The 461,373-nt window shown below is 65.3% G+C and carries 416 protein-coding genes, 7 tRNA genes, 9 pseudogenes and 1 riboswitch (2 of these 433 cut by a window edge); of the genes and pseudogenes, 227 read left to right on the top strand and 205 right to left on the bottom strand.

All coding sequences use genetic code 11. The features are described 5' to 3' along the window. Window positions 1-869, bottom strand: the 5' portion of a protein-coding gene (locus tag G6N68_RS24755; protein WP_163717866.1) for a TIGR03621 family F420-dependent LLM class oxidoreductase. 106 nt of this gene lie to the left of the window's left edge; 869 of the gene's 975 nt are visible here — the first part of the coding sequence; it begins with the start codon at window positions 867-869; its stop codon lies off the left edge, out of view. Window positions 870-926: 57 nt separating this feature from the next. Here G6N68_RS24755 and G6N68_RS24750 point away from each other — a divergent pair, with 57 nt between their 5' ends. Together G6N68_RS24750 and G6N68_RS24745 are read left to right on the top strand one after the other, a co-directional pair. After that, on the top strand, window positions 927-1,631 hold the full coding sequence (locus tag G6N68_RS24750) for an SDR family NAD(P)-dependent oxidoreductase (RefSeq protein ID WP_163717864.1): 705 nt from the start codon (window positions 927-929) through the stop codon (window positions 1,629-1,631). A gap of 13 nt (window positions 1,632-1,644) precedes the next feature. Continuing rightward, on the top strand, window positions 1,645-3,087 hold the full coding sequence (locus G6N68_RS24745) for an aldehyde dehydrogenase (RefSeq protein WP_163717862.1): 1,443 nt from the start codon (window positions 1,645-1,647) through the stop codon (window positions 3,085-3,087). On the opposite strand, the gene G6N68_RS24740 is transcribed toward G6N68_RS24745, so the two are convergent. Then, window positions 3,074-3,697: a TetR/AcrR family transcriptional regulator gene (locus G6N68_RS24740; RefSeq protein ID WP_163717860.1), complete on the bottom strand. Its 624-nt coding sequence runs from the start codon at window positions 3,695-3,697 to the stop codon at window positions 3,074-3,076. The two genes, G6N68_RS24745 and G6N68_RS24740, sit on opposite strands and share 14 nt — an antisense overlap. Before the next feature lie 277 nt (window positions 3,698-3,974). Between G6N68_RS24740 and G6N68_RS24735 the strand changes: the two genes are divergently transcribed. Both G6N68_RS24735 and yaaA read left to right on the top strand, forming a co-directional pair. Continuing rightward, window positions 3,975-5,111, top strand: coding sequence for a hypothetical protein (locus G6N68_RS24735; RefSeq protein WP_163717858.1), 1,137 nt, complete (start codon window positions 3,975-3,977; stop codon window positions 5,109-5,111). Between the two features lie 36 nt (window positions 5,112-5,147). Beyond that, entirely contained in the window at window positions 5,148-5,906 is a 759-nt protein-coding gene (gene yaaA / locus G6N68_RS24730) for a peroxide stress protein YaaA (RefSeq protein ID WP_163717856.1), read from the top strand. A 4-nt stretch (window positions 5,907-5,910) separates the two neighbouring features. Here the strand turns inward: yaaA and G6N68_RS24725 are convergent, their stop codons facing one another. Continuing rightward, window positions 5,911-6,801 carry a TIGR03619 family F420-dependent LLM class oxidoreductase gene (locus tag G6N68_RS24725; protein WP_163717854.1) on the bottom strand — a complete coding sequence of 297 codons (891 nt, stop codon included), beginning with the start codon at window positions 6,799-6,801 and terminating at the stop codon, window positions 5,911-5,913. 56 nt (window positions 6,802-6,857) lie between these two features. Here G6N68_RS24725 and G6N68_RS24720 point away from each other — a divergent pair, with 56 nt between their 5' ends. Continuing rightward, entirely contained in the window at window positions 6,858-7,631 is a 774-nt protein-coding gene (locus G6N68_RS24720) for an enoyl-CoA hydratase (protein ID WP_163717852.1), read from the top strand. An 85-nt stretch (window positions 7,632-7,716) separates the two neighbouring features. Beyond that, entirely contained in the window at window positions 7,717-9,432 is a 1,716-nt protein-coding gene (locus tag G6N68_RS24715) for a PE domain-containing protein (RefSeq protein WP_163717850.1), read from the top strand. An 83-nt stretch (window positions 9,433-9,515) separates the two neighbouring features. On the opposite strand, the gene G6N68_RS24710 is transcribed toward G6N68_RS24715, so the two are convergent. Then, window positions 9,516-10,511, bottom strand: coding sequence for an alpha/beta fold hydrolase (locus G6N68_RS24710; protein WP_163717848.1), 996 nt, complete (start codon window positions 10,509-10,511; stop codon window positions 9,516-9,518). 182 nt (window positions 10,512-10,693) lie between these two features. Between G6N68_RS24710 and G6N68_RS24705 the strand changes: the two genes are divergently transcribed. From G6N68_RS24705 to G6N68_RS24675, 7 genes are all read left to right on the top strand, one after another. Further along, window positions 10,694-12,517 (top strand): S9 family peptidase, encoded by a 1,824-nt coding sequence (locus G6N68_RS24705; RefSeq protein WP_163717846.1) that lies wholly within the window; start codon window positions 10,694-10,696, stop codon window positions 12,515-12,517. Between the two features lie 8 nt (window positions 12,518-12,525). Beyond that, window positions 12,526-13,431, top strand: coding sequence for an alpha/beta fold hydrolase (locus G6N68_RS24700; RefSeq protein WP_163718926.1), 906 nt, complete (start codon window positions 12,526-12,528; stop codon window positions 13,429-13,431). 67 nt (window positions 13,432-13,498) lie between these two features. Continuing rightward, window positions 13,499-13,750, top strand: a complete 252-nt coding sequence (locus G6N68_RS24695; protein ID WP_163717843.1) for a BatC protein — start codon at window positions 13,499-13,501, stop codon at window positions 13,748-13,750. A 10-nt stretch (window positions 13,751-13,760) separates the two neighbouring features. Then, entirely contained in the window at window positions 13,761-14,969 is a 1,209-nt protein-coding gene (locus G6N68_RS24690; RefSeq protein ID WP_163718925.1) for a cupin domain-containing protein, read from the top strand. Then, window positions 14,966-15,862: a ferredoxin family protein gene (locus tag G6N68_RS24685; protein ID WP_205351431.1), complete on the top strand. Its 897-nt coding sequence runs from the start codon at window positions 14,966-14,968 to the stop codon at window positions 15,860-15,862. The genes G6N68_RS24690 and G6N68_RS24685 overlap by 4 nt, the downstream gene beginning before the upstream one ends. Before the next feature lie 129 nt (window positions 15,863-15,991). After that, window positions 15,992-17,200 carry a PE family protein gene (locus G6N68_RS24680; RefSeq protein ID WP_163717842.1) on the top strand — a complete coding sequence of 403 codons (1,209 nt, stop codon included), beginning with the start codon at window positions 15,992-15,994 and terminating at the stop codon, window positions 17,198-17,200. Window positions 17,201-17,952: 752 nt separating this feature from the next. Then, window positions 17,953-18,462, top strand: a complete 510-nt coding sequence (locus tag G6N68_RS24675; RefSeq protein ID WP_163717841.1) for a PE family protein — start codon at window positions 17,953-17,955, stop codon at window positions 18,460-18,462. A gap of 104 nt (window positions 18,463-18,566) precedes the next feature. Here the strand turns inward: G6N68_RS24675 and G6N68_RS24670 are convergent. Further along, window positions 18,567-18,641: transfer RNA gene (locus tag G6N68_RS24670), tRNA-Thr, on the bottom strand. Window positions 18,642-18,661: 20 nt separating this feature from the next. Further along, window positions 18,662-19,609 (bottom strand): hypothetical protein, encoded by a 948-nt coding sequence (locus tag G6N68_RS24665; RefSeq protein ID WP_163717840.1) that lies wholly within the window; start codon window positions 19,607-19,609, stop codon window positions 18,662-18,664. Window positions 19,610-19,772: 163 nt separating this feature from the next. Between G6N68_RS24665 and phoP the strand changes: the two genes are divergently transcribed. Together phoP and G6N68_RS24655 are read left to right on the top strand one after the other, a co-directional pair. Continuing rightward, window positions 19,773-20,495 carry a two-component system response regulator PhoP gene (gene phoP / locus G6N68_RS24660; RefSeq protein ID WP_069419752.1) on the top strand — a complete coding sequence of 241 codons (723 nt, stop codon included), beginning with the start codon at window positions 19,773-19,775 and terminating at the stop codon, window positions 20,493-20,495. 45 nt (window positions 20,496-20,540) lie between these two features. After that, complete coding sequence (locus G6N68_RS24655; protein WP_163717839.1) at window positions 20,541-21,983, top strand: sensor histidine kinase; 1,443 nt, start codon at window positions 20,541-20,543, stop codon at window positions 21,981-21,983. Here the strand turns inward: G6N68_RS24655 and G6N68_RS24650 are convergent. Next, entirely contained in the window at window positions 21,976-22,380 is a 405-nt protein-coding gene (locus G6N68_RS24650) for an HIT family protein (protein ID WP_163717838.1), read from the bottom strand. The two genes, G6N68_RS24655 and G6N68_RS24650, sit on opposite strands and share 8 nt — an antisense overlap. Here G6N68_RS24650 and G6N68_RS24645 point away from each other — a divergent pair. Further along, window positions 22,355-22,708 carry a C1 family peptidase gene (locus tag G6N68_RS24645; protein WP_163717837.1) on the top strand — a complete coding sequence of 118 codons (354 nt, stop codon included), beginning with the start codon at window positions 22,355-22,357 and terminating at the stop codon, window positions 22,706-22,708. The two genes, G6N68_RS24650 and G6N68_RS24645, sit on opposite strands and share 26 nt — an antisense overlap. A 140-nt stretch (window positions 22,709-22,848) precedes the next feature. Next, entirely contained in the window at window positions 22,849-24,294 is a 1,446-nt protein-coding gene (locus G6N68_RS24640; RefSeq protein WP_163717836.1) for a hypothetical protein, read from the top strand. Window positions 24,295-24,388: 94 nt separating this feature from the next. Here G6N68_RS24640 and G6N68_RS24635 read toward each other — a convergent pair whose 3' ends face one another. The 9 genes from G6N68_RS24635 to G6N68_RS24595 form a co-directional block, all read right to left on the bottom strand. Continuing rightward, window positions 24,389-24,808: a ketosteroid isomerase family protein gene (locus G6N68_RS24635; protein WP_163717835.1), complete on the bottom strand. Its 420-nt coding sequence runs from the start codon at window positions 24,806-24,808 to the stop codon at window positions 24,389-24,391. Between the two features lie 17 nt (window positions 24,809-24,825). Next, a complete protein-coding gene (locus G6N68_RS24630) occupies window positions 24,826-26,835 on the bottom strand; it encodes an oxidoreductase (RefSeq protein WP_163717834.1) in 2,010 nt (669 codons plus the stop codon). Window positions 26,836-26,851: 16 nt separating this feature from the next. After that, window positions 26,852-27,979 (bottom strand): NDMA-dependent alcohol dehydrogenase, encoded by a 1,128-nt coding sequence (locus G6N68_RS24625; protein ID WP_163717833.1) that lies wholly within the window; start codon window positions 27,977-27,979, stop codon window positions 26,852-26,854. 135 nt (window positions 27,980-28,114) lie between these two features. Beyond that, on the bottom strand, window positions 28,115-28,660 hold the full coding sequence (locus G6N68_RS24620; protein ID WP_163717832.1) for a Cif family virulence factor: 546 nt from the start codon (window positions 28,658-28,660) through the stop codon (window positions 28,115-28,117). A gap of 2 nt (window positions 28,661-28,662) precedes the next feature. After that, complete coding sequence (gene fdx, locus G6N68_RS24615) at window positions 28,663-28,872, bottom strand: ferredoxin Fdx (protein WP_163717831.1); 210 nt, start codon at window positions 28,870-28,872, stop codon at window positions 28,663-28,665. Between the two features lie 5 nt (window positions 28,873-28,877). Next, window positions 28,878-30,236 carry a lanosterol 14-alpha demethylase gene (gene cyp51, locus G6N68_RS24610; RefSeq protein WP_163717830.1) on the bottom strand — a complete coding sequence of 453 codons (1,359 nt, stop codon included), beginning with the start codon at window positions 30,234-30,236 and terminating at the stop codon, window positions 28,878-28,880. Next, window positions 30,229-31,059, bottom strand: coding sequence for an SDR family oxidoreductase (locus G6N68_RS24605; RefSeq protein WP_163717829.1), 831 nt, complete (start codon window positions 31,057-31,059; stop codon window positions 30,229-30,231). The genes cyp51 and G6N68_RS24605 overlap by 8 nt, the downstream gene beginning before the upstream one ends. Then, window positions 31,060-32,277, bottom strand: a complete 1,218-nt coding sequence (locus G6N68_RS24600) for a cytochrome P450 (protein WP_163717828.1) — start codon at window positions 32,275-32,277, stop codon at window positions 31,060-31,062. Beyond that, window positions 32,274-32,900, bottom strand: coding sequence for a TetR/AcrR family transcriptional regulator (locus G6N68_RS24595; RefSeq protein ID WP_240355610.1), 627 nt, complete (start codon window positions 32,898-32,900; stop codon window positions 32,274-32,276). The genes G6N68_RS24600 and G6N68_RS24595 overlap by 4 nt, the downstream gene beginning before the upstream one ends. Window positions 32,901-33,082: 182 nt before the next feature. Between G6N68_RS24595 and G6N68_RS24590 the strand changes: the two genes are divergently transcribed. Genes G6N68_RS24590 through G6N68_RS24575 form a run of 4 tightly spaced genes read left to right on the top strand, consistent with a single transcriptional unit; the run spans window position 33,083 to window position 36,642 of the window. Continuing rightward, window positions 33,083-34,552, top strand: coding sequence for an aldehyde dehydrogenase (locus G6N68_RS24590; protein WP_163717826.1), 1,470 nt, complete (start codon window positions 33,083-33,085; stop codon window positions 34,550-34,552). A gap of 22 nt (window positions 34,553-34,574) precedes the next feature. After that, window positions 34,575-35,327: an SDR family oxidoreductase gene (locus G6N68_RS24585; protein WP_163717824.1), complete on the top strand. Its 753-nt coding sequence runs from the start codon at window positions 34,575-34,577 to the stop codon at window positions 35,325-35,327. Beyond that, window positions 35,324-36,205, top strand: coding sequence for an NAD(P)-dependent oxidoreductase (locus G6N68_RS24580; RefSeq protein ID WP_163717822.1), 882 nt, complete (start codon window positions 35,324-35,326; stop codon window positions 36,203-36,205). Before G6N68_RS24585 ends, G6N68_RS24580 begins: the two co-directional genes overlap by 4 nt. Continuing rightward, on the top strand, window positions 36,205-36,642 hold the full coding sequence (locus G6N68_RS24575; protein WP_163717820.1) for a carboxymuconolactone decarboxylase family protein: 438 nt from the start codon (window positions 36,205-36,207) through the stop codon (window positions 36,640-36,642). Before G6N68_RS24580 ends, G6N68_RS24575 begins: the two co-directional genes overlap by 1 nt. 77 nt (window positions 36,643-36,719) lie before the next feature. On the opposite strand, the gene G6N68_RS24570 is transcribed toward G6N68_RS24575, so the two are convergent. Continuing rightward, window positions 36,720-37,805, bottom strand: coding sequence for an aldo/keto reductase (locus G6N68_RS24570; RefSeq protein WP_163717818.1), 1,086 nt, complete (start codon window positions 37,803-37,805; stop codon window positions 36,720-36,722). A gap of 58 nt (window positions 37,806-37,863) precedes the next feature. Here G6N68_RS24570 and G6N68_RS24565 point away from each other — a divergent pair, with 58 nt between their 5' ends. The 3 genes from G6N68_RS24565 to G6N68_RS24555 all read left to right on the top strand — a co-directional run bounded on the left by G6N68_RS24565 (window position 37,864) and on the right by G6N68_RS24555 (window position 40,190). Then, window positions 37,864-38,295: a MarR family winged helix-turn-helix transcriptional regulator gene (locus tag G6N68_RS24565; RefSeq protein ID WP_240355609.1), complete on the top strand. Its 432-nt coding sequence runs from the start codon at window positions 37,864-37,866 to the stop codon at window positions 38,293-38,295. 25 nt (window positions 38,296-38,320) lie between these two features. Then, on the top strand, window positions 38,321-39,589 hold the full coding sequence (gene purD / locus G6N68_RS24560; RefSeq protein WP_163717817.1) for a phosphoribosylamine--glycine ligase: 1,269 nt from the start codon (window positions 38,321-38,323) through the stop codon (window positions 39,587-39,589). A gap of 142 nt (window positions 39,590-39,731) precedes the next feature. Beyond that, the gene (locus G6N68_RS24555; RefSeq protein WP_163717815.1) at window positions 39,732-40,190 is read left to right on the top strand and encodes a hypothetical protein; all 459 of its coding nucleotides are present in this window, start codon (window positions 39,732-39,734) and stop codon (window positions 40,188-40,190) included. Here G6N68_RS24555 and G6N68_RS24550 read toward each other — a convergent pair. From G6N68_RS24550 to G6N68_RS24540, 3 genes are all read right to left on the bottom strand, one after another. Beyond that, the gene (locus G6N68_RS24550; RefSeq protein WP_163717813.1) at window positions 40,184-42,331 is read right to left on the bottom strand and encodes an Rv1355c family protein; all 2,148 of its coding nucleotides are present in this window, start codon (window positions 42,329-42,331) and stop codon (window positions 40,184-40,186) included. The genes G6N68_RS24555 and G6N68_RS24550 overlap by 7 nt on opposite strands. A 198-nt stretch (window positions 42,332-42,529) precedes the next feature. Further along, window positions 42,530-44,068 carry a gamma-glutamyltransferase gene (gene ggt, locus G6N68_RS24545; RefSeq protein ID WP_163718921.1) on the bottom strand — a complete coding sequence of 513 codons (1,539 nt, stop codon included), beginning with the start codon at window positions 44,066-44,068 and terminating at the stop codon, window positions 42,530-42,532. Between the two features lie 77 nt (window positions 44,069-44,145). Then, a complete protein-coding gene (locus G6N68_RS24540) occupies window positions 44,146-45,057 on the bottom strand; it encodes an alpha/beta hydrolase-fold protein (protein WP_163718920.1) in 912 nt (303 codons plus the stop codon). 61 nt (window positions 45,058-45,118) lie between these two features. On the opposite strand from G6N68_RS24540, the pseudogene G6N68_RS24535 reads away from it, so the two are divergent. The 4 genes and pseudogenes from G6N68_RS24535 to G6N68_RS24520 form a co-directional block, all read left to right on the top strand. Then, a pseudogene (locus tag G6N68_RS24535) lies at window positions 45,119-45,730 on the top strand (TetR/AcrR family transcriptional regulator); the annotation flags it as partial. Between the two features lie 141 nt (window positions 45,731-45,871). Further along, window positions 45,872-47,290, top strand: coding sequence for an adenylosuccinate lyase (purB, locus tag G6N68_RS24530; RefSeq protein ID WP_163717811.1), 1,419 nt, complete (start codon window positions 45,872-45,874; stop codon window positions 47,288-47,290). Next, window positions 47,287-48,540, top strand: coding sequence for a cytochrome P450 (locus tag G6N68_RS24525; RefSeq protein WP_163717809.1), 1,254 nt, complete (start codon window positions 47,287-47,289; stop codon window positions 48,538-48,540). The genes purB and G6N68_RS24525 overlap by 4 nt, the downstream gene beginning before the upstream one ends. Before the next feature lie 8 nt (window positions 48,541-48,548). Beyond that, window positions 48,549-49,562 carry a tellurite resistance/C4-dicarboxylate transporter family protein gene (locus tag G6N68_RS24520; RefSeq protein ID WP_163717807.1) on the top strand — a complete coding sequence of 338 codons (1,014 nt, stop codon included), beginning with the start codon at window positions 48,549-48,551 and terminating at the stop codon, window positions 49,560-49,562. Between the two features lie 50 nt (window positions 49,563-49,612). Here the strand turns inward: G6N68_RS24520 and G6N68_RS24515 are convergent, their stop codons facing one another. Next, window positions 49,613-51,514, bottom strand: a complete 1,902-nt coding sequence (locus G6N68_RS24515; RefSeq protein ID WP_163717805.1) for a serine/threonine-protein kinase PknD — start codon at window positions 51,512-51,514, stop codon at window positions 49,613-49,615. A 194-nt stretch (window positions 51,515-51,708) separates the two neighbouring features. Further along, window positions 51,709-52,326, bottom strand: a complete 618-nt coding sequence (locus G6N68_RS24510; RefSeq protein WP_163717803.1) for a hypothetical protein — start codon at window positions 52,324-52,326, stop codon at window positions 51,709-51,711. 52 nt (window positions 52,327-52,378) lie between these two features. Here G6N68_RS24510 and G6N68_RS24505 point away from each other — a divergent pair, with 52 nt between their 5' ends. Both G6N68_RS24505 and G6N68_RS24500 read left to right on the top strand, forming a co-directional pair. Beyond that, window positions 52,379-53,272 carry a phosphoribosylaminoimidazolesuccinocarboxamide synthase gene (locus tag G6N68_RS24505; protein WP_163717801.1) on the top strand — a complete coding sequence of 298 codons (894 nt, stop codon included), beginning with the start codon at window positions 52,379-52,381 and terminating at the stop codon, window positions 53,270-53,272. After that, window positions 53,269-55,386 (top strand): S9 family peptidase, encoded by a 2,118-nt coding sequence (locus G6N68_RS24500; protein ID WP_163717799.1) that lies wholly within the window; start codon window positions 53,269-53,271, stop codon window positions 55,384-55,386. Before G6N68_RS24505 ends, G6N68_RS24500 begins: the two co-directional genes overlap by 4 nt. Here the strand turns inward: G6N68_RS24500 and G6N68_RS24495 are convergent. After that, the gene (locus G6N68_RS24495; RefSeq protein WP_163717797.1) at window positions 55,348-55,794 is read right to left on the bottom strand and encodes a DoxX family protein; all 447 of its coding nucleotides are present in this window, start codon (window positions 55,792-55,794) and stop codon (window positions 55,348-55,350) included. The two genes, G6N68_RS24500 and G6N68_RS24495, sit on opposite strands and share 39 nt — an antisense overlap. 96 nt (window positions 55,795-55,890) lie before the next feature. Between G6N68_RS24495 and G6N68_RS24490 the strand changes: the two genes are divergently transcribed. Next, complete coding sequence (locus tag G6N68_RS24490; RefSeq protein WP_163717794.1) at window positions 55,891-56,454, top strand: TetR/AcrR family transcriptional regulator; 564 nt, start codon at window positions 55,891-55,893, stop codon at window positions 56,452-56,454. A 17-nt stretch (window positions 56,455-56,471) separates the two neighbouring features. Here the strand turns inward: G6N68_RS24490 and G6N68_RS24485 are convergent, their stop codons facing one another. Further along, entirely contained in the window at window positions 56,472-58,073 is a 1,602-nt protein-coding gene (locus tag G6N68_RS24485) for a DHA2 family efflux MFS transporter permease subunit (RefSeq protein WP_205351430.1), read from the bottom strand. Between the two features lie 113 nt (window positions 58,074-58,186). Between G6N68_RS24485 and G6N68_RS24480 the strand changes: the two genes are divergently transcribed. Then, on the top strand, window positions 58,187-58,891 hold the full coding sequence (locus G6N68_RS24480; protein ID WP_205351429.1) for a DUF2334 domain-containing protein: 705 nt from the start codon (window positions 58,187-58,189) through the stop codon (window positions 58,889-58,891). A 12-nt stretch (window positions 58,892-58,903) separates the two neighbouring features. Further along, entirely contained in the window at window positions 58,904-60,604 is a 1,701-nt protein-coding gene (locus G6N68_RS24475) for an FAD-binding dehydrogenase (protein ID WP_163718918.1), read from the top strand. A gap of 67 nt (window positions 60,605-60,671) precedes the next feature. Here the strand turns inward: G6N68_RS24475 and G6N68_RS24470 are convergent, their stop codons facing one another. Then, the gene (locus G6N68_RS24470) at window positions 60,672-61,310 is read right to left on the bottom strand and encodes an MBL fold metallo-hydrolase (protein ID WP_163717790.1); all 639 of its coding nucleotides are present in this window, start codon (window positions 61,308-61,310) and stop codon (window positions 60,672-60,674) included. On the opposite strand from G6N68_RS24470, the gene G6N68_RS24465 reads away from it, so the two are divergent. The 4 genes from G6N68_RS24465 to purQ all read left to right on the top strand — a co-directional run bounded on the left by G6N68_RS24465 (window position 61,287) and on the right by purQ (window position 63,847). Then, window positions 61,287-62,015, top strand: coding sequence for an ATPase (locus G6N68_RS24465; RefSeq protein ID WP_205351428.1), 729 nt, complete (start codon window positions 61,287-61,289; stop codon window positions 62,013-62,015). The two genes, G6N68_RS24470 and G6N68_RS24465, sit on opposite strands and share 24 nt — an antisense overlap. Window positions 62,016-62,082: 67 nt before the next feature. After that, window positions 62,083-62,835 carry an LLM class flavin-dependent oxidoreductase gene (locus tag G6N68_RS24460; RefSeq protein ID WP_163717788.1) on the top strand — a complete coding sequence of 251 codons (753 nt, stop codon included), beginning with the start codon at window positions 62,083-62,085 and terminating at the stop codon, window positions 62,833-62,835. 101 nt (window positions 62,836-62,936) lie between these two features. Further along, window positions 62,937-63,176 (top strand): phosphoribosylformylglycinamidine synthase subunit PurS, encoded by a 240-nt coding sequence (gene purS, locus G6N68_RS24455; RefSeq protein ID WP_163717786.1) that lies wholly within the window; start codon window positions 62,937-62,939, stop codon window positions 63,174-63,176. Beyond that, the gene (gene purQ / locus G6N68_RS24450; RefSeq protein WP_163717784.1) at window positions 63,173-63,847 is read left to right on the top strand and encodes a phosphoribosylformylglycinamidine synthase subunit PurQ; all 675 of its coding nucleotides are present in this window, start codon (window positions 63,173-63,175) and stop codon (window positions 63,845-63,847) included. Before purS ends, purQ begins: the two co-directional genes overlap by 4 nt. 149 nt (window positions 63,848-63,996) lie before the next feature. On the opposite strand, the gene G6N68_RS24445 is transcribed toward purQ, so the two are convergent. Both G6N68_RS24445 and G6N68_RS24440 read right to left on the bottom strand, forming a co-directional pair. Then, window positions 63,997-64,803 (bottom strand): lysophospholipid acyltransferase family protein, encoded by an 807-nt coding sequence (locus G6N68_RS24445; RefSeq protein ID WP_163717783.1) that lies wholly within the window; start codon window positions 64,801-64,803, stop codon window positions 63,997-63,999. Window positions 64,804-64,938: 135 nt separating this feature from the next. Continuing rightward, complete coding sequence (locus tag G6N68_RS24440; protein ID WP_163717781.1) at window positions 64,939-65,412, bottom strand: hypothetical protein; 474 nt, start codon at window positions 65,410-65,412, stop codon at window positions 64,939-64,941. Window positions 65,413-65,658: 246 nt separating this feature from the next. On the opposite strand from G6N68_RS24440, the gene G6N68_RS24435 reads away from it, so the two are divergent. Then, complete coding sequence (locus G6N68_RS24435; RefSeq protein WP_276069241.1) at window positions 65,659-66,075, top strand: VOC family protein; 417 nt, start codon at window positions 65,659-65,661, stop codon at window positions 66,073-66,075. A gap of 31 nt (window positions 66,076-66,106) precedes the next feature. Here the strand turns inward: G6N68_RS24435 and G6N68_RS24430 are convergent, their stop codons facing one another. The 9 genes from G6N68_RS24430 to G6N68_RS24390 all read right to left on the bottom strand — a co-directional run bounded on the left by G6N68_RS24430 (window position 66,107) and on the right by G6N68_RS24390 (window position 75,228). Then, a complete protein-coding gene (locus G6N68_RS24430) occupies window positions 66,107-66,562 on the bottom strand; it encodes a cupin domain-containing protein (protein WP_163717777.1) in 456 nt (151 codons plus the stop codon). Between the two features lie 13 nt (window positions 66,563-66,575). Beyond that, window positions 66,576-68,045, bottom strand: coding sequence for a dihydrolipoyl dehydrogenase family protein (locus tag G6N68_RS24425; RefSeq protein ID WP_163717774.1), 1,470 nt, complete (start codon window positions 68,043-68,045; stop codon window positions 66,576-66,578). Between the two features lie 68 nt (window positions 68,046-68,113). Next, window positions 68,114-68,806, bottom strand: a complete 693-nt coding sequence (locus G6N68_RS24420) for a haloacid dehalogenase type II (RefSeq protein ID WP_163717772.1) — start codon at window positions 68,804-68,806, stop codon at window positions 68,114-68,116. Between the two features lie 160 nt (window positions 68,807-68,966). Beyond that, window positions 68,967-69,941 carry a zinc-binding alcohol dehydrogenase family protein gene (locus G6N68_RS24415; RefSeq protein ID WP_163717770.1) on the bottom strand — a complete coding sequence of 325 codons (975 nt, stop codon included), beginning with the start codon at window positions 69,939-69,941 and terminating at the stop codon, window positions 68,967-68,969. Between the two features lie 225 nt (window positions 69,942-70,166). Further along, window positions 70,167-71,525 carry a TetR/AcrR family transcriptional regulator gene (locus tag G6N68_RS24410; RefSeq protein ID WP_163717768.1) on the bottom strand — a complete coding sequence of 453 codons (1,359 nt, stop codon included), beginning with the start codon at window positions 71,523-71,525 and terminating at the stop codon, window positions 70,167-70,169. A 79-nt stretch (window positions 71,526-71,604) separates the two neighbouring features. Continuing rightward, window positions 71,605-72,477, bottom strand: a complete 873-nt coding sequence (locus G6N68_RS24405) for an alpha/beta fold hydrolase (RefSeq protein ID WP_163717766.1) — start codon at window positions 72,475-72,477, stop codon at window positions 71,605-71,607. A 133-nt stretch (window positions 72,478-72,610) separates the two neighbouring features. Continuing rightward, on the bottom strand, window positions 72,611-73,351 hold the full coding sequence (locus G6N68_RS24400; protein WP_163717765.1) for an SDR family NAD(P)-dependent oxidoreductase: 741 nt from the start codon (window positions 73,349-73,351) through the stop codon (window positions 72,611-72,613). A gap of 48 nt (window positions 73,352-73,399) precedes the next feature. Beyond that, on the bottom strand, window positions 73,400-74,206 hold the full coding sequence (locus G6N68_RS24395; RefSeq protein WP_163717763.1) for a family 1 encapsulin nanocompartment shell protein: 807 nt from the start codon (window positions 74,204-74,206) through the stop codon (window positions 73,400-73,402). Beyond that, window positions 74,206-75,228: a Dyp-type peroxidase gene (locus G6N68_RS24390; RefSeq protein WP_163717761.1), complete on the bottom strand. Its 1,023-nt coding sequence runs from the start codon at window positions 75,226-75,228 to the stop codon at window positions 74,206-74,208. Before G6N68_RS24390 ends, G6N68_RS24395 begins: the two co-directional genes overlap by 1 nt. A 42-nt stretch (window positions 75,229-75,270) precedes the next feature. Here G6N68_RS24390 and G6N68_RS24385 point away from each other — a divergent pair, with 42 nt between their 5' ends. Continuing rightward, entirely contained in the window at window positions 75,271-76,542 is a 1,272-nt protein-coding gene (locus tag G6N68_RS24385; protein ID WP_163717759.1) for a M18 family aminopeptidase, read from the top strand. Window positions 76,543-76,552: 10 nt separating this feature from the next. Then, window positions 76,553-76,912, top strand: coding sequence for a VOC family protein (locus G6N68_RS24380; protein ID WP_163717757.1), 360 nt, complete (start codon window positions 76,553-76,555; stop codon window positions 76,910-76,912). Window positions 76,913-76,923: 11 nt separating this feature from the next. Here the strand turns inward: G6N68_RS24380 and G6N68_RS24375 are convergent, their stop codons facing one another. Then, on the bottom strand, window positions 76,924-77,565 hold the full coding sequence (locus G6N68_RS24375) for an acetyl-/succinyl-CoA transferase (protein WP_163717755.1): 642 nt from the start codon (window positions 77,563-77,565) through the stop codon (window positions 76,924-76,926). Between the two features lie 90 nt (window positions 77,566-77,655). Between G6N68_RS24375 and purL the strand changes: the two genes are divergently transcribed. From purL to cpdA, 3 genes are all read left to right on the top strand, one after another. Next, entirely contained in the window at window positions 77,656-79,920 is a 2,265-nt protein-coding gene (gene purL / locus G6N68_RS24370) for a phosphoribosylformylglycinamidine synthase subunit PurL (protein WP_163718916.1), read from the top strand. Next, the gene (locus tag G6N68_RS24365) at window positions 79,917-80,561 is read left to right on the top strand and encodes an Rv0804 family intramembrane glutamic endopeptidase (RefSeq protein ID WP_163717753.1); all 645 of its coding nucleotides are present in this window, start codon (window positions 79,917-79,919) and stop codon (window positions 80,559-80,561) included. Before purL ends, G6N68_RS24365 begins: the two co-directional genes overlap by 4 nt. A 102-nt stretch (window positions 80,562-80,663) precedes the next feature. Further along, complete coding sequence (cpdA, locus tag G6N68_RS24360; protein ID WP_163717750.1) at window positions 80,664-81,620, top strand: 3',5'-cyclic adenosine monophosphate phosphodiesterase CpdA; 957 nt, start codon at window positions 80,664-80,666, stop codon at window positions 81,618-81,620. Here cpdA and G6N68_RS24355 read toward each other — a convergent pair. Beyond that, entirely contained in the window at window positions 81,565-83,154 is a 1,590-nt protein-coding gene (locus G6N68_RS24355; RefSeq protein ID WP_163717748.1) for a stealth family protein, read from the bottom strand. The two genes, cpdA and G6N68_RS24355, sit on opposite strands and share 56 nt — an antisense overlap. Before the next feature lie 279 nt (window positions 83,155-83,433). Here G6N68_RS24355 and G6N68_RS24350 point away from each other — a divergent pair, with 279 nt between their 5' ends. From G6N68_RS24350 to purM, 3 genes are all read left to right on the top strand, one after another. Then, entirely contained in the window at window positions 83,434-83,829 is a 396-nt protein-coding gene (locus G6N68_RS24350) for a sterol carrier family protein (RefSeq protein ID WP_163717746.1), read from the top strand. Window positions 83,830-83,955: 126 nt separating this feature from the next. After that, entirely contained in the window at window positions 83,956-85,518 is a 1,563-nt protein-coding gene (gene purF / locus G6N68_RS24345; protein ID WP_163717744.1) for an amidophosphoribosyltransferase, read from the top strand. Between the two features lie 83 nt (window positions 85,519-85,601). Beyond that, window positions 85,602-86,693, top strand: coding sequence for a phosphoribosylformylglycinamidine cyclo-ligase (purM, locus tag G6N68_RS24340; RefSeq protein WP_163717742.1), 1,092 nt, complete (start codon window positions 85,602-85,604; stop codon window positions 86,691-86,693). Between the two features lie 34 nt (window positions 86,694-86,727). On the opposite strand, the gene G6N68_RS24335 is transcribed toward purM, so the two are convergent. Together G6N68_RS24335 and ygfZ are read right to left on the bottom strand one after the other, a co-directional pair. Continuing rightward, a complete protein-coding gene (locus G6N68_RS24335; RefSeq protein ID WP_163717740.1) occupies window positions 86,728-86,907 on the bottom strand; it encodes a DUF3073 domain-containing protein in 180 nt (59 codons plus the stop codon). A 173-nt stretch (window positions 86,908-87,080) separates the two neighbouring features. Then, window positions 87,081-88,163, bottom strand: a complete 1,083-nt coding sequence (gene ygfZ, locus G6N68_RS24330; protein WP_163717738.1) for a CAF17-like 4Fe-4S cluster assembly/insertion protein YgfZ — start codon at window positions 88,161-88,163, stop codon at window positions 87,081-87,083. An 86-nt stretch (window positions 88,164-88,249) separates the two neighbouring features. On the opposite strand from ygfZ, the gene G6N68_RS24325 reads away from it, so the two are divergent. Further along, entirely contained in the window at window positions 88,250-89,128 is an 879-nt protein-coding gene (locus G6N68_RS24325; RefSeq protein ID WP_163717735.1) for an aminodeoxychorismate lyase, read from the top strand. 544 nt (window positions 89,129-89,672) lie between these two features. On the opposite strand, the gene G6N68_RS24320 is transcribed toward G6N68_RS24325, so the two are convergent. Then, complete coding sequence (locus tag G6N68_RS24320; protein WP_240355607.1) at window positions 89,673-90,395, bottom strand: heme-binding beta-barrel domain-containing protein; 723 nt, start codon at window positions 90,393-90,395, stop codon at window positions 89,673-89,675. A 221-nt stretch (window positions 90,396-90,616) separates the two neighbouring features. Beyond that, complete coding sequence (locus G6N68_RS24315; RefSeq protein WP_163717733.1) at window positions 90,617-91,180, bottom strand: DUF488 domain-containing protein; 564 nt, start codon at window positions 91,178-91,180, stop codon at window positions 90,617-90,619. Window positions 91,181-91,971: 791 nt separating this feature from the next. Between G6N68_RS24315 and G6N68_RS24310 the strand changes: the two genes are divergently transcribed. The 3 genes from G6N68_RS24310 to G6N68_RS24300 all read left to right on the top strand — a co-directional run bounded on the left by G6N68_RS24310 (window position 91,972) and on the right by G6N68_RS24300 (window position 94,501). Next, on the top strand, window positions 91,972-92,460 hold the full coding sequence (locus G6N68_RS24310; protein ID WP_163717731.1) for a GreA/GreB family elongation factor: 489 nt from the start codon (window positions 91,972-91,974) through the stop codon (window positions 92,458-92,460). A 128-nt stretch (window positions 92,461-92,588) separates the two neighbouring features. Beyond that, window positions 92,589-93,128 carry an STAS domain-containing protein gene (locus G6N68_RS24305; protein WP_163717730.1) on the top strand — a complete coding sequence of 180 codons (540 nt, stop codon included), beginning with the start codon at window positions 92,589-92,591 and terminating at the stop codon, window positions 93,126-93,128. Window positions 93,129-93,352: 224 nt separating this feature from the next. Next, the gene (locus G6N68_RS24300) at window positions 93,353-94,501 is read left to right on the top strand and encodes a site-2 protease family protein (RefSeq protein WP_163717728.1); all 1,149 of its coding nucleotides are present in this window, start codon (window positions 93,353-93,355) and stop codon (window positions 94,499-94,501) included. Between the two features lie 174 nt (window positions 94,502-94,675). Here G6N68_RS24300 and G6N68_RS24295 read toward each other — a convergent pair whose 3' ends face one another. The 3 genes from G6N68_RS24295 to lmeA form a co-directional block, all read right to left on the bottom strand. Further along, window positions 94,676-94,978 (bottom strand): DUF1416 domain-containing protein, encoded by a 303-nt coding sequence (locus G6N68_RS24295; protein WP_163717726.1) that lies wholly within the window; start codon window positions 94,976-94,978, stop codon window positions 94,676-94,678. Window position 94,979: 1 nt separating this feature from the next. Further along, window positions 94,980-95,813, bottom strand: a complete 834-nt coding sequence (locus tag G6N68_RS24290) for a sulfurtransferase (RefSeq protein ID WP_163717724.1) — start codon at window positions 95,811-95,813, stop codon at window positions 94,980-94,982. Window positions 95,814-96,137: 324 nt separating this feature from the next. Beyond that, window positions 96,138-96,950, bottom strand: a complete 813-nt coding sequence (gene lmeA / locus G6N68_RS24285) for a mannan chain length control protein LmeA (RefSeq protein WP_163718914.1) — start codon at window positions 96,948-96,950, stop codon at window positions 96,138-96,140. Window positions 96,951-97,211: 261 nt separating this feature from the next. On the opposite strand from lmeA, the gene G6N68_RS24280 reads away from it, so the two are divergent. The 6 genes from G6N68_RS24280 to pstB all read left to right on the top strand — a co-directional run bounded on the left by G6N68_RS24280 (window position 97,212) and on the right by pstB (window position 102,950). Continuing rightward, window positions 97,212-97,979: a winged helix-turn-helix transcriptional regulator gene (locus G6N68_RS24280; protein WP_163718913.1), complete on the top strand. Its 768-nt coding sequence runs from the start codon at window positions 97,212-97,214 to the stop codon at window positions 97,977-97,979. Then, the gene (gene mshD / locus G6N68_RS24275) at window positions 97,976-98,926 is read left to right on the top strand and encodes a mycothiol synthase (protein ID WP_163717722.1); all 951 of its coding nucleotides are present in this window, start codon (window positions 97,976-97,978) and stop codon (window positions 98,924-98,926) included. Before G6N68_RS24280 ends, mshD begins: the two co-directional genes overlap by 4 nt. A 186-nt stretch (window positions 98,927-99,112) precedes the next feature. Then, window positions 99,113-100,195: a phosphate ABC transporter substrate-binding protein PstS gene (pstS, locus tag G6N68_RS24270; protein ID WP_163718912.1), complete on the top strand. Its 1,083-nt coding sequence runs from the start codon at window positions 99,113-99,115 to the stop codon at window positions 100,193-100,195. Window positions 100,196-100,206: 11 nt separating this feature from the next. After that, the gene (pstC, locus tag G6N68_RS24265; protein ID WP_163717720.1) at window positions 100,207-101,238 is read left to right on the top strand and encodes a phosphate ABC transporter permease subunit PstC; all 1,032 of its coding nucleotides are present in this window, start codon (window positions 100,207-100,209) and stop codon (window positions 101,236-101,238) included. Further along, the gene (gene pstA, locus G6N68_RS24260) at window positions 101,235-102,149 is read left to right on the top strand and encodes a phosphate ABC transporter permease PstA (protein ID WP_163717718.1); all 915 of its coding nucleotides are present in this window, start codon (window positions 101,235-101,237) and stop codon (window positions 102,147-102,149) included. Before pstC (G6N68_RS24265) ends, pstA (G6N68_RS24260) begins: the two co-directional genes overlap by 4 nt. 24 nt (window positions 102,150-102,173) lie before the next feature. Then, on the top strand, window positions 102,174-102,950 hold the full coding sequence (pstB, locus tag G6N68_RS24255) for a phosphate ABC transporter ATP-binding protein PstB (protein WP_163717716.1): 777 nt from the start codon (window positions 102,174-102,176) through the stop codon (window positions 102,948-102,950). Here the strand turns inward: pstB and phoU are convergent. The 5 genes from phoU to G6N68_RS24230 all read right to left on the bottom strand — a co-directional run bounded on the left by phoU (window position 102,947) and on the right by G6N68_RS24230 (window position 108,983). Next, window positions 102,947-103,615 carry a phosphate signaling complex protein PhoU gene (gene phoU, locus G6N68_RS24250; protein WP_163717715.1) on the bottom strand — a complete coding sequence of 223 codons (669 nt, stop codon included), beginning with the start codon at window positions 103,613-103,615 and terminating at the stop codon, window positions 102,947-102,949. The two genes, pstB and phoU, sit on opposite strands and share 4 nt — an antisense overlap. A 51-nt stretch (window positions 103,616-103,666) precedes the next feature. Next, on the bottom strand, window positions 103,667-105,760 hold the full coding sequence (locus tag G6N68_RS24245; protein WP_443093988.1) for an LCP family protein: 2,094 nt from the start codon (window positions 105,758-105,760) through the stop codon (window positions 103,667-103,669). Window positions 105,761-106,032: 272 nt separating this feature from the next. Beyond that, a complete protein-coding gene (dusB, locus tag G6N68_RS24240) occupies window positions 106,033-107,166 on the bottom strand; it encodes a tRNA dihydrouridine synthase DusB (RefSeq protein ID WP_163717709.1) in 1,134 nt (377 codons plus the stop codon). Window positions 107,167-107,173: 7 nt separating this feature from the next. After that, the gene (locus G6N68_RS24235) at window positions 107,174-108,196 is read right to left on the bottom strand and encodes an acyl-ACP desaturase (protein WP_163717707.1); all 1,023 of its coding nucleotides are present in this window, start codon (window positions 108,194-108,196) and stop codon (window positions 107,174-107,176) included. A 181-nt stretch (window positions 108,197-108,377) separates the two neighbouring features. Next, on the bottom strand, window positions 108,378-108,983 hold the full coding sequence (locus tag G6N68_RS24230; protein WP_163717705.1) for a TetR/AcrR family transcriptional regulator: 606 nt from the start codon (window positions 108,981-108,983) through the stop codon (window positions 108,378-108,380). 79 nt (window positions 108,984-109,062) lie between these two features. On the opposite strand from G6N68_RS24230, the gene G6N68_RS24225 reads away from it, so the two are divergent. Continuing rightward, on the top strand, window positions 109,063-110,076 hold the full coding sequence (locus G6N68_RS24225; protein ID WP_163717703.1) for an oxygenase MpaB family protein: 1,014 nt from the start codon (window positions 109,063-109,065) through the stop codon (window positions 110,074-110,076). Window positions 110,077-110,091: 15 nt separating this feature from the next. On the opposite strand, the gene G6N68_RS24220 is transcribed toward G6N68_RS24225, so the two are convergent. Together G6N68_RS24220 and G6N68_RS24215 are read right to left on the bottom strand one after the other, a co-directional pair. After that, on the bottom strand, window positions 110,092-110,292 hold the full coding sequence (locus G6N68_RS24220; RefSeq protein WP_163717701.1) for a zinc transporter Slc39a7: 201 nt from the start codon (window positions 110,290-110,292) through the stop codon (window positions 110,092-110,094). Between the two features lie 14 nt (window positions 110,293-110,306). Continuing rightward, window positions 110,307-110,759, bottom strand: coding sequence for an ArsR/SmtB family transcription factor (locus tag G6N68_RS24215; protein ID WP_163717699.1), 453 nt, complete (start codon window positions 110,757-110,759; stop codon window positions 110,307-110,309). 171 nt (window positions 110,760-110,930) lie between these two features. Between G6N68_RS24215 and G6N68_RS24210 the strand changes: the two genes are divergently transcribed. Next, complete coding sequence (locus G6N68_RS24210) at window positions 110,931-111,836, top strand: SAM-dependent methyltransferase (RefSeq protein ID WP_163717697.1); 906 nt, start codon at window positions 110,931-110,933, stop codon at window positions 111,834-111,836. 10 nt (window positions 111,837-111,846) lie between these two features. On the opposite strand, the gene G6N68_RS24205 is transcribed toward G6N68_RS24210, so the two are convergent. Beyond that, on the bottom strand, window positions 111,847-112,665 hold the full coding sequence (locus tag G6N68_RS24205) for a TIGR04255 family protein (RefSeq protein ID WP_163717694.1): 819 nt from the start codon (window positions 112,663-112,665) through the stop codon (window positions 111,847-111,849). Between the two features lie 264 nt (window positions 112,666-112,929). Next, a tRNA-Lys gene (locus G6N68_RS24200) sits at window positions 112,930-113,002 on the bottom strand. Window positions 113,003-113,126: 124 nt separating this feature from the next. Here G6N68_RS24200 and G6N68_RS24195 point away from each other — a divergent pair. The 3 genes from G6N68_RS24195 to G6N68_RS24185 all read left to right on the top strand — a co-directional run bounded on the left by G6N68_RS24195 (window position 113,127) and on the right by G6N68_RS24185 (window position 113,415). Then, a tRNA-Glu gene (locus tag G6N68_RS24195) sits at window positions 113,127-113,199 on the top strand. Between the two features lie 36 nt (window positions 113,200-113,235). Further along, window positions 113,236-113,312: transfer RNA gene (locus G6N68_RS24190), tRNA-Asp, on the top strand. 26 nt (window positions 113,313-113,338) lie between these two features. Further along, window positions 113,339-113,415 (top strand) — tRNA-Phe (locus tag G6N68_RS24185). A 35-nt stretch (window positions 113,416-113,450) separates the two neighbouring features. Here the strand turns inward: G6N68_RS24185 and G6N68_RS24180 are convergent. The 7 genes and pseudogenes from G6N68_RS24180 to G6N68_RS24150 form a co-directional block, all read right to left on the bottom strand. Further along, a pseudogene (locus tag G6N68_RS24180) lies at window positions 113,451-114,605 on the bottom strand (tyrosine-type recombinase/integrase); the annotation flags it as partial. Then, a complete protein-coding gene (locus tag G6N68_RS31140; protein WP_163717692.1) occupies window positions 114,606-114,830 on the bottom strand; it encodes a helix-turn-helix transcriptional regulator in 225 nt (74 codons plus the stop codon). 10 nt (window positions 114,831-114,840) lie between these two features. After that, window positions 114,841-116,196, bottom strand: a complete 1,356-nt coding sequence (locus G6N68_RS24170) for a cell division protein FtsK (RefSeq protein ID WP_163717690.1) — start codon at window positions 116,194-116,196, stop codon at window positions 114,841-114,843. Beyond that, complete coding sequence (locus G6N68_RS24165) at window positions 116,193-116,615, bottom strand: plasmid replication, integration and excision activator (protein WP_081287866.1); 423 nt, start codon at window positions 116,613-116,615, stop codon at window positions 116,193-116,195. The genes G6N68_RS24170 and G6N68_RS24165 overlap by 4 nt, the downstream gene beginning before the upstream one ends. Before the next feature lie 473 nt (window positions 116,616-117,088). Then, window positions 117,089-117,694 carry a TetR/AcrR family transcriptional regulator gene (locus G6N68_RS24160; RefSeq protein ID WP_065151109.1) on the bottom strand — a complete coding sequence of 202 codons (606 nt, stop codon included), beginning with the start codon at window positions 117,692-117,694 and terminating at the stop codon, window positions 117,089-117,091. A gap of 208 nt (window positions 117,695-117,902) precedes the next feature. Then, complete coding sequence (locus G6N68_RS24155) at window positions 117,903-118,805, bottom strand: alpha/beta fold hydrolase (RefSeq protein WP_155770627.1); 903 nt, start codon at window positions 118,803-118,805, stop codon at window positions 117,903-117,905. Window positions 118,806-118,807: 2 nt separating this feature from the next. Further along, window positions 118,808-121,885 (bottom strand): MMPL/RND family transporter, encoded by a 3,078-nt coding sequence (locus G6N68_RS24150; protein ID WP_065160038.1) that lies wholly within the window; start codon window positions 121,883-121,885, stop codon window positions 118,808-118,810. 689 nt (window positions 121,886-122,574) lie between these two features. Between G6N68_RS24150 and G6N68_RS24145 the strand changes: the two are divergent. The 4 genes and pseudogenes from G6N68_RS24145 to G6N68_RS24130 all read left to right on the top strand — a co-directional run. After that, a pseudogene (locus tag G6N68_RS24145) lies at window positions 122,575-122,811 on the top strand (helix-turn-helix domain-containing protein); the annotation flags it as partial. Between the two features lie 70 nt (window positions 122,812-122,881). After that, window positions 122,882-123,205 (top strand): transposase, encoded by a 324-nt coding sequence (locus G6N68_RS24140; protein WP_069422688.1) that lies wholly within the window; start codon window positions 122,882-122,884, stop codon window positions 123,203-123,205. Continuing rightward, entirely contained in the window at window positions 123,202-124,089 is an 888-nt protein-coding gene (locus G6N68_RS24135) for an IS3 family transposase (protein WP_163717688.1), read from the top strand. The genes G6N68_RS24140 and G6N68_RS24135 overlap by 4 nt, the downstream gene beginning before the upstream one ends. 30 nt (window positions 124,090-124,119) lie before the next feature. Continuing rightward, a pseudogene (locus G6N68_RS24130) lies at window positions 124,120-124,554 on the top strand (TetR/AcrR family transcriptional regulator C-terminal ligand-binding domain-containing protein); the annotation flags it as partial. Window positions 124,555-124,749: 195 nt separating this feature from the next. Here the strand turns inward: G6N68_RS24130 and G6N68_RS24125 are convergent. Further along, on the bottom strand, window positions 124,750-125,925 hold the full coding sequence (locus G6N68_RS24125) for a rolling circle replication-associated protein (RefSeq protein ID WP_240355605.1): 1,176 nt from the start codon (window positions 125,923-125,925) through the stop codon (window positions 124,750-124,752). 469 nt (window positions 125,926-126,394) lie between these two features. Here G6N68_RS24125 and G6N68_RS24120 point away from each other — a divergent pair. Then, window positions 126,395-126,459 (top strand) — tRNA-Phe (locus G6N68_RS24120). A gap of 65 nt (window positions 126,460-126,524) precedes the next feature. Here G6N68_RS24120 and G6N68_RS24115 read toward each other — a convergent pair. Then, a complete protein-coding gene (locus tag G6N68_RS24115) occupies window positions 126,525-128,066 on the bottom strand; it encodes a MutS-related protein (RefSeq protein WP_163717686.1) in 1,542 nt (513 codons plus the stop codon). Further along, window positions 128,063-128,782 carry a MutS-related protein gene (locus G6N68_RS31135; RefSeq protein WP_240355603.1) on the bottom strand — a complete coding sequence of 240 codons (720 nt, stop codon included), beginning with the start codon at window positions 128,780-128,782 and terminating at the stop codon, window positions 128,063-128,065. Before G6N68_RS31135 ends, G6N68_RS24115 begins: the two co-directional genes overlap by 4 nt. A 3-nt stretch (window positions 128,783-128,785) precedes the next feature. Here G6N68_RS31135 and G6N68_RS31130 point away from each other — a divergent pair, with 3 nt between their 5' ends. Continuing rightward, on the top strand, window positions 128,786-129,436 hold the full coding sequence (locus tag G6N68_RS31130) for a hypothetical protein (protein ID WP_240355601.1): 651 nt from the start codon (window positions 128,786-128,788) through the stop codon (window positions 129,434-129,436). Between the two features lie 680 nt (window positions 129,437-130,116). Further along, the gene (locus tag G6N68_RS24105; protein ID WP_371871659.1) at window positions 130,117-130,464 is read left to right on the top strand and encodes a WhiB family transcriptional regulator; all 348 of its coding nucleotides are present in this window, start codon (window positions 130,117-130,119) and stop codon (window positions 130,462-130,464) included. A gap of 52 nt (window positions 130,465-130,516) precedes the next feature. On the opposite strand, the gene G6N68_RS24100 is transcribed toward G6N68_RS24105, so the two are convergent. Next, complete coding sequence (locus G6N68_RS24100; RefSeq protein WP_163717684.1) at window positions 130,517-131,167, bottom strand: biliverdin-producing heme oxygenase; 651 nt, start codon at window positions 131,165-131,167, stop codon at window positions 130,517-130,519. Between the two features lie 131 nt (window positions 131,168-131,298). On the opposite strand from G6N68_RS24100, the gene G6N68_RS24095 reads away from it, so the two are divergent. From G6N68_RS24095 to G6N68_RS24065, 7 genes are all read left to right on the top strand, one after another. Further along, complete coding sequence (locus G6N68_RS24095; protein ID WP_163717682.1) at window positions 131,299-132,462, top strand: AAA family ATPase; 1,164 nt, start codon at window positions 131,299-131,301, stop codon at window positions 132,460-132,462. Between the two features lie 100 nt (window positions 132,463-132,562). Next, window positions 132,563-132,910: a DUF3703 domain-containing protein gene (locus tag G6N68_RS24090; protein WP_163717680.1), complete on the top strand. Its 348-nt coding sequence runs from the start codon at window positions 132,563-132,565 to the stop codon at window positions 132,908-132,910. A 126-nt stretch (window positions 132,911-133,036) separates the two neighbouring features. Then, the gene (locus G6N68_RS24085) at window positions 133,037-134,395 is read left to right on the top strand and encodes a hypothetical protein (protein WP_240355599.1); all 1,359 of its coding nucleotides are present in this window, start codon (window positions 133,037-133,039) and stop codon (window positions 134,393-134,395) included. Between the two features lie 13 nt (window positions 134,396-134,408). Continuing rightward, window positions 134,409-134,777, top strand: coding sequence for a hypothetical protein (locus G6N68_RS24080; RefSeq protein WP_240355597.1), 369 nt, complete (start codon window positions 134,409-134,411; stop codon window positions 134,775-134,777). Window positions 134,778-134,789: 12 nt separating this feature from the next. Next, entirely contained in the window at window positions 134,790-135,095 is a 306-nt protein-coding gene (locus G6N68_RS24075) for a hypothetical protein (protein ID WP_163717678.1), read from the top strand. A 67-nt stretch (window positions 135,096-135,162) separates the two neighbouring features. Further along, window positions 135,163-135,942 carry a M15 family metallopeptidase gene (locus G6N68_RS24070; RefSeq protein WP_163717676.1) on the top strand — a complete coding sequence of 260 codons (780 nt, stop codon included), beginning with the start codon at window positions 135,163-135,165 and terminating at the stop codon, window positions 135,940-135,942. A gap of 103 nt (window positions 135,943-136,045) precedes the next feature. Then, window positions 136,046-136,855: a class I SAM-dependent methyltransferase gene (locus G6N68_RS24065; RefSeq protein WP_163717674.1), complete on the top strand. Its 810-nt coding sequence runs from the start codon at window positions 136,046-136,048 to the stop codon at window positions 136,853-136,855. 40 nt (window positions 136,856-136,895) lie between these two features. On the opposite strand, the gene G6N68_RS24060 is transcribed toward G6N68_RS24065, so the two are convergent. Then, entirely contained in the window at window positions 136,896-138,413 is a 1,518-nt protein-coding gene (locus tag G6N68_RS24060; protein WP_163717672.1) for an amidase, read from the bottom strand. 34 nt (window positions 138,414-138,447) lie between these two features. After that, window positions 138,448-138,906 carry a hypothetical protein gene (locus G6N68_RS24055; protein WP_163717670.1) on the bottom strand — a complete coding sequence of 153 codons (459 nt, stop codon included), beginning with the start codon at window positions 138,904-138,906 and terminating at the stop codon, window positions 138,448-138,450. A gap of 118 nt (window positions 138,907-139,024) precedes the next feature. Here G6N68_RS24055 and G6N68_RS24050 point away from each other — a divergent pair, with 118 nt between their 5' ends. The 5 genes from G6N68_RS24050 to G6N68_RS24030 all read left to right on the top strand — a co-directional run bounded on the left by G6N68_RS24050 (window position 139,025) and on the right by G6N68_RS24030 (window position 143,647). Then, on the top strand, window positions 139,025-140,602 hold the full coding sequence (locus G6N68_RS24050) for a methylmalonyl-CoA mutase family protein (protein WP_163717668.1): 1,578 nt from the start codon (window positions 139,025-139,027) through the stop codon (window positions 140,600-140,602). Further along, a complete protein-coding gene (locus tag G6N68_RS24045) occupies window positions 140,603-141,037 on the top strand; it encodes a cobalamin-dependent protein (protein ID WP_163717666.1) in 435 nt (144 codons plus the stop codon). Beyond that, window positions 141,022-141,978 carry an LLM class F420-dependent oxidoreductase gene (locus tag G6N68_RS24040; protein WP_163717664.1) on the top strand — a complete coding sequence of 319 codons (957 nt, stop codon included), beginning with the start codon at window positions 141,022-141,024 and terminating at the stop codon, window positions 141,976-141,978. Before G6N68_RS24045 ends, G6N68_RS24040 begins: the two co-directional genes overlap by 16 nt. Then, the gene (locus G6N68_RS24035; protein ID WP_163717662.1) at window positions 141,975-143,021 is read left to right on the top strand and encodes a CaiB/BaiF CoA transferase family protein; all 1,047 of its coding nucleotides are present in this window, start codon (window positions 141,975-141,977) and stop codon (window positions 143,019-143,021) included. The genes G6N68_RS24040 and G6N68_RS24035 overlap by 4 nt, the downstream gene beginning before the upstream one ends. A 71-nt stretch (window positions 143,022-143,092) precedes the next feature. Continuing rightward, window positions 143,093-143,647, top strand: coding sequence for a pyridoxamine 5'-phosphate oxidase family protein (locus G6N68_RS24030; RefSeq protein WP_240355595.1), 555 nt, complete (start codon window positions 143,093-143,095; stop codon window positions 143,645-143,647). On the opposite strand, the gene G6N68_RS24025 is transcribed toward G6N68_RS24030, so the two are convergent. Further along, complete coding sequence (locus G6N68_RS24025; RefSeq protein WP_163717660.1) at window positions 143,644-144,549, bottom strand: LysR family transcriptional regulator; 906 nt, start codon at window positions 144,547-144,549, stop codon at window positions 143,644-143,646. The two genes, G6N68_RS24030 and G6N68_RS24025, sit on opposite strands and share 4 nt — an antisense overlap. Window positions 144,550-144,719: 170 nt before the next feature. Between G6N68_RS24025 and G6N68_RS24020 the strand changes: the two genes are divergently transcribed. Next, window positions 144,720-145,610: an SDR family oxidoreductase gene (locus tag G6N68_RS24020; protein ID WP_163717658.1), complete on the top strand. Its 891-nt coding sequence runs from the start codon at window positions 144,720-144,722 to the stop codon at window positions 145,608-145,610. 26 nt (window positions 145,611-145,636) lie between these two features. Here G6N68_RS24020 and G6N68_RS24015 read toward each other — a convergent pair whose 3' ends face one another. Both G6N68_RS24015 and G6N68_RS24010 read right to left on the bottom strand, forming a co-directional pair. Beyond that, window positions 145,637-145,957 (bottom strand): DUF4286 family protein, encoded by a 321-nt coding sequence (locus G6N68_RS24015; protein ID WP_163717655.1) that lies wholly within the window; start codon window positions 145,955-145,957, stop codon window positions 145,637-145,639. Between the two features lie 12 nt (window positions 145,958-145,969). Beyond that, window positions 145,970-146,251 carry a 2Fe-2S iron-sulfur cluster-binding protein gene (locus G6N68_RS24010; protein WP_163717653.1) on the bottom strand — a complete coding sequence of 94 codons (282 nt, stop codon included), beginning with the start codon at window positions 146,249-146,251 and terminating at the stop codon, window positions 145,970-145,972. A gap of 108 nt (window positions 146,252-146,359) precedes the next feature. On the opposite strand from G6N68_RS24010, the gene G6N68_RS24005 reads away from it, so the two are divergent. Genes G6N68_RS24005 through G6N68_RS23990 form a run of 4 tightly spaced genes read left to right on the top strand, consistent with a single transcriptional unit; the run spans window position 146,360 to window position 150,499 of the window. Further along, on the top strand, window positions 146,360-147,772 hold the full coding sequence (locus G6N68_RS24005; RefSeq protein ID WP_163717650.1) for a class I adenylate-forming enzyme family protein: 1,413 nt from the start codon (window positions 146,360-146,362) through the stop codon (window positions 147,770-147,772). Then, complete coding sequence (locus G6N68_RS24000) at window positions 147,750-148,655, top strand: acyl-CoA dehydrogenase family protein (protein ID WP_163717648.1); 906 nt, start codon at window positions 147,750-147,752, stop codon at window positions 148,653-148,655. The genes G6N68_RS24005 and G6N68_RS24000 overlap by 23 nt, the downstream gene beginning before the upstream one ends. Further along, a complete protein-coding gene (locus G6N68_RS23995; RefSeq protein WP_163717646.1) occupies window positions 148,642-149,730 on the top strand; it encodes an acyl-CoA dehydrogenase family protein in 1,089 nt (362 codons plus the stop codon). Before G6N68_RS24000 ends, G6N68_RS23995 begins: the two co-directional genes overlap by 14 nt. 1 nt (window position 149,731) lies before the next feature. Further along, on the top strand, window positions 149,732-150,499 hold the full coding sequence (locus G6N68_RS23990) for an enoyl-CoA hydratase/isomerase family protein (protein WP_163717644.1): 768 nt from the start codon (window positions 149,732-149,734) through the stop codon (window positions 150,497-150,499). A 3-nt stretch (window positions 150,500-150,502) separates the two neighbouring features. Here G6N68_RS23990 and G6N68_RS23985 read toward each other — a convergent pair whose 3' ends face one another. Beyond that, window positions 150,503-151,372: a proline iminopeptidase-family hydrolase gene (locus G6N68_RS23985; RefSeq protein WP_163718908.1), complete on the bottom strand. Its 870-nt coding sequence runs from the start codon at window positions 151,370-151,372 to the stop codon at window positions 150,503-150,505. Window positions 151,373-151,485: 113 nt separating this feature from the next. Between G6N68_RS23985 and G6N68_RS23980 the strand changes: the two genes are divergently transcribed. Genes G6N68_RS23980 through G6N68_RS23970 form a run of 3 tightly spaced genes read left to right on the top strand, consistent with a single transcriptional unit; the run spans window position 151,486 to window position 154,707 of the window. After that, window positions 151,486-152,637, top strand: coding sequence for a thiolase family protein (locus G6N68_RS23980; RefSeq protein WP_163717642.1), 1,152 nt, complete (start codon window positions 151,486-151,488; stop codon window positions 152,635-152,637). A gap of 26 nt (window positions 152,638-152,663) precedes the next feature. Next, window positions 152,664-153,551 carry a methylmalonyl Co-A mutase-associated GTPase MeaB gene (meaB, locus tag G6N68_RS23975; protein ID WP_163717640.1) on the top strand — a complete coding sequence of 296 codons (888 nt, stop codon included), beginning with the start codon at window positions 152,664-152,666 and terminating at the stop codon, window positions 153,549-153,551. Window positions 153,552-153,567: 16 nt separating this feature from the next. Then, entirely contained in the window at window positions 153,568-154,707 is a 1,140-nt protein-coding gene (locus G6N68_RS23970) for a hypothetical protein (protein ID WP_163717638.1), read from the top strand. On the opposite strand, the gene G6N68_RS23965 is transcribed toward G6N68_RS23970, so the two are convergent. From G6N68_RS23965 to G6N68_RS23955, 3 genes are all read right to left on the bottom strand, one after another. After that, on the bottom strand, window positions 154,704-155,258 hold the full coding sequence (locus G6N68_RS23965) for a hypothetical protein (protein WP_163717636.1): 555 nt from the start codon (window positions 155,256-155,258) through the stop codon (window positions 154,704-154,706). The genes G6N68_RS23970 and G6N68_RS23965 overlap by 4 nt on opposite strands. Window positions 155,259-155,602: 344 nt before the next feature. Further along, entirely contained in the window at window positions 155,603-157,237 is a 1,635-nt protein-coding gene (locus tag G6N68_RS23960) for an FAD-dependent oxidoreductase (protein ID WP_163717633.1), read from the bottom strand. A gap of 13 nt (window positions 157,238-157,250) precedes the next feature. After that, a complete protein-coding gene (locus tag G6N68_RS23955) occupies window positions 157,251-157,928 on the bottom strand; it encodes an IclR family transcriptional regulator (RefSeq protein ID WP_163717631.1) in 678 nt (225 codons plus the stop codon). Between the two features lie 95 nt (window positions 157,929-158,023). Here G6N68_RS23955 and G6N68_RS23950 point away from each other — a divergent pair, with 95 nt between their 5' ends. The 9 genes from G6N68_RS23950 to G6N68_RS23910 all read left to right on the top strand — a co-directional run bounded on the left by G6N68_RS23950 (window position 158,024) and on the right by G6N68_RS23910 (window position 168,815). Continuing rightward, a complete protein-coding gene (locus G6N68_RS23950) occupies window positions 158,024-158,887 on the top strand; it encodes an alpha/beta fold hydrolase (RefSeq protein ID WP_163717629.1) in 864 nt (287 codons plus the stop codon). Next, window positions 158,887-160,584, top strand: coding sequence for a bifunctional 3-(3-hydroxy-phenyl)propionate/3-hydroxycinnamic acid hydroxylase (locus tag G6N68_RS23945; RefSeq protein WP_163717626.1), 1,698 nt, complete (start codon window positions 158,887-158,889; stop codon window positions 160,582-160,584). The genes G6N68_RS23950 and G6N68_RS23945 overlap by 1 nt, the downstream gene beginning before the upstream one ends. Beyond that, complete coding sequence (locus tag G6N68_RS23940; protein WP_240355593.1) at window positions 160,532-161,452, top strand: 3-carboxyethylcatechol 2,3-dioxygenase; 921 nt, start codon at window positions 160,532-160,534, stop codon at window positions 161,450-161,452. The genes G6N68_RS23945 and G6N68_RS23940 overlap by 53 nt, the downstream gene beginning before the upstream one ends. Continuing rightward, entirely contained in the window at window positions 161,449-163,227 is a 1,779-nt protein-coding gene (locus G6N68_RS23935; protein WP_163717623.1) for an FAD-binding protein, read from the top strand. The genes G6N68_RS23940 and G6N68_RS23935 overlap by 4 nt, the downstream gene beginning before the upstream one ends. A gap of 3 nt (window positions 163,228-163,230) precedes the next feature. Further along, window positions 163,231-164,538 (top strand): LLM class flavin-dependent oxidoreductase, encoded by a 1,308-nt coding sequence (locus G6N68_RS23930; protein WP_163717621.1) that lies wholly within the window; start codon window positions 163,231-163,233, stop codon window positions 164,536-164,538. Window positions 164,539-164,570: 32 nt separating this feature from the next. Further along, the gene (locus tag G6N68_RS23925) at window positions 164,571-165,383 is read left to right on the top strand and encodes a coniferyl-alcohol dehydrogenase (RefSeq protein ID WP_163717619.1); all 813 of its coding nucleotides are present in this window, start codon (window positions 164,571-164,573) and stop codon (window positions 165,381-165,383) included. After that, window positions 165,383-166,372, top strand: a complete 990-nt coding sequence (locus tag G6N68_RS23920) for a cyclase family protein (RefSeq protein ID WP_163717617.1) — start codon at window positions 165,383-165,385, stop codon at window positions 166,370-166,372. Before G6N68_RS23925 ends, G6N68_RS23920 begins: the two co-directional genes overlap by 1 nt. Then, entirely contained in the window at window positions 166,372-167,196 is an 825-nt protein-coding gene (locus G6N68_RS23915) for an alpha/beta fold hydrolase (RefSeq protein WP_163717614.1), read from the top strand. The genes G6N68_RS23920 and G6N68_RS23915 overlap by 1 nt, the downstream gene beginning before the upstream one ends. A gap of 68 nt (window positions 167,197-167,264) precedes the next feature. Continuing rightward, window positions 167,265-168,815, top strand: a complete 1,551-nt coding sequence (locus tag G6N68_RS23910; RefSeq protein WP_163718907.1) for an FAD-binding protein — start codon at window positions 167,265-167,267, stop codon at window positions 168,813-168,815. Here the strand turns inward: G6N68_RS23910 and G6N68_RS23905 are convergent. After that, window positions 168,812-170,446 carry a multicopper oxidase family protein gene (locus tag G6N68_RS23905; RefSeq protein WP_163717613.1) on the bottom strand — a complete coding sequence of 545 codons (1,635 nt, stop codon included), beginning with the start codon at window positions 170,444-170,446 and terminating at the stop codon, window positions 168,812-168,814. The genes G6N68_RS23910 and G6N68_RS23905 overlap by 4 nt on opposite strands. Before the next feature lie 118 nt (window positions 170,447-170,564). On the opposite strand from G6N68_RS23905, the gene lpqS reads away from it, so the two are divergent. From lpqS to G6N68_RS23890, 3 genes are all read left to right on the top strand, one after another. Beyond that, window positions 170,565-170,978: a putative copper homeostasis (lipo)protein LpqS gene (gene lpqS, locus G6N68_RS23900; RefSeq protein WP_163717611.1), complete on the top strand. Its 414-nt coding sequence runs from the start codon at window positions 170,565-170,567 to the stop codon at window positions 170,976-170,978. Window positions 170,979-171,081: 103 nt separating this feature from the next. Further along, the gene (locus tag G6N68_RS23895) at window positions 171,082-172,245 is read left to right on the top strand and encodes a PLP-dependent cysteine synthase family protein (RefSeq protein WP_163718906.1); all 1,164 of its coding nucleotides are present in this window, start codon (window positions 171,082-171,084) and stop codon (window positions 172,243-172,245) included. Beyond that, window positions 172,245-173,480, top strand: a complete 1,236-nt coding sequence (locus tag G6N68_RS23890; protein WP_163717609.1) for an MDR family MFS transporter — start codon at window positions 172,245-172,247, stop codon at window positions 173,478-173,480. The genes G6N68_RS23895 and G6N68_RS23890 overlap by 1 nt, the downstream gene beginning before the upstream one ends. On the opposite strand, the gene G6N68_RS23885 is transcribed toward G6N68_RS23890, so the two are convergent. After that, complete coding sequence (locus G6N68_RS23885) at window positions 173,465-174,640, bottom strand: serine hydrolase domain-containing protein (protein ID WP_163717607.1); 1,176 nt, start codon at window positions 174,638-174,640, stop codon at window positions 173,465-173,467. The genes G6N68_RS23890 and G6N68_RS23885 overlap by 16 nt on opposite strands. A 154-nt stretch (window positions 174,641-174,794) precedes the next feature. Here G6N68_RS23885 and G6N68_RS23880 point away from each other — a divergent pair, with 154 nt between their 5' ends. Continuing rightward, window positions 174,795-178,106 (top strand): helix-turn-helix transcriptional regulator, encoded by a 3,312-nt coding sequence (locus G6N68_RS23880; protein ID WP_163717605.1) that lies wholly within the window; start codon window positions 174,795-174,797, stop codon window positions 178,104-178,106. Between the two features lie 7 nt (window positions 178,107-178,113). Here the strand turns inward: G6N68_RS23880 and G6N68_RS23875 are convergent, their stop codons facing one another. The 3 genes from G6N68_RS23875 to G6N68_RS23865 all read right to left on the bottom strand — a co-directional run bounded on the left by G6N68_RS23875 (window position 178,114) and on the right by G6N68_RS23865 (window position 182,487). After that, window positions 178,114-178,836 (bottom strand): SDR family NAD(P)-dependent oxidoreductase, encoded by a 723-nt coding sequence (locus G6N68_RS23875; protein WP_163717603.1) that lies wholly within the window; start codon window positions 178,834-178,836, stop codon window positions 178,114-178,116. Window positions 178,837-178,863: 27 nt separating this feature from the next. Next, window positions 178,864-179,628 (bottom strand): SDR family oxidoreductase, encoded by a 765-nt coding sequence (locus G6N68_RS23870; protein WP_163717600.1) that lies wholly within the window; start codon window positions 179,626-179,628, stop codon window positions 178,864-178,866. An 87-nt stretch (window positions 179,629-179,715) separates the two neighbouring features. Beyond that, the gene (locus tag G6N68_RS23865; RefSeq protein WP_163717597.1) at window positions 179,716-182,487 is read right to left on the bottom strand and encodes a helix-turn-helix transcriptional regulator; all 2,772 of its coding nucleotides are present in this window, start codon (window positions 182,485-182,487) and stop codon (window positions 179,716-179,718) included. Between the two features lie 114 nt (window positions 182,488-182,601). Between G6N68_RS23865 and G6N68_RS23860 the strand changes: the two genes are divergently transcribed. From G6N68_RS23860 to G6N68_RS23815, 10 genes are all read left to right on the top strand, one after another. Next, on the top strand, window positions 182,602-183,411 hold the full coding sequence (locus tag G6N68_RS23860) for an SDR family NAD(P)-dependent oxidoreductase (protein WP_163717596.1): 810 nt from the start codon (window positions 182,602-182,604) through the stop codon (window positions 183,409-183,411). Between the two features lie 131 nt (window positions 183,412-183,542). After that, entirely contained in the window at window positions 183,543-184,790 is a 1,248-nt protein-coding gene (locus tag G6N68_RS23855) for a cytochrome P450 (RefSeq protein ID WP_163717595.1), read from the top strand. A 64-nt stretch (window positions 184,791-184,854) separates the two neighbouring features. Then, complete coding sequence (locus G6N68_RS23850) at window positions 184,855-185,523, top strand: TetR/AcrR family transcriptional regulator (protein ID WP_163717593.1); 669 nt, start codon at window positions 184,855-184,857, stop codon at window positions 185,521-185,523. Window positions 185,524-185,545: 22 nt separating this feature from the next. Then, window positions 185,546-185,740 (top strand): ferredoxin, encoded by a 195-nt coding sequence (locus G6N68_RS23845; protein ID WP_163717591.1) that lies wholly within the window; start codon window positions 185,546-185,548, stop codon window positions 185,738-185,740. A gap of 59 nt (window positions 185,741-185,799) precedes the next feature. Continuing rightward, a complete protein-coding gene (locus G6N68_RS23840) occupies window positions 185,800-186,984 on the top strand; it encodes a cytochrome P450 (protein WP_163718905.1) in 1,185 nt (394 codons plus the stop codon). 112 nt (window positions 186,985-187,096) lie between these two features. Then, a complete protein-coding gene (locus G6N68_RS23835; RefSeq protein WP_205351506.1) occupies window positions 187,097-188,158 on the top strand; it encodes an amidohydrolase family protein in 1,062 nt (353 codons plus the stop codon). Between the two features lie 44 nt (window positions 188,159-188,202). Next, window positions 188,203-189,372, top strand: coding sequence for a M24 family metallopeptidase (locus G6N68_RS23830; RefSeq protein ID WP_163718904.1), 1,170 nt, complete (start codon window positions 188,203-188,205; stop codon window positions 189,370-189,372). Further along, complete coding sequence (locus tag G6N68_RS23825) at window positions 189,362-190,480, top strand: M24 family metallopeptidase (RefSeq protein WP_163717587.1); 1,119 nt, start codon at window positions 189,362-189,364, stop codon at window positions 190,478-190,480. Before G6N68_RS23830 ends, G6N68_RS23825 begins: the two co-directional genes overlap by 11 nt. 115 nt (window positions 190,481-190,595) lie before the next feature. Continuing rightward, window positions 190,596-193,010 (top strand): CaiB/BaiF CoA transferase family protein, encoded by a 2,415-nt coding sequence (locus tag G6N68_RS23820; protein WP_240355591.1) that lies wholly within the window; start codon window positions 190,596-190,598, stop codon window positions 193,008-193,010. 11 nt (window positions 193,011-193,021) lie between these two features. Further along, on the top strand, window positions 193,022-193,825 hold the full coding sequence (locus tag G6N68_RS23815) for an SDR family NAD(P)-dependent oxidoreductase (protein ID WP_163717581.1): 804 nt from the start codon (window positions 193,022-193,024) through the stop codon (window positions 193,823-193,825). Window positions 193,826-193,892: 67 nt separating this feature from the next. Here the strand turns inward: G6N68_RS23815 and G6N68_RS23810 are convergent, their stop codons facing one another. From G6N68_RS23810 to G6N68_RS23795, 4 genes are all read right to left on the bottom strand, one after another. Beyond that, a complete protein-coding gene (locus G6N68_RS23810; protein ID WP_163718903.1) occupies window positions 193,893-194,729 on the bottom strand; it encodes an SDR family NAD(P)-dependent oxidoreductase in 837 nt (278 codons plus the stop codon). Window positions 194,730-194,749: 20 nt separating this feature from the next. Next, window positions 194,750-195,589 carry a mycofactocin-coupled SDR family oxidoreductase gene (locus tag G6N68_RS23805; protein ID WP_163717579.1) on the bottom strand — a complete coding sequence of 280 codons (840 nt, stop codon included), beginning with the start codon at window positions 195,587-195,589 and terminating at the stop codon, window positions 194,750-194,752. Between the two features lie 36 nt (window positions 195,590-195,625). Next, entirely contained in the window at window positions 195,626-196,828 is a 1,203-nt protein-coding gene (locus G6N68_RS23800) for a cytochrome P450 (protein WP_163717576.1), read from the bottom strand. Window positions 196,829-197,066: 238 nt separating this feature from the next. Beyond that, the gene (locus G6N68_RS23795; RefSeq protein WP_163717574.1) at window positions 197,067-197,720 is read right to left on the bottom strand and encodes a TetR/AcrR family transcriptional regulator; all 654 of its coding nucleotides are present in this window, start codon (window positions 197,718-197,720) and stop codon (window positions 197,067-197,069) included. 220 nt (window positions 197,721-197,940) lie between these two features. Between G6N68_RS23795 and G6N68_RS23790 the strand changes: the two genes are divergently transcribed. Together G6N68_RS23790 and G6N68_RS23785 are read left to right on the top strand one after the other, a co-directional pair. Further along, the gene (locus tag G6N68_RS23790) at window positions 197,941-199,116 is read left to right on the top strand and encodes an acyl-CoA dehydrogenase family protein (RefSeq protein ID WP_163717572.1); all 1,176 of its coding nucleotides are present in this window, start codon (window positions 197,941-197,943) and stop codon (window positions 199,114-199,116) included. 122 nt (window positions 199,117-199,238) lie between these two features. Further along, a complete protein-coding gene (locus G6N68_RS23785) occupies window positions 199,239-201,107 on the top strand; it encodes an FAD-binding oxidoreductase (protein ID WP_240355589.1) in 1,869 nt (622 codons plus the stop codon). On the opposite strand, the gene G6N68_RS23780 is transcribed toward G6N68_RS23785, so the two are convergent. The 3 genes from G6N68_RS23780 to mdlC are packed head-to-tail and all read right to left on the bottom strand — an operon-like array spanning window position 201,085 to window position 204,099. Beyond that, the gene (locus G6N68_RS23780) at window positions 201,085-202,071 is read right to left on the bottom strand and encodes a quinone oxidoreductase family protein (protein ID WP_163717568.1); all 987 of its coding nucleotides are present in this window, start codon (window positions 202,069-202,071) and stop codon (window positions 201,085-201,087) included. The genes G6N68_RS23785 and G6N68_RS23780 overlap by 23 nt on opposite strands. A gap of 9 nt (window positions 202,072-202,080) precedes the next feature. Next, complete coding sequence (locus tag G6N68_RS23775; RefSeq protein ID WP_163717565.1) at window positions 202,081-202,476, bottom strand: tautomerase family protein; 396 nt, start codon at window positions 202,474-202,476, stop codon at window positions 202,081-202,083. Window positions 202,477-202,485: 9 nt separating this feature from the next. Next, on the bottom strand, window positions 202,486-204,099 hold the full coding sequence (mdlC, locus tag G6N68_RS23770; RefSeq protein WP_163717563.1) for a benzoylformate decarboxylase: 1,614 nt from the start codon (window positions 204,097-204,099) through the stop codon (window positions 202,486-202,488). Window positions 204,100-204,257: 158 nt separating this feature from the next. Here mdlC and G6N68_RS23765 point away from each other — a divergent pair, with 158 nt between their 5' ends. Next, window positions 204,258-207,011, top strand: a complete 2,754-nt coding sequence (locus G6N68_RS23765; protein ID WP_163717561.1) for a helix-turn-helix transcriptional regulator — start codon at window positions 204,258-204,260, stop codon at window positions 207,009-207,011. On the opposite strand, the gene G6N68_RS23760 is transcribed toward G6N68_RS23765, so the two are convergent. The 7 genes from G6N68_RS23760 to G6N68_RS23730 all read right to left on the bottom strand — a co-directional run bounded on the left by G6N68_RS23760 (window position 207,008) and on the right by G6N68_RS23730 (window position 212,742). After that, window positions 207,008-207,751: an acyl-CoA dehydrogenase family protein gene (locus tag G6N68_RS23760; protein WP_163718902.1), complete on the bottom strand. Its 744-nt coding sequence runs from the start codon at window positions 207,749-207,751 to the stop codon at window positions 207,008-207,010. The two genes, G6N68_RS23765 and G6N68_RS23760, sit on opposite strands and share 4 nt — an antisense overlap. 56 nt (window positions 207,752-207,807) lie before the next feature. Beyond that, the gene (locus tag G6N68_RS23755; RefSeq protein ID WP_371871718.1) at window positions 207,808-208,812 is read right to left on the bottom strand and encodes an acyl-CoA dehydrogenase family protein; all 1,005 of its coding nucleotides are present in this window, start codon (window positions 208,810-208,812) and stop codon (window positions 207,808-207,810) included. Window positions 208,813-208,910: 98 nt separating this feature from the next. Then, window positions 208,911-209,354, bottom strand: a complete 444-nt coding sequence (locus tag G6N68_RS23750) for a nuclear transport factor 2 family protein (RefSeq protein ID WP_163717558.1) — start codon at window positions 209,352-209,354, stop codon at window positions 208,911-208,913. Continuing rightward, complete coding sequence (locus tag G6N68_RS23745) at window positions 209,314-210,561, bottom strand: metal-dependent hydrolase family protein (protein WP_163717556.1); 1,248 nt, start codon at window positions 210,559-210,561, stop codon at window positions 209,314-209,316. Before G6N68_RS23745 ends, G6N68_RS23750 begins: the two co-directional genes overlap by 41 nt. 3 nt (window positions 210,562-210,564) lie before the next feature. After that, a complete protein-coding gene (locus tag G6N68_RS23740) occupies window positions 210,565-210,888 on the bottom strand; it encodes a hypothetical protein (protein WP_163717553.1) in 324 nt (107 codons plus the stop codon). Continuing rightward, the gene (locus G6N68_RS23735; RefSeq protein WP_163717551.1) at window positions 210,872-212,164 is read right to left on the bottom strand and encodes an aromatic ring-hydroxylating oxygenase subunit alpha; all 1,293 of its coding nucleotides are present in this window, start codon (window positions 212,162-212,164) and stop codon (window positions 210,872-210,874) included. The genes G6N68_RS23740 and G6N68_RS23735 overlap by 17 nt, the downstream gene beginning before the upstream one ends. Before the next feature lie 23 nt (window positions 212,165-212,187). Further along, window positions 212,188-212,742 (bottom strand): carboxymuconolactone decarboxylase family protein, encoded by a 555-nt coding sequence (locus tag G6N68_RS23730; protein WP_163717549.1) that lies wholly within the window; start codon window positions 212,740-212,742, stop codon window positions 212,188-212,190. 347 nt (window positions 212,743-213,089) lie between these two features. Here G6N68_RS23730 and G6N68_RS23725 point away from each other — a divergent pair, with 347 nt between their 5' ends. The 7 genes from G6N68_RS23725 to G6N68_RS23695 all read left to right on the top strand — a co-directional run bounded on the left by G6N68_RS23725 (window position 213,090) and on the right by G6N68_RS23695 (window position 219,790). Then, window positions 213,090-214,388 (top strand): amidohydrolase family protein, encoded by a 1,299-nt coding sequence (locus G6N68_RS23725; RefSeq protein WP_163717547.1) that lies wholly within the window; start codon window positions 213,090-213,092, stop codon window positions 214,386-214,388. 103 nt (window positions 214,389-214,491) lie between these two features. Then, window positions 214,492-215,658 (top strand): acyl-CoA dehydrogenase family protein, encoded by a 1,167-nt coding sequence (locus tag G6N68_RS23720; RefSeq protein WP_163717545.1) that lies wholly within the window; start codon window positions 214,492-214,494, stop codon window positions 215,656-215,658. An 88-nt stretch (window positions 215,659-215,746) separates the two neighbouring features. Further along, window positions 215,747-216,895, top strand: a complete 1,149-nt coding sequence (locus tag G6N68_RS23715; RefSeq protein WP_163717543.1) for a thiolase family protein — start codon at window positions 215,747-215,749, stop codon at window positions 216,893-216,895. Window positions 216,896-216,992: 97 nt separating this feature from the next. Beyond that, window positions 216,993-217,610, top strand: coding sequence for a TetR/AcrR family transcriptional regulator (locus G6N68_RS23710; protein WP_163717541.1), 618 nt, complete (start codon window positions 216,993-216,995; stop codon window positions 217,608-217,610). Between the two features lie 8 nt (window positions 217,611-217,618). Beyond that, window positions 217,619-218,119, top strand: a complete 501-nt coding sequence (locus G6N68_RS23705; protein WP_163717539.1) for a hypothetical protein — start codon at window positions 217,619-217,621, stop codon at window positions 218,117-218,119. A gap of 202 nt (window positions 218,120-218,321) precedes the next feature. Next, window positions 218,322-219,605, top strand: a complete 1,284-nt coding sequence (locus G6N68_RS23700; RefSeq protein ID WP_163718901.1) for a cytochrome P450 — start codon at window positions 218,322-218,324, stop codon at window positions 219,603-219,605. Beyond that, window positions 219,602-219,790 carry a ferredoxin gene (locus G6N68_RS23695; protein WP_163717537.1) on the top strand — a complete coding sequence of 63 codons (189 nt, stop codon included), beginning with the start codon at window positions 219,602-219,604 and terminating at the stop codon, window positions 219,788-219,790. Before G6N68_RS23700 ends, G6N68_RS23695 begins: the two co-directional genes overlap by 4 nt. Before the next feature lie 84 nt (window positions 219,791-219,874). Here the strand turns inward: G6N68_RS23695 and G6N68_RS23690 are convergent, their stop codons facing one another. The 5 genes from G6N68_RS23690 to G6N68_RS23670 all read right to left on the bottom strand — a co-directional run bounded on the left by G6N68_RS23690 (window position 219,875) and on the right by G6N68_RS23670 (window position 224,750). After that, window positions 219,875-220,066: a ferredoxin gene (locus G6N68_RS23690; protein ID WP_069418100.1), complete on the bottom strand. Its 192-nt coding sequence runs from the start codon at window positions 220,064-220,066 to the stop codon at window positions 219,875-219,877. An 8-nt stretch (window positions 220,067-220,074) separates the two neighbouring features. Next, window positions 220,075-221,280: a cytochrome P450 gene (locus tag G6N68_RS23685; protein WP_163717535.1), complete on the bottom strand. Its 1,206-nt coding sequence runs from the start codon at window positions 221,278-221,280 to the stop codon at window positions 220,075-220,077. 118 nt (window positions 221,281-221,398) lie between these two features. Further along, window positions 221,399-222,205, bottom strand: coding sequence for an NAD(P)-dependent oxidoreductase (locus G6N68_RS23680; protein WP_163717533.1), 807 nt, complete (start codon window positions 222,203-222,205; stop codon window positions 221,399-221,401). After that, window positions 222,205-223,092: an alpha/beta hydrolase gene (locus G6N68_RS23675; protein ID WP_163717531.1), complete on the bottom strand. Its 888-nt coding sequence runs from the start codon at window positions 223,090-223,092 to the stop codon at window positions 222,205-222,207. Before G6N68_RS23675 ends, G6N68_RS23680 begins: the two co-directional genes overlap by 1 nt. After that, the gene (locus G6N68_RS23670; RefSeq protein WP_163717529.1) at window positions 223,089-224,750 is read right to left on the bottom strand and encodes a thiolase C-terminal domain-containing protein; all 1,662 of its coding nucleotides are present in this window, start codon (window positions 224,748-224,750) and stop codon (window positions 223,089-223,091) included. The genes G6N68_RS23675 and G6N68_RS23670 overlap by 4 nt, the downstream gene beginning before the upstream one ends. A 191-nt stretch (window positions 224,751-224,941) precedes the next feature. On the opposite strand from G6N68_RS23670, the gene G6N68_RS31645 reads away from it, so the two are divergent. After that, window positions 224,942-226,066 carry an NHL repeat-containing protein gene (locus G6N68_RS31645; RefSeq protein WP_163717526.1) on the top strand — a complete coding sequence of 375 codons (1,125 nt, stop codon included), beginning with the start codon at window positions 224,942-224,944 and terminating at the stop codon, window positions 226,064-226,066. 21 nt (window positions 226,067-226,087) lie between these two features. Here the strand turns inward: G6N68_RS31645 and G6N68_RS23660 are convergent, their stop codons facing one another. Beyond that, window positions 226,088-226,387 (bottom strand): ferredoxin, encoded by a 300-nt coding sequence (locus G6N68_RS23660; protein ID WP_163717524.1) that lies wholly within the window; start codon window positions 226,385-226,387, stop codon window positions 226,088-226,090. Further along, a complete protein-coding gene (locus G6N68_RS23655) occupies window positions 226,384-227,694 on the bottom strand; it encodes an NADH-ubiquinone oxidoreductase-F iron-sulfur binding region domain-containing protein (protein WP_163717522.1) in 1,311 nt (436 codons plus the stop codon). The genes G6N68_RS23660 and G6N68_RS23655 overlap by 4 nt, the downstream gene beginning before the upstream one ends. Before the next feature lie 36 nt (window positions 227,695-227,730). Between G6N68_RS23655 and G6N68_RS23650 the strand changes: the two genes are divergently transcribed. Next, window positions 227,731-228,186 (top strand): hypothetical protein, encoded by a 456-nt coding sequence (locus G6N68_RS23650; RefSeq protein WP_163717520.1) that lies wholly within the window; start codon window positions 227,731-227,733, stop codon window positions 228,184-228,186. A gap of 15 nt (window positions 228,187-228,201) precedes the next feature. On the opposite strand, the gene G6N68_RS23645 is transcribed toward G6N68_RS23650, so the two are convergent. The 9 genes and pseudogenes from G6N68_RS23645 to G6N68_RS23600 form a co-directional block, all read right to left on the bottom strand. Next, complete coding sequence (locus G6N68_RS23645) at window positions 228,202-229,068, bottom strand: alpha/beta fold hydrolase (protein ID WP_163717519.1); 867 nt, start codon at window positions 229,066-229,068, stop codon at window positions 228,202-228,204. A 20-nt stretch (window positions 229,069-229,088) separates the two neighbouring features. Then, window positions 229,089-229,481, bottom strand: a complete 393-nt coding sequence (locus G6N68_RS23640; protein ID WP_163717516.1) for a Rieske (2Fe-2S) protein — start codon at window positions 229,479-229,481, stop codon at window positions 229,089-229,091. 1 nt (window position 229,482) lies between these two features. Then, window positions 229,483-230,628, bottom strand: coding sequence for an amidohydrolase family protein (locus G6N68_RS23635; protein WP_163717515.1), 1,146 nt, complete (start codon window positions 230,626-230,628; stop codon window positions 229,483-229,485). 48 nt (window positions 230,629-230,676) lie between these two features. Beyond that, complete coding sequence (locus G6N68_RS23630) at window positions 230,677-231,768, bottom strand: amidohydrolase family protein (protein WP_163717514.1); 1,092 nt, start codon at window positions 231,766-231,768, stop codon at window positions 230,677-230,679. Between the two features lie 256 nt (window positions 231,769-232,024). Further along, window positions 232,025-232,911, bottom strand: a pseudogene (locus G6N68_RS23625) (NAD(P)-dependent oxidoreductase). Between the two features lie 26 nt (window positions 232,912-232,937). Next, the gene (locus tag G6N68_RS23620) at window positions 232,938-233,318 is read right to left on the bottom strand and encodes a carboxymuconolactone decarboxylase family protein (protein WP_163717512.1); all 381 of its coding nucleotides are present in this window, start codon (window positions 233,316-233,318) and stop codon (window positions 232,938-232,940) included. A 138-nt stretch (window positions 233,319-233,456) separates the two neighbouring features. Further along, window positions 233,457-234,599, bottom strand: coding sequence for a phosphotransferase (locus G6N68_RS23615; RefSeq protein ID WP_163717510.1), 1,143 nt, complete (start codon window positions 234,597-234,599; stop codon window positions 233,457-233,459). A 244-nt stretch (window positions 234,600-234,843) separates the two neighbouring features. Further along, on the bottom strand, window positions 234,844-235,947 hold the full coding sequence (locus G6N68_RS23605; protein ID WP_163717508.1) for an NAD-dependent epimerase/dehydratase family protein: 1,104 nt from the start codon (window positions 235,945-235,947) through the stop codon (window positions 234,844-234,846). Further along, a complete protein-coding gene (locus G6N68_RS23600) occupies window positions 235,944-236,456 on the bottom strand; it encodes a nuclear transport factor 2 family protein (protein ID WP_371871655.1) in 513 nt (170 codons plus the stop codon). The genes G6N68_RS23605 and G6N68_RS23600 overlap by 4 nt, the downstream gene beginning before the upstream one ends. 106 nt (window positions 236,457-236,562) lie before the next feature. Here G6N68_RS23600 and G6N68_RS23595 point away from each other — a divergent pair, with 106 nt between their 5' ends. Both G6N68_RS23595 and G6N68_RS23590 read left to right on the top strand, forming a co-directional pair. Next, on the top strand, window positions 236,563-237,561 hold the full coding sequence (locus G6N68_RS23595) for an acyl-CoA dehydrogenase family protein (protein ID WP_163717506.1): 999 nt from the start codon (window positions 236,563-236,565) through the stop codon (window positions 237,559-237,561). Further along, on the top strand, window positions 237,545-238,720 hold the full coding sequence (locus G6N68_RS23590) for an acyl-CoA dehydrogenase family protein (protein ID WP_163717504.1): 1,176 nt from the start codon (window positions 237,545-237,547) through the stop codon (window positions 238,718-238,720). The genes G6N68_RS23595 and G6N68_RS23590 overlap by 17 nt, the downstream gene beginning before the upstream one ends. An 87-nt stretch (window positions 238,721-238,807) precedes the next feature. Here G6N68_RS23590 and G6N68_RS23585 read toward each other — a convergent pair whose 3' ends face one another. The 6 genes from G6N68_RS23585 to G6N68_RS23560 form a co-directional block, all read right to left on the bottom strand. Next, the gene (locus G6N68_RS23585; RefSeq protein WP_240355829.1) at window positions 238,808-239,335 is read right to left on the bottom strand and encodes a hypothetical protein; all 528 of its coding nucleotides are present in this window, start codon (window positions 239,333-239,335) and stop codon (window positions 238,808-238,810) included. Between the two features lie 80 nt (window positions 239,336-239,415). Beyond that, the gene (locus G6N68_RS23580; protein ID WP_205351426.1) at window positions 239,416-240,279 is read right to left on the bottom strand and encodes an Rv1363c family protein; all 864 of its coding nucleotides are present in this window, start codon (window positions 240,277-240,279) and stop codon (window positions 239,416-239,418) included. Window positions 240,280-240,424: 145 nt separating this feature from the next. After that, window positions 240,425-240,868, bottom strand: a complete 444-nt coding sequence (locus tag G6N68_RS23575) for a hypothetical protein (protein ID WP_205351425.1) — start codon at window positions 240,866-240,868, stop codon at window positions 240,425-240,427. A 286-nt stretch (window positions 240,869-241,154) separates the two neighbouring features. Further along, on the bottom strand, window positions 241,155-242,525 hold the full coding sequence (locus G6N68_RS23570; protein ID WP_163717498.1) for a cytochrome P450: 1,371 nt from the start codon (window positions 242,523-242,525) through the stop codon (window positions 241,155-241,157). A gap of 15 nt (window positions 242,526-242,540) precedes the next feature. Continuing rightward, window positions 242,541-242,741 (bottom strand): ferredoxin, encoded by a 201-nt coding sequence (locus tag G6N68_RS23565; RefSeq protein WP_163717496.1) that lies wholly within the window; start codon window positions 242,739-242,741, stop codon window positions 242,541-242,543. A 15-nt stretch (window positions 242,742-242,756) separates the two neighbouring features. Further along, a complete protein-coding gene (locus tag G6N68_RS23560; RefSeq protein ID WP_163717494.1) occupies window positions 242,757-243,458 on the bottom strand; it encodes an SDR family NAD(P)-dependent oxidoreductase in 702 nt (233 codons plus the stop codon). A 329-nt stretch (window positions 243,459-243,787) separates the two neighbouring features. On the opposite strand from G6N68_RS23560, the gene G6N68_RS23555 reads away from it, so the two are divergent. The 9 genes from G6N68_RS23555 (at window position 243,788) to G6N68_RS23515 (ending at window position 254,808) form a co-directional block, all read left to right on the top strand. Further along, a complete protein-coding gene (locus G6N68_RS23555; RefSeq protein WP_163717493.1) occupies window positions 243,788-244,993 on the top strand; it encodes a CaiB/BaiF CoA transferase family protein in 1,206 nt (401 codons plus the stop codon). A 311-nt stretch (window positions 244,994-245,304) separates the two neighbouring features. Beyond that, window positions 245,305-246,123: an MlaE family ABC transporter permease gene (locus G6N68_RS23550; protein ID WP_163717490.1), complete on the top strand. Its 819-nt coding sequence runs from the start codon at window positions 245,305-245,307 to the stop codon at window positions 246,121-246,123. Window positions 246,124-246,147: 24 nt separating this feature from the next. Further along, on the top strand, window positions 246,148-246,993 hold the full coding sequence (locus G6N68_RS23545) for an MlaE family ABC transporter permease (RefSeq protein ID WP_163717488.1): 846 nt from the start codon (window positions 246,148-246,150) through the stop codon (window positions 246,991-246,993). Window positions 246,994-247,024: 31 nt separating this feature from the next. After that, window positions 247,025-248,227, top strand: coding sequence for an MCE family protein (locus G6N68_RS23540; protein WP_240355585.1), 1,203 nt, complete (start codon window positions 247,025-247,027; stop codon window positions 248,225-248,227). Further along, window positions 248,224-249,246 carry an MCE family protein gene (locus tag G6N68_RS23535; RefSeq protein WP_163717486.1) on the top strand — a complete coding sequence of 341 codons (1,023 nt, stop codon included), beginning with the start codon at window positions 248,224-248,226 and terminating at the stop codon, window positions 249,244-249,246. Before G6N68_RS23540 ends, G6N68_RS23535 begins: the two co-directional genes overlap by 4 nt. Then, the gene (locus G6N68_RS23530) at window positions 249,246-250,364 is read left to right on the top strand and encodes an MCE family protein (protein WP_163717484.1); all 1,119 of its coding nucleotides are present in this window, start codon (window positions 249,246-249,248) and stop codon (window positions 250,362-250,364) included. Before G6N68_RS23535 ends, G6N68_RS23530 begins: the two co-directional genes overlap by 1 nt. Then, on the top strand, window positions 250,364-251,794 hold the full coding sequence (locus G6N68_RS23525; protein ID WP_371871716.1) for an MCE family protein: 1,431 nt from the start codon (window positions 250,364-250,366) through the stop codon (window positions 251,792-251,794). Before G6N68_RS23530 ends, G6N68_RS23525 begins: the two co-directional genes overlap by 1 nt. Beyond that, the gene (locus G6N68_RS23520) at window positions 251,794-253,086 is read left to right on the top strand and encodes an MCE family protein (protein ID WP_371871715.1); all 1,293 of its coding nucleotides are present in this window, start codon (window positions 251,794-251,796) and stop codon (window positions 253,084-253,086) included. The genes G6N68_RS23525 and G6N68_RS23520 overlap by 1 nt, the downstream gene beginning before the upstream one ends. After that, complete coding sequence (locus G6N68_RS23515) at window positions 253,087-254,808, top strand: MCE family protein (RefSeq protein ID WP_163717480.1); 1,722 nt, start codon at window positions 253,087-253,089, stop codon at window positions 254,806-254,808. 66 nt (window positions 254,809-254,874) lie between these two features. On the opposite strand, the gene G6N68_RS23510 is transcribed toward G6N68_RS23515, so the two are convergent. The 3 genes from G6N68_RS23510 to G6N68_RS23500 all read right to left on the bottom strand — a co-directional run bounded on the left by G6N68_RS23510 (window position 254,875) and on the right by G6N68_RS23500 (window position 257,352). Next, window positions 254,875-255,405, bottom strand: a complete 531-nt coding sequence (locus tag G6N68_RS23510) for an Rv2253/PknI dimerization domain-containing protein (RefSeq protein ID WP_163717478.1) — start codon at window positions 255,403-255,405, stop codon at window positions 254,875-254,877. 529 nt (window positions 255,406-255,934) lie between these two features. After that, entirely contained in the window at window positions 255,935-256,552 is a 618-nt protein-coding gene (locus G6N68_RS23505) for an Rv1363c family protein (RefSeq protein WP_163717476.1), read from the bottom strand. After that, window positions 256,552-257,352: an Rv1363c family protein gene (locus G6N68_RS23500; RefSeq protein ID WP_163717474.1), complete on the bottom strand. Its 801-nt coding sequence runs from the start codon at window positions 257,350-257,352 to the stop codon at window positions 256,552-256,554. Before G6N68_RS23500 ends, G6N68_RS23505 begins: the two co-directional genes overlap by 1 nt. Window positions 257,353-257,541: 189 nt before the next feature. On the opposite strand from G6N68_RS23500, the gene G6N68_RS23495 reads away from it, so the two are divergent. After that, entirely contained in the window at window positions 257,542-257,961 is a 420-nt protein-coding gene (locus G6N68_RS23495) for a hypothetical protein (protein WP_205351424.1), read from the top strand. A gap of 91 nt (window positions 257,962-258,052) precedes the next feature. On the opposite strand, the gene G6N68_RS23490 is transcribed toward G6N68_RS23495, so the two are convergent. The 3 genes from G6N68_RS23490 to G6N68_RS23480 form a co-directional block, all read right to left on the bottom strand. After that, window positions 258,053-258,511 (bottom strand): twin-arginine translocation pathway signal, encoded by a 459-nt coding sequence (locus G6N68_RS23490; RefSeq protein ID WP_205351423.1) that lies wholly within the window; start codon window positions 258,509-258,511, stop codon window positions 258,053-258,055. Between the two features lie 95 nt (window positions 258,512-258,606). After that, window positions 258,607-259,353, bottom strand: a complete 747-nt coding sequence (locus G6N68_RS23485; protein WP_163717470.1) for an Rv1363c family protein — start codon at window positions 259,351-259,353, stop codon at window positions 258,607-258,609. A 116-nt stretch (window positions 259,354-259,469) separates the two neighbouring features. Further along, entirely contained in the window at window positions 259,470-260,084 is a 615-nt protein-coding gene (locus tag G6N68_RS23480) for a TetR/AcrR family transcriptional regulator (protein WP_263991940.1), read from the bottom strand. An 88-nt stretch (window positions 260,085-260,172) separates the two neighbouring features. Between G6N68_RS23480 and G6N68_RS23475 the strand changes: the two genes are divergently transcribed. From G6N68_RS23475 to G6N68_RS23460, 4 genes are read left to right on the top strand one after another with little or no spacing between them, the layout of a single operon-like run. Continuing rightward, window positions 260,173-260,928, top strand: coding sequence for a hypothetical protein (locus tag G6N68_RS23475; protein WP_163717468.1), 756 nt, complete (start codon window positions 260,173-260,175; stop codon window positions 260,926-260,928). A gap of 5 nt (window positions 260,929-260,933) precedes the next feature. Next, window positions 260,934-261,773 (top strand): hypothetical protein, encoded by an 840-nt coding sequence (locus G6N68_RS23470; protein WP_371871714.1) that lies wholly within the window; start codon window positions 260,934-260,936, stop codon window positions 261,771-261,773. Further along, window positions 261,770-262,348 carry a cytochrome c oxidase subunit 3 family protein gene (locus G6N68_RS23465; protein ID WP_163717466.1) on the top strand — a complete coding sequence of 193 codons (579 nt, stop codon included), beginning with the start codon at window positions 261,770-261,772 and terminating at the stop codon, window positions 262,346-262,348. The genes G6N68_RS23470 and G6N68_RS23465 overlap by 4 nt, the downstream gene beginning before the upstream one ends. Next, window positions 262,348-262,635: a cytochrome C oxidase subunit IV family protein gene (locus tag G6N68_RS23460; RefSeq protein WP_163718893.1), complete on the top strand. Its 288-nt coding sequence runs from the start codon at window positions 262,348-262,350 to the stop codon at window positions 262,633-262,635. The genes G6N68_RS23465 and G6N68_RS23460 overlap by 1 nt, the downstream gene beginning before the upstream one ends. Window positions 262,636-262,654: 19 nt before the next feature. Here G6N68_RS23460 and G6N68_RS23455 read toward each other — a convergent pair whose 3' ends face one another. Continuing rightward, on the bottom strand, window positions 262,655-263,923 hold the full coding sequence (locus G6N68_RS23455; RefSeq protein ID WP_163717464.1) for a cytochrome P450: 1,269 nt from the start codon (window positions 263,921-263,923) through the stop codon (window positions 262,655-262,657). A 223-nt stretch (window positions 263,924-264,146) separates the two neighbouring features. Between G6N68_RS23455 and G6N68_RS23450 the strand changes: the two genes are divergently transcribed. After that, entirely contained in the window at window positions 264,147-264,848 is a 702-nt protein-coding gene (locus tag G6N68_RS23450; protein ID WP_163718891.1) for a TetR/AcrR family transcriptional regulator, read from the top strand. On the opposite strand, the gene G6N68_RS23445 is transcribed toward G6N68_RS23450, so the two are convergent. Beyond that, on the bottom strand, window positions 264,764-265,207 hold the full coding sequence (locus tag G6N68_RS23445) for an Rv2576c family protein (RefSeq protein WP_503826935.1): 444 nt from the start codon (window positions 265,205-265,207) through the stop codon (window positions 264,764-264,766). The two genes, G6N68_RS23450 and G6N68_RS23445, sit on opposite strands and share 85 nt — an antisense overlap. Next, on the bottom strand, window positions 265,204-265,959 hold the full coding sequence (locus tag G6N68_RS23440; RefSeq protein ID WP_163718890.1) for an enoyl-CoA hydratase/isomerase family protein: 756 nt from the start codon (window positions 265,957-265,959) through the stop codon (window positions 265,204-265,206). The genes G6N68_RS23445 and G6N68_RS23440 overlap by 4 nt, the downstream gene beginning before the upstream one ends. Before the next feature lie 111 nt (window positions 265,960-266,070). Between G6N68_RS23440 and G6N68_RS23435 the strand changes: the two genes are divergently transcribed. The 4 genes from G6N68_RS23435 to G6N68_RS23420 all read left to right on the top strand — a co-directional run bounded on the left by G6N68_RS23435 (window position 266,071) and on the right by G6N68_RS23420 (window position 269,876). Further along, window positions 266,071-266,514 carry a lipoprotein LpqH gene (locus G6N68_RS23435; protein ID WP_163717462.1) on the top strand — a complete coding sequence of 148 codons (444 nt, stop codon included), beginning with the start codon at window positions 266,071-266,073 and terminating at the stop codon, window positions 266,512-266,514. Window positions 266,515-266,600: 86 nt separating this feature from the next. Further along, the gene (locus G6N68_RS23430) at window positions 266,601-267,791 is read left to right on the top strand and encodes an amidohydrolase family protein (RefSeq protein WP_163717460.1); all 1,191 of its coding nucleotides are present in this window, start codon (window positions 266,601-266,603) and stop codon (window positions 267,789-267,791) included. Window positions 267,792-267,828: 37 nt separating this feature from the next. Then, the gene (locus G6N68_RS23425) at window positions 267,829-269,244 is read left to right on the top strand and encodes a FadD3 family acyl-CoA ligase (protein WP_240355581.1); all 1,416 of its coding nucleotides are present in this window, start codon (window positions 267,829-267,831) and stop codon (window positions 269,242-269,244) included. Next, entirely contained in the window at window positions 269,241-269,876 is a 636-nt protein-coding gene (locus G6N68_RS23420; protein ID WP_163717459.1) for a fatty-acid--CoA ligase, read from the top strand. Before G6N68_RS23425 ends, G6N68_RS23420 begins: the two co-directional genes overlap by 4 nt. 122 nt (window positions 269,877-269,998) lie before the next feature. Here G6N68_RS23420 and G6N68_RS23415 read toward each other — a convergent pair whose 3' ends face one another. After that, window positions 269,999-271,684, bottom strand: a complete 1,686-nt coding sequence (locus tag G6N68_RS23415; RefSeq protein WP_163717457.1) for an alpha-keto acid decarboxylase family protein — start codon at window positions 271,682-271,684, stop codon at window positions 269,999-270,001. Window positions 271,685-271,742: 58 nt separating this feature from the next. On the opposite strand from G6N68_RS23415, the gene G6N68_RS23410 reads away from it, so the two are divergent. The 5 genes from G6N68_RS23410 to G6N68_RS23390 all read left to right on the top strand — a co-directional run bounded on the left by G6N68_RS23410 (window position 271,743) and on the right by G6N68_RS23390 (window position 274,810). Continuing rightward, complete coding sequence (locus tag G6N68_RS23410) at window positions 271,743-272,186, top strand: SRPBCC family protein (protein ID WP_163717455.1); 444 nt, start codon at window positions 271,743-271,745, stop codon at window positions 272,184-272,186. A gap of 5 nt (window positions 272,187-272,191) precedes the next feature. Continuing rightward, entirely contained in the window at window positions 272,192-273,271 is a 1,080-nt protein-coding gene (locus G6N68_RS23405; RefSeq protein ID WP_163717453.1) for a CaiB/BaiF CoA transferase family protein, read from the top strand. Between the two features lie 57 nt (window positions 273,272-273,328). After that, window positions 273,329-273,784, top strand: a complete 456-nt coding sequence (locus G6N68_RS23400) for an SRPBCC family protein (RefSeq protein WP_163717451.1) — start codon at window positions 273,329-273,331, stop codon at window positions 273,782-273,784. 133 nt (window positions 273,785-273,917) lie between these two features. Continuing rightward, window positions 273,918-274,271: a hypothetical protein gene (locus G6N68_RS23395; protein ID WP_163717449.1), complete on the top strand. Its 354-nt coding sequence runs from the start codon at window positions 273,918-273,920 to the stop codon at window positions 274,269-274,271. 77 nt (window positions 274,272-274,348) lie between these two features. After that, window positions 274,349-274,810, top strand: a complete 462-nt coding sequence (locus tag G6N68_RS23390; protein WP_163717447.1) for an SRPBCC family protein — start codon at window positions 274,349-274,351, stop codon at window positions 274,808-274,810. Here G6N68_RS23390 and G6N68_RS23385 read toward each other — a convergent pair. Beyond that, window positions 274,770-275,951: a pyridoxal phosphate-dependent aminotransferase gene (locus G6N68_RS23385; protein WP_163717445.1), complete on the bottom strand. Its 1,182-nt coding sequence runs from the start codon at window positions 275,949-275,951 to the stop codon at window positions 274,770-274,772. The two genes, G6N68_RS23390 and G6N68_RS23385, sit on opposite strands and share 41 nt — an antisense overlap. Before the next feature lie 233 nt (window positions 275,952-276,184). Between G6N68_RS23385 and G6N68_RS23380 the strand changes: the two genes are divergently transcribed. Next, complete coding sequence (locus G6N68_RS23380; RefSeq protein WP_163717443.1) at window positions 276,185-277,396, top strand: acetyl-CoA C-acetyltransferase; 1,212 nt, start codon at window positions 276,185-276,187, stop codon at window positions 277,394-277,396. A 4-nt stretch (window positions 277,397-277,400) separates the two neighbouring features. Then, entirely contained in the window at window positions 277,401-279,545 is a 2,145-nt protein-coding gene (locus tag G6N68_RS23375; RefSeq protein WP_163717441.1) for a 3-hydroxyacyl-CoA dehydrogenase NAD-binding domain-containing protein, read from the top strand. Between the two features lie 84 nt (window positions 279,546-279,629). Here the strand turns inward: G6N68_RS23375 and G6N68_RS23370 are convergent, their stop codons facing one another. Together G6N68_RS23370 and G6N68_RS23365 are read right to left on the bottom strand one after the other, a co-directional pair. Further along, window positions 279,630-280,841 carry an FAD-dependent monooxygenase gene (locus tag G6N68_RS23370; RefSeq protein WP_163717439.1) on the bottom strand — a complete coding sequence of 404 codons (1,212 nt, stop codon included), beginning with the start codon at window positions 280,839-280,841 and terminating at the stop codon, window positions 279,630-279,632. A 103-nt stretch (window positions 280,842-280,944) separates the two neighbouring features. Next, a complete protein-coding gene (locus tag G6N68_RS23365) occupies window positions 280,945-281,319 on the bottom strand; it encodes a carboxymuconolactone decarboxylase family protein (protein ID WP_163717438.1) in 375 nt (124 codons plus the stop codon). A 179-nt stretch (window positions 281,320-281,498) separates the two neighbouring features. Here G6N68_RS23365 and G6N68_RS23360 point away from each other — a divergent pair, with 179 nt between their 5' ends. Further along, a complete protein-coding gene (locus G6N68_RS23360) occupies window positions 281,499-281,915 on the top strand; it encodes a DUF302 domain-containing protein (protein ID WP_163717436.1) in 417 nt (138 codons plus the stop codon). A gap of 59 nt (window positions 281,916-281,974) precedes the next feature. Here the strand turns inward: G6N68_RS23360 and G6N68_RS23355 are convergent, their stop codons facing one another. After that, the gene (locus G6N68_RS23355; protein ID WP_163717434.1) at window positions 281,975-282,244 is read right to left on the bottom strand and encodes a metal-sensitive transcriptional regulator; all 270 of its coding nucleotides are present in this window, start codon (window positions 282,242-282,244) and stop codon (window positions 281,975-281,977) included. Between the two features lie 250 nt (window positions 282,245-282,494). On the opposite strand from G6N68_RS23355, the gene G6N68_RS23350 reads away from it, so the two are divergent. Further along, window positions 282,495-283,478, top strand: coding sequence for an LLM class F420-dependent oxidoreductase (locus tag G6N68_RS23350; RefSeq protein ID WP_163717432.1), 984 nt, complete (start codon window positions 282,495-282,497; stop codon window positions 283,476-283,478). Here G6N68_RS23350 and G6N68_RS23345 read toward each other — a convergent pair. Next, window positions 283,475-283,768: a putative quinol monooxygenase gene (locus G6N68_RS23345; protein ID WP_163717430.1), complete on the bottom strand. Its 294-nt coding sequence runs from the start codon at window positions 283,766-283,768 to the stop codon at window positions 283,475-283,477. The genes G6N68_RS23350 and G6N68_RS23345 overlap by 4 nt on opposite strands. Before the next feature lie 163 nt (window positions 283,769-283,931). On the opposite strand from G6N68_RS23345, the gene G6N68_RS23340 reads away from it, so the two are divergent. Further along, the gene (locus G6N68_RS23340; protein WP_163717427.1) at window positions 283,932-284,357 is read left to right on the top strand and encodes a Zn-ribbon domain-containing OB-fold protein; all 426 of its coding nucleotides are present in this window, start codon (window positions 283,932-283,934) and stop codon (window positions 284,355-284,357) included. 14 nt (window positions 284,358-284,371) lie between these two features. Continuing rightward, complete coding sequence (locus G6N68_RS23335; protein ID WP_163717425.1) at window positions 284,372-285,517, top strand: thiolase family protein; 1,146 nt, start codon at window positions 284,372-284,374, stop codon at window positions 285,515-285,517. A 96-nt stretch (window positions 285,518-285,613) separates the two neighbouring features. Here the strand turns inward: G6N68_RS23335 and G6N68_RS23330 are convergent, their stop codons facing one another. Together G6N68_RS23330 and G6N68_RS23325 are read right to left on the bottom strand one after the other, a co-directional pair. Then, entirely contained in the window at window positions 285,614-287,263 is a 1,650-nt protein-coding gene (locus tag G6N68_RS23330) for a DNA repair helicase XPB (protein WP_163717422.1), read from the bottom strand. A 60-nt stretch (window positions 287,264-287,323) separates the two neighbouring features. Beyond that, window positions 287,324-289,579, bottom strand: a complete 2,256-nt coding sequence (locus G6N68_RS23325) for a helicase-associated domain-containing protein (RefSeq protein ID WP_163717420.1) — start codon at window positions 289,577-289,579, stop codon at window positions 287,324-287,326. A 71-nt stretch (window positions 289,580-289,650) separates the two neighbouring features. Between G6N68_RS23325 and G6N68_RS23320 the strand changes: the two genes are divergently transcribed. Genes G6N68_RS23320 through G6N68_RS23305 form a run of 4 tightly spaced genes read left to right on the top strand, consistent with a single transcriptional unit; the run spans window position 289,651 to window position 291,269 of the window. Then, window positions 289,651-289,851, top strand: a complete 201-nt coding sequence (locus tag G6N68_RS23320; RefSeq protein ID WP_205351422.1) for a hypothetical protein — start codon at window positions 289,651-289,653, stop codon at window positions 289,849-289,851. Between the two features lie 10 nt (window positions 289,852-289,861). Beyond that, the gene (moaC, locus tag G6N68_RS23315; RefSeq protein WP_163717416.1) at window positions 289,862-290,359 is read left to right on the top strand and encodes a cyclic pyranopterin monophosphate synthase MoaC; all 498 of its coding nucleotides are present in this window, start codon (window positions 289,862-289,864) and stop codon (window positions 290,357-290,359) included. After that, window positions 290,356-290,847, top strand: coding sequence for a MogA/MoaB family molybdenum cofactor biosynthesis protein (locus G6N68_RS23310; RefSeq protein WP_163717414.1), 492 nt, complete (start codon window positions 290,356-290,358; stop codon window positions 290,845-290,847). The genes moaC and G6N68_RS23310 overlap by 4 nt, the downstream gene beginning before the upstream one ends. After that, complete coding sequence (locus G6N68_RS23305; protein ID WP_163717412.1) at window positions 290,844-291,269, top strand: molybdenum cofactor biosynthesis protein MoaE; 426 nt, start codon at window positions 290,844-290,846, stop codon at window positions 291,267-291,269. Before G6N68_RS23310 ends, G6N68_RS23305 begins: the two co-directional genes overlap by 4 nt. Before the next feature lie 42 nt (window positions 291,270-291,311). On the opposite strand, the gene G6N68_RS30305 is transcribed toward G6N68_RS23305, so the two are convergent. The 4 genes from G6N68_RS30305 to G6N68_RS23280 all read right to left on the bottom strand — a co-directional run bounded on the left by G6N68_RS30305 (window position 291,312) and on the right by G6N68_RS23280 (window position 294,411). Then, entirely contained in the window at window positions 291,312-292,238 is a 927-nt protein-coding gene (locus G6N68_RS30305; protein WP_205351421.1) for a transglycosylase family protein, read from the bottom strand. 9 nt (window positions 292,239-292,247) lie between these two features. Beyond that, window positions 292,248-292,431, bottom strand: a riboswitch (cyclic di-AMP (ydaO/yuaA leader). A 243-nt stretch (window positions 292,432-292,674) separates the two neighbouring features. Then, complete coding sequence (locus G6N68_RS23290) at window positions 292,675-292,935, bottom strand: MoaD/ThiS family protein (RefSeq protein WP_163717407.1); 261 nt, start codon at window positions 292,933-292,935, stop codon at window positions 292,675-292,677. Then, complete coding sequence (gene moaA, locus G6N68_RS23285) at window positions 292,928-294,010, bottom strand: GTP 3',8-cyclase MoaA (protein ID WP_163717406.1); 1,083 nt, start codon at window positions 294,008-294,010, stop codon at window positions 292,928-292,930. The genes G6N68_RS23290 and moaA overlap by 8 nt, the downstream gene beginning before the upstream one ends. Next, entirely contained in the window at window positions 294,007-294,411 is a 405-nt protein-coding gene (locus G6N68_RS23280; protein ID WP_163717404.1) for a YccF domain-containing protein, read from the bottom strand. Before G6N68_RS23280 ends, moaA begins: the two co-directional genes overlap by 4 nt. A 161-nt stretch (window positions 294,412-294,572) precedes the next feature. Here G6N68_RS23280 and G6N68_RS23275 point away from each other — a divergent pair, with 161 nt between their 5' ends. From G6N68_RS23275 to G6N68_RS23265, 3 genes are all read left to right on the top strand, one after another. After that, the gene (locus G6N68_RS23275) at window positions 294,573-294,992 is read left to right on the top strand and encodes a cold-shock protein (protein WP_163717402.1); all 420 of its coding nucleotides are present in this window, start codon (window positions 294,573-294,575) and stop codon (window positions 294,990-294,992) included. 171 nt (window positions 294,993-295,163) lie between these two features. Then, a complete protein-coding gene (locus G6N68_RS23270) occupies window positions 295,164-297,128 on the top strand; it encodes an acyl-CoA dehydrogenase family protein (RefSeq protein WP_163717401.1) in 1,965 nt (654 codons plus the stop codon). Window positions 297,129-297,132: 4 nt separating this feature from the next. Continuing rightward, window positions 297,133-298,137, top strand: coding sequence for a glutathione S-transferase family protein (locus tag G6N68_RS23265; protein WP_163717399.1), 1,005 nt, complete (start codon window positions 297,133-297,135; stop codon window positions 298,135-298,137). 36 nt (window positions 298,138-298,173) lie between these two features. Here the strand turns inward: G6N68_RS23265 and G6N68_RS23260 are convergent, their stop codons facing one another. Further along, the gene (locus G6N68_RS23260) at window positions 298,174-298,662 is read right to left on the bottom strand and encodes a DUF2771 domain-containing protein (protein WP_163717397.1); all 489 of its coding nucleotides are present in this window, start codon (window positions 298,660-298,662) and stop codon (window positions 298,174-298,176) included. Next, on the bottom strand, window positions 298,659-300,341 hold the full coding sequence (locus G6N68_RS23255) for an MFS transporter (RefSeq protein WP_163717395.1): 1,683 nt from the start codon (window positions 300,339-300,341) through the stop codon (window positions 298,659-298,661). The genes G6N68_RS23260 and G6N68_RS23255 overlap by 4 nt, the downstream gene beginning before the upstream one ends. 136 nt (window positions 300,342-300,477) lie before the next feature. On the opposite strand from G6N68_RS23255, the pseudogene G6N68_RS23250 reads away from it, so the two are divergent. Then, window positions 300,478-301,299 (top strand): annotated as a pseudogene (locus G6N68_RS23250) (DUF3027 domain-containing protein); the annotation flags it as partial. A gap of 266 nt (window positions 301,300-301,565) precedes the next feature. On the opposite strand, the gene G6N68_RS23245 reads toward G6N68_RS23250, so the two are convergent. Then, complete coding sequence (locus tag G6N68_RS23245; RefSeq protein WP_163717392.1) at window positions 301,566-302,027, bottom strand: SRPBCC family protein; 462 nt, start codon at window positions 302,025-302,027, stop codon at window positions 301,566-301,568. A gap of 21 nt (window positions 302,028-302,048) precedes the next feature. After that, window positions 302,049-302,324, bottom strand: coding sequence for a DUF2530 domain-containing protein (locus G6N68_RS23240; RefSeq protein ID WP_163717390.1), 276 nt, complete (start codon window positions 302,322-302,324; stop codon window positions 302,049-302,051). A 135-nt stretch (window positions 302,325-302,459) separates the two neighbouring features. Here G6N68_RS23240 and G6N68_RS23235 point away from each other — a divergent pair, with 135 nt between their 5' ends. From G6N68_RS23235 to G6N68_RS23225, 3 genes are read left to right on the top strand one after another with little or no spacing between them, the layout of a single operon-like run. Continuing rightward, a complete protein-coding gene (locus G6N68_RS23235; protein ID WP_163717389.1) occupies window positions 302,460-302,891 on the top strand; it encodes an Rv0880 family HTH-type transcriptional regulator in 432 nt (143 codons plus the stop codon). Beyond that, window positions 302,888-303,706 carry a TrmH family RNA methyltransferase gene (locus tag G6N68_RS23230; RefSeq protein WP_163717387.1) on the top strand — a complete coding sequence of 273 codons (819 nt, stop codon included), beginning with the start codon at window positions 302,888-302,890 and terminating at the stop codon, window positions 303,704-303,706. Before G6N68_RS23235 ends, G6N68_RS23230 begins: the two co-directional genes overlap by 4 nt. Beyond that, window positions 303,703-303,975, top strand: coding sequence for a DUF2537 domain-containing protein (locus G6N68_RS23225; RefSeq protein WP_163717385.1), 273 nt, complete (start codon window positions 303,703-303,705; stop codon window positions 303,973-303,975). The genes G6N68_RS23230 and G6N68_RS23225 overlap by 4 nt, the downstream gene beginning before the upstream one ends. Here G6N68_RS23225 and sepH read toward each other — a convergent pair. Both sepH and serC read right to left on the bottom strand, forming a co-directional pair. Beyond that, window positions 303,972-304,742, bottom strand: coding sequence for a septation protein SepH (gene sepH, locus G6N68_RS23220; RefSeq protein ID WP_163717383.1), 771 nt, complete (start codon window positions 304,740-304,742; stop codon window positions 303,972-303,974). The genes G6N68_RS23225 and sepH overlap by 4 nt on opposite strands. Window positions 304,743-304,945: 203 nt before the next feature. Next, on the bottom strand, window positions 304,946-306,076 hold the full coding sequence (gene serC / locus G6N68_RS23215; protein ID WP_163717381.1) for a phosphoserine transaminase: 1,131 nt from the start codon (window positions 306,074-306,076) through the stop codon (window positions 304,946-304,948). Window positions 306,077-306,231: 155 nt separating this feature from the next. Between serC and G6N68_RS23210 the strand changes: the two genes are divergently transcribed. Together G6N68_RS23210 and G6N68_RS23205 are read left to right on the top strand one after the other, a co-directional pair. Next, complete coding sequence (locus G6N68_RS23210; protein ID WP_163717379.1) at window positions 306,232-307,254, top strand: AurF N-oxygenase family protein; 1,023 nt, start codon at window positions 306,232-306,234, stop codon at window positions 307,252-307,254. 31 nt (window positions 307,255-307,285) lie between these two features. Beyond that, a complete protein-coding gene (locus G6N68_RS23205) occupies window positions 307,286-309,007 on the top strand; it encodes a 4Fe-4S binding protein (protein ID WP_163717377.1) in 1,722 nt (573 codons plus the stop codon). 12 nt (window positions 309,008-309,019) lie between these two features. On the opposite strand, the gene G6N68_RS23200 is transcribed toward G6N68_RS23205, so the two are convergent. Continuing rightward, window positions 309,020-309,478 (bottom strand): VOC family protein, encoded by a 459-nt coding sequence (locus tag G6N68_RS23200; RefSeq protein ID WP_163717375.1) that lies wholly within the window; start codon window positions 309,476-309,478, stop codon window positions 309,020-309,022. Between the two features lie 209 nt (window positions 309,479-309,687). On the opposite strand from G6N68_RS23200, the gene G6N68_RS23195 reads away from it, so the two are divergent. Both G6N68_RS23195 and G6N68_RS23190 read left to right on the top strand, forming a co-directional pair. Further along, window positions 309,688-310,290, top strand: a complete 603-nt coding sequence (locus G6N68_RS23195; RefSeq protein WP_163717373.1) for a TetR/AcrR family transcriptional regulator — start codon at window positions 309,688-309,690, stop codon at window positions 310,288-310,290. Between the two features lie 29 nt (window positions 310,291-310,319). Next, complete coding sequence (locus G6N68_RS23190) at window positions 310,320-311,090, top strand: sterol desaturase family protein (RefSeq protein ID WP_163717371.1); 771 nt, start codon at window positions 310,320-310,322, stop codon at window positions 311,088-311,090. Here G6N68_RS23190 and G6N68_RS23185 read toward each other — a convergent pair. Continuing rightward, entirely contained in the window at window positions 311,087-312,208 is a 1,122-nt protein-coding gene (locus G6N68_RS23185) for a citrate synthase 2 (RefSeq protein ID WP_163717369.1), read from the bottom strand. The genes G6N68_RS23190 and G6N68_RS23185 overlap by 4 nt on opposite strands. Before the next feature lie 70 nt (window positions 312,209-312,278). Between G6N68_RS23185 and pdxH the strand changes: the two genes are divergently transcribed. The 3 genes from pdxH (at window position 312,279) to G6N68_RS23170 (ending at window position 316,353) form a co-directional block, all read left to right on the top strand. Then, on the top strand, window positions 312,279-312,941 hold the full coding sequence (gene pdxH / locus G6N68_RS23180) for a pyridoxamine 5'-phosphate oxidase (protein WP_163717367.1): 663 nt from the start codon (window positions 312,279-312,281) through the stop codon (window positions 312,939-312,941). A 198-nt stretch (window positions 312,942-313,139) separates the two neighbouring features. Continuing rightward, window positions 313,140-314,435, top strand: coding sequence for an HNH endonuclease signature motif containing protein (locus G6N68_RS23175; protein ID WP_163717365.1), 1,296 nt, complete (start codon window positions 313,140-313,142; stop codon window positions 314,433-314,435). 625 nt (window positions 314,436-315,060) lie between these two features. Beyond that, window positions 315,061-316,353, top strand: a complete 1,293-nt coding sequence (locus tag G6N68_RS23170) for a citrate synthase (protein WP_163717363.1) — start codon at window positions 315,061-315,063, stop codon at window positions 316,351-316,353. Here G6N68_RS23170 and G6N68_RS23165 read toward each other — a convergent pair. Further along, the gene (locus G6N68_RS23165) at window positions 316,350-317,906 is read right to left on the bottom strand and encodes a phytoene desaturase family protein (protein WP_163717355.1); all 1,557 of its coding nucleotides are present in this window, start codon (window positions 317,904-317,906) and stop codon (window positions 316,350-316,352) included. The two genes, G6N68_RS23170 and G6N68_RS23165, sit on opposite strands and share 4 nt — an antisense overlap. A gap of 21 nt (window positions 317,907-317,927) precedes the next feature. Then, window positions 317,928-318,191, bottom strand: coding sequence for a DUF2630 family protein (locus G6N68_RS23160; protein ID WP_163717353.1), 264 nt, complete (start codon window positions 318,189-318,191; stop codon window positions 317,928-317,930). A gap of 115 nt (window positions 318,192-318,306) precedes the next feature. On the opposite strand from G6N68_RS23160, the gene arfA reads away from it, so the two are divergent. Genes arfA through arfC form a run of 3 tightly spaced genes read left to right on the top strand, consistent with a single transcriptional unit; the run spans window position 318,307 to window position 320,301 of the window. After that, window positions 318,307-319,347: a channel-forming protein ArfA/OmpATb gene (arfA, locus tag G6N68_RS23155; protein ID WP_163718888.1), complete on the top strand. Its 1,041-nt coding sequence runs from the start codon at window positions 318,307-318,309 to the stop codon at window positions 319,345-319,347. Between the two features lie 19 nt (window positions 319,348-319,366). Further along, on the top strand, window positions 319,367-319,666 hold the full coding sequence (gene arfB / locus G6N68_RS32245) for a channel accessory protein ArfB (RefSeq protein ID WP_163706429.1): 300 nt from the start codon (window positions 319,367-319,369) through the stop codon (window positions 319,664-319,666). After that, window positions 319,666-320,301, top strand: a complete 636-nt coding sequence (arfC, locus tag G6N68_RS23145; RefSeq protein WP_163717351.1) for a channel accessory protein ArfC, sunset domain variant — start codon at window positions 319,666-319,668, stop codon at window positions 320,299-320,301. The genes arfB and arfC overlap by 1 nt, the downstream gene beginning before the upstream one ends. 10 nt (window positions 320,302-320,311) lie before the next feature. Here the strand turns inward: arfC and G6N68_RS23140 are convergent, their stop codons facing one another. From G6N68_RS23140 to G6N68_RS23130, 3 genes are all read right to left on the bottom strand, one after another. Continuing rightward, on the bottom strand, window positions 320,312-321,652 hold the full coding sequence (locus G6N68_RS23140) for a HAMP domain-containing sensor histidine kinase (protein WP_163717349.1): 1,341 nt from the start codon (window positions 321,650-321,652) through the stop codon (window positions 320,312-320,314). Further along, on the bottom strand, window positions 321,653-322,363 hold the full coding sequence (gene prrA, locus G6N68_RS23135; protein WP_163717346.1) for a two-component system response regulator PrrA: 711 nt from the start codon (window positions 322,361-322,363) through the stop codon (window positions 321,653-321,655). It lies immediately after the preceding gene. A gap of 105 nt (window positions 322,364-322,468) precedes the next feature. Further along, window positions 322,469-324,148: an FAD-binding dehydrogenase gene (locus tag G6N68_RS23130; protein ID WP_163717344.1), complete on the bottom strand. Its 1,680-nt coding sequence runs from the start codon at window positions 324,146-324,148 to the stop codon at window positions 322,469-322,471. A gap of 92 nt (window positions 324,149-324,240) precedes the next feature. On the opposite strand from G6N68_RS23130, the gene G6N68_RS23125 reads away from it, so the two are divergent. Together G6N68_RS23125 and G6N68_RS23120 are read left to right on the top strand one after the other, a co-directional pair. Further along, on the top strand, window positions 324,241-324,855 hold the full coding sequence (locus G6N68_RS23125) for a TetR/AcrR family transcriptional regulator (protein ID WP_163717342.1): 615 nt from the start codon (window positions 324,241-324,243) through the stop codon (window positions 324,853-324,855). A gap of 110 nt (window positions 324,856-324,965) precedes the next feature. Next, complete coding sequence (locus tag G6N68_RS23120) at window positions 324,966-326,066, top strand: PPE family protein (RefSeq protein WP_205351420.1); 1,101 nt, start codon at window positions 324,966-324,968, stop codon at window positions 326,064-326,066. Window positions 326,067-326,253: 187 nt separating this feature from the next. Here G6N68_RS23120 and G6N68_RS23115 read toward each other — a convergent pair whose 3' ends face one another. Then, on the bottom strand, window positions 326,254-330,384 hold the full coding sequence (locus tag G6N68_RS23115; protein WP_163717338.1) for a PE family protein: 4,131 nt from the start codon (window positions 330,382-330,384) through the stop codon (window positions 326,254-326,256). A gap of 206 nt (window positions 330,385-330,590) precedes the next feature. Then, window positions 330,591-331,733: an FAD-dependent monooxygenase gene (locus tag G6N68_RS23110; protein ID WP_163717336.1), complete on the bottom strand. Its 1,143-nt coding sequence runs from the start codon at window positions 331,731-331,733 to the stop codon at window positions 330,591-330,593. A gap of 105 nt (window positions 331,734-331,838) precedes the next feature. On the opposite strand from G6N68_RS23110, the gene G6N68_RS23105 reads away from it, so the two are divergent. Continuing rightward, window positions 331,839-332,381: a TetR/AcrR family transcriptional regulator gene (locus G6N68_RS23105; RefSeq protein WP_163717334.1), complete on the top strand. Its 543-nt coding sequence runs from the start codon at window positions 331,839-331,841 to the stop codon at window positions 332,379-332,381. A 12-nt stretch (window positions 332,382-332,393) separates the two neighbouring features. Here G6N68_RS23105 and G6N68_RS23100 read toward each other — a convergent pair whose 3' ends face one another. Beyond that, on the bottom strand, window positions 332,394-333,890 hold the full coding sequence (locus tag G6N68_RS23100; RefSeq protein WP_163717332.1) for an acetyl-coenzyme A carboxylase carboxyl transferase subunits beta/alpha: 1,497 nt from the start codon (window positions 333,888-333,890) through the stop codon (window positions 332,394-332,396). Window positions 333,891-333,917: 27 nt separating this feature from the next. Between G6N68_RS23100 and G6N68_RS23095 the strand changes: the two genes are divergently transcribed. The 9 genes and pseudogenes from G6N68_RS23095 (at window position 333,918) to G6N68_RS23055 (ending at window position 351,248) form a co-directional block, all read left to right on the top strand. Then, on the top strand, window positions 333,918-334,649 hold the full coding sequence (locus G6N68_RS23095; RefSeq protein WP_163717330.1) for an enoyl-CoA hydratase: 732 nt from the start codon (window positions 333,918-333,920) through the stop codon (window positions 334,647-334,649). Window positions 334,650-334,654: 5 nt separating this feature from the next. Further along, the gene (locus tag G6N68_RS23090; protein ID WP_163717328.1) at window positions 334,655-335,773 is read left to right on the top strand and encodes an MBL fold metallo-hydrolase; all 1,119 of its coding nucleotides are present in this window, start codon (window positions 334,655-334,657) and stop codon (window positions 335,771-335,773) included. 52 nt (window positions 335,774-335,825) lie between these two features. After that, window positions 335,826-337,403 (top strand): serine hydrolase, encoded by a 1,578-nt coding sequence (locus G6N68_RS23085; protein ID WP_163717326.1) that lies wholly within the window; start codon window positions 335,826-335,828, stop codon window positions 337,401-337,403. Continuing rightward, entirely contained in the window at window positions 337,400-339,787 is a 2,388-nt protein-coding gene (locus G6N68_RS23080) for a cation-translocating P-type ATPase (RefSeq protein ID WP_163717324.1), read from the top strand. Before G6N68_RS23085 ends, G6N68_RS23080 begins: the two co-directional genes overlap by 4 nt. A gap of 263 nt (window positions 339,788-340,050) precedes the next feature. After that, window positions 340,051-349,214: pseudogene (locus tag G6N68_RS23075) on the top strand (PPE family protein). 42 nt (window positions 349,215-349,256) lie between these two features. Continuing rightward, entirely contained in the window at window positions 349,257-349,454 is a 198-nt protein-coding gene (locus G6N68_RS23070) for an antitoxin (RefSeq protein ID WP_163717323.1), read from the top strand. Between the two features lie 4 nt (window positions 349,455-349,458). Further along, window positions 349,459-349,932, top strand: coding sequence for a type II toxin-antitoxin system Rv0910 family toxin (locus G6N68_RS23065; protein ID WP_163717321.1), 474 nt, complete (start codon window positions 349,459-349,461; stop codon window positions 349,930-349,932). An 88-nt stretch (window positions 349,933-350,020) separates the two neighbouring features. Next, the gene (locus tag G6N68_RS23060; RefSeq protein WP_163717319.1) at window positions 350,021-350,794 is read left to right on the top strand and encodes a VOC family protein; all 774 of its coding nucleotides are present in this window, start codon (window positions 350,021-350,023) and stop codon (window positions 350,792-350,794) included. Window positions 350,795-350,813: 19 nt separating this feature from the next. Further along, window positions 350,814-351,248 (top strand): hypothetical protein, encoded by a 435-nt coding sequence (locus G6N68_RS23055; RefSeq protein WP_163717317.1) that lies wholly within the window; start codon window positions 350,814-350,816, stop codon window positions 351,246-351,248. A 23-nt stretch (window positions 351,249-351,271) separates the two neighbouring features. Here G6N68_RS23055 and G6N68_RS23050 read toward each other — a convergent pair whose 3' ends face one another. The 7 genes from G6N68_RS23050 to G6N68_RS23020 form a co-directional block, all read right to left on the bottom strand. Beyond that, window positions 351,272-351,745, bottom strand: a complete 474-nt coding sequence (locus G6N68_RS23050) for a VOC family protein (RefSeq protein ID WP_163717315.1) — start codon at window positions 351,743-351,745, stop codon at window positions 351,272-351,274. 62 nt (window positions 351,746-351,807) lie between these two features. Next, window positions 351,808-353,325, bottom strand: coding sequence for a carotenoid oxygenase family protein (locus tag G6N68_RS23045; protein WP_163717313.1), 1,518 nt, complete (start codon window positions 353,323-353,325; stop codon window positions 351,808-351,810). 1 nt (window position 353,326) lies between these two features. Continuing rightward, on the bottom strand, window positions 353,327-354,553 hold the full coding sequence (locus G6N68_RS23040; protein WP_163717311.1) for an acetyl-CoA acetyltransferase: 1,227 nt from the start codon (window positions 354,551-354,553) through the stop codon (window positions 353,327-353,329). Window positions 354,554-354,764: 211 nt separating this feature from the next. Then, on the bottom strand, window positions 354,765-356,921 hold the full coding sequence (gene glgX / locus G6N68_RS23035) for a glycogen debranching protein GlgX (protein WP_205351419.1): 2,157 nt from the start codon (window positions 356,919-356,921) through the stop codon (window positions 354,765-354,767). A 150-nt stretch (window positions 356,922-357,071) separates the two neighbouring features. Beyond that, the gene (locus G6N68_RS23030) at window positions 357,072-357,512 is read right to left on the bottom strand and encodes an STAS domain-containing protein (RefSeq protein WP_163717307.1); all 441 of its coding nucleotides are present in this window, start codon (window positions 357,510-357,512) and stop codon (window positions 357,072-357,074) included. A 174-nt stretch (window positions 357,513-357,686) separates the two neighbouring features. Further along, complete coding sequence (locus G6N68_RS23025; RefSeq protein ID WP_163717305.1) at window positions 357,687-358,943, bottom strand: PPE family protein; 1,257 nt, start codon at window positions 358,941-358,943, stop codon at window positions 357,687-357,689. Between the two features lie 241 nt (window positions 358,944-359,184). Next, on the bottom strand, window positions 359,185-360,390 hold the full coding sequence (locus G6N68_RS23020) for a PucR family transcriptional regulator (protein WP_240355580.1): 1,206 nt from the start codon (window positions 360,388-360,390) through the stop codon (window positions 359,185-359,187). A gap of 84 nt (window positions 360,391-360,474) precedes the next feature. On the opposite strand from G6N68_RS23020, the gene G6N68_RS23015 reads away from it, so the two are divergent. Together G6N68_RS23015 and G6N68_RS23010 are read left to right on the top strand one after the other, a co-directional pair. Beyond that, the gene (locus G6N68_RS23015; RefSeq protein WP_163717303.1) at window positions 360,475-361,599 is read left to right on the top strand and encodes a ferredoxin reductase; all 1,125 of its coding nucleotides are present in this window, start codon (window positions 360,475-360,477) and stop codon (window positions 361,597-361,599) included. Between the two features lie 9 nt (window positions 361,600-361,608). Further along, on the top strand, window positions 361,609-362,781 hold the full coding sequence (locus G6N68_RS23010; protein ID WP_163717300.1) for a fatty acid desaturase family protein: 1,173 nt from the start codon (window positions 361,609-361,611) through the stop codon (window positions 362,779-362,781). A gap of 21 nt (window positions 362,782-362,802) precedes the next feature. Here the strand turns inward: G6N68_RS23010 and G6N68_RS23005 are convergent, their stop codons facing one another. The 7 genes from G6N68_RS23005 to G6N68_RS22975 all read right to left on the bottom strand — a co-directional run bounded on the left by G6N68_RS23005 (window position 362,803) and on the right by G6N68_RS22975 (window position 368,351). Beyond that, a complete protein-coding gene (locus tag G6N68_RS23005) occupies window positions 362,803-363,054 on the bottom strand; it encodes an anti-sigma factor family protein (protein WP_163717298.1) in 252 nt (83 codons plus the stop codon). Window positions 363,055-363,065: 11 nt separating this feature from the next. Next, window positions 363,066-363,713, bottom strand: a complete 648-nt coding sequence (locus G6N68_RS23000) for an RNA polymerase sigma factor (protein WP_240355579.1) — start codon at window positions 363,711-363,713, stop codon at window positions 363,066-363,068. A 66-nt stretch (window positions 363,714-363,779) separates the two neighbouring features. Further along, window positions 363,780-364,280, bottom strand: coding sequence for a YkgB family protein (locus tag G6N68_RS22995; protein WP_163717296.1), 501 nt, complete (start codon window positions 364,278-364,280; stop codon window positions 363,780-363,782). 120 nt (window positions 364,281-364,400) lie between these two features. Then, window positions 364,401-366,185, bottom strand: a complete 1,785-nt coding sequence (locus G6N68_RS22990) for a hydroxysqualene dehydroxylase (RefSeq protein ID WP_240355578.1) — start codon at window positions 366,183-366,185, stop codon at window positions 364,401-364,403. 160 nt (window positions 366,186-366,345) lie between these two features. After that, window positions 366,346-366,645 (bottom strand): hypothetical protein, encoded by a 300-nt coding sequence (locus tag G6N68_RS22985; RefSeq protein ID WP_163717292.1) that lies wholly within the window; start codon window positions 366,643-366,645, stop codon window positions 366,346-366,348. A 215-nt stretch (window positions 366,646-366,860) separates the two neighbouring features. Then, window positions 366,861-367,301 carry a pyridoxamine 5'-phosphate oxidase family protein gene (locus G6N68_RS22980; RefSeq protein WP_163717290.1) on the bottom strand — a complete coding sequence of 147 codons (441 nt, stop codon included), beginning with the start codon at window positions 367,299-367,301 and terminating at the stop codon, window positions 366,861-366,863. Window positions 367,302-367,460: 159 nt separating this feature from the next. Further along, window positions 367,461-368,351 (bottom strand): LysR family transcriptional regulator, encoded by an 891-nt coding sequence (locus tag G6N68_RS22975; RefSeq protein ID WP_163717288.1) that lies wholly within the window; start codon window positions 368,349-368,351, stop codon window positions 367,461-367,463. A gap of 125 nt (window positions 368,352-368,476) precedes the next feature. On the opposite strand from G6N68_RS22975, the gene G6N68_RS22970 reads away from it, so the two are divergent. The 8 genes from G6N68_RS22970 to G6N68_RS22935 all read left to right on the top strand — a co-directional run bounded on the left by G6N68_RS22970 (window position 368,477) and on the right by G6N68_RS22935 (window position 374,508). Beyond that, the gene (locus tag G6N68_RS22970) at window positions 368,477-369,217 is read left to right on the top strand and encodes an SDR family oxidoreductase (RefSeq protein ID WP_163717286.1); all 741 of its coding nucleotides are present in this window, start codon (window positions 368,477-368,479) and stop codon (window positions 369,215-369,217) included. A 25-nt stretch (window positions 369,218-369,242) separates the two neighbouring features. Then, window positions 369,243-369,554, top strand: a complete 312-nt coding sequence (locus G6N68_RS22965) for a hypothetical protein (protein WP_163717284.1) — start codon at window positions 369,243-369,245, stop codon at window positions 369,552-369,554. Beyond that, window positions 369,551-369,886, top strand: coding sequence for a hypothetical protein (locus tag G6N68_RS22960; RefSeq protein WP_163717282.1), 336 nt, complete (start codon window positions 369,551-369,553; stop codon window positions 369,884-369,886). Before G6N68_RS22965 ends, G6N68_RS22960 begins: the two co-directional genes overlap by 4 nt. After that, complete coding sequence (locus tag G6N68_RS22955) at window positions 369,883-370,437, top strand: M50 family metallopeptidase (RefSeq protein ID WP_163717281.1); 555 nt, start codon at window positions 369,883-369,885, stop codon at window positions 370,435-370,437. The genes G6N68_RS22960 and G6N68_RS22955 overlap by 4 nt, the downstream gene beginning before the upstream one ends. A 35-nt stretch (window positions 370,438-370,472) precedes the next feature. Next, a complete protein-coding gene (locus tag G6N68_RS22950) occupies window positions 370,473-370,721 on the top strand; it encodes a hypothetical protein (protein ID WP_163717279.1) in 249 nt (82 codons plus the stop codon). Between the two features lie 5 nt (window positions 370,722-370,726). Next, on the top strand, window positions 370,727-372,250 hold the full coding sequence (locus G6N68_RS22945) for a terminase large subunit domain-containing protein (RefSeq protein ID WP_163717278.1): 1,524 nt from the start codon (window positions 370,727-370,729) through the stop codon (window positions 372,248-372,250). Window positions 372,251-372,391: 141 nt separating this feature from the next. Beyond that, a complete protein-coding gene (locus tag G6N68_RS22940) occupies window positions 372,392-373,420 on the top strand; it encodes an adenine-specific methyltransferase EcoRI family protein (protein ID WP_163717276.1) in 1,029 nt (342 codons plus the stop codon). Window positions 373,421-373,425: 5 nt separating this feature from the next. Beyond that, entirely contained in the window at window positions 373,426-374,508 is a 1,083-nt protein-coding gene (locus G6N68_RS22935) for an HNH endonuclease family protein (protein WP_163717274.1), read from the top strand. Between the two features lie 99 nt (window positions 374,509-374,607). Here the strand turns inward: G6N68_RS22935 and G6N68_RS22930 are convergent. Together G6N68_RS22930 and G6N68_RS22925 are read right to left on the bottom strand one after the other, a co-directional pair. Next, window positions 374,608-374,683, bottom strand: a tRNA-Arg gene (locus G6N68_RS22930). Window positions 374,684-374,778: 95 nt separating this feature from the next. Further along, window positions 374,779-375,339, bottom strand: coding sequence for a TetR/AcrR family transcriptional regulator (locus tag G6N68_RS22925; protein ID WP_163717272.1), 561 nt, complete (start codon window positions 375,337-375,339; stop codon window positions 374,779-374,781). A 102-nt stretch (window positions 375,340-375,441) separates the two neighbouring features. On the opposite strand from G6N68_RS22925, the gene G6N68_RS22920 reads away from it, so the two are divergent. Further along, entirely contained in the window at window positions 375,442-376,950 is a 1,509-nt protein-coding gene (locus G6N68_RS22920; protein ID WP_240355577.1) for a carotenoid oxygenase family protein, read from the top strand. 11 nt (window positions 376,951-376,961) lie between these two features. Here the strand turns inward: G6N68_RS22920 and G6N68_RS22915 are convergent, their stop codons facing one another. The 7 genes from G6N68_RS22915 to G6N68_RS22885 form a co-directional block, all read right to left on the bottom strand. Further along, window positions 376,962-377,786: an LLM class F420-dependent oxidoreductase gene (locus tag G6N68_RS22915; RefSeq protein ID WP_163718884.1), complete on the bottom strand. Its 825-nt coding sequence runs from the start codon at window positions 377,784-377,786 to the stop codon at window positions 376,962-376,964. Window positions 377,787-377,789: 3 nt separating this feature from the next. Then, window positions 377,790-378,845 (bottom strand): poly-gamma-glutamate hydrolase family protein, encoded by a 1,056-nt coding sequence (locus G6N68_RS22910; RefSeq protein ID WP_163717270.1) that lies wholly within the window; start codon window positions 378,843-378,845, stop codon window positions 377,790-377,792. A gap of 314 nt (window positions 378,846-379,159) precedes the next feature. After that, window positions 379,160-379,726, bottom strand: coding sequence for a PE family protein (locus G6N68_RS22905; protein ID WP_163717268.1), 567 nt, complete (start codon window positions 379,724-379,726; stop codon window positions 379,160-379,162). Between the two features lie 121 nt (window positions 379,727-379,847). After that, entirely contained in the window at window positions 379,848-381,101 is a 1,254-nt protein-coding gene (locus G6N68_RS22900) for an Nramp family divalent metal transporter (protein WP_240355825.1), read from the bottom strand. A 113-nt stretch (window positions 381,102-381,214) separates the two neighbouring features. Then, window positions 381,215-382,735 (bottom strand): glycoside hydrolase family 183 protein, encoded by a 1,521-nt coding sequence (locus G6N68_RS22895; RefSeq protein ID WP_163717264.1) that lies wholly within the window; start codon window positions 382,733-382,735, stop codon window positions 381,215-381,217. Window positions 382,736-382,891: 156 nt separating this feature from the next. Further along, window positions 382,892-383,605, bottom strand: a complete 714-nt coding sequence (locus tag G6N68_RS22890; protein WP_163717262.1) for an SDR family oxidoreductase — start codon at window positions 383,603-383,605, stop codon at window positions 382,892-382,894. 99 nt (window positions 383,606-383,704) lie between these two features. Continuing rightward, window positions 383,705-384,496 (bottom strand): SDR family oxidoreductase, encoded by a 792-nt coding sequence (locus tag G6N68_RS22885; RefSeq protein ID WP_163717261.1) that lies wholly within the window; start codon window positions 384,494-384,496, stop codon window positions 383,705-383,707. Window positions 384,497-384,800: 304 nt separating this feature from the next. Between G6N68_RS22885 and pstS (G6N68_RS22880) the strand changes: the two genes are divergently transcribed. From pstS (G6N68_RS22880) to pstA (G6N68_RS22870), 3 genes and pseudogenes are all read left to right on the top strand, one after another. After that, entirely contained in the window at window positions 384,801-385,916 is a 1,116-nt protein-coding gene (gene pstS, locus G6N68_RS22880; protein WP_163717259.1) for a phosphate ABC transporter substrate-binding protein PstS, read from the top strand. Window positions 385,917-385,958: 42 nt separating this feature from the next. Further along, the gene (pstC, locus tag G6N68_RS22875; protein WP_240355576.1) at window positions 385,959-386,900 is read left to right on the top strand and encodes a phosphate ABC transporter permease subunit PstC; all 942 of its coding nucleotides are present in this window, start codon (window positions 385,959-385,961) and stop codon (window positions 386,898-386,900) included. 16 nt (window positions 386,901-386,916) lie between these two features. Further along, window positions 386,917-387,795, top strand: a pseudogene (pstA, locus tag G6N68_RS22870) (phosphate ABC transporter permease PstA); the annotation flags it as partial. A gap of 262 nt (window positions 387,796-388,057) precedes the next feature. Here the strand turns inward: pstA (G6N68_RS22870) and G6N68_RS22865 are convergent. The 5 genes from G6N68_RS22865 to G6N68_RS22845 all read right to left on the bottom strand — a co-directional run bounded on the left by G6N68_RS22865 (window position 388,058) and on the right by G6N68_RS22845 (window position 393,910). Further along, entirely contained in the window at window positions 388,058-390,262 is a 2,205-nt protein-coding gene (locus G6N68_RS22865) for a serine/threonine-protein kinase PknD (protein ID WP_163717253.1), read from the bottom strand. 224 nt (window positions 390,263-390,486) lie between these two features. Further along, on the bottom strand, window positions 390,487-391,608 hold the full coding sequence (gene pstS / locus G6N68_RS22860; RefSeq protein ID WP_163717251.1) for a phosphate ABC transporter substrate-binding protein PstS: 1,122 nt from the start codon (window positions 391,606-391,608) through the stop codon (window positions 390,487-390,489). Window positions 391,609-391,695: 87 nt separating this feature from the next. Next, window positions 391,696-392,592, bottom strand: coding sequence for a non-homologous end joining protein Ku (gene ku / locus G6N68_RS22855; protein ID WP_163717249.1), 897 nt, complete (start codon window positions 392,590-392,592; stop codon window positions 391,696-391,698). A gap of 56 nt (window positions 392,593-392,648) precedes the next feature. After that, on the bottom strand, window positions 392,649-392,891 hold the full coding sequence (locus G6N68_RS22850; RefSeq protein ID WP_308205890.1) for a CsbD family protein: 243 nt from the start codon (window positions 392,889-392,891) through the stop codon (window positions 392,649-392,651). Between the two features lie 101 nt (window positions 392,892-392,992). Beyond that, on the bottom strand, window positions 392,993-393,910 hold the full coding sequence (locus tag G6N68_RS22845; RefSeq protein WP_163717247.1) for a carbohydrate kinase family protein: 918 nt from the start codon (window positions 393,908-393,910) through the stop codon (window positions 392,993-392,995). Between the two features lie 22 nt (window positions 393,911-393,932). Here G6N68_RS22845 and G6N68_RS22840 point away from each other — a divergent pair, with 22 nt between their 5' ends. Together G6N68_RS22840 and G6N68_RS22835 are read left to right on the top strand one after the other, a co-directional pair. Then, on the top strand, window positions 393,933-396,200 hold the full coding sequence (locus G6N68_RS22840) for an ATP-dependent DNA ligase (RefSeq protein ID WP_163717245.1): 2,268 nt from the start codon (window positions 393,933-393,935) through the stop codon (window positions 396,198-396,200). Next, window positions 396,197-398,131: a fumarylacetoacetate hydrolase family protein gene (locus G6N68_RS22835; RefSeq protein ID WP_163717244.1), complete on the top strand. Its 1,935-nt coding sequence runs from the start codon at window positions 396,197-396,199 to the stop codon at window positions 398,129-398,131. Before G6N68_RS22840 ends, G6N68_RS22835 begins: the two co-directional genes overlap by 4 nt. 123 nt (window positions 398,132-398,254) lie before the next feature. On the opposite strand, the gene G6N68_RS22830 is transcribed toward G6N68_RS22835, so the two are convergent. Continuing rightward, window positions 398,255-399,172 (bottom strand): SAM-dependent methyltransferase, encoded by a 918-nt coding sequence (locus tag G6N68_RS22830; protein ID WP_163717241.1) that lies wholly within the window; start codon window positions 399,170-399,172, stop codon window positions 398,255-398,257. 89 nt (window positions 399,173-399,261) lie between these two features. On the opposite strand from G6N68_RS22830, the gene G6N68_RS22825 reads away from it, so the two are divergent. After that, window positions 399,262-400,059: an enoyl-CoA hydratase/isomerase family protein gene (locus G6N68_RS22825; RefSeq protein ID WP_205351502.1), complete on the top strand. Its 798-nt coding sequence runs from the start codon at window positions 399,262-399,264 to the stop codon at window positions 400,057-400,059. Between the two features lie 14 nt (window positions 400,060-400,073). Here the strand turns inward: G6N68_RS22825 and G6N68_RS22820 are convergent, their stop codons facing one another. The 4 genes from G6N68_RS22820 to G6N68_RS22805 all read right to left on the bottom strand — a co-directional run bounded on the left by G6N68_RS22820 (window position 400,074) and on the right by G6N68_RS22805 (window position 404,117). Further along, window positions 400,074-400,943 (bottom strand): TIGR03619 family F420-dependent LLM class oxidoreductase, encoded by an 870-nt coding sequence (locus tag G6N68_RS22820; protein ID WP_163717236.1) that lies wholly within the window; start codon window positions 400,941-400,943, stop codon window positions 400,074-400,076. 33 nt (window positions 400,944-400,976) lie between these two features. Then, window positions 400,977-401,747 (bottom strand): STAS domain-containing protein, encoded by a 771-nt coding sequence (locus G6N68_RS22815; RefSeq protein ID WP_163717234.1) that lies wholly within the window; start codon window positions 401,745-401,747, stop codon window positions 400,977-400,979. Window positions 401,748-402,000: 253 nt separating this feature from the next. Beyond that, window positions 402,001-402,975: a DUF4873 domain-containing protein gene (locus tag G6N68_RS22810; protein WP_240355823.1), complete on the bottom strand. Its 975-nt coding sequence runs from the start codon at window positions 402,973-402,975 to the stop codon at window positions 402,001-402,003. Between the two features lie 236 nt (window positions 402,976-403,211). Continuing rightward, window positions 403,212-404,117: an AurF N-oxygenase family protein gene (locus G6N68_RS22805; RefSeq protein WP_163717230.1), complete on the bottom strand. Its 906-nt coding sequence runs from the start codon at window positions 404,115-404,117 to the stop codon at window positions 403,212-403,214. Window positions 404,118-404,219: 102 nt separating this feature from the next. Here G6N68_RS22805 and cobF point away from each other — a divergent pair, with 102 nt between their 5' ends. The 6 genes and pseudogenes from cobF (at window position 404,220) to G6N68_RS22780 (ending at window position 408,616) form a co-directional block, all read left to right on the top strand. After that, window positions 404,220-404,969 carry a precorrin-6A synthase (deacetylating) gene (gene cobF / locus G6N68_RS22800; protein ID WP_163717228.1) on the top strand — a complete coding sequence of 250 codons (750 nt, stop codon included), beginning with the start codon at window positions 404,220-404,222 and terminating at the stop codon, window positions 404,967-404,969. A gap of 169 nt (window positions 404,970-405,138) precedes the next feature. Beyond that, window positions 405,139-406,200, top strand: a complete 1,062-nt coding sequence (locus tag G6N68_RS31640; protein WP_205351418.1) for a PE family protein — start codon at window positions 405,139-405,141, stop codon at window positions 406,198-406,200. A gap of 48 nt (window positions 406,201-406,248) precedes the next feature. Then, window positions 406,249-406,491 (top strand): annotated as a pseudogene (locus tag G6N68_RS31110) (DNA-formamidopyrimidine glycosylase family protein); the annotation flags it as partial. 153 nt (window positions 406,492-406,644) lie between these two features. Next, on the top strand, window positions 406,645-407,112 hold the full coding sequence (locus tag G6N68_RS31105) for a zinc finger domain-containing protein (RefSeq protein ID WP_240355821.1): 468 nt from the start codon (window positions 406,645-406,647) through the stop codon (window positions 407,110-407,112). A gap of 170 nt (window positions 407,113-407,282) precedes the next feature. Then, on the top strand, window positions 407,283-407,831 hold the full coding sequence (locus G6N68_RS22785) for a PE family protein (RefSeq protein WP_240355820.1): 549 nt from the start codon (window positions 407,283-407,285) through the stop codon (window positions 407,829-407,831). A 35-nt stretch (window positions 407,832-407,866) separates the two neighbouring features. Beyond that, a complete protein-coding gene (locus G6N68_RS22780; protein WP_163717223.1) occupies window positions 407,867-408,616 on the top strand; it encodes an SDR family oxidoreductase in 750 nt (249 codons plus the stop codon). Between the two features lie 72 nt (window positions 408,617-408,688). Here G6N68_RS22780 and pgi read toward each other — a convergent pair whose 3' ends face one another. Continuing rightward, on the bottom strand, window positions 408,689-410,353 hold the full coding sequence (gene pgi, locus G6N68_RS22775; protein ID WP_163717221.1) for a glucose-6-phosphate isomerase: 1,665 nt from the start codon (window positions 410,351-410,353) through the stop codon (window positions 408,689-408,691). 331 nt (window positions 410,354-410,684) lie between these two features. After that, window positions 410,685-413,642: a PE family protein gene (locus G6N68_RS22770; protein ID WP_163717219.1), complete on the bottom strand. Its 2,958-nt coding sequence runs from the start codon at window positions 413,640-413,642 to the stop codon at window positions 410,685-410,687. A gap of 288 nt (window positions 413,643-413,930) precedes the next feature. Here G6N68_RS22770 and G6N68_RS22765 point away from each other — a divergent pair, with 288 nt between their 5' ends. After that, a complete protein-coding gene (locus G6N68_RS22765) occupies window positions 413,931-418,376 on the top strand; it encodes a PPE family protein (RefSeq protein ID WP_371871713.1) in 4,446 nt (1,481 codons plus the stop codon). 24 nt (window positions 418,377-418,400) lie between these two features. Here G6N68_RS22765 and G6N68_RS22760 read toward each other — a convergent pair whose 3' ends face one another. Next, on the bottom strand, window positions 418,401-418,901 hold the full coding sequence (locus tag G6N68_RS22760; RefSeq protein ID WP_163717207.1) for a MarR family winged helix-turn-helix transcriptional regulator: 501 nt from the start codon (window positions 418,899-418,901) through the stop codon (window positions 418,401-418,403). Between the two features lie 200 nt (window positions 418,902-419,101). On the opposite strand from G6N68_RS22760, the gene G6N68_RS22755 reads away from it, so the two are divergent. After that, window positions 419,102-419,710: a TetR/AcrR family transcriptional regulator gene (locus tag G6N68_RS22755; protein ID WP_240355575.1), complete on the top strand. Its 609-nt coding sequence runs from the start codon at window positions 419,102-419,104 to the stop codon at window positions 419,708-419,710. A 10-nt stretch (window positions 419,711-419,720) separates the two neighbouring features. Here the strand turns inward: G6N68_RS22755 and G6N68_RS22750 are convergent, their stop codons facing one another. Both G6N68_RS22750 and G6N68_RS22745 read right to left on the bottom strand, forming a co-directional pair. Continuing rightward, complete coding sequence (locus G6N68_RS22750; protein ID WP_275899986.1) at window positions 419,721-420,695, bottom strand: esterase family protein; 975 nt, start codon at window positions 420,693-420,695, stop codon at window positions 419,721-419,723. Between the two features lie 60 nt (window positions 420,696-420,755). Next, window positions 420,756-421,073: a chorismate mutase gene (locus G6N68_RS22745; protein WP_163717206.1), complete on the bottom strand. Its 318-nt coding sequence runs from the start codon at window positions 421,071-421,073 to the stop codon at window positions 420,756-420,758. A gap of 285 nt (window positions 421,074-421,358) precedes the next feature. Here G6N68_RS22745 and pcrA point away from each other — a divergent pair, with 285 nt between their 5' ends. After that, on the top strand, window positions 421,359-423,704 hold the full coding sequence (pcrA, locus tag G6N68_RS22740) for a DNA helicase PcrA (RefSeq protein ID WP_163717204.1): 2,346 nt from the start codon (window positions 421,359-421,361) through the stop codon (window positions 423,702-423,704). A gap of 12 nt (window positions 423,705-423,716) precedes the next feature. On the opposite strand, the gene G6N68_RS31100 is transcribed toward pcrA, so the two are convergent. Together G6N68_RS31100 and G6N68_RS22730 are read right to left on the bottom strand one after the other, a co-directional pair. Beyond that, entirely contained in the window at window positions 423,717-424,337 is a 621-nt protein-coding gene (locus tag G6N68_RS31100) for a hypothetical protein (protein WP_240355573.1), read from the bottom strand. Window positions 424,338-424,346: 9 nt separating this feature from the next. Further along, window positions 424,347-425,408 (bottom strand): M23 family metallopeptidase, encoded by a 1,062-nt coding sequence (locus G6N68_RS22730; protein WP_163717202.1) that lies wholly within the window; start codon window positions 425,406-425,408, stop codon window positions 424,347-424,349. 243 nt (window positions 425,409-425,651) lie between these two features. Between G6N68_RS22730 and sucC the strand changes: the two genes are divergently transcribed. Together sucC and sucD are read left to right on the top strand one after the other, a co-directional pair. Then, window positions 425,652-426,833, top strand: a complete 1,182-nt coding sequence (gene sucC / locus G6N68_RS22725) for an ADP-forming succinate--CoA ligase subunit beta (protein ID WP_163717201.1) — start codon at window positions 425,652-425,654, stop codon at window positions 426,831-426,833. A 16-nt stretch (window positions 426,834-426,849) separates the two neighbouring features. Beyond that, the gene (gene sucD, locus G6N68_RS22720) at window positions 426,850-427,752 is read left to right on the top strand and encodes a succinate--CoA ligase subunit alpha (protein WP_163717199.1); all 903 of its coding nucleotides are present in this window, start codon (window positions 426,850-426,852) and stop codon (window positions 427,750-427,752) included. Between the two features lie 73 nt (window positions 427,753-427,825). Here the strand turns inward: sucD and G6N68_RS22715 are convergent, their stop codons facing one another. Beyond that, window positions 427,826-429,142: a PE family protein gene (locus tag G6N68_RS22715; protein WP_163717197.1), complete on the bottom strand. Its 1,317-nt coding sequence runs from the start codon at window positions 429,140-429,142 to the stop codon at window positions 427,826-427,828. 285 nt (window positions 429,143-429,427) lie between these two features. Here G6N68_RS22715 and G6N68_RS22710 point away from each other — a divergent pair, with 285 nt between their 5' ends. Continuing rightward, the gene (locus G6N68_RS22710; RefSeq protein ID WP_163717195.1) at window positions 429,428-430,954 is read left to right on the top strand and encodes an acetyl-CoA acetyltransferase; all 1,527 of its coding nucleotides are present in this window, start codon (window positions 429,428-429,430) and stop codon (window positions 430,952-430,954) included. 15 nt (window positions 430,955-430,969) lie between these two features. On the opposite strand, the gene G6N68_RS22705 is transcribed toward G6N68_RS22710, so the two are convergent. The 3 genes from G6N68_RS22705 to G6N68_RS22695 form a co-directional block, all read right to left on the bottom strand. Continuing rightward, on the bottom strand, window positions 430,970-432,337 hold the full coding sequence (locus G6N68_RS22705) for a PE family protein (protein WP_163717193.1): 1,368 nt from the start codon (window positions 432,335-432,337) through the stop codon (window positions 430,970-430,972). Window positions 432,338-432,512: 175 nt separating this feature from the next. After that, a complete protein-coding gene (locus G6N68_RS22700; protein ID WP_163717191.1) occupies window positions 432,513-433,931 on the bottom strand; it encodes a PE family protein in 1,419 nt (472 codons plus the stop codon). Between the two features lie 129 nt (window positions 433,932-434,060). Beyond that, the gene (locus G6N68_RS22695) at window positions 434,061-434,909 is read right to left on the bottom strand and encodes an LLM class F420-dependent oxidoreductase (protein ID WP_163717189.1); all 849 of its coding nucleotides are present in this window, start codon (window positions 434,907-434,909) and stop codon (window positions 434,061-434,063) included. Window positions 434,910-435,099: 190 nt separating this feature from the next. On the opposite strand from G6N68_RS22695, the gene G6N68_RS22690 reads away from it, so the two are divergent. The 6 genes from G6N68_RS22690 to G6N68_RS22665 all read left to right on the top strand — a co-directional run bounded on the left by G6N68_RS22690 (window position 435,100) and on the right by G6N68_RS22665 (window position 443,396). Then, complete coding sequence (locus G6N68_RS22690; RefSeq protein ID WP_163717187.1) at window positions 435,100-436,065, top strand: DUF5336 domain-containing protein; 966 nt, start codon at window positions 435,100-435,102, stop codon at window positions 436,063-436,065. 39 nt (window positions 436,066-436,104) lie between these two features. Continuing rightward, window positions 436,105-437,472 (top strand): cell division protein PerM, encoded by a 1,368-nt coding sequence (locus G6N68_RS22685; RefSeq protein ID WP_163717185.1) that lies wholly within the window; start codon window positions 436,105-436,107, stop codon window positions 437,470-437,472. A gap of 108 nt (window positions 437,473-437,580) precedes the next feature. Continuing rightward, complete coding sequence (purN, locus tag G6N68_RS22680; protein WP_163717183.1) at window positions 437,581-438,222, top strand: phosphoribosylglycinamide formyltransferase; 642 nt, start codon at window positions 437,581-437,583, stop codon at window positions 438,220-438,222. A 7-nt stretch (window positions 438,223-438,229) separates the two neighbouring features. Then, entirely contained in the window at window positions 438,230-439,798 is a 1,569-nt protein-coding gene (purH, locus tag G6N68_RS22675) for a bifunctional phosphoribosylaminoimidazolecarboxamide formyltransferase/IMP cyclohydrolase (protein WP_163717181.1), read from the top strand. Window positions 439,799-440,020: 222 nt separating this feature from the next. Beyond that, on the top strand, window positions 440,021-441,415 hold the full coding sequence (locus G6N68_RS22670; RefSeq protein WP_163717179.1) for a sigma 54-interacting transcriptional regulator: 1,395 nt from the start codon (window positions 440,021-440,023) through the stop codon (window positions 441,413-441,415). After that, the gene (locus G6N68_RS22665; RefSeq protein ID WP_163717176.1) at window positions 441,408-443,396 is read left to right on the top strand and encodes a vWA domain-containing protein; all 1,989 of its coding nucleotides are present in this window, start codon (window positions 441,408-441,410) and stop codon (window positions 443,394-443,396) included. The genes G6N68_RS22670 and G6N68_RS22665 overlap by 8 nt, the downstream gene beginning before the upstream one ends. An 11-nt stretch (window positions 443,397-443,407) precedes the next feature. Here G6N68_RS22665 and G6N68_RS22660 read toward each other — a convergent pair whose 3' ends face one another. The 9 genes from G6N68_RS22660 to G6N68_RS22620 form a co-directional block, all read right to left on the bottom strand. Continuing rightward, the gene (locus G6N68_RS22660) at window positions 443,408-445,099 is read right to left on the bottom strand and encodes an alpha/beta hydrolase (protein WP_163717174.1); all 1,692 of its coding nucleotides are present in this window, start codon (window positions 445,097-445,099) and stop codon (window positions 443,408-443,410) included. Then, entirely contained in the window at window positions 445,096-445,386 is a 291-nt protein-coding gene (locus G6N68_RS22655) for a WXG100 family type VII secretion target (protein WP_163717172.1), read from the bottom strand. Before G6N68_RS22655 ends, G6N68_RS22660 begins: the two co-directional genes overlap by 4 nt. Window positions 445,387-445,486: 100 nt before the next feature. After that, window positions 445,487-446,089 (bottom strand): DUF1707 SHOCT-like domain-containing protein, encoded by a 603-nt coding sequence (locus tag G6N68_RS22650; RefSeq protein WP_163717170.1) that lies wholly within the window; start codon window positions 446,087-446,089, stop codon window positions 445,487-445,489. An 88-nt stretch (window positions 446,090-446,177) separates the two neighbouring features. Beyond that, entirely contained in the window at window positions 446,178-447,032 is an 855-nt protein-coding gene (locus tag G6N68_RS22645; protein ID WP_163717168.1) for an enoyl-CoA hydratase family protein, read from the bottom strand. Window positions 447,033-447,042: 10 nt separating this feature from the next. Then, the gene (locus tag G6N68_RS22640) at window positions 447,043-448,209 is read right to left on the bottom strand and encodes an acyl-CoA dehydrogenase family protein (RefSeq protein WP_163717166.1); all 1,167 of its coding nucleotides are present in this window, start codon (window positions 448,207-448,209) and stop codon (window positions 447,043-447,045) included. After that, window positions 448,209-450,242, bottom strand: a complete 2,034-nt coding sequence (locus tag G6N68_RS22635; RefSeq protein ID WP_163717164.1) for an acetyl/propionyl/methylcrotonyl-CoA carboxylase subunit alpha — start codon at window positions 450,240-450,242, stop codon at window positions 448,209-448,211. The genes G6N68_RS22640 and G6N68_RS22635 overlap by 1 nt, the downstream gene beginning before the upstream one ends. A gap of 5 nt (window positions 450,243-450,247) precedes the next feature. Beyond that, on the bottom strand, window positions 450,248-451,843 hold the full coding sequence (locus G6N68_RS22630; protein ID WP_163717161.1) for an acyl-CoA carboxylase subunit beta: 1,596 nt from the start codon (window positions 451,841-451,843) through the stop codon (window positions 450,248-450,250). Further along, entirely contained in the window at window positions 451,840-452,988 is a 1,149-nt protein-coding gene (locus G6N68_RS22625; RefSeq protein ID WP_163717159.1) for an acyl-CoA dehydrogenase family protein, read from the bottom strand. The genes G6N68_RS22630 and G6N68_RS22625 overlap by 4 nt, the downstream gene beginning before the upstream one ends. Further along, window positions 452,985-454,667 (bottom strand): acyclic terpene utilization AtuA family protein, encoded by a 1,683-nt coding sequence (locus tag G6N68_RS22620; protein ID WP_163718880.1) that lies wholly within the window; start codon window positions 454,665-454,667, stop codon window positions 452,985-452,987. The genes G6N68_RS22625 and G6N68_RS22620 overlap by 4 nt, the downstream gene beginning before the upstream one ends. 294 nt (window positions 454,668-454,961) lie before the next feature. On the opposite strand from G6N68_RS22620, the gene G6N68_RS22615 reads away from it, so the two are divergent. From G6N68_RS22615 to G6N68_RS22600, 4 genes are all read left to right on the top strand, one after another. After that, entirely contained in the window at window positions 454,962-459,749 is a 4,788-nt protein-coding gene (locus G6N68_RS22615) for a PecA family PE domain-processing aspartic protease (RefSeq protein ID WP_163718879.1), read from the top strand. A gap of 123 nt (window positions 459,750-459,872) precedes the next feature. Beyond that, window positions 459,873-460,046, top strand: a complete 174-nt coding sequence (gene rpmF, locus G6N68_RS22610; RefSeq protein WP_163717156.1) for a 50S ribosomal protein L32 — start codon at window positions 459,873-459,875, stop codon at window positions 460,044-460,046. 316 nt (window positions 460,047-460,362) lie between these two features. Continuing rightward, window positions 460,363-461,049: a two-component system response regulator MprA gene (mprA, locus tag G6N68_RS22605; protein WP_069418677.1), complete on the top strand. Its 687-nt coding sequence runs from the start codon at window positions 460,363-460,365 to the stop codon at window positions 461,047-461,049. After that, window positions 461,049-461,373, top strand: partial view of a sensor histidine kinase gene (locus G6N68_RS22600; protein WP_163717154.1) — the 5' end (the start) only. The gene runs 1,220 nt beyond the window's last position; the window shows 325 of its 1,545 coding nt (coding positions 1-325); it begins with the start codon at window positions 461,049-461,051; its stop codon lies beyond the right edge, outside the window. Before mprA ends, G6N68_RS22600 begins: the two co-directional genes overlap by 1 nt.

Here is a 461,373-nt window from a genome sequence, read left to right as displayed (position 1 = left end):
TCGACGATGGCGTCGGCGGTCCCGACCAGGACGTTGGGATGGTCGCGCAACACCTCGGGGTCCATCCCACTCTTGGTGGCCATGCGCTCGTAGGCGTCCTGGACGGCGCTCGCGTCGTCGGTGACCGAGACGAAGAACGGCGAGCTTTCGATGTCGAGGTCCGCCAGACGCGGACCCGCGGCCGAGCGCACGTACTCGATGCGGCGAACGGCCTCTTGCTGCGGAGTGAGGCCGTCCTCGTTACGCGCCGTGAACGGCACGGTGTTGATGCTGACGATATCGGCCTCATGTGCGGCGTAGCTCAGTATCCGCCTGCCGCCGCCACCGATCATGATCGGCGGATGCGGGCGCTGCACCGGTGGGGGAGTTCCCTGGTAGCCGTGCACGTTCACGTACTCACCGGAGCGGTCCAGTTCGCCGTCGCCGCAGTGCGCCTTGATCAGCGCCACGACCTCCTTGAGTTTGGCGATGCGTCGTGCCGGGGTCTCGAACGTCAAACCCATCGCGTCGTACTCGTCAGCGCTCCAGCCCGCGCCGATGCCCAGTTCGAAGCGGCCGTCCGACAACAGGTCCAGGGTCGCCGCCTCCTTGGCCAGGGCGGCGGGCACGTGATAGTCGATGCAGAACACTCGGCAACCCACCCGTAGGACCGTGGTGTGCGCCGCGGCGGCGGCGATGGCCGCGATGGGCGCCAAGTCCTGCCGCGGGGTACGGGCAGCACGCTGTGCGGGGCCGGGACCCAGATAGTGGTCGGCGAGGAACAGGGACGAATAGCCGAGATCCTCGACCTTGCAGACGAACTCACGCCACCCCTGGGCATCTGAGGCCGTGGTGGCCTGGACGGCAAAGCGGAACGGACGCCTGTCCACAGCCGATAGCGTACCCGCTGTTGCTACATAATTATACGGTTTTGTATATTTTACGGCGTGAAGGCAGCGCTGGTCACCGGGGGTGCCTCGGGAATTGGCCAGGCCATCGCCGAGCGCCTGCGCGCGGACGGAAACCACGTCGCGACCATCGATTTGACGGAAGCGAACACCGAGTTCAGCTACGCCGCCGACGTCACCGATCGCGAGCAGGTTCGCCGTGTGCTCGACGGAGTGCGCGCGGCGTTGGGGCCCATCACTATTCTGGTCAACGCGGCGGGGGTGACGGGGTTCCGGCGCTTTACCAACATCACGTTCGAGGAGTGGCGCAAGGTCATCGATGTGAATCTCAACGGCGTTTTCCACGTCACCCAGGAGGTGCTGCCGGACATGCTTGAGGCCGGCTGGGGTCGCATCGTCAACATCTCCTCGTCGAGCACCCATTCGGGTTCGCCATACCAGGCGCACTACGTCGCGGCGAAGTCAGCGGTCAACGGGCTCACCAAAACCCTTGCGCTGGAATATGGTTCGCACGGAATCACGGCCAACGTGGTGCCGCCGGGCTTCATCGACACCCCGATGTTGCGGATGGCGGAAGCCAAGGGTCTGTTGGGCGGTTCGATCGAAGACAACATCGCCAAGGTGCCGGTAGGTCGGGTTGGACAGCCGGAAGACATCGCGGCGGCGTGCGCGTTCCTGGTGTCCGAGGAGGCCGGTTACATCACCGGACAGATCCTCGGCGTCAACGGTGGACGCTGCACCTAACTGGAGGGTAAGCATGTATCGCAGAACCGAATTGCTGATCGACGGCCAGTGGGTGGCGCCCAGCACGGACGCCGCCATCACGATCACGTCGCCGCACACCGAAGAGGTGATCGGGCAGGCGCCCGCCGCCGCGCCCGCCGACATCGACCGCGCCGTTGCCGCCGCTCGTGCCGCCTTCGACGACGGGCCGTGGCCGCGAATGGCGCCCGAGGAACGTATCGCCGCCGTGCAGCGGCTGGCCGCCGCGTACAAGGAGCGGCGCGGCGAGATGGCCGAGCTCATCACCGCGACCATCGGCGCACCCATCGCGTTCTCCAAGCGGGTCCAGGCTCAATTGCCCCTGATGGCGATGGCTGCCTACGCGCAGGTCGCCAGCGAATACCCGTGGAAAGAGGCGCGGAAGGGCTTCTACGGCAGCGATATTCGCATCGCCAAGCTGCCCGTCGGTGTCGTCGCCGCGATTGTGCCGTGGAATATGCCGCAGTTCCTCACCATCGGCAAGGTGGTCCCCGCACTGCTGGCCGGATGCACCGTGGTGCTCAAGCCCGCCGAGGAATCCTCGCTTGACGCACTGTTGTTCGCCGAAATCGTGGCGTCGGCCGACCTGCCACCGGGGGTGGTCAACGTGGTGCCCGGCGACCGCGCCGCAGGCGCACATCTGGTGGCGCACCCCGGCGTGGACAAGGTTTCGTTCACCGGCTCGACGGCCGCCGGGCGGCAGGTGGCCACCGCCTGCGCGCAGGGGCTAAAGCAAGTCACGCTCGAGTTGGGCGGGAAATCGGCCGCGATCGTGCTGGCGGACGCAGACCCCGCGACGACGGCGAAGGCGATCCAGATGGCGAGTCTGGCCAACAGCGGACAGGTGTGCAACGCGCTCAGCCGGGTCCTCGTACCCGCCTCGCGCGCAGACGATTTCGTCGGCGCGCTGGAAGCCGAGCTGGCCGCGCTGACGGTAGGTGATCCCGCCGATCCCACCACCCAGCAGGGCCCGTTGGTGGCCCAGCGGCAGCAGGCCAGGGTGCGCGAGTACATCGAGGACGGCCAGCGTCAGGGCGCGCGCCTGGTGGTGGGCGGCAGCGACTTGCCCGACGGCCTCGACCGCGGCTGGTATGTGCGGCCAACCCTTTTCGCCGACGCCGACAACAGCATGCGCATTGCGCGTGAGGAGATCTTCGGCCCGGTGCTGACCGTGATCCCTTATCGCGACGAGTCCGACGCCATCGCCATCGCCAACGATTCGGACTACGGGTTGGCCGGTGCGGTGTTCACTGCCGACACCGACCGCGGGCTCGGTATCGCCGCACGCATTCGCGCCGGATCCTTCGGCGTGAACCAGGGTTACATCATGGATCCGTTGGCACCCTACGGTGGGGTGAAGGACAGCGGGTGGGGCCGCGAGTTGGGTCGCGAGGGGCTCGAGGGCTATTTGGTGAGCCAGTCGATCAGCGGGGCATGACCCCGCGCAGGAACAGTCGCACCGCGTATTGAAGGTGGCGTTCCTGCTGCTTCTTTGACCGGAACACGCCAAAGTCGGCCATCCGGGCCGGCACCGCCTCCACCATCGCCAGGAAGTGCTCGGCGGCAAGTTCGAAGTCCTCGACGTCGATGACACCGCGGTCGGCGTAGCGACGCAGCACTTCGGTGACGGCGCGCTGCCGTCCCGCCCACATCATCGACTCCGCAGAGATCTTGAACTCGGGGAACAGCGCGGCCTCGTTGAAGGCAATGCGCTTGAGTCGCACGTTCTCGGGGTGTGTGGCACGCTCCAGCGCCGCTCGGCCGAGCCTTAGCAGGGTGCCTTCCATGTCGTCTTCGTCGATGTCCTCGATGGCCGCGTCGTCGGTGTAACGTGCTAGCGCCCAAGGGATTACATCGGCGAACACGGCGCGCTTGTCGGGATACCGCGCGTACAGCGACCGCTTCGTGATGCCCGCCGCGCGGGCGATGGCCTCCATTGTGGCTCCGGCATAACCCATTTCGAGGAACGTCGCGACGGCGGCCTCACGCACGGCGAGGTCGAGCTTCCTCGCCTCCAACTGGGTGGGCCGTCCGCGCCGTGTGGCCATCGGCCGAATTCTAGTGCGCCCGCCGTATCACACTCTGCCCAATCCGCGTGAGTCGATCGCGCCGAGTGGGTACAGGTAGCAGTGGTTGACAGGGCCCCGCCGCTGGTCGCCAACGTCAAGAACCTCGACCACCGACGGAGAACACATGCAACAGGAGCAGGCGGTCCTGCCGGCCGATGGCGACCGGACTCTAGCAACCACGGCCCCGGCAACCCAGGCCCCGGCAACCGAGGCAGAAACTGCGCCCGTAGGGCGAAATCGGCGTGTTCTTTCGTCGTTGTCCCGCGCGGATATGCGACTGGCGTTGGTTATCGCCATAGCCTGGCAGGTGGCGCTGACCGTCATCGCCGAATTTCTGATGCCTGGACATACGTCGTTTCTGGGGCACATGCAATTGTGGGACAGCAAGGCGTATCTCGATGTCTTACACCACCAATACGAGCATGACCCGTTGTCGCCGGCGTTCTACCCGTTGTTTCCACTTGTTGTCGGGGCGATTTGGGCGGCGACATTCCACCTGGTGCCTGTATTGCTCATCGGACTGGTCGTCAACACGGTGTGCTTGTGGCTGGCGATAGCCGCATTGTTCGTCATTGCCACGCATTTCGTTCCCGACGAACACCGGCGGCTGAGCGCGGCGTTTTTTCTGGCGGCGCCGGCGGCGTTTTTCATGCACCTCTTCTATAGCGAACCGCTCTTCGTTGCGTTGGGGTTCTGGGCGTATGTATTCGCCCTGCGTCGCAGGTGGCTGTGTGTCGGTCTGACACTCGCGCTATTGACCGCCACCCGCCTGCCGGCCATGCTGTTCGTTGGTCTGTGCGGGCTGGAATATCTACGCAGCTACGAGTGGAAGCTCAGAAAGGCCTTCAACCCTAAGCTCGGTTTCTTTTTGCTGGCACCGGTCGGCTTCTTTGCGTATGCGCTGTTCTTGCGGTTGGTGCGCGGCGATTGGTTCGCCATGTTCCACGCGTACCACACCACGAACTCGTGGGCTTTTCACTCGTTCCAACCGAACTTCATTCGTACGATCTCACATGCTGTTCTGGAGACAGTTCGGGCTTTTCTCGGGGATCGGCCGATTGACGACAACCTTGTCGTCAACTTCGCGATACCCCTCATGTGCATCGGGTTGCTGCTTGCCGGTTCTCTGTATTTGATCATCAGATACCGGAGTAAGGGCATCCCGCTGGGCATCTTCGGCATCGTCGCCATCGTGTATTTCAAGATGATCAGCAGTGTCGTCGCCGTGCACCGCTACACCTTGCCCTGCCTCACCATCTACATCGCGCTGGCGGCGATCTATGCCAACCATCCGCGACTGCGGGCAGCGGTGCTTGGCACGGGTCTTGTCATGGTCTTGGTCCAGGGCTACCTGGTATGGCTGTGTTTCGGCTCGGGTGATTTCGCCGGCTGACGGCTCCGCGACCCACGTGCGTTAACGTCTGCACCCGTGATTGTGCTGCTACCGCCGTCGGAGACCAAGCGGGACGGAGGCGACGGGCCGCCGCTGCGACTGGAGCAACTCGGCAACCCCGAATTGGGACCGCTGCGGTCTGCGCTCATCGCCGAACTCGTCGATTTGGCGGCCGATCCAGCAGCGTGCAGGTCGGCGCTGGGCCTGTCGCCTTCGCAGGACGTCGAGATCGAGCGCAACGCCTCGCTGCGTAGTGCGTCGACGCTTCCCGCCATCCGTCGTTACACCGGCGTGCTTTATGACGCACTGGATTTCGATTCGCTCAAGGGCGCGCAGGCGATGCGCGCACGTGCTCGATTGTGCGTCGGGTCGGCGCTGTTCGGGCTGCTGCGCGCCGATGATCAGGTGCCCGCCTACCGGCTTTCGGCAAGTTCGAAATTGCCGGGGCAGCCCACCCTGGCGACGCGGTGGCGACCCCTGCTCGAGCCATTGCTGGCCAAGTTGGCCACCGAAAACTTGATTGTCGATCTGCGCTCGGGCTCTTATGCGGCGTTGGGAAAGGCGCCGGCCGCGATCCGGGCCGATGTGCTGACCGAGCACCCCGATGGCCGACGAACTGTGGTCACGCATTTCAACAAGGCGCACAAGGGACGCTTGGCCCGCGCGCTCGCCATGACCCGAGCTGAGCCCGACGATGCGGCCGCGGTCGCTGCCGTGGCGCGCAGGAGCGGAATGCGCGTGGAGCGCACCGGGAACGACTTGACCATTGTGGTTCCGGGGGGACCGGGCCAGTAAGCCATCACCTCATCTTGGCGACGATGTCGTTGGCGAAGCGCTCGATGGGTGCCCGGTATCGCGCGGCGTCGGCACCGAACGCCTCGAGGTCGCCCGCGACGACTTCGCCGGCACCCGCCCACGGTGCACACATCACCGCCGTCACCCCGATGTCCTCGGCGCGCCGAAACAGGTCGACCGAAGGAGGCTCCATCAGCGCCAGCATGATCTCGAAAGGTTCTGTGCTTCGGTCTGATTCGCGACGAAGGCGGTTGAGCTCGGTGACGAAACGCACGGCGTCGTCCCACGCGTAGGCGGTCCCGACCCAGCCGTCGCACAAGTGTGCGGCTCGGTGTAACGCCGCGTCCGACTCACCGCCGCACAGGATCCGGACCGGGTCGGCCGGGTGCGGCTCGATCATCATTTCGGGCACCTGGTAGTGCTCGCCTTCCCACGACACCCAACCCCCGCGCCACAGCGCGCGCAGGGCCGGAATCATTTCGTTGAGTCGCCGGCCGCGCGTGGCGAAATCCTGACCCATGAGCTCGAACTCTTCACGCATCCAACCCGCGCCCACCGCCAGCGCCACCCTGCCGCCGGAGAGCACCGACGCCGTCGCCACCTGCTTGGCCACCTCGACCAGTGGCCGGGCCGCTGCGACGTACACGGCATTGGTGAACCGCAACCGAGAGGTGACCGCGGCCATGGCTCCGATCAGCACCCAGGAGTCGGGCCATTCGGTGTCCGCCGGCCACATCGGCTTGCCCGTCGGCGATGGATACGGCGAGCTGAGTTCACGGGGATAGATCAGGTGATCGGCACAAATCACGCCGTCGAATCCGGCGTCGTCGAGCATCCGCGCGACTGCTACGGACTCGGCCGTCTTCAAAAATGCTGTGCCACTCCAAAATTCCAAGCGCCACCCCTTAGGCTCGGCCCATCGCCAATGTGACCGGACGTCAGGAAGAGCGTATGACGGAAAACTGTTTTGTCAGAGTCGGTCACGACGGTGGCGTAACCACAATCGAACTGATCAACTCTGAGCCGCTGAACATAATCGGCACGCCGGCCATCGAGGAACTGACGCACGCATTCCGGGTCGTCAGTCAAGGCAGTGACATCCGGGTCGTGGTGTTCCGCGGGGCGGGTGACAAAGCGTTCATCGGTGGCGCGGATATCAACGAAATGGTCGCCCTCGACCAATCCAGCGCGGAGGTGTTCATTGGTCGGCTCGCCGGTCTGTGTGAGGCGATTCGCGAATGCTCGGTCCCCGTCATTGCCCGACTTTCGGGCTGGTGCCTCGGCGGGGGTTTGGAAGTCGCGGCGTCTTGCGATTTGCGGATTGCCGAGTCCGGTGCCAAGTTCGGAATGCCCGAGGTAGCGGTCGGAATCCCCTCGGTGATTCATGCGGCGCTGCTGCCGGCGTTGATCGGGGCGTCGCGCTCAGCCTGGCTACTGCTGACCGGTGAAACGATCGGTGCGAACACGGCCGCTGACTGGGGTTTTGTCCACGAGGTCGTAACCGCCAAAGCTCTGGACACGCGCATCGGTGAGCTCACCGCAAGACTCTCCGGGTTCGGCCCGGAAGCCGTCCGGCAACAAAAGCGGTTGCTCAACAAATGGTTCGATTTGTCGGTTCGAGCGGCGATCGAAGACAGTAAGCGGGAGTTCGGGCTTTCCTACCTGACGGGAGAACCGCAACAGCACATGCAGGCGTTCCTGTCCCGCAAGCACGGCACAAAATAGCGTCGGGCATTTCCACCAATTCGCACCCGCTTCGGCCAGCCCGGCCCCATGATTGCTACTACGTCGAATCATGGGGGTAGCGCCGATGTCATTTGTGCTCGTGGCGCCGGAAGTGCTGGAGTCGGTGGCCGCAGAAATAGCGCAGATCGGTTCGGCCGTGTCTGCCGGCAATTTGGCTGCGCTGCTTCCAACGACGGCGTTGACGGCAGCGGCTGCCGACGAAGTGTCGACAGCGATTGCGGCGCTGTTCGGCGCACACGCCCAGGAGTATCAGGCGGCCGCGGCGCAGGCGTCGGTGTATCACGAGCAATTCATGAGTGCCTTGACCGCCGCGTCGGCTTCCTACGCCGGCGCCGAGGCAACCATCGTCACGTCGCTGCAGTCGGCTGCGGCCGAAGGATTCCAGACGGCGGTGTACGGCCCTATTCACGCCACTGGTCAAGCTTGGATCGGCAGCCCGTTCGGCCAGGCCATCGACCCGATCCTCAACACGCCCAGCTACGCCCTCTTCGGCCGTCCGCTGATCGGTAACGGCACCGCCGGAACGGAAACCAACCCCAACGGAGGCCCCGGCGGAATCCTGTTCGGCGACGGTGGGACCGGCTACAGCGTCCCCGCAGGCAACGGCACCGGCGGTAACGGCGGCAATGCCGGGTTGATCGGCAACGGCGGCGCCGGTGGTAGCGGCTTCGGCGCCGGGAACGGCGGCATGGGCGGTACCGGCGGTTGGCTGCTGGGCAACGGCGGCATCGGCGGGATCGGCGGTGGCGGGGGAACCGGGGGCATCGGCGGCCAGGCTTTGTTCTTCGGCGACGGCGGGGCCGGGGGCGGTAGTGCGCTGGGTGGTCGCGGCGGACTGTTCATCGGCGAACCCGGGGCCGGCTGGGTGCCCCCCACCAGCACCGCCGGACCGCCGGTAACCATCGAGTTCATCCGCCACGCGGAGTCGATCGCCAACGCCCAGGGCTGGATCGACACGGCCGTGCCGGGCGTTGCGCTCACCCCCTTAGGCGATGTGCAGGCAATGATCCGCGCCAGCGAACTTCACCCGCTGGGTCCCTACGCCGGGATCTGGGCGTCGGAGTTGACCCGGGCGCAGCAGACCGCGCAGGCGTTGACGGACATGTATGCGACAAACCCGATGATTTTGCCCGGGTTGAACGAGGTCAACGCAGGCATTTTCGAGGGTTGGCCGCAATACAGCCTCGGCGGAATCATGTACTTGATGGGTCCCTTCGGCTGGGTGTCGGGATTCCCAATCCTTCCGATGCTGGCCCCCCTATCCACCGACCCCAATGGCGTGTTCTTCTACCGCGAATTCGGCAGCGCGATGCAAACGCTCTACGACCACGCGCTGGCGAACCCTGTGATGGCTGCGAACGGCAAGATCACGGAGGTGGCGTACTCGAGCGCCTTCACGATCGAGATCGGGACGCTGATGCACGTCGACAACCCCAACCCACTGCTCTTCTTCACCCACCAGCTGGACAACACGGGCGTTGTCGTGGTGGAGGGCGACCCCGTGGGCGGCTGGAATCTGGTCAGCTGGGAGGGCGTGCCCGTCGGGCCGGCGAATTTGCCGACCGCCCTGTTCGTCGACGCCCGCAACTTCATCACGGCGCCGCAGTACGCTGCCTTCGACATCGGCTCGGCGTTCCTCACCGGCGACCCGACGGTGTTCTTCACCGCTGTTCGGGACGGCATCGAACAGGTTGGCGCTGCGACGGTCCAGTTCCCCATCTCGGTGGCCGAGGACCTCATTGACGCTGCCCAAGGCAAGATCTCGGTGCGACCCTTCTAGTTCTTCTGCGTTGAGATTGCAGATTTGGCGGGGAAGTGCGAGTAAGCGCCGCCAAATTCGCAGACTCAACGTGGGAGAGGGGCTTAGGCGCTTGCCGGCACCACCTGGAGGTGGCGCCGCGAGCGTCGGCGGCTGATGCGCTGCACTACGGCGCGAGACCGCAAACCCGCGTTTCGCGAGTGGGCCGACGCCGACCAATCGGCCAGCGAGACGGCGGCCTGCTCGACGGCGTCGTGGCCATAGCCCGCGTTCTCGTCGATGAACCCATCGATGAGGCCAGCCACTATCTCGGTCTGCTCGGTGTGCGGGTGGTGCTTGACGCCGGGCAGGATGTGCAGCTTGCTGTGGGGCATGGCGGCGTGCGCGGCGTATGCGTGCGAGACGGGGATCACCGGGTCTTTGTCACCGCTGATGATCATCACCGGGACATTGGCGTTGAAGTGCAGCTTGTTCAGCGCGCACACGAACTGTCCGTGACGGTCGACGACGGCCCGCAGCGTGCGCAGCAACGCCTGCCGGTTCTCCGGGTTCGACAGCGCGGCGTGCGCCTCCCAGTGCTCGTTCCGGCGCGACGCGTGCTGGTCGTCGGAGCGCAGGACGGCCAGGGTCTTGCGGACATTGAGTACCGGCTTGGACGCCGCCACCTGCAACACCAGGTGGGATCCCGGCAGGCTGATCAGTCGCAGCGTGCGGTTCACCTCGCTGCCGAGGCCGCCGCTGCTCATCAGGATCAGGCGCTCGCAGTAGTCCCGGTGTTGGTGGGCGAACTGCATCGCGATTCCGCCGCCCAGGGAGTGGCCGACAACGGTGACGCGAGAGATCCCCAACTCGTCGAGAAAGTCACGCAACCACACCGCGAACGCGCCCAACGAGTAGTCGCCGCGCGGCTTGTCGCTTCGACCGTGGCCCAACAGGTCCGGCGCGATGACGCGGTATTTCTTGGCCAGGGTCGGGATGATCGCGCGCCAGTTGTTTGAACTGCCGCCGATGCCGTGGATCAGCAAGAGAACTTCGCCAGCGCCTTCGTCACGGTACGCGACGCGGTCGCCGTGCAATGTGATTGTTCGGAGATCGCTCATGATGGCCTGCTTCGTCACTTCACTGTGGGACGGTTATGTCCGGGTTGGTGAAATGAAGTCTGTGGGCGGGCCCTTGCGAGTTTCTTGCGACGTTCTAAATAGCCTTGACCAGCGCTAATTTAGCGCCGCACGGTGCAATCGCGATCTTGGGCATTTGGTCGCTCGGCGAGCATGATTGGCCAATGACTGCAGTGAAGCTGATCCCGCTCGAAGTGCTACTAGGCCATCCGGAGCGGGTGGCGCCGCAGATCTCGCCAGACGGCACGCGACTGTCCTACATCGCACCGCTCGACGGCGTGCTCAACGTGTTCGTGGGCAACGTCGGCGCGGGCGACGAGAAGCCGGTCACCCATGACACCGAGCGCGGCATCCAAGGGTATTTCTGGACGCACGACAACCGCCACATCATGTACGTCCGCGACAAGGACGGCAGCGAGAGTTACCGGCTGTACGACGTCGATCTGGAGACGGGCGTGGAACGCGACCTGACGCCGATGGACGGCGTGCAGTGCCGAGTCATCGCGCACAAGAAGAACTTTCCGAATGATGTGCTGGTTGGCATCAACAAAGACAACCCGCAATTGCACGACGTCTACCACCTCGACCTGACCACCGGCGAACTGGAAAAGGTCGTGGAGAACCCCGGTTTCGTCGGCTGGGTGATCGACGACGACTTGGCGGTGCGCGGCGCCGTCTCACCGACTCCGGACGGAGGGATGGTGATTATGGTGCGCGACAACGAATCAGCCGACTGGCGGCCATTCCTGCAAGTTCCCCCGGAGGACGCGGAGACGACAGGACCGCTGGGGTTCACCAAGGACGGGTCGGGGTTGTACGTGCAGACGTCCATCGACTCCAACACGGGCCGATTGGTGAAGATGGACATCTCGACCGGCGCTGTAGAGGTGATCGCCGAGGACCCGACCTACGACATCACCGGCGTGATCATGCACCCCGACACCCTGGAGATCCAGGGCGTCATCGTGTACGGCGAACGCATCGAATACCGGATATTCGACGACTCGATCCGGGGCGACGTCGCGGCACTGCAAGAGCTCAACCCCGGCGACCTGATCATCAGCGATCGCGACGACGCCGACAGAACCTGGCTGGTGGCGTTCGACAACGACGCCGGACCCGTCAAGTTCTACACCTGGGACCGGACCACGCAGACCGCGACGTTCTTGTTCGACCACAGACCGGAGCTCAACAACTACCCGCTGGTGCCCATGGAACCTTTCTCCTTCACGACGCGCGACGGTCTCACGATCCGCGGCTATCTCTCGTTCCCGGCGGGTGTTGAGCGCGTCAACCTGCCGACAGTCCTTGTCGTTCACGGGGGCCCATGGGTGCGGGACGCATGGGGGCTGGATCCCGAAGCGCAGTGGCTGGCAAACCGCGGATATTTGTGCGTGCAGGTGAACTATCGCGGTTCCAGCGGCTACGGCAAGGAATTTCGCAACGCGGGCGACCGCGAGTGGGGCGCCAAAATGCACAACGACTTGCTGGATGCCATCGATCATCTGGTTCGGCTGGGTTTCGTCGACCGTGACCGGGTGGCGATCTATGGCGGGTCGTACGGCGGGTACGCGGCGTTGATCGGCGCGACGTTCACCCCGGACGTCTTCAAGTGCGCAATCTCGATGGTCGGTCCGTCGAACCTGAACACGCTCATCGAATCGTTTCCCGAATACTGGAAGCCGATGATCGCCATGTGGCACAAGCGGGTCGGCGACGACCCGGATTTCCTCTGGTCGCGGTCGCCGCTGTCGAAGGTGGACAACATCAAGATCCCGATGCTCATCGCTCAGGGAGAAAATGACCCACGCGTGAAGCGGGCGGAATCGGAACAGATCGTGGCGGCCATGAAGGAACGCGACATCGACCATGAATACCTGATGTACGAGAACGAGGGGCATGGCTTCGTCAAGCCCGAGAACCGCCTAGACTTCTACCACCGGGCAGACCGATTTCTTGCCAAACACCTTGGTGGACGGGCGGAGTGACGTTTTCTATGGACGCTGAACTCGAACGATGGAAGGCCGCCGGCCAGTATTTCGATTACCTGGGATTCGACATCTTCTACCGGGTCGCGGGCAGTGGTCCCACCTTGCTGCTCATCCATGGCTATCCATTCAATACCTGGGATTGGGCGCCGATTTGGGATCGGCTGACGGATCGCTTCACCGTTGTCGCGCCCGACATGATCGGTATGGGCTTCTCGGACAAGCCCGTCAGGTATGAGTACACCGTTCATGACCACGCCGACATGCACGAGGCGCTACTGGCTGACCTGGGCATCGAGTCCGCGCACATCCTCGCCCACGACCTCGGCGATTCGGTGGGCCAAGAGATGTTGGCGCGTCGCGAGTTCTCCGAACAGGCCTACGGCGCGCTGCGCATCGAATCGATCACCTGGCTCAACGGCGGCATGTTCAACGAGACCTACACGCCCAGACTGATGCAGAAGGCGATGTCGCGAACTCCGTTGGGGGACATCATGAGTCCGGCCCAGGGCTCTCGGCTGTCCCGCCGCCTGTTCGAACCGACGCTCAACGAGATGTTCGGGCCCAACACCAAACCGTCTGCGCGGATGCTCGAGTTGTTCCATCAGATCCTGGAGTACAACGACGGCAAGAGGGTGATGCACAAGGTCGGCAGGTTCATCAACGACCGGTACACCCACCGCAATCGGTGGGTGCGGGCGATGCGGCAGACCAGCGTTCCCATGAGGTTGATCGACGGACCCATCGACCCGAACTCGGGCAGGCACATGGCGCAGCGCTACCTCGAGGTGATACCGAATCCGGACGTCGTGATGCTGGCCGACGACATTGGGCATTGGCCGCAGATCGAGGCGCCCGACGCGGTACTGGAGCACTTTTTTGCCCACATCGATCGCGTCACCGCGAGCGACTGACGCGGGCAAGTTTCGGTTCTTCGTTCTGCGGTAACTCCGAGCGCAGTTCAAACGAAAGGATCGCAACATGGCGCTCGACGACGACGACATCACGACCTCTGGCGGCGGAGAGGGAGAGGGACTGGCTGACGGCGGTTCGAATCCCGAGGGGCACGACGGCGGGGCCGACGGAACCGCTGGCGGTGAGGGCCCGGCGGACGGTGGCTCGAACCCTGAAGGCCACGACGGCGGAGCCGACGGAACCGCTGGCGGTGAGGGCCCGGCGGACGGTGGCTCGAATCCCGAAGGTCACGACGGCGGTGCCGACGGAACCGCCTGACCGAGGCTCGGTGCTGAGCCGCTGCGTCGCGACCGATCGGCAAACATTCGCCGGCGAATACTGGGGACGCAGGCCGCTGCTCAGCCCGTCGGCGGCGTTACCCCGCGACTTCGGCGACCTCCTCTCGGCCAGCATGGTCGACGAGTTGATCGCCGAGCGCGGGGTCCGCTCGCCGTTCGTTCGCCTGGCCAAGGAGGGCGACCTGCTGGCCAAGGACTGTTACCTCGGACCCGCCGGCTTCGGCGCCGAGATCTCCGATCAGGTGGACTCCGGGAAGGTATTGGGTGAGTTCGCCTCCGGCGCAACGATTGTGCTGCAGGGCCTGCACCGACTGTGGCCGCCGCTGATCGACTTCGTCCGCAAGCTCGTCGACGAACTCGGCCACCCGGTGCAGGCGAACGCCTACATCACGCCGCCCACCAACCGCGGTTTCGATGCGCACTACGACGTGCACGACGTCTTCGTCCTGCAGACCGCGGGCCGGAAGCGGTGGATCGTGCACGCGCCCGTCCACGAGCACCCACTCGCGTCGCAACCGTGGACCCAGTACCGGGACGCCATCGCCCAACGGGTCACCGATGAACCGGTGATCGACGCGGTGCTGTCCGAGGGTGACGCGCTCTATCTGCCACGGGGCTGGGTGCATTCGGCGCAGGCGCTGGACACCACGTCCATCCATCTGACGATCGGTGTCTCGGCCGTGACGCGGCTCGACGTCGCGCGCGCGGTTGTCGATCAATTGTCGACCGTCGATGCTTACCGGAAGTCGCTGCCGATGGGCGTCGACCCGGCGGATCAGGACGAGATCACCGCGACCGTGACGAAGGTGATGGCAGAGATGGTGGAGTCGCTGCGCGACAACGCTTCTGAGCTCAGCGGTGGGGTCGCCGCGGAGCTGCTGCGGCGGCACGCGGACCGGACGCGGCCCGTTGCGGTGCGCCCACTGGCATCGTTGTCGGCGGTCGAGCGGGCCGACACGGTGAAAGTCCGGTGGCGGCACGGGCTCATCGCGACCATGCAGCAATCCGGAGATCGGGTTGTGCTCAAGTTGCCGAACAAGACGATGACGTTTCCTCAGTCATGTGGCGACGCCGTCGCCGCCCTGCACCGCGGTGCGGTAGCGGATGCGGGTTCCCTGCCGGGACTCGATCACACCGACGGCACCGTCCTGGTCCGCAGATTGCTGCGAGAGGCCGTCTTAGTACCGGTCACCGAATGACTTCCCCCATTGCTCAGGCGAGGAGGGCGCCCTGCAGCGACCAGTCGCTGGCCCGCGGCGACCCGATGTATGGCACGGCGTCGGCCGGGTTCTCTTGGGTCCTACTGGAATTGCCTGGCGCGTGGGGCAATTCAGCGTTTCTGCACTCGCCGACGGTCGTCGATCCTGAGCTCGGACGGGCTATCGTACGTCGATTCGAGTCGGCGAAGATGAGGATCGCGGCGATCCGCAAGCACGGTCGCCGGGAGGCTACGCGGCGGTGGCGATGGTTTGTGGCGCATTCCCGTGTCGGCGAAGAGGCCATCTACAGTGGTGAGGTCGGCGACCCCCGCGAATATCTCGACATCGCTCTGGACGGAACCGATGGCGCGCTGTCGCACGACCCCGTGGTGGCGATCTGCGCGCATGGCAAGCATGACCAGTGCTGCGCGGTCCGCGGCCGCAGCGCCTGCCGGGCGATTGCCGCGGAGTTTCCCGAATTCACCTGGGAGTGTTCACATTTGGGTGGTGACCGCTTCGCGGCGACGATGCTGGTGTTGCCAGAAGGATTGTGTTACGGGCGCGTCGATCTCGCCGACTCGGCAGGTCTGGTGCGTCTGTATCGCGAAGGACGGCTCGACAACAGATTCCTACGCGGGCGAACGTCATTGCCGCACGCGGTGCAGGCAGCGCAGTACTTCGCACGCAAGGAGTACGGGGACGACCGCATCGACGCGCTGCACCCGTTGAGCGTCGTGCACGGTGATGGCGAAATTCGCGTGGTGCTCGACGCCGAATCCGGACCCGTGGAGGTCGTCCTCAACGAGCAAATGTCCGAACCGCTGCTGTCGCAATGTCATGCACGGGTGGCCGGACAGGTGCGCACTTTTACGCTCGCGTCGATCACGCAGTAAAGCAAGTCAAAACGGGGATTTCGCGCCCGGTACGGCGATATGATTCGTTTCTGCCTAAGGGTCGCTGCCGACCCGGGGCACTCCTGGGTCGTCCTGGCTTCTTAGTCATGACCAACAGGGAGGTGCCCAATGTCTTTTGTAATAGCCGTCCCGGAGTTGATGGCGGCAGCGGCGACGGATTTGGCGGGTATCAACTCGGCGCTCGGGGCGGCCAACGCTGCGGCGGTGGGCAACATCGAGGCGGTGGTGGCCGCGGGCGCCGACGAGGTATCTGCGGCGGTGGCGGCGGTCTTCGGCGCGTACGGCCAGTCGTATCAGGCGGCGTGCGCGCAAGCCGCGATGTTTCATGACCAGATGGTGAAAACGCTGACCGCGGGCGCGGCTTCCTACGCCGGCGCCGAGGCCGCCAGCGCCGCGTCCATAACCAGTCCGCTTCTCAACGCGATCAACGCGCCCTTCCTGTTGGCTACTGGGCGGCCGCTGATCGGCAACGGCGCAGACGGCGCGAACGCATCGGCGGGGCCAGGGGCCAACGGTGGAGCCGGCGGCTGGCTGTACGGCAACGGTGGCGCGGGTGGGTCCGGGTCATCAGGTGGTGCAGGAGGAGCCGCCGGGCTGTTCGGCAACGGCGGCACCGGCGGCGCCGCCATCATCATCGGCGGCGTCGGCGGTGCGGGCGGGGCTGGCGGGTTGCTGTTTGGCATCGGCGGCGCCGGCGGGCCCGGCGGCCTCAACTCGCCGATCGGCGGCACCGGCGGCGCCGGCGGGATCGGCGGGCTGTTCGGCACGGGCGGACCCGGCGGCGCGGGCGGGCTCAGCATCCTCGCAGGAGTCCCCGGCGGGACCGGAGGAGCTGGCGGCGCCGGCTTGCTGTTCGGAAACGGCGGGGCCGGCGGGACCGGCGGCAGCAACACTGCGGGCGGCCTTGCCGGGGCCGGCGGGGCCGGTGGCAGCGCCGGCACCTTCTTCGGCTCTGGCGGGGTCGGCGGGACCGGCGGGTCCGCAACCGGCGTCGGGGCCATCGGCGGGGCCGGAGGGGTCGGCGGGGCCGGCGGCATGTTCTTCGGCCATGGCGGGGCCGGCGGCACCGGCGGGTTCGGCGTTGCAACCGCCGGCGACGGCGGGGACGGCGGTAGGGCCGGGGCGTTCGGCGACGGTGGAAGCGGCGGCGCCGGCGGGCAGAGCTTTGGAACCGGCGGCGACGGCGGGGACGGCGGCGAAGCCGTCCTAATCGGCAACGGTGGTAACGGCGGTAAAGGCGGGGACGGCGTCCCGGATGGCGCCGGTGGCACACCGGGTGCCGGGGGCCTGTTGTTCGGCTTGGACGGGTTGACTTAACCCGGTGACTTCCACCTGGTGAGCGGTGCGGCTCGCTGCGTGGCTTCGATTTCTTCGACCGAACTAGTCCGATATCGCGCGGACCGGTCGGCGCGAACATCTCAGCCTCACAATTAGACCCACGTCGGTACCTCGCGCGCGTCACCGCACTTTGAGGTAGATCGCAGTGCATCATGAGGCGCAGGTGTGGCGATGCACCAAGTGGGTACCTAATGGCCATCGGTATCGAAATGCACGCCTTCGAGAAGGGAACCGGAGTCGTCTCGTGACCGTCGCATCGCTCGCGGAGATTCGATGATTTCGGCTATCGGCCTAGCGCCGCCGGCGTGGCTTCCCTGCTGCATGCGCCTCGTTAAACAGTGGCTTACGGGCTAGCAGGCGTAACCATGGTGCTGCGAAACATCATTGGACGGCTCGCATTAGAGCGGGGCTGGGACTTGAATTCGTCATCGTCTGTCATGCAGCAGTACAGCAAGGGAGACACCACCATCAAGGTTCGCTATCTCCACAACGGTGCCATTTGGCATGCCGAATGGTTCCGCGGAGGAACGCGCCGCGATGTCAGTGCCCAGGACCCTCACAAACGCGACGTGGTTATCTCCTGGTTGGAGGAATAACCCAGCGGCAGGTCCCCGACTGAGTGTGGGAAGAGTAGTCGTTTCAGTAGTCGGTTACTTAAGCCCGCATCTTCGAATTGCTCGACAATTGGTTGCGTACTCACCTGCTTGCATCCACTTGGAGGAGGGGCGGAGATGTCGGGAGTTATCGCAACGCCGGAGTTGATGGTCGAGGCCGCAACGGATTTGGCGGCCATAGGTCAGAACCTTAACGCAGCGCACATGACGGCGGCGGCGCCGACCGTCGAGATGTTGCCCGCAGCCGCTGACGAGGTGTCGACCAGTGTCGCGGACCTGCTATCCCGGTATGGCCAGGAGTATCAAGAACTGGCCCAACAGGCGGCAGCATTTCATGAGCAGTTCGTGCAGCAGTTGACTGCAAGTGCCGATGCGTATGCCCGCGCCGAAGCGGCTAACGCCGCGTCGTTGCGGCCCTTCGATGCGCAATATGTCGTAGACCAGGTGACAGGATCAGTCCTGGGTTGGCTGGACTTCTTCTTTCCGCAACTAAATCTTCGTGGCGTTTCGTTCGAGACAATGCTGTATGGCTTGCTCTTCTGGGCGTTCATCGTCGGCGCTGTGGCGTTCTTCATTCTCTTCGTCCCCGGATTTTTTACAGACTTTTTCCTCCCGTCTCTTTTCTAAGCAGAGCGGATTCAGAACATCGGTCGCCTGCACTCTTCGACTATTGAGGCCGGCGGGCAAAATTGTCGCACCCGAAGGCTTGCTGCCGCCGGGCAGCTAAAGCGTGGAGCCCCCTGTCAGGATTGAACTGACGACCGCTCGCTTACAAGGCGAGTGCTCTACCACTGAGCTAAGGAGGCCGGATAAATCCGGTGCAAGCCTAACCGGAGTCGTCCGCGTCGATCACACGCTGGGACCGAACCGTCCGAGACGACGAGGAACGTCGGGTTGGGCGCCGCGGCAGCGGGATGCGTTCGGCGATGTTGCTGAGCGGATTGACGACCAGCGTCAGCGCGGTGACGGCGTCCTGCAGGGTTTGGATGGCCGGCTCGAGCGCCTCCATCCCCGGAGCCAGCCGGGCCAATGTGTCGGCAAGGTCGGTGAGCTGCTCGATCGGTCCGTTTTCGGCGGTCAAGAGGTCGATCAGCCCGCCCTCGGCGAGCAGTCGCTGAGCCACGCCATCCTCACCCAGCACCCGGTCGATCAGGCCGTCCTCGGAGGTCAACGCATCGACCACGCCGCCCTCGGCGAGCAATCGGTCGGCCAGCCCGCCCTCGGCCAGCACCCGGGCCACCGGTCCGTCCTCGGCGAGTATCCGGTCGGCCAGCCCGCCCTCGGCCAGCACGCGAGACACCGGTCCGTCCTCCGCGATGATCTTGTCGGCCAGTCCGCCCTCGGACAGCACCCGTGCGACCGGCCCGTCCTCGGCGATGATCCGATCGGCCAGTCCGCCGGGCTGCAGCGCACGCTGCGCAACGCCGCCCTCTGCGGTAAGCCGGTCGAGCAATCCGCCCTCGGTCGTCAGTAGGTCGACCAACCCGCCCGGACGCAGAAAACGGTCCAGGACGCCGTCCTGCGCGATAGCCCGTCCCAACGGCATGTCGTCGTCCAGTAGCCGGGCCAGCCGGTTGGCGCGTGCCAGCGCGACTTCATCGATCCCCAACATGCTTGCCATGGCCCGTGAACCGCTGGTGCCACGGGGATCGCCCACCGCCTGCTTGGCCACGCCAACTGCCGCGTTCGCCAGATTCAAGCCGGCCCCGACACCGGCAAGCCAGATGCGTGCGGGCGCGGTTGCCAAATCCACCAACGATTTGCCGAGATCCATCTCGCCAGTGTATTCGCGGGCACCGATCCAGATGTGGCGCGGGTTACTAAGCAATTGCCCGGTTTCCTGGCAGACTATTAGCAGATTGCTAGCACCGAGCTCCCAGGAAATACTCAATGACTATTAAGCAAATGTACAAGAAGTCTTTTCGGGATCTGGCGTCATGACTGCGCCCAATCCAGGCGCAGCTGCAACGCCCGAGGCCCGCATCCTCGTTGTCGACGACGAAGCCAACATCGTTGAGCTACTTTCCGTGAGCTTGAAGTTCCAGGGATTCGAAGTCCACACAGCCACCAACGGCGCGCAGGCGCTGGACAAGGCCCGGGAGGCCCGCCCCGACGCGGTGATTCTCGACGTGATGATGCCGGGGATGGACGGTTTCGGGGTACTGCGCCGTCTGCGCGCCGACGGCATCGATGCCCCCGCGTTGTTCTTGACGGCGCGAGACTCGTTGCAGGACAAGATCGCCGGCCTCACGTTGGGCGGCGATGATTACGTCACAAAGCCTTTCAGCCTGGAAGAGGTGGTTGCCCGGCTGCGCGTCATCCTGCGGCGCGCCGGCAAGGGCAGGGCCGAACCTCGCAACTCCCGCCTCACGTTCGCCGACATCGAACTCGACGAGGAGACGCACGAAGTTTGGAAGGCTGGCCAGCCGGTTTCCTTGTCGCCCACCGAATTTACGTTGTTGCGTTACTTCGTGATCAACGCCGGCACGGTATTGAGTAAGCCGAAAATCCTTGACCACGTTTGGCGTTACGACTTCGGTGGCGACGTCAACGTCGTCGAGTCGTACGTCTCGTATCTGCGTCGCAAGATCGACACCGGTGAGAAGCGGTTGCTGCACACGCTGCGCGGAGTGGGCTACGTGTTGCGGGAGCCCCGGTGATTGCCGCGGTGGGCGGCACGGCCGCACCGGCCTAGGTAGCAGGTCATGGCCCCACGTCGTCCACGCGGAGTGCCACTGCGGGTAGGCCTGGTGGCCGCCATGCTGGTGCTGGTGGCGGGGGGATTGCTGACATCGGGCATCGCGGTCACCTCGATCCTGCGGCACAGCCTGATCAGCCGCATTGATGCCGCCCTACTGGAAGCGTCCCGCACCTGGGCGCAGTCGCCGTGGAAGCACGACCCGAACCGCGGCAACGCCGACCCCGCCCGGCCACCCTCGAAGTTCTACGTGCGGGGCGTCAGCCCCAACGGACAAACGGTGACGGCGATCAACGACCGCAACGCCGAACCCGCGTTGCCGCCCGACAATGACGTGGGCCCCAACCCCGTCACGCTGCCCTCCGTCCGCGGCTCGGAAATCCAATGGCGCGCGGTCACCGTACGGGGAGCCCAAGGGGGCTTGACCACGGTTGCCATCGACCTGAGCGACGTAGAGCACACGATCTGGTCGTTGGTCTGGCTACAGGTCGGCATCGGGGTGGTGGTGCTGGTTGTGCTCGGGATCGCCGGTTTTCTGGTGGTACACCGCAGCCTCGAGCCACTGGCCGAAGTGGAGGAGACCGCGGCGGCGATCGCGTCGGGCCAATTGGATCGACGGGTCACGGAGCGCGATCCCCGCACCGAGGTGGGTCGGCTTTCGTTGGCGCTCAACGGAATGCTGAGCCAAATCCAACAGGCGGTGGCCGCGTCGGAGGCCTCGGCCGACACTGCCCGCCGCTCGGAAGAGCGCATGCGCCGCTTCATCACTGACGCCAGCCACGAACTGCGCACCCCGTTGACCACCATCCGCGGCTTCGCGGAGCTGTATCGCCAGGGAGCCGCACGCGACGTGGAAATGCTGCTGTCACGCATCGAAAGCGAAGCCAGCCGGATGGGCCTGCTGGTGGAGGATCTGCTGTTGTTGGCCCGGCTGGACATGCCACGACCGCTGGAACATCGCCGGGTCGACCTGCTCGCGCTTGCCAGCGACGCGGTGCACGACGCCCGGGCGATCGACCGCAACCGCACGATCACCCTGGAAGTCCTCGATGGGCCCGGCACGCCGGAGGTGCTCGGCGACGAAGCGCGCCTGCGCCAGGTGTTGAGCAACCTCGTTGCCAATGCGCTGCAGCACACGCCGGAAAGCGCCGACCTGACCATCCGCGTCGGCACCGAGGGCGACGACGCACTGCTCGAGGTCGCCGACAAGGGCCCTGGCATCAGCCAGGAGGACGCGGCGCGGATCTTCGAGCGCTTCTATCGCACCGATTCGTCTCGGGCACGCGCCAGCGGCGGGACCGGACTGGGATTGTCCATCGTCGATTCGCTGGTACGCGCGCACGGCGGTTCCGTGACGGTGACAACCGCACCCGGCGAGGGTTGCTGCTTCCAAGTCAGGCTGCCGCGCGTCAGTGACGTCGCGGCGACGGTCAGTGAACCAGTCAGCTGAGCTGGGCCAGCGCCGCCTTGATCCGGGCCTGCGCGTCGTCCAGCGACTCTGGTGACGGGTTGCGGTCGACGTTGGCGAAGCCGAAGTCGCTCAGGTTTTGGGTCGGGAATACGTGCACGTGCAGATGCGGCACCTCCAGACCAGCGATGATCAGCCCGGCACGCTCGACTTGGAACGCTTTGGTGACGGCCTTGCCGATCAACTGGGCCACCGACATCACGCGACCGAAAGTCTCAGAGTCGACGTTCTGCCACTGATCGATCTCGGCGCGCGGCACCACGAGCGTGTGGCCCTGTGTCATCGGCTCGATCGTCAAGAACGCGACGACTTCGTCGTCCTCATAGACGAAACGGCCAGGGAGTTCACGGTTGATGATCTTGGTGAAGATCGACGCCATTGCTCAAGCATATGCGGCCGACCCTTCGCGCCGCGCCGCCACCGCCCCGCAGGGCCTGGACAACCTGCGCACGGTCATCGTGTCCGGCATGCCGATCGTCTTCGGCACCCACCCCTACAACGACTTTCCGCATTACCGCGGCGGGCGTCAACCGTACGAGGGCAACGGGCAGCTCATGCATATCAAGGGCAAGAGGGTCTGCCACATGATGCTCATCGTCGCCTACGACGACGACTTCACCGAGAAGGTCGGCGCAGTGCGAATCCAGAACAGGTTCGGGAACCGTTGGGGGAAGAAGGTTTTCGTGTGGATGGCCTACGACGCGTAGGAGCCTATGCGGAGGGGGCTGGGGTCTGCATACCCTCGACGCCTGAACAGCACTGACGCCGAATTGTTAACGCGGCGTGGCCGTGTCGTGTCCCGCGGTCAGAACAATCACCATGACCCAATTTACGGGGAGGGCCTAACGTGCGGCTACCTGCGGCAGTGCTGGCGACCGCCGTCGCAGTGATGACGGCCTGTGCCACCTGCCTTGTCCCCACGATGTTTCCGGCCGCCGTCAAGGCGGTCTCTTCGTTTGGGCCACTGGCACCGCCCAACCCATTCATGGCGCCAAATGGCCTGGCTTCCATGCACAATGACGCCGGCTCAGCTGACGCCGGACCACTCCCGGGGCCCGGCGCCGGCTTGCAACCGATCTTTGCCTACCCGCTGTTGGCCGCCTGCCCGACGATCACCCAGGGCACCGACGGCCTGGTGCTGGCGTTGTGCACCACCATTGCCGACCAGAGCCCGATCGTGCATCTCCTCGATCCCGGAGGGGTGCTGCCGCAACCTGTTCCGCTGGCCAGCCTCGGAATCGCCAAGGGCGGGTTGCTCGGTGGCGTCTACGCCTACCTGGACAACAACAACCAGCTGGTGATGATCGACGGCACCAATCATCTGCTGCGCATCGCGCATGTGAAGGATGCGAAGGGGTGCTGGCAGCTAGTCATCACCGAAGCCACTGACGTGTCCAGCGTGATACCCCCTGGCGACAGTTCGGTGGGCGTGGTTCCCGACTATTTGGGCAACGTATGGTTCGCCACCGCCACCGGTGTGGTCGGAGTTGCCAAAGCGGGTGGCGGCGGTGTGGCCAGTGTGCAGCTGAACGCCGGTGAGCAGGTGGCGAACAGCATCTCGAGCTCGCCCACGAATCGGGTGGCCATCGCTAGCACCCACGCGCTGTACGAGGTCAACCTCGACGGAATGGGCAACCCGCAGATTCTGTGGCGTCAGGCCTACGACCGCGGCCCGGCGCGCAAGCCCGGCCAATTGAGCTGGGGGACCGGCTCAACACCAACCTATTTCGGGCCGACGGGGGCCGACTACCTCACCATCGTCGACAACGCCGAACCCATCGTGCACGCCGTGGTTCGCGAGTCCGGGACCGGAAACCTCATCTGCGAGCAGCCGGTCCTCACCCAGGGCGGCCCGGGGAGCGAGAACTCCCCGATCGGGGTGGGGAGCACGATGTTCATCGCCAGCACCTACGGCTATCCGTATCCGGCCGTTCCGCCTAATGCCGGTCCGGCGGTGCCGCCGACGGCACCGTTCGTCGGCGGAATGACCAGGGTGGACGTCGATAATCCGGGCTGTCATACCGTGTGGGACAACCGGGTTCGCAGCGCGGCGTTGCCGCACCTGTCCATCGGCGACGGCCTGATCTACACCATCACTCGACTCGGGTTGGACAACACCACACCCTTGGATGGCTTCGCCTTCGCTGTCGTCGACCCGAACAACGGCAGATTGCTACTGCAACAACCGAAGTCACTCACCCTGCTCAGCGATCCGATACAGACGGCCAGCATGGTGCTGATGAACAACAAGATCATGCAGGGCAACATCACCGGCATCGGCCGGATCGGCTAGCTCATTCACCCCGCCAGCAGACGCAAACTTGTACGAAAACCGTTGATTTCGTATGAGTTTGCGTCTGCTCGCCGCAGAAGCGGGCCAGCTAAGCTCACTCCTCCTTGCCGAATTTCATTGTCTCGAGGTTCCAGTAGCCGCGCAGGTTGGTGATCAGCCCTTCGTCGTTGACGCGATAGGTGAACACCCCGCGGACGGAACTGGTAAAACCGCCCTCGAACTTGCTGTCCAGCACCAGGATATGAGCGATCTCGTTGGGCGAACTCGACGGAAACGTCTCCTCGCACGTGATCGTCAAATTGTTCGCCGCGATGTTGGTGTCGTAGAAGGCAGCGACGTTCTCCTTGCCCTTTATCCCGGTGCCGTCGGGGTTGGTCACCGACTTGCCGATCGGGTCTTCGATGACGACGTCGTCAGCCATCAGCGCCAACCAGCCCTCGCGGTCGTGGGTCTGGACACAGCGCCACGACGCCTGCGACGCGGTCAGTACCGGGGAGTCGACTGTTTGGGTCATCGCTTACATCTCCTTCGTCATATGGCACACGCGGCGCGGGCGCCGTCTTCGGTGGCTTTGCGGATCAGGCCCAAACCGCTGCAATCGCCCGCGGCGTGCAACGACGTATCGGGCAGCGCGGCTTTCAACTCGTCGAAGAGCTTAGTGTCGGGCTCGACCGACCCGGCCAGCACGACGCTGTCGGCGGCCAGGTCGCGCGAGGTCCCTCCGGCCGGCGTGAATATGACCGATTCTGAGGTGATTCGCTCGACAACCGCCCGCACGTGCACGGTGACACCGAGTCGATCCAACCGATCCATGTGCTCGGTTTTACGCTTGTTGCCCACTTCCGGAGCGATGTCGCGGCCGGCCTCGAGTACCGAAACCAGCCGTCCCCGAGCGGCCAGGAACTCGGCGAGTTCCAAAGCGACCAGGTCGCCACCGATGATCACAACGCGCCGCCCCAACGGCATCCACGCTCGGGTGGCCAACCGGAAAGCCTCCGGACGCACCAGTCGCTGCCGCCAGCCGCCGAACAGCTTGCGGTCGAGTAACTCACGCAATCCCGGCCCGGTGTAGACGTGCGGCAGGTCGGCGCCTGGGATGTGCGGCACCGCGATGCGGCCGCCGGTGGCAACCACCACCGCGTCCGGCGCCGCAGTCACTACATCTGCAGCCGAAACGGCTTGTCCCAATTCCACTTTCACCGATCCGAGTCGAATCTCGTCGCGCAGGTAGCGCAGGAATGGCTCGTTTTCCGGATGCAGCACGCTCGCCCAGCGCAGCGCACCGCCCAGTTCCCCGCCTTGCTCGAACAGGGTGACGCGGTGTCCGCGTTCGGCGGCCACCCGCGCGGCTTCCAGGCCCGCGGGGCCGCCGCCAACCACCATCACATCCTTGGGGCGGGCGGCCCGGGAAGCGGTCAGTTCGCTTTCCTTGCCGGTGCGGGGGTTGACCGCGCAATCCACCGAGAAGCGCTGTTCCATTGCATCGATGCAGTTTTCACACGAGATGCACCGGCGGATCCGGTGCGCCTGGCCGCAACGCACCTTCCGGGCGAACTCGGGATCGGCCAGCAGCGGACGGCCCATCGCAATGAAATCGGCGCGCCCGTCGGCAAGGATCTGTTCGGCCATCGTGGGATCGTGGATCCGCCCGACGGCGATCACCGGAACATCAACCACCTGCTTGACCGCGGCCGCGGCACCTACGTTGAGTGCGTCGCCGTCGTCGGAGGCATTGACCATCCCAGTAACCAGGCGGTCGATCACGCCCCCGCTGACGTGGAATGCGTTCACCCCCGCAGCCACGAGTTCGGGTGCCATGCGGGCGGTTTCGTAGATCAGCCGGCCACCGGCGACACGCTCGTAGCCCGAGATGCGCAGCGTGATCGGCAGCGCCTCGCCGACCTCGGACCGGATCGCGGCCAGCGTCTCCAACACCACCCGCAGCCGACCCCTTGCTGCCCCACCGTACTCGTCGGTTCGCCGATTACGTTGGGGAGCAAGGAAAGATCCCAGCAACATGTAGCCGTGCGCGGCGTGCAACTCGATCCCGTCGTACCCCGCCTCGACGGCACGGCGCGCCGCGGCCTTGAACAGATCCAAGACCTCTTGCAGCTGCGCAGCGGTGATCTCGGCCGACGGTCGGCCGGTCAGGTACGACGGAATCACCGACGGTCCCAGTGACGTCACGCCAAACATCTCCGGCCCCAGGCCGTCGGGACCGGCATGCACAATCTGCGGCTGGATCTTGGCGCCGTGTTCGTGCACCGTCTCGACCAGCGCGCGGTGCGCCGCCACGGCGGAATCGGTGGCCAAGTGCAGTCCGCCGGGAGTTTCCGGGTGTTGGTTGTCCACACCCGTGGCGCCCAGCGTGATCAGCCCGACGCCACCCGCGGCGCGGGCGGCGAAGTAGTCCCGGGTGCGCGGCGACGGCAGCCCGTCGGGCGTGCCGTACATCGTCTCCATCGGAGACATGACCAGCCGGTTGCGCACCGTCATGGCGCCGATTCGTCCCGGCGCCATCAGGTGCGGAAAACGGGTCACTCAGGACCGGGGGTTGTTACCGATCGGCGTCCGTGTAGCGGATGACGCCGCGAATGTTCTTGCCGTCCAGCATGTCCTGGTAGCCCTCGTTGATCTGCTCGAGGCGGTACTGGGTGGTGACCATGTCGTCCAGGTTGAGCTTGCCGGCCTTGTACATCGACAGCAGCTGCGGGATGTCGTACTGCGGGTTGCCGCCGCCGAAGATGGTGCCCTGCAGGTTCTTCTGCAGCAGGGTCAGCATCGCCAGGTTCAGGTTCACGTTGGTGTCCAGCATGCTGCCGATAGCGGTCACCACGCAGGTGCCGCCCTTGGCGGTGATGTTCAGGTAGTTGTCGATGTCGGAGCCCTGCAGCTCACCGACGGTGACGACCACCTTGTGTGCCATCAGGCCGTAGGTGACCTCCATGATCCCCATCAGCGCGGTGTTGATGTCCGGGTAGACGTGGGTGGCGCCGAACTTGAGCGCCTGGTCGCGCTTCCACTCCACCGGGTCGATCGCGAAGATGTAGCGCGCACCGGCGTTCACCGCACCCTGCAGCGCCGCCATGCCGACGCCGCCGACGCCGACGATGGCGACATCCTGTCCGGGCCGGATGTCGGCGGTGCGGACCGCCGAGCCGTAGCCGGTGGTGACGCCGCAGCCGACCAGTGCGGCGACCTCGAACGGAACCGACGGGTCGATCTTCACGACGGAGCTGCGGTGTACGACCATGTACGGCGAGAAGGTGCCGAGCAGGGTCATGGGGTAGACGTTCTGGCCGCGGGCCTGGATACGGAAGGTGCCGTCGGAGACCGCGGTGCCGCCGAGCAGGCCGGCGCCCAGGTCACACAGGTTGCGCATGCCCGACTGACAGGTCGCACACTGCCCACAGGACGGGATGAAGGACAACACCACGTGGTCACCCGGTGCGATGTCCTCGACGCCAGGTCCGACCTCGGTGACGATTCCCGCTCCCTCGTGGCCACCGAGCACCGGGAAGCCCGCCATCGGGATGCCGCCGGTCACCAGATGGTGGTCGGAGTGGCACATGCCCGCCGCTTCCATCTGGATCTTGACCTCGTGGGCTTGCGGATCGCCGATCTCGATCTCCTCGATCGACCACGGCTGGTTGAACTCCCAGATGAGAGCGCCCTTTGTCTTCACGAACCTGACCCCATTTCGCCTTTGAATTGATCAGTACTACCTGGCCCCATCATGCCTGGGGGGTAGTGACGAGTGCCACAGGGCACATCTTGTGGCGCCAGCATAGCGTGCCAAGCAAACAAATGCTTGGTTGGGTCACCAGAGCGGGACGGGCGCCTTGCCCAGGGGGTAGTAACCAGGCAGTTTCTCGCCGGCCAGGCTGCGCTCGATCCGTTTCTGCATGCCCTTCGACAGCTTCCCGGCCTTCATCAGGTCCATGTAGAGGGACTGGACGTGGCCGAAGTCGAAGAAGTCCCGTTGCCATTCGATCTTGGCATCGGCGTTGAGGCGGAACCAGCTGCCCCCGATGCCGTAGATCTCGGACTGGGTGCCGTCACCGTCGGTGGCGACCTGCTTCCAGAAGCCGACGATCTCGCCCTGCTTGTCGTCGATGATGACTTTCTGATACGGGTACTGCCAGTTCTCCAGGCCCTCCATCTCGAACCCCAGGGCGATCTCGCGGATCTCGTCGATGCCGACGCACATCACGTCCTCTTTGGGGCCGATGTTCCAGCCGTAGGTGGCGTCCTCGGCGTAGAAGTCGGCCAGCGGCTTCCAGTTGCCTTCCCGCTCGGCCACCCGGTTGGCCTCCAACCAACGCTCAACCCAGTCCTCTAACACCTCGCGGGGGTGTGACGCCATGATCAGTCTTCTTTCTCTTTGATGAATAGTGCTTGGGTAGGGCACATTTCGACAGCCCGCTCAACCTCGTCGCGGGCGTCGTCCGGGGGTTCGGCGTCGAGGATCTCGACTTTGCCCCGCTTGGGCACCCGAAAGTAGTCCGGTGCCTCGAGTTCGCACATGGCATGCCCCTGGCACAGATCCAGATCGACTTCGATTCTGAACGAGCCCATGACAGTTACCCCCGAGTGCGCTTGCGGTACCGGACTTTGGCGGGTCTGGCGAGTTGCACGACCATCTTGGAATGGTCGTTGCGGTAGCTGTCGGCGGGTTGGGCCATTTCGAACTCGTACTCGCGCAACAGCACCGAGAAGATCGCCTTGATCTGCATGGTCGCGAAGGCGGCGCCGACGCAACGGTGCCGGCCCGCGCCGAACGGGATCCAGGTCCACCGGTTGGCCGTGTCGGCCTGCTCGGGTTTGTTGTAGCGGTCTGGCTTGAACGCGTCGGGGTCGGGAAAGTCCTCGGGAATCCGGTTGGAGATCGCCGGGGAGGCGGCAACGAAATCGCCCTTATGGATCGGGAAGCCCTGCACTTCGAACTCGCCCTGGGCGACCCGCATCAGGATGATCAGCGGCGGGTGCAGACGCAGCGTTTCCTTGACCACGTTGTCCAGCTTCGGAATCTGGCGCAGCGCATGGAAACTCACCTCCTGGCCGTCGGCATACAGCTCTTCGAGCTCGGCCAGCACTTCCGCGTAGACGTCGGGATGGCGGATCAGCTCGATCAACGTCCACGCCGATGTGCCCGAACTGGTGTGGTGCCCGGCGAACATCAGCGAGATGAACATGCCGGTGACTTCGTCGGCGGAGAACCGCGGGTTGCCTTCTTCGTCCTTAATTGACACCAGCACGTCGAGCATGTCGCGGTCGCGCTTGTCCCTAGGCGGATTGGCCAGCCGCTGGTTCATGATTTCCTGCACCAGGCCAACGAGTTTCACGCGCGCCTCGTCGCGGCGTCGGAAGCTCTCGATGGGAAGGTAGGGGTCCACGTAGCACAGCGGGTCGGTGCCGCGTTCCAAATCGTGGTAGTACTCCGCGAATCGGTGGTCGAGTTGTTCGCGGAATTTCAGCCCGATCAGGCACGCGGTCGAGGTGTAAATGGTCAATTCGGCGAAGAAGTCGAGCAGTTCGATCTCACCTTCGTCGCCCCAGTCGGCGATCATTTTCTTGACTTCGCCCTCGATGGTGGCCGCGTGGCCCTTCATCTGTTCGCCGCGCAGTGCGGAGTTGTGCAGCATCTCCTTGCGTCGCTCCGGGCTGGCGTCGAACACCACGCCCTTGCCGAAGATCGGCGTCATGAACGGGTACGCCTCGGCCTGGTCGAGGTCCTCGTCGGCCGAGCGGAAGAAGAACTCGTTGGCTTCCGCGCCGGAGAGCAAGATGACGTGCTTGTCGACCAGCTGGAACCACCCGACGTCGCCGCATTCCTCGCGGACGCGCCGCATCAGACCGATCGGGTCGGTGCGGAACTCTTCGAGGTGTCCGTGTTCTTCTTCGCCGCCGGAAACCCGCGGCACCACAGTAGAGCTAGTCATTTGACGGCATTCCCTCCTCGCCCAGAGCGAGCTTCTGGCGTTCTTTGACGGCCGCTAACGGCGCCTCGGGCTGCAACTCCATGTTGGCGATGAATCCCCCGCGTGGTGTTTCGGCGACGAACGTGATCGCCCGCGCCAGGTCGGCCGCGCGCAGGAAGTAGTCGTGGCGCGCCTGGCCCCACTTGGCCCAGTCCTCGAGCGCTGGTCCGATCAACTCAGCGGGCAGGCTCCAGCCCATTGCGGTCTTCGTCGGCCCCGGGTGCACGATCGACGCCCGCACCCCGGTGCCCTCGAGTTCCATCTGCAGGTTGGTGACCATTGCCAGCAGCCCCGCCTTCGCGGCGCCGTACGCGCCCATGTGCGGACGCTGCCGCAGGGCGACATCGGAGCCTACGAAGATCAGGTCCCCGCGCTGACGTTCGACCATGCCGGGCAACACCGCGGTGGTCAACCGGTTGGCCCCGATCAGGTGGATCTGAATCTGCTGTTCGAACGCCTCAGTGTCGATCTCGTGCAGCTTTCCGAAGTAGGTGTCGCCCGCTCCGGTGACGAGAAGTTCGATGTCACCGAGTTTTTCGGTGGCCTGACGCACGAACTCCGTGACGGAGTCGGCGTCGGTGACGTCGAGTGGCAACGCGATCGCCTCGCCACCGTCGGCCTGGATTTTGTCGGCGATCTCCTGGCACTTGTCCACCCGGCGGGCACCGAGTGCAACCGGAAAACCATGAGCGGCAAGCTCAACCGCCGTCGCCGCACCAATGCCCGACGAGGCGCCCGCGACGATCGCCGGCCGACGCGCAGGATGTGGTTCGAAACGGGGCATCTAGCAGACCTCCAGGGTCATGGGCAGGTGGGCGAACCCGCGGACGTTACTGGAATGGACACGAACGGAATTGGCCTCATCGACCTCGTAGCCTTTGATCCGTTTGAACAACTCGGTCAGCGCGACCCGGGCTTCCATCCGGGCCAGGTGCGCACCCAGACAGAAGTGCGCACCGCTACCGAAACTCAGTAGCTTCGAGCCGATTTCACGCCCGATCAAGTACTCGTCGGGGCGGTCGAATGCCCGCTCGTCCCGGTGCGCCGACCCCGGCAGCAGGAGCAGGACGTCCCCTTCGGGAATTGTGGTGTCGTACAGGGTCAGTTCGCCGGAGACGGTGCGGGCCAGGATCTGGCTGGACGTGTCATAGCGCAGCGTTTCCTCGACCCAGAGCGGAATTCGGGACAGATCGGCGTAGACGGGTGTCAGTTGGTCGGGGTTCTTGTGGCCCCAATATGCCGCGTTGGCAAGCAGTTTCGTGGTGGTCTCGTTGCCGGCGATCACCATCAGGAACATGAAACCCAGGATTTCGTCGTCGGTGAGCCGGTCGCCATCGATCTCGGCTTCCAGCAGCGCCGACGTCAGATCGTCGGTCAGCGTCTTGCGGCGCTCGGCGATCATGCCCTGGTAGTACACGATCAGGTTGATCGATGCTTCGATCGCCGCGGGAGGGACATCGGTGACACCGTCGTCACGATGCATGACACCGTCCGCCCACGCGCGAACCTGGTCTCGGTCCGCCTCGGGCACGCCCATCAGTTCGGAGATGACGTCCATGGGCAGCTTGCCCGCGAATTCGTTGACGTAGTCGACGGTTCCGGTGCCGGCTTTTTCCAGCATGACCTCGAGGTGCTGGTGGGCGATCTCGGTGACGCGCGGCTCGAGCTCGCGAATCCGCCTGGGCGTGAAACCCTTTGACACCAGCGTGCGCAACCGCAGATGCTCCGGGTCGTCCATCGCCAGGAACGACATGGTCTTGGCTGCGTGTGGCCCGCGCGACGCGGGGTCCAGGGATACGCCGTAGCGGTTCGACAACGTGGTGCTGTTGCGGAATCCCTGATGCACGTCGCTGTGCCGCGACACGGCCCAGAAGCCCAGATCCGCGTTGTGGTAGAGCGGCGCCTCGTCGCGCAGCCGGCGATAGTACGGGTACGGGTCTTCGTGGAAGTCGTAATCGTAAGGGTCCAGGACCAATTCGTGGTCGCCAAGGTGTACGGTCACGCCTTGCCTCCTTGGGCGCTCTGGGCTTCGTGGGCTCGTTGGGAATCAGCGCCCGCCAGGATGAGGTTCACCACGTCGGCCAACCGGTCGGCAATGTCGTGGTAGGTGAATTCGCCGCTGCCGGCCTGCACGAGTGCTCCGAAAAAGGCCATCTCGAGTGCCGACACCGTGCCGGGCGCGGCGTCGGGCCCGATCGCTGATGCGATACGGCGGTGGATCTCCGCCCCGATTCGGTCACGTGCGGCTGCCACCGCGGGGTCGGCGCCGCCGCCGAGCAGCGCCGCGGTGCAGGCGGCGGCGACCTCGGGTTCGTCCGCGACCACCAGGGCCAGGTGGCGCAGCGCCTGATCAACTCGGACCGGCATCGGCTCGTTCACATCGGTGAAAAACGGAACTTGGCGAACCAGGTCGAGGTAGACCTCGGCGATCAGATGGTTCTTCGACGAGAAGTAGGTGTAGGCGGTCGCAGGGGCCACCTTGGCGCGGGCCGCGACCATGCGCACCGTCAGATCGGCGTAGGAGTTCTCGCGCAGCGTTTCCATGCCGGCGGCCAGCACCTTGCGGAAGGTCTCCTCCTGGCGCCGGTTGCGTGGCGCGTCGGTAACCGCTGCATCGCTGGACACATGTCCAAGTTAGAGGATAGCCGGGAGGTCTAGCAAGGCCGCCAATCATATATGCAGCTCAAAGCGCTGTAGTCGATCGTATAAGGGTGTTGGGCGATATCCGTGCTTGCACCGAAAGCGAGCCCGCGGCTATGGTTCGAGAAACCGATATCGGACAAGTGTCCATTGGATTGGGGGCAGGTATGACGTTGCTGGCCGACGGTGTGAGCGCACTGTTCATCGACGGCAAGCTCTCCGAAGGTCGCGCAGGCACCTTCCCGACGATCAATCCGGCCACCGAGGAAGTGCTCGGCGTAGCGGCCGACGCTGACGCCCAGGACATGGAGCGTGCCATTGAGGCCGCCCGGAGGGCCTTCGACGACACCGATTGGTCGCGCAACACCGAATTGCGGGTGCGGTGTGTTCGGCAGCTACGGGAGGCGATGCAGCAGCACGCCGAAGAACTGCGTGAGATCACCATCAACGAAGTCGGTGCGCCGCGAATGCTCACCGCCGCCGCGCAGCTGGACGGTCCGGTCGACGACCTGGCGTTCTCCGCGGACACCGCGGAGTCCTACGCATGGACCCAAGACCTCGGTCAGGCATCGCCGATGGGCATCCCCACCCGGCGGACCATTGTTCGCGAGGCCGTTGGCGTGGTCGGCGCGATCACCCCGTGGAACTTTCCGCACCAGATCAACCTCGCCAAACTGGGACCGGCGCTTGCCGCCGGCAACACCATCGTCCTCAAACCCGCCCCCGACACACCGTGGTGCGCTGCGGTACTCGGGGAGATCATCGCCGAGCGCACCGACTTCCCGCCGGGGGTTGTCAACATCGTCACCTCGAGCGACCACGGCGTGGGCGCATTGCTGGCCAAAGATCCTCGAGTGGACATGATTTCGTTCACCGGCTCGACGGCGACCGGCCGCAGTGTGATGGCCGACGCCGCCGCCACCATCAAGCGGGTCTTCCTGGAGCTCGGTGGAAAGTCGGCATTCGTCGTACTCGATGACGCGGATCTCGCCGGCGCCGCAGGGGTTTCGGCCTTCACGGCGGCCATGCACGCCGGCCAGGGGTGCGCGATCACGACTCGGTTGCTGGTGCCGCGGGCCCGCTACGACGAGGCCGTCGCCATCGCGGCAGGCACCATGTCCTCGATCAAGCCCGGTGACCCCAACGACCCGAGAACCATATGCGGACCACTGATTTCGGCGCGGCAGCGGGAGCGGGTGCAAGGCTACCTCGACCTTGCCATCGCCGAAGGCGGGACCTTCGCGTGCGGCGGCGGCCGGCCGGCCAACAAGGACGTCGGCTTCTTCATCGAGCCCACCGTGATCGCGGGACTGACCAACGACGCGCGTCCCGCCCGCGAGGAGATCTTCGGGCCGGTGCTCACGGTGATCGCCCACGATGGCGACGACGATGCGGTGCGCATCGCCAACGACTCGCCATACGGTCTGTCGGGCACGGTGTTTGGGGCAGATCCCGAGCGGGCGGCGCGGGTGGCCGCCCGGCTGCGGGTGGGAACGGTCAACGTCAACGGTGGCGTCTGGTACTCCGCCGACGCGCCATTCGGCGGCTACAAGCAGTCCGGCAACGGCCGTGAGATGGGCGTTGCGGGGTTCGAGGAATACCTGGAAACCAAACTTATTGCTACTGCTGCTGGTTAGCGGCCGAACTAAGGAGATCGGTGTGGGACAGTTCGATAACAGGGTAGCCATCGTCACCGGCTCCGCCGGTGGCATTGGCCAGGCATATGCCGAGGCGCTGGCCCGTGAGGGTGCTGCGGTGGTCGTCGCCGACATCAACTCCGATGCGGCCGAGGGTGTGGCGAAGCAGATCGTCGCCGACGGCGGGACGGCCATCAGCGTTCCCGTCGACGTTTCCGATCCGGACTCGGCCAAGGCAATGGCGGATCGCACCCTGGCCGAGTTCGGCGGCATCGACTACCTGGTCAACAACGCCGCGATCTTCGGCGGGATGAAGATCGACCTGCTGCTCACCGTCGACCCCGAGTACTACAAGAAGTTCATGAGCGTGAACTTTGACGGCGCGCTCTGGTGCACTCGCGCGGTGTACAAGAAAATGGCCAAGCGTGGCGGCGGCGCGATCGTCAACCAGTCGTCCACGGCCGCGTACCTGTATGCGAACTACTACGGGTTGGCCAAGGTCGGGATCAACGGTCTGACCCAACAGCTTTCGCGGGAACTGGGCGGGATGAACATCCGGATCAATGCGATTGCCCCCGGTCCCATCGACACCGAAGCCAACCGGACCACCACACCCAAGGAGATCGTCGACGACATCCTCAAGGGTCTTCCGTTGTCGCGCATAGGTACTCCAGATGATCTGGTGGGCATGTGTCTGTTTCTGTTGAGTGACCAGGCATCCTGGATCACCGGGCAGATCTTCAATGTCGACGGCGGACAGATCTTCCGCCCATGACCGACGCTGCAACGCCCCGTCTCGGATACATCGGCCTCGGCAACATCGGCACGCCAATGGCCAAGAAGATGGCCGAATGGCCCGGCGGGCTAACGGTCTACGACGTGCGACCCGAGGCCATGGCGCCGTTTGCCGAACGCGGCGCAACGTTGGCCGACAGTCTCGCCGACATCGCTGCGACCGACATCATCAGCATCACCGTGCTCAACGACGAGCAGGTACGCAACGTAGTTGACGAGCTCGCATCGCACGCCAAGCCGGGGACCATCATTGCGATCCACTCGACGATCAGCGACACCACCGCCGAAGAACTCGCGCGCGAGTTGCAGCCCCAGGACATCCATGTCGTCGATGCGCCGATCAGCGGCGGTGGGCGTGCCGCGCGGTTCGGTCAACTGGCGACGATGGTGGGCGCCAGCGATGAAGTGTTCGCCCGGGTGAAAGAACCCTTTTCGCACTGGGCGGAATTGGTAGTGCACGCCGGGCCTCCCGGCGCGGGGACCCGAATGAAGGTGGCTCGCAACATGCTCACCTTCACGACGTATGCGGCAGTCGGGGAGGCGTGGCAACTGGCCGAAGCCGCCGGTCTGAACCTGCAGGACCTTGGCAATGTGGTGCGACACACCGACAAGCTGACCGGCGGTGCCGGGTCGATCATGTACCGCGATGACACCAAAGACCTTGAGCCGGGCCACTTTTTGTACGACGGATTCACGCACACGCGGGAGCTTGGCGAAAAGGACCTACGTTTGGCGCTGGCCTTGGCCGAGTCTGCTTCGATTGATCTACCGCTGGCTAGGCTGGCCCTCGAGCGGCTTGCGCCCAACCTTGGTGTGCCGCACGTCGACTCCGGTCGGAAGGAACAGGAGAATTCGTGATGGACGAGGTGCGCCGCAAGGGCCTGGAAAAGATGAACGAGGTCTACGGGTGGGAGATGCCCAACGTCGAGGGCGATCCGTATTTCGACCTGACCGTCGACCACCTGTTTGGCTCGATCTGGAGCCGGCCGGGGTTGTCAATGCGAGACAAGCGCATCATGACGCTGACCGCCGTGACGGCGGTCGGAAGCCGGGACCTGGCCGAAATCCAAATCAATGCAGCCCTTTTAAACGGTGAGCTCACCGAGGACGAGCTGAAGGAGATGGCCGTCTTCCTCACCCACTACCTCGGGTTCCCGCTGGGTTCGGCGTTCAACGGGGCGGTCGACACTGTCGTCCGACGCCGTAAGAAGGCCGCGGCAAAGGGCGCCGAAGAGGACAAGAAGGCCAACGTCGAATCCGCGCTGAAGCTGCACGCGGGCGAGACGCGAGAGTAACCTTCTCCCCGCGAGCAGACACAAACTCGTACGCGGAACGGCATTTCCGTACAAGTTTGCGTCTGCTCGCGGTCGGATCAGTAGGGCCGGGCACCCGCCGGCATCACGTATTCCGAGACCGGCGCCGACTCACCGTTGACGGTGGTGCCCCCGTTGATGATTCCCGGTGCCATCTCCAGCATGTAGTGGGGGAACCCGAACGTAGGTTCGGTGAGCCTGTCCAGGCGGGCAATCTCGTCGGCGGTGAGGTTGACGTCGACGGCACGCACGTTCTCTTCGAACTGCGAAAGGCGGCGCGCGCCAATGATGATGGACGTGACGGCCGGGCGTGCCAGCAACCATGCCAGGGCCACGCTGGACACGCTGGTGGCATGCGCCTTGGCGATGAGTTCGAGTTCGTCGATGAGCGTGTAGGTCGCCTCGTTGAGGACGGCGTCTACCAACGCGCCGCGGGCACCCTGCTGCTGACCGGCATTGGCCCGGGTGTACTTGCCGCTGAGCACACCGCTCTTCAGCGGTCCCCACGGCGTGATGCCGAGGCCGAATTCGGTTGCCATCGGGACGAGTTCTTGTTCAACGGTGCGTTCGAGCAACGAGTACTCGACTTGCAATGCGATGAATGACGACCACCCGCGGAACCGGGCGATGAGGTTCGCTTCCGCGATCTTCCATGCCGGGGTGTCCGAAACCCCGAGGTAGCGCACCTTGCCCGCCCGCACCAGGTCGTCGAGAGCGGCCATCGTCTCCTCGATAGGGGTGTGCTTGTCCCACAGGTGCAACCAGTACAGGTCGATGTAGTCGGTTTGCAGGCGGCGCAGCGAGTTCTCGCAGGCGTTGATCACCGATTTGCGCCCTGACCCGCCACCATTGGGATCGCCGGGGTACAGGTTGCCGCTGAACTTGGTCGCGATCACGGTGCGATCGCGCCGGGCAGGGTGGCGCCCGATGTGGTCGCCGATGATCTTCTCCGAATGGCTTCGGGTGTAGAAGTTTGCGGTGTCGATGAAGTTGCCGCCGATTTCGAGGTATCGGTCGATGATCTGTTGCGACTCTTCGACACTGGTGCCCCACCCAAGGTCTTCGCCAAAGGTCATCGCCCCCAAGCACAACCGGCTGACGCGCAGGCCGGACCGACCGAGTGTTACGTACTGATCCAGAGACATACGAGGTGCTTTCTGGTAGATTGTTCATTCATGCGTTTGTTCATAACTAAACTAGTTCATGACTGAACGATCTGGCAAGTCGATGTCTGAAATTGATCCGGCCAAGATCTGGTCGCTGAACTACCGGCTACTGTCGTCAGTCATTGCCAGCGCTCAAAGCGAGATCGGCGCGCTCGGGCTGGAGGTCAAGGAACTCCTCGTGCTCGCCGAGATCGACGAACACCCCTACCCGGCCGAACTAGCGGTGGCGCTGACCATTCCCAAGGCCACGGTCACGCTCTACCTGAAAAAGCTCGAGGCGGCGGGGTTCGTGCGCCGCGAGATCGATCCGGCAGATCTGCGACGCCATCGCCTGCTGCTCACCGAAAACGGGCGGCAAGCGGCTGACGAGGGCCTTGCCCTGCTGTCGAACGAGTTCGACAAGCGGCTCTCCCGTCTCACCCCCAGCCAGCAAAAAGAGCTCAAAAACCTGCTCGAGGAGATCATCTAAGGCGTTGCGGCTAGTCTGACGTGCTGTGCGCGTCCTGGTGATTGGTTCCGGTGCCCGTGAACATGCCCTGCTGCTGGCCTTGAGTAAGGACCCGCAGGTCACGGGCCTCATCATTGCGCCCGGCAATGCCGGCACCGGCCGACTGGCCGAGCAGCGCAATGTCGACATCACTAACGCTGACGAGGTCGTGGCGTTGGCACGCGACGTCTCCGCCGACCTCGTGGTGATCGGTCCAGAGGTGCCGCTGGTCCTCGGCGTGGCCGACGCCGTGCGGGCGGCCGGGCTCGTGTGCTTCGGACCCAGCAAGGCCGCCGCGCGCATCGAAGGCTCCAAGGCGTTCGCCAAGGAGATCATGGCGGCAGCCGGCGTCCGTACCGCCCGCAGTGAAATCGTGGACAATCCGGCGCATTTAGACGAAGCGCTCGATCGCTTCGGACCGCCCGCCGGTGACCCGGCCTGGGTGGTGAAAGACGATCATCTGGCCGCGGGCAAGGGCGTGGTGGTCACACCGGACCGCGAAGCCGCACGTTCACACGCCGCCGGCCTACTCGATGCAGGTCATCCGGTGTTGCTGGAGTCCTTCCTCGACGGTCCCGAGGTCTCGCTGTTCTGCGTGGTCGACGGCGAGACCGTGGTGCCGCTGCTGCCCGCGCAGGACTTCAAGCGGGTCGGTGAGGGTGACACCGGGCCTAACACCGGTGGCATGGGCGCCTACACACCGCTGCCCTGGTTGCCCGAGGACGTGTACCGGGAAGTGGTCAGTCAAATCGTCGAACCCGTTGCGGCCGAGATGGTTCGGCAGGGCAGTCCATTCAGCGGACTGCTCTATGTCGGTCTGGCAATCACCGCGACGGGACCGGCGGTGGTCGAATTCAATTGCCGTTTCGGCGATCCGGAGACGCAGGCGGTGTTGGCCCTGCTGGAGTCGCCACTCGGACAACTGCTGTATGCGGCCGGCACGGGCAAGCTGGCCGAGTTCGGCGAGTTGCGCTGGCATGATGGCGCCGCCGTCACGGTGGTGTTGGCCGCCGAGAACTATCCCGGACGACCACGGGTCGGAGACACCGTCATTGGCTCCGAAGCCGGCGGAGTGCTACACGCCGGAACCGCTCGCCGTGACGACGGGGCCATCGTCTCCTCAGGCGGGCGGGTGCTGTCGGTGGTCGGTACCGGCGCGGATCTGGTCGAGGCGCGCGCACAGGCGTACGAGATTCTGCGTTCGATCAAGCTGGCCGGCAGTCACTTTCGAACGGACATCGCACAGCGGGCAGCCGAAGGCAAGATCAGCGTCTAGCTCCCGCCAGCCCCGCGGGCCAGAGTGAGTTGCGGGCACACACAAAGCCAGTAGCCTTGCCGACACGATGCTCGCGCGTGTGTAGGAGGCAGTGTGCCGGGAGCTGTGGCCGGTGTGTGATTTTTTTTCGTCGGATTCTGCTGTGGCGCAGTACGACGACTACGGGTCGGGATTCGACGACATGCCTGACACATTCGGAAAGCGCCCAAGGCCCAACGCAATTGGTGTCGTGATCTTAACCCTGATGTTGGTCTTTGGGTTGGGCACGTATGTCTCTTCCTGTTTGAAGTCTCGGGAAATCGAGAGTGACAGTCGGGCGCGGGCGGCGTCAGACCAGCGGTGTATGGAGATTCAGCCACGTTTCACGAATCTGGTCAGGTGGCACGGCGCGCTGCTTGCAAACCCCGACGAGGTCAAAACGCTTGGTGAAGAATTGTCGGTCGACGTTGAAATAAAGCGTGACAGCGTCGACTTCGTCGGACCTTATGAAACGGTCGTGGTCTCCGACCCGGACCGGCCGGGGGACAAAAGGGAGCTATTTCGTCTTGACAACCTTGGGATGGGGTACTACCACCCACGGGCGGAGTGCATGCGCTACTGACTAGTGCAATGCGCCGGCGCCCCAGCACCGTTCAGGCTGCGTCGCAAACTTCGCACCGAAGGGGCCGGCGCATAGGAGAACCTGAGCATCACCACCGGGGATTCGTCGGGTCCGGTGTGGGTGAGCGCGTGGAATGCGCACTGAAGTCGTTGCAGGGGAACAGCGAAACCCGAAGACAGTTCGCGCAATTCCACACCGCTGCGGGCATACAGGAAAACGGGTGTGATCGGCTGGACCGAAAGGCCCAAATCCTGGGCCGTTATCCAGACGGCTTCCATCGCCGAGCCGCCCCGTGCGTAGTCGGTCAGCGTGTCGCCCTGGACCGTCACCATGCCCAAGCCGGAGCTGGCGCAGATCCGGTCGTGGGTGTATTTGCCTAGCGCGCTTCCGCTTCCCCACTCCGCCAGCTTGCTGACCACGTCATGGCGCTGAGCGATTTGGAAGTTGGACAATTCGGCAGGGTTCATCTCAAGGCTGCGCACGTCGATCCCTGATTCCACGGGGTCTTCCGCAGGCCAACGGACCTCCGACAACATTTCGGCGTGCATGCGTGGTGTCAGGTATCGGATGCGGTCTGTCTTAGCCAGAATCGTCGCGACCTTTTCAATGGCGTTCCGGTCCGTCAGTAGCTCCAACCGAGCGCCTTCGGCGACCGCGGCCGCATGGACTGCTGCGGCAATCTCCTCGTCGAGAGCGGCAAGTGTGCCGAGATGACGATTGGTCTCGCGCTGCAGCATCGGCTCATACAGCTGAGCGAGCTCCGGATCACTGCCGTCTTGCAGCCGTATTGTTAGGGAAAGGGGGAATTCTCCGTCGGTTTCGGTCATGTGCACCGGACCGAGGAGTCCGACGGTCGCGGCGGCCACCTTGGCGTTGAACAATGCGGAGCCGACCGCGACCGCGCTCGCGCGGAAGCCGATATCCAAGGTTGCCGTGCGCTCGGGCCTGAGCCGGATGGTCACCGACCTCGGCTCCGCTTCGATCTGCCACGGCTGCATGTTCGCCACGGAAGGTGCGCGTTGAGCCGCGGCCGCAATGATGGCGGGAAGCTCAGGCGCCAACGGAGAGGCGGGCGCGGGGTGTTCTTCGATGGGTGGTACGGGAGCACCGGGCGTAGCAACAGGCTCGGCGATCTGATCGAGTGCGCGTGCAACATCGATACGCGTTCTGCCGGACGGAAGGCTCTCACCGAGACCGATTCGGCGCACGGCTTCGGCGACCGCGGCCGCGCCGAGCGCAACGTCGCCGGCCAATTGTGGCCACGCCGTTAAGGTTTCGTCGACCTCTACCAGTGATGCCGCAGCTCGGGTGGACAGCTCTGACGCTTTGACGATCCGCAGAACGTAGGGGTCTTTATCCAGATAGGGGCCTTCGTCCAGCAGGCCGTGGAGAAGACCGCGGGAGGGATCCAGGTCGAATCGCTCGACGTCGAGCACACCTTGGTCTCCGGTCGGCATCAGGACCGGTATCTGCAAGGCGCGGGCCGCCTCGCGCAACTGCGTTTTGGTCTCTAGCGAATCGCTTCCATCGACGACGACGTCGAGTCCGTCCAGAAACAAAGTCAGGGTGTCCGGGGAAAGGACGGATCGCACGACCTCGACAGGCAAGTATGGGTCGAGTTCGGCGATTCGCCGCGCGGCCACGACAGCCTTGTTCATCTCCAGGTCGAAGACCGTTGCCGGCACCCGATTCAGGTCAGACAGGTCAAGGCTATCGGAGTCGGCGAGTCGAAGTTGTCCGCACAACCCTTCTGCGGCAAGGAGATACGCGATGACATGACCCGCACCCATGCCAATGACACCAACCCGGAGTCCGGACAGTTCGTGCTGCTCCTCGGTCGTGATGAGATTGCGGTTGCGGTCGAGGCGCAGCGTCTGAAACGGCCGGCGCGCAAGGATGCTGATCAGGGTGTGGCGCCACGGGTAATACGCCCATCGCTTTGACTCTGCAAGCACGTAGGGTTCGAATGGCGGTAGCAGGCGACGGGCGCTGGCCACCTGGTCCTTCCACCTGTCGATGACGACGGTGCGGGGATCGGCGCGCAACCGGGCCAGCGCGCGCCGGCCGTCAACGTCGCGCGCGTTGAGAATGACTGCAGCGCAGTAATGGTCATCGTAAGAACAATGAGTTGCGCTATTCACGGCCAATCCATTGTAGTGTCCGACACTGCACCTGCTGGTGCGATACCGTACGACAGATTCTCTTGGGGGACAATAGATTTCTGCAAGACTTTGGCGACGGAAAATGGACGAAGAGGTGTTGTCGTCAAAAGGCTTTACATGCAGCCATTTGTGGCATATTGCGCGTGTAAAAGAGTTGGACAGTGGTTTTGTGGTTGTTCAGAATGCGGCAGCCTGGCCATCGCGGCGGGGATCGCTGGCCGCGAGATATCCGTCATCGAGTCGCCAGATCGCCTGACAGCTACCGAATTGGTTGTAGTCGTCGACCTCGACCAGATCGTGCCCGCGTCGGTGTAACTCCTCGAGGGTCGCAGCCGAAAAACCCCTTTCGCAGCTGACCTGTCGACCTTGCACCCAGCGGAACCGGGGACCGTCGCAGGCCGCCTGCGGGTTCTGGCCGTAGTCGGCGATACGGACCATCACCTGGACATGGCCCTGCGGTTGCATGTGGCCGCCCATCACCCCGAAACTCATCACCGGCGTGTCGTTTCTGGTGACGAATCCGGGAATGATCGTGTGGAACGGACGCTTTCTGGGGCCGACTTGGTTCGGATGTCCCTGAATGGCAGAGAAATCCGAGCCGCGGTTTTGCAGCGAGATTCCCGTTCCCGGCACGACGACTCCCGACCCGAAGCCCATGTAATTCGATTGGATCATGGAGACCATCAGTCCCGACGCATCTGCGGCCGTGAGGTAAACGGTGCCGCCTTTCGGCGATCCCGCCGAGGCCGTCTTCGCTTGCTTGGGATCGATGAGCGCGGCTCGCTGCCGCAGGTAATCCGTGCTCAAGAATTGTTCCGGTGGGATCGGCAGGTGGTCGATGTCGGCGACATAGGCTTGCGCGTCGGCGAAGGCGAGCTTCAGCGCCTCAATCTGTAAGTGCACACTGTCCGCGGAATCCACTGGCCACGAGGACATGTCGAACTGCTCGAGAATCCCCAGCGCTATCAACGCGACGATACCTTGGCCGTTGGGTGGTATCTCATGAATGGTGTAGTCGCGGTACCGGCCGGCTATGGTGCCGACCCAGTCGGCGCGGTGTGCCGCCAAGTCGCTGGCGCGCATGACCGCCCCTTGGGCGGCGGCGTGTGCCTCCATCCGCTCTGCCAACTCACCACGGTAGAACGCCTCACCGCCGGTTGCGGCGATCTTCTCCAGCGTGGCGGCGTGGTCGGGCAGAGTAAACAACTCGCCGGGCCTCGGTGCTCGACCGTCAGGCAGGAAGGCATCGGCGAAACCGGGCTGGTTTGCGAATATCGGCACTTGCGCCGCCCATTGGTCCGCGACGGTCGGCGACACGAGAAAGCCGTTGCGGCCGTGAGCGATAGCGGGTTCGAAGAGTCGTTCGAACGGAAGTTTTCCGAACTTGCCGTGCAGTTCGCGCCAGGCCGACACCGCACCCGGAACGGTCACCGAGTTCCAGCCGAACAGCGGAACACCTTGGTCGCCAAAGTATTCCGGAGTCCAGGCCGCCGGCGAGCGTCCTGATGCATTCAATCCGTGCAGTTGCTTGCCGTCCCAGACGATGGCGAAGGCGTCCGACCCGATGCCGTTGGAAACCGGCTCCACCAACGTCAGCGTGATGGCCGTGGCGACGGCGGCATCGACGGCGTTGCCCCCGTCGGCGAGCATCCGCAGACCGGCCTGCGCCGCCAGCGGTTGGGAGGTGCACACCACGTTGGCCGCGAGGATGGGCATCCGCGGCCAGGCGTAAGGGAAGCTCCAATCGAACGCTGCGCCCACGCAGGTGAGCGTAACGCTCGCGGCGAAGAGCCCTAAGCCGTCAGCAGTGGGGCGATCCAGTCCAGCTCGGCTGGCAACTGCGAGCTCCAGAAGCCGCCGTCGTGTCCGCCGGGCGAGAAGCCGCCCGCGGGCGGTGCGGGCAGCTGGGCAATGAACTGCTTGGTCGCCGAATAGAACGGGTCGCTGTCGCCGCAGTCGATGCGAATCGGAATCGACCCCAACGCCGGCATGCCCCACACCGAGTTCGCCGCGTAGTCGTCGGCCCCGTCGAATGCGCCGGGTGCAGCCGCTCCCGCCGATGTCCACAGTGCCGGGCTCACCGCGCAGATCGCCGCGGTGCGCCCCGGACCCAGGCGGCCGCCGAGCAGCAGTGCCCCGTACCCGCCCATGGACCAGCCGAGAAACGCCACCCGGGAGGTGTCCAGGTTCTGGCTGGCCAGCATCGGGATGAGCTCGTCGAGCACCATCGCACCGGAGTCCTCGCCGGAGGCCCGCTTGTGCCAGTAGCTGCCTCCGCCGTCGACGGCGACCACTGCAAACGGGGGCAACCCGGCGTTCACCGCCTGCGCGAGGCCCTGCTCGACACCGCCCGCCATAACGCTTGCCGCGTCGTTGCCTTTGCCATGCAGCGCGATCACCGGGCGCAGTGGCTTGGTCTGGCCGGGCGGCCGGGCGATGGCCCAATTGGTGGTAATTCCGCCGCGCGCGGCCGACGCGAAAGACCCTGTCACCATCGTCGGCGCGGCCTGAGCGGGCGGGGGCGGATCGAGCGGCCGTGTCGGCGCCAATGGAACGTTTGTCCCAGTCCGGGGGATCGGCGCGGCCTCGGATGTACGGGGCCGAAACAGCACGTCGAGCGCATATGCGCCGACCGCGCCGCATGCCGCGCTGGCGCCGAGGCCCAGCACGGCACGGCGACTGACGGGAGGCATGCGGGCCATCATGCCATGTCCGTTTCTCGAAAATGGCAATGCAGTACCACTTTGACTGGCAGCATAAGCAGGCGTGACAGCAGCAGTTACTCCAAAAGGAGAACGTAGGCGGTACGCATTGGTGAGTGCCGCCGCCGAGCTGCTTGGCGAGGGCGGGTTCGAAGCGGTGCGCCATCGGGCCGTTGCCCGACGGGCTGGCCTACCGTTGGCATCCACCACGTACTACTTCTCGTCGCTCGACGATTTGATCGCCCGCGCGGTCGAACACATCGGGATGATCGAGGTGGCGCAGTTGCGGGCTCGGGTTAACGCCCTGTCCCGGCGGCGCCGGGGTCCCGAGACCACCGCTGAAGTGTTGGTCGACCTGCTCGTGGGGGATGTCGTATCCGGCCCAGGGCTCGCTGAGCAGCTGATATCGCGATATGAGCGGCATATCGCCTGTACCCGCCTTCCCGCGTTGCAGGAAAGCATGCGGCGTAGCCTGCGCCAGCGGGCCGAGGCGGTCGCCGAGGCCATTGAGAGGTCAGGACGGTCGGTCCACATCGAACTGGTGTGCACCCTGATCTGCGCCGTCGACGGGTCCGTGGTCTCCGCACTGGTCGAAGGGCGGGATCCGCGCGCCGCCGCGCTGACGACCGTGGTGGACCTGATCGACGTGCTGGCGCCCGTCGATCAGCGGCCGGTGCGGCTCGTCTCAGACGGCGACGTCGGCAACGTCGGCAACGGAAACGTCGGCAACGGCAACGTGCCGATCGTGTGAGTGCGCTCAGCTAAGTCGTGATCGGCCGCTCATGGCCGGTGCCCACGCGCCGTAAGCTGTGATTCCGTGAGCATTCCGAACGTGCTGGCCAGCCGATACGCCAGCGCCGAGATGGTGGCGATCTGGTCACCGGAGGCCAAGATCATCGCGGAACGGCGATTGTGGCTGGCGGTGCTGCGGGCTCAGGCCGAGCTTGGCGTGGCGATTCCGGCCGAGGCGATCACCGACTACGAGCGCGTGCTTGAGGACGTCGACCTGGCCTCGATCGCGAACCGCGAACGCGCGCTGCGCCACGACGTCAAGGCCCGGATCGAGGAATTCAACGCGCTTGCCGGCCATGAGCAGGTGCACAAGGGGATGACCAGCCGCGATCTCACCGAGAACGTCGAGCAGCTGCAGATCCGACGCTCGCTGGAGCTCGTCTTCTCGCACGGGGTGGCCGTGGTGGCGCGGCTGGCCGAGCGGGCGGTGGCCTACCGCGACCTGGTGATGACCGGTCGCAGCCACAACGTCGCCGCGCAGGCCACTACCTTGGGCAAGCGGTTCGCCTCGGCCGCGCAGGAGACGCTCGTCGCGCTGACCCGGCTGCGCGAGCTGATCGACCGCTACCCGCTGCGTGGCATCAAGGGCCCGATGGGTACCGCGCAGGACATGCTCGACCTGCTGGGCGGAGACAACGCCAAGCTGACCGAACTCGAGCAACGGGTCGCCGAATTTCTCGGCTTCACGCTGGTGTTTCACAGCGTTGGGCAGGTGTATCCGCGGTCGCTGGACCACGACGCCATCTCGGCGTTGGTGCAACTCGGTGCGGGGCCGTCATCGCTGGCGCACACCATCCGATTGATGGCCGGGCACGAGCTCGTCACCGAAGGATTCGCGCCGGGGCAGGTCGGCTCGTCGGCTATGCCGCACAAGATGAACACCCGCAGCTGCGAGCGGGTCAACGGCCTGCAGGTGGTGCTGCGCGGCTATGCCTCGATGGCGGCCGAACTGGCCGGGGCCCAGTGGAACGAGGGCGATGTGTTCTGCTCGGTGGTGCGCCGAGTTGCGTTGCCGGACAGCTTCTTCGCCATCGACGGACAGATCGAGACGTTCTTGACCGTGCTCGACGAGTTCGGCGCCTACCCAGCGGTGATCCAGCGCGAGCTGGACCGCTACCTGCCGTTCCTGGCCACCACGAAGGTGTTGATGGCCGCGGTGCGCGCCGGCATGGGCCGCGAACAAGCGCACCACGTCATCCGGGAGCATGCGGTGGCCACCGCGCTGGCGATGCGCGAACACGGCGCCGAGCCCGACTTGCTGGATCGACTGGCCAAAGACCCGCGGTTACCGCTGGGCCGAGACGCGCTCGACGCCGCGCTGGCCGACAAGCGGGCGTTCACCGGCGCCGCCGGCGATCAGGTCGACCAGGTCGCTGCGCTGGTGGACGCTCTGGTAAGTCGCTATCCAGAGGCCGCAAAATACACCCCGGGGGCGATCCTGTGACTCTTGCCAGTTCACTCAAAGACATCGACTTCACCGATCTGGACAACTTCGCCGACGGATTTCCGCACGACTTGTTCGCGGTCCATCGTCGCGAAGCCCCGGTGTACTGGCATGAGCCGACCGACAACACCCCGGACGGCGAGGGCTTCTGGTCAGTGGCCACGCACGCCGAAACCCTTGAGGTACTGCGTGATCCGGTGACCTACTCGTCGGTCACCGGTGGGGACAGGCCGTACGGCGGCACGCTGCTGCAGGACTTGGCCATCGCGGGCCAGGTGCTCAACATGATGGACGACCCCCGGCACTCACAGGTTCGGCGACTGGTCAGCTCCGGGCTGACGCCGCGGATGATTCGTCGCGTCGAGGACGACCTGCGCGGCCGGGCGCGCCGACTGCTCGACGACGTGGTGCCCGGCCAACCGTTCGATTTCCTCATCGAAATCGCGGCCGAACTACCGATGCAGATGATCTGCATCCTGCTGGGAGTTCCTGAGTCCGAACGTCATTGGCTGTTCGAGGCGATCGAACCGCAGTTCGACTTCGGCGGCTCACGCAAGGCAGCGCTGTCGCAGCTGTCGGTCGAAGAGGCCGGGTCTCGCATGTACGCCTACGGCCAGGAGTTGATCGCCTCGAAGCGCGCCAACCCCACCGACGACATGCTGTCCGTGGTGGCCAACGCGATGGTCGAAGATCCAGAGATTGCGGATTCACACATCCTGTCCGACCTCGAGGTCTACCTGTTTTTCAGTCTGCTGTTCAGCGCCGGCGCCGAGACGACCCGCAACGCGGTGGCGGGCGGGTTGTTGGCACTGACCGAGCACCCAGACCAATTGCGCGCGCTGCGAAGCGATTCCGAGCTGCTCCCCACGGCGGTCGAGGAGATCGTGCGGTGGACATCGCCGTCGCCGTCGAAGAGGCGCACCGCCACCCGCGACGTCACCCTCGGCGGACAGCGGATCGAGGCGGGTCAGAAGGTCCAGATCTGGGAAGGATCGGCCAACCGCGACGAGAGCGTATTCGACCGAGCCGACGAGTTCGACATTGCCCGAAAGCCAAACCCGCACTTGGGTTTCGGTCAGGGCGTGCACTACTGCCTGGGGGCCAACCTGGCCCGACTGGAACTGCGGGTGCTCTATGAGGAACTGCTGTCCCGGTTCGGTGCGGTTCGGCTGGTCGAGCCCGTCGAATGGACGCGCAGCAACCGGCACACCGGCATTCGGCACCTCGTCGTGGAACTCGACGAGGCTTAACGGCTTAAATGGCCGTCCGGCTTGCCGGAATCAAGCCGTCACCGGATGTCTTCGCCGCGGTGATGGCGACCGGCATCCTGTCGATCGCGGCGAGTAAGCATTACTACCACTGGATCAGCGACGCATTGGGTGTCCTTGCCACCTGTGGTCTAGCCGCGCTCGTCGCGCTGGTGTTGTTCACCCGCGCCGTCACCCAGTGGGACTTGACGGATCCCGATGTCACCTTACGGTTGTTCACCTTCGTGGCCGCCTGCGCGGTGCTGGACAGTAGGTTGGCGCGCGTCGGCTGGGTGGTGTTGGCGCTAGGCGTGATTGCGACGGCGTCGTGGTTGGTACTGACGACGCTCTGCGCGCGCAATATGTGGGTTCATCGGTGGGTGCCGCTGCGGGACCGCGCGCACGGCGCGTGGGAGCTGGCCAGCGTGGGAACCTCAGGTCTGGCCATCGTGGGCGCCCAGGTGGCGCTGAACACATCACAGCACTGGGCGTTTGGCGTGGCGGCGCCGGTCTGGGTGCTGGGCCTGGCGATCTACGGCCTGATGACCTGGCTGATCCTGTGGCGAGTGATCGCAGAGAGGCCGGACGGACTGGCGCCCGACTCGTGGATTCTCATGGGTGGGTTGGCCATTGCGACCCTGGCCGGCGATGGTATTCACACGCTCTCGCCCGACTGGCTGGCGCCGGCCGTCAAGGGCATCACGGTATTGACCTGGTTGGCGGCCACCCTCTGGATACCGCCGCTGGTCTACTTCGGCCTGCAACGCATCAGCCGGCGCCCATCCACCCTCAAGTTCGCCGGCGTGTGGTGGGCGATGGTATTCCCGTTGGGCATGTATTCCGCGGCGACCGCCGCCACGGCGGCAGAATTGGGCCAGCGGTCGCTGACCACCGTCTCGCTGGTCTTCTTCTGGGTCGCGCTGGCGACGTGGATCATCGTGGTCGTCGCCGGTGTGCGGCGCGCGCGGGCGAAAGCGTCAGGCCTCTTTCCGTTCACCCGAGGAGGCGGGGATCAGCCTGTATGACATCGAGAAGGCAATGCCCGGCTGCGCCCCATAGCCGCGTCCGATCGCGCTCATTCCACCGTCAGTTTGAACATCACATGGTTGGTCGTGGCGACATAGATGTTGCCGGCGGCGTCCACCGCGACGCTATTGAAGTTGTAAGGCCCGCTAAACGGCAGATTGATCGAGGTGGTCGCACCGGCCGGCAATTTGGACACTATTCCGCTGGTGTCGGTGACGTACGCGTTGCCGGTGGTGTCCACCGCCACCGCCGGCAGGCCACGTGGGTCGTTGAACGGCAGCACGGTCGGGGTGGATGCCCCGACGGGTAGTTTCAGCACCTGGTTGTTGCCCCCAAGATTGGAGGCGCCACTCGAGTCCCAGTCGGCCACGTAGACGTTGCCAGTGGCGTCCACCGCCACTCCGTTGGCGTGATGGAGGCCGGCGAACGGCAGTATTTGCGGGGTAGTCGCCGCCACCGAGAATTTGAGCACGCGGTCGCCGTTGTCAGCAAGGTAGACATTGCCCGCGGTGTCCACCGCCACCGCGCCGGGGCGCTGGAGATCGTCGAACGGCAGCACACTCGCGGTGGCCGCGCCGGCCAGGAGCTTAAGTACGTGCTTGCTGCTTGAGTCAGTGACGTAGAGGTTGCTCGCGGTGTCAACCGCGACGCCGGAAGGGTCCTCAAGGCCCGTGAGAACCTCGGTAGGCGCGATGGCCCCAGCCGGCAGCCGCAGCACTCGGTGGTTGTCTTGGTCGGCGACGTACACGGTGCCGTTCGTGTCTACCGCCACCGCAAGATTGATACCGAGGTCGGTGAACGGCAGCTGAACTTGAGCGCCATACGAACGTTCTGATGATGTCGGGGTCGACGATGATGAGGGTAATGACGGTGCAGGCTGGTTGTTCGTCAGGGCAGGAATGCCGACCGCCCCTGCGATCACGGCGACGACTGCAACGGCACCTGCGACAAGTGCGATCTTGGCGTTCCGACTGATCCCGCCAGTGGTTGACGGGACAGCCGGAGCAGACGCCGGCCGAGAAGGCTTGGCCGTGGTGGGCGATTCGGCTTTGATGGTCGCCGGTTGTGCGATGACACCAGCGGGCGCTACGACTGACTCCGTCGATCGGAGCAGAACGGGGCTCGATACTGGTCGCTCAACGGGCTCACTGATGGCGTCGCGGGCTGCTTTGGCTAACTCCACCGTGGTCGCGTACCGCTCGTCGGGGTCCTTGGCCATGCCGGTCGCGATGACCTCATCGACAGCTGGGGGCACATCCTCGCGCGTGATCGAGGGGCGCGGCGGCGGGGTGTGCAGATGCGCGTCGACCAGGCGCGGCATGGTGTCAAGGTCGAACGGTGGGTGTCCGGTCAGGCATTCGTAGAACACGCATGCCAACGAATAGATGTCGGCACGGGCATCCTCTACTCCGTCCATACGTTCGGGTGCGATGTATTGGAAGGTTCCGATTGTGTTGCCCGACTTGGTCATTCGCGTATCGTCGAGGACACGCGCAATGCCGAAATCGATCAGGTAGGCGAAGTCGTCGGCATCGAGCAGGATGTTGGACGGTTTAATATCGCGGTGCAGCAGACCAACTCGGTGGGCGGCATGCAGTGCCTTGGCGACTTGCTCGATGATCCGCACCGCTCGCGGGAGTTCCAGCTGCCCGTTGGACAGGACGGTGGCGAGGTCGCGACCCTCGACCAGTCGCATGTCAACGTAGAGGCGGCCGTCGATTTCGCCGTAGTGGTGGATGGGAATGATGTGCGGGCTGTTCAATCGTGCCGCAGCGTGTGCCTCTCGGCGGAATCGCAGCTGAAAGTCCTTGTCTTCAGACAAATTCGCAGGGAGCAGCTTGATAGCCACGATCCGGTCGGTGTCGGTGTCATGGGCGCGCCACACCTCGCCCATGCCGCCGCGGCCCAACAGCTCGATCAGGTGGTAGCGCCCGAACGGAGTTCCCTCCACATCAGCCTCCTCGCCGACCACAGTCCAACACACGATAAGCCTGATAATGGGTATCGCACCGAGGAAACGAGATCGCTCGAAAACGACAGTGATCTCGCTAGTGCGCGATCACGCACGGCCGGAGACTCTCGTGCGGCCTCGGCCTCGACGTCGAACGGGAAGCATCCCAAAGTCGGCTCGCCTCGTGACCACGATTAGTGGGTTACCAGCCTGATCCCCGCAGCGCGTAGTTCGAGGGCGGCCAGCCCGCGAATGATGTCGGGATCCTCCTGGCGCCACCCTCCGACCGGGTCCGCGCTGACGGCGGCGAGCTTGGCCGGCGACCGGTTCGCCAATGCCCGCAGCGCGAGCAGTTGTTGACCGGCGGGCGTGGTGGCCAGCGCTGACACGGTCCATTTCCGTCGGAAGAATCGCAACCGCAGGAACAACCAGGGGCCACCAACCGTCAGGATGGGCGTCGCAGCCACCGCGATCGCCAACACCACAGCCAGCCAACTCGCCGTGGTAGCCAAGTCATGGCCGGCGCCGGCGATGTCGAGCGCCGCTTCGCTGGCCGCGTTGAGCGGCTTGCTCACCGCATCGCCCACCAGCGGAACGTTGTGGGCGCCATGTCCGGCCGAGGCCAGATTGTCCGCGACGCCGTTCGAGCCCGTCTCGACCTGGCGGCCGGCCTCGGCGATCATCGCGATGGCCTCGTGGACCGCCAACCCGACGAACACCCAGATGATCGTCCACACCGAGACGGTGACGTCGCTCATCAGTTGGACGAACAATCGAAGGGGCCGGGTGGAGTAAGGCAAGTACCGCGTCATAGGGCTGATCCCAGCACAGGCCGGCGAGTGGCGTGGCGGATACTCTGACCCGATGCGCCCCGCACTGTCCGACTACCGGCATCTGGCCAGCGGCAAGGTCCGCGAAATCTACGAAATCGACGACGACCACCTGTTGCTGGTCGCCACCGACCGGATCTCGGCCTACGACTACATCCTGGACAACACCATCCCGGACAAAGGCCGAATCCTGACCGCGATGAGCGTGTTCTTCTTCGACCTGGTGGACGCCCCCAACCACCTGGCCGGCCCGCCCGACGACTCGCGGATTCCCGACGACGTGCTGGGCCGCGCGCTGGTGGTGCAGCGGCTGGAAATGCTGCCGGTCGAGTGCGTGGCCCGGGGCTACCTCACCGGTTCTGGACTGCTCGACTATCAGGCGACCGGGCAAGTCTGCGGCATTCCGTTGCCGCCGGGACTGGTCGAGGCCAGCAAGTTCGCCGAACCGTTGTTCACTCCGGCGACGAAGGCCGAACTGGGCCTGCACGACGAAAACATCTCATTCGACCGGGTCGTCGAATTGGTGGGCGAGGTTCGCGCCAACCAGTTGCGTGACCGTACCCTGCGGATCTACGTGCAGGCCGCCGATCACGCGCTGAGCAGGGGAATCATCATCGCGGACACCAAGTTCGAGTTCGGGACCGATCGTGACGGCAACCTGCTGCTGGCCGACGAAATCTTCACTCCCGATTCGTCGAGGTATTGGCCCGCCGCAGAATACCGGCCAGGAGTGGTGCAGACCGCGTTCGACAAGCAGTTCGTGCGCAACTGGCTGACCAGCCCGGCATCCGGCTGGGACCGTGGCGGTGAGCTGCCACCGCCGCCCCTTCCCGACGACGTCATCGAGGCCACCCGCGGCCGTTACATCGAAGCTTACGAACGCATTTCGGGCCTGCGATTCGATGACTGGATTGGCCCGGCCGCATGAGCGAACCAGTTGCACCGCCCATCGCCAAGCGGGTCGAAACCCGTCGGGAACATCACGGCGACGTCTTCATCGACCCCTACGAATGGCTGCGCGACAAGGACAATCCCGAAGTCATCGCCTACCTCGAGGCGGAGAATGACTACGTCGATCAGGCCACCGCTCACCTCGAACCACTGCGACAGAAAATTTTCGACGAAATCAAGGCGCGCACCAAGGAAACCGACCTTTCGGTACCGACCCGCCGTGGCTACTGGTGGTACTACTCGCGCACCTTCGAAGGAAAGCAGTACGGCGTTCATTGCCGTTGTCCGATAACCGGTCCCGACGACTGGAACCCGCCGAAGTTCGACGAGGACACCGAGATTCCCGGTGAACAGGTATTGCTCGACGAGAACGTGGAGGCCGACGGTCACAACTTCTTCGCTCTCGGCGCGGCCAGCGTCAGCCTGGACGGCAACCTCTTGGCCTATTCCGTGGATGTCGTCGGTGACGAGCGGTACACGTTGCGGTTCAGGGATTTACGCACCGCGGAGAACTACCCGGACGAGATCACCGGGATCGGTGCCGGGGTAACCTGGGCCGCCGACAACCGCACCGTCTACTACATCACCGTGGACGAGGCCTGGCGCCCGGACACCGTCTGGCGGTATCGGCTTGGTGGGCAGAATGAGTCGGAGCAGGTCTATCACGAACCCGATGAACGGTTCTGGCTTGCCGTGGGACGTACTCGCAGCGACGCCTACATCTTCATTGCGGCCGGATCTTCCATCACCTCCGAGGTGCGCTACGCGGATTCGACTGACCCGCAAGCGCAATTCACCGTCGTACTGCCGCGCCGCGACGGTGTCGAGTACTCGGTGGAGCACGCGATCGTCGGCGGCCAGGACCGTTTCTTGATCCTGCACAATGACGGCGCGGTGAACTTCACGCTCGTCGAGGCGCCGGTCGAGGACCCGACCCGACAGCGCACCCTGATCGCGCACCGCGACGACGTCCGGCTCGACGGTGTTGACGCCTTCGCCCGGCATCTGGTGGTCAGCTATCGGCGTGAGGGACTGCCGCGCATTCAATTGTGGCCCATCAAGAGTGACGGCAGCTACGACGAGCCCGAAGAACTCACCTTCGACTCCGAGCTGATGTCGGCCGGCCTGGGGGCCAATCCGAACTGGGACTCGCCCAAACTGCGCATCGGGGCGGGATCATTCATCACCCCGGTGCGAATCTATGACCTCGACCTGGTCACCGGTGAGCGGACACTGCTGCGCGAGCAGCCCGTGTTAGGTGACTACCGGCGTGAGGACTACGTGGAGCGCCGCGACTGGGCGTTCGCCGACGACGGGGCCCGGATCCCGATCTCGATCGTCCACCGGGCTGATATCGAATTCCCGGCTCCAGCATTGATTTACGGCTACGGCGCCTACGAAATGTGCGAAGACCCGCGGTTCTCCATTGCCCGGCTGTCACTGTTGGATCGCGGCATGGTGTTCGTCATCGCCCACGTCCGCGGTGGCGGTGAGATGGGCCGGTTGTGGTACGAGCACGGCAAGCTGCTGGAAAAGAAGAACACCTTCACCGACTTCATCGCGGTCGCAAGGCATCTGGTGGACTCGGGACTGACCCGGCCGCAGCAGTTGGTCGCGATGGGCGGCAGCGCGGGCGGTCTGCTGATGGGCGCGGTGGCGAACATGGCACCGGAGCTCTTTGCCGGAATTCTTGCCCAGGTGCCGTTCGTCGATCCGCTCACGACGATCCTCGATCCTTCGCTGCCGCTGACCGTGACCGAATGGGATGAGTGGGGAAACCCGTTGGCCGACAGCGAAGTCTATGCGTACATGAAGTCCTATTCGCCGTACGAGAACGTCTCGACCAAGCCCTATCCGGCGATCCTGGCCATGACATCGCTGAACGACACCCGGGTCTACTACGTGGAACCGGCCAAGTGGGTCGCCGCCCTGCGCCACGCCAACAACACCGGCAAGCCGGTGTTGTTGAAGACCCAGATGCACGCCGGTCACGGCGGAATCAGCGGTCGCTACGAACGCTGGAAGGAAATCGCATTCCAGTACGCCTGGCTGTTAGATGCCGCCGACGGCGACAACGGCGGCAGCTCCTAGGAAGACGGCCTCTTCGACACTGCGCAGCGACAACCGCGTGTGCATGGACTTGGGCGGGTTGGGCATCCGCGCGGCGTAGACATTGGCCGGGAACATCGCCAGCATCAGCGCCAGCAGGCACACCGCCGCCGCCACCCGGGTGCTGGGCAGCAACAGGCCCACCGCCCCCAGGAGTTCGAGCACGCCGGTGATGGTGACCAGCAGACCGGGGGCCGGCAACCGCGGCGGCACGATCGCGATCATGTCTCGCCGCATCGCTGGCACGAAGTGAGCCACGCCGGTCAGTACGAACATGGCCGCCAGGCCGACGGCGACCGCGTTGGCCCAGTTGTCGACATACGCGACGCCTAACCAACCGACGATGCGTGCGCCGATGCTGCCGAACAGCAGCGCGATGAGTGGTGCCATGAGAACTTCTCCAATCTAGACAGTGACAAGATCTGTCACCGCCCACGGTAAGCGGGCAATCTAGTCACTGTCAAGTTATGCCGGTATGCTGGGCTGATGAACCGCCCCACCTACCATCACGGCGACCTGCGGGCCGCGATCCTCACCGAGGCCGCCCGCCTGGTCGCCGAACGCGGCGCGGAGCGCGTCTCGCTGCGGGAATTGGCGCGCGAGGCCGGAGTCTCACATGCCGCGCCGGCCCACCACTTCACCGATCGCCGGGGTCTGTTCACGGCATTGGCGACGGAGGGTTTTCGGCTACTGGCTGACGCTCTGGTGCGAGCCCGTCCGCGGTTCGCCGATGCGGCCCTGGCCTACGTGCGGTTCGCGCTCGAGCATCCGGGGCACTATCAGGTGATGTTCAACCGTTCGCTGCTGGACGGCTCCGATCCTGAATTCGCAGCCGCCGAAGCCGCCGCTGCCGCGGAATTGTCGCGCGGGGTGGAGACGTTGCGCGATCCCAACGCTCGGTCCGATCCAGCGGGTGCTCAGCTCGCGGCCTGGTCTCTGGTGCACGGGTTCTCGACGCTGTGGCTCAACGACGCATTCAATGCCCAAGTGCGCGCGGCGGATCCGATGGACACCGTGAATCGGATCGCGGCGATGCTGTTCACGGAGTAGCGCGACTAGATGGCGGTCTACACGGTCGGTTTTCGAGGCAGGAACCACGCCGGAACAAGCGTCACCATCATCAGCACGACCGCGACCCCCAGCACCGCCGCATAGGCGTGGGAAAGGTCGTTCAGCAGCGCGGTCCCGAAGTCAGCGGCGCGTGCCGGTGGGGGTAGCGCCGACGGGTCGACGGCTACGCCGCGGCGGGCGGCGGCCTTCTCCAACAGCGCAACCTGGTTGGCGACGTCGATGTTCTCGCTGCGATTGAACTGATTGGTGAGCAACACCGACATCAGCGCCGTGCCCACCGAACCGCCCACTTGCTGGTTGACACTGATCAGGGTGGAGCCGCGGGCAATGTCATGCGGCGTGAGTGTCTGCACCGCGGCGCCGGAAAGCGGCATCATGGTGCAACCCATGCCCAGGCCCATCAGCGCCAGGCCGGCCACCAGAAGCGGGAAGTAATTCGCTTGTTTGGCGACGCCGAATGTGAAGGCGGCCAGGCCCACGGTGATCAGGGTCAGGCCGAACAGCACGCTCTTTCCCGGGCCCCGCCGGTCCATGAAGGCTCCGGCGAACGGCATGGTCAGCATGGCGCCAACCCCTTGCGGTGCCAGGTGAAGTCCCGATTCCATCGGGGTCTGGTGCAGTACCTGTTGCAGATAGCTCGGCATCAGCAGGCCGGTGCCGAAGAATGCGATGGAAAACACCAGCATCGTCGCGTTGGCTTGGGTGAACACCCGGTTCCGGAACAATCGCACGTCGATGAGCGGATGTTCCGCGCGGTGCAACGCGTGCATGACGAACGTCACGATCAGCACCACGCCGACGCCCATCGGCAGCAACACGTGGACGTCGGCGACCGTGCCGCGGCCGGGGATGGACGAGACGCCGAACAACAGCGTGGCCAGGCCGGGGGACAACAACATCACACCGACGACGTCGAACGTTTCCGACGGTGTCGGACGATCTTTCGGGAAGACGATTGACGCGAGGACGAACGCGACCAAGCCGATGGGCAGGTTGACCAGAAAGATCCACGGCCAACTGAATTCGCTGACCAGCCAGCCGCCCAGGATCGGTCCGCCAATAGGGGCGAGCAGCATCGGGACGCCCAAGACCGCCATCAAACGACCCAGTCGCCTGGGCCCAGCCGCGCGGGTGAGGATCATGAATCCCAGCGGCAGCAGCATGCCACCACCGATTCCCTGCACCACCCGGAAAGTGATGAGCAGCAGGATGTTTGATGCCGTCGCGCACAGTGCTGAGGCGAGCGTGAAGGCGAGCACCGAGCCCATCCAGAGCCGCTTGGTGCCGAATCGGTCGGCGGCCCATCCGGTCACCGGGATCACGGTGGTCAGGGCGAGCGTGTAACCGGTCATGGTCCAGCCGACAATTGCCTGCGTCGATGCGAACTCGACGATGAACGTGCGCTGCGCGACGCTGACGACGGTGACGTCCAGGATCGTCATTATCGATGCCAGCACGACGACCCCGGCGACGCGCAGCGTCCCGGCGTCGAGCTTGCTGGGATAGACGTGTTCGCCGGGTTCGGGCTGCCCCGGCTTGATGGGCAGCGCAACATCTGCCGGTACGGAACTCGCCTTATCCATGGCGTTCCATAGCATATCTATGCGGATGCTCGACCCCGGTTGCGCCCCGTGATCCAACCCACTCGAAATACTCCTGACGTCCGCGTGTACTTCACCGTCCGGAAACCTGGCGTCGGCAAACTGCAAGTGTGTCTGGAAAACTGATCGTCTCGGTCTCGGGAATGTGCGAACGCACCCTGGGCGAGGTCGACGCATTCTGCGGGCAAATGGACGCCCGCTCGGTACCGGTTTCATTGCTGGTGGCCCCGCGCCTGGGTGGTGACTACCGCCTCGACCGTGACCCACGCACCGTGGAGTGGTTGACGGCGCGGCGCACCGGTGGTGATGCGTTGGTGTTGCACGGCTATGACGAAGCGGCGACCAAGCGGCGCCGCGGCGAGTTCGCGACGCTGCACGCACATGAGGCAAACCTGCGACTGATGGCCGCTGACCGGGTGCTCGAACACCTCGGTTTGCGCACCCGACTGTTCGCCGCACCGGGCTGGCTGGTCTCTCCCGGCGTGGTCAAAGCACTGCCGCGCAATGGATTCCGGTTGTTGGCCGACTATCACGGAATCACCGATCTGGTGCGCAACGAGACAGTCCGCGCTCGGGTGTTGGGCATCGGAGAAGGATTCCTGGCCGAACCGTGGTGGTGCCGAATGGTGGTGATGTCTGCCGAGCGCATCGCGCGGCGTGGCGGCATCGTCCGCATCGCGGTCGCCGCGCATCACTTGCGCAAGCCCGGACCGCTGCAGGCGATGCTGGACGCCGTCGACCTGGCGCTCATGCACTCGTGCACGCCCACCGTGTACCAGTGGCGGTCCGACAAGGCCATGCCCGACGCCGCGTAGTACCCCGACGTGGTGGTACTACCCTGTACCACCATGAGTGACTCTCCGGCGGCTTCAGGGGACGACGGGTTCACCGCTGACGCGATCATCGTCGGGGCCGGATTGGCCGGGTTGGTGGCCGCCTGCGAACTGGCGGACCGTGGCCTGCATGTTTTGATCCTGGACCAGGAAAACAGCGCCAATCTGGGCGGACAGGCGTATTGGTCGTTCGGCGGCCTGTTCTTCGTGAACAGCCCCGAGCAGCGCCGGCTCGGTATTCGCGACAGCCATGAACTCGCGTTGCAGGACTGGCTGGGCACCGCGGCCTTCGACCGGCCGGAGGACTACTGGCCGGAGCAATGGGCGCACGCCTATGTCGACTTCGCGGCGGGGGAGAAGCGCAGCTGGCTGCGCGCCCGTGGGCTGAAGCTCTTTCCGCTGGTGGGCTGGGCCGAACGCGGCGGCTACGACGCTCAGGGGCACGGCAATTCCGTGCCGCGCTTCCACATCACCTGGGGTACCGGGCCGGCACTAGTGGAGATATTCGCCCGCCAACTGCGCGACCGTCCAACGGTGCGGTTCGCGCACCGGCACCAGGTTGACAAGTTGATCGTCGAGCGCGATGCGGTGACGGGCGTGCGGGGCACGCTCCTCGAGCCCTCCGATGCGCCGCGGGGTGTGCCGTCGTCGCGACAGGCGGTGGGAAAGTTCGAGTTTCGTGCTTCCGCGGTGATCGTGACCAGTGGCGGCATCGGCGGCAATCACGATTTGGTGCGCAAGAACTGGCCTCGGCGGATGGGGCGCGCCCCCAAGCAGCTGCTCAGCGGTGTGCCCGCACACGTGGACGGCAGGATGATCGGCATCGCGCAGAAAGCCGGTGCGCGGGTGATCAATCCGGACCGGATGTGGCACTACACCGAGGGCATCACCAACTACGATCCGATCTGGCCGAGCCACGGAATCCGCATCATTCCCGGCCCGTCGCCGCTGTGGCTGGACGCCGCGGGCCATCGGCTACCCGTTCCGTTGTATCCGGGCTTCGACACCCTGGGCACGTTGGAGTACATCACCCAGTCCGGTTGCGACTACACCTGGTTCATCCTGAACCAAAGGATCATTGAGAAGGAGTTCGCGCTGTCGGGTCAGGAGCAGAACCCCGACCTGACCAGTGCGAGTGCGCGAAAGCTGTTGCGCGCCAGGGTGGGCCAAGGTCCGCCGGGGCCGGTGCAGGCGTTCGTCGACCAGGGTGTGGACTTTGTCAGCGCGAACTCGTTGGCCGAGTTGGTGGACCGCATGAACGAGCTGCCCGATGTGGAACCGTTGGACTACGACATGGTCGAAGCCGCCGTCGAAGCCCGCGACCGCGAAGTGGTGAACAAATACACCAAAGACGGCCAGATCACCGCAATCCGCGCCGCCCGAGGCTATTTGGGCGATCGGCTCGGGCGGGTGGTGGCCCCGCACCCCCTGTTGGATCCCAAGGCGGGGCCGTTGATCGCCGTGAAGCTGCACATCCTGACGCGAAAGACGTTGGGCGGCATCGAAACAGACTTGGCTTCTCGGGTGCTCAAGTCCGACGGCACGCCGATCACCGGGTTGTACGCCGCGGGCGAGGTGGCGGGCTTCGGTGGCGGCGGCGTGCATGGCTACCGTGCCCTGGAAGGCACTTTCCTGGGTGGGTGCATCTTCTCCGGACGGGCCGCCGGCCGCGGCGCCGCCGACGACATCACCTAATCACGCCGAGCAGACGCAAACTTGTATGTTTCGACGCCGAATCGTACGAGTTTGCGTCTGCTCGCCGTTAGAAGGTGACGCCGCTCTCCTCGGGGAGCACCTGGAAGTCGGTGCTGGTCATCTCCGTGAGGCGGCCGTAGTAGATGCCGCGCGCGTCCGGAGCGATGATCCCCTGGTGGATGGGCACCGCGCGCGCCGGCGCCACCGCGCGCAGATATTCGACGGCTTCGGAGATCTTCATCCACGGCGCGGCGGCCGGGGTGGCCAACACGTCCACCGGCTCATCCGGGACGAACAGGGCGTCGCCGGGATGCATCAGCCGGGCGGGATGCTCGCCATCACCCACCAGATACGAAATGTTTTCTATGACAGGGATTTCCGGGTGAATGACGGCGTGCACGCCGCCGACGGCCCGGATGGTCAACGTCCCTACCGACAACTCGTCGCCGACGTGGACGGCCCGGCATGGCTCGCCCAGTTGCTCGGTGGTCTGCGGGTCGGCGTACAGCGGGGCATTCGGGTTTCCCTCGAGCAGCGCAGGCAACCGCGAAACGTCGACGTGATCGGGGTGCTGGTGGGTGATCAGAATCGCCGACAGGCCGGTAATTCCCTCGAAGCCGTGCGCAAACGAACCGGGGTCGAAGAGCACTTTCGTTTCGCCGAACTCGGCGAGAAGGCAGGAATGCCCGAAATGCGTCAGTTGCATGTCTACGATTGTGCCCTGATGCGGGCCGTGCCGATGCGGGTGATGCTGGCGATGCTGCTAGTCGCCGGCAACTTGGCCATTGCCCTGGTAGTGGTGCCGAGCGCGTGGGCGGAGCCCGAAACGTGCCCGCCGGTGTGCGATCAGATCCCGAACTCGGCGTGGATCGATCGACGGGCGGTGCCGCTGGTCTCGGTCTACGGGTGGCCCGCGCTGGCGGGAGTGGCCGCTTCGGTCACGGGCACGACGCCGCGGTTCCGATTCGAGCAGGTGTGCGCGACCCCGTCGTTTCCGCAGGACAGCCGGATCTCGGCGGTTGCCGCTCGGGCTACGGCGGAGCGTCCGGAGGGGCAGTGGCAGCTGCAGGCCCAGGTCATCCACTGGCGCGGTGACACCGCCCGCGGCGGGGACGTCGCCGCATCGGTGTTCGCTGCCGCCGTCGCTGCCGTACGCGCCTGCCAATTGGGGTCTCCGAACCAGTCCCCATCGATCACCGACGACGAGCCGAATCGGATGGCTGCGGTGATCAGCGGACCGACCATCATGCACACCTACCTCGTCGCGCACCCAGCGAGCAGCACCCTGAGCGAACTCACTCTGTGGGCGTCGTCGCCACCGACGGTGGAGTGGCCGGTGGTCTCGGATGCGGGGGTCTTGGACGCCCTGATCGCCCCCTTGTGTGAGGCCTACATCGGTTCGTGCTCATGACGCGCTCACAACATAATGCGCTGCGGTGCAATAGATTTGTGCGTGGCAACGCCGGAGGTCTCGCCCCGTGGTGACGCTCGATGTCCTTTACAGCGCGGCCAACTACTGCTGGCCGGAATTGCGTGACAACGTATTGCGGGCGGAAGCCGAAGGATTCGGGACCGCGTGGGTCTTCGATCACCTGTCCGGCGCGATGATGTCGAGCTCGCGCATGCTGGAATGCTTTTCCCTGGCGGGCGCGCTAGCCGGGGTCACGTCGACCATCGGCATCGGGACGTTGGTCGTCAACGCTGCCAACCGCAGCCCGGGTGTGACGGTCAACGCCGTGGCCTCGCTGCAGGAGATCAGCGGTGGGCGCTTCGTGTTCGGTCTCGGCGCGGGTTCCGGTCCCGGCAGTCCCTGGGCGCTGGAACACCGCCTGCTCAACATTGAGCTGCGCGACTCCGTCCAGGCCCGCCACCAGCACCTCGTCGACGTGCTTGACCTGTGTGACACGTTGTGGAACCCGCTGCGCGACGAGAAGTGGACCGGCTTTCCGCTGCCCATGCCCCGTCCGCCGGTAGTTCTGGGCGCAAACGGCGTCGCACTGGCCAAGGTGGCCGGCGCGCGATGTGACGGAGTCAACGTTCGGCTGGACCACCCGCGGATCGGCGAGATTTTCGAGGCGGCGCGGCGCGCCCGGGCCGAGTCCGTTCGCGCCGGTACGCCCCTTGACCTCAGCGCTTGGACGTCTCTTTGCGAAGAATCCCTCGATCCCGACGGGGACGCGCAGCGCCGACTCGCCGACCTCGGTGGTCACCGGTTGATTCTGGTCTCCTGACTCCGCGCCGGTAGAGTTGGCGAGAACCCTTTGCCCAGCGCCTCGAGCGCGTCCAGGCGCACGCCGCTGGGTGGAGTGATCAGAACTGAGGAGGAGCGCCGGTGGCCCGGGTGGTCGTGCATGTGATGCCCAAGGCGGAGATTCTCGACCCGCAGGGTCAGGCGATAGTCGGTGCCCTGGGCCGCCTCGGGCACAAGGGAATCTCAGATGTTCGTCAGGGCAAGCGGTTTGAACTCGAAGTCGACGACACGGTCGATGACGCCACGCTGGCCGAAATCGCCGAATCATTGTTGGCGAACACCGTGATCGAAGACTGGACCATCAGCCGGGACGAGCAGTGACAGTACGCATTGGCATCATCACCTTCCCGGGCACGCTCGACGATGTCGACGCCGCGCGCGCGGCACGCAAGGTGGGTGCCGAGGCCGTCAGCCTGTGGCACGCCGACGCCGACCTGAAAAACGTCGACGCCGTGGTGGTGCCCGGTGGGTTTTCCTACGGCGACTATCTGCGGGCCGGGGCGATCGCCAGGTTCGCGCCCCTGATGGGCGAAGTGGTGGCCGCCGCCGGACGGGGGATGCCGGTGTTGGGGATTTGCAACGGCTTTCAGGTGCTGTGTGAGGCCGGTCTGCTGCCTGGCGCGCTGACTCGCAACGTGGGATTGCACTTCATCTGCCGCGATGTATGGCTGCGCGTCGCCTCGACATCGACGGCCTGGACGTCACGGTTCGAAGCCGACGCGGAACTGCTGATTCCACTCAAATCGGGTGAGGGGCGCTACGTGGCGCCGCGCGAGGTGCTTGACGAGTTGGAAGGCGAGGGGCGAGTGGTGTTTCGCTACACCGACAACCCCAACGGATCGCTGAACGACATCGCCGGTATCAGCTCGGCCAACGGCCGCGTCGTCGGCCTGATGCCCCACCCCGAACATGCCATCGAAGCCTTGACCGGCCCGTCTGACGACGGGTTGGGTCTGTTCTACTCTGCGCTCGACGCCGTCTTGAGCGTCTAAGACCGGCTAGGCGGGACTTTTCTCGGCCGCTCGCGCGGAATATCCTGCGGCGTTCTGCATCTCGTCGAAGGCGGCGTGCAGTGCCTCGGTGACCACGGGATGTCAATTGGCTTGTAGCGCAACGGCTTTTTTGGTCCGGCTCATCGCCTTCACCCCAGAATTGGGAACCGGCGCTGCCGGGACAACCGGTCGAGCGCGGACTGCATCACCGAGCGGACGTGCGCATCGACCTCATCAATGTCGGGGTCCTCGCCGAATTGCGCGACGACATCGATGGGCTCGAGCACCTCGGTGACCACCTTGGACGGCAAGGGCACGTTCGGCGGGAAGAACACGCTCAGTCCGAACGGGAAGCCGAAGCTGACCGGCAGAATGTCCGACCGCAGCTTGTTCAAGCCCAATTTGCCGGCCAGCCAATTGCCGCGGGTCAAGAACAGTTGAGTCTCTTGGGCGCCGATAGACACCGTCGGCACGATCGGTACGCCGGTTTCGACGGCGGTACGGACGTAGCCGGTGCGCCCATTGAAGTCGATTTTGTTCGCCGCGAAGGTGGGCCGGTACGAGTCGTAGTCACCGCCGGGGAAGACGATAACCACGGCGCCCGAATGCAACGCTGCGGCCGCGTTTTCCCGGCTCGCTTCGATCACGCCGAGGCGGCGCAACCATCCCTCCGTCGGGCCCAGAAACAGGCCGTAATGGCCCAGGGTGTAGACGGGACGGACGTAACCGAAGGTGTCATAGAAGGCGGGCGACAAGATGAACACGTCCGGGGTGAACATCCCGCCCGAGTGATTGGACACCACCAGCGCTCCGCCGGCGGCGGGAACGTTGTCGACGTTGCGCACCTCGGCTCGGAAATACCGTTTGACCAGCGGTCCGATCGCGTCGATGACCTGTTTGGTGAAGGCCGGATCCCACTTGGCGACCTCGTGATTGTCGATCGTGCCGTCGTTCATGCTGCCCCCGCTGTCTGTCTGTCATTGATCGCCGGCCACGGGCTCGGCGTCATTCGACATACATTACTCTCATTCTAGGAGAATGACATATCCGCTGCTCGCCGATGAGATTCGCGGGGCGTGGTGTCATTCGGCTCAGCCGGCGTCGAGTAGCAGCGGCGCGGTCGGTAATTCCGTCACCGGCGTCAGCCCGTCGAACAAGTCGACAGCGGCCGCGATGGCGTCGTCGACGAACGCGGTGAAGTCTTCGAAGCGCACCCTGTCGCCCATCCGCTGCGACTTGGCCGCGGCCACCCCGATGCGCAGCGGGTCCGAGGAACGGTGCACGTCCGCGGTGATCTGGCGGTTCTCCTGGTTCCATGCGTCGGCGAACCGCTGTAACCGCTCGCGGTCTCCGGCGGGGAAAAAGCACGCCGGGGTGACCCGGATGACGACGACATCGGGATGCAGGGGCGGGATCTCGATGTGGACGTGCAGACGCCGCTTTTCGGTGTTGATGACAAAGAAGAATTCGCCGTCGTGTTGCCCGCGGAAATACCGCCGCCCCCGGATGCGCAGGAAGCGCTCAATGAGGTCAGTACTCAGCGGCTCGGCCAGATGCGCAGTCATGACAGCCATCGTGCGGTCGCTGCCTATGCGTGTGCTTTGAGCCGAGCAAAGCGCCATCGAAGAATTTGTTGAGAATTTGCTGAGCGACGCGGCCGAAGAATCCGGGCGGTAGCGATGAACGACGGGACGACATACCCGACGATGCAGTCGCGGGTGCCGGAGTTCGACGCTCTACCAGGCGTGTCGACATCGCGTTGCTCGACGCGCTCGACGATCCCACCTAACGTTGGCGGTGATGCCGCGAATTTGCTAGGAGGGCTGACGGTGGTACTCGCAGTCGAACGGATTGACCATGTGGTCTTGAACTGCAATGACGTCGAGGCGACTGCAGCGTGGTATCAACGGGTGCTCGGCATGACCCGAGAAACCTTTGGACCGTCGCACCGGGTTGCGCTCCGCTTCGGCAACCAGAAGATCAACCTGCGACCGGTCGGCGCGCAAGCCGACGATCCCGACTGGGCTACCGGGTCCACCGAGGCGGCGGGATCTGCAGACTTGTGCTTCGTCACGCGTGCGACCCCCGGTGAGGTGCGCGCTCACCTCCTCGAGTGTGGGGTGAAAATTACCGATGGGCCGGTGATCCGGACCGGTGCGCTTGGTGTGATGACATCGCACTATTGTCGCGACATCGAAGGCAATCTGATCGAAATCTCAGTCTACTGAGCCCTATTCGCGGCTCGCGCTGATCCGGTAGTCACAGTGGATACAGGGCCGGCAGGTTGACCACAATGGCCTCCTGCGTGCTGCGCGCGATGACAACCTCGGCGGGCGTGGTCGGGTCCGGGTTCTCTTCCCGGTGCGGCAGGTACGGCGGGACGAAGATGTAGTCGCCGGGCTGTGTCGCGATGCGAACCTCTTGCGCCCCGTCGTGAAACACGAACTCGGGGTTGCCGCTTCGTACATAGATGGCCGTCTCGGAGTCGCCGTGATGATGATTCGCCGACGCCGTCGCGGGGGAGACATGAGTCTCGCCCATCCAGAGCTTCTCGGCGCCGACCGATAGCCCGCTGAGCGCGGCAAAGCGACGCATTCCGTCGGATTGCGCGGTGTCGGAACTGATCTCCGATGCCTTGACGTGGTGCACCCGGTTGCGTGCCAACGTCGGTGTCGTTTCGTCGAAGTCGGGGTGGAATCCGTCGGCTGTTGCCATGGGTGTCCTTCTGCTAGACGACGGTGAAAAACGAATCGCGGTAGGCCTCAAGGAGTCTCAACCACAACTCGCTGATGGTGGGGAAGCATGGCACGGCGTGCCACAGCCGATCGACGGGAACCCGACCCGCCACCGCGACGGTGGCGGCGTGCAGCAGTTCCGTGACGCCGGGGCCTACCAGGGTCACGCCGAGTAGGTGGCCCTTATCGACGCCGACCACCATGCGTGCCCGGCCGGTGTACCCGTCGGCGAAGAGTTCCGCACCCTTGACGACATCTCCGATCTCGACGTCGATGGCCTTGATCCGGTGACCCGCACGGGCGGCTTGTTCGGCGGTCAGGCCCACCGCGGCGGCTTCGGGGTCGGTGAAGAAGGCTTGCGGTACCGCTAGGTGGTCGGCGGTGATCGCGTGCGCGCCCCACGCCTCGGTGTCCAGTGGCTGTCCGGTCGCACGGGCGGCGATGGCGGCGCCGGCGATCCGGGCCTGGTACTTGCCAAGGTGTGTCAACAACGCGTGATGGATCACGTCGCCGGCGGCATAGAGCCAACCGTCGTCGATGTCCCGCACCCGGCAGGTGTCGTCGACATCAAACCAGCTGCCCGGCGTCAACCCCACTGTCTCCAAACCGATGTCATCGCTGAGTGGCGCCCTGCCGGTGGCGAACAGGATCTCGTCGACGGTGAGCTTGCTGCCGTCGTCCAGATCCAGCTCCACCGGCCCGGCGGGGTCGGGTCGGTGCAGTGCGCGGACCGACACCCCCAGTCGCACGTCGACGCCGGCATCGGCCAGGCCGCGGCCGACGTATTCGCCCACGAACGGCTCCATTCGCGGCAACAGAGCAGAGCCGCGAACCAGTAGGGTCACCGCCGAGCCCAATCCCTGCCAGGCCGTCGCCATTTCGACACCCACACCGCCCCCGCCGACGACGGCGAGCCGGCCGGGAACCGAGCTGCTGTCGGTGGCCTGACGGTTGGTCCACGGCCGCGCATCGGCGATGCCAGGCAGGTCGGGCAGGGCCGGGCGGCTTCCGGTGCAGACGACCACCGCGTGGCGTGCGTTGAGCACTAATGGCTCGCCGCCGGCTGCGGCCACGGCGACCCGGCGCGGACCGTCCAGCCGGCCATGGCCGCGGATCAGCGTGGCGCCGATATCGCCCACCCAGTCGGCCTGGCCGCTGTCATCCCAGTTGGTCACATAGCGGTCGCGGCGGCCGAACACCCCGGCGGCATCGATCGAACCGCCGATAGCCTCGCGGGCGCCGTCGACACGACGGGCGTCGGCGACAGCGAGGACGGGTCGCAGCAACGCCTTGCTGGGCACGCAGGCCCAATACGAGCATTCGCCGCCGACGAGTTCGCGCTCCACCACCGCAACGCTGAGGCCCGCCGCTCGGGCGCGGTCCGCGGCGTTCTGACCCACCGGTCCCGCGCCGAGCACGATCACGTCATATTCGTGGTGGTAGTCCTGCTGGTCATCTGACATGCTTGCCGTTCCTTTCCTTGGCGTGAGCAGACGCGCGACAGCCCCCGACACGCTGGTCACATGGGCACTTATGCGTCTGCCCGGCGGAGTTGGGAGAGGCGCTCGGCGAGCTCGGGTAGGTCGCGCGCCACGATGTCTGGTTGCGGTAGACCGTGGACCGCAAGTGGCGCAGTACCCCGGCGCGTGATGAAGGCAGTGCCGAAACCGGCGTTGCGCGCCCCGAGGAGATCCCACTCGTGTGCGGCCACCATCGTGCACTCCGCCGGGGCCACATCCAGCGCCTCACATACCTGACGGTAGACCGTTGGGGCGGGCTTGAATTCCCGGCAGGTGTCGACGGTCAACTGACGTTCGAAGAAACCGGCGAGGCCGGCGTTGTCCAGCGGGGAGGGGCTGCCTTCCCGGTGCGGCGAGTTAGTGAGCGTGACCAGTCGAAAACCGTTGGTGCGCAACCGGTCCAGTCCTTCGATCACGTCCGGGTGCGCCGGCATGGTGCGCATCGCGGTCTGTAGGCGGATCGTGTCGGGGTCGGCGACCCGGACGTGGTATCGGTCCGCGAGCATGCGCAGCACTCCGCCGCCCAGGGTGAAGAAGTCCACATAGTGTTCCGACAAGGTGACCGTCATCGAGTACATGACGAGCCGGGTGAACCATTCATGCAGCACGCGCTCGTCCCCGAACAACTCCCCGAAAAAAGGTGCCAACGACTCTAGATCGATCAGCGTTTCGTTCACGTCGAAGACGAGCACAGACGGTTGCATGACTGGTCTTCAACCTTCTTTCGTTCGGAAATGTCTGGTCGCAAGTGACCGACCGCACGTAGCCAGATCAACACCATCGACAACTCGGCCATTCCAAGCAACCCGCGGCCCGCCGATGTCACGACCCACGGTTGCTCCCCCTACCGCAATTGGCTGCGGGTCAATCCAAAACGACGACCATCTTCCCGCCGGCCCCACCGGCTTCCATGACCCGATGCGCCTCGTGAATCTGGTCGAACGAGAAGACGCGCGACGGCTTCGCATCCAACCGGCCGTCGGCCACTTGACCGGCGATGTCGGCCAACGGCACGTCGGAAAGCGGGAATCCGGGAGTGCCAAAGACGAAGCTGCCGAAGAAGCTCAAGTTCACCCCGCTGGCCATGCGCAGCAGTGGGTTGAAATCTGCGATGGGCGCGAGGCCGCCGAGCCATCCGGCCAGACAGGCGGTCCCGCCACGACGCAGCATGTCCAGGGAATCGAGAATGGTGCTGTTGCCGACGAGATCGAGGACGGCGTCGATCTCCTTGGCTTCGGCGATATGGGCGGCCAAATCGGTTCTTTCCACCTCGACGCGCACGGCGCCTAGCTCCTCGAGTATCGAAAACCGTTGTGGACTACGCGCGGTGGCGATGACGCGAGCACCGGCGGCCACGGCCATCTTGAGTGCAGCCTGCCCAAACGACGACGTCGCACCCCGTATCACCAATGTCTGACCCGCCTTCAGGTCCAGGTTGCGGAACAGGCACGTCCATGCGACGGCGAACGTTTCGGGCAAGGCCGCCAACACCGACCACGGCAAATCTGACTCGATGAGAGCGACGTTGGGTACCCGCACGCGGGTGTATTCGGCGTAACTGCCGTTGATCGTTCGCCCGAGGCCGCCCATCAACGCGGCCACCTTGGCTCCGACCGGAAACTCCCCACCCGGGCAGGAGTCGACGATGCCCACGCATTCGATGCCGCTGACCTCTGCGGCTTCTGCCCATTCGCCTCGGCGCATGTGCAGTTCGGCATGGTTGATCCCAAATGCCTTGATCTGTATGACGACTTCGCCTTTTTTCGGCAGCGGCTTGGGGATGTTGGTGTAGACCAAGCTGTCGAGTCCGCCAAACCCAGCCAGGATGATCGCGCGCATGGTTTCACCATCGTGCGTATCCCTCACGACAGCGGGGGTCGTCGGTAACGAGACATCTTGCGCGATCGCGTTCGTAGCGGACATTGTCAGCCCTTTCGATTCGACAGCGGGCTTGCGATTCGGCATCAGTAGGCAGAAACTAATGGGCCGTATAACCCATAATTATGGGCTGAACAACCCAAAAAGTCCAGCACTAGTGCCGAACAGTGGGTCAGGCCGGGGTCGTCAAGCCTTTGACCTGCGCCGCGATGACCGGCTGGCGTCTTTGTCGGCCCGCGCAAAAGAGCGCACATAGTTGACCGCAGCGTTGACGGCCACGCGCAGCGGCTGGGGATCGCCGGTGGCATGCGTGATCATCGCGCCACCCTGGTGCGCGGTCACCAGCGATACCGCAAGGTGGCGAGGGTCGGCGTCGGCCCGCAAGTCCCCACGGCGTTGCATCGCCTCAAGACCTTCGCGAAATAACTCGATCCATTGGTCATATCCGGCGGAAAGGTCGTCGTGAATGTCGTCGTCGGCGTCGATCAGTTCGCCGGCCAGTGAACCGTAGACGCACCCGCCGATCCGGTATACGGCGTCGATGTCGGCAATGCATGCGTCGGCCCAGGACTGAAGGGCCGCAACGCTATCCAGGGCACCGAGCCGTGGCTGGGTGTGGAAGGTCACGACGTCGCTGCGACGGGAAGCGATCACCTGACGGGTGAGGTCCCGCTTGTCTTCGAAATAGTGTGAAATTTGCGATCCGCCGACCCCTGCGGTGGTTCGAACTTCCTCGATGCTCGTGTTGTCGACGCCGTGCTCGAACATCAGCCGTGCGGCGGACTCGACGATCCGTGCCCGGGTCGCCAGTCCCTTCCGGGTGAAGCGCGCATCCTCGGCGACCGCGGCACGGGACGCCCGAGTGGACCCGCGCCGGCCACGAGGCCGCCGGACCGGGCGCGGGGTACGTTCGGCGGGGTCGGCGGCGAACATGCGCAGATAGTTGACGGCAAATCGGGTGGCGTCGGCGTGCGGCCACTCCGCGCGATACGTATAGGACAACGTGCCACCACCCTGGTGGGCACTGACGATGACCATTGCCAGACTCGTCGGTTCTGCGATCGGGAGAAGGATGCCGTCGTCCTTCATCTGCTGAATCGCCTTGTCCAGCAGCTTTATCCACTGCAGATATCCGGCGCCCAGCGTTATCCGGGTGGCGTCGTCGGACTTTGCCAGCTGAGCGGCCAGCGCGTGGTAAGTGGGCGTTCCTGTGCTGGCGACCCGTCTCAAGTAGCGCATGTTGAGCTCGGCCCACTTTTCGAAGTCGGCGAGCGAGCGCAAGCCGCCGAGCTCGGGTTGCTCATGAAAGGCCAGCACCACAGCGATTTGGCGGGCGACGACCGCGCGGATCAGCGCGCTCTTGTCGGCAAAGTAGTGCGCAAGCTGCGAACCGCTGACCGACGCGGCCCTGCGCACTCCGTCCATGTTGAGCGCCCGCAGCCCGTGCGCGACGATCAACTCGGCGGCGGCCAGCACGATCCGATCGCGGGTGGCGCGCCCTTTGGGGGTCAACCGCTTTTCGGTCTGGTCGTCGGGGATAACCATCGCGTCAGGCTAACGTGCAAACCGCCCCATTAATGGGATATTCAGCCCATATCCTCCGCGCCGCCCGCGGTGGCAACCGTCACGCCGGCACGGGAACTCTTGCGAGAAACTCGCGAATCAGTCCCGTGACTTCTGGCAGGGCGGACTCCAACAGGAAGTGCCCGCCGTCCAGCAGGTGGATCTCGGCATGGGGGAGGTCCTCGGCGAACGCTTCCGCGCCGGCCGGGCCGAATATCTCGTCACCGCGACCCCACACCGCCAGCAGTGGAACACCCGAGGCGCGGAAGTACTCGTGCAGTTGCGGGTAAAGCGGAGCATTCGTCGCGTAGTCGCGGAACAGCTTCAGCTGGATCTGTTCGTTGCCGGGCCGGGACAACAGAGCGAAGTCGTGATGCCAAGATTCCGGGTCGACCAGGGTTTCGTCGGGCACGCCGGTGAGATACTGCCAGCGGGTGGCCTCCAAGGTGAGGAACTGCCGGATCGCGGCCTCGTTGGCGCCGGTCGGCTCACGTTGATACGCCCAGACCCCCTTCCAGAAGTCCTCGACGAACCCCGCGTCGTAGCCATTGCCGTTCTGGGTGACGATCGCCGTGATCGCGTCCGGATCGCGCAGAGCCAACCGCCATCCGATCGGCGCGCCGTAATCCTGGACATACATGGCGTACTGGACGACCCCGAGCGCGCGTAACAGCCCCTCGGTGAGATCGGCCAGCGCGTCGAAGGTGTAGTCGAATTGGTCGACCGGCGGTGCGTCGGACAGGCCGAAGCCCAGGTGATCCGGTGCGATCACGTGGTAGCGGTCGGCGAGCTGTGGAATCAGGCCGCGAAACGTGTACGAGCTGGTAGGGAAGCCATGCAAGAGCACGACCGTGGGTGAGCTGGGATCGCCGGCTTCGCGAAAGAACAGCCGATGACCGTCGACCGAGATGTAGCGATGATGAATGGCAGGCATGGCGCCCTCCGTGTTTTTGGGTTGTGCAACCCATTATGCGCGTAGGTCACCATACTGAGTCAAGCATTTTCTGGGTCACTCATCCCAGTCGGTCATCCGCGCTGGGCGAGACCACGGTGCCGGACTTCTGGCCCTATGGCGCGATGGCGAGCTGCCCGCCAGTGACGTGCAGAACGGCGCCGTTGACGTAGCTGGCCTCCGTAGAACTCAAAAACACTACGGCCCTGGCGATTTCGCCTGGGTCAGCTCCGCGGCCCAATGCGGTTGTCGCGCCCAGTCCGTCGACCAACCCCGGTGTCACGTCGGCTCCCGGCGTGTACGTCGGCCCGGCGGCCACCGCGTTCACTCGCACTGCGGACCGGCCGAACTCGTCAGCCCAGGTTCGGGTCAGTTGTTCCAGCCCGGCCTTGGTGGCGCCGTAGATGCCCGCGCCACGCGCCGCCACCGACGCGGCAAGGGTGCTGACATTGACCACTGCGCCGCTGCCGCGGGCGGCCATGGCCGGGACTAGCCGCTGAACCAGGAGGTACGGGGCGCGCAGGTTGACGTTCACGTGCTTGTCGAAAGTCGCGTCGTCGGTTTCGTCGGTCGCGCCGAATTCGTAGATGCCGGCGTTGTTGATCAGGATGTCCACCGGCCCGGCCGCGGCGGCCAACCGCCGGACGTCGTCGGCCTTGCTCAGGTCGGCGGAAACGAAGCGTGCTGTGCCACCGGCATTCTCGATCTCACGGACGACTTCGGCACCGCGTTCGGCGCTGCGGCCGTGCACGACAACCTCGGCGCCCAGCCCTGCGAGCTGCAGCGCGACTTCGCGCCCGATTCCCGATGTGGCTCCCGTAACCAGTGCGGTGGAGCCGGCAAGTGATGTGGTCATTTCCCGCTAACCGGCGGGCGACAACGATTTATTCCGGGCTATTGCGGGCTATTCGGAGTGCGGGCTCAGCGCGACCGACGCCTCCGCGGTGTAGCACAGGAACGTCAGGGTCTCCTGCAGGTAAAGCTGCACCGTGTCGGCGTCGTGGCTGAGGTAGCCGATCGACACGTCGGTACCCAGCTGCAGGTCGAAGTCGCCGCCACGGGTGGTCAGCACAAACGCACCGTCGATGGCCGGTGCCCAGATGATGTCCCCGTCGACCAGGCGGTTGATGTGTTCGAGGATGGGATAGCCGTGCTGGGTGGTCTCGCTCACCTTGGTGTACACGTCGGCGCTCAGCAGCACAGAGTACGGGCCGTCAACACCGGACAGCCGCAGTTCCGACAACGCCTGGGTGATCACGTCGGGGATGTCCCGCGGATCCTTGGGCAATGTCAGCGGGGGGTTCGAGCTGGCGTGCCGGATGCCCTCGATCTGCGCCGGTGCGTAACCCTCGAAGATGCCGCGGTCTTCGACGAACGCCAGCTTCTTGGCGGCCCGCTTGACCGGATCCCAGTCGGAGTCCTGCGAGCCACGCTCGACGTTGTCGATCTCCTCGCGCGACAGGGTGAACGGAACCCGAAGTCGCACAAGCGGTTTGCTGTCCCGCAGGTGGGCGACAACGCCGTCGGTGGGTGCCTCGAGGTCGATCAGCCGTCCCGTGCTGACGGCCGCCGTTACCGGCCCGCCGGGTTCGCTGACGTCGACCACGCGCCGTCCGGCGATATGACGCTTGAACGTGCGCGCCGCCTCCACTTCGATTTCCGCCCAAGCGGCTTCGGTGACCGGTGCCAGATCGCGGTACAGGTTGTTCATCAAGAGGATCCTTTCAGGCTGCCGATCGAGAGGGAACCGTCATCAGAGGCTGCCGTAACCGGTGCGGCCGTCGTCTGCGGGCCGGGCAGGGGCGGCGGATCGTCGAGGAAATCGACGGTGGGGGTGAAGAACAGTCCACCGGTAATGGCGGTCGAAAAGTCCAGGATCCGGTCGGTGTTACCCGGCGGGTCGCCCAGGAACATGTTGCGCAGCATCCGCTCGGTGACTTCCGGCGCGCGCGAATAGCCGATGAAGTAGGTGCCGTACTCGGCCTTTCCCACCTCGCCGAACGGCATGTTGTGCCGCACGATCTTCAGTTCCGTGCCGTCGCTGTCGGTAATGACGTTCAGCGCGATGTGCGAATTCGCCGGCTTCTTGTCCTCGTCGAGTTCGATGTCCTCCAACTTGGTGCGGCCGATCACCAGTTCCTGTTCGGTGACCGACAGCGCATCCCAGGAAGACATGGTGTGCAGGTACTTCTGCACGTGGACGTAGCACGAGCCGGCGAAGTCGGGGTCCTCGTCGCCGATCTGGGTGGCGCTGACGGCCAGCGGACCGTCGGGATTTTCGGTGCCGTCGACGAACCCCAGCAGGTCTCGATTGTCGAAGAAGCGGAAGCCGTGCACCTCGTCGACAACGGTGACCGCACCGCCCATCGCCTTCAGAATGCGGCCCGCCAACTCAAAGCAAACGTCCAACGCCTCGGCTCGAATGTGGAACAACAGGTCGCCCGGTGTGGCCGGCGCGGTGTGGCGCGGCCCGCTCAGGGGGATGAACGGATGCAGCGCGGCGGGTCGCGGCCCAGCGAACAATCGGTCCCAAGCGTCGGATCCGATGGACGTCACGAGAGACAGACGTTTGGCCGGTTCCCGAAACCCGATCGCGCGCACCAACCCCGGCAGCGCCGGCAACGCGTCGTGCACGATCGCTTCGCCGCCATTGTCGATCGTTACGACCATGAAGATCGCGGCTGGCGTCAGAGGTTCTAGAACCGGCTGGGGCTGAACAGCGGGCACAGCCATGACCCTAACGCCCAAGCTGGGGCGAATGCTAAACATGGCTACATGGCGGCGACGGCAGCGGGTTTGGGTGAGTTCATCGACGCGTCCCCGTCGCCGTTCCATGCGTGTGCCACCGTCGCCCAGCGGCTGCTCGAGGCGGGGTACACCGAACTGAGCGAAGCGGACCGTTGGCCCGACAAACCGGGCCGCTACTTCACCGTCCGCGCCGGATCCCTGGTGGCCTGGAACAGTGCCGCCCAGGGACCGTTCCGGATCGTCGGCGCGCACACCGACAGCCCAAACCTGCGCGTCAAACAGCACCCGAACCGGCTGGTCGCCGGATGGCGAGTAGTGGCCCTGGAGCCGTACGGGGGAGCGTGGCTGAACTCCTGGCTGGATCGCGACCTGGGCATCAGCGGGCGCCTTTCGGTGCGCTACGGGGTCGGGCTGAGCCATCGCCTGGTGCGGATCGACGAGCCGATCCTGCGGGTGCCTCAACTGGCCATCCATCTGGCCGACGACCGCAAGTCGGTCACGCTGGACCCGCAGCGACACGTGAATGCGGTGTGGGGCACCAGCGACAGGGCCGGCTCCTTCATTGGCTATGTGGCCCAACGTGCCGGGGTCGCGGAGTCCGACGTCTTGGCCGCCGACCTGATGACCCACGACCTGACCCCTTCGGCGGTTATCGGCGCGGACGCCAGCCTGCTCAGCGCGCCACGGTTGGACAACCTGGCCAGTTGCTACGCGGGGCTGGAAGCGCTGCTGGCCGCCCCTGATGCCGGCCGCAGCCACCTGCCCGTGCTGGCGTTGTTCGACCACGAAGAAGTCGGCTCTACCTCCGGCCACGGCGCCCAGTCGAACCTGCTGCCCACCGTCCTGGAACGCATCGTGCTGGGCCAAGGCGGGACGCGCGAGGACTTCCTGCGCCGGCTGCCCGTGTCGCTACTGGCCTCGGCCGACATGGCGCACGCCACCCATCCGAACTATCCGGAGCGGCACGAGCCGAACCACCTCATCGAAATCAACGGCGGGCCGGTACTCAAGGTGCATCCCAACCTGCGCTACGCGACCGATGGGCGGACGGCGGCCGCGTTTGCGTTGGCCTGCCGGCAGGCCGGGGTTCGGCTGCAGCGCTATGAGCACCGTGCCGATCTGCCGTGCGGATCGACGATCGGTCCGATGACCTCGGCGCGTACCGGGATTCCGACCGTCGACGTCGGTGCCCCACAGCTCGCGATGCATTCCGCGCGGGAGTTGATGGGCGCCCGCGACGTCGGGGCGTACGCGGCCGCGCTTCAAGCCTTCCTTTCGCCCGAGGCGGCCGAGGCATAGGTTTTTCCCTATGGCTCTCAACCTTGAGATGATCACCTTCGACTCCACCGAGCCGGCGAAGTTGGCCGGCTGGTGGGCCGACCAATTCGGCGGTAAGACGCACGAATTGATGCCCGGAGAGTTCTTTGCGGTGGCCCGCCCCGAAGGGCCCCGCCTGGGATTTCAGAAGGTGCCCGACCCGACTCCCGGGAAGAACAAGGTGCACCTCGACTTCACCACGCCGGATGTGGACGGCGAAGTCTCGCGGCTGACGGCCGCCGGCGCGACCGAAGTCGAACGGCACAATATCGGCGACGACTTCCGCTGGGTGGTGTTGGCCGATCCTGAAGGCAACGCGTTCTGTGTGGTGTGCCAGTACGAGGGCGCCTGACCTCCCTGAGCTCACTCAAGCCCGAAGAGCGGTCGGCAGCGCTCGAACCCGTCGACGCGCACCTCGACGGCGCGATGCCGCTCCCAGTCCTCGCGGGTGAGTCGGAACCGCAGCGTCTCGGCCGGAGTTCCCTCGCGCGCCAACCGATCGACGCCGTTGTCTTGGTAGCCGAGGCGACGGGACACGGCGATGGAAGCCGCGTTGTCGGTGAACGACTGCGACGTCGCCACCCCCGCACCTAGCTCGTTGAACGCGAAATGCAGTACGGCTGCGCGCATCTCGGTTCCGTAGCCGCGTCCCTGGTACCGCAGCCCAAGCCACGACCCGGTGTCCACTTGGCGGGTGATCGGAAAATGCTTCGCCATCATCCCCTGTACACCAACGGCCTTCCCGTCGAGGAGTACCGCGAGCGGCAGCGACCACTCATCGCGTCTGAAGCTGGCCAGCTCCCGCCACAGAAACGACAGCGTGTTGAACGGAAGGTATTCGCGCGGCACTCGGGTCCACGGGACCGAAAACGGCATCTGGTCGGGCGGGTGCACCCCGTCGAGAATGGTGTCGATCAGCTGGTCGATCACTTCTTCGTCGGGCAGGCGCAGCTGCAACCGCGGCGTGGTGATCCGCAGCTCGAACAGCGGCCAGTGACGAGACATGGTTCACCATTATTGGGATAGCTCCGGTCGAAATCAGCCCAATTTCGGGCGGGAACCTAGACTGGCTCCGTGACGAGCGCGCCCTCCCACGTGATTGACACCGTCGAACACGCCGCCACCACCCCGGACCACCCACAGCCGTTCCACGAGCTGGGCCTCAAAGACGACGAGTACCAGCGTATCCGTGACATCCTGGGCCGCCGGCCCACCGACACCGAGCTGGCCATGTACTCGGTGATGTGGAGCGAGCACTGCTCTTACAAGTCTTCCAAGGTGCATCTGCGGTATTTCGGTGAGACCACCACCGACGAGATGCGCACCGGCATGCTCGCCGGGATCGGCGAGAACGCCGGTGTCGTCGACATCGGTGACGGCTGGGCCGTCACGTTCAAGGTGGAGTCCCACAACCACCCGTCCTACGTCGAGCCCTATCAGGGCGCGGCCACCGGCGTCGGCGGCATCGTGCGCGACATCATGGCCATGGGCGCGCGGCCGGTGGCGGTGATGGACCAGTTGCGGTTCGGCGCCGCCGACGCTCCCGATACCCGCCGGGTGGTCGACGGCGTGGTCCGAGGCGTCGGCGGCTACGGCAACTCGCTGGGCCTGCCCAACATCGGAGGGGAAACCGTTTTCGACGCCTCCTACGCGGGCAACCCGTTGGTCAACGCGCTGTGCGTCGGGGTATTGCGCCAGGAGGACCTGCATCTGGCGTTCGCATCGGGCGCCGGCAACAAGATCATCCTGTTCGGGGCACGGACCGGTCTAGACGGCATCGGCGGCGTTTCGGTTCTCGCCTCCGACACGTTTGACGCCGAAAACTCCCGCAAGAAGCTGCCCTCGGTGCAGGTGGGCGACCCCTTCATGGAAAAGGTGCTCATCGAGTGCTGCCTCGAGTTGTACGCCGGCGGCCTGGTGATCGGCATTCAAGATCTTGGTGGGGCCGGATTGTCCTGCGCCACATCCGAACTGGCCTCCGCCGGCGACGGCGGAATGGCCATCCAGCTCGACAGCGTGCCGCTGCGCGCCAAGAACATGACGCCTGCCGAGGTGCTCTGCAGCGAGTCCCAAGAGCGGATGTGCGCGGTCGTCGCCCCGGAGAACGTGGATGCCTTCCTGGCGGTGTGCCGCAAGTGGGAAGTGCTGGCCACCGTGATCGGCGAGGTCACCGACGGCGACCGGCTGCAGATCACCTGGCACGGCCAGACGGTGGTCGACGTACCGCCGCGCACCGTGGCCCACGAAGGTCCGGTGTACCAACGCCCGGTCGCTCGTCCCGAGTCGCAGGACGCCCTCAACGCAGACCGTTCGACCAGCCTGCCGCGGCCCACCACCGGCGACGAACTCCGCGCCACTTTGCTTGCGCTTGTGGGCAGCCCGCATCTGTGCAGTCGCGCGTTCATCACCCAGCAGTACGACCGCTACGTGCGCGGCAACACCGTGCTCGCCGAACACGCCGACGGCGGCATGCTGCGGATCGACGAGACGACCGGACGGGGTATCGCGCTGTCGACCGACGCCTCCGGCCGCTACACCAAGCTGGACCCGTACACCGGTGCGCAACTCGCCCTGGCCGAGGCGTACCGCAACGTCGCGGTCACCGGCGCCACCCCGGTCGCGGTGACCAACTGCCTCAACTTCGGTTCGCCCGAAGACCCGGGTGTCATGTGGCAGTTCTCCCAGGCGGTGCGCGGCCTTGCCGACGGCTGTGCGGCCCTTGGCATTCCGGTGACCGGCGGCAACGTCAGCTTCTACAACCAAACGGGCTCGACGGCCATCCTGCCCACCCCCGTGGTCGGGGTCCTCGGCGTCATCGACGACGTCGCCCGCCGCATCCCCACCGCGTTCGGTACCGAACCCGGTGAAACGCTGATGCTGCTGGGGGATACCCGCGACGAGTTCGACGGCTCGATCTGGGCACAAGTGGTCGCCGATCACCTGGGCGGGCTGCCGCCCCAGGTGGACTTGGATCGCGAGCGGTTGTTGGCCGACGTGCTGCGCGCGGGCTCGCGTGACGGGCTGATAAGTGCGGCGCACGACCTCTCCGAAGGCGGTTTGGCCCAAGCGGTTGTCGAATCGGCGTTGGGGGGCGAAACTGGTTGTCGCATAGTGCTTCCCGAGGGACACGATCCGTTCGTCATGCTGTTTTCGGAGTCCGCGGGCCGGGTGTTGGTAGCCGTCCCGCGCACTGAGGAGAGTCGGTTCCGTGCGATGTGTGAGGCGCGCGAGCTGCCCGCCGTCCGCATCGGCGTCGTCGATGAGACTTCCGACGGCATCGAGGTTCAGGGATTGTTCACGGTGTCGTTGGCGGAGCTGCGCGAGACGTCGGAGGCGGTGCTGCCGCGCTTCTTCGGGTGAGTCGCGTTCGCGCCTTGGCATTGGCCGCCGGCTTGGTCGGCTGGAGCTTCTTGAGTCCGCGCTTGCCGACGTCCTGGCGAACACCGCTGCAGGCGGGGGTGGGTGCTCTGCTCGTAGCGGGGACCCGTGCGCCGCTGGGGTTCTGGCCGCCGCGGCTTTGGGCGGGCCTGCGGTGGGGTTCAGCGTCCGCCGCGGTGGCCGCGACCGCGGTCGCCGCGACGACACCCGTGCCGAAGGTCCGGATGTCGATGTCCACGCGCGAGCTGCCGCCGTCGGTGCCCACTTGGTTGAGCTTGCAGATACCGCTAGGCACGGTTTGGGCCGAGGAAGCCGCCTTTCGCGGGGCCCTGATGACCGCGGGGGCCGAAGCCTTCGGCCCGACCGGTGGGCAATTGCTGCAAGCCGTCACTTTCGGCCTGTCCCACGTCCCGGATGCGCGGGCGACGGGTGTACCGCTGGTGCCCACCGTGTTGATCACCGGTCTGGCGGGCTGGCTGTTCGGCTGGCTGGCCGAGCGCAGCGGCAGCCTCGCGGCACCGATCCTGCTGCACCTGGCCATCAACGAGTCAGGCGCGCTAGCCGCGGTGGCGACCCAGCAGCGAGCGCGCGGCGTGGAACAGCTCACAAGTGCAGCGATCTAACCCCCGCCCCACTTACACTTGTTAAATCGTTGTTAATTTCACGGGGTCCGTCCGAGGGGCCCCGACGAATAGCCCCGACGAATGGAGAGGTTGGCACCTCCGGTGCACAGACTTAGGGCCGCGGAGCATCCGCGGCCGGACTACGTTCTCTTACACATCAGCGACACCCATCTCATCGCGGACGACGGTCCGCTGTACGGAGCGGTTGACGCCGACGGACGACTGGGCGAACTGCTCGAGCAACTGACCGGATCCGGGGTGCGTCCCGACGCGATCGTGTTCACCGGCGATCTGGCCGACAAGGGCGAGCCGCAGGCTTACCGCAAGCTCCGCAATATGGTCGAGCCGTTCGCCGCCGAACTGGGCGCCGAACTCATCTGGGTGATGGGCAATCACGACGACCGCGCCGAGCTGCGCAGGTTGCTGCTGGATGAAGCGCCCTCGATGGCGCCGCTGGACAGCGTCCGGATGATCGACGGCCTGCGCATCATCACCCTGGACACCTCGGTCCCCGGGCATCACTACGGTGAAATTCGCGAAGCCCAGTTGGATTGGCTGGCGGAGGAACTGCTGACCTCAGCACCGGACGGCACCATCCTGGCGCTGCACCATCCACCGATTCCCAGCGTCCTGGACATGGCCGTCACCGTGGAACTGCGCGACCAGGCCCCGCTTGGCCGGGTGCTCAAAGGCACCGATGTGCGCGCGATTCTGGCGGGGCACCTGCACTACTCGACGAACGCCACGTTCGTCGGAATCCCGGTGTCGGTCGCCTCTGCCACCTGTTACACCCAGGATCTGACGGTTGCGGCGGGCGGAACGCGCGGCAGAGACGGCGCCCAGGGCTGCAACCTGGTGCACGTCTACCAGGACACGATCGTGCATTCGGTGGTACCACTCGGCGGCGGAAACACCGTGGGCACCTTCGTCTCTCCCGGTCAGGCGCAGCGCAACATCGCCGAAAGCGGCATGTTCATCGAGCCGTCCCGTCGCGATTCGCTGTTCAGGCACCTTCCGATGGCGCTAGCTCCGACTGCACCGCGGCGTCCGGTCGACTGACGTCCGCCTCGACCTTCTCCCACGGCGCCGGGATCGGGAAGTACCGCTCCAGGAATTTGGTCACCCGCTCGGTTCGTTCGGCCGCCGACACCTCGGGGAAGCTGCTGTCGTTGAGGCAGAAGAAGTCGTAGTTGCGCTTCTTGCGTAACTTCGGCAGCAAGCTCAGGCCGGCTTGCGTCGTGGTGTTCACGTACAGCACCTTGGCCTTCTCCTGCTGGACGGCTCGACCGGTCATCAGCGCGTAGTAGTGGTACAGCGAGTTGGTCACCGAGATGTCGGTGGCCGAGCGGAACGCGCTGGCCTGCGTGCGGGCGAAATCCTCTGGGAACTCCCGCTCCATCTCCTCGAGCACGCTCCGGCGCAATGGCACCGCGGTGTGCTCGAGATGGCGCGTGATGACCTGCCCGAACCTTTTCAAGATCAATTCGCGGTTGACCCGGGCGGCATTTTCGAAGCCGCTGCGGGTGGGTTCGCTTGTGCCCAGCCCAATCCGGGTTTTCGCTTCGATGAACTTGCTCACCCCGCCCGCCGAGAAAAACATGCTGGCGTTGACCGGACGACCGAAAAACATGTCGTCATTGGAGTACAGAAAATGTTCACTCAGTCCGTCGATGTGGTGCAGCTGGCTTTCCACGGCGTGCGAATTGTAGGTCGGCAATGCCGCGGGGTCGGAAAAGTGTTCCGCGGCGCGAACAATGGTGATTTTGGGGTGTTCGGCCAGCCAGGCCGGCGGCGCGGAATCGGTCGCAATGAAGATGCGACGGATCCACGGAGCGAACATGTGCACCGACCGCAACGCGTATTTCAGCTCGTCGATCTGCCGGATCCGCGCCTCGGCGGCGTCCCCCTCGCCGACGACATGCTGCGCCATTTGCCGGACCCGACGGGCGCGAAATTCGGGGTCGCTACCGTCGACCCAGGAAAACACCATGTCGACATCGAAGGTCACGTCGCTCGCGTGCGGCGTGAACATCCCTTGGACGGTTGGCCACTTGTAGCCGTACAGCTTCACGGTCGCCGGAATCAGCTCGGCGCGCGGCACCACTTTCCGCGTAAGTGAATTTTCCACCGGGCAGTGCACCAAAGTGTCTTCATAGACCCAGAATTGGAGTTCGACGCCGAAGGCGGCCCCGAAGCGGAACCCTCCCGGCGCAATCCGCCGCCGGTACAACCGCACGATTCGCGGGTCGACCAGACTGGACAACCCATGTGCGGTCACCAAAACCGCCGGATGCCCGCTCTTGTCTTTGGTTTTCGCGTACATCGGCTCCGTGGCACACGCCGCGATAAGCGCACGCTCGACGGCCGGGCGAAATTCGATGTCGACGGCAAGCACCGGACGGTTCTTGTGATTGCGGATCAACAAGAACGGAATGTTGGCCTCGTTGAGCACCTTTCGCAGAAAAACCAGATCCTCAATCTGCGCCTCATGCGGTGTCAGACTTGATTCAAGCCGCGCGACCTTGCCTCGTCGGCTCACGACGATGGGGCTCATGGCGGGCCGAACACCCCCGCTGGACATGAAATTAGGCATCGGAACACCACCTTTCAAACCCTGACCACGGCACCGTGAGGATCTCACAGACGGGGCTTCCACACACGGCGGGTACGCTGCGCAGGAGCCGACACCGCTTGTGAGACAGACGATTTAGTGCCCTGGTCACACGTGCTGGAAACACAATTGTTGCGCAGCGGTCACCTTTTGTTCAACTTCGAATGCCGCAGCCGTGGCCGAGCCGTCCGGGTGCCGCGGTCGGGGGGCTGATGAACATCGGGTTAACGATCCAACGGCCGGTTCTGAGACCATGACGGAATGGCCACCCGCAACCGCAACAAGGCCGATCCGGCCCAGCTTCGGCAGGTCGTGCTGGCCATCGCCGACTGGTTGCGTGACGACGCGCTACCGGCGCCGGATCGCGCCGACCTCGGGGCCGCGGTGCGACTCACCGCCCGCACTCTCGCCGAGTTGGCGCCCGGGTCCAGCGTCGAGGTGCGGGTGCCGCCGTTCGTCGCGGTGCAATGTGTGTCCGGCCCCAGACATACCCGCGGCACCCCGCCCAACATCGTGGAAACCGACCCGCGCACGTGGCTGCTGTTAGCTACGGGACTGGTGGGACTAGAGGAGGCAGTGACGAACGGCGTCCTGACCCTGTCCGGTTTACGCGCGCGTGAAATTGGCCACTGGCTGCCGTTGGTGAACTTGTCCTGAACTGCGGGTTTGCCGCGACACGCGGATTTTCTCCGCGGGCAACACGCCATTGGGATTCGGCGGGGGGCCGTTGCTGGCCGTAGACTCCGAAATGTCACTACCTGCGCCCTAGGGAGCCGCCCCACCGTGACCACTGAGCAGCCCGAACAAGATTTCAACTCGCCTCGTGAAGAGTGTGGTGTATTCGGGGTCTGGGCCCCAGGCGAAGACGTCGCAAAACTCACCTACTACGGCCTGTACGCGTTGCAGCACCGCGGTCAGGAAGCAGCGGGGATCGCCGTCGCCGACGGATCCCAGGTTCTGGTCTTCAAAGATCTCGGCCTGGTCAGCCAGGTATTCGACGAGCAGACACTGGCCGCCATGCAGGGTCACGTCGCCATCGGGCACTGCCGTTACTCGACCACCGGCGACACCACCTGGGAAAACGCCCAGCCCGTATTCCGTAATACCGCCGCAGGCACCGGCGTTGCACTGGGCCACAACGGCAATCTGGTCAACGCCGCCGAACTGGCCGCTCGGGCCCGCGACGCGGGACTGATGGACCGGCGTTGCCCCGCACCGGCAACCACGGACTCGGACATCCTGGGCGCGCTGTTGGCGCACGGCGCGGCCGACTCCACCTTGGAGCAGGCGGCGCTGGAACTGTTGCCGACGGTGCGCGGCGCCTTCTGCCTGACGTTCATGGACGAGAACACGCTGTACGCCTGCCGGGACCCGCACGGGGTGCGTCCGCTGTCGCTCGGCCGGCTGGATCGCGGCTGGGTGGTGGCCTCGGAGACCGCGGCCCTGGACATCGTCGGCGCCTCGTTCGTCCGCGACATCGAACCGGGCGAGCTGCTCGCGATCGACGCAGACGGGGTGCGGTCCACGCGGTTCGCCAACCCCACCCCGAAGGGCTGCGTTTTCGAATACGTCTACCTGGCACGGCCCGACAGCACGATCGCCGGCCGATCGGTGCACGCCGCGCGGTTGGCTATCGGCCGCCGGCTGGCCCAGGAGTGCGCGGTTGACGCCGACTTGGTCATCGGAGTGCCGGAATCGGGCACTCCTGCCGCGGTGGGGTACGCGCAGGAGTCCGGCATTCCTTTTGGTCAGGGTCTGATGAAGAACGCCTACGTAGGGCGCACCTTCATCCAGCCGTCGCAAACCATCCGCCAACTCGGCATCCGGCTGAAGCTGAACCCGCTCAAAGAGGTGATCCGCGGCAAACGGCTTATCGTCGTTGACGATTCGATCGTCCGCGGCAACACCCAGCGCGCCCTGGTGCGCATGCTGCGCGAAGCCGGGGCCGTCGAAGTGCACGTGCGCATCGCCTCCCCGCCAGTGAAATGGCCGTGCTTCTACGGCATCGACTTCCCGTCACCGGCCGAGTTGATCGCGAACGCCGTCGAGGACGAAAGCGAGATGCTGGAGGCCGTCCGGCATGCGATCAACGCCGACACACTTGGCTACCTGTCGCTGCGCGGGCTGATCGCGGCCACCGAGCAACCCGCCTCGCGGCTGTGCTGCGCCTGCTTCGACGGCACTTATCCGATCGAACTGCCCAGCGAGACCGCGCTCGGCAAGAACGTCATCGAGCACATGCTGGCCAACGCGGCCCGCGGAGCCGCGATGGGCGAGTTGGCCCCGCCTGCTTCGGCTGCCTCACTTGAAGTTCCGACGGTTCCGGAAGTCCCAGTTGGGCGCTGACGGAGTGCTGACGGTGCCGGCCGCGGCATGACACTCCGAGTTGCGATACCGGCCGTCGGCATGGCCCGGTAGCCTTTATCGCGATGACGGATCCCGCACAGCGTTCCGGGCGTGCCCCGGGCAATCAGGGCATCACCTACGCAGCCGCCGGAGTGGACATCGAAGCCGGTGATCGTGCTGTCGAGTTGTTCAAACCGCTGGCAAGCAAGGCCACCAGGCCGGAGGTGCGCGGCGGCTTGGGCGGCTTTGCCGGATTGTTCGCACTGCGCGAATACCGAGAGCCACTGCTTGCCGCCTCCACGGACGGCGTCGGCACCAAGCTGGCCGTCGCTCAGGCGATGGACAAGCACGACACCGTCGGACTCGACCTGGTCGCGATGGTGGTCGACGACCTGGTGGTGTGTGGCGCCGAACCGCTGTTCCTGCAGGACTACATCGCGGTCGGCCGCACCGTGCCGGAACGGCTGAAGGCGATCGTCTCGGGTATCGCCGAGGGCTGCGTGCGCGCCGGCTGCGCCCTGCTGGGCGGTGAAACGGCCGAGCACCCCGGCCTGATGGAACCGGACCATTACGACCTCTCGGCTACCGGAGTCGGCGTGGTCGAGGCGGACAACGTGCTGGGGCCCGAACGCGTCAAACCCGGCGACGTGATCATCGCGATGGGTTCGTCCGGTCTGCACTCCAACGGGTACTCACTGGCCCGGACGGTTCTCCTTGAGATCGACCGGATGAACCTGGCCGGCTACGTCGAAGAGTTCGGGCGCACCCTGGGCGAAGAGCTGCTCGAGCCCACTCTGATCTACGCCAAGGACTGCCTGGCACTGGCCGCGGAGACACACGTCCGCACGTTCTGCCACGTCACCGGCGGCGGGTTGGCCGGCAACCTGGAGCGCGTGATTCCGCATGGACTGGTCGCGGAGGTCGATCGCGGAACCTGGACGCCTGCCCCAGTGTTCGCCATGATCGCCCAGCGCGGCCGAGTTACCCGCGCGGAGATGGAAAAGACGTTCAACATGGGCGTCGGCATGATCGCCGTGGTGGCTCCCGAAGACACCGATCGCGCCCTGGCCATCTTGACGGCACGGCACCTGAACTGCTGGGTGCTAGGCACCGTCTGCAAGGGTGGAAAGGGCGGCCCGCGGGCCACGCTGGTCGGACAACACCCGAGGTTCTAACGAACCGGCGTGCGTCCTGCCGCGCGCTGGAATCCTAGCGACGCCACTCGTCGTCGTCGTCCCACGAGTCGTCGGCAGTGCCGTCGTGGTCGGAATCCTTGGTGCTCGTCCCTGACAACTCGCGCTGAAGCCGCTGAAAGTCGGTCTGGGGGGAGCTGTATTTCAGTTCTCGAGCAACCTTGGTCTGCTTTGCCTTAGCCCGGCCGCGGCCCATGGGGGAACCCCCTCGCGAAATAACGGAGCGGCCTAATGTAGGCGGCTCCGATCTCTTAGTGTCGTTATTGTCCTGCCGACAGTTTACCGTGCCTCGCGGGCAGGTGTGGGTTCGCCCTGCCACCCATCTGAACCCGTTGTGAAGCTGAGTCCAGACGGCGCATTTGTCGGGTCCTACCTGCTGTGGCCGCGCAATCGTTCGATCGCCAGTCGACCCGCGCCCACCCCATCGGCGGGGGGTACCGAGTCGGCGTCGATCACCGCCGCGACTGCGGCTTCGTGGCCCGTTCGCAGCTCGGTCTCGACCGGTATACCGCGCTTGACCAGTGCCAATGCCACCGGTCCCAGGTCGACGTGATCGACCACCGTGCCCAGCCGGCCCACGGTGCGACCGTCGGCGAGGACCGTGTCACCGGTCGACGGTCGATCGACCGAGCCGTCCAGATGCAACAACACGAGCATGCGCGGCGGCCTGCCCAGGTTGTGCACTCGGGCTACGGTCTCTTGTCCGCGATAGCAGCCCTTGTCCAAGTGAACTGCGTCACCTATCCAACCCACCTCGTGCGGGATGGTGCGCTCGTCGGTGTCGACGCCCAGTCGCGGGCGCAGCGCCGACACCCGGTGGGCTTCGTACGCCCAGACGCCGGCCGGGCGCACGCCCGCCTCGGTCAGGCGCCGGTGCCAGTCGGCCGCGTCGGCGCGGGGGATCACCAAGTCCAGCTCGATGGGACCGTCTGGAGCGCTGGGCATTCGGCGGACGAAGCCTCCGTCCGCGAGTGGCACCGCCATCAGGTCGGTCGGAAGGGCGTCCAGTCCGAGCGCGTCGAGCACGGGCTTGTCAGCCAGCCGGGGTCCCAGCATCGACAGCACCGCCAGGTCTGCGGCGTTTGGCGCCACGTCGGACCAGAACACCATCTTGCGCAGGTATTCCAGCAGCGGTTCCCCCCGCCACGGTTCGGTGTCGAGGTAGGTGGTGCCGCCCAGTTCGGTCTGAATCCAGTGGTCCTCCACCCGACCCTGTCCGTCCAGGCTGAGATTCTGCGTGCTGGCGCCCTCGGGCAGGGCGCTGACGTGCTGCGTGGAGATGGTGTGCAGCCAACTCTGCCGGTCGCTTCCGGTCAGCGTGAGCACCGCCCGGTGGCTGCGGTCCACCACCACGGCGTCGGTTTCGGCCGATCGCTGCTCGCCCAGCGGGTCGCCGTAATGCCAGACGGCTCCCGCGTCAGGGCCTGGATTCGGGGCAGGTACTGCGGACACATAAACAACTCTACGAACCTTCGTGAGCCGAGTGTCATGTCGGCGCGACGCTCGACCGTGTGTGGCAGCCGATAGGCTGCTCAGTCATGGGTGTAGTGGTCACGCTGGACGGCGAGATCAGCAAACCCGACACACCTCTGCTGTATGCCGATGATCTGGCTGCGGTCCGCGGCGACGGCGTCTTCGAGACGCTGCTGGTCCGCGACGGCCGGGCATGCCTGATCGAGTCGCATCTGCAGCGCCTGACGCAGTCGGCCAAGTTGATGGACCTACCCGCTCCGGACCTTGCCGATTGGCGGAACGCCATTGACGTGGCGACCCAACAGTGGGTGGCGGACACCGCCGACGAGGGCGCTATGCGGCTGATCTACAGCCGAGGCCGAGAAAGCGCTCCGGCGCCGACGAGCCCGACGGGGTACGTGATGGTCAACCCAGTCCCCGACCGGGTGACGGCGGTCCGCCGCGACGGCATCTCGGCGATCACCCTGGATCGCGGACTGCCGGCCAAGGGGGCCGATCAGATGCCGTGGCTACTCGCCGGCGCCAAGACCCTCTCCTATGCGGTCAACATGGCCGCGCTGCGCCACGCCGCCCGGCAGGGCGCCGACGACGTGATCTTCGTCAGTGCGGACGGCTACATCCTCGAAGGTCCGCGTTCGACGGTGGTGATCGCCGCCGACGGCGAGGGTTCCGTCCCGTGCCTGCTGACGCCGCCGCCGTGGTATCCGATCCTGCGCGGGACCACCCAGCAGGCGCTCTTCGAAGTCGCTCGCGCCGAGGGCTACGACTGCGACTACCGCGCCCTGCGCGTTGCGGATCTGGAGGCTGCCCATGGCATCTGGCTCATTTCGAGCATGACGCTGGCGGCTCGAGTGCACACCCTGAACGGGCGCCCCCTACCCCATGCGCCCATCGCCGGCGCTTTCGCCGAATTGGTCGACAGTGCAATAGTGATCGATCGCTGACCGTTTAATTCTGTTGTCCCTAGGTCGAAGTCACGGTAGCGTCGGCCGTACACAGGGAAGGAGGTGGTCCGCGAAATTGATAGCTTCATGGACATGTGAGGTGGCTGCGCGCTAGCAGCAGTGGCTCGGATGAGCCGGCGACAACGCGCGCTGGCGAAACCCCCGCAGCCACCCGGCCCCCGGGCTCTCGGTCCGTCCAACCGGGAAAGTGCTCGGGGGCCGCTCCATTTTCGGGCGCGCCTTGCGCGAACCCGTGCGCGAACGTGGGGCATTTGCACCGGAAACGTCGAAACTGGGTGCACAGGCCACACGCTCGGCGTGTGCGCTTCTCGTATCGACGCCTGCCCCGTGCGCGAACGTGGGGCATTTGCACCCGAAACGTCGAGACCCGGTGCACAGGCCACACGCTCGGCGTGTGCGCTTCTCGTATCGACGCCTGCCCCGTCCGCGAACGTGGGGCATTTGCACCCGAAACGGCGAGACCCGGTGCGCAGGCGACACGCTCGGCGTGTCCGCGAGGCGGGACGGCAGCAGAACCGCGCCGCTAACCGATGTAGCGGCTCAACCGAGCCGACAGATGCGGCACCAGGCCGCCGTCTGCATCGACCCGCTCCTCTACGTAGGCCAGATCGCCACCTTCGACAATGCCGTACAGGCGTTTGGCGCCGCCCACCAGCACACCGGATCGGCTCCGGGCCAGGGCATCGGTCACCAGCTCCCAGGACGACTGGGTGCGGGGCCGTCCGTAGAACAATTCGATGTAACCGGCGGAATGGGCCAGCAGCAGTTCGATGGCCTGCGATTCGCTCGGGTCATCGGGATCGTTGACGAAGCGCCAGAAACCCGTCTCGCGCAGCCCCGGTTCCTGATACTCGCCGGTCTCGTCGAGGCGCCAGGACCGGGCTTCCCAGTTCAGGTAGTCCCCACCGGCATGCGAGACCACGATCTGCTGGCCGAACCGGTAGTCGCCGTCGGGTCCGCGGCCTTCCCCTTCGCCCCGCCAGACTCCTACCAGCGGCAGCAGGGCCAGCAGTGTGTCGTGGAGGTCGGCGCCTTGTCGCAAGTTCGCGGTGTCGCTGGGCAGCGGCAGATCGTCGAAGGCGGGGATGTTGCGCGACGCGGTCACTTTGGCGCGTTCCGCCGCCGCTGCCACGGCGCGATCGCCGGACCCTATGGGATCGATCAATTCGGCACCCTCCGGCGGCGACACGTTGCGACCTGCCGGCGTGTTCTCCGCGCCCGGCGGCGCTTCTTCGGGCTGGCTCATCGTGTCAAAATCCCGCGCCCGAGCGCTTCCTCTCCTAGCGACATGATGTCGTTAATAATGGGCAATCATAGCCTCATCGGCGTACGGCCGCGGGCCGGCAGTGGCGTGTACCGGTCGAAGCCCTCGCGGATCGGGGGTGCCGGCGGCTCTCACCGTCAGGAACGAAAGTTGAAGCACCAGTAGCGCATTAACCTCCAACTCCGCCGACAGCGGAGGCCGCCTCACTGTCGACGCGGGGCTGAGTCGGGACTCGTCGAGACCACGTCATAGACGAGCAATCCGTCGGCTCGTAATCGAGCTCCGGGCGTAGGGACGTGCGCGGCGAGTCGCCCGTCGTGCATCAGGTGCTGCACCGGCACCTCGCGACAAAGGACAGCGAAGTCGGCGATGAGGCGGCGATGACAACGCCACCACAACGCCTCGCTGCACATGACGGCAGTACGCAAGTGTGCGGTGTCCGCCACCAACGCATCCATCGCGGCAACGAAGTCGGGATCGCGCATGTAGCCGGCGTAACCCCGGAAAGAGAAGTTTCGCCAAAATGCATCCGGTGAGTCGGCCGCCGCCTTGCGCCAGCCGCCGAGTCGCTTCTCCCAGCGGTAGTCGATACCGTTTGCGGGCAGCCAGCAGCGCAATTTATCGCGAGCTACGTCCGGATTGCGGCGGCTGCCTGGCGCCGTCCGCACATCGACCACCCCGGCCACACCGGCGGCGTGCAGCAGAGGGATCAGCTCCGCGCGCCCTAATGTGCCGTGTCCGACGGTAATCAACCCGCGCCCGTCCATCTGTACGCCTAACCGAGCGTCAGCGGCACGATTGTCAGGAGCCGCATGAGCCCGTCATCGCGTCCACATCAAAGAACAAATCCACCACAACCGGGGAACTGTCCATAGCGGTCGATCCCGCAAACGAGCTCCGCGAGCGGGGAACCGGCGTTGCGGGCAGTGGTGTTCGCGGCAGCGGTGGGCTCCGCCGGGTCTTGACTTCCGCCTCGGTGAGTATGCGCGGTCCCAACACAGCCATAGCTACGAACACGGCCGCTGCTACAAGCATTTTTGCTCGAGCACGCCTTTGATGGGCTGCCATGTCGTCACCTCGGCTTCGTCCGAACTACCCAATATGAAAGCCGTTTCATCAAGTGATGGCTAATGCAGGACGTTGAGACGCGGGGTGCGACATTGTGGCCGGACAATGTCGCCCACCGTCCGCGTCTCAACGCTGCACTCTCCATAGTGGTCTCGACGTCGCCGAGTTGCTTGCCCGGGTCGGACAACGGCGCCGCAGCGCTTTGTTCTCTTTCGACAGCGCGATACGGGTCAGTCCCGGCAAAAAGTCATTGATCGCGGGAGCATGTTGTCCTTCGGCGACAAGACTTTGTCGCGGCATCGTCGGGTTCTGCCAAGCGCTACCACGGCGCCTTCCGCCATAGTGGGATTGACAACAAGCGTCTAGCCGGAGAGCTGACCGGAAAGTCCTCGGCTGCAGCGATTTCCAAGCAGCCGAAGGATGCCGCTGGCGATTACCGGCTGACCGTATTGATGGCAACGCGACCACCAACCCCGCAACGGGAGGGATGATGACGACCACCACGCAAGAACCCGTGTGGATCTCGCCGCAGGCGTATGAGCGGCTGCATAGGGAATTGACCACCCTGCGTGAGTTGACTTCTCTCGCTGCCGCCAATGCGAATGGCGACACAAACAGAGCCGTTGTCCAGCAGGGGTGGCAGGCGAGGATGCAACAGATTCAAGACCTGTTGGTCAGAGCGACGGTCGGCGAAGACCCGCCCGACGACGAGATCGCCGAACCTGGCATGGTTTTGACCATCCGCTACGACCTTACCGGCGACACCCAGACCTTCCTGTTGTGTGTGCCCGGCGCCGAGTACGGCGACCTAGCGGTCTACTCGAACGAGTCGCCGTTAGGCGCTGCTCTCATGGGCGCCCGCCCGGGTGAACGACGCAAGTACATCCTGCCCAGCGGCGTCGTCTTGAGTGTGACTCTGCTTGAAGCCGTGCCGTACGGCGTCTACACGGCTGGTGTACGCAGCGGCATCGGCGCCTGATGAGAAATCCCAAACTTAGCTAGCCCCAGAAGAATACGAGGTTCGTTCCCATGCCTAGTCCGACCAAGGTGCCCCCTAGTGTTGCCGCGAGGAAGGTCTGCTTGCACCGACCGCCGAGCAGTCGGTGCGTGGCGACCGATCAATCCGGCATGTCCCTGCGCGCACATTTCCAGCCGTACGCAACCACCGTTCAGGTATGCGGTGCGGTCGATGCGTCCAACGGCCAGCGGCTAAGCGAATACGTCGACGGTTTGGCCAACCCCAGCCGTGGCTTGATCCTCGACCTTCGTGGTGTGAATTTCCTCAGCGACGGTGGGCTCTCGGCATTGGTCAGGATCGTCGAGAAGTCCCAGCGGACTGGCGTGCGATGTGCACTGGTTACCAGCCAAGCCGTCGACCGACTGCTGGCCGGCGCGGAGGGTCGCTTCCGGCTATCCACGGCGGCCTCGGTGCAGGATGCCTTGCGGCAGCAGGTAACCGCCCCGGGTGAGTACCGCGCCATGCCGCTGGCGTCGGAGGCCCGCAAATCCGCCGAGGCATTGAAGCCAGCTCTCATGCACCACGAACTTTCCACCATCCCCGCCAAGCAAATACACCGGTGGGAAGACGAGGGCGGCTTTACGCCGCCGGCCAGCACGCACGGTGCGTCGGAGACTCACCCGTCGTAAGCAAGCACGCGAAGCCGAGCGCGACATCTAAGCACCGCCCCAACCTGGCGCATGGCTGCGTCGGAATCGACGGGGGCGCGCGGCCATAACCGCTCGCTCACCGCTGAACCCGACTGTGGCAACCGATTACGGGTGCGGGTGCGGGAATACTCGGTGCCCCACGTCGAATTCCATTGAGAGAGATGGATTTGATGACCCGATCCAGCCATCACAAGGAGTGAACCATGAAGTCAACGCTAAAGCTCACGCGGTTAGCGGGTGTGGACATCGGCGTGCATTGGAGTGTGCTCGCCATCGTGGTGCTGGTGGTTGCCGGCCTATCGGCGCACTTTCCCCAGGTTGTCCCGGGATATCCATGGGGCGTATACCTGTTGGCCGCGGTGCTAGCCGCCGTGCTGTTCGTGGCATCGCTGCTGGCGCACGAGATGGCGCACGCGATCGTGGCGAAACGCAACGGGGTCGAGGTGGAAGGCATCACCCTGTGGCTCCTCGGGGGAGTTGCCCGATTGCGCGGTGAAGCCGCCACGCCGGGTGCCGATTTCCGCATTTCCGCGATTGGGCCCGCTACCAGCCTGCTGGCGGCAGGCGTGTTCGGCACGGCAGCCCGGTTGGCCGAACTAGCCGACCTCAATATGCTGGTGGTGGCGGTCGCCGGCTATCTGGCTGCGGTTAACGTGCTGCTGGCCGTCTTCAACATGATCCCCGCGGCACCGCTGGACGGCGGGCGAGTCCTGCGCGCAGCGGTATGGGCATGGCGAGGTGATCGGCTGACCGCAACGGTCGTGGCCGCCAGGGCGGGACGGATCTTCGGCCTAACCATGATCGCGCTCGGGTTGCTGCGGGCCATCGGCGGAGCTGGCGGCGGTCTGTGGTGGATCTTGCTGGGCTTGTTCATCGTCACCATGGCCACCGCCGAGGAGCAGAGCGCCCGGACCAGCACGGCGCTCGCCGGAATCCGGGTCGGGGATGTCATGACTGAATATCCCGAGACGGCCGACGGTGATCTCACCGTCACCGATTTCCTGCGCGAAGTCGCGCTGCTGCGTCGCCACTCCGCTTTCCCGCTAATTGACCGGGCAGGGCAGCTGCAGGGCCTGGTCACCCTCAACCGGATCCGAACCGTCCCGGCCGAGCGGCGGGCGACCACCCTGCTGCGCGAGATCGCCTGCCCGCCCGACGAGGTTCCCCGCGCTCAGCCCGACGAGCCGCTCTCGGCGTTGCTGCCACGGCTCCGAGGATGCACCGACGGCCGCGCCCTGGTCTTCCGTAATGGCAACCTGCACGGCATTGTCTCTCCGAGCGACATCAGCCGCGCGGCAGCACTACATGGACTCGGTGTGCGAATCGGCGCTGGCGGAGCCAAAATCGCCTAAATGTGTCCGCCCGCGGTCACGACTCGTCGGTGATCAGCCGATACAGGGCGTACAGCGCGAACCAGGAGATGACCCCCGTCGCCAGGACCAGCATGATCTCGAAGAACAACACCACGCGGACGAGTCTATTCGCGCGGGCTCTCTTCGCGATACATCCGGCCCTGGCGCGGCCTGTCAGGCGATCTTGACGTCCACCTCGTGGATGCCCGCGCCCGTCGGGTTGACCACGGCGTCGCCATTGCCGGCGGCCGACAGCGCACGCAGCGTCCACGATCCCGGTGCGGCGAAGAACCGGAAGTCACCGGTGGCCGACGCGACGACCTCTGCGGTGAACTCGTCGGACGAGTCCAACAACCGCACGAATGCGCCCCCCACGGCTTGACCGTCGCGGTCGACGACGCGACCGGTGATCACAGTTTCCTTTTCCAGGTCAACGCTGGCCGGCAATGTCAGTCCTTGCTTAGGTGCAGTGCACATTTCAGCTTCCCAACTCGATCGGGGCGCCCACCAGGGAGCCGTATTCCGTCCAACTGCCGTCGTAGTTCTTGACGTTCTTGTGCCCGAGCAGTTCCCGCAGAACAAACCAGGTGTGCGATGACCGCTCCCCGATCCGGCAGTAAGCAATCGTTTCCTTTTCGCCGTCCAGCCCGGCGTTGGCGTACAGCTTCGCCAGGTCCTCGTCGGACTTGAACGTGCCGTCCTCGTTCGCGGCCTTGCTCCACGGCACGTTGATGGCGCCCGGGATGTGGCCGGGCCGCTGGCTTTGCTCCTGCGGCAAGTGGGCGGGGGCCAGGATCTTGCCGGAGAACTCGTCGGGGGAGCGCACGTCGACCAAATTCTTGACGTTGATCGCCGCAATGACCTCTTCCCGGAACGCCCGGATGGTGTTGTCCGGCTGGGACGCCGTGTAGGAGGTTGCGGGCCTGCTCACGGGGTCGCTGGACAGCACGCGTCCGTCCAGCTCCCACTTCTTGCGGCCGCCATCGAGCAGCTTGACGTCCTTGTGCCCGTAGAGCTTGAAGTACCAGTACGCGTACGCGGCGAACCAGTTGTTGTTGCCGCCGTAGAGGACCACGGTGTCGTCATTGGAGATACCGCGCTCGCTCAGCAGTTTGGAGAACTGCTCGGCGTCGACGAAGTCGCGCTTGATCGGGTCTTGCAGGTCGGTACGCCAGTCCAGCTTGATGGCACCGGGGATGTGACCGCCGTCGTATGCGCTGACGTCTTCGTCCACTTCGACGAAGACGACGTTGGCGGCGTCAAGGTTGCTCTCAGCCCAGTCGGCAGAGACCAGGACGTCGGAGCGTGCCATGGTGATCCTTTCGATTTCTTCTTATGAACAGCAGTGGGGCCAAATTTTGTCTTGGGGGGTTCGCCCTGGATGCGCGTCTGTGCACCGAAACGGTGGGGGCACGCCACGGAAGGTCCGGGGTGGCTCCGAGTATCGCGCGGGATTGGGCGGCGGCTACTCAGCAGCTACAGCAACAACAACAGCCCGCGTCACGGCGCAGATCACCTGCGCGACTCATGATGAGCAGGGGCTCGAAGCGGGCTGACACGTCGGCAAGCTTACCCAATGACGTGGTGAACAATCCAAAGTGGTAGGAGGGTCGCCGACCGGCCCGTTCGGCGTGCCTCAGGATTGCCTGAACTGGTCGAGGGAAACCGTCACCTTTTCGGTGATGCCTTCGATGATGACGTCCGATCCGCGGGCTCCCACGGTGTTGGGCGCCACGCCGAAGGGCAGCTTCTGATTGGGCAGCCGGCCGTTGAAGGCACGCAGCACGGCGTCGAGCTTGTCGTCCGGAACCGATTGGTCTTCGGTGTTGGGTCCGGTCAGTACGCCGGTGGGGGTGATGACCAAGGTCGCCGGGTCGTCGGGGGCGATGGACAGGTCGACCGAAACGCTGACCCGTTGGTCGAACTGGGCCGACTTGGGTGTGCCGCTGAACACCAGTCCGTGGCTGTCGGAGATCCCGGATTCGGTGGTGCCGCCGGTCGCGTCGTTGCTCTCGCGTTGTGGCACCTCGACCATCAGGTCAATGATCCCCAGGTACCGGCCCAGGTGCACCGAGTCGATGATGATCCGGCTCTCCAGCATGTCTACCGGCAGCTTCGCGTCGGGTCCGATCAGCCAGGATGACTCGGTCAGGTCGATCGTGTGCATGGTGGCCTCGAGCGTGGCCTTGCCGACCATCGGGTGCTCGACGGCGTTGGCTTTGATTTCCAGTTCGTCGTAGCGGTCACGCATCGCCTGGGGGATGAACGGAAAACCCAGAATGGCGATGAATGGGTCCGTGCCCAAATTTGCTGCCTTGCGCACGCTGGTCGACAGCCGGTACTCGGCGTAGATGCTGGCTCCGAAGTCGATGCCGACGGCCCCGAGGACGATGACGGCAAGGACGATGCCCGCTGCCGTCGCGGCGATCAGCACCTTGCGCATCCGCATATTGTGGCCCATCGGCCGCGGCGACCCTACGGGCAACCGGGGCAAAACGGCCGGTAATGGAGGTACACAAGTGGCACCAGAGTGGCACATGTGACTGTCGTGGTGCGGGAGAGCAGGGTGTGACGGCGTGTGATCCATGACCCGTTTGGACTTTTCCATCAGGCCAAACGCCAGGTGGCAAGTTATCGTTAGGTGAGCTGGCCATTAACGTCATGCTGCGCACGAAGCTGGGAGATGCCTTTCCCACGACGCTGGAGGGGCTTGTTGGAGTTACTACTGCTGACCTCGGAGCTGTATCCCGACCCCGTGCTGCCGTCCTTAACGCTGCTTCCGCACACCGTGCGAACGGCTCCGGCGGAGGCGTCCTCGTTGCTCGAGGCGGGAAATGCAGACGCCGTGCTGGTCGATGCGCGCAACGATCTCTCGGCCGCGCGCGGGCTGTGCCGCCTGTTGAGCACGGCCGGGCGGTCGGTCCCGGTCTTGGCGGTGGTCAGTGAAGGTGGCCTGGTCGCGGTCAGCGCGGACTGGGGGCTGGACGAGATTCTGCTGCCGACCACCGGTCCCGCCGAGGTCGACGCAAGACTGCGTTTGGTGGTGGGCCGCCGCGGGGGTCTGGCCGACCAGGAAAGCGTCGGGAAGGTCAGCCTGGGCGAGTTGGTGATCGACGAAGGCACCTACACCGCCCGGCTGCGCGGCCGTCCGCTCGACCTCACCTACAAAGAGTTCGAGCTACTCAAATACCTGGCCCAGCACGCCGGTCGGGTCTTCACCCGCGCACAACTGCTGCACGAGGTGTGGGGTTATGACTTCTTCGGCGGCACTCGAACGGTCGATGTGCACGTGCGACGACTACGCGCCAAGCTCGGCCCCGAGCACGAAGCGCTGATTGGCACCGTCCGCAACGTGGGCTACAAGGCTGTTCGCCCGGCCCGCGGCCGGACGCCGGTCGCGGAGCACAACGACGACTCCGAGAGCGACCAACCGGCACCCCAAGAGCCGCTGGTCGACCCGTTGCGCACCAGCCCATGACCCTGGAGCTGCATCCGGACTGGCGCTCCACCCTGACCCCGGTCCAGCAGCAGGCAGTGCGCGAACTCGTCACGGCGGCAACAGAATTCGACGGCGTAGCGCCGGTGGGGGAACAGGTGCTACGGGAATTGGGTCAGCAGCGCACCCAGCATCTGCTGGTCGCTGACCCGTCGTCGGAGAACGCTCTTTTGGGCTATCTCAACCTCAGCGCGGACGGCGCGATGGCGGAGTTGGTGGTACACCCTCAGGCCCGGCGACGCGGCATCGGTGCCGCGTTGATCCGCGCCACCATAGCCAAAACCAATGGGAGCAACCACTTCTGGGCGCACGGCACCCTGCAGGCCGCCCGCGCGACGGCAGCTGCGGTGGGGCTGACGGCCGTTCGCGAACTGCTGCAAATGCGACGGTCGCTGCGCGATATCACCGACCCGGCCGCGGAGCTGGCCGGTGAGTTGGCTTCAGCTGAAGAGGGCGAGGTGCGGATCCGAACCTATGCGGGTGAATCCGACGACAAGGAACTGTTGCGGGTCAACAACGCCGCGTTCTCTTATCACCCCGAGCAGGGCGGGTGGACCGAAGCCGACCTGGCCGAGCGTCGCAACGAACCCTGGTTCGACCCGGACGGCTTGTTCCTGGCCTTCGACGCCGAGTCCGACACGTTGCTGGGGTTCCACTGGACCAAGGTGCATCTCGACCAACCGGGCCTCGGCGAGGTCTACGTCGTCGGTGTCGATCCGGCCGCGCAGGGACGAGGCCTGGGTAAGACGCTGACGAAGGTCGGCGTGGCTTGGCTCGGGCAGCGACTCGCTGACCCCGCCGGAGCGGTCGAACCCACCGTGCTGCTGTATGTGGAGTCGGACAACGTCGCCGCGGTGCGGACCTACCAAAGTCTCGGTTTCGCCACGTACAGCGTCGACACGGCCTACGCGCCGGCGTCTGTCACCTAGTCGTCGCCCACCAGCGGGTTCTCGCGCGCGGGCATACTTTCGCCGCGACTTGGCAATCTTGATGAAGGGGGCCTGTCTACAGGCGTCGGAAACCCCCGAAAAGGGGTGGAAAAGCTGTTTCGGGAAGCGGGATCGGTGGGACTCGACACCGTAAGCAGGGCACCGGCGCGGGCGGTTGCGGTCGTCATGGCGACCGTGTGCGGTATGGGCCTGGTCGCGTGCGGCGGTGACGGCAACCGAGACGGTGGGTCGTCGTCCGCCATCTCCGGTACGTCATCGGCCGACGCGTCCTGCGCCGGGAGAAATGAGTTGAAAGGCGAAGGCTCCACGGCGCAGCAGGATGCCATCGCGTTGTTCTCCCAGGTCTGGGCGCAAGCGTGTCCGGGTAAGAGCGTCTCGTACAACCCCATCGGATCGACCGCCGGCCGCGACAATTTCATCGCCGGCCGTGCCGATTTCGCCGGATCGGACTCGCCACTGATCGCCGCACAGATCGGGCCCGCCGCGCAACGATGTAAGGGTAATCCGGCCTGGGACCTGCCGTTGGTGTTCGGGCCAATTGCATTGGCGTTCAACCTGACCGGCGTGCCAACCCTGACCTTGGACCCCGACTCACTGGCCAAGATCTTCAGCGGTGGCATCCGGAGGTGGAACGATCCAGTCCTCGCCGCACTCAATCCTGGGGTGCTCCTGCCCGACACCGAGATCACCCCGGTGTACCGGAAGGACTCTTCGGGAACCACCGACAACTTCCAGAAATATCTGACCGCCGCCGCACCGCAGAGCTGGGCGCGAGGCGTGGGCAGTGAGTTTCACGGTGGCGTCGGCGAAGGCGCGGAAAAGTCGGTCGGCGTCATCAAAACCGTGCAGGCGACCGCGGGGTCGATCGGATACGTCGAGAAGGTCTTCGCCGATCGCGCGCAAATGCCGGTCGCGCAGATCAACACCGGCACCGGCGTGGTGCCGCTCACCGACCGCACCGCCCGGGAAGCCGTCGCCTCGGTTTCCTTCGTCTCCAGCGGCAACGATCTGGTGCTCGAGCTGAACTCGATCTATAGCGGCGAGAAGCCGAACGCATACCCGTTGATGCTGGCTACCTACGAGATCGTGTGCTCGAAGGGCTATGAGCCGGAGACCTCCGCCGCTGTCAAGGCGTTCCTCACGACAGCGGTGAATGACGGGCAGGCCGGGCTTTCTGCGGCCGGCTATGTTCCACTGCCGGATAAGGTCAAGGAGCGGCTGGTGACCGCGATCAACGCCCTGCAGTAGAACAGGAACCCATGACGACACCAAACCCAGCCGACGCCGGGGCGGGCGGGGTCGTCGCGGCGCCGTTCAAGCGGCCGCGCGTCACGCCCCTGAGTCCATGGGGTCAAACCAAGCCCTCAGCGGGCGATCGGATATTTGGCTGGCTGTCGCGGGCATCGGGAACGTTGATCGTGGTCCTGGTCGCGGCGATCGGCGCATTCCTGCTCTGGCGCGCGGTGCCGGCATTGCACCGCAACAAAGAGAACTTCCTGACTTATGGCGGAACGTGGATCACCACGGACACCTCAGCGATGCACTTCGGAGTGCTGGACCTGCTGCAGGTCACCCTTTGCGTTTCGCTGTTCGCACTGGCCCTTGCGATGCCGGTCGCGCTTGGTGTTGCGATCTTCTTGACGCAGTACGCGCCGCGGCGGCTCGCCGGGCCGCTGGCCTACATGGTGGACTTGCTCGCCGCGGTGCCTTCGATCATCTACGGCGTCTGGGGCCTGTATGTGCTGGCGCCCTGGCTACGCCCGGCCGCCAGCTGGCTCAACACCAATATGAATTGGTGCTTCTTGTTTGCGCGGGGTAGCGGCTCGATCGAAAGTGGTAGCACCATCTTCACCGGCGGGATCGTCTTGGCGATCATGATCCTGCCCATCATGACGGCGGTGACGCGCGAGGTGTTTGCGCAGACGCCGCAGGGCCAGATCGAGGCCGCGCTGGCGCTCGGCGCCACCCGTTGGGAGGTGGTCAGGACCACCGTGCTGCCGTTCGGGCGGTCCGGATACATCTGTGGCGTGATTTTGGGTCTGGGTCGCGCGCTGGGGGAGACGGTCGCACTGCTGATCATCCTGCGCGGCACCCAGGAGGCATTCGGCTGGTCGCTCTTCGACGGTGGCTCCACCTTCGCCACCAAGATCGCCGGCGCCGCACCGGAGTTTGACGACCCGTACCGTGCCGGCGCCTATCTTGCCGCGGGCCTGACGCTGTTCCTGCTCACTTCGGTGGTCAACGGCGTGGCGCGTACGGCCGTCGCGGGAGCCGAAAGAGCCAACCCGTGACCTCCATCCTGGATCGTCCTCTCAAGCCGCGAACGTTCTCCGGGCTCGAGCCGCGTCGTCGAATCATTAACCATGTCGCGACCGTGCTGGTCACCCTGGCCACGCTGATCGCCCTGACGCCCCTGGTGTTGGTGCTCATCTCCGTCGTCGCCCGCGGGATCCACGCGGTCACGTCCAGCGCATGGTGGACGCATTCGCAGGCGAACATGACGGCGATCGATCCCGGTGGGGGTGCCTTCCACGCGATCGTCGGCACCCTGCTGCAGGGGGCATTGAGCGCGGCGGTCTCCATACCTATCGGGATCCTGGTGGCGATCTACCTGGTTGAGTACGGCGGCAACAGCCTGCCGGCCAGGGCCGTCACATTCATGGTGGACATCTTGACCGGGGTGCCCTCGATCGTCGCGACGATATTCATTTACGCCGTCTGGGTGTCGGTGTTGGGATTTCCGCGGTCGCAGTTGGCTGTCTCGCTGGCGTTGGTGTTGTTGATGGTGCCGGTGATCGTGCGCGCGACCGAGGAGATGCTCTGGATCGTGCCCATGGACCTGCGCGAGGCGAGTTACGCGTTGGGCGCCCCGAAATGGAAGACCATCGTCAGGATCGTGATTCCGACCGGCTCGTCGGGGATCATCACCGGGATTATGCTGGCGCTCGCCAGGGTGATGGGCGAAACCGCCCCGCTACTCGTCCTGGTCGGATATTCGCAGCAGATGAACTTCGACGTGTTGAGCGGATTCATGGGGTCGCTGCCAGGCATGATGTACGACCAGACGTTGATTGGCGCCGGGACGCACCCAGTTCCCACAGACCGGCTGTGGGGCGCAGCACTGACATTGATCGTGGTTATCGCGATCATGAATATCGGGGCCAGGGTGATCGCGCGAGTCTTGGCCCCGAAGACGTCTTAGGCAGTAACGAGGCAGGAGCTGGCAGTGGCCAAACGGTTGGACCTCAAAGAGGTCAACATCTATTACGGGTCGTTTCATGCGGTCGCCGATGTAACCCTGTCAGTCCTCCCCCGCAGTGTGACCGCATTCATCGGCCCGTCCGGCTGCGGCAAGACCACCGTGCTGCGCACACTGAACCGGATGCACGAGGTGATTCCCGGTGCGCGAGTCGAAGGCAGCGTGCTCCTCGACGACGAGAACATTTATGGCCCAAAGATCGACCCGGTCGGCGTGCGTCGGGCGATCGGGATGGTCTTCCAGCGGCCGAACCCGTTCCCCGCAATGTCCATCCGCGACAACGTGGTGGCGGGCCTCAAGCTGCAAGGGATCCGCAACCGCAAGGTGCTCAACGAGACCGCCGAACTTTCATTGCGCGGCGCCAACCTGTGGGACGAGGTCAAGGACCGGCTCGACCGGCCTGGCGGCGGGCTGTCCGGTGGGCAGCAGCAGCGGCTGTGCATCGCGCGGGCCATCGCGGTACAACCCGACGTGTTGTTGATGGATGAGCCGTGTTCGGCGCTCGACCCCATTTCCACGATGGCGATCGAAGATCTGATCAGCGAGCTGAAGCAGAACTACACGATCGTCATCGTCACCCACAACATGCAGCAGGCCGCGCGGGTGAGTGATCAGACGGCGTTCTTCAACCTGGAATCCGTCGGTAGGCCCGGCCGCCTCATCGAGATCGACGACACGGAGAAAATCTTCTCCAACCCGACCCAGAAAGCCACCGAGGACTACATCTCGGGTCGATTCGGTTAGTGCTGCGGTGGTGAGGTCTCGTCCTCGGGGAATTTTCCGGTGGCCTGGAAGATGACCCTCCGTGCAACCTCGACGGCATGGTCGGCGAAGCGTTCGTAGAACCGGCCGAGCAGCGTCACGTCGACGGCGGCCGCCACGCCGTGCTTCCACTCCCGGTCCATCAACACGCTGAACAGGTGCCGATGCAGGTCGTCCATCGCGTCGTCTTCTGCGCGAATGCGCGCGGCCTTTTCGGGGTCGCGGGACAACACCACTTCTTGCGCGCTATTGCCCAATTCGACAGCGACTCGGCCCATTTCGGCGAAGTAACCGTTCACCTCTTCGGGCAGCGCATGCTGGGGGTGGCGGCGCCGGGCGATCTTGGCAACGTGCAGCGCCAACGCGCCCATCCGGTCGATGTCGGCCACCATCTGGATCGCGCTCACGATCGACCTCAGGTCGCCGGCAACCGGTGCCTGCAAGGCGAGCAGCACGAACGCGCTCTCCTCGGCGCGCGCGCTCATCGACGCAATTTTCTCGTGGTCGGAGATCACCTGTTCGGCGAGCACCAGGTCGGCCTGCAACAAGGCTTGAGTGGCCCGCTCCATGGCCTGCCCGGCCAGGCCACACATCTCACCGAGCCGCTCCGACAGTTCCGAGAGTTGCTCATGGTAAGCGGTCCGCATATGTAAAGCCTACGTTCTCCATGTGAGAAACGTCGCCAAGGGACACTCGCGCTATTCGCAGGTGGTGTCGGCGGCGTTCGTGACGGTCAGATCTTCGGGCAGCTTGGTCGGCGTCGTGGCGGAGCCGCGAGTCACTTGGATGCTCACTGACGACCCGGTGGGCGGGGGAGAGACGACCGAACTGAAATCCGGGCCCAGGACCACTTGCACCACTTGGCCGATCCCGGTCACCCGCTCGATTTTCGAGTTGCCGAAAGCGGCGGCGACGGTGGCTGCGGCCTGCTCGTTGCCGGGTGAGAAGAACACCGTGGTGGCCTTCAGCTGGCTCGGATAGTCGTCCGGCGTCATCACGTTGAAGCCGTTTTTCTTGAGCTGGTTGGCGGCCGTGGCGGCCAGACCTTGGGTGCTGGTCCCGTTGGAGACCTGCACCGTGACCTCGCTGGGCGACGTTGTGGTCAGCTGTTCGCGCTGGGGCTCGTTGGCGGGATTCGCCGGGGGCACCTTCTTGGTGGTGCTTGGCGAGGTCGTGGGGGTGGACCCCAAGGTCTGCGCGTTGTGGTCGTTTTCCTTGGGGAGCGGCTCGTCGTTGATGATCGCGGTGAACAGCGCCTTCATGTCCGCGGTGCGCGGCGGTTCATTTCCGTCCTGGTCTGTGATGCCGGTGGGCACGGTGACGAACGTGACGTGCCCCGCCGCCATGTGTTGCAGCGATCTACCCAGCTCGACCAGGTCCCTGGTCTTGACGTTGTCGACGTAGCTGTTGCCGATGAAAATGTTGACGGCGTTGTTGAGCTTGTTGAGGTTCAACAAGGTGTCTTCGGAGATCATCGAACGCAGCAGCGACGACAAGAACCGCTGCTGGCGCTTGATCCGCCCGTAGTCGCCGTTGCTCTCGGTGGTCACCTGACGGGCTCGCACATAGTTCAGCGCGGTCTGGCCGTCGATCTTCTGGCGCCCGGCGCGCTCGAGCACGGTACCCAGTTCGTAGTCACGCAACGGCGTGGTGGTGCACACCTCGACGCCGCCGATCGCCTCGACCATCCGCGCGAAACCGACGAAGTCGACCGCGATGAACCGGTTGATGGCCAATCCCGACAGCTTCTGGATCACCTTCACCAGACACTTCGGCCCGCCGAATGAAAACGCCGAGTTCAGTTTGGTCTCGGTGTAGACCATCTTCGGGCCCATCGTGCCCGTCTTCTCGTCATAGATGGGGCCGTACTTGCCGGTCTCCGGGTTCCAGGCCTCGCACTGAATCGGGTTGATGGCCAGGTCGCGCGGGAATGACACGGCGACCACGCGCTGCCGGTTGGCTGGGATGTTGACCAGCATCACGGTGTCCGACCTGGCGCCCCCGGCGTCCTCGGTGTCTCCGGCGCCGATGGTGGCGTTGGCTCCCAACCGGGAGTCCATTCCGACGATCAAAAAGTTCTCGTCGCCGTACTGTCCGACGGGATCAACGATGTCGTTTGATTGCGGGTCCAGCGCGCTGACGGTGTTCAGCCGGTTGTTCTTGGACGCGCTCCACTGCCAAGCCCCGCCGGTCAGCACCAGGGCCAGCACCGCGAACAACGCGGCCAGCGCACGCCCGGCGACCAAGATCCGCCGCCGGGACTTCCTTTTCGGCTCGCGAGTCTTGGGTGCGCGGGCTTTCTTTTTCTGGGCCTTCTGCTTCTTCGGCTTCTTCTGGGTCGGGCTGGACGGTTCCGACTCCGCGGTGTCGGACGGGGCGTGGGCCGACCCCAGGTCGGGAAGTTCTTCGAGGAGTTGCAGGGCGTAGGCCGGCGTCGGGATGACCTGGGTGTCCACCGAATCGTCGTATTCGTCTGCCTCCGCGGCGTGCTCCGGCACCGACTCGACGGGCACCGGCGCCGGTTCGGCGGGCGCCGGCTCGCTCTCGGCCTGCGGTTCGGGGTCGGGGTCGGGGGCGTGGCGGCGACGGCGGCGGGGACGGTCGGCGGGGGCGCCGAGTTTGGCCATCAATTCGGCGACGCTGACGCCACCGTTGAGATGAGAGCCGCCCTTCTTCTCTTGCTCGGGCTTCTCGTCGTCCTCGAGTTTCTCGGGGCCTCCAGCTCCCCACCGGGTCAACTCGTCATCATCGGGCGGCATCGTGAACCGCTCCCACGGCGCGGCGCCTGGCATTCCGTGCTGAACAGGAGTAAGCCGTTCAACAGCACCGCTGGTATCCGATGCGTGCCGAGGCTGACGAGTGGCGCCGCTGTCGCCGTCACTCATGTCCTACCGGCCTCCAAAAGTGCAAGCATGTCGAGCGGACGTCAGGAATGTCCTGCGCACGCGTCAGCGCAGCGCTCCTCGATCAGCGCCGCGCAGATGCAGCAAGGTTCACATCGTACTTACTAATCGGCGACGACGCGATTTCAGCTGCGTCTCGGTTCGACCACCACTCGGTGGCTTCAGCCGCCTGAGTGCATCACGTCGGCGCCTTCGGGCACCCGGCAATCGTCCGGATCGTCCAGCCAGCCCTGCGGAAGTGACACTCGCGCGGGGGAACCCTGACGTCCCCGTGGGCCGTTGCCGGCCTCGGGGAAGGGGACACTGCCGTCCAGTCGGCTCAGCAGCTCATGAAGCTGTTCGAGGGTCTTGACCAGCGCCAATTCCCGGCGCAGGTCCGACCCGGCGGGGAAACCGTGCAGATACCAGGCGACGTGTTTGCGGATGTCGCGCATGCCCTTGTCTTCGCCGAAGTGCGCGGCCAGCAGGGCGCCGTGGCGACGGATGATGTCGGCAACCTCGCCGAGGTTCGGTGGTGTTGGCGCCGGGCGGTTGGTGAAGGCGGCGGACAACTCGGCGAAGAGCCATGGCCGCCCCAGACACCCGCGGCCGATCACGACACCGTCGCACCCCGTGCTCGCCATCATGGCCAACGCATCGCTGGCGTCGTAGATGTCCCCGTTGCCCAGCACCGGGATGGTCCGCACCGCCTGCTTGAGTTGGGCGATCTGATCCCAGTCGGCGGTTCCCGAATAGCGCTGGGCCGCCGTGCGAGCATGCAGCGCCACCGCGGCGGCACCTTCGGCTTCGGCGATGCGGCCGGCATCCAGGTGAGTGTGGTGTTCGTCGTCGATGCCGATGCGGAACTTCACCGTCACCGGGATGTCAGTGCCTTCGGTGGCGCGTACCGCGGCGGCGACGATCTGTCCGAACAGCCGCCGCTTGAACGGTAGGGCCGCCCCACCGCCGCGCTTGGTCACCTTGGGCACCGGGCAGCCGAAATTCATGTCGATGTGATCGGCCAGGTTCTCGTCGGCGATCATCCGGGCCGCCGCGTACGTGGTGTCGGGGTCGACGGTGTAGAGCTGCAGCGAGCGAGGCGACTCGTCCGGAGCGAACGTCGTCATGTGCATGGTGACCGGATGACGCTCGACGAGCGCACGCGCGGTCACCATCTCACAGACGTACAGGCCGCTGACGGTGCCGACCTTCGATACTTCCAACTCCCGGCACAGCGTCCGGAACGCGACGTTCGTCACCCCGGCCATCGGGGCCAGCACCACCGGGCTGGCCAGGGTGATAGAGCCGATCTGCACCGCGGGACTACCGCCCGCTCATCACCAGCTTGCCGGCCGTCTTGTGGAGCTCGGCTGCAGTGATCCGCTTACCGGTGCGCTCCTCGCGTTCGAGTTGACGCTGCTTGGAGATCTCGAACTTCTCGCAGGCGAGTTCGAGCTCCTCGATCAGCAGAGCCAGGTCGTCGCGAAGCTTGGCGGCTTCACCGGTGAAGTCGTCGCGCTCGAAGATGCGCCACTTCTTCAACACCGGCATGACCACATCGTCGAGGTGGATGCGCGGGTCGTAGACGCCGCCGACAGCGATCATCACGGCCTTGCGGCGGAACTCGGGCACCTGGAAGCCGGGCATCTGGAAGTTGCGCAGCACCTTGTGCAGCGACCTCATCGCCTGGTTGGGGGCGATGTCCAAGCCCGCTCCGCTGACGTCGCGGTAGAAGATCATGTGCAGGTTCTCGTCGGCCGAGATCTTGGCCAGCAACTGGTCGGCGATCGGCTCGGCGCAGGCCTTACCGGTGTTGCGGTGCGAAATCCGCGTCGCCAGCTCCTGGAAAGTCACGTAGATGACGGAGTCGAACAGGCTCTCGGCGAACAGATCGTCGCGGACCTGGTGGTTCTGGCCCGGGCTGAAGCCTCGGTTGACGACCTCGATGCGCAGCTTCTCCAGCTCGTACGGGTCGACAGCGCGGGTCACCACCAGGTAGTCGCGTAGCGCGATTCCGTGCCGGTTCTCCTCGGCGGTCCACCGATTGACCCAGTAACCCCACGGGCCGTCCAGACCGAAGTTCATCTTGATCTCGCGGTGGTACGACGGCAGATTGTCTTCGGTCATCAGGTTCTGCACCATCGCCACCTGGGCGACGTCGGACAGCTGGGACTGCCCGGGCTCCCAATCCTGCCCGCCGAGTGCATAGAAGTTCTTGCCGTCCGACCACGGGATGTAGTCGTGCGGATTCCAGTTCTTGTGCATGCTCTCGTGACGGTTCACGCACTTCTCTACGACTGGTTCCAGTTCTTGCAGGAGCTGCAGGTTGGTCATCTCGGCCGACATGGCCCCTCCAGTTATCTGTGTCTAGTGGTTGCAGTCAATATATCTGTGTCTGTCAGTAGCATCAAGTTTGATCCCGGCGAGTCAGGTCACAGTCCGGCGACGTATTCCGCCGGTTAAATGCCGGTTTTGAATGCCCGGCTCAGGCGGATTTTTAACCTTTTTGACTCGCTGCCCAGCCTGCTCAATCGGCCGCGGGTTGCGGCACATAGGCGGCCGCCGTACTCAGCAGCATGTCGACGCAGTAGTCGATGAACTGCTGACGACTAGCGCCTAGCTGACCGTTCAGGTAAGCGGTGAACAGGCCGGTCAGAGCGCCGATCAGGCTGGTGGCAACGAGCTTCTGCAGCACGGGATCGGCGATCCGGGACAGCTTGCGCTGCAACAAGTCTATGAAATTGGGCATCCACTCCGCACCCGACAAGGTCAGCACGGGTTCTACCGCCGGCGCCAGCAACAGCACCCGCCCGCGGATCGGGTCGTCGACCATCAACGCCACGAACTGCTCGACCGCCTCGCGTGGGGTGGTGGCCGACGTCAAGGTGGCCATCGCTTTCGCGCACACGTCGTCATAGACCGCACGAACAAACTCGTCACGGTCGCCGAAGCATTCGTAGAAGTACCGCTCGGTGAGTTTGGCGTGCCGGCAGACGGCGCGGACGGTCAGCGCCGGTCCGCCTTCTCCGCCGAGCAGCTGCACACCCGCGGCGATCAGGTCATCCCGTCGCACCGCGGTGCGATTCTCGATGGGGACGCCGGACCAGCGCCCCCTTCGTTGACCGGTCGGCACGTAACTCCCTAAAATAATTCTGACAACGCGCGTAGTCCGTTTTGTCCCGACCTCATACGACGAGCACCAGGAAACAACAGTGACTCAAGATACGTCCGCATCGTGCCCGGTGACTAGCGGCGCACCCGATGAACTCGCCGCGGGGTGCCCCGTCTCCTCGCCGCTGGGTTATGACGCGCCGCCGGTGCCGCTCGGCCCGGATTCGCTGACGTGGAAATACTTCGGTGACTGGCGCGGCATCCTGCAGGGGCCGTTCGCTGGATCCATGCAGAACATGCACCCCCAGTTGGGCGCGGCCGTCGAGGATCACTCGACGTTCTTCCAGGAGCCCCTGGCGCGGGTGATGCGCTCGCTTTATCCGATCGGCGGGGTCGTGTTTGACGGCGACCGCGCCCCGCAGACGGGTGCGGAGGTGCGCGACTACCACATCGACATCAAGGGCGTCGACAAGCAGGGGCGTCGCTACCACGCGCTGAACCCCGACGTCTTCTACTGGGCGCACAGCACGTTCTTCATGGGCACGATCCTGGTGGCGGAACGGTTCGGCGGTGGGCTGACCGAGGCGGAGAAGCGTCAGCTGTTCGACGAGCACGTCCAGTGGTACCGGATGTACGGGATGAGCATGCGGTCGGTGCCGAAGTCCTGGGAGGAGTTCCAGGAGTACTGGGATCACATGTGCCGCAACGTCTTAGAAGACAACTACGCGACTCGTGCGGTGCTCGACTTGGCGCTGTATAACAAGCTGCCGATCGCTCCGTGGCTGCCGGATTGGCTGTGGGGAGGCCTGACCAAGCTGTCCCGGCCGTTCTTCGTCTGGTTGACAACCGGGTTCTATCACCCAGCAGTGCGCGAACGGCTGGGCTTCACCTGGAGTCGCCGCGACGAATGGCTGCACCGGCGCTTCGGGAATCTGGTGTGGGCGGTCTTCTCCCTGGTGCCACCTCGGTACCGCAAGCATCCGCGGGCCCGGGCCGGTCTGGACCGTGCGAGTGGGCGCATTCCCGCCGACGCGCCGCTGCCGCAGACGCCGGCCCGCAATCTGCCACCGCTGGAGAACCGGGGCGACCCCAAGCACTACTGCCCGGTGGCCTGACCCTTCGGCGCGCCGTCAGGCGTGGGTGTGGTGGTGCACCGCTTCCAAGCCGGCCTGGTGCACGTGCTCATGCGTGTGCTGGGTGCCGTCGTCGTGTGAGTGCGGGTGTTCGTGCTTGACGTGCTCGTGGTCGTGGGTGTCGTGATCGTGGCTGTGGGTTACGTCGCCATGCGAATGTTCGTGCTCGTGTGGAGCGTCGTGGCCGTGTTCTGACATGGTGTTTCCTCCTGTTATGGCGCCGAGTGTGAATTGCTCGACGGTTTTCCGGTATGTCGGGTCGCAGAATTCACACTGGGCGCCGCATGGGTTGGCTGGGTTGGCTTTACCGCCTGCAGTCCGTCATCGGTGCGGTGATGACGGGGAATGCCCGGACCGGCGTGCTCGGCATTGAAAACCGCGTCGATGACGAGCTGGCGCACGTGGTCGTTCTCCAGGCTGTAGTAGATGGTCGTGCCCTCCCTCCGGGTGCGCACCAGGCGCGCCATCCGCAGCTTCGCGAGGTGTTGAGAGACGGAGGGGGCAGGCTTTCCCACATGCTCGGCGAGCTCGTTGACCGACATCTCGTGATCGGCCAAGGACCACAGCACCTGCACACGGGTGGCGTCCGCAAGCATTCGGAAGACTTCGACGACGAGGGCAACCTGATCATCGGGCAGCTGCAGAGGTCTATTATCTGCATGCATACGCAGATAATAGCGCAACACCGATGGTGCTGTCAGTGGCGGCGAGTAGCCCGGCTTTCGGCGTTCGCGTCCCGGGAGTCGGTCACAGTTGCTGGCGCAGCACTGCTCATCGCGACGGCCTGTGATAATAACTAGACAAGCTATATTTTTTGATCGGGGAAGAGGAGCGGTATGGCACGGACCGAGAGTGACCGCTGGGATCTTGCGACGAGTGTCGGCGCGACGGCGACCATGGTCGCCGCGCAGCGCGCGCTGGCAGCTGACCCGGAGTACGCGTACATCGACGACCCATATGCTGCGCCACTGGTGCGCGCGGTGGGACTGGACGTCTATGTCCGCCTGGTCAACGGGCAGATTCCGGTCGATGAGGACTCTGAATTCGATCCGGAGCGGATGGCCAAGGGGATGGCCTGCCGCACGCGGTTCTACGACCAGTTCTTCATCGACGCAACGCGCGGCGGCATCCGTCAAGCGGTCATTCTGGCGTCGGGTCTCGACGCGCGGGCATACCGGCTGCCGTGGCCCGTGGGCACCGTCGTCTACGAGGTCGACATGCCCGAGGTGATCGAGTTCAAGACCCTGACGCTGAGCGACCTCGGCGCGGAGCCCACGGCCGAGCGCCGCACGGTCGCTATCGACTTGCGCGACGACTGGGCCACGGCGCTGAAAGAGGCCGGCTTCGACACGCAGCGGCCCTCGGCGTGGAGCGCCGAGGGGCTGCTCGTCTACCTGCCCGACGACGCCCAGGACGCGCTGTTCGACAACATCACCGCGCTGAGCGCCCCCGGCAGTCGGCTGGCCTTCGAGTTTGTCCCCGACACCAGAATTTTCGCCGACGAGCGCTGGCGCTCACACCATGACCGGATGCGCGAGCTCGGGTTCGAGGTCGACTTCAACGAACTCGTCTACCACGGCGAACGCAGTCACATCCTCGACTACCTGGCGCGCGCGAATTGGGAGACGTCGTCGCACACCGTCGCCGAACTGCACGAAGCCAACGGCTTCGTGTACCCCGACGACGAGCTTGCGGCAGCGTTTGCCGATGTGACGTACACCAGCGCTGTGCTGAAGGGCTGACCTTAGCTGCTCACGACTGCTTGAGCAGCTCGTCCTTCAGGCGGCCGGTGATCAAGTCCTGGAACACGACGCGAGCCGGTCCGTACAGGTCTTGGAACGTCGACACGAGCGCATCCCGGTTGTATTCGGGAATCGAGCCGGTCGGCGGAGTCCAGAAGCTGTCGATGTCCATCAGGAAGAACGGTCCGGTCTGCGGCGGCGTCACGCGGCGCAGGTGGTAGTTCGCGTCCAGTGCCTGGCCGACACCCGGCCCATACCGCACGATCAGCGACTTGCCCGGTTGCGGCTCGCGGTACACCGCGGCGCCCTGCCATTCGGTGAGGAACAGGCCGCCAGGGGTGATGCGCTGCGGCCCCAGCAGCTGCTCGTCGATCCAGTTGCTCCAGTCGATCCGTCCGTCGACGCCGGCCGGGACCCGGATCTCCAGGACGTAGCGCAGACCGATGCGCTCGACCCCGACGATCGAGGACACCTGCGCCCGGGCGTCGATGACCCGCAACACGATGTCGGTGAAGGCCTCGAAGCTGGTGTATGCGCTGGTCTCGACGACGACCGCCTGGTTCTTCAGAGACGCCGCCACGGTGTTGTCGCGGTTGCCGTAACGCACGAAACGGTCCGCAACTGGCTGCGGGGGAGCGCCGGGGGCGGTCATTCCCCAGCTGACGTCCTGCGCCTGCCGTTCGATGGGTAAGTCGTTGATGAGGAGATGCTTGATCTCCCGGCTCGCCGACTCCGTGAGTGAATCGGTAGCCGGGTGACGAATCTCCATGGTCACCAGAGCGACGGGTGCGTTGGGTTGGACCCCATTTTGATTTATCTCCGGAAGCATGCCCGCGAGCATAACCAACGGCTTGGGCGCTCCATACGGCATACGGCGGAATCCGTTGCCTCTTCACAGACAGGTACGCTTCTGGGCCCCAATCAGGGGTGTTGCGCGGTTGGTGGGCCGGACCGGAGAGGGGCCACAGGGGGGTCACAGGGGCGTCACAGGGCGGTCGCAAAGGGGTCGCCCACGGGATCGCAAGGGGGCGCATAAGGGTCGCAAAAGGGTCGCAAAGGGTCGCAAAGGGAGACGTCATACCAGCCGGAACAGTGCCCCCAGTAGGACTCGAACCTACGACCTGCGGATTAAAAGTCCGTAGCTCTACCAACTGAGCTATAGGGGCGCGGAGACTCAGGATACTGTGTAGGAAGTTGGTGCTCGTTTGAGGATTAGGGCCACGGTGCCCTAAGCTGACTTGGCTCCCAACGGTGCACACGTTGCGAGTACCCCGGAGAGATTCGGTTCTGGCCCCCTTCGTCTAGCGGCCTAGGACGCCGCCCTTTCAAGGCGGTAGCGCGGGTTCGAATCCCGTAGGGGGTACCCTGCACGTGAGGCAACGGAGCAGTACACAAGCAAGGCCCTGTGGCGCAGTTGGTTAGCGCGCCGCCCTGTCACGGCGGAGGTCGCGGGTTCAAGTCCCGTCAGGGTCGCCAACACGGCGAGGCACACGCTGCCTTCCGGCCAGGTAGCTCAGTCGGTATGAGCGTCCGCCTGAAAAGCGGAAGGTCGGCGGTTCGATCCCGCCCCTGGCCACCATCTCTGACCTGCTTGTATGCGGTGACAGCACTCTTTGGATTGATTGTCTTGTCCGGTTCCTGTCCGTTCACCTGGTTGGCGACGGTGCTGCAGAGCCGGTCGAGATTCGCGGCTACGTGATCGAGTTCGTCTGAGTAGAGGTCGCTGTAGATATTCGCGGTGACGGTCGGTGTCGAATGCCCCATCGTTTTCTGTACGTAGCGAAGATCGGCGCCTGATGCCCGGGCCAGGCTGGCGTAGGTGTGGCGTAGGTCGTGAATCGTCAGGGGCGCTAGTTCGGTTTTGTTGAGGGCTTCGTTCCAGTGGGTGTGTCTGCGCCAGTTGTTGGATCTGAGGTAGCCGCCGTTGGGTGAGGTAATCGCTTGTTCCCGGGGCCCGCGGCCGGCAATTCGTGGCTTGAGGGCGTCGATGACGACCTGGGGGAGTGGGACGGTTCGAACCGCAGCGCGTGTCTTTGGCGGTCCGACAATTATTCGGCCTTCTACTTCCGGTGCGGCCTGGCGAACTTCAAGCCGACCCGTCTCGAGGTTGATGTCGCCGACGCGGAGGCCGACCAGTTCGGACCAGCGAAGTCCGGTGAAGGCCAAGATCGTGACGATGTCGCCCTGGTCGCCGCATGCCGCTGCCAGGGCGATGACTTCGCCGGCCGTGAGATAGCGGTGACGTTCTCGCACCGGCATCCGCCCGGAAGACACTCCCTGGGCCGGGTTGGTGTGAATTCGGCCGTCTTCGCGAGCCATGTCGAGAATTGACCGCAGGAGGCGCAGCGTGGCGACTTTGGCCCACGGCCCGACCGAGAGGCTACCGATGAACTGCTGGACGTCCTCGCGGGTGATCTCGTCGACCGGGACATGGCCGAAGCGCGGACCGATGCGGAGTTCCCAGTGTTGGGTGTAGCCGCTCCAAGTCTTGGGTGATACGGCCGGGCGTTTCGATGCGGTGAATTGCTTCCAGATGGCGGAAAGGCTTGCGCGGCCGAGCCTTGGGTCGAAGCGTCTGGCGCCAATCGCCGCCTCGCCGTCGCGCTCGGCTTTGAAGGCCCGCGCTTCCCGCATGGTGGCGAACGTCGATGACGTTTCAACCCATCCCGACGGAGAGTCTGGATCGCGCACCAAGTAGCGCACTTGATAGCGTGCCTGGCCCGCTGAATTGATCCGCTTTCGGATGCCGCGCGGTACCGAGCCGGCCATTCAGCGACGCACCTGGCTGAGCCACGCGCGGACTTCCGCTGCATCCCAACGTCTTACACGGTCGGACAGCGGGTAGCAGGGTGGCCCCACTTCTACTCCCTGATCGCGCAATGCGCCCCATCGGCTCACGGTCGCGGCGGACACGCCGAACAGGTCAGCCACCTGTTCCGCTGTCAGAAGCGTTGGAAATGCTGCCCCGTTGTCCGCGGTATTGGAAGTTCTCAAGTCAAAGTCCTTAGTTCTTAGCCGGAGTGGTGCTGCTTGGGCGTTTGTTGCTGTATTCGGTTGCTACGGAACGGATCAGGGAATCTGGCCAATAGTCGGCGCGAACTCGCATTGTTGAACCGTCTTCGGTGAGGACGTATCCGGTGCCCGGCTCATTGGGGCTTATGCGATGAGCTGGCGCGCGATCAGCCATGCCATCGCCGAGGACCATCGTGACCTCTTCACGTGACCTCAGCCGCAAGGCGATGGTTTGGGTGAATAAGCCGCGCATGGGCAGGATCTCTTTACGTGGGTCCTGCATGAATGCGGCAACTACGACACCGACTGCGCGTCCCTTCGTCAGGATGCGGGAAAGTGATGCCGCGACTTGCTTCTTGAGCGCGGCGTCGGTGATGTACGCGGTCAAACCGGCCAGTTCATCGATGAGCAGGACGACGAGTGGATCAGTGCGGGTTGGTGTGTGAGAGCGTGTGTGGCCGGCCATCGCTCGCCCACGCATGTCGAGTATCTCTTCCAATTTGGCCAGGAGTTTGGCGGCTTGAGATTCTGTGGTGGCGACTCTGGCGAAGAGGGAAGACCCGACAGACACCTCGATCCCGTACTTGAGATCTATTGCGCACAGGAGGGCACTGCCGGATTTGACGGCAGGGCCCAGTCCACCGGCGATGCCCCAGAAGATGGAGCCCTTGCCCGCGCCCGAGCATCCCACCGTCAGGGTGTGCAGTCCGGTTATGGGAAGACGCCATGTTGACCCGTTCTCGCGTCGGCCGATCTCGACGGTAGTCCCATCGGTTCTGGTTGGCCTTCTGGCTGTCTCAATCGCCGAGAGTTGTTCTTTCATAACGAACTCCATGCGCACTATGCCAGGTGCTACGACCGTCGAGCGACCGGAATGTGCCCCGACGGCATCGCGGATTGCGGGGACCGCCCTTTCGAGGTCGTCGACGGTCTGGCCCGACCGCGTGCGGACGCTCATGCGTAGACAGTCATCGGACATCCGTAGTCCGAGGACTGCGGGGTGAGTCCAGACGGTCTTCGTGGTTGGCTTGCCCTGCATGTCTTTTCGAGTGACGCTCCTTGAAGTTGACAAACCGCAGTCCCTGGCGATTCGCGGCCAGGCGGTCAAGCTCCAAACCATCCAGCGTGCCTGTCGTGCATGCACGCCAAAGTAGCGGTCGTATGTGACAGGGGATCGCAATCGCCAGATGAAGAGCCCGATACCTAATGCGACGATCGTCCCGAAGAGCCATGCGGTGCAGAGCTTTAACAGGTGTGCAAGGTAGTCGAGGTCAATACCCACATCGGCATCTGGTACCGAATACGGGTCATCGGGTATTGCAGGATAGGGGTCGTCAAACTGGCTCATGCCGATGCGCGGCCCGACGCCGACGAAGTTGCCTTGCCTGTGTCAGCAGTCATGCCCGACGCTCGAAATGACCACGCAATGCGACCGCCTTCACTCGAACGGTCAACATAGGGCAATATGCACAATTCATCGAGAATTACTGGGGCAAAAGGCATACCGTTGGCATTTGGCGGGCATTCAGGCGGTGTCGGCGTTGCAAACTTGACGGTGAGGGTACGAGTCCGTTTGCTCGCTGCCGGATCGCCGTCGAGGACTTCGACCTGCCATAACGGATATCCTGACTCACGGTCGGCCGCCTGGACTTTGTTGTCCTTTGTCGACCGCTCATAGTCGATCACCGCCGTCACGTCGGACACGACGAACGCCCGGTGCGGAAACACCTGTGCGTGAGAAACACTGAGCCACTTGGGCACTGCCATTCACTACCCTTTCTTGAAAGTATGCTGCTCTTAGCCATGCCGATTCTCACATGGCGTTCCGGAGTTACGCGACGGTCGAGCAGGATCAATTTGAAGAAATCTGCGCACCGCGCGGCGACTCGTATCCGGGAAGATCGGTGAAGCAGCCTTCGCAGTGTCACAAACGTCGACTGCGCGCTCTCAGCGTCGAAAGCAGTACGCGCACAGCACGTACGGTGTAAGACTGCACGAAACGGCTGTTGGGGTTGGTCGCCGCTAGCTGGGAAGGCCTCGATCGCGAAGATGCCCTCGCGTCTGGTGTGATTCGAAGATTCTCGGCTCCAAGCGGATTCGGCCTTTAGCTAGGCACGGCGATCTGTCGATCGAAGGCGTATAGATGGATCGTATTGATCTGACGGTAGCTACTGCTTCCCCTCGGGCTCGACTGCGGCCCACTGATCGATGACAGACTGCGCCTTGGAAGCATCAGAGTCTCAGTCGAAGCCGGCCAGCGTGATCCTCAAGGCTTGTTCCAACCGAAGGTGCAGTGGGGATATAGCCGTCCAGTGGTCGGTGTTCAGCCAGTTCATCAGGACGAACTTGGAAGTCGCCAGACTCGTCGCGATCAGCAAACTGGGGCGCATATCGCTACGAGCGTCAACACCCATACGAGCGGCGACCATTTCGGTGAATCGCCGTTCGACGTCTTCGCTAATCAGCACCGCTTTCGTTAATAGGTGGGGAGCCGTCAAGATGCCCTGTCGCCATTGCGTCAGGCCGCTATGTTGTGTTCGCTGCCGAGCGCTTGCAACAGTCTGGCGGATCAAGGTTTCTGCTGCCGATTCACCGTCTGGCCCTGCCTCATACGACTCAACGATTTCAACGATAGTTTGCCGGACCGGGGCGATGAGCAAATCTTCTTTGGCGGGCACGTGGCGAAAGTACGTGCTAATCGAGATGCCTGTCGCGACGGCGATGTCCTCGGTCGTCACAGCAGAAAAGCCGTGTTCGGCGAACAATTTATATGCGTTGCCCTCGATCTGTGAGAGAAGGTGCGCGCGGCGCCTGGTCTGCAATGGGCTACTAGTAACCGATCGCATGCAACCACCCCCGCCGCATCGCTTTTCGAGTGCGCTCACCACTATGGTACGTGAAGTAGCGTAGCGAAACCGGCCGTATCGGTGCGAGATTCTTCAGGCTGTTCTCCTGGCGGGCGTATTGATGCCAAGCGGTTAGCGCGAATTGTCGGATTACCGCAGGCCTCTAGCCGTCGAGCGGACAAGTTGGGCTACTAAGAGGGCAGGCGCTTCACGTTGGAGCCCCCAGGGTGCGGTCGAGAAAGTTGATCAGCGCGGCGGTAAAGGCGTCGTTGTCGTCGCCGGCAACCATGTGCCCGGTTCCGCTGACATCCGTTGTTTCGGCATGAGGTACGAGTTCTAAGAATTCTTGAACTGTGTCCTCGGACACGACATCTGAAAGTGCGCCGCGAATCAGCAGCGTGGGGGCAGTGATTCGGCGTGCTCCTTGAGACAGCAAATCGCTAATGACGTCGAACTGCTCGGAGCTCGTCGTGAGCTCTCCCTGCGTGACATTGAAATTGGAATTAATAAACGCCGGGTCCCAGCGCCACGTCCATCGGCCGTCGGCTTGCTGACGAAGAACTTTGCGCAAGCCTTCGAGGTTCCCGGACCGCGGGCGGTGCGGGTTGTATTCGGCGATCACGTCGGCAGCATCGTCGAGGGTGTCAAATCCGGCTGGGTGGGCGGACATGAAGGACACAACTCGGTGAGCCCCCTGAAATTCAAGTCGCGGGGTGACATCGACGAGTGCGACAGCAGTCCAGAGGTTGGGCGAATGTGTCAGGTGGCTAGCGAGAATGACCATGCCGCCCAATGATGCGCCAACGACGGCGGGACGACTCTCGGCGGTGAAATGTCCTCGAACTGCGATGAGATCGGCGACCAATCGTGCGACGTCGTACTGTCCGTTCGGATCCCAGTCGCTGTCACCGTGTCCGCGCGCATCGTAGGCGACGACGGTATAGCCGTGGCGATGGAGCCGCCGTGCTGTGGCAGTCCACGCGTGACGGTTCTGGCCGCCGCCATGTAGCAGCAATACGACCGGACTAGGAGTGGGATGGCGATAATAATCTGCCACCAGCGTAACGCCGTCATCGCCACGAATGTGCTGCTCCTCAGACCCCGACACCATTTTCAATGGGCCCCGCGGAAAGAACGCGAGTCCGTTCGTTGTGGCCACCAGCTCGCGTCGCGGATGAGCGTAGCAATCGCGGGAACAGTGAGGGTGCGAACGACGAAGGTGTCAAGGAGCAAACCGCAGCCGATTATGAAACCGGTCTGGATCATGATGCCTACCGATCCGACCATGAGGCCGAACATGCTGGCGGCGAAGATGAGTCCAGCTGAGGTGATCACTGAACCGGTGTTAGCGACCGTTCGCAGGACGCCAACTCGGATGTTATTGGCGGATTCCTCGCGCAGTCGCGAGATCAGCAGCATGTTGTAGTCAGCGCCAACGGCGACCAGGATGATGAACGCCAGAAGTGGTACGGGCCAAGCGATCTCCTTGCCAAGGCCGTATTGGAAGACGAGGGTTCCGATGCCCAAGGCGGCGCCGTAATTGAGAATCACGGTTCCTAGCAAATAGAGCGGCGCGACCAGTGCCCGCAGTAGAACGACCAAGATCAGACCGACGATAACGAGGGTGGCGATGGCCAGAAGGTGAAAGTCGGCCGAGAGTAAGCGTTGGATATCGGAGTTGACCGCGGGGAATCCCGCCATCGATATTGTGGCGCCAGCTAGGGAAGTGTTTGGTCGCGCGCCGTTTGCTGTTTCAGTGATTTGATGGGCAAGGTCCATCGCTTTGCTGCTATAGGGGTCAAAGCGGGATTCGATGGCAAAGCGCGCGGTTTTCCCATCAGCAGAAAGAAAATGTCTTGCCATGCCCGCGAATTGGCGGTCTTCAAAGGCGTTAGGTGGGAGATAGAAGCCACTGGCGTTATCTGAGCCAGCGCTAGCACGCGCCGAATTTTGCAGTTGTGTCGCGATTCGACTCATGCCGGACAGCATCTCGATGTTGCTGTCGGCAAGGGTGTGCACGCCCGTAGCTAGTGCCTGTGCGCCGGACGTGAGTTGGCTGATGCCACTTTGGAGACGACGGATATTGCCAGCTATGTCGGCGGGCTCACCTAGTGCTCCGAACGCTCTATCGAGCGCATTAAGGGTGCTTTGCAGATCGGCCAAGGTTCCGGTCGCTGTATCGGCGCCAGGACGGTAGTAGTCGCCGAGAGTGGCGAGCTGACTGAAGAAGCCGTTATCGCGCAGGGAACTCAGAATCTGTACCTGGTCGCGGATCTGGGAGCATTCCGGCGTAGTCGCGCACCACGGTGAGTTGTTGAGTGCACCAACGAGAGGGTCGATGGTGGTAATCGCGCTTTGGGCCTGCTCAGCTTGTTGTCGTAGCCCGGGCCCCGCCCGGATGGCCTGATCCACGGCTGGCGCGGTAGCCGAAAGTTGTTGAAGCATCGGGCGCAACCGCTGTACGTGAGAGCCGCTGGCTTGGGTTTGCGTCAGGAGGCTCGTCAGAGGCGTCAACGCTGTGCGTACGGTGGTATCAAGTTCTGCCAGCGCCCCGGCGAGCTGGTCGGCACCGTCGGTGAGTTTGGTCAGGTCGTCTCTATGAGCGTCTCCGTCGGCGACCGCACCAGCCATCTTGTTGCCAATCTGGCCGTTCTGCCATGACAGCTGAGCCTGGTCCATGCGCGCGCCGGTGGGGCGGGTGACGCCGGAAACCTTGGTAACGCCCGGTAGTTGCGATACCCGTGAAGCCATCTCATCCAAGTCGGCCAGTGCCCGGCTGGTGCGCAGATCGGTGGGCGACTCAACAACCATGAATTGGGAGATGACAGTGTCCTTAGGAAAGTGTCTGTCCAGAAGTTGATAGCCTTCGTTGCTGGCGGTCGTGGCGGGCTGTCCTTGGCGGTCGTCGTAGCTGATGCGCATGGTGAGTGCGATGGCCGCTAGACCTACGACTAACGCCAAGCTGGCAATCAGTAGAGGAGCGGGTCGCCGAACGACGGCGACGGCGATCCAGTTCCAGTACCGACGCGTGCGGTCGGCTTTAGGTTCTCCGATGCCGTGTGTAGCGGCCATAGCCAGCACTGGGGGAAACAACGTCACTGTGGCCGCCACTCCGATGAAAACTGCGATCGCGCAGGCTGGCCCGAGTGCACCGAACACGCTCAGCTTTGAGAAGAACATGGCTAAGAACGCAAAGGCCACGGTTGCGGCTGACGCCAGAATCACTCGTCCGATGGTGGCGGTTGCGTCAACGACCGCGCGATCCGGTGAGATGTCCTGTCGGCGCTTCTCGTGATACCGACTGATTAAGAAGACCGAGTAGTCGGTGCCCGCACCTAGCAAGATCACAGTCATGAAGGCGATGGTGAATTGCGAAACCGGCATGCCTGATTCGCCGAGAGCCGACAACACTCCGCGCCCGACCGCCAGGCTGATCCCGATGACCAGCAGCGGCAGCACTGCGGTAAATATGGATCGATAGATGACCAGCAAGATTAAGGCGATCAGGCCAGCGGTAACCACAGAGATGAATACGAGATCCTTTTCAGCAGAATCGATTTGGTCGCTGAAGGTAGCCGGTGGTCCGGTCACACGAACGGTAGTGGGGGAGTCGTTGAATGCCTGGCCGGCGATGGCCCGTACCGCCTTCACGGATTCCGCGGCTTTGGGATCGCCCAGTGTTCCCGCCACCCCGACCGGCAGGTACCAAGCCTTGCCATCCGCGCTGATGGCTTGTGCGGAGGTTAACGGGTCGGCTAATAGATCTTGGACTAGGCGCACATGGGTAGTGTCGGCCCGCAACCGCGAAACCATCGAGTTGTAGCGTTGGCGCACTGGCGGAGTCAGCCCCGCCGGATTTTCCATCGCGATAAATATGCTCGTCTTCGACCCGCGCTCACCAAATGCTGCGCTCATGCGCTCCACTGTTTGCAGCGACGGAGCATCCCGCGGTATTAGGGTCACCGACTGTTGCCGAACGACGGTCTCCAACTGTGGGAACAACAGAGCCAAGGTTGCTGCCATCATCACCCAGGCCCCGATGACAAGTGCCTTATGCCGGATGCTGAATTCCGCCAGCCGGGCCAGCCGTTCGCTGTAAGCGCCGTCGCCTGCGGCAACTTTGCGGAGTTGCCGTCGGACGGGACGGCTCAGTGTGGCCACGCCCGAAGTGAGCCACCCGGTGTCTACCATCCCCTGTCCCCCCCATTTACTAACAAAACCAACGGTATCTCAGCGAAACTATGAGTACCGTTTGCGTCGGGTCGTACCCGTTCGTGGTTCACGTCAAACGCGCCAGAAACGGGATTTGGCCTCCATCCACTCGGCGAAGGCCGGCGCCGGCATGTTGCGAACGAAATAAGCTAGATGCGCCACACCTCGTGGCTGTACAGGAAGAAGCCCTAGTTGACGAATGAGCAGCTTCGACAACTCACGAACGACGAAGGCGAAACGCTATACGCGAGCTCAGCCTTATCGGTTCTTCGTGGACGTGGTTGTACATCTCCCGGTTCATCAGGTCGTCATCTAAGAACGAGTACGACCGGCGCGGGTAATGGCGCGGTTCGACGAGGTCTCCCTTGGTGCTGTGTGTTTGGTCCCTACGCACCAGCGTGTGGCGCAAGGCGGAATTGAACCGCTCCACAGCGCGGATCCATGTTCGATTCCCAGTCAAAGGGTGCAGGAGATTCATCGCTCATCACCACTTTCTGCTGGCCGATAGTGCCTTGTCATTCGTCCCCCTTAGGTCGATCTCGAACCGATAACAAAACTTACGGTATCGCTACGATACTAACAGTATCGTAGCGATACCGTAGGGACTGTTGGCGGGATCAAAGGTGATTCGCCGTCTCTGCGGTGCCGGTGGGGTTACGGTGACCTACGTGGAGCGTGATGTTGTTGAACTCCGGGCCGACGACGAGGCTGACCCGCGCCTGCTGCGGTCGCGGACCCGACTTCTAGACGCCGCGACGAAACTGCTCACCGCAGGGGGCATTGAAGCAGTGACCGTAGACGCGGTCACGAAAGCCTCCAAAGTCGCGCGAACCACGCTCTATCGGCATTTCAGCAGCTCTACGCAGCTACTCGCCGCCACATTCGAAAGATTGCTGCCACAGGTCACGCTGAGGTTCCCCAGGATTGGTGGACATCTGAGATAGCGGGACGGTGGTCCCCTGGAAGGATGTTCGTATGCCACGATCTCGGCGGTCGTTTTCTCCTGAGTACAGGGTTGAGGCGGCGCATCGTGTCATTGATGGGAATCGGCGTGTTAGCGAGGTTGCCCGCGAGCTGGATCTCAATGAGAACCTGCTGCATAAGTGGGTGCGAGATGAACGGCGACGGATGGCCGCGGCCGCAGCTGGCGGTCGGCCGGACCCTGGTGGTGGTGAAGGGCTTTCGGTCGATGAGCGCGCGGAGTTGGTGGCACTGCGCGCGCGGGTGGCCGAGCAGGCGAAGGACATCGCTTTCCTGGAAAAAGCCTCGGCGTACTTTGCAGCACAGCATCGAAGGTGAGCCGGTTTGAGCTCATCGCTGCAGAGTGCGCCGGCTACGACGTGACACGCATGGCCGAGCTGCTCGGGGTATCCAGGGCGGGCTACTACAAGCATGCCCATACCTGCACCGCTGCTGAGCCCACACCTCGGGTGCAGCGCCGCCGTGACCTGGAGGTCAAGATCCTTGCCCATCACCGCGCCTCACGGGGCACCTATGGGTCACCGCGCATCACCGCCGACCTGCACGCCGAGGGTGAACGAGTTTCGGAGAACACGGTCGCCAAGATCATGGCCGAGTTGGGCATTGAGGGGATCAGTCCGCGCACCTTTAAGACCACCACCCAGGTCGACCCGGCAGCCTCGTTTCCCCCGGATCTGGTCGGGCGCTGCTTTGACCAGGGCCGTATCGACGCGGTGTGGTCCTCCGACATCACTTACCTGTGCTGCGGAGACGGTGACATGTTTTATGCGCCATCCGTGACGAACACGCGGCGCGCGCTGGGCTGGGCCGTTGATGACCACATGCGCACCGAGCTGGTCACACTGGCCGTCGAGCGGGCCGCGTTCGTGCGCGCTCACCGCTGCCAGGGGGTCATATTGCATTCGGATCGCGGTACTCAGTACACCGCCCACGACATGGCGCTGGCCTGCGCCGCTCACGGGCTTCGGCGCTCGATGGGCGCGACCGGGATTTGTTGGGATAACGCCGGCGCTGAATCGCTGTGGTCGAGCTTCAAGCACGAGTGCTACTACCGGCACGCCTTCGCGACGAAAGCGGAACTTGTTGCAGCAGTTGACAATTGGATGATTTTCTACAATAATGATCGAAGGCACTCAGCACTTGGAATGCGCTCACCTATCGACTATGAACGCACGCTGCGTGCCACCACGGAAGCAAGCTAACCGTGTCTACTTTTTCGGGGGAACCCCACGCCGGCACCAGCCACGGGAGCCCTACGTGATCAACTCATTGAACTGCTTAGTCGACAGGCCACCCTGTTCCAGGAAGCCCCGCTGCATGTCACCACACTGGCCTGGGTCGCACTGGGGCCGACATCCGACGGCGGCACCTCTGACCGGCACGCGTTACGAACGCGAATCGTCGATCACTATCGCCATCCCTTTGATCTTTTACTCCAAAGCTCCAACGCCCGAGCGGAACTCGACAACTTCGACGTAGATCTCGTGATGTGCCAACTCGTAGGTCCTGTGGCGTTCGCACGCCTCACCGGATTGCGTGCAATCGAGCGTCAGGACTGTGAACGCATCGTCGATGACTTTCTTGCCGCCCACCGTCGCACTGCTGATAAGCCGCCAGCGCAGCCCAATGCCCGCAAGCGTGCCGCCCGCCGCCCAAGCCCGAGTTAAGCGACCAGAACGACTCGGGTGCCGGTGATTGGGAACTGAACCCGGTATCGCCTAGCGACGCGCCAAACGTATCGGTGAGGTTGATTGCAGGCGCGAGTGTGCCCACTTCCGAGTGGCCGGCCGCCGAACCGCAGAGAAGGAAGGACCACAAGCTGAAAGCTTGACAAGTTCGCTACCTCGTTATCGCATCGAGCGCTAACGAGGTAGCGCTCGCGACCGCCCGTACAACGCCGCCGCAAGCTGTAGTGCGAATGCCGGTCCGCTGTTCAAGAGGGCGTACCCACCGGTTAGTCCTCCTTGGTCGCACAGAAGACGTCGTCGCCGGACGGTTCGGCGACGTAGGTTTCCCGTAGTGATTCTCAGGCGTCGAACCGAGCGTGGGGCGGTTCTTGCCGCGGCCGTGGAGGAAAGAGTTAAGTTGCCGTAGACGATCTGTGAGCGTGACCAGCGGCGGATGATCCTGCGGGCCATCAGGTAGGCATCTTGGGAGATCTCTACGACTGCGATTGCCTTTTGTAGCCCATGGACTCCCCAGTAGCGCCCTGGCCCCCGGCCCGGCTCTTGCCACGCTTGTGGAACTATGTGCTGATATTCCTTGTCGCTCAACATATTCGGTGAGGAATGTTTTGTGAAATAAACAGCGAGACGTTTAGGGTCGAAGGCCCGCAATCCCTTCAGAATGTCGACAGCTGTGCCAGCGAGCCGGTGGCGCGATCGTTGCTCGGCGTCGGGATGGCCAACGATGTCGGCCCATTCCTGCGATAGCCAGTCCCGGAATTTGCGGCCCGATCGACCGAGGCCATTTGGCGGAGCCATCCACAAGTGAATATGCGGTGCGCCGCGACGTTGAAATTCCAGCTTCCAGATGTAGCGAGCCGGTTCACCCCACTCCCGCTGAAACCGCTTGCGCCACAAAACCATGTGCCGCTTTACGCTAGCCCCGTCAGGCGCCACGCATTCCCAGTCGCCGGGATAGGTCAGCGTGACCATCGCGGGCACACGCCCGCTTTCCACCAGCGGCGTGTAATCGAGCTCGGCAAACGTACGGCACATCGCGGCTCGTGATTTGCGGGACCATTCGGTGATCGTGCGCACAGGCGGAGCGGGCGCGTCCCGGCCAGCCTTCAAGCGGTCCTCTTCGTTGGCCACATCGAGTCGGTGCCGTTCGACCGACCGCTCGGATGCCTTCTCGGCGCGAACGGGCCGGGTCCAGCCCAGCCGAACGACACCAGGCCCGATAGTGATTCGGAACCGACCGGATTCGGGTTCCAGGCCAAGCCGATCCCGGCCAGAAGCCCACGGCTGCGCGGGCTCAAACAATGTCGCCGCCGAGGCCACCATGTCGGGACCCGGAAAACGGAATCCCAGCACATCTGCAACCGAGAAATCCGCGTCAGCTCCGTGATCGATGGTGTCGCGGACACTTTGGGACATATAACAAGCCCGTTGGTCCCAGCCGGAACACGGCCTCCACCGCTACCGCCGTCCGACCGACCGCTGTCGCTCTCGCGCCCTGCGGCCTTGGCGGCCTCGGGCGCTCGCGGTCTACCGGCGTCCGCGGCTCCGGCCGTGTTCCGGCTGGCCGTTCGGGTTGTGGTCGGTCCAAGAGGTAATTGCTCCGCCGCAGCGCCGATAGAGCGCACTGTCGGCACAGAGATGCTGGGCATCGGGTACCTACTCCCCGGGAGCCCAAGGCGCGCATCATCGAGTGATGGGCGGTGAAGGGTTCCCTGTCGGGAGTGCTGTCACCGTGTCCGGTTTCTGTCCGGTCGCCGGACAGACGGCATGCGTCAGACGCGCTCAGCGCGTCGTATTTGACGCATGAAAACCGTTAAACCGCAGGTCAGCGGCTAATCCGTCCGCCTGAAAAGCGGAAGGTCGGCGGTTCGATCCCGCCCCTGGCCACCGCAGAGGTTGTTTCCGTGCTGCCCGCCGTGGGCCCAAGTTCCCGGGCGGCCGGTCAGTGCGATTCACCTAGATGACACTCGCTCGGGGTCGTTGTGCGCAGCGATGCCGAAGATTCGCCGGAAGGAATCCTGGCCATAGCTGGTTGCTTCGGGCTCGCCGGGAACCAATCGGAATGTTCGTACGCCATCCGAACGACGTTCGGCGCGCAGAAACAGGTCGGCGGGATCGTCTCGGGCGTACAGGCTGTGGGCGAAATCGTAGAGGTGCGTCACGAAAAACACCCTCACCCCACTTTCCACCATTGCCCGCACGATGCCGCGCGCGATCTGTGAGCCCTCAAGCTCATTCGTCGAGGCAAAAGATTCATTGCACAACAGCAGCGAGGTCGGATCGATGTGGTCGACGATCTGGCTCAGGCGGGCCAGTTCCTCTTCGAGCTTGCCGTGCCTCAGGGTGGCATCCTCTTCCCGCTTGAAGTGGGTAAAGATGCGGCCTCGGACGTTGGCGCTGAAAGCTTCCGCCGCGACGAACATGCCGGCTTGCATCATCAGCTGTGCGGCGCCGACGCTGCGCAGAAATGTCGACTTGCCACCTTCGTTTGCGCCGGTAACGACAACCAACGTCTTGTCGTTGGCGTCGACGTCATTGCCGGTGACTTTGTTGCCGATGCTGAGGCAGAGCGCGACATCGCGTAATCCGCGGCACCGAAACCGCAGTGTGTCGGCTGGCGTGGGTACCGGAAAGCAGGTCGGCACATGGCGTCTGGTGAGCTCGTCACGCAAGTTCAGGCAGCCGAGGTAAAAGCCCAGTTCTGTCCGCAACCGGCTGAAGAAGCTTTGAAAATGCTCCGCTGCCTGGGTGACGGTGTTGGCGACATCGTTGACGGCGCGGCCTCCCAGTGCCGACAGGGCTTGCTCACCGGCCATGTCGTCGGGGTCGATGGAAAACTCGCGGCTCTCTTTGGGGTTTGCCGCCAGCTTGGCCCACCAACCGCGACTGCGTAGTGGTGGTTGGTGAAGCAGGTGGTTTTCGCCCTTGTTGCCCGGACCCAGTTGGACGCTGAGCAGGAGCCCGCGCGGCAATTGGAGCTCACCAAGATGTTCGTCGACTTGGGCCAGGTAGTCCTCGGGTAGCTGCTGGGTGAGCATGGCAAAAAACTGCCGGAAGCCGGCAGAGCGGAACTGATCGGCATGGTCGTTGGCCAACCGGCGCAACTGCCTGATCGTCTTCAAAAGCAATTCCAAGATCCGGACTGAGCGGCGCAGGAGCAATTGCGCATCATTTGATCTCAGACCGCCAAGGAATACCTTGTGCCGCAGTGCGATCCCCTCGACCTCCGAGGTCATCTCGTAAATCCGCTGCACCACAGCGCGATTGGCCAAACAGTCGCCCAACACCTGTTGCCGATAGATGATGACGTCGGGATCACTGACGGTGAGCGGGACCACCTTCTTGCCGGCTTCGCGCAGATACCGGTCGCCGGCCGCCATGGCATCGTAGATCTTGTCGAGCTCCAGATCGTCGTTGACGAGATCGCGTAGCCCCTCAGGTAACTGGGGTGTCAGGTCGATATCGGTTTCAGGATGTAACAGGCGCACCTTCATCGGGAAATCCTCTGCCGCAGCGCGTCGTGGTCGAGTCCGTACTTTTCGGCAAGCGCAGCGGCGTAGGCCAAGCCGTCCGCGGGCCGACGGGTGAACTTGAAAGTTCGTTGGGAAGGATCGTCGGGCACTACTTCGCCGACCATGCTGACGCAAGCCCTGTCCAAGCTGGCCAGTTGGTCAATGAAGCTGACATAGACAGCAGTGCAGCGCAATTCGATTACCCGCTCGATGACTTGGGTGGCGATCCACAGGGCGTCGCTGAGGGTGGTCGACGAGAAGCTCTCATTCATGACGATCAAACTCGTCGCGGTAGCGCGGGTCAGGATGTCATGGATCCGGACCAACTCTTCCTCGAGCCTGCCATGCAGGGACGAGAGGGTCTCCTGACGCTCGAAATGGGTATAGATCCTGTCGGGCAACGTAAATTTCGCACGTCGTGCCGGGATCGGACAGCCGAGTGAGGCGAGATAGGCGCATTGGCCGATGGTGCGGGCGAATGTCGTCTTGCCGCCCTGATTGGGGCCGGTGACGACGAATATGCGCTCTGGACTTGACAGCCGAAAGTCATTGCATACCACCGTCTGTCCCGCGTCGATTGCTTTGGTTGCCAGGGCCAGGTCGAAGGCATCCTCGGCGGACAGGGCGCCAGGCTCGGTGGTGATTTCGGGATAGGTGAAGTGCAGGCCGGCGGCGCGGAATTGGCGGGTGAAGGCCAAGTAGTGCAGATAGAAGCGGATCTCGTGGTCGAACTGGGCAATCGTCGGTTCGACGAAGTGCGTGTATCGCTGACAGAATCCGTCGAGGAGAGCGAAGGCTTCTGGGTAGAGTTCCGCGACACAGTTGAGAATCTGCGCTTCGACATGATTCATATCGGCGGCGTTGTCGATGTGTGCGTGGTAATCCTTGCTGACCTCGGTGGCGAACCTCTCGAAGGTTGCTACCGCTTCTTCGGTGTAATCCGGTTGACCCTGGTACTTTTCGACGAGCACGCGCCGACCCTGGATGTGCACGCTATAGCGAACCCTCTGCAGGGCGTGCTGAACGGCCGCGGTTTCGCGCGCCAGATCCCCGAACGCGCTGCTCTCGACAAATTCGGCCAGATGCCGGGCAAAATGTTGCAGTCCGCGGGAAGCTGGCTCGACCGCAGCGAGCTCAGAGCGGAGCACAATCAAAGCATCACAATACGTTTGGACGGCGTAGACAAACCAGCCCTGTCGTTACAGGTGATGCCGCAACTCGTCTGCCTGATCGTGTCGGCGCCGCACCGTTCGCATGCCGTCGACGAATCTCAGGATTGTCTGCCGGGTCTGGTCGCGTTCGAGATCCTGGAAAACCTCGTGGCGGTGCAGGACGGTACCAACGTCGCCTAATGGGACGTAGAAGTACTGGTCGACGTGATCCTCGATGTGTCCGGCGTTCACTGCCGCGATGATTTCTTTGACGCGTAAATCAGCCACGCAATCGGGCACGGCGTCGGCGGCCCGCGGTGGGCCGCCGCGCGGGAACAGGATGCTGGTGAAGCGAGCCATCTATCGCTACCTGCCTTCTGTCATTCCCGACTTGGCGTCGACTGTCCACGCGGAGTAGTGCATGTCCGGAAAGGCAGATATCGAAACTTCGACAACGTCGGCTGCCACATGCCGCCGCGCGCCCCGTCACCTGGACGTACGGATCGACCAGATCGTCCTGCCGATTGCCGCTACGCGCGCCGCCGCCGCGAGCGCCTGCGGGTGGGTGAACACCAACGCCAGCGGCCCTCCTTCCCCTTGTGACCGCGCTGTGAAACATTTCACGCAGAACCCCTGGCAATCCGGGCGACAAGCCGCAGAGCAGGCTTTGTCCAGGCAATTCCCAGGTAGCGAGTGACTGTCGATCGCGGCCCGACGGCACCGCAATGCGGTACGTCCGTGCCAAACAAATTGCAAGAGTTGGCTCTACCAGCTAACTTAGGCGCGGGGGAGTTTCGGGTCACACCGGCGTGGCAGAGGTGATAGACACCACAGGGGTAGGGACGGCTGTACGCCACAGCCGGGGACGAAGGGAACAACGAGTGTCCGAAGCGCGACCGGCGACGCGTCGATTGAGCTTGGTTCCGGCTAACAAACCCATGCGCGCGGTGCAGGCGGAGGATCGCGCCTGGGTTCAGCAAGGGCTGTGCACGGGCGCAGACCCCGACCTGCTTTTCGTACAGGGTGCGGCGCAACGCCAGGCCGCGTCGATGTGCCGGCACTGCCCAGTGATGCAGGAATGCGCGGCGGACGCGCTGGACAATCAGGTCGAGTACGGCGTCTGGGGCGGTCTGACCGAGCGTCAGCGCCGAGCGTTGCTCAAGCAACACCCCGACGTGTCATCGTGGGCGGAATTCCTCAACAAGCGCAAAGTACGCACCATCGGGTAGCGCGCGCTCCTCATTGCCTTCCCGTTACGGCTCTCGGGCCGTGCGCCCGTTATTAGCGCTGGTAGTCAGACAAGTTCTCACTGAGTTCGTCGAACAACGCCTGGTTCAGGCCAAACGCGACTCTCACCTCGTCGACCGCACGATCGATGTCGTCGGCGTCGAGATCGAGGCCGTCAAGACGGGCGCGGTAGGCATCCTTATAGGGCTTCGTCCGCATCGGGAAGTCATAGAACGCCAGTCCGGCACCAGCCAGGCCGAAGGTGCGGTCCAGAATCTTGCCGATGGCCTGGCCTCCCGAGAGGTCGCCGAGGTAGCGCGTGTAGTGGTGGGCCACGAGCGCTCCACCCCAGGACGCGCTTGCGATTCGATCGCGGTAGGCCGCGGCGGCGGGTGAGTCGACTATGCGGTCTGCGCCGGGTGCCCAGTGGTCCAGGTCGGCATCGATCGCCGAGAGGCGCTCCAGCGCGGGGTCGTAGACGGCGCCCACCAGTGGGTCATCGCGCCGGATCCGGACGGCGTCCTCGAGTGCCTGGTAGACGACCCGCAGTCGACGCAGGTAGTCCGCATAGCCACGCTCGTTGACCCGGCCGGAAAGCAGTTCGGTCACGAACCGGGAGCTTTCCGCGGCGTCGTGTTCGGTCGCCGAACCCTCCTTCATCGCCACGGAGAGAGGCCGGATGGCCTCGGCGGCGCGAGAGGTCATGCCGTGCTCCTAGCGGTTGGTGGACGCCCTGACAAGTCGTCAAAAACGATACTGACAGATAACCCCGGGGCGGTGGTGGGTCGATCGACCGCGACGGTGAACCATCAAACGGCATGGCATAGCGTGGCGACGTGTTGTCGACCGTCGCGGTGGAGAACTACCGCTCGCTGCGGCAGCTGGTGCTTCCGCTGCGTCGGCTCAACGTCATCACCGGTCCCAACGGCAGCGGCAAATCCAACCTCTACCGGTCACTGCGCCTGTTGGCCGACTCCGCTCGCAACGGCGCGGTGGCAGCGTTGGCGCGCGAGGGCGGGCTGAGTTCAACCATGTGGGCCGGCCCAGCCGTCGTCGGAAAGGCGGTGCGGCAGGGTCGCCAACCTGTGCAGGGAACCGTGCGCACCCAGTCGGTGAGCTTGAAACTCGGCTTCGCCGCGGCCGATTTCGGTTATGCCATGGATCTTGGCCTGCCGGTTGCCGGTCGCACAGCGTTCGGGCTGGATCCCGAAATCAAGGTCGAAGCGGTATGGGTCGGCCCGGTCTGGCGCAAGGCCACGGTGATTGCCGACCGGGGCGGGCCGATCGCCCGGGTCTGCGACGGCGACGGAAACTGGCACATCATGACGGATGCGCTGCGGCCGTTCGACTCGATGCTCAGTGAACTGGCCGACCCGATCCGCGCACCCGAGCTGATTCAATTGCGCGAGCGAATCCGCGGCTGGCGCTTCTACGATCATCTGCGCACCGACACCGACGCTCCGGCGCGGCAGAGCAGAATAGGCACGCGCACAACAGTTTTAGGCCACGACGGCGCAGACCTGGCCGCTGCCTTGCAGACGATTCGCGAGATCGGCGACGCTGCCGCCCTCGACGAGGCCATTGACAGTGCCTTCCCCGGCACCCGGGTCGACGTCGAAAACACCAACGGGCGTTTCGAATTGGCGTTGCACCAGCCTGGGATGCTGCGCCCGCTGGCCGCCGCAGAGCTTTCCGACGGCACGCTACGTTATCTGTTGTGGACGGCAGCCCTGCTCACCCCGCGTCCGCCGCAGCTGTTGGTGCTCAACGAGCCCGAGACGAGTTTGCATCCAGATTTGTTGCCCGCCTTGGCGGCACTGATCGCCACAGCGGCCGAAAACAGCCAACTCATCGTCGTCACTCATTCGGAAGCACTCGTCGCGGCCCTGCAGGAAGCCGCCGACGTGCACACGATGCGTCTGACAAAGGAACTGGGGGAGACCCGGATCGAGGGCCAAGGAGTCCTCGACCAGCCGCCGTGGCACTGGCCACCACGCTGATCGTCAGAGACCTGGGCCGGCGGCGGCTTGACCGCGTGACACATAGTCATATTAGAATAACCGAATATGTTACGGCGCATCGTCAGAGAATGGAGCCGATATGGCCAAGCTGAGCCCCGCGGCCCGCGACCTGTATCACCGCGAAATGGCCGCCGCGGCCGGGGCCGAGACCGCTGAAGCGCGGTGGTATCACCTGGAACGGGCGCACATTCTGTCCCAGCCCGCGGCCTGGCTGCATACCCGTAACCACGTCGCGATGTTGAATCTGGCCCTGCGCCAACATGACCGGCGCGAGGCGCTCGGTCAGGTCGTACGCATCATCCTCGCTGCGCCCGGATCCCTGACCGGTCGCTTCCCCGAAGGCAATACCGGCCGCGCAACGGCCGGACTCATGACGCCGATGCCCATACCCGGCGATCTGCTTGCCGCCCTGAGGCTCGCCGCGTAACCGAGTACCGCGAGAGATATTGCCGACGCCATTCCGCTGGCGGCCCTCGACCGCCTCAACTGCGGATGGATGCGGCCTGACGTGCGCAAATAGACGCACCCCGCGATTTCGCGTTAGGTTTCGTCGATGAGCGACGTGGGGGCGATCGATAGCACGCTGGCGCAGTTGGCCAATTTGCTGGGGACTGGGGCACCGCCCACCCCGGCGCCGCCCGCGACACCGACACCGCCGCCACCGTGGCCACCGTGGACGGGCGACGCCAGCGATCGCGCGGGCGAGGCGTCGAGCAAGCTAGACGCTGAGCGGACCCGTATGCATTCTGCCCAGGTGTCGGCGACCGGCATCATCAACGACGCCTCCCGGATCACTCTCGCAGCACGCGGTCGGATGGCGCAGGTGCGTGCGGGCTGGGAAAGCGACAAGGCCGCGCTATGGCCGATAGTCAATACGCCCAAGGGCAGGGCGGCCGTACTCACCGCTGGGCACCGGCGCATCGGGGAAGCCGGCGGGGTGATCCGGGACACGATGACCGAAATGAGTGGCGCCGCAGAGCGTTTGCAAGCGGTCGGTCTCGATCTTCCGCTGACCCCTGGGCCTGCGCTTCCCGAATCTCCGCAGGAGGATCAGCGGCGCCAGAACCAAATCGAGGCATTCAAGCAGGTTTTCGGTCGCGAGCCGACTTCACCCGCGGACTGGGCAACAGCCGCCGCCCTCGACCCGCACACCTACAACCCCAACTACGCCGGTGTCGCGCCGCAGATCAGCGTGGTGCGTATTCGCCCTGAACCGGGGCAGGGGGTGGTCCGTGTCTCGCAGTGGATCGCGCAACGTGACGTGACAAGCTTCCCGCCGTGGAAACGCGACTTCGGCAACGACCGTGGGCCCAGCATGTATTTCGACCCCGAGGACACCAAGGTCACCACCTACATCGACTACGAAAACGGACTCGTAGTGATGCGCCAAAACCCGTCCATCGAGCTGAATTCCGAAGGCGGGCCGGGCACCGTCAAGGTGGGCACGCCCAACGGCAGCGTGACGCAGCTGCCGGACGGTTCGGTGCGGGTCAAGTACGACGCCGGAAATCCCTTTGCGCCAGGGTTTGCGACCGATCCCAAGGGGATCCTGGCCGACCACCAGGTGACGGTCAACGGCGACCTGGTGTTCACCCCGGGACCAGATGGTGTGCAAGTCAACGGAACTCGCACCAACTATCCGTCGATGGAGGTGTATCAGGACCTGCCCAACGGCACTACCCGAACGGTCCTCGTCGATCCTGCGTTTTCCGGCAGCTCACTGGGTCCTGCACTGAATCTGCCCCGCCACCATGACGTTGGGCTGGGCGGCTCGGTATTCGCACCGTTCGACACGGGCGGGTGGAACCCCAAGTACGACGTGCGGGCACCGCTGCCGGCCACCCCATTCGGTCCCGTCACCAGCCCACCATCAGTACCCCCATTGCCCACCGGTGGAGTCGTACACTTCTAATTGCTGCATCCGGATGAAGGCGCAGGTGATGCCCATGTCTAGTTTTGTCTCCGATCCCGCCTCGCGGCTGGAGCTGGACGAGGATGCCTGGCGCACCGCGACAAGGTCCGCGCCATTCGTCGTTCAACTCGTCATGGGCGTGCTGTTCGTAGTCATGTGGCTGCTCGCGAAATCGGTTTTTCCGACGCCAGGCGTATACGAAGGGGACCGCGCCTGGTTGATCATGGCCGCGGTCATCACGACGTTCTTATCGCTTGGGGTCGGTGCCATGTTGCGAAGGTCGCCATCGTCGCGCCGCCGAGGGCTTGGTGTCAGTATCGCCGGTACGTCCGCGACCGTCCTCCTCGGCTCAATCGTGTTCGCATTCGTGATCCTGCACTGACATTGGTTGATGATGACTGAATCCGCTGTCCCCGCACCGGTTGGGCGTTATGGTCCGGTCAGCTTTCAGGTGGCTCTCGTTCACATCCTCGTCGTGGACCTGATCGCGTGGATCTTCTTTCCCCTTTTCATCTTGTTGGTCATTGCCCTACCGATCCTGATCCTTTACCTGGTTATCGCCGCGTTGATTGCGAAGGCGCCGGGCACCACCGGTCAGATAGGTCGCGGAATGTTGATCGGCAGCCTGTCGGGACCGCTGTCGCTGGCCGTCTACATTCCCTGCTTCATGCTCGTGCACTGGATGAGTCAGAACACTTGACGGCGATCACGCCCATGGAGCCGCGGCGCTGCGGGCGTCCGGTCCGATGAGGCGAGACAATAAGCCGATGCGTTATGGGAGCAAACTCCTGCACCTTGCCGTGACCGCCACACTGATCACGGGAGGTGTCTGGGGCTCAATTCGCGCGGAATCGACCGAGCTGAAGTTGGATTCAGCGACCGCGACGTCGGTGGCCGTGCGGCCGGTGAATACCACCGCCCCGGCCTATCCGGCGGTGCCGCCGGTGAGCGATGCGGCACGCGAAGCGGGATTTGTCGACGTCCGAAGCGTAGTGCCCGACGCCCTGATCGACCTGCGCTACGCGACGACCAACAATTTCACCCACACGCAGCTGTACCCGTCCGACGCCCGCTGCCTGGTGCATCAGTCAATGGCGCGTGGCTTGGAAACCGCCGCGTCGGTGCTGCGGCCGCAGGGACAGGTGCTCGTGTTCTGGGATTGCTACCGACCGCACGACGTCCAAGTCAAGATGTTCAACGTGGTGCCCAACCCGGCGTGGGTGGCGCGTCCGGGACAGTATGCCCACAGTCACGAGGCCGGTCGTTCGGTGGATCTGACCTTCGCCACCCCGCAGCCGCAGTGCCCCCGCGAGCGCGTGGTGAGCGGGCTCTGCCTGGCCGACATGGGCACGGACTTCGACGATTTCTCGTCGCGGGCAAACGCTTACGCGACGCAAGACGTGAGCGCGGCCGCCCAGGCTAATCGAGCTCGGCTACGTGAGGCGATGAATCACGGCGGCTTGACCGTGTATTCGGGGGAGTGGTGGCACTTCGACGGCCCCGGCGCCCACGACAACCGGCCAATCCTCAACGTACCGGTCAACTAGCTTCGCCGCTTCTTACGAGCAGACGCTAGAGCGCCCAAGAACGATCTGTTTTGCGCTATTTTCCGACTGCTCTCACAACAAAGGCGGCGTTACGCTGGACGCCGTGACCGAACCCCGAGCGACCTACACGCACGGACATCACGAGTCGGTGCTGCGCAGCCACCGGCGGCGCACCGCCGAAGATTCCGCGGCCTACCTGCTGCCCCACTTGAAACCCGGACTGACGTTGCTCGATATCGGTTGCGGCCCAGGCACGATCACGGTGGACCTGGCCACCCGGGTGACACCCGGATCGGTGACGGCCGTCGAGCGAACCACCGAGGCCCTCGACCTGGCCCGCGCCGAAGCGCAGCGCCGCAATGTGTCCAACGTCGACTTCGTCACCTCTGACGTGCATGCGCTCGACCTCGCCGACGACACTTTCGACGTCGTCCACGCCCATCAGGTGTTGCAGCATGTGGCTGATCCGGTTCAGGCCCTTCGGGAGATGCGCCGGGTGTGCGTACCGGGCGGGATCGTGGCGGTCCGCGATGCCGACTACGCCGGGTTCATCTGGTATCCGCGGCTGGCGCCGCTGGATCGCTGGCTCGAGCTGTACCAACGGGCCGCGCGCGCCAACGGCGGGGAGCCGGATGCCGGCCGGCGACTGCTGTCCTGGGCTCAACAGGCCGGCTTCGCCGACATCACGCCGACCGGCAGCATGTGGTGCTTCGCGACCGATGAAACCCGCGACTGGTGGGGTGACATGTGGGCCGACCGGATCCTGCGGTCGGACTTGAGCCGCCAGTTGCTCGATTCGGGTCTGGCGACGGCGTCCGAACTCGAGGAGATCTCCGCGGCCTGGCGCGCCTGGGCTGCTGCGCCGGATGGCTGGTTTGCCATCCCCAACGGCGAGATCCTCTGCCGCGCTTAGTCGGGACTCGCAGCCAGTACTGCTTGAGGGGAAGGCGGCACTACTTCGGCGCGGAAGGGAAGCCGCCACAAAGAGATTCGAAGGCGTGCGCGACGTTCAATACTGTAGCGTCGTCAAACCTTTTGCCGACGATCATCATTCCGGCGGGCAGTCCGTCGACCAGGCCGGCCGGAACCGAGATCGCAGGGTGGCCGGTGACGTTCAACGGCGCAGTATTGGCGGCCTTGCCGACCGCCGCGTACAGCGACGTGACATCTTCGGGAAGTGGTTGGGCGGTGGCCGGGGTCGCGGGCATGACCAGTACGTCGTAACGCGCTAGCGCGTCGTCGTATGCCGCGCGCGCATGCGGAACCAGATTGCGCGCCTTGGCGTAATACGAACCGCCAAGCGCGTTGAGGCCGTAATAGCCGGCCGCAGCGGTCGCCTTGACGATCGCGGACAGTTGATCGGCGTGGGTGCGCCGCTGAGTCGCGAAGTGCGCCATCAGGTCTGGGTCGTAGCGCCCCTCGGTGCCCAGCCCGTTGCCATTGCCCTCCAGCATCTGGTAGACGCCACCCTCGGTGCAGAAGACGGCCGACAAGGCCAGTGCGCCGCCGTGCCACGGCACGCTGATTTCTCCTATCGAACAACCAATTTCGGTGAACCGGTGGGCGGCTGCGCGGACGAGTTCGTCGACTTCCGGCTGTGAACGGCGATGTCCGAATCCCTCGGTGAGCAGGCCCACCCGCAGGCCCGCGACATCGCCGGTCAGGGCGGCGGAGTAGTCCGATGAAGGCAGCTCCGAGGGCTGGCGAGGATCCCACCCGTCGGTGCCGGCGAGCACGGTGAGTAAGAGCGCGGCATCGGAGACGGTACGCGTCATGGGTCCGAGGTGGTCGATGGTGCGGTCCAACGGAATCGCGCCGGTGTAAGGCACCAGCCCGTGCGTCGGCTTGAACCCCACGATCCCGCACAGCGACGCCGGAATCCGAATCGAGCCCGCCTGGTCAGCGCCGATGGCCAGATCCACCGCATCAGCGGCCACGAGTGCGGCGCTGCCACTGGACGACCCGCCCGTTTCTCGGGTGGTGTCCCACGGGTTGCGCACCGGCCCCGAAGCGGACGTGAAGCTGGACCCCGAATAGCACAGGTCCTCGCAGACACTCTTGCCGGCGATGGTCGCCCCTGCGGCAAGCAGCCGCTCAACCACGGTCGCGTCGCGGTCGGGGATGAAGCCCTCGACGGCGCGCGATCCGTTCATCATCGGTACGCCGGCGACGGCGATGTTGTCCTTGACGGCCACCCGCCGGCCGGACAGCGGTCCGTCACCGTCCGAACGGATCTCGGTGGTGACATACCAAGCGCCCAAAGGATTCTCGTCAACTGCCGGGAAGCGGTAGGCGCGGTCGGGAGCGGGCGTGCGCGCAACTTCGTCGTAGAGCTTGTCGATGACGTCGTAGGTATCGAGCATCTGCTGCACGAACCCCAACGCGGACTGCCTGCCGTCGGCGTCGAGGTGAAAACCGAAATGCTCGGCCGCTGAATCGATGTCCGACATCGAGGGCCTGGGAACCGCCATGCCAACTCCCGTCCGTCCTGGCCGTCGGCCGAATTCAGCGTTCGCGCAACTGCTCGCTGTCCAGTCGCGCCACCAGGGCGTCGATGTCGATTCGCTCGGCAATGGCGGTCACGTCCAGGCGCGCGGCGATGGCGTCGATGTCGATCCGGGCCGCAATGGCGTCGATGTCGACGCGGTCGATGATGGCGTTCATGTCGAGTTGAGCCAGCAGAGCATTGACGTCGAGGCGGTCGATGATGGCGTTCATATCGAGCCGGGCCAGGAACGCGTCGAGGTCGAGGCGCGCGATGATCGCACCAAGGTCGATGCGGGCCATCATCGCGTCGATGTTGATCCGCCGGATGAGTCGATCTAGCGCCTTGCCATCCCGCACGACGGTGTCGACGAGTCCGTGCAGCGCGCGTTCGGCCTCCCGTCGCTGTCGGCGCAGCAGTCCGCCGACCATCGGCAAGCCTCCGCTGGCCCGCTCTGTCTGATCGGATTTATCGGCCATTGCGGCATTGTGTCAAAGCCGACCCGCCCGTGGCTGCAAACACCTGATCTCGTCGTGTTTTGCCAGGTCAACACTGTGGTATTGGCATTCTCTTTTTTTGCAAGTACGTTATGCACTGATGGAAAACGCAGCCCAGACCCCATCGGGCATACCGCTTGCGCCCGTCTACGGCCCACAGGATCGCGCGACGGAGCCGCCGCCGCCGGGGGAGTTCCCCTTCACGCGGGGTAACTTCGCGTCCGGCTACCGCGGCAAGCTCTGGACCTTTCGCCAGTACTCCGGGTTCGGCACCGCCGAGGAATCGAACCGCCGCTACCGCTACTTGCTGGACCAGGGCGGTACCGGGCTGTCGGTAGCGCTCGACCTACCCACCCAGTGCGGCTACGACTCCGACGATCCCGACTTCGGCGAGGAGGTCGGGCGCGTGGGCGTCGCCGTCGACAGCCTCGCGGACTTCGAGATCCTGTTCGACGGCATCCCGCTGGACAAGTTGAGCACCAGTATGACGATCAACGGCACGGCGGCGATCCTGCTGGCCTTCTACGTGGCGGCCGCGGAAAAGAAGGGGATACCGCGCGCGAAGCTGACCGGCACCATCCAAAACGACATCCTCAAGGAATACGCCTCGCGAGGCACCTGGATCTGGCCGCCGGAGCCGTCACTGCGGCTGATCGCCGACACCATCGAGTTCTGCGCCGCGGAAGTGCCGCGATTCAACGCGATTTCGGTGGCCGGGGCGCACTTCCGCGACGCCGGAGCCACCGCGGTGCAGGAAATGGCGTTCACCCTCGCCGACGGCGTCACCTACTGCGACACCGTGGTGGAACGCGGTCGGATGACGATCGACGAATTCGCACCGCAGATCTCCTTCTTCTTCTACACGCACGGCGACTTCTTCGAAGAGATCGCTAAATACCGTGCGGGACGCAGGCGTTGGGCCACGATCGTGCGCGAGCGATACGGGTCCACCAAAGACAAGTCCTCGATGTTCCGCTTCGGTTGCGTGTGCGGCGGCGCATCGCTGTACGGCCCGCAGGCGCAGAACAACGTGGTCCGGGTGGCCTACGAGGCGATGGCGGCAGTCTTGGGTGGTGTCCAGTCGATGTTCACCGCCGCCTGGGACGAGCCGTTTGCGTTGCCTTCCGAGGATTCCACCACTTTGGCGTTGCGCACCCAGCAAGTCCTGGCTTACGAGACCGGAGTCGCCAAAGTCGCAGACCCGCTGGGCGGCTCCTACTTCGTCGAGGCGCTCACCGACGCCACCGAAGCGCGCATCGTCGAGATCATGGCCGACCTCGAGCAGCACGGCGGCATGGTCCGCGCGATCGAGGACGGTTACCTACAGGGCCTGATCGCAGACGAGGCCTTCCGGATACATCAGGAGATCGAGGCCGGCATCCGGCCGGTGGTGGGGGTCAACCGGTTCGTCTCCGAGGAACCCGATCCGGACGTCGTCACCTACGAACTCGACGCCGAGGGCCGCGAGGTGCAACTCAAGCGGCTGGCCAAGGTCAAAGCCGAAAGGGACAGCAGCGCGGTGCAATCCACCCTCGCCGCCCTGGCTCGTAGTGCCGAAGGAAACGACAACCTCATGCACAAGCTGATCGACTGTGCCAACGCCTACTGCACGGTGGGGGAAATGGTCTCCACCCTGAAGGCGGTTTGGGGCGAATTCCAACAGCCGGTGGTGTTCTGAATGGCCGCCCGTGTCCTGATCGCCAAGCCCGGTCTCGACGGACATGACCGTGGGGCCAAGATCGTCGCCCGCACCCTGCGCGACGCCGGCTTCGAGGTCATCTACACCGGTATCCGGCAACGTATCGAGGACATCGCTTCGATCGCCGTCCAGGAGGACGTCGCCGTCGTGGGATTGAGCATCCTGTCGGGTGCGCACCTGACGTTGACCGCCCGCACCATCGAGGCCTTGCGTGCGGCCGACGCCGCGGATATCGCCGTGGTCGTCGGTGGCACCATTCCACACGCCGACGTGCCCAAGCTCCTTGCCTCCGGGGCAGCGGCGGTGTTTCCCACCGGAACGCCGTTGGACACGTTGGTGCGTGAGATCCGCGCGTTGACCGGCACGCCCGACCCGGCTTCCCAAGCATCGGAGGAATCTTGCGCGTCGGAGTGATGATCGGCGCCGAGCGCGGCGATATGGCCCGCAAGGTGGCCAAGCTGGCGGCCGATATCGAATGGGCCGAATCTGCCGGCCTGGACACGGCATGGATGCCGCAGGTGCCCGACGACTTTGACTGCCTGACCATGGTCTCGCTGATGGCCGCACACAGCTCGCGGATCGAGTTGGGCACCGCGGTGGTTCCGCTGCAGGCTCAGCATCCCATTGCGCTTGCCCGCCAGGCGCTTTCGGTGCATGCGGTGACTGGTGGCAGGTTGGCGCTGGGCGTTGGACCGTCGCATCACTGGATCATCCGGGACATGCTCGGCCTGCCGTATGAGAAGCCCGCTGCCTACACCCGCGATTACCTCGAGGTGCTCAACGCCGCCATCGCCGGGCCGGGACCGGTTGACGTCGAGAACGATTCGTTCACGGTGCACAATCCGACCGTGTTGGCGGCGGACCCCCCGATGCCGGTGTTGGTCGCCGCGCTCGGGCCGGTAATGCTGCAAATAGCCGGTGAATTGGCCGACGGTACCGTGTTGTGGATGGCCGACGAGCGGGCAATCGGCGAACACATCGCGCCGAAGATCACCAAGGCTGCCGCGGATGCGGGCCGTCCCGCACCGCGGATCGTGGCGGGCATCCCGGTATGCCTCTGTGAGCCCTCGCGAGTCGACGAGGCCAAGGAGCGGGCCAACCGCATCCTGGGCGAGGCCGAGGTGTCACCCAACTACCAGCGGCTGCTTGAGCGCGGCGACGCCCGGGATGTCGGCGACCTGTGCGCGGCTGGCGACGAGGCCGGCATCCTGGCGCGGATGCGCCGGTTCGCCGACGCGGGTGTTACCGATTTGTCGGTGCGCCTGTTGCCGATTGGGAACAATCGCGACGAGTTGGTGGCCTCCAAACGCCGCACCCGGGAGATGATCGCCGAGCTTGCCGCGGAGCTGCGGTGAGTCCGCAAACCGGGCCGCTAGCAGGAATCCGAATCCTCGAGGTCGGCACCATGCTGGCCGGGCCGTACGCCACCATGCTGCTCGCCGATCTCGGCGCCGATGTCATCAAGGTCGAGCCACTCGCCGGTGAAATCTCGCGCGGTGTCGGCAACAGTTACTTCGACAGCCTCAACCGCAACAAGTCCAGCGTCAGCCTCGACCTGAATTCGGAAGCGGGACAACACCAACTCGGCGAACTCGTCAAGGATGCCCATGCGCTGTTGGTGAACCTGAAGCCCTCCGCAATCCGCAGGCTCGGGCTCACTTACGACTCGCTGCGGCGGTGGAACCAGAAGATCGTCTGCGTGGCGATAACGGGGTACGGCCTGAATGCGGGCGACGACCCGGCGTTCGACTACGTGATCCAGGCGGCCACCGGCATCGCAGCGTTGACCGGAGACCCCGACGGACCCCCGACGCTGCCCGGCTACTCGTCAGCGGATAACTCCACCGGAATGTGCGCGGCCCTGGGCCTTTTGGCCAAGATCATCTCCGGCACGGGCGGCCAAGTCGACGTGTCGCTGCAAGACGTGATGCTGTCGCAACTCAATTACCACGCCGCGGCCTACCTCAACCACGGCGTAGAGCCGCAGCGGCGTCCCAACGGCGCACACTCGTATTACGTTCCAGCACAACTTTTCCCGACCGCCGAGGGTTATTTGGCCCTGTTCATCACCCATGACGGCTTCTGGAAATCCTTTGCCAGCGAAGCAGGTATCGGCGGATTCGAGACGATGGCCGAACGGGTAGCTCGGCGGGACGAGGTGTTGGCCGTTGTCACCGCCATGCTGGCGACCGACACCGCCACCAGCTGGGAACAACGCCTGCGCCCCTTGGGCGTCCCGGCGGCCGCGGTACGAAGCCTGCCTGAGGCGCTAGAGGCAACCCCGGACGTGGTTGTCGAAGCAGGAGATCTGCGTTTGGTCGGCACCCCGATCCACGTCAGCGGTTACCAGCCCGAATACCGCCCAGCGCCGGTGTTGGGCGAGGCCCCTCGGTCCTAGCGGGTAGCGCGCTCGCACCGACTCGTCAGCCCGTGGGCTTGGTCGTCATCGATTTCGCTACCCGCCGCCGCGTGCGTATCAACGGCATACTGGCGGCCACTTCGGGCGGACTGGCGGTCGACGTGGAGCAGGCGTACGGCAACTGTCCGCAGTACATCCACTCGCGTCACCTGGCCGTCAGCGTACCGAGTAGTGCAGAAGACAGCGTAGAAACGTTGCGTAGCAATCAGTTACACCAACGAGACATCGAATTAGTCCACGCTGCGGACACGTTTTTCTTGGGCACCACCCATCCCGAATCCGGCAACGATGCCTCCCATCGTGGTGGGCCGGCCAGCTTCGTCCACGCAGCACCCGATCACTTGTGGTGGCCCGACTATCCAGGCAACAACATGTTCAACAGCTTCGGCAACCTGGCCATCGACCCCACCGCGGCCCTGTTGTTCGTCGACTTCCGCAGTGGCGAAACGCTTCAGCTCTCCGGCACCGCGACCGTGCGTTGGGACGCGGGCTCGGTAGGCGGCGAGGTAGGCAAGGACCCTCCAACCGGGCGGCGCGTGGTGTTCGCGCCGCAGCAGGTGATCACCATCGAATCGGTACAGCATTCGCTCGCGGCGGCGGACTAATCCGGTATGGGCCCCGTCAGGTGCGCTTCGGCAAGCTTGCGGAACGCCAACACCAACCGGCTCTTCTCGCCCGCGCGGGTGGCCAGGACCACGTGGCTGGGTTCGACGCCTTCCAACGGAACGGTGGTGATGTCGGGCCGTACCGTGCTGCCGTGGTAGCCGGCGGTGATCGCCACCGCTTGCCCCGCGGCGATGAGTTCGAACTTGTCCTCGAGTGCCTCGATGAATGGACCGTCGGGTGCGCGTGTCCCGTCGGGGCGGGGATCGAGGCGCCAGAAGGCGCTAAATGCCGGATCGGAATGTCGCAACCGCGGCATTGGTTCGTCGGCGATGTCCTCCAGGGTCACCGATTTTCGGCCCGCTAGGCGGTGGTCCAGGGGCACCGCCAGAACCCGAGGCTCGTCATAGAGGACCGTCACGTGCAGTTGGTCGGTGGGGAATGGCAGTCGGGTAACCAGCGCGTCGACCCGATGATCCAGTAGCGCATCGCGCCCCTGGGTCCAACACATGTGCAGCACTTGGACATCGGCGTCGGGATGTTCGCGGCGCAATTCCCGTACCGCCGGTGTGACGATGAGACCGCTCGTGTAGCCGATGGTGATGTGGTGGGGCTGCGCGGCGGCTCTTGCCTGGGCCGCGGCCTGGACGGCTGAGCGGAGCAATGCCTTGGCGCGCGGCAGGAACACCTCGCCGGCCTCGGTCAGTTGGGTGCCCTGCGGCGTGCGATCCAATAACCGGACCCCCAGTTGTTGCTCCAAGCGGCGGATCTGCCTACTCAATGACGGCTGGGCGACGTGCAGCGCGGCCGCGGCTCGACCGAAGTGGCGGTGCTCGGCCACCGTCACGAAGTAGCCGACGAGTCGCAAATCGAGGTCTACCACCAGCGATGTCGCGTTCGTCATGCGTTCTAGCTAACCACACTTCGCGGCACGCCAGTCCCGAAAACCGCAACAAGCTGCTGTGATGCCGATAATGCATCACGCCATTTGGAATAGGACTTGGACACCATCGCCGGTCTCGACATTGACTTGGTGGCAGTAAACCCGCAGCAACTGGGAAGAGGGATCAAGCCATGCACGTCTTTGTCACCGGGGCCACCGGACACATCGGTGCCGTCGTCGTCAGCGAACTCCAAGCGGCCGGGCACCAGGTCACCGGCCTGGCGCGGTCAGACGATTCCGCTGCCGCCCTCGAGGCGGCCGGCGTCACTCCGCTTCGGGGGGATCTGGACAACCTCGACGGTCTGGCCGCTGCCGCGGCGGCTTCGGACGGGGTCGTCCACCTGGCCTTCAGGCACGATTTCGCCGACTGGGAAGGCGCGGCCCAAACGGACCTGCGCGCCGTCAACGCCATGGGTGCAGCGCTCATCGGCTCCGATCGGCCATTCGTCATCACTTCTGGAACGCTCATGCTGGCTTTCCGGGGAGAGGGCGGCTTCGCGACCGAAGACGAGACGCTGCCCAGCGGACCGCGAATCGACTCCGAGAATGCCGCGCTCGCCCTGGCGGAGCGCGGAGTGCGATCGTCGGTCGTTCGGCTGGCACCTCTGGTGCACAGCGATCTCGATCACCACGGCTTCATTCATCACCTGATTGGCGTCGCCCGTGACACCGGCGTCTCCGGATATATCGGCGACGGGGCCAACCGCTGGCCCGCCGTCCACACTCTCGATGCGGCACACCTGTTTCGCATCGCCGTCGAAAAGGCCCCAGCCGGAACGATTTTGCATGGGGTCGCCGACGAGGGAGTGCCGTTCCGCGACATCGCCGGCGTCATCGGCCGCAATGTCGGTGTGCCCGTGGTCAGCCTCCCGCCCGACCAGGTCGATCATTTCGGATTTCTCGGCCCGTACGTATCGGCGGACAACCCGACCTCGAATGCCATGACGCGCAAAGAGTTCGACTGGAACCCGCAGGGCCCAGGGCTGATCGAGGACCTCGACGCGGGTCACTACTTCAGGTGACCGAAAGCGCTTTGCGGCGCGGCCTGCTAGCCTTCCGGGCGGTAGTCGGTGATCTCCTCGAGCAACCGCATCACCGGTGGAGGATCGGACTGCAGGGCCGACGACATGGTCAACTTGCGCCCGTTGGCCTGCATGTTCTGCACCACAGCCGCCAGATCGTCCCCCTCGATCTCGTACAGGGCCACGTACGGCCCCTGGCCGTCGACCGGCCGAAGTCGACGGGCGGAGACGATTCCATCAAGTGCCACAAGCTCTTTCAGGTGGATCTCGTCGTACCAGGTGTTGTACTCCTGATCGCGATCGGGCGAACTCGGGTAGGTCTCGACGTAGACGATTCCTTTGGCCATGTCGCCGCCTCTCTACTCGTACCGGACCGTGATCGGTGCGCCATCGGGAACTCCCTGGCACGTCAGGATGTATCCCTCCGCGACCTCGTCGTCGTCGAGGGCGTCGTTGACGCGCATGGTGGCGGTGCCTTCGACGAGCTTGGCCATGCACGTACCGCAGTTGCCGGCCTCGCAGTTGAACGGCGGGTCCAGTCCGGCCCGCCGCGCGCTTTCCAGCAGGGTCTCACCGGGCACCAGTGGGACCGTGGCCTTCCTGCGGTCGAGGTGGATCGTCACCATGCCGGGGTCCGTCATGTCCGCCGTACGACCGCCTTCCTGTACTTGCGTTCTTTATTATAGAGAATACTATTCTCGCCAGGCGATAGTATCTTCTCAACGATCTGCCGGAGAGGAACGAGACGTGTGACCGAGCCCGCCGCGCTCGTGTTCGAGGAGCGGCGATTAAGCCTGCCCGAACTCGACGCGTTGGCTGGTGGGCTGGCCGCCGTCCTGCGCAAACGGGGTGTGCAAGCCCGCCAGCGGGTCGCTGTCATGTCGTCCAACCGGCCGGAGTTCGTCGCTGTCCTCTGCGCGATCTGGAAGCTGGGGGCGACGGCCGTCCTTATCAGCCCCGCCTGGAAGCGCCACGAGGTCGACCACGCCCTCGGGCTGACCACCCCGGAGCACGCCGTGGGCGACCATCCGGTGTTGGCGGACACGATGCCGATGCTGCATCTCGACGAACCCATCGCCCCCGTCACCGGGGCCGCAGCCCCGGGCGGCGAGTCGCGCACCGGCGACGACGCAGTGCTGGTGTTCAGCTCGGGCACCACCGGCCTGCCGAAAGCGGTCCGCCACACCCACGCATCACTGGACGCGGCGGTTAGGCACTGGCGCGACGCGCTGCAGATGACCGAGCGTGACCGCATCCAGGTTGCCACGCCGCCGTCGCACATCCTCGGCCTGCTCAACATCTTCACGGCGCTGCGCACGGGCGCGTGGGTGCGACTGCACTCGCGGTTCGATGTCGACCGGATGTTGCAGTACATCGAAAGTGACCGCATCACAATCGAAATGGCGGTAGCGCCGATTGCCTTGGCGATCGCCGCACACCCGGAACTCGAATCCTTCGACCTCTCGTCGTTGCGGTTCATCATGTGGGGCGCCACGCCGGTCACCGCCAGCATCGCCGAGACAGTGACCCGGCGGGCCGGCGTTGGCTGGGTTCCGGCTTACGGCACCACGGAGTTGCCGGTCATTGCGTGCAACCCCCTGGAGGGGCCCCGTCTTGACGCCGTCGGGCGGGCGGTGCCCGGGGTGGACCTGCGGGTGGTGTCGCTGGACACCGGGCAGCCGTTGAGCCCCGGCGAGATTGGCGAGATCCAGGCGCGGTCGACATCCCTGATGGCCGGCTATCTGCCCGACGATGCGACCGCCGAGGTGGTGCAGGACGGGTGGTATCGCACCGGCGACGTCGGCTGCCTCGACGCCGACGGTTGGTTGCGGATCACCGACCGGCTCAAAGAGATGATCAAGGTGCGCGGCTTCCAAGTGGCGCCGGCCGAGATCGAAACGGTGTTGCTCGGTCATCCCGCGGTCAAGGATTGCGCGGTGTTCGGTGTGCCCGACGGGGCCAACGGTGAGGCCGTCGTCGCCGCGGTCGCCACGCATACCCCCGTCGAGGCCGCCGAACTGGCCGCCCGGGTGGACGCGAAATTGGCGTCGTACAAACGCCTGAGTCGAGTCGTGTTCGTGCCTGACGTGCCCCGGCTGCCATCGGGCAAGGTTTTGCGCAGAGTGCTCAAGGAGAGCTATGGATGTACGTCTGACAGCTGAACAGCAGCAACTACGTGACGCCGCGGCCAAGATGGCCGATGACCTGGGTCCCGGTGCGGTGCAGGACTTGGCCGACGAGAGCCGAATCTCCCGATTGGATCGCCAGGTTGAGGCGACGGGCTGGCGATCGTTGCGGTCCGACGGAGCCTCTGGTGTCGAAGTCGCCATCGTCGCAGAGGAATTCGGACGCCGACTCGTCGACACCCCGTTCCTTGGTCCCGTCCTGGCCGACGACCTAGCGCGCCATCTACAGGTGGAGGCGCCGGCGGCGACGATCGCGGTTGACGGCCGCGCCATCGATGCCCGCGGGTTCAGGCGTGCCTTGCTGCTAACCGGCAATTCCGTCCTCGCCGCCGACGTGCAGCCCGGTGACATCGGTGCGGACCTGACCAGAACCAGTGCTGCGTTGGCGGATTCGCCAGCCGTTCTTGGTGACGTGCCGGTCGATGTTGCCCAACGGTGGCTGGCTTTGGCACTGGCCGCCACCGCGGCGGACCTCGTCGGAACCGCGCGCGGGGCCCATGCCCTCGCCTGCGACTACGCGAAAATCCGGGAACAGTACGGCAAGCAGATTGGCTCGTACCAGGCCATCGCCCACTTGTTGGCCGAAAGCCTTGCGCTCATTGAAGGGTCGATCAGCGTGCTGCGACACGCCGCGTGGGCGGTCGACGAATTGGAGCCGGTCGAAGCCATCCGGGCGAGCCGAGTCGCGAAGGTGTACTGCGCGCGTGCCACCCGAACCGTTTGCGAGACCGCGATACAGGTGCATGGGGGCATCGGCAACACCTGGGACTGTCTCGCACACGTCTACCTGCGCCGGGCGCTGACATCCGCCGAGCTGTGGCCGGTAACGCTGAAGGAGATCGATCTTGGACTTTCGTGACGCACCTCAAGAAGCCGCGTTCCGGGAACGCCTGCGATCCTGGCTTTCGGTGCACGCCAAGGAATATGTCGGCTCGGGCGACGAATACTGGGAGCGTCAGGGCGAATGGCACCGCGCCCTGTACCGGGAGGGCTTTTTCGGCCTGTCGTGGCCGCGCGAATACGGTGGTCTCGAGCTGCCCCCGGTGTATGACGTCATCGTGGACGAAGAGCTGGCCCGTGCCGGCGCTCCACCCCGACCCAGCGTGGGCTATCTGGTGTACGGCATCGGCCGGCACGCCAGTGACGAACTGCGGCAACGCTTCCTGCCCGGGATCATCAACGGAACGGAACGGTGGTGCCAGGGCTTCAGCGAGCCGGGCGCCGGTTCCGACCTGGCTTCGCTGACCACCACTGCCACCCGCGAAGGCGACACCTACGTCGTGCACGGGCACAAAATCTGGACGAGCTACTCCGATGTCGCCGATTGGTGTCTGCTGCTAGCGCGCACCGATCCGACCGTCAAACGGCACCGCGGTATCTCGGCGTTCATCATCGAGATGAAACAGCCGGGTGTGCAACAGCATCCGCTGCGCATGATCAACGGGGTCACCAACGAGTTCGGCCAGGTGTTCTTCGACGGCGCCAAGGTTCCGGCGGACCGGATGGTCGGCGCGCCGGGCGACGGCTGGGCGGTCGCCATGACGGTCGTCGGCCACGAGCGGGAACCCTCCACGCTCGGCTATGCGGCCAGATACAACAAGCTGGTCCGGGAAATGGCGGCGCGCAGCGATGGCGAAATCAGCGACGAGCTCGCCTGGGCGGCGGTCCAGGCCGAGATGCTCACCCATCACGTGCGCCGGCGGCTCTCCGAACAGCTCGACGGAGTGTCGCACGGGCCGGAGGGGTCGCTGGATAAGCTCCTGATGACCTGGGTGGAGCAGGCCGTCGGGCACGCCGCACTGGCCGTCGCCGGCACCCGCGACCCAGATCTGCTCAGCGCTTACCTGTACAGCCGGGCCCAAAGCGTGATGGGCGGGACATCGCAGATACAAAAGAACATCATCGCTTCGCGAATCCTGGGATTGGGGGTTTGACGTGTACGACATGCCAACCGAAATCGACGTTCGCGCCGACGGTCCGCTGCGCATCATCACGTTGAACCGCCCGGACGAACTCAACGCGGTCAACGACAGCCTGCATGTCGGGTTGGCGCGGCTGTGGCAGCGATTGACCGACGACCCGACGGCCCGCGCGGCCGTGCTCACCGGTAGCGGCAAAGCCTTCTCGGCCGGCGGCGATTTCAACTATCTCGCCGAACTGGCGCAAGACGCCGACCTGCGGGCCAAGACCATTCGCGATGGTCGCGAGATCGTGCTTGGCATGGCCCGTTGCCGAATCCCGGTGATCGCGGCGGTCAACGGGCCGGCGGTCGGGCTCGGTTGCAGCCTGGTCGCGCTCAGCGACATCGTCTACATCGCCAAAGACGCGTTTCTGGCAGACCCACATGTGCAAGTCGGCCTGGTGGCGGCCGACGGCGGACCGCTCACCTGGCCGCTGCATATCAGCCTGTTGCTGGCCAAGGAATATGCCTTGACCGGCACCAGGATTCGTGCAGAGCGGGCCGTCGAACTCGGCCTGGCAAACCACGCCGTGGACGATCCGTTCACCGAAGCCGTGGCCTGCGCCAAGCGCATCCTGGAGCTGCCGCAGCAGGCGGTCGAAAGTACCAAGCGGGTGCTCAACATCCACCTGGAGCGCGCGGTCCTGGCCAGCCTGGACTACGCGCTGTCGGCTGAAAGCCAGTCGTTCGTCACCGAGGATTTCCGCAACATCGTCACCAAGCTGACGTCGGGCAAGAACTAACCGTCACATGTCGTGCGGCCGAAGGAATTCGCGCATCACATGATCGAACCGTTCGGGCTCTTCGATGAACGGCAGGTGCGCCGACGATTCGAAGAACTCGAACCGCGAACCCTTGATGCGTTGATGCATCTCGCGCATGTGCTCGGGTGAGCATTCGTCGTACCTGCCCGCGATAAGCAGTGTAGGCACTACGATCTCGTCCAGCCGGTCGAACACGTCCCAGTCTTTGACGGTTCCGACGATACGAAAGTCGCTGGGGCCGAACATGGTCTCGAAGATCTCGGCGCCCATGTTGCGAAAGGCATCCTCGAGTTCCTGCGGCCAGGGGACTTTGCGGCACAGGAATGTCTCGTTCCAAGTCCTGATCGCCGCTTGGTATTCGGCGGAGTGGGTGGTGCCCGCGGCCTCGTGACGGTCGATCGCCGACTGTGTTGCTGCGTCGAGCTCGCTTTTCAGGCGGGCGACGTTCGCCGCGAACAACGGGATGGACGCCGCGCTGTTGGAGATGATGAAACTGGCTGCGGCAGGGGAGGTGTCCAACATGAACTGGAGCGCGAGCATCGCGCCCCAAGAGTTCCCGAAAAGATGGAAGCGGTCCAGCCCGAGTCCGTGCACCACGGCATCCATTTCGGCGACGGAGCGTTCGATGGTCCACAGGGTGGTGTCGGAAGGGTGATCAGAATTGCCGCAGCCCAACTGGTCCCAGAAAATGACCTCGCGCTCGTCGGCCAGACGCTTCAGGGCGCTGATGTAGTTGTGCGGCAGGCCGGGGCCGCCGTGCACCGCGAGCAGGGGCAGGCCTGGCCCGCCGCCCACGCGTTGAAACCACACCTTTCCGCCCGGGACGGCGATCGTCCCCTCCCGTCGACTCATGGTGGTCAGCCAACCATCCAGCAACCGGATGGCGCGGCGGCGGCCCTTCTTGCAACTCAAACTCTCAGAATGCGAGAATATTGTTCTCGTCAACGTGTGGATGGAGTAGACCTGTGCCCGAAGCTGTCATCGTGTCCGCCCTGCGCACCCCGATCGGTACCGCACGCAAAGGAACGTTGCGCGACACCTCCGCTTTCGACCTGGCCCACCACGTGGTCAGCGAAGCCGCCAGCAATCTGGATCCGGCGCAGATCGACGACGTGATACTCGGTGAGGGCCTCTATGGCGGGGGTGTGGTTGCGCGGCACGCGGCCATCACCGCCGGGCTGAGCCACGTGCCTGGCCTGGCCCAGAACCGGCACTGTGCTGCGGGCCAGGCGGCCGTGCAAAGCGCGGCAGCGAGCATTCGCGCGGGTATGGACCAACTCATCATCGCCGGCGGGGTGAACTCCGCCTCCACTTCGCCGCGATCCCTGATGAACGTCGACGGCGAATGGGTCGGTTGGTTCCCACCGACCCACCCCGACCGGCCGGACGCGCCAAACATGGACATGTCGATCACTGTCGGGTGGAACGCCGCGGTGAGCGCCGGGGTCAGCCGCGAGGAGATGGACGCGTGGGCGTTGCGTTCGCATCGCAACGCGATCGCCGCTATCGACGAAGGACGGTTCAAGGAAGAGATCGTTCCGATCGAGACGCCGCACGGCCTGTTCGCGGTTGATGAGCATCCACGCCGGGACACCACCTTGGAGAAGCTCGCGGCTCTGAAGCCGCTGCATCCCGAGATCGAGGGTTTCTCGATCACCGCCGGCAATGCGTGCGGCGCCAACGACGGCGCAGCCGTGCTGACCATCGCAAACGAGCGGCTGGCCGATCAGCTTGGCCTGCCCCCGCTGGCGCGGGTCTTGTCGTGGGCATCCGTGGGTGTGGACCCGGCGGCCACCGGCCTGGCACCCGTCGAGGCGATTCCGAAAGCCCTTAAGCGCGCCCATCTTTCGATCTCCGACGTCGACCTGTTTGAGATCAACGAAGCGTTCGCGTCGATGTGTGTGGCCACCATCAAGCTGCTGGATCTGGACCCTGACCGGGTTAATGTCAGCGGCAGCGGCTGCTCGCTGGGCCACCCGGTGGCGGCGACCGGGGCCAGAATGCTGGTCACTCTGGTCCACGAGCTGCGCCGGCGCGGGGGCGGTGTGGGAGTCGCGGCGATGTGCGCGGGCGGGGGAATGGGTTCGGCGACGGTCATCGACGTTCCGGCACCGTAATCGGCCCAAGAACCGAAGCGGCCCGGATGGAGATAGCCGACCTCATTGCCAACGCGCGCAACGGTTCTCCGCGCGCAGCGGGTCGGTTGTTGAGCCTGGTCGAAAGCGACCGCCGCGACGAGGTGCTGGCCAGCATCGGTCCCCGGGCGGGGCGCGAGCTTCTCGTGCTCGGGATCACCGGCCCACCGGGCGCGGGCAAGTCGACGACGATAGCCGCTCTGGTGGGGGCTTACCGAGAGCGCGGGTGCCGGGTGGCCGTCCTCGCCGTTGACCCGTCCTCCCCGTTCAGTGGTGGGGCGCTGCTCGGCGACCGCATCCGAATGACCCAACACATCAACGATTCCGACGTGATGATCCGTTCGGTGGCCAGCCGTGGCCACCTGGGCGGCCTGGCCGCCGCCGTACCCGCCGCCATCCGACTGCTGGGAGCCATCGACTACGGCGTGGTCCTGTTGGAAACCGTGGGTGTCGGGCAGTCCGAGATCGAGATCGCCGCCGTCGCCGACCCGACCGTCGTCATCCTCAATCCCGGCGCAGGTGACGCAGTGCAGGCCGCGAAGGCGGGACTGCTGGAAGTCGCGGACATCGTCGTGGTCAACAAGGCCGACCGTGACGGGGCCGAACAAACGGTGCGGGATTTGCGGGCGGAAACCAAAGCTCCGATCGTCAGTCTGGTCGCCGCCCGCGGCGAGGGCCTGGACGAACTGATGGCCGCCATCGACAGCCATCACCGCACCGACAGCCGCGCGCGCCGCTTGGCGCGGGCCCGGGCGCAGATCTTGTCCCTGGCGCAAACCCGGCTGCGTACTCGGGTGGATCTGGATCGCTTGGCCGAGGCGGTTGTCGACGGCGAGGACGATCCATACTCGGCCGCCGAACGCCTGCTGTCGCCCGCTCCGCAGGATGACCCGTAGCGGTTACTCTGGGCTGATGGCCATGGTTTCCGGTTGGGCCGACGACCCGGAGATCGACGCGGCGTTCGACGAGCTGTGCAAGGCGGACGCCGTGGCTTTCGGCGGCGTGGGAATCGCCAACACCAGGGGCCCGGCGACCAAAGCGTTCTATAAAGTTCGCGCCGAAGGCCCCCGTTACCTCGCGTCGATTCACCGCCTGCTCGATCAGGCGAGCCCGGCTGGCCGGGTGTATGCGGCCACGCTGCTCACCGCGATCGACGTCGCGGCCGCGCGACGGGCATGGGATCGCCTGGCGACCCAAGACGACACCTTGGAACGATTCCATGGCTGCGTAGTGGATCAGATCCCGATTTCGCAGTATGCGCGCGACGAACTCACGCGAATGGGCGTCTCCCCGGATCCCGCGCCGGCCCCCGAGACCCGTCCGGCGGAGTCCGCCGTCACGGTCACCGGAGCCACCAACACACGACTGGCAGAGACCGTCCACAGTGGCGCAATGTATCCGGCGGTCAATTCGGTTGCGGCCCGCCAGGCAATCATCGCCGCATTCCATAGCGAGCCGCGCATCGTGGTGGTCACGGCCCGCGACGAGCGCCAATTCGTCGAGAGCCTGTTCCCGGAGGTGCTGCCTCCCACAGCGGTTTACGTTTGCCGCGAATCGAGAGGCGGCGGCCAAGGACCCCATTTCGACCTGTATCAAGCCATCGTCCATCGCGATTATCCGTTCGTGGCGACGCTGAATCTGGCGGGCGACGCGACGGTGGTGTCCGCCGTCCTCGATCGAACGCTGGCTTCCTACTACTTCAAGCACTATCCGCAACCGACCAAAACCGCTTACACTGCAAGGCGATTGGTCAGCGCGTTGACGCTTTCCCAATCCGGGCGGAGGCCACCGGCGGCGGTAAGGATCGGCACCGGCGTCGGCATGATCATCCCGCAACGAGAATATGCGCTGCCCGTCGTCCACGATGTGCGACCGGACGCCGAAGACGAACAGGGTTCGGATGGCTTGTTCCTGAAATTCATTGTGCCGCGGCCGGATGATGATTCGCTGGCCACCGTCGAGTCGCTCGGATTCACCCGATGGGAGCCCGGCATCGACTGGCTCGACGCGGACGAGGTTCGGCCGACACCCACTGTGCCGCCGCTGGATTAGCCGCTAGGACGCCAGGGTACAAAGCCGCGCTTCCGCACTTCATCGATGATTCGCGGATCTGCCCGTGGCACAATGAATTTCCGGTACCGAATGAAAGCGTTTGGGCCGTAGGATGTCTCGGGTTCGTACGCGGCGCGCAACCGGTAGACAAGCGGTGGCCTGGATGGCACTTGCGGTACGACCACGCCGATACCCGGGGCAAGCCTGCCCGTGTCGACCTGGGCGCCGGGCTCCATGAACGCAAGGTCGTTCATCAATTGCTGGCCGTACTCAGTGCTGTCGTTGCTGTTGTGGTAGGCAAGCAGGGCTTCGTCCAACGAGCAGGATTCGACCGAACCGCTGCCCTTGACCACCAGGATGGCAAGCAACGGGTAATCGGGGTGCACCAGTCGCTGGAAAATGCCGAACGCGGGAGGGGGCGAGCCCAGCCGGACCGACGTTGGGATGGTGACGGTTTCCATGTCGCGGACGTATACCGTCTGCCCCGGCCGCAGACCCGGAAAGATCGTCTCGACGTACCCAGCCTCGCTGCGTGCCTGGATGAGGACCACGCGCGGCCATCTGAACAGAGCTTCTGACACCGCGGACCGGGCTTGCTCGGCCGAGGCTATAGGCTGCAGGTGCGGCTGCTGCGGCGGTTGCGGCTGGTGCGGCTGCACAGGATTGAATGTACTGCGGACCGGTCCCGGCGCGCATTAGCGGTCGTGCCCGGGCAGCAGGGCAACACAGCAGTCACACCAGTCACTCCGGGGCGATGGGTGATGTACTGCCCGGCTTTGCGCGACAAATCCGTGCAGCGGGAAGGCATTTGGGATTCCCCGGCCTAGTTGTCGCTAGAAGCCAGGCACGGCGACACCCGGTCCTGTCAGAGGCCAACCTGGGCTTGTGCGACGATCTACAGCGCCTGCGACACCCGTCCCCGTTCGGAGACTGATTGCCCAGTCGCCGCCGCATAGCCGGATCGGTAGCCGAAAACCATTGCCGGACCCAATGTTCCGCCAGCACCGCCGTAGGCACGACCGGTCGCGCCGGCCATCGCATTGCCCGCCGCGAACAGGCCGGGTATCGACCGCCCGCTGACGTGGAGAACCCGGCCGTCCCGGTCGGTGCGTGGTCCACCTTTGGTGCCCATCGCACCAACCTGAACCGGCACGGCGTAGTAAGGCGCCGCGTCGATGGGGCCCAGCGTTTTGCCGGCGAGTGTGGTCGCGGTGTTGTCGCCCCAATAGCCGTCGTAAGCGCTGGAACCGCGCCCAAAGTCCGGGTCATGGCCCGCGGCGACGTCGCGGTTCCACTTCGCGATCGTTCGCTCCAAACCCGCGGCGTCGATGCCGGTCTTGGCGCCAAGCTCGGCGAGATCCGCCGACTCGCAGAACCACTCCGGGACGGGAGCGCCCGGCTCAACACCGAGAAATCCGTAGCGCTGCAGGTGGATCGAGTCGAACACGATCCATGCCCGGTCGTTGACATACCCGCCGCGGGGGTCGAGGTAGTGGAAGGCGCCGGCCATCGAGTTGTATTCGCCTGCCTCGTTGACGAACCGCCGCCCGGCCCGGTTGACGATGATGCTGCGGGGGCGGGTGCGTTCCAGTCGGACGCTGCGGCTGCGCGGTTTGCCGTCGATGGTGTCGCCCGGGATCTGCACGATCGGCACCCACCACGCTTCGCCCATGTTGGCCAGATCGGCTCCGAGTGCCATCGCCATGCGCAGCCCGTCGCCGGTGTTGTTCGGGGGTGAGACCGCCCCGTGCATCGGTCCGCGCAAGAAGGCCTGCACCAGCGCCGGGTCCCACTCGAATCCGCCGGTGCCCAGGATGACCCCGCGCCGGGCGCGCACGTTGATGCTCTGTTCGGGCCCGGCGATCCGCACGCCAACCACGGTGTCGCCCTCCACAATTAGCTGCTCGGCCCGTGAATTGACACACGGCGCCACCCCGGTATCCAGCAGGCCCTTCAACAGACCGGCGACCAGTGCCGTGCCCGCCACGCACAGGTCACCGGCCCGTGCCACGTCCGCGTGCAGCCGGGCTCGGGTTTCGGCATCGAACCCCACGTTGGACCAGTCGGCGGGAAACGCCGTGATCCGTTCTGGCCAGTCGCCCAGCACGCCGAGATCGAACGGTGCCGCACTCAGTGAACGCCCGCCGCCCGGTTGTCCGCCCGGCAGTTCCGGCTGGTAGTCGGGGAAGCCCTCCGCGACCTCGAAACGCAGGCCGCTGTGCTTCTCGACGAAGTCGAGCATCAAGGGCCCAGTTCGCACGAAGGTTTCGACCATTTCGTCGTCCATCGAGCCGAAGGATTGCGCGCGTAGGTATTTCAGCGCGTCGGCCACCGTCAATTCCCGATCGGGTGCACGGTTGTGCGCCGGAATCCACGCGATGCCACCAGACACGGCGGTGGTTCCGCCGACGGTGGGCGCCTTCTCGAACACCTGCACCGAGGCGCCGGCGGTGGCTGCCGACAGGGCCGCGGTGAGTCCCGCGCCGCCACTGCCGAGTACGACGACATCGAATTCGTGATCCCAAGCCATGCCGGGTATCCCTTCAGCTCAGCAGTGCCGACAACTTGTTGGCGGCTTTGATGACAGCGTCCTTGCCGCGCATCACCACGTCCTCGCGATGGGAGATCAGGTTGATGCAGGCGGGCGGACAGGGAGCCGGGCGCGGCACCGCAACCGCCAGTCCATAGGTGTCCGGTTCGATCTCGCCGTGCGTGATCACCCAGCCGCGGTCGCGGGCGGTGGCGACGAGATCCCGCTCGCCCGGGCGCGGTGGCATGCTCGCCAACAGCGCGATCCCGGCAGCGCCGCGGTCCAGCGGATAACGGCTGCCCTCGTGGAAGGCGAGCTGATAGGGAACCTGGGTCGGCACGATCACCGCAACCGCCACCTGCTCGTCACCCTCGGCGACCAGCAACGACACGGTGGTGCCGAGTTCGTCGGCCAACGCGCGCAGCGTCGGCGCGCTCAATTGACGCAGGTTGTTGTCGAAGGAGGCGCCAAGGACGGCCAACCCGGCCGCCGGTCGATAACGGCCGTCCTCTCCCTTGGCGACCAGCCGAAATTGGGTCAACGTCGCCAGCAAGCGATATGCGATGGTCCGGTGCACCCCGACCTGGTCGGCGACCTCTTGCATGGTCAGCCCCTGCGAGGAGGCAGCCACCAGTTGCAGCGCCGTGAGCCCCCTGGCCAGCGTCTGTGAACCCGCCGCCGCGCCCGTCACAGGCTTGACATACCCCCACGCGAGGGCAAAGCTCTATATATATCGCACATCAACGTGCGATATTAGCACACACGAGCCGGGGGTCATTGAGGACAGTGGCGGAGTTCGAGAGCGTGTGGAGCGACCTCCAAGGCGTCGCGTTCGAACAGGGCTACCTCGAGGCTGGGGGAGTTCGGACCCGATACCTGCGCGCGGGCGACCCAAGCAAACCGGTGCTGATGCTGCTGCACGGCTCCGGCGGCCACGCCGAGGCCTACGTTCGAAATCTGGCCGCGCACGCCGAGCACTTCTGGACGTGGGCCATCGACATGCTCGGCCACGGCTTCACCGACAAGCCGGGCCATCCGTTGGAAATCCGGCACTATGTCGAGCATTTGATGGCGGTACTGCGTGCCATCGGCGCTCGGCGCGCCAGCATCAGCGGCGAATCGCTCGGTGGATGGGTGGCCGCGCGCGCCGCCATCGACCACCCCGACGTGGTGGACCGACTGGTCCTGAACACGGCTGGCGGATCGCAGGCGGATCCCGTGGTGATGAAACGGATCATCGACTTGTCGATGGCCGCCGTGGAGAACCCGACCTGGGAGACCGTGCAGGCGCGGATCAAATGGCTGATGGCAGACAAGTCGAAGAACTACGACGATCTGGTGGCCAGTCGGCAGCGGATCTATCGGCAGCCGGGCTTCGTCGCTGCCATGCGCGACATCATGGCCCTGCAGGACCCCGAGATTCGTGCGCGAAATCTGTTGGGGCCGGAGGAGTACGGGTCCATCACCGCACCCACCTTGGTGCTGTGGACAAGTGATGACCCGACGGCCGACGTAACGGAGGGTCGGCGGATCGCATCCATGATCCCCGGCGCCCGATTCGAACTGATGCCGGGCTGCGGGCACTGGCCGCAGTACGAGGATGCCAAGACGTTCAACCGGCTGCACATCGACTTCCTGCTGGGACGTTGATGGCCGGCGCCGGGCACGAATGCGACGTCGTGGTGGTCGGCGCCGGCCCGGTGGGGCTGACCCTGGCCAATATCCTTGGCCAACAGGGCATCACCACGCTGGTGGTGGAGGAACGCGAAACGCTGATCGACTATCCGCGCGGCGTTGGACTGGACGACGAAGCGTTGCGTACGTTTCAATCGATCGGCTTGGTCGACCGGGTGCTGCCGCACACCGTGCCCAACCAGATTTTGCGGTTCTACGACGCCAAGCGCCGGATACTCGCCGAAATGGCGCCGCCCGACGCGCGTTTCGGCTGGCCCAAGCGCAACGGGTTCGTGCAACCCTTGGTCGACGCCGAATTGCTGCGTGGTCTAGACAGATTCGACAACGTCGAGGTCTGGTGGGACCGGCCGATGACTTCCTGCGTGCAGACCGACCAGGCGGTGACCGTCGAACTCGGTGGGCAGAGCGGGCCGGTGACGGTCCGGGCACGCTACGTCGTCGGCTGCGACGGCGGGCGCAGCACGACCCGGGGAATGATGGGTGTCTCGTTTGACGGCACCACTTCATCCACCCGCTGGTTGGTCGTCGATGTCGCGAATGACCCGCTCGGCCACCCCAACAGCGAGGTCGGCGCCGACCCGGAACGCCCCTACGCCTCGATCTCGATCGCCCACGGTATCCGCCGGTTCGAGTTCATGATTCACGCCGACGAGTCCGACGAGCTGGCCGAGGATCCGGTCTTTCTGACCAGAATGTTGGCGCGGATGGTTCCGCACCCGGACCGGGTCGAAGTGATCCGACGACGGGTCTATACCCACCACTCGCGGATAGCCGGAGCGTTCCGCAGCGGCCGGCTGCTGCTGGCCGGCGATGCCGCGCACCTGATGCCGGTCTGGCAGGGGCAGGGCTACAACAGCGGCATCCGGGATGCCGCCAACCTGGGTTGGAAACTGGCCGCCGTGGTCAGCGGCCGCGCCGAAGACCGGCTGCTGGACACCTACGACCAGGAGCGACGCAAACACGCCCGAGCGATGATCGACCTCTCCACCATGGTGGGTCGGGTCATCTCGCCAACCAACCGCCGTGTCACAGCGGCCCGCGATCTGCTGGTTCGATCGGCGTCAATAGTGCCTTCCCTCAAGCGGTATGTGCTCGAGATGCGGTTCAAGCCGATGCCGCGCTACGAGCATGGCGCCGTTGTGCACGACGAGCCCCGTCGGGCTGATTCGCCGGTGGGAACGCTGTTCATCCAGCCGCGGGTCGACACCCGCGCCCAGCAAAACGTGCTCCTCGACGATGTGCTGGGTTCCTGGTTCGCCGTGTTGTGTTGGAACAACAATCCCCGCATGATACTCGGCGACGAAGCGTTTGCGACGTGGAAAGCCTTGGGCGCTAGGTTTATTGCCGCACGCCCGCTGACGCAGCTGCATTGGACCGGGCACGACGATCCCGACGTCGAGATCATCGGTGATCGGTCCGGAGGCTTGAAGGGCTGGTTCGACGCCCACCGAGAGTCGGTCGTGTTTTTGCGGCCCGACCGCTGCATCGCCGGCGCCTGCATCGCTCAGCTTGCTCCCGAACTGAGCAGGTCACTGAGCGAGGCGCTGTCACTCACGCTGAAAGGGGGTGACGTTCAAAGTGCCACTGGCTCTGTGCTGTATGTCCCACAGCCCGCTGCTGAATCTTCCGGGGCCGCCGCAGGACCTGCTTGACGACGTGGAAGCCGCGATCGCCCAGGCGCGCGGATTCGTCACCGACTACGACCCGGAGTTGGTCGTCATCTTTGCGCCCGACCACTACAACGGATTCTTCTACCGGGTGATGCCGTCGTTCTGTATTGGCATGCAGGCCAACGGTATCGGCGACTATGGTACTCAAGCTGGCCCCCTCGACGTACCCGGCGACATCGCGGCCGAGTGCGCCAAGGCCGTGCTGGCCGCCAACGTCGATGTGGCCGTGTCGGCGAACATGGACGTCGATCACGGCACCGTGCAGCCCCTGGAGAAACTGTTCGGCGCGGCCACCGCGAAGCCGGTGATACCGATCTTCATCAACGCGATCGCCGTGCCGCTGGGGCCGTTGCATCGCTGCCGTGCCCTGGGAACTGCGGTCGGCGCCTTCCTGGCGACGTTGGACAAGCGGGTGCTGGTGATCGGATCGGGTGGCCTGTCGCACAGCCCCCCGCTGCCCACGTTGGACACCGCGACTGCGGCCGTGCGGCAACGAATCGTGGACGGCCAACCGATGACAGCGGAGCAACGGCAGGCCCGCCAGACGGCGGTCATCGATGCGGCCAGAAGCTTCGCCAGCGGCGACAGCGACCTGCAGCCCCTGAACCCGGCCTGGGACCACCGCTTCTTGGAAGTCGTCGACAATGGCCACCTCGAGGATCTCGACGGCTGGTCGAACTCGTTCGTGACGCATGAGGGCGGCAGTTCCGCGCAGGAGATCCGCACCTGGGTCGCTGCTTTCGCTGCGTTGGCGTCGGTGGGTCCGTACCAGACCTCGGTGCGTTACTACAAACAGGCTGCCGACCTGCTCGCCGGGTTCGCGGTGCGAACGGCGGCGCCGGTCGCATGACGTCAGGGGCAACGGAAGCATCGGGTCGCTTCGACCACGTCGTCGACGTGTTGGTCGTCGGATCGGGTGGCGGCGGGATGACGGCCGCACTGACCGCATCCGCATCCGGGCTCGATGCGTTGGTGATCGAGAAGTCCGGCAAGTACGGCGGTTCCACCGCGTTGTCGGGTGGGGGCATCTGGGTGCCGGGTGCGCCCGCGCAACGCCGGGAAGGTTATGCCCCGAACGCGGAAGGCGTCGTCGAGTACCTGCGACAGATCACCGAAGGCCTGGTCACCGAGGCGCGCCTGCGGCAGTACGTGGAATCGGCGCCGCGAATGCTGGAGTTCTTGGAACGCCTTTCGCCCTGGCTCGAGTTCGTCTGGAAGCCCGGATATGCCGACTACTATCCGGAGCTGCCGGGTGGCTCCGAGCTGGGCAGCACCATCAACGTGCCGCCCATCGATCTGCGCGTGCTGGGTGACGACGAGTCAACACTGCTGCAGCCGCTGGCGTTGGCGCCCAAGGGAATTTGGCTGGGGCCGAAGGAATTGCGCTCGTTTTACCGGATCAGGCAGTCCTGGGCCGGAAAGGCCGTGCTGCTGAAGCTGATTGCACGCATGGTCCGGGCGCGTGTCTTGGACGAGCGGATGGCGGCGATCGGCCAATCGCTGGTGGCCAGGCTACGGCTGGCGATGCGGGAACGCGGTATTCCGCTGTGGCTGGACACGCCGCTGGTCGAGTTGCTCACCGACGCCGACGGATCGGTGACCGGTGCACTGGTGGAGAGAAACGGCACCCGGCAGCGGATCGGGGCGCGTGGCGGCGTGATCTTGGCGACCGGGGGATTCGACCACGACCTGGCCTGGCGCAAGGAACATCTGCCAGAGATCGACCAGGACTGGAGCTTCGGCAATCCGGCCGCCATGGGCGACGGCATCCGGGCAGGCCAGGCGGTCGGCGCGGCCGCCGACCTGCTCGACGAGGCGTGGTGGTTCCCGGCCATCCAGTGGCCGGACGGCCGAATGCAGTTCATGCTGAACGAGCGAATGATGCCGGCGCAGTTCATCGTCAACGGGGAGGGCAAGCGCTTCATCAACGAGGCGGCACCCTACATGGACTTCGGCCACGCCATGATCGAAGGCCAGAGGTCCGGGGTGACGCACATCCCCTGCTGGCTCATCACCGATCACCGCTCCTTCAATCGCTATGTCGTGGGCGGTCATCTGCCCATACCGAAGATTCCCGGCGCGCCGGTGCCCACCGGACGCAAGATCCCTAAAGCTTGGCTGGACTCGGGCGTGGTCAAGGCCGCGATGAACTGGGACGAATTAGCGACCAAGATCGACGTTCCAGCGGAACAACTTCGGGCCACCGCCGCCCGCTTCAACGAACTGGCGCGCAAGGGCCACGACGACGATTTCAACCGCGGCGACAGCGTCTACGACAACTACTACGGCGATCCGACCCTGCCCAACCCCAACCTGCATCCACTGGGCGACCCGCCCTACTACGCGTTTCGCGTTGTGCTCGGCGACCTGGGCACCTCCGGCGGGCTCCGTGTCGACGAATATGCACGGGTGCTACGGACGGACGACACGGTGGTGCGCGGACTGTACGCGGTGGGAAACACCTCCGCGCCGGTGATGGGACGCAGCTACGCCGGGGCCGGCGCCACCATCGGCCCGGCGATGACCTTCGGCTTCGTCGCGGCGAAACACGTTGCCGACCTACTCGTCACGAAATCCGAGTCGGACGCGGAAGCCGCCCAGACCCTTAATTCTCATAGGAGGTAGCAAATGAAGATCTCATTGTTCTACGAGTTCGCCCTGCCCCGCCCGTGGGCGCCCGACGACGAACGGGAGCTGTTGCAGGACTGCCTCGACGAGGTGGAGGCCGCCGACAAGGCCGGCTTTTCCACGGTATGGCTCACCGAGCACCACTTCCTCGAGGAGTACTGTCATTCCACCGCGCCCGAGATGTTCCTCGCCGCGGCGAGCCAGCGCACCAAGAACATTCGGCTCGGCTTCGGCATCATGCACCTGCCGCCGGCGGTGAACCATCCCGCCCGAGTGGCCGAGCGCGTCGCCACCCTGGACCTGATCTCCAACGGGCGCGTCGAATTCGGCACCGGCGAGTCCTCTTCCATCGGTGAGCTCGGCGGATTCAACATCGACCCCGCCGACAAACGTGCGCAGTGGGAGGAGGCGCTCGAGGTCGCGATCCGCTGCATGGTCGAGGAGCCCTTCACCGGCTTCAAGGGCGAACACATCCAGATGCCGGCCCGCAATGTGATCCCCAAGCCGCTGCAGAAGCCGCATCCGCCCGTGTGGGTCGCCTGCACGCGCCCGTCCAGCGTTCAGATGGCGGCCCAAAAGGCGATTGGCGCACTGAGTTTCGCCTACACCGGGCCAGGGCCGCTGGCCGAACGGGTCAACGGCTACTACAAGGAGTTCGAGGAAAACGGGGTCCCGGTCACACCGGCGATCAACCCCAACATCCTGGCCATCGGCGGTGACCTGTCGATGATGGTGGCCAAGACCGACGAGCAGGCATTGCAACGCCTCGGCCAGGGCGGCGGCTTCTTCTCCTTCGGCATCATGCACTACTACATGACCGGCGTGCACACCCCGGGACGGACCGGCGTCTGGGAACGCTATCTGGAAGAGGTGGAGAAGGACCCCACGCTGGCGTACGGACCCGGCCGCGGCGCGATCGGATCACCGGCCACGGTTCGTGAGTTCCTGCGTGGGTACGAGGAGAGCGGTGTCGACGAGATCATCCTGCTGCTGAACCCGCGCAGCCACGAGGGCACCATGGAGTCGATCGAGCTGATGGGCAAGGAGGTCCTGCCCGAATTCATCGAGCGTGACGCAAAGGCGGTGGCCGACAAGGCCGCCCGACTGGCGCCGGTGATCGAGAAGGTGGAAGCTCGTCGGCCGGAACCGACGGCACCGCAGTTCGACGAAAGCTACTCCTTCGGCGGCCTGCCGACCGGCCGCGGCGGAAAGTTCACGGCCAGCGAGATTCCGGAGGCCATGGCCGAAATCAACGAGGGGCGCGTCCAGGCCGCGCAGCGCTTGAAGGAGCAGCAGCAGGGCAAGTGAGTCCGGAAGCTGACTAGGCCTGCCCACCGAGAATGGCAATCGACGAGTTGTGGCGCTACGACGGCCGACGTGCCGTGGTGACCGGATGTGCGTCGGGCATCGGCGCACACGTGGTACAGCAGCTCACCGAACTCGGGGCGCACGTCGTCGGGCTGGACAAGCGTCGGCCGGCGGTGCCGGTCAACGATTTTCACGAGGTTGACCTCGCCGACGCGGCGTCGATCGATCAGGCCGTCGCGTCCCTCGCCGGCGACATCGACGCGCTGTTCAATGTCGCCGGCGTGTCGTCGGGTATCGGCGACCCGGAGTTGGTCGTCACGATCAACTTCCTGGGGCTGCGCCACCTCACCGAGGCGCTGATTCCGCGGATGACGGCGGGTTCGTCGATCGTGAGCGTGGCTTCCCTGGCGGCCGCGGCGTATCGGGAACACCAGCGGGACGTCGTGCCATTGTTGAACACCGCGACCATGCAGGAGGGAATTGACTGGTGTCGACGCCATCCGGATGTCGTGGGCACCGGCTACCAGCTGTCCAAGGAAGCGGTCATTCTGTACGGCATGCGCAACGTCACCGCGCTGGGCGCGCGAGGCATCCGGATCAATTGCACCGGCCCGGGGGTGACCGAGACGCCGATCCTCGACCAGCTGCGCACCGCCTACGGGCAGCAATTTCTCGACGACATACCGAAGCCGCTGGGGCGGGTGTCCGACCCGGCAGAACAGGCCGCGGTCCTGCTGTTCTTGAATAGCCGCGCAGCCAGCTATATTTCGGGCCAGGTCATCTGGGTCGACGGCGGCAACGTGGCAGCGGCTATCGCCCGTGAACTCGAGGGAGGGCCGGCGTAATGGCTACCATGGCCGATTTTCGGAAAGCCGCACGCGATGTCTCGAACTGGGGGCGCTGGGGAGAGGCCGACGAACTCGGCACGCTGAACTTCATCACCGCCGAGAAGGTCCAGCAGGCCGCGGGTCTGGTCCGGCACGGCAAGGTGTTCCCACTCGGAGTCGACTTCGGCTCATCGGGACCGCAGGGCGCTTTCGGGTTCCGACACAACCCAATTCACGTGATGACCGTGGACGGCGGCGACGCGACCACGCTGGCCCAATACGGGCCCGGATGGACGCAGAACGCGACGGCGAGCCAGCTGGCCGGGTACTTCGCCGACAGCTTCTTCCGCTTCAACGACGACATGGTCGTCATGCCGTTGCAGGCGGCCACGCAATGGGACGCGCTGTCGCACGTCTACTACGAAGACCAGCTGTACAACGGATTCCCGGCCGGTTCTGTGACGAGCATGGGCGCATTCCACTGCGGCATCGACAAGGTCGACGTCAAGGGCATCACCTCGCGGGGGGTGCTGCTCGACCTGGTGCGCCACCGCGGCGCCGAGGTCTTCCTGGAACACGGCAACCCGATCACTCCCGAGGAGCTCGACGACGTCGTCCGCGCGCAAGGTGTGACCATCGGCAGCGGGGACATCGTGTTGATCCGAACCGGCTGGTGGACAAGATTTCTCATGACCGGAAACAAGACGGAACCATATTCGGGTCTGGACTGGCGCTGCGCCCAGTGGTTGCACGATCACGAAATCGCTGCGGTCGCATCGGACAATCTCCAGGTTGAAGACCCGGTGTCGGGGATCGAGGGCCTGTTCCTGCCCTTGCACCTACTGTGCCTGCGCGACATGGGCATGATGTTCGGAGAGTATTGGGACCTGACCCCGCTGGCCGACGACTGCGCGGCCGACGGCGTCTATGAGTTTCAGCTCATCGCGCCACCGCTGCGGTTCGTCGGCGCGGTCGGCTCCCCGGTCAACCCGATCGCCATCAAGTGATGGAGATCCACCGCAGGACCACCGTCGTCGACGGCTTGGTCACCAGCTACCTCGAAGCGGGCGACGGCGACCCTGTGGTACTGCTGCACGGCGGCGAGTTCGGTGCCAGCGCCGAGTTGGGTTGGGAACACAACATCGCCGCGCTCGCGACGCAGTACCGGGTGCTGGCGCCGGACCAGCTGGGATTCGGGCAATCGGCGAAGGTGATCGACTTCGTCAACAGCCGAGCCATGCGCATTCGGCACGTCGCGCGCTTCTGCGAGCAGCTCGGCGTCGCTTCGGCGCACTTCGTCGGAAACTCCATGGGCGCCATCAATCTGCTCACCGACAGCACCGCAGAGGACCCGGTGTTGCCGGTCCGCAGCCTGGTCGCCATCTGCGGTGGGGGAGAGATCCAACAGGGCAAGCACTTTGCTGCGCTGCAGGACTACGACGCCAGCCTGCCCGCGATGCGCCGCATCGTCGAGGCCCTGTTCTACGACCCTCGCTATCCGGCCGACGATGACTACGTGCGCCGGCGCTATGAATCCAGCGTCGCGCCCGGAGCATGGGAAGCGATCGCGGCGGCACGATTTCGTCGCCCCAACGCGGCGCCGCCGGCCGTCCCGTCGAGCGCAAGGCGGTATGAGCGGATCAAAGTTCCGGTGCTGATCATCGAGGGCGGCAACGACAAGCTGCTGCCCGCGGGATGGGCGGCGGACATCGCCAAACAGATCATGGGCGCGCGTTCGGCGGTCGTCGACGGTGCCGGCCATTGTCCGCAGATCGAGCAGCCCGCGGCCGTCAACGAGTTGTTGTTACGTTTCTTCGCCGAGCAGACGTGAAAGCTTTCACATCGGGGCAGCGCTAGAGGGGACATTCGCGTCTGCTCGCGAGGATAGGCTGCATGACGATGGTGCACTGGGACGAAGAGCATGACGTAGTGGTGGCCGGGTCGGGGGCAGGCGGGGTCACCGGTGCCTACACTGCCGCTCGCGAGGGCCTCGACGTGCTGTTGGTGGAAGCTACCGACAAATTCGGCGGCACCACCGCCTACTCCGGCGGCGGCGGGGTGTGGTTCCCCTGCAACCCGGTGCTGGTGCGGGCCGGCGTCGACGACACGATCGAGGACGCGCTGGAGTACTACCACGCGGTGGTCGGCGACCGCACGCCGTACGAATTGCAGGAGACCTATGTACGCGGCGGCCCCCGGCTGATCGAGTACCTCGAGGTCGACGAGTCTTTCAAGTTCGACATACTTCCGTGGCCGGATTATTTCGGCAAGGCGCCGAAGGCCCGGAAGGATGGCCGACGGCACATGGCGGCGCGGCCGCTGCGGGTCTCGAAAGCGCCGGAATTTCGTGAGCTGGTTCGCGGTCCTCTGGACAATGATTGGCACAATGCCCCGGTCCCCGAGGACTACTTCATCGGTGGCCGCGCGTTGATTGCCCGGTTCCTCATGGCGATTCAGCGCTACCCGAATGCGACGCTGCAATTGAACACCGCGCTGGTCGAATTGGTGGTGTCTGAGGACAAGACATCGGTGATTGGTGCTGTCGTCGAGACCGAGGGGCGGCGCAAGGCGATACGCGCGCGTCGGGGAGTGTTGCTGGCGGCCGGTGGATTCGAGGGTGACGACGAGCTTCGCAGTCAGTGGGGCGTGCCGGGTCAGGCGCGAGACACGATGGGCCCGTGGGGAAACCGCGGGTTGGCACATCGAGCGGCGATCGCGATCGGTGCGGACACCGACCTGATGGATCAGGCGTGGTGGTCCCCGGGACTGACGCATCCCGACGGGAGATCCGCGTTCGCACTGTGGTTCACCGGTGGCATCTTCGTCGATCAAGACGGCAAGAGGTTCGTCAACGAGTCCGCGCCGTACGACCGGCTGGGCCGCGTCATCATCGGCCGTCTAAACGACGGGTCGATGACGCTGCCGTACTGGATGATCTATGACGACAAGGAAGGCCAGGTGCCGCCCGTCAAGGCCACTAACGTGTCGATGGTTGAGCCGGACAAGTATGTGTCCGCGGGGCTTTGGCGCACTGCCGATACGCTCGCGGAGTTGGCCGCCAAGATCGGCGTTCCCGCAGGCAATCTGACCGCGACCGTTGCGCGGTTCAACGGATTCGTCGCAACTGGGGTCGACGAGGACTTCGGCCGCGGCGACGAGGCATACGACCGCGCGTTCTCCGCCGGCAAGTCGCCGCTCGTCGCGATCGACAAAGGTCCCTTCCACGCGGCCGCTTTCGGCGTATCGGACCTGGGCACCAAGGGCGGGTTACGCACGGATACCGCGGGAGGCGTCTTGAACACCGACGGCAACCGTATCCCCGGCTTGTACGCGGCGGGCAACACCATGGCGGCGCCGAGTGGAACCGCCTACCCGGCGGGCGGCAACCCGATCGGCACCAGCATGCTGTTCAGCCACCTGGCGGTGAAAGACATGCTCAAAACGACCTAGAACGTGTAATCCAGACGGGTCATCATGCCGGCGTCTTGATGATAAGTGTTGTGGCAGTGCATCACCCAGGTTCCGGGATTGTCGGCGATTAGTACCGCCCGGAGTTTCTGCTTCGGCAGGACGATCACGGTGTCTTTTCGGGCGCCGGGCGTGCCGTCGTCGTTGAGTATCTGGAAAGTGTGGCCGTGCAGATGAATTGGGTGGTACATCATCGTGGTGTTGTCGAACGTCAGGGTGGGCCGTTGCCCCTCTCTGACGTGCAGTGGTTTGGTCCTGCTGTAGGGCTCGCCGTTGATCGTCCAGTCATACTTGGCCATGGTGCCACCGAGCACGACGGGCAGGTCAAGGCTGTCCTCTGGAATTCCGAGATTGACTCCCGCAGCGGCGGTGAACATTTCGACGGTGCCGACACGTTTGTCGAGTTCTGCCGGCTTGAACCCGGGGTCGGGTGCGCTGCCGGCTCCGGTCTTGAGCAACGCGCGCGCCAGGGCATTCTTGCCTTCCGCGACCGCGACCAAAGGGAAGACGCCCGATGCGGCGGTAACAATGACGTCATAGCGTTCGGCCATGCCGATCAACAGCGCGTCGACTTCGGTGGGAACTACCGGGAAGCCGTCAGTGTGGGTGACGGTCATCGAATGCCCGGCCAACGCGACACGAAATGCGGTATCGGAGCCCACATTGATGATTCGAAGCCGGATTCGCTGGCCTGGCGTTGTTTCGAAAGAAGTTGCGGCAGCGGGGATCCGTCCGTTGATCAGGTAGTACGGATAGGCGATGTCTCCGGCGTCGCCACCGAGCAGCTTGCTCGTGCCGACGTCACCGCCCGGCATGCCAGGCATGTCTGGCATGTCCGGCATCCCCGTTGGAGTGGTCGAGGGAGCCCCATTGGTCGGGCTGGTCGTTTCGTCAGTCGTCGTGGTCGGGCTGGTCGGGCTGGTCGTTGTAGTCGGTGGAGTCGTCCTGGTGGTCGTGTTCTTGTTCGGATCGGTGAGTTCGTCGAAGAGCTGTTGTGGGCTCTTGCCCACGCCGTCCGTCCAATCATCGAGGATGACAATCCATTCCGTGTCATAGTCCGCCGGCTCATTCGGATCGTCGACGATCACCGGCAGGTACAGGCCCTTGTCGCCATCCATGCCGGTATGCGGATGGGCCCAGTAGGTGCCTGGGTTCGGAACGGAGAACCGATAGGTGAAGCTCTGGCCGGCGGGAATGTTGGGTGTGGCGGGTTCGGCGCCATCCATGTCGTTGCGTAGCGCGATGCCGTGCCAGTGCACCGAAGTGGGATGGTCGAGACGGTTGGTCACTGCGACGACGAGTTCGTCGCCGACGGTCGCGCGGATCAGGGGGCCTGGGACCGCGTTGCCGAAAGCCAGCGTATGGGCGATTACCCCGCCCAAATCGATCTCCGCCGGCTGGGGCGTCAGGTCGGCGGTCACTGTCCGCCCGCTGTGCGGGCGGGCCCGCTCGGTGGCGGCGATGGCGTTGGCCAGTTGCTCGGCCGGCGTCGGAGGCGCGGACTTGCCACACGCGGCCAGGGCGAGGCCGCCGGCGAGGCTGGCTCCGATGAAGCCGCGTCTGCTCAGCTGTGCTGCGCCGAACGCGTAACCCCCTGCTGGCACTACCGGCATTCTGCGCTCCTAGTCGTGGGTTGCCTCGCCGCTGCGCATTTACCCTGCTAGGGCGCTCGTCATTGCGCAACCTCGGACGGCTTTACAAGATACCCCCATGGGGTATATATTTCCCCGCATGAAGCTCCGCCGCCCGGCCCGGCCACGATCTGCGAAGGTTGCGGTCGTATCGGTCGTCCTGGCGTTGGCGCTCTCCGTGGTAGCCGCTCAGTGCTGGTTCCCGCAGGTCCACCCGCACGCTGCCCAGCCGAACCATCCGGCGACGACGGTTTTGGGCGGCGATTACGCGAAACACGGCGACCACGCTCACCTGAGCGACAACTCGAAGCCACCGTGCCCGGACCAGGCGGCGATCGCCGTGCTGCCGCGGGTAGCTCAGCCGGCACTCGATTCGTCCGTGGCGGCGGCTGCGGAAACCGTCCCGGTACCGGTCTACCAGCTCGTTTCCTCCGGACGCGGTCCGCCAGAGTGGCAGTGGTCGGCTATTAGCGGACGCGACCTATTGACTCGATACTGCCTATCTCGTCGCTGAGCGGCCAGCTCCAGGTTGTGGCGAACCTGCCACGACCGGTGCTCGCTGGCCCTCCTCACTAGCCGCGCGCGAGTCGCGGCACCGAAGCAGAAGCGACGTGAAAATGAACAACCTCCTCATTCCCAACCGGTCTCACTTCACCTCCGTCCGTCCGCGTCCCGCCCGGGAGCGCTACCGCCTCATCCCCGAGGGGTATCAACTCACGCCGGGCAGAAACCGCCACCCGGGCACCATCGTCGGCAACACCCCGGTGCTCTGGATACCTGGGACGTCGGAACCCGCCGAGGTGGCGGACCGCGGATTTTGGGCCAAGCTGGAAGGCTTCAACCCCGGGGGCATGAAAGACCGCCCCGCGCTGCACATGGTTGAGCGTGCCCGCGCTCGAGGTGACCTTGCACCCGGGGCAGCGATCATCGAATCGACCAGCGGCACGCTCGGATTGGGCCTCGCCCTGGCGGGCCAGGCGTATGGTCACCCCGTCACTTTGGTCACCGACCCGGGACTGGAGCCGATCGTCTCGCGCATGCTCGCCGCCTACGGTGCCCGCGTGGACATGGTGACCGAGCCACATCCGATCGGGGGCTGGCAGCAGGCCCGAAAGGACCGGGTCGCGGAGCTGCTAGCCGCTGACCCGGGCGCCTGGAATCCCAACCAGTACTCCAACCCTGACAACGTGACTGGGTACCGTTCGCTCGCAATGGAGTTGATCGCCCAGTTGGGGCGGGTCGACGTCCTGGTGTGCTCGGTGGGTACGGGGGGACATTCGGCGGGTGTGGCCCGCGTGTTACGCGAATTCAACCCAGCCATGCGGTTGATCGGGGTGGACACCATCGGTTCCACCATCTTCGGACAACCCGCGTCGATCCGGCTGATGCGCGGACTCGGTTCGAGCATCTACCCGGACAACGTCGACTACGGCGCCTTCAATGAGGTGCACTGGGTCGCCCCCGCCGAAGCCGTGTGGACGGCCCGCGAGATGGCGGCCAACCACTACGCCAGCGGCGGCTGGAGTGTCGGCGCGGTCGGGTTGGTTGCCAAATGGGCGGCCAGGAACCTGCCGTCCGACACCACCGTTGCCGCGGTGTTTCCGGACGGGCCGGCCCGCTACTTCGACACCGTCTACAACGACGAGTACTGCGAGGAACACGGCCTGCTGGTGGGGCCGCCGGCTGATGAACCCGACCAGATTGCCTCCCCCGCTGAGGCGGTGGTAACCCGTTGGACCCGTACGACTGTGGTGCTCAATCCGGCTCAGGCGGTGGCGTGATGGAGGTGCTTTCGCAGTTTCGCAGTTTCAACCGCCCCAGCCAGGTGCTGATGATCAATCAGTTCGGCATCAACATCGGGTTTTACATGTTGATGCCGTACCTGGCCGACTATCTGGCCGGGCCGATCGGCTTGGCGGCCTGGGCGGTGGGTCTGGTGCTCGGTGTGCGCAACTTCTCCCAGCAGGGCATGTTCTTCGTGGGCGGCACGCTGGCCGATCGGTTCGGTTACAAGCCAATGATCGTGGCGGGATGTCTGATTCGCACCGGCGGCTTCGCGTTGCTGGCCGTGGCCCAGTCCCTGCCCAGTCTGCTGATTGCTTCGGCGGCAACGGGTTTCGCGGGTGCGCTGTTCAACCCCGCGGTACGGGCCTACGTCGCCGCCGATTCCGGCGACCGCAAGATCGAGGCGTTCGCGGTGTTCAACATCTTCTATCAAGCCGGGATTCTGCTTGGTCCGTTGGTCGGATTGGCGTTGTTGATGCTGGATTTCCGCGCGACCGTATTGGGCGCCGCGATCGTGTTCGCCGTACTGACCGTGGCGCAGTTGTTCGCCCTACCGCAACACACGGCCGACCCCGATGCCGAGCGCACGTCGATCCTGTCCGACTGGCGGACGTTGGTTGCCAACCGGCGGTTCCTGGCGTTTGGTGTCGCGATGTCCGGTGCCTACGTGTTGTCCTTCCAGATCTACCTCGCGTTACCCATGCAGGCCGCGGTCCTCGCGCCCGGCCGCCAATCTCTCTTGGTGGCGGCGATGTTCGCGATTTCGGGACTGGTCGCGATAGCCGGGCAATGGCGCATCACCCAGTGGTTCGCAGCGCGCTGGGACCCGTCGCGCAGCCTCGTCGTGGGCGCGATGATCCTGGTGGCGTCGTTCGTTCCGCTGCTGCTGGTCCCCAACGGACAACGTCTCGGGAACACCGCCGCGATCACCGCGCTGCTGCTGTCCGCCGGTTTGCTCGCCGTTGCCTCGGCGGCGCTGTTCCCCTTCGAGATGCGCACCGTGGTGACCTTGTCGAACAACCGACTGGTGGCGACGCACTACGGGTTCTACAGCACCATTGTCGGAGTGGGCATCCTGGTCGGCAACATTGCGGTCGGCTGGCTCATGAGCGTGGCGCACCGTCTCGGTTCCGATGAAATCGTTTGGGGAGTGTTGATTCTCGTAGGAGTCGCAACGATCGCTGGGCTGTACCGCCTCGACAGACGCGCCGTCGATCAGCTCACGATCTGATAGAGCACTCGGGTGTACTTCTGCGTCCGTTCCGATCCGGCGGGGGTCACATGACCCATCCTGTTCATCACATAGGACATCGTCATCCGCCGGTCCAGGTCCATGATCACCATCGAGCCACCCCATCCGCCCCAATAGCAGATCCGCCCGTCCGGGATGTCCGGTACCGCTTCCGGTTTCGGGAGGGCGTATCCGATACCCCACCGGGCGGGCATGCCCAGCACCAGATCTATGCCGTTGGCCTGCTCCTGAAAGATCAGCTCAACCGTCTCGGGACGCAGCAGCTGGATGCCGTTTACTTTGCCGCCCAGTGATATTGCGGAAAGGCACCGCACCAGCGAGCGCGCATTGCCGTGCCCGTTGGCCGAGCCGATGTCCGCACGCCGCCAAGCGGTGGTCTGCGCCGTCAACGCGCCGTCAGGAGTCGGCGGAAGGGTGTCGAATGTCTTACGCATCGGGGAATCTTCGGGCATCAAGTCCAGCGGCAGGTCGAATGCGGGCGGCGAGACCAACTCGGCGATGCGGGTGTCGTCTTCGGGACGCGCGCCGATCTGGAAGTCGGCCGCTAGCGGTCCTGCAATCTCCTCGCGCACAAATTCTTTGAGTGTCATCCCGGTGATCCGGCGTACGAGCTCACCAACTATGTGGCCGATGGTAACCACGTGATACCCGGACGCGGTGCCGGGCTCCCACCACGGCGCCTGGGCGGCCAGTCGTGCGGTCGACTTGTCCCAGTCATACAACTCCTCGGTGCTGAACGGCGGCTCCCAGCCAGAAACCCCCGAGGTGTGGCTCAAGACGTGTCGTACTTCGATGGTGTGCTTGCCGTTTGCGGCGAACTCCGGCCAGTATTGGGCCACCGGGGCGAAAGGATCGAGTTCGCCGCGGTCGATCAGCAACAGCGCCGCCAAAGCGGTGATGTTCTTGGTGCTGGAAAAGACGTTGACGATCGTGTCCCGATCCCATTGTCGGGTTTTTGCGCGGTCGGCATATCCGCCCCAGATATCGACGACTGACTCCCCATCGATGTCGACCGTTATGGCCGCGCCGAGTTCACCGCCGGTGGTGAGCTCTTCTGCCAGAGCGACGGCGAGGTCGCTGAAACGTGGGTCGTGATGTCCGGCGAGGACGGAATCCACCGCACAGAACTGCTGGGTCATTGTGATCTCCTCGGTAGTGGTCCTTCGACTATGCGGCGCGGACTGTCCGCCGGTCATTGGTCGGATCGCGTAAATGCGTACGGCGGCGGCGCGGAGCGCCTATACGCGTTTGTGCTGATGTGGCAGCGCCCCGGCGCGGGGGAAGCTGGCTAACATGGGTGAAACCGATCCCCGCGCGGATGTGCCACCGGTGAACTGGAGCGAGCCTGGCGTGAGCGAACTGCCGACCGGAACGGTGACGTTGCTGCTGGCCGACATCGAAGGATCCACCGGCCTCTGGCAATCCTGCGCAAGCGAGATGACCACGGCCGTGGCACGTCTCGACGCGACATTGTCACGACTGGTGGACGCCCACCACGGGGTGCGCCCAATGGAGCAAGGCGAGGGCGACAGCTTCGTCATCGCTTTCGACCGCGCAAGCGACGCCGTAGCGTGCGCATTGGCGTTGCAGCGCGCCCCGCTGGCACCCATCCGCCTGCGCGTTGGAATCCATTCCGGTGAGATCCAACTGCGGGATGACGCGAGCTACATCGGCCCGACCATCAACCGCGCGGCGCGGGTGCGCGATTTGGCGCACGGCGGACAGACCGTGCTCACCGCCGCCGTCGAGCAATTGGTGGTCGATCTCCTGCCGCCCGGAGCGTGGCTGGCCGACTTGGGCAGTCATCACCTGCGCGATATTCCGCGCCCCGAGCGCATTTTCGGCCTATACCATCCAGATCTGCCCGTCGACTTCCCGCCGCTGCGCTCCACGAGCGCCGCCACCACAACGGCATTCCCGATCCTTTTGACCAAGTTCGTCGGCCGCACCCGCGAAATCGCAGAGCTGGCGAGGCTGCTCCACGAGCATCGGTTGGTGACGTTAACCGGTGCGGGCGGCGTGGGTAAGACCCGGTTGGCGGTTCAGCTCGCGGGTCAGGAGTCGGACGTGGTGGGCGAGTCGGTCCACTACGTTGATCTGGCTCCCATCAACGACCCCGACCTGGTGGCGGCGGCGATCGCCAAAGTCTTTGGCCTGCAGGATCAATTGGACCGGTCCGCGATCGACAGCATCAACGCTCGGATAGGTGACCGTCGTTTGCTGATCGTGCTGGACAACTGTGAGCACCTGCTAGAGGCCTCTGCGGCGGTTGTCGTTGCGCTACTGGGTAATTGTCCCAATGTGCGGGTGTTAGCCACGAGTCGCGAGCCACTGCGCATCGCATCCGAGGTCAATTGGCAGGTGCCCTCACTCGGACTCGCGGACGAGGCCGTCGAGTTGTTCACCGACCGTGCCCGCCAGGTCCGTCCCGACTTCACCGTCAACGACGGCAATGTCAGCGCCGTTCACGAGATCTGCCGACGCCTCGACGGTATGCCCCTCGCGATCGAACTTGCCGCCGCTCGGATGCGGGCGATGTCGGCCGCCGACATCTGCGACAGTTTGAATGACCGATTCATGCTGCTCACCGGCGGCGCGCGCAGCGCGGTGCGTCGGCAACAGACGTTGCGGGCATCGGTGGACTGGTCCCACTCGATGCTGGCCGCGGCCGAGGCGACGCTATTTCGCCAATTGGCGGTTTTCGCGGGGGGTTTCGACCTCGACGCGGTGGTGGCGGTGTGCGGTGACGGCGTAATGCAGCGCTATCACGTGCTCGACCAGCTGACCTTGCTGGTGGACAAGTCTCTGGTGCAAGCCGACAACACCGCGGAACGGACACGCTACCGGATGCTGGAGACGATCCGCGATTATGCGCTGGAGAAACTTGTTGAGGCCGGCGAAGCTGACGCGCTGCGGCGCAGACACCGCGATTACTACACGGCGCTGGCCGCCGGGCTGGAAGCGCCTGCGTGCAACAGTTTCCGACGGGTCGTCGCCAACGTCGAGGCTGACATCGACAACCTGCGGGCGGCGTTCGCCTACAGTCGCGAAAGCGGTGAGCCCGCCCGGGCGTTGCAAATGGCGTCCTCGCTGCTGCCGCTGTGGGAGGGCCGGGGCCAGCTGCGCGAGGGACTGAAGTGGTTCGACGCGATCTTCGACGACGAGGGCGTTGACCTCGACGCCATCGAGCCGGCCTTGGCCGTTCGCGCACTAGCCGACAAGGCGGTACTCGATTCCTTGGTCGCGGCCTTCGACACTGGCAAGCGGGCGCAGCGCGCTCTCACACTGGCTCGCGAACTCGATGACCCTGCGTTGCTGGCTCGGTCGCTCACCGCGTGCGGCTGCGTCGCGGGCCTCGACTTCGAATCCGCTGCAATATATTTCGCTGAGGCAAGCGAGCTGGCTCGGGTGACCGGAGATGATTGGCGGCTCAGTCAGATTCTGAGTCGACAGGCATACCTGGCTGCGATGCAAGGCGACCCGGCGGCCGCCAGCGCGCTCGGCACTGAGGGTGCTGACCTGGCTGAAGCCCTCGACGACTGGCCTAAAGCGCACATATGTCGCTGGGCGATCGGCATGGCGCAGATGCTTCGCGCCGACTTGACCGGTGCCATCGACACCTGCCGAGAGTTGTTTGCCGCTTGCGAAGCAAGCAGTGACATCCTCGCCATGATGCTGAGTCTGATCACCCAGGGCTGTGCCTTGATCTTCCGGGGCGACGTTGCGGCCGCCCAAGAGGTCGGCCGATCCGCGATCAGTGCCGGAGCAGAACTCGACGCCGTGCTGGAACGTGCCGCTACCACCGTCCTGGCGATGGTTGCCGTAGCCAACGGTGATGCGCCCGCTGCACGCGAACTCGGCATGAAGATCTGGGAACTCCCCGGTGTTCACCGCGGCTCGGTGGCGGTCAGCGCGGTCGCCATGTGCGCCCACGTCGAGGGCGACCTGGCCAGGGCGCAGGAACTGGCCGACGAAGCCGTCGCCACCCTCGCCGGGTGGCACAAGTCGTGGGCATTGTGCACTCGTGCATACATCGCCGCTGACCTGGGCGACCACGACCGGTCGCGACGCGACGCGCAGCAGGCATTGTCGATTCTGGCCGACACACAAAGCCGGCTTTGTCTCCCAACCATATTGGAGTGTCTGGCGAGAGCAGCGATCAATGACGGTGGCCACGCTGAGGCGGCCCGACTCCTTGGAGCTGCCGACGCCGTCAGCAACCGTACCGGTGAATCCCGGTTGCCCATCTACCAAGCGGGGTACGAAGCTGCCGTGGAGGCTTGTCGTAATGGCCTCGGGTTGGATGAATTTCAGGCCGCATGGGCAGACGGCGCCGCGCTGTCCGACGAAGACGTCATCAGCCACGCGTTGCGCGGGCGCGCCGACCGGAAACGACCGGCGACCGGCTGGGCGTCCTTGACCCCTGCGGAGCTCGACGTGGCGCGGCTAGTCAGTGAGGGCCTGTCCAACAAGGACATCGCCGAACGACTCTTCATTTCCCCGCGCACCGTGCAAGCCCACCTCACGCACATGTACACAAAGCTGGGTTACAACTCACGTGTGCAGCTGGCGCAAGAGGCTGTGCGCCAGAACAGCTCGTTCTAGACGACCGTCAGACCGCGGCACCGCCGCCGTCGACATGCAGGGTCGAACCGGTGACAAAGCTGGCTCGCGGCGAGCTGAGGAAGAGCACTGCCTCGGCGATCTCGGATGCAAATGCGGTGCGTCCCAACGGCAAAGCCCGGCCGAGCTCTTCGTTGGTCTCACCCCACTCGGCGGCTACCCCGGGAGTGCGAGTGGGACCCGGCGCCACGCTGTTCACCCGTACGCCGCTCGGACCGAATTCCGCGGCCCAGCTACGGGTTAACGATTCCAATGCGGCCTTCGAGGCGCTGTAACCCGACGCGCCGGGTATGCCCTTGAACGCGGCCATCGTGGTGACGTTGACGATGCTGCCGTGTCGACGCTGCAACATTCCCGGAACCAAGCCGGCGACAAGGAAGTACGCTCCGCGAACGTTCGTGTCGAACATCGCCTCGAAGCTCGGCATCTTCTGGTCGACGGTCAATGCCGACGGAAAGCTGGCGGCGTTGTTGACGATGATGTCGACCACACCGCACTGCTGCACCAGCGATTCCACCGACTCGGCGTCGTTCATGTCGGTCTGGACGAAACGAGCATTCGCGCCGATGGCCTCGGCCGCTCGCTCGCCCCTGGCCGGGTCGCGCCCGGAGATGATGACGGTGGCGCCCTCACTGGCGAGCAGTCGCGCCGACTCTAGGCCGATGCCTGCGGTCCCACCGGTTACCAATGCGGTGTGGTCGATCAGTTCCATCAGGAGTCGCTCCTTTGAGACGCGCCACTACGCGCCACTGGGCACCTGCGAGGCCAGCCAGTCGCTGAATTTGGTGGGGTAAATCGTCGCCTCTTCGCCCTCGATGGGAACGATGCTCTTTTCATCCAGCACCGCACCGTAATAACGAGCAGCGGGGTCGGTCACCACTCGGCGCGGATCGCCAGTTGCCGCGAAGCGGTCGCGGATGAAGTCATCCATGCCTTGCCTCTCGGGGCCGGCAATATTGATCACCCCGTTGACCGGTTCGCCTAATGCCGCACGCGTGACCGCAGTGGCGACATCCGCGGCGGCAATGGGCTGGAACGCCCCGTGCGGTGCTCGAACGGTGTCGGCTTCGGTCAATGAATCGGCAATGCCCCCAACGAATTCGAAAAACTGCGTAGCGCGCACGGTCGTGTATGGAGATCCCGATTCGGCGAGCACTTTCTCCTGCGCGATCTTCCCGCGCATGTAGCCGCTCTGAGCCGCCCGGTCGGCCCCCACTATCGAGAGCGCAACGTGATTCTTGACGCCGGCGGCCTGCTCCGCTTCCAGCAGGTTGCGGGTGGAGGTGGTGAAGAAGTTCAGCACGTCCTCGTCGGACCACGACGGCGAATTCGACACGTCCACCACCACGTCGGCGCCCTTGACGGCCTCGGCGACGCCTTCGCCGGTCAACGTGTTCACACCCGAACTCGGCGACGCCGATACCGCCTCGTGGCCCTGTTCGGAAAGCATGCGCACCACCTGCGACCCGATCAGCCCGGTCCCGCCGACCACCAAAACCTTCATGAGTACGCCTCCCGATGTTGCGCGATGAACTGGTACGTCCAGCATCGCCCCACCCCTGGGTCGCAGGAACCCTTGAAAGTCCGTAGTTCACCCCGTGACGGCGCCACGCAGTTGCCGACGCGACTTGATGCCGAGCTTCACGAACACCTTGCGCAGATGCCATTCCACCGTGTGGGTACTGATGAACAACTGCGCCGCGATCTCCGGGTTGGTCAGGCCTTCACCGGCCAGCCGAGCGATCTGCGCCTCCTGGGCCGTCAACTCGCTACCCGATGCGGTCGAGCGCTTGCTCACCTTCTGTCCCGTCACCAGCAGCTCGCGGCGGGCGCGCTCGGCGAACGCGTCGGCGCCCATTCTCAGAAACATCTCGTGCGCATTGTGCAGCTGCGCGCGGGCATCGACGCGGCGGTTGCATCGGCGCAGCCACTCCCCGTAGATCAGATGGGCTCGGGCGAGGTGGACCGCGATCCGGGTGTTGCCCAGCTTGTCGATCGCCTCCTGGTAGAGGCTTTCGCAGTTCGAATCATCGGCCAACAGCGCCTGAGAGCGAGCTAAAATGCCAGCGGCCCAATCTGTTTCGCTACCCATCGCGCGCACTTCCAGTTGCCATAGCGCATCCAGCGCCGGCTGCCGCTCGCCGATTCGGGCACCTGCCTCGATGAGTTCGACGAGGGACCAGCCGAACAGGCCCAAGTCCTCGTCCTCGCACGCCCGACGGGCGGCGGTGAAGGCGTCCTCGTAACGTCCAAGCCCGTTGTACAACAGGGCAGCGGTGTAACTGGTCAAGCCGACCACGCGCCCCTCGCCGCGGGCGACCCCGTCCGCGAGCGCCGACTCGATCAGCTGCAACCCGTCGGCCTCGGCGCCGCGCAAGGCCGCCAACAAGACCGAGTGATATTTGAGCGGCGCGTAGCCCGTTGCCGCGGTGATGGCATCGGCTTCCTCGATGAGTGCAGAGGCGGCGGCGAATTCGCCGGCCTGGACGTGCACGCCCGCGCGGTAGACCAGCGCCATCGGCAATATGGCAAGCGCCCCCGAGTCGCGGGCCAGCCGCACCGCGTGGGTGGCCAGGTGGTGCCAGGTCTCGTCGTCCCACAATTCGTGCGCGGCCGATTCCTGGACGATGGGGAAGGCCTGCCAGAACCATCGCAGGCCGTCGGCGTCGTCGCGCTCGGCTTCCGTACACAGCAGGGCCAGCGCGTCGCGCAGCGTCGACAGGCTCGCCGCGTGACCGTCGGTGGCCCGGATGGCGATGCCGTCCAGCAATATGTCCACGGCCCGCACCGGCGAGGGTGCCGGGGGAGCCGTGCGCGCCGCGGCCGCCGTCATCGGGATGCCGCCGTACGGGCACAGTCGGCCGCCGAACAACGCTGCCCCCAGGGCCTCCAGGTATGTCTCCCTGCACTGCGCGATGTCGAGATCGGCGAGTTGTCGAGCCGCGTCGAGCAGGCCGACTGCTGCATCCGACACCGTCGGCGCATCAGCCTCACCGCTGCGGCTCCTGGCGAATACGATCTGGGCGCGCAGTCTGGCGATCCGGGCCTGCTGCAACGTGTCCAGTGATGCGGATTCCGCGACCCTGATCAACTCGTCGGCGGCGTCGAAGGCGGCGGCGTCGCGCTTGGCCTGAGCGGCGGCAAGTGCTCGGGCACCGCGGCGCGCCGGATCGGAGGTCAGCTCGGTGGCACGCGCCAAGAATGCGGCCGCGGCGGCCATGCCCCCGCGGGCCTGGGCGCGGTCCGCCGAGCGCTCGAGTTGAACCGCGACCGATTCGTCGGGGCCATCGGCAGCAATGGCGAGATGCCACGCGCGCCGGTCCGGGTCGGCGTCGGCGTCGGTTGCCTCGGCCAGCGCTCGGTGGGCTCGTCGGCGTTCCATCAAGTCCGCGCTGCGGTACGCGGCCGAGCGCACCAGCGGATGGCGGAACCGCACCCGGGTGCCGACATCGATCAACCCCGCCGCCTCGGCTCCGGTCGCCGCGTCGTGGGGCAGGCCCTGCTGGTCGGCCGCTCTCATCAGCAGCGCGGCGTCGCCCACCGGCTCCGCGGCGGCGGTCAGCAGCAGCTGTTGGGTATGGCCCGACAACGAACGGATCCGCCGGACGAACGCCTGCTCGATCTGGCCGACCAGCGGCCGTGCGTCGGGGCGCCCGAACCCGCCCGCTAGCTCCTCGACGGTCAAGCCCTTCGGCAGTTCCAACAAGGCCAACGGATTGCCCCGAGTCTCGGCGACGATGCGGTCGCGTACCTGGTTGTCCAGCCGGCCGGGGATGACCGAATCCAGCAGCGCGCGAGCATCGGCGGCGTTGAGCCCCGGCACGTTGAGCTCTGGTAGACCGGCCAATTCGTCGCTTCGTTCCTCGGGGGAGTCGTCGCGTACCGCAAAGATCATCGCGACCGGCTCGGCGATCAGGCGGCGGGCCACAAACGCCAACGTTTGCGCCGAGACGCGATCGAGCCACTGCGCATCGTCGACGAGCGCGATGAGGGGCCGGGTTTCGGTCGCCGCGCCAACCAGAGTCAGCACGGCCAGACCGACCAAGAAGCGGTCGGGCGCCGAGCCGGCCTTGCGGCCGAACGCCACGTCCAGCGCATCGCGCTGCGGCGCCGGCAAGTTGCCGATGCAGTCCATCAACGGCGCGCACAGCTGGTGCAAAGCGGCGAACGGAAGTTCCATCTCGGATTCCACACCAGCCACCCGCGTCATTCGGAACCCCGAGGCTCCCTCGGCGATGAAGTCCAGCAGCGCGGTCTTGCCGATACCCGCCTCGCCGCGCAACACGAGCACCTGGCTCCGGCCCGAGCGAGCCAGGGACGTCGAACGTTCCAGAGTCGTGCATTCCGCTCGGCGACCCTGCAAACGTAAAGCTCGATCGGTACTTACCACTGTTGCCGATGACCCTACCCATTGCGGGGAGCGCGGTGTTAAATCAATTGCTTGACTTAATATGGGCGACGCCGATTAACTCGTCGTGTGGTCAACGAACTGGCTGACAAGGTCGCCATTGTCACCGGCGGAGCCTCTGGTATCGGTCGCGGTCTGGTCGAGCGGTTTGTGGCCGAAGGTGCCCGGGTGGTCATCGGCGATATCGAAACCGACGCAGGGGAAGCGCTCGCGGATGCGCTCGGTCCCGCGGCGCTGTTCCAGCGGACGGATGTCGCCGATCCTGGACAAGTAGCCGGGCTGGTGGCAACGGCGGTCGAGCGTTTCGGCGGTCTGCACGTGATGGTCAACAACGCCGGAATTTCGGGACCGCTGCGTCGCTTGCTCGACGACGATTTCGCAGATTTCCACCGCGTCATGGCAGTCAACGTCCTGGGGGTAATGGCCGGGACCCGCGATGCCGCCCGCCACATGTCCGCGAACGGCGGCGGGTCCATCATCAACCTGACCTCTATCGGCGGCATTCAAGCCGGCGGCGGGGTGGCCACCTACCGGGCGTCCAAGGCGGCGGTCATCCAATTCACCAAGTCGGCGGCAATCGAGTTGGCATCTCACGAGATTCGCGTCAACGCCATCGCGCCGGGCAACATACCGACGCCCATCCTGGCGTCGTCGGCCGAGGGCATGGACCGCGAGGAACTCGAGCGCTTCGAGGCGCGCATCCGACAGACCATGCGTGACGACCGGCCCCTCAAGCGTGAAGGGACGCCCGAGGATGTCGCCGAGGCGGCGTTATATCTCGCCACCGAGCGGTCGCGCTACGTCACCGGAATCGTGTTGCCGGTCGACGGCGGGACGGTGGCGGGCAAGGTGATCCGGTCCAGCAAGCGTCAAGGCTGATTGCAGCCTCCGCGCTGAGCGTCGACGAAGACAGGTAGTCGACTACGCATGTGCTGCGTGGTCCCGGCGCCAAGGATTCAAGGCGAAGGCTTAATAACGGCACTTCTCCTAGTCACCGCCCGGGGGCCGCCATGACAATCACTTTTAATCGACCGATCTGCCCGAACGTCCTTGATGCCGATCTACCGGAGATCGACTACGAGGATTGCCAGAGCCCCGATGAGGCTCATGAGATCATCAGCGAGGCGCGCCGCCGAGCACCGATTGCTATCGGCCCGCACGGACCGGAGGTGCTGACCTACGAGCTCGTCCGAAATGTGCTGCGTGACCAACGCTTCCGGGTCCCGCAAGGCATGTTTCTGGCCTCTCAAGGAATCACGAGTGGTCCGCTCTGGGACCGGGTCGCTACCAGCCTTATCAGTCTCGACGGGTCAGCGCATCACCGCTTGCGGCGACTGGTCTCCAAAGCCTTCACCCCACGCGCCACCGCGCGCCTACGCACGACGGTCGTCGACGTGATCAACGAGCTCCTAGACCGCCACACGGGCAGCGGACATTGCGATGTGGTGACCGACATCGCCCGCCAATACCCGATCCCGATCATCTGTGCGCTCCTGGGCGCACCGTCGCAGGATTGGGAGCTGTTCTCCACCTGGGCAGACGACATCTTCAAGGTCTTCGACTGGAACGTCGCCGAACACGAGCGGGTCATCCTGGCAGGGTGGGAGGCGCTCGACGCCTACATCGACGACATGGTCACCGACCGACGCCAAACATTAACCGACGACCTCATCTCCGACTTGATCCGCGCCGAGGACGACGGCGACAGCCTCAGCGCCGACGAGCTGCGGATGCTGGCAGCGGGGCTGTTGATGGCCGGCACCGACACCACGCGAAATCAGCTCGCCGCCTCGGTGCAGGTGTTAGTTGACCATCCTGAGCAGTGGGCCCTACTTGGCCAACACCCCGAGCTTGCGACGAACGCGGTCGAGGAGACGATGCGCCATTCGCCCATCGCGCCCGCGATGCTCCGCATCGCTCTCGAGGACGTAGAACTTGCCGGCGTCATGATTCCGGCCGGCACTCTGGTCCTGGCGAATATGGCGGCGGCGAACCGCGACCCCGCCGTGTATGACGATCCCGACCGCCTCGACATCACCCGCGATGACGCACCGGCGATGCAGACATTCGGTGCCGGCATGCACTACTGCCTCGGTGCGAATCTCGCCAGACTCGAACTAGCCGAGGCACTTTCGACCATGGCGCGGCGCATGCCCAAGGCTCGGCGCACCGGTCCGGCTCCGTGGAAACCGCTGAGCGGCATAAGCGGACCGACCACGCTGCCAATCGGGTTCGACTCCGAAAGGCCGGCGGCCTAGCGCGAGCGGAGCTGCATTAAATCAATCGCTTGACTTAAAACCGTGCATTCGGTTGACTGGCGGAGTGACCACTCTTGGCAGGCCCGTGCGCAGCGAGCGGGCCAGCTCCACGCAGGAGGCCATCCTGGTGGCGGCCGAGCGGTTGTTCGCCGAGCACGGTGTGTTCGCGGTTTCCAATCGGCAGGTCAGCGAGGCCGCCGGCCAGGGGAACAACGCCGCGGTGGGTTACCACTTCGGCACCAAGACCGACCTGGTCCGGGCAATTGAGCAGAAGCATCGTGGCCCCATCGACCAACTGCGCGAGCAGATGGTCGCGGCCTTGCCCGCGTCGGCCGGGATGCGGGACTGGGTGGCCTGTCTGGTCCGACCGCTGACCGACCACTTGGAGGAACTCGGCAACCCGACGTGGTACGCACGCTTTGCCGCGCAGGCCATGACCGACCCCGCCTACCACAACATCGTCGTCAAGGACGCGCTCAGCTCACCGTCGCTGGTGCAGGTGATCGACGGCATCAACAGCTGCCTGCATGACCTGCCGGTGAGCGTCCGCTCCGAACGAAACATCATGGCCCGCAACCTGTTGATGCACACCTGCGCGGATTTCGAGCGTGCACTCGCGGCAGGCGCAGCGGCACCGCGCTGGTCCTGGCGGGCGGCGGCTGCTGGCCTCATCGACGCGATCGTGGGCCTGTGGTTGGCACCCGTTACTGATCCCGATCAAAGGCCGGAGTAAAGGTCCGAATAAGAGCAAGCTTATGAAAGTGACTGTAAACCACGATATTTGCGCCTCATCGGGCAACTGCGTCATGAACGCGCCGGAGGTGTTCGACCAGCGTGATGAGGACGGCGTCGTCGTCCTGCTCAACGCGAACCCTCCGGCCGAGCTGGCCGAGGGCACCCGCAAAGCCGCCGCGTTTTGTCCCGCGATGGCGATCCAGATCGAGGAGTGACCGTGTCGGAAACGCTGGCAACCACACCGGATGTCGACCCCGGGATACCCGACTATCCGATGGCCCGCTCGGCTGCGTGCCCGTTCGCGCCGCCTCCGGACGTGATAGCGCTGGCCGCGGCCAAGCCGCTCAGTCGCGTCCGGATCTGGGACGGCAGCACTCCCTGGCTCATCACTGGTTACGAGCAATGCCGCGAACTGTTCTCCGACGCACGCGTCAGCGTGGACGACCGCATCCCCGGGTTTCCGCATTGGAATGCCGGCATGCTCGCCACGGTGCACAAGCGACCGCGATCGGTATTCACTTCCGACGGCGAGGAGCACACCCGCTTCCGGCGAATGTTGTCCAAGCCGTTCACGTTTCGCCGTGTCGAAGGTCTGCGTCCCACCATCCAGCAGATCACCGACCAACACATCGATGCGATATTGGCGGGCCCGCAGCCGGCCGACATCGTCACCGCCCTGGCCTTGCCGGTCCCGTCGCTGGTGATCAGCCAACTGCTCGGCGTGCCCTACGAGGACGCCGCGCTGTTTCAGGAGCATGCCAACGTCGGTCTGGCCCGCTACGCGACGGGCGAGGAAACGGCCAAGGGCGCGATCAGCCTGTACAAGTACATCATCAAGCTGGTCGAGGCCAAGATGGAGAACCCGGCCGAAGACGCGGTATCGGACTTGGCCGAACGCGTCAAGGCCGGCGAACTCAGTGTCAAAGAAGCCGCACAGCTGGCCAATGGACTGCTGGTGGCCGGCCACGAAACCACCGCGAACATGATCGGGCTTGGCGTGCTCGCCCTGCTCGAAAACCACGACCAGGCAGCCGTATTGCGCGATGCCGAAGATCCCAAGATCGTCGCCAATGCGGTCGAGGAGTTGCTGCGCTACCTCAGCATCATCCAGAACGGTCAGCGCCGCGTCGCCGTCGAAGACATCCCCATCGCCGGCGAGGTCATCAAAGCCGGCGAAGGGATCATCATCGACCTGGCCCCGGCTAACTGGGACCCGAACGCGTTCACCGACCCCGATCGGCTCTATCTGCACCGGTCGGGCGCCGACCGGAATGTCGCATTCGGTTACGGCAGGCACCAGTGCGTGGGTCAGCAGCTCGCGCGTGCGGAACTGCAGATCGTCTACCGCACGCTGCTTCGCCGGATTCCCACGCTCGCCCTTGCCGTTCCGATTGACGAGATCCCCCTCAAACATGACCGGCTCGCCTACGGCGTCTACGAACTGCCGGTCACCTGGTGAAAGGTCAACGATGACAACAGCAAGCACCTTGTACCCGCCCGGAGGATTCGGCGCGCCAAAGGATCGGCGTGGGCACGCGAGCGGCAGCGACGTCGGTCTGCCCGAGGGCACCGTGGTGTTCTCCGCGGACAACCACATTTCCCTGGCCGCAGATATCTTCTACGAACGCTTCCCCGACGACCTCAAAGACAAGGCGCCGCGCATTTGGTACGAGGACGGCGCCTACCAAGTGGGTCGCAAGGGACAGTCTTTCCTGCCCGGCGATTTCAGTGCCGTGCTCATGCAGTACGACGACCTGCCGGGCGCGGCGAGCACCAACATCGAGGCCCGCATCGAGGAGTTGCGGGAGGACGGCGTCGACAAGGAACTCGCCTTCCCGAACGCCGTTCTGGCCCTCTTCCACTACCCCGACAAAAAACTGCGGGAGCTTGCGTTCCGGATCTACAACGAGTACATCGCCGAACTGCAGGAGCGTTCGAACGGTCACTTCTACGGCGCCGGACTGATCAACTGGTGGGATCCGGAAGGGACGCGCAAAACCCTTGCTGAATTGAAGTCATTGGGGCTCAAGACGTTTCTGATGCCACTCAACCCCGGTAAGGACGACGACGGCGTCCCGATCGACTACGCGAGCACCAAGATGAGCGCGGTGTGGGACGAGATCGAGGCTGCCGGCCTCCCGCTCACCCACCACATCGGCGAAACCCCGCCGAAGAGCCCTTGCGAATTCAACAGCGTCGTCGTCGGGATGATGATCAACATCGACGGCTTCCGGGAAACGTTCTCCAAGTACATCTTCGGCGGCATCCTCGATCAGCACCCGGCGCTGCGGATCGGCTGGTTCGAAGGCGGGATCGCCTGGGTGCCCTGGGCGCTGCAGGACGCCGAGCATCTGGTGGCGTCCTATCAGCACATGTTCAACCGGCCGTTGGAACACGACGTGCGCTACTACTGGGACAAACACATGAGCGCGTCGTTCATGGTCGACCCGCTGGGGCTGGAGTTGATCGACCGGATCGGCGTCAACAAGGTCATGTGGTCGTCGGACTACCCGCACAACGAAAGCACCTACGGCTACTCCGAGAAGTCGTTGGCAGCCGTCGTCAACGCCGTCGGGCCGGAGAAAGCGGTCCGCATCGTCAGCGACAACATCACCGAATTCCTGGGCCTGTGACCACTTTTGCAGACACCATTCCCGAGGTACCCGACCTGATCCGGATGCGCCGGGAAACCGGAGCGCGGCTGCGCTCCGCGATGGCCGAACGTGGCATCGACGCCCTGGTGCTGCTGGGAAACAACGCCGTCGTCTATGCCACGGGAGTGAGTTGGCCGCTGGGGGACGCGGGAGTGTCGTACGTGGAGCGACCGGTCGCCGTGGTGCTGGCGGACGACGCATCGCCGCACCTGTTCCTGCCGTTCCGTGAGGGCGCCTCGCAGGAGTCCGATCTGCCTGCCGACCACCTGCATGGGCCCGTCTATCTCGAATTCGACGAAGGCGTGGCGAATTTCGCCCGGGTGCTGACGGATCTGGTTCCGTCCGGCGCCACGGTCGCCGTCGACGAGTTCACCGGTGCCATGTCGCGCGCGCGGAACGTGTTGTTCCCCAACGCCGCCCCCGTCGACGCTGCGGCCGTGATCAGCGCCGCCAAAGCGATCAAGACCCCCGACGAATTGGCGTGCATCCGCACCGCGGTGCGGATCACCGACGAGGCGATGGTCGAAGTCCATAAGGCTCTGGCACCCGGGATTCGCCAGATCGATTTGTCGGCAACCTTTTTACGCCGAGCCTTCGAACTGGGCGCCATGGCCAGCATGCTCGAGCCGATCTGGCAGGTGATGCCGCCCAGCAAAGCAGAGGGTGTGTGGACGACTCATGGCGATCTCGCGCTGCCCCTGCTGACCACCGAGCGTGAACTTGCCGCCGGGGACGTGCTGTGGACCGACGTCAGCATCACCTACCACGGCTACTGTTCGGATTTCGGCCGCACCTGGATTGTCGGGCGGGACCCGACACCGCGGCAGCAGGCACAGTTCGACCGGTGGCAGGAGATCATGACTGCCGTGCTGAGCGTGGCCCGCGCCGGGACTACCGCTGCCGATCTGGGGCGCGCCGCCATCGAAGCCAACGGTGGCACTCGACCCTGGCTGCCGCACTTTTACCTGGGGCACGGCATCGGTGTCAACGCCGCCGAGATGCCGATGATCGGAACCGATCTCGGTGACGAGTTCGACGAAAACTTCGTCCTGGAACCGGGCATGGTACTGGTGCTGGAGCCGGTCGTGTGGGAGGACGGGACCGGCGGCTACCGCAGCGAGGAAGTGCTGGTGATCACCGAGGAAGGGTCGACACGATTGACCGACTACCCCTATGACCCCTATGTCTGTTGACGTCCTGCCCGACGACCGCGCCCTGCGCTGCGCACGACGGGAGCGGGCGCTGGCCCAGATGGCGGCCCACGACCTCGACGTCCTGGTCCTCGGGCGACAGGCCAACGTCCGATACGTTTCCGGCGCACCACAACTGTGGGTAGCGGGAACCCGGCCCTTTGGCCCCACCTGCGTGCTGGTACGCGAAACCGGTGCGATTCACTTGCTCAGCACCTGGGACGAGGGCGTTCCCGACGACATCCCGCACGAGAACCTGTACGGCATCTCCTGGAATCCGGCGAACACTATTGCGGCACTGCGGCGCATCGACGGCGCAGCAACCGCCAAGCGCGTCGGAACCGACGCCCTGTCACCGGTTTTCGCTCAGCTGCTGCCCACCGCGTTTCCCAAAGCCGAATTGGTTGACGGCGAACTGGCGATGCGGGCCGCGCGGCGGATCAAGACCGGCGAAGAGATCGCCGCGCTGCGCGAGTCTGTCACCGTGGCCGAAAAGGCGCTCGCCGCAGCGCTATCCGAACTGCAACCCGGTGTGAGTGAACAAACACTGGCGGGAGTTCTATTGGAGGCGTTGGCGGCCGGTGGGGTGAGCACGCCGTCGAATCAGGACGTCGCGTGGGTGACCTCGCGTGAGCATCCGTGGCGGCGCGTTACGGGCGACGGCCGCGTCCAAAGCGGCGATCTGGTGGCATTGTCCGCGGGCGTCCTGGCCGGTGGTTACATCGCTGAAGTGGGCCGGACCTGGCCCGTCGGCAGTATCGACGGCGCGGCAGCACTATACCGGCGCTGGGACCGGCTGTGGGACGGACTCTTTGCCGCCTGCCAACCCGGCGCGACCGCGAGTGGCCTACTCGCCGCCTACGACGCCGCCGGGGAGGCGCCACCGCCCATGCCGGTGGCGCGGGGCTTGGGCATGGGCTTCGACCCGCCCGTCATCTCGCCGCTGCTGCCGGAGACCGCCAAGGGTGAAACGTTGGACCCGGGCATGGTTCTCGCTGTCACCGGGTACGTCTGGGAGTCGGGAATTGGCGCCGTGTTCGGTCGCGAAGCGGTGTTGATCACCGACGACGGACCCGAGGTCCTGACCTCCAGCCCGTTCTGGCAGGAGTAGCCGTGCCCGCCGAAGCAGATGTGCCGGCGAAAAACATCATCCGGTACCGGCTCACCAACTTTCCGCCGGAATGGCGACTGAGCAAGAAGGCGCGCACGAGAAAGAGCAAGGGCTAGTGGTCGAGCCGCCGTTGGCCGGCTACACGGTCGTCGACCTATCCACCGGGATTGCGGGCGCCTACTGCACCAAGCTGCTGGCCGACGGTGGGGCGACCGTCATCAAAGTCGAGCCGCCAGAAGGTGATCCGCTGCGCTCCTGGTCCGCTTCTGGCGCCACAATCCGCCCGGGCGCCGACGGCGCATTGTTCGCCTTCCTGGCCGGCGCCAAGCACAGCGTCATTGCCGATCCCGACGCGGACGTCCAGTTCGTGGACCGGTTGCTTTCCTCCGCCGACGCAGTCGTCTGGTCTGCCGGCTCCAAAGTTGCCGAACACCACGCGCTTACGCCCGATGCGCTGCACCGGCGCCATCCGCACCTCACGGTCACCTCGATCACACCGTTCGGGCTACGAGGCCCGTGGCACGACCGGGCCGCGACCGAGTTCACCCTGCAAGCATGGTCGGGCGGCATCATCGGCTTGGGCCGCGGACAGCCCGATCGGGCGCCGGTATTCGTCGGCGGGCAGGTCGGGGAGTATTTAGCGGGAGCCTTCGCGAGCGCGGCGACGTTGGTGTCGCGGTACCGCGGCGCGGGTGAATTGATCGATCTGTCGATGCTGGAAACCCAGGTCCTGTCGCTGACCTATTACCCCGTTACATATTTCGAAATGCTCGGCCGACCGTGGCGTGATGCCCGGCGGCTCACCGTACCGGGGGCGGCGCAAGCCCAAGACGGTCTGGTGGATCTCGGCTGCGGCACCGCGCAGCAGTGGTTCGACCTGTGTGCGATGGTAGATCACCCAGAGTGGATCGACGAAGATTCTCCGCTGACGATCACAGAGCAGGCCAACCTGCACGCCGCGGAGATCTACGCGTGGGTGCGCAGTCACCCCGTCGACGAGATCCGCGAACTCGCGTCGGCCTTCCGCATCCCTAACGCGCCGGTGGCCAACGGCGCCAATATCACCTCCCTGGACCACTTTCGAGAGCGCGGATCGTTCGCGCGCAATCCCCGCGACGGCTTTCAGCAGCCGAACCACCCGTATCGGATGCGGCCCGCACACCTGCGCCCACCAGGCCCGGCCCCGAGACTGGGCGAGCACACTGCGCTGTACCGGGCCCGCGGCGGAGGGCCCCGTCCGGCGCCCGGCACCTTCTCGTCCGCAAAGCAGTTGCCGCTCAGCGGGCTTCGTGTGCTGGATATGACGACGTTCTGGGCGGGTCCGAGCTGCACGCACTTCCTGGCGATGCTCGGCGCCGAGGTGATTCACGTCGAATCCGCCCGTCGGCCCGACGGCACCCGACTGATCGCCGGCATTCCCGCCACCGAGGACCAATGGTGGGAGAAGTCGCCGATCTTTGCGGCCCTCAACACGAACAAGAAGGGCCTGACCCTGGACCTGCAGAGCCCGCGTGGGCGCGAGTTGCTGCACCGCTTGATTGCCACCTGTGACGTGATCGCCGAGAACTTCACCCCCCGCGTCCTCGATCAGATCGGGCTGGATTTTGCCACGGCGCAGTCGATTCGACCCGACGTGGTGATGGTCCGGATGCCCGGGTTCGGTCTGGACGGGCCGTGGCGTGACAATCCGGCGTTTGCGTACGTCATCGAGGCCGCATCCGGGGTCAGCTGGCTGACCGGCTATCCCGATCGCCCGCCCTACGAGCCCTATTCGGTCGGCGACCCCAATGCCGGGGTCCACGCCCTGAACGCGCTGCTGCTGGCTTTGGAGCACCGACGCCGCACCGGGCAAGGCGTGTTGGTGGAGGCGGCGATGGTCGATGCCGCGCTCAACATCTCGGCGGAGCAGGTCATCGAATACTCCGCGTACGGAGCACTTCTCGAGCGGGCGGGGAATCGCGGTCCGACCGCTGTTCCGCAGAATTTGTACCGCACCGTCGATGTCGACGAGTTCGGTCGGCTCGACTGCTGGGTGGCCATCGCGGTGCAAACCGACGAACAGTGGGGGCTGCTGTGCAAGGCCCTCGGATCACCCCCGTGGGCAACGGATCCGGCGCTCTCGGCCGCGTCTGGTCGACGCGAGCGCGAAGACCTCATCGACGAGCGGTTGACCGCTTGGTGCGGGCAGCGCAGCGGCGACGACATCGTTGCCACGCTGTGGGAAGCCGGTGTGCCGGTAGCCAAAGTGATGCAGCCGCACCGGCAAGCGGAGCTGGCCCAACTGGAAGCCCGCGGGTTCTTCGAACTCGTCGACCACCCCGTCCAAACCCACGGCAGCCCGGTGCGGTTCAGCACGGTGCCCATGAGACTGTCCCTCGGACCCGACACTTTCCATCGCCAACCCGCGCCCCTACTGGGGCAGCACAACCATGAACTCTTGACCGAACTGGGTCTGACCGATACCGAAATCGCCGAGTTGGAATCCGACGGCGTCATCGGATACACGCCGGCCACGTACTCGAAGACCTGAAGGCGACCACCATGCCCATTGACCCCTCGAACATCCTGCTCACCGGCCGGGTCGCGGTGGTGACCGGCGGGGGAGCGGGCATCGGCCGCGGCGTAGCGGCTGGTCTTGCGGCCTTCGGTGCGAAGGTGGCGATCTGGGAGCGCAACCCCGAATCTTGCGCCCAGGCTGCCGAATCCATTGGCGCACTCGGGATAGCGACCGACGTCCGCGACAGCGCCCAAGTGGACGATGCGTTGCAGCGCACCGCCACCGAGCTCGGACCCGTCAGGATACTGGTGAACAACGCGGGTGGAGCGTTCTCCTCTCCGATACTGGAAACCAGCGAAAACGGTTGGGACGCATTGTATCGTGCCAATCTTCGCCATGTGCTGCTGTGCAGCCAACGAGTGGCGCGCCAACTCGTCGCGGCCAAGCTAAGCGGCAGCATCATCAACGTGACGTCGATCGAAGGGGTGCGCGCCGCGCCGGGTTATGCCGCTTACGCGGCCGCGAAAGCCGGCGTGATCAACTACACCAAGACCGCCGCGCTGGAGTTGGCACCCCACGGCATCCGTTGCAACGCGATCGCGCCCGATATCACCGTGACCGAGGGGCTCGCACAGCTCGGCGGGCCAAATGCATTGGCGGGCATCGCCAATGCGGTACCGATGGGACGTCCGGGGCATGTTGACGAGATCGCCGGTACCGCGGTGTTTCTCGCATCGGATATGTCCAATTACATCACCGGTCAGACGATCCATGTCGACGGCGGTACCCACGCGGCGGCAGGCTGGCACCACAACCCAGACACCGGCGAGTACCAGCTCGCCCCCTAGCGCGAGCAGACCTAAAATCCGCTGAAATGGGCTGCCACAGGGTGATTTTGCGTCTGCTCGCCGGAGGTTAGTGGCGCCAGCCCTCGGCGGCCTGTTCCTCGAAGGTCCGGTCGATACGCTCGAACCTGCGGCGGATCGAGGCCCGGGAGGCCTCGTGTGGAAGCACGTAGAGGCGGTTCGCCAGAATCGCGTCGGCGATCAGCCGGGCGAATGAATCCACCGTCACGGTGTCATCCTGCGCCGGCAGCGAACCGACCGAGCCCGTCACATCCGGCGACGACGCCAGGCCGTAATCCGCGCCGCGGATGCGCTCGGAATTCGAGACCAGTTTGGTTTCGATGACCATCGGGCAGAGCACCGACACCCCGATCCCGGCGTCTTTCACCTCGCGGGCCAGTGTCTCCGCCAGACCGACAACTCCGTACTTGGCAACGCCGTACGCCCCGAGACCCGCATTGGGTACCAGCCCGGCAAAGGACGCGGTGAAGGCCAGGTGACCGCCCTTGTTCTGGTCGAGCAGCCTCGGCAGGAACGCCTCGACGGTATGAATTGACCCCCAGAGGTCGATGTCGATCACCCAGCGCCAGTCCTCGTGCGTCATCTCCGCAATCGGGCCGGCCACTACGATGCCGGCATTGCTGAACACGACGTCGACCTGTCCGAGCAGCCGGAAAGCCTCGTCGGCGAGGTGAACCACCCCTTCGAGGTGCCGGACGTCGCACCTGACGCCATGCGCCTCGACACCCTCACCACGCAGGTGGGCGACGGCGTGTTCCAGACTCGGCTGGTCGACGTCGGCAAGCACCACCCTGGCACCGCGGCGACCCAACTCGGTAGCGGTGGCGAAGCCGATGCCACTCGCGCCGCCAGTGATGACCGTCCCGCGCCCGGAGAAGCTAGAAATTCCGCCCATAGGACGGAACCCTATTTCAGGCAGCTCCCCGCATCGACCGGCAGGGTGACACCGGTGACATAGCGCGCTTCATCGGAGGCAAGGAACAACACCGCGTTACTGATGTCCTCCGCGTCTACCCACGGGACGGGCAGGGTGTGGAACATCTGGCAGATCGGGGCCATGTCGTCGGGCCCCGGGTTCTCCAGGTCGGGGCGGAACAACTTCCAGGTGCCCTCGTTCATGATCATTCCGGTGCTCACGTGCGTGGGATGCACCGAGTTGACCCGAATCATGTGTTGCCCCAACTCGACTGCGAACGAACGCATGATGCCGACCACGCCGTGCTTGGCCGCGACGTAGTTGCCGCAATGCGGGTACGCTTTCAGGCCGCCGACCGAAGACGTCAGGATGATCGAGCCGCCCCGCTTTCCCGCGATGATGTGTGGCACACCGGCTTTCACCGTTTTCCAGACACCGGTGAGGTTAACGTCGATCATTTCCTGCCAGTCGTGTTCGGTGCATTGGTCCAAGGTGTCACCGCCGTTGCCGATGCCGGCATTGGCAACAATGATGTCCAAGCGGCCCAATTGCTCGACGCCGGCGTCCACCGCGGCCTTGAGCGCGTCGTAGTCCCGCACGTCGACTTCGGCGGTGAAGATCTGCCGATTGAGGCCCTTGACCAGATTGGCGGTTTCGGCCAGATCTTCCGGCGTTGCCGGTGGGATCGGGCTGTCTTTCACGACTCGCTTGCAGACGTCGATGGCGATGATGTCGGCGCCCTCTTGCGCCAATCGCACCGCGTGGCTGCGGCCCTGGCCGTGCGCCGCGCCGGTGATGAAGGCGACTTTGCCTTCCACGCGTCCAGTCATTTTCTCTCCTATCGGGCTCTAACCGGTGTACCGGCCTCAGCCGATTACGGCCGGCATGGTCTCCCAACCCCGAACGGTGGACGTCGGGGAAAGCTTTGCGTTCGTCAGGTCCACATCCCACTCCGGGAAGCGCTTCAAGATTTCCTCCAGCGCGATCCGGCCCTCGAGCCGAGCCAGCGCCGAACCGAGGCAGTAGTGGGTGCCGACGCTGAAGGTCAGGTGCTGATGCTGTTCACGGTGGATGTCGAAAACGTCTCCATCCGGCGGGAATTGACGGTGGTCCCGGTTGGCCGCACCAATGAGCATCATCATGACGCTGCCTTCGGGAACCTTCCGGCCGTAGTACTCCACGTCCCGCGTGACGTACCGCGCCACGTGGGGCGCCGGCGGTTCGAACCGCAGCAACTCCTCGACGGCGGCCGGAATCAATGACGGATTCTCGACCAGTGCGCGACGTTGATCGGGGTGTTCGGCCAGCACCTTGCCCGCCCACCCGATCAGTCGGGTGGTCGTCTCGTTTCCGGCGCCGGACACGACAGTGATGTAGGTGAGCAGTTCGTCGCGGCGCATACGGCGCACGGTGCCGGTCTCGTCCTCGAATTCAGCGTTGAGAAGTTCGGTCGTGAGGTCGTCCGAGGGATTCGCGGCGCGCCAGTCGATGTAGTTGCCGAAGAACTCGCCGCTGAGCATGGCTTCGGCCGAAATCTCCATCGGCTTGCCGGCCTCGGTGCGCATCTGCGCGTTGGCGAAATCCCGTGCGGCTTCTTGTTCTTCCTCGGGCACACCCAGCAGCATGCCGATCACCCGCATCGGCATCTGGGCGCCGAGGTCGGTGACGAAATCGAACCGGTCACCGCCGACCAGCGGATCCAAACTGCGCGCGCAGAATTCGCGGATCTTGGGCTCTAAGTCGTTGATCTTGCGCGGAGTGAACATGCGCGACAACAACTTACGGTGAACATCGTGAATCGGGGGATCCTCGAAGATGAGCACGCCCGGCGGCATCTCGATGTTGGCCCGGATCAATTCGAGGATTGCGCCCCTGGCGGAGCTGAACGTTTGGTAATCGACTAACGCGTCGTCGATGTCGGCGAAGCGGCTCAACGCGTAGAAGTCATGCTGTTCGTTGTAGTACAGCGGTGCTTCTTCACGCAGTCGGCGGAAGGTCGGGTAAGGGTCGGCGTTGAGCTCTACGTCGTAAGGGTCGAAATAGACGTCGCTGGCTGCGCTGACTGTCACGGATTTTCGCCTCTCGCCGTAACCGGGTCGTGCCGCAACTGAACTCTGTCATCACCCACCGATGAGTGTCAACGAGGAATCCGTTTTGGCTATTTACGGTTCTTGATATCAGAGAATAGCGTTCTCATCATCGCGACTCAAACCGCCTACGTGCGATATTCGCTCGTCGTGCGAATTAGTGGAAAAACGCGACTTTGTCGGTCTGGACGGCTGGTCAGCTGGCCGGCGCTCGGTCGCTCTAGTCGGCGGCGAAGCCCCGTGAGCAGAAATCCCACACCTCATCGGCGGTGATGGGATGCACCGTCGCGTCGTCCTCGCCACCACTGGATTGGGCGATGAACATGACCGTCTGCATCGTCATGGCCGCCATTCGCTTCGCGTTGACGCCCGCGCGCAACTTGCCGGCCTCCGCGGCGGCTTCCATGAGCTCGGTGAGCAACGTCAGCAGTGGGGCGTGCGCCACCTTGACCTCGGCCGGGTGGGTGACCAGCAGCCGAGGGGCAAAGTCGGTGAACAGCGGTCGCTGGGCGGTCGGGTCGGGGCGGGAGGCCTCGTACAGCAGCTCGACCGCGACCTTCAGCCGCTCGAGGGGGTCCGTGTGGCTCTCCGTCGCGGCGCGGATCTGGTCGGCGGAACGGCTCAGGGCGTCCTCGAACAGCGCGAGCAGCAACTCGTGTTTGCCGTCGAACTGCAGGTAGAAGCTGCGCAACGACTGGCGCGAGCGGTCTACGACCTCCTGAACAGTAAAGTCTGTGCTGCCCTTCTCGATGATGATCGCCTGCGCCGCGTCCAGGAAGCGCTGAACGCGCTGGGCGGCCCGCAGCTTCGCCGTTTTGATGGACCGCTCGACGGCGCGCTGCTTCCAGGCTGGTTCTTCGCTCGCGTCGGTCACGGGCGGCTCACTTGATTGCCGCGCGGGGAGAACATGGTTGGACTGTACCGGAGAACGCCGTGCCATCGGTGTGCTCGACCTCCTCACGGGCGTCGTTTCGGAGATTGTAACTTGCTTACTGCGAGAATACTATTCTCTTAGATGTGTGTTTGGAAGGCTGATTTGCGAGAGCGAATCCCGCTAAGCGCCCGGCCAGTCCCATGAAGCCTCGAGGAGCCCCGTGCAGCTGACCTTCGATGCCGATGTCGAGGCGTTCCGCGCCGAATTCGTGGCCTTTCTCGATCAGCACTTGCCCGACGACTCCGACGGTTTCGAGCGGCCGCGGTCTTGTTCGCACATCCCGGAGTGGGCACGCCGCTGGCAGCGCCTGTTGTTCGACAACGGATGGCTGCTGCCGGGCAATCCACCCGAATTCGGGGGCCGCAACGCCTCGCTGCTGGAGCAGTATGTGTACCTGCAGGAGTTGGCGCGGCGGCGGATCTATCACAGTTTCAATCCCCAGGGCATTGGCATCATCGCGGCATCTTTGCTCACGTTCGGGACCCCGGAGCAGAAACAGCGCTGGGCGGTGCCGATCCTGCGGGCCGAGCTGACAGCGTCGCTGGGCATGAGCGAACCCGGCGCCGGGTCGGACCTGGCATCACTGAAAACAAAGGCGGTGCGCGACGGCGATCATTTCGTGGTCAACGGGCAGAAGGTTTGGACTTCGGGTGCCCACGACGCCGACGTGCTGCTGACGTTCGTACGCACCGACCCTGCGGCGCCAAAGCACAAGGGAATCAGCGTGTTGCTGATTCCGACCGATACTCCCGGCGTGGTACGCCGCCCGTTCGCATCCGTATGTGGCCACGACGACGTGGATTTCAACGAAGTGTTCTTCACCGACGTCCGGGTGCCGGTGGAGAACCTGGTGGGTGAACTCAACGGTGGCTGGCGCGTCGCACACGGCTCGCTCGGGCACGAACGAGCGATGCTGTGGATGGACTACGCCAACCTATTGCATGAGCTGACTGTCGATTTCCGCCCTTCGGGCGCCCTGGAGCGAGACAGCTACGCCACCTTGGTGATGGACGCGCAGGCCTTGCGGCTACTGGGTTCGGCGGCGCTGGCGAAGGCAGCGCGCGGGAATGAGGACGTACCGGCCCAGTCGGTGCTGAAACTCCTTGGCTCCGAGGCCCTGCAGCGTGGCACCGAGAATGCGCTGAACGCCGCCGGCGCCGGTGGGCTAGTGCATCCCGAGATGACGTCGGCTTTTGCTCCACTAGATCTCGACGGTCACTATGGCAGCTGGTTCGACCGGTACGCTCGCACCTTCGCCGCAACGATCGCCGGCGGGACTTCAGAGATACAGCGCAACATCGTCGCCGAGCGCATACTCGGGCTGCCGCGCAACTAGCCGCCAGGGTTTATCGAAACCCGGGGATTTACCCGGGCTCGGCGCGTGGTCACGAGTGCCAATGTTGATCCGACACAGCATGGCCGGCGGCTGACGGGCCGTCCCTATCGAGGATGACCTCAATGGATTCCAGCGTTCTCAGCCAATTCGCCGCAGCACTATCCCGACCCGATGCGGTGCTGACCGATGCCGATGCGTTGACCGAACGAGGTCGTGACTACTGGGGGTTCGGCGGCGTGCCAGGGGTCGCCCTTCGCCCGGCATCGCGCACCGAGGTGGTCTCGGTCTTGCGCATCGCGGCCGCACATCACATCCCGGTCGTGACAAGGGGCGGCGCGTCGAACTGCAGTGCCGGCATGATGGCCGCACCGGATCTGGTGATGCTCGACATGTCGGCGATGAATCGGGTGCTGGCGGTCGATCCCGACGCGCGCACCGCACGCGTCGAGGCCGGTGTCATCAACGCCGACTTGCAGCAGCAGTTGCTGCAGTACGGCCTGTGCTTCTCTCCGGACCCGGTCTCGGCACCCCTGTCGACGGTCGGTGGCAACATCATCGAGAACGCCGGTGGGCCACACGCATTGAAGTACGGCGTCACCTACAACCACGTGCATGCGGTCGAATTGGCCCTATCTGACGGCACAGTGGTGAACCTGTCCGCCGACGACGACGGCCCTGACCTGCTCGGTGTGATCATCGGCTCGGAGGGAACCCTCGGCATCGTCACCGAGGCAACCGTGGCGCTTCGCCCCATCGCCCCGGTGACCCACAGCCTGATGGGCAGCTTCGCCTCGGCGCACGACGCCGCGGACGCCGTCGCCGACATCATCGGCACCGGCACGGTGCCGGCCGCGCTGGAATGGCTCGATCGTGCGGGAATCGCGGGGCTGCAGGCGTTTACCGACACCGGCTACCCCACCGATGTGGATGCGATCGTGTTGGTCGATGTCGATGGCACCGCCGAAGAAGTGGAGCGCGACGCGGCGACGGTGGAAAAGGTGCTGCGGCGCAAGTCCATCGAGGTGCGGGTTGCGACGGACGACCGGGCCCGCGAAAGGCTCTGGTACGGACGCCTGCACGCCCCGGATGCCGTGGTACGCAGCGGCCACGACTACTTCATCGGGGATGTCACGGTGCCGCGCAACAGGATTCCCGAAATGCAAGAGGCCATCCAGCAGGCGGCGACTCGACATTCCGACGGGTTGCTGTTCATAGCGGTGGCCGGGCACGCCGGCGACGGGGACTTGCATCCGATCTCCTTCTTCGATCGCACCAATCCCAAAGCGGCAGCGGCATTGGAAGCCGCCAACAACGAAATCGTCGACGCCGCGCTCGACCTCGGCGGAACGCTGACCGGCGAACACGGTGTCGGCACCGAGAAGCGCCAGTTCATGACCAAGCGGTTCACCCCGGTCGAGATCGCCGCGCAGCGGGCCGTGAAGCGTGTCTTCGACCCTGCTGGACAACTGAATCCCGGGGTGCTGCTTCCCGACCTGGCGGCGGACGAGCCCGTCGTGAACATCTTTGAGGAAACGGTGCGGGCGTCGCTGGATCGCTATCGAGGGGGCCCTGCCGCGCCGGTATCTTTCGATGACGCGGCGCCCGCCGCCGCCACGCACATCGAGCTCAACGCGGCGAACCTGAGCTTGAATGTCGGTGCCGGCGTGTTGCTCACCGACCTAGCCACCTTCCTGGCCGAACACGGCATGGCGTGCAGCGCGTTACCCGTCGACCCCGGCGGCGAATCCCGCGCGAGAAGCGTCGGTGCGCTCATAGCCACGGCAAGTGGCGAGGAGCGGCACGCCGTGCGCAATGGTTTACTCGGCTTGGAGGTGGTCCTGACCGACGGGCGTGCACCGGCCCGGTTCGGCGGCGAAACCATGAAGGACGTGGCGGGCTACGACCTGAAACGCCTCTTCATCGGCTCCCATGGTGCATTCGGGGATATCGTGTCGGCGATCTTCAAGGTCAACTGCTTACCGGCGGCATGAGCACGGTGGAGCCGTGCGTCTTGCGCGATTCCAGGTCGCGGTGCGCTTGGGCGGCGTCGGCCAGCGCATAGCGCTGACCAATGCTGGGCTCGACGGTGCCGGTGCTGACAGCTCGGAACAGTTCCGTTGCACGCCAAGCGAACTCATCGTATGTACGGTTGAAGTGACTGCGCAGCGGGCGGGTCAGGTACACCGAACCGGCGGTGTTCAGCCGCTGCGGATCGACCGGTGGTACCGGCCCGCTCGCCGCGCCAAATAGCACAAGCGTGCCGCGAACGGCCAGACAGGCGAGGCTGGCGTCGAAGGTTGTTCGCCCGACCCCGTCGAAAACGGCGGCGACGCCTCGGCTGTGCGTCAATTCGCGGATGATGGACCCGAATTCGGCCGGGTCGCCCGGGTAGTCAAGGACGTGCGTTGCGCCTGCCCGACGCGACAGGTCCGCCTTGGCCGGGGTCGATGTCGTCGTAATCACCCGAACGCCAACGCTGGTGGCCCACTGGGTCAGGATCAGGCCGACGCCGCCTGCGCCGGCATGCAGCAGAATGGTGTCACCCGGCTTGACCCGATACGCGGAGTTGATCAGGAAGTGCGCCGTGAGCCCCTTCAACAGCGCGGCGGCCGCGACATCGCTGGCGATGGCGTCCGGTACATGTGCCACCAAAGCTGCTGATGCTAAGCAGTATTCGGCGTAGGCGCCCACAGCGTCGGCGGTGGCGACGCGGTCACCCGCCTGAACAGTCGAGACGTTCGGGCCGACACTCACCACGGTGCCCGCAACCTCACTACCCAGCGTGAGAGGCAGCTGGGTTGGATACCGCCCCGATCGGAACTGGGTGTCGATGAAGTTGACCCCAATCGCCTCCGACCTGATCAGTACATCGTCGGCGTCGGGCTTCGGCTCTGGAACTTCGGTATAGCTGAGAACTTCGGGCCCACCGGTTCGACTCACCCCCACCGCGCGCATGCGGTTACGTCACTGCGCGGCCAACCACGCTTGTTCCTCACCCGGGTTGGGCAGCACTCGCCCGCCCTCCATGGCGAAGTGCGCGGGACTGTTTTGAATGATGACCAGGATTCGGTGCGCCGGAATGCCGGTCACTTCGGTGGCCGCATTGGCCACTTCGGCCAGCAGTTGGCTGGTTTCGTCGTCGGGATGACCCGTGCGCACCCACCCATTGATGAGCAAGGGTTGCGCCGGTTGGGCATCGGTGTAAACGGAATCAGCGGGTAGCTCGTTGAACACCACGTTGATATAGGTGCTGGGCACGTGATTGACGCGGGAGTGGATCTCGGTGATGGCGGCGGCCAGCTTGGCCTTGGTCGGCCCATCAAGCGTCGCGGCGGCCGTGGTGATGGTGTAGACGGGCAAGGTTTCTCCTCAGCCTAGGAACGGGAGTTGGGGCACGGTGGGCGCCACGATCACCGTAGGCCCATCGGCGGTGAGCGCCGCGGAGAACTCCCTCGCCAGGGCGTCACTACTGTCGACCGTCACCGAGCGGCAGCCGAATCCCTTTGCCAATGACTCGATGTCGAGGCCGGGTAGATCGAGTCCGGGTACTCCGGGCGTCTTCTCCAACAACGCAAACGACTTGAGGATCGCATACTCGCCATTGCGCAGCACGACGTACACAATGGGTAACTTGTGCTGCGCGGCGGTCCAGATCGCTTGAATCGAATACTGGAAGGAACCGTCGCCAATGGTGGCGACGACCGTGCGTTTGACGCCGCGGGCGCGGTCGCCGAGCGCCACGCCGACGGCCGCCGGTACCCCCCAACCGATTCCGCCGCTGCCGGTGGCGTAGAAGCCCGCGCTGTGCGTGGTGGGAAGCCACGTCTGCTGTTCGGCAATCGTGGAGGTCGACTCCATCACCACCGCCGCGTCCGCCGGCTTGAGGGTGCTGATGACCTCGTACACCGCGTTGGCGGTCATTGGCGCGGACGCCGGTAGGTCGGACTTTCGTTCGTGCTTCAACGGCGGCGGTGGCTGCCGGTCCGCCGGTACCTGCACCGCCTCGGTCAGGAATGTCAGGGCATGCTTTACGTCACCGATGACGCTGTCGCCGACGGGCGCCACCGCAGCACGGTCCGGATTGGAGGTGATCTGCAGCAGTTCGGTGCCCTCGGGCAGATACTCGCCCGCCACGTAGGGGTAGTAGCGGAACACTTCCGCGCCGACCACCACCACCAGGTCGTAGCCGTGCAGCACCTGTTCCACCCCGGCGATGGTCATCGGCAGCATGCCGGCGTAGAGCGGATGGTCCTCCGGGAACGAGACGCGGTCGGGTAATGCGCTGCCGTAGACGGGCGCCTTCAACTTCTCTGCGAACGCGACACCGGCGTCCCAGGCGCCGGCACGGTCCACTTCGGGACCCAGCACAAGCGCTGGACGTTGGGCGCCGCTGATGCGTTCGGCGAAGTGGCGCAAGCGATCAGCGTCGGCGCTGGTCCGTTCGGCGATGGTGCGCACCACCGCGGGTCCAAGCGCCGGCTTCTGCCAGTCATCCAACGGGATCGACAGGAATACGGGCCCGGCGGGTGGCTGCAGCGCTGTCGCATAAGCGCGCATGAACGCGGCCGGGACGTCTTCCGCACGCGCCGGTTGATAGGCCCATTTCACCCACGGCTGCGGCAGCACCGTCGCATCCTTGTTGGCCAGGTAGGGGTCACACAGCAGCATTTCCCGGGTTTGCTGACCGGCGGTGACGATGAGCGGGGTATTGGCCCGGTAGGCCGCCACCAAGCTGCCGACCGCATTGCCGGTGCCCGCCGCCGTGTGCAGATTGACCAGGGCCGGCCGTCCGGTGGCCTGGGCGAAGCCGTCGGCAATGGTCAGCACCGACGCTTCCTGCAAGGCCAGCACGTAGGTGAAGTCGTCCGGGAAGTCCCTCAAGAAGGATTGCTCGGTTGATCCGGGATTCCCGAAAACCGTCGTCAAGCCCAGCTTCCGGAGCAGTTCGTAGGTGACGTCGTGCACGTCTTTTACGTCGGCCATCCAGACACGACCTTTCTAGTTTGAGGCAGCAGAAGCGCGGGCCATCGGCCGCTCAGCTGTCCACGGCTGAAGTCAAGCACCGGGGGGCACGTGCCCACCCCGGGTAAATCCCCGGTCTCGACGCGCCCCGGGAGCAGTTTCCTGCGACCATATTTTTCGTGCGCGACAATCTGCGCGGTTTGCTCGGCCGGCGGCAGGAACAGCAGCAACTGGCCGGGCTGCTCGGTGGCGCGCGCGAGGGTCACAGCGGAGTGCTCGTCGTTCGGGGCGAGCCTGGTATCGGCAAGACCGCGCTGATCGACCACCTGCTTGACCGGGCAGCCGACTTCCGCGTCATCCGCACCAGCGGAGCCGAGTCCGAGATGGAGCTGGTTTACGCAGGGGTGCAACAGGTTTGGGCTCCGCTGCAGGAGTCGATGGGGCGGCTGCCCAAACCGCAGCGCGGCGCGCTGGAGGTCGCACTCGGCCTCAGCGAGGGGGACGGTGCGCCGGATCCGCTCCTGGTTGGGCTGGCTCTGCTCACGCTGCTGGCCGACGCCAGTGCGGGGCAACCGACGATCTGCGTCATCGACGATGCGCACTGGGTTGATCTGGTTTCCATGCAGGCGTTCGGATTCGTGGCACGACGATTGCTCGCAGATCGAATCGTCATGATTTTTGCTGCTAGACGGCCCGTGGCCCAATTGGCGAACCTGCCCGAAATGATGCTGACGGGCCTGCCGGAGCAGGACGCACGGGCGCTGCTGACGAGGCTGCTGCCGGGCCGGCTCAGTGATCGCATGCGCGACAGCATCATCGCGGAGTCGAGAGGGAACCCGCTGGCGCTGCATGAACTGATCCGTTCCCTCGGTCCGACCGAACTCGCCGGCGGCTACGGATTGGCACGGGCGAAATCGATCCCCGGGCGCATCGAAGGCGGCTTTATCGAGCAGTTCAACGACCTTCCGGCAGCCACCCGCACGCTTTGTCTACTCGCGGCTGCCGAACCCACCGGAGAACCGTCCTGGCTATGGGCCGCCGCCGCATTTTTGGGAATCGACGCCGACACCGCGGCGCCCGCCGAAACGGCCGGGCTGCTCTCGGTCGATGGCCGCATCCGGTTTCGCCATCCGCTGGTCCGCTCGGCGATCTACGGCTCGGCACCGCTGGCGGAGCGCCGACGTGCCCACAACGCACTGGCCCGCGCGATCACCGGTTCGACCGCCTCCGACCACCGTGCCTGGCATAGAGCACATTCCATCGCCGGTCCCGACCCGGAGGTTGCCGACGAGCTGGTGGCCGCGGCCGAGCAGGCCCGCGCCCGCGGCGGTACCGCGGCCGCTGCGGCGTTCTTGGCGACGGCCGTCGACGCAACACCGGATGGTCAGCTGCGGGCTCAGCGCGCGCTCCAAGCCGCTCAGGCCAAGCTCGACGCCGGCGCGCTGGACACCGCAACTCAGCTGCTGACCCTGACCACTGAGTTATCGGATGACGAATCCATCACTGCGCGAGCCGATCTCATGCGAGCCAGGCTGGCCTGGGCCGCGCGCCGTGGTCTCGACGCTCCGCCGCTGTTGTTGGCAGCGGCGCAACGGCTCACCGGTATCGACGCTGAGTTGGCGCGGGACACTTACCTCGAGGCGCTGATGTCGGCTCTGATCGTCGGTCGCTACGGCGCGGGCAGTGCCGGCGCCCCAGAGGTGATCGCCCGTGCCGCCCGCCGCGACATCGCCATCGACCCCCACGACACGGTCGATATGTTGCTGCAGGGTCTCATCGTCCGGCTCATCGACGGATACGTGCCGGCGGCGCCGCTGCTCAGGGAGGCGATTGCGCAGTACGTGCGCGAAACCCGGAGCGGAACCGTAGATCTTCGCTGGCACGACATCACGAATCGAGTATGTCTTGATGTTTTCGACCAGGACTCGTACGACTTCCTCACCACGCAGCAATTGGAAAATCAGCGTGCCGCAGGAGAATTGACGCTCGCTTCCTCCTCGTTGTCGACCTATGCCGGGGTCTGCGTCACACGCGGCGACTTCGGGGCGGCGGAGGCCGCGCTCGAGGAAGTCCAGATACTTGCGGCCGCGACCGGAACCCCACCACACCTTTCGATCGAACCGTATCTAGCCGCCTACCGTGGCCAGGAAAAACGTTGCCTCGACTATGTCAACGCCACGATCGAGGGAGCCTCCGGGCGCGGCGAGGGGACCGAGGTATCCGTCGCGCTCTACTCCGCGGCCATCCTGCACAACGGGCTGTCCCGCTACCCGAAAGCCTTGGACGCGAGTGTGTCCGGACTCGGCGACTACGACGATGTCGGAATGGCAAGCTACCTGCTGACCGAGGCGGTCGAGGCCGCTGCCTACTGCGGTGAAACATCGCTAGCCGCAGAACTTCTCACCCGCCTTCGCGAACGTGCCCAGGCGAGCGGCACCGAAACCGCGCTCGGCATCGCGGCGCGCTCCGACGCGTTGACCGGGCACAGCGCCGAACCCGACGCCGACTTCCAAACCGCGCTACTGCATTTGCAGCGCACCCCCGTCGCCGTCTACTTGGCCCGTACCCATCTGGTCTACGGTGAATGGCTGCGCAGAGCCAACCGACGCGCCGATGCCAGGATCCAGCTCCGGTTGGGCTACGACATGTTCGCCAAGATGGGAGCGCAGGGCTTCGCCGCGCGAGCGCGCCGTGAACTCCAGGCGACCGGTGAGACGTTGCACAAGCCGGTGACAGGTACTGCTGGCGCATTGACTACGCAGGAACGGCAGATCAGTCGCCTGTCGAGAGAAGGTTGCACCAATTCCGAGATCGGCGCGCAGTTGTACATCAGCCCCCGCACCGTGGAATGGCATTTAGGCCGAATCTTCGCCAAGCTTGGTGTCACGTCGCGACGAGAGTTGCGCGGCCTCAGCCCCGAACTGCTGGTCTAAAGCTGAACCAGCCGCGGCGCAAATCCCTTGTCGCGCAGTATGGCTCCCGCCTGCCGGGTGAGCTCCCGAGCGCTGCCGAACAGCCCGTCCAGTACCAACGCCCGCTTGACGTGCCGGTGCAGCGCGTGTTCGGCGGTGAAGCCGATGCCACCGAGCACCTGCTGGCAGTGGCGGGCGGTGGTCAGCGCCGCCTGACCGGCCGCGGCTTTGGCCAGCAGGGTGGCCAGTTCGTCGGGCTGGTCCGTCGCGGCTTGCAGGGTCGCTTCGGCGCCCTCGATCGCTACCAGTGTTTCCGCCAGTCGGTGCCGCACCGCTTGGAAAGACGCGATGGGACGGCCGAATTGAACGCGGTCCAGGGCGTGCTGACGGGCCAGGGACAGCATGGCGCGACTGGTGCCGACCAACCACCACCCCAACGCCCGGCGGGCCGCGTCCGTCGGGACGGGTTCCCCGGCCGTCGCCCGCCGCAGCGGCAGTTCCTCGCCCAGTGCCTCGGTCACGATGTCAGTGCGTTCCCAGACCACCCAGGAGCCACCGGCATACGGCAGCGGTACCGTGGTGCCGCCCGGCCGTCCCGCGGCCCGCAGCACGACGTCGTTGAGCACGGGTGCCTGGGCTCCCGTCTCGCCCAGCAAACGAAATACCAAAGGTATTGCGGTATCCGGGATCTCATCCAGCATGTCGAGCCAGCCGAGCTCGGCCAACGACGCGTCCAGCTTGGCGCCGGAGGCGTCCGTCATCGCCGTGCGCAGCGAGTCGGCCAGCAACTGCAGCTCGGGGTCCAGAGCCACGGCGGTCACTCCTTCCCCAGATCGAGCAGCCGGCGCGCGATGATGTTGCGCTGGATCTCGGCGGTTCCGCCATAGATGGTGGCCGCGCGCGAGTACAGGTACTCCGGTCGCCAGGAAGTGTCGTCGAGTTCGAGCGTGCCGGGCAGCAGGTCGTGGACGGTGTCGTAAAGCCGTTGCTCGGCGGTGGCCAGTAACACTTTGTCGATGGACGTGTCTGGCCCGAGGCGCGCTCCGCCGGCCAGTCGGTGCTGGGTTGCCCGCGATCGGCAGCGCAGGGTGTGCAGCGCCAGATAGGCCGCACCCAAGTCGGATTCGTCGGAAGGGCTGTCGGCGGTCTCGGCGATCAGCGCGTCGAATCGCGTGTACAGGTAGGCGATCCGCTGCCAGAAGCACGTCGAGCGCTCGTAGGGAAGCAGGTCCATCGCCAGCCGCCAGCCGTCGCCGGGCTTGCCGAGCATGCGACCGGACGGGATCACCACATCGTCGAAGTACACCTCACAGAACTCGTCGACGCCGTGCATGGTGCGTAACGGCCGAATGGTGATGCCGGGTGTGTCCAGGTCGACAAAGAAGGCGGTGATCCCGTCATGACCCGGTGCGGTGCGGGTGAGCAGGATGCATCGGGTGGAGAACTGCGCGAAGCTGGTCCACACCTTTTGCCCGTTGACAATCCAGTCGTCGCCGTGCGGGGCGGCTCGGGTCGACAGCGAAGCCAGGTCGCTTCCCGAGCCGGGTTCGGAGAAGCCCTGACACCAGTGTTCGCGGCCGCTCAGCAGCCGGGGCACCATCTCCGCGGCGAGTTCCGGTGCGGCGTAGTCGATCATCGTGGGGGCCAGCACCTCGAGCATTGAGTACGGGCCAGGTTCGGCCAGGCGGCGCCCGACAACCTCCTCACCGACGACCGCGCGCAGTAGCGCAGGCCCGCCCAGGCCGCCCACGCCAACGGGCCAGCCGTAGCGCATCCAGCCGGCGTCGTACAGCGCCGCGCTCACCCGGGCGAATTGGTGCATGTGGCCCTGCAGCGAATGGTCGGGCCCGGGTGTTAGATCATGCTCGTCGAGCCAGGCACACAGGTCGGTGCGGAACTGCTCGACCGTCGGGACGGAAGTCACGGGGTGGGGCGGCCCACGGCATGCGGGCGTCCGGAGTCGTGCACTCCGCTGCGTCGAATGAACGTCATGGCACGGGTTTTCAGGCGCCAGCCGTCATCGGTTCGCACATAGGTGTCCCGGTAGTAGCCGATTCGCATGTCGTGCGCGGAGTGTTCGATGAAGCACAGCGGTTGGGTGCCGCTGGCCGTATCGCCGTCCAGGTCGACCAGTGCCGTCCCGGTCATGAACAGACCCTTGGGCGCCGCGGCAACCAATTCCGGGAACTTGTCCAGGGTGTAGGTATCGCCGAATGCGCTGTAGGTGCCGTCAGGCGTGAAAACGCTTACCAGGCCGTCGATGTCGCCCTGGGTGATGGTCACCGCGTATCGGGCGAGCAGTTGCTGGATCTCGACCAGATCGTCAGTTCTGGTTGGCTGCTGAGTTGGCTGCTGCGTTGACAAAGACCTTGCCGCCTTTCATGACGAAGCCGACATCACGGGTAACGGTGATGTCGTCCAAGGGGTTTCCGGGCACGGCGATGACATCGGCGAGCATGCCCTCGGTGAGCCGGCCGAGATCGTTTGCGTTGATGAGTTCGGCCGCGGTCACCGTGGCCGCGCGCAGTACCGCCAACGGCGGTAGGCCCCATTCGACCAGGGTGACCAGTTCGTCGGCGTTCTTCCCGTGCGGTATTGCGGGTGCGTCGCTGCCGACGGCGATCTTCACCCCGGCATTGAACGCCGCAAGAATCGACGTTCGCGACATGGGGAACATTTCGGCGGCCTTGGCCTGCAGTTCGGGTGGTGCATGTGACACGTCCATAGCTTCGGCCAAGCGCCGGGTGCTCACCAGGAAGGTGCCGTGCTCGACCATCGTCGCGATGGCTTCGTCATCGACGAGAAAGCCGTGTTCGATGCAGTCGATGCCGGCGGCCACCGCGTGTTTGACGGCGTCGGCGCCGTGCGTGTGCGCCGCCACGCGCAATCCGCGCCGGTGTGCCTCGTCGACGATCGCGCGCAGCTCATCGTCCGAATAGTGCTGTGCCCCGGGCGGACCCGTCAATGACATGACTCCGCCCGAACAACACACCTTGATCAGCTGCGCGCCGTGCTTGATCTGGTAACGCACCGCCTTGCGGATTTCATCGACCCCGTTGGCGATGCCTTCCTCGACGGTCAGTTCCAGCGCGTGCGGTGCGAACGCGGCGAACATCGTCGGGTCGAGGTGTCCGCCCGTCGGCGTAATCGCATGTCCGGCAGGAACAATTCGGGGGCCGTCGATCCAGCCCGCGTCAATCGCCTTGCCCAGCGCGACATCCAGCAGGTACCCACCGGTCTTGACGAAGAGTCCGAGATTGCGCACGGTCGTGAACCCGGCGCGCAGGGTGCGGCGTGCGTTGCCGACGGCGCGCAACACCCGGGTCGGCGGATCGTCCTGAACCTGCGACAGGCCGGGTCTCTCCCCGCGCCCGCCCATCAGGAGGTTGACCTCCATGTCCATCAGGCCGGGCAGCAGGATCTGGTCCCCAAGATCGAGGATTTCGCCTTCTGGGCCTTGCTGGTCCGGGCCGACGCCTATGATCCGGTCGCCTTCGATCCGCAGCACACCGGGCCGGACGATCTCCCCGCCGTCAACGTCGAGGAGCCCGGCCGCCTTGAGCGTCAGCACCGGTTAGATCACCGGCTCCCGAATGCACTCCACCCAAGCCGCGCCGCTGTCGGGTACCCGCGGTTGCTTCCACGCCTCGACCGGAAACGACACCATCACCAGCGATTGCATCATGTGCATCAGTGTGCGTGCATCCTCGGGCAGGTCGTCGAGGGGGTACTGCTCGCAATAGGTGATGACATCGTTGAGGAGCGGAAATGCGACATCGTAGAAGTCCTGCATCTCGCTCATGGTGGAGGCCAGCCGCTTTGCGTAGCGCTCGGGTTCGGTTGCCAGGTCCCAATCCAAAAATGGCTCCAGCACCGCGAATTCAGACGGTAACGCCACGGTTGGCAACCTCCTTCTTCCAGCCGGTCACGTAGTCGTCGGTCACCTTGTGCAGGTGACGCAGGAGGATCTCCTGGTCGCACAGCGGAAAGTCGCTCACCACCTTGGTGCCGATCATGGTCTGGGTCGCTTCCAGCGTGTTGGCGTCCTGCAGTGCGTATTCCTTGAAGGTCACCGCCGCCAGTTCCTGCGCCAGGCGCTCCCGAGCATTCTTTGGCGGGACGAAATACAGCGTGCACTCGAAGATGTGCTTGTCCACCGCAGTGGGCCAGTAGTGATAGGTCAGGAACCAGCCGGGTTCCCAGATCAGCAGCATGAAGTTCGGGAAGAAGTGCCAGGCGTCGATGCCCCACTGCCTGACCTTCTTCGGGTTGATTCCCGGCGGCAACTGATCGAGGTTGGCGATGACTTCGGGCTTGTCCCACGGACCGAACAATCCGCTGCGCAGCACCTGGTCCATCGGCTTGACCATGCTCATGTCCGCCGGTGGCGCCTGGCCACCCCAGGTGGAGAGCATCCCGTGCGGACTGGCCAATTCGTAATGCAGTGCCTCGAAGCCGTACTTCATGATCTTGGCGGCTTCTTCCTTGGTGTACTGGCCTTGGTGCAGTACGGGAGCGTGGTAGAACTCGGCGAAGGCGTCGATGAACAACTTCCAGTTGCTGCCGACTTCGGCCCGGTACGAATATGTTTCGGTCATCGCGCCGAAGGGATACCCCTCGATGCCTTTGCCCAGCGGTCCCAGGTAGTCGACCAGCGGCTCGGCGTTCTGGTCAAAGTTGATGAAAATGAAGCCTTCCCAGACTTCGCACCGCACCGGTACCAGGCCGTAGTCGGCCTTGTCGACGTTGAAGAACTCGTCCTCTTGCTGGATGAAGGTGAGATCGCCGTCCAGGCTGTACCGCCAGGCGTGGTATTTGCAGGTGAACTGCCGGCAGGTGCCTGACGTCTCCTCATGTGGAAAGTCGTTCCACACCAACTTGTTTCCGCGGTGACGGCAGACGTTGTGGTACGCCTTGATCGAGCCGTCCTTGGTCTTGACGATGATTACCGACATACCTTTGCCCGCCGACGGCAGCTCTTTGGTGAAGTAGCTGCCGGTGCGAGGCAAGCGGTTTACCCGTCCGACGTTGAGCCAGGTTCGCTTGAAGATCGCCTCGCGCTCGGCTTCGAAGAAGGCCGGGTCGATCGAGTCGGTGTAGTCGACCGGCGCGGTGCCCAGCTCGGGGTAGTTCTCGGTCCAGCTTCCGGCGGCTGGCTTCGGGAAGTGAGCCAATGTACTTACCTTTCTCCTTGCATCTATGCCCCGTGGTCGATGCCGTCTCGCTCGACCTCGACACCAAATGTGTTGAAGGCCATGGCCAGCGTGGTGTAACAACCGACGGTGAAGACGTAGTCCATGAGTTGACGGTGGTCCAGGCGAGCGCCGAGTGCGGCCCAGGTCTGGTCGGAAAGCTCGGACTTTTCGTCCAGTTCGTCGACCCCGGTGATTACGGCACGCTCGAAATCGTCTAAGCGGCCGCCCCACTCCTGGGGGAACCGTACGGCCTCGATTTCTTCGTCGGTGACGCCCAACCGTTTGGCCATGTTCGCGTGATGCGTCCATTCGTAGGCGCACTGGCGCCGGTGGGCGACCCGCAGCACGGCGAGTTCGCGGATCCGGGCCGGCAACGTGGAGTTGAACAGGTGCACGTTGAACCCGAGGAATGCCTTGGCGAGCGCGGGGTGATGGGCGAACGTCGACAACGCATTCCCGGCGCCCCGCGGGTTGCGACGCTCGGGGGGCAGCATGCCGGCGAGTGACTTTTGGACAGCCTCGTCCCACTGGTCGGCAGGCAGCGGCGGCAGGCGCATCCCGGGAGTATCCTCTCAGAATAGAGAATCACATTCTCATTTCTAACCAATAGACTTGCACGAAACGCCTGTTCGGTCAATCCTGACGAGCGCGTCCGCGGGCAGCGAGGCGCGGCGTTGCGGAACAAGAATTAGTTTTTCGGTGCGATGGCGGGCGATTTGCCTAGTCGTTGGGCGTTGGGCGCGGCTGGGAAGGCCGCGGCGCGTACTCTGGATGTTGATTCTCACTTGGCGAGAAGATAGTTTTCACAGTAGAGAGCTATGCGGATGCGGCGGCTCGCCATTACTCGCGCGGGCGCCGCCCGCCCTACGGACTCTCGACGGATTCAACAGGAGAGGGGACGGTCATGAACAAAGAGGACATGATCCTCATCAGCGTCGACGACCACACGGTCGAGCCGCCAAACATGTTCAAGAACCATCTGCCCAAGAAATACATCGACGACGCGCCGCGGTTGGTGCACAACGCCGACGGTTCTGACATGTGGAAGTTCCGCGACACGGTGATACCTAACGTGGCGCTCAACGCCGTCGCCGGCCGGCCCAAGGAGGAATACGGGATCGAGCCCACCGGTCTGGATGAGATTCGGCCGGGCTGCTACAACGTCGACGAGCGGATCAAGGACATGAATGCCGGCGGCATTCTCGCCTCGATCTGCTTTCCGTCCTTCCCGGGCTTCGCCGGGCGTCTGTTCGCCACCGAGGATCCCGACTTCTCGCTGGCTTTGGTGCAGGCCTACAACGACTGGCACATCGAGGAATGGTGCGGCGCGTACCCGGCCCGGTTCATTCCGATGGCGATCCCGGTGATCTGGGACCCCGAGTTGTGCGCCGCCGAGGTACGTCGGGTCGCGAAGAAGGGCGTGCACGCGCTGAGCTTCACCGAAAACCCCGCCGCGATGGGCTATCCCAGCTTCCACAGCCAGCACTGGAAGCCGCTGTGGGAAGCGTTGTGCGACACCAACACCGTGATGAACATCCACATCGGGTCCTCGGGGCGGCTGGCCATCACCGCGCCCGACGCGCCGATGGACGTGATGATCACGTTGCAGCCGATGAACATCGTGCAGGCCGCTGCGGACCTGCTGTGGTCGTGGCCCATCAAGGAGTACCCGGACCTCAAGATCGCGCTCTCCGAGGGCGGGACGGGCTGGATTCCCTACTTCTTGGAGCGCGTCGACCGGACCTACGAGATGCACTCGACCTGGACGAAGCAGAACTTCGGCGGCAAGTTGCCGTCGGAGGTGTTCCGCGACCACTTCCTGACCTGCTTCATCAGCGACAAGGTGGGGGTGTCGCTGCGTAACAGGATCGGCATCGACAACATCTGCTGGGAGGCGGACTACCCGCACAGCGACTCAATGTGGCCGGGCGCTCCCGAAGAGTTGTGGGATGTGCTGTCGGCCAACAATGTGCCCGATGACGAGATCAACAAGATCACCCACCAGAACGCGATGCGCTGGTACTCCTTCGACCCGTTCACGCACATCACGCCGGAGCAGGCGACCGTCGGCGCGTTGCGCAAGGCCGCCGAGGGGCACGACGTGTCCATTCGGTCGCTGAGTCACCACAAGGAGACCCGAGAGGGTTCGTCGTTCGCGGAATTCGCCGCTGCTGCGAAACAGATCACCGGCAATCAGGACTGAGGGCGCCCCAGCGACGTCCGGCGAGCAGACGCAAACTCGTATCAATCGGCCCGCGATCATACGAGTTTGCGTCTGCTCGCGCTAAGAGAAAGTGCGAGGCGGGATGGAATTTGAGCTGACCGAGGATCAGGAACTGATCCGACGGTCCGTGGCCGAGTTGGCGTCGAAGTTCGACGACCACTACTGGATGGAAAAAGACCAGGCGCACGAATTCCCCACCGAGTTCTACCGGGCCATCGCCGACGGCGGCTGGCTCGGGATGACCATCCCGACCGAATACGGCGGCCACGGGCTCGGTATCACCGAGGCCACGATCCTCCTCGAGGAGGTGGCGAAATCCGGTGGCGCGATGAACGCCGCCAGCGCGATTCACCTGTCGATCTTCGGCATGCAACCGGTGGTGGTGCACGGCTCCGAGGAGCTCAAGGCGCGGACGCTGCCACCCGTCGCGCGCGGCGAGGTGCACGTCTGCTTCGGGGTGACCGAGCCCGGTGCCGGCCTGGACACGTCGCGCATCACCACGTTCGCCAAGCGTGATGGTGACCGCTACATCGTCAACGGCCGCAAGGTGTGGATCTCCAAGGCCTTGGAGTCCGACAAGATCCTGTTGCTCACCCGGACCAAGTCCTACGACGAGGTCACCAAGAAGACCGACGGGATGACGCTGTTCCTCACCGATCTTGACCGCAGCCGGGTCGACATCCGCCCGATCCGCAAGATGGGGCGCAACGCCGTCAGCTCCAACGAGCTGTTCATCGACAACCTGGAGATTCCCGTCGAAGACCGAATCGGCGAGGAAGGCAAGGGATTTCATTACATTCTCGACGGCCTGAATCCGGAGCGGATGCTGATCGCGGCCGAGGCCCTCGGGATCGGCAGGGTCGCGTTGGCAAAGGCCGTGAAATACGGCAACGAACGAGAGGTGTTCGGCCGTCCCATCGGGATGAACCAGGGCCTGCAGTTCCCGCTTGCCGACTCGTTGGCGCGCCTGGACGCCGCCGAACTGATGCTGCGCAAGGCCACCTGGCTCTACGACAACGGCAAACCCTGTGGGCGCGAAGCCAATACGGCCAAATATCTGTGTGCCGACGCCGGATTCACCGCGGCGGACCGGGCGTTGCAGACCCACGGTGGCATGGGTTATGCGGAGGAGTATCACGTCACGCGGTACTTCCGCGAGGCGCGGTTGATGAAGATCGCGCCGGTCAGCCAGGAGATGATCCTCAATTTCCTGGGCTCGCACGTGTTGAAACTGCCGCGCAGCTACTAGGTAGTTTGTTAGTCGCCGAAACGTGTGTCGACCGTGTACCGGCGGCCACGCTCGGCGGGGCGTATGAACCATCGATCGGAGCAGATCAATGCGTGAAGCAGTCATCGTAGAGGCCGTCCGCACCCCGGTCGGGAAGCGCAACGGCGGACTATCCGGGTTGCACGCCGCCGACCTGTCCGCGGTCGTCCTCAACGAACTGCTGGACCGCGCCAACATCGGCGTCGAGTTGATCGACGACGTGATCTGGGGCTGCGTGTCGCAGGTGGGCGACCAGTCGAGCAACATCGCTCGGTATGCCGTCCTCGCCGCGGGTTGGCCGGAAAGCATCCCGGGCACCACCGTCAACCGGGCGTGCGGGTCCAGCCAGCAGGCCCTCGACTTCGCGGCACAGGCGGTGATGTCCGGCCAGCAGGACGTCGTGGTGGCCGGCGGCGTCGAAGTCATGAGCCGCGTCCCGCTCGGTTCGGCTAGGTCGACCGGGATGCCATACGGCCCGAAAGTCCTTGCCCGCTACGACGATTTCTCGTTCAACCAGGGTCTGTCGGCCGAGATGATCGCCAAGAAGTGGGGACTCTCGCGCACCCAGCTTGACGAATACTCCGCGTTGTCCCACGAGCGCGCCGCCGCGGCTCAGGACAGCGGCGCCTTCACCGTTCAGATAGTCCCGGTATTTCCCGACGACGTGACGGTCGTCGACGCCGACGAGGGCATCCGACGCGGGACCACCGCGGAGAAGTTGGCCGCGCTGAAGCCCGCGTTCGTCGAGGACGGGGTCATCCACGCGGGAAACTCGTCCCAGATTTCCGACGGCGCCGCCGCTCTGTTGGTCACTACGCCCGAGATGGCGCTCGAGCTGGGTTTGACGCCGATCGTGCGGTACCGAGCGGGCGCGGTCACCGGTGCCGACCCCGTGCTCATGCTCACCGGCCCCATCCCGGCCACGGAAAAGGTGCTGCGCAAGTCCGGGGTTCAGCTCAGCGAGGTTGGCGTCTTCGAGGTAAACGAGGCGTTCGCGCCGGTGCCGCTGGCGTGGCTGGCCGAAACCGGTGCCGACCCTAGCCTGCTCAACCCGTTGGGCGGCGCCATTGCGCTAGGCCACCCGCTGGGCGCTTCGGGTGCGGTGCTCATGACGCGCATGGTGCATCACATGCGAGACAACGGGATTCGCTACGGTCTGCAGACCATGTGTGAGGGCGGGGGCACGGCCAACGCCACGCTGGTCGAGTTGGCGTCTTAAGACGACGTAGGCGCGGACCTCTTGTGGAGGCCCGCAAACCAACCTACTGTGTGTTCAGTAGGTTTTGCAGCCGCCAGCCCAGCCCCTTAGGAGTGCGGTGCCCGACGCACGGCCGTACGACACGCTTCTCGCCAAGGGCGAGGACCGCAAACAGCGGATCCTTGAGGTCGCCCAGCGGTTGTTGTCGCGCAACGGCTGGCGCAGTACGACGCTGGCGCAGATCGCTCGCGAAGCCGGCGTCTCCCCGGCGGGCCTGTTGCATCATTTCGAGTCCAAGGAGCAGTTGCTGCACGCCGTGCTGGACGCGCGCGACCTCGACGACGAGACGCACGCCGACCGGGGCGGCGATCTGATCGGCGAGATCGCCCAGGTTGCCGACCGCTTCAACCGAGCCCCCGAACTGGTGGGCACCTTCACGGTGCTGCTGGTGGAGAACATCGCCCCCGACGCTCCGCTGCACGACCGCTTGGTCACCCGGCAGCGTGACGCGGCCCAGATCGTTGCCGACGGCATCCGTCGCGGTCAGGCCGCCGGCCGTTTTCGCCACGACATAGACCCCGACATCAAGGCTGTGGAAATCCTCGCCTTCATCCACGGAATGGAAATGACATGGTTGCTCGATCCTTCGATCCCGCTGACCGAGGTGTTCAAGGAGTACGCGGAGGCGCTGGCGCGCGACTTCGCCCCCCAGGACACGACGCAGAACACGAGGTAGCGCACGACATGCGATACCGCCTCGACGTCGTCGCGTCCAGCGTGGTCGACGTGGTCGCGTTTGCCGGCGGATGGCTCTTCGACCGGGCGATGGCGGGTTGGGACGTCACGGTGCTGCTCACCGATCATCCCGACGACCGCCCGCTGCACATCCTCGGCGCCAGGACGCTCGACCTGGAGGTCGCGCTGGCCTCGGTGGGCGCCCGTCCCAAGCCGCAGGCACTAGCGGCCGCGGCCGACCTGCTGGGTTCCGATCCGCGGGTGCGTACCGGGGTGTTGCAGGCGCTCGACAATGGCGTCACCGAGGTCACGCTGTGGGGGCAGCGGTGGCCGGCCGAACTCGATGACAGCGTCGGTTTGGTCCAACACCGGTTGAGCATGGCCGCGCAGATGTTCAAGGCTCGGGCGCTGGCCGCCGCGGGAGCGGAGACCGCGGTCGGGCCGAGCGAGACCTTCCGGAGCGGGCTGATGGCGTACCCGTCGGTCGCCGCTGACCTGGTGCCCGCCTAGGCGGCGGGGCCGGTGTGTGCGCCGCCGAAAGTGAATATGGCGACACAGATTCAGCGTGACGCGCCGCATCTTTCACAGTGGGCGGCGGGGCATGCGACCGGGCGCCGCACCCCACGTTTGACGATGCATAGACCGTGTGGAAATCTGATACTCAACCATGAGAGGCTGATTCTCATCAGATGAGATCCGAATGGAGCTTGAGATGGTGAACGACTACGCCGAAATGGACTTCTTCCGCGATAGTCGGCTCGTCCAGGACCCGTATCCCTACTACGAGGCGTTGCGCCAGCAGTGTCCGGTGGCCAAGGAAAACCATCACGGCGTCACCATGATCACCGGCTGGGATGAGGCCTGCGCGGTGTTGAACGATGCCCAAACGTGGTCTTCGTGCATCTCGGTGACCGGGCCATTCCCCGGCTTTCCGGTATCGCTCGAGGGGTTGGGCGACTCGGACATCACCGAACTGATCGAGCAGCATCGCGACGAGTTGCCCTTCAGCGATCAGCTGCCCACCCTGGACCCGCCGACCCACACCAACCACCGGTCCCTGCTGATGCGCCTGATAACGCCCAAGCGCCTCAAGGAGAACGAGGACGCCATGTGGGCGCTCGCCGATCAAGTGCTGGATGAGTTCCTGGCACCGGGAAAGGGCGAGTGGATCAAGGGTTTCGCGGGGCCGTTCACGCTGCTGGTCATCGCCGACCTGCTGGGCGTGCCGATGGAGGACCGCGACAAGTTCGTCAAGGGCATCCGGGAGCACTCAGGCGGCGGCATCGGCGGTACCGGCGACAAAGCGCTGGCGCACAGCCCGCTGGCGTTCCTCTACGGTCTGTTTTCCGACTATGTCCGGGACCGTCGGAGTGCGCCGCGCGACGACGTGCTGACCGGCCTGGCGACCGCCACCTATCCCGACGGCTCGATCCCCGACGTCGAAGACGTGGCACGGGTGGCCAGCAACGTCTTCTCCGCGGGCCAGGAGACCACCGTGCGGCTACTTGGCGCCTCCCTGCAGATCTTGGGTGAACGTCCCGACCTCCAAGCGCAGCTGCGCAGGGACCGCAGCCTGATCCCCAACTTCATCGAGGAGTCGCTGCGCATAGAAAGCCCGGTCAAGGGCGACTTCCGGATGAACCGGGTGCCCGTCAACGTCGGCGGTGTCGACCTGCCGGCCGGCACTACCGTCATGGTGGTGCAGGCCGCGGCCAACCGGGATCCGCGCCGGTTCGAAGAACCCGCCACGTTCGACCCGGGACGCAAGAACGCCCGTCAGCACATTTCGTTCGGACGGGGCATCCACAGTTGCCCCGGCGCCCCGTTGGCGCGCGCGGAAACCAGGGTGGCAATCGAACGGCTACTCGACCGAACCTCCGACATCAGGATCGATGAGACGGTACACGGCCCGGCCAATGACCGCCGCTACCAATATGTTCCGACCTACATACTGCGCGGGCTCACCGAATTGCACCTGGAGTTCACACCGGCATGAAGGTGCGGGTTGACGATGGGGTCTGTCGCGGGCACGGCATGTGCCTGACACTGTGCCCGGAGGTCTTCAACCTGACCGATGACGGCTACGCGGAGGCGATAACTTCCGAGGTGCCAACGGAATTGGAGGAGGCCACCCGCGAGGCCATCGCGTGCTGTCCGGAGCAAGCCATCAAGGAGACCTGACCTTTTCTCCGTGCTGAGCAGACGCAAAATCGCCTAAAAAACAACGATTTTGGGCAACTTTACGTCTGCTCGCGGGGAAGGGTTCTACTCCTGAATGGAGATGGCCTGCCGGGGGCATTGCCGCACGGCATCGCGCACGAGTTCCTCGTTCTCCGGGGTCACTTCGGGCTGAAGCACGTGCAGCATGTCTTGGTCGTCGAGGAGGAAGACTTCGGGGATGATGCCCATGCACACCCCGTTGCTTTCGCAGAGGTCCCAGTCGACTTCAATTTTCATCGCAATACCTACCGAATAACTTTGACGGGTACGTTTTTCCAGCCTGCCACGTTCTGCATCTGCACGCGGGTGCAGTTCTCCCAGTCCACCTCGTAGCGCGGCATGAAGTCCAGTAGCTTCTCCAAGGCGATCGCGCTTTCCATGCGAGCCAGTGCGGCGCCGAGGCAGCTGTGGATCCCGTAACCGAAGCTGAGGTTCAGGGCCTCGTGTCGGTCGCGGTCGATGTCGAATTGGTCGGGATTCGTCCAGGCGGCGGGGTCACGGTTGGCCGCGCCGTTGATCAGGAACACCGGTTTCATGGCGGGAATCGTCACACCATGCAGCTCGAATTCTCTCGTCGAGCACCGAACCTGGTACTGGGAGGGGGCCTCGTATCTGAGTAACTCTTCGACCGCGGCGGGGATCTTGCTGCGGTCTTCGAGCAGCTTCTGCCACTGGTCGGGGAACCGTGCGAACACCACCGGTGCGTTGCCGACCAGCTTGGTGACGGTCTCGGCGCCGGCGCCGCCCAATAGCGTTGCGAAGCCGGCTATCTCAATGTCGTCCAGTTTGGTCATCTGGCCGTCTTCGCGTTCGATCTCGGCGTTGATCAGCTTGGTGAACAGGTCGTCGCGCGGTTCGGCGCGGCGCTGCTGCAGGAGCTCGTAGTACAGCATCCAGGTCTCGATGTTGGCCTGCATGCCGCGCTCGCCGGTCTCGACCTGTCCGGGCTCGCGGTGCAGCGACTCGTCGATGAGGTACCGCACTCGCTGGGCATGCTCCTCGGGGACGCCCAGCATCGTCGTGATCACCTCGACGGGGAACGGACCGGAGAAGTCCTGCACCACATCGAATCGGTCGGGATCGACCTTGCTGAGGTACTTGTCGATCTTTTCGCCCACCATCTCTCGCTGGGCTTGAATGGCGCGCGGGGTGAAGACTTTGTTGAGCAGACTGCGCATGTGCCGGTGGTCGGGCGGATCCATGAAGATGATCGACTTCTGCTCCGGCGGCTTCCCAGTGCGCACCATCGACAAGTCGATGCCGTATGCGGAGGAGAACAGTTCGAAGTTCTTCAGTCCCGCAGCGACGTCCGCATGCCGGGTCAGCGCGTAGAAGTCGTACTCCTCGCTGTAGTAGACCGGCGCCTCTTCCTGCATCCGCTTGTACGTGTCCCATGCCCCGTTGAAGAAGTCTTCAGAAAACGGGTCGAAGACGACCTTGGCTGTCGTCACTGCAACCTCCTCGACGTTGAGTTGGGAGCCGGAATACCTACAGCTGAATCACTGACTGTAACGCTAACGGTAGCGGTGTCGGGGCGCACCGCAAATGATCCGACCGTCGCGCCGGTGTTCATCGCGGATACTCCATGAGCGCCAGCGCGGCATCGGCCGCATCGAGCACGACTCCCGCCCGGGCGGCGGCCTCGTCGGCCAGGTCGGCGATGAGCCGGACGTCCTTCTGCAGCAGCCCGCCGGCGAGTCCGGCCATCCGGTCCAGATTGTCGGTGCCGCCAATGGTGTTGAGCGCAAAACTGTTACCGCTGCTGCGGGCAAAGACCTCGGTGAGCCGCCCGGGTGCGACGCCCAAGGCCCTGGCCAGCGAGAGTGCGGTGGCCGCGGTGCCCAGATTGGCGGTGAACAGCAGGTTGTTGAGCAGCTTGGCGGTTTGCCCGGAACCCAGCTCGCCGAGGTGAACCACCGCGTTGGCGTAGGACTCGAAGACGGGGCGGCAGCGTTGCACAACGTCGGCATCGCCCCCGGCCATCACCAGCAGGCGGCCCTTCGCCGCGGCCGGACCACCGCCGCTGACCGGAGCGTCGATGACCGAAACACCCTGTAATGCAGCCCTCTTGGCCAACTCACGACAAGTTTGCGGATGCACGGTGCTGTGCACCGCGATAATGCCGCCGTGCGCCAGTCCGGCCAACACCCTGCCACCGATCTCCTCGACGTCGGCGTCATTGACAACGCACACGCAAACCAGATCGCTGGCGGCGGCGAGGTCCGCCGGTGACTCGGCGGCCTGCGCCGGGGTATCGGCGAATGGCTCGAGGGTTTCGGGCCTGCGGGCCCACAGCGTGGTCGGGAAACCGGCGTCGATGATCCGCCGTGCCATTGGGGCGCCCTGGCTGCCCAAGCCGATGAATCCGACGCGCATCAACCGGCCTCCGCGGCGTCACCCGACGAACGCGCCGCCACGCATTGGTCCACGAACGCGAACACCTTGCGGTGGTAGTCCGCGGCGTTGAGGCCGAGGCTGAGATTATGCCCGGCATCGGGCTGCGTGTTGGCGGTGAAAAGTGGTGCTTGGGTGAACATTTCGGCGATTTCGGACAGATTCTCGTCGTCGCTGCGGTACACCCGGTCGTGCTCGCCCAGGGTGAATCGCACCGGGACCCGAACCGACGGCGCCAGTTCAGGGAAGTAGGTGTGCGGCCAGTTCAGTGCCACATCCCGTTCGTAGGGCGGTGATGCCGACGAGTTGGTGATGCCGCGCAGAATGTCGGGCGGGTAGAGCCGCATCGGCTCCCACAGCAACTCCCGCGTACCGGGCGGACGCTCCTTGATCGCAGCAGCTTTCATGATTTCTTTGGCGGCGTCGTGATAGCGCCGCCCGGTGCCGCCGAGTTCCAGGCCCAACAGGGCGGGCCCGCGCTGCTCGTCGGCCGCCATCCGCGTCGCAAGTTCGCAACCGCCCGAATGGCCCAGCAAGAACAACCCCGCACCGCGTGGCCGCTGCCCCAGAATGCGGTCGACGGCGCCATAGGCGAGGTCGACGCGTTGCTGCGGCGTTTGCACGGCCTCCGGGTAAGGCGCCGAGCTACCGTGGCCCGGTCTGTCGAGGGCGATCACCGTGAACCCCAGCGTGGGACCCATTCGCAGCAAAGACAATTCGGGATGCCCGGGGCAGTCGAAGTAGACGGCGGTGGTGCCGCCGCCATGGATGGCCACGACGACCGCTTTCGGGCTTTCGGCCTCGGTGATGACGCCGGACATCGGGACGCCGTCGGCGATGACGACCCGCGGGCGGGGCGGGCTGCTCATTGGTCGGCTCGCAGCAGGATCACGCCGCTCGGAGTCAACCCGCCGCTGCTGACCACACCGACGCGGGCGCCGGCGACCTGGCGCGCACCGGCCTCCCCGCGCAGTTGGGTGACGGCCTCGTGTACCAGGCCCATGCCGTGGGTGCGGCCGTGCGACAGCTGCCCGCCGTGGGTATTGAGCGGCAGCACGCCGTCACGGGCAATGTTCTTGCCGCCGTCCAGAAAGTCTTTGGCCTCACCGATACCGCAGAACCCGAGTGCCTCGATCCAGGACAGGCAGTTCATGGTGAACCCGTCGTAGAGCTCCGCGACATCGACGTCGGCGGGCCGCAGCGAGGTGCGGGTCCACACGTGCGCGGCCTGGCCGAGCACCTGGGGCTCGTGGGTCAGTGTGCTCTGGTCCCAGTCGATGCGTTCGATGATCTGCGTCCCGACCGCCTCCACCAGCACGGGCGGTTTGGCGAGATCGCGTGCGGCGTCAACGGCCGAGACGATCACGGCGATCGCACCGTCACACGGAACGTCGCAGTCGTAGAGGCCGAACGGCGTGGTGATCGGCCGCGCGTTGAGGTAGTCCTCCATCGTCATCGGCGACTGGTAGACCGCGGTCGGGTTGAGCTCGGCATTGGCACGTTGGTTCAGCGCGATCCAGCCAAGCGTCTCTTTCGTTGTGCCGTAACGGTGGAAGTGCCGCTGGGCATTGATCGCCAGGGTGTGTGCGGCCGAGGTGGCGCCGAACGGATACTGCCAGCTGTCGGTGCGGCCCCCACCGAATGGTGGGGTGATCTTGCCCTGCTTCATCAGCTCGTTGAAGGTCGCTTCCCACAGGGTTCGGAAGCACAACACATGACGGGCCAGGCCGCTTGCGACCGCGAGCATTGCGGCGATCACCGAGCCGCCGGGCCCGAAGGTCTCCATGCCGCCGTTGTGCCACGCCGGCCGGATACCCAACGCCGCCTCGAGCGCGGTAACCCCGCCTTCGGCGAACCCGCCGAGGTTGCCGCCTCCGGGGTACGTGGACAGGCCGTCGATGTCGTCCAACGTCAGCCCGGCATCGGCGACAGCGGCTTCGCAGGCCTGGACCGTCAGGGACAGCGGCGGCACCATCAATCGGCGACCTATCGGCGACATGCCGATGCCGGTGATCGCGACCTTGTCCTCGAACTTCTCCGTCGTGAGCATGGGGCGCACGTACTCGCCGAAGCGCTCCGGGGCGATCTCGTCGACCGGCAACGGGCCGGGCTCCTCGTCCGCCGTTGGCCGAAACAGTGGCAGCCAGACGTCCTCGACCTGCTCGAAGACGACCTCCAATGGTTGGCCGATTTCCAGTTGGTCGGGATCGCTGTCGACGATGTTGGTGGTCAGCCGAACCCGGGGATCCTCGACGATCGCCACCTGCGCGACGACGTAGGGGGCCGGCAGCGCCGGCAGGCTGAACCGGTGGTTCACGGTGAACCCGGACAGCGTCGCCTTCCCCGACACCGCTCGTACGCCGATGTCCCGGGAACGGCAGTAGCGGCACACCGGGGCGGGCGGATGGATCAGCGACGCACAAGCCCGGCACTCCTGAAATTTGAGCGTGCCGTCGGCTCCCGAAGTCCAAAAGAATTCGTTCTGGTCGGTGATAAGGGGCAGCGGGCGTCCGGGGTTCGCCGACACGTCACCTCCGCGGGCTGGGGTGGTAGGACCGTTATGCGAAACTGAGAATTACGTTATCACCCGTCAAGTGGCGTGTACCAGGCAGCGCCGCGGCGTGGCCGTGCTCCGGCCGCTCGTCCTTTGCCGGGTTGCGTGGCGACGGATCGCCGATTTCCTTAGGGTGGTCCACAGCGAACAAACGGGGAGGGTCGTTGGAAGAGGGGACACCGTTCGGTCACTACCCGAACACGCCTGTGCCACCCCCGGGCCCGCCGATGTTCGGTGCGCCGCCACCAGCACCGGCGCCCCCGCAGCCGTACGGCAGCGAGCCGCCGCCCCAGTGGCCGCCTTACGGTCCGGTGCCGTACCCGCAACCGCAACACTTCGCGCCACCGCCCCCGCAGCCGGGAATGTCGCGGAACGCGAAGCTTGCACTTTTTGCCGGCGTCGCCGCCGCCGTCGTCATCGCGGTGATCCTCGTCGTAGTACTGGCTGTCGCTACATCTGGCGGTGGCTCCAATGTCCCAAGTACGCAGGCGAGTTCGCGGTCGTCTGCCCCGATGTCGTCGGGACCGCCGTCGGCGCCGTTGGCGCCCCCGGTCGCGCTGCCGTTGCCCACGCTGGAGGTCGGGTCGGCGATTGCGGTGGACAGCTCGGGCGCCGTTTTCATCGCTGACAGCGACGGCCAAATCTCGGAGTTGGTGGCCGGGTCGTCCAACCCGACGGCGCTGCCGTTCAAAGGGCTCAAACAACCCAGCGGGATCGCGGTGGATCGCAAGGGCGCCGTCTACGTGGTCGATTACGTCCAGAATCGGGTGTTGCAACTCAAGGCCGGCTCGTCCAAACCCACCGAGCTGCCCTTCAAAGGCCTCAAGGGCCCAACCGACGTGAAGGTCGATCAGGGCGGCAACGTCTTCGTCTCCGACAGTTACGGCCGCCGGGTGTTGAAGCTGGCCGCGGGTGCCGGCGCGGCGACCGTGCTGCCGTTCCAGAACCTCAAAATGCCTCAGGCTCTGGCGTTGGACCCCGCTGGCGCCCTGTACGTCGTCGACTTCTCCAGCAACCGGGTGCTCAAGCTTGCGGCAGGTTCGAAATCCCCGACGGTGCTGCCGTTCACCGGCCTCAATTGCCCGACCGGGGTGGCGGTGGACCGCAACGGCAACGTCTACGTCGCCGACCGCAACAATCACCGAATCGTCAACCTGGCGGCCGGCTCATCCCGTCAGACGGTTTTCTACGAGGCCGGGAAGGAAGTGGCCGACCTGGTGATAGACAACGAGGACCGCTACCTGTACGCACTCTCCGAAGGCCAGGTACTCAAGATTCAGATCGGCTGAAGCACACCCCGGGCTACCGGGCTAGCGGGTAAAGCCCCACTGTGCCTCGTTCGCTTCGGTTTTGAGGTGCTCGGCGGGATCTTCGTCGGCAGCGGGGCCCGGCGGGTGCGTGACCGTGGGCTGGCGGTCACCGATTTCGGTGATGGCATGCACCGGGCAGTCCAGCAGGGCCCGCATGACCGCATCGTGGTCCGCCGGTGCGACGGTGCCATCCCCGATCACGCACGCGTAGCCCCAGTCGTCGAGCGAAAAATAGTTGGGTGCATGCTTGGCACACAGCCCGAAACCGTCGCAAACGGTGCGGTCCAGGCGGATTTTCATAAGTCGCGCACCGCCTTTCCTGCCTCGGAGGCCTGGTAGGGACGCTCGGCGCGGAACGCGCCACTCGCGCAGTCCGGGCAGGTGCCGTCGAGGTGATGGGCCACCTCTTCGGGGAACTGGTCGAGCAGCGTCGCCGCGACATTGGTGGCGGCGTCCAAGGTTGCGCACGCGCCGCGTCCGCGCAACACCACTGACCATCGGCGCAGCCGTTCCAGATCCTCGGAGGTCGCCGCGAAATCCCGCAACGCGCCGCCGACGGCCGCCATGGCCGCCGTGCCGTTGAAACATGACCCGCACTGACCGGCGTTTTCGCGGTCGAAGTATGCCAACACCGAAGCGGCGACCGCGACCGGGCAGTCGTCGGTGATGAGAGAGATTGCGCCGCAGCCCAGTCCGCTGCCAAGCCCCCGCATGGTCTCGTGGTCGAGGGAGGTATCCAGCACCACCCGATTGAGTAGCCCGGCGAAGTAGCCGCCCATCAACACGCCGCGCACCTGTTCAGCCGAAACACCGTGCAATGCCAGCAGTTCGGCGAACGGCAGGCCGTGCGGCAGTTCATACAGGATCGGGGGCCGGTTGGCGCCGGTGATGGTGGCGAGAAAGGTTCCCGGCGACATCACCGTTCCCTGGGCGCGAAACGCCGTCGCGCCGTGGCGTTGTAGGTAGGGCACATTGGCGAGGGTTTCGACATTGCTCACCAGCGTTGGCCGCCCGTTGACGCCCACTTCGAAAGGGCGCGGCGGCTTGTCGGTCGGTTTGGCCGGGCCGCCGTTGATGGCGCGGACAGCAGCGGTTTCCTCACCGGCCACGTAACCCGGCTGCACCGACCGCAATTCGACGCCGACACCGCCAAGGGTGTCCGAGTCCAGTTCGTTGAGGGCGGCTTCGACGCTGTGCGCCGCATCCGGGTCGGACACGTAGACGTAGGCGTGATCAGCGGCCACGATCGCCGCGGCCAAGCGCAGTCCGTCCAGCACCAGATGCGGTCGGTTGCGCAACAGCCAGCGGTCTTTGATCGAAGCCGGTTCTCCCTCTTCGCCGTTCGCGACAACCACCGAACCGCCGGCAACCCGCCCGTTGTCCCGCACCGCGCGTAGCTTCAATCCCAGCGGAAACGCGGCGCCGCCTCGGCCGACCAATCCGCCGGATTCAATTTCCTTCAGCAGCATTTCGGCGTCGGTGAGCGCAAGATATCCACCCTGCTCGCGATACGCCGCTAGGTCCTCTGGTCCAAGACTTTCCCGCAGCAGCCGGGGCGGACAACCCGGCCAGGCGGCCGTCTTGACGGCGGCTTCGGTGGTGTTCATGGCTTGCCGACTTCCACGGTGATTAGGCTAGCTCGCATGCGGACGGCGGTGGTGCGGGTCAATGTCGACCCAGACCGTGTGCTGGCGGCCGAGGAACTACGCGACGGCATGACGGTCCTCCTCAGGCTGGTCAGCGAGGTCGGCGTCGACCTGGCTCGCAGGGATGTAAGCCGCGCTGTGGAGCTGCTCGTTACCGGCGACGACGTCGAATCCGCCAAGAAAACCGCGATCGAACTGTGCGCCAAGGCCTTCAACACTTCTCCGGTGCCGGGCGTGGTCACCTTCGTCAGTCGCGGCACCGATGACGACGCGCACGGCGTATTGGCCGGGTTCGGACTCACCGGTGAGATCATTCGCGAGCCCGGGAACGACGGCTACGACATCGTCTATGTGACCCTGCGCGAAGAAGACCTCGAGCGGGTTCCGGAAAGCCGCATCCACACGGCGCTGGAGGCGTCGCTGAACTGCGAGGTCCACATTCGCACGCGGTGAGATCATCGGCGGCCCTTAGGAGTCCAGGAATTCCAGGATCGCCGGTGCCGCCAGCACCCACGTGTCGAACATGTTGAAGTGCTTGACCTTGCCCGACGCGCGTTCTTCGGATGCCCGCTCCCACGCATCCTCGGGCCAGGGCGGGTCGATGAGTTTGGATCCCTTGATCAGGCAACTGACTTCCAGTGACGTCCGCTTGGGGTGATCCAGGTCGTTTTCCCCGCCACGAATGATCAGCGTGGGGACCTTTATCCGGTCGAACATTTCGTCGTCGACGCCGGGAATCGTCTGGCCCGGCTTGGACACGAATGCGTTGAGCCAACGCAGCATCACCTGGAGGAACTCGTCCTTGTCGAAGTCGAGAAAACGCTTCTCGTTGGCGGGATTCTGTGCGATGCGCTCGCGCCACTCCTGCAGTTTGATCACGCCGTCCATTCCGGTGCCGCGCACCGCAAGAATGTTCGGGATGATGTAGTACGAGCCCAACACGAAGGTGCCGTAGATGCCGCCGACGATGTTCCACACGACCAATTTGGTGACCAGATCCGGGTAGAGCATCGTGGTCAGCATGGAATCCCTTGCGCCGCCGGATCCTCCGGCCAAGATGCACCGCTCGAACCCCAGCCCCGTCACCAGTTTGTGCAAAGTTTCGGCGCGCATGTGTGATTCGCTCTGTCCATAGAACTGCACGTCGGAGGCGCCACAGTTGGGGCGGTCCCAGAGCAGCACGCGGTAGCCGCCGTCTCTGAGGGCCTCGGCCAGGGGGCGCAGGCCGTCGATGTCCTTGCTGAATCGACCACCCGGTGTCAGGGCGATGAGATCGCCGGTCTCACCCAGGATTTCGTAGACAACCCGGCCACCGTTCACCTCGAGTGAGGACACGCGATTCTCCTGTTGCGTCGTCACGCCATCACCAACACGTCATTGCCCACGACGCGCACCGGGTAGGTGCGGATGCTCCATTCCGGTTTCACCGCCGTGGTTCCCGTCGCCAACTCGAAACCCCATTGATGCCAGGGGCAGTAGATGTATTCCAGGTCGCGCACCATCACCGCATCTCCGGGGGCGGTCTCGTCGACGGCGGTCAGTCCTCGCGCTCGTCCCGAGCACAACGGACCACCTTGGTGTGGACAGTAATTCGCGATGGCGTAGAAGTTGCCGTTGACGTTGTAGACACCCACGCCGTGCCGCCCTATCGGTACCAATTTGTGGGTACCGGGCGGGATCTCGTCGACCGTTGCGACAACGTGCTCGCGGCCCTGGGCGAGGCGGGGCCGTTTTACTTGTTCTTCCAACTCAGTGAACCCGAACTTGACCCTCGAGCACCGGAACGGTTTCCGGGAGGTGATACGTCGCGATGCCGTTCTTGAACATCACGGCGTCCCGGGCCGCTTTCGGCAGATGCTTGACCAACCAGCGTGGGTCGTCGAACGTCCAGTGCGGGTAGTCCGACGAGTACAACAGGATCTTGTCGCACTCCATCCATTCCAACGCGCGAGTCAACTCGGTCTTGTCCTCGGGATAGTCCAGCGGTTGGGTGGTGAATTTGATGTTGCTCTTGACGTACTCCGACGGCTTGCGCTTGATGTCCAGCCGCGATTTTCGGGCCTCGTAGATCGCGTCCATGCGCCACATCAGCGGCAGGATCCAGGTGAACGCGTGCTCGACGAAGACGATGCGCAACGTCGGGAATCGGTCGAAGACGCCGTCGAAGATCAGGCTCATCACCTGGTTGGCCGCCAGCAGTGAGTAGGTGACCATGAAGTCGTGGTTGTAGCTGGGGAAGCCCACCGGGGGGGTGGGTAGCTCCTCGAAGTGGCTGCGCGACAGGTGGCAGCTCACCGTGATGTCGTGCTTGGTGGCAGCCGCCCAGATCGGGTCGTATTTCGGGTTCCCCCAGGACGGCCGCGGCTCGGCCTTGATCAAAATCTGTGCCATGTAGGGGTGGCCGGCCCAGCGCTCGATTTCGCGAACCGACGCTTCCGGGTCCTCGATGGCGAGACAGATCGATCCCCGCCACCGTTGGTGCCAGTTGTTGTGGCTGTCCAGCCAATGGTTGGCCTGCCAGTCGTTCAGCGCGACCGACATCGCATGCTGGGCCTCCGGGATGCGTGCCGGATACGCGGCGGGTTCCAGGATGGCAATGTCCGCGCCGGCCTCCATGATCAACTGGCGAAACGCCATATCCGGGTCGCTGCCCGGGAACTCGTTGTCGGGCGGGAAGGTGTCCACGCGCATCGCGTAGGCGTGCGCGTAATCCGGTGCGTCGTAGTAGATCTGCTCACCCACGCTGCGGGCGAGGAAGTACTTGCTGCGCCACGGCTCCGGGATGTACTGAGTGATTTCTCCGCGCTTGGGCACCGGGTGGACATCGGAGTCGACGCACCGGACGGCGATGCGCTCGGCGGCGGGGACACGCTCGTGCATATGGGTCAGCGTCATCCTGGACTCCCTCGTCTCCCTTGTTCACTTCTCATTCTGCGACCGCCCCTACGATCTAGCCAGGTCGGCGGCGATGTCGATCCCGTAGAGGTTGGCCGCATTGCGCCAGCAGAGCTTCTCGCGCTGCTCGCTGGACAGCGCCGGCGGTAGCTTGCTGACGTCTGCGCACTGCCAGTGCGGATAGCTGGAGCCGAACATCACCATGTCGTCCTTGCCGGTGAAGCTCATCCATTGCCCGGCATAGTCGGCATCGCCCGGGCCGTCGAGGCCGCCCTGGACGAAATACGTGTGGCCGGGTAGGTAGTCACTCGGGATCCGTGGTGCCCACGGCGTCTGTTCGAGGTGCGGTCGGCCGAACGTGTCCATCCGCCAGATGAAGGGTGTCACGAAGTCCGCGGCACCGTCCGCCCAGACGAATTTCACGGTCGGAAACCGTTCGAACACGCCCTCGGCGATCATGTTCATCAGGTGATAGATGTAGTTCAGCGCCATGAAGCTGACGTACTGCTCGTAAGTTCGGGTGTTGCCGGACGGGGTCGGCGGATAGGCGATGCCCGACCCGACCTCGATGTGTACCGCCACCGGTAGGTTCGCTTCGGCGGCGGCCTCCCACAGCGGCCAGAACTGCGGCTTGCCGTATAGCTCGCGGGATTGCAACGGGACGCCGATTTGCACCACGCGGGGGTGGTCGCGCCACTTTGCCAGCTCGCGCAGGGCGCCGGCGATATCGTCGGGATTGACGCGGATGGTGCCGCGGAACCGGTCGCCGAACTCGTCGGACTCCAGCCAGCGCGACACCAGCATCTCGTTGTGGGCGGCGTGCAGGGCGCTGCCGAGGTGACGGTCGGGCATGATGCCGCGGCCCATGGGATGCAGGACCGCTACGTCGACGCCACGCTTCGAAAAGAGTTCTTCGGCAACGATTTCCACGCTTGAACCGGGATATTCGCGGTTCGGTCCGAAGGCGCTCGGCAGATACTCCCCGCCGGGGGCCTGGTACCAGTCCATTTCGTAGTCGGGGAAACCGCGGCTTTTGAACGGCTCACGCAGAAAGCTGCGCAGGTCTTTGTTGGACGGATGGAAGATGTGGACGCTGGCGTCAATGAGCGGCGTGCGTGTTCCGTCAGCATGTTCGATCACGAAAGCCGCCCTCCGGCTTTGGTAGCCACGGGGAAACCCGAGGGGTCAGTTGATAGGTAATCTAACATTCTCGTCGGCTGCCAATCAACGGATCATTGGTAAGCAATTCGGTTAGCAATCGGGCCTGGTAGAGGCTATTTTTCGGGTGTATTGTGCAAGTGTCGTTCTTCAATAGGTATAATACCATTCTCCGATTCGTCAACAGGTCTCGCGCACGTCAGCGAGGTTGCCCGTCCGCCGAGCGCCTGCGATCTACCTACGACCTACCGACGATCACGCCGGCGGCCTTTTCGAAGGGCTTGATCACCGTCGTGAAGTCCGAATCCGGGCCCTGGTCGGCCTCCGCGGCGTCCCACAGCCTTCCGATCGTCTCGGCGACGTCGACGGGCACCCCAAGCGCCCTGGCTTCGTCCAGATACAGACGCACATCCTTGACCATCAGCCCGGTGGCGAACCCGTAATCGAAGGTGCGTGGCAGAACCGCCCGCGGAAACTTGTCCCGGCTCGCGCTCGTCCCGCCCGAACCTGCGTTGATCACCTCGAGCATCACGTCAGGGTCAAGACCGGCCTTGGCGCCCATCACCAGCACTTCCGCCGTCGCCACCAACACGTTCGCCGCCAGAATGTTGTTGGCGAGCTTCATGGTCTGCGCAGACCCGGGGATGTCGCCGACGTAGAACGGTCGACCGAATGTCTCGAGGATGCTTCGCACTTTGTCGAATTCGTTGCGCGGTCCGGAAAACATCAGGGCCAGAGCCCCATTCTCGGCGCCGCGAACACCGCCGCTGACCGGGCAGTCCAGCGCGACGATGGTCCGCTCGGCGAGGAGGTCGTGGATTCGCACGGCGGTCTGACTACCCACCGTCGACAGGTCGACGTACCGCTTGACCCGCGAGCCTTCGATCACACCCGCGGCGCCGGTCGCCACATCGAACGACGCGGCGGGCGACGGCAGGCTGGCCAGCACGGTCTCGGCACGATCGGCGACCTGCTTGGGGGATGTCGTTCGTTGTGCCCCGAGAGTGGCCACCCGATCGAGTGCCTCGTCACGGGTGTCGAAGGCAACCACGTGATGGCCGTTTCGATGAGGCGGCGCACAACCGGAAAACCGATGTTGCCCAAGCCGATAAAGCCCAGTTCCATCGCGACCTGCCTCGCTTTCGATCCGCCTAACGATCGTCGAGCTCGGCGAAGAACTCGCCCGCGGTACGGAAGCTGTCAACGGCGGCGGGCACTCCGGCGTAGATGGCGACCTGCAGGAAGATCTCCCGGATTTCCTCGCGGGTAACACCGTTGGTCAGGGCGGCCCTTAGGTGTGTGCGAAGTTCGTGCGGGCGGTTGAGCACCGACGTCATGGCCAGATTCAGCATGCTGCGCGTCTTGCGGGTTAGGCCGTCGCGTCCCCACACCGCGCCCCAGCAATATTCGGTGATCAGATCCTGCAGGGGGCCAGTGAATTCGTCGGCCTCGGCGATCGCTTTGTCCACGTAGTCCTTGCCCAGAACTTCGGAACGGATCTGGCGGCCCCGCTGATATGTTTCGCTGTCCAACGCCCAACTCCTCCGTGACCGGTCGCAGACTGCGTTCTAGCCGCGAGCAGACGCAAATGTACCCAAATGCGACCGGTGAAAACGGGATTTTGCGTCTGCTCGGCGGTGAGAGGTGCGGCGCGCGCTGAGTCAGGTTGGCTAGGCGCTCTTGAGCGCGGCGACCGTTTCCAGGTCATCGATCGCCCCGACCCCGCGCCGCAAGCCCTCCATGGCGATGTCTTCGGCCTGCATCCCGCCCATGCCCGCGACGATCAGCGGAGCCACATATGCGTACAGCGCGCTTTGGCGGTACCGCAGCCACAGCTCATCGCGATCCAGGTCGGGACCATCACACGCGGCCAGCGCCCGGCGATAGTGGTCCAGCAGATCGCGTTCGGCCGCCCGCCGGTCTTCGAGCGTCAGGCTGGTGATCAGCGTGTAGGCCAGTTCCCGCGACGCGTGTCCGCGCCGTACCGCCTGCCAGTCCAGCAGTCCCGCCCGGCCGTCCCGGAAGTAGATGTTGCCTGGGTGGGCGTCACCGTGCATGACGGTGTGCGGGGGAGCGTCGATGACGGCGGCGGCCGCACGGTAGTTGTCGGCGATGAGGCGGCCCTGGTCGTAATCCAGGTTGACCGAGCCCTCGCTGCGCTCGGTGAGGCGCTTGAGCGACGCCTTCATCAACGTGCCGGTCAACAGCGAAGTGTCGTCACCGGAGGGCGTGTAAAGCCAACCCAACCGGCTGCTTCCGTTGCGCGGCAGCCGGTCCCAGAAGGTGGCGTGCAGTTCGGCGAGCAATTCGACGACCAGGCTGGCCTGGTCGATGGACAGCGGGTGCAGCGTGTCGGGGAATTCGCACGAAGCAGGCAGATCCTCGAGGACCAGGAGGTAGCGGCCGGTCCAGGTGTCGAATGCCGCGCCGTAGCATTCGGGGACACCGGAGATATGCGGTGCGAGCTCACGGTAGAAGCGGACTTCGGTGTGCCCGAGTCGGCCTAGCTCGCCCACCATACGGGTCGCGGCCGTTGCCGCCGTGAGCTTGACGAAGACGGAGTCGGGGACGTGTCTCCCGGTCAGGACCAGTCGTCCCCGGGACGAGGTCCCGGCGTCGCTGTTGAGGACGCGGACGGTCCGGACGGCGGTTCCCATGACCCTGGACAGCACGGAGGCGTTGACCTGGTCGATCGTCCGGGGTAGGCCGACGCGGCTGCCGAGGACCGCGTCGGTGACGATGCGGCTCGCTCCCCGGCCCAGGTGAGTGGCCAGCCCGAATGCCGAAATAGCTGGTGTCACGCGGTTTTTCATGCTTGTCCGATTGCGAGATGTTGAGGGCGGGCCAGGCCGCCTAATTGACAATTCTGACAATAATACGTTGTCGGCTGTTTAATGCAGGGGTTTGTTCTTTGTTCCGGCAAGCACACGCATCCCCGGAGGTGCTCAATGCCCTCGGCTAACGTGCCAGGAATGAGCCGAGCCGGCGGTGACATCTGGAACGTAGTGTCGACCGCCCGCACGATCCGGCGTTTCACCGACGGGCCGGTCGACGACGTCATCCGTTGGAGGCGAGCGCTTCTGGGCCGTATTTCTGCTTGATCATCGTCCACGGGTCGGCGTACGGACCGCGGTGGTCACGTCGGTTCTGGAAGCCGAAGTAGGCCCGTGCCAACGGGCGGAGCGCAGGGCTCAGCGCCTTGAGTAAGAAGCGGAGCCGGCCCATCGACTCGGCGATCCACGCCACGGTCTCGGACCAATCGTGTTCCTGGAACTCAAGCAGCGCTTGGGATTCGGCGGTGTCGAACCACCCGGTGAAGCCCCAGCCGCGGTCGTCGTCGGGATTTGCCGGAAAGCCGATCGAGGGACCGAGCCGGCCGAGGCCGACGGCTTCCATCATGTCGTCTTGCAGGTCGCCCATCAGCTTGGCGCATTTCTCGTCGCCGGCGATCATCAGGACCTTGCCGTCGATGGTGTCGCGGCGGTCTACCGCGTTGGCGAAGGCCAGCGACGCATCCCGAGCGTCGATCGCGTGCATGCGGTTGTCCACCGGGGTGGAGCGCACCAATACCAGGTAGTCGCCGTCGAAGTTGGCGGCTCCATCCGGGGAGACGATCGCCGCCAGACGCAGGATCGCGTGGGGGAGGTTGCTCTTGGTGATGACGGCCTCGGCCAAGACCTTGTCCTCGCCGTATTGGTCGATCGGGTTGACCGGCGTGTCGGCGGTGATGAGTTCGGGTAGTCGGTGCGGGTTGCGCGAGCCGTACACCGCCGCGCTGGAGGCGAACACGAACAGCGGTGGCGTGCTGAGGTTTTGGGCCGCGGTAATGAGGTTTCTGGTGCCGTCCACGTTGACCCTGCGAGCCAGGCCCGGATTGCGATACGACAGTGGCGCCACGACCGCCGCCAGATGGACTATTGCGCCGGGCTGGTGGCGATCGATGACGGCGGCGACGGCGTCGGCATCGGTGAGGTCGGTGTGTTCGACGATCAGCTTGCCGGGGTCGGCGACTTTGGAGAGTGCGTCGACGGCGGGGGCCGTCTTGTCGTTGGCCAGGTCCATCGCGATCACGGTGCGGCCGCGGCGCAGCAGGATTTCGGCGCAGCGCTTGCCGAGTTGACCGAAAGCGCCGGTGACAAGGACGGTTTCGGGGTGGTTCATTTGTCGAACCTGCGGGCCAGCGCGGAACCGGCGTCACGCAACCGGGGCGAGATGCGTACCGAGAACAGCGGGTTGAACACGTCCTCACGGAGGCGGGTCAACGTGGAGGACTTGATCCGCCATTGGCTGTCGACTTTCTCGTAGGTCTCGTGATAGTGACCGCGCCCGTTGAGGTTGACGCCCGGGGCCAGACGGACCACATCCTCGAGCGCCCACACCCCGGTCGCGGTGGTGGCCGACGTCAGTTCGATTTCTGGGGCGTGCACCTGATGCACCGTCGGTCGTGACGGCTTGCCGAATATGTTGCGGACGAAAGCAACGAACTCGTCGGCGCCGGCGATGCGCTTGCCGCCCGACTGCGTGGTGTCGCTGACGAAATCATCGGTGAACAGTTCACGCCACTCATCCCATCGTTTGGTGTCCAGGAAGCGGCAATATCGGGCCTTGAGCTGTTTGATCGCTTCGATCTCACTCAGGGTGGTTGCGGCGTCCAACGTGGTCCCTTCCACCGTGATCGGTATGCACCTCAAACCTCATAGCCAGATTGGGAGATTACTACTTCCACTAGAGAGAATGCTATTCTCACAGCGCGGTGAGGACAGGAGGCGGCCGACGATGCTGTTGGAGTTCGATGCGGATCAGCGCCTGTGGCAGGACACGGTGCGCGACGTCGTCACGAAGCAATGTCCGCCCTCCCTGGTGCGTAGCGTGGCCGAAAAAGGCGTCGACACCAGCCCGCTGTGGAAGGTCTATCTGGACCTCGGCTGGACCGAGCTGAACGAACCCGAGAGCGCGGTCGAACTGGCGATCGTGCTCGAAGAGCTGGGCCACGCCACCGATCCCACTCCGTTTCTGGCGACGATGAGCCAATTCGCGCCGTTGGCCGGACCGCAGTTTGACCCGCACCAGTCGGGCACCGCCGTGTACTCCGGGGTGACGGCGCGCCGAGACGCCGACGGCTGGGTGCTGGATGGGACGGCGCGCCATGTGCTGGACGGCGACCGGGTGGACCGGTTGGCAGTGGTGACGGAGGCGGGCGTGTTCATCACCGAGGCCGGTCAGGTCTCGGCCCGGCGCGAGGCGGTATTCGACCCGGTGTTGCACGTGGCTGACCTGACGTTCGCTCAGGTCCGGGTTCCCGACACCGCCCGGGTGCACGTCGACGCCGAGCGCGCTCGTCACGTCGCGTTGACCGGCATGGCCCTCACGATGGTCGGCGCCTGCCAGCGCATCCTCGATCTGGTGCTCGAGCACGTGCGCAGCCGTCACCAGTTCGGGGTACCGATCGGCTCGTTCCAGGCGGTTCAGCACAAGGCCGCCGACATGCACGTCGCCGTGCAGCGTGCCCGGGCTCTGGCCTATTTCGCCGCGTTGACGATCGCCGCCGATGATCCGCGTCGGCGGTTGGCCGCCGCCATGGCCAAAGCATCGGCCGGTGAATGTCAGTCCCTGGTCTTTCGACATGGCCTGCAACTGCACGGCGCAATGGGCTTCACGTGGGAGAACGACCTGCAGTTTGCGCTGAAGCGGGCCAAGGCGGGCGAACTGATGCTCGGCGGCGCGGCGGAACATCGGGCACTGATTGCCGAGGAGTACCGTGCAGCTGACTTTTGATTCCGACGTCGAGGAGTTCCGGGCGGAGTTCTCGGCCTTTCTCGACGAAAACCTCCCTCCCGCAAGCGAAACGCTGGAGCGCCCGCGCTCGGTGTCGCACATGCCGCAGTGGGCGCGCCGCTGGCAGCGCCTGCTCTTCGACAACGGCTGGTTGCTGCCCAGCCAGCCGCCGGAGTTCGGCGGGCGCAACGCGACGGTGCTGCAGCAATACGTCTACCTCGAGGAACTGTGCCGGCGCCGGATCTACCACAGTCTGAATCCTCAGGGCGTGAATATCGTTGCGGCGTCGTTGTTGTCGTTCGGCAGCGATGAGCAGAAGCGTCGTTGGGCGGTGCCGATCCTGCGAGCCGAGATCACGGCCTCGCTGGGCATGAGCGAACCGAGTGCGGGTTCGGATCTGGCATCGTTGCGCACCCGCGCGGTGCGGGACGGCGATCACTTTGTGGTCAACGGGCAGAAGGTGTGGACGTCGGGAGCCCACGACGCCGATGTGTTGTTGACCTTTGTTCGCACCGATCCCGATGCGCCGAAACACAAGGGCATCAGCGCGTTGGTGATACCGACCGATACCGAAGGGTTGGTGCGCCGGCCCTTTCCGTCGATATGCGACATCGACGACCTGGATTTCAACGAGGTGTTCTTCACCGATGTTCGGGTGCCCGTGGAGAACCTGGTCGGCCCCCTCAACGAGGGATGGCGGGTGGCCAACGGGTCCCTTGGGCACGAACGCACGATGATGTGGTTGGGCTTCGCCGACCGGATGGACAACATGCTCACCGACTTCCATCCCGTTACTGCGTTGGACCGTGACCAATACGCCAGCACGATCATGGACAAGCAGGCGTTGCGGTTGTTGGGGTCGGTGGCGCTGGCTCGTGCCGCTCGCGGTGAGGACGATACCGCCGCGATCTCGGTGTTGAAATTGCTTGGCTCCGAGGCGGAATTGCGTATCAGCCAACACGCGTTAGAGGCTGCTGGGCCCGATGGTTTGGTGCACCCCGCGTTGACCGGCCCGTACGCGCCGATGAATCTCGACCACTATTTCGCTAGTTGGTTCGAACGGTACGCCCGCAGCTTCTCGGGCACCATCGCCGGCGGTACGTCGGAGATCCAGCGCAACATCATCGCCCAGCGGGTGCTCGGGCTGCCACGCGGCTAAATTTGCCCCCGGCGAGCAGACGCAAACTTGTACGAAAACCCCGATTTTCATACAAGTTTGCGTCTGCTCGCGAAGAGTCGGTGTGTCCTAAACCGGGTCGAACTTGGTGATCAGCCAGTCGCCGTCAATCCGGCTCAAGCTCACCAGGACACTGCTGGACGACACGGAGGGATCCGGATTGTCTTTGCTTGTGGTGATCTGGTTGACGTAAACCAGGACGACGGCCGAGTCCGGGTGTAACTCCGACACCGCGGTCCCGACAACGTGGGCGGTGGTTTTCAGCGCCTTCTGTTTGGCCGCGGGAGCCACGATCTGCTCGGTGAATTGGTTGTAGTACGACAGGAAATTCCCGGACAGGTGTGCCCTGGCGGTGGCGAAGTCCTTGTCGAGCGACTCGGGTGAATACGAGAGCAGCGCAACCGTTCCCTCGGAGGCCGCGCTGGCAACCGCCCGGGCGACGCCGGGATCGGTCCGTCGGTTCGGCTGATAGCGCTCGACGTACACCCACGTCGCCACACCGACGGATATCACCAGCAGGAGTATCAGGGTCGCAGGAACGACTTTCACCTTCCCCAGCGTGCGTGACCAGGTACCCGGCTCGCGTTCGGTTTGCATGGGGGAGTAGTCCTGATCGTCGTCGATGGCCTCTTCGGTATCGATGATTTCGGTGGTTTGGAGGTCGCGGGTTTGATCGGTCACGGCACGAACTCCAATTTCGACATCTTGTACTGTCCGCCTTCTTCGGTCACGGTTACCCGCAGCCGCCACACGCGTGGTTCGTCCTTTGCGCCATCGGCATTGGTGATCGTCGAGGTCGCCGAGACCAACACCGATGCGGAATGCTCATCCATCGATTCGACGGCCGCCGCGTTGATCGTTCCCTGCGTTATTACTTGGGACTCCTCGACAACCGTCACGAAATCCTTTGCACGCTGCTGGAATTCGTCCCGGAACTGGCCGGTGGAGCTGTCAAGCAGCCGCTGGACGTCCTCCTTGGCCCTGTGGAAGTCCAAGGACGCCATGTTAATCACGCCCTGCTTGGCCCCGGCGATGAAGTTCGCGGCGCGCTGCCGCCGCTCGGCGGCGTTGTGGTCTTCCCACACCATGTATCCGCTAGCGCCAGCAAATGCGCAGATGAGGATGATCGCGACCACTTTGAAAGTCGCTGACAGTGACGGCAACCGGCTTGCGGCCCTAATCCGCCTCCGGCGCCGCGATTCCGGTACCGCAGCTTCGACGGTCTCTTCATCGGTCTCGGGATCGGACTCTTCGACGTCGGGGCCTTGTGGGTCGGCGGTCTCGACCTCAGTGATCTCGGCGGATTCGGATTTAGCCTCGGCCTCGGTGTCCCCGACCTGGGTGGACTCCGCCGACTCGGCCTCGGCGGCTTCGGACTTCTCCTGCGCCTCGCGCCGTAGCCGGGCGACACGGGCCCGCGCGCGAGCGGCGGCGGCCAACGCTTCGGCTTCGGCGGCTTCTGCCTCGGCTTCCTCGAGCAACGCCATTGCCTCGGCTTGCGATATCGCCGAATCTTGGGACGGTGGCTTCGCCTTAACCACTGCGCTTCCCGCGCGTCGTCATCATCATCGACAGAACTCCGATATCAATTGAGTGGGCACGCGCCTCGATGAAGCGGCCAAGCAGGCGCGCACGTCCACCTGGGTTCAGTGCGGGAATCGTTCCCGAAGACAAAGGCGTTCGCGGCTACCATCGCACAAGCGTGAAGGGATAAGTGTCTGTGCCCCCGGGTCCGCCGCCACAGCCGGTGTCGTATGTGGTGACCAATTCGCCACTCAATGTGACCGCATCCCACGAATAGACGTCATGCGAGGGAAAAAACTGGACCACGCAGCGCACACCATCTGGCACGTCGACGGTCATGGTGTAGCGGCCATTGGACAACCACGCGTCTCCTTTGTAGGGCGCCGCTTGCCCATTGGGTTGCGGTACCGCCTGGATGGTCAGGCATCCCGATGCGCGAGACGGGCACGGCCTAATCGCCCAGATCCAGCTGTGGCCGCGATCCCGGTCCGTATTCGCCAGATAGTTGCCAACCTGCATGTCCGCGTGGGCGGCCGGTGTAATAGTCAGCGCGGCCATGGCAAGCGCAATGCTTGCTGCGAAAGTCTTCACCGACGCGTCTCCCATCTCTAGCACACGCGCTCGGACTCAATATAGAGCGCGACCACACTGCACAGGCCTAATCTGGAAATTCGTGCACGTCAATGGGCCCGCTATCGGGGGGCGCCGCGACGTCGCGGCGAGGTGGGCCAGTCCGATGGTGGCGACCCGCTGCGCCCGGCTCCGCCGCGCTTGCGATCGCCACTGGTCCGATGGTGGCGACCCGCTGCGGCCGGCTTCGCCCCATTGTGGCGACCCGCTGCGCCCGGCTTCGCCGCGCTTGCGATCGCCACGGCCGCCCTTGCGATTGCCACTAGTCGATGACCGCGGCTTCCTTGCGCTCCGTGACGGGCCTGGCGAGCTCTTGTTCATCGCAAATGCGTTGCAACTTGTCCAGGGTTTCGTCGAGACCTGCACCGACCCGGCGGCCGGGCGTGAAGGTGGCCGGCAGCTTGCGCATGCCCTGAATGACACCGATGCTCTCGTAGTGCACGGCGCCGTCGGGATCGCAGTGGTAGTCGGGCATCCGGTCGAGCACCGCGGTCAGCATGGACTTGAACACGGTGCGCGCCACGTTCGATCCGATGCACCGATGCACGCCGATACCAAAGCTGAAGTGCCGGTTGCCCTTACGATCAAGGACGATCGCGTTCGGTTCGGGGAACACCGACGGGTCGCGATTGGCCATGGCCCACGAAATCCACAGCCGCTCACCCTCTTTGAACCGATAACCATTGACTTCGACATCGTCGGAGAAGGTTCTGCCGTCGCCGGGCGCCGGGGTGAAGAAGCGCAAGAACTCCTCGGTCGCCGGGTCGAGCAGAGTGTCCAGGTTGTCCCGCAGGCGCTCTCGTTGCTCGGGATTCTCCGAAAGCCATTCCAGCGAATGCGCGGTCAACGCCGTCGTGGTGTCGAACCCGCCGCCGATGACCAAGCCGAGATTGCCCAGAATCTCGAGGTCCGGAGCCGGTTCGCCGTCGATCCGCATCTGCAGCAGCCCATTCACGATGCCGGGACGCGGATTCTCGCGAATCTCCAGCATGTTGTTGACCATGTCGAGGCCCATCTCCCGGTGCATCGCGGTGACCCGCTCGATGTCGGGGGAGTGCTCCGGGGTGTATACGGCGGCATGGACCGGCTCGCTGTATAGGTTCCACTTCTTCAGCGGGATGCCCAGCATCGCCAGCGTCAGCACGGCGGGCACGATATTGGCCAGATCGTCGACGAAGTCGATGTGGCCCGTCTCGATCTTCTCGTCCAGACAGGCGCGGGTCACGTCGTCGATGAACGGTTCCCAGCGCTTGACCGCGGCAGGGGACAGGTACGGGTTCAGCACCGTCCGGTAGGTGCGGTGCTCCGGGTCATCCATTTCCAGGATGCCGCCCCGTACTACGCTCACCCGGCTGGCCGTCGGGATGGAAATGCCCTTGTAGCCGCGTCGTTCGCCGTGGATGTCGTGATCATTGGAGACCGCCGGGCACCGTGCCAGCTCGAACACCTCGGTGCTTCCGGCCGCGACCCAGTGCCCGCCGTAGGTGTCGGTCCACGCCATCGGGCACTTGGCGTGCATCTCCTCGGTGATGCTCTCGAACTTCTCCCGGTAGTCGGCGGCGTGCCGATCGAAGTGATACCGGTTCTTCTTGCGATCGCTGTCGCTGTCACTCACGATGTCGTCCACACTCAAAGCGGCTCGCCCCCTTTACGTTTCGTCTGTCACGAGGATGGCCTGCTCCGGACAGGAGTGCGCGGCTTCGCGGACCAGGTCCTGCTGGTCGGCCGGAACCACCTCACTGACCGCCGAGGAACTGCCGTCAATGTCGCTGAGCTGGAATGATTCTGGAGCAATCATCGCGCACAGCGTGTGGCCTTGGCAGCGTTCGGGATCAACCCATACCTTCACGTTGTCTCCTTGAGCTCAGGTGTTGCGGCCGCCGTTGACGCCCAATATCTGACCGGTGATGTAGCCGGCTTCCTCCGACACCAGAAAGGCGCACGCGGCGGCGATATCTTCCGGCTTGCCCATCCGGCGCACTGGAGTCCGGGCGATGGTCTGCTCCACGTCGCCGAGCAAGCCCTGTGTCTCGGCCTTGCGCAACATCGGGGTGTCGATGAAGCCGGGAGGCACGGCGTTGACCGTGATGCCGCTCGGGCCGTACTCGAGTGCCAGCGACTTGGTGAGGCCGTTGACCGCGGACTTGGCGGCCACGTAGTGCGCCATGAAGGGTTGGCCGGAATGCGCGCTCGACGACGAGATGTTGACGATCCGTCCCCAGCCGGCCTCCAGCATGTCGGGCAGCACCGCCTGGATCGTGTGGAAGACCCCGTTGAGGTTGACATCGATTACGCGCTGCCAGTCCTCGAAGGTGATGTTGGCGAACTTCTTGAACCCGTCCAGACCGGCCGCGTTCACCAGAACGGTGATCGGGCCCAATCGGTCGCGGATCGCTGAGACGGCGGCGTCGACCTGCGACCGGTCCGTCACGTCGGCGGTGTAGGCGAGGTCGTCGTCCGACGATTGGAGGTCGATCGTGGCCACGTCGAGACCGTCGGCGCGCAGCCGACGCACGACGGCCAGGCCGATGCCGGATCCACCACCGGTTACGACCGCCGTCTTCATGTCGAGGCCTTTGCTACAAGGCGGAGCATCTCACTCAAAAAGAATCTCCCTTACAATTATGAGAACCTTACTCTCATGCCGAAGCGGCTCGCAAGCAAGCGCGAAAACCGTGCGCGGCCTGCGGTGAGAGGCCGAAGGCGCGTTCCACTGAGCGGTTGCTTAGCCAGCCGGTGACTTTGTCCAGTTCCTGGAAATTTGTTGAATTCTCCGAGCCCGAATGTAGTATTCGCCGGGGAAGAGAATGAAATTTTCGTGACACTCACCACACTGGGGGTATCGATCATGCCTGCGCAGGACCTGGCTCTAGGGGGACTCAAGAGGGGACGGGCATGAGGCCGCTGGAGGGCATCCGCGTCCTGGAGGTCGCGATGTACGGGTTCGTCCCGTCGGCGGGCGCCGTACTGGCCGAGTGGGGTGCCGACGTGGTCAAGGTCGAGCATGCGGTGACCGGCGATCCCCAGCGTGGCCTGCGGCAGACCGGCATGCTGCGGGTCGAGGGCGACCCCAACCCCAACATCGAGCACGCCAACCGCGGCAAGCGCAGCATCGGGTTGGACATGTCGGTACCCGAGGGCAAGGAAGTTCTGCACGAGTTGGCCCGCCGGTCCGATGTGTTCCTCACCAGTTTCCTGCCTGACGCCCGGCGCAAGTTCGGCATCGACGTCGACGACATCCGCGCGGTAAACCCGAAGATCATCTACGCGCGGGGCAGCGCCCTCGGTCCGCGTGGCTCTGAGTCCGACAAGGGCGGCTACGACATGACCGCGTTCTGGTGCCGGGCCGGAACCGCGGCGACGATCACGCCGATGGGCTACGAGGGGATGGTCAATCCGCCGGGCCCCGCCTTTGGCGACACCATCTCCGGCACCAACCTCGCCGGCGGCATCGCGGCAGCTTTGCTGAAGCGCGAGCGCAGCGGCGAACCGTCCGTAGTCGATGTCTCATTGCTCGGTAGCGGCGTGTGGTCGATGGGCCACACGGTGGCGCTGACGAACCACCTCGGTCAGTTACTGCACGCGCCGCCGGCCGGCGTCCATGGCTCGCCGATCAACCCCCTCGTGGGGGTGTACCCGACGGCCGACGGCCGCCACATATCGCTGGTGATGATGCAGCCCGGCAAGTACTGGGCCGACGTGTGCAAGCACATCGAACGACCGGAATTGATCGACGACCCACGCTTCGCCGACGCGGAAAAAATCGCCGCCAACACAGCGGAAGCGGTTGAGATCTTGAAAAAGGTCATCGCAACCCGCACGCTTGCCGAGTGGAGCGAACGCTTTGCCACTCTTGCCGGGCCCTGGGCGCCGGTGCAGGACACCCTGCAAGTGGCAGCCGACCCGCAGATCCGCGCGAACGAATATATAGTGCGCGCAGGCGAACTCGACCTCGCCGCCAACCCGGTGCAGTTCGACGTCACCGCGCCGCAGACCGGCCCCGCGCCCGGATTCGCCGAACAGACAGACGAAATCCTGTTGGAACTAGGGCTGGACTGGGACCGCATCATCGAACTGAAGACAGCCGGCGCCGTCACCTAGGGGCTCGAGTTGTGTAAGACGCGGAGGCCAAACTCATATCGGTTCACGGGGTGTCCGATAACGGTTTTGGTTTCCCATTCCGCCGGAGCGTCGGATGAGTAATAATCGCTGCACGCTTCAATTCGTGGACGCTGGGCCGGGCTGGCATCGGGTTGGAGCGCCAACTCACGCAACGGAACGGAGGGCTGGCGTGAGGAGGGAGACCCTGAACGGCCTCGCGAAGCCGAGATCTTGCAATTCGCTGCGCATTTCGTCCTTGACGTCATTGTCGCCGCGAGTTGGGCCTCACGAGCCGAAGGCGCCTGTTGTCGATGGCGAATAGATCGAACAAGGACACGAATCGCTGGTCGCCCGGAATATCGTTGCCCTCAGGCTTCTCCGGGGCAATGCAGGCGGTCGGTGGCCTGTTCGCGATGTCGGCAGACGCGATCAGGTTCTTGTTCCGGCGGCCCTTCCAGACGCGGGAGTTCTTCGAACAGTCGTGGTTTGTCGCCCGCGTGTCGCTGTTGCCCACGCTGTTGGTGGCGATTCCGTTCACGGTTCTGGTGAGCTTCACGCTCAACATCTTGTTGCGCGAACTCGGCGCGGCTGACCTCAGCGGCGCGGGTGCCGCTTTCGGCGCGGTCACTCAGGTCGGCCCCCTCGTGACCGTGCTGATTGTGGCCGGTGCCGGTGCGACGGCGATGTGCGCGGACTTGGGTTCGCGCACGATCCGCGAAGAGATCGACGCGATGGAAGTGCTGGGTATCAATCCAATTCAGCGTTTGGTGACGCCGCGCATGCTGGCCGCCGGATTGGTTGCGCTATTGCTGAACAGCCTGGTGGTCATCATCGGCATCCTGGGCGGCTACATCTTCTCGGTGTTCGTTCAAGACGTGAATCCCGGTGCGTTCGCGGCGGGCATCACGTTGTTGACCGGCGTTCCCGAGATGATCATTTCGTGTGTCAAGGCAGCGCTTTTCGGTCTGATCGCCGGATTGGTCGCGTGTTATCGCGGGCTTACGGTATCGGGCGGCGGCGCCAAAGCGGTGGGCAACGCGGTGAACGAAACCGTGGTGTTCGCGTTCATGTCGCTCATGGTCGTCAATGTAGTTGTCACCGCTATCGGTATCCGATTCTCGACCAAGTAGCGCGAAGGAGGTGTAGGACACGCGATGGCACTGCGCGCCACCTATCCGCGTCTGACGCGACAAATCCAGCGGCCGGCCGCCGCCTTGGGGCGGGTGGGCGATCACACGCTGTTCTACGGCAAAGCGCTGGGAGGCATACCATTCGCGGTCACTCGTTACCGGCGGGAGATCATCCGCCTCATCGCTGAAATCAGCATGGGTGCGGGGACTTTGGCGATGATTGGCGGGACGCTCGCGATTGTCGGCTTCATGACGCTCGCCGCGGGTGGCACGCTGGCGGTCCAGGGATACAGCTCACTGGGCAACATCGGCATCGAGGCGTTGACCGGATTTCTTTCAGCCTTCATCAACGTGCGCATCGCAGCGCCGGTTGTCGCGGGCATCGGTTTGGCAGCCACCTTTGGTGCCGGCGTCACGGCTCAGTTGGGTGCCATGCGGATCAACGAAGAAATTGACGCCCTGGAATCCATGGCGATTCGGCCGATCTCGTATCTCGTGAGTACCCGGATCATGGCCGGAATGTTGGCGATCACGCCCTTGTACAGCATCGCCGTCGTCCTGTCGTTCCTGGCTAGCCAGTTCATCACCGTGATGCTCTTCGGCCAATCAAGCGGCTTGTATAACCACTACTTCACCACGTTCTTGAACCCGATCGACCTGCTGTGGTCGTTCCTGCAAGCCATCGCGATGGCGATCACGATCCTGTTGATCCACACGTATTACGGCTATTTCGCTTCGGGCGGACCGGCCGGTGTAGGGGTCGCAACTGGTAACGCGGTGCGGACTTCGCTGATCGTGGTCGTGTCAGTGATACTCCTGGTTTCGCTCGCCGTTTACGGCGCCAACGGAAACTTCAACCTGTCCGGCTAGGTGGAACGGTGATGAACGCGGTGAAAAGAAAGTGACGCGCAGCTCCGGCGCCCGAGCGTACGTGCGGCCGCTGGTTGGGCTGGGGACCGTCGTGGTGATATTGGCGATCTTCACGCTGGCGGTGACCCTGTTCCGGGGTGATCTCACTGACACCGTCCCGGTGACCGTGATTTCACAGCGCGCCGGCCTGGTGATGAACGCGGACGCCAAGGTCAAGATGCGCGGCGTGTCGGTGGGCAAGGTCGAGTCGATCGAGCCGCTGCCGAACGGCCGTGCGGCGATCCACTTGGCGATCTACCCGTCGCAGTTGCAATACATTCCCGCCGACGTGCACGTCAACATCGCGTCGTCGACGGTGTTCGGCGCGAAGTCGGTCGAGCTGGTAGCGCCGGACAACCCCTCGGCGCAACGGTTACGTGCCGGCCAGACGCTGACGGGCGAGCACGTCATGGTCGAAATCAACACGGTATTCCAGCAATTGGTGGAGGTGCTGAACCAGATCGACCCGGCGAAGCTCAACGAGTCGCTGGGCGCGCTGGCACAAGCTTTCAGCGGGCGGGGCGCGAAGCTTGGCCAGTCGCTGAGCGACCTGGATTCGTTTCTGGCCAATCTCGAGCCGAGCCTCCCCGCACTCCGTCACGACCTCACGGTTTTGCCGGAGGTGTCGAACGCCTATGCCGACGCGGCACCGGACCTGGTGCGGGTTGTCTCCAACGCGAACCGGATCAGCCAGACACTCGTCGACGAGCAGAGCAACCTGGATGCATTGCTGATCAGTGCGATCGGCTTGGCCGACATCGGCAACGATGTCTTGTCCGCGAACCGTGAACCCCTGACGAATGTGTTGCATCTGCTGGTGCCGACCACCGATCTGACCTCCGAATACCACGAGGTGTTCACCTGCGCTTTGGGCGGTCTGATAGTGATCTCGCACGCCCCGCCATTGTCGGAACCGAGTATCAACATCACGGCGAGCCTCACGTGGGGCGGCGAACGCTATCGGTACCCGACGAACCTGCCCAAGGTCGCGGCGACCGGCGGCCCGCAGTGCATGGAGCTGCCGCGAATACCGTTCAACTCGCATCCAAAGCAGCTGATCGCAGATATCGGCGCCAACCCGGTGGGGTACGGAAACCAGCAGCTGCTGATCAATTCCGATCTGCTAAAACAGTTGTTGTACGGGCCGATCGCCGGACCGCCACGCAACTCTACTGGGGTCGGGATGCCCGGATGAGAACACGCAGCCCGCTGATCAAAGTCGCGATCTTCGCGGCCGTGATGGCCGTGTTGACCGCCTCCCTGTTCTTCATCTTCGGCCAGTATCGGACGGGTTCCACGACCGGATATTCGGCGGTGTTCTCCGACGTGTCGCGTCTGCGGCAGGGCGAGTCGGTGCGGGTCGCCGGGATCCGGGTGGGCACGGTCAACAGCGTTTCGCTGCAGCCGGACAAGAAAGTTCTGGTGAAGTTCGATACCGACCGCAGCGTCGTCCTTACCGAAGGCACCCGGGCGGCCGTCCGCTACCTCAACCTGGTGGGTGATCGCTACCTCGAACTGCTCGACGGTCCGGGCCCGGCCAGACATCTGCCGCCCGGCGGTCAGATTCCCGTCGAACGCACCGCGCCTGCGCTTGACCTCGATCTGCTCCTCGGCGGACTGAAACCCGTAATTCAGGGTCTGAATGCGCGCGATGTCAATGCGCTGACCTCAGCACTGCTGCAGGTCTTCCAGGGTCAAGGCGGGACTCTCGAGTCCCTGTTCACCAAGACGACTTCGTTTTCAAATGCCATGGCCGACAACGATCAAGCCGTGCAGCAACTGATCGACAACCTCAACATCGTGATCGGCACCATCTCCAAGGACGGCACCAAGTTCTCCAACGCGGTCGACCGCCTAGAGCGGCTAGTCAGCGGGCTGTCGGACGACCGCGACACCATCGGCGCCGCGATCACGGCGTTGGACAACGGAACCGCATCGCTGGCGGATCTGCTGAGCAGCGCGCGGCCGCCACTGTCCGGCACCATCGATCAGCTGAATCGGTTGGCACCGATACTCGACAACGACCGGGACCGCATCGAAGCCGCAATTGCGAAGGCGCCACAGAACTACCGCAGGCTGGTCCGACTCGGCGTGAACGGCTCGACCATTCCGTACTTCCTCTGCCAGTTGGAACTCCGCGGCACCGACCTTCAGGGCAGGACGGTGAAGGCCCCGATATTTAGGTCAGAAGCTGGAAGGTGCACGGAACCCTGATGCAGAAATATCGCGGAATTGGGTTGATCAAGGCCGGATTCATCGGCGCGGTCTTGATCACGCTGACGATCTTGGTTGGCCTGTCGCCCGACCGGTTTATCGCATGGGCGACGATGGTTCGGTACCAGGCCCTCTTCTCGGAAGCCGGCGGTCTTGCGCCGGGTAACCCCGTGACGGTATCGGGCCTGAAGGTCGGCACCGTGTCGAGCGTAGAGCTGAGCCACGGCGATGCCTTGGTGACGTTCGCATTAAAGGGCAACGTGCTGCTAGGTTCCGAGACTTCGGCGCACATCCGCACGGGCACGCTACTGGGCGAGCGGGTACTGACAGTGGAGTCCGCAGGCACCGGCAAGCTGCGGCCGATGGCTGTCATTCCCGTCTCGCGCACCTCTTCGCCATACTCGTTGACGGAAGCGGTCAGCGACTTGACCACGGAAACCGCCGGAACCAACACCGCGACGCTGAACCAGTCGCTGGACACACTGTCGGCGACGCTCGACCAGATCGCACCCCAATTGGGACCTGCCTTCGACGCGGTCACCCGGCTGTCACGCACTCTCAACAGCCGCAACAAGAACCTTGGCGAGCTGTTCAAGACCGCAGGCGACGTCACCGGGATCCTCTCCGAACGCAGCCAGCAGGTCAACAGACTCATCCTCAACTCCGACACTCTGCTGCAGGTATTGGTGGCGCGCCGGCAGCAGATCGTGGACCTGCTGGCCAACGCCTCGGCGGTGGCCAAACAGCTGACGGCCTTGGTGCACGAGAACGAAAGCAAATTGGCGCCGACGCTGGAACGGCTGAATTCGGTGACCGCGATGCTGGAAAAGAACCGCGACAACATCGGCAACGCACTGGTGGGTCTCAAGAAGTTTCAGATCACGGTCGGTGAGGGCATCTCCAGTATGTACGCCTATCAGGCCTTCGTCCCGAACTTCCTTGCCCCGCAACTGTTCCAACCGATCCTCGATTACCTCTGGGGATTCCGCACCTTCGACACCTCAAAGGGTCCTGGCTATCCGTCGCCGATACCTCGGTCGTTGACTCCATGGCCGTACAACGGTATTCCGGTATGCCCCGAATGCACGTTGGGCAACAGGGTCGGAGGATCGCAGTGATCGCTCGGATTCCCTCGAATCGGCGCAAGCCGCTGGCGATTCTGACAGCGGTTGTCCTGGTCGGGCTTGTCGTTGCCGGCGCTGCTGTGCTGGTCCGCAAGACGTTTTTTGCCCCACACACGATTACCGCCTATTTCACGTCCGCCACCGGGATCTATGGCGGTGACGAGGTGCGTGTGTCGGGTGTCAAGGTCGGAACCATCAAATCCGTGGAACCGCAAGGGGCGCAGGTCAAGATGACCCTGCAGGTCGACCGTTCGGTGCCCGTTCCGGCGGATGCGAAAGCGGTCATCGTTGCCTCGAACCTGGTAGCTGCCCGCTATGTCCAGCTCACTCCCGCCTACCGGACCAGCGGTCCGGTCATGCCGGACGGCGGGGTGATCCCGGTCGGGCGGACCGCGGTTCCCGTCGAGTGGGACGAGGTCAAGACCCAATTGATGCGACTGGCAACGGATTTGGGGCCCAGTAGTGGCGTTTCGGACACGTCGGTGGGCCGGTTCATCGACAGTGCCGCCAATGCGCTTGAGGGCAACGGCGACAAGCTGCGGCAAACGCTCGCTCAACTGGCAGGGGTGGGCCGGATCCTCGCCGACGGCAGCGGCAACATCGTCGACATCATCAAGAACCTGCAGATCTTCGTCAGTGCCCTGCGCGACAGCAACGTCCAGATCGTCCATTTCAACGAGCGCCTGGCGACGCTCACCAGCGTGGTCGACGACAGCAAATCCGAACTGGACGCGGCGCTTACCGACTTGTCGACGGCAGTCGGGGAGGTGCAACGCTTCGTCGCCGGGACTCGCGAGCAGACTAGCGAGCAGATTGCCCGATTGGCCGATGTCACGCAGAACCTGGTCGACCACCACATGGATCTGGAAAACATTCTGCACGCAGCGCCGAACGCGCTGGGCAACTTCTTCAACGACTACAACGCCGACACCGGAACCATCGTGGGTGGGTTCGGGATCATGAACTTCGCGAATCCCACGTTTTCGGGTCTGCTGCTTCCGGTTCCCGTTCCCGGCTGTACGGCAGTCGGCGCAATCGAAAACGTCACCGCGGTTGAATCGGGCAAGCTGTGCTCGATGTTCCTCGGTCCGGGGTTGCGGGTGCTCAACTTCAACAGTCTGCCGATCCCCATCAACATATTCCTGCAGAAGTCGATGGACCCTGCCAACATCCTCTACACCGAACCGCGTCTCGCGCCCGGGGGCGAGGGTCCAAAACCCGGACCACCCGAGACCCCGCCCGCGGTGTCGGCCTACACCGGCCTGCCGGGTGATCCCGTGGGACCGCCGGGGGCAGAGCCACCGGCGCGGATACCGGGCGCGGCGATGCCGCTGCCGCCTCCGCCGTCGACACCGATGGAACCGCCACCACCGGCGCCGGGTGTGCCGGGCATGTTGCTGCCGGCCGAAGGGCCGTCGTCATGATGGCCTGGGCGTGGGTGCGCGCGCGGCGGATGCTCGCCGTTGTCGTCTGCGCAGTGTTGACGCTGACGGGATGTTCCTTCCGCGGCCTGAACTCACTACCCTTGCCGGGCGCGGTGGGACGCGGGCCGGGGGCCGTCATCTACCACGTCGAACTCCCGAATGTCGGTACGATGGAGTCGAATTCGCCGGTGATGATCGACGACGTCGTCGTCGGCAGTGTCGGCAACATGAGGGTGCGGGGCTGGCACGCCGACGTCGAGATCTCGGTGAAGCGCGATGTCGTCGTCCCGGCCAACGTGGTAGCCACAGTGGGGCAGACCAGCCTGTTGGGTTCGATGCATCTGGCACTCAATCCGCCACTCGGCCAGCAGGCAAGCGGACGGTTGCAGCCGGGCGCCACCATCCCGCTCAGTCGGTCGTCGGCCTACCCGTCGACGGAGCAGACGCTGTCGTCACTGGCAGCGGTCGTCAACGGCGGGGGACTGGGACAGATCGGGGAAGTCGTCCACAACTTCTCCACGGCCCTGGCCGGGCGCGAGGGCGCCGTACGCGATCTGCTCAAGCGCCTCGACACGTTCGTCGGAACGCTGAACGACCAGCGGGACGAGATCGTCGACGCCATCAACGCGCTCAACCGGCTTGCCGGCACATTCGCCGACCAACGCGATGTTCTCGCCGAGGCGCTGCGCAAGGTACCGCCCGCACTCGATGTGCTGATCAGGGAGAGGCCACGCTTCACCGCAGCCCTGGACAAACTGCGCGTCTTCAGTAACACCGCCACCCGGTTGATCAACGACTCCCAGGCTGACCTGGTCGCCAATCTCAAAAACCTGGAACCGACCATCCGCGCGCTCGCCGACGTCGGACCGGAGCTCGGCGCGGCGATCGCGGCAAGCTTCGTGTTCCCGTTCACCCAGAACTTCGTCGATCGAGCGGTCCGAGGCGACTACTTCAACCTGCACGTCGATTTGGACCTGTCGATTCCACGGCTCAAGCGAGGACTCATGTTGGGGACCCACTGGGGAGCGCTGGACCAGCCGTTGGTACCGGCGCCGGGGGACCCGTACTACCTGAATTACACCCACGATCCGCTGCATGACCCCATCAGGCCACCGTGGGTGGATCCGGAAAGGGTGCCGCTGCCCCCGCCCCCGCCCGGTGCGCGGCTGCCCGGCCCGCCACCCACCCCCGCCCCGGCACCTGCGCCCGGGCCAGGACCTGCGCCTGGGCCGGGACCTGCGCCGGGACCTGCGCCCGGTCCCGATGCGGCACCCACGGAAGGTGGCGGGTAGATGCTGACTCGCTTCGTCCGGATTCAGCTGGCGATCTTCACGATCGTCGGGACCATCGGCGTGATTGCGATGGTGCTTGTCTACGTCCAAGCGCCGACCCTATTGGGCATCGGCCGGATCACGGTGACGCTGGAACTGCCGGCCGCCGGCGGGCTGTACCGGTTTTCCAACGTGACCTACCGTGGGGTTCAACTCGGCAAGGTCACCTCGGTGAGTTTGACGCCGACCGGGGCGAAAGCCACACTGTCGCTTAGTAGTTCACCTAAGGTCCCCGCTGACTTCACGCCGTGTCCAGAGCGCCCGGGTCCCCCTAATCAGTGTGGTGCGTATGTGCTCAGTGTCTCCGCGGTGGGTGAACAGTACGTGGACTTGCGGCCCAGGAGCGATTCGCCGCCCTACCTACACGACGGTTCGGTCATCTCGTTGGGCAAGGAATCGATTCCGCAGCCGGTCGGGCCGATGCTGGACAAGGTCAACGCTTTGGTCCAAAGCATCCCGAAGACCAAGCTCGGCCAACTGCTCGACGAGACCTTCCATGGCTTCAACGGTTCGGGTTACGACCTGGGTTCGCTGTTCGATTCCACAACGACGATCTCCCATGACGCCAACGGCGTCGCCGATCAGACCAAAACCCTCACCGAAGACGCTGGGCCACTGCTGGATTCGCAAGCAAGCACCACCGATGCGATCAGAACGTGGGCGCGCAGCCTCGCGGGGATCACGGACGTATTCGTGCAGGACGATGCCAGCGTTCGCACTCTGCTGCAAAACGGACCCGAGGCGGCGAACGAAGCATCCCGGCTGCTCGAACAAATAAAACCGACGTTGCCGGTGTTGCTCGCCAACCTCACTACCATCGGGCAGATCGGCATCACTTACCACCCATCGCTGGAGCAGCTGCTGGTCTTGCTGCCGTCGGCGGTTGCTATCGAGCAGGCCGCTGGCCCGGAGAACCATCCCGAGGGCACGGCCCAAGGCGACTTCGCGCTCACCATCGACGATCCCCCTATTTGCACGGTCGGTTTCATGCCGCCCAACACATGGCGATCCCCGAGCGACCTCACCGACATCGACACACCGGACGGGTTGTATTGCAAACTCCCGCAGGACTCACCGATCGGGGTCCGCGGTGCACGCAACTATCCCTGCATGGGTAAGCCGGGCAAGCGCGCACCCACCGTTGAAATCTGCAACAGCGACCAGCCCTACATGCCGCTGGCGATGCGCCAGCACGTCCTCGGTCCCTATCCGCTGGACCCGAACCTGCTCTCCCAGGGCATCCCGCCCGATGACCGGGTTACCGTCAACGACCGGATCTTTGCCCCGGTGGAGGGAACGCCGCTGCCGCCGGGGGCGGTGCCGCGCGGCGCAACGCCGGGGCCGCGGGGAGAGAATCCACCGCCGGACACCGTCGCCGCGGCTGTTCCGCCGATGCCGTCGACACCCTTGCCGGGCGTGGCGACCGACCTTTCGCCCATAGCGCCACTCGACGTACCTTCAGCCGCGGAGCTTCCCGCGCCACCCGCAGCCCCAGCGGCGCCCCCTGCTCCGAGTGCCGCGCCAAGCGCGTTCGGTGGCGGCGGGGCGGGGCCGTCCATCGCGTTCGCCCGGTACGACCCGCACACGGGACGTTATGTCGGTCCGGACGGGAAGCTGTACCAGCAGTCGGATCTCGTTGACCCGAAGGCGCCCAAGTCGTGGAAGGACATGCTGCCCACCTGATCGCGGTCCGCAGGATTCAGGCTGAAATAGCAGCGGGTACGACGGGCAGCGAAGTGGAACGCCGGGTCAGCCTATTCTGTCCAGGCGGAACGGCATCGTGATGTCGAGCCACTGGTTTTGTCCGCAGGCGCCGGACGGGCCGACCGTCTTGTCCTTACCGGCAAAAGTCGAAGACCCGAGTTGAAATCCACCGTACTCATTCACGGGATAGAAATAGAAGGTCTGCTGTCCGGGGAACGCGGTACCGTCTTCACACTGCTCCCAGTTCGCTACAGAGCGTTTAACCTTCCACATCTGCCCATCATTCATATACAGGGCAGCGCTCCATCCCTGGTCGCTGGTTACCATGCCGTGGCATTCCTGGAATGTTTCGCACGTCGAGGTGATGGTCCAGGTCTGGTAGACCGTCGGCTCGGCGAAGTACTGGTCATTTCTCTGGGCGTAATCGCCAACTGACGTGGCGCGGAACGTTCCGCTGATGGCCACTTCCTCCTTGGTTGTTGCCTGGGCTGTGAACGGGTCCAGCGCCGTGCTCAAACCACCGAATACCGTGGCAGCAACCAGCGTTGCGGAGGTGAGTATTCGAACTGAACGCATAATATGCTCCTCGACGCGAATGATCCGACAGTGCCTATGGCAGCTTTTCCGGCATCGGTTTCGGCGTTCTCGCGCGAGAGAATCATATCGCGCCAGCGACCGGATGCCGAATGAGCCCGAAAATGTAGAAGGTCAGTTTCAAGGTCTATGTCGCCCTATACCTATCGCGATAGGGTGGACATTTATGAGGATGCGTTCCGTCTCTGTCGCCGGGGCGGTCAGCACGGCCGTAGCAATCCTGCTCACCGCCCCGATGGTGGGGGCGCCCACTGCTCGCGCCGACACGGGCATCAATGGTTACGTTCAGTGCCTTGGAGGCGACGCGAAGCCCCCGCCGCCAGGGGTCAGTGCAGAAAATTGGTTTCCCAGCGTTTTTGTGATTAAGACGGATTTCGATAATGGCATGCCCCCTGCCCAAATTGTTCACACGTTGATAGGCATGGGAGTCAAGCCGGATGATGCCGCTCTCCGGGTGCGGTGTTTTGTGGCCAACCAGCCACGCGGATCGGGGCATTGAAACGGGCCGCAGTCACGAAAGCGGATCCATTTTCGAGATCAGCCAGGAACCGTTGACCTTGACCACCGTCACTTGGGCGATGTTCGCGGTCGTCTGAGGTTCTGGCTTCTCCTTACTGGTGGCGGTCTGGTTGAGGAACACCAGTACAACGGCCGAATCCGCGTGCATCTCTGAAACGGCGGCCCGAAGCACCTTGGCGGTCTGTGTGACCTGATTCTGCAGTGCCAACGCCGCGATCTGTTCTGAGAACTTGGTGTAGTAAGCGAGGAAGTCGCCGGTGAGATATGACTTCGCCCTGGCGATGTCACGGTCCAAGTTGTCGGGAGAATACGTCAGCACCGCCACGGCACCGTCTGACGCCACCTGGATCGCCCGTTGTGCCGCCGCGTCGCCGACTTGCTGGTCCGGCCGGTACAGAACGAAGTACAGACCTGCCGCGACACTCACGGCGCTGACAACGAATATCGTCGCGAGTATTGACCGCCACCTGGCCAAACACCCACGGGCCCAACGCTTGACAGTGGCGAGCCCGTTGGTACGACCCGATCCCGAGGCAGCGGATGGTGTTTCCGCCTCGCCGGCCACTGAGGTTTCGGTGCCGTCCAGCGACGAGTCATGCTCGACAGTCATTACAGGAAATCAACTTTCGACAATTTGAGTTGACCGGTGTCCCGCGTGATGCCAACACTCATCCGCCACATGGCAGGTGGCTGACGGGTGTTGTCTGCGTTGGTGATTTCGGATCTCGCCGCGACAAGCAGGACCGCTGAATCGTCGCTCAACGACACGACGGCAACGGATTGGACGGTGCCCTTGCTGCTTACCTTGGTGTCCTCCGCCTTCTGAACCATGAGGGCTGACATCGCTGATATTTGGTTCTTGAATTCGCCCGTAGAAATGTCGATGATCCGCTGAACGTCGGCCTTGGGACGAGTGGCGTCGATCGACATCATCACCGTGACCCCCTCTCGGGCGGCTGCAGTGAATTCCGCGGCAAGCTGTTGTTTGTGCGTGGCGGCCCGGTGCTGCGACACGATATAACCGCTCGCGCCGACGGAAACGCAGAAGATCACGATGCCGACGACAGCAGCTACTGTTTTCCACTTTGGGCGTCGGAGCCACCTCGGTCGGCCAAGACGCCGCGGCGACCCTAATCGGATTCGTCGCGGCCGCCGTGCCTGCGACAACAACGTGCGGCGCTGCTCGCCATCTCGGGATGCGACTTCGTCGTCGACTTCGCCTGCGTCGGAATCTGTTTCGGAGCCTTTTTCGGCCGCCGCACGCAGCCTTGCGAGGCGGGCACGAGCCGCGGCGGCGCGCGCTTCCGCCCTGGCGACCTCGTCTTCTACGTCCGCCACCGAAACGGGAGCTACGACGCCGTTAGCCGGGTCATCAGAATGGTCGGCGTCTTTCCCCTCCGGATCATGCACAGGCTCAAAGCCTATCACTGCAGGCCTGAGCTCAACGCTGTCAGGCAACTGCTTTCGCGGCTCTACATGCGGAAATGCTCGCTTGACCGGTCGCAAAAGGGGTTGCGGTTCGGGCGCAATCCGGCGTTGTCGGCTAGTGGCTCGAATATCTTTCCAATTGGGAGAATGTTCTTTTCAGTTGCTTTTTAGATGTGGCAAAGTAATGGGGTGCGATTCATCGTGGCAGTGGTTGCCGCGCTGTTCGGCTCCGGTGTGCTGGCAGCGCCGCAGTCCTCGGCCGAGCCGACCGTCTGCGACTATCCCGCCTGCACCCCCGGCATCATGCCGCATCAGGTTCTAGGCGCGCCGTGTGACAACACCACCTACTACGCCTTCGGTGTCGACGACAGTGTTGTTCCGCCATCCGGGCAGCCCGGACGGCTGATGTTCTGCGGCTCGCCGAGGAGATACCAGCCTCGATGGTTCCGGTCACCTCCAATGGCGGGTGTCAAGGAAGAAGGCGCAGCCTGCCAAAACTTCCAGAACTACGTCGCGCAGGCGCCCGATGGTTTGTTCCTGATCTGCTTTGCCCACGACGGCATTCTGACCTGGGTGCGCGCCGACACCTAGGAGCTTGCGTCCCACGGCCACGAGGGATTTGGTGTCATGCCCTGAGTTGATCGCGTAATTGGTTCGACCGGGCCATGCAACGACGGTGGTGTCAGAGGGGGTCGAATTTGGCGATCAGCCAGGAGCCGTTCATCTTTGCCATCGTCACCAGGACGTTGCTCTCGGTTACCGTCGGCTGAGGCTGTTCCTTGGTTTCGATGCTCTGGTTGACAAACATCAGCACGACGGCCGAATCCCGACGTATCTCAGAAACGGCTGCGCGAATCACCTTGGCGGAAGCCCATATTCGTTTCTCCTTCGCCGTGGGCGCCACGGTCTCCTCGGTGAACTTGGTGTAGTAAGCCAGTAGGTCACCCGTGAGGTGCGACTTGGCCCTGGCGAAATCCTGATCCAGGCTTTCGGCGGAATATGACAGCATCGCCACGGTGCCCTCGGTGGCCGCCCGGACCGCCTGCTGTACGGCCGCGTCACCGATCTGTGAATCCGGCTCGTACCGAAAGAAGTACGTGCCGCCGGCGAGTCCCAACGAACCAATGATCAACGCGGTCACCAGAATCGGCTGCCAAGCTGCCACGCACCAGCGGATCCAACCGCTGATTCCAGCCGTTCCCTTCGCCGGTGCAGGCCGGGGTTGATGATCGACCGTCATTGCAGGAAGTCGACTTTCGCCAACTTGAGTTGGTCACCGACGCGGGTGACTTTCACGCTGATTCGCCACGTCTTCATCACGCGTTCGCCGTCATCAGGATTGAAGCTGTCGGACCTCGCCAAGACGAGGATGATTCCCGAGTCAGCGGTCGTCGATTCGACGGCGACGGCGTCGACGATGGCCGTGGTGCTCATCTTCGACTGCGCCACCTGCTGTGCCAGGGGCCAACCCGTGACGCGCAATTGCTGCCTGAGTTCTCCGGTCGAGTTGTCGATGTTGCGCTGTATGTCCTCCTCGGCGTGGTTGGCATCGATCGACATCAGCCTTATGACCCCCTCCCGCGCGGCTGCCTCGAACTCCGCGGAGCGATGCTGCGTGCGGGTGAGGGCGCGGTGCTCCAACTCCATGAACATGCTCGCCCCGAGCGAGGCGCCGACAATCACGCACGCCGCCGCGAGCGCACCGGCTTTCCGTCCGGGAAGCTGGAGCCGGGGCGGCTGCCAGCTATTGGACGTCTCGGGCAGGGGTTCGTCGTCGTCATAAGAGCCGGCGAAGGCGCCGTCGTCGGCGTCCGGGCTCTCGAGGGACCAAGCACGCCAACGCACCCGTGCTACGCGGGCACGGGCCGCCTCGGCGCGAGCCTCAGCCCGGGCGAGTTCTCGCTCCGCCTTGGCCACTTCCTTCTCGTGGTCAAAGGCAGCGCTGGTGGCGTTACGGCCCCCCGCCGGACGCCGTGACGCCAAGGTGAGCTCCTAGTCGCTTCGCATCGTGCACGGAAACCCACGCTATCACCAGCCCACGAGCCCGCTTTGGCTTCGAAAAGGCCTCGAAGGGTTTGAACAGCGTGCTCGTCTGCGAATCAATCGTTGGTGCCGTCACGACTCGCGTCGGACGCGCCGATGAGACGGTGGGTGATCCGCAGTAGCTGCGAGCGCAGCGTGTCGTCGTCGACGTCGGCAACCAGCGGATGCATCACCCCGACCGCGATCGCACCCGAGAGCACGGCCGCCGACACCCGCGCGTCCTCGCTGGTGTCGTCGACCAGGACGCCGTAGAGCCGTCGAATGAACGCCTGGAACTGCTCCTGCTCGGCCAGCAGTCGCACCACGACGGGATCGAACTGCAGGGTGCTCGCCGCGCCCCGCCGCTCAATGGCCATGTCGATAACCCGGCGCAGCAGCACCTCGCGCGCCTGGGGAAAGTCGTCGTGGGCCTCGGCGGCCTCCAGCGCTTCCTCCAACCCGCCGAGTTCGCGTTCCGTGAGCGCGACGACGATCTGCTCCTTGGTCTTGAATTGGTGGTAGACGGCCGCCTTCGTGACTCCGACGGCATCGGCGATCATCTGCAACGATGTGCCGCCGACGCCGTGCTCGGCGATCAATTTCAAGGCAGCGTCCAGGATTCGCGTCTGCGCTGCGCTGCGCGCGACGAAACGGAATCGGCTAGGGGACTGCCTGGAAATATCAGCAACCACACGCAGAGCCTAGCCGATCGGCTATTGACCCCTCGCTAGCCGATCGGCTAGCTTCGCTGACGGGCCATGCCGTCGGAAGGAGTCACCCATGTCCGAGAGCGGTGAGGCGCGCCGTGCACCGAGGCGAATAGATGGCGAGCTGATCCTGCTGTGGACATTGCCCGCGACGGTGCTGCTCTGGATCTCCGCGTTCTTGTTGTTCCCCGGCTTCATGCCGCCCATGTCGCCGACTATGTCGGCGGAACAGGTCGCGGCGTTCTATCAGGAACACGCGCCGGCCGTCCGCTACAGCATGATCCTGTTCAACTGGTTCGGTGCGAGCCTCATCCCGATCCTGACGCTGATCGTGCTGCAAATCCGTAGGATGGCCCATCGCACGTCGATCCTCTCCTACGCGATGCTGGGTTGCGTGGCCGGCGGCCCCACCTTGTTCCTCATCGCCAATGTCTGCTGGCTGCTCGCCGCCTTTCGTCCGGAACGAAGTCCGGAGCTGACGCAACTGCTCAACGATTTCGCTTGGGTCACCTTCACGGTCTTGGTTCCATTTTTGATCGGACAAAGCGTGATTCTTGCCCTGGCAATCTATTTCGACGATCCTGCAAACCTCGTGCTGCCGCGCTGGGTGGCCCACTTCAACCTTCTGGTGGCCGCGGCGCTCGTGCCGGCAGCTTTCGTGGGCGCTTCGTTGTCCGGTCCGCTGGCGTGGGACGGCGTGTTGTCGTTCTGGTTGAAAAACGTCGCTATCGGCGTCTGGGTGGTCGTGATGGGCGTCGTCCTGGGTCAGACGGTGTATCGAGAGCGTGCCGACACCCAAAGCCGTGCAAGAGAACTGGACAGCGTATGAGCACGCTGGACGCGCGAGTGACTCCGCCGGAGTCGGGCAGCAACGCTGAGACCGGTTCCCCCTCCGGCCGGTTGCATCGCCGGATCGCCTGGCACCTGCGGCACAACCCCAAGCGCGAACTGTGGGTGGCGTGGTGGATCATGGTCGCCTTTTACATCGTATTTTTTGCGATGGTCTTCATCGTGGCGCAAGTCCAACCCCCGCCGCAGCCCACCTGGAACCTCGCGAGGCAAGTCCACTGGTTCCATGAACGACAACTGGGAATACCCATCGGTTTGGGCGTTGTGTTCGCCATCACCGGCATGACCGCGATAAACAACGCGCTCATCGCGCATTCGATGCGACGCATGTCGGTCAGCCGCGCTTTCGGGTATGCGTACCTGCTCATCTATTCATTGGCCGCGGTTCCCGGCTTGCTTCTGCTGTGCATCGCGCTGGTCGTCGGGACGCTACGACCCGAGCGGAACCCCGAGGCGATCGGTTGGCTCTACGACTTCGCGTTTCTGTCGTTCGACGGCACCATGGGAGTCTTCCTGATCGGTTCGCTGATCTGGATGGTCGCGATTCTGATCGACAAGAATCGAGTGTTCCCCAAGTGGTTCGGCTACCTCAATCTGTGCAATGCGCTCACCGAGGTCGTCGTGGCGCCCTGCTGGCTGTTCCAACGCGGCGTGTTGGCCTGGAATGGCCAAATCGCTTGGTGGCTCGACATGGTCGTGTTCGGCGTCTACCAAGTAACTTTCATCGTCATGCTCTTTCTGATGATCCGGCGCGAAGACTTCGGTACCGGCCCCCTGCCCGACTTGCCGCGCAAAAGGGTGACAAAACTGGCGACCGCGCAATGACGGATGTCGCAGGAACCGACAAGCGGGCCAGATTCGTGCCCGGCCAGCCCGACATGTGGGCCTTCGTGTTGTTCGAAACGCTGGTTTTCACAGGGTATTTCGGCATCTATCTGTTTTATCGTGCCCGCAGCCCGGAGCTGTTCCTGCACTCGCAGGCGCATCTGGACCTACGCATCGGCGTTTTCAACACCCTCGTCTTGCTGCTGAGTTCCTGGTCGGTGGCGCGGTGTGTCCAGTCGTCGCGTGCCGGGGCCTACCCGGCGGCGCTGCGAGATGTCTATATCACCGCCACATGCGCCGCAATCTTCTTGTTTTTCAAGGTTTTCGAGTGGGTCCGGTTGGGAGGCTCGGGAAACGGGCCGGACAGCGCCGACTTCTTCACCTACTACTTCTTCCTTACCGGAATCCACTTCGTGCACTTGTTGATCGGGTTCGTCGTCCTCGGGGTCATCGTCTATCAACTCCGGAGTCCGGCCCGCCGATCCCAGGAGTTGGTCGAAACGTGCGCCACCTACTGGCACACCGTCGACTTCCTCTGGGTGCTCATTTTCGCGCTGCTGTATGTGGTGAGGTGATTGAGATCAGGTTCAACAAGAGGCTGCTGATTGCTTGGTTGGTCCTGGCGTCGTTGACGCTGGCCTATCTGTGGATCGACCACTCTGTCGATGGATCGCCTGGGCCCAGTGTGGTGGTCACGTTGAGCGTGATCGCCATCGCTCTGATCAAGGTGCGCATCATCTTTCGGGAGTTCATGGAAGTGCGCCACGCCCCTGCCGTGCTGTGCCGCCTGACTGACGCCTGGGTGGTGCTGGTTGGCGTGAGCCTATTCAGCTGCTACATCGTCGGGTCGACACTCGGGTAGTTCCGAATACGGGGGCGAATTACCCCGTCGGCGTGAAGGTGATGTGCAACTCGCTGAGCCCGCGCAGGATGTACGTCGGCTCATAGGTGTATTGGCGATTGTCGGCCGGCCCGTGCTTGGCCTCGTTGATGCTGATGTCGGCCATGCGGTCCAGAATGCGTTCGAGGGAGACCCGGCCCTCGACGCGGGCGAGCGGGCCGCCCGGGCAGGAATGCACACCGCGCGCGAACGCCATGTGCTCGCGGACGTTCTTGCGGTCCAGGCGGAATTCGTGCGGGTCATCGAACCGGCGCGGGTCGCGGTTGGCGGCACCCGGTAGCACCATCACCACCGTGCCGGCCGGGATGTCGACATCGCCGACCGTGGTCGCCCGTCGGGTCAGCCGCGAATCACACTTGACCGGACTTTCGATACGCAGCGATTCCTCGATGAAGTTCGGGATCAGGCTGCGGTCATCGCGCAACTGTTGCTGGATGTCGGGCCGGTCGCCGAGCACCCGCAGCGCGGCGCTGAGCAGCTTGGCCGTGGTCTCCTGACCCGCGGCGAAAAGGAATGTGGCCGTGCGTACCACCTCGATGACATCGGGTGTGGAGCCGTCGGGGTACTTCGCCGTGGCCATCGGCGTGAGGACATCGTCGCGCGGGTCGCGTCGCCGATCTTCGATGTAGGCGGAGAACTTGTCGTCCAACCACTCCAACGGGTTGATACCGACCGACGCATGGTCAAGCGAGCCGACCTGGCCGGCGCCCAAGACATTACGGAAGTCCCTGTGGTCGTCTTCGGGAACACCGAGCAAGTCGGCGATGACCAGCGTGGCAAAGGGTTTGGAGTATTCGGAGATGAACTCGCACTGGCCGTTGCTGAGGAACTCGTCGAGCTGCCGGTCGGCGAGGCGCCACATGAACTCCTCGTTTTGCTTGAGTCGGCTCGGCGTCAGCAGCTTGCTCAGTACCGACCGCGCCTTGGTGTGCTCCGGCGGATCCATGGTGACCATGTGCTCGAACATCGGGAAATAACTGCGGTGTTCTTCGATTTGCGCGCTGATGTCGTCGCCGTCGGGCTGGAACGGCAGCGGCGGGAACGGGCCCCCGAGCGCCACGATGTTCGAGAACGTCTCGGGGTCCTTGTAGACCTCGGTGGCTTCCTCGTAGCCGGTCACCGCCACGACGCCGTAGTGCGGCAGCTGGAGGACCGGATTCTGGCTGCGCAGGTAGTCGAAGTAGGGGTGCGGATCGGGCACCAGGGATGGGTCGGTGAAGAAGTCGATCGATTCGAAGGTGCTGGTCATAGTGCGCGTTCCTCCCGAAGCCGGCCGCTTTGCCGGCGCTGCCGAATTGTCCAACCACTGCGAGGCGGCGCAAGCCTGGCGCCGCCCTGAATCCGTCGGTGTGCTGAGCACTTGCTTAGCATGGCGGTATTGTCGAGGTCAAGGCGACTCGGCCGAGCTGGCAGGCACACTGGCTACGATCGGCGTGGCTAGTCGGCGAGCGTTGAGGGTACGGAGGAATTTCGTGAGATCGGCCCGCAGGATCGGGGCGCCGGACGCGAAGAACCGCGGTCTGCTGCTCGATGCGGCCGAGCAACTGATGATCGAAGAGGGCTACGCCGCCGTGACGTCGCGTCGGCTCGCGAACAAGGCTGGGCTGAAACCCCAGTTGGTGCACTACTACTTCCGCACCATGGAGGAGCTGTTCGTGGCGGTCGTGCGCCGCCGCGCCGAGGAAGGTCTTCAGGTGCAGGCGAAACTGCTGCAATCTCCGCAGCCGTTGTGGGCGATCTGGCGGTACGGCACCGATCCGGGGTTCACCCGGATCTCGATGGAGTTCATGGCGCTGGCCAACCACCGCAAGGAGATGCGAGCCGAACTCGCCCACTACGCCGAGCGTATCCGCGAGGAGGAGCGGAAGGCGGTGGCGGCCGCACTGGAGCGCTACGGAGTTGACCGTGAGGACATGCCGCCGGTGGTGTGTGCGGTGCTGATGAGCAGCTTGTCGCGGATGCTGGTGCTCGAGCAGTCGGTGGGCATGTCCGCCGGGCACGCCGAAACCCGCGAGCTGGTGGAAAGTTATCTGCGCCGCCTCGAGGGCGAGCCGCAGCCGATTGAGGGCATCCCGCAGTCCTGGGCTGTTCACCAGTGCCGGATCGAACAGAGCACGCCCTTGGGGCCGTCTTTCGAGACGACGACGACCCCATCCACCGACAGTTCACAATGAAGCCCCGGCGTGCCCGGTTCCGTGCCCGTGCTCGCCGTGACCATCGCCCACACCTCGGGCTTTGCCAGGTCCAATTCAAAGCTCCACGCTTTGTCAGGGCCGACGTCGAAGTTGACGTGCGGTGCGTACTGATAGGGGTTGTGGCTGTAGTCGGCGAAGGTCGGCGGCTCTTTGTCGATGTAGTAAATGTCGGCGTAAATAGGGTCTTTAGCGGTAACGGTGTACTTGACGTGATGCATCGCCGGGTCATCGGCGTGGGCCCGTCCGGTGCCTACTAGTACGCCCGCTCCCCCTACCAAGACAGCGACCAGGGCAGTGGTTAACATCGCCGAGCCCGCGCTCAACAACCTGTACGTCATGTCGTTCCTCCGGCTTCCGGGCGCGGCCGGGCGGTGCGGTTCATCACTCGCTCTGCGGCCTGCCAGTGTGCGTCGGCAACCCACAATCGTGCAAAGGATGCTATCGCCTCGTCGGGCGAAACTCCGCTGATTACACGCTTAATTTCCGTCGCCGGGTGGCGGGCCAGCGACCTCGCCACCGAGCGCCATCCCTCATCGAACGATGCGCGGGGCAACACCAGGTCCAACAGGCCGATCCGCTCGGCCTCGGCGGCATCGAGGGTGGTTCCACTGCCCGCCAGCAGCAGTGCCCTGCCCTTTCCGACAATCGCGGCGAGACGTTCGGCACCGCCCCAGGCGGGCATGATTTCCAGCGTCACTTGATTGAAGGCGATCTTGATGTCGTCGGCGGCCACCCGAATGTCGGCGGCGACAGCTACTTCGGCGCCGCCGCCAAAAGCGTGGCCGTTCATCGCGGCGATCACCGGCGCTGGGAAGCCGGCCAGCTGATCGCATATCGACCGCATCCGTTTGGCCATCGCCGAGGCGTCTTCTACGGTCCGCAGCGCGGCCAGCTCCTTGAGGTCGCCGCCCGATACAAAAGCCCGATCGCCGGCGCCGGTGATGACCAGTGCTTGAGCGCCGGCGGCGGCATCGAGGGCCTCTTCTAGCTGCTGCATGGTGTCCAACGCGATCGCATTGCGCGCGTGGGGTCGATCGATGGTGAGCACAGCCAGTCCCGGAACAAGAGAGTCGAATTCCAGGTCCACCATGCGTCGTTGCTCCTTGGGCCCAAGCCGTCCGGTATTGGCATTCTCCAATTCGGAGAATAGCATCATCGTCGCAGGCCGAAGTGCGTCCTGGATGAGGATGGGGGTGGATCAATGGGCCACCGAACCACCCACCTAACCACCCACTTGACCACCGCAGTCGGTGCAGTGTTCGTGGCCGCCCTCGTCGGGGCCTGCGACGCGCAACCGCCGACCGAGCTCTCCAGCACGGCATCGGTCACTGTCGACGGAAAGAACACAAACGTCGCGGTCGTGAAGTGCAGTCAGGTGCAGTGGTATCGGAAGATTCACATCGGCGGCGATTTCGCCGGGGCCACCGTTTTCGTGGATGGGCGCGGAGCCAAGCCGTTGGCCGAGTCCGTGCGCATCCAGAACATGAGTGGCTTTACCGGCATGTACTCGCAAGGTGGCCAGGGTGATGCCAACACGAGCGTGAGCGGCAAATCTTTCACGATCACCGGTACGGCCCACGGCTACAAATTCGACAAACCGAATGATCCCGTTACTGCGAGCTTCAAGATCACCGTCTCGTGCTAGCTGCTGCGAGTCTTCGTGGGCAGGGGGCACGTTGCGGTCAGGCAACTAAGAGAATAGTATTCTCGTAAATCAAGAAGGAGGGTTCCATGGGCCAGTTGTCGCACCGGGAAGACGTCCCGTTTCCGATCTTTGACGCGGACAACCATCTTTACGAGCCGCCCGAGGCCCTGACCAAGTTCCTGCCCAAGGCGTACAAGGACTACGTCCAGTACGTGCAGATCAATGGGCGCACCAAGATTGCGATCCGCGGCCACATCAGCAATTACATTCCCAACCCGACCTTCGAGGTCGTCGCCCGGCCGGGCGCCTGGGAGGAGTACTTCAAGTACGGCAACCCGGACGGCAAGAGCAAGCGCGAGCTGTTCGGCGAGCCGATGCGGGCGATCCCGGCGTTCTTCGAGCCCGGTCCGCGCCTGGAGAAGATGAACGAGCTGGGTCTGGACCGCACCCTGATGTTCCCGACGCTGGCCAGCCTGCTCGAGGAGCGGTTGCGCGACGACCCCGTCGCCATCCACGTTCTGGTCCACGCGCTGAACGAGTGGCTCGACGAGGTCTGGGGCTTCAACTACCAGAATCGGATCTTCACCACCCCGGTCATCACGCTGCCGATCGTCGAGAAGGCGATCGAGGAGTTGGAATGGGCCGTCAAGCGCGGCGCCCGCGCCATCCTGATCCGCCCGGCGCCGGTCCCGGGCTTCCGCGGTCCCCGGTCGTTCGCGGTGCCCGAATTCGACCCGTTCTGGGAGCGCGTCGTCGAGTACGACGTGCTGGTCGGCATGCATTCCAGCGACAGCGGTTACTCCCGGTACACCTCCGAGTGGGACGGCGCCGAGCAAGAAATGCTGCCGTTCCAGACCAACGCGATGGGCATCCTCAACGAATGGCGGCCGATTCAGGATGCGGTGGGTTCGTGGGTGATCCACGGCGCGCTCTACCGCCACCCGAAGCTGAAGGTCGCCATCGTCGAGGCCGGCTCGAAGTGGATGACCCCGCTGCTGGACGGCCTGGCCGAGGTCTACCGGAAGGCGCCGGAAGTTTTCCCGAGCGACCCCGTCGAGATGGTCAAGAACCGGATCCACGTGAGCCCGTTCTTCGAAGACGGCATCGACGATCTGATCAACCTCGTTGGTGTGGACCAAGTGCTGTACGGCTCGGACTGGCCACACCCGGAAGGGCTGGCGGAGCCGACGTACTACGTCAACGCGCTGTCGCACCTGCCGGTCGACGACCAAGCGAAGATCATGGGCGGGAACCTGTCTCGGCTCGTCACGGTTTGACGCCCTGAACGGGCAAGCCTGGCAGACCATCCCCGAGATGGTCCTGAGCTCGGCCGACCGCTTCGGCGATGCCGAGGCGGTCGTGGACGGGACCTTGCGGCTGAGCTTCGTTCAGGTGGTTGATCGGATTCGTTGTGCCGCAGGGGCATTCGCGTCCATCGGTATCGAGAAGGGCGACCGGGCCGCCATCTGGGCGCCCAACTCGGCCGAGTGGATCATCGCGGCATTCGGATTGCTGACGGTCGGCGGCGTGCTGGTGCCGGTCAACACGCGGTTCAAACCCGACGAGGCGGGCGACATCATCGTCCGCAGCGGGGCGAAGGTCGTCCTGGTCCAGAAGGACTTTCTGGGTCTCGACTACGCCTCGGGTTCAGCCGTTCCCGCCGGAATTCCGGTCATCGACCTCAAATCCGACTTTCTGGCCAGCGGTTCACCGTTGCAGCGGCAGGTGAGCGGCACCGACATTTCGGACATCATCTTCACCTCGGGCACCACGGGACGGCCCAAGGGCGCGATGCTCAATCACCGCCAGACGCTGCGCATGTACGACGAGTGGGCGACGCTGGCGGATCTGCGCGAGGGCGACCGCTACCTGATGATCAACCCGTACTTCCACACCTTCGGGTTGAAGGCGGGACTCGTCGCATCCTTCCTCCGCGGCGCCACGATGCTGCCGGTCCCCGTTTTCGACCTCGACACCGTGGTGGATCTCATTGCGCGCGAGCGCATCACGATGCTGCCCGGCCCGCCGACGCTGTATCACTCGTTGCTGACCGTGTCCGACAAGTCCAAGCTTTCGACATTGCGTGCGGCCGTGACGGGCGCGGCCGACATCCCCGTCGAGCTCGTCCGTCGGATCCATACGGAACTGCCGTTCCAGACGTTGATGACGGGTTACGGGCTCACCGAAGCCGGCAATGTCACGTTGTCGCGGCCCGGCGACTCGTTCACGGATGTAGCGACCACCGCGGGTCTACCCTGCGAAGATGTTGAGGTGCGCATCGCTGACGACGGGGAAGTGCTGGTCCGCGGGTACAGTGTCATGCAAGGCTATCTCGATGATCCCGTTGCCACCGCGGAGGCGATCGATGACGACGGATGGTTGCACACCGGGGACCTCGGCAGTCTGGACGCGAACGGCCGCTTGCGAATCAATGGACGCAAGAAGGACATGTTCATCGTAGGGGGGTTCAACGCCTATCCGGCCGAGATCGAGGGCTTCCTGCTGGAGCACCCCGCCGTTGCGCAGGTCGCTGTGATCGGGGTTCCCGACGAGCGCCTCGGCCAAGTGGGGAAGGCCTTCGTCGTTCCGAAAGCCGAAGTCTCCGAAGATGATTTGATCACGTGGTGCCGCAACCGGATGGCGGGGTATAAGGCGCCACGATCCATCGAGTTCCTCGACGCGCTGCCACTGAACGCCACCGGCAAGGTGATGAAGGACCAACTCCGGTGACCGACGGCGACATTCACTCGATGGTGATCGCATCCGATTACCGGATCCCCGATCCGACCCGAGTGTGGCCGGTACTGCAACGAAACCAGTCCGCCCTTTCCGATATCGGCGCCCATCACGTTCTGGTCTATACGTCAACGCGTGACTACGGCCGCGTCCTGGTGATGATCGGGGTGCACAGCCGCGAGCCGATCGTGGAACTGCTTAGGTCGCGCATCTTCTTCGACTGGTTCGACGCGGTCGGCGTCGACGACATCCCCGCCGTTTTCGCGGGCGAGATCGTCGACCGGTTTGTGGCCGTGCCGCCCGCCGCCCAGTCGGTGCCGAGGGTTCCCGGTGTGGTGGTGGCCGCGATCGCTTCGGTGGACGATGTGTCGACGCTCAGTGCGGAGGTCAACCTTGCGATGGACCGGTTCACCGCCGCGGGTATCCGAAAGACCTGGGTGTTTCAGGCCTTTGACGACCCGCGCGAGGTCCTGATCCTGCAGGAGTTTCCCGACGAGGAGCGAGCCAGGGAGTGGATCGACCATCCCGATGCCGCGGCTCAATGGATGATCGGAGCGGGATTCGGCGCTTACCCACCGCTGTTCGTCGGGCGACTCACCGACATGATGCGTATCGACACGGAGTAAGCGGCGCGCCCGAGTTGCGTGCTCGAGTGTGTGCCCTGCGGCCCTGAATTTTTGGGTGCGGGGCAATATCCCACACGTTCGGCGCAGAGCGTCGAGCGTCGGATGTTGACCCAGCGACGGCCTCAGTGGGGGACCTTGGGGGCCAGGTTCCCGACCAATTGGCCTAGCAGCGGCGGGATCTCGAGCCTCGGCAATACCACCTCGACGAAGACCATCCGGTCGCGATGCGTGGCCGCGGCGGTGAGCGCGTCGTCGAGTTCACCGTAGTTCTGCACCCGAAACGCCAGATGCTCCGCCACCCCGAGGGCGCGGGGCACCTCGGTCCACTTCCACGCCACAATGTCGTTGTACGGGGCCGTCTCACCGTGAATTGCCCGCTCGACGGTGTATCCGTCGTTGTTCACCACCACGATGACCGGCGACAAACCCTCGCGGGAGAACGTGCCGAGTTCCTGGATTGTCAACTGGGCGGCGCCATCTCCGATCAGCAAGACCGTCCGGCGTTCAGGATGCGCGACTGCCGCCCCGACAGCGGCGGGGAGCGTGTAACCGATTGAGCCCCAAAGGGGTTGGCCAATGAACGTGACGCCATGCGGCAGGCGGTGGTCCGCCATTCCGTAGAACGAGGTGCCCTGATCGGCCAGCACGACATTGCCCGGGGTCAGGGCTGAGCAGAGTCGGTCCCACAGCATCTCCTGTGTCACCGGCTGGTCCCGTGACGGTGTCGGCGGCGGAGGTGCGGCCGGCGGTGGGGTCACAGGCGGCGACGTTATGCCCCGCTCGGTCAGGATCGAGGCCAGGGCATGCAGCGCGGCGCCCATTTCCAACGGCGCGAAGACTTCACCCGCGACGCTGCTCTGGTACTGATCGACATCGATGGTCCTGGCCGGGTCGATGCGCTGACTGAAGAAGCCGCTGACCATGTCGGTGAACACCACGCCGGCCGTCACCAACACCGGTGCCTGCTCGATGGCCTCGCGAACCCAAGGGGCGCTGGCCGCCCCGGCGTAGATGCCCAGGAAGTTCGGCGAACTCTCGTCGAGCAGGCTCTTGCCCCACATCAGCGTGGCGTGGGGTACCACGTCGGCGACCAGCAGCGCCTCGAGCTCAGCGACGGCCTGCAGGCGGTGCACCAACAGGTCGGCGAGCACGGTCAGTCGGTGGTCGCCGATGAGCTTCTGCGCTGCCTCGGTGAACATCGCCAGGGCGCGCGGACTGGTGCCGCCGGTGTAGCGGGGCAGCGGAGCTGCCGGCGGCTCGGTGGGGAAGCGCGCCACGTCCGTCGACAACAGCAGATACCCAGGCCGCTTCTGTTCCCGCACCTCGGACAGTACCCGGTCGATTTCCCGGCAGGCGGTTGCCGGCATGAGATTCGCTTGCGCACAGGTGATTTCGCGGCTGATGCGAAGGAAGCGTTCGAAGTCGCCGTCGCCGAGGGAATGATGCAGCGCACGACGGGCACCCTGAGCGTCTTTGGACGGCCCGCCGACAATGTGCACGACTGGCACGTGCTCGGCATAGCTGCCCGCCACCGCGTTCGTCGCCGACAGCTCGCCTACCCCGAAAGTCGTTACCACAGCCGACATTCCGCGTAGCCGACCGTAGCCGTCTGCGGCGTACCCGGCGTTCAGCTCGTTGGCGCTGCCCACCCATCGGATGCTCGGATGGGCCACGATGTGGTCCAGAAACGCCAGGTTGTAGTCACCGGGCACGCCGAAGATCTCAGTGACGCCGAGTTCGGCCAGCCGGTCGAGGAGGTAGTCGCCGACGGTGTAAACGGAGTTGGTCGCTGGATCAGTCACGATCATGACGGTACGCCGAAAGAGGTGCTTTCCGGCCGGACGCCCGTTCGATATCGTGCGGGCCATGGCAATCAAAGAATCCCGCGAAATACTCATCGAAGCCACGCCCGAGGAGATTCTGGACGTCATCGCAGAGTTCGAAGCGATGCCCGAATGGTCGGGACCGCACGAAAGCGCAGAAGTTCTGGAGACCGGCGAAGACGGCCGGCCCAGCAAGGTCAAGATGCGGGTGAAGACGGCGGGCATTACCGATGAGCAAGTTGTGGCCTACACGTGGGATGACAACGTGGTGAGCTGGTCGCTGGTCAGCTCCGGCCAGCAGAAATCGCAGGACGGCAGTTACACCCTGATTCCCAAGGGTGACAACACCTTGGTCAAGTTCCAGGTGACCGTGGACCCGAATGTGCCGCTGCCGGGCTTCGTGCTCAAGCGTGCCGTCAAGGGGACCATGGACGCCGCCACGCAGGAACTGCGCTCGCGGGTGTTGAAAGTGAAGAAGGGCAAGTAGCGCCGGTGAGTGACGGGGGGCCCCTGGCCGGGGTGAAGGTCATCGAACTCGGCGGGATCGGTCCCGGTCCCCATGCCGGGATGGTGCTTGCCGATCTGGGGGCCGACGTGGTGCGGGTGCGTCGGCCCGGTGGTCTGCAGATGCCGTCCGAGGATCGCGATCTACTGCACCGCGGGAAGCGGATCGTCGACCTGGACGTCAAGACGCAACCGGAGCTGTTGCTCGAGCTGGCCGCGAAGGCCGACGTGCTGCTGGACTGCTTCCGTCCCGGTACCTGCGAGCGACTCGGCATCGGTCCCGAGGACTGCGCCGCGGTCAATCCGCGATTGATCTTCGCGCGGATCACCGGGTGGGGGCAGGAAGGGCCGTTGGCGTCGACCGCGGGTCACGACATCAACTACCTGTCGGCCACCGGCGCGTTGTCGGCCCTCGGGTACGCCGACCGTCCGCCGATGCCGCCGCTGAACCTCGTCGCGGACTTCGGCGGCGGCTCGATGCTGGTGCTGCTGGGCATCGTGACCGCGCTGTACGAACGAGAACGCTCCGGTGAGGGGCAGGTGGTGGACGCCGCGATGGTTGACGGTGTCAGCGTGCTGGCCCAGATGATGTGGACCATGAAGTCGATCGGCAGCCTGCGCGACCGGCGAGAATCCTTCCTGCTCGACGGCGGGGCCCCGTTCTACCGGTGCTACGAGACTTCAGACGGCAAGTACGTGGCCGTCGGCGCCATCGAGCCGCAATTTTTTGCGGCGTTGCTCGAGGGGTTGGGCTTGTCGGCCGCCGAGGTGCCCAATCAGCTCGACGTCGCCGCGTATCCACGGATGCGCGAGCTATTCGCAGAGCGCTTCGCCAGCCGCACCCGTGATGAGTGGACCGAGGTCTTCGGGGGCACGGATGCCTGCGTCACCCCGGTGCTCAACTGGAGTGAGGCTGCCAGTGACGCGCACCTGACCGCGCGCTCGACGGTGATCACCGCCCACGGCGTCGAGCAGGCTGCGCCAGCCCCGCGTTTCTCCCGAACCCCGTCCGGACCGGTCGGTGCGCCGCCGCGTTCGACCACCCCGCTCTCAGAAATCGGGTGGTAACGGAGTATTTGCGTCAAACGCGGTCCGCAAACCTGACAGCGTTGTAGTTTGACAGCAATGGCTGTCCAAGCTTCGCGGGAAATCGTGATCGACGCGCCGCCGGAGAAGATCATGGCGGCGCTGCGAGACGTGGACATCTTGCCGCAGCTGTCTCCGCTGCATAAGCACGTAGAAGTCATCGATTCCTATCCCGATGGGATGCCCCATCATGTGAAGGCCACCGTCAAGCTCATGGGGATCGTCGACAGGGAGATCCTGGAATACCACTGGGGCCCGGACTGGGTGGTCTGGGACGCCAAAGAGACGTTTCAGCAACACGGCCAGCACATCGAATACACCGTCAAGCCGGAGGGCGTCGACAAGTCGCGAGTGCGGTTTGACATCACCGTCGAACCGTCCGGGTTGATCCCGAGTTTCGTGGTGAAGCGGGCGACTAGGGCGGTGTTGGAGTCCGCGACTGAAGGGCTGCGCAAGTGGTTCGACGGTGACCACAACGTAGCCGAATCCGAATAGCCTTGATCTGACCGGCAGCGCACGTTTGTTCCCGCTCTGAGCGGGAAGTCGAAGGCTATGTCACCGATTTGCGATACCTGCGCCGGTGTGACGGCGGTCGGATCGGTTTAGGTCTCCCATGGAAACCCCGACCATGTCCGATTCACCCGGTCAGCAGGACAAGAGGACGTTCGGCTCGGCGGCGCGCTTCGGCGTCGCGGTCGTTGGTGTTGCGCTGCTGGTCCTGGCGTTGACTCTCGCGTGGGTGAGCGGCTGCAAGTCCGGATCAGGTCCGGACTCCCTCGCGAACTGCGAAACGTTGCAGCGTCAATCCTTTGCCCTCGGCGCGCCGCTGATCCTGTTCGCCGGCGGCGTCGTCGCGTTCATTCGCACTTACCAGGTTTGGCGGAGTGGAGAACGCTGGTGGGGCTGGCAAGGCGTCGGTTGGTTTCTGCTCGTGCTGATGCTGATCGCGCTGACCATGACCGCACCGTTGGCGCTGCTCTAGAGGCTGGTTCGGCGCGATCGCGACGAGCATTTCAGTTACGTAGTCCTTACGCCGTTGCGTTGCTAACTTGGTAGGCAATGGCCATACAAGCATCACGCGAGATCGTCATCGAGGCGCCGCCCGAGGCAATCCTGGACGCGCTTGCCGACATGGATGCGGTGCCGTCGTGGTCGTCGGTGCACAAGCGATGCAAGGTCATTGACACCCACCCGAATGGTCGGCCGCATCACGTCAAGGTGACCATCAAGGTCACCGGAATAACCGACACCGAATTGCTCGAATACCACTGGGGTCCGGACTGGGTGGTCTGGGACGCGGCCAAGACCGCCCAGCAGTACGGCCAGCACGGCGAGTACAACCTGGTCCGCGAGGGTGACAACAAGACGCGGGTGCGGTTCACGATCACGGTCGAACCGGTGGCGCCGTTGCCGGCGTTCTGGGCCAGCAAGGCCCGCAAGAAGATTCTTTACGCCGCGACCGAAGGGCTGCGCAAACGAGTTATGGAGATGGCTGAGCCCGGAGCACGGCCAGCCGTCTGATCGCCTCGTCGAGGGTGTCGTCGCGCTTGCAAAAGGTGAAGCGCACCAAGTGATTCCACAGGTCGTTGTGGGGCGCCGCCGGATCGCAGAACGCCGACATCGGGATGGCCGCCACCCCGGCCTTTTCCGGTAGTTCGGCGCAGAACTTGGTGCTGTCGTCGTAGCCCAGCGGTCGCGGGTCAGCGCACAGGAAGTAGGTGCCGTAGGAGTCGTGGACCGCGAAGCCGATCTCGCTGAGTCCGGTTTTGAGCCGGTCGCGCCTGGTCTGCAGCGAGTTGCGTAGTTCGGCCACCCACGCATCCTGGGTGTTCAGGGCCAGGGCCACCGCGGGTTGGAAGGGGGCACCGCCCACGTAACTCAGATACTGCTTCGCTGCGCGTACGCCCTTGATGAGTTCCGCTGGGCCGCAAGCCCACCCGATCTTCCAGCCGGTGCAATTGAACATCTTGGCCGCACTCGAGATGGTGACCGTGCGCTCGGCCATGCCGTCGAAGGTGGCCAAGGGTAGATGCTCGTGGCCGTCATAAACCAGGTGCTCGTAGACCTCATCGGTGATGACCAGCAGGTCCGCGGCTGTCGCGATCTCGGCGATCGCCGCTGACTCTTCCCTGGTGAGCACTGCTCCGGTCGGATTGTGGGGCGAGTTCACGATAAGTGTCTTGGTCCGCGGCGTCAGCGCACCTTTGAGTGCGTCGACGTCCAACGCGAAGCCGCGACCGTCGGCTACCAAGGGCACGGCTTTGCGGTGCGCCCCGGCCATCGCCACCACGGGGGAGTAGGAGTCGTAGAACGGCTCGATCAGAAGCACTTCCGAGTCGGGTTCGACGAGGCCGAGCACCGCGGCCGCGATGGCCTCCGTTGCGCCGACCGTCACCAGAATTTCGGTATCGGGGTCGTACTCGATGCCGAAGTGCCGTTGTCGTTGGGCGGCGATCGCCTCGCGCAGCGGTTGTATGCCCAGCCCAGGTGGGTATTGGTTGACGCCGTCGGCGATGGCGGCCTGGGCGGTTTTCAACATTTTCGGTGGGCCGTCCTCGTCGGGAAAGCCTTGTCCCAGGTTCACCGCGCCGATCCGCGCGGCCAAGGCCGACATTTCGGCAAAAATCGTGGTCGCGTAGGGGCGCAGTCGCGACACGGTCATGGTGGACGAGCTTAAGGCCACCGAGTACGCCTGCTCGACCCGTCGAGCGTCACGCCAGCGTGGCGTTGGGCGGCGATTGCCACGCCAACGTGACGCTCGGCGGGCGGTGTGGTGGGCGGGTTGCCCCTGCTAAGCGCCCAACCAACAGGTTGGCCGGGGCCCCTGTTACTGTGCAGTTACTGGACCTAGTCTCTAAGACAGATCCGAACCCCCCTTTTGGAACAGGAATCGACATGTCCGAAGAAGCCTTTGTTTATGAGGCAATCCGTACACCACGTGGCAAGCAACGAAACGGCTCGCTGCACGAAGTAAAGCCAATAGACCTGGTCGTCGGTCTGATCGACGAACTGCGCAAGCGTAACCCCGACCTCGACGAGAACCTGATCAGCGACGTCATCCTGGGCTGCGTATCGCCCGTCGGTGACCAGGGCGGAGACATCGCCCGCGCTGCCGTGCTGAAGTCGGGCATGCCCGTCACCTCGGGCGGCGTACAGCTCAACCGCTTCTGCGCCTCCGGTCTGGAAGCCGTCAACATGGCCGCGCAGAAGGTGCGGTCGGGCTGGGACGACCTGGTGCTGGCCGGCGGTGTGGAGTCGATGAGCCGCGTACCGATGGGTTCCGACGGTGGCGCCATGGGCCTGGACCCCGCCACCAACTACGACGTCATGTTCGTCCCGCAGGGGATCGGCGCTGACCTGATCGCCACCATCGAGGGCTTCTCCCGCGACGACGTCGACAACTACGCGCTGCGCAGCCAGCAGAAGGCCGCCGAGGCATGGTCGGGCGGCTACTTCGCCAAGTCCGTGGTGCCGGTCCGCGACCAGAACGGCCTGCTGGTCCTCGACCACGACGAGCACATGCGCCCGGACACCACCAAGGAAGGCCTGGGCAAGCTGAAGCCGGCCTTCGAGGCTTTGGCGGCGATGGGCGGCTTCGACGACGTCGCGCTGCAGAAGTACCACTACGTCGAGAAGATCAATCACGTCCACACCGGCGGTAACTCCTCCGGGATCGTCGACGGCGCGGCGCTGGTCATGATCGGCTCGGAGAAGGCGGGACAGGCCATCAACGCCACCCCGCGGGCGCGCATCGTCGCCACCGCGACCAGCGGCGCCGACCCGGTGATCATGCTGACCGGGCCTACCCCGGCCACCAAGAAGGTGCTCGACCGCGCCGGTCTGACGGTCGACGACATCGACCTGTTCGAGCTGAACGAGGCGTTCGCGTCGGTGGTGCTGAAGTTCCAGAAGGACCTCAACATCCCGGACGAGAAGCTCAACGTGAACGGCGGCGCGATCGCGATGGGTCACCCGCTGGGTGCCACCGGCGCCATGATCCTGGGCACGATGGTCGACGAGCTGGAGCGGCGTAACGCCCGGCGCGCGTTGGTCACGCTCTGTATTGGTGGCGGCATGGGTGTCGCAACGATCATTGAGAGGGTTTAAGTAGATGGCCGACAACACAATTCAGTGGGACAAGGATGCCGACGGCATCGTCACGCTGACCCTGGACGACCCGTCGGGCTCGGCCAACGTCATGAACGAGGCCTATGTCGAGTCCATGGGTAAGACCGTGGATCGTCTTGTGGCCGAGAAGGACTCGATCACGGGCGTGGTCATCACCAGCGCGAAGAAGACCTTCTTCGCCGGTGGCGACGTCAAGAGCATGATCCAGATCGGTCCCGAAAATGCCGGTGAGGCTTTCGATCTGGTCGAAACCATCAAGAAGCAACTGCGCACCCTGGAAACCTTGGGCAAGCCGGTGGTGGCCGCGCTCAACGGCGCCGCACTGGGCGGCGGCCTGGAAATCGCGCTGGCCTGCCACCACCGCATCGCTGCTGACGTGAAGGGCTCGCAGTTCGGGTTCCCCGAGGCGACGCTGGGGCTGCTGCCCGGTGCCGGTGGCGTCACCCGCACGGTGCGAATGCTGGGCATTCAGAACGCTTTTGTGAACGTGCTGTCGCAGGGCACCCGGTTCAAGCCGGCCAAGGCCAAGGAACTCGGTCTGATCGACGAGCTGGTGCCGACCGTCGAGGAACTGGTGCCCGCCGCCAAGGCGTGGATCAAGGCGAACCCGGACGCGCACGAGCAGCCGTGGGACAAGAAGGGTTACAAGATGCCCGGCGGCACGCCGTCGTCGCCGGCCCTGGCGTCCATCCTGCCGTCGTTCCCTGCGCTGTTGCGCAAGCAACTCAAGGGTGCGCCGATGCCAGCTCCGAAGGCCATCCTGGCCGCGGCGGTCGAGGGTGCGCAGGTCGACTTCGACACCGCCAGCCGCATCGAGAGCCGCTACTTCACCAACCTGGTCACCGGCCAGGTCGCGAAGAACATGATCCAGGCGTTCTTCTTCGACCTGCAGACCATCAACAACGGGGGATCGCGGCCGGACGGCATCGAGCCGGTCAAGATCAACAAGATTGGTGTGCTCGGCGCCGGCATGATGGGCGCGGGCATCGCGTACGTCTCGGCCAAGGCGGGCTACGACGTGGTGCTCAAGGACGTCTCGCTCGAAGCGGCGCAGAAGGGTAAGGGCTACTCCGAGAAGCTCGAGGCCAAGGCGCTGGAGCGGGGCCGCACCACCAAGGAGAAGAGCGACGCCCTGCTGGCCCGCATTCATCCGACCGCAGACCCTGCCGATCTCAAGGGCGTGGACTTCGTCATCGAGGCTGTCTTCGAGAACCAGGAACTCAAGCACAAGGTGTTCCAGGAGATCGAGGACATCGTCGAGCCCAACGCGGTGCTGGGATCCAACACCTCGACGCTGCCGATCACCGGTCTGGCGACCGGCGTCAAGCGGCAGGAGGACTTCATCGGGATTCACTTCTTCTCGCCGGTCGACAAGATGCCGCTGGTGGAAATCATCAAGGGCGAGAAGACGTCTGACGAGGCCCTGGCCCGCGTGTTCGACTACACGCTGGCCATCGGCAAGACCCCGATCGTGGTCAACGACAGCCGCGGGTTCTTCACCTCTCGCGTGATCGGCACCTTCGTCAACGAGGCGCTGGCGATGCTGGGCGAGGGTGTCGAGCCGGCCAGCATCGAGCAGGCCGGTTCGCAGGCCGGGTACCCGGCGCCGCCGCTGCAGCTGTCCGACGAACTCAACCTGGAGCTGATGCACAAGATCGCCGTCGCCACCCGCAAGGGTGTCGAGGAGGCCGGTGGCACCTACGAGCCGCACCCGGCCGAGGCCGTCGTCGAGAAGATGATCGAGCTCGGCCGGTCGGGTCGGTTGAAGGGCGCCGGGTTCTACGAGTACGCCGACGGCAAGCGGTCCGGGTTGTGGCCGGGCCTGCGGGAGACGTTCAAGTCGGGCTCGTCCGAGCCGCCGCTGCAGGACATGATCGACCGCATGCTGTTCGCCGAGGCCCTGGAGACGCAAAAGTGCCTCGACGAGGGTGTGCTGACGTCGACGGCGGACGCCAACATCGGCTCGATCATGGGCATCGGCTTCCCGCCGTGGACCGGTGGTAGCGCCCAGTTCATCCAGGGTTACGAAGGCCCGCTCGGCCGCGGTAAGGAGGCCTTCCTGGCCCGTGCCCGTGAGCTGGCGGAAAAGTACGGCGACAGGTTCCTGCCGCCGGCCTCGCTGACGTAACTTTTACCGCTGACCAGACGCAAACTCGTACGAACGCATGGCGTTTCGTACGAGTTTGCGTCTTTTCGCGCTTAGGAGCCGCCGTCAGCGCACGACCAAGCCCGCGTAGTCCTTGTATTGCATGGCGTCGAAGGCGCGGGCTCCTGATGTGTTGGCATTGGCGATCGCCCGGGCCAGGCGGGTGGGCAGCGCCGAGTACAACTGGGCGCCGCGCGTCAGCGCCCACACACCAGCCTTCGAGCGGGGTACCAGGCGCTTGGCCGCGATGCAGGCCACTGCTCGGCTGCGGCGCACCGGATCGGCCAGTTGCCGTTCGTATTCGGCAAACGCCCGAGCGTGGTCGCCGCGGGCTTGCGCCAGTTCACCGGCCAGGACATAGGCGCCGAACACCGACAGGCTGGTGCTACCCCCGACGGCGGGGCCGGGGCAGTAGCCGGCGTCACCGACCAGGGTGACTCGTCCTCGCGACCAGGTGTCCAGTTGTAGCTGGGTGATCGAGTCGAAGTAGAACGCCGGCGTGCGGTCGAGCTCTTCGAGCCAGCGGTCCATCTGCGGGTGGATGCCGTTGCTCAACTCGCGCAGTATTTCCTTCTGCCGCAAGGTGTCTCGGTAGTGGCATTGCAGTTCTTCGTCCCGCCGGAACAGGCACACCACGCGCGCATCGTCCAGCGGCTTCGCGGTATAGATCAGGGTGAGGCAGCCGGCACGGACATGGGATATGGATTCCCCTTCGCGCGCAAGCTCTTTCGGAACCGAAAACACGGCCAGGTAGCCACCGAGGAATTGAGTGCGCTCGGCGCGTTCGCCGAAGGTCAACCGCCGCACGTTGGAATGCAACCCGTCGGCGCCGACCACGACGTCGAATGCGCGAGGTGTGGCGCGCTCGAAAGTCACCTCGCCGTCGGGGGAGATGGCGGTGATCGAGTCACCGAACAGGTACTCGGCGTCGCCTCGGCTGACCTCGTAGTACACCTCGCTGAGATCATCGCGCATGATCTCCACGTGCCGGTCGGATGCTGCCGCCACCAGTTTGCCGACGTCGATCTGAGCAGCCCGGCGGACGCCATGGCGATGGATGGTCAACCGGGTCGTGCCGGTGGCCAGCGCCTCGATCTGGGGTAGCACGCCCATCTTGTCCGAGATCTCCATCGCCGGCCGAAACAGGTCGACGGCGTGGCCACCGGTCTTGCGTAGTTGCGGCGCGCGTTCGACGACGGTCACGTCATGGCCGTACCTGGCGAGCCAATAAGCCAGCACCGGGCCAGAGATGCTCGCCCCGGATATCAGAACGCGCATGACGACCTCACTAATCGCGGTCGGCTGCTCAGGCGCTTCGCGCCCGCGGCCTCCCTAGGTACCTAATGAGGTTAGTCGCAGGGGACTGGCTACCGGCTGACGATCATTGCGCCGGTTCTTTGTCGGCCGCTGCATCGGCGAACTCGCAAAACGCGTCGAAGGCGCGTGCGCCGTAAATGGTGGCAGGCCCACCATGCATGAGAATGCTGACCCCGATGGCCTCGGCCGCCTCCTGCCGGGAGGCGCCGGCGCGAACGGCGGCCTGCGCGTGGGACGCGATGCAGCCGTCGCATCCGGCCACAACCCCAATAGCGAGTGCGATGAGTTCCTTGAACTTCTTATCCAACGCTCCCGAGGCGAATGCGCCATTGCTCATCTCGGCGAACCCGCGGTACACATCGGGGATCATTTTGCGCAGGGCCCGATGCTTCGGGTTGAGGTCGTTGAGGACGTCTTGGTAGTGGCTGTGTTCGCTCATGACCTATACAATACATATACCCCCCTAGGTATTCCTAGTACTGTCCATATACCCCGGGGGGTAGAGTGTCGGCAAGGGTTTAGGAGTGTGACGATGCGGTGGCCAACGAAGCCTGGGCGGTCTAAACACGCAGGAGTGCAATCGATTACCGGGCAGAGAACACGGATAGGGAAGTGACGATGACCACGGGACTGAGTGTCAAGCTGAACACTTCGTTCGAGGACGCGGTAGAGCGGACCACGAAGGCACTGGCGGATCAGGGATTTGGCGTGCTGACCACGATCGACGTCAAGGCCACCCTGAAGCAAAAGCTCGACGAGGACATGGAGAACTACTTGATTCTCGGTGCCTGCAATCCGGTCTTAGCGCACCGCGCCCTAGGGGTGGACCGTCAGATAGGCCAGTTGTTGCCCTGCAACGTTGTCGTGCGCACTGACCCTGACAGCTCGGGCGACGTGGTGCTCGTGGAAGCGATGGACCCGCAGCTCATGGTCCGGGTCGCAGGTGAGTCGGAAGGGTTGCAAGAGGTGGCCGATCAAGCCGCTGCCAAGCTGCAGGCGGCGATCAGCGCGGTCGGCCAAACAGGCAGCGGTTAAACCGCGTTCATGCCCGTGACCGGGTGAGTGCCCGGTGTACTGGCCGACCAATCGGCGGGTTAGGCAAGCGCGAGGAAGAGCTTTTCCAACTCCGCCTCGGTCATTGGTTCGGCTCCTTTTGCGCGTTTCCCCGTGGCGCATTCCCGCAGGCCGGTGGCGACGATCTTGAATCCGGCGCGGTCGAGGGCGCGGGAGACCGCGGCAAGTTGTGTGACGACGTCCTTGCAGTCGCGGCCCTGTTCGATCATCGCGATCACGCCGGCGAGTTGGCCTTGCGCGCGGCGAAGTCTATTCAATACCGCGGCGATGCTGTCTTCGTCACCAACCATGTTGTCTCCCTTCGACAATATAAAGCACAGTATATCCCCCCGGGGGTATTTTCGCCGGATACGCGTAGCGCTCGACCGGCTGAACACGAGCGCCTCGCGCGCCGAATGGGGAAGAGGTTGTCCTTTGGCTCTCGCGGGCCGTGTCGCCGCACTGGCGGCCATCTGCCGCGAGGGTGCGTAAATGTACGTCGCACGCGGCGTGTCCCTGTACAAACACGCGCGCTCGCGGGTACCGCTAGAGTCCGAGGGTATGCGCTTCGGTCTCTTCATTCCGCAAGGCTGGCGGATGGATCTTGTCGGCATCGAACCCGAAAATCACTGGGCGGTGATGCGCGACCTGGCTGCCTACGCCGACGACGGCGCGTGGGACTCACTGTGGGTCTACGACCACTTCCACACGGTGCCGTTCCCCAGCGACCAAGCCACGCACGAGGCGTGGTCGCTGATGTCGGCGTACGCCGCGACCACGTCGCGAATCAAACTCGGACAGATGTGCACCGCGATGAGCTATCGCAATCCCGTCTACTTGGCCAAGGTCGCGGCGACCGCCGACATCATTTCCGGTGGCCGAGTTCAGATGGGCATTGGCGGCGGCTGGTACGAACACGAGTGGCGCGCTTACGGTTACGGATTTCCCTCCGCGGGTGTGCGGCTGGGGCGGCTGGACGAAGGCGTGCAGATCATGCGGGACGCCTGGCGAGACGGCAAGGTCAGCTTCGACGGTAAGCACTACCAAGTCGATGGTGCGATCGTCGCGCCAAAGCCGTTGCAGGAGAATGGTCTTCCGCTGTGGATCGCCGGCGGTGGGGAGAAGGTGACCCTGCGCATCGCGGCAAAGTATGCGCAGTACACCAACTTCACGCCGGAGCCCGAGGCCTTCGCCCACAAGTCGGAGGTGCTGGCCGGGCACTGTCGCGACGTGGGCACCGACTTCGATGCGATCGTGCGCTCGGCCAACTTCACCGCGGTGGTCGGATCGTCGGAAGCCGAGGTCAAGGACCGGCTGCAGCGGGTGCGCGATCGACTGGCGGGTTACGTTCCCGACGCAGCGGCGGACGCGATGACCACCGGTCTCCCGGATGCGACGACCGGCACACCGGAACAGGTGGCCGAGCGGCTCGCGAAGGTGCGCGACTTGGGGTGTGAGTACGCGATCCTGTACTTCCCGGAGGCCGCCTACGACCGCTCCGGCATCGAGCTGTTCGAACGCGAGGTAATTCCCGCGCTCGGCTAGATGTCGCTGGTGACGTACCTGGTCTTGGCTGGCGGCGCAGCCAGCAACGGAGGAAGCTGAGTCACCTTTCCTTCGCCGGCACGGAAGGCGCGGTAGGCCTCGTCGTGCTCGACGGTGTCCCAGACTTCGTAAATGATCCAGTGGGCTTCGTCGTCCTCATCGATGAGCACGTCCGTCTGGAGGTTCCCTTCAAATGCCCGGGTGACCTCCAGCGTCCGACCCATCAGCTCGCGGGCGGCGGACACCTCCTCGGGCTTGAACTTGAGTTCGAGTAGAACCGTGACCGGCATGTCGTTCTCGTCTCTGTCGCGAATTTCCGTGCTTCTTCGCCGAGGGACGTTACCTCTTGCCCGGCTTCGTGCGACGGGTGAGAATGTGATTTCCAGATTTCCGGAATGCTGTTGTACGGTTTGAGGTGCACTGTTCTCCTGTCGGATCGCGGAGGATCTGTCTATGCAGAAGGCGCTTGCCCCGGAAATCTCAACCTGGCCTGAGGAGAACCCGCAGCTGATTGGCAGCCGATGCGGCGCCTGCGGTGCCACCACGTTCCCGGTACAGCAACGCTGTCCGCGGTGCAGCATCGGTGAAATGACCGAGGTGCTGCTGCCCCGCCGCGGCACCGTCGTCGCCTGGACCACGCAGGGATTCCCGCCCGGGGCCCCGTACGCCGGGCCGACCGGCAAGGATTTCGTGCCCTTCGGGGTGGGCCTGGTTCAGCTGGGCTTCGGCGACGACGCGGTGATTCGCGTCGAGGGCCGGTTGACCGAAAACGACCCGGCCAAACTGCAGTTCGGGCAGGAGGTCGAGCTCACCATGGTGCCGTTGACCACGGACGAGGAGGGCAACGAGATCCTCACGTACGCGTTTCAGCCGGTCTGAGAGGAAGTCTGCGGATGACTAGTGACGTTGCCATCATCGGTGTTGGTCTGCACCCGTTCGGCCGGTTTGAGAAGACCGCCATGGAAATGGGTGCGGAGGCCATCCAAGCCGCGCTGGCCGATGCCGGAGTCGAGTGGAAGGACATCCAATTCGGCTTCGGCGGCAGTTACGAGGTATCCAACCCGGACGCGGTGACGCGCCTGGTGGGTCTGACGGGCATCACGTTCACCAACGTGTTCAACGCTTGCGCCACCGCGGCCAGCGCCATTCAGCAGACCGCCGACACGATTCGGCTGGGCAAGTACGACCTCGGCATCGCGATCGGTTTGGACAAGCACCCGCGCGGTGCCTTCACCGACGACCCGGCCAAGCTGGCGCTACCCCAGTGGTACGCGCAGAACGGGCAGTTTGTCACCACCAAGTTCTTCGGGATGAAGGCCAACAAGTACATCCACGACCACCACATCTCCCAGGCGACCCTGGCCAAGGTGGCCGCCAAGAACTACCGCAACGGTGCGCTGAACCCGAATGCGTTCCGTCGCAAAGCGATTCCAGAGGAAGACATCCTCAACTCGACGGTGCTCAACTATCCGTTGACCCAGTACATGTTCTGTGCGCCCGACGAAGGCGCCGCTGCTGTCGTCATGTGCCGCGCGGATCTGGCGCACAAGTACACCGACAAGCCGGTATACGTGCGCGCCACTGAGATTCGCACCCGTCGGTACGGCGCATACGAAGTGCATGCGACGTCGGCCCCGCTGGACGAGGACTCATCGCCGACGGTGTATGCCGCCAAGGCGGCCTACGAGGCCGCGGGCATTGGCCCCGACGACGTCGACATCGCGCAGCTGCAGGACACCGATGCCGGCGCCGAGGTGATCCACATGGCCGAGACGGGGTTATGCGCCGATGGGGAGCAGGAGAAGCTGATCGCCGACGGGGCCACCGAGATCGGTGGTCAGTTGCCGATCAACACCGACGGCGGGTTGATCGCCAACGGCGAACCGATCGGTGCGTCCGGGCTGCGACAGGTGCACGAGCTGGTGCGGCAATTGCGCGGCGAGGCGGGGGAGCGCCAGGTGCCCGGCAACCCGCGCGTCGGCCTTGCGCAGGTCTACGGCGCGCCCGGTACCGCGTCGGCCACGATTCTGTCGCTGTAGGTTCCGGAGCGAGCAGACGCAAAGTTGTACTGAAAAGCCAGTTTTCGTACGACTTTGCGTCTGCTCGCGAGGGGTGGTGCCCCCTGCTCGCGAGAGTTAGATTGCCGGGCCCAGCAGGTCGTCGGCGTCGCGAATGATGTAGCCGTAGCCCTGCTCGGCCAGGAACCGCTGCCGGTGTGCGGCGTACTCGGCGTCCAGGCTGTCGCGGGCGACCACGGAGTAGAAGACCGCCCCCCCGCCGTCGGCCTTCGGCCGCAACAGCCGGCCCAGTCGCTGCGCCTCCTCCTGACGGGACCCGAAGGTGCCTGAAACCTGCACTGCGACAGATGCTTCGGGCAGGTCGATGGAGAAGTTGGCCACCTTGGACACCACCAGCGTGGAGATCTCCCCACGCCGGAAGGAGTCGAACAGCGCCTCGCGTTCCTTGGTCTTGGTCGATCCCTGAATGACGGGAGCGTTCAGTTCGGCGCCGAGTTCATCGAGTTGATCGAGGTAGGCGCCGATCACCAGCGTCTGCTCGCCGGGATGCTTCGCCAGGATCGATTTGACCACAGCGATTTTCGTGTGCACCGTCGAACAGAGCCGATAACGTTCCTCGGGTTCGGCGGTGGCGTAGATCATCCGCTCGTTGTCGGTCATGGTGACCCGCACTTCGATACATTCCGCGGGCGCGATCCACCCTTGCGCCTCGATGTCCTTCCAGGGCGCGTCGTAGCGTTTCGGGCCGATCAACGAAAACACGTCACCCTCACGGCCGTCCTCGCGGATCAACGTCGCCGTCAGTCCCAGTCGGCGCTTGGACTGCAAGTCGGCGGTCATCCGGAAAACCGGCGCCGGCAACAGGTGTACTTCGTCGTAGATGATGAGGCCCCAGTCTCGGCTGTCGAACAGCTCCAGGTGCCGGTACTCGCCCTTGGTCCGCCGGGTGACCATCTGATAGGTCGAAATGGTAACGGGGCGAATCTCTTTCCGCTCTCCCGAGTATTCGCCGATCTCCTCCTCGGTCAACGACGTCCGCGCGATGAGTTCGCGCTTCCACTGCCGGGCGGCAACGATATTGGTGACCAGGATCAGCGTCGTCGCACTGGCTTTGGCCATCGCCGCCGCGCCGACCAACGTCTTGCCGGCGCCACAGGGGAGGACGACCACACCTGAGCCACCGGCCCAGAAGGAGTCGGTGGCCATCTGCTGATAGTCACGCAGTTCCCACCCGTCCGGCTGCAGGCTGATCGGGTGCGCCTCGCCGTCGACGTATCCGGCGAGGTCCTCTGCGGGCCAACCGATCTTGAGCAACATCTGCTTGACGCGCCCGCGTTCGCTGGGATGCACGATCACGGTGTCGTCGTCGATGCGAGCGCCCAGCATCGGGACGATCTTCTTGTTGCGCAGCACTTCTTCGAGCACCGCGCGATCCAGGCTCACCAGCGTCAAGCCGTGGGCCGGATGCTTCACCAATTGCAGCCGGCCATACCGCGCCATCGTGTCGACGATGTCGACCAGCAGTGGCTGCGGCACCGCGTAGCGGGAAAAGCTGACCAGCGCGTCGACCACCTGCTCGGCGTCGTGGCCGGCGGCTCGCGCATTCCACAGCGCCAGCGGCGTGATGCGGTAGGTGTGCACGTGCTCGGGTGCGCGTTCCAATTCGGCGAACGGGGCGATGGCGGCGCGTGCAGCGCCGGCCAGCTCGTGATCCACTTCGAGCAGCACCGTCTTGTCGGACTGCACGATCAGGGGTCCGTCTGACACCTAGCGCCACTCCTTTTCATTGCTGCGCTGTGCAGCGTCGTCGGCAGGCATAACCATCCATTATCCCTCGTCGGCCGGTGTGACCGAGGTGATGCGGTGGATGGCGAACTCCCGCAGGCGCCCGGACGCCGAATCGAAGGCGCCCAGCTGGCCGCCCTTGACGGCGATCGGTGCCACCACACGCTGAGTGGCGACGCCGGCGGCATCGAGGTAGCCGATGACCACCGTGGCCTGCTCCCTGGCGGCTTGCTGCAGCAACGACATCGCGACTGCGGGGTCGATGCGGGCGCTGCCGAATGGTGCCGCGGTCACCTTGCGGAGCACGCCGACGACCGCGTTGAGCGAGTCGGCGGTGGGGCGCGGCGCGGGACGGTATGGCCGACGTTGCTGTGGGGTGGGCACCCGGGCGCCGCGGGGGCGCATGTCGACGATGGCGCCGGTGGAGTCTTCGGCGGCCGGGACGAAGCCGGCGGCCCGCAATGCGGCAAGCACCTCCGAGATGGGCGCGGGGGATACCGCGACCGTCGGGGCGAGGGCGCGCAACGCCAATCCCTCGACATGCGGCGCCGATACCGCCTGGGCTAGCAGGGCGGGGTCCTCGCACCGCACGAACGAGGCGGCGATGCCGATGCGAAGCTGGCCGTGACGACGTGCGACGTCGTCGATGAGGTAGGTGAGGCCCTGCGGTACTGGGGTTTTGGAGTGGTTCGCAAAGAACGCGTGCATCCAGTCGCGGGTCTTGCCGACGTCCAGGGCGTGCCGGATGGACTGTTCGCTGACCCGGTACACCATGGCCGCGCCGGCTGATTCGACGGTGGCGACCGTGGCCAGGTCGTCGGCGAGCTGACGCACCATCGGCCCAGGTACCACCACCGTCAGGTCGGCCTGGACCAGGAAGTGGTCGATCGGTTTGGGCAGCACGCGCGTCATCGCGTCAACCACATCGGCGGGCTCGCCACCACCCAGCACGACACGCCCAGGGGTACTGATCGCCCCGCGTCCCACCAGTCCCAGCGCGTGGCTTTCGGTCAGCAGGTCCCCCACCGGCCCCGGCTGTAACCGCCGAGCCCAGCGGGGACGTCGCCAGATCAGGGCCGCCGACGCCGACGTCGCGTCGACACCGGCGCCTGGGGGGAGTTCGGCGAGCATGTCCAGAAGTAACCGACGGTCCAGCGGCGCGGCCGTCGAGAACAGCGAATCAGAAAGGGCCCCATAGGGCTTGGCGTCGGGACCACGGGTGCCGATCAAAGCCGGCCGGCCGGGCAGGTCCACCCAGGTGCTGGCCAGTAGGTGCCATCGCTCGGCGGCGGTCAGGTCGGCGAACCGGTCGGCGGCCGCCGTCGGCGCCCAGTACGGGCCTTCGCCGTGCAGCGGCATGGGTTCGGGCATGCCGCTGGCGATCAACCCGGCAGCGGCGGCCAACTCGAGGATCAGCCCCAGTCGCGGCTCGTCGATGCCGGTGGCTTTGGCCAGCCGCTTGAGCTCCCGCACCCCCAGTCCGCCGCTGCGCAGCTCGGCCACCGGCGTGGTGCTGAGGTTTTGGAGCAGAACCTCCAGTTCGCGCAACAGGTCGATGGCCGCTCCGGCCGCCACGGCATCGACATCGTCCGAAGTCGTGGTGGACACCACCGGGTCGGGCGCCGTCAGCTGCATCGGACCGGGAAGTTCGCCGCGCAGCACCTGCCCGACGTGACGGGGCAGGATCACCGTCTCGGCGTCGATGCGTCGCAGCAGCCCGGCCGCGAGCAGTCTTGGCACCGGGCGATCGGGCGGCGCGCCGGGCGCCGCGTCGCGGGTGCGCCCCATCGGCGAGCCTTCGAGCAGCTTCTCCAGGACGTCGCGTTGCGCTTCGTCGATCCCGTCAATCAGGGTGGCGATCTCTTCCCCGGTGCGGGAGCGGTCCTCCAGCGTCACCTGGCCCGCGTGCCACGGCAAAGCCGTTGCCGCGTCGGCGGCCACCCGCACCGCGGTATCGCCCCAGGCCAGCGCGCGTGCCTTCAGATCGTCCAGCGCGGCGGTCACGTCGGTGTGCGGGGCGTTGTCGCCGATCAGCGACAGCAGCTTGGTGGTTGGAACCGGGGTGGTGTCGGCATGCAGCACCAGCAGCGCATCGAGCACCGCCAATTGCAGAAAGTTGAGGTCGTCGGTGGCGGCCTTGACCGATTGACGTGCCTGGGCGCGCGCGGCGAGCGCGGCGATGCTGCCTGGCGGCGGCTGGGCAAGGTCTGGTCGGAGCTGCAGCAGCAGGATCAGCCGGTCGTCCGGCAAGTCGGCGAGCCAGGACCCCAGCGGGACATCCGGGGTGTGTTCGGTCATCGCTGATCAGCCTAGGCCCGACCCGTGACCTTGCGCCCCAGACGGGGGCGAGACCTGTCAGAATGGACGCCGTGGCTAACTCTGCTGATGGCAAAGCGCGCAAGACCAAGTACGTGGACAACGGCTGGCCGACCACGGACCCGGATGATCACGCGGTGAGCGAACTCGTCACCGACCGAACGGGTGCGTTGTCACCCTTTGGTGAGGTGGTGTTCCCGTTGCCCGCGGATGAGCTGCCCTACGTCCACCCGGTGACGGTCGTAAACCGTTAGGTCGCCCGGCATGGCGGGGGTGTCCAGGAATCAGCGCTCGGGGGCGCTGTCACACCTGGACGAGCGGGGAGCCGCGCACATGGTCGACGTGACCGAAAAGGACGCCACCAAGCGGACAGCCGTGGCTGCGGGCGCCCTGCGAACGACGGGCGAGGTGGTGGCGTTGATTTCGACCGGCGGCCTGCCGAAGGGCGACGCACTGGCTACCGCGAGGGTGGCGGGCATTTTGGCGGCTAAGCGCACCAGTGACCTGATTCCGTTGTGCCATCAGCTCGCGCTGACGGGCGTCGACGTCGATTTCACGATCGGCGAATCGGAAATCGACATCACGGCGACGGTACGCAGCACCGACCGAACGGGTGTAGAGATGGAGGCGCTGACCGCTGTCAGCGTGGCAGGGCTGACCCTCTACGACATGATCAAGGCGGTCGACCCGGGGGCCCGGATCGACGACATTCGAGTGCTCCGCAAAGAAGGCGGCAAGAGCGGAAGTTGGGCACGGTTATGACCGACCAGAACGCGCGGTCCGCGCGCATCGTCATTGCCTCCACCCGTGCGTCATCGGGCGTCTATGTCGACGAGTGCGGCCCAATCATCAAGCAGTGGCTGGAAGAGCACGGCTTTTCGACGACCGAGCCCGCCGTGGTGGCGGACGGAAACCCGGTCGGCGAGGCACTGAACGACGCGCTCGAAGCGGGAGCGGACCTGATCCTCACCTCGGGCGGCACGGGCATCTCGCCCACCGACACGACGCCAGAACAGACCGTCGCGGTGTTGGACTTCGTCATTCCCGGGCTGGCCGAGGCGATCCGTCAGGCGGGACTGCCCAAGGTGCCGACATCGGTGCTGTCGCGTGGGGTCTGCGGAGTGGCAGGCGAGACCCTGATCGTCAATCTGCCGGGTTCACCCGGTGGAGTTCGGGACGGCCTGGGGGTGCTGGAGGGCGTGGTGCACCACGCGCTCGACCAACTCGCCGGTAAAGATCACCGCCGATGACTCTGGTCCTGCGTGCCGCAGTGACCGACCAGCCCATTTCACTGGCCGACCACGAAGAGTTGGTGAGCCATGAGTCGGCCGGCGCGATCGTCGGGTTCGTCGGCACGATCCGCAACCACGACGGCGGACGCCAGGTGACGCGACTGGAGTACTCCGCGCACCCGACGGCCGCACAGGTCCTTGCCGAAGTGGTGGCCGAGGTCGCCGAGCAGTCCAGCGGGGTGCGTGCCGTGGCGGCCAGCCACCGCATCGGGGTCCTGCAGATCGGCGAGGCCGCGCTGGTGGCGGCGGTCGCCGCCGACCATCGGCGGGCAGCCTTCGCCACGTGCGCGCAGCTTGTCGACACCATCAAGGAACGTCTGCCGGTGTGGAAGCACCAGTTCTTCGACGACGGTTCCGACGAGTGGGTGGGCTCGGCCTAACCGCGACCGCTGGAAGCGATCAGGCCGAGCGACCGGTTGGTATCAGCCCAGGACGTACGGCTGCGCGAGCGCGTCGAGCGCGTCGTTGCCGGCGATGTCCTGCGCGCGGATCGCGTCCCACAGCTTGGCCGTGTAGCCAACCTGGTGGACGTTGATGACGTCCTCCGAAGGCGGCGTCACGTCGGCCGGCAGGGGAGCCAAGCTTGCGTCGACGACGATCGGGGCGTCAGCGACCGGCGGTGCCACGTCGGCCGGAGCGGGCGCAATCACGTCCTCCGGGGCGGGCGGCAGTTCGGCCGGGGCCGGGGCGAGTTCGACCGGCGCGGGTGGCAGTTCGGCTGGCGCGGGTGCCAATTCGACCGGAGCCGGCGGCAACTCTTCGGCCGGCGCGGGCGGCAGTTCGGCCGGCGCGGGTGCCAGCTCAACCGGAGCCGGCGGCAACAGGTCGGCCGGCGGGGTCAGCTCCACGGGGGCGGGCAGTTCATTCCCGGCCAATTCGAATGGGGGCGGAGCGATGTCCTCGGCCGGCGGAGCGTCCGGGGTGAACAACGGGTCCGGGGCAGGGGCTGCCTCGACGACCGAAGCGTCCACCACTTCGCGCGGCGTCGGGCCGGACAGCGCGGTGCCACACACGGGCCAGGCGCCACGGCCCTGGCTCGCCAGCACTCGCTCGGCGATGGCGATCTGCTGGTCCTTGGTGGCCAGCTGAGCCGAGGGGGCGTACTGGGTGCCGCCATGTGCGGCCCAGGTGCCAGCGGCGAACTGAACGCCGCCGTAGTACCCGTTGCCGGTGTTGATCGACCAGTTGCCGCCCGATTCACATCGGGCTACGGCGTCCCATTCGGCGTCGGTGGCTGCGGTTGCCTGGCCGGCGAGGGCGAGGCTCCCGCCACCCAGCACGGCACCGGTAAAGGCGACCTTGGCGACGCTGACGCTAGAAGTAGTGGGCTTACGGTGGCGTCCACTCATACGCGCGGATATTCCTCTCTGTACACGCCTGCGAGGTCAGCTGTCGGGTTCGGGTGGGAGAGGTCACCCGGCCGCAATCGATCCTCATTGACCGACGTCGGCTTCACCCCAAGGAGCCAGATACGGCTCCGGTCCGATCTCGGCGGACCCGGTGGGTCCCCCGCCCCCATCCGTGGGTCGGGATCCCTCGCCTACTGGATGGGGCTAGGCGCGATATAGGGAGGGAAGGAACGTCGCTTGCATTGGGTGTAATGACGAACCTTCGGAGACGGTAGCGGGTTCAGTCGCTCACGTCACGTGTTGAATATCGTGGCGTTTCTGTCACAGCCGTACCGGAAAAGGCCTGGAACGGCTTGCGTTTACGCAGCTCATAGCACCTTGACACCGGAGCGTGGCCAGCTCGTTATCGTTCCGTGACGTGAGATATGTCACAGTTTCAACCGCCGGCGAACGGCGGGAGTACGTCAATTGTGTTGCCGGTGGATAACGCCTTCGTGACATCTCGAACGGCAATTTCGTCGCACAGATACGAGCATCGGTCCAAAAGTGTTGCCAGACGCCCGTTCCGGGCCGCGAGTTTGTCGACCATGTCGGCGACCGTGGCGCCACTGCGCAGCGTCAAGGTTTCCGATTCGACGCCGGCGGCTGCGCGGGCGGCCGCGAAATAGCGGACCGTCACCTGAATGTCGTCAGCCACCGATCGCGCTCATCGGTCGGTCGGGCTGGACGAAATCCGGGTCGTTGATCCCGTGGCCGGCCGGCTTGGCCCACATCGCGGCGCGCCACGCCGCCTCGATCGCGTCGTCGCCGGCGCCGCCGCGCAACAGCGACCGCAGGTCGGTTTCGTCGCGGGAGAACAGGCAGCTGCGGACCTGGCCGTCGGCCGTCAACCGGGTGCGGTCACAAGCCGAGCAGAAGGCGTGCGACACCGAGGCGATCACCCCAAACTTTCCGGACGGGGTATCGGGTCCGGTATCGACCGACCAGAGCTCGGCCGGGGCCGAACCCCGCGGTGCCGGGTCGGGTCGCAGCCGGAAGTGGGGGCGCAGGGCCGCCAGCACATCGTCGGCACTCAACGCGGCATTGCGCTGCCACTGGTGCCCCGCGTCCAACGGCATCTGCTCGATGACCCGCAGTTGGTAACCGTGCTCGAGGCAGAACCGCAACAGCTCGACCACATCCTCGCGGCCGCTGACTGGGTCGAGCACGGCGTTGACCTTGACCGGCGTCAACCCGGCGTCCTTGGCCGCGGCCAAGCCGGCCAGCACGTCGTCAAGCCGGTCCCGACGGGTAATGGCGGCGAAATGCTCCCGGTTGACGCTGTCCAGCGACACATTCACCCGGTCTAGGCCCGCCTGGGCCAATGCGGCCGCCCGCCGCGCCAGCCCCAGGCCGTTGGTGGTCAGTGAGATCTCCGGGCGGGGTTGCAACGCCGCGGCTGCCGCGACGACTTGCTCGAGATGGCGGACCAACAGGGGCTCACCCCCGGTAAACCGCACGTTGGTCACGCCGAATCGGGTGACGGCGATGCGCAACAGCCGGATCAGCTCGTCGGGTTGCAGCAATTCCTCGCCAGGCAACCAGTCCAAGCCCTGCTCAGGCATGCAGTAGTTGCAACGCAGATTGCACCGGTCGGTCAGCGACACTCGCAGATCGGTGGCGGCCCGGCCGAACGTGTCGAGCAGCGGTCCGTCGGCAGGCGCCGGGGAAGCGACCCCAGTGGACCACCCACGTCTGGGCACCGTCGGGACACCGAGCGCGATCAGGGTCATGCCGCGAGCCGTCCGGGTTGCACGGGGCCGTCGACGGGGACGATCTCCTTGCCGAGCGGCACCAACGACACGGGGATCATCTTCAGGTTCGCCAACGCCAGCGGAATGCCGATGATGGTGACCGCCATGGCCGCCGCACTCGCCAAATGCCCGATTGCCAGCCACAGCCCGCACAGCAGGATCCAGATGACGTTGCCGATCAAGGCGCCGGTGCCGGAGCTCGGTTTCTCGACGATCGTCCGCCCGAACGGCCACAACGCATACGACGCAATGCGCAGCGAGGCGAAGCCGAAGGGAATGGTGATGATCAGCAGGAAGCAGATAAGCGCCGCGAGCAAGTAGCCGAGGGCCAACCAGAGGCCCCCGAAAACCAGCCAGATAACGTTCAGGACTAGGCGCATATCTCCTCCAGAGGTACTGCCAGCCTACTCAGCACACGGTTAACAGGGATGCTTGGTGCAAAACCATCCGAGTAGGATCTGAGATCGTCATCGCGTCCTGCGCAGGCGGGGCGCGTCTTCTTCGGTAACCCCAGACCCCGTCAGACAAGCAGGTGAGAGCAGTGCCGACCGGCAAGGTGAAGTGGTACGACCCCGAGAAAGGGTTCGGCTTCTTGTCGCAGGAGGACGGCGAAGACGTCTACGTCCGTTCTTCGGCGTTGCCCGCAGGTGTCGAGGCGCTCAAAGCGGGCCAGCGCGTGGAGTTCGGAATCGCTTCCGGCAGGCGCGGTCCGCAGGCGTTGAGCCTGAAGATCATCGATCCGCCGCCCAGCCTCTCCAAGTCGCTTGCTCGGTCACGCCGCGAGGCGCCGGCCGAGCACAAGCACACTCCCGACGAGTTGCACGGCATGGTCGAGGACATGATCACGTTGCTCGAGAGCACCGTCCAGCCGGAACTGCGCAAGGGCCGCTACCCGGACCGCAAGACGGCGCGGCAGATCTCCGAGGTGGTCAAGGCCGTGGCGCGCGAGTTCGAGGCCTAGCCAGGTCTCGCGAAAGGGCCCCGCGAGCAGACGCGACGCCCCCGAAACTGACCGGGTTTCGGGGGTTTTGCGTCTTCTCGGCAGGTTTACAGCGCGTCAAGCTACCGGCGCGTAACTTGGGCGTAGGTTGGTCCTACAAGCGTGCGGCACGGCGTAAGCAAGGAGGCTGCGATGGCACAGCAGGCGCAGGTCACCGAGGAGCAAGCCCGAGCGCTTGCTGAAGAATCTCGCGAGAGTGGTTGGGATAAACCGTCATTCGCCAAGGAGCTATTTCTTGGCCGTTTCCCGCTCGATCTGATCCACCCGTTCCCCAGACCGTCCGACGCCGACGAGGAGCGCATCGCGGCCTTCCTCGAGAAGCTGCGGGACGTGCTGCGCACCATGGACGGCAGCGTCATCGAACGCGACGCCCAGATTCCCGACGAATACGTGCGGGCCCTGGCCGAGTTGGGCTGCTTCGGCATGAAGATCCCGACGGAGTACGGCGGGCTGGGCATGTCGCAAGTCGCCTACAACCGGGCGCTGATGATGGTCACGACCGTCCACCCGAGTATCGGGGCGCTGTTGTCGGCTCACCAGTCGATCGGGGTGCCCGAGCCGCTCAAACTGGCCGGCACCGACGAGCAGAAGCGGCGGTTCCTGCCGCGTTGCGCCGCTGGCGCCATTTCCGCGTTCCTGCTCACCGAACCGGATGTGGGCTCGGACCCGGCGCGCCTGGGTGCCACGGCGACACCCACCGAGGATGGACAGGCATATCTACTGGACGGCCTGAAGTTGTGGACCACCAACGGTGTGGTCGCCGAACTGCTGGTCGTCATGGCGCGCGTACCGAAGAGCGAAGGGCATCGCGGCGGTATCAGCGCGTTCGTCGTCGAGGCCGATTCACCGGGGATAACCGTGGAGCGGCGCAACCAGTTCATGGGCCTGCGCGGCATCGAAAATGGCCTGACGAGGATGCATCGGGTACGCGTCCCCGCCGAAAACCTGATCGGCCGCGAAGGCGACGGCCTGAAGATCGCGTTGACGACGCTCAACGTTGGGCGGCTGGCTCTGCCCGCGATGGCGACGGGATCGGCGAAGTGGTCGTTGAAGATCGCCCGCGAGTGGTCGCGCGAGCGGGTGCAGTGGGGCAAGCCGGTCGGGAAACACGAAGCGGTCGCTCGCCAGATCGCGTATCTGGCCGCGACAACGTATGCGCTCGACGCCGTCGTGGAGCTGTCCGGTCAGATGGCCGACGAAGGCCGCAACGACATTCGGATCGAGGCCGCGCTGGCCAAGTTGTGGGCCAGCGAGACGACCTGCCGCATCGCCGATGACCTGGTGCAGATCCGGGGTGGCCGGGGCTATGAAACCGCGGAGTCGCTGGCCGCGCGCGGCGAGCGGGCCGCGCCGGTGGAACAGCAATTGCGGGACCTGCGGATCAACCGCATCTTCGAAGGGTCCAGCGAGATCATGCGGCTGCTCATCGCGCGGGAAGCCGTCGACGCCCACTTGACCGCCGCGGGCGATCTGGCCAAGCCCGATGCCGATCTTCGGCAGAAAGCGTCGGCCGCGATAGGTGCCAGTGGTTTCTACGCAAAGTGGTTGCCCAAGTTAGTCTTTGGCGAAGGTCAGCGACCCACGTCGTACAGCGAGTTCGGCCCGTTGGCCTCGCATCTGCGCTTCGTCGAACGTTCCAGCCGCAAGCTGGCCCGCAACACGTTCTACGGAATGGCGCGCTGGCAAGCCAATTTGGAGCAGAAGCAGGGATTCTTGGGACGCATCGTGGACATCGGTGCCGAACTGTTCGCGATGGCGGCGGCGTGCGTGCGGGCCGAGGCGCAACGGGCCGCCGATCCCGCCATCGGCAAGCAAGCTTACGAGCTAGCCGAATTGTTCTGTGCGCAAGCGACTTTGCGGGTCGAGGAACTGTTCCGCGGGTTGTGGTCCAACACCGACAGCCAGGACGTTCGGCTGGCCAACGATGTCTTGGACGATCGCTATCTCTGGCTGGAAGGCGGAATTCTGGACCAGTCGGAGGGCACCGGACCGTGGATCGCCCCCTGGGAGCCGCGGGAGTCTACCGATGCCAATCTGGCGCGACGGTTCTACGACGCCCCGGCGCCAGCGGGGGCCGCTACCGAGGCTGCGCTGTAAAGCGATGGGCTCCTACGTCGCCGGAACGGGCGAATTCAACCGGGACACGAACTACATCACCACCCGGATCACCGCCGACGGGCGGGACGGGTATCCGGTAGAGCCCGGCCGCTATCGGCTGGTGGTGGCGCGCGCGTGCCCGTGGGCGAACCGCACCATCATCGTGCGACGGCTGCTGGGCCTGGAAGACGCGCTGTCCATTGGGTTTTGCGGTCCCACCCATGACGAGCGCAGCTGGACCTTCGACCTGGACCCCGGCGGCGTGGACCCGGTGCTGAAGATTCCGCGTTTGCAGGACGCGTACTTCAAGCGGTTCCCCGACTACCCGAAGGGGATCACCGTCCCGGCGATCGTGGACGTGCCCACCGGAGCGGTGGTGACCAACGACTTCGCTCAGATGACGCTGGACTTCTCCACCGAATGGACCGCATACCACCGCGAGGGTGCGCCACAGCTTTACCCTGAGCCGCTGCGCGCCGAGATCGACGAGGTGAGCACGAAGATCTACACCGAGATCAACAACGGTGTGTACCGCTGCGGGTTCGCCGGCAAGCAGGATGCGTACGAGGCGGCTTACGACCGCCTTTTTGCCGCACTGGATTGGGTGAGCGAGCGGTTGGCGAACCAGCGTTATCTGGTTGGTGACACCATTACCGAGGCGGACGTGCGACTGTTCACCACGCTGGCCCGGTTCGATCCTGTGTACCACGGACATTTCAAGTGCAATAGATCAAAACTCAGCGAAATGCCGGTGCTGTGGGCATACGCTCGTGACCTGTTCCAGACGCCCGGCTTTGGTGACACCATCGACTTCGTCCAGATCAAGCAGCACTACTACATCGTGCATCGCGACATCAACCCCACCGGCGTCGTGCCGAAGGGGCCTGACTTGAGTAACTGGCTGACTCCGCACGGACGAGAAGACTTGGGCGGCAGGCCGTTTGGCGACGGCACGCCGCCCGGACCGCCGGTTGAGGGTGAGCGAGTGCCGGACGGCCACGGCGCGTAGCTGTCCGGGTGCCAGCCGGGGCGGCCAGCCGTCGTCTCAATAGGCCAGGCGCACAGACCATTCCGCGTGCGGGTACTCGATCACCTCGCCGTCGGGGGTGCCGACCAACGTCAGCAACTGTACGACTAAGCCGGTGACTTTCCCGCGATGCGGGTCCACGGTCGGGATGGTGACCGCCAGTCGGGTCTTCGGCCGAAACAGGCTTTCGGTGATGTCCCGTGGATCCTCGTACGTCACCAGCAGGCGCCACGGCGCACGGGAAATTGCCTCGGAGACGGAGAGCTGTATGGGATAGCGTTCGCTTGCCCGCAGTTCGCCGATGGTCTCCGGTGTGTAGCAGTCATCGAGATTGAGCACCTTGCAATACCGGTATGGCCCAACGCGGGTCAGGTGTCCGTTCGTGTAGGCGCTGATCTCGGGCCATCGCGGACCGGGGTGGCGCACCAACAGCCAGGTGCCGAAACCCGTCCCGACCGCCAGCAGCACCACCACGACCGCGATGGCGAACGCCCGACCTCGTTTCACTGAGGCATCACCGGCGCGCCCCGGCGAGTGAACTCCTGCTCCACCATGACCGGTCGGTTGCCGCCGAGGCCGGGAATCAAGGAGTGGCCCTGGAAGCTGACCAGGGTCTGTGCCAACCCGAGGATCAACAGGGAACTGACCGCGGTGAACCCGACCCACAGTTCGGTGTAGACCAACACCCCGACCGCGCCGCCCAGCACCCAGGCCAATTGCAGCGTCGACTCGGAGCGTCCGAATCCCGACGCCCGGGATTCCTCGGGCAGGTCGTGTTGCAGGGCAGCGTCCAGTGAAGCCTTGGCAATGGCGCTGGCCCCCGACGTGATGAGGGTGGCGATGGCGGCCATGACCAATGTGCCGGCCACTGCGGCCGCCAATGCCACCGCGGTCACCACGACGGCGCAACGCACCACCAGCACCGCCGGCCTGCCCAATTGCAGTCGCGCGGCGGCGAAGTTGCCAGCGAAATTACCGATCGCGGCGGCGGCCCCGATGGTGCCGAGCATCGCGACCTGGACCCAGCCGTCGGCGTCGTGCGCTTTGGCGACAAACGCCGGATACAGGAACAGGAAGCCGACCATCACCTTGACGGTGCAGTTACCCCACAGCGAGGTAATGATGTTGCGGCCCAACGGCTGTCGCAGCGCGCCGCCGACCTTGGGTGGCTTCGCGTGGCCCGGCCGCGGGCCCCGCATCGTGTCCATGTCGCGGTGGTAGCTCAGCGTGGCCGGCACCTCGCCCGTCGTCACCTCGACCCAACTCGGTATCCGCATCGACAACAGCGCGCCGACGATCGTGACCGCAACGACGACGAACAGCGCTCCGGGGAGCTGGAACAACTGGGTGCAGGCGAACTCGACGCCCGCGGCGATGGCTCCGCCGACGATGGTGCCGCCGAGCAGGCCGAACACGGTCAGTCGGGAGTTGACCCGAACCAGGTCGATCGTCGGCGGCATGACTCTGGGGGTCACCGCGCTGCGCAGCACACTGAACGACTTGGAGAAGACCATCATCGCCAGGGCACAGGGGTAGAGCACCCACGGTGGGAAGCTGCCGGTGACGCCGTCGTAGTTCATGACCAACACCAGCGCCAACACCGTGCGCAGCGCAAACGACATGGCCAGGGCTACGCGCCGGCCATGCTGCAGCTTGTCCAGCGCCGGGCCGATGAGCGGGGCGATCACCGCGAACGGGGCGATGGTGATCAACAGGTACAGCGCGACCCTCGACTTGCTTTCGCCGGTGGCAGCGGCGAAGAACAAGGTGTTGGCCAGCGCGACCGCCATCGCGGAGTCGACCGCGAAGTTAGCCATCACCGGCCAGGTCAGTGCGGTGAGCCCGGACTTATCCGCGCCGTCGGCCGTGGCTGCCCGCTGCACCATCCAGTACATGCGGGAACCCATTTCCCGGCTGCGCATCGCCGCGGCGCGGGTGACGGTGATCCGCTCGCCATTACTGAAACCGCGCGGGGGTGGGGGCTCGGTGTCGCGTGGGGGCGGCGGCTCTTCGCCCAGCGGTGGCAGATATCGGTTGGCGCTGGGCATCGGCGGCGGACGCCGCGTCCGCCGATAGTCGCCATTGTTCGGCCGTGGCGGACCCGGCGAGTCGGCCGGATAGTTGGCCATTCCCGGGTGCTCGTTGAAGGACGCATTGGGGTAGCGGCGGCCGGGGGGCGGGTCCATACGGCCCGGGTGATCACGCCGCCGTCCAGACACGAATCAATTCTGTCCTATCCTGACTCCTCGCGTAGCGAACCGGGTGTGGCTCGGTTTCCGTGTCTTCCGGCAGTATGGAGGCGCGATGCAGAGAGGGGATAGCGTGACCGGACCCAGCCCGGATTCCGCAGCGGAATCCGCCTTGGACACCGGCACCGAAGCCGGCGGTGTGACGGTGGCCGAGTGGCCCGAAGATTTGGCGTCCGTGCTCAAGGGGGCGGTCGACCAGGCCAGGGCTGCCGTCGAGGAATTCAGCGGTCCGGACGTCGTCGGCGACTACCTGGGCGTCAGCTACGAAGACCCGAACACCGCCACCCACCGCTTCCTGGCCCATCTGACCGGCTATCAGGGCTGGCAGTGGGCGGTCGTCGTGGCCACCTACCCGGGCTCTGACCACGCCACCATCAGCGAAGTCGTGCTGGTTCCCGGCCCGACGGCGCTGTTGGCGCCCGAGTGGGTGCCGTGGGAGGAGCGGGTGCGGCCGGGGGATTTGAGCCCTGGAGACCTGTTAGCCCCAGCAAAGGACGACCCGCGTTTGGTTCCGGGCTACACCGCCAGCGGCGACCCCGCGATCGACGAGGTCGCCGTCGAGTTGGGCTTGGGCCGACGCTGGGTGATGAGCGCCTGGGGACGGGCCCAAGCCGCCGAACGGTGGCACTTAGGCGAGTACGGCCCGGACTCACCGATGTCGCGCTCTACCAAGCGGGTGTGCCGCGACTGCGGTTTCTTCCTGCCGCTGGCTGGATCGCTTGGCGCGATGTTCGGGGTGTGCGGCAACGAGCTGTCCGCCGACGGACACGTCGTGGACAAGCACTACGGTTGCGGCGCCCACTCCGATACCCCTGCGCCCGCTGGCACCGGTTCGCCGGCGTACGAGCCGTACGACGACGGATTGCTGGACGTCGTGACTAATCCGGTTGTGGAGGCGTCTGGGGCGGAGCTGGCTACGTCGGAGCCGTCGGACGCTGAGCCGGGTACTTCGGAGCCGCCGGCTGCGGAGCTGGCTGCGCCTGAGCCGTCGGATGCTGAGCCAGGTACTTCGGAGGTGTCTCCCGCTGAGGCGTCTCCCGCTGAGCCGTCTACGCCTGAGCCGCCTGCTCCGGAGTCGTCTACCCCCGAGCCGTCTACTCCGGAGCCGTCTACTCCGGAGCCGTCAGCTCCCGCTGAGCCGTCGAACCCGGAGCCGTCCGCCTAGTTCTTCTCAGCGGCGGCTTTGATCCTGGCCAGCGAGGCCTGCATACCTTCGACCAACTCGCGTTCGAAGTTCGTCGTCCCGCCCAAGAGCGCATTGACCGTCAGGTTGGAAACCGCTTTGACGCCGTTTTCGGCGTGCCTGCTTTCGATCACCCGGGTGCCTTCGCCGTTGGGTTCGAGCTCGTAGGTCCACACGCTGCCGTTGGTGTCCACCTTGAACGTCAGCCGCTTGTTCGGGACGACATCAACGATCGTGCACGTCGTGGGCCAGAACAGCCGATTGCGGCGATTGAAGTTGAGGGTGCGGGCGCCGGGGCGCAGCGGACCGAATGGACGCATCCAACGGCACTGCGGGCTCCATTCCGGCATGCGCCGCAGGTCGGAAATGAGAGCCCAGACCTTCTCGGGCGGAGCGTCGATGTCGATCTGCGCTTGTAGGAGTGGGGCTACGGATACCATTCGTCCTCCGGGTTGCTTATTTCATCTTGGGTCGAGGTGCGTTTCCAGTCCGGTTTGTGCGCCGCGGGCGCCGCGACGGACGGCGGCCAGTTGCCAGACGAAGATGCTCGTTCCGATCACCCCTACGCCTAGCCCGGCGAGGGTCTGGGGGCGCCAACTTTCCAGGCTGGGCACCAAGAAGGCGGCCGCTGCCGCGACGGCCCAGGCCAGCGCGCCCACCGCGATGACCGGCCAGACAGCCAGCAAACTTCGCGGCAGCGGCGGCGGCTCCAGTGCGTGGGGCGGATCGGCGCTCATCAAGTCTCAAACATAGTCTGGCCGTCGCAGCGGATGTCGAGGGCGCAGGCATCACGTTGGCCAGCATTCGCCGCCACGGGCACGCGCGACGCCCAACAACACACTGGATGCGTCGTGACGTTGTAATGTCGCGCTGTGCCTGACAGCTACGGGCGGCTGGCCAGCGATTTGTCATTAGCGGTCATGCGACTAGCCCGCCAACTGCGATTTCGGAACCCGTCGTCGCCAGTTACGTTGTCCCAGCTATCGGCGTTGACGACGTTGCTGAATGAGGGGGCGATGACTCCTGGCGCTCTTGCCATTCGCGAACGGGTCCGGCCGCCGTCGATGACGCGGGTGATCGCCTCGCTGGCCGACATGGGGTTGGTGGAGCGGGTCCCGCATCCGGTCGACGGTCGGCAGGTATTGGTGTCGGTGTCGGAGTCCGGTGCCGAGTTGGTCAAGGCCGCGCGGCGGGCCCGTCAGGAATGGCTCGCCGACCGACTGGCGACGCTCGATGAAGACCAGCGTGAACTCCTGCGCCAGGCCGCCGAGCTGATGTCGGCTCTGGTCGACGAGAGCCCGTGACCGCGCATGTTCAGGACGTCACCGACCCCGACGATCCGCGCCTGGATGATTTTCGGGACCTGAACAGCGTCGACCGCCGCCCCGACCTGCCCACCGGCAAGGGACTGGTGATCGCCGAGGGGGTGCTGGTCGTGCAGCGCATGCTGGCCTCCCGCTTCACCCCGCGCGCTCTCCTGGGCACCGACCGCAGGCTGGCCGAGCTCAAGGATGATTTGGTCGGCGTCGAGGCGCCCTACTACCGCGTCTCGGCCGAGCTGATGGCGCAGGTGGTCGGTTTTCACCTCAATCGTGGGGTGCTGGCCAGTGCGAGTCGGGTGAGCGAGCCGACCGTCGCCGAAGTGGTCGACGGCGCCCGCACGGTCGCGGTGCTCGAGGGCGTCAACGACCACGAAAACCTGGGCTCGATATTCCGCAACGCGGCTGGTTTGGGCGTCGATGCAGTGGTATTCGGCAGTGGCTGCGCGGATCCGCTCTATCGGCGGGCGGTCCGGGTGTCGATGGGGCACGCGTTGCTGGTGCCGTTTGCGCGGGCGACGGAGTGGCCCGGCGATCTGGTCATGTTGCGGGAGCGCGGCTTCCGTTTGCTGGCGATGACCCCGCAGGGCGACGCGTGCGCGCTGCCCCAGGCGATGGCCGCGGTGCGTGACCAGCCGGTGGCGCTGTTGGTAGGCGCGGAAGGCCCTGGTCTGACGGCGACCGCACTGAGGATCAGCGACATGCGGGTGCGCATCCCGATGTCGCGGGGCACCGACTCACTCAACGTCGCGACCGCAGCCGCGTTGGCGTTCTACGAGCGGGTTAGGCTCGGCCGGTGAATCACGAACCCGTCCCGTGGGGAACGGGTTTGACGGTGGCCGCATTCGTGGCAGCGGTTACCGGAGCGGCGATGGTGGTGCTCAGCCTCGGGCTTATCCGGGTGCACCCGTTGCTGGCGGTGGGGCTCAATATCGTGGCGGTCGGTGGCCTGGCGCCGACGTTGTGGGCGTGGCGGCGCACGCCGGTGTTGCGTTGGTTCGTGCTGGGCACCGGCGTAGGCGTGGCGGTTGCCTGGCTGTCTTTGCTCGCCGTAACCGTCTTCGGTTAGCGGTGTCCGCTTGAGCGCACTCCGAGCAGCACGTCTTCCCAGGCGGGAATGGTCGGCTTACCGCGGCGGCTGCTTGCCGGTTGCTGGGGTGTCGCGGCGGGCGCGGGCTCAGCGTCGGACTCTTTGGCGGACTCGTCGAAGTCGATGCGAGCCACCGGTGCGAGGGGCCGCAGCGGGGTCCTGAAGTTGGGGTCGATCAACTCATTGGCCGCGTCGTCGATCGCGGTGGTCGTGCCGCCGTGGGCGCCGGGGGTGTAGCGGAAATGGGCGACGTTGTCCGAACGGCCGGCCTTCCAGGACAGCTGCACCGTCCAGCGGCCGTCTTCGTTGCGCCAGGCGTCCCAACTGAGCTTGTCGGGTCGCAGGCCGCGGTTGACGAACGCGGCGGTGACGGTCTCCAGCAGCGTCAGCACGGCGGGGCCGTCGCCGAGGATCGGGTGCGAGGCCGTTGCCAGCTCGGCGGCGCGGGAACGCTCCAGCAGCACCGGGTGGGCGAACCGTTTGATCCGCGAGATGTCCGAGCCCGAGGCGGTGGCGACCTGCTCGACGGAAGCCCCTGCGCGGATCCGGGCCTGAATTTCCTTGGGACTCAGCATGTCAGTGATCTCGATGTCGAGCTCCGGTTGCTCCGGTGCGGCCGGTTCGCCACGCAGTGCCGCCTGTAGGCGTTCGTCGGCCGGCACTCTGTACTTGTCGGTTGCAGTGGGCCCCTCACAGATGAGGTATTTGCCGTCGGCATCAAGCCCAACCACTTTGAGTTCCCGCATGGTTTCTCCTCGCAGGCTCCGAGCAGGTGAGCAACGGACCTGTTACGTGCGCACTCTAGTGGGCCAAGTCTCGTTAACCTCGCTGACACGCGGGCGTGCCCACACGAGCGTCGAGCGTCACGTCAGCGTGGCGGTCGCCGCCCAACGCCGCGCTGGCGTGACGCTCGGCGCGGGCTTGGCGAGTCCGGGAAGCCAGGCGCAGGTCAGAGGCGTTCGACGACCCAGTCGACGCACTGTGTGAGCGCGCTGATGTCGTCCGGTTCGACCGCGGGGAACATCGCGATCCGCAGTTGGTTGCGACCGAGCTTGCGGTACGGCTCGGTGTCGACGATGCCGTTTGCCCGCAAAGTCTTGGCCACGGCGGCTGCGTCCACCTCGTCGACGAAGTCGATCGTCCCCACCACCTGCGAGCGCAGTGCCGGGTCGGCGACGAACGGCGTGGTGTAGTCGCGCTCCTCGGCCCAGCTGTAGAGCCGCTGCGACGAGTCCGCGGTGCGCTTCACGGCCCAGTCCAGTCCGCCGTTGCCCAGCAGCCAGTCGATCTGCTCGGCCAGCAGGACGAGCGTGCCGATCGCCGGAGTGTTGTAGGTCTGGTCTTTCACGCTGTTCTCGATCGCGATCGGCAGCGACAGGAAGTCCGGAACCCACCGACCGGATGCCTTGATGGCCTCGACCCGGGCCAGTGCGGCCGGGCTCATGATGGCCAACCACAGCCCACCGTCGCTGGCGAAGTTCTTCTGCGGGGCGAAGTAGTAGGCGTCGACGTCGTTGATGTCCACCGGGAGGCCGCCGGCGCCCGAGGTGGCGTCGATGACGACCAGGGCATCGCCGGAGTCGGCGGGGCGGCGTACCGGGACCGAGACCCCCGTCGAGGTCTCGTTGTGAGCCCACGCGATGACGTCGACGGACGGATCGCTCTGCGGTTCGGGGGCGCTGCCGGGGTCCGCCTTGATGATGATCGGGTCGCCGACGAACGGGTTCTTGCTGACGCCCGAAGCGAACTTTGCACTGAACTCGCCGTAAGTCAGGTGCAGCGAGCGCTTGTCGATCAGGCAGAAGGCCGCGGCGTCCCAGAACGCCGTCGCGCCCCCGTTGCCCACGATGACCTCGTAGCCATCCGGTATCGAGAACAGCTCGGCCAGCCCCTTGCGCACCCTGCCTACCAGGTTCTTCACCGGCGCCTGCCGGTGCGAGGTGCCGAACAGAGCCGCGGCGCTGGTGCTCAGCACCTGCAGCTGCTCGGGCCGGACCTTGGACGGTCCGCAGCCAAAACGGCCGTCGCGGGGTTTGAGGTCGGCGGGAATTTCAAGGGACGTTGCCAGCTGGTCAGCCATGGGCATCAGGGTAGTGAGCGATCCTGCGGCCCTGCTGAACGGGCTGTCACTGTTGGCCCCCAGTGTGACCGCGACCACAGCAGGCTAGCGAATTCCCGGTACCAGCGGTACCGTGTTCATTACACGTCCGATCGAAACCTCATTGAGGAGGCTTGATGGCCAGGACGCGCATGGTTCGACGCTGGCGCCGCAATATGGAGGTGCGCGACGACACCGAGTATGTGGAAATGCTCGCCACACTGTCCGAGGGGTCTGTGCGGCGAAACTTCAACCCATACACGGATATCGACTGGGATTCACCGGAGTTCGCCGTCACCGACGACGATCCCCGGTGGATCCTCCCAGCGACCGACCCGCTGGGCCGGCATCCCTGGTACCGGGCGCAGTCGCGGGAACGCCAGATCAAGATCGGAATGTGGCGGCAGGCCAATGTGGCCAAGGTCGGGCTGCACTTCGAGTCCATCCTGATCCGCGGCCTGATGAACTACACCTTCTGGATGCCTAACGGTTCTCCGGAATATCGGTACTGCTTGCACGAATCGGTCGAAGAGTGCAACCACACGATGATGTTCCAGGAGATGATCAACCGCGTCGGCGCGGACGTGCCGGGCATGCCGCGTCGGCTGCGTTGGATTTCTCCGTTGATCCCGCTCGTCGCCGGCCCGATGCCGGTGGCGTTCTTCATCGGCGTGTTGGCCGGCGAGGAGCCGATCGACCACACGCAGAAGCAGGTGCTACGCGAAGGCAAAGCGTTGCACCCAATCATGGAGCGCGTGATGTCCATTCACGTCGCCGAGGAGGCGCGGCACATCTCGTTCGCGCACGAGTACCTGCGGAAGCGGTTGCCGAAATTAAGTCGCAGCCAACGGTTCTGGATCTCGCTGACCTTCCCGCTGACCATGCGGTCGCTGTGCAACGCGATCCTGATTCCGCCCAAGGAGTTCTGGGAGGAATTCGACATCCCGCGCTCGGTCAAGAAGGAACTGTTCTTCCGTTCGCCGGAATCGCGGAAGTGGTTGCGCGACATGTTCAGTGACGTGCGGATGCTGGCCTACGACACGGGGCTGATGGAAAATCGCTCGGCCCGGTTGATGTGGCGGCTCTGCAAGATCGACGGCAAGCCGTCGCGTTACCGCAGCGAGCCGCAACGCGCGCATTTGGCCGTTCCGGCTGCCTAACCCTGCTGCCTAACCTTTAACGAGTTCTCTTATGCCGCACGTGATTACTCAGTCGTGCTGCAATGACGGGTCCTGCGTATTCGCGTGTCCGGTCAATTGCATCCACCCGACTCCCGACGAGCCGGGGTACGCGACGTCGGAAATGCTCTACATCGACCCGGTGGCATGTGTGGACTGCGGGGCGTGCGTGAGCGCCTGCCCGGTCGGGGCGATTGCGCCCGATAGTCGGCTTGATACAAGGCAATTGCCGTTCGTCGAAATCAATGCATCGTTCTACCCGGACCGCCCGGCCGGCGTGAAACTGCCGCCGACTTCGAAGCTGGCTCCGGTGATCCCAGCGCCCGAGGTTCATCAGCGGGAGAAGCCGCTCACGGTGGCTATCGTCGGGTCGGGGCCCGCCGCCATGTACGCCGCCGACGAGTTGTTGATTCAGCCCCGCGTGCGGGTCAACGTCTTCGAGAAGCTACCGACGCCTTATGGATTGGTGCGAGCGGGAGTAGCGCCGGACCACCAGAGCGCCAAGAGGGTCACCCGTCTGTTCGACCGGGTGGCCGGGCATCGCCGCCTGAAGTTCTACCTCAACGTCGAGGTGGGTAAGCACCTGAGCCACGCCGATCTGCTGTCCCACCACCACGCCGTGGTGTATGCGGTGGGCGCGCCGGATGACCGCCGGTTGGACATCGACGGGATGGGCCTGCCTGGGACCGGTACCGCCACAGAGTTGGTCGCCTGGATCAACGGACACCCCGACTTTGCAGATCTGCCAGTCGATCTCAGCCACGAACGGGTGGTGATCATCGGCAACGGCAACGTCGCCCTCGACGTGGCCCGGGTGCTCACCGCGGATCCCGACGACCTGGCCCGAACCGACATCGCCGACCACGCGTTGCGGGCCCTGCGCAAGTCCGCTGTTCGCGAGGTGGTCATCGCTGCCCGGCGCGGACCCGCGCACTCGGCGTTCACCCTGCCCGAATTGGTCGGGCTCACCGGATCTTCCGACGTGGTGCTCGACCCGGTCGACCGGCAACGAGTGCTGGATGACCTGGCAACCGTCGCTGATCCGCTGGCCAGGGCCAAGCTCGAGGTCTTGGCGACGCTGGGCGACGCGTCCGCGGCGACGTCAGGACTCGGGCGACCGCGCATACGGCTGGCGTATCAGCTGACACCACAGCGGGTTCTCGGTGACGATCGGGCCAGCGGTGTGGCGTTTGTCGTCGCGGGCCCTGGCGCCGGCGCGGGTACCGGCGAGGTGCGCACGCTGGACGCGGGCCTGGTGCTGACGTCGATTGGCTACCGTGGCAAGCCAATTCGTGACCTACCATTCGACGAGGACGCCGCTGTCGTCCCCAACGACGGCGGCCGCGTTATCGACCCGGCAACCGGCCGTCCGGTCGTCGGAGCCTACGTCGCGGGCTGGATCAAGCGCGGGCCCACCGGGTTCATCGGCACCAACAAATCGTGCTCCCTGCAGACCGTGCAGGCTCTGGTGGCCGACTTCAATGCCGGCAAGCTTTCCGACCCGCAAGCCAAGCCGCTGGCACTGGACAGGCTGGTGCAGCACCGACAGCCCGACGTCGTCGACTCGACGGGATGGCGTGCCATCGACGCCGCGGAAATCGCCCGCGGCATAGGTGACGGCCGGCCGCGCAACAAGTTCACCAACGTCGCCGACATGCTCGCCATCGCGGCTGCGGAACGCCAGACGCAGCCGCTGCGACGACGCCTGGCGGCCCGGCTACGCGAACTCGTCTAGCGCTGAGGTGCGCTAGCTGCCCACCTCCGCATTCATTGCCCGCTGGATTTCCTCCATGCTGACCTCGCGAACCGGTTGGCCGAGTGACCAATGGTGGCCGAAGGGGTCTTCGAGCACGCCGTAGCGGTCGCCCCACATCTGGTCGTCCAGCGGCATCACCACGGTCGCACCTGCATCCAGGGCCCGCTGGAATCTGGCGTCGACATCGGTGACGGTCAGGTGGATGGTGACGGGCGTGCCGCCCAATGCCTTCGGGGTCATCGACTTGCCGTCCGTTACCTCCGGAAAGTCGTCGTGGAGCATCACGGTGAATCCGTTGATCTGCACCGCGGCGTGAATCAATTTGCCATCGGGACGGGGAACACGCCCCAACTCCTCACCGCCGAAGGCCTTGACGTAGAAGTCGATCGCCGCGGCTGCATTGTCGACGACGAGGTGGGGGGACAGGGCTGGTTCGACGTTGATCGCCATCTTGGTCTCCTTGTTGTGGACGGGGTTCACGTGTATTGACCCCGGCCGCGACAGAAATTCATCGCGGTGACTCCATTAGATCTCCCGGCACCGACAAAGCCTGATCGCTTGCGTTCTGGCGCGACAGCGCGATATAACTAGTGCATCAGCTGGTGAGATAGCTGTATCAGCAACTGTCTTACCACTCCCGAACTGCAAGGAATGATCTGGTGAACGCGACGACCGTGACGATCCACCGCACGCTGGATTCGCGTCAGGTGGAAGTCCGTGCGCGGCTGCTACAGGCCGCTCGCCAGTTGATTCGCGAGCACGGGCATGAGGCCGTCGCGATGGAGGCGATCGGCGCGACCGTCGGAGTGTCCAGGGCGACGACCTATCGCTATTTCGCGTCCAAGGAACACGTGGTGTGTGAGGCCGCTTTGGCCTGGGGGCATGAGGTCGCGGCGCACATTCCACAGGCCATCGCCGCAGCGTCCGAGTCGGTCCCCTCATCACTGAAGGCCGTCGACGTGGCCATCGAACACGTCGTGCGGGAAGCGGCGTCGGATGTGCCGATGGTTCGCGCCATCATTGCCTCGGTACTGGCTCTGGGGCCGGTAGCCGATCAATTCCGCTTGGGCGTGCGCGAGATGTTCCTCGCGCTGCTGAGCGGAACCGGCGAGGACGTGCTCGAGTCGTTGTCGCTCGACCCGGCGATCGCGTTGCTCGGTCGCGTCTTCTTTGCCGACTTGGCCCTGCTCGGAGTCGGCGACATCACCGTCGAACAGTGCATCGCCGAACTGCGCCTGGCCGCCTCGCGCCTATTGAATTGACCCACCTCCCGACAACTAGGAGCAAACCTGTGAATCAAACACTGCTACAACCGATTTGGGACTGGATGCTGAGGCATCTGGGCGTCGGCTTCTTCGAATTCCCGTTGTACTTCCTGCCCGTGGTCGTCGCGGTCGTGTTGGTGACGGGCATCGTCTACTCGATATTCGATGTTGCGGTATACCACCGTATTTCGGCGAAGGCGGCCACCAAACTCGGGCTCCGGATCTCCTCGAATTATGTCGGTGCGGCGGTGGTGTTCTTCGTCCTGCACCGCATCTTCCACCCCTGGGTGGCCGAAGTCCCAACGGCCGCACCGACGGTCGTTGCGTTCGTCACGCAGCTGGTGGCCTTCATGGTGATCGGCGAGTTCCTCACCTACTGGTGGCACCGCCTAGAGCACGGTAATCGGTTTGTCTTCCAGAAAGTGCACTACCTGCACCACCGGGTGCAGAACCCGTTGACCATCTGGACCAACTTCGTCGTGCATCCCGTCGAAGGCTTCATGGTGATGTTCTGCCTGTACGTGGTGCCGTTGACGTGGGGGGCGCACCCGCTGGTGGTGGTCGCCTACGCGGCGGCCAACACCACGGCGATGGTCGTCACGCACAGCGGCTACGACATGAAGCTGTACCCGCGTTGGCTGCTGCCGGCGGCCTCAGGCCACGAGTTGCACCACTCGGAGAAGCGTCCCACCAACCTGTCCGTGGTAATGACCTACGGAGACAAGCTGTTTGGCACGTACAAGAAACCAGCCGCGACGAGCGAGTCGACGTTGGAATCAACCGCGGCCGCCGCCTAGGCGCTGGTGAGCACGCGGTCCCAGCCGGGGATCGATTCGGGCTTGCGTGGCCCGGGTCCGACGTAGATGGCCGACGGACGGACCAGCTTGCCGAGTCGCTTCTGTTCCAGGATGTGAGCGCACCATCCGGCGGTGCGTCCACAAGTGAACATTGCCGGCATCATGTTCGCCGGCACCCCGGCGAAGTCCAGGATGACCGCGGCCCAGAACTCGACATTGGTCTCGATGGCGCGGTCCGGGCGTCGCTCCCGCAATTCGGCCAGGGCCGCTTGTTCCAAGGCGGCGGCGACCTCGTGTCGAGGGGCCTTCAGGCGCTCGGCGGTCGCGCGCAGCACCCGCGCCCGTGGGTCTTCGGCCCGGTAGACGCGGTGTCCGAAGCCCATCAGCTTTTCGCCGCGATCGAGGATCCCCTTGACCACCTTGCGGGCGTCGCCGGTGCGTTCGACTTCTTCGATCATCGGCAGCACGCGGGCCGGGGCCCCACCGTGCAAAGGCCCGCTCATCGCCCCGATCGCGCCGGACAGGCACGCGGCCACGTCCGCGCCGGTCGAGGCGATCACCCGCGCGGTGAACGTCGAAGCGTTCATGCCGTGCTCGGCGGCCGTGACCCAGTAGGCGTCAATCGCCTCGATGTGCCTGGGGTCCGGCTCGCCCTGCCAGCGCGTCATGAATCGCGCTGTGATGGTTGGGCATTGGTCGATGATGCGCTGGGGGACCGCAGGCTGGTAGATGCCGCGGCCGGACTGTGCGACGTAGGACAAGGCCATCACGGAGGCCCGGGCGAGTTGGTCGCGGGCGGTGGGCTCGTTGGTGTCCAAGAGCGGTTTGTAACCCCAGATGGGTGCCAGCATCGCCAGGCCCGCCTGTACGTCGACCCGTACGTCGCCGGTGTGGATCGGCAGCGGGAACGGCTCAGCCGGGGGCAAACCGCGGCCGAAGTCGCCGTCGACGAGCAGGGCCCAGACGTCGCCGAAGTGAACCCGTTGGTTCACCAGATCCTCGATGTCGACACCGCGGTAACGCAGTGCGCCGCCGTCCTTGTCGGGTTCGGCGATCTTGGTGGTGAAGGCGACGACGCCTTCCAGACCTGGGACAAAATCAGGTGGAACCACAGTCATGGGCCGATTCTTGCACCCCAGATTCCGGCCGATGCTACCGGCCGGTAGCAACCCCGGTAGCTTTAAGGCGATGGCCGGAGCAATCGACGAGCACCTGGCGAGGATGAGAGTGGAGTACGGATCCGCCGAGAAGGATGACAGTGCTGACCTGGACGTCAGCTGGCTGGACGACGGTTGGCTTGCCTTGTTCTGCAAGTGGATTGACGACGCCGAACGAGCCGGAGTCGCCGAGCCGAACGCCATGGTGCTGGCCACCGTCGCCGCCGACGGCAAGCCGGTGAGCCGGTCGGTGTTGTGTAAGGGCGCCGACGAGAACGGGATCACCTTCTTTACCAATTACGACTCGGCCAAGGGACTCGAGTTGGCGTCGGCGCCGTACGCGTCGGCGACCTTCCCGTGGTATCAACTCGGCCGGCAGGTGCACATTCGTGGACCGGTAACCAAGGTCGACCGGCGCGTCACCGAGGAGTACTGGTCCAAACGGCCGCGCGGATCGCAACTGGGCGCGTGGGCGTCGCGTCAGTCGCAGCCGATCGAGTCGCGCGCGGCGTTGCTGGGTCAGCTGGCGGAGGTGACCGCCCGCTTCGCCGATGTGGAGCAGGTGCCGGCGCCGCCGAACTGGGGCGGGTATGTCATCGCGCCCGAGGTGGTGGAATTTTGGCAGGGCCGGGAGAACCGGGTGCACAACCGGATTCGAGTCATCGGCGGTCGGGTCGAGCGGCTGCAGCCCTAATGCTTGTTGCCCGCCGGGCTTCGGTGGTGTTTTCGATTGGGCGGCAACGACTTCATCTAGTTCGAGCGCGCTCACTGCACATCGGTGCGCACCGCCGCTAGTTGCGTGTCGCCACCTCAGGTGGGCTTCACTTGGCTTCGCCTGCTGCCTGTGGTCGCGGGCGCGGTTTTTGTCGTAGGTGGCTGTTTTGATGGGGGTATGTCTGTGGTGGCGGCTTCTTCGGGTGGGGTGGGGTTGATTCCTAAAGAGCGGTTGGAGGTGTTGTTCGCCGAGTTGGCGGAGTTGAGTGGTCAGCGCAATGCCATCGATGGGCGCATGGTGGAGATCTTCGCTCAGATCGAGGGTGAGCAGTTGTGGGGGATGACCGGGGCGCGGTCGTTGCCGGCGGTGGTGGCGTGGAAGACGGGGGTGTCGCCGGGTAATGCGCACACGATGGCTGCGGTGGCGCGGCGGGTGGGGGAGTTTCCTCGGTGTGTGCAGGGGTTGAAGGAGGGGCGGTTGTCGCTGGATCAGGTGGGGGTGATCGCGGCACGCGCGGGTGAGGGTTCTGATGAGCATTATGCGGAGTTGGCTTCGGTGGCCACGGTGACTCAGTTGCGTACGGCGGTGCGGTTGGAGCCGCGCCCCGACCCGTCGCCCGCGCCCGAGTCCAAGTCCGAGTCGGGGTCGGGGCCGGTGGAGCCGGAGTTGCGGGGGTCGGTCAGCAAGAGCGGTGATGGGCAGTACAGCTGGTGGCGGATCAAGTTGCCGGCGGTGCAGGCGGCGACGTTCGATGCGGCGTTGGGTTCGCATCTGGAGGGGTTGATGGCGCAGTGGAAGCGTGAGCGTGAGGCCGTCGGCGGTGGCGGGGGTGGGGAGTTTGCGGTGCCGATGCCGACGATGGTGGAGGCGTTTCTGGCGTTGGTGCAGGCGGGGTGGGATAGCGAGGTGGCGCGGCGTCCGCAGGGGCAGCACACCACGGTGGTGATGCATGTTGATGTCAAGGATCGGGTGGGGTCGTTGCATCTGGGTCCGGTGTTGTCGCGGTCCGAGCGGCAGTTGTTGGGCTGTGATGCCAGCTGTGAGGTGTGGTTCGAGCGTGATGGTGAGCCGATCGGGGCCGGACGAACGACGCGGGGGATCAGTCGCCGGTTGCGTCGGGCGTTGGAGTATCGCCACCCGGGGTGCGCGTTTCCCGGGTGTGGGGCCAGCCGGGGCCTGCATGCGCACCACATCGTGCATTGGGAGGATGGCGGGGCCACCGAGTTGGCGAATCTGGTGTTGCTGTGTCCGTTTCATCATCGGTTGCATCACCGTGGGGTGATCACCATCACCGGCCCCGCTGACCAGTTGTGCATCACTGATAGTGATGGGCGGGTGTTGACCGGGGCGTCGTTGGCGCGGCCACCGACGCAGCCACCGCCCGATGTGCCGCCGTGTCCCGGGCCGACCGGTGAACGCGCCGACTGGTGGTGGTACCAGCCGTACGAACCCGAGTCGCCCACCGCCAACTAGATCCGGACTCACGGCTGGGGCGAGCCGGGTCGTGACCCTCGGGCGGCGCTGCATGCCGGCCGTCGGGGTGCTAGCGCATACGCCAGCGTTTTTGGGGATCGCTTCATGGTCTGCTGACGGTGCCGATGTGGGGTGTGTGAATAGCGGGCATGGCCGCGGGCTCGCGCGGGTGCTAGCGCATACACCAGCGCTTTCTGCGATCACCTCATGGTCTGCTCACGGTGCCGATGTGGCGCATGTGATTACCGGGAGTCACCAATGATTGCGGCGCGATTGGCCCGGTACGGCCGCTGAAAGCCCGTCGTCGCACAGCGGCGGTGAGTGCAGCCAGCTCAGAACGCAGCCCGCGACATGAGCCCGCGACAGGCGTCCGCGCCAGAAGCCAAGCCCCGCGACGGGCGGCCCAGATAACACCGCCCCGGAGGGCGAGCCGGCGGCGCAAAGATCGACAAAGACTCGTCCGGTTCGCGGCACAAAACAGTAGGTCGACACGCGCTGGCCCGGCAGACTAGACCCCGAGCAGGCACGCCAGCGCGATACCGACTACCTTCACCTATGACGCACCTAGTGCTTGCACGCATCTAGGTCAGAAAGCCATACCAGCCTGAAGCGCAAAGGGGTTCTCGTGGCCGACACCGACGACACCGCATCTCTGAAGTACCCGGGGGGCGAGCTCGATCTGAAGATCGTGAAAGCCACCGAAGGTGCTGACGGCATTGCGCTGGGTCCGCTGCTGTCCAAGACCGGGCACACGACGTTCGACAATGGCTTCGTCAACACCGCTTCGTGCAAGAGCTCCATCACCTACATCGATGGTGACGCCGGTATCCTGCGCTACCGCGGCTACCCGATTGACCAGCTGGCCGAGAAGTCGACCTTCATCGAGGTCAGCTACCTGTTGATCTACGGCGAGCTGCCCACCGCCGACCAATTGGCCGAGTTCACCCACCGGATCCAACGGCACACCATGCTGCACGAGGACCTAAAGCGCTTCTTCGACGGCTTCCCGCGCAACGCCCACCCGATGCCGGTGCTGTCCAGTGTGGTCAACGCGCTCTCGGCGTACTACCAAGACGCCTTGGACCCGATGGACAATGCGCAGGTCGAGCTGTCGACGATCCGGCTGCTGGCCAAGCTGCCGACCATCGCCGCCTACGCCTACAAGAAGTCGGTCGGCCAGCCGTTCCTCTACCCGGACAACTCGCTCACGCTGGTGGAGAACTTCCTGCGGATGACGTTCGGCTTCCCCGCTGAGCCGTACCAGGCCGACCCCGAGGTCGTCCGGGCGCTCGACATGCTGTTCATCCTGCACGCCGACCACGAGCAGAACTGTTCGACGTCGACGGTGCGGCTGGTCGGCTCGTCGCGGGCCAACCTGTTCACCTCGATCTCCGGCGGCATCAACGCCTTGTGGGGCCCGTTGCACGGCGGTGCCAACCAGGCCGTGCTCGAGATGCTCGAGCAGATCCGCGAAAGCGGCGACGACGTCGGCGAGTTCGTCCGCAAGGTGAAGAACCGCGAAGAGGGCGTCAAGCTGATGGGCTTCGGCCACCGCGTCTACAAGAACTACGACCCGCGCGCGAGGATCGTCAAGGACCAGGCCGACAAGATCCTGGCCAAGCTCGGCGGAGACCCGCTGCTCGACATCGCCAAGGAGCTTGAAGAAGCGGCGCTCACCGACGACTACTTCATCGAGCGCAAGCTCTACCCGAACGTCGACTTCTACACCGGTTTGATCTACCGGGCGCTGGGCTTCCCGGTCCGCATGTTCACCGTGCTGTTTGCGTTGGGCCGGCTGCCCGGTTGGATCGCGCACTGGCGCGAGATGCATGACGACCCCGACAACAAGATCGGTCGTCCGCGCCAGATCTACACCGGCTACACCGAGCGCGACTACGCCACCATCGACGAGCGCTAACCGCCGAGCGACCCAAGCACCGCCATCGCGGCGTTGTGTCCGCCGATGCCGGACACCGCACCCCCGCGGCGCGCACCCGAACCGCACAGCATGATGCGCTCATGCGCGCTGGCCACACCCCACTGACGCGCCGGGGTATCCAATGGCTCGTCGTCATCGGCGAACGGCCAGGACAGCGCGCCGTGAAAGATGTTGCCCGCGGTCATCTGCAACGTGCGTTGCAAGTCCTCGGTGGTCGTCGTCTCGAGACACGGACGGCCGTGTGCGTCACTCATCAGCACGTCCTGAATCGGTTCGGCCAGAACGGAATTTAGCGACGCCAACACCGACTCGGTTAGGCGATCGGACGCAGCGGCGGTACCGCCCAACGTCGAATGCGGGGTGTGCAAACCGAACACCGTCATGGTGTGCGCACCAGCGTCCCGCAACTCCGACGACATGATGCTCGGATCGGCCAGCGAGTGGCAATACGCCTCACACGGCAACGGGTCAGGCACCAGGCCCTCGGCGGCGCGCGTGTAGCCGGTGTCCAGCTGGCTCCACGTCTCGTTGACGTGGAACGTCCCGGCGAAGGCTTCCTCGGGGGCGACGCCCTGATCGCGTAGCCGCGGCAGCCGTCGCAACACCATGTTGACCTTCACCTGCGAACCCGGCGCCACCGAAGGTTCTGGTTCGCCGAGCAGGCGAGCCAGGACCGCTGGTCCAACACCGGCCAGTACGAACCGGCCTCGGACCGCATGCTCGTCGCCGCCGCTGCGGTACCGCACCTCCCCGTCCGGATCGACCGCGAAAACGTCGGCATCGGTGACGATTTCGGCGCCGTGGCCGGCGGCCGCGGTGGCCACGGCCGTGGTCACCGATCCCATGCCGCCGATGGGCACGTCCCAGTCGCCGCTGCCGCCGCCGATCAGATGGTAGAGAAAGCAGACGTTCTGCATCAGCGACTCGTCGTTGAGCCGCGCGAAGGTGCCGATCAGCGCATCGGTCGCGATCACGCCACGCACCACGTCATTCCTGACGGCACCGGTGATGGCATGCCCGATGGGTGCCTCGATCATGGCGTGCCAGGCGGCCTCGGCTCCCCGGGAACCGCCCTGCAGGACGTGTGCGCGGGCCTGCGAGCGGGTGCGCAGCGGCTCCAGCAACGTTGGCCAGAGCCGTTCGGTGACCACCCGGCAGCGCCGGTAGAACGCGTCGAACCCGTCCCGATCCCCGTCCGCGCCGATCGCGGCGAACGTCGGTCTCGAACCAACCAACAGGCCGGTGCGACCGGACGTCGCCGGATCGGGGGTGTAGGACGACTCCCGGCGCCGGGCCAGGCGCACCTGGGCACCCAGGTCGGCGATGATGCGTGTAGGCAGCAGGCTGACCAGGTACGAATACCGCGACACCCGAACGTCGACACCCTCGAAGGCCTGTGCCGACACCGCCGCTCCGCCGACGTGCCCCAGCCGTTCGAGCAATCGCACCCGAAGCCCCGCTCGGGCCAGGTACCCGGCTGCGACCAGGCCGTTGTGCCCACCGCCGACAATGACGACGTCAAAGTTGCTCATGCTGCCCAGGCGCGCAGGGAACTAGCCGATATAGCCCTCGACCTCGTCCGGCGGACGCACGTTCGCTCGCTGCGGATCCCCACCGGTTTCGCGCAAGGCCCGGCGCTGCCGCAGCAGGTCCCAGCACTGGTCGAGTTCGACTTCGATGCGGCGTAGCTTTTCGTGCTCCTCGGACTCCGAAATTTCGTGATGCAGCAGCTGGTCGCGCAGCGCCTTTTCCGCAGCGACAAGATCGCGAATGCGCGCCAACGTCTCGTTGTCGTCGGGTTTCCCTCCGGTGGCCATCGTCCCAGTCTGCCCGACGAGCGACGGGCATCCGCAGATCGGCACTTGAGGCGTAGGGACTCGGTAGGCTGCATATCGCCTGGACCACGGGAGATCAGTGAGGGGAGGGGTGATGGTGGGCACCGAGCCGGCTGTGGACCGAACGCCTGCGCCCACCGACGCGGCGGATCGCACGCGCACGCCGAGATTCACCAAGCGGTCGCCGGGCACCTCGTGGCTGATTGCCCTGGCGGTGATCCCATTCTTGCTGGCGGTGATCGGTTACTGGGCCTACGGGCGGCCCACGTCCTTCGCCGGCCCGGCCGGCAATGTGCCGACACTCGAACCCACCAGCGGACCCTCGATCACTCCGGGTCCGCCGTTGTCGCTGCTGTCAATCAGCCGCAGCGGCAACACAATTACGCTTATCGGCGACTTCCCGGACGAGAACTCCAAGGCGGCGCTGATGACGTCGCTGAAGTCCATGTTGACCCCGGGTGTCAACGTCATCGACCAGATCCGGATCGATCCCCTGGTCCATTCGCTCGACTTCTCGAACGCCGAGCCGATTTTCTTCGCCGCCGCGTCGATGCCCGAGTTCACCCTCAAGGCGGAGAGCTACACGGTCAACCTGACGGGAACCGCCATCTCGCCCGAGCAAAAGGACGCCGTCGAGCGGGCCGCCACCCGGACTTGGTCCACCGTGGACGTCACCAGCAAGATTCAGGTCAAGGGCCAGCCGCCAGTGACGGTTCCTGCCATACCCGGCGTCGGCCCCAGCCCCGGCCCCGCGCCGCCACCGGGCGCGGCGGGCCCGTGCGCCAATCTGCAAGCGACGATCAACGCCCTGACGGGCGGGCCGATCTACTTCGCCAGCGACGGCGTCACCCTTACTTCGGTGGACGACCAGATCCTCACCCAAGTGGCCGACAAGCTGAAGGCATGCCCGGATGCGCGGGTGACCGTGAACGGCTACACCGACAACGCCGGCGCCGAGGGCATCAACATCCCCCTGAGCGACCAGCGGGCCCGCGCTGTCGCCGACTTCCTCATCGCCCACGGCGTTCCCCGCGACCACGTCACGGCCAAGGGGTTGGGTTCGGTCAACCCCATCGCCAGCAATGACACCACCGAGGGCCGGATCAAGAATCGGCGCGCTGAAATAGTGGTCGGCTGAGGATCGGCTAGGGAGAGGCATGGATTTCTTCATCCAGTGGTTGTGCTACCTGGCCGCGTTTGTGACGGGTTCCGCCGTGGCCTGGATCATCGTGACCGTCTCGATGGGAACCGGCGAGGAGCGCAAGTCCCGGCCCGAAGCGGCACCCGCCGCACCCGAAGCGGAGCCCGCGGCATACGCCGCACCCGCGGCGGAAGAAGAAACAGACCTGCTGACCGCTCCGATCGACGCCGAGCCTGAGACGGAAGTGCTGCCCGGCTTGGCGGACGAGGTCGATACCGCGGTGCTGCCGACCTCGAGTGAGGTCGACAAACCCTGATGGCCCACGTGCATTGGTGGTTGGCGGCCCTGTCATTCGTGCTTGGGCTGGTACTGACCTTGACGCTGATGGTGCGTCCGGTCAGGCCGGCAGCACCGGCGGGCGCTGTCGCGGCTGCGCCGAAGATGGCGGCTCGGCCGGGTCCCGCGCGAGGAGACGGCCGAAAAGGCGTGCCGGCCAAGAAATCTGCGGCCGGTAAAGCCGGCAAAGCCGGTAAAGGCGCTCCGGCCAAGAAGGGTCCGCCGCGCAAGGGGGCGCCCGCGAAGAAGGGCGTCGGCGCGAAAGGCGGTGCCAAGAAACGGGTTCCGGCTGGCAGGGGACCGGCGACCAAGAAGGCCGGAGCGAGCGCCAAGGACGCCGACGCGCCGACCAAGCGGATCCGCGTCGTCAAAGTTGCCAAGGACAAGTCCGGCGAGAAGCCCTTTGCCCCATACGGTCCCGGCTCGGCGCGCGCCGATTCCGACGGCGGCGGGCCGGACGGCTGGTTGGTCAAGGGCCGCTCGGATACCCGGCTTTTCTACAAGCCCGAGGATCCCTCGTACGAAGACGTCACCGCCCAGGTCTGGTTCGAGGACGAAGCCGCGGCGAAGCGCGCCTTCTTCACTCCGTGGTCGAAGAGCGCAAGGAAGAAGTGAGCGGCCCGGCCTAGCTGGGAGCGGGCAGCTTCAACAGCAGTCGGGCGCCGCCCAACGGGCTGGTCTCCAGCGACGCCGTTCCGCCATGCAGGTGTGCCTGCTGCGCCACCAACGCCAACCCCAGTCCAGAGCCCGAGTGGGACGCCGTCGAGCCGCGGGAGAACCGCTCGAACACCAGCTGGCGCTCCCCTTCGGGCACACCGGTGCCGTTGTCGTCGATGGCGATCTCCACCCCCTCCCGCGAACTGACCGCGGACAGCTGAACCTTGGTGGCGCCGCCGTGCTTGACGGCGTTGGCGATGGCGTTGTCGACGGTGAGTCGCAATCCCGCCGGCATTCCCACGATGATGCAGGTCGGCGAGGGCACCAGGGACACGTCGAGGTCGGGGTAGATGCGCGTGGCGTCGTGGGCGGCGCGGTCGAGGAGATCGGTGATGTCGACCGGCACGTGGTCGTCGGACGTCGACAGTTCGCCCTGGGCCAGGCGCTCGAGCGCGGTCAGCGTCGCCTCGATCCGCGACTGGGTACGAATCACGTCGTTGAGCACTTCCTTGCGCTGCTCGTCGGACATGTCCAGGGTGGACAGCACTTCGAGATTGGTCCGCATCGCGGTCAACGGCGTCCGCAACTCGTGCGACGACACCGCGGCGAAGTCGCGGGCCGACGCCAGCGCCTCCTTGGTCCGGTTCTGCTCGTCCCAGATGCGCTGCAGCATGCCGCGCATCGCCTCGGCGATCTCGACGGCTTCACTGGCGCCGTGCACCTCCACCCGTGGTGTTTCGTCTCCGGCGTCGATTTTGCGGGTCTGTTCGGCCAGCTGTTTGAACGGCCGCACCGCGAATGCGGCCAGCAGCCAGGCGAACACCGCCGCCGCGCCGATGGCGAAGCCGCAGATCAGCATCACCCGGCGATGCAGGTTGTTGGTTTCGGCGATGGTGGTGTCGTAGGTGGCGCCCACGGCCAGGGAAGTCGGCTCGGGTCCTGGGATCGTCACCGTGCGCACCCGGTAGCGCACCCCGTCGATGTAGGTGTCGGCGTAGTCCTTGTGCAGCTGGGGCAGCGTGATATCGGAGTTGTTCTTGATGACGTTGCCGCGCCGGACCGTGATCAGCGCGTCCCGGTCATTCGGCGAGTTGGGAATCTCGTCGAGCCCTCGCGGGACGAACGGAATGGCGAACCCGGCGGCCTCGTCCAGCCGGCGGTCCAGCCGTTCTTTGCGGTCGTTGGTGATGCCGACCCAGACCACGGTGCCGACGATGAGCACCGGAATGGCTGCACCGATGGCTGTCGCGACCACCACCCGGGTCCGCAGTGACGGAGTACGGGCGAAGATCCGCGACAGGATGTTCACCTATTGCATCCTGAGCACGAACCCGACTCCGCGGACGGTGTGCAGCAGCCGGGGTCCGCCGTTTGCTTCCAGCTTGCGCCGCAGGTAGCCGATGAACACGTCGACGACGTTGGTGTCGGCGGCGAAGTCGTAGCCCCACACCAACTCGAGCAGTTGCGCGCGCGACAGCACCGCCGTCTTGTGCTCGGCGAGCACCGCCAGCAGGTCGAACTCTCGCTTGGTGAGGTCGACGTCGACGCCGTTGACGCGCGCCCGTCGGCCGGGAATGTCCACTTCCAGCGGGCCCACCGTGATGGTTTCCGACGACGACGTCGCGGTCGCACCGCGGCGGCGCAGCAGCGCCCGAACCCGCGCCACCAGTTCGGCGAGGACGAACGGCTTGACCAGGTAGTCGTCGGCGCCGGCCTCCAGGCCGGCTACCCGGTCGTCGACCGAGCTGCGGGCGCTGAGCACGCAGACCGGCACGTCGTTGTCCATCGCCCGCAATGCGGTGACGACGCTGACGCCGTCCAGCACGGGCATGTTGATGTCGAGCACAATCGCGTCTGGCCTGGTCTCGGTCGCGCTGCGCAGGGCTTCGGCCCCGTCGACGGCAGTGGATACCTCAAAGCCGGACAACCGTAGGCCGCGTTCCAGCGAGGCGAGCACGTCAGAGTCGTCGTCAACGACCAAGACTCGAGGCGAGGTCACACCAGTGTCCATGGGTTTCATATTGCCTGATTCCTGGCGGCGACGGGGGGAGGCGCGAGCAGGCGCAACGCCGCAGGAATGCGCCCGGATCAGGGGATTTTGCGTCCGTTCGCGGCAGGCAGAAAATCAGACGGCTTTGGCGGCAGCGCGGCCCGCCTTGAGTCCGGAGAAGATGCAGCCACCCAGGAAGGTGCCTTCCAGGGCGTTGTAACCGTGCACGCCGCCACCGCCGAATCCGGCGACCTCACCAGCGGCATACAGACCGGAGATGGGCTGTCCATCAGTGCCGATGGCACCTGAGTCGAGGTCGGTCTGGATGCCGCCCAAGGTTTTTCGGGTCAGGATGTGCAGTCGTACGGCGATCAGCGGACCGGCGCCGGGGTCCAGGATGCGGTGCGGGGCCGCTACACGGCCAAGCCGATCGCTGATCGACGCGCGCGCGTTGCGGATGCCCTGGACCTGTGCGTCCTTGCAGAACGGGTTGTCTACCTGCAGGTCCCGGGATTCGATCTGCTTGCGGATCAAAGCCGGATCCAGCAGCGGCTCCTCGGTGATGGCGTTCATCTTCTCGACCAGCTCTTCGAGGCTGTCGGCGACGGCGAAGTCGACGCCGTGGGTCTTGAACGCCTCGACGGGCGCCGGCGCGTCCCTGTTGAAGAACCGTTGCTGCAGCATCGCCGTCCGGCTTTTGGAGGTGATGTCGGGGTTCTGCTCCGAGCCCGACAGCGCGAACTCCTTCTCGATGATCTTCTGGGTCAGGACGAACCAGGAGTGGTCGTATTTGGCGATGTCGGGCGTGGTCCGCAGATGCCGCAGGGTGCCCAGGGTGTCGTATCCGGGTAGGTACGGCGCGGGCAGCCGCCGGCCGAGCGCGTCGAACCACATCGACGAGGGGCCCGGAATGATCCGGATCGCGTGCTTGGGCCAGATCGGATCCCAGTTGATGACGCCTTCGGTGTAGTGCCACATCCGGTCCCGGTTGACCAGACGGATTCCGGAGTCGGCCGCGATGTCGAGCATGCGGCCGTCGACGTAGGCGGGTACGCCGGTGATCATGTCGGCCGGGGGCGTGCCCAGTCGCTCGGGCCAGTAGCGGCGAACGAGGTCGTGATTGGCGCCGATGCCGCCGGTGGTGACGATGACGGCCTGGGCGGAGAGTTCAAACTCGCCGATGACGTCGCGGTTGGACGAGACGCCGCGCTCCGCGTCGTCGGGAGCCAGTACCACGCCCTTGACCCCGGTGGCCGTGCCATTGCTGATCACCAATTCGTCCACCCGGAAGCGGTGATAGAACTTCACCAAACCGCCCTCGGCGGCTTTCAGTGCGGAGTTGGCGAACGGTTCGACCACGCCGGTTCCGGTTCCCCATGCGACGTGGAATCGCGGAACGGAGTTGCCGTGGCCGTCGGCGCTCAGATCGCCGCGCTCGCCCCAGCCGACGGTCGGGAGGAACCGGATGCCCAGGTTCGTGAGATAGGCGCGCTTTTCTCCGGCGGCGAACTCGACGTAGGCGCGTGCCCACTTGGCGGCCCAGAAGTCTTCGCCATCAGTCCCGTCGAGACGGTCGAACTGAGCGCTGCCGGACCAGTCATTCCAGGCCAGGTCGAACGAGTCCTTGATGCCCATGCGACGTTGCTCGGTGCTGTCTACCAGGAAGAGCCCGCCGAACGACCAGAATGCCTGACCACCCAGATTGGCCTCGTTTTCTTGGTCAATCAGCGCGACTTTCTTACCTTGGCGGGTCAACTCGTGAGTGGCGACCAGACCGGCCAAACCCGCACCGACCACGATGACATCAGCGTCCATAGGCAGGCCCTTCTGCGAAATAGATGACGATCCGGGTATCCGATGCGGTAATGTATCAGGTGCAATAGCATTTCGGGAGGGTGGAAAATCACATGACAGCTGCACCGACTGCCACGGCTAAGCCGGTCCGGGTAACCAAGCGTCGCGCTGAGACCCGCGCCCGGCTGATCGCCGCGGCATTCGAGGTGTTCGCGGAAAAGGGTTTCGGGCACGTGCGTATCGAGGACGTGTGCGCGGCAGCGGGCTACACCCGCGGGGCCTTCTACTCCCAGTTCGAGACTCTCGAAGAGCTGTTCTTTCTGCTCTACGACGAGTGGGCCAACCGCACTGCCGACCAGGTCCGCAAGGCGATGGAGGGGATCGACCCGACGAGTGACCTCGAGGCGACTGTCGATCGGATCGTGTCCACGCTGCTGCTTGAGCGTGAGTGGTTGCTGATCAAGATGGACTTCCTGCTGTATGCCGCTCGGACGCCCGGCTTGGCGCAGCGCTGGGAGGTGCACCGTGCGCAGCTGCGCGCCGCCATCGAAGAGCGGCTAACGGCCGGCGGGATCACCCCGGATGAAAAGGTCGGCACCCTCGCGGACATCGCCCGGTTCGTCATCGCGGTCTACGACGGGGTCAGCATTCAATTGCTGCTCGACAACGACCTGACGGCCGCGCGGGCCTGGCTCACGAAGTTGCTCAACATCGTCCTGAACCGGTAAGTCACGGCCAACTGATACATTGACGCATCGAATTCATCTACGTATCATTTAGGGAATCGATGTAGTCGCGCGATGCGGGCATCGCGAATGGTCAATGTAGAAGGTGGGGCGTGTTGATGGACTTCGCTGTTTTGCCGCCAGAGGTCAACTCTGCACAGATGTACGGTGGCGCGGGCTCCGGCCCGATGTTCGCGGCGGCGGCCGCGTGGGACGAGTTGGGTGCGGACCTGAGCGGCGCCGCATCGACGTTCGACGCCTTGATCTCGGGACTGACGAGCGGGCCGTGGACCGGAGCGGCATCGGCGGCGATGGCCGCCACGGCGGCGGGCTATCTGGGCTGGCTGAGCGCGGCGGCGGCACTGGCCGAAGGGTCCGCGGCCCAGGCCCGGACGGCGGCGGCGGCATTCGAAGCGGCTCTGGCGGCGACCGTGCATCCGGCGTTGGTCGAGAACAACCGACTGCAATTTCTGACGTTGGTGGCGACGAATTTCCTGGGTCTGAACACTCCCGCGATCGCGGCGGCCGAGTTCGAGTACATAGAAATGTGGGCGCAAGACGTGGCCGCGATGGTGGCCTACTGCACCCAGGCGTTGACCGCCGCCACGCAGCTCATTCCGTTCGCCGCGATTCCGCTTGACGCGGTGGGGATCGCGCTGACGGCGGAGAGTGTTGCGGCGACGGTAGGCCCGCCGTTGCAGGGCGCATTCCAGGCGGCCCAGCTACTGGCATCGCCGGCGATGATGGCGATACAACCGGCGATGATGGCGATCGGTGCTGCAACGCAGGCCGGTTCGGGCGGCGGCGCCGCAATGGTCGGTGCGACCATGCCGGAGGGTGCGACGGGATTGGCGGCAGGCGCCGTCACCGCAGAATCGCTCAAGCCGATGGGCGGAGCCGGGCTGGGCGCCGCCGCGAGCATGGGTAACGCGCGCATGGTCGGGGCGTTGTCGGTGCCGCAGTCGTGGCCGGGCTCGACGCCGGCCGGAATGTCCAGTTCGGCGCTCAGTGGGTTGGCGGGCCTCGGTATGTCCAACGCGGCCATGGCCGCGGAGGCCAATGCGGCGGCCGGCGGCGGAATGCCGATGATGCCGATGCCGATGGGCGGCGGAGCCCAAGGCGGAATGCCCGCGGGCATGATGGCCGGGCGCGGCGGCGGCGCTCCGCACGTGGTGCAGTCGCGGCCGAGCGTCATCCCGCGGATCGGGGTCTGAGCAAGACCGCCCGACACCCTCCAACGGCCCTAGCCCCGACGCGCCTTTCGGCGCAGTCGGGGCTAGTCGTTTTTACAGGCGGACAGCTGGGCGGCGCGCAGGCAGCACGCGTCGACCAGGGCCGCAGACACACGTCGACCCGGCCCACTGGGGCCGGGTCGACGTGTGTCCGTACTGCGGATTCTTGCTACAGGCTGCCCTGCCCGCCCTGGCCGCCGCTGCCGCCGGCCCCGCCGCCGGCGCCGGCGGCTGGCTTGCCCCAGTCGCCGCCCCAGCCGCTGCCGGGGGTCCAACCGAGGTGGCCGACGCCGCCCGTGCCGCCGGTGCCGCCCCTGCCGCCCGATGCGCCGGTCCCGGAACCCAGCGGCGGGGCCAGGGGGTTGCTACCTCCAGTGCCGCCGCTGCCGCCGGTTCCACCCTGTCCGCCGGCGCCGTAGGAACTGGCGCCGCCGTTACCGCCGGCTCCACCCTGGCCACCTTGGCCGGGGTTGAACAACACCGAGGCCGTACCGCCGTTACCGCCGGTGCCTCCGTTGCCGCCCCGGCCACCGGTGCCGTAGGTAGCTTTGCCACCCGTGCCGCCGGCTCCGCCCGTGGCACCCGTCGACCTGTCACCGATGCCGCCGCTACCGCCGTTACCGCCGTTACCGCCCTGGCCGCCGTTGTAACCGGTGCCACCCGTGCCGCCGGCGCCGCCGCTGCCGCCGCCCGGGCTGGCGACGCCGCCGACGTCGCCGCTGCCTCCGTTACCGCCCCGTCCGCCGGTACCGCCGTCGCCTTGATTACCAGTGGCGCCGTTCGCGGCCTGACCACCGAGGCCCTGGCCCCCTTTACCGCCGGCGCCGCCGTTCCCGCCGGTGCCGCCGGTGCCGCCGTTGCCGCCGTTGCCGGCTTGCGGACCCGGGTTGCCGTCGTTGGCCAGCGCAGTGGCGTTCGCGCCGTTGCCGCCGTTGCCGCCGGTACCGCCGGTGCCGCCGGTGCCGCCTTTGCCGCCGACGCCGCCGACACCTTGGGTGCCATCGACGCCCGATGCCGCTGTGCCACCGGCGCCGCCATTGCCGCCGTCGCCGCCGACGCCACCCTGGCCACCGCTGGCGCCTTGGCCGCCGTTGCCGCCGTGGCCGCCCCAGTTGGTGCCGCCGTTGGTGCCGGAGCCGCTGTTGCCGCCCGTTCCGCCGGTCCCGCCGGCGCCGCCGGCTCCGCCGTTGCCACCACGGGCGCCGTACTGGCCCGCGTCGCCGCCGCGGCCGCCCACACCACCTTGTCCGCCCTGCTTTCCTTGTCCGCCGGCGGTGGCTTGAGCGGTGGTGCTCGAGCCGGCACCGCCCTGACCGCCGTTGCCGCCGTTGCCGCCGTTGCCGCCGTTGCCCACCAGGCCGCCCTTGCCGCCGTCGCCGCCGGCACCGCCGTTACCGCCCGGGAGGTTGATGCCGGCATTGGCGCCGTTCCCGCCATTGCCGCCGTCGCCGCCGTTTCCGCCGCTGGTAGGGGTCTTGCCGGTCAGGCCGTTGGTTGCCGTGCCCGACCCGGTCCCGGCCTTACCGCCGACGCCGGCTGCGCCTGGGTTACCGCCTTGACCGCCGTTGCCTCCGTTGCCGCCGGGGTTGAAGTTGTGCGCACCTCGGCCGCCGTCACCCCCCATGCCGGCGTCACCGCCATTGCCGCCGCTACCGGCGGCGCCAACCGAGCCGGCCTTGCCGCTCGTGGCCTTCCCGGCCGCACCACCGTTGCCGCCGGCTCCGCCGTTACCCCCGTTGCCGCCGTTGCCACCGCCACCGCCGGTGCCGTCGCCGTCCCAGTCGAACGAGCCGTCATAACCTTTTTGGCCACCTCCAGCGTTAGCGCCGTTGCCGCCACGACCGCCGGCGCCGCCGTTGCCGCCATTGCCGGACTTGGATCCGCCAGCTCCGCCCGCCCCGCCGTGTCCGCCGGCGCCTCCTTCGCCACCGTTGCCGCCGGTTTGTCCGGGGTAGTACGCGTTTTCACCGGTCCCGCCCATGGCGCCATTGCCTCCGGCACCGCCGTTCCCGCCGTCGCCCGTCAGTCCGGCATTGCCGCCCGCGCCTCCGGTGCCGCCGTTGCCGCCGCGGGCGCCGCCGAATGATGGCGCAGCGCCGTCGCCACCGTGGCCGCCGTTGCCGCCGTTTGCGTTCGCCAACGTTCCGGCGTTGCCACCCTTGCCGCCGTTACCGCCACCGGCGCCGGGGGAGAAGGCTTTGGCACCGTTACCGCCGTCGCCGCCGGCGCCACCGCCGGCGGTGGTGGCTGACTGCACCCCGTCCGCACCCTTGGTGGAGCCGGCGCCGCCGAGCCCACCCTTGCCGTTGGCGCCTGGATTGCCGCCGTTCCCGCCGTCGCCGCCGTTGCCGTTGCCGCCATTGGTGAAGGTGCCGTCACCGCCCTTGCCGCCGTTGCCCGCCTGGCCGCCGAGGCCGCCGTTGCCGCCGTTTCCGCCAACGCCTTGTTGCCCAGCGATTCCGTGTGTGGCGGTACCGCCCGCGCCACCGGCCCCGCCGTTGCCGCCATCGCCGCCGGCGCCGCCGTTCAAGCCGTTCTGGCCGTTCTGGCCAAGACCGCCGTTGAGTCCGTCACGGCCGTTGCCGCCGACTCCGCCTTCACCGCCGGCCCCGCCGGCCCCGCCGTTGCCGCCGTTGCCGGCCAGGGCGCCACCGTTGCCGCCGGTGCCGCCGGCACCGCCGGCTCCGCCGGAGCCGCCATCTGTACCGCCGTCGGAAAGGGAGACCCCGCTTGAACCCTTGAAGCCGTTGCCGCCATTGCCGCCGTTGCCGCCGTTGCCGACCAAACCGCCGTGACCGCCGGCGCCGCCGCTGCCACCGATTTGGCCGATGGCCACGGCATCGGTGCCGTTGCCGCCATTGCCGCCGTTGCCACCACTGGTCGCGGTGCCGCCGGTCGCGCCCTTTGCCGCGTACGCGCCGCCACCGCTGCTGCCGCCGGCCCCGCCGAGGCCGCCGACGCCCGGGTTGCCGCCGTTGCCGCCCGCCCCACCTTGGCCGCCGCCGCTCCGGCCGATCGCGCCGTCGCCGCCGTTGCCGGCCGCGCCGCCCATTCCGCCAGCACCCCCGGTTCCGCCCACGCCGTGGCTACCGGCGACGCCGAACAGGCCCTGGCGCCCGCCGGCACCGCCGGCACCACCGTCTCCCCCGAGCCCACCGACTCCGCCGTCGCCGCCCGCTCCACCGGCCTGCCCGGCGCTTCCCGAGAGCGCGGCGTTGAACCCGTCGGCGCCGAGACCGCCGACTCCACCAACCCCGCCGACGCCGCCGCTGCCGCCGGCACCGCCGTTGCCGAAGAGGAATCCGCCATTGCCGCCGGTGCCGCCGGCGCCGCCGAGCCCGCCGGTACCACCGGCACCGCCGGTCGCGCTCGGTGTCACCGCGTTCGTCCCCGCCGCGCCGGCTAGGCCCTCACCGCCGGCCCCACCGGTGCCGCCACTACCAAAGATCCGGGCGTTGCCGCCAGCGCCACCGGCCCCGGCCTGCGCGCCGGTGCCGCCGACACCGCCGTTCCCGCCGTTGCCGTAGAGCCAGCCGCCGTCACCACCGACGCCACCGGTACCGCCAATTGCGCCGGCGCCACCAGCCCCGCCAACCCCGCCGCTGCCGAACAGCAGTGAGCCCGCCCCACCGTTGCCGCCGACTCCTCCGACGCCGCCGGCCACTCCCGCGCCGCCGACTCCGCCGGCGCCGCCGTTGCCCCACAGGAAGCCACCCGCGCCACCCGCCCCGCCGGCCACACCAGCCGCCGCGGTCCCGGCGAAACCGGCCCCGCCGGCCCCGCCCGCGCCACCGTTGCCGATCAGGCCCGCGGCGCCACCTGCACCACCAACCTGGCCGACCGCACCCGATCCGCCGTTGCCGCCGTTGCCCCACAGGATCCCGCCGGCCTGACCGGCCTGACCCGTTCCCGGCGCGCCGTCGGCGCCATTGCCGATCAGGGGACGTCCCAGCAGCAGCTGCGTGGGTGTGTTGATCGCGTTGAGAACGGTCTGCTCCACGACCTGCAGCGGCGAGGCATTGATGGCCTCCGCGGCGGCATACGAGCTGCCGGCGCCGTTCAGCTGCTGCACGAAACTGTTGTGGAACGACGCGATCTGCGCGCTGATCGCCTGGTACTCGCTACCGTGCGCGGCGAACATCGCTGCGATGGCCGCCGACACCTCGTCCGCGCCCGCGGCTAGCAGCGACGTGGTGGGGGCGGAGGCAAACGCATTGGCCTCGCTGATGGTGGCTCCAAGCTTTGCCAAGTCTGAAGCGGCGGTGGACACGAATTCTGGGGAAACGACCACAAATGACATGGGAAGGCGCCTTTCTCAGGGGCCGGGCTGGGACTGCAGGACGGGCATTTCGTCCTACGCGACATGAGCATACGAATAAGTATCGAATGCGTCAATAGATCGGATGAAAAGATGAATCCGATACTGCCTCTGAGACGGGATTGGCGCTGCGAACCGGTCCGCTGGGTGTGTTACCTCCCTGTTTGGTGTGGCGTTGAGACGCGGGCTCAGTCGCGGTTGACCAGTCCGCTCAAGCGCCAGGCCAACCGGCGTCGCACGGCGGGAACGTGTGCGGCCAAACGCATTGCCGCGTTGCGGACCGGCCGCAGGGGCCGCGGCAGCGTCGACACCCGAGTCAGGCGGCCGGTCAAGGCCAGCACCTGCTGTGCCCGCGCCCGTTGCTGTTTGCTGTAGTCGTCCAACGCCGCATCGGGCCCGCCGCCCAACACCTCGGTCAGGGCCGCGGCCAGAGCGACGGCGTCGGTGATGCCGAGGTTCATGCCCTGCCCGCCGGCGGGGCTGTGCACATGAGCGGCGTCGCCCGCAAGAAGCAACCGCCCGGCCCGGTACGTGTCGGCGACGCGGTGGTGGATCTTGAACCGAGATCCCCACAGCAGATCGGTGACGACGACGCGGCCGGGCCCAAAGCCGCGGGTGTCCAGAAGCTGTTGCACGAACGGTGCGGTGGGCACCTGCGGCGCGTCCGGCACCGGGGCGACGACGCGGAAGATGTCGTCCGGCAGCGGTGCCAGCACTGTCAATCCGTCGGTTCCGTAGAACAGGATCACTTCCGCGCTCGGCGCCTCACCCGTGACCCGCACGTCGGCGAGCACAAAGGATTCGGCGAACTCACCGCCGGTGAAGCCGATCCCGGCGTGATGACGGACCGTGCTGTGCATCCCGTCGGCCCCGACGAGGTAGCGCGCCCGGATGGTGTCGCCGTCGTCGAAGGTGGCGGTCACGCCGTCGTCGTCCTGGACCACACCGCCCAGCGTCTTGGGTCGAATCACGCTGCCGCCCAACTCGTTAAGGCGTTCCTCGAGCAACCGCTCGGTCTCGGCCTGGGAGATCATCAGGGTGTACGCGTACTGCGTGGGCAGGCCGCTGAAGTCGATCGAGATCAGCGGCTGCGCACCCTGGCGCATGGTGAAGCGCGGGGCGACGAGGCCGGCTTTGACGAGCCGCCAGGAGACGTCGAGGTCTTCGAGGACCTCGAGGGTCCGGGCGTTGACGGCCGCCGCGCGCGAGGTGTTGGCGCCGGACGGCAGCTTGTCGACCACCACCGCTTGGATCCCTCGGGAAAGCAGTGACGCCGCCAGCGTCATTCCGGTCGGGCCGGCTCCCACGATGAGGACATCGGTGTTGTTCATGGTTGGTTCCTCTCTCGCGTTGCGTTAGTCAACGCTTGTTGGCATAAGTCCATAGTGGGGTGTCGCAGCTACAAAGTCAACACGTGTTGGCCTACACTTGTTGACATGAGGCGATCGTCCGAAGAAACCAAGGCCGTGATCCTGGCGGCGGCACGCGAACGTTTCGGTTCCGCCGGGTATCAGGCCGCCACCATCCGCGCCATCGCCGCGGACGCCGGGATCGACCCGGCAATGGTGATGCGCTACTTCGGCAACAAGGAAAAGCTGTTCGCCGCGGCGGTCGAGTTCGATCTCCGGTTTCCCACCTACGACGACGCCGATCGGGAGCGGTTGGGGCACTTGCTGGTCGAGCACTTCCTCGACCGCTGGGAGGGTGACGAGGCACTGGTGATTCTGCTGCGGTCGAGCGCCACCAATGACGAAGCGGCACAACGGATGCGCGAGATCTTCGGCTCTCAGCTGAAGCCGCTGGTCGCGAAGTTCGTGGGAGCAGACGAAGCCGGCAAGCGGGCCGGGTTGATGGCCACCCAGATCCTGGGGTTGGCGCTGTGCCGTTTTGTGCTGCGGTTGCCGCCGGTGGTCGGGATGGACCGGGACGAGGTGGTCGAGTGGCTCGGGCCGACGATCCAGCGGTACTTGGACCCTTAGCTTGTGCGCCCGTCAGTCGCTGCGAGGGAGTCCTATGCGGCGATACCGCTCCAGTCGGGTACCCAGGCGTTGGGCGTCGGGGATTTCGCGCAGCGCATGCACCTCGGTGGCGATCGCGCGGGACATGCGGCGGGCGAACTCCTCCGGCTCGTCCGCGGCGTCGGGGTGTTCGGGCACGATCGCGTCCACGATCCCGGCCGCCAGCAGGTCTGCGGACCGAATGCCTTGCACCGCAGCAAGTTCGGCCGCGTGATCGACGTCGCGGAACACGATCGCGCTGGCGCCTTCGGGGGGTAGCGGCGCCAACCAACCGTGCAGCGCGGCCAGCACGCGGTCAGCGGGCACCATCGCGAGCGCGGGCCCGCCGCTACCCTGACCGAGCAGGACCGAGACCGTCGCCGTCTCCAGCGTGACCAACTCCGCTAAGCACTGGGCGATCTGTCCGGCCAGTCCGCCCTGTTCGGCTTCGGCGGTCAACGCCGGCCCCGCCGTGTCGATGATCAGCACCAGCGGCAGCCGCAGTTCGGCGGCCAGCGCCATGCCGCGCCGAGCCTCGCGCAGCGATTCCGGCCCTACCGCGTTGGCGCCGCCGACGCGCTGTTGGCCGAGGACCACCGCGGGCTGGCCGGCGAACCGGGCCAGGGCCAGCAGCGTCGTCGCCGCATCGCCCTGTCCCGTGCCCGACAGCGGTACCCGGTCGGTGGCGCCGTGTCGCAGCAGGTACCCGGCGTCCGGCCGGTCGGGGCGACGCGACGCCAGTACCGAGTCCCAGGCCGGCACATCGGGGACCGGTTCGGGTGCCCCTGAAGCCGGGCGGGAGGGCGGCGGGGGTTCGGGTACGTCGGCGATGACCGTCAGCGCCCGGTTCAACGTCGCTCGCAACGCATCCAGCGGGACCACGCCGTCGATGACTCCGAACCGCTGCAGATTCTCCGCGGTCTGGACGCCCGCCGGGAATTGTTCGCCATACAGCTGTTCGTAAACCCTCGGGCCGAGGAATCCGATCAGGGCGCCGGGTTCTGCGACGGTGACGTGGCCCAGTGACCCCCAGGACGCGAATACCCCGCCAGTGGTCGGATTGCGCAGGTAGACCAGATACGGCAGGTGGGCCTGCTTGTGGAGTCTGACGGCCGCGGCGATCTTCACCATCTGCAGAAAGGCCACCGTGCCTTCCTGCATGCGGGTCCCGCCGGAGCTCGGCGACGCCAGCAGCGGCAGCCGCTCGGCGGTCGCCCGCTGCACCGCCGCGGTGATGCGTTCCGCAGCCGCCACACCGATCGACCCGCCGAGGAACTTGAAGTCACAGACCACGATGGCCACCCGGCGTCCGAAGACGCGACCCTCGCCGGTCGACACCGACTCGTCCCGGCCGGTGGCCGCCCGAGCGGCGGCCAGTTCCTCCGCGTACGACCCGGACATCGGGATGGTCAGCGGCTCGTCGTCCCAGCTCACAAAGGAGCCTTCATCCAGCACCGCGTTCCGCAGTTGGTCGGTGGTGATATGGCTCACCCGACGAGGCTATATATCCTGGCCCCCATGATCGGTATCACCCTGACCGAAGCAGTGATGACAATCGAGCTGCAACGGCCCGATCGGCGCAACGCGCTGAACTCCCAGCTGGTCGAGGAATTGCGGGAAGCCTTTCTGAAGGCGGGGGACGGGTCGATCCGCGCGATCGTGCTGACCGGCCAGGGTTCGGCGTTCTGCGCAGGCGCGGACCTGTCCGGCGACGCGTTCGCGGCTGACTACCCGGACCGGTTGATCGAGTTGCACCGGGTTATGGACGCGACTCCGATCGTGGTGATCGGCGCCATCAACGGCCCGGCCATCGGCGCGGGGCTGCAACTGGCGATGCAGTGCGATCTGCGGGTGGTGGCTCCCGACGCGTTCTTCCAATTCCCGACGTCGAAATATGGCCTGGCGCTGGACAACTGGAGCATCCGTAGGCTCGCGTCGTTGGTCGGCCACGGGCGCGCCCGGGCGATGCTGCTGGCCGCCGAGAAGCTGACCGCCGACGCCGCGCTGCACACCGGCATGGCCAACCGCATCGGTACGCTGGAAGACGCGCAGGCTTGGGCCGCTGAGATCTCGGGACTCGCGCCCTTGGCTATTCAGCACGCGAAGCGGGTACTCAACGACGACGGGTCCATCGAAGAGCCGGAGCCGATACACAAAGAACTCTTTGACAAGGCCTGGAATAGTCAGGATGTCATCGAGGCGCAGATAGCTCGAGTGGAGAAGCGACCGCCGAGGTTTCAGGGGGCATAACGGTCATGGTGCACCGAGCGCTACGACTAGCTGTCGGAACAGCGTCGTTGGCTGCCGGTGGGTGGCTGTTGCGGGCGCTGCACGGTGCACCGTCCGCCCTCGGTGCGGACCCTGCGTCCATCCAGGCAGTGGCGGAAGGCTCGCCGAATTATCAAGACGGCGCTTTCGTCAATATCGACCCTGCCTCGTGGTTCTCGGTGGACCGCGAGCAATTGGCGCTCGTCGCCCGGGAGATGGTGGGTTCGCGTAACTCGACGCGGCCCACGACCCCGATCCCGCTGGCCGCGCCAGAGATTTACCGCGGCGACGCCAGCCGGCTGGCCGTCAGCTGGTTCGGACACTCCACCGCACTGGTGGAGATCGACGGTTACCGCATCCTGACCGATCCGGTGTGGAGTGACCGCTGCTCGCCGTCGGACCTCGCCGGGCCGCGGCGCCTGCATCCGCCTCCGGTGCAAATGGAAGGGCTGCCGGCCGTCGACGCAGTGGTGATCAGCCATGACCACTACGACCACCTCGACGCGGACACCGTCCTCGCGTTGGCCCGCATGCAACGGGCGCCGTTCTTCGTGCCGCTGGGTGTCGGCGCACACCTGCGGTACTGGGGGATACCTGACGAGCGCATTGTCGAGCTCGACTGGAATCAGAGCGCAAAGATCGACCAGCTCACCCTGGTCTGCCTGCCGGCGCGGCACTTCTCCGGGCGCTTCCTCAGCCGCAACAACACGCTCTGGGCATCGTGGGCGTTCATCGGGCCCGAACATCGCACGTATTTCGGTGGCGACACCGGCTACACCAAGACCTTTGCCGGTATCGGCGCCGACCATGGCCCCTTCGACCTGACCTTGATGCCCGTGGGGGCCTACAACACCGCGTGGCCGGACATCCACATGAACCCCGAAGAGGCGGTCCGAGCGCACCAGGAGGTCACCGACTCGGGGTCGGGGCTGTTGGTGCCGATCCATTGGGGCACGTTCCGGTTGGCCCCGCATCCTTGGTCCGAGCCGGTCGAGCGCGTGCTCAAGGCGGCCGAACCGGAGGGGGTTCAGGTGGCGGTGCCGCTGCCGGGTCAGCGTGTCGACCCGAGCGCGCCCTTGCGGTTCAACCCGTGGTGGCGGCTTTGATGCGCTGACGCGGCTCACCGATTCCGGCGCCCCGCCGACTAGAGTGACGGCCGTGACCAAGCGCGTGGCGACGGCCGCACTCGTGTTGCTGGTGCTGGTCGGGTGCGGATCGGAAAGACCATTGGCCGCGCCGACGTCGCAGGGGGTGCGGACCCCGCCCAATGAGGTGTCGGGCCTGACCATTCCGTCCGGACGCATCGACAAGGCCATCGTCAAGGTCGACGGTCTGGTCACCGACCTGATGAAGAACACCGGCATTCCAGGTATGGCGGTGGCGATCGTCCGCGGTGGACAGACGGTGTACGCCAAGGGCTTTGGCGTCCGAGACGCCAGCAGGGGCAACGGCCCGGACAACAAGGTCGATGCCGACACCGTTTTTCAGGTGGCGTCGATGTCGAAATCCATCGGTGCGACCGTGGTGGCTCACGAGGTGACCGCGGGCGTCGTCGGCTGGGACACGCCCGTGGTGTCCAGGCTGCCGTGGCTGGCTTTCAGCGACCCGTACGTCACCAGCCATGTGACGATCGCCGACCTCTACTCACACCGGTCTGGCCTGCCCGACCATGCCGGCGACGTGCTGGAGGACCTCGGCTATGACCGCCGGCAGGTACTGGAGCGGCTGCGGCTTCTTCCCCTGGCACCCTTCCGAAACAGCTACGCCTACACCAATTTTGGAGTGACTGCCGCCGCCGAGGCAGTGGCCGCGGCCACCGGGAAGCCCTGGGAGGAGCTATGCGATGAGGTGCTGTACCGCCCGCTGGGCATGACGTCCACCAGCTCGCGGTTCGCCGATTTTCTGGCCAGACCGAACCACGCGGTCAACCACGTCAAGGTGGGAGACAAATGGGAGCCGCGCTACCAACGCGATCCCGATCCCCAGACACCCGCGGGCGGGGTGAGTTCGTCGGTCAACGACGTGGCGCGCTGGCTCGCCATGTTGTTGGGTAACGGCACCTACAACGGCCAGCGAGTCACCTCGATGGAGGCGTTGTTGCCCGCCATCACCCCGCAAGTCATTTCGGTCCAGGCGCAATCACCGAAGGCCAGGTCTGGAACTTATGGCTACGGATTCAACGTCTCGGTGACGTCGTCGGGCCGCACGCAATACGGCCATTCGGGCGGCTTCGTGATGGGAGCCGCAACGAATTTCGTGGTGTTGCCCTCCGAGGACATTGCCATCGTGGCCTTGACAAACGCCGCGCCCTACGGTGTGGCGGAGGCGCTGAACGCCGAATTCATGGACTTGATCCAGTACGGCCAGGTGCGCGAGGACTGGTCAACCCTGTATCGCCAACAAATCGCGGCGATGAACAATCCCGAAGGCTCGCTGGTCGGTAAACCACCGCCGGCCAGTCCGGCGCCGGCCAGGCCGCTCAGCGACTACGCCGGCGTGTATGCCAACGACTACTGGGGCCCGGCGACCGTGACGGAACACGACGGCCGCCTGCAGCTGGCATTAGGGCCGAAAAATCAGACCTTCCCGTTGACCCATTGGGACGGCGATGTGTTCACCTTCGAGTTGGCCACCGAAAACGCCCCGCCCGGAACAATTTCCAAGGCCACCTTCACCGGCAACACCCTCCACTTAGAGTATTTCGACTCCGACAAGTTGGGAACGTTCACGCGATGACCAGTCCGGTTTCGGAGGCCGTCGGCTTGTCCGATGCCGAGGTGGCGCAACGGGTAGCCGACGGCAGGAGCAACAACGTCCCGGAACGAACCACCCGCAGCGTCGCCCACATCGTCCGGGCCAACGTCTTCACCCGAATCAACGCCATCCTGGGCGTGCTGTTCATCATCGTCCTGATCACCGGTTCACTGATCAACGGACTTTTCGGGCTGCTCATCGTCGCGAACAGCGTGATCGGCATGGTACAGGAGATTCGCGCCAAGCGGACCCTGGACAAGCTGGCCATCATCGGACAAGCAAAACCCTTGGTGCGCAGACAATCTGGAACGCGGACCGTGGCCCCCGAAGAGGTGGTGCTCGACGACATCATCGAAATCGGCCCCGGCGATCAGATCGTCGTTGACGGCGAAGTCATCGAGGAGCAGAACCTCGAAATCGACGAATCGCTGTTGACCGGTGAGGCCGACCCCATCGCCAAAGACCCTGGCGACGCGGTGATGTCGGGAAGTTTCGTCGTCGCCGGCACCGGCGCCTACCGCGCCACAAAGGTGGGCGCCGACGCGTACGCCGCCCAGTTGGCCGCCGAGGCAAGCAAATTCACCCTGGTCAAATCCGAACTACGCAACGGGATCAATCGAATCCTGCAGCTCATCACCTACCTGTTGGTTCCGGCGGGACTGTTGACCATCTACACGCAGATGTTCACCACCAACGTGGGATGGCGGGAATCCGTGCTGGCAACGGTCGGCGCGCTGGTGCCGATGGTGCCCGAAGGCCTGGTGTTGATGACGTCGATTGCGTTCGCGGTGGGCGTGATCCGGCTGGGTCAACGACAGTGTCTGGTGCAGGAACTGCCGGCCATCGAGGGGTTGGCCCGCGTCGACGTGGTCTGTGCCGACAAGACCGGCACGCTGACCGAGAGCGGCATGCGGGTGTCCGATGTCGAAGTGCTGGACGGCACCCCGGAAAGGGCAGCCACGGCGTTGGCCGCGCTGGCTGGCGCAGACCCCCGCCCCAACGCCAGCATGCAGGCCATCGCCGATGCGTATCACCCCCCGCCGGGCTGGACCGTCACTGCCACAGCACCTTTCAAGTCTGCGACGAAGTGGAGCGGGGTGTCCTACGGCGAGCACGGCAACTGGGTGATCGGCGCGCCCGACGTGCTGCTCGACCCGGCATCGGCCGCCGCCGCACGAGCCGAACAGATTGGAGCGCAGGGGCTGCGTGTGCTGCTGCTGGCGGCCAGCGATGTCGTTGTGGACGACCCAGCCGCCCCGGGGCACGTAACCCCTGTCGCGTTGGTGATCTTGGAGCAGAAGGTGCGCCCCGACGCGCGTGCGACACTGGAATACTTTGCCGCCCAGAATGTGGCGGTGAAAGTCATTTCGGGCGACAACGCGGTGTCGGTCGGCGCGGTCGCCGACAAGCTCGGGTTGCATGGCGAGACCATGGATGCCCGGCGACTGCCGGAGGAGCGGTCCCAACTGGCCGACGTGCTGGACTCCTACACCACCTTCGGCAGGGTGCGGCCCGACCAGAAGCGCGCCATCGTGCACGCGCTGCAGTCGCACGGCCATACCGTCGCGATGACCGGGGACGGTGTCAACGATGTGCTGGCGCTCAAGGATGCCGATATCGGCGTGGCGATGGGCGCGGGTAGTCCGGCCTCACGGGCGGTGGCCCAGATCGTGTTGCTGGACAACAAGTTCGCCACCTTGCCGTATGTCGTTGGCGAAGGCCGACGGGTGATCGGCAACATTGAGCGGGTCGCCAATCTGTTTCTGACGAAAACGGTTTATTCGGTGCTGCTGGCGTTGCTGGTAGGCCTGGAGTGTTTACTGGCCAAGCCATTGGGCGCTGATCCCTTGGTGTATCCATTCCAGCCAATCCACGTCACGATCGCGGCGTGGTTCACCATTGGAATTCCGGCATTCATTCTGTCTTTGGCACCCAATAACGAACGGGCCTATCCGGGCTTTGTGCGACGGGTGCTGACCGCCGCGCTGCCGTCCGGCCTGGTAGTCGGCACGGCAACGTTCGTTTCGTACTTGGGGGCCTATCACGGCCGTCAGGCCACGGCGGTCGAGCAGGACCAAGCGTCCACCGCGGCGTTGATCACGCTACTGATCACCGCGCTCTGGGTGCTCGCGGTGGTGGCGCGGCCGTACCAATGGTGGCGATTGGCGCTGGTCATCGCCTCGGCGCTGGCGTATGTGGTGATCTTCACCCTGCCGTGGACACAGCACAAATTTCTCCTCGACCCGTCGAATCTGGGTGCCACGTCGTTTGCGATAGGCGTGGGTGCGGTCGGTGCCGCGGCCATCGAGGCGAACTGGTGGATGCGAGCCAGGACTCTCGGCGTACCACCGCGCCTGTGGCGATAGCTTCGTATATTGTCGCGTAAATTAAATTGTCCGCCGGCCGAAATGGCAAAATGTCGAAATTATTTACATCGCACTAGAATTGTATGTGGGCCTATGACCGGTGGTCATATTTTGCTAAAGTCGCGGAATTCCATCTACGACCGCCGTAGGCTTTGCCTTATCAGCCAGTAAGGCAGGGGTAATCCCCGCCGGAGCCCGGGTCTTTGTGGGCTGTATCGGCCGGTGGCCACCGTAAGGGCCGCCGCCGGAGAGGGGCTGCGGCGATGAACTTTTCAATATCGCCCCCAGAGATCAACTCGGCGCGCATATTCGGCGGCGCGGGTTCCGGCCCCCTACTGGCGGCGGCTGAGGCGTGGGACGCGGTTGCCGCCGAACTGGGTTCGGCGGCAAGCTCGTTCTCCTCGCTGACATCCGCGGTTCTGAGTTCGGCGTGGCAGGGACAGGCGTCGACGGCAATGGCGAGCGCCGCCGGCGTGTATCTGGGCTGGTTGACCGCAACCGGGACGCAGGCCGAACAGGCCGCAACTCAGGCCCGGCTCGGCGGGGCCGCCTTCGAGGCCACTCTTGCCGCAACGGTCCATCCCGCCGAGGTCCTGTTGAACCGAACCCAGCTGAGATCGCTGGTGGTCTCCAACCTGCTCGGCTTCAACGCTCCGGCGATCGCCGCCGCCGAGGCCGAATACGAACTGATGTGGGCCCAGGATGTGGCCGCGATGTTGGGCTATCACGCGGGGGCGTCCTCCGCAGTTACCGCGCTAGAGCCGTTCACTCAGTTGCTGCAATATCCGTCCGCGGCCGCCTCAGCATTCATTGCTTCGACCCAGGCGGCGTTGAGCAACCCCGCCGGCCGAACGAGCATTCTCAATTTGGGGTTGGCGGTGGTGGGTGCGGGAAATGTTGGGTTTGGGAATGTTGGGGACGGTAATTTCGGGTTGGGCAATTTGGGCGGTTTGAACTTGGGTTCGGGGAATCTGGGTAGTTTCAATGTGGGTCTGGGAAATCTCGGTGCGTATAACTTCGGGCCTGCGAACCTAGGGTCCTACAACTTCGGGTTCGGCAACGCAGGGGATTACAACTTCGGTGTCGGAAATGCTGGATTTAATAATATAGGGTTCGGTAATACGGGTGGCAATAATATCGGGATCGGCCTGACCGGTTATAACCAGGTCGGGTTCGGGGCGTGGAACAGCGGGTCGGGGAATGTGGGGTTGTTTAACTCGGGCACGGGGAATGTGGGGTTGTTCAATTCGGGGTCTGGGAACTGGGGTATCGGCAATTCCGGTGTGCAGAATACGGGGTTGTTCAATGCGGGCCGGTTCAACACGGGGTTGTTCAACGCGGGGTTGCTCAACACCGGTATGGGTAACCCGGGTAGTTACAACTCGGGCAGTTTCAATGTGGGGGTGTCGAATACGGGTGGTTTCAACCCGGGCCAGGTGAATACGGGGTGGTTCAATACCGGGGATTACAACACGGGGTTGGGTAACAGTGGGGACTTCAATACCGGCGGGTTCAACGCGGGTGCGATGAACAACGGGTTCTTCTGGCGTGGTGAGGGGCAGGGCTGGCTGAGCGGCTCGTATACGTTGACCATTCCCGAGTTCCCGTTGGGTCTGGGTGTGAGTGTTCCGATCAATATTCCGGTCACCGGCAGCATCGGCGATATCACGATCGGACGTTTCACGATTCCGGAGTTGCATCTGTCGGGGCAGGACGTGCAAATCTTCGGCGGGACTACCAGTGGTGTGTTGAACCTGGGTGGGGATATCGGGCCGATCGTGGTGGAGCCGATCCGGATTTTGGGTCCGACGCTGAATTTGACGGTGGGTGGCCCGAGTTCGGTGTTGTCGTTGGGGTTGACCGGTGGGTCGGTCGGTCCGATCAGCATCCCGATTTTCAGTTTCCCGGGGGTGTCGGGGATGGGGAACACCACCTCGGGTCCGTCGTCGGGGTTCTTCAACAGTGGGTCGGGTAGTGCGTCGGGGTTCGGGAATGTGGGTGGGGGTTCGGGGTTGTGGAATGTGGCGTCGGGGGGTGTGGGGTTCTCGGGGTTGGGCAATGTCGGGGCGCTGGGTTCGGGGATGTTCAACCTGGGGGACAGCGTGTCGGGGTGGGCGAACTCGGTTCCGAACTTGGGGTCGGGGGTGGGTAATGCCGGTGAGCAGTTGGCGGGTGTGTTCTCTGCGGGTGGGAGTCGGTTGGGGTTGTTGAACCTGGGGGTGGCCAACCAGGGTGGCGGGAATGTGGGCAGTGCGAACCTGGGTGATCACAACCTCGGTGGCGGCAATGTGGGTGGGGGCAATGTGGGCAGCGGGAATGTGGGTGGGGGCAATGTCGGGTTGGGCAATGTCGGGGATTACAACGTTGGTGGCGCCAATGTGGGCAATGCCAATGTGGGCAGCGGCAATGTGGGGATGGGAATCAGGGGTGGGGTAATACGGGGAGTTTCAACACCGGGTGGGGTAACACCGGGTTCGGGAACTTCGGGTTCGGCAATCAGGGCAACAACAACTTTGGGATTGGGCTGACCGGGGATAACCAGGTTGGGTTCGGGGGCTGGAACTCCGGTAGCGGCAACGTCGGCTTGTTCAACTCGGGCACGGGAAATATCGGCTTCTTCAACTCCGGGACGGGTAACTACGGGATCGGCAACTCGGGCAGTTCCAACACCGGGATCGGGAACAGCGGGACCACCAACACCGGGTTGTTCAACTCGGGGTTGTTCAACACCGGGTGGGCCAACGCGGGTGACTACAACTCGGGCGGGTTCAACACCGGAGATTTCAACACCGGCTCGTTTAACCCCGGCCGCACCAACACGGGCTGGTTCAACACCGGAGACACCAACACCGGGATCGCGAACAGCGGCAACCTCAACACCGGGGCGTTCATCTCCGGGGATATGAACAACGGGATGTTCTGGCGTGGCGACCGCCAGGGGCTGATGGACGCCGACATCACCCTGCTCGTTCCCGCGATCCCATTGAACGCCGGCGCGGGCATCGCCTTGCAGCTGCCGGTCAGCGGATCTATCACCGGGCTGACTGTGCAGCCATTCATTTTGCACGGGGGCGGGGCCGGCGCCATCGGCACTGGCATCCCGGTGACTCTCCGACTTCGCTTCGACATGGACATCAACGTCCCCGGCTTCACCGTCCCAATGCCCGACTTCACCGTCCCCCTGCCGTCCCCCATTCCCAACGTCCATGTCAACATTCCCGATGTCACCATCGACATACCGAACGTTCCGATTCACTTCGGAATCATCACGATCGAGGATCACCTCGACCCCTTCACTTTCCCGCAACTGAACGTTAGCGAGATTCCGCTAAACCTGATGGTGGGTAACGGATCGCTGCTCAATGCCAACGTCTCCGGTGGCATCGGGGGCATTACCGTGCCGGTGTTGCATCTGTCCCCGGAGCCTGGGTTCGGCAACACCGGTGGGCTGTCCTCGGGATTCTTCAACACTGGTGGCGGAGCTTCGGGGTTCGGCAACCTCGGGTCTGCCATCTCCGGTCTGGGCAACGTGGGTTCGCTGGCCTCGGGTTATCACAACTACGGCAGCCTGTTGACGGGGTTGAGCAACCTGGGCAACGCCGTGTCGGGGATAAGCAACACCAATACCGTGGGTCTTGCGACCTCGGGTGTGGGCAACGTCGGCGACCAGCTGTCGGGGTTGTTCTACCTCGGGCCAGACCGGGTCAGCATGTTCACTGCGGGTTTGGCGGATGTGGGTGGGACCAATGTGGGTGGCGCGAATGCGGGCGGCGGGAACTTCGGTTTCGGAAATATCGGTGGTTTGAACTTGGGTTCGGGGAATCTGGGTAGTTTCAATGTGGGTCTGGGAAATCTAGGTGCGTATAACTTCGGGCCTGCGAACCTAGGGTCCTACAACTTCGGGTTCGGCAACGCAGGGGATTACAACTTCGGTGTCGGAAATGCTGGATTTAATAATATAGGGTTCGGTAATACGGGTGGCAATAATATCGGGATCGGCCTGACCGGTTATAACCAGGTCGGGTTCGGGGCGTGGAACAGCGGGTCGGGGAATGTGGGGTTGTTTAACTCGGGCACGGGGAATGTGGGGTTGTTCAATTCGGGGTCTGGGAACTGGGGTATCGGCAATTCCGGTGTGCAGAATACGGGGTTGTTCAATGCGGGCCGGTTCAACACGGGGTTGTTCAACGCGGGGTTGCTCAACACCGGTATGGGTAACCCGGGTAGTTACAACTCGGGCAGTTTCAATGTGGGGGTGTCGAATACGGGTGGTTTCAACCCGGGCCAGGTGAATACGGGGTGGTTCAATACCGGGGATTACAACACGGGGTTGGGTAACAGTGGGGACTTCAATACCGGCGGGTTCAACGCGGGTGCGATGAACAACGGGTTCTTCTGGCGTGGTGAGGGGCAGGGCTGGCTGAGCGGCTCGTATACGTTGACCATTCCCGAGTTCCCGTTGGGTCTGGGTGTGAGTGTTCCGATCAATATTCCGGTCACCGGCAGCATCGGTGATATCACGATCGGACGTTTCACGATTCCGGAGTTGCATCTGTCGGGGCAGGACGTGCAAATCTTCGGCGGGACTACCAGTGGTGTGTTGAACCTGGGTGGGGATATCGGGCCGATCGTGGTGGAGCCGATCCGGATTTTGGGTCCGACGCTGAATTTGACGGTGGGTGGCCCGAGTTCGGTGTTGTCGTTGGGGTTGACCGGTGGGTCGGTCGGTCCGATCAGCATCCCGATTTTCAGTTTCCCGGGGGTGTCGGGGATGGGGAACACCACCTCGGGTCCGTCGTCGGGGTTCTTTAACAGTGGGTCGGGTAGTGCGTCGGGGTTCGGGAATGTGGGTGGGGGTTCGGGGTTGTGGAATGTGGCGTCGGGGGGTGTGGGGTTCTCGGGGTTGGGCAATGTCGGGGCGCTGGGTTCGGGGATGTTCAACCTGGGGGACAGCGTGTCGGGGTGGGCGAACTCGGTTCCGAACTTGGGGTCGGGGGTGGGTAATGCCGGTGAGCAGTTGGCGGGTGTGTTCTCTGCGGGTGGGAGTCGGTTGGGGTTGTTGAACCTGGGGGTGGCCAACCAGGGTGGCGCGAATGTGGGCAGTGCGAACCTGGGTGATCACAACCTCGGTGGCGGCAATGTGGGTGGGGGCAATGTGGGCAGCGGGAATGTGGGTGGGGGCAATGTCGGGTTGGGCAATGTCGGGGATTACAACGTTGGTGGCGCCAATGTGGGCAATGCCAATGTGGGCAGCGGCAATGTGGGGGATGGGAATCAGGGGTGGGGTAATACGGGGAGTTTCAACACCGGGTGGGGTAACACCGGGTTCGGGAACTTCGGGTTCGGCAATCAGGGCAACAACAACTTTGGGATTGGGCTGACCGGGGATAACCAGGTTGGGTTCGGGGGCTGGAACTCCGGTAGCGGCAACGTCGGCTTGTTCAACTCGGGCACGGGAAATATCGGCTTCTTCAACTCCGGGACGGGTAACTACGGGATCGGCAACTCGGGCAGTTCCAACACCGGGATCGGGAACAGCGGGACCACCAACACCGGGTTGTTCAACTCGGGGTTGTTCAACACCGGGTGGGCCAACGCGGGTGACTACAACTCGGGCGGGTTCAACACCGGAGATTTCAACACCGGCTCGTTTAACCCCGGCCACACCAACACGGGCTGGTTCAACACCGGAGACACCAACACCGGGATCGCGAACAGCGGCAACCTCAACACCGGGGCCTTCATCTCCGGGGATATGAACAACGGGATGTTCTGGCGTGGCGACCGCCAGGGACTGATGGACGCCGACTACACCGTGACCGTTCCTTCGATCCCATTGAATGCCGGCGCGGGCATCGCCTTGCAGCTGCCGATCAGCGGCAATATCTCCACACTGACCGTGCAGCCATTCATCTTGCACGGGGGCGGGGCTGGCGACATGAACACCCCAATACCGGTGACCCTCCGACTTCGCTTCGACATGGACATCAACATCCCCGGCTTCAGCATCCCCCTGCCCGACTTCACCGTCCCCCTGCCCGACCCCATTCCCAACGTCCATATCAACCTTCCCGACATCACCATCGACATACCGAACATTCCGATCCACTTCGGAATCATCACGATCGAGGATCACCTCGACCCCTTCGCCTTCCCCGAAATCACCATCAATCAGATTCCGCTAAACCTGATGGTGGGTAACGGATCGCTGCTCAATGCCAACGTCTCCGGTGGCATCGGGGGCATTACCGTGCCGGTGTTGCATCTGTCCCCGGAGCCTGGGTTCGGCAACACCGGTGGGCTGTCGTCGGGATTCTTCAACACCGGCGGCGGAGCCTCGGGGTTCGGCAACCTCGGGTCTGCCATCTCCGGTCTGGGCAACGTGGGTTCGCTGGCCTCGGGTTATCACAACTACGGCAGCCTGTTGACGGGGTTGAGCAACCTGGGCAACGCCGTGTCGGGGATAAGCAACACCAATACCGGGGGTCTTGCGACCTCAGGTGTGGGCAACGTCGGCGACCAGCTGTCGGGGTTGTTCTACCTCGGGCCAGACCGGGTCAGCACGTTCACCGCGGGTTTGGCGGATGTGGGTGGGACCAATGTGGGTGGCGCGAATGCGGGCGGCGGGAACTTCGGTTTCGGAAATATCGGTGGTTTGAACTTGGGTTCGGGGAATCTGGGTAGTTTCAATGTGGGTCTGGGAAATCTAGGTGCGTATAACTTCGGGCCTGCGAACCTAGGGTCCTACAACTTCGGACTCGGTAATGCCGGTGATTATAACTTCGGTGTCGGAAACACCGGGTTCGGAAATATCGGGTTCGGGAATACGGGCGCGAACAATATTGGGATTGGGATCAATGGTAGCGGGCAGGTTGGGTTCGGGGATTGGAACTCGGGCAGCAATAACGTGGGGTTGTTCAACTCGGGGAGCGGGAATGTCGGGTTATTCAACTCCGGGAGCGGAAACTGGGGTATCGGCAACTCCGGTGTGCAGAATACGGGGTTGTTCAATGCCGGCCGGTTCAACACGGGGTTGTTCAACGCGGGGTTGCTCAACACCGGCATGGGTAACGCTGGCAGTTACAACTCGGGCAGTTTCAATGTGGGGCTGTCCAATACGGGTGACTTCAACCCGGGCCGCATGAACACGGGTTGGTTCAATACCGGGAATTACAACACGGGGTTGGGCAACTCCGGTGACTTCAACACCGGCGGGTTCAACGCGGGCGGGATGAACAACGGGTTCTTCTGGCGTGGTGAGGGGCAGGGTTGGCTGAGTGGCTCGTATACGTTGACCATTCCCGAGTTCCCGTTGGGCCTGGGTGTGAGTATCCCGATCAACATTCCAATCACCGGCAGCGTCGGGAACATCGTCATCGGGGCCTTTACGATTCCGGAGATACATCTGTCCGGGGAGGACGTGCAAATCTTCGGCGGGACTACCAGCGGTGTGCTGGGCCTGGGCGGGGATATCGGTCCGATCGTGGTGGAGCCGATCCGGATTTTGGGTCCGACGCTGAATTTGACTTTGGGTGGCCCGAGTTCGGTGTTGTCACTCGGTATCGCCGGCGGCTCGATCGGCCCGATCAGCATCCCGATTTTCAGCTTCCCGGCGGTGTCGGGGATGGGCAACACCACCTCGGGTCCGTCGTCGGGGTTCTTCAACAGCGGGTCGGGTAGTGCGTCGGGGTTTGGGAATGTGGGTGGGGGTTCGGGGTTCTGGAATGTGGCGACGGGGGGTCTGGGGTTCTCGGGGTTGGGCAATGTCGGGGCGCTGGGTTCGGGGTTGTTCAATTTCGGTGATCAAGTGTCGGGGTGGGGTAACACGATCTCGAGCTTGGGGTCGGGTGTGGGCAATGTGGGTGATCACCTGGCGGGGTTGTTCTCTCAGGGTGTGGACAAGGTGAGTTTGTTCAGTACGGGGTTCGCCAATCATGGCGGGATGAATCTGGGTAGTGCGAACTTGGGTGATTTCAACCTGGGCAGCGGCAATGTGGGTAGTTCGAATGTGGGCAGCGGCAATGTCGGGGACGACAATATCGGGGTCGGTAATTTCGGTGAGGGCAATACTGGCAGTGGCAATATTGGTGATCTGAATATGGGTAGCGGTAATGCCGGCGATGGGAACTGGGGTTGGGGTAATACGGGTAGTTTCAACAACGGGTTCGGTAATACCGGGATCGGGAACTTCGGGTTCGCCAATCAGGGCAACAACAACATTGGGATCGGTCTGACCGGGGATAACCAGGTTGGGTTCGGGGGCTGGAACTCCGGTAGCGGCAACGTCGGCTTGTTCAATTCGGGCACGGGAAATATCGGCTTCTTCAACTCCGGGACGGGCAACTTCGGGATCGGCAACTCGGGCAGTTTCAACACCGGTATCGGTAACAGTGGGTCGACCAACACAGGGTGGTTCAACTCCGGCGTTCTGAATACGGGTTGGGGTAACGCGGGCAGTTACAACTCGGGCGGGTTCAACACCGGAGATTTCAACACCGGCTCGTTCAACCCCGGCCACACCAACACGGGCTGGTTCAACACCGGGGACACCAACACCGGGATCGCGAACAGCGGCGACCTCAACACCGGGGCGTTCATCTCCGGTGATATGAACAACGGGATGTTCTGGCGTGGCGACCGGCAGGGCCTGCTGGACGCCGACATCACCCTGCTCGTCCCCGGAATCCCGCTGAACGCCGGCGCGGGCATGGCGTTTCGCCTGCCGATCAGCGGCGACATCTCCGCGCTGACTGTGCTGCCCTTCGTTCTGCACGGGGGCCACCCGGGCGACATCAGCACCCCCATCCCGGTAACCCTCAGACTTCGATTCGACATGGACATCGACATCCCCGGCATCACCGTCCCCCTGCCCAGCTTCACCGTCCCCCTGCCCAGCGACGTTGCGTCCGACGTCCATATCAACCTTCCCGATCTGCACATAAACGTGCCGAACATTCCGATCGATTTCGGCATCATCACGATCGAGGACCACATCGACGCCTTCACAGTCCCGCAACTGAGCGTTAGTCAGATTCCGTTAAACCTGACGCTGGGTGGCGGCGCGCTGCTCAACGCCAACATCAACGGTGGTGTCGGGGTCATTACCGTGCCGGTCTTCCATCTTTCCCCGGTGCCGGGTTTGGGAAATATCGGTGGGCTGTCCTCGGGCTTCTTCAACACCGGCGGGGGAGCTTCCGGTTTCGGCAACCTCGGTACTGCCGTCTCCGGCCTGGGCAACGTGGGTTCGCTGGCCTCGGGCTACTACAACTACGGCGATCTGCTGACGGGGTTGAGCAACCTGGGCAACACCATCTCGGGAATCAGCAACACCAGCACCCTCGACCTCGCGGTAGCCAGCGTCATCTCCGGCGTCGGAAACCTTGGGCGCCAACTGTCCGGCCTGTTCCTGAGCGGCAGCCTGCCGTAAGAGGCTCGTCAAGTAGGGTTTCCCACGGGAAGGGAGGCTGCTATGGGAATCCTGGACAAGGCCAAAGATCTGCTGGCGCAGAACGCCGACAAGGTGGAAACGGTCATCACCAAAGCCGGCGAAGTCATCGACGAGAAGACGCAGGGCAAGTACACCGACACCATCCACAAGGTGCAGGAACAGGTCAGAAAAGCCGCTGGCCCGGGCACCGACGACGCCCAAGGCGACCAATCGAACTGAGCACATGGCGAAACTCTCCGGATCCATCGACGTCCCGCTGCCACCGGAGGTGGCTTGGACCCACGCGTCGGACCTCTCCCGCTACCGGGAGTGGCTGACGATCCACAAGGTGTGGCGCAGCAAACTGCCCGAGACCCTGGAAAAGGGCACCGTCCTCGAGTCCTATGTCGAGGTCAAGGGCATGACCAACCGGATCAAATGGACGATCGTGCGGTACAAGCCGCCGGAAGGGATGACGCTCAACGGCGACGGCGTTGGAGGTGTCAAGGTCAAGCTGATCGCCAAAGTCGCCCCGAGGGACGAGGGCTCGTCCGTCAGCTTCGACGTCCACCTCGGTGGGCCCGCCCTGTTCGGGCCGATCGGCATGGTCGTCGCCGCGGCGCTGCGCTCCGACATCCGCGATTCTCTGCAGAACTTTGTGCGGGTGTTCGCGCGCCCTGATCCCGGCATGAACGGCGACCGCGCCCTAAGTCGCTGACTCCGCATCGGAACTCCGATGAGTTTTGTGGTCGGACGGGGTCGATATCTGCGAACCCTAATCACGGCCACGAACCGAGGAGATCATCGTGCCCATCCGTAACGACGCCCCGCTGGGGGCGCCCTGCTGGATCGACCTGACGACGTCGGACGTCGATCACGCCCAAGAGTTCTACGCTGCGGTGTTCGGCTGGACGTACGAGTCCGCCGGCCCTGAGTACGGCGGGTACATCAACGTGGCAAAGGACGGCCGTCCCGTCGCCGGGATGATGGCCAACAACCCCGAGTGGCAGATGCCCGACAGCTGGGCCACCTACTTTCGCACCGACGACATCAACGCCACCAGTGCGGCAATCGCCCCGGCCGGCGGTTCGGGATGCATAGCCCCGATGGAGATCCCCGCGAAGGGCTTCATGAGCATGGCGACCGACCCGTCCGGGGCGTTGTTCGGCTTGTGGCAGCCGCTGGAACACCACGGTTTCGAGCTGGTCGCCGAGGCCGGAGCGCCGGTATGGCATCAACTGACCACCCGCGACTACCGCGCCGCCATCGACTTCTACCGCGAAGTGCTGGGCTGGCGAACCGAGTCTGAGTCAGACACCGACGAGTTCCGGTACACCACAGCGTGGTTCGGCGACCAGCAGTTGCTCGGCGTGATGGACGGTGCGGCGATGCTGCCCCCGGACGTGCCGTCGCAGTGGAGCATTTTCTTCGGCGCCGACGACGTGGACAAGGCGCTGCAGGTGATCACCGACCACGGTGGCGCCATAGTGCGCGGCGCCGAGGACACCCCGTACGGGCGACTTGCCGCGGCGACCGACCCGACGGGTGTCGCCTTCAACCTGGCGTCGCTTCAGTCGTGAAGGCGCTAATGTCGCAGCCATGACTAGCCGCCTGCGACCCGGTTGGCTGGTTGCCCTGTTCGCCGCGATCTTGGCCATCAGCACGTGGCTGCCGTGGCTGAAGGGCAAGGACAAGGGGGGTTGGGTCAGTGCCATCGGGGGCGCCCACGGCAGCCTGGAGCCCCCGCACGGGTTCGGGGCCGGTCAGCTGATCGTCTTGCTGGCCTCCGCCCTGATCGTGGCCGGCGCACTGGTGGGCCGCGGCCTGTCGCTGCGGGGCGCTTCGGTTGCGGCGCTTATCATTTCGCTCCTCATCATCGGGCTGACGGTGCTGTACTACAAAAGCAACGTCAACCCGCCGACGATTTCGGTCGATTACGGGATGTATGTCGGAGTGGTCAGCGCCGCACTGGCGGCCGTGTGCTCGCTGTGGGCCGTGGCGGCGGCGTTATTCGGGGGCCGGTCCGGGCCCTGAACGGCTGGGTACGGTTCGGGCCGTCAGGACGACGGAAATTCGTGCTTGCCGGACACTGTGCCGGGGGGTTCGTTGCATCCGTAGACGAAGGGTGCGATGACGACTTCGCGTCCATCCGGGTCGCGGTAGGTGAGGGCTCCCGTCGCTTCCCAATACGGGTGCTGTTCCACGGGTTGGATCTCGGCCTGTTGCAGACGGGAAATGGCTGCTTGCTGTGTCTCCCGGTCCGGGAAGTACAGAACAAGCTGATCGTGGTGGTCCAACGGCACCGGGTCGACCGATTCGACGATCTCCATCGTCAGGTTCCAGCTGGGCAGGCCGAAGATCGCTCCGTTGCTGCCGAAACTTTCGCCGAACGTCTCGAACAGCGGCAGTCCAACCAGTTCACGGTAGAAGCGCACGGTCTCACCGAAATTCGCCGAACGACGGGCAAATCGGATGGCGCCGATGGACGCCAGGTGCGGTGGCCAGTGGGTTGTCCGACGGGCGGGGTACACGGTTGGTCCTCCTCACCGAGCCTGCAACCTGGCAGGCCGCTACTCGAACTTTTCCTGCTGGATTACCGGCTCGTCGAGTGGTCCCAGCGTCGCGCCTCGCCTCCGGGCACCCACGTCGCGTGGGTGCCGCTGCAAATGCGTTCCGGCAGGCGCAGTTTGCACACCGGCCCGTCGCCGACGCGTGCGGCGTCGAAGACGAGGCAGTACGAGGCGTCGTCGTTCATGTCCGTGGTCAGCGTGACCAGGTACCCGTCGTCCTCCGCAGTGCTGCCCACCCGCGGAGCCATCGCCGCTTCGCTGCCGAAGACGCCGTCGCCCAACGCATAGCGTTCCTCGCTGCCGGTGAGCAGGTCGTGCTTGACCAGACCGTCGAACAGGAACCAGCCCGGCTCGCCCGACGCGGCATAGGTGTAGCGGTATGGAGCAGTCGCGTAGTCGGCGTTGATAACGCCGAATTCCGTGATGGAGTCGGACAGTCGCTCCTCCTTGACCGCGCCGGTGACCAGGTTGAGCCGCCACCGGTGCAGCCGGGCATCCATGCGATCCAGCGCCAGGAAGCGAAACAGCTTCTCCCACTTGCCGGCCGGCCCGGCGCCGCTTTTCAGTGGCTGGGGTGAGCCTTCGAAGAAGCCGTCGAGCACAATCTCGTCGCCCTCTTCGTAGGCGTTGGTGAAGTGCAGCACATACGTCGGGTCGGCTTCGAACCAACGGATGTCGGCAGTGTCACCGCGGCGCGGGATCACCGCGAACCGGGTCGGCAGGTCCGGGTAATAGCGCGGCAGGTGCAGATCGTGCTCGAGCAGCTGGGGATCCCAGAACAACGGAAAGTCGTTGAGGATCGCGTAGTTTTCGGTGAACGCCATGTCATGCGGCAGCCGTGGTCCGGGCAGCGGGATGTCGACGTAGTGGACCAGGTCGTTGTTCTCGTTGACCACGCCGTAGTGCATGTACGGGGCCTGCTTGCTGTAGTTGAAGAACAGCAGCTCCCCGGTCTTGTTGTCGACCTTGGGATGTGCCGAAACACCCCATTCGGACGGGAAGCGCCCGTTCCAGGTCTCCTTGCCCAGCATGTCGGCCGTGTACGGGTCGACCCGGTAGAGATCTCCGCACTGGTAGAAGCTGGTGAGCGCGACCCCGCGGTGGACGATGACGTCGGTGCTCGAGGCGTCCTTCATCAGTGTCCTGGCGCCCCAACCCTTTTCGCGTTTGGCGAGTTGGATCGGTTCGGCCAGGCCGGGCCACAGCGGCCCGCCTTCCTCGTTTTCGGCCAGGAACCCGTCCGTTTTGACAAAGCGGTTGCGGTAGAAGGCCTTTCCGTCGCGGAAACCGACGATGTGCAGCATGCCGTCGCCGTCGAACGGGTGATAGGTCTGAAACGCCGGGTGCAGCGGGTTCTCGGTGTTGCGCAGATAGACACCGTCGAGGTCGGCCGGGATCTCGCCCTCCACGGCGACGAGGTTGTCGGCCTCCCATTCGGTGGTCTGCGGTCGCCAGGGACCGGTCCGGTATGGGTGCTCGTCGTCGTCGGGCAGGGTGGACAGGTACTTGCCGACAACTGCCACGTCTGTCTGGAAACTCATCTCACGCGCCTTCGGGGGTGCTGACTACGAAGCTGACCGTGGTGGCTGTGCTGCCGCCGAAGTTGAGTGTGCCGAACTTCTTCGCGCCGGGGACCTGGTAGTCGCCGGCCGAGCCGCTGACCTGCTTGGCCGCGTCCAGCAGCATGCGCACGCCCGACGCGCCGACCGGGTGGCCGCCGCCGATCAGCCCACCACTCGGGTTTATAGGTAGCCGTCCGCCGATCTCGATCTCACCGTTCTCGATCGCCTTCCAGGATTCGCCGGGTCCGGTGAGTCCGATGTGGTCGATGGCCAGGTACTCGCTGGGGGTGAAGCAGTCGTGCACCTCGAATCCGTGAACGTCGTCCAGGGTCGCCTGCGCCCGACGCAGGGCGTCGAGGACCGCGGCCCGCACGTGCGGCAGGACATACGGGTCGTCCGCCGCGCGATCGAGTTTCTGCCGCAGTCCGAGCCCCACAGTGCGGTGCCCCCAACCGTCGATGCGGCCGATGGGCCGGGCGTCGGGGTTGTCCCGCAGGTAGGCGTCGTTGACCAGGACAACACCGGCGCCGCCGTCGGTCATCTGGCTGCAGTCGTAGCGGCGCAACCGGCCTTCGGTGACCGGGTTCGACGCGTCGTCGTCGCTGATCGGGTCGGGAATGGACCAGGTCCGAGTCTGGGCGTTGGGGTTGCGCCGCGCGTTGGCGAAATTGAGCTGTGCAATGGCGCGCAGGTGGGCGGCGTCCAGCCCGTAGCGGCGGTCATATTCGTCGGCGACCTGCGAGAACATCGACGGCCACAGATAGCGGGCCTCTGCGCCCTCGTGTCCGGTCCAGGCCGCCGCACCCAAATGCTGCGCCCCGAGGTCGCCGGGAACGGTCTTTTCCAGTTCGACGCCGACGACGAGCGCGCTGTCGTAGGCGCCCGAGCGCAGGTCGGCCATGGCCGCCAGCACGGCCACGCTGCCCGATGCGCACGCGGCTTCGTGCCGAGAGGCCGGGGTGTCCCACAGCTGGTCGCAGACGGTGGCTGGCATGGCGCCGAGGTGGCCCTGCTTGGCGAACATCTCGCCGAACGCGTTGGCGACGTGCACGACGCCGATTTGCGCGGCGTTGATCCGAGCCGCGGTCAGAGTTTCCTCGACGACCTCTGCCGTCAACGCCGCGAAGTCGCGGTTTTCCTTGGTGAGATTGCGTGCGAAGTCACTCTGGTAACCACCCAGAATCCACACGCCGGTTAAGCCGTCCATAGGCCGCACGGTACTCGCGTCGCTGGCGTAGGTTGAATAATGGCTCCCGGTAATGGGCGGTCCCGTCGGCTCTCGGGCTGAACCGACGGGACCTGGGTGTGCGCGCTGGCCGGCCAACGCGCTCACCTCCGTTGCTGCATTACCCTCGGCTGCCATCGACAAACATGTCCGGCGACACCTGTGGCGATAGTCATTGAATGTCGCGACCTGATCAGTCGTCGGACGCCGAGCCGGCGATGAGGACGATCAGCGAGCGACCCTCGACCTTGATCGAGGTCCCGCAGCTCACCGTGTCCGCGTTCGACGGCACGCCCCCAGGGGTAGAGCTGTCGATCACCGGTGTCCACTCCTGGCCGAATTGCTCTGGTGGAAGGGTGAATTCGATGGCTTCGTGGTGGGCGTTGAACAACAGGACGAAAGAGTCGTCGGTGATGCGCTGGCCGCGCTGGTCGCGATCGGAGATGCCCAACCCATTGAGGTACACCGCAATCGACTTGCCAAACCCGGCATCCCAGTCCTCGTCGTTCATCTCCGAGCCGTCGGGCCGGAACCAGGAGATGTCCGGCAAGCCCTCGGCGCCCCGGTGCCGCACCGGCCGGCCACTGAAGAACCGGCGCCGGCGGAAAATGGGATGCTCGGCCCGCAAACCAGACACCGCCTGGGCGAACTCGAGCAGGTCGGCGTCGACCTTTTCCCAGTCAATCCAGGTGATTTCGTTGTCCTGGCAGAAGCCGTTGTTGTTGCCGCCCTGGGTACGTCCGAGTTCATCACCGTGGCACAGCATGGGCACGCCCTGGGACAACAGCAATGTCGCAATGAAATTGCGTTGCTGACGAGCGCGAAGCTCGTTGACGGCGGGGTCGTCGGTGGGGCCTTCGGCGCCGCAGTTCCACGACCTGTTGTGGCTCTCGCCGTCGTTGTTGTCCTCACCGTTGGCTTCGTTGTGTTTTTCGTTGTAGGACACCAGATCACGCAGGGTGAACCCGTCATGGGCGGTGACGAAATTGATCGAGGCCACCGGTCGGCGGGCGGTGCTTTCATACAGATCGGCCGAACCGGTTAGCCGAGAAGCGAACTCACCCAAGCTCGCATCCTCGCCGCGCCAGAAATCGCGCACGGTGTCACGGTATTTGCCGTTCCATTCGGTCCACTGCGGCGGGAAGTTACCGACTTGGTAACCGCCAGGGCCCACATCCCAGGGTTCGGCGATCAGTTTCACCTGGCTGACGATGGGGTCCTGCTGCACCAATTCGAAGAACGCGGACAGTCGGTCAACGTCGTAGAACTCTCGTGCCAATGTCGAGGCAAGGTCGAACCGGAATCCGTCGACATGCATCTCGGTGACCCAGTACCGCAACGAGTCCATGATCAGCTGCAACGAATGCGGGTGTCCGACGTTGAGGCTGTTGCCGGTGCCGGTGTAGTCCATGTAGTAACGCTTGTCGTCGTCGACCAGTCGGTAATAGGCGCTGTTGTCGATTCCGCGCATGCAGATGGTCGGGCCCATGTGGTTGCCCTCGGCGGTGTGGTTGTAGACGACGTCGAGGATCACTTCGATGCCCGCCTCGTGCAGCGCGCGGACCATGGTCTTGAACTCTTGCACCTGCCCGCCCGGAGTGGCCGACGCCGAGTACTTGGTGTCGGGAGCGAAGAACCCGATGGTGTTGTAACCCCAGTAGTTCGACAGGCCCTTGTCGACCAGCGTCGAATCGTTGGCGAAGTGGTGTACCGGCATGAGTTCGATGGCCGTGATGCCGAGGTTGTGCAGATGGTCGATGATCACCGGTTCCGCGATGCCGGCATAGGTGCCGCGCAGTCGCTCCGGAATGTCGGGATGCTGATACGTGAGACCTTTGACGTGCGTTTCATAGATCACGCTGTCGGCGTATTCGTGTTGCGGAGGCCGGTCGACTCCCCAGTCGAAGTACGGGTTGATCACGACGCACTTGGGCATGCGCGCCGCCGAGTCGTCGTCGTTGCGGCTGTCCGGATCGCCGAAGTTGTAGCTGAACAACGACTGGTCCCACTCGAAAAAGCCGTCGATGGCTTTCGCGTAGGGATCCAGCAGCAGCTTGTTCGGGTTGCAGCGGTGCCCGGCGGCGGGGTCGTAGGGGCCATGGACGCGGTAGCCGTAGCGCTGCCCGGGCTCCACGTCGGGCAGGAAGCCGTGCCACACGAAGCCGTCCACTTCGGGAAGGGGAACGCGGGTTTCGCTGCCTTCGGCGTCGAACAGGCACAGTTCGACTCGCTCGGCGACCTCACTGAACAGCGCGAAGTTGGTGCCCGAACCGTCGTACGTCGCGCCTAGGGGGTAGGCCTTTCCACGCCAAACCTCCGTGCCTGCGGTCTGTGGGCGATCGTCAGCCATCTGCATCACTCCATGTGTTTCGGCACAGCTCAAGGGCAACCGTGGAATTTAGAAGGTCCAGCACAAACACCGGGCTGGTGCTGAAGAAGGTTCCCCGGCAAAGGTCCGATGAAACCGTGATGTCGACTGCCTATATGGGTGTGTTCGGTCCTACGATGCCGCGAGATCGGTCCGCCGATCCGCGTCCATCGCGGAGAGGGCTTCGCGTTCCGAACTCGCCGTGGGCAGCGTCGCCTTGGGGTCGCCGACGTTCAACAGTCTCGTGACAGCCGGGCTGGTGACTATTGCCCAGGGCCTCCGTTCGGCGCGGCACAAGCTGCCGACCGCGCGAAGTACGAAAAGTCCTCTGGCGCAGAGGAAGTCGACTTCGCTGAGATTGAGTATCAAGCCAGGGGCATCACTGGCGAACCGGTGGGCGTACTCGAAGAACCGGTCGATGTTGGTGGCGTCGACCTCGCCGGTGATTTGTACGACGGTGATCTCGCTCCTGCAGTACGCGCGCATCGTCGCGCCGTTGCAGTAGACGGTGCAACTGCCGGCGTGCGTCGTGAGACTACGAGGAGGTGCGTGCGGAGAAAGCGGAGCGATCATCGATGAAGCTCTTTTCGATCGGTCAGGAAACTAACGGGCTCGATACGCCAGACGACGAGAAGCTGCAACCAAGTGCACGGGGCAGCGCATCTTCGGCTGTGAGTTTTCAACCGCATCTACGAGGCTAGTGCACGCTCGTCGATACAGACAGCCATACCTCTGACCTGCATTGATTCAATGCGAATGGTTTGTGGGTACCTGACCGGGCGGCGGTTTGTGGATCACGACTACCGTGGGCTTGCGGTGGGGTTGGTCCTCGTCTTGTCCCGCAGTCACGGTTGTCTTGACTGGGCCCGCGCCGCCGACGCCGCCGCGCGCGGCCAGGGACGCCAGGGCCATCCCACCGAGCAGGCCGACGGGGGCTCCGCCCAGGTCCGGCGAGACCGTGCCGTCGCCGGCGCCCGCGCTCACGCCGGGCAGTGATTCGACCGCGAGCCTGATCTCGGGGGCCGCCACGGTCCAACTGTGCGGCACAGTCAGGCCTCCGACTAAGGCAGCGTGCCCCACGGCCGCGGCTGCGGCGCTCCCGCTCGCGGATGGCGCGGACAGCGGGTCGTCCTGCGTAGCACTGAGGGTCTGAGTCGGTACCAGAGTGCCGGGGTCGGTGTGCCCGTGCACACCCGGCGGAATCATCCAAGGCCTAGCCGTGTTCACGATGGCCAATGCAAGGCTCGCGGACCCGAGGAGCGCGATATAGATACCGGCGAGGTCCAACGTTTCATTCGGCGTGGGTAGGCCCAGGGCGGAGAACAACGCGTCCAATGCCCCCGCCGGCGCCGGAAGCCCCTGCGTGCCCGCGGGCAGGGACCAGGTGAGAGGAGCTGGCTCACCGAGTGTCGCCTGCGCTCCGGTCGCCGCTTTCTGGCGTGCACCGGCACCGACCGCGCCGGCCGCTGAGCTTGCTGGATCGGCCGCCTGCGCCGGTTGGGCGAAGGGTGCCAGGGTCGATGCCGCCGCCGAGGCCGCGGCGTAGGTGAACATGACTGCCGCGTCGTGGGCCCACATCTCGGCGTACTCGGCTTGGATGGCTTCGATTGCCGGGGTGTTCTGTCCCAGCCGGTTCGTCGCAACCAGTGCCACCAGTTGTTCGCGGTTGGCTGCGATCAGCGGCGGCGGCACGATCTGCGCCAACGCGGCGTCAAATGCCGCTGCGGCCGACCGTGCTTGATTGGCCGTTTGCTCGGCCACGGTCGCGGCGGCACCGAGCCACACCGCGTAGGGGGTGGCCGCAGCTGCCATCGCTGCCGATGCCGGACCGAGCCAAGATTCGATCGCCAGCCCCGAAATCACCGACCCATACGAGGCCGCAGAGGAATTCAGCACCGCGGCCAGTCCATCCCAGGCGTTGGCGGCGGCCAGCATCGACCCCGATCCTGGACCCGCGTAGATGCGGCCAGAGTTAACCTCGGGCGGTAAGAGACCGAAGTCCATCTCAAACGGACCTTCCTCACTGGGCCGCGATCACATGGGCGGCCTTGGCGGTGGCATTCGAACCGCCCCTGGCTCCAATTGCTCAGCCGCTGCCGCCAACTTCTGTGGGTTGTGACCGCCAACGACATCGGGCCTCCAATCGCATGGCAAACGGCCGATCTTGCAGGCTAACCGAACCGCTTGTCTGGGAAGGGATTTAGACTCATCGATATTTTTGGTCCCCAACCAGGGGTCCCGGCGATCAGCGCGACCCGAGAGCGACGGTCAGCTCGAGAATCGTTTGTGGATCGTTGAGTCGGTCGCCGTAGAGCTCGCGCAACTGAGTCATGCGATAGCGCACGGTCTGCGCGTGGATAAAGAGGTCGGCGGCGACCGCCTCCCGACGGCCTTGATGCAACACCCAGGATCGAAGGGTTTCGGCGAGCCTGTCGGCCGTGTTCGGCGCCAACTTGGCAAGGGGCGCGAGCGCGCGGGCGCGTAGGTCGTCGGCGGCCTCACGATCCGCGCCGAGCACGAGCTCGACGAGATGATCGTCGGTGTCGACGGGCGTTGTCTGGCTGATCACGCTGGGCCCCAACAGGTCTCGTGCCCGCAGCGCGCGACGGTAGGACGACTGGACGTCCATCCAAGGCCGGGCAGGCCCGACCAGCGCGGCGCGGCCGGAGAGTGCCGACAGCAGAGCGGCACGCCGCGACGCACCCGTCATGTCGGGGATGAGTAACACCGTGAGCGGATCGGCCGCGTCGACCCCGGGCAGGTCCTCGGACAGTTGCAGCGTCGATTGGCCGAAGCGTGCGGCCAGGCCCCGTGTCTGAGCCGACGGGACCAGCACCGCCGTGAGGGTTTCGGGCGGCTGCCAACTTGCCTTGTCGGCGCTGGCGAGCAAAGTCGCGGCAGGCTCGCCGGCCAGCAGATCCAGGGTGAGCCGATCAAGGTAGCGCTGGCGGACCCGCCCGGTGGTAGCCAGTTCATCGGTGTGCCCCGACGCGCTGGCGGCGGAAAGTTCGTCGATATAGGCGAACACCAATTCGGCGAACTTAGCGACCGTCGGGGCCGGCAGCCCGGCTTCGACGACGGTCGTTGACATCTGTCTCCAGGCCACGCGCGCCCCCACTCGGTAGGCCGAGAGCAACGCATCGATCGACCGGCCTTGGCGGGCTTCCCCTCGGCCTAGCTCGTAGGCGCCGTCGAGCGCGGGAGACAGCGGCGGTCCAGGGTCGGAGCCGTGTGCCCGGGTAACCAGCCGCAAGAACGCGCCCAACGAGGTTTGCACGGCGTTCTCGATGTTCTGACCCATCCGCCCGCTGAACGCGTCCGCGTAGCTCGGCACCTCGAGCGTTATCGCGGTCACTGTTCGCTCGGCCATGGCGGGCAAGATCTCCTCTAGGGCCTCGACCACGGCATCGTCGAGCTGAAATCCAGCCACGCGGAGGGACGGGTCAGGCAAACTATTCCTTTCGAACAAATCCGGGACCAGATTTTCACCCGGTGCAGTCAAGACTTTACATCCCTGGACAACAAATATAGGGGTATGACGACTGTGACGCCGCCACCGGCGACGCGCCCCACCCTGGTTGGGGCGCTGCGAGACCGAATGGTCAGGTTTGCTGAGCGGGTCACCGTTTCGTTGGCGACGCCGCTTGTCCCCGCCGACTATCTCGACGTCATTGATCCGCTGCGCGACGGCAACAACCTGCGCGGGCGCCTCGTCGCGATTTATCCCGAAACTCGGGACGCCGCGACGTTGATGATCAAGCCCGGTCGCGGTTGGCGCCCGCACGTGCCCGGCCAGTACATCCGCCTCGGCGTCGATGTCGACGGCGTACGGCAGTGGCGGGCCTACTCCCTGACCTCCAAGGTCGCTCGGCGCGATGGCTGCATCGCAATCACCGTGAAAGCCATCCCGGACGGTGTGGTGAGCAATTACCTGGTTCGGCGTGCGACCGTGGGAAGCCTGGTGCACCTCGACCAGGCCGCGGGGGACTTCACCCTCGGCGACCAACCCCCGCGCAAGATCCTGTTCCTCACTGCCGGCAGCGGCATCACCCCGGTGATGGGGATGCTGCGTAATCTGAGCGGTGCCGGTGACCAGACGCCAGACATCGCGGTCGTGCATTCCGCGCCCACGATCGAAGACTTCATTTTCCACGGCGAACTGCGCATGATGGCCCGTCAAGGTCGAATCCGGTTGGTGGAGAAGCACACTGACATCGACGGCATGCTCGACGTGGCGCGCATCGACGATCTCGTCGACGACTTCGCCGAACGAGAGACGTGGGCTTGTGGCCCGACCGGTTTGCTCGACGCCGTCGAGCAACGGTGGGCAGCGGACGGCATCGTGGACCGCTTGCACACCGAGCGGTTCCGGCCAACCGTCATCACCCCCGGCGACGGCGGCAACGTGACCTTCACCAAGACGGGCACCGTCGTCGACGCCGACGGCGTTCAGACACTGCTCGACGCGGGCGAGCGCGCCGGCGTGCTGATGCCCTCCGGCTGCCGGATGGGCATCTGCTTCGGGTGCGTCACCCCGCTAAGGCAAGGCGCCGTGCGCGATCTGCGTAACGGCGACATCACCACCGCAACGCCCGGCGACGGCGTCAAGATCCAGACCTGCGTGTCCGCCGCCGCCGGCGCTTGCGAACTCGAACTGTAAGGAGGGGACATGACCAGTCCTGACCCGACCGCCCACCTGTCCGACGAGGACATCGAAAACCTGGGTCGCGAAATCGACGCCATCCGGCAGCAAGTGATCGCCAGCCGTGGCGAGCGCGACGCGGCGTACATCCGCAACGTGATCACCGGCCAGCGCCGGCTCGAACTGGCCAGCCGCGCAATATTGCTCTTTTCGTTGTTCCCGCCCGCCTGGCTGGTGGGGACCGCCGGCCTGTCGATCTCCAAGATCGTGGAGAACATGGAGATCGGGCACAACGTCATGCACGGTCAATGGGACTGGATGCGCGACCCCAAGATTCACTCGACCACCTGGGAGTGGGACAACGCCTCGCCCTCGGAGATGTGGAAACACTCGCACAACGAGGTGCACCACAACTACACGAATGTGCGTGGCAAGGACAATGACCTGGGCTACGGCATCATGCGGGTCGATGAGAATCAGCGCTGGAAGCCGTTCTACCTTGCCCAGCCGTTGTGGAACTTCATCAACGCCTGCTTGTTCCAGTACGGCATCGCCGCCTACGACCTGGAAATCGGCAAATACCTGCAGGGGCGCTCGGACAAGGACGAATTCCGGCGCCAGGGCAAGAAGGTACTCGCCAAGGTGCGTAAGCAGGCGCTGCGCGACTATGTGGTGCATCCGCTGTTGTCAGGGCCTTCGGCGGTGACGACGTTGACCGCCAACCTCACCGCCAACCTGGTGCGCAACGTCTGGACGCACTCGGTCATCATGTGCGGGCACTTCCCCGAGGGTGTGGAGACGTTCGAGAAGAGCTCCATCGAAGGGGAGACCCGCGGTCAGTGGTATCTGCGTCAGATGCTGGGTTCGGCCAACATCCGCGGAAATGCGTTCCTGCACTTCATGACTGGCAACCTGTCGTTCCAGATCGAGCACCACCTGTTCCCGGACCTGCCCAGCAACCGCTACCAGGAGATCGCGCCGAAGGTGCAGGACATCTTCGAGCGGTACGGCCTGACCTACACCACCGGTTCGCTGCCGCGCCAAGTTGCTTCGGCGTGGAAGACGGTCTTCAAGCTGTCGCTGCCAAACGACTTTGGGCGCAAGGCATCTGAGGCCATCGCGGGGGCGATCCAACCTGCGGCGATCAAGGATGCCCTTGTCCGGTCGGCCCGGCCGTCGCGTGAAAAGCAGGCAGCCTGAGCCGGCTAATCGGCCACCCTGCTACGGCGCGGCGTCGCCCGATGACTCTGCCTTCCAATCGCTGAACGTCGCGAGCAGGCGCTTGCGGAAGTCGTCGTCGAGTTCGTCGGCGGAGACGCGTCCCAGGGTGTTGATGGTGGTGCGGAATTGTTCGACATAGTGCTCGCAGCCGTCGCATTCACCCAGATGCGCCTCGAAGCGGCTTCGCACTGCCGGATCCAGCGTGCCTTCGAGATATTCCGTGACCAGTTCGACGAGTTCGTCGCAGTCCATCGATGCAGACCTCATGGTTGTGCCCCTAGGTAGTCCTCGAGTTCCTGACGCACCGCGGCTCGGCCACGATGTAGCAGTACCCGCTGATTTGCCGCCGTGATACTCAGCGTCGCGCACACCTCTTCGGAGCTGAACCCAAGTACGTCCCGCAGACTCACCACCACCCGCTGGGTCTCGGGAAGTTTGTGCAGTGCCTTGTTGGCGATCGCGGTCAGTTCGGCGCCGAGGACCGAGCCCTCGGGAGTATCGGGGAATGGGGCGGGTGGCTCCTTCCAGTGTCCCGGGTAGGGATCATTGTGGTCGCGGAACCGACTCGGGTCGACGGTGCCACCGCTCATCGCGCGTAATGCGATGTCCGCTTGGCGGCGCTCGCTGACACCGTGCTTCTTGGCGATGTTGATCAAGATGCCGAAGATCCAGGTGCGCAACGACGAGCGGCCCTCGAAACGAGAAATGCTCCGCAGCACCGCGATCCACGTTTCCTGGACAACTTCCTCGGCCAGTTCACGGCTGGGGACATAGCTGCGGGCCAGCCGCAACATCGAAGGCCCGTGCAGGTCAACAAGTTCGGCGAACGCGCCGGCATCACCCTCGCAGTCGGACGACCAACGACTCGGTTTCGACCGGCTGGTCCATGTTGGCGTCCCGACGGTGAGCAAGGAACGGATTGACGATGCACACTGCCGCCCACCGGATCGGTGGGCAGCATGCGTCCGCAGAGCACTTTACCGCGATGTGGCCCGCACGGCTCGCAGGCTGTCGGCCAAGGTCCACAGCGACACACCGAGCAGGGCGGCGTCCTTGATCAAGAAGCCGCCGAGGTCCGACAACGCGGGGAAGCCGCCAGCCGCGGCCGCGAAGACGCCCGGGGTGGTGAACATGAAACTCAGTGTGGCCACGAACAATCCGACCGCGATGATGCTACCCACAGCGGATGCAGCCGGCTTCCATGGCTTGATGGCGATCAACGCCGCAGCGGTCAACTCGAGGATGCCGAGGAGCGTGGAGAAGGCGGTGACCGAGAAGATGTTGTAGAGCCAACTCATCAGGGGGTGGTGGGCGACCAGGGGCTGGATTCCGTGCGCTTCGTAGCTGGTGAACTTCATGGCGCCGATCCATGCGATCACGATCACCAGTCCGTACCGTGCGGCAAGATCGCCGACGCGTGCGACTGGGACCTCGAGTGACTCGAAACGCTTGCGGGTGACGAGAGTTTGCGACGACATGATGCGGTCCCTTCCGAGTTGGTTGTTCACTTCATGAGTGGGTGGCGCGTTGGCCCGCAAGCGTTACACCCTCATGGGAGGGATTTCAGAGATGCGCGTCACACCCGTCCACGGGGGCCCTCACGGCCGGCGGGGGTCGAAGATGTCCAGGGCATGGGCCCAACCCTTCTGGTAGCGCGACCGGTCGGCTTTCTTCAGCACCGCCCACCAGGGAGCCTGGAACAGCTCCACCACTTTGACGAGTTCGCCTGAGTAGCCCGACGCCTGCAGAACTCCGTTGGCCGCGTAGCGCCCGCCCTCGTTGGCGCCCTCCATCGTGGTGACGTTCTGATCGGTCTTGATCCATTCGCCGGCGAGGAAGAGGTTGTCGATGGCGGTCGTGGCCGAGGGGCGGCGGTTCCACGAGCCGGGGTCCTGGATGAACAACGGTTCGTCGTTGCGGACGTTGGGAGTGCCCGAGTCGATGATCGCCGGGTCGAGGAACCAGGAGTGCAGCATGGAATCGTCGAGGACTTTGTCGGTGTCGTTGAGGTGGGCCTTGATCTGCGCCCAAGCCTCGCGGGCGATCTCCTCCGGAGTGCAGTCCCTGGCACTCTTGCCGTTGAAGTTTCCCGGCGTCGTCCAGTCCGAAATGATCGCCGACAAACAATCTTTCACCGTGCCGTCGCCGTAGGTGCTCAGACTCCGCTTCCAGAACTGCTCCTCGCTGATCGAGGTGATCGCCCAGCCGGAGTCGACGTAGTTCGCGTGGCCCTTGGTGACGTCGACCCGCTTCTTGAGGTAGAACATCAGGCCGTTCATCCATTCGGTGCGCAGCTGAGCTACGTTCGCCAGGTGTGGATCGGCCGCGATCACATCGGGCGTCAGCACCGCCGCGAGCTTCTCGCACGGAATCGCCGAGATGTAGTAGTCAGCCTGCACTTGGTGGGGTATGCCAAAAGCATCGGTGACGGTGGCGGATTCGATGTGATGGCCGTTCGGGCTCAACCGCGACAAGGCCTGGCCGATAAAGAATGTGACTCCCTGATTGCGCAGATGGTCGACCCACGGGTCGAGCCACTGCGAGCTCGTCGGCCCGTTGAGTACGCGGTCGAATCCCTTGCCGTCCGTGTCGTTTCCGAACATCAGGATCGACCAGACCGATGCCTCGCCGACGAGTCCTATCGAATGTGCGCTGGCGTCACGGGATTTGGATGCGGCGAGGTTGCGGATGATGCCGTCGGCGAGATAGCGGTTGTATTCGGGGGACTTGTGGCCGGCGCCGATGTAGTCCTCCCACGTCATGTTCTCCCACTGGCCGAGTTTGCGCTCGGTGCTGCTGGTGACGTAGACCGCGAGCTTCTGTGCTGCGTAGACGGCCTCGAAGGGGGGCAGTCGGAACAGCGTTTGGAAGACGGTGGTAACCGATTCGATGAAGGCCTTGGGGGTGATCGGATTTGGCACCGTCGGGAGGGGAAACGGCAGCGGTATGGTCAGGTCGGCGCGCCCTAGGCCGGAGTGCAGATACGACGTTGCGCGCGTCAGGTTATCCCAAGTGCCTCGGGCGTTACCGGGAAAGGGGATGCGTCGCATCGTGTCGGTGACGTTGCGGTAGAACCCTGGAAAGAATCGGAAGCCGTGTTCGGCGGGCAGCGGCGTCGCGCCCGAGTTGGGCACGGGGATCGACCGGGCCTTGCCGCCAAGAGCTTTGCGTTCATAGACCGTCACGCTGAATCCACGATCGACGAGTTCGTGTGCCGCCGTCAGCCCCGCGATGCCGGCACCGAAGATGGCGACCGACTTGCCCGGCGCGGCACGGGCGGATGGCCGCGGCAGGGCCGTCAGGGCAGCCGCAGTGGCTGCGGTGGCCGTCCCTACCAGAAAGGACCGACGCGCCATTGGATGGCGGTGGCGATCGCTCGGCACTCGATTAAGTTAACGGCGATTCCGGTTGTCGAAGGTGCGACACACCCAAGGCGGGGTTGGCAAGCTGCGACGAAGCTAGCGGACCGCCGAGTTTGTGGCCGCACGCTCTGTGCGCGCCTCGACGTGGCGAAGCCGGTCGGCTTAATTCGATGACTTGTCTCTAGTCGTCGTCGTCGTCTTCGTCGTCGTCGTCTTCGTCTTCGTCGTCATCATCATCGCCATCGTCGTCGTCGGACTTTTCGGATTTGTCGGACTTGTCGGAGTGGTCATCTGACTCGTCGGATTCTTCGGACCCGCCGGCCTTGTCGGCGTACTTCGTCAAGAGGTCGGCCAGGCCACGAGCCTCATCGGGTGAGATCAGATCGTTGAAGACCTTCTGGTCGCTGTCGTCAATGCGTGCGATGTAGACCTCGTTGTCTTTGACGCCGACGTCCCACCGACCGCCCTCCTGACCAGCCATCTGCTTGCCGCCTTCCGCTAGTGAGCTGATGTGTGCATTACTGCGCTGGTTACCCACTTTTGCTTTGCCGCAACGGCCGTGGGGCTACCCGGAATCGGAGCGGACCAGCAGCGTGTGTGACGGCGGCTTATCTACCTTGCGCCGCAGCAGATTTGGTGCTCAGGGCTCATCAAACGCGGCCGCGGGTGTCAGGCCGTGCTTGGTCTGGTGTCCAGCTAGGCGTGCTCGGAAAGCGCCAGCGGACCCGCTGGCTGTGGCCCGAACTTGAACCGCCGCCCGCTGATCTCCATGGGGATCACGCGTACGTAGTGAGGCTTCCACGTGGCGGGCCACGGCTGCAGCTCCGTTTCCTCGGCGTCTAGGACGTCTGCGTTGGACGTAAGCAGATGCGCCCTGCCCTGGATGATCACGCTCCACCCTTCGGTGGCTGTGTGGTCGTCGGCCTCGAAAGCGACCCCCTCGCCCATCACGGCGCTGTACAGCTTGGTGCCCTGGGCAGTGCGGAAGACCAGAGTCCGACGTTGGATGGCGAAGTTGATCGGGAAAATTTCGGCCCGCCCACCCCTGATCGTGACCAATCGGCCTAACGACACGGTGGATAACAGGCTCCAGCTCTCGTCTTCACTCAGCACGGTGACCGGATCGTCCACGGACATGCCTCAGCCTAACGCGACGGCGCCACTGTGAGGAGAGGCCGAAAGAGAGTGTTGTTCCGTGTTTGCTAAGTGCGCACTTTGGGAGAAAAACTAAAGCGATCTGCTGTGGGTTTGACCCACCGGGGTACCCCGACAATCTCATGTCAGGGTGTCCGGTACTCACCCGGTCAGTTGCTCACCCGCCACGGCGACGAACTCGGTAACCAGCGGGTTCGCCTCCCCGATCCGGGTGGCGACGACGACGGTGCTGGCTGGGAACCCGCTCAGCGGCACGGTGGTCAACTCGGGGCGCACCGAACTGCGCCGGTCGCCGGCGGGAAGGACCGCGACCGCCTGTCCGGCCGCGACGAGCTCCAGCCTGTCCTCGAAACTTTCGATGAGCGGTCCGGCCGACACCGGGCCGGGTTCGCTCGGTCGATAGGACCCCGCCGGGAAGAGAGCCCGGGTACCACCGTGTGAGCAGATGACCGATTCGCCGGGCGCGAAGTCCTCCAGCCACACGGACTCCCGGCCGGCCAATGGGTGTTCTGCGTGCATCACCAACATGCGTGGCTCTTCGTAGAGCACCGTGGTTCGCACCCCGTCGGTCGGGATGAACAGCGGTGCCCTGGCCACCAGAACGTCGACCTGCCCACCGGTGAAGAGACCCTCCTCATCGCAGTCGAGATGACGGGTGCCGATGTCGGCCTCGGGGTGGCGGCGGCGCAATTCCCGGAGAACGGGTGTGATGACGAGGTCCTCGACGTATCCGATGACGATGCGGCCGGTGGGCGTGTACGCGCGGGCGGTGAGTGTGGCCCGACGCGCGGCCTGCAGCAGCGCGTGCGCTTCGGGGAGAAATGCCTTACCGGCCTCGGTGAGCAGCGCCCCCTGCGGGGTGCGGTCCAGCAAGGAGACGCCGAGACTGTGTTCCAGACGCCGGATCTGCCGGCTCAGCGCCGGCTGCGCCAGATGTAACTCCGCAGCCGCCCGGCTGAAGTTCAGATGCTCGGCAAGCACCGTGAAATATCGCACCAGACGCAACTCCAGGTCTGCCCCGGAATCATTCACCGGTCATCTCCATAAGGCGTCCAACCCGCCATCATCCGGTCGTATTCCGCGCTATGCAGTTTCGGAATACCGCGGTGCCGAGCAGGTCTTGGACAGCGACGCGGGACGGGCGAACACTCGGGTGCATGAGTAGATACGACGGCAAGAGCGTGGTCATCACCGGCGGGAGCAGCGGGCTCGGGCTGGCGGCCGCGCAATATCTGGCGGACAACGGTGCCCGGGTTCTGGTCACCGGGCGCAACCAGGACACTCTCGACGACGCCGCCCGACGCCTCGGCGACAACGGCATCGCCGTGCGCAGCGACACCAGTTCGCTCGCGGACATCGAGGCGCTGGCCGACCGGGTACAGGACGAGTTCGGTACCGCGGACGCGTTGGTGGCCAATGCGGGCATCGGTAGTTATGAGCCGTTCTTCGACGTCACCGAGCAGACTTTCGACGACGTGTTCGCGATCAATACCAAAGGGCCGTTTTTCACGGTTCAGAAACTGGCACCGCTACTGTCCGACGGCGCCGGCGTGGTGCTGACGACCTCGATCGCCAACCAGACGGGCTGGGACGCTCTCAGCGTGTATTCGGCCAGCAAGGCCGCGCTGCGCTCGATGGCGCGGACGCTGAGCCGGGAACTGTTGCCGCGGGGTATCCGGGTCAACGCCCTGAGCCCGGGCTCGATCGACACGGGGAAGTTGGACAAGGAGGTTCCGGACAAGGCCGCCGCACTCAGGGCGGAATTCGAGGAGAGCAGCCCGATGAAGCGGTGGGGCCATCCCGCCGAATTCGCCCCCGCGGTGGCCTTTTTAGCGTTCGACGCGACGTATGTCGCCGGCATCGAACTCGTCGTCGACGGTGGGGAGTCCCAGCTGTGAGCGACTATGCAGGCAAGCGGAGGGCGTGCTCGCACAGACCAACACCGTCGGGTTCATTCACCTCGGGGCGCAGTGGCTCGCCCAAGACGTCGAGGTGTTCACGCGCAACGGTGCGGCGCTGCGCTCACCGGGCGGGCACACCTACGTCGTCGGCGGCGGCTATGTCGACGGCCTCGCCGACACGATCGTCGCGACGTCGCAGCCCTACGGCTGGCGAGATGCGCCGACGGTGCGTGAGGCGATTGACGAGCGGCACAACACGTTCGCCGCGGTCGCCGAGCGCAGCTTCGTCGTCGGCGTCGAGGCCGTCGTCGGCGCGGTGACGGTGACGCCATGACCGCCGCACTCGCCGAGATCGTCGCCGTCTGCTGGGACTGCGGCGGTCCCTGCCTGACCTACAAGGGCAGCAAGCACGGCTGGCGCTGCCGAGCCTGCATCGACCGCTATCTCGATGAGGCCGCGGCCAAGGCCGACGCCTACGACGAGCGGAACCGGCAGCAGCGGATCGCCAGAAGCCGCAACACCATGACGAGCTACCAGGGCGGCAGCGCCGACGTTTCTCGGGTCAGTGCTGCTGCCGACGATCGGCGTCGGGACGACGGTCTGGCTGCGGGCCGCGTCGTCTCGGCGTCGATCTCCGAGGACAAACGAGAGGACAACGACCGATGACGCTGCGCCTGACCGACCTGACCGCACGCGAGCGGCAGCACCTTGAGACGTGCATCCACGAAGCCGGGCACGCCGTGGCCGCGACGCTGCTCGGCGGTCGCATTCTCACCGCTGCCGTTACGAACAGCCGGGTATGGGGCGTGAGCGGCAAGACCGTCCACGACGACGTGCCCGACGGCAGTTGGGCATCGACCGTCTACGCCGGGCCGTGGGCGCAGGCGCGGTGGCGTGCCGGGAAGCGACCGACGCAGCGCGAGGTGTACCGCGTGCTCGCCACAGCAGCCCAGCACGACGACCGCGCACTGCTCGCCAGCGGTGGCGCATCGGCAGTCGATCAGCGGCTGACCGGCCTGCTGACGCGCTGCTGGCCCGGTGTTGTGCGCGTGGCGCAGAAACTGCACCGCGACGGCGAGGCGACCGACGCCGACGTGCTGGCCGCGCTGGGCATCACCGACGGCGGCGGGCCGGGCAGCGTGCAACTCGCCAACCTGCGGGCCGGGCTGCGCGGCGTGCCGCCCGTCGAGCGCCGAAAGCGCACGCCCGCGGCCTGACGCCGGGCAGCGACACCGAGAGAGACGAGCCAGCCATGACGACCGAGCACCGCAGCGTCGAGTTCCTGCCCGACTACTGCCCGCGCTGCAATCCGCTCGGGCACTACGCCGACAGCCGGGATCGCGTGGCCTCGCTGACCGAGCCAACGTCGGTCACTTGGCGCGGCGGCAAGTATGTCGTGTGCCGGTATCGGTGCGACGGCTGCGGGCACCAGTGGCGGCGGGCCGACCTGTGGGACGCCCAAAGCGCCGGATTCGACCCCAAGCATCGAAAGGCCGCGTAACCGCCATGACCGATCTGATTGCCGGCCCCATCGCCGTGTTGACCGCCGTCCGCTCGCTGCGGGCGGTGCGGGCGCAGCGCCGACCGGCCTCGCCCGCCGAGCTGGCGCGTCGGCTCGATCCGAAGTTCGTTGTGACGCCGACGATCCGGCTGCTGAGCGATCTTGCGGTGCGCTCGGTCGCCGAGCCGGATCAGCGCGACATCGTGACGACGCCGCCGCGCACCGGCAAGTCGCGGCTGCTGGCGATCTGGACGATCGTGTGGGCGCTGATGCGCGACCCCGACATGCAGATCATGGTCGTCAGCTACAGCGACGAGCTGGCGCAGGAACACAGTCGCGAGGCGCGTCGGATCATCAACGAGCACGCCGATTTCCTCGGCATCCGGCTCTCACCCGACAAGACGGCGGTGGGCCGCTGGCGGGTGGACGGGCACGCGGGCGGGCTGCTGGCGACCGGCATCAACAGCGGGGCGACCGGCTTCGGTGCCAGCGGACTGATGATCATTGACGACCCGGTGAAGGACGCCGCCGAGGCCGACAGCGCCGCGCACCGTCGCCGGGTGGTCAACGAGTACCGCTCGACGCTGGCGACCCGACTGCATCCCGGCGCGTCGGTGCTGCTGGTGATGACCCGCTGGCACGAACGCGACCTCGCCGGTGAACTGCTCGACAGCGAGCCGGATGTCTGGACGCACACCAACATTCCGGCAGTCGCCGAGTCAGGGATACCTGATGCGCTGGGCCGCGCACCTGGCGTCGCGATGACCTCGGCGCTGGGCTTCACCGCTGAGCACTACGCCGCTGCTCGCCGCACCTCGGGTGAGCGGGCGTGGTTCGCGCTCTACGAGGGTGTGCCGTCAGCGCCCGAAGGCGGGCTGATCAAACGTGAGTGGCTCGACAACTGGCGGCTACCGGCAGCGCCGAGTGCGCCGAGCATGACCGTCGTGGGCGTCGACCCGAGCGACAGCGGCAGCGGTGACGCCTGCGGCATCGTGGCAGCGTCGCTGACCCGCGACGGCGTGGTGGCGGTGATCGCCGACGTCAGTGCGCCGATGACGAGCGACCAGTGGGCGCGGGCGGCGGTCGAGCTGGCGGTCGACGTCGGGGCGTCTGAGATCGCTGTCGAGAGTTTCGCCGCCCGCGAGACGTATCAGCGGGTCGTCGGCGATGCGCTGCGCCGCTACAAGCTCGACCGCCCGATCAAGGTGACCGCGTGGCCCCCGAAGGGCAGCGGGCGCGGCGGCGGCGACGCGATCGCCCGCAGCTCGGCGCTGCTGCAAGCCCTTGAGACGGGCACGGTGCGGATCGCCGGTCATCTGCCCGCCCTTGAGCAGGCCGCGGTGAGCTGGCAGCAGCATCAGCACCAGCCCGACGCGCTCGCCGCGCTGGTGGTCGCTCACGACGTGCTCGCGCACTCGATCGGGCAGCAGTGGCACATCGTCTCGCCGCTCGACATCGAGCGCCGCGCTCGTGCTGGCACCGTCACGTCACTACCACCGGCGTGGATGACCCGCCGGATCAGCGGATAGTCGGGCGTCTTACGTACCGCAAGCAGACAAACAGCATGTCACCGCCAGCAACAGCGGCGACTTCAGTACCCCCACTTCGGCGGTCTGAGAACCCGCGCGGCGCTCCTCGGGCTAGTCGGCCACACCCTCTACGCTTGGCCCATGTCCGGTCCAGTGAGAAACCAAGCCCTGGGGCGTGCCCAGCACTTGCGTGAAGACGAGTTCTACACGCAATTATCCGACATTGAACGGGAACTCAGGCACTATCGGCATCACTTCCGCGACAAAGTCGTGTATTGCAACTGTGACGACCCCCGCGTGTCCAATTTCTTTCACTACTTCTCGTACAACTTCGAACGTCTCGGCCTAAAGAAGCTCATCACTACTTGCTACAAGAACCAGAACATGGACCTGTTCAGCCGTAACGACTCAGAGCAAGCGATTTACCTGGAATATACCGGCGACCGGAACGGTAACAGCGTTCCAGACCCTAACGAGATCGGCGTTCACGCCTTGAAAGAGGACGGCGATTTTCGAAGCTCCGAGTGCGTCGAGTTACTGAAACAGGCTGACATCGTTGTGACGAATCCGCCATTCTCGTTGTTCCGAGAATACGTAGACCAGATGATGAAGCATAACAAAAAGTTTTTGATCATCGGCAATCAGAACGCTGTGGCATATATGGAGACGTTCGAGCTACTAAAAAACAACAAGATTTGGTTGGGTTATTACTCCGGCGATATGAAATTCCGAGTACCGGATTACTATGAACCGCGGGACACACGGTTTTGGATTGACGAAACCGGGCAGAAATGGCGAAGCATCGGCACCGGATGCTGGTTCACCAACCTCGATATTTCGAAACGGCACGAAGACCTGATCCTATACAAGACCTATAGCCCCGATGAGTACCCCCGATACGCGAATTATGACGCTATCGAAGTTGGCAGGATACAGGACATTCCCAATGACTATGAAGGTGAGATGGGCGTGCCAATAACCTTTTTCTACAAGTACAACCCTGATCAATTCGAAATCATCGGGTCTAGCAAGACGCTGGCTCGACCCATGTCGCAGATCGGACAACCAGGCAGCTACCAACAAGGTGGCCCGCGGTTCTATTTGCCCGAGCCGGGCGGCACCTACCGAAGACTGTATGACCGAATCGTGATCCGGCGGAAGCGCGGCTGAGCAGCGTGGACATCGAACTCAAAGAGATTACTGTCCGAGAGCTCACCAAAGGCTATGAGGACAACGAGGAACTTGGCGTGCGAGCCTACGGCGGCGACCTGGACGTGCGGCCTCCCTTTCAGCGGGAGTTCGTCTACAAAGACAAGCAGCGAGATGCGGTCATCAATACGCTGCGGCATGATTTCCCGCTCAACGTCCTGTACTGGGCGGTGCGTGAGGACGGCACCTACGAGGTGATCGACGGCCAGCAGCGCATCATCTCGATCTGCCAGTTTGTAGGGGGTGACTTCTCTTTCGAAGGCCGCTACTTTCATAACCTTCAGAGCGATGAGCAGGAACAGGTACTCGATTACAAGCTCATGGTGTATTTCTGCACCGGTACGGATAGCGAGAAGCTGGCATGGTTTAAAACCATCAACATTGCCGGAGCGGTCCTCACTGACCAAGAGCTGCGCAATGCGGTTTACGCAGGTCCTTGGGTATCTGATGCGAAGAAGTATTTCTCCAAGACCGGGTGCCCGGCTTACCTCCTCGCTAGCGACTATATGAGTGGGACGCCCATCCGGCAGGACTACCTCGAAACCGTTATTAAGTGGATCAACAATGGTGACATCGAGGGCTATATGGCGGTGCAACAGCACAAGCCCAATGCCAACGAGCTATGGCTCTATTTCCAGCAGGTGATCGCGTGGGTGAAGGCGACTTTTCCTACGCTACGCCGGGAGATGAAGTCGGTTGATTGGGGCAGGCTCTACAACGAGTTCAAAGACACCGAACTCGATCCAGTTGTACTTGAAGCGCGGATTGCCAGCCTAATGGCAGACGATGACGTGACGAAGAAGCGCGGAATTTATGTTTACGTCCTCAACGGCGACGAGCGAAACCTAAGCATCCGCGCCTTCACAGACAATCAGAAGCGCGAAGCATATGAACGCCAGCAGGGGGTGTGCCCCGTCTGCGGGGAGTACTTCGAGCTAGCCGAGATGGAGGCTGACCACATCACGCCGTGGCACGCTGGCGGTAGAACCATTGCAGCCAACTGCCGGATGCTGTGCAAGGACGACAACCGCACTAAGGGAGGCGTCTGATCCCCGGCTCCCAAGCCGCCGCGCCGTCCGGACAAGGTTTTCCGAAGGCGCTCACGTTGCCCGAAAATTGCCCGTATACGGGTAAAACATGCACTGAACTGGTGCCCCCGGCAGGATTCGAACCTGCGACACCGGCTTTAGGAGAGCCGTGCTCTATCCCCTGAGCTACGAGGGCGGACGGGGCGATTCGTGACGAAAACCCGAGTTCCGGTACGGATCGTGTGCGCCGCGGCGCGCCGACTCAGCCTACCGTGACGTGTCGGGAACGGATCAATCAATGGTGATCGCGCGGGTCACCGCGTCCGCGACTTCTTCGTCGGTCAGCGTGCTGCGTTCGATAAGGGCGTGCGAGAGCACTGTTCGGACGATGATCTCGGCTGCCTGCATGGGCGGCAACAGCGGACGTGGATACTTCGTGGCGGCAATGGCAGGTGCCACGGTCGCGGCCATGCTTTGAACGACTGTCATCCGCGTCTCACCGATCTGCAGCACGGCCCGCAGCAGCCAGTGCGGTTCGTGGTCACGCACGTAGGTGAAAGCGGCGCTATGCCGCAGGTAGCGCAGCGCGGCGAGGACGGTCGCGGGCACCACGCGCACCGGATCGCCGTGCATGTCCACGCTGGCCATCACCTCGTGGGCCATGTGCTGCACCTCGTGTTGCGCTACCGCGGAGATCAACCCGTCTTTGTCGCCGAATTCGCGATAGGCCGTCGCGCGCGAGACGCCGGCGTGCCTGGCCACCTGACTCAGGGTCAGTGCATCGATGCCGCTCTGCGCAATCAGCTGCAAAGTCGCCTCTAGCAGCGCTTCGGACGAACGAGTGGAGCCCATTATCGGTATTTCTACCGCCCAGCGGTGCGGCCTGTTGACCCCGTCATCAACTGAGACTAACTTGAGCCAGAGTCTCAGTTCCCGAAGCCTAAGGAGCGCGCGGTGACGAACCAGACGGCAGCCGTGCTTGACCTGTCGAGATTGCCGGGATTGCAGCGGTACTTGGCGTCGTTGTCCCACGACGAACGAGTTCAGGCCACCGACCGGCTTGCGGCGCTGTCCAGTGCGGACCTGCTCAGCCTCGGCGTCAGCGAACCGCAACACACCGAGCACGACTACCGGGTGGAAGAGATCGAGGGGACCATTCCCCCCGAGCTGTCCGGGACGCTGTACCGCAACGGTCCCGGACGCTGGGAGGACCACACCGGCCGTCCCTTGCATCATCTGTTCGACGGTGACGGCATGCTGTCCGCCTTCACCATCCGCGACGGCGGTTTGCACTACCGCAACCGGTACGTGCGCACGCGCCACTACCAGGGCAAGACCGGAACCACGCATTTGGGCACCGCGGCGCCCGGCGGCTGGCGGGCCAACATCGCCAAGACACCGCCAAACTTGGCCAATACCAATGTCGTTGAGCATGCTGGCCGGCTGTATGCGTTATGGGAAGGCGGAGCGCCCTACGAGGTCGATCCCGACACGCTGGACACCATCGGCGTACGTCACTTTGGCGGTGAGTTGCGCAAGGGGGCAACGTTCTCCGCGCATCCCTGCGTCTGTCCCCGGACCGGCGATCTGTACAACTTCGGTGCCGAATTCATCCCGCGACCGCACCTGCGCATCTACCGCGCCGATCCGCAAGGCGCCCTTGAGTACCTGCGTTCGGTCCGGTTGCCGTACCTGGCGATGCTGCACGATTTCGCGATCACGGAGCGCTATCTGGTCTTTGTGCTGTCGCCGATCATGACCAACTTGCTGCAAGTCGCTCTGGGCCGCAAGCCAGTCGGTGACACACTGCACTACCGCCCCGAGCGCGGCAGTCTCTTCGTCCTCGTGCCACGCGACGGCGGCGACGTTCGTTTCGTCGACTCCCCGGCGATACTGCAATTCCACCTCAGTAACGCTTACGACGACGGTGACGACGTCGTCGTCGACGTCATCACGTACGAAAACCCACAGCTGCTCAAGAGCATCGCGCGGTTCCAGACCACCCCACTTCGTGAATCGCCCGGGGAATTCACCCGCTTCCGCGTCACCAAATCGAATCGAGTCATCCGAGAGCCGTTGAGCGACACCGTCTCTGAGTTTCCCCGACACCACCCCGACCGCGAGGGGCGTAATTACCGCTACGCCTACCTCACCAGTCGGCGGCGGCTGTCATCGGTGTACGACTCGATCACCAAACTGGACCTGAGTGACAACACCGAGACCACCTACGAGGCGCCGGGCGACGGCAACAGTTTTTGCGAACCGGTTTTCGTCCCCCGGCCAGACGCGACCACCGAGGACGACGGCTGGCTGTTGTCGGTCGAATACCAGGCCAAGGAGCACCTGTCCCGACTGGTCATTCTGGACGCCAAAGACGTTGCGGGCGGACCCATTGCCACTGCCCAACTCGCCCACCACATCCCCCAGGGATTTCACGGCAATTTCGTGGCCCGACAGCGCTGACGCCGGGCGGCTCAACGTAATTCGGCGATCACCTTCGCGAACGTCTCGACGTGGTTGTCCTGCACGGTGAAGTAGGTGATGCCGTACTTGTCGCGGTGGCATCTCAGCTTGTCGGCCATCTCGGTAGGTGACCCGCTAAGTACTGCGGGCAAGGCCAACAACTCCTCGTCGGACAAGTCCGGTGCGTTGCGGCGGGTCAACGACAAGCTGGGTTTCCGTTCGCCTTCGCGAGGGACCGCGGTGATGACGAGATTCAGTTCGAGCGGGTCAAACCGCTCTTTGGCGGCGTTGCGGACGAATTCGATGCGCTCGGCAAGCGGATCCTCGACGTCGCGCACCTTTGCTCCGGTCAGCCCGATGATGTCGGCGTGCCGCGCGGCCAGCGTCATCACCCGGTCGCCGCTGCCGGCGATCATGATCGGCACCGCCGGGTGGTGCTGGCAGAAATAGGCGGCCATGTGTTCCAGATGGTCGACACGTGCGCCCGCGCTGGGATAGGGGAGTTCGGCGGCCTCGAATTCTTCTCTGACGTAGCCGGCGCCCAGGCCCAGTTCCAGGCGCTCGTCGCTGAGCACCTGCAACGCTTCGACGTCGCGCGCTAGCAGGGCCGGTTTGTAGAAGCCGGCGTTGAGGACGTACATGCTCAGGCGGATCTTCGTCGTGACCATGGCGACCGCGGTCAGCGTCGGAAACGGTGCCGCCGCTCCCAGGTGGTCGGGCACGCAGAGCACGTCATAACCAAGGTCCTCGGCACGCTTGGCAAGATCGACCAACCCCGCCCGAGATTTGAAGAAGCGGACGCTGAGTCCGAAGCGAAAATCCTTGGTCACCAACAACACCTACCAGGAGCGTGCGGCGGCCACCAAACCCTGCACCAGGGCGGAGGTGACCGGAGACAAGCCATCCTCGCCGGGGAGCGGACTGCGGGGGCTGAGACCTCGGACGCGAACCGACAACTCCAACTGGGTTCCGCCCCCGCGCACCCGGTTGACCGGATTGTCCGAATGGAGGCCCCGCAGTTCCAACGGAATGGCGTCGAGGTCGGTGACGACCTGATAACCGGGCAGGTGGAGGTGGCGGTGCAGGTGTGCGGCCAGTGTGCGATTACGCCCGCCGGCCAAGAGTTGGGTGCTGCGACCGATACGGCCGTAGCCGTGCAGCGAGACGACGACGTCGACGTGGTCGAGGAACTCGGCCAGTCGTTCGGATTCCGCGGGATCGAAGCGGGCCGACGGCAGATGATGCGGATAGCGGTCGGGATGCCGCAGTAGGTAAACCGATGCCTCGGCGGCCTCGGCCGCGCGTTCGGCGATCACGTCGGTCATCTGCTCCAGGCCGCCGCCGTGGATGGCCAGGAAGCCGAAGCGTGACCGAAGGTGGCTGACCTCGACCACGCCGGGCTCGTTCAGCAACGCCGAAAGCGACTGTGGCGCTGGTGTATTCGGGGTAGAAGGCTTCGGCCAGTGCGTCGGGTCCCAGCGGTGCAGAAAGTCGATCCAGCGCTGGGGGAGTCCGTGGTGGCGGGCTCCGTCGATGATGCGCGGCAGGTAGCCCGGACGCGGTGGCCCGGGAGTGACGCGGTGGTCGATGTACACCCAGGCCGGCGCCGGGCCGTCGTCGGTCGCCACCGTCATCCGGTCGCGCCGATACCGCACCGGCACGCCCTCGGCGCTGTCCAGGGCCGCCAGGTCGTGGTCCGATATCTGCCACAGCACGCCGTGGACCTGGCTTCCGGTGAAGGGTTCCACGGTGGCTACACCGCGCTGATTGATCAGCCAGTCGTGATCGGACAGCACCGCCGGGCGGGGATCAGCGGCGTCGGGACAGCGGGCGGCCATCTGCTGAACGCACAGATTGGATCCGTACGCGAAGTAGGGGTGCCGGCGGGCCGGCATTCAGCCGGTGGCTCTCGAACATGTCGGCGAGTTCGACAGCATGAGTTGTGTTGGCAAGCTGACTCCCGCGAGTCTTCGACGACGACACGTCCATCCTGCCGTACTTGGCGAGGTGCCCGCCACGCGGCGGCAGTGCACTCAGATGAGGTGGGGTGGGCTTTATGCAATCCCGACCGCGGCAGACGGAGAAAAGTGCAACTAAACGGATGCTGCGACGACACCCATTGCCGTATTAAAACTAATGGTTTCAAAGGCAAGGAATGCCCCGCTCGGCGTGATGGATTCGTCTCGGGCGCGGAGCCCCAACGGGACGCTCACGCGATTGCTGTAAGCAGGCGGAATGGGATCGTGAGGAGCGTGAGCAGAAGGGTCTCGCCGTAGCTGGCGAACGGGGCGAGTGGCATTGCAAACTGGGATGCCAGGGCTAATGTGCCCCCGAACGCGAACAACGCAAAGATAAAGTAGGAAACAAATAAAACCGCTAGCAACGCGGCCAGAGCGATTTCTAATACACTTAGGAAGGAAAACAATAACGGACCGTATCCACTGGTCACGAGAAACGACTCGACTGACGAGATTAAAGGCTGCAACAGACCGACGTTGATCGCCTCAGCTCCGGCATACATGCCCGCGCTGGCGTTCAAGTGCTGCACAAAATCCTCATGAAACTGCGCGGTCTGGCGGGCCAAGACCTGGTACTCCTGGCCGAAACCGGAAAACAGCTGCGCGATGCCCACCGACACCTCATCGGCTGCGGCGGGAGCCACAGTGCCGGTTGGGCCTGCAGCCGTCAGGTGCGCCTCGTCGAGTGCTGAGCCAATCGCCTCCAGGTGCGTTGCCGCCTCAGCCATCAGCTCCGGCGTTGCGATGACAAGCGACATGGGGCCCTCCCTCGGCAAACGGCCAATGGCACTGCACAATTGAGTCTCACCCGAGGTGACCGTGCGGGTTTCAGTAGTCGATTACTGAATTTCGGCCAGTGCGCCGCAAAGCGCTAACCCCTTAACCGGTCAGGGTCAGAAAAATCAGCACCAGGTTGAGCAAGGTGATCATCACCGCCACAACCCAGCCGATAGCCGTCGTCGCGCGATGGTTGATATCACTCCCCATGATCTCGGGGTTGCTGGTCAACCGGACCAACGGCAGCACCGCGAACGGTATGCCGAATGACAGCACGACCTGGGAAAGCACCAAGGTGCGGGTGGGGTCGACGCCCCACGCCAGAATCGCGATCGCAGGGCCCAAAGTGACCAGGCGGCGCACCACCATCGGAACCGTCCAGTGCAGTAGGCCCTGCATGATCATTGCGCCGGCGTAGGCGCCCACGGACGCCGATGCCAAGCCCGACGCCAGCAGGCCAATCGCAAACAGCACCGCGATCGTCGCCCCCAAGGTGTCGTGGACGGCAATGTAGGCCCCATCGATCGAGGCGGTGTCGTCTCCGCGTCCCCGCATGTTCAGCGCCGCAACCAGCAGCATCGCCGCGTTCACCCCGCCCGCCGTGACCATGGCGAGCCCGACGTCCCATCGGGTTATCCGCAGCAGGCGTTTCCGGACCGGACCCGGCTCCGGATGGCCGTGGCGGTCACGCGCCAGCCCCGAATGCAAGTAGACGGCGTGGGGCATCACGGTGGCCCCCAGGATCGCCGCCGCCAGCAGCACACTCTCGGTGCCCTGGAAACGCGGCACCAGTCCGCCGAAGACGGCGCTTGGGGGAGGGGTGGCGACAAAAAAGCTGGCGGTGAATCCGACAGCGATCACCAACAGCAAACCGGTGATGACTCGCTCGAAGATGCGCTGCCCGCGACGATCTTGAATGAGCAACAGCGCCAGCGAGATCACCCCGGTGATGATCCCGCCAAGGGCAAGCGGCAGGCCGAACAGGATGCGCAACGCGATCGCGCCGCCGACCACCTCGGCCAGGTCGGTTGCCATTGCGACGATCTCGGCCTGTGCCCAGTAGATCAGCCGCGTCGGCCGACCCATTCGCAGGCCGATGGCCTCGGGCAGCGAGCGGCCGGTGACCAACCCGAGCTTGGCCGAGAGGTACTGCACCAGTCCGGCCATCACGTTGGCCGCGACAATCACCCACAGCAGCAAATAGCCGAACTGGGCACCCGAGCTGACGTTGGCCGCCACATTCCCGGGGTCGACGTACGCGATCGCCGCGACGAAAGCGGGTCCGAGCAGATACCAGCTCGTCTTGACCGAGGTGTCCTGCGCCAACTCACCGACTTTCGATCCGCGCCACCGAATAGAAAGCGAGGGTAGTCGAACCCCACTGGGCTGCTACGCCGAGATTGCCGTCGTGGTCGTCATGCGCGCTGCGAGCACGACCATGACGGCCATCTCGACGCCTCGAAACGGAGCTATCCCAGCGAGGTGTGCATCAACATCACGTCGTATGCGGACCACAGGGACAGGTTGAAGAACACGTCCTTGCCCGTCGTCCAGGGGTGCATCATCGGCGCGTAGATGCCGCCGGGCATGGAGAAGTTGGAGACCAACAACTGCTCCGGGCTGTAGGGTCCCTGCGGCGTGGGTGCGGTCCGTGCCACCACGTCGTTGGCGCCGTTGGTGTACATCACCAAATACTGCTTGAGGTAGGTGTTGTACTGGGCCGACATCTCGGCGACTGGGCCGGGGATCACCGGGGTGGCCGCAGACGGCTTGTTCGGCACCCATGAGTTCGAATCACCGTTCCAGTATTCGTATTTGGTGAGATCCGGAATGAAGCGCGGCTGCACGCGCGACAGGTGGGCCGAGCCGCCGCGTCCATTCGGTGTGCCGAAGGAGTACAGGTAGCCGTCGGCCCCCTTGACGTAGGCGCCCATCTGGAAATTTTCGTTGCCCTCGACATAGGGGACCCGGGCGGCGTCCGGTCCGTTGGCGCGGATGGTGCCGGGGTAGACCGCCCAGTTCTGGCCGTTGTCGGTAGACATCGCGACGCCCGAATAGTTCGTCCACCATTCTCCGTCGCGACCCCAGTCCTTGATGGACATGAAGTTGATGTACTGCGTCTTCCCGATGGAGATCGCGGCGGTCGGAATGATTCCCGTCTCTTCCTTGGCGAACTTGATGCTGTTGATCACCTGCTTGGAGAAGCCCGGTTGCTGCGTCGGTGAGCCCGCGTATCTGTTGTGGGGGTCGCCGTCGGCCACGTGCAGTCCGTGGGACAGGTCCGTGTCGTTGCTGCGGAACAGGACGTTATAGCGCCATTGGTCGCCGTGGACGGCGCAGTAGCCGAAGGTGTCGCCGAACGCCATGAGTACCTGGTGGTTCGCGGGATCGCCGTTGTCCCAAAGGATTCCGAGGTCGGTCCCGGAGATGCCGAAGCGTTGCAGGGTCTTGTTGGGGCTTTCCGGGCCGGTCACCCACTCGACCAGCGATGTGTTGGAATTCGCGAGCGCGGCCATCGCATCCGGCGCGCCATCCGGCGGAGCAGGGACCGCCGCATCCGGAACGGGGGCGGGGTTGGGCGGCACGGCGGCCTGCGGATTCAGCTGTGCGGCGTCGGGGCCCTGGCCCGCGGCGGGCGGCGTGGGAGCCGGCGGCGCGGGGTTGGCTTGCGGGACGCGCGCCTGCTGTTGCAGGGGCGCCGAATAGCGTTGCCCCGGTGGCACTACGCGCTGCAGCGGACCCAACCGGGGTAGCGGCGCACGCTCATTGGCGCCGCGCGGGCGGGGTCCTCTGTTTATCGGGCCGAGGACCTTGCCGCCCGGGTTGGTCACGACCGCGTTCGGCGGCGGCGGCACGTTCGCCTCCGGCGCGCTGCACGGCAGGGCGTGCGCCGCCGGAGCGAGTCCGGTGGCGATGCTTATCGGAAGCAAAAGTCCGACAGCCGCAGTGGCGGCCAGCGAAACCGGAAACAAGCGAGGAATCGCCGACATGTCACACCTTCCGCGGGGCGAAGCGCCCCAGTTGACGCTCGCTATTGACTGATGTGACGATAGTTATTGGCGGTGCTGTTGTGACCTGTGATGAGCCGATAGGTACCCACCCGTGACCGTGTCGCAACCCCTTTGTTCACTCGCAGAAGCGAGGTTTCACGCGGCGCTGATGCTCCCGCCGCCGTCGACGTGAACGATCTGACCGGTGATGTATCCCGCGTCCTCGTGCAGCAACATGCAAATCACGTGGGCGATTTCGCCCGGAGTCCCGACCCGGTGCAGCGGAATGGCGTTCAGTAGGCGGGCTTCCCGCTCCGACCCGGCGGGGCTGCGCAGCCGGTACAGCTCGGTCTCCACCGGGCCTGGTGCCACGCAGTTCACGGTGATACCGGTCCGGGCAAGCTCGCTCGCCCAGATGCGAGTGCTCGTCTCGAGTGCGGCCTTGGCCGAGGCATAGGGCGTGCGCTCGGCCGTACCCTGCGTCGTCAGGCTGGAGACGTTCACGATGCGTCCCCATCCCGCGTCGAGCATGCCGGGCAGCACAGCCTGAACCACCTGAACCGCGGTGCGCACGTTCAAGTCGTAGGTCAGTGCCAGATCGTCCAGGTCGATCTCGCCGATCCGGCCGAATTTGGCGAAGCCGAAGTTGTTGACCACGGCATCGACTCGGCCATCTGCGACGATGCGCGCCAAGGCTTCCGCCGTCGCGTCCCGGTCGCCGAGATCCACCGCGTAGAAGCTGCCGGGGAAGTCCGCCGGCGCAGTCCGGGCGATCCCGATCGGTTCGTTGCCCGCTGCGGCTACCCGGTCGGCAACCGCGCGGCCAATTCCCTTCGACGCCCCGGTAACCAGGACCCGTCGCTTCGGCATCATGTCCCCTTTCGCTGTGACACCGATTGGCAACGCAACGACCGCCGGGCTGATTCCGGGGATCACCTGCATTCAGCGAGAGACTTGCGCCACAACGGCTTACAGATCCGGGACCGGTATCTCCATGTTGGGGAACGTGAGGCCACCGTCGACCTCCAAGGTCTTGCCCGTCAGGAAACTGCCAGCCGGGGACGCCAGATACACTGCCGCAGCGGCGATGTCGACGGGATCGCCAAGGCGGCGCAGCGGTGTCGCCCGCTCCAATTGCGTGCGCAGTTCGTCGTTGGAGGCGACGATGTCCAGCGCGGAGGTAAGGATCGAGCCCGGCGCGATCGCATTGACCCGGATGCGGGGGCACAGGTCGAGGGCCGTCAAGCGGGTGTAGTGCGACAACGCGGCCTTGGCGGTGCCGTAGGCCGCAAAACCGCGTCCCGCCAGTCGGCCGATCGCCGAGGTGATGTTGATGATGCTGCCGCCGCCGGAATGCTCGAGCATCAACGGCACAGCCGCGACGGTCAGCGCGTGAGCGGTACCGACATTGAACGTGAATGCGTCCTTGAGGTCCTTGGTCGAGGTGTTCAGCAGCGTGTTGGGCATGGTTCCGCCGACGTTGTTGACGACGATGTCCAATTTCCCGAAGGCCTCCACCGCCTGAGCCGCCAACTGCGCCGTGACGTCGGGATGGGCCAGGTCGCCGGCGACGACGTGCGCGCGGCGGCCGGCCGCCCGGACCTGTTCGGCGACTTCGTCGAGTTGCGATTGTGTTCGCGAACCGATCACGACGTCCGCGCCTGCTTCGGCGAAGGCCAGCGCGATCGCCGCGCCGAGGCCGCGGCCGGCGCCGGTGATGACGGCGACCTTGTCGTCGAGGCGGAACCTGTCGAGGATCACTGCGGTCTCGTTTCAGTCAATGGACGGGCTTGGATCGGAACTCATTGAAACAGGTGCAACCGGACGTGCTTCGGACGGGCGCGTCGAGGCTCATCTCCGTTTTGGCCGTGTTGCGGTGGCCCATAATCTGTTTGAATTCAGGGCGGAAGAACGATCGCGATATGGCTCCCGAGGGGCTCGATTAGCTGTTTCCTAGGGGGGTTACTTGTTGTTAATGTAGCTGGAAGGCTGCGAAGGAACGGCTGGTGACGGGCCGCGGCTTACGAGTGGCGGCAAGGATGTTTCATTACCGTTAGGAACTGAATTGAAGCTCAACCGATTTGGCGTCGCGCTCAGTGTCTTGGCTTCCGGAGCATTGGTTTTGTCGGGATGCGGCAGCGACAACAACGCAAGTGGGGGAGGCACCACCGGGTCCGGTGGCGCGTCGGGCAACGTGAGTTGCGGCGGTAAGAAAGATCTGAAGGCCAGCGGGGCCACCGCGCAGGCCAACGCGATGACCCGTTTCATCAAGGCTTTTGAGGAGGCTTGCCCAGGGCAGACCTTGAACTACACCGGTAACGGCTCGGGTGCCGGCATCAAGGAATTCACGGGCAAGATAACCGACTTCGGTGGGTCGGACTCACCCCTGAGTCCTGCCGAGGCGGCGGCCGCCAAAGAGCGCTGCGGCTCGGAGGCATTGAACCTGCCGGTCGTCTTCGGTCCCATCGCGGTGACGTACAACCTGCCCAGCGTCTCGTCGCTCAACCTGGACGGCCCCACCCTGGCGAAGATCTTCAACGGCGGCATCACCACCTGGAACGATCCCGCTATCGTGGCGCTCAACTCGGGGACCAACTTGCCCGATACGCCCATCCACGTGGTGTTCCGCAGCGACGAGTCGGGAACTACCGACAACTTCCAGAAGTACCTCGATGCCGCGTCCAACGGCGGGTGGGGTAAGGGCGCCGGCAAGGTGTTCAACGGCGGTGTCGGCGAGGGCGCCAAGGGCAACGACGGCACCTCCGCTGCGGTCAAGAGCACCGAAGGGTCGATCACCTACAACGAGTGGTCGTTTGCCCAGGCGCAGAACCTGAGCATGGCGAAGATCATTACGTCTGCCGGTCCGGAGCCCGTCGCGATCAGCACCGACTCGGTGGGCAAGACGATTGCCGGCGCCACGATCAGCGGGCAGGGCAACGACCTCACGATCGACACGCTGTCGTTCTACCGGCCGACGCAGCCGGGCTCCTACCCGATCGTGCTGGCAACCTATGAGATTGTCTGTTCGAAGTATCCGGACGCCCAGGTGGGCACCGCCGTTAAGGCCTTCCTGCAGGCGACCATCGGACCGGGCCAAAATGGGTTGGGTGACAACGGTTACATACCGATTCCCGACTCGTTCAAGTCGAGGCTGTCGACCGCGGTCAACTCCATCTCCTGATCAGAGGTCGACGTGGGCAATGGCTCGGTAGCCAAGTCTGCGTTGGCTGATGTAGATCCGCACTCGGCGCGGATCAGGGAGCGGCTGTTCAAGTTCGCGGCATCGGCCGCGGGATCTGCGATCGTCGTCGCCATCGGGCTGATCGCGTTGTTCCTGCTGGTCCGCGCCATCCCGGCGCTCCGGGCGAATGACGCGAACTTCTTCACCAGTGCGAAGTTTGAGACCTCCACTGACAGGGTTGCGTTCGGTATCCGTGACCTCTTCATGGTCACGGTGTTGAGCTCTATCACCGCTCTCGTACTGGCCGTGCCGATTGCTGTGGGGATTGCGGTGTTCCTCACTCAATATGCGCCGCAGCGGTTGTCGCGTCCGTTCGCCGCGATGGTCGATCTGCTCGCCGCGGTGCCCTCGATCGTCTACGGGCTGTGGGGGATCTTCGTGCTGGCACCGCAGATCGAGCCGCTGGCGCGATTTCTGAACGAGAACCTGGACTGGATTTTCTTGTTCAGTAAGGGCAACGTGTCGCTGGCGGGCGGCGGGACGATTTTCACCGCCAGCATCGTGCTCGCCGTGATGATCCTGCCCATCATCACCTCGGTATCGCGAGAAGTGTTCCGCCAGACCCCAAAGATGCAGATCGAAGCGGCGCAGGCGTTGGGCGCGACGAAATGGGAGGTGATCCGAACTACGGTGCTGCCGTTTGGTCGCAGCGGTGTAATCGCGGCGTCGATGCTGGGGCTGGGCCGCGCTCTGGGCGAGACCGTGGCGGTGCTGATCATCCTGCGTTCGGCGGCGAAGCCAGGAAACTGGTCACTGTTCGACGGCGGCTACACCTTTGCGTCCAAGATCGCCTCTGCCGCTGCGGAATTCAGTGAACCGCTGCCCACCGGGGCCTATATCTCGGCGGGCTTCGCACTGTTCGTGCTGACGTTCGTGGTCAACGCCGCCGCCCGTGCGGTGGCCGGCGGAAAGGTCAACGGGTAGCACCGATGCGCGGCCTATGAGTATCGATACGCTCGACATGCCGGTCAAGGCGGTGGTGTTTCGGCCGGTGAGCTTTAGGCGGCGGCTCGAGAACAGCGTCGCCGCAGTGTTTTTCTTTGCCTCCTTCCTCATCGCGTTGGTGCCGCTGATCTGGCTCCTGTCGGTCGTTGCCATACGGGGCTGGCGAGCCGTCGTTAATTCGGAATGGTGGACCCACTCGCTGCGCGGCGTATTGCCCCAAGAGTTCACGGGCGGCGTGTTCCACGCGATCTATGGGACGTTGGTGCAGGCCGGAATCGCGGCTCTGCTGGCGGTGCCGCTGGGCATGCTGACCGCGGTGTACCTGGTGGAATACGGCACTGGCCGACTGGCGCGGGTAACCACCTTCATGGTCGACGTGCTCGCCGGGGTGCCCTCGATTGTGGCGGCGCTGTTCATCTTTGCCCTCTGGATATCAACCTTTGGATATCCGCAGAGTGCTTTCGCCGTGTCGCTGGCGTTGGTCTTGCTCATGTTGCCAGTGGTGGTGCGAGCCACCGAAGAGATGCTCAGGCTGGTGCCTGATGAGCTGCGAGAAGCCAGCTACGCGTTAGGTATTCCGAAATACCGGACCATCGTTCGCATCGTCGCCCCGATCGCGGCACCCGGCATTCTGTCCGGAGTCCTGTTGGCGGTCGCCCGCGTCGTCGGCGAAACGGCGCCGGTCCTGGTGCTGGTCGGATACAGCCGTTCGATCAACTACGACGTCTTTGACGGCAACATGGCGTCGCTGCCGTTGCTGATCTACAGCGAGCTCACCAACCCCCAACCGGCGGGTGTCCTGCGGGTATGGGGTGCGGCCCTGACGCTGATCATTATCGTGGCGCTGATCAATCTGTGCGCCGGCATATTTCGGTCGCCTCTCGGCCGCATGTTCTTCCGATTCGTGTTCTCAGTCGTAGGTTCCACGCTGCGGTTTGTGACGGAGGCCTTTGGCCGGGTGACCCGCAAGCGTTGATATTGCGGTGAGGGCGGTGTCTTCTCGCACTGAGCCGCCCTACGCGCAGAGTCAACGGCGCGGCGCCCCTGGCCCACGTTGAAACTGCACTTTTGGCGGTGTCTTCTCGCACTTTCCCGCCCTACGCGCAGAGTCAACGGGGCGGCGCAATGAGACCAGCTCAGTCCTTCTCGTCTTGCTTGAGCTTGAGGACCCGCACGTTTCCGCGGTCGGCGACGTAGACGGTGAAGTCCTTGTCCACGGCCACCGACAGCGGAGTGTTGAGGCCTTTGAACGGCAATTCGACGGCCGCGGACGCTCCAGATGCCAGCTTCAGCACCCGGTTGTTGTCGTGCTCGGTGACGTAGACGGCGCCTTTGTTGTCCACCGTGATACCCCACGGCGCGGACAGGCCGGTGAACGGCAAGACGGTCTGGTTGTTGGTCCCAGCGTCCAGCCTGAGCACCCGGTTGTTGTCGGTGTCGGTGACATAAATGTTGCCGTCTTTGTCTACCGCCACCCCGTCGGGATTCTTCAATCCGTTAAACGGCAGGACGGTCTGGATGGTCTCGCCGGCCGCCATCTTGAGCACCCGGTTATTGCCCCGGTCAGCGACGTACACATTGCCCTGGGCATCCACCGCTACGCCCTCGGGGTAGGCGAGGCCGTCGAAGGGCAGGACGACCTGGTTGTTTGACCCGGCCGGCAACGCGACCACGCGATTGTTGAAATCGCTGACGTAGATCTTGCCCGAGTTGTCCACCGCAATTCCTTGCGGTTCATACAGCCCGGTGAATGGCTTGAGCACGGGTGTCGTGGAACCGGCCGCCAATGTCACGACCCGGCCGTACATCGTCTGGTTGGTGATGTAGACGGTGCCCGCGTCGTCGACGGCCACCCCGCCCGGAGACAGCCGGAAGTTGAGACCGTTGAACGGCAGCGCGACCTGGCCGGTTGGTCCCTTCGATCCCTCTCCTGGCCTGGTCAGCACGAAGGCGGTGACCCCGGCGACGATCAGGAGAACAGCGATGATTGCCCCGATAAGCAGCGGTTTGCGGCTCTTCTTCTCGGGAGGCGTGGACAGCGGATGGGGCTGTGACTGGTTGTAGTTCAGCGCGTGGGGCTGGGACTGGTTGTAGTTCAGCGCGTGGGGCTGGGACTGGTTGTAGTTCGGGGGAACGGGCGCTGCCTGGGTGTACTGGTCACCGGTGTCGACCCGGTTCGTGGGCGGCTGGGTCCCCCAACCGCCAGTGTTCTGCACCGGCTGCCTCATGGTCTGGTCGCCAGTCTGGTACTGCGGAACGGGGGGCGGCGTATGGATCTGTGGGGACCGCTGGGTCGCTGAGGCCTGCTCGTAGCCACCGGAATCTTGCTGGTAGCCGCCCGAATTCTGCTGGTAGCCGCCCGAATTCTGCTGGTAGGCGCCCGAGTTGTAGTTGGCCCAACTGCCGCCGAAGTTGCTCGGATTGACCACCGGAGACATCACGGTCGCGTTGTTGTCGCCTTGGTGTTGCAGGATGTTGGCTTCTTGACGCTGTTCGGGCGCGGTCAGCGCCTCGTGCGCGGCCAGGGCCAGATCACCGGCGCTCACATAACGCTCGTTCGGGTTCTTGGCCATGCCCTTGGCGACCACCTGGTCCAGCGCCTCGGGGATCCGTCCGGGTCGGATCTGGCTGGGCCGCGGGACCGGCTCCATAAGGTGCGAGGCGATCAGCCGCTCGACACTGTCGGCCCGATACGGCGGTGCGCCGGTCAAACATTCGCCCAGGACGCAGGCCAGTGCATAGATATCCGCGCGATAGGTGACCTCGTCGCCGGTGAACCGTTCGGGCGCCATGTAGTTGTAGGTGCCGACGGCCATCCCACTCTGGGTCAGGCCCGGGTCAGTAACACCGCGCGCGATACCGAAGTCGACCAGGTAGGCGAAGTCGTCAGCGGTGATCAGGATGTTCTCGGGTTTGACGTCGCGGTGAGTGATGCCGCTGGCGTGCGCGGCGTCCAGCGCAGCAGCAATCTGACGCACGACGGCCACGGTGCGCGCCGGGGTCAGGGGGCCGTACTGCGTCAGTATCTGGCGCAGCGAAATGCCCTCGATCAGGCGCATTTCGACGAAGAACTGTCCGTCGATGTCGCCGTAGTCGTGGATCGGCACAATGTGCGGTTCGGTCAGCCGGCCAGCAATGTCGGCCTCGCGTTGCATCCGCGCCCGGAATGCCGGGTTGTCGGAGTACTGCTGCGAGATCAGCTTGAGCGCCACTGTCCGGTTGTTCTTTCGGGTGTCCTGGGCCTCGTAAACCTCGCCCATCCCGCCCCGGCCGAGCAGTTTTACCAGCTCATACGGCCCAAAGCGCGACCCTACCCGAGAATCTGGTCCGCCTCCGGCCACCGTCGAAGCTCCCTTCGCCTGACTACCATCCCGATTCCAAACGGATGGTTAACCCACGGTAAATCTCCCAGAGATGGCACACAACAAATTCTGACTTCTCACAGTGAATTTTGAATCACGAGTCGGTAACGGCAATCCGGTCTGCCAGCTAATGCACCGAGCAAAAACGCCAGCTATATGCGCTTAGGCGTTTGCGCATTCGTTCATCACGGGCCACGGTCCGATCACGCGATGGAGTTCACCACCGGAATCATTTTGTCTCGGATCGATTCCGGCAGAGGGATGTATCCGTACTCATCCAAACCGACCTGACCGTCGCCAATTGTGGCCTGCATGAACGCTTTTACGGCTTCGCCGGTGGGGGCATCGGGGTACTTCGAGCAGACGACCTCGTAGGTGACCAACACGATCGGATAGGCCCCTGCCTGCGTCGGCTTGTAGAAGGACGACGTGTCGATCACCATGTCGTTGCCTTGGCCCTTGAATTTGGCTCCCGCGATGGTCTTGCCGACGGATTCCGCGGTGATGGCGACCGGACCACCTCCCGCCGATGTGATGATCTGAGCCATGTTCATCTGGTGGCCCACGGCGAAGGACCACTCGTTGTAGGTGATCGAGCCGTCGGTTCGTTTCATCGCTTGCGACGTGCCGTCGTTGCCCGGCGCGCCTTCCCCGACACCACCGTTGAACGTCTGACCTGCACCCTTGCCCCACGCGCCGTCGGATGCGGTATCGAGGTACTTCTGGAAATTGTCGGTGGTACCGGACTTGTCTTCACGGAAGACGACGTGAATCGGCGTACCGGGCAGGTTGGTGTTTGGGTTCAGCGCCTTGATGGCCGGGTCATTCCAGCTCGTGATGGCGCCGTTGAAAATCTTGGCGGTCGTGGGCCCGTCCAGGATGAGCGAGCTCACCCCGTTGATGTTGTAGGTGACCGCGACCGGGCCGAACACGGTGGGAAGGTCCCACGCAGGGGAGCCGCAGCGCTCAGTGGCCCGGTCGACCTCCCCCTTGGCCGGATCCATGGGGGAGTCGGTGCCCGCGATGTCGACCTGGCCGTCCAGGAACGACTTCATTCCAGCGCCTGAGCCCGTGGCGGCATAGTCCAGGGTGTGGCCCGGGCAGGCATGGATATAGGCGTAGACGAATTGCTCGATCGCGTGCTTCTGCGCGGTTGAGCCGGCGGCCAACAGCTTCTTCTTGCCGCCGCAGTTCACCGGGACGATGGGGGCCTTGGATTCCGTCGAGTCCTCCGACGTGTTGGAACTGCCACCACCGCATGCCGAGAGCACCAAGGCGCAGACAGCAAGCAGACTCGGTGCGACGCCAAAACGAGTGAACTTCACGGAATCTCCTCGAGCGCATTCGGGGCCGGCAGCACCTTGAGCATAACTCCGGGGAGGCGCAATTCAGCTAGAACTTCGGCAAAGCGGCTAGGACTTTGACGCCGCCTTTTTCTTGGCGGGCGCTTTTTTGGCGGCGCTCTTTTTCGCCGGTGACTTTTTGGCGGGCGCCTTCTTCGCCGGTTCGTTGTCGCCACCCGAGCGTGCTTTGACGCTGGCCTCGAGTTTGGCGAGCAGGTCGGAGACGTCCTCGCTCTCGTCCAGCTCTTTGGGCTTCTCCTCGACGGTAAATGCTTCCCCGCCTTCGAGTTTCGCCTCGATCAGTTCCTGCAGCTGTTCCTGATAGGTGTCGTGGTAGCGGTCCGGGTTGAACTCCTCGGCCATGGATTCCACTACCTGGCCCGCCATCTTGAGCTCTGCGGGTTTGATCTCCACCTTCTTGTCCAGCACGGGGAAATCCGGGTCACGAATCTCATCCGGCCACAGCAGCGTGTGCACCACCATCACGTCGCGCTTGCCGAAATCCTTGACGCGCAACGCCGCCAAGCGGGTCTTGCTGCGCAGCGTGAAATGCACGATCGCCATGCGGTCCGTCTCGGCCAACGTTTTGGCAAGCAGCACATACGATTTGGATGATTTCGAGTCCGGCTCCAAGAAGTAGCTGCGATCGAACAACATCGGGTCGACATCGGCGGCCGGAACGAACTCCAGCACTTCGATCTCCCGGCTGCGTTCTTCGGGCAGCGTCGCGAGGTCGTCGTCGGTGATCACCACCGATTGACCGTCGTCGGATTCGAAGGCCCGGGCGATGTCGCTGTACTCGACGACCTCGCCACACACCTCGCAGACGCGCTTGTACCGAATGCGCCCGTTGTCTTTGGCGTGGACCTGGTGAAACTTGATGTCGTGGTCTTGGGTGGCGCTATACACCTTGACCGGCACGTTCACCAGCCCGAAGGCGATCGAGCCCTTCCAGATCGAGCGCATGCAGTCAGTATGCCCACTACCTGGGCTGCCTAACAGCTAACCTCGCCGCGCGAGGGTCAGATGGTCCGCCTGGTCGTCGGGGTCGTCGGTGTCTGCGTCGTTCGGGCCGTCCGCCGGCGGGAACGCCTGGGCCGAAATACGTCTTTGATCTTCTCGCCCGCATCCTTGAGGTCGGCGAGCCGCTGGTCGTTGCGGCCTTCCGTGGTCAACCTGCGGTCCCGCGTTGCCCGGCCGACGAACTCTTTGGCTATGCCGCCGACCTTCTGAACCTTGTTCCGCGCCTTGTCTGCACCGGCCATGGCCTGTCCTCCTTCGCTGTGGATGTCGGATACCCGTCGGGCCCCCGGGCCGAAACGAGGGCGCGCAAACGCGTTTCGGGGTGGGCCGTAACAGTCCGAGCTCAGTACCGGTGTGCCGCGGCGTCGAGGGCTGCTCGGTCGGGTACGTCGGCGCCTGCGCGGGCGACCGTCAATGCCGACGCCGCGGCCGCCACCTCCAGGGCTGAGGTCAACGCGTCGATCCCGATCCGGCGCAGTTCCGACCATCGAGCGCCGCCCAGCAAGCCCAGTTCCCACAGTCTGTCCAGCAGGCCGACCATGAAGGCGTCACCGGCGCCGATGGTGTCCACGACCTCGACCGGTCGGGCCGGCGCGTGGGCCTCGCCCGCCGCGCAGAACCCCAGCGAGCCGCGTTCGCCGAGGGTCAGCGCCACGACCGCGGGTCCTGACGCCAGCCATGTCCGCGCGGTTTGCTCCGGGCTCTGGTGTGGATTGATCCAGCGCAGATCGTCTTCGCTGACCTTGATGATGTCGCTGCGCTCGACCAGGTGGCTGATGCGTTCGCGGACCAAGCCTTGATCCAGGCCCAGCGAGGGACGCACATTGGGGTCGAAGGTGACCGTGGACGACACCCGGTACGCATCGAGCACCGCCACGACCGCCAGGCATCCCGGCTCCCGCACGGCGGCGATCGAACCGGTGTGGACGAACAGTGGTGGTGGGACGGGCGGTATCCCGGACAGTTGCCAGTCCAGGTCGAACTCGTAGGTGGCTTCACCGTCACCGATCCTCGCCCGCGCGGTGGGGGTGCGGCTGGCGGTAACGCTTCCCGGAACAAGTTGCACACCAGCGTTTTTGAGGTACTCGGCGATGCGCTGACCCGCGGCGTCGTCGGCGATGTGGGTCAGGAAGTCGATGCCGCGGCCCAGCCTACTCAGTCCGACGGCGACGTTCAGCGGGCTCCCGCCGACGTGTTCGCCGGGCGAGGGGCCATCCACGACGTCGATCAGCGCCTCGCCGATCACCAGCCCACGCGCCATGACGACAGGTTACGTTGACAATATGAGTTCGGCGCAGGAGCAGCGGGTGAAGCTGACCAACGCCGACAAGGTCTTATATCCCGCGACCGGCACCACCAAGAGCGACGTTTACGACTACTACACCCGGATCGCCGAAGTGATGATCCCGCACATCGCCGGGCGTCCGGCCACCCGTAAGCGGTGGCCCAACGGAGTGGAGGAGGAGGCGTTCTTCGAGAAGCAGCTGGCCGCATCGGCGCCCGATTGGCTGCCGCGGGCCAGCGTGGTGCACCGCTCGGGGACGACCACCTATCCGATCATCGACAGTCCCGCCGGGTTGGCGTGGATTGCACAGCAGGCGGCGCTGGAGGTGCATGTACCGCAGTGGCGGTTCGTCGCCGAATGGACCCGCAGCAAGGCTCAGGAGTTGAAGCCCGGCCCGGCAACCCGATTGGTGTTCGATCTGGATCCGGGCGAGGGTGTGACGATGAGCCAGTTGTCCGAAGTGGCTCGCGCGGTGCGGGAGCTGATGGGCGACATCGGGTTGGAGACCTATCCGCTCACCAGCGGCAGCAAGGGGATTCATCTCTACGCGCCGCTGGACGAGCCGGTGAGCAGTAAAGGCGCCACGGTGTTGGCCAAACGCGTTGCGCAACAACTGGAAAAGTCTATGCCCAAGTTGGTCACCGCCACGATGACCAAGAGTCTTCGGGCGGGCAAGGTGTTCTTGGACTGGAGTCAGAACAGCGGTTCGAAGACCACGATCGCGCCGTATTCGCTGCGTGGACGGGAACATCCGACGGTCGCGGCACCCCGGACCTGGGAGGAGCTCGACGCCCCCGGGTTGCGCCAGCTCACCTACGACGAGGTGCTGGACCGCGTCGCGCGGGACGGCGATCTGCTGGCGCCGCTGGATGCCGACGTGCCGGGCCCGGACCGCCTGGCCCAATACCGCAGCATGCGCGATCCGTCGAAGACTCCGGAGCCGGTGCCTCGCGCGAAACCGGCTACGGGTAAGGACAATACGTTTGTCATCCAGGAGCACCATGCCCGCCGGCTGCACTACGACTTCCGGTTGGAACGCGACGGCGTTCTGGTGTCGTGGGCGGTGCCGAAGAACTTGCCCGACACTCCCTCGGTCAACCACCTGGCGGTGCACACCGAGGATCACCCGCTGGAATACGGCACGTTCGAGGGGGAGATACCCAAAGGGGAGTACGGCGCCGGCAAGGTGATCATTTGGGATTCCGGCACGTACGACACCGAGAAGTTCAACGACGACGAGGTGATCGTCAACCTGCATGGGAATCGAATCTCCGGGCGGTATGCGCTGATTCAGACCAAGGGTGACCAGTGGTTGGCGCACCGGATGAAGGACCAGAAGGTCTTTGACTTCGATTCGCTGTTTCCGATGTTCTCCACCCACGGTTCGGTGTCGGGGCTCAAGGCAGGACAGTGGGCGTTCGAAGGCAAGTGGGACGGGTATCGACTGCTGGTCGAGGCAGACCACGGCAAAGTGCGGCTGCGCTCCCGCAGCGGACGCGACGTCACCGGCGAGTATCCCCAATTGCAGTCTCTGGCCGACGAACTCACCGACCATCACGTGGTGCTGGACGGCGAGGCCGTTGTCCTCAACGCTGCCGGTGTGCCCAGTTTCAGCGAGATGCAGAACCGGGGCCGCGGTAGCCGCGTTGAGTTCTGGGCGTTCGACCTGCTCTACCTCGACGGCCGCTCGCTGCTGCGGGCGAAGTATCAGGACCGGCGGAAGTTGCTGGAAACCCTCGGCGACGCAGGCGATCTCATCGTCCCCGACTTGCTGCCCGGGTCTGGAGATGAGGCACTGGAGTATTCCCGCAAGCACGGCTGGGAGGGCGTGATCGCCAAGCGCCGGGACTCTACTTACCAGCCGGGCCGGCGCTCGGCCTCGTGGGTGAAGGACAAGCACTGGAACACCCAAGAAGTCGTCATCGGCGGCTGGCGCGCGGGGGAGGGCGGGCGCAGCAGCGGCATCGGCGCGCTGTTGATGGGCATCCCCGGTCCGGGCGGGCTGCAGTTCGTCGGCCGGGTCGGCACCGGGTTCACCGAGCGTGAACTGACGAAGCTGAAAAAGACGTTGGAGCCGTTGCATACCGACGAGTCGCCCTTCAACCCGCCACTTCCGAGAAGCGAGGCAAGGGGAGTTACCTACGTCAAGCCGACGCTGGTCGGGGAAGTGCGGTACAGCGAGTGGACCCCGGAAAACCGGCTGCGCCAGTCGAGTTGGCGTGGTTTGCGACCAGACAAGAAACCGAGTGAGGTGGTGCGCGAATGAAATGGGTGACATATCGAAGCGCCGACGGTGAGCGCACCGGAGTGCTCTCCGGCGATTCGATCCATGCGGTGGCGCCGGGAGTGACGCTGCTCGAGTTGATCGGGTGCGGCGCCGACGGGCTGCGCGCGGCGGGGGAGGAGGCGTTGCGGTCGCCCGCCGCCGTGGTGCACCTGGACGAGGTGTCGTTGGCGGCGCCGATCCCGCAGCCACCGTCAATCCGCGATTCGCTGTGCTTTCTCGACCACATGCGCAACTGCCAGGAGGCGATGGGCGGTGGCCGCGTGCTGTCGGACACCTGGTACCGCATCCCGGCGTTCTACTTCGCGTGTCCGGCAACCGTTTTGGGTCCGTACGACGATGCACCCACCGCGCCCGGAAGTGCTTGGCAGGACTTCGAGTTGGAGATCGCGGCCGTCATCGGCGTGGCGGGCAAGGACCTTTCGGTCGAACAAGCCGAGCGATCGATCATCGGCTACATGATTTTCAACGACTGGTCCGCGCGGGACCTGCAACAGCTGGAGGGGCAACTGCGCATCGGGCAGGCCAAGGGCAAAGACAGCGGCGTCACCCTGGGGCCGTATCTGGTCACCGCGGACGAGTTAGAACCGTATCGGCGCGACGGCAAGCTCAGCCTGCAGGTGACCGCGCTGGTCAACGACACGGTCATCGGTTCGGGATCCACCGGGGCGATGGACTGGAGCTTCGGGGAGGTCATCTCGTACGCCTCCCGGGGTGTGACGTTGCGGCCAGGTGACGTGTTCGGCTCGGGCACGGTCCCGACCTGCACGCTTGTCGAGCACTTGACCAGCCTCGAGTCGTTCCCGGGGTGGTTGCGCGACGGCGACGTGGTCACCTTGCGGGTCGAGGGTCTAGGTGAGACGCGGCAGACGGTTCGGTACAGCGGGTCGCCGCTCCCGCTGGCCCCTCGTCGCAACCCAGATGCCGCACGGCCCGCGAACCGCGTCAATCCGGCGCCGGCGCGGGTGCCCTACACCCGGGGCCTACACGATGTGGCAGACCGCGTGTGGGCGTGGACATTGCCGGACGGGGGATACGGCTGGAGCAACGCCGGTCTGGTGGCCGGCGAAGGCGCATCGCTGCTGGTCGACACCCTGTTCGACCTGGCCCTGACGCGCGAGATGCTGGACGCGATGGGCGGGATTACCGCCCAGGCCCCCATCACCCACGCGCTGATCACCCACTCCAACGGCGACCACACCCACGGCAATCAACTGCTCGATGAGTCGGTTCGGATCATCGCCGCCAAGGGCACCGCCGACGAGATCGCGCATGGCATGGCGCCGGAGATGCTGGCCATGGTGCAGACCGCCGACCTGGGGCCGGTTGCCACGCCGTATGCGCGAGACCGCTTCGGGCACTTCGACTTCAGCGGTATCGCGGTGCGCAATGCCGATGTGACGTTCGACCGTGACCTGACCATCGAAGTGGGCGGGCGGCGGATCGATCTGTTGAATCTGGGTCCGGCACACACCGCCGCGGATTCTGTGGTGCACGTGCCCGACGCGGGGGTGCTGTTCGGCGGGGACCTGTTGTTCATCGGCTGCACGCCGATCGTCTGGGCCGGGCCCATCGCCAATTGGATTGCGGCCTGCGACGCGATGATTGCGCTGGACGCACCGACGGTGGTGCCCGGCCATGGCCCGATCACCGACCCGGACGGAATCCGAGCTGTGCGTGGGTATCTCGTGCACGTCTCCGAGCAGGCCGAAGCCGCGTACCGCAAGGGGCTGTCGTTTGCCGAGGCCGCCGACTCCATCGATCTGGGCGAGTACGCCGCCTGGCTGGACGCCGAGCGGGTGGTGGTGAACGTTTACCAGCATTACCGCGAACTCGACCCGGACACCCCGCAGCTGGAATTGATGGCGCTGATGGTCATGCAGGCGGAGTGGTTCGCCAAGCGGGCCGGGTAGGGGGTCGTCGTCGGCGCCAGCTGGCGCCGGACGGGACACTTCGTGCCCGGCTTGGAGCGACAAAATCCGAACGCCAGCAGGCGATTTCGACAAGGCGGCCGATTGTCGCTGCGAGCCGGGCAGTTAGGGCGCCGAAGCGCGGACGAAGAATATCGAGTTGCCGGGGATGTGCTGTGCGGCGTCGCCAAGCGGAGGCAGCTTGGCGGCGTCGAAGAGCTCGGCGAGGTCCGACGTGGTGGTGTGCCACCCGCGCGACCGCAGATGTGCGGCAACGTCGATGTGTTCACCCGGATAAGTGAGGGTGGCTACATCGAGCTCCAGGCCGAGGTCTCGCCAGCGTTCGCCCATGACCTGCGCCTGCTTTTGGGTCTCCTCGGTCAGGCCCGCGACCTGTCCATAGTCGGCGCCAAGCCGACTGGCCGGCGCGCTGAGCGAGACGATGTTGTCGAGCATCTGGACCTCGGCCTCGGGCGGCAGCCACCCGATGAGCAGTCCTTCGGCAAGCCACGCGGTGGGCTCGCCGGGATCGAAGCCCGCCTTCCGCAGCGCCGCCGGCCAGTCGTCGCGCAGATCGATCGGCAAGCTGCGGTGCTCGGCGTTGGAGACAGCGCCCAGTTTCGACACCGTCGCCGCCTTGAACTCGAGCACCTCGGGCTGATCAAGCTCGTACACCGTCGTCCCTGCGGGCCACGACAACCGATAGGGCCGAGAATCCAGCCCGGAGGCCAGGATGACCACTTGCTTGAGCCCGGCGTTGCCGGCGTCGGCGAAATACTGGTCGAAGAACACGGCGCGGGCGGCGAACGTGTCGATCATCCGCGGGAAGCCCAGCTTTCCGTCGCGGTCGACGGCGTCCAGTTCGCCGGCGGCGAGCCGGGTGAACAGATCCAGTCCGACGGCGCGCACCAGCGGCTCGGCGAACGGGTCGTTGATGACGCGGTCCGGATGCCTGCTTGCCGCCGCCCGGGCTGCGGCCACCATGGTGGCGGTGGCTCCCACGCTGCTGGCGAGGTCCCAGGTGTCGTCATCGGTCCGTGTCATTGATGCTCCCTTGCCGTCGGGTCGTCCGCTCCACGATAGGCAGCGTTCCTTGCCATTTGCTGAGTCGCTACCGTGCGGATATGCCTGCAGTGGAATTTGAAGCACTTGAGGACAACATCGCCTGCGTGACGTTGAATCGGCCCGAGCGGCTGAACGCCATCGACGGATCGCTGATCGACGGCGTGGACGAGGCGCTGGATGCGCTCGGCAGCGGCGATTACCGCGTGGCGATCCTGACCGGAACCGGCCGCGGTTTCTGTGCCGGCGCCGATTTGAGTGGCACCGGCCAGGAGTGGACCAAGGCCAAGCCGACCACCCCGGCGTTCAAGGTCAGCTATGACGCCCAGGTCCGACTGGCCAACCTGTACTTGCGTCTCTACGAACTCCCGATACCGGTGATCGCCGCGGTCAACGGCGTCGCCGTCGGGGGCGGCCTCGCCTTCGCACTGCACTCCGACATCCGGATCGCCTCCGAGCAGGCCCGGTTCGGGGCGGTGTTCATCAAGGCCGGCTTCTCCTCGATGGACATGGGCACCAGTTACCTGCTGCCTAAGATCGTCGGCGCCGGGGTGGCCCGCGAACTCATGCTCACCGGGCGCATCATCGACGCCGCCGAGGCCTACCGCATCAAGCTGGTCCACGAAGTGGTGGCACCTGACGACCTGATGACGGCGGCTCTGGCCAAGGCCCGAGAGATCGCCGCCAACAACGCATTCGGTGTGTGGCAGACCAAGATCGGCCTCAACGCGGCACTGGATGCGCCCAGCCTGCGGCACGCCATCGAGATCGAGAACCGGACTCAGATACTGACCGGGTTCACCAACAATCCCGCCGAGGCCGCCAAGGCACACCAGGAGAAGCGCGCGCCTAACTGGGATCCCATGTAGCGTCGGTGTCGCGCTTAGACTTTCGACATCACCTTGTCGGCGTACCGCTCGAGGTGACGAATCTTGGACTCCAGCGGCTCGGTGTCGGGACCCTTGATGTAGGGCATGCGGAAGCCCACGATGACGTCGGTGACGCCCTTGTCCTCGAGGCGCTTGATGCCGTCCGGAGTGTAGGCGTCCATCGAGATGACGTGAATCTCGAACGGACCGCTCTTGCCCGACTCTTCGCGAAATTGCTTGACCCGGGCGATGAGTCGGTCGAGTTCCTCGGGATCGGTGCCGCCGCCATGCATCCAGCCGTCCAGGCGCGCCGCGCGTCGTAACGCGGCATCGGCGTGGCCGCCGACGAGGATCGGGATCGGCTCGGTAGGCGCCGGGCTCATCTTGGTCTTCGGGATGTCGTAGAACTCTCCGTGGAATTCGAAGTACTCGCCGGTGGTCAGTCCCTGCACGATCTCGATGCATTCGTCAATCCGTTTGCCGCGCTTGGCAAACGGGACTCCCATCAGCTCGTAGTCCTCTGGCCAGGGGCTGGTGCCGACGCCGAGTCCCAATCGGTTGCCGGTCAGTGCGGCCAGCGAACCCGCCTGCTTGGCGGTCAGCGCCGGATGCCGGACGGGCAGCTTCAGCACGAAGAAGTTAAGTCGCAGCGTCGTCGTCACCGCGCCCAGCGCCGCCGCCAGGACGAAGGCCTCGACGATCTCCTTGCCGTCGAGGAATTCGCGGCTGCCGTCGGGCGTATACGGATATTTCGCGTCCGACTCGAATGGGTAGGCGAGGCTGTCGGCAATCGTCATGCTGTGATATCCGGCCGCCTCGGCGGCTTTGGCCAACGGAATATAGAAGCTCGGGTCGGTTAATGACTCCGCGTAGCTGAATCGCACGGCACCAACAGTAAAACCTGTTGGACGGCAGATTTACAGCTGGTTCTCGGGCCCGATGATCGCCCAAACAGTCTTGCCGGACGACGTGGGCACGCAGCCCCAGGCGCGCGACAACGCGTCGACGATCGCCAGGCCGGATACGTCGATGCCCTTCGGGGGCGACGCCAGGCGCACGGCCTGGGCACTGCTCGTGTCGGAGATCGCGATGGTCGCGGTCGGGCCGTCGACCTCAAGCCGCAGCACCGGGTCGCTGTTGGTGTGCTCGAGGACGTTCTCGATGAACACGTTGACCACCACCAGGGCAACCGGAACCAACCCCGGCTTCGACCAGCTGGTGAGCCATTCGCGAACCAGCTTCCGCGACTCGCGCAGGCTGGTCAGGTTGGCGGGCAGTTTGGCCTCGCCGCGGTGGACCTTGCGGCGCGTCAGCTTGGTGACGGCCTTCAGCGCCCCTTTGTCGGTCGGAAAAACCGGCATGAACCGGGCCACTCCGCTGCGGGTGATCGCCTCGCGGGCGGCGCGGTTTTCGCAGACCAACACGATGGGAACTTCTGGCCGCGTCTCGAATTGCCAGCGGGCGCTGAGCAGGATCGACCACGCATCCTCGCCGGGCACCTCAAGGCCGCTGACGTCCACGACGACCCCGAACGGTTCGTCGAACGTGGCCTTCGTGATGCTGTCGCGGAGCTCCCCGGAGTTGCCGGCGTCCAGCACGCCGTCGACCGTCAGAATCACCGCCGACTGTTCACTCCGCTGCGCAATATTCAACGGGGTAGGAGAGGCGGCGGCCTGTGGGGCGCTCATTGGGACCAGCGCCTCGAGTCTCGATACGCCACCGTCACGCGGTGGTACGTCCTAAACGACGCCCGTTCGTCCGGTCCCATCTTCTGCTCCTCGAAACTCTGCCCCGCCAATTGGTTGAGGATGCTGTTCGGTCTCGTCGTTTAGCCGCGGCAAGCGTGACCCAAGGTGGTTACCCAAATCGCGCATGCGGCCAACCTCCAGTTTCTGGGTGTACCCAGCCTAACCGGATTTCCGCGGACGCAATGTCACCAATTCAGCCTGTCGGCGACGCGAACGGCGGTGCGCCGACTCCGGCCACCGAGTGCGTTCCCCACGGCGTTTCCTCGGTGATTCGTGCGGGTGCGCTGTGCGCACCAACGGACAGCGTGCCGGCCCGTGCCTGTCGGAGGGTTTCCGACGGCAGTCGGTCGAGGACCGTTCCTTGCCAGTGGTACCTGCCGTCGAGGGGATCCAGGCGGCCGGCGAGTCGGACGTGCACCTCGCAGCGGGTATCGGCGATCTGCAGCGTGGCGGTGCCGTCGTAGACGTCGTCCTCGCGCTCCGGCGCACTGGACGACAGGTCGAAGGCGGACGCCACCGGCAGCGGCTGCGCCGGCGTGAGCTGGGCGCGCTCGTTGAAAACCTGTTGGCTGCTGCGGCGCACTTCGATGCGGGGACTGGCCATGCGCGTCATGTGCTGCAGACATCTGACGACGTACTTGATCTGTGCGTCGATGCCGGGGCCGGTGAGGAAGAAGTAGTTGGGAAAGCCGTGCACGGCCACGCCGAGGAATGGCTCCATCCCGTCGGCCCAGGCTTGCTGGATGCACAGTCCACGGGAGCCCACCAGCGTGTGGTCGGCGGCGACCGTGTAGCCGGTGCCGTAGATGATCACGTCGGCCCGATGCTCGACGCCGTCGCTGGTGCGGATGCCCGACGGCGTCACCGACGCGATCGCCGACATCACCTGCCGAACGGCAGGGCGCTCCGGGCGGACGGGTATGCGTCGGAACAGCCAGCGCAGCGCGCGGGTCCTGGGCAGCAGCAGTTCGGTGATAAAACGGCGGGGCGGTACGGCGAAAGCTGTCACCAATCGGGCCGATTCGAGCAGCGCGCCGATGTAATGCCCTGCCGCAGAGTCGGTTCCGACCACCGCGATGTGCTTGCCTGCCGGATCGAACGCGGAGTCCCATGCCGCAGCATGAAACGACTCGCCGGCGAACTCACCGCGGCCGGGGATGTCCGGTATCCACGGGAGGAACCCGTGCCGGTCGGTGATCACGACGTCGGCCCGGCGGGCGTCGTCGCCGCCCGTGCACAACACCCACGTGTCGGTCGCGTCGTCAAAGACGGAGCTTTCGATGGGGTCGTCCAGAACCAGGCAGTCGGTGATGCCGGCAGCCCGGAGCGCGTCTTGGACCCGGTGACCTTCCGTGCTGGCTATGACGACGTGGTGATGCGACTCGTGCGGCACGGGCGGTCGGGTCACAGAAATCTGCTGCGCTTCCAACCGCGGCGCGCGATCGGCCCCATCAGGCCCACCTCTTCCAAGAACGCTGCCAATGGGGCGAAGCCGGCGATCTGAATCTCGCGACGGTGTGGGCTGCTGCGCGCGACCCGCCGCGCCCGTTTGGGGTCGAGTCCTGCGCGCGCGTACGGGATCGGGTTGCTGAACAGATAGTTGAAGAAGTAACCGCCCAGCCCATTGATGTTGGCCATGAACCACCGGTTCAGTCGGGGCATTTCGGCCACTCGCTTGCGTGCGCCGTCCCGGGCGAACTGGATGTGGCGGGCTTCCTCGGTGACGTGAATTCGCATGAGCCGCTGGATGATTGGCTGCAATTCCGGGTCGTCCATCATCTGCCGCTGGAGCGAGTCGAAGATCTCCTCGCCGATCAACGCCGCCACCCACAGCATTGAACCCCGCTGGAACGCCAGGGGGAGCGCGTTGATGACCCAGCGGTGCGACCGGCGCGGCCGGACGGGCTTGGCGCCGATGCGCTCGATCGCCTTGCCGAACATGACCATGTGGCGGGTCTCGTCCCCGAGTTCGGTCAGCTTGTAGTGAGTCGTTCGGCTGGTCGGGTCCTCATGCAGGATGGTGCGCAGCAGCGACTGGTTGAGCATGTTCTCGAACCAGATCCCCGCCGACAGCGTGTTGACCAGTTCCTGGCGGGACAACTCGATCTGTTGCTCGCGCGTCATCTCGTCCCACATCGGGGTGCCGTACAGCGAGACCAGCTTGGGTGGCAAGTAGAACTTGTCCGGGTCCAGCGGTGCATCCCAGTCGATGTCGACGATGGGCTCGTAAGACTTCTTGACCGAGCCTTTGAGCAGACGCTCCGAGAACTCCTCACGACTCGGCCTGTCCGGCTTTACCGCTGTGGTCATCGCTGGGCATCCCTTCATTGGGAGGTTCAGACGGTACCCATGGTACCGGGTACTTGCGGTCCCGACTAGATCCTCGTGGTCTCAATTCGATTGACTGGCACGGTGAGCCGGCACATCCACGTCATCGGCATCGGTGCGGGCGATCCCGACTACATGACGGTCCAGGCGATCGACGCGCTGAACGACACCCAGGTGTTCTTCGCTATGGACAAGGGCGAGACCAAGAGCGACCTGGTGGGCCTGCGGCGGGAGATCTGCGCGCGGTTCATTCGCGCGCCCGGATATCGGTTTGTCGAACTAGCCGATCCGCCACGCGCCAAAGACGGCGACTACCGCGAGGCCGTCGCCGACTGGCACGCCGAACGCGCCCGGATCTGGGCGGCGGCCATCCGCGACGAACTGGGTCCCGACGGCGTCGGCGCATTCCTGGCCTGGGGGGACCCCTCGCTGTACGACAGCACGCTGCGCATTCTCGACGCCATCGGGTCCGCGGTACCCGACGTCGACTTCAGCTATGACGTGATTCCCGGCATCACCGCGGTGCAGGCATTGACGGCTCGGCATCGCATACCGCTCAACGAAGTCGGCGAACCGGTCCTGCTCACAACCGGAAGGCAGCTACGCGAAACGGGGCTATCCGGTTCGGCGGTGGTGATGCTCGATGCCAACTGCTCGTTTCTCACCTGCCCGCCCGACACCAGGATCTGGTGGGGCGCCTATCTGGGCACGGACAAGGAACTACTGGTTGCGGGCAAGGTCGGTGAGGTCGGAGCTCGCATCGAGGCGTTGCGTACCGAGGCGCGTACTCGCCACGGCTGGATCATGGATACCTATTTATTAAGGGGCCATTGAGGTCGTGTCACGCACGTTCTGCTGAAACGCTTCTGACTCTGATAGCGAAGTAAGGATTTGGACTAGGGGTTCGGAATCGTTATTGAAACGAGATAGCATCGGGGCTCCTACTCAACTCGTGTGGAAGACGTGACGGCTCGTCGCTGTCGCAGTGGCCGGGAGGTTGTCGATGTCTTGGGTGATTGCGGCGCCCGAGTATGTGGCCCAAGCGGCCACCGAGCTCGCCGGCATCGCGACATCCCTTAGCGCAGCCAACGCCCAGGCGGCGTTCCCGACCAGTGCGGTCCTGGCCGCGGGCGCCGACGAGGTTTCGGTGGCGCTCTCGACGTTGTTCAGCGCGCATGCTCAGGCATACCAAGCCGTCAGCCAACAGGCGGCGCTGTTCCATCAGCAATTCGTGAACCTCATGAGTGGGGGCGCCGAACAGTACGCGCTCACCGAAGCGGCCAACGAACTGCCGATGCAACTGGTGGGGCAGGCATTGGGGGCCGCGGCCACGCCCGCCGCGGCGGCGGCCGGCGAGACCGCGCTGGGTGTCGGCGGAGGCCCGGCGCTCGGAAACGGAGCCGCTGCGGCGGCCGCGGTTCAAAGCGGCAGCCACGGCGGGTTCCTTTACGGGACTGGCTCAGCCGCCACGCCGGGCGGTAGCGCAGCGGCATCCGCGGCTTTGTTGGGCAGAGGTGGAGCCGGAGGTTTCGGTGCCGCGGGTCATGGAACTCAGCCCGCTGGCGCGGCGGGTGGTCACGGAGGCGCCGCCGGCGGCTGGCTGACCCCGCTGGCGAGCAGTGCCGGCGTTGTCGACGTCGTGGAGGCAGGCGCGGCGATACAAGCGCCCGCTGTCGCGCCCGCCGACGCAAGCGGCGCGGTACCCAGTGGGCTGCTGCTGGCTCCGGCTGGTGTCGGTGTTGCCGGCGCCCACGGGGGTGCCCCGGCTGCTGCCAGCAATGGCAACCAGTCCGCTGGTGCCAATGCCATCAGCTATGGCGACCACAGCGGTTGGTTATACGGCGACGGTGGCGCCCTCGGGCCGTACGGCGGTTCCGCCGCGGATGTGCCTTCCGTTCCCGCGACCGGCACCGAGTCGGCCGTGAGCGCAACGGCTGGTGCGGGGGGCCTCGGCGGATTGCGTGGCGACGGTCCGTTGGGTTCGGGTGGTCTGTATGCGGGTGCCGGCGGATTCGGCGCGGCGGGTGCTGCCGGCGGACAGGCCGCAGGCCAAGCGGTCGACTGACCGACCTAGCGTCTGCAGGTTCGCCGAGCACTCGGGCAGACTGGACGGGTGCCCGAACTCCCGGAAATCGAAGCGCTGGCCGATCACTTGCGTCGGCACGCCGTCGGGTTGACGGTCGGTCGCGTCGACGTCGCCGCGCTGTCGGTGCTGAAGACCTTCGATCCGCCCATCAATGCCCTACACGGCCAGACCGTCGTCGGTGCCGGTCGCTGGGGCAAATACCTGGGGCTGCAAGCCGGTGAGCTGTGGTTGATCACCCACTTGTCCCGCGCCGGGTGGCTGCGCTGGTCGGACACGTTGGCCGCGGCGCCGCTGCGGCCGGGCAAGGGACCGATCGCGCTGCGGGTCCACCTGGGCACCCCGGGCAGCGCACCGGGATTCGACCTGACCGAGGCCGGCACCCAGAAGCGACTGGCCGTCTGGCTCGTCACCGACCCGCAGCAGATTCCGCAGATCGCCACCCTTGGCCCGGACGCGCTGAGCCTGTCGGTCGACGACCTGTCCGGCCTCCTGGCGGGTAACACGGGGCGGCTCAAGACGGTGATCACCGACCAGAAGGTGATCGCGGGCATCGGCAACGCGTACAGCGACGAGATTCTGCACGTCGCCAAACTCTCGCCGTTCGCAACGGCCGGCAAACTCAGCGAAGCGCAGCTGCATACCCTGCACGACGCGATGGTCTCGGTGCTCTCCGACGCGGTCGCGCGCTCCGTCGGTCAGGGTGCGGCCATGCTCAAGGGCGAGAAGCGGTCGGGGCTGCGGGTCCACGCCCGCACCGGCTTGCCGTGCCCGGTATGCGGGGACACCGTGCGCGAAGTGTCGTTCGCGGACAAGTCTTTTCAGTACTGCCCGACGTGTCAGACCGGCGGCAAGGTGCTCGCCGACCGGCGTTTGTCGAGGCTACTCAAGTAGGCAGGGCTTATCGCGAGCGGCCGTGATGGCGCAGCGGACGCATGCCTAAATTTTGGAACAAGGTTGTCAAAATGGAATGGTGGAGTATGATTAGATAATCACGATCTTGAATTGCAACCAGGGCCACGCAGTTGCTAGCCCGGGCTGGAGGGGCGGAGATGTCACACGTGATGGTGGCCTCGGAGGCAGTCAAAGCCGCGGGTCTGGATCTTGCGGCGATCGGTTCGACGCTCGATGCCACACACCTCGCGGTGGCGGCCCCAATAACCGATCTGCAGCCGGCTGCCGCCGATGAGATATCGGAGGGCATCGCTCGCTTGTTCTCCGGTCACGGCCAGGAGTACCAGGCGGCGGCCAGTAAGGCGGAGGCGTTCCGTGACCAGTTTGTAGAGCGCCTGAACGCCGGCGCGGATGTGTACGCCAGTGCAGAGGCCGCCAACGCCGCTCTGCTCCCGCTCCCGCCGCAGGTGCTCAACATCTGGGGAACACTGAACGGTTTGCCACTCAAGTTGCTCTACACGGCCGCCAACGTCGTTAACGACCCTTTTGGAACCCTCGGCCAACTGTTCTACGACCTGGTGTTGAACCCATTCTTCTTGCTCCCGCTCAATTACCTCTTGGCCTGGGCGTACTTCAACAACCCGCCCGCCTTTGTCCTGCTGATGATTCCTGTCCTGGGGATTTCAGCGTTCATCAGTTTGCTTCTTTCACTGTGGTGAACGAGGGCGTGTCGCTCGGTCGATATGCTGCCGAGGTGACTCGTCAGAAAATCCTCATCACCGGAGCCAGCTCCGGCCTCGGCGCCGGCATGGCCCGGGCCTTTGCTGCTAAAGGCCGCGACCTCGCGCTGTGCGCGCGTCGCACCGATCGGCTCGATGAACTGAAAGCGGAGCTGACGCAGCGGTACCCGTCGATCAAGGTCGCAGTGGCGGCGTTGGACGTCAACGACCACGAGCAGGTGCCGAAGGTGTTTGCCGCGCTGAGCGACGAACTGGGCGGCATCGACCGCGTCATCGTCAACGCCGGCATCGGCAAGGGGGCGCGGCTGGGCTCCGGCAAACTGTGGGCGAATAAGGCGACCATCGAGACCAACCTGGTGTCCGCGCTGGTGCAGATCGAAACCGCGCTCGAGATGTTCAACAAGAGCGGATCGGGCCACCTGGTGCTCATCTCCTCGGTGCTCGGCAACAAGGGCGTGCCGGGCGTCAAGGCCGCGTACTGCGCAAGCAAAGCCGGACTGACGTCGCTGGGTGAATCGCTGCGCGCCGAGTACGTGAAGGGTCCGATCAAGATCTCGTCGATCGAGCCCGGGTACATCGAGTCGGAGATGACCGCCAAGTCCTCGAGCACGATGTTGATGGTGGACAACGACACCGGGGTCAAGGCCCTGGTCGACGCCATCGAGCGCGAGCCCGGACGCGCGGTGGTGCCGCGTTGGCCGTGGGCGCCGTTGGTGCAGCTGCTGCGGGTGTTGCCGCCGCCGCTGACCAAACGCTTCGCTTAGCCACCGCGAGTGTGAACGGCGCGACGCGTTCATAGCGTGTCGCGCCGTGCGATTCACACTCAGCGGGGAGCGTCAGCCCGCGCGTCCGCGCTCCGTGCGGTAGCGGCGCACCAGCGCGTCGGTCGAACTGTCCGACAGGGGCTCGGGGGCGTTCTCGCTGGTGATCACCGGAAGCAACGCCTTGGCCTGCGTCTTGCCCAATTCCACGCCCCATTGGTCGAACGAGTCGATGCCCCAGATCACGCCCTCGACGAAGACCTGGTGCTCGTACAAGGCGATCAATTGGCCCACGACCGACGGCGTGAGCCGGTTGGCCAGGATCGAGGTTGTCGGCCGGTTACCGGGCATCACCTTGTGTGGCACGACCTCGGCGGGGGTGCCTTCCGCGGCGATTTCCTCGGCGGTCTTGCCGAACGCCAGCACCTGGGTCTGGGCGAAGAAGTTGCTCATCAACAGGTCGTGCATGCTGCCGGTGCCTTCGGCGGTGGGCAGGTCGTCGGTGGGTTGACTGAACCCGATGAAGTCGGCCGGAACCAACCGGGTGCCCTGATGCAGCAGCTGATAGAAGGCGTGCTGGCCGTTGGTTCCTGGCTCGCCCCAGAAGATTTCGCCGGTGTCGGTGGTGACCGGTTGCCCGTCGGCGCGCGTGGACTTGCCATTGGATTCCATGGTCAGCTGCTGCAGATAGGCGGCAAAGCGCGCCAAGTCATTGGAATACGGCAAGACTGCGCGTGATTGGGCGTTGAAGAAGTTGGAGTACCAAAGCCCGATCAACCCGAGCAGGACGGGCGCGTTGGATTCCAGTGACGCGGTTCGGAAGTGTTCGTCGACGATGTGGAAGCCAGAAAGGAAGTCGGCGAAGGCTTCTCGGCCGATGACGGCCATCACCGACAGCCCGATCGCCGAGTCGACCGAGTACCGCCCGCCGACCCAATCCCAGAAGCCGAACATGTTGTCGGTGTTGATGCCGAAGTCGTCGACCAGGCGCTTGTTGGTGGAGACGGCGACGAAATGCTTTGCCACTGCGGCATCTCCGAGCGCATCGGTGAGCCACCGCCGAGCCGCGGTAGCGTTGGTCAGCGTCTCCAGCGTGGAGAACGTCTTCGACGCCACGATGAAAAGTGTTGTGGCAGGGTCCAAGTCGGCCAGCGTCGCAACCAGGTCGGCGGGGTCCACGTTGGACACGAAGCGCGCCGAGATGCCGGCGTCGGCGTAGTGGCGCAACGCCTGATACACCATCACCGGGCCCAGGTCCGAGCCGCCGATGCCGATGTTGACGACGGTCTTGATCCGCTCGCCGGTGGCTCCTCGCCAGTCGCCGTTGCGCAGCCGGTCGGTGAAGTCGCCCATCGCGTCCAGCACCTCGTGCACGTCCCGGACGACGTTCTGTCCGTCGACGATCAGGTCGGCGTCGCGGGGCAACCGCAGCGCGGTGTGCAGTACCGCACGATCCTCCGAGGTGTTGATGTGCGCACCGGCGAACATCGCCGCGCGACGTTCTTCCAGGTTGGCCGCGCGGGCCAGGTCGACCAACAGCTGCAACGTCTCGCGGGTGACGCGGTGCTTGCTGTAGTCGATATAGAGGTCGCCCACCGTGAGCGTCAGTTCGCGCCCGCGGTCGGGATCGTCGGCGAAGAACTGCCGAAGGTGGGTCTGTCCGATCTTGTCGTAATGACTGCGCAGGTTGTCCCACGCCCGGGTGGCGGTGATGTCGGGGATTGCTGGCACGGAGGTCATGGTTCGACCCTATGTCGCAACCGGCGTCGATCGGGAGGCAACCGCCCGGATGCGGCCGGCCGCTGTGGACCGGAGTTGTTTGCTGTTGCCGGGGGCCTATTACCGACAAGGGCGACAACTGGGCTCGGTACGAATAGCGCGAGCACGCTAAGAAGTCGGCCCTTAATCCCCAAACGGTAAATGTCCAATTCCGCGCCGCACCGCGGTTCTTTTTTAGCGGCTGGATCGTCGGGATGTGCCCGCCGCCCGCCGACGAGTGGACTCAAATGCGAGCCAGGTCTCGCAATAGGCGTCCGCAGATCGTTACCGACAAGGCGCGACAATTCGAGTGCTAGCCGGCGGTACCGTCAATTCCGGCGATCATGCCGCCCGTTCCGCCAATACCGTCGGTCCCGTCCGGCACATTTCCGGAATCCCCATACCCGCCGGCCCCGCCGGCCCCGCCGTTGCCGCCAATGCCGACCAGGCTGTCGGCGTTGCCGCCGTTGCCGCCGTTGCCGCCGAGGCCGCCCTCGCCGGAATTGCCGCCGTCACCGCCGTGCCCTGCCGCACCGCCGTCGCCGCCGTAACCGACGAGGCCGGCGGTGCTGCCGCCGTTGCCTCCGTTGCCGCCGGCGCCGCCGTCGCCGGTGACACGGTTTGCGTTGCTGCCGTCGCCGCCGTCCCCACCGGCTCCGCCGACGCCGACCAACCCGGCGTTGCCGCCGTTGCCTCCGTTGCCGCCGGCGTTGGCGTAGCCGATGTTGCCGCCGTCGCCCGCATCGCCGCCGGCGCCGCCGTTACCGCCCACGCCCCACAGCAAGCCGCCGTCGCCGCCGTTTCCGCCCGTCCCGCCGGCCCCGCCGGGAGCCCTGGTCAAGGCGGTCAGGCCGTCGCCACCGTCGCCTCCGGCCCCGCCGTTGCCGCCGACACCGAACAGCCCGACGCTGCCGCCGGCCCCGCCGGCGCCGCCGTTGCCGGCCCCGGCCCGGTCGCTGTTTTCGACGCTGCCGCCGCCGGCCCCGCCGTCGCCACCGTTGCCTCCGAGACCCCACAGCAAGCCACCCCGGCTGCCGGCACCCCCGTCGCCGCCGAGGCCGCCGGCCGCTGCGGAATCGCCGCCGGCACCGCCGTTGCCGCCGTTCCCGCCGGCACCGAAGAGCCATCCGCCGGCACCGCTGCTGCCGCCTTGCCCGCCGTTGCCAGTGGTGGCGGATCCGAAGTCCTCGACCAGTCCGGCGCTTCCGGCGTTGCCGCCGTCCCCGCCGTTGCCCCACAGCCCGACAGATCCGCCGTGCCCGCCGTTGCCGCCGTTCATGCTGGCCATCAGGGCGGTGCCGCCGTTGCCGCCGTCGCCGCCTTCGCCGTAAATCCACCCGCCGTTGCCGCCGTTGCCGCCGTCAGCTCCGGTCGGAATCGTGCCGTTGGTGCTTCGCGCATTTCCGCCGTCGCCGCCGGCGCCGACCAGCAGACCGGCGTCGGCTCCATGACCTCCCGCGGCGCCGGCGCCGCCGTCGCCGCCAGCGCCTCCGTTGCCGATGAGCAGCCCGGCTTTGGCGCCATTGCCGCCGGCCACCCCGGACGTGAGCGTGTCGCCGGCGCTGCCGCCGTCGCCGATCAGGTACCCGGCGTCTGCCCCGGCCGCGCCGAGTCCGCCGTCGAAGCCGAGTGAGCCCCCGGCGCCGTTGCCGCCCGACCCACCGTCACCGACGAGCAATCCGGCTCTGCCCGCGGCACCGCCGTTGCCTCCGTTACCAGCGTCGTTGGCGCCTCCGTCGCCGCCGTTGCCGCCGTTGCCGAACAGGTGGCCGCCGTTGCCGCCGGTGCCGCCGTCCGCGCCGGCTCCGCCGGTGCCGCCGCTACCGCCGGTGCCGTACAACAAGCCGCTGCGGCCGCCCGCGGCGCCGGCCGTGCCCGCATTCAGGCTGTCACCGCCGTGACCGCCGTCGCCGAACAGCGTCCCGCCGGCAGCGCCGGCCGCGCCGACACCGCCATCCCCGCCGGACCCACCGTTGCCGATGAGCAGCCCGGCCGTCCCCCCGGCGCCACCGGTACCGCCGCCGCCGTAGCCACCGTTGCCGCCGTCGCCGAACAGGTAACCGCCGTTGCCGCCCGCGCCACCATCCGCCGCGGCCCCGCCGTTTCCGCCGGCGCCGCCGATGCCGTACAGCCACCCGCTGTGGCCGCCGTCCGCGCCGGTCGTCGTGGCGTCCAAGCTGTGTCCGCCCCGGCCGCCGTTGCCGATCAGCCGGGCTCCGTTGGCGCCGACCGCACCCTGCGCACCGTCGCCGCCGGCACCGCCGTTGCCGACGAGGGACGCGGCACGGCCTGCGGCTCCGCCGTTGCCGGCGGCGGTGATTCCCTCGCCGCCCGAGCCGCCGTCGCCACCGTTGCCGACGAGCGTCCCGGCGGCACCGCCGGCGCCTCCGTCTCCACCGATCCCGGAGTCGCCGGCGCCGCCCGCCCCGCCCACCCCGCCGCTGCCGAGCCATCCGCTGTCGCCGCCGGTGCCGCCAACGCCGCCGTTGGCGCCCGCGCCACCAGCGCCGCCGCCGCTGCCGAGCCATCCGCTGTTGCCGCCAGCCCCGCCGGCACCACCGTTGGCGCCCACTGCGGTGCCGTCGCCGCCGGCACCGCCGGCACCGCCGCTACCGAGGAACAACCCCCCGTTGCCGCCGATCCCGCCGATACCCGCGACGTCGGCCACGCTGCCGACGCCGCCGGTGCCACCCGCACCGCCGCGGCCGATCAGTCCGGCGGACCCGCCAGCGCCGCCGGCGGCTCCCGCACCACCGGCTCCGCCGGCACCGCCCGAGCCGATCAGACCCCCCGCACCACCGGCGCCCCCGGCCGCACCGGGGTTCGCGCTGTTGTCATAGCCGTTTCCACCGTTGCCGTACAGCCAACCGCCGGCTTTTCCGTTGGGATTCGTGGCGGTGCCGTCGGCGCCGTTGCCGATGATCGGGCGGGACTGGATCGTCTGGACAGCGCTTTGCACGCTCTGCTCGACGCTTTGCAGGGGGCCGGCGTTCACCGCCTCGGCGGTCGCGTACGAGTCCGCTGCGCCTTGCATCGCCTGCACGAACTGGGAGTGGAATCGCGCAGCTTGGGCGCTGACAGCTTGGTAGTTGAGAGCGTGGCTGTTGAACAGCGACGCGATGGCTGCCGACACTTCATCCGCGCCGGCCGCGAGCACGCCGGTGGTTGCCGGCGCGGCCATGGAACTGGCCTCGGTCAGCGTCGAACCGATCCCCTGCAGGTTTGTTGCCGCCTGCGCCAAGGCCTCTGGGGTCACCGTCGTGTAGGACATCGCTGGACACACCTCGTACATTTCTGGATTCGTTGTTGCGTCGGAACAATAGCGCCAATAAACGGCGCTTTAGGGTGATTTCGCGAAAGTGAATATTGCTCGTATTTGAGCCGCCAAAAGATGTGCAAACTCTCGCATTTGGGCTGGTTACACTGAGTGTGCCCGGTCGTCCGGAAACTTATTCGGATTTTCTGAAAACCGCTACGGACGGTAGGCATTGCTGATACTTTTCTGCGCTATTGGAATGGCTCAGTCACTGGGCTCATTGGCATGAAGGCAAAAGGAACCATGGAATATCCGACGCTGGCACCAGAGATCAACTCCGCGCTCATGTATGGGGGCGCCGGCTCCCGTCCGCTGTTTGCTGCGGCACAGGCGTGGGACAGCCTGGCGGCCGAGTTGAGTGCGGCGGCGGCGTCTTTCGAGGCGACGACGTCGGCGCTGGCGGGTGCCGCGTGGCAGGGTGCGGCGTCGGCGGCGATGCTGGCGGCCGCCGCCCCCTACACCGGGTGGCTGAGCGCGGTCGCCGCCAACGCCGAGGCGGCGGCCGCTCAGGCCCGGGTCGCGGCCGCGGCGTTCGAGGCGGCTCTGCAGACCACCGTGCCGCCGGCGGTGGTGGCCGCCAACCGCACGCAGTTTGTTTCGTTGGTGACCTCGAACTGGCTGGGGATCAACGCCCCCGCCATCGCGTCCGCCGAGGCCGCCTACGAACAGATGTGGGCCCAGGATGTCGCCGCGATGGCCGGCTATTACTCCGGCGCCTCGGCCGCCGCTTCGGGTTTGACGGCCTTCACCTCCCCGCTGCAGGCGCTGGGGCCGCGGGCTTTCCTCGAGTCCACCGGCATCAATTTTGGTTTTGGTGATGTGGGTCGGTGGAATGTGGGTTCGGGGAGTGTGGGGAGTTTTAATGTGGGGGATGGGAATGTGGGTGGGTTTAATGTGGGGTTGGGGAATTTGGGGGATTCGAATGTGGGTGTGGGTAATGGGGGTAGTTTGAATGTGGGTGGGGGTAATTTGGGGAGTAGTAATTTTGGGTCGGGGAATTTGGGGAGTGTGAATTTTGGGAGCGGTAATCTGGGGAGTTTGAATTTTGGGGGTGGGAACACGGGGAGTTTGAATGTGGGGTTCGGGAACACGGGTAATGGGAATATCGGGTTGGCGAACACGGGGAGTGGGAGTGTCGGTATCGGGTTGACCGGGGACAACCAGTTCGGGTTCGGTGGGTTCAACTCGGGCAGTGGTAATTCGGGGTTGTTCAACTCGGGGACGGGCAATGTGGGGTTCTTGAACTCGGGGACGGGTAATTTCGGTGCGTTCAACTCGGGGGTGGGGAACTGGGGGTTGGAGAACTCGGGTCGTTACAACACGGGTGTGGCCGGTTCGGGGGTGGCGAATTCGGGGTGGTGGAATTCGGGCAGTTTCAACACCGGTGGGTTCAACGCGGGTAGTTACAACACTGGTTTCGCCAATCCGGGGAATGTGAACACCGGGTTTTTCAACGCGGGCAGTCACAACACCGGTTTCTACAATGCCGGTGACATCAACACCGGGGTGGGGAACACCGGGAGTTTGAACACCGGGGCGTTGATCTCGGGTAACCGCAGCAACGGGCTGTTGTGGCGCGGTGATGACCAGGGCTTGTGGTCGCTGGGGTATTCGATCGAAACGACCACCGAATACAAGTTCACCTCGTTCGCCGAGATGAACAACCCCGGGTGGTATTACGAGCAGTTGGAGGCGTATCAGAACGCCCCGTACACCGTGGAACACGATTGGTGGACGCTGTTTAGCATCGGCGGGTCGCCGGGGTTTGGGAATCTGACCACCGACCCGTCGTCGGGGTTTTTCAACACCGGTGCTGGCGGCTCGTCGGGGCTGGGCAATTACGGTGCGGGCAACTCGGGGTTTGTGAACCTGGCCTACGGCTCCGACGGGTACAGCTCGGGCACGTTGAACATGGGTGGGGCGCTGTCGGGGTATCTGCAGTGGGGCAACTCGATGTCGGGTCTGCTCAACGTGGGCACCGGCGGCGGGGCCGGCCCGGATGTGGTCTCGGGGCTGGGCAACGTGGGGCAGAACCTGTCCGGGGTGCATCTGCTGGCGGCGTTGCCGCGCAACATCGGGTTCGCCGATGTCGGCTACGGCAACATCGGCAACGCCAACGTGGGCAACTTCAACCTGGGCAACGGCAACGTCGGCAACGCCAACTTCGCGTTCTTCAGCGGGTTCCCGCCGGGCTGGTTCAGCCTGATGTGGGGCTGCGGGGGCAACATCGGTGACTTCAACTTCGGCAGCGGCAATGTCGGCGACTGGAACTTCGGCAGCGGCAACTACGGCGACAGCAACTCCGGCAGCGGCAACATCGGCTACCGCAACTACGGTTTCGGCAACACCGGGTTCTGGAACTTCGGCAGCGCCAACGTCGGCAGCTACAACACCTTCGGTGGGGCCAACGTCGGGGACTACAACCTCGGCAAGGCCAACTTCGGCAGCTACAACTGGGGCGCGGGCAACTGGGGCAACGCCAACGTCGGGCTGGCCAACCTCGGGGACCTCAACATCGGGCTGGGCAACTACGGCAGCTACAACCTGGGGCTGGCCAACACCGGTGACGTCAACATCGGGCTGGCCAACACCGGCACCGGCAACATCGGTATCGGTTTGACCGGTGACTACCAGGTCGGTTTCGGCGGGCTGAACTCCGGGACGGGCAACGCCGGGTTGTTCAACTCCGGCACCGCCAACACCGGGTTCTTCAACGCCGGGGACACCAACACCGGCATCGGCAACGCCGGGGCGGCCAACCTGGGCCTGCTCAACGCCGGGATCAACAACAACGGGCTGTTCAACGCCCACACCGACAACGTCGGGCTGTTCAACGCCGGGATCCACAACTTCGGCTACCTCAACACCGACACCAACAACTACGGGTTGTGGAACTCCGGGGTCGGTAACTGGGGCTTTGGCAACACCGGCAGCTACAACACCGGATTGACCAACTCCGGACACGCCAACACCGGCTGGTGGAACACCGGGGCGTTCAACACCGGCGGGGAAAACGCCGGCAGCTTCAACACCGGCCTGGCCAACGCCGGTGACTCCAACACCGGCATCTGGAACCCGGGCAGCATCAACACCGGCATCGGCAACCCCGGCGACCTCAACACCGGACTGTTCATCACCGGCAACGCCAACAACGGCATGTTCTGGAACAGCGACAACCACGGCACCGGCGGCTGGAACCTGACCATCACCTTGCCCACCGACCTGGGCAGCACCGGCATCGTCACCACCACCGAGATCACCCTGTTCGACATCCCCGCCGGCACCGGACTGTTCAACACCGCCAGCGGCTCCTCGGGCTTTTTCAACAACGGCGCCGGCAGCGGAGTCTCCGGATTCGGCAACTCCGGCACCGGCTCCTCGGGCCTGCTCAACTTCACCGCCGACGACAGCTCCTATGCCACCGGCTTGGCCAACTACGGCAACGCCATCTCCGGGATCCTCAACCAAGGCAGCGCCAGCGCGGTCACCTCCAACGTCGCCGACGTCGTCTCCGGCATCGGGATGAGCGGACAAAACATCGCCGGCATCTTCGGCATCAGCTACACCCACCCCGCCAACCTCGGCTACGCCGACATCGGCTACGGCAACGTCGGCAACGCCAACCTGGGCAACTTCAACCTCGGCAGCGCCAACCTGGGCAACAACAACATCGGCGCAGCCAACTACGGCAGCACCAACCTGGGCAGCGCCAACCTGGGCAGCCTCAACCTCGGCAGCGCCAACACCGGCAGCTTCAACATCGGCCTGGCCAACCTGGGCAACTACAACTTCGGCCTGGCCAACACCGGCGACGCCAACATCGGCCTAGCCAACACCGGCACCGGCAACATCGGCATCGGCCTGACCGGCGACGGTCAAATCGGCTTCGGCGGCCTGAACTCCGGCACCGCCAACAACGGCCTGTTCAACTCCGGCCACGGCAACACCGGCCTGTTCAACTCCGGGCACTCCAACACCGGCCTGTTCAACACCGGCGACTTCAACACCGGATCCTTCAACTCCGGGCACTACAACCTCGGCGACAACAACAGCGGCAACTACAACACCGGCCTGTTCAACCTCGGCAACACCAACACCGGCAACTTCAACCTCGGCCACACCAACACCGGCTCCGACAACAGCGGCAACATCAACACCGGCCTGGGCAACAGCGGCAACCTCAACACCGGAGCCTTCATCGGCGGCAACCGCAGCATGGGACTGCTCTGGCGAGCCGACGACGTCAACCCCTCCTTCGCCATCGACATCCCCATCCACACCAGCTACGACTACTACTACGGCGACCCCGCCGTACGAGACCAACTCGCCGGCGCCATCCTCTCCGACTACAAAACCACCTACACCCTCTTCGAAATCAACCCCGGCGTCTTCAACACCACCGCCACCACCTCCAGCGGCTTCAACAACACCGGCGGCGGCGCCTCCTCCGGCTTCTTCAACACCGGCACCGGCAGCAGCGGCTTCTTCAACACCGGCACCAACCCCACCACCGGCGGCCACACCAGCGGCTACCTCAACTACGGCGACTACCTCGCCGGCCTCACCAACTACGGCACCTACATCAGCGGCATCTACAACACCGGCACCAACAACCTCACCACCCCAGACCTCATCACCGGCATCGGCAACTTTGGTGCCAACCTCACCGGCTTTTTCCGGGCGCCGTAACCAGCACCTGGACCGGCGCCTGGGTTACCACAGCTTGGGCGAGCGGTAGCGGTTGATGGGGTCCGCTCCGGCCTCGCCGATGGCGGCCTGGCAAACCTGGTCGAGCAGTCGGCACAGTTCTGCCAGGCCCTCGTCGCCGATGCGGGCGCGGACGTCGCGGTCCAGCGCAGATGCGGCTTCCAACCGTGCGGTGACGTGGTCGATCGCCTTCGGGGTGAGCTCGACGATTTTCTCGCGCTGGTCGGTGGTCGACGCGGTGACTGTCACGTACTCGCGTTCGCGCAGCGCTGCGACGATCTTGCTGGCCGCCTGTCTGCTGATGGTGAATTGGCGGCTCATTTCCGAAATCGTCATCGGCCCTGGCTGGGCGTAGAGGGCGAAGACGTAGTTGATGGGATAGCTGCGTTCGGGGTAGCCGGCCGACTCCATCTCGGCGTCGATCCGGTGTAGATAGCTCCACCAGGCCATCCGAAGTGCCTGGCCGAGATCGGTCTGGAACGCCTTGAAGCCTGTTTCGACAACCATGGTTGACAGTCTAGGGAGGGGGGATACGCTATCGATACTGTCAACCAAGGATGACAATCTGCCAATGGCGGCAGGACCGGTGGTCCCGGTCATTCACAACCAGGTGAGGGTTCGGCTGACAGGGCTCTAGAACAAAGTTCGAAAGGATGGCAATGGCCTTAACAACCATGGGAGGAAAGTCGCGCCCGCGAAAGAGGCCAGTGCAGGACCGGTCGCGGGATACGGTGCGCCGCATCCTGGCCGCGACCGCAGAACTGCTCCAAAAGCGAGGCTACGACGGCGCATCGACCAATCGGATCGCCTCGACAGCGGGGATCAGCCCGGGCTCGCTGTACCAGTACTTCCCCAACAAGGAGGCGATCATGGACACCCTGGTTGAGGAGTACACCCAAGAACTTCTAGAACGAGTGACCAGCAACCTGCGTGCGGTCACTCATACCGATCCCGACAATCTGGTGGCGGCCGCGGTCGCGGCGCAGCTTGACGCGATGCTCGAACGACCGGAAATCCTGAAGGTGATCGCCGGCCAGCTGCCGGGGCGCAGCGGCGTAGAGCTGCTGAAGCCGATCGAGGCACTGATCGGTGGCGCGATTCGGGAACACCTTGTGGCGCACTGCGACCCACGGCTCGACTTCGACGTCGAGGCCGCTTCTTGGCTCATGGTTCAACTACTCGGCGCAACGGTGCGCTACGTCGTCGACGAACCCCCGATCACCAAGGAAGTCTTCGTCGCCGAGATGACGCGGCTCGTGCTTAGCCACCCAATCTCGTCGACCTGCGTGATGTCGAATCATCAAGTCGCCGTTTAGCCAACACCGCCTAGCCGGCGCCCAGCACCCGCTGTAAGTCCGGCAGCATGGCCCGTAACTGCTGTCCCCAGTAGGTCCAGGTGTGGGTGCCGTTGTCGGGGAAGTTGAAGACGCCGTTGTGCCCGCCGTACGACTTGTAGCGGGCCTGGAAAACCTTGTTGCTCAACCGGGTTGCGCTTTCCAGCAAGGTGGCGTCCAGCTTGGCGCCCAGGTCGGAATCCCCGCCGTTGCCGGTGTACACCCAGATTCGGGTGTTGTTGGCGACGAGCTTCTTGGCATTGACCGTTGGGTCGTTGGCCGCCCAGGCCGGGTCACCCGGCGGACCCCACATGGCGTCGGAACGATAGCCGCCGGCACCCATTTGCGCGGCGCTGACCAGCGTGGGCCACTGGCCGGCGGACAGATTGAGAAAGCCGGACATCGAGGCCGCGTAGCTGAAGTTCTGCGGGTGGTTGGCGGCCAGGATCAATGCCGCCGAGCCGGACATCGATGCGCCCACCACGGCGTTGCCGTTCGCGTAGATCCCCTTGTTGGCCGCCAGCCACTGCGGCAATTCCTGGGTTAGAAAGGTTTCCCACTTGTAGGTCGACATCCCGGAACTGCCGCCCGCCGGCCGGTACCAGTCCGAGTAGAAGCTCGCCGTCCCACCCGTCGGCAGAACCAGGGCCAGGCCGGCCTGGCTGAACCACTCGAACACCGGCAGGTGGATGTCCCAGCCGTTGTAGTCGTCGCGAGCGAGCATGCCGTCGAGCAGATACACCGCGTGACTGCCACCGGGTTGGAACTCCACCTTGACCTGGCGATGCATCGACGGCGACGGGACCGCCAGGTACTCGATCGGCGTGCCTTGGCGGCTCCACGCCGAGGAGATCGCCGGGGTCGCTGAACCGGCCGAGATGCCGCCCAGCAGCACGAGCAGCACGGCGGCCGATCTGCCTACCGGCCGACGCCAGCGTCTAACTCGAGCCGCCTTTGCTGCTACCACTGCGGCGGAATTTACCGGCTAGCGCCGCCAATGCCCCGCTAGCAGCGATTTTTTAATCGATTAGTGACCCAGCCGTCCCCGGCCGAGGCGCAAGAGCAGCATTGCCAGATCCTTACCCTCGGGACCGAGCTCGCTGTAGCGTTCGATGACTTGCATCTCGCGGTTGTGCACCAACCGGGTGCCGCCGGATGCCATTCGGACTTTGCCAATCGCGCGCGACACCTCGGCGCGACGTTTCACGGCGGCGAGTATCTCCCGGTCGAGTCGGTCGATTTCCTCGCGCAGCTCGTCGATGCTGGGGAGCGTTTCGGTGTCGATCATGTCGGTGTTCATTTCTGCTGACTCCGCGTTCTCGTGATGTGGGGGGTCTGGTCTCATCCGGGTCGGGCCTCACACAAGAATCGAGCCCCGGATCCGGAAGCGGACCACGGGGCTCTGCGATTGCAGCTAAACCACGGGCACCGCTGGCGGCGGGTACCCGTAAAAAAATCGATGCTGCGCGTTGAGCACAGAATGAGTGTGCCACATAATGCGGAATTTTCAGACAAAACCCTGGTCACGGACTAGCGGGGGCCCGCAGCGGGACTGCGGCGGGGCCACACCGGACTTCCGGAGGGCCATTCGCACAGACTCGTCGGCGGTCGGCGGTAAGTTTGGACGGACATGAGTGTGCACGCGACCGAAGCAATGTTTTCCGGGTCCCCGGGGCCCCCTGGACCCGACTCAGCGGATCAACTGCTCGACGGCCTTAATCCCCAGCAGCGCCAAGCGGTGGTGCATGAGGGTTCTCCGCTGCTGATCGTCGCCGGCGCGGGCTCGGGCAAGACGGCGGTGTTGACCAGGCGCATCGCCTACCTGATCGCCGCCCGCGGGGTGGGGGTCGGCCAGATATTGGCCATCACTTTCACCAACAAGGCCGCCGCGGAGATGCGCGAACGGGTGGCGGCCCTGGTCGGCGCCCGCGCCCGCTACATGTGGGTGTCGACCTTCCACTCCAGCTGCGTACGCATCCTGCGCAACCAGGCGTCGCTGATCGAAGGCCTCAACTCGAACTTCTCGATCTACGACGCCGACGATTCGCGGCGGCTGCTGCAGATGATCGGCCGGGACATGGGGCTGGACATCAAGCGGTATTCGCCGCGGCTGCTGGCCAACGCGATCTCCAACCTGAAGAACGAGCTGATCGACCCGGACGGTGCGCTGCACGCCCTGACCGATGAGTCCGATGACCTGACCCGCACCGTCGCCTCCGTCTACGCCGAATACCAGCGTCGGCTGCGGGCGGCCAACGCGCTGGACTTCGACGACTTGATCGGCGAGACCGTGGCGGTGCTGCAGACCTTCCCGCAGATTGCGCAGTATTACCGGCGCCGCTTCCGCCACGTCTTGGTCGACGAATACCAGGACACCAACCACGCGCAGTACGTCCTGGTGCGCGAATTGGTCGGTACCGACACCGAAGATGGTGTGCCGCCCGGCGAGTTGTGCGTCGTCGGTGACGCCGACCAGTCGATCTATGCGTTCCGCGGGGCAACCATCCGCAACATCGAAGACTTCGAGCGCGACTATCCCGACGCGACAACGATTCTGCTGGAACAGAATTACCGCTCGACGCAGAACATCCTCTCGGCGGCCAACTCGGTGATCTCGCGTAACGCCGGACGTCGCGAGAAGCGATTGTGGACCGACGCCGGCAAGGGCGAATTGATCGTCGGCTACGTCGCGGACAACGAGCACGACGAGGCCAGGTTCGTCGCCGAAGAGATCGACGCGCTGGTCGAGCGGGGCGAGATCACCTACAACGACGTAGCAGTCTTCTACCGCACCAACAACTCGTCGCGGGCGCTGGAAGAGGTGTTCATCCGGGCTGGCATCGCCTACAAAGTCGTTGGGGGAGTGCGCTTTTACGAGCGCAAGGAGATCCGCGACATCGTCGCCTACTTACGGGTGCTGGACAATCCGGGTGACGCCGTAAGCCTGCGCCGCATCCTCAACACCCCGCGTCGGGGTATCGGTGATCGGGCCGAGGCCTGCGTGGCGGTGTACGCCGAGAACACCGGCTCCACTTTTGCCGACGCTCTTGTCGCCGCGGCGCAGGGCAAGGTGCCGATGCTGAATTCCCGTGCGGAGAAGGCGATCTCGGGTTTCGTCGAGATGCTCGACGAGTTGCGGGGACGCCTCGATGACGACCTCGGCGAGTTGGTCGAGGCCGTACTGGAACGCACCGGGTACCGTCGCGAACTCGAATCGTCCACCGACCCACAGGAATTGGCGCGGCTGGATAACCTCAACGAACTCGTCAGCGTCGCGCACGAATTCAGCATCGACCTAGCGAATGCCGCGGCCGCGGAGGGGGACAGCTCGCCCGAGGACGAGGACGTGCCGGACACCGGCGTGCTGGCCGCGTTCCTCGAACGCGTCTCGTTGGTGGCCGACACCGACGAAATCCCCGAACACGGCGCCGGCGTGGTCACGCTCATGACCTTGCACACCGCCAAGGGGTTGGAGTTCCCGGTGGTGTTCGTCACCGGCTGGGAGGACGGCATGTTTCCGCACATGCGGGCATTGGACGATCCCACCGAATTGTCCGAAGAGCGGCGCCTGGCCTATGTCGGCATCACCCGGGCCCGGCAACGGCTCTACGTCAGCCGCGCGATCGTGCGGTCGTCGTGGGGCCAGCCCATGCTGAACCCGGAATCGCGATTCCTGCGCGAGATTCCGCAGGAACTCATCGAATGGCGGCGGGTGGCCCCGAAGCCGTCGTTCAGCGCGCCGGTCAGCGGCGCCGGCCGGTTCGGTACGCCGCGCTCAGCACCCACCAGGTCGGGGATGAGCAAGCGTCCGCTGCTGGTGCTCGAGCCGGGGGACCGGGTAACCCACGACAAGTACGGGCTGGGTCGGGTGGAAGAGGTTTCCGGCGTCGGCGAATCGGCCATGTCGTTGATCGACTTCGGCAGCGCGGGACGGGTGAAGCTGATGCACAACCACGCGCCGATCAGCAAGCTCTGATCGCCGGTTCTCTCAGTAGCGCAGCCAGCGTTCGGTCTGCGGGTGCAGCGCGAAGACGACGCTGGCGATCGGCAACACCGGAAGGGTGTGCACAATCCACGCCACTCGTGCACCCGCGATGAACACACCGACATAGGTCAGCACCGCGACCACCGCGCCGGCGACCAGCAAATAGCGCCCGATGGGGCGGCGCAGCAGCAGCATGATCACGCCGGTGATGGTGGATGCGGCGAAGACGAGGGCCAGAAACCCGACCGCTATGCAGAACAGCCGGTCGGTTCGCCACCATCCGGCGATCAACTCCGTGGCCACCACCGACGTGGCCCAGCCGCTGACGATGCTGATCACACACGCGACGACGGCGGTGCGGGGACTGGGTGCGATGAGCGCCGCCTGCGACGGGGGTAGGGTCGCGCGCCTGATGATGCGGGTGGCGGGATCGGCTGGTGGCAGTTGCGTGGTTTGGGCGTCCGGGACCGTCGGCAACGGTCCCGTCGGCGCACGCCGGATGATGCGGGTACGTGGCTCTGACGGTGCGGGTGTCTCCGCGGCAGCCGGAGGTGCCGCCTCAGTTTCTGCCTGGGGTGGATCGTCGCGCGCAGGAGGTTCGTTCGGCGTCGGCGGCTGCGTCATACGGGCCGGTCAGCCGGCGTAGTTGCCGACGCTGAGGCCGCGCTTGGCCAGCCACGGCACCGGGTCGATCCGCTCGGAGCCGTTCAGGAGCACCTCGAAGTGCAGATGCGGACCGGTGGAAAAGCCGCGGTTACCCATGGTCGCTATCTGGTCGCCGGCCATGACGCGCTCGCCGATGCTGACCAGCGTCGTGTTGACGTGCCCGTAGAGCGTCACGGTTCCGTCGGCGTGGCGGAGCTTGACCCACATCCCGTAGCCGGCGGTCGGTCCGGCGTCGATGACGACGCCGTCGGACACTGCGTAGATCGGGGTCCCGATCGAGTTGGCCACGTCGATGCCGGCGTGCAGCACGCCCCAGCGGTAGCCGAAGTTGGAAGTGAAGATGCCTCGGGTCGGCATCACGTACAGCGGCTGCTGCAGGCGCGCCTCGCGCTGTGCGCGTTCCTGGGCGAACGCCACACCCCTGGCGAACTCCTCGTTGTGTACCGCGGCGAGGTTGGCGGGTTGAGCCGCGATCACCTGCACACCGCGGGGGGCGTTGTTGCCCGACCCGCCGACCAGCGCGGACGCGTTGGCGGTCAGCACCGTCTCGGGCTTCTGGGCATCAGATTGATGGGTCGCCGTGTGCGTCGCTGCGGCTGCCGCGCCCGCGGCCATGGCCCCGATCAGCAGGCGTCCCTTGGCGGCGCTGGTCGGTTGCTTGCGATGCTGCCCACCGCTCCGCGGCACCGGGGTGATCCGCTCCGTGGGCGCATGCGCGTCGGGTTCGATGATCACCCGGGTCATCACGTCGGTGATGGCGGCGGAAGGGGGCGCCAGCGGCCGCGGCGATTCGTCGAGTTCGCTGAGGTCGTCGAGTTCGGGTGCGTCCAGCAGGGCGTCGTCGCCGAAGATCGCCTCGTCGCCGTAATCCAGCTCGTCAAGATCGGCGAAATCCAGGTCGTCGAGATCGTCGAACCCGTCGAGCGGGATGATCTCGGTCACTTCGTTACGGTGGTGATGCAGCCAACGATCGCGGGGTGCGCGAGCCGCAACTGCGCTGGCAGTGCGGGCAAATCGGTGCTGGGACAAGCTGGGGGCGTCCTCGGATCGTGACCATAACGTTATCTGGACCCTGAGACGGTATCCGCTGAGCCCCAGAACTGGCAACCTGGGTATGGAATCTGGTCATTTTTGTGACTTGTATCACGGTTTCGGAAGAATGAACATTCGGTGACCCGCGCCACAGGGGTGGATGCCACTGCTACGGCCATTTCGCGTCTCGATACAGTTCCCCTGCGAGTTGCGCATTTAGCCCAGCGAGACGGTGAGGCCATGGATCTTTTCGAGTATCAAGCCAAAGAGTTGTTCGCCAAGCATGGCGTGCCTGGCAATAAAGGCCGGGTGACTGACACCGCCGAGGGCGCCAAGGCCATCGCTACCGAGATCGGTAAGCCGGTGATGGTCAAGGCGCAGGTCAAGACCGGCGGTCGCGGAAAGGCCGGTGGCGTGAAGTACGCCGCCACCCCCGATGAGGCTTACGAACACGCCAAGAACATTCTGGGCTTGGACATCAAGGGCCACATCGTGAAGAAGCTGCTGGTTGCCGAGGCCAGCGACATCGCCGAGGAGTACTACCTCTCCTTCCTGCTCGACCGCGCCAACCGCAGCTACCTGGCCATGTGCTCGGTAGAGGGCGGCATGGAGATCGAGGAAGTCGCGGCCACCAAGCCAGACCGGCTGGCCAAAGTTCCGGTGAGTGCCGTCAAGGGTGTCGACCTGGAATTCGCGCGATCGATCGCCGAGCAGGGCCATCTGCCCGCCGAGGTGCTCGACGCGGCGGCGGTCACCATCGAAAAGCTGTGGGGGGTGTTCGTCGGCGAGGACGCCACGCTGGTCGAGGTCAACCCGCTGGTGCGCACTCCCTCACGCGGTGAGGATGACCCAGGCCAGATCCTGGCGCTGGACGGCAAGGTCACCCTGGACGGCAACGCCGCTTTCCGTCAGCCCGGCCACGCCGAGTTCGAGGACAAGGCGTCCACCGACCCGTTGGAGCTCAAGGCCAAGGAGCACGACCTCAACTACGTCAAGCTCGACGGTGAGGTGGGGATCATCGGCAACGGGGCCGGCCTGGTGATGTCGACCCTCGACGTCGTCGCCTACGCGGGCGAGAAGCACGGCGGTGTCAAGCCGGCCAACTTCCTGGACATCGGCGGCGGCGCTTCGGCCGAGGTGATGGCCGCCGGTTTGGACGTGATCTTGGGCGACGAGCAGGTCAAGAGCGTCTTCGTCAACGTTTTCGGCGGCATCACCTCCTGCGACGCGGTGGCCACCGGGATCGTCAAGGCGCTGGAAATCCTGGGCGACGAGGCCAACAAGCCGCTGGTGGTGCGGTTGGACGGCAACAACGTCGAAGAAGGCCGGCGCATCCTGGCCGAGGCCAACCACCCGCTGGTGACGTTGGTCCCCACGATGGACGAAGCCGCCGACAAAGCGGCCGAGCTGGCGAGCGCCTGAGAGAGGACAGCGACAGATGGCAATCTTCCTGACCAAAGACAACAAGGTCATCGTCCAGGGCATCACCGGCAGCGAGGCCACCGTGCACACCGCCCGGATGCTCAAGGCGGGCACCCAGATCGTCGGCGGCGTGAACGCGCGCAAGGCCGGCACCGAGGTCACCCACGAGGACAGGGGCGGCAGGATCATCAAGCTGCCGGTGTTCGGCAGCGTCTCGGAAGCGATGGAAAAGACCGGCGCCGACGTGTCGATCATCTTCGTGCCGCCGAAGTTCGCCAAGGACGCGATCATCGAGGCCATCGACGCCGAGATCCCCTTGTTGGTGGTCATCACCGAGGGGATTCCGGTGCAGGACAGCGCTTATGCCTGGGCCTACAACCTGGAGAAGGGCGGCAAGACCCGCATCATCGGCCCGAACTGCCCGGGCATCATCAGCCCTGGGCAGGCGCTGGTCGGCATCACCCCGGCCAACATCACCGGCGCCGGGCCCGTCGGGCTGGTGTCCAAGTCGGGCACGCTGACCTACCAGATGATGTACGAGCTGCGTGACTTCGGCTTCACCACCTCGATCGGCATCGGCGGCGACCCGATCATCGGCACCACCCACATCGACGCCATCGAGGCCTTCGAGAAGGACCCCGACACCAAGCTGATCGTGATGATCGGTGAGATCGGCGGCGACGCCGAGGAGCGGGCGGCCGACTACATCAAGGCCAACGTGTCCAAGCCGGTGGTCGGCTACGTCGCGGGATTCACTGCGCCGGAAGGCAAGACGATGGGCCACGCCGGCGCCATCGTGTCCGGCTCGTCGGGCACCGCGGCCGCCAAGAAGGAGGCCCTGGAGGCGGCCGGGGTCAAGGTGGGCAAGACGCCGTCCGAGACGGCCGCGCTGGCTCGGGAGATCCTGCAGAGCCTGTAACGCCTTTGCGCGAAGGCCTCGCGGCACGAAAGTGCTCCGCGGGGCCTTCGTGTTGTTACGGCAGGCCGGGCTGTTACGGCAGGCCGGGTTGGCCGGCGGCACCGAGCAACTGACCGCCGTCGCCGCCTTGGCCACCGGTGCCGTTGGTCCCTCCACCGCCACCGGTCCCGCCATTGCCGCCATTCCCGCCGAAACCAATCAGGAACCCGGCGCGCCCGCCGTTGCCCCCATTCCCGCCGTTAATACCGGAGGGTCCGCCGGAGCCGCCGCTGCCACCGTCGCCGAACAGCAGGCCTGCATCACCGCCAGCCCCGCCTGTGCCCCCGTTGAGTCCTCCGGCGCCGCCGGCGCCGCCTGAGCCGGACAGGGTGCCCCCTGCACCACCGGCACCGCCGGCGCCCCCGTTGTATCCGCCGGTGCCGCCGGCGCCTCCCTGGCCGTTGAGGAAGCCGCCGTGGCCGCCAATTCCGCCGGCACCGCCAGGCGCAGTCCCAACTGAGTCGGCGCCCGCGCCACCGGCCCCGCCGGAGCCCAGGATGAGTCCGCCCAAGCCGCCGGCGCCGCCTGCACCACCACTGCCGGCAGGGCCGCCAAAGGCATCGAAACTGGCGCCACCGCGGCCGCCGGCCCCGCCGGTGCCAAACAATCCGCCGGCACCTCCGGCGCCGCCCAGCCCACCCGAGGACCCGACGTTCGAGGTCCCGCCTGCACCGCCGACACCGCCGGCGCCGAACAGGCCGGCCGCCCCTCCGGTGCCTCCGGTGCCGCCCTGGCCGGATCCTCCGGTCCCGCCGGCGCCCCCATTACCGAATAACAGCCCGCCCGCTCCGCCGTCACCCCCAGGTGCCCTAACGCTGAGCGCTCTGCCGGCGCCGCCGGCTCCGCCGTTGCCTATCAGGCCGGCGTCCCCGCCCTTACCCCCGGCCGGGTGAGCGGCCGTGCCCGCCCCGCCAGCGCCGCCATTGCCGATCAGCAGCCCGCCGGCCTGGCCGTCTTGGCCCGGTGCCCCGTTGGCTCCGTTACCGATCAGCGGTCGCCCCAGCAGCAGGTTGGTGGGGGTGTTGATCACGTTGAGGACTTGCTGCTCGAGGGTCTGCAGCGGCGTGGCGGCGGTGGCCTCGGCGAGCGCGTACTGACCTGCGCCCGCGCTCATGAGTTGCACGAAGCGGTCGTGGAAGACCGCCGCCTGGGCACCGAGCGCTTGATACCCCTGGGCATGTGCGCCGAACGCGGCGGCGACTGCTGCCGATACCTCGTCGGCGCCCGCGGCGAGCAACTGCGTCGTCGGGCTCAAGGCTGCCGCATTGGCCTGGTTGATAGTTGCACCGAGATTCGCCAGATCCGAGGCGGCGGCTAGCACGGCCTCCGGAATGGTGGTGACAAATGACATCCGGTCACCTCCCCGGACGCGGAAGTGGCGGTCGACGGTCGATCGTCAGCGTCCTCGACGCACATCCGAGAGGTAGCAAGCGTAACGCGCTCACATAGAAGGCATGCCATTTTCTGACGAATATCCGATGAGTTCGGTTGCACGCTGCTGGGCGGGTTCCGAACGTCACGCAGGTGTGGCGTTCAACGGCCACCGTCGCGCTGACGTGACGCTCGGCGTGGGGGGTGATAACCATTTCGGACCCACCGTCGTGTTGCCCGCCCATTTAGGGTAATTAGTTGAACTATGAATCTCGATCCGCGGACCCCCGTCATCGTCGGTGTCGGGCAGTCCGCCGAACGTATCGACGACCCCACCTATCGGGCCATGTCACCCGTCGAACTGGCCGCCGCGGCCGCCCAAGCAGCCCTTGCCGATTGTGGCGCGGACGCGGTGGCAGTTGCCGTCGACACCGTCGCCGCGCTTCGGCAATTCGAGATCTCCAGCCCTGTCGCCATCGCTCCGCTGGGGCGGTCCAACAACTATCCGCGTTCGGTGGCCAACCGGATCGGCGCCAAACCCGACCGGCTAATCCTCGAAGTCGTCGGTGGTCAGGGGCCCCAGCGCCTGGTCAACGAGTTGGCTGCGGAGATCGCCGCGGGTAGGTTCGAGGTGGCCCTGGTCTTCGGCTCCGACGCGACGTCCACCCTGCGGTATTTCGCGCAGGCGGAGGACAAGCCGGACTTCAACGAGACCGTCGACGGGGACCTGGAAGACCGCGGCTTGGGCATCGAAAAGCTGATGTCTCGCTACACGGTGATCCATGGGCTGGTGGACGCACCGACTCAGTACGCGTTGATGGAAAACGCTCGCCGCGCCGGAACGGGATTGGGCCCGGCCGAGTACCTACGTCGGATGGGCGAGTTGTTCGCGCCGTTCACCAAGGTTGCGGCGGGTAATCCGTTCGCTGCCGCGCCCGTTGAGCGCAGTGTCGAAGAGTTGACCACGATCACCGACAGCAACCGGATGATCGCCGAGCCCTATCCGCGCTTCCTGGTCGCCCGCGACCAGGTGAACCAGGGTGCAGCCGCGCTGCTGATGTCGGTCGACGCCGCGCAACGGCTCGGCGTCCCCCGCGAGAAGTGGGTGTACCTCCGTGGCCATGCCGACCTGACCGAGCAGGGGATGCTGGACCGTCCGGATCTCGGCCGTGCCCCGTCGGCGGTCATGGCGGTACGCGAGGCGCTAGAGGTGGCCGGTATCGGTGTCGACGACGTGGCCACCTTCGACCTGTATAGCTGCTTCCCGGTGCCGGTCTTCAATATCTGTGACGGTCTGGATATCGCGCCCGACGACCCGCGCGGCCTCACGCTGACCGGCGGGCTGCCGTTCTTCGGCGGGGCGGGCAACAACTACTCCATGCACGCAATTGCCGAAACGGTAGCCCGAATGCGCAGCGCGCCAGGGGAATTCGGTCTCGTCGGCGCCAACGGCGGTGTGCTGAGCAAGTATTCGGTGGGCGTCTACTCGACCGAGCCGGCGCCGTGGCGGGCCGATCGCAGCCCGCAGCTGCAGGCGGACATCGACAGCCGGCCCACCGTGGCGGTCACCGAGAGCGCCGACGGCCCCGGCGTCATCGAGACCTACACGGTCCGCCGCGACGCGGGCCGTCGGACCGGCATCATCATCGGCCGGTTGGTTGCCGACGGCAGTCGGTTCCTGGCAACGACGGAGGACGCCGACTTGATCGCACTTCTGGCCGACGACGACCCGCTGGGGGCGTCCGTGCGCGTGAAGTCGTTCGACTACGGCAATCGCTGCGTTTCGGGCTGAAGGGCGGGTCCAGCCTCAGGCCGGCGTGATGCCCCTCCTGCCGATCGGACCGCCGATGAGGTAGCCGCCGAAGCCGCCGGGGGCGCCGATGCCGGGCGTGTTCCCGATGCCGCCGTTGCCGCCGGCGCCGCCGAAGCCGAAGAGGTAGCCGCCGTAACCGCCCTGGCCGCCGTTACCTCCGAACGCCAGGTTGGGCGCACCGAACCCGTTGCCGCCGGCGCCGCCAATACCGAAGAGGCCACCGATGCCGCCCATGCCGCCGACCCCGCCACGGCCACCCATCAGCGCGCCCCCGCCGTTGCCGCCTGCTCCGCCGATACCAAAGATGCCCCCGCCGTCGCCACCAAATCCTCCGGGCCCGCCGGTCCCGTTGAAGGTCAATGCGTTTCCGCCGGCACCGCCGTTGCCGCCAATGCTGAAGAATTGACCATTACCCCAGCCGCCTTGGCCGCCCTGGCCGCCGATGTTGGTGCCGCCGAAGGCATCTCCGCCGAGGCCGCCGTCGGCGCCGATGCCGATGATGTTGTAGAAGAGGTTGCCGACGCCACCAGGTCCGCCGATTCCCGCGACCCCGCCGGCGCTGGCCGTTCCGCCACCACCGCCGGTTCCGCCGAGTCCGAAGATCAGGCCCAGGCCGTCGCCTCCGTAGCCGCCCCAGCCGGCAACAAAGCCATCGCCGCCTCTACCGCCCGCGCCGCCGTTGCCGAACAGAAGCCCACCGTTGCCGCCCCAGCCGCCGTCGCCGGCGACGCCGATCAGAGCCTGCCCGCCGGTCCCCCCAACCCCCCCGTTGCCGAACAGGCCGACGGCGTTGCCGCCGTTGCCGCCCCAACCGGCTAGACCGCCGTTGACATTGGTCGCGCCGCCGGTACCGCCGGTGCCGCCGTTGCCCCACAAGAACCCGCCATCCCCGCCGTTTCCGCCGTTCTGCCCGGGTCCGCCTGCCCCGCCTCGGCCCCCGTTGCCCCACAGCAAGCCGCCGTTCTGGCCGTCGGAGCCGGTTCCGTCTACGCCATCGAAGCCGTCGCCGATCAGCGGTCGTCCCAGAAAGGTCTGGAACGGCGCGTTGATCGCGTCGAGCAACTGCTGCAGCGGATTTGCGTTGGCCGCCTCGGCGACGGCGTAAGAGTTAGCGCCCGCCGTCAGCAACTCGACGAACTGCTGGTGAAACGTTGCCGCCTGAGAGCTGAGCGCCTGGTAGCTCTGAGCGTGCGCGTTGAACAGCGCCGCGACCGCCGCCGACACTTCATCGGCACCCGCGGCCAGCACCGCCGATGTCGGCGCGGCGGCTGCTGTGTTTGCCGCATCGATCGTCGAAGCGATGCTCGCCAAGTCCGAGGCCGCCGTAGCGACATACTCCGGAACCGTGACCAGATAGGACATTCCCGACCTCCGCAGGCTGCGGCGACCGCCCGTGGCCGCCGATAAGCAAATCGTCATTTCTGCCCCTGCCTACCGATCCCAAGTTGTTCTGAGAAGGGTGTCGAGACAGGTGTCTCACAGACTAGCACGGCGTTGCTGAGATTTAGCTGTGCGCGCGATAAGGAAACGCCTGCGCTTAGGGCAAGCCCGGGACCCCGCCATCCCCGAGCAGCAAGCCTCCGGTGCCGCCGCCGCCACCCGCGCCCGGCAGCGTGCCGGCACCGCCGTTGCCGCCATTTCCGCCGTTGCCGATCAACACCACATTCCCGCCGCGGCCGCCGGTCCCGCCCTGACCTCCTGGCGCGAGGCTGTCCCCACCAGCGCCGCCGATGCCGCCGAAGCCGAACAGGCCCGCGTTGCCGCCCGCACCCGCGTCGCCTCCGGCGCCATTGCGCCCCAGGCCTCCGTCGCCGCCGTCGCCACCAGAACCCCAGAACAGTCCGCCGTTGCCGGCGATCCCACCGGTACCGCCCGACGGGCTGCCGGATCCGCCGTCGCCGCCCGCTCCGCCTTTGCCGAACAATTGCGCGGCGCCGCCAGCCCCGCCGGTCCCACCCGGTTGAGGCCCAACGCCGTTCCCGCTGAATCCCCCGAGGTCGCCCGCGCCGCCATCGCCGAATACTCCGGCCGTGCCGCCGGCCCCACCGGCCCCACCCTTGCCAGTGCCGGGGCCGCTGCCACCCGCACCTCCGCTGCCGCCGTTGCCGACGAGCTTGGCGTCGCCCCCGCGTCCTCCGTCCCCAGCGTTGGCCGCGTTGATGCTGGTCCCACCAGCCCCGCCGGCTCCGCCGTCGCCGAACTGGCCGCTGGCCCCGCCCGCACCGCCATGACCGCCGCCGTTGGCTCCGGTACCGCCGAGACCGCCGGTGCCGCCGCTGCCGAAGAGCGATCCGCCGGCCCCGCCCGCGCCGCCGTTGCCGGCGCTAATTACGCCGAACCCGCCGGTGCCGCCGGCGCCGCCGTTGCCGAAGATCAGCCCGCCGGCCCCGCCCGCACCCCCGTTTCCGCCAACGAAGCCCAGGCTTGCCCCGCCCGCGCCACCCGGCCCGCCATTTCCGAATAGCCCGGCAGATCCGCCCTTGCCGCCAGGCCCTCCGTTGTTGATGCTTGTCACTCCGGAACCGCCGGCGCCGCCGTTGCCGAACAGGAGACCGCCGTCGCCACCGTTTTGGCCGGTCCCCGGCGCGCCGTTGGCTCCGTTGCCGATCAGCGGACGCCCCAGCAACGCCAGTGTGGGCGCATTGATCGCGTTGAGCAGATTTTGTTGAACGACATTGGCTGCCTCGGCGCTGGCATAAGCGCCGCCGCCGGCGGCCAACGTCTGCACGAATTGGGTATGAAAGGCGGCGGCCTGGGCGCTGACCGCCTGATATCCCTGCGCGTGCGATGCGAACACCGCCGCGATCGCCGCAGACACTTCGTCCGCGCCCGCGGCCAGTACCTCCGTGGTACGAGTGGCGGCGGCGACGTTGGCCGCGGTGATGGTTGCGCCGATGTCGGCAAGATTGGCGGCGACCGCTGACAGCGCTTCTGGTGCCGCGATGACGAACGACATGGCACGACCCCCACTGCGAGTCCCCGCCGACCCCGAGGGTCGCCCGGCGTCGGCGCCAGCGATCTACTGATTGTCCTCCTGTTTTCGCCCGTCTGCAGCGGTTTCGGTGCCCGCGCTACAACCCGGGCGTCAGACGAAGGCGGCTAACTTGCCGGCCAACCGCTCCACGTAAGCGGCAACCTCGTCCGCGGAACGATCCGGGAGGCCGAACAACACCTCGGTCACACCGAGTTCGGCCCAATGCTCCAGCTTCTCGCGCACCGGTTTGAAGTCCAGCGCCACAATCTGCGGCGCGCCGTCACGGCCCGCCGCGGCCCACGTGTCCTGCAACAACTTCACCGGGGCGTCGATGTCGAAGTCGCGGGGAGTGGTGATCCAGCCGTCGGCGCTGCGCGCGATCCACTTGAAGTTCTTCTCGGTGCCCGCCGCCCCCACCAGCACGGGGATGTGTGCCTGGACCGGCTTGGGCCAAGCCCAGCTGGGCCCGAACTTGACGAACTCGCCGTCATACTCGGCTTCCTCTTGCGTCCACAGCGCCCGCATCGCTTCCAGGTACTCCCGCAACATGGTGCGTCGACGTCCGGGCGGGACGCCGTGGTCGGCGAGTTCGTCGGTGTTCCAGCCGAACCCAACGCCGAGGCTGACCCGGCCGCCGGACAGATGGTCAAGCGTGGCAATGCTTTTCGCCAATGTGATGGGGTCGTGCTCGACCGGCAGCGCGACCGCCGTGGACAGCCGAACGCGAGTCGTCACCGCTGACGCTGCGCCCAAACTCACCCACGGGTCCAGCGTGCGCATGTAACGGTCGTCGGGCAGTGACGCGTCACCCGTGGTCGGGTGGGCTGCCTCCCGCTTGATCGGTATGTGTGTGTGCTCCGGCACGTAGAACGTGTGGAAACCGTGTTCGTCAGCAAGTTTGGCGGCTGCTGCCGGAGCGATTCCACGGTCACTGGTGAAAAGCACTAGGCCGTAGTCCATGCACAGAATTAGAACGTGTTCTACCTAGGCGGGGCAAGCGAGGTCGATCTGTGGTGCTGGGGCGGGGGTTGGGAACGTCGCTTCGACGCCGCAACCCGAGCGTGCGCTAGCGTGGTTGTTCGAACGGCGTCGCAGCAGTGCAACGTCGCACTGTCGCCGAGGCACCGCGACGGCACCAACAGGAGGAGCCATGACCTACCAGCCCGGCAGCCCCGGATTTCAACCCTCCCAGCCCTCCGGCCCCTATGGAGCTTCCACACCTTCGTTCGCCAAGGAAGACAGTGGCGACAGCAAGCTTCCGCTGTACCTGAGCGTCGCGGTCGCCGCCCTGGGCCTTGCGGCGTATCTTGCGAGTTTCGGCCCGATGTTCACCCTGAGCTCTGAGCTGGGTGGCGGCAGCAGCTCGGCGTCAGGCGGCGCCGAACTGGCTGTCATCGTGTCCCTGCTGGCCGGGCTGCTTGCCGGGGTGAGCCTGGTGCCGAAGGTCAAGAGCTACTTCCCGGTCGTCGGCGTACTAGCGGTATTAGCCGTACTCCTGCTCATCTCCTCGACGTTCAACAAGCCGAGCGCGTACTCGACCGGTTGGGCGTTGTGGGTTGTCTTGGTGTTCATCGTTTTCCAGGCCGTCGCCGCGGTTGGGGCTCTGCTGCTGGACGCAGGCGTCATTGCCGCGCCGGCGCCGCGGCCCAAGTTCGACCAGTACGGGCAGTACGGGCAATACGGGCAGTACGGCCAGTACGGGGGTCAGCCGGGCGGCTACTACCCGCCGCCGGGAGCGCAGCAGTCCGCCCCGAACGCGCAGCAGTCGGGCGCGAATCCGCAGCAGTCCGGTGCGAATCCGCAGCAGGCGGGGGGCTACGGAGCGCAGCAGCAGTACGGCGGTTATCCCGGTAACCAGGGTCAACAGCCGCAACAGGGTCAGAGCGGTGGATTCAGCGCGCAACCGTCGCAATCACCAACGCAGCAGGCCTCGCACCAAGGTTCGTCGACCCCGCCTACCGGCTTCCCGAGCTTCAGCCCGCCCCCGCCCGTGGGCGGCGGGTCGGGCTCCGAAGGGGGCTCGGCGCCGGTCAACTACGGGAACTCCGGCGGAGGAAACGCTGGCGGGGGGCAACAGTACGGCCAGCAGTCGTCCCCCGGATCGGCGCCTGTTTAACCGAGCGCTATCGCGCGTAGCCGGACACGTGCGCGAAGCGTGACACGGGTGGACGATCGGGCAGCGGGTGCGCGTCAGGCGCGTGACCTAGTCCGGGTTGCCTTCGCCCCAGCCGTGGTGGCGCTGGTCGTCATCGCCGCGATCACCCTGCTGGAGTTGCTGATCGCCAACAGCGACATGACGGGCGCTTTGGGTGCCATCGCCAGTATGTGGCTGGGTGTGCATCAGGTTCCGATTTCCATCGGTGGCCGCGAACTGGGCGTGATGCCGCTGGGGCCGGTGCTGTTGATGGTCTGGGGGACGGCCCGCACGACGGCGCGTGCCACCTCGCCGTATTCGTCGTGGTTGGTCGTGCGGTGGGTGGTCGCCTCGGCGCTGGGTGGACCACTGCTGATCGCGGCGGTCGCGCTGGCGGTGATCCACGACGCGTCTTCCGTTCTTACCGAACTTCAAACGCCCAGTGCGCTGCGGGCCTTCACCAGTGTGCTGGTGGTGCATGGCGTGGGTGCGGCGATCGGCGTGTGGTCACAGCTGGGCCGCCGGGCATTGGCAGCGACGCCGCTGCCCGATTGGCTCGGTGATTCGGTGCGTGCGGCGGCCGCGGGGGTGTTGGCGTTGCTCGGCATGTCCGGCATGGTGACGGCGGCTTCGCTGGTCGTGCACTGGGGCACCATGCAGGAGCTCTACGGGATCACCGAGTCCATCTGGGGCCAGTTCAATCTCACTGCGCTGTCGGTGCTTTACGCGCCCAACGTCATCGTCGGCGCGTCCGCGGTAGCGGTCGGCTCGAGTGCCCATATCGGCTTTGCGACCTTCAGTTCGTTCACCGTCTTCGGGGGCGATATCCCGGCGTTGCCGATCTTGGCCGCGTCGCCCACGCCGCCACTCGCGCCGGTGTGGGTGGCGCTGCTGATCATCGGCGCGGCCTCTGGGGTGGCGGTTGGGCAGCAGTGTGCTCGCTACCCGTTGCCGTTTGTTGCCGCCCTGGCCAAGGTTTTGGTCGCTTCGGTTCTTGGGGCGTTGGCGATGGGTCTGCTCGCGTACGGGGGGAGTGGCAAGCTCGGCAACTTCGGTGACGTCGGCGTGGATCTGGGTGCCCTGTTGATCGGCGTGTTCCTCTGGTTCGCCGTGGTGGGCGGCCTGACGGTGGTGATGGCGGGCGGCATCAGGCGGCGTCCCAGGCGGCCCAAGCCGAAGCGACCGCCCGAGGAAGACACGGCGGTCGCCGATCGTTTCGACGACAGCGAGGGTGACGGCGTCGGGGACGAGGGCGACGGAGGCGAACCGCCGCTGGTCGGGGACGAAGGCGGACTGCGGTTGCCCGAAGACCCCGGAGACGAACCCGGATTCGACGAGGGCGAGCGGGCCGAGTCGCCCGTCGACGCCGAGCACCCCCGCGAGGAATAGTGGTCGGCCGCTCACGCGGCCGTCATCGTCGCCCGACTGTGCCAAATTGTCGGGCTCCTCCTCCGGCCGCTAACACGGCCGTCATCGTCGCCCGACTAGGCTTCCCGTGTGCAAGAACCGCTCCGGATCCCCCCAAGTGCACCGGCGCGGCTGGTAGTGCTGGCGTCGGGTACCGGTTCGCTACTGAACTCACTGCTTGAGGCCGCGGTGGACGACTATCCGGCGCGGATCGTCGCCGTCGGTGTCGACCGAGACTGCCGCGCCACCGAGATCGCCGCGCGGGCATCACTGCCAGTCTTCACCGTCCGGCTCAAGGACTACGCCACCCGCGAGGCGTGGGACGCGGCCATCACCGAGGCCACGGCCGCGCACTCGCCAGACTTGATCATCTCCGCCGGGTTTATGAAAATCCTTGGACCGCAATTTCTTTCGAGATTCTCCGGTCGTACGCTGAACACTCATCCGGCGCTGTTGCCGGCCTTCCCCGGGGCGCACGGAGTGGCCGATGCGCTGGCCTACGGCGTCAAGGTCACGGGTTGTACGGTGCATCTGGTAGATGCGGGCGTGGACACCGGGCCGATACTGGCGCAGCAGCCCATCCCGGTGCTTGCCGATGACGACGAAGAGACCCTGCATGAACGGATCAAGGTCACCGAACGCCAACTCCTGGTGGACGTGGTGGCCGCGATTGCGACTGGTGGCGTGACCGTAAGCGGACGAAAAGCGACCCTAGGAGTGACCACGGAATGAGCAACGCATGAGCGACGAGGCACGGCGACCAATCCGGCGCGCATTGATCAGCGTCTACGACAAAACCGGGCTGGTCGAGCTCGCTCAGGGCCTATCCGACGCCGGCGTCCAGATCGTCTCGACCGGGTCGACCGCGAAGACCATTGCTGCCAGGGGGATTCCGGTCACGCCCGTCGAGGAGCTCACCGGTTTCCCCGAGGTACTCGACGGCCGGGTCAAGACACTGCATCCGCGAGTCCATGCCGGACTGCTCGCCGACCTCCGCAAACCCGAGCACGAAGTGGCGCTACAACGGCTGGGCATCGAGGCCTTCGAACTGGTCGTCGTGAACCTGTACCCGTTCAGTCAGACCGTCGCCTCCGGCGCGAGCGTCGACGAATGCGTGGAACAGATCGACATCGGCGGACCGTCCATGGTGCGCGCCGCAGCCAAGAACCACCCCAGCGTGGCCGTCGTCACCGACCCGAAGGGATACGACGGAGTGCTCGCAGCGGTACGCGACGGCGGGTTCACCCTCGCCGAGCGCAAGAGGCTGGCATCGCTGGCGTTTCGGCACACCGCCGAGTACGACATCGCTGTCGCGACGTGGATGCAGTCCACCCTGGCGCCCGAACAGCCACCGTCGTCGTTCCCGCAGTGGTTCGCCAGAAACTGGCACCGCTCCTCGACGCTGCGCTACGGCGAAAACCCGCACCAGCAGGCGGCGCTGTACGTCGACCCAGGCGCCTGGCCGGGTTTGGCGCAGGCCGAACAGCTGCACGGAAAAGAGATGTCGTACAACAACTTCACGGATGCGGACGCGGCCTGGCGCGCGGCATTCGACCACGAACAGATCTGCGTGGCGATCATCAAACACGCCAACCCGTGCGGCATTGCGATCTCCGAGATTTCAGTCGCGGACGCACACCGCAAGGCCCACGAATGCGACCCACTCAGCGCCTTCGGCGGGGTGATCGCGGCCAACACCGAGGTCACTGCCGAGATGGCGGAGTACGTGAGCACCATCTTCACCGAGGTGATCGTCGCGCCCGCCTATGAACCGGCGGCCCTTGAGCTGTTGACCCGCAAGAAGAACATCCGGGTGCTGGTCGCCTCCGAGCCGTTGAGCGGGGGCACCGAGCTGCGGCCGATCAGCGGGGGACTGCTGATTCAGCAGCGTGATGAGCTCGACGCGCAGGGTGACAACCCGCTGAACTGGACGCTGGCGACCGGACCGGCGGCTGACCAGGCGACCCTGACCGACCTCGTCTTCGCCTGGCGCGCGTGCCGGGCGGTCAAGTCCAACGCCATCGTGACCGTTGCCAACGGCGCCACCATCGGCGTCGGCATGGGGCAGGTCAACCGGGTCGACGCCGCCCGGCTGGCCGTCGAACGCGGTGGCGAGCGGGTGCGCGGCGCGGTGGCCGCCTCAGACGCCTTCTTCCCGTTCCCCGACGGGCTGGAGACGCTGGCCCGTGCCGGGGTCAAGGCAATCGTGCACCCCGGGGGCTCGGTGCGTGACGAGGAAGTCACCGCGGCGGCGGCCGAGGCCGGCGTCACGTTGTACCTGACTGGCGCGCGGCACTTCGCGCACTAGCGTCGTCCGCGCCCGTCGCCGCGTTACCGCGTGTCTCACCGAGCCTGAAGATTTGCAGGAGAAGTTTGAGTGGACACCTGCAGGGTTACCGGCTCGGCCTGGGCCCTGGATGGGCCCGGTGTGGCTCGGGCCAGATCCCGGCGAAAACGCCGAAATTGTGTCTGGAATTCACCTTCGGCGCCGAGCGGGTGAACGCGCCGGCGCGCGGCACCGTAACTTGGAATGGTGACTTCACCGAGCAATCTGCCCCGCACGCTAGGCGAGCTGCGGGCCTCAGGTCATCGTGAACGCGGTGTCAAGCAGGAGATCCGGGAAAACCTGCTGATCAAGTTGGCCGACGGGCTGGACAACTCGGCGATCTGGCCGGGCATTCTGGGTTTCGACGACACCGTGATTCCCCAGTTGGAACGGGCACTCATCGCGGGTCACGACTTCGTCCTGCTGGGCGAACGCGGCCAGGGTAAGACGCGCCTTCTGCGTGCGCTCACCGGTCTGCTGGACGAGTGGACACCGGTGATCGCCGGCTCCGAGTTGGGCGAGCATCCCTACACGCCGATCACGCCGGAGTGGATCCGGAAGGCAGCACAGCTGCAGGACGACCTGCCGGTGGCGTGGAAGCACCGCAGCGAGCGCTACACCGAGAAGTTGGCCACTCCCGACACCAGCGTGGCCGACCTGGTCGGTGACATTGACCCGATCAAGGTGGCCGAGGGCCGCAGCCTCGGCGACCCCGAAACCATCGCCTACGGGCTGATCCCGCGCGCGCACCGCGGCATCGTCGCCGTCAACGAGCTGCCCGACCTCGCCGAGCGCATCCAAGTCTCAATGCTCAACGTGATGGAGGAGCGCGACATCCAGGTCCGCGGCTACACGCTGCGCCTACCCCTGGACGTCCTCGTGGTCGCCAGCGCCAACCCGGAGGACTACACGAACCGCGGCCGCATCATCACCCCGCTCAAGGACCGGTTCGGCGCCGAGATCCGCACGCATTACCCGCTGGAGCTCTCGGCCGAAGTAGGCGTCATCGCCCAGGAGGCACACCTGAGCGCACAGGTGCCCGAGTACCTGATGCAGGTGATCGCACGGTTCGCCCGCTACCTGCGCGAATCCCAGTCGATCGATCAACGCTCCGGGGTGTCGGCACGGTTCGCCATCGCGGCGGCCGAGACCGTTGCGGCGGCCGCCCGCCACCGCGCGGCGGTGCTGGGGGAGACCGATCCGGTCGCCCGGGTCGTCGACCTGGGCACCATCATCGAAGTGCTGCGCGGCAAGCTGGAATTCGAATCCGGCGAGGAGGGTCGCGAGCAGGCCGTGCTCGAGCACCTGTTGCGCCGCGCCACCGCCGATACCGCCTCGCGCGTGCTGGGCGGCATTGACGTCGGCACGCTGGTGGCCGCGGTCGAGAAGGGTTCGGCGGTGACGACGGGCGAGCGGGTGTCGGCCAAGGATGTGCTCGGTGCGGTACCGGGACTGCCCGTGGTGGACAAGATCGCCCAGAAGCTGGACGCTGAATCGGAAGGCGAACGCGCCGCGGCATTGGAATTGGCGTTGGAGGCGTTGTACCTGGCGAAGCGCATCGACAAGGTATCCGGAGAGGGTCAAACCGTTTATGGGTAGAGGGCACTCACAGCGATACTCGGCGTATACCGGCGGGCCGGACCCGCTGGCTCCGCCGGTGGATCTGCGTGAGGCTCTCGAACAGATCGGCCAGGACGTCATGGCGGGCACCTCGCCGCGCCGGGCACTGGCGGAGTTGATGCGGCGCGGTACCAAGAACATGCCCGGGGCGGATCGGCTGGCCGCGGAGGCCAATCGGCGGCGCCGGGAGTTGTTGCGCCGCAACAACTTGGATGGCACTCTGCAGGAGATCAAGCGGCTGCTCGACGAGGCCGTGCTGGCCGAACGCAAGGAACTGGCCCGCGCCCTGGACGACGACGCCCGCTTCAACGAACTGCAGTTGGAGGCGCTGCCCTCGTCGCCGGCCAAGGCGGTCCAGGAGCTGTCCGAATACAACTGGCGCAGCAATGAGGCGCGTCAAAAGTACGACCAGATCAAGGATTTGCTCGGCCGCGAGATGCTGGATCAACGCTTTGCCGGCATGAAGCAGGCGTTGCAAGGCGCCACGGATGAGGATCGTCAGCGCGTCAACGACATGCTGAACGACCTTAACGACCTGCTGGACAAGCATGCGCGCGGTGAGGACACCGAGCAGGACTTCAACGACTTCATGGACAAGCACGGCGAGTTCTTCCCGGAGAACCCGCGCGATGTCGAGGAGTTGCTGGACTCGTTGGCCAAACGGGCGGCCGCCGCGCAGCGCTTCCGCAATAGTCTGACCCAGGAACAGCGCGACGAGCTGGATGCGTTGGCGCAACAGGCATTTGGATCGCCGCAACTGATGCAGTCGCTGAGCCGGTTGGACGCCCACCTGCAGGCCGCTCGCCCCGGCGAGGACTGGACCGGATCCGAGCAGTTCTCCGGCGACAACCCGCTGGGCATGGGTGAAGGCGCTCAAGCGCTGGCCGATATCGCCGAACTCGAGCAGTTGGCCGAGCAACTGTCGCAGAGCTATCCGGGTGCGACCATGGACGACGTCGACCTCGACGCGTTGGCGCGCCAACTGGGTGACGAAGCCGCCATCAACGCACGGACACTGGCCGAACTTGAACGGGCACTGGTCAATCAGGGGTTTTTGGACCGCGGTTCCGACGGTCAGTGGCGACTCTCGCCCAAGGCGATGCGCCGGCTCGGTGAAACGGCACTACGTGATGTGGCACAACAGCTTTCGGGTCGCCACGGGGAGCGCGACCATCGCCGTGCCGGGGCTGCGGGCGAACTGACCGGCGCGACGCGCCCCTGGCAATTCGGCGACACCGAGCCGTGGCACATTTCGCGCACCCTGACCAATGCCGTGCTGCGACAAGCCGGGACCTTGCCGGAACGGTCCGGTGGCGGTCCGGCCATCCGGATCAGCGTCGACGATGTCGAGATCGCCGAGACCGAAACGCGTACCCAGGCTGCGGTGGCCTTGTTGGTGGACACCTCGTTTTCGATGGTGATGGAGAACCGCTGGCTGCCGATGAAGCGCACCGCGCTGGCGCTCAACCATCTGGTGTGCACCCGATTCCGCTCGGATGCGCTGCAGATCATCGCCTTTGGTCGGTACGCCCGAACGGTGACGGCAGCGGAGCTGACGGGATTGGAGGGCGTCTACGAGCAGGGCACCAACCTGCATCACGCACTCGCGTTGGCCGGCAGGCACCTGCGGCGTCATCCGAACGCACAACCCGTCGTGCTGGTGGTGACCGACGGTGAGCCGACCGCTCACCTGGAAGACATTCGCGGCGAAGGATCGTCGGTGTTCTTCGACTACCCGCCGCATCCGCGGACGATCGCCCACACCGTCCGCGGGTTCGACGACATGGCGCGGCTGGGTGCGCAGATCACGATTTTCCGCTTGGGCAGCGACCCTGGCCTGGCGCGTTTTATCGATCAGGTCGCGCGACGGGTGGAAGGCCGCGTTGTGGTGCCCGACCTCGACGGGCTAGGTGCGGCCGTCGTCGGCGACTACCTGCGGTCGCGGCGCCGCCGCCGCTGACAGGAGCTTTCTCACGAGAGGTGTCGCGGTATTGGGGGCGGCATTTCAAACGGTCCCGAACCCCCGGGTAGCCGGTCCGCACCCACGGATCGCGGCGTGACGAGGTCGTCGGGCAACCCGGCGAGCACCGCCGCCATGTTGTAGGCACTCATCCGCAGCGCCCCGTTGCTTCCCACCCGCGTGTACTCCGAGTGTCCGTACGCCCGCTCATGTAGTTGACCATCCCCGTAGCGGCCACCTAACGCCAAACCGGTGCTTGTCGACAACTCGGTCATCCCCGGCACGTCCTGCGGGGGCAGGCCGAATGCACCGAACTCCGGGATCGCAGTCGCGACGTCGTCATCGACCCCGATCAGGTAGAAGGCGTGCCCGGGTGCCACCCCTAATTGCGAGGCGTCGGTGAGTTCGGTGCCCGGCGATCCGTAGAGGACGACGTCACTCACCGGTGCCCCCTGCTGCAACGCCAGGCTGGTGACCACTGAGCCGTAGGAGTGTCCGAAGGCGGTGATGTGCTGATTCACGACGTTGGTGGTGGCGGCCAGTCCCCGGCAGAAGCCGTTGAGTGACCGTGCGCCGTCGCGGGCCTGCCAGTCATTGATCACTTCCCGGAGACAGTCGGGTGCGTCATAGCCAAACCAGACGATCGAGGCGACGGCGTCGGGGTCGGCCACCCGAGCGTTGGCGCGCAACAGTCTGGCCTCGGCGCGCTGGGTCTGGGCGTCTCGCAACATATTCGGCAGGCTGGCGCTCACCCGGGTGGTCATGCCACCCACGGTGACGCCGACTCGCTCGGCGTTGTCGACGTCTCCGACGGCCACGGCGGCCAACACTTTCCGCGGGTGGGTTCGGGTGTCCAACAACAGCAGGCTGGCATCGGGATGTTCGACGAGGGCCTCGCACAGCGCGGTCAGATCCGCCAACTTGGCGGGATTGGTGTGCCATCCGCGGCTGTCGAGCCACCCGTGCCGCAATCGGGCCGTTTCCCGTTGCAGCACAGACCTGTTCAGCCCATCCCGGACGTGACACGGGATGCCGTCCAGGTTGCGCAGCGCGTCGGGAAATCCTGCCCTGATCCGATCCTGCTCACCCGGTGTCAGCCCGTGCCACCACTTCTTGACGGCTTCCGGATCGGTGCCCGGCGACGGCACCTGCGGCAGGTCGAGGGTCTGATGGCCGAGTTGAGTTTCGACCTGTTGCGGAGACAGGTCGCCGGCGGCGCCGCGGACAGCGGCGGCCAGGTCTTCGTCGGCGTCCTGGGCATCGGCCAACAGCCGCTTGATGCGCTGGGTCAGGTCAACCGCGGCGTCGAGGATGCGCCCCTGCTCGCGGACCGGATACATGGAGAGGTTCAAGGGCGGCAGCGCCGTGCCGGAAGCGTCGTCGATCGTCAGATGGTTTTCCCGCGCGGTCTCTCGGATGGCGGTCAGCTGCCATTTGATCGCCGCAACCTCTTCGGCCGCCTTCTCCGCCGCCTTCCCGACCGCCTCGCAGGCATCGGCGTGCGCGTCGAGGACCAGGGACGTGGTGTGCGCAGCAGCCTGCACGGCATCGGCGGTGTCGCCACCGAAGGTGGCCAGACTCATCGTCTCGTTCAACGCCGCGGCGGCGGTCCGGGTGCCGTGTGCGCGCTGGATTGCGGCGTCGAACACCGTTGTGATGGCGTCGGGGTTCCAACGATCGATGTCGCCCAACGTCAGCGTCATCGCAGCGCGGCGGCGTTGTGCTGGTCCAGCTCGGTGAACCCGGCGGCGGCCAACTGCATGCCCGCGGAATGGCGCCCGAAGCGGTCCAGGTGCGCGCTGCCGGCGCGGGCCCATCCGTCGAGTAGGGCCGACAACGCGCCCGCCGAAGCGCCGATCCATCCCGCCTGTGCGTCTTCGATCTGGGCCAGGCAGAGCTGATGCACGGCCAGCAGTCGGTCGCCGTGGTCTGCCAGTTGGGTGCCGACGTGACTCAGAACTTCGGGGATCACGCGCAACGCGTCTGCCATCGCGACTCGCCTTCGCCGATGCGAACTTTCGGCGCAGCATCACACGGCAGACATGCCTCAGCCAGTCACCCAGGTGAGTGGATGTGGTGAATGTGGATGATTACTTGTGGGCCTTGCGGGGTTTGCGTTTGATCCCAACGCCGCCCCACAGCGAGAAGCCCCGGATGTTCACCTTCGGTGCGCCTTTGGTGCCCTCGCCGGCGACCTCTTGGTCGAAGCTCCCCATTACGCCGCGACCGTGGATCTCCACGTTGACTTCCGGCGGCAGCAGGATCGTCTGCATGCCCATGATCGAGATTGCGTGCAGGTCCACCTCGGTGGAGGTGAAGTCGGCGTAGCGCAGGTCGACGACGCCGTTGCCCCAGAACGTCAAGGTGGTCAGCTTCTTGGGAACATTCCACCGGCCGCGCCGCTCGAAGCCGCTGAGCAGCGCCAGCAACGTGGTGGACGGCGCCGGGTTGCAGGTGCCGCCCCTGCGGGGGTTCATCGGCGCACCGGGTAGGTCGGCACGGAGCCGATCAAGTTCCTGATACGTCGTCGCGGCGTAAGCCTTGGTGAGGCGCTCTTCGTAGTCGTTCAGTTCCAGGCGACCCTGCTCGGCCGCGTACCCCAGCAACTGCGCGAGTTGGATGCGGTCAGTGTCCGCCGCGCGCGACCACTCGTCGCGCGCGTCCTTCGCGTCATGTTGGGCTGGATTGCTCATCATCCACGAGCGTACGACTTCTCTATTTTGCTGCAAGAGGGGTTGGCTAAACTGCAACCTTCGCGGCCCGCGCCCATCGGCGTCGTCACTATTTGCCCTGGTCAGCGGGGTTGGCAACCCAGCTGGGCGGGCGCTTCTGCAGGAACGCCAGCATGCCTTCGCGAGCTTCGTCAGAGACGAACAACCGCGCCGACTCCTCGGTGAGTCGCTCGGCGTCGCGGTCGAAACCTGCGAGCACCGCGGCGGTGGTCAGCTCCTTCGACGCCGCCAAGCCTTGCGGCGAGCCGCGGCCCACATCGGCGACCACCCCAGCCACCGCCGCGTCCACGTCGTCGGCGGCCAGGGTGATCAACCCGATCTCGGCGGCTTCGTTGGCGCCGAACGTTTCACCGGTGAGGTAATAGCGCGCCGCCGCCCGCGCCGACAGCTTCGGCAGCAGGGTCAGCGAGATGATTGCCGGCGCGACACCGATCCGCGCCTCGGTCAAGGCAAAGGTGCTCCGCGGCCCGGCGACCACGATGTCGCACGCTCCGACCAAACCGAACCCGCCGGCCCGGACGTGCCCGTTGATGGCGCCGATCACCGGCATGGGTGACTCGACGATCGCGCGCAGCAGCGCGGTCATCTCCTTTGCCCGAGCCACCGCCATGTCGTATGCCGATGGTGGCGACCCGCTTCGCCCGGCTGCGCCGCCCTCGCGATCGCCACCTGGGCCCCCACTGCCTGCCTCACTCAGGTCCGCTCCCGCGCAGAACGTGCCGCCGGTGTGCCCGAGCACCACCACCCTTACCGCCGGGTCGGCGGCGGCGTCCCGGAGACCCTGGTGCAGTTGGTTGACCAGCGTGGTGGACAGCGCGTTGCGGTTGTGCGGTGAGTTCAGTGTCAGCTTGGCGACCGGGCCGCCGGTTTCGGCCGGCCCGGCGTACTCGACGAGGGTGTCCATCGCTGTCGGCTCAGTAGCTTCGCGGCAGGCCCAGCGACGTCTGCGCGACGAAGTTGAGAATCATCTCGCGGCTGATCGGGGCGATCCGCGCCAGCCGGGACGACGTCATCATGGCGGCCACGCCGTATTCCTTGCTCAACCCGTTGCCGCCCATGGACTGCACGGCTTGGTCGACGGCGCGTGTAGATGCCTCGGCGGCAGCGTATTTCGCCATGTTGGCGGCCTCGGCCGCACCGAAGTCGTCACCGCTGTCGTAGAGGGTGGCCGCCTTCTGCGTCATCAACTTGGCCAGTTCGATCTCAATGTGGTTCTGCGCCAACGGATGTGAGAGGCCCTGGTGGGCGCCGATCGGAGTGTTCCAGACCTTGCGGGTCTTGACATAGTCGACGGCCTTGTTGAGCGCGAACCGTCCCATGCCCACCGCGCTGGCCGCACCCATGATGCGCTCGGGGTTCAGGCCCGCGAAAAGCTGGGCGATGGCGGCGTCCTCGGCGCCGACCAATGCATCGCTGGGCAACCGGACATCGTCGATGAAGAGCTGGAACTGGCGCTCGGGGCTGATCAGCTCCATGTCGATCGGGGTGTAGTTGAAGCCGGGAGTGTCGGTGGGTACCACGAACAAGGCCGGACGCAGCTTGCCCGTCTTGGCTTCCTCGGTGCGTGCCACCACCAGCACCGCCTGTGCCTGGTCGACGCCGGAGATGAAGACCTTCTGGCCCTTGAGGATCCAGTCACTGCCGTCGCGGCGGGCCGTGGTGGTGATCTTGTGCGAGTTGGACCCGGCGTCGGGTTCGGTGATGGCGAACGCCATGGTCAACGTGCCGTCGGCGATGCCGGGCAGCCAGCGCTTCTTCTGCTCTTCGGTGCCGAACTTGCTGATAATGGTGCCGTTGATGGCGGGGGACACCACCATGAGCAACAAGGCCGACCCGGCGGCCGCCATTTCCTCCATGACCAGTGACAGTTCGTACATGCCCGCGCCCCCGCCGCCGTACTCCTCGGGCAGGTTCACGCCGAGAAAGCCGAGTTTCCCGGCTTCCGCCCACAATTCGTTTGTGTGCTCCTGAGCGCGCGCCTTGCGCAGGTAGTACTCGGCGCCGTAGTTGGACACCCACTCGGAGACCGCCTTGCGCAGCGCCCGGCGGTCCTCGCTCTCAATAAAACTGGTTTCGACCATTACGAATCCCCTTCTGCTTCAGGCGCTTCCACTCGGGCTGGGTCTGCATGGTCGTGACCCGCGGCACCCGGCTCCGCCGCGCTTGCGATCACTCCCAAAACTGCGCCTACTTCGACTTGTTGGCCGGTTTGGACATTGATCTCGGCGAGCACACCGTCATTCGGTGCGCTGATGGTGTGCTCCATCTTCATTGCCTCCAGCCAGATCAGCGGCTGGCCGGCGGTGACGGTGGCGCCGACCTCGGCGCCGATGCGAATGACGCTGCCGGGCATCGGGGCCACCAACGACCCTTGCGCGACGGCCGAACCGGGTTCGGGATAGCGGGGCACCGCCACCAAGTGCACGGGTCCGCGCGGCGAGTCGACGTAAACGTCGTCACCGTAACGTGCGACCGCGTAGGCGGTGGCCACCCCGTCATTGGCGAGCACGACCTCGTCCGGCGACGCCGAGACCAAGTGCACCGTCGGGTCGTTGGGCAACACCAATGAGGTTCGGTTGTAGCGGTATTCGACCTTGTGCTCGGCTTCGGTGTCGTCAAGGTAGGTCTTGACCTGATAGCCCGACGCCAGATTGCGCCACCCACTGGGGATCGTTCCGAGCACCGCGGCGCGGGCGCGGTTGTGGGCGGCATCGGCCAGCGCGGCTGCGATCGCCGACAGCCGGACCGTCGCCTCGTCAGCCAGCGGCGCCGAAAGTTCGTCCAGGTTGTGTGTCTCGAAAAACCCTGTGTCCGTCGCACCGTCGAGGAACGCCGGGTGACGCAGCACGCGCACCAGCAATTCGCGGTTGGTGCGCAGGCCGTGCACCTGCGTGCGGGCCAGCGCATCGGCGAGCACCAGCGCCGATTGCCGACGGGTGGGGGCGTAGGAGATGACCTTGGCCAGCATCGGGTCGTAGTAGATCGACACCACCGAGCCGTCGACGATGCCGGAGTCCAGCCGGATTCCGGTCCGGTGCCCCAGCGAGCTGAATTGGCTGCGCACCGAGGGCACGAGAATCTTGTGCACGGTGCCCGCCTGCGGCTGCCAGCCCTGTGCCGGGTCCTCGGCATAAAGCCGCGCCTCGATCGAATATCCCTGCGCTGCCGGCGGTTCCGCGCCCAGGTGGCCACCGGCAGCAACCTCGATCTGCAGTTCGACCAGGTCCAGTCCGGTGGTCTCCTCGGTGACCGGGTGCTCGACCTGCAGTCGGGTGTTCATCTCGAGGAAGAAGAAGTCGCCGTCGTCGTCAGCGAGGAATTCGACCGTCCCGGCGCCGGCGTAACCGATCGCGGCTGCGGCCAGCCTGGCCGCTTCGAAGAGTTTGTCCCGCATCCCCGGGATCCGTTCGACCAGCGGGGAGGGTGCTTCCTCGATCACCTTCTGGTGGCGGCGCTGGATGGAGCATTCCCGTTCGCCGACGGCCCACACGGTGCCGTGGGTGTCGGCCATGACCTGGACCTCAATGTGGTGTCCGGTCGGCAGGTAGCGTTCGCAGAAGACCGTCGGGTCGCCGAACGCGGACTGCGCTTCGCGCCGCGCCGCCTCGACTTCGCCCGGCAGAGCGGACACTTCGTGCACGACTCGCATGCCCCGGCCGCCGCCACCCGCGGACGCCTTGACCAGTACCGGTAGCTGTTCCTGTGTGACGGTCTCCGGGTCGAGTTCCTCGAGCACCGGCACCCCGGCCGACGCCATCAACTTCTTGGACTCGATCTTGGATCCCATCGCGCGCACCGCGTCCACCGGCGGCCCGATCCACGTCAGACCCGCTGCTTGGACGGCTGCGGCGAATTCGGCGTTCTCCGAGAGGAATCCGTAGCCCGGGTGGATGGCGTCGGCGCCGGCGGCGTGAGCGGCCTCGATGATGGCCTCGGCGTTGAGGTAGTCGTTCGTCTTCGCCAGCCGCACCCGCGCGTCCGCCTCGGCGACGTGCGGGGCGGCCGCGTCGGGGTCGGTGTAGACGGCGACGGTGCCCAGACCCAGCCGCCGGCAGGTGGCGAACACCCGCCGGGCGATCTCGCCGCGGTTGGCGACCAACACTCGAGTAATCATCGCGCTCACATCCGGAAGACGCCGAAGTTCGACGTCCCCTTGATCGGGCCATTGGCGATGGCGGATAGACAGATTCCCAACACGGTTCGGGTGTCGCGCGGGTCGATCACCCCGTCGTCGTAGAGCATGCCGGACAGCACCATGGGCAGCGACTCGGCTTCGATCTGACCCTCGACGGCGGCGCGCAAAGCGGCGTCGGCCGCCTCGTCGACCTGCTGTCCGCGGGCTTCCGCGGCGGCCCGGGACACGATCGACAGCACACCCGCTAGCTGCGCACCGCCCATCACCGCGGATTTTGCGCTGGGCCAGGCGAACAGGAAGCGGGGGTCGTAGGCGCGCCCGCACATGCCGTAGTGGCCGGCTCCATACGATGCGCCGATCAGCAGCGAGATGTGCGGGACGGTCGAGTTGGACACGGCGTTGATCATCATCGAGCCGTGCTTGATCATGCCGCCTTCTTCGTAGTCCTTGCCCACCATGTAGCCGGTGGTGTTGTGCAAGAACAGAAGTGGTGTGTCGTAGCGGTTGGCCAGCTGGATGAACTGAGTGGCCTTCTGGGATTCCTCGCTGAACAGCACGCCGCGGGCATTGGCCAAGATGCCGATCGGGTAGCCGTGCAGCTGAGCCCACCCAGTTACCAGCGATGAACCGTAAAGCGGTTTGAATTCGTCGAATTCGGAGCCGTCGACGATGCGCGCGATCACTTCCCGCGGGTCGAACGGGATGCGCAGGTCTGCGGGCACGATGCCGATGAGCTCCTCGGCGTCGTAGAACGGCTCGGTCACCGGCCTGGGTGTGGGGCCCTGCTTCTTCCAGTTCAGCCGGGCCACGATGCGGCGTCCGATGCGGATCGCATCCAGTTCGTCAATGGCGAAGTAGTCAGCCAAACCGGAGATCCGGGCGTGCATCTCGGCGCCGCCCAGCGATTCGTCGTCGGACTCTTCACCGGTGGCCATCTTCACCAGCGGCGGACCGGCCAAGAACACCTTCGAGCGTTCCTTGATCATCACCACGTGGTCGGACATGCCCGGAACGTAGGCACCGCCCGCTGTCGAGTTACCGAAAACCAGTGCGATGGTGGGGATTCCGGCTGCAGAGAGCTGGGTGAGGTCGCGGAACATCCGCCCGCCCGGGATGAAGATCTCCTTCTGGGTGGGCAGGTCGGCACCGCCGGACTCCACCAGCGAGATCACCGGAAGCCGGTTCTCGAGGGCGATCTGGTTGGCCCGCAGGATCTTCTTCAGGGTCCACGGATTGCTGGTGCCGCCTTTGACGGTGGGGTCGTTGGCGACGATCATGCATTCCACGCCCTCGACCACGCCGATCCCGGTAACGGTGCTGGCACCGACCTTGAACGAGCTGCCCCAGGCCGCAAGCGAACTGAGCTCGAGGAACGGGGAGTCCGCGTCGACGAGCAACTCGATGCGCTCCCGCGCCGTCAGCTTGCCGCGGGCGTGGTGTCGTTCAACGTATTTGGGGCCGCCACCCGCGATGGCCTCGGCGAAGGCGGCCGCGATCTCGTCGAGTTTGGTGGTCGCGGCTGCCGCCGCCTCGGTGAATGCCTCGGAATTGGGATCGAGCGCGGACTTCAGCGCCGTCATGCCTGGTACCCGAGAAGCTTGGCCGCCAAAGCCGTGAGGATCTCAGTGGTTCCGCCGCCGATGCCGATGATCCTCATGTCACGGTATTGGCGTTCGATTTCGCATTCGGCCATGTAACCCATGCCGCCGAAGAGTTGGACCCCCTGGTTGGCCACCCATTCGCCGGCCTCGACCGCGGTGTTCTTGGCGAAGCACACCTCGGCGATCAGGTTGGTCTCCCCGGCCAACTGCCGCTCCACCACGTGGTGCGCGTAGACGCGGGCGACATCGATGCGACGGGCCATCTCGGCCAGCGTGTTCTGCACCGCCTGCCGCGAAATCAGTGGACGGCCGAACGTTTCCCGGTCGCGACACCACTGCACGGTGATGTCCAGGCACCGCTGCGCGCTCGAATATGCCTGTGCGGCAAGGCCGATACGCTCGGAGACGAATGCCTGAGCGATCTGCGCGAAGCCGCTGTTCTCGGGCCCGACGAGGTTGGTCACCGGTACCCGCACGTCGGTGTAGGACAGTTCCGCGGTGTCCGAGGACCGCCAGCCCATCTTGTCCAGCTTGCGGGTCACCTCGAATCCCGGTGTGCCCTTGTCGACCACCAGCAATGAAACCCCCGCCGCACCGGGACCTCCCGTGCGTACCGCAGTCACGACGAAGTCGGCGCGCACACCGGAGGTGATGTAGGTCTTGGCGCCGTTGACGATGTAGTGGTCGCCGTCGCGGACCGCGGTGGTGCGCAGGTGCCCGACGTCGGACCCGCCACCCGGCTCGGTGATGGCCAGCGCGCCGATCTTCTCACCGGCCAGCGTTGGGCGAGCGTAGGTTTCGATCAGTCGTTCATCGCCTGACGCGATGATGTGCGGCACCGCGATGCCGCAGGTGAACAGCGATGCGAATACCCCACCCGGCACACCCGCCTGGTGTATCTCCTCACAGATGATCGCCGCGTCGGCGGCGTCACCGCCACCCCCGCCTACGGACTCGGGGAAGTTGGCACCCAGCAGGCCCGCCTCGCCGGCCTTTCGATGGAGCTCGCGCGGCAATTCACCGTTGCGTTCCCACTCGTCGATGTACGGCAAAATCTCACGTTCGGCGAAGGTGCGCACCGTCTTTCGCAGCTGCTCACGCTCCGGCGTGTTCCACAAACTCATAAAAGCCCTTCCGGAATATCGACATGGCGGCTGCGCAACCATTCGCCCAGCCCCTTGGCTTGCGGGTCGAAGCGCGCCTGATAGGCGACGCCCTGCCCGAGAATTCCCTCGATCACGAAGTTCACCGCCCGCAGACTAGGCAGCACGTGCCGGGTCACCGGCAAGTCCGCGGTTTCCGGCAGCAACTCTTTGAGCAGTTCGACGGTCAAAGTGTTGGCCAGCCAGCGCCACTGGTCGTCGGTGCGCACCCACAACCCGACATTGGCCGACCCGCCCTTGTCACCGCTGCGGGCCCCCGCGATCAGGCCCAACGGGACCCGCCGGGTCGGCCCGGCGGGCAACGGCTCGGGCAGTGCCGGCTCGTCAGCAGGCTCCAGCGGCAAAGTCTCGGTGGCGGGCGGGATTTCGGTGCGCGTGCCATCAGGGTGGACGGCGACATGCTGCACTTCGGCGGCATCGACATAGCCGGGAGTGAAGACGCCGTAGACCTGCCCGTCTCCCGGCGGAGCGGTTGAGGTGAATCCCGGATAGCTGCCGAGTGCCAATTCGACTGCCGCGCCGGAGAATTTGCGCCCCACATTCGCAGGATCGGGGTCGCGGACCACGCAGGTGAGCAAGGCACTGGCGGTTTGTTCGGTGTCGGCATCGGGCCGGTCGGTGCGGGCCAGGTTCCACTCCAACTCGGCAGGCTTGACGGTGAGGCTGGATTCCAGCTGCCGGCGCACCAATTCGGCCTTGGCCTCGATGTCCAAACCGGTCAACACGAACGTCATGGAGTTGCGGAATCCGCCGATGCTGTTCAGCGACACCTTCAGGGTGGGCGGTGGCGGTTCGCCGACGACTCCGCTGATGCGGACTCGGTCCGGTCCGTCGTCCGACAGTTCGATGGAGTCCATCCGGGCCGTGACGTCGGGGTTGGCGTAGCGGGCGCCGGTGATTTCGTACAGCAGTTGGGCGGTGACGGTGTCGACGCTGACCAGACCGCCGGTACCGGGGTGCTTCGTGATGACCGACGAGCCGTCCTCGTTGACCTCGGCCAGGGGAAAGCCCGGATGAAGCAGGTCGGGGATCTCGGTAAAGAAGGAGTAGTTGCCGCCGGTGGCCTGGACGCCGCATTCGATCACGTGCCCGGCAACCACAGCGCCCGCGAGCCGGTTGTAGGCGGTGCGGCCCCAGCCGAAGTGCGCGGCGGCCGACCCGACGATCACCGAGGCGTCCGTGACCCGGCCGGTGACGACGACGTCGGCGCCGGCGTTGAGGCAGTCGACGATGCCCCAGGCACCCAGGTACGCGTTCGCGGTCAGCGGCGAACCAAGACCGAGTTCGGCGGCTCGCGGCTGCAGATCGTCGCCTTCGACGTGCGCGACCCGGGCCGGGATGCCCAGGCGCTCGGCCAGGGCTCGGACCGCATTCGCCAGTCCGGCGGGGTTGAGGCCGCCCGCGTTGGTGACGATGCGGACTCCGCGTTCGTGGGCCAGGCCGAGGCACTCCTCGAGCTGGGTCAGGAAGGTCTTCGCGTAGCCGCGTTCGGGATTCTTCATCCGGTCCCGGCCGAGGATCAGCATGGTCAGTTCGGCGAGGTAGTCACCGGTGACGTAGTCCACTTCGCCACCGGTAAGCATTTCGCGCATAGCCGAGAGCCGGTCGCCGTAGAAACCGGAACAGTTTGCGATACGCACGGCACCGGAATCGGTAGCCACGTGTGCCTCCATCCATTGGTGTATTCGCTCGGAGCGATCGACCAACCAACCGGTAGGTTAGCACCGCCGCGATGCGCGAGAGCGTAGATGCGCTGGCGATCAGCTCCGGCAGGCGGCCGGGGCCGTCTTGAGGCCGACTTAAAGCCGACTTGAGGCCGACTTAAGAAAGTGTCAATTTTCTTGACCGCGACCTAGTAGAGTCCGTCTCGCGACGGCACGCCCGTGGCCGCCGAAAGGTCGGTCAGATTGTCCTTCGTGATTGCAGCACCGCCGATGATGGTGTCGGCGGCATCGGATCTGCACGGCATCGCGTCCATGGTCAGCGCGGCCAATGCGGCCGCGGCCGCTCAGACCACGCTGTTGGTGCCCGCCGCAGGCGATGAAGTATCGGCCGCGATCGCGTCGCTCTTTTCCAGCCAAGCCACCGCATATCAATCGCTCGCCGCCGAAGCGTCGGCGTTTCACCAACAGTTGGTGCAGGCGTTGACCGGCGCCGGGAATTGGTATGCCGCCGCCGAATCCGCCAACGCCAACGTTCTGGGCCTGATCAACGCCCCCACCAACGCGCTGCTGGGTCGCCCGCTGATCGGTGATGGCACCCACGGGGCACCCGGCACCGGGCAAAACGGCGGCGCCGGCGGAATCTTGTGGGGCAACGGTGGCAACGGCGGATCTGGCGGCCCGGGGCAGGCGGGCGGCAGGGGCGGTGATGCCGGACTGTTCGGCAACGGCGGCAACGGCGGTGCCGGTGGGGTCGGGGTTACCGGCGCCGCGGGGACCCCGGGCGGGCCTGGAGCCAACGGCACCAGCGGCGGCAACGGCGGTATCGGCGGCGCTGGCGGCGCCGGCGGTCGCGGTGGGCTCTTCTACGGAAATGGTGGCGCCGGGGGCCAGGGCGGCACTGGCGGCACCGGGGGTGCCGGCGGGATGGGTGGGACCGGTACCGCCGGCCCGGCGGGCAACGCCGCTGGCGGTACCGGCGGCAACGGCGGTTCCGGAGGCATGGGCGGCGTCGGTGGGGCCGGAGGCCAGGGTTCGGCGTTGTTCGGCCAGGTGGGAATCAGCGGCAACGGCGGTATCGGCGGCAACGGCGGCCAAGGCGGGCAAGGCGGCGCCGGCGGAGCCGATGTCGGCTTCGGTGCCGGTACCGGCGGCGCGGGGGGCACCGGCGGGGCCGCCGGGTTTGGCGGCAGCGGTGGCGGCGGTGGCGCCTTCGTGGGCGCGCCGGGAGTCGGCGGGGACGGCGGCGTAGGCGGCACCGGCGGCCAAGGCGCCCAAGGCGTTCTCGGCGTCAGCGGTCTCAACGGCGGCCAGGGCGGTCTAGGCACCCAGGGCGGCGGCGGTGGTCAGGGCGGACAGGGCGGGTCCGGCAATGGCGGCATCAATGGCAACGGCGGTGCCGGTGGCATGGGCGGCCAAGGCGGGCAAGGCGGTACGGGTGCCGCCGACTCGGGCAGCGGAGCCGGCAAGGGCGGCACCGGCGGTATGGGCGGTGCCGGAGGTGCGGGCGGGCTAGCCGGTACCGGCGGCAGCGGTGGGGTTGACGGAGTCACCGGTATGGGTGGGACCGGCGGTTTTGGTGGCACCGGCGGCCAGGGCGCGACAGGCATTTCGGGTGTGGGCGATGGCGGTGCCGGTGGCCAAGGTGGCGAGGGCGGCGCAGGCGGGACGGGCGGCACCGGCGGCCCAGGTCTGGTCCAGGGTGTGGGCGGTCGCGGCGGCACGGGCGGCACCGGCGGCCAAGGCGGCCAAGGCGCCGCGGGCACCGACAACAGCGGCACCGTCGGGGTGGCGGGCGGTACGGGTGGCGCTGGCGGGGTCGGGGGCACCGGTGGCGCCGCCGGCGAAGGGGGAGCGGGCTCCGTCAAAGGGGCGAGCGGTATCGCCGGATCTGGCGGTGCTGGGGGCAACGGAGGAAACGGCGGGGCCGGCGGTCTGGGTGAGGCGGGTGCGCCCGGCGGCGGTAACGGCGGGGCGGGCGCGGCCGGTGGCGACGGGGGTACCGGCGGCGCCGGCGGAGCGGCCGGTCTCGGCGACGGGGGAAGCCAGGGAGCGGGTGGACAGGGCGGCAACGGAGGGGTCGGCGGTAAGGGCGGCAAGGGCGCCGACGGCACGGACAACAGCGCCATCGTCGGGTTGGCGGGCGGGGACGGCGGAGCCGGCGGTATGGGCGGCACTGGCGGGGCCGCCGGGGCCGGCGGTGCGGGATCTACCACCGGAAAGGACGGCATTGCCGGGTCCGGAGGTGCCGGCGGCGCGGGTGGCAACGGTGGGGCCGGCGGTGCGGGCGTCGCGGGGACGCCGGGTGGCGGCGACGGTCAGCAGGGCGCGGGCGGCGGCAAAGGCGGCGACGGTGGGGCCGGCGGCGCGGCCGGTGGGCCCGGCGGCAGCGAAGGCGCCGGCGGGCAGGGCGGCAACGGTGGGGCCGGCGGCCAGGGCGGCGAAGGCGGTGTCGGCGTCGACAACAGTGCGAACGCCGGATTGTCAGGCGGTGGAGGCGGCGAAGGCGGGCCCGGGGGCTCCGGCGGCGACGCTGGCACCGGTGGCCCGGGCTCGCTCAATGGGGCGGCAGGCACCGGCGGTAGGGGCGGGCAAGGCGGTACGGGCGGTGCCGGCGGCAACGGCGGTGGGGGAAACACTGCCGGTAGCGGTGGTAGCGGCGGTAGCGGGGGAATCGGCGGCGTAGGTGGCGCGGCGGCAGCCGGCGGCACCAACGGCGATGGCGGGGATGGCGGTGCCGGCGGCGCCGGCGGTGCCGGCGGTAACGGAGCCGATGCCAAGGGCAACACCCCGGGCCACGTCGGCGGCACCGGGGGTCACGGCGGCGATGGCGGCACCGGTGGGCAGGCCGGCAGCGGCGTGGGCATCGCGGGCAGTGCGGGCTCGGGCGGCGACGGAGGCGCGGGCGGCGTCGGCGGCAATGGCGGTAACGGGAAGGTCGGCGGCGCCGCCGGCCATGGCGGCAATGGTGGCAACGGCGGCAATGGCGGCGTCGCCACCGTCGGCGGTAACGGGGGTGATGGCGGTAACGGCGGCAACGCGGGTGCCGGCGGCACGGGCGGCACCGGTGGCGACGGCGGCGAAAACACGGTCAGCGGCAGCGGCGGCAACGGCGGTAAGGGTGGCGCCGGTGGCCAGGGCACGGACGGTGGTGCAGGTGTTGGCAGCGCCGGCGGCCACGGTGGTAGCGGCGGCAACGGCGGCAGCGGCGGCGCCGGGGGCAACCCGGGCCCAGGCTCCAGCCGAGATGTCGCGGCCGCCAACTTCGTGTACTTCGGCAGTGGCGGCAGTGGGGGTGCCGGCGGGCACGGCGGAAACGGTGGTGCCGGCGACACGGGCGCGGCGGGCGGCAACGTCGGTTTCGTCGGCGGTAACGGCGGCTCCGGCGGCCAAGGTGGTCAGGGCGGAGTCGCCAACCAGCCCGACGGAATCAGCAAGGGCTTATTCGGGTCCAACGGCGATGGCGGCGCGGGTGGCAATGGCGGTGCCGGAGGCGGCGGCGGTGACGGCGGCGTTGGTATCAACAGCGCGGGCGGAACCGGTGGCGCCGGGGGCGACGGCGGGGCTGCGGGGGCAGGTGGCGCGCCTGGCGCTGGCTTCAACCAGCAACCTGCGCCCCAAAAGCTACCTATCGGCACCGGCGGGACCGGCGGTAAAGGCGGCGCGGCCGGTGCCGGTGGCGACGGCGGCATGGGCGATATCGGATTCGACGGTGGCGCGGGTGGCGCGGGTGGCGTAGGCGGCCACGGTGGGGCCGGCGGCGACGCCAGCGGCGAGTTCAACGCCCAAGCCAACAACGGTGGCGACGGCGGCGATGGTGGTGCGGGCGGCGCCGGCGGTATCGGTGGCGCCGGTGGAATCGGTGCTAACGGCGGTCGCGGGGGCGACGCGGGCCAGGGCGGCGACGGCGGAAACGCCGGACACGGCGGCACCAGCACCTTCGGGGATCTGCAGGGCGGTCGCGGCTCCTATGGCGGTCAGGGCGGCACCGCCGGTGACGGTGGCGATGCCGGTGCCGGTGGCGCCGGCGGCGCGGCCGGCCCGGGCGGCATCGCGGGTGGTGCCGGCAGCGGCGCCAACGGTGGCGACGGCGGCAACGGTGGCAATGGCGGCAGCGGAGGCCTTAACGGCACGTACGGCACCAATGGCGCCGGCGGCACCGGTGGGTTTGGCTCGCTGCTTGGCGGGCACAACGGCAACAACGGTCTGCACGGCGCCACGGGCGGCCTCCTGGCGGGCAGCTCGAGCCTGACCAACGCCAGCATCCCGGTGTACATCATCAACGGCACTGAGCCGGTGGTCTACATCTCCATCAACGGCGGACCCATGGTGCCGGTGCTGCTCGACACCGGTTCCACCGGCCTCGTCTTGTCCCAGACATTCCTGTCGCAGAACCTCGGCGACGTCATCGGGACGGGTAGTGCCGGCTACGCCGGCGGCCTGAACTACAACTACAACACGTATTCAACGACGGTGAGCTTCGGCGAGGGCCTCACGACGGTGCCGACCGGCGTCAACGTCATCACCTCGTCGTCGCCGGGATCACTGGACAGCTTCTTGTCCAGATCCGGTGCCGTCGGCGTGTTGGGTATCGGACCCAACAACGGTTTCCCCGGCACCAGCACGATCCTCACCGCATTGCCGGGCGTGCTCAACAACGGCGTGCTGATCAACGAGCCCGCGGGCCAGGTGGTGTTCGGTCCCAACACGACGGGCGGCGCCGTTACGGTGGCCGGATCCCCGATCTCGAACGTCGTTGTCCAGATCAACAACGGCCCGCTGCAAACCGCGCCGGTGATGTTCGACTCGGGTGGCATCTTCGGGACCATCCCGTCGTCCCTAGCTGGCGTGCCTGCCGGGCAATACTTGCCGACGGGAACCACCGTTTCCGTCTACACCGAAGACGGCGCAACGCTGCTGTACACGTACACGATGAACGGGTCGAACAACCTTTGGGTCACCTCTGGCGGAAATATGAACACCGGCTACTTCCCCTTCTCCCAGCAACCGATCTACGTCTCGTACAACCCCACCGCGCTCGGGACGACAACTTTCGGTTGACGGTTACCGCGGCCGAAATTGGGTTAGCTGGTAGTCACCGGTTATCCTGAACGCAATCGTCACCGAAATGTCGCGGCGCCTCCGCGCGCGCGGAAGCTCTCACCAAAAGAGGAAGACTCGATCATGGCTGTTCCCAAACGCAGGATGTCGCGCGCGAACACCCGAAGCCGGCGCTCGCAGTGGAAGGCCGAGACGACCGAACTCGTCGGCGTGACCGTCGCCGGCCGGAAGCACAAGGTGCCCCGTCGCCTGCTCAAGGCGGCCCGCCTCGGTCTGATCGACCTGGACAAGCGCTAGTCGGGTTCGCCTGGCGGCCCTGGCGGCCTTAGCGGCCGCTGGGGTAACAAGGGTCACATAAGCCTCATCAGTCTCCGTTCCGGCGGGCACACTTGCTGCCCGGCTTGCAGCGACAGGTTCGCCAGCAAGACCGGGTGGCTTTGTTGTCGCTGGTAGTTGGGCAAAAGTCCTGGTGGTCCGGAGCGGATGCCAATGGGGCGGATGTGACTCGGCCGGGCCAGCTGGCGGCCGACTGCCGAGCCGCTACCGTGCTGCGCACCCCCTTCCCGGCGTGCCTCTCAGCCCCGTCTCAGGCGTTCGTACGAAACTAGTCTGCGTGCGAATACTCGTCGTGGACGATGACCGGGCAGTGCGTGAGTCGCTGCGCAGGTCGCTTTCCTTCAATGGCTACGCCGTCGATCTTGCTCACGACGGGGTCGAGGCCCTCGAAATGATCGCCAGCGATCGACCCGACGCGCTCGTCCTGGATGTCATGATGCCGCGACTGGACGGCTTGGAGGTGTGCCGTCAGCTCCGCAGTACCGGTGACGACCTGCCCATCTTGGTCCTGACCGCGCGTGACTCGGTGTCCGAGCGGGTCGCCGGCCTGGACGCGGGTGCCGACGACTACCTGCCCAAGCCGTTCGCCCTGGAGGAACTCCTGGCACGGATGCGCGCGCTGCTGCGGCGTACCAAGCCAGAGGACGCCGCCGAGTCGGTGGCGATGACGTTCTCCGACCTCAGCCTCGATCCCGTGACGCGGGAAGTCACCCGGGGGCAACGTCGTATCAGCCTGACCCGCACCGAGTTCGCGCTGCTGGAGATGCTGATCGCCAACCCGCGGCGAGTGCTCACCCGTAGCCGCATCCTCGAGGAAGTGTGGGGATTCGACTTTCCTACCTCCGGTAACGCGTTGGAGGTCTACGTCGGGTATCTGCGCCGCAAGACCGAGGCCGAAGGCGAGCCGCGGCTGATCCACACCGTTCGCGGGGTGGGTTACGTGCTACGCGAAACCCCGCCCTGATGGTTGGGTTCCGCCGCAAACGAGCTCCGACGCGAACCCCGTTGCGGGCCACCAGCTCGTTGTCCCTGCGGTGGCGCGTGATGCTGCTGGCGATGTCCATGGTGGCGATGGTCGTCGTCCTGATGTCTTTCGCCGTCTACGCGGTGATCTCGGCCGCCCTGTACAGCGACCTGGACAACCAGCTGCAGAGCCGGGCGCAATTGCTTATCGCCAGCGGTTCTCTGGCGGCCGACCCCGGCAAGGCGATCGAAGGCACCGCGTACTCAGACGTCAACGCGATGCTGGTCAACCCCGGTCACTCGATCTACACCGCTCAGCAGCCGG

The sequence above is a fragment of the Mycobacterium bourgelatii genome, from assembly GCF_010723575.1.
Lineage (GTDB): Bacteria > Actinomycetota > Actinomycetes > Mycobacteriales > Mycobacteriaceae > Mycobacterium > Mycobacterium bourgelatii.
Note: the sequence above shows the minus strand (reverse complement) of the source record. Positions and strands in the feature narration are given on the sequence as shown.

What these genes read in the sequence shown, in the direction of transcription:
- G6N68_RS24325 (WP_163717735.1), top strand. Translation starts at nt 88,250, where the DNA reads ATGGGTGTAGTGGTCACGCTGGACGGCGAGATCAGCAAACCCGACACA.
- G6N68_RS23245 (WP_163717392.1), bottom strand. Translation starts at nt 302,027, where the DNA reads ATGGTATCCGTAGCCCCACTCCTACAAGCGCAGATCGACATCGACGCT.
- G6N68_RS23595 (WP_163717506.1), top strand. Translation starts at nt 236,563, where the DNA reads ATGCTGTTGGAGTTCGATGCGGATCAGCGCCTGTGGCAGGACACGGTG.
- G6N68_RS22765 (WP_371871713.1), top strand. Translation starts at nt 413,931, where the DNA reads ATGGAATATCCGACGCTGGCACCAGAGATCAACTCCGCGCTCATGTAT.
- G6N68_RS24620 (WP_163717832.1), bottom strand. Translation starts at nt 28,660, where the DNA reads ATGGCGTCACACCCCCGCGAGGTGTTAGAGGACTGGGTTGAGCGTTGG.
- pstS (WP_163718912.1), top strand. Translation starts at nt 99,113, where the DNA reads ATGGCGACCGTGTGCGGTATGGGCCTGGTCGCGTGCGGCGGTGACGGC.
- G6N68_RS23560 (WP_163717494.1), bottom strand. Translation starts at nt 243,458, where the DNA reads ATGAAGACGGCGGTCGTAACCGGTGGTGGATCCGGCATCGGCCTGGCC.
- G6N68_RS24500 (WP_163717799.1), top strand. Translation starts at nt 53,269, where the DNA reads ATGAGCGAACCAGTTGCACCGCCCATCGCCAAGCGGGTCGAAACCCGT.
- G6N68_RS22910 (WP_163717270.1), bottom strand. Translation starts at nt 378,845, where the DNA reads ATGCCGGCCCGCCGGCACCCCTACTTCGCGTACGGATCCAATCTGTGC.
- G6N68_RS24540 (WP_163718920.1), bottom strand. Translation starts at nt 45,057, where the DNA reads ATGATGGCCCGCATGCCTCCCGTCAGTCGCCGTGCCGTGCTGGGCCTC.
- G6N68_RS23265 (WP_163717399.1), top strand. Translation starts at nt 297,133, where the DNA reads ATGGGCTCCTACGTCGCCGGAACGGGCGAATTCAACCGGGACACGAAC.
- G6N68_RS22670 (WP_163717179.1), top strand. Translation starts at nt 440,021, where the DNA reads ATGGTGACTTCACCGAGCAATCTGCCCCGCACGCTAGGCGAGCTGCGG.
- G6N68_RS23445 (WP_503826935.1), bottom strand. Translation starts at nt 265,207, where the DNA reads ATGACGTACAGGTTGTTGAGCGCGGGCTCGGCGATGTTAACCACTGCC.
- G6N68_RS22645 (WP_163717168.1), bottom strand. Translation starts at nt 447,032, where the DNA reads ATGGACACCCTCGTCGAGTACGCCGGGCCGGCCGAAACCGGCGGCCCG.
- G6N68_RS23815 (WP_163717581.1), top strand. Translation starts at nt 193,022, where the DNA reads ATGCCCATTGACCCCTCGAACATCCTGCTCACCGGCCGGGTCGCGGTG.
- G6N68_RS23015 (WP_163717303.1), top strand. Translation starts at nt 360,475, where the DNA reads ATGACGACTGTGACGCCGCCACCGGCGACGCGCCCCACCCTGGTTGGG.
- G6N68_RS24015 (WP_163717655.1), bottom strand. Translation starts at nt 145,957, where the DNA reads ATGGCCAAAGGAATCGTCTACGTCGAGACCTACCCGAGTTCGCCCGAT.
- G6N68_RS24150 (WP_065160038.1), bottom strand. Translation starts at nt 121,885, where the DNA reads ATGGTAGACACCGGGTGGCTCACTTCGGGCGTGGCCACACTGAGCCGT.
- G6N68_RS23185 (WP_163717369.1), bottom strand. Translation starts at nt 312,208, where the DNA reads ATGACTGTGGTTCCACCTGATTTTGTCCCAGGTCTGGAAGGCGTCGTC.
- lpqS (WP_163717611.1), top strand. Translation starts at nt 170,565, where the DNA reads ATGAAGCTCCGCCGCCCGGCCCGGCCACGATCTGCGAAGGTTGCGGTC.
- G6N68_RS23725 (WP_163717547.1), top strand. Translation starts at nt 213,090, where the DNA reads ATGAACAAAGAGGACATGATCCTCATCAGCGTCGACGACCACACGGTC.
- G6N68_RS24060 (WP_163717672.1), bottom strand. Translation starts at nt 138,413, where the DNA reads ATGGCGGTTCCCAGGCCCTCGATGTCGGACATCGATTCAGCGGCCGAG.
- G6N68_RS23675 (WP_163717531.1), bottom strand. Translation starts at nt 223,092, where the DNA reads ATGAGCAGCCCGCCCCGCCCGCGGGTCGTCATCGCCGACGGCGTCCCG.
- arfC (WP_163717351.1), top strand. Translation starts at nt 319,666, where the DNA reads ATGGCCCACGTGCATTGGTGGTTGGCGGCCCTGTCATTCGTGCTTGGG.
- G6N68_RS23440 (WP_163718890.1), bottom strand. Translation starts at nt 265,959, where the DNA reads ATGGTGGACCTGGAATTCGACTCTCTTGTTCCGGGACTGGCTGTGCTC.
- G6N68_RS23350 (WP_163717432.1), top strand. Translation starts at nt 282,495, where the DNA reads ATGCGCTTCGGTCTCTTCATTCCGCAAGGCTGGCGGATGGATCTTGTC.
- G6N68_RS23805 (WP_163717579.1), bottom strand. Translation starts at nt 195,589, where the DNA reads ATGACTGGACGCGTGGAAGGCAAAGTCGCCTTCATCACCGGCGCGGCG.
- G6N68_RS24510 (WP_163717803.1), bottom strand. Translation starts at nt 52,326, where the DNA reads ATGACGCGGTACTTGCCTTACTCCACCCGGCCCCTTCGATTGTTCGTC.
- G6N68_RS24695 (WP_163717843.1), top strand. Translation starts at nt 13,499, where the DNA reads ATGGCGCTCGACGACGACGACATCACGACCTCTGGCGGCGGAGAGGGA.
- G6N68_RS30305 (WP_205351421.1), bottom strand. Translation starts at nt 292,238, where the DNA reads ATGAGTGGACGCCACCGTAAGCCCACTACTTCTAGCGTCAGCGTCGCC.
- G6N68_RS24115 (WP_163717686.1), bottom strand. Translation starts at nt 128,066, where the DNA reads ATGAAGGTGCGCCTGTTACATCCTGAAACCGATATCGACCTGACACCC.
- G6N68_RS22840 (WP_163717245.1), top strand. Translation starts at nt 393,933, where the DNA reads ATGAGTTCGGCGCAGGAGCAGCGGGTGAAGCTGACCAACGCCGACAAG.
- G6N68_RS23160 (WP_163717353.1), bottom strand. Translation starts at nt 318,191, where the DNA reads ATGGCCACCGGAGGGAAACCCGACGACAACGAGACGTTGGCGCGCATT.
- G6N68_RS23400 (WP_163717451.1), top strand. Translation starts at nt 273,329, where the DNA reads ATGGCTGTCCAAGCTTCGCGGGAAATCGTGATCGACGCGCCGCCGGAG.
- G6N68_RS23410 (WP_163717455.1), top strand. Translation starts at nt 271,743, where the DNA reads ATGGCAATCAAAGAATCCCGCGAAATACTCATCGAAGCCACGCCCGAG.
- G6N68_RS23615 (WP_163717510.1), bottom strand. Translation starts at nt 234,599, where the DNA reads ATGAAAAACCGCGTGACACCAGCTATTTCGGCATTCGGGCTGGCCACT.
- G6N68_RS23095 (WP_163717330.1), top strand. Translation starts at nt 333,918, where the DNA reads ATGATCGGTATCACCCTGACCGAAGCAGTGATGACAATCGAGCTGCAA.
- G6N68_RS23380 (WP_163717443.1), top strand. Translation starts at nt 276,185, where the DNA reads ATGTCCGAAGAAGCCTTTGTTTATGAGGCAATCCGTACACCACGTGGC.
- G6N68_RS22785 (WP_240355820.1), top strand. Translation starts at nt 407,283, where the DNA reads ATGGTGGCCTCGGAGGCAGTCAAAGCCGCGGGTCTGGATCTTGCGGCG.
- G6N68_RS24570 (WP_163717818.1), bottom strand. Translation starts at nt 37,805, where the DNA reads ATGTCTCTGGATCAGTACGTAACACTCGGTCGGTCCGGCCTGCGCGTC.
- G6N68_RS22655 (WP_163717172.1), bottom strand. Translation starts at nt 445,386, where the DNA reads ATGGCAGACGCGTTGCGCGTGATCCCCGAAGTTCTGAGTCACGTCGGC.
- G6N68_RS23240 (WP_163717390.1), bottom strand. Translation starts at nt 302,324, where the DNA reads ATGAGCGCCGATCCGCCCCACGCACTGGAGCCGCCGCCGCTGCCGCGA.
- G6N68_RS24400 (WP_163717765.1), bottom strand. Translation starts at nt 73,351, where the DNA reads ATGACCACATCACTTGCCGGCTCCACCGCACTGGTTACGGGAGCCACA.
- G6N68_RS22690 (WP_163717187.1), top strand. Translation starts at nt 435,100, where the DNA reads ATGACCTACCAGCCCGGCAGCCCCGGATTTCAACCCTCCCAGCCCTCC.
- G6N68_RS23175 (WP_163717365.1), top strand. Translation starts at nt 313,140, where the DNA reads ATGTCTGTGGTGGCGGCTTCTTCGGGTGGGGTGGGGTTGATTCCTAAA.
- G6N68_RS23830 (WP_163718904.1), top strand. Translation starts at nt 188,203, where the DNA reads ATGCGCCGGGAAACCGGAGCGCGGCTGCGCTCCGCGATGGCCGAACGT.
- G6N68_RS23415 (WP_163717457.1), bottom strand. Translation starts at nt 271,684, where the DNA reads ATGATCGTGACTGATCCAGCGACCAACTCCGTTTACACCGTCGGCGAC.
- G6N68_RS23255 (WP_163717395.1), bottom strand. Translation starts at nt 300,341, where the DNA reads ATGGACCCGCCCCCCGGCCGCCGCTACCCCAATGCGTCCTTCAACGAG.
- G6N68_RS24710 (WP_163717848.1), bottom strand. Translation starts at nt 10,511, where the DNA reads ATGAGCGATCTCCGAACAATCACATTGCACGGCGACCGCGTCGCGTAC.
- fdx (WP_163717831.1), bottom strand. Translation starts at nt 28,872, where the DNA reads ATGGGCTCGTTCAGAATCGAAGTCGATCTGGATCTGTGCCAGGGGCAT.
- G6N68_RS24160 (WP_065151109.1), bottom strand. Translation starts at nt 117,694, where the DNA reads ATGCGATCGGTTACTAGTAGCCCATTGCAGACCAGGCGCCGCGCGCAC.
- rpmF (WP_163717156.1), top strand. Translation starts at nt 459,873, where the DNA reads ATGGCTGTTCCCAAACGCAGGATGTCGCGCGCGAACACCCGAAGCCGG.
- G6N68_RS24100 (WP_163717684.1), bottom strand. Translation starts at nt 131,167, where the DNA reads ATGACCTCTCGCGCCGCCGAGGCCATCCGGCCTCTCTCCGTGGCGATG.
- G6N68_RS24210 (WP_163717697.1), top strand. Translation starts at nt 110,931, where the DNA reads ATGGCACGGACCGAGAGTGACCGCTGGGATCTTGCGACGAGTGTCGGC.
- G6N68_RS22845 (WP_163717247.1), bottom strand. Translation starts at nt 393,910, where the DNA reads ATGGCGCGTGGGCTGGTGATCGGCGAGGCGCTGATCGACGTCGTGGAT.
- G6N68_RS23210 (WP_163717379.1), top strand. Translation starts at nt 306,232, where the DNA reads ATGGCCAGGACGCGCATGGTTCGACGCTGGCGCCGCAATATGGAGGTG.
- G6N68_RS23635 (WP_163717515.1), bottom strand. Translation starts at nt 230,628, where the DNA reads ATGACGCTGACCCATATGCACGAGCGTGTCCCCGCCGCCGAGCGCATC.
- G6N68_RS23360 (WP_163717436.1), top strand. Translation starts at nt 281,499, where the DNA reads ATGACCACGGGACTGAGTGTCAAGCTGAACACTTCGTTCGAGGACGCG.
- G6N68_RS22960 (WP_163717282.1), top strand. Translation starts at nt 369,551, where the DNA reads ATGACCGCCGCACTCGCCGAGATCGTCGCCGTCTGCTGGGACTGCGGC.
- pstC (WP_163717720.1), top strand. Translation starts at nt 100,207, where the DNA reads ATGACGACACCAAACCCAGCCGACGCCGGGGCGGGCGGGGTCGTCGCG.
- moaC (WP_163717416.1), top strand. Translation starts at nt 289,862, where the DNA reads ATGGCGGGGGTGTCCAGGAATCAGCGCTCGGGGGCGCTGTCACACCTG.
- G6N68_RS31640 (WP_205351418.1), top strand. Translation starts at nt 405,139, where the DNA reads ATGTCTTGGGTGATTGCGGCGCCCGAGTATGTGGCCCAAGCGGCCACC.
- G6N68_RS23310 (WP_163717414.1), top strand. Translation starts at nt 290,356, where the DNA reads ATGACCGACCAGAACGCGCGGTCCGCGCGCATCGTCATTGCCTCCACC.
- G6N68_RS23325 (WP_163717420.1), bottom strand. Translation starts at nt 289,579, where the DNA reads ATGACCGAACACACCCCGGATGTCCCGCTGGGGTCCTGGCTCGCCGAC.
- G6N68_RS23945 (WP_163717626.1), top strand. Translation starts at nt 158,887, where the DNA reads ATGGCCGGCGCCGGGCACGAATGCGACGTCGTGGTGGTCGGCGCCGGC.
- G6N68_RS22830 (WP_163717241.1), bottom strand. Translation starts at nt 399,172, where the DNA reads ATGACACGGACCGATGACGACACCTGGGACCTCGCCAGCAGCGTGGGA.
- G6N68_RS23110 (WP_163717336.1), bottom strand. Translation starts at nt 331,733, where the DNA reads ATGAACAACACCGATGTCCTCATCGTGGGAGCCGGCCCGACCGGAATG.
- meaB (WP_163717640.1), top strand. Translation starts at nt 152,664, where the DNA reads ATGGAGATAGCCGACCTCATTGCCAACGCGCGCAACGGTTCTCCGCGC.
- G6N68_RS23890 (WP_163717609.1), top strand. Translation starts at nt 172,245, where the DNA reads ATGGAGGTGCTTTCGCAGTTTCGCAGTTTCAACCGCCCCAGCCAGGTG.
- G6N68_RS23930 (WP_163717621.1), top strand. Translation starts at nt 163,231, where the DNA reads ATGAAGATCTCATTGTTCTACGAGTTCGCCCTGCCCCGCCCGTGGGCG.
- G6N68_RS24025 (WP_163717660.1), bottom strand. Translation starts at nt 144,549, where the DNA reads ATGACGAACGCGACATCGCTGGTGGTAGACCTCGATTTGCGACTCGTC.
- G6N68_RS23555 (WP_163717493.1), top strand. Translation starts at nt 243,788, where the DNA reads ATGAGGCCGCTGGAGGGCATCCGCGTCCTGGAGGTCGCGATGTACGGG.
- G6N68_RS23115 (WP_163717338.1), bottom strand. Translation starts at nt 330,384, where the DNA reads ATGTCATTTGTGGTCGTTTCCCCAGAATTCGTGTCCACCGCCGCTTCA.
- sucD (WP_163717199.1), top strand. Translation starts at nt 426,850, where the DNA reads ATGGCAATCTTCCTGACCAAAGACAACAAGGTCATCGTCCAGGGCATC.
- G6N68_RS23550 (WP_163717490.1), top strand. Translation starts at nt 245,305, where the DNA reads ATGGCGAATAGATCGAACAAGGACACGAATCGCTGGTCGCCCGGAATA.
- G6N68_RS23730 (WP_163717549.1), bottom strand. Translation starts at nt 212,742, where the DNA reads ATGCGCCTGCCGCCGCTGCCTGCCGACCAGTGGGACGAGGCTGTCCAA.
- pgi (WP_163717221.1), bottom strand. Translation starts at nt 410,353, where the DNA reads ATGACCTCCGTGCCAGCAATCCCCGACATCACCGCCACCCGGGCGTGG.
- G6N68_RS23030 (WP_163717307.1), bottom strand. Translation starts at nt 357,512, where the DNA reads ATGATCGCTCCGCTTTCTCCGCACGCACCTCCTCGTAGTCTCACGACG.
- G6N68_RS22805 (WP_163717230.1), bottom strand. Translation starts at nt 404,117, where the DNA reads ATGACCACAGCGGTAAAGCCGGACAGGCCGAGTCGTGAGGAGTTCTCG.
- G6N68_RS23055 (WP_163717317.1), top strand. Translation starts at nt 350,814, where the DNA reads ATGACTAGCCGCCTGCGACCCGGTTGGCTGGTTGCCCTGTTCGCCGCG.
- G6N68_RS23855 (WP_163717595.1), top strand. Translation starts at nt 183,543, where the DNA reads ATGACAATCACTTTTAATCGACCGATCTGCCCGAACGTCCTTGATGCC.
- G6N68_RS24410 (WP_163717768.1), bottom strand. Translation starts at nt 71,525, where the DNA reads ATGGTTATCCCCGACGACCAGACCGAAAAGCGGTTGACCCCCAAAGGG.
- G6N68_RS23070 (WP_163717323.1), top strand. Translation starts at nt 349,257, where the DNA reads ATGGGAATCCTGGACAAGGCCAAAGATCTGCTGGCGCAGAACGCCGAC.
- G6N68_RS22835 (WP_163717244.1), top strand. Translation starts at nt 396,197, where the DNA reads ATGAAATGGGTGACATATCGAAGCGCCGACGGTGAGCGCACCGGAGTG.
- G6N68_RS22980 (WP_163717290.1), bottom strand. Translation starts at nt 367,301, where the DNA reads ATGTCCGTGGACGATCCGGTCACCGTGCTGAGTGAAGACGAGAGCTGG.
- G6N68_RS22940 (WP_163717276.1), top strand. Translation starts at nt 372,392, where the DNA reads ATGTCCGGTCCAGTGAGAAACCAAGCCCTGGGGCGTGCCCAGCACTTG.
- G6N68_RS24715 (WP_163717850.1), top strand. Translation starts at nt 7,717, where the DNA reads ATGTCATTTGTGCTCGTGGCGCCGGAAGTGCTGGAGTCGGTGGCCGCA.
- G6N68_RS23385 (WP_163717445.1), bottom strand. Translation starts at nt 275,951, where the DNA reads ATGACCGTGTCGCGACTGCGCCCCTACGCGACCACGATTTTTGCCGAA.
- G6N68_RS22635 (WP_163717164.1), bottom strand. Translation starts at nt 450,242, where the DNA reads ATGATTACTCGAGTGTTGGTCGCCAACCGCGGCGAGATCGCCCGGCGG.
- G6N68_RS23650 (WP_163717520.1), top strand. Translation starts at nt 227,731, where the DNA reads ATGCGGACGGCGGTGGTGCGGGTCAATGTCGACCCAGACCGTGTGCTG.
- G6N68_RS23165 (WP_163717355.1), bottom strand. Translation starts at nt 317,906, where the DNA reads ATGAGCAACTTTGACGTCGTCATTGTCGGCGGTGGGCACAACGGCCTG.
- G6N68_RS23760 (WP_163718902.1), bottom strand. Translation starts at nt 207,751, where the DNA reads ATGACGGACGCCTCCGGCGCCAAGCTGGACGCGTCGTTGGCCGAGCTC.
- G6N68_RS24170 (WP_163717690.1), bottom strand. Translation starts at nt 116,196, where the DNA reads ATGAGCCAGTTTGACGACCCCTATCCTGCAATACCCGATGACCCGTAT.
- G6N68_RS24575 (WP_163717820.1), top strand. Translation starts at nt 36,205, where the DNA reads ATGGACGAGGTGCGCCGCAAGGGCCTGGAAAAGATGAACGAGGTCTAC.
- G6N68_RS22955 (WP_163717281.1), top strand. Translation starts at nt 369,883, where the DNA reads ATGACGCTGCGCCTGACCGACCTGACCGCACGCGAGCGGCAGCACCTT.
- G6N68_RS22895 (WP_163717264.1), bottom strand. Translation starts at nt 382,735, where the DNA reads ATGTCGGCGATTCCTCGCTTGTTTCCGGTTTCGCTGGCCGCCACTGCG.
- G6N68_RS23370 (WP_163717439.1), bottom strand. Translation starts at nt 280,841, where the DNA reads ATGCGCGTTCTGATATCCGGGGCGAGCATCTCTGGCCCGGTGCTGGCT.
- G6N68_RS24505 (WP_163717801.1), top strand. Translation starts at nt 52,379, where the DNA reads ATGCGCCCCGCACTGTCCGACTACCGGCATCTGGCCAGCGGCAAGGTC.
- G6N68_RS22625 (WP_163717159.1), bottom strand. Translation starts at nt 452,988, where the DNA reads ATGAGTTTGTGGAACACGCCGGAGCGTGAGCAGCTGCGAAAGACGGTG.
- G6N68_RS23700 (WP_163718901.1), top strand. Translation starts at nt 218,322, where the DNA reads ATGGTGAACGACTACGCCGAAATGGACTTCTTCCGCGATAGTCGGCTC.
- G6N68_RS23915 (WP_163717614.1), top strand. Translation starts at nt 166,372, where the DNA reads ATGGAGATCCACCGCAGGACCACCGTCGTCGACGGCTTGGTCACCAGC.
- G6N68_RS23535 (WP_163717486.1), top strand. Translation starts at nt 248,224, where the DNA reads ATGAGAACACGCAGCCCGCTGATCAAAGTCGCGATCTTCGCGGCCGTG.
- G6N68_RS23125 (WP_163717342.1), top strand. Translation starts at nt 324,241, where the DNA reads ATGACAGCTGCACCGACTGCCACGGCTAAGCCGGTCCGGGTAACCAAG.
- G6N68_RS24440 (WP_163717781.1), bottom strand. Translation starts at nt 65,412, where the DNA reads ATGACTGCGCATCTGGCCGAGCCGCTGAGTACTGACCTCATTGAGCGC.
- G6N68_RS24405 (WP_163717766.1), bottom strand. Translation starts at nt 72,477, where the DNA reads ATGCCTGCCATTCATCATCGCTACATCTCGGTCGACGGTCATCGGCTG.
- G6N68_RS23925 (WP_163717619.1), top strand. Translation starts at nt 164,571, where the DNA reads ATGGCAATCGACGAGTTGTGGCGCTACGACGGCCGACGTGCCGTGGTG.
- G6N68_RS23010 (WP_163717300.1), top strand. Translation starts at nt 361,609, where the DNA reads ATGACCAGTCCTGACCCGACCGCCCACCTGTCCGACGAGGACATCGAA.
- G6N68_RS24335 (WP_163717740.1), bottom strand. Translation starts at nt 86,907, where the DNA reads ATGGGCCGCGGCCGGGCTAAGGCAAAGCAGACCAAGGTTGCTCGAGAA.
- G6N68_RS24680 (WP_163717842.1), top strand. Translation starts at nt 15,992, where the DNA reads ATGTCTTTTGTAATAGCCGTCCCGGAGTTGATGGCGGCAGCGGCGACG.
- G6N68_RS24320 (WP_240355607.1), bottom strand. Translation starts at nt 90,395, where the DNA reads ATGAGCCAGCCCGAAGAAGCGCCGCCGGGCGCGGAGAACACGCCGGCA.
- G6N68_RS23465 (WP_163717466.1), top strand. Translation starts at nt 261,770, where the DNA reads ATGACGGATGTCGCAGGAACCGACAAGCGGGCCAGATTCGTGCCCGGC.
- G6N68_RS24070 (WP_163717676.1), top strand. Translation starts at nt 135,163, where the DNA reads ATGCGTTATGGGAGCAAACTCCTGCACCTTGCCGTGACCGCCACACTG.
- G6N68_RS24220 (WP_163717701.1), bottom strand. Translation starts at nt 110,292, where the DNA reads ATGTCAGAACACGGCCACGACGCTCCACACGAGCACGAACATTCGCAT.
- G6N68_RS23885 (WP_163717607.1), bottom strand. Translation starts at nt 174,640, where the DNA reads ATGACCCAGCAGTTCTGTGCGGTGGATTCCGTCCTCGCCGGACATCAC.
- G6N68_RS24375 (WP_163717755.1), bottom strand. Translation starts at nt 77,565, where the DNA reads ATGTCTCGTCACTGGCCGCTGTTCGAGCTGCGGATCACCACGCCGCGG.
- G6N68_RS31100 (WP_240355573.1), bottom strand. Translation starts at nt 424,337, where the DNA reads ATGACGCAGCCGCCGACGCCGAACGAACCTCCTGCGCGCGACGATCCA.
- G6N68_RS24495 (WP_163717797.1), bottom strand. Translation starts at nt 55,794, where the DNA reads ATGGCACCACTCATCGCGCTGCTGTTCGGCAGCATCGGCGCACGCATC.
- G6N68_RS23365 (WP_163717438.1), bottom strand. Translation starts at nt 281,319, where the DNA reads ATGAGCGAACACAGCCACTACCAAGACGTCCTCAACGACCTCAACCCG.
- G6N68_RS23545 (WP_163717488.1), top strand. Translation starts at nt 246,148, where the DNA reads ATGGCACTGCGCGCCACCTATCCGCGTCTGACGCGACAAATCCAGCGG.
- G6N68_RS23200 (WP_163717375.1), bottom strand. Translation starts at nt 309,478, where the DNA reads ATGGCGATCAACGTCGAACCAGCCCTGTCCCCCCACCTCGTCGTCGAC.
- G6N68_RS22615 (WP_163718879.1), top strand. Translation starts at nt 454,962, where the DNA reads ATGATGGTGTCGGCGGCATCGGATCTGCACGGCATCGCGTCCATGGTC.
- G6N68_RS23985 (WP_163718908.1), bottom strand. Translation starts at nt 151,372, where the DNA reads ATGAGTCGACGGGAGGGGACGATCGCCGTCCCGGGCGGAAAGGTGTGG.
- G6N68_RS23430 (WP_163717460.1), top strand. Translation starts at nt 266,601, where the DNA reads ATGGGCCAGTTGTCGCACCGGGAAGACGTCCCGTTTCCGATCTTTGAC.
- G6N68_RS24245 (WP_443093988.1), bottom strand. Translation starts at nt 105,760, where the DNA reads ATGCCAGGCGCCGCGCCGTGGGAGCGGTTCACGATGCCGCCCGATGAT.
- G6N68_RS24355 (WP_163717748.1), bottom strand. Translation starts at nt 83,154, where the DNA reads ATGCCTAATTTCATGTCCAGCGGGGGTGTTCGGCCCGCCATGAGCCCC.
- G6N68_RS24055 (WP_163717670.1), bottom strand. Translation starts at nt 138,906, where the DNA reads ATGGCCGATAAATCCGATCAGACAGAGCGGGCCAGCGGAGGCTTGCCG.
- G6N68_RS24580 (WP_163717822.1), top strand. Translation starts at nt 35,324, where the DNA reads ATGACCGACGCTGCAACGCCCCGTCTCGGATACATCGGCCTCGGCAAC.
- G6N68_RS23455 (WP_163717464.1), bottom strand. Translation starts at nt 263,923, where the DNA reads ATGACCAGCACCTTCGAATCGATCGACTTCTTCACCGACCCATCCCTG.
- G6N68_RS23530 (WP_163717484.1), top strand. Translation starts at nt 249,246, where the DNA reads ATGCAGAAATATCGCGGAATTGGGTTGATCAAGGCCGGATTCATCGGC.
- G6N68_RS24490 (WP_163717794.1), top strand. Translation starts at nt 55,891, where the DNA reads ATGAACCGCCCCACCTACCATCACGGCGACCTGCGGGCCGCGATCCTC.
- lmeA (WP_163718914.1), bottom strand. Translation starts at nt 96,950, where the DNA reads ATGCGGATGCGCAAGGTGCTGATCGCCGCGACGGCAGCGGGCATCGTC.
- G6N68_RS23845 (WP_163717591.1), top strand. Translation starts at nt 185,546, where the DNA reads ATGAAAGTGACTGTAAACCACGATATTTGCGCCTCATCGGGCAACTGC.
- G6N68_RS22715 (WP_163717197.1), bottom strand. Translation starts at nt 429,142, where the DNA reads ATGTCATTTGTCACCACCATTCCGGAGGCCGTGCTAGCCGCCGCCTCG.
- G6N68_RS23495 (WP_205351424.1), top strand. Translation starts at nt 257,542, where the DNA reads ATGTGGCAAAGTAATGGGGTGCGATTCATCGTGGCAGTGGTTGCCGCG.
- G6N68_RS24430 (WP_163717777.1), bottom strand. Translation starts at nt 66,562, where the DNA reads ATGGCAACAGCCGACGGATTCCACCCCGACTTCGACGAAACGACACCG.
- G6N68_RS24045 (WP_163717666.1), top strand. Translation starts at nt 140,603, where the DNA reads ATGGCCGCCCGTGTCCTGATCGCCAAGCCCGGTCTCGACGGACATGAC.
- G6N68_RS23045 (WP_163717313.1), bottom strand. Translation starts at nt 353,325, where the DNA reads ATGAGTTTCCAGACAGACGTGGCAGTTGTCGGCAAGTACCTGTCCACC.
- prrA (WP_163717346.1), bottom strand. Translation starts at nt 322,363, where the DNA reads ATGAAACCCATGGACACTGGTGTGACCTCGCCTCGAGTCTTGGTCGTT.
- phoU (WP_163717715.1), bottom strand. Translation starts at nt 103,615, where the DNA reads ATGCGGACCGCTTACCATGAGCAACTCTCGGAACTGTCGGAGCGGCTC.
- G6N68_RS24485 (WP_205351430.1), bottom strand. Translation starts at nt 58,073, where the DNA reads ATGCTATGGAACGCCATGGATAAGGCGAGTTCCGTACCGGCAGATGTT.
- G6N68_RS24705 (WP_163717846.1), top strand. Translation starts at nt 10,694, where the DNA reads ATGACTGCAGTGAAGCTGATCCCGCTCGAAGTGCTACTAGGCCATCCG.
- mdlC (WP_163717563.1), bottom strand. Translation starts at nt 204,099, where the DNA reads ATGGCCGACGTAAAAGACGTGCACGACGTCACCTACGAACTGCTCCGG.
- G6N68_RS23785 (WP_240355589.1), top strand. Translation starts at nt 199,239, where the DNA reads ATGGATTCCAGCGTTCTCAGCCAATTCGCCGCAGCACTATCCCGACCC.
- G6N68_RS22985 (WP_163717292.1), bottom strand. Translation starts at nt 366,645, where the DNA reads ATGGCTGGTCAGGAGGGCGGTCGGTGGGACGTCGGCGTCAAAGACAAC.
- G6N68_RS22710 (WP_163717195.1), top strand. Translation starts at nt 429,428, where the DNA reads ATGAATCTCGATCCGCGGACCCCCGTCATCGTCGGTGTCGGGCAGTCC.
- G6N68_RS24645 (WP_163717837.1), top strand. Translation starts at nt 22,355, where the DNA reads ATGATCTTGGTGAAGATCGACGCCATTGCTCAAGCATATGCGGCCGAC.
- G6N68_RS24090 (WP_163717680.1), top strand. Translation starts at nt 132,563, where the DNA reads ATGGCCAAGCTGAGCCCCGCGGCCCGCGACCTGTATCACCGCGAAATG.
- G6N68_RS23690 (WP_069418100.1), bottom strand. Translation starts at nt 220,066, where the DNA reads ATGAAAATTGAAGTCGACTGGGACCTCTGCGAAAGCAACGGGGTGTGC.
- G6N68_RS23940 (WP_240355593.1), top strand. Translation starts at nt 160,532, where the DNA reads ATGTCCCACAGCCCGCTGCTGAATCTTCCGGGGCCGCCGCAGGACCTG.
- G6N68_RS24215 (WP_163717699.1), bottom strand. Translation starts at nt 110,759, where the DNA reads ATGCATGCAGATAATAGACCTCTGCAGCTGCCCGATGATCAGGTTGCC.
- G6N68_RS24425 (WP_163717774.1), bottom strand. Translation starts at nt 68,045, where the DNA reads ATGTCAGATGACCAGCAGGACTACCACCACGAATATGACGTGATCGTG.
- G6N68_RS23355 (WP_163717434.1), bottom strand. Translation starts at nt 282,244, where the DNA reads ATGGTTGGTGACGAAGACAGCATCGCCGCGGTATTGAATAGACTTCGC.
- phoP (WP_069419752.1), top strand. Translation starts at nt 19,773, where the DNA reads ATGACTGCGCCCAATCCAGGCGCAGCTGCAACGCCCGAGGCCCGCATC.
- G6N68_RS24010 (WP_163717653.1), bottom strand. Translation starts at nt 146,251, where the DNA reads ATGACGGACCCCGGCATGGTGACGATCCACCTCGACCGCAGGAAGGCC.
- G6N68_RS24140 (WP_069422688.1), top strand. Translation starts at nt 122,882, where the DNA reads ATGCCACGATCTCGGCGGTCGTTTTCTCCTGAGTACAGGGTTGAGGCG.
- G6N68_RS23905 (WP_163717613.1), bottom strand. Translation starts at nt 170,446, where the DNA reads ATGCCGGTAGTGCCAGCAGGGGGTTACGCGTTCGGCGCAGCACAGCTG.
- G6N68_RS24300 (WP_163717728.1), top strand. Translation starts at nt 93,353, where the DNA reads ATGAAGTCAACGCTAAAGCTCACGCGGTTAGCGGGTGTGGACATCGGC.
- G6N68_RS23425 (WP_240355581.1), top strand. Translation starts at nt 267,829, where the DNA reads ATGGTCCTGAGCTCGGCCGACCGCTTCGGCGATGCCGAGGCGGTCGTG.
- G6N68_RS23910 (WP_163718907.1), top strand. Translation starts at nt 167,265, where the DNA reads ATGGTGCACTGGGACGAAGAGCATGACGTAGTGGTGGCCGGGTCGGGG.
- G6N68_RS22665 (WP_163717176.1), top strand. Translation starts at nt 441,408, where the DNA reads ATGGGTAGAGGGCACTCACAGCGATACTCGGCGTATACCGGCGGGCCG.
- G6N68_RS24520 (WP_163717807.1), top strand. Translation starts at nt 48,549, where the DNA reads ATGGCCGTCCGGCTTGCCGGAATCAAGCCGTCACCGGATGTCTTCGCC.
- G6N68_RS24050 (WP_163717668.1), top strand. Translation starts at nt 139,025, where the DNA reads ATGGAAAACGCAGCCCAGACCCCATCGGGCATACCGCTTGCGCCCGTC.
- G6N68_RS24380 (WP_163717757.1), top strand. Translation starts at nt 76,553, where the DNA reads ATGGCTCTCAACCTTGAGATGATCACCTTCGACTCCACCGAGCCGGCG.
- G6N68_RS22970 (WP_163717286.1), top strand. Translation starts at nt 368,477, where the DNA reads ATGAGTAGATACGACGGCAAGAGCGTGGTCATCACCGGCGGGAGCAGC.
- G6N68_RS22925 (WP_163717272.1), bottom strand. Translation starts at nt 375,339, where the DNA reads ATGGGCTCCACTCGTTCGTCCGAAGCGCTGCTAGAGGCGACTTTGCAG.
- G6N68_RS23705 (WP_163717539.1), top strand. Translation starts at nt 217,619, where the DNA reads ATGCGATACCGCCTCGACGTCGTCGCGTCCAGCGTGGTCGACGTGGTC.
- G6N68_RS22760 (WP_163717207.1), bottom strand. Translation starts at nt 418,901, where the DNA reads ATGGTTGTCGAAACAGGCTTCAAGGCGTTCCAGACCGATCTCGGCCAG.
- G6N68_RS24635 (WP_163717835.1), bottom strand. Translation starts at nt 24,808, where the DNA reads ATGACCCAAACAGTCGACTCCCCGGTACTGACCGCGTCGCAGGCGTCG.
- G6N68_RS23435 (WP_163717462.1), top strand. Translation starts at nt 266,071, where the DNA reads ATGGGCCACCGAACCACCCACCTAACCACCCACTTGACCACCGCAGTC.
- G6N68_RS23130 (WP_163717344.1), bottom strand. Translation starts at nt 324,148, where the DNA reads ATGGACGCTGATGTCATCGTGGTCGGTGCGGGTTTGGCCGGTCTGGTC.
- G6N68_RS22945 (WP_163717278.1), top strand. Translation starts at nt 370,727, where the DNA reads ATGACCGATCTGATTGCCGGCCCCATCGCCGTGTTGACCGCCGTCCGC.
- G6N68_RS24465 (WP_205351428.1), top strand. Translation starts at nt 61,287, where the DNA reads ATGCCCGAAATGCGTCAGTTGCATGTCTACGATTGTGCCCTGATGCGG.
- G6N68_RS23960 (WP_163717633.1), bottom strand. Translation starts at nt 157,237, where the DNA reads ATGGCTTGGGATCACGAATTCGATGTCGTCGTACTCGGCAGTGGCGGC.
- G6N68_RS22950 (WP_163717279.1), top strand. Translation starts at nt 370,473, where the DNA reads ATGACGACCGAGCACCGCAGCGTCGAGTTCCTGCCCGACTACTGCCCG.
- G6N68_RS23875 (WP_163717603.1), bottom strand. Translation starts at nt 178,836, where the DNA reads ATGGAACTGATCGACCACACCGCATTGGTAACCGGTGGGACCGCAGGC.
- G6N68_RS23340 (WP_163717427.1), top strand. Translation starts at nt 283,932, where the DNA reads ATGCAGAAGGCGCTTGCCCCGGAAATCTCAACCTGGCCTGAGGAGAAC.
- serC (WP_163717381.1), bottom strand. Translation starts at nt 306,076, where the DNA reads ATGGCTGACCAGCTGGCAACGTCCCTTGAAATTCCCGCCGACCTCAAA.
- G6N68_RS24235 (WP_163717707.1), bottom strand. Translation starts at nt 108,196, where the DNA reads ATGTCGGCCGAGATGACCAACCTGCAGCTCCTGCAAGAACTGGAACCA.
- G6N68_RS23935 (WP_163717623.1), top strand. Translation starts at nt 161,449, where the DNA reads ATGACGTCAGGGGCAACGGAAGCATCGGGTCGCTTCGACCACGTCGTC.
- G6N68_RS22995 (WP_163717296.1), bottom strand. Translation starts at nt 364,280, where the DNA reads ATGTCGTCGCAAACTCTCGTCACCCGCAAGCGTTTCGAGTCACTCGAG.
- G6N68_RS24155 (WP_155770627.1), bottom strand. Translation starts at nt 118,805, where the DNA reads ATGGTGTCGGGGTCTGAGGAGCAGCACATTCGTGGCGATGACGGCGTT.
- G6N68_RS22815 (WP_163717234.1), bottom strand. Translation starts at nt 401,747, where the DNA reads ATGAGCGCCCCACAGGCCGCCGCCTCTCCTACCCCGTTGAATATTGCG.
- ku (WP_163717249.1), bottom strand. Translation starts at nt 392,592, where the DNA reads ATGCGCTCGATCTGGAAGGGCTCGATCGCCTTCGGGCTGGTGAACGTG.
- G6N68_RS23040 (WP_163717311.1), bottom strand. Translation starts at nt 354,553, where the DNA reads ATGGACGGCTTAACCGGCGTGTGGATTCTGGGTGGTTACCAGAGTGAC.
- arfB (WP_163706429.1), top strand. Translation starts at nt 319,367, where the DNA reads ATGGATTTCTTCATCCAGTGGTTGTGCTACCTGGCCGCGTTTGTGACG.
- G6N68_RS23375 (WP_163717441.1), top strand. Translation starts at nt 277,401, where the DNA reads ATGGCCGACAACACAATTCAGTGGGACAAGGATGCCGACGGCATCGTC.
- G6N68_RS24700 (WP_163718926.1), top strand. Translation starts at nt 12,526, where the DNA reads ATGGACGCTGAACTCGAACGATGGAAGGCCGCCGGCCAGTATTTCGAT.
- G6N68_RS23970 (WP_163717638.1), top strand. Translation starts at nt 153,568, where the DNA reads ATGGCCATGGTTTCCGGTTGGGCCGACGACCCGGAGATCGACGCGGCG.
- glgX (WP_205351419.1), bottom strand. Translation starts at nt 356,921, where the DNA reads ATGGCTGACGATCGCCCACAGACCGCAGGCACGGAGGTTTGGCGTGGA.
- G6N68_RS23025 (WP_163717305.1), bottom strand. Translation starts at nt 358,943, where the DNA reads ATGGACTTCGGTCTCTTACCGCCCGAGGTTAACTCTGGCCGCATCTAC.
- G6N68_RS24350 (WP_163717746.1), top strand. Translation starts at nt 83,434, where the DNA reads ATGGCCACCCGCAACCGCAACAAGGCCGATCCGGCCCAGCTTCGGCAG.
- G6N68_RS24020 (WP_163717658.1), top strand. Translation starts at nt 144,720, where the DNA reads ATGCACGTCTTTGTCACCGGGGCCACCGGACACATCGGTGCCGTCGTC.
- G6N68_RS24075 (WP_163717678.1), top strand. Translation starts at nt 134,790, where the DNA reads ATGACTGAATCCGCTGTCCCCGCACCGGTTGGGCGTTATGGTCCGGTC.
- G6N68_RS23660 (WP_163717524.1), bottom strand. Translation starts at nt 226,387, where the DNA reads ATGAAAATCCGCCTGGACCGCACCGTTTGCGACGGTTTCGGGCTGTGT.
- G6N68_RS24420 (WP_163717772.1), bottom strand. Translation starts at nt 68,806, where the DNA reads ATGCAACCGTCTGTGCTCGTCTTCGACGTGAACGAAACGCTGATCGAT.
- G6N68_RS24080 (WP_240355597.1), top strand. Translation starts at nt 134,409, where the DNA reads ATGAAGGCGCAGGTGATGCCCATGTCTAGTTTTGTCTCCGATCCCGCC.
- cyp51 (WP_163717830.1), bottom strand. Translation starts at nt 30,236, where the DNA reads ATGACTAGCTCTACTGTGGTGCCGCGGGTTTCCGGCGGCGAAGAAGAA.
- G6N68_RS23510 (WP_163717478.1), bottom strand. Translation starts at nt 255,405, where the DNA reads ATGCGTTCAGTTCGAATACTCACCTCCGCAACGCTGGTTGCTGCCACG.
- G6N68_RS24385 (WP_163717759.1), top strand. Translation starts at nt 75,271, where the DNA reads ATGGCGGCGACGGCAGCGGGTTTGGGTGAGTTCATCGACGCGTCCCCG.
- G6N68_RS22650 (WP_163717170.1), bottom strand. Translation starts at nt 446,089, where the DNA reads ATGAGCAATCCAGCCCAACATGACGCGAAGGACGCGCGCGACGAGTGG.
- G6N68_RS22700 (WP_163717191.1), bottom strand. Translation starts at nt 433,931, where the DNA reads ATGTCGTTCGTCATCGCGGCACCAGAAGCGCTGTCAGCGGTCGCCGCC.
- purH (WP_163717181.1), top strand. Translation starts at nt 438,230, where the DNA reads ATGAGCGACGAGGCACGGCGACCAATCCGGCGCGCATTGATCAGCGTC.
- G6N68_RS23205 (WP_163717377.1), top strand. Translation starts at nt 307,286, where the DNA reads ATGCCGCACGTGATTACTCAGTCGTGCTGCAATGACGGGTCCTGCGTA.
- G6N68_RS23840 (WP_163718905.1), top strand. Translation starts at nt 185,800, where the DNA reads ATGGCCCGCTCGGCTGCGTGCCCGTTCGCGCCGCCTCCGGACGTGATA.
- G6N68_RS22640 (WP_163717166.1), bottom strand. Translation starts at nt 448,209, where the DNA reads ATGGTCGAAACCAGTTTTATTGAGAGCGAGGACCGCCGGGCGCTGCGC.
- G6N68_RS22705 (WP_163717193.1), bottom strand. Translation starts at nt 432,337, where the DNA reads ATGTCCTATCTGGTCACGGTTCCGGAGTATGTCGCTACGGCGGCCTCG.
- G6N68_RS24720 (WP_163717852.1), top strand. Translation starts at nt 6,858, where the DNA reads ATGACGGAAAACTGTTTTGTCAGAGTCGGTCACGACGGTGGCGTAACC.
- G6N68_RS24390 (WP_163717761.1), bottom strand. Translation starts at nt 75,228, where the DNA reads ATGGCTGTGCCCGCTGTTCAGCCCCAGCCGGTTCTAGAACCTCTGACG.
- G6N68_RS24605 (WP_163717829.1), bottom strand. Translation starts at nt 31,059, where the DNA reads ATGCCCCGTTTCGAACCACATCCTGCGCGTCGGCCGGCGATCGTCGCG.
- G6N68_RS24590 (WP_163717826.1), top strand. Translation starts at nt 33,083, where the DNA reads ATGACGTTGCTGGCCGACGGTGTGAGCGCACTGTTCATCGACGGCAAG.
- G6N68_RS24445 (WP_163717783.1), bottom strand. Translation starts at nt 64,803, where the DNA reads ATGAACGACGGCACGATCGACAATCACGAGGTCGCCAAGTGGGATCCG.
- ggt (WP_163718921.1), bottom strand. Translation starts at nt 44,068, where the DNA reads ATGCCCATCCTCGCGGCCAACGTGGTGTGCACCTCCCAACCGCTGGCG.
- G6N68_RS24565 (WP_240355609.1), top strand. Translation starts at nt 37,864, where the DNA reads ATGACTGAACGATCTGGCAAGTCGATGTCTGAAATTGATCCGGCCAAG.
- G6N68_RS23825 (WP_163717587.1), top strand. Translation starts at nt 189,362, where the DNA reads ATGTCTGTTGACGTCCTGCCCGACGACCGCGCCCTGCGCTGCGCACGA.
- purM (WP_163717742.1), top strand. Translation starts at nt 85,602, where the DNA reads ATGACGGATCCCGCACAGCGTTCCGGGCGTGCCCCGGGCAATCAGGGC.
- pcrA (WP_163717204.1), top strand. Translation starts at nt 421,359, where the DNA reads ATGAGTGTGCACGCGACCGAAGCAATGTTTTCCGGGTCCCCGGGGCCC.
- G6N68_RS23695 (WP_163717537.1), top strand. Translation starts at nt 219,602, where the DNA reads ATGAAGGTGCGGGTTGACGATGGGGTCTGTCGCGGGCACGGCATGTGC.
- G6N68_RS23395 (WP_163717449.1), top strand. Translation starts at nt 273,918, where the DNA reads ATGTCCGATTCACCCGGTCAGCAGGACAAGAGGACGTTCGGCTCGGCG.
- G6N68_RS24685 (WP_205351431.1), top strand. Translation starts at nt 14,966, where the DNA reads ATGACTTCCCCCATTGCTCAGGCGAGGAGGGCGCCCTGCAGCGACCAG.
- G6N68_RS23065 (WP_163717321.1), top strand. Translation starts at nt 349,459, where the DNA reads ATGGCGAAACTCTCCGGATCCATCGACGTCCCGCTGCCACCGGAGGTG.
- G6N68_RS23345 (WP_163717430.1), bottom strand. Translation starts at nt 283,768, where the DNA reads ATGCCGGTCACGGTTCTACTCGAACTCAAGTTCAAGCCCGAGGAGGTG.
- G6N68_RS24290 (WP_163717724.1), bottom strand. Translation starts at nt 95,813, where the DNA reads ATGGCACGCTCCGACGTCCTGGTCTCTGCCGACTGGGCTGAGAGCAAC.
- G6N68_RS24395 (WP_163717763.1), bottom strand. Translation starts at nt 74,206, where the DNA reads ATGAACAACCTGTACCGCGATCTGGCACCGGTCACCGAAGCCGCTTGG.
- G6N68_RS23585 (WP_240355829.1), bottom strand. Translation starts at nt 239,335, where the DNA reads ATGCAAACCGAACGCGAGCCGGGTACCTGGTCACGCACGCTGGGGAAG.
- mshD (WP_163717722.1), top strand. Translation starts at nt 97,976, where the DNA reads ATGACCCTGGAGCTGCATCCGGACTGGCGCTCCACCCTGACCCCGGTC.
- moaA (WP_163717406.1), bottom strand. Translation starts at nt 294,010, where the DNA reads ATGACCCTGATCGCGCTCGGTGTCCCGACGGTGCCCAGACGTGGGTGG.
- G6N68_RS23270 (WP_163717401.1), top strand. Translation starts at nt 295,164, where the DNA reads ATGGCACAGCAGGCGCAGGTCACCGAGGAGCAAGCCCGAGCGCTTGCT.
- G6N68_RS23880 (WP_163717605.1), top strand. Translation starts at nt 174,795, where the DNA reads ATGGGTGAAACCGATCCCCGCGCGGATGTGCCACCGGTGAACTGGAGC.
- G6N68_RS23335 (WP_163717425.1), top strand. Translation starts at nt 284,372, where the DNA reads ATGACTAGTGACGTTGCCATCATCGGTGTTGGTCTGCACCCGTTCGGC.
- G6N68_RS24655 (WP_163717839.1), top strand. Translation starts at nt 20,541, where the DNA reads ATGGCCCCACGTCGTCCACGCGGAGTGCCACTGCGGGTAGGCCTGGTG.
- G6N68_RS22905 (WP_163717268.1), bottom strand. Translation starts at nt 379,726, where the DNA reads ATGTCGCTTGTCATCGCAACGCCGGAGCTGATGGCTGAGGCGGCAACG.
- G6N68_RS23005 (WP_163717298.1), bottom strand. Translation starts at nt 363,054, where the DNA reads ATGGACTGCGACGAACTCGTCGAACTGGTCACGGAATATCTCGAAGGC.
- G6N68_RS22890 (WP_163717262.1), bottom strand. Translation starts at nt 383,605, where the DNA reads ATGCCGAAGCGACGGGTCCTGGTTACCGGGGCGTCGAAGGGAATTGGC.
- G6N68_RS23655 (WP_163717522.1), bottom strand. Translation starts at nt 227,694, where the DNA reads ATGAACACCACCGAAGCCGCCGTCAAGACGGCCGCCTGGCCGGGTTGT.
- G6N68_RS23475 (WP_163717468.1), top strand. Translation starts at nt 260,173, where the DNA reads ATGTCCGAGAGCGGTGAGGCGCGCCGTGCACCGAGGCGAATAGATGGC.
- G6N68_RS23895 (WP_163718906.1), top strand. Translation starts at nt 171,082, where the DNA reads ATGAACAACCTCCTCATTCCCAACCGGTCTCACTTCACCTCCGTCCGT.
- G6N68_RS23720 (WP_163717545.1), top strand. Translation starts at nt 214,492, where the DNA reads ATGGAATTTGAGCTGACCGAGGATCAGGAACTGATCCGACGGTCCGTG.
- G6N68_RS24675 (WP_163717841.1), top strand. Translation starts at nt 17,953, where the DNA reads ATGTCGGGAGTTATCGCAACGCCGGAGTTGATGGTCGAGGCCGCAACG.
- G6N68_RS24205 (WP_163717694.1), bottom strand. Translation starts at nt 112,665, where the DNA reads ATGCTTCCGGAGATAAATCAAAATGGGGTCCAACCCAACGCACCCGTC.
- G6N68_RS24745 (WP_163717862.1), top strand. Translation starts at nt 1,645, where the DNA reads ATGTATCGCAGAACCGAATTGCTGATCGACGGCCAGTGGGTGGCGCCC.
- G6N68_RS23575 (WP_205351425.1), bottom strand. Translation starts at nt 240,868, where the DNA reads ATGGGAGACGCGTCGGTGAAGACTTTCGCAGCAAGCATTGCGCTTGCC.
- G6N68_RS23090 (WP_163717328.1), top strand. Translation starts at nt 334,655, where the DNA reads ATGGTGCACCGAGCGCTACGACTAGCTGTCGGAACAGCGTCGTTGGCT.
- G6N68_RS24665 (WP_163717840.1), bottom strand. Translation starts at nt 19,609, where the DNA reads ATGGATCTCGGCAAATCGTTGGTGGATTTGGCAACCGCGCCCGCACGC.
- G6N68_RS23715 (WP_163717543.1), top strand. Translation starts at nt 215,747, where the DNA reads ATGCGTGAAGCAGTCATCGTAGAGGCCGTCCGCACCCCGGTCGGGAAG.
- G6N68_RS23680 (WP_163717533.1), bottom strand. Translation starts at nt 222,205, where the DNA reads ATGCGCGTCGGATTCATCGGCTTGGGCAGCCAGGGCGCCCCAATGGCA.
- G6N68_RS23780 (WP_163717568.1), bottom strand. Translation starts at nt 202,071, where the DNA reads ATGCGCGCGGTGGGGGTGAGTCGAACCGGTGGGCCCGAAGTTCTCAGC.
- G6N68_RS23305 (WP_163717412.1), top strand. Translation starts at nt 290,844, where the DNA reads ATGACTCTGGTCCTGCGTGCCGCAGTGACCGACCAGCCCATTTCACTG.
- G6N68_RS24000 (WP_163717648.1), top strand. Translation starts at nt 147,750, where the DNA reads ATGGATGTACGTCTGACAGCTGAACAGCAGCAACTACGTGACGCCGCG.
- G6N68_RS24295 (WP_163717726.1), bottom strand. Translation starts at nt 94,978, where the DNA reads ATGTGCACTGCACCTAAGCAAGGACTGACATTGCCGGCCAGCGTTGAC.
- sepH (WP_163717383.1), bottom strand. Translation starts at nt 304,742, where the DNA reads ATGCGGGAACTCAAAGTGGTTGGGCTTGATGCCGACGGCAAATACCTC.
- G6N68_RS22850 (WP_308205890.1), bottom strand. Translation starts at nt 392,891, where the DNA reads ATGGCCGGTGCAGACAAGGCGCGGAACAAGGTTCAGAAGGTCGGCGGC.
- G6N68_RS24315 (WP_163717733.1), bottom strand. Translation starts at nt 91,180, where the DNA reads ATGGACGGGCGCGGGTTGATTACCGTCGGACACGGCACATTAGGGCGC.
- G6N68_RS22745 (WP_163717206.1), bottom strand. Translation starts at nt 421,073, where the DNA reads ATGAGACCAGACCCCCCACATCACGAGAACGCGGAGTCAGCAGAAATG.
- G6N68_RS23870 (WP_163717600.1), bottom strand. Translation starts at nt 179,628, where the DNA reads ATGAAGGTTTTGGTGGTCGGCGGGACCGGGCTGATCGGGTCGCAGGTG.
- G6N68_RS23390 (WP_163717447.1), top strand. Translation starts at nt 274,349, where the DNA reads ATGGCCATACAAGCATCACGCGAGATCGTCATCGAGGCGCCGCCCGAG.
- G6N68_RS22695 (WP_163717189.1), bottom strand. Translation starts at nt 434,909, where the DNA reads ATGGACTACGGCCTAGTGCTTTTCACCAGTGACCGTGGAATCGCTCCG.
- G6N68_RS23515 (WP_163717480.1), top strand. Translation starts at nt 253,087, where the DNA reads ATGCTGACTCGCTTCGTCCGGATTCAGCTGGCGATCTTCACGATCGTC.
- G6N68_RS24415 (WP_163717770.1), bottom strand. Translation starts at nt 69,941, where the DNA reads ATGCGCGCGATCATCCTGGCTGGGTTTGGCGGACTCGACAGCTTGGTC.
- G6N68_RS22660 (WP_163717174.1), bottom strand. Translation starts at nt 445,099, where the DNA reads ATGACGCTGACGTTGGGCGACATCGATCGTTGGAACCCCGACGCCATC.
- G6N68_RS24470 (WP_163717790.1), bottom strand. Translation starts at nt 61,310, where the DNA reads ATGCAACTGACGCATTTCGGGCATTCCTGCCTTCTCGCCGAGTTCGGC.
- G6N68_RS23755 (WP_371871718.1), bottom strand. Translation starts at nt 208,812, where the DNA reads ATGCACCAATTCGCCCGGGTGAGCGCGGCGCTGTACGACGCCGGCTGG.
- G6N68_RS22630 (WP_163717161.1), bottom strand. Translation starts at nt 451,843, where the DNA reads ATGACGGCGCTGAAGTCCGCGCTCGATCCCAATTCCGAGGCATTCACC.
- G6N68_RS23280 (WP_163717404.1), bottom strand. Translation starts at nt 294,411, where the DNA reads ATGCGCCTAGTCCTGAACGTTATCTGGCTGGTTTTCGGGGGCCTCTGG.
- pdxH (WP_163717367.1), top strand. Translation starts at nt 312,279, where the DNA reads ATGGCCGGAGCAATCGACGAGCACCTGGCGAGGATGAGAGTGGAGTAC.
- G6N68_RS22770 (WP_163717219.1), bottom strand. Translation starts at nt 413,642, where the DNA reads ATGTCCTACACGACGGTGACCCCAGAGGCCTTGGCGCAGGCGGCAACA.
- G6N68_RS24165 (WP_081287866.1), bottom strand. Translation starts at nt 116,615, where the DNA reads ATGGCAGTGCCCAAGTGGCTCAGTGTTTCTCACGCACAGGTGTTTCCG.
- G6N68_RS23505 (WP_163717476.1), bottom strand. Translation starts at nt 256,552, where the DNA reads ATGACTGTCGAGCATGACTCGTCGCTGGACGGCACCGAAACCTCAGTG.
- G6N68_RS23920 (WP_163717617.1), top strand. Translation starts at nt 165,383, where the DNA reads ATGGCTACCATGGCCGATTTTCGGAAAGCCGCACGCGATGTCTCGAAC.
- G6N68_RS23105 (WP_163717334.1), top strand. Translation starts at nt 331,839, where the DNA reads ATGAGGCGATCGTCCGAAGAAACCAAGGCCGTGATCCTGGCGGCGGCA.
- G6N68_RS24310 (WP_163717731.1), top strand. Translation starts at nt 91,972, where the DNA reads ATGACGACCACCACGCAAGAACCCGTGTGGATCTCGCCGCAGGCGTAT.
- G6N68_RS24740 (WP_163717860.1), bottom strand. Translation starts at nt 3,697, where the DNA reads ATGGCCACACGGCGCGGACGGCCCACCCAGTTGGAGGCGAGGAAGCTC.
- G6N68_RS24085 (WP_240355599.1), top strand. Translation starts at nt 133,037, where the DNA reads ATGAGCGACGTGGGGGCGATCGATAGCACGCTGGCGCAGTTGGCCAAT.
- G6N68_RS24650 (WP_163717838.1), bottom strand. Translation starts at nt 22,380, where the DNA reads ATGGCGTCGATCTTCACCAAGATCATCAACCGTGAACTCCCTGGCCGT.
- G6N68_RS23080 (WP_163717324.1), top strand. Translation starts at nt 337,400, where the DNA reads ATGACCAGTCCGGTTTCGGAGGCCGTCGGCTTGTCCGATGCCGAGGTG.
- sucC (WP_163717201.1), top strand. Translation starts at nt 425,652, where the DNA reads ATGGATCTTTTCGAGTATCAAGCCAAAGAGTTGTTCGCCAAGCATGGC.
- G6N68_RS23520 (WP_371871715.1), top strand. Translation starts at nt 251,794, where the DNA reads ATGGCCTGGGCGTGGGTGCGCGCGCGGCGGATGCTCGCCGTTGTCGTC.
- G6N68_RS23605 (WP_163717508.1), bottom strand. Translation starts at nt 235,947, where the DNA reads ATGAACCACCCCGAAACCGTCCTTGTCACCGGCGCTTTCGGTCAACTC.